This window comes from Acidovorax sp. GW823-FHT05D11 (genome assembly GCF_058795695.1).
This window is the reverse complement of record NZ_CM179502.1, coordinates 4,049,431-4,501,840: the sequence shown is the minus strand read 5'-3', so window position 1 is coordinate 4,501,840 and position 452,410 is coordinate 4,049,431. Positions and strand designations below refer to the sequence as shown.

Below are 452,410 nucleotides of genomic sequence, written 5' to 3'. Positions count from 1 at the left end.
CCTGGATTTATAGGTGGTTATGACGGCGTGAACGAATATACCCAAGCGAGGCTGCAGCGCGCGGAGGTAGGTAGAACACCGTACCGCGCAGCGGGAATCAGTTCAGCCAGCGCCCCACCGCGGCCGCGTTGGCAACCGACAGGCTGATCGTGTCCGGAACGGCAGGGGCTGGCACGGGGCCGCGGGCGGTTTTTCTGGGCGCGGAGGACGGGCCCCGGGACGGGAGTTCCAGCGCCAGGCGCAGCAGGCGGCCATCGCGCGCCACCAGGGCCGTCAATGCCGTCTCGGTGCCTGCATAGAACGCCACGTCCTCCAGCTTGCTGATGCGCCATCCCTGCTGGTTCACCTCGATGCCCAGCCATTCGTCGCCTGGCGTCATGCCCGCCTTTTCCGCGGCACCGCCGCGCAATACGGTCTTGATGTGCACGCTGTGGCTTTCTCCCACCCGCAGCCCGAGCCGCTGGGCCCATTGGGGTGTTTCGGCCTTGAGGTGCACGCCGTGGGCCGCCAGCAGTTCCGTCAGCGGAAGCTCCGTGGTGCCGTGCACCCACTGCGCCAGTTCAGCATCAAAGGATCGGCCGGCCAGCTCTTCCAATACCGCGCGCAGATCGTCCTCGGCCATGGGGCCGCCATGGCAGCGTGTCCAGAGCGCGCGCATGACCTCGTCCAGGCTGGTCTTGCTTTCGCGGCGCAGGGCGAGGTCCAGGCAAAGGGCCACCAGCGAGCCCTTCGTGTAGTAGCTGACGGTCGCGTTGGGCGTATTCTCGTCCTGGCGGTAGTACTTGACCCAGGCATCGAAGCTGGCCTGTGCCACCGTCTGTACGGCCCTGCCGGGGGTCTGCAGTACCTGGTTGATGGTCTTGGTGACCAGTTTCAGGTATGTGGACTCATCGATCAGCCCCGCGCGGCGCAGCAGCAGGTCATCGTAGTAGCTGGTGAAGCCCTCGAAGAACCAGAGCAGCTGCGTGTAATTCTCCCGCGAGTAGTCGTGCTCGGTGAACTCGGAAGGGCGCAGCCGCTTGACGTTCCAGGTGTGGAAGTACTCATGGCTGATGAGGCCCAGCAGGGTGGTGTAGCCTTCCGCGGCGCGTGTTTCCCCGAGCCGCGGCAGGTCGCGGCGCCCGCAGATGAGCGCGGTCGAGTTGCGGTGCTCCAGCCCCCCGTAGCCGTCCCCCACGGCATTGAGCATGAACAGGTAGCTCCTGAAGGGAGCCTTGCCATCGCCATGCCAGAAGCGGATCGCGGTTTCGCAGATCTTCTGGGTGTCCGCCAGCAGGCGCTTGCCATCAAACGATGGCGCCGCCCCGGCCACCACAAAGCGGTGCGCAATGCCCCCGGCCGTGAACCGGCCGATCCAGAACATGCCCATCTCCACCGGGCAATCGACCAGCTCGTCGTAGTCTTGGGCGGCATACAGGCCAAAGCCCTTTTTGTCGGCCTTGAGCGCGGCAAGCCCGGTGGCGACCGACCATCCGGCCGTGGCGGGCGTGCTGGCGATGTCGAGGGTGTGGCGTTGCTTTTCCTGTCCATGCACGCGCAGGCACAGGCTGGTGCCATTGAAAAAGCCCCGGGATGTGTCGAGCCAGGCCGTGCGCACGGAGGTGTCGTAGGCGCAGACGCAATAGGTCAGCACCAGGGGTTTGTCCACGCTGCAGTCCGCCTGCCACCGGTGCTTGTCCAACTGGATCAGCGCCACCTCGCGCTTGCCCTGGTGGGCCTTGAGCTCCTGCAGGTTCTTGGAGAATTCGCGCACCAGATAGCTCCCCGGAATCCAGACCGGCAGCGAGACCTCCTGCAGGGCCTGGGGACGGGTGATCGTCAGTGCCACGCGAAAGAGATGGGCGTACAGGTCCGAGGGCTCGACGCGGTAGTGGATGGCGGCGGGTTCTGGCGTGCGGGAAGAGGGCATGAGCAGCTGCAGGTTCAGGCTTGCGGGCAGATGGCACAGCCCGTGGGAGAGGGCGTCAACGGCGGCGCAACGCGGGTCAGTTCGCTGCGGAGGGTTCGCTGCTGGCCTCGGCCAGGCGCTTTTCCACTTCCTTCGCACCGATCGCGCCCGGCACGCGGGCCCCGTTGGCAAAGATCAGCGTGGGGGTGCCCGTGATCTTGTGCTTGCGCCCAAAGGCCAGATTGCGCTGCAAGGCACTGGTGTCGCAGCTTGCCGCAGCCGCGGGCTTGTCCCGCACCATCAGGTCCTGCCAGGCGGTCACAGGGTCCTTGGCGCACCAGATGTTGCGCGATTTTTCGGCGGAGTCTGGGCTGAGGATGGGGTACAGGAACAGGTAAACCGTCACGTTGTCCACGTTCTGCAGGTCGCGTTCGAAGCGCTTGCAGTACCCGCAATTGGGGTCTTCAAAAACGGCCACCTTGCGTTTCCCGTCGCCCCGCACGATGGTGAAGGCATCCTTGAGGGGCAGGGCGGAGAACTCGACCGCGGTGAGTTTGGCGATGCGGTCTTCCGTCAGGTTGCGGCGCGCCTTCGCATCGATCAGCTCGCCCTGGATCACATAGTTGCCCTTGGCATCGGTGTAGAACAGATCCGTCCCGATGCGCACTTCGTACAGGCCCTTCATGGGCGTGGGGCGCACTTCGTCGATCTTGTCCATTTGCGGAATGCGCTCGGCGAGGGCCTTGCGGATATCTGCCTCCTGCGCGGAGGCGGCAATGCCTGAAGCCAGGGCGGCTGCGGCGAGCAGGGTGGGAATCAGTTTCATGTGTTCTTGTTCCGGAGATCTGTCGGCCTCCCGGTGGAGGCCGCAATGTGGTCAATGTATTCCCATGGCCTGGCGGGCCACGAAGTTCTTCAAGGGGCCGCTTAGCTCAAAGCCCTTCATTCCCCAGTTGCGCAATGCCTGCAGGGGGCCCTCGTGGCGGGAGAAAAGCTGCTGCAGCCCGTCCGTCGCCAAACCCATCGGCAGGAGCGCGGCCTTGCGCTCCCTTTCATAGCGCCGAAGCAGCCGCACATCCGCCACGCTGCGCCAGTAGTCGCGTCCCTGCAGCATGCCTGCCAGGGCCTGCGCATCGGCCAGGCCCAGGTTCAGCCCCTGGCCCGCCAGCGGGTGCACGTTGTGCGCCGCATCGCCGGCCAGCACCCAGCTGCGCGGGTTCTTGCCGCTGGCGGGCAGGGCCCCGCACCAGCGGTCCGCCTTGGCAAGCTGAAGGGGCCAGGCTGCGCGCTCCGCACTCAGCACCAACTTTCCCAGCACCTCCTGGCTGGCCGCCTGGAGCTTTTTCGCGAATTCTTCAGGCGGCAAGGCCATCAGCGGCGCCACATGGTCCTGCAAGACGGACCATACAACCGCCACGGAGTTCCCCTGGGGGCCGCCCAAGGGCAAAAAAGCCAGGATGCCGTCGGGCAAGAACCACTGGCGCGCCACCTGTCCATGCGCACGTTCGCACTCCAAGCGGGTGGCGATGGCGTGCTGGGGATAGGGCGTCACCTGAAAATCCACGCCAAATTCTTGCCGCGTGCTGCTGGCGCGGCCCTCGCACACCACCGTCAGCGCCGCGGGCACGGGCGACTCCACCCATTCCACCTGCGGCTGGTAGCGCACGGCTTCCGTGAGGCGTGCTTCCAGGGCGGGCACGTCGACGATCCAGGCCAGGGCATCCACCCCCTGGGTGGCCGCGTCGAAATGGACGGCGCCGTCGTGGTCACCCTGCACCTGCATGGTCCGCACCGGCGTGGCGTGTTCCTCGTCCGGCCAGCTGCGCAGCGATTCGAGCAGATGGCGCGAGGCCGCATTCAGCGCGTAGGCCCGCACATCGGCGGCTGCGGCGCCTCTGGGGCCGGGGGCCGGCAGCAGGGCCACTTTCAGCCGTTCGCGGGCCAGCAGCAGCGCCAGGGTCTTGCCCACGATGCCGGTGCCGCGAATACAGATATCAAAGGTTTGGGCCATGGCGGCATTGTAGGAGGGGGCTTGTGCCCGCGCGCGCAGTGCAGAATCGGGGCACGCATCCCCGCCCGTTTTTCAAGGAGTACCCCGGCGTGAGCTTCAACCCTGATTCCGATCTGTCGGGCACCATCGCACGGCTGTTCGTCTATCCCGTCAAGTCGTGCGCCGGCATTGAAGTGCAGGAGGCGCTGCTCACGGAGACCGGGCTGGACCTGGACCGCGCCTGGATGGTGGTGGATGCCAAGGGCATGTTCCTGACCCAGCGCGTCCTGCCCCGCATGGCGCTCATCCGGCCGCAGCTCAAGAGCGACGAAATGGTCTTGCGCGCGCCCGGCATGCTGGCCCTGCACGTGTCCATCGATGCGGTCGAGGCGCCTGCCACCGTGACCGTGTGGCGGGATACGGTGCCCGCCTGGGACATGGGCGCGGTGGCCGCCCAGTGGTTCACGGATTTCCTGGGCCAGCCGTGCCGGCTTGTCCGTTTCGACCCTGAGCACCGCCGCCTGTCCAGCATGGAGTGGACGGGGGGGATCGAGGCGCCCAATCAGTTCGCCGACGGGTTTCCCGTGCTGGTGGCCAGCGAGGCTTCCATGCAGGAGCTGAATGCGCGGCTGCAGGCGGCAGGCCATGCCCCCGTGGGGATGGAGCGGTTCCGGCCCAATGTGGTGCTGGCCGGCGTGGATGCCCATGACGAAGACCGTGTGGACATGATTCGGGTGGAGGCCCCGGAAGGCGGGATCCACCTGCAGCCCGTGAAGCCGTGTTCACGATGCCCCATCCCCGACATCGACCCCGCCACGGCCGAAAGCACCCCCGCGGTGGGCGACATGCTGCGGACCTACCGCCAGGACAAGCGCCTCGATGGTGCGATCACCTTCGGCATGAATGCCATCGTGGCCCGGGGCGCGGGCCAGATGCTGCGCGTGGGGCAGCGGGTGGGGGCGGATCTGCGCTTCGATTGAGGCGTGAACCGGCCTCCGAACGGCGGTTGCCGGCGGGCCCGTAAAATCGGCGGTTTGTCTCCGAATTCCAGAAAGCCCTGCCATGAGCCTCCAATGCGGCATCGTGGGCCTGCCCAACGTCGGCAAGTCCACCCTTTTCAACGCGCTGACCAAGGCCGGCATCGCCGCCGAAAACTATCCCTTCTGCACCATTGAGCCCAATGTGGGCGTGGTGGAGGTGCCGGACCCCCGCCTGCAGCAGCTGGCCAGCATCATCTCGCCCGAGCGCATCGTGCCTGCGATCGTCGAGTTCGTGGACATCGCCGGCCTGGTGGCGGGCGCCAGCCAGGGCGAAGGCCTGGGCAACCAGTTCCTGGCCCACATCCGCGAGACGGACGCCATCGTCAACGTGGTGCGCTGCTTCGAGGATGACAACGTGATCCACGTGGCCGGCCGCGTGGACCCGATCTCCGACATCGAAGTCATCCAGACCGAGCTGTGCCTGGCCGACATGGGCACCGTGGAGAAGGCGCTCAACCGCTACACCAAGGCCGCCAAGTCGGGCAACGACAAGGATGCCGCCAAGCTGGTGGCGCTGCTCACGCGCATCCAGGCCGCGCTCAACGAGGGCAAGCCCGCCCGCTCGGTGGAGATCACCAAGGAAGAGCAGCCCCTGCTCAAGTCCCTGTGCCTGATCACCGCCAAGCCCGCGATGTTCGTGGGCAACGTGAGCGAGGACGGCTTCGAGAACAACCCTTTCCTGAACCGGTTGAAGGAATACGCCGCCAGCCAGAACGCGCCCGTGGTGGCCATCTGCGCCAAGATGGAAGCCGAGATGGCCGAGATGAGCGACGAGGACCGCGACATGTTCCTGGCCGAGATGGGCCAGACGGAGCCCGGCCTGGCCCGGCTGATCCGCGGCGCCTTCAAGCTGCTGGGCCTGCAGACCTACTTCACCGCGGGCGTGAAGGAAGTGCGCGCCTGGACCATCCACATCGGCGACACGGCGCCGCAGGCGGCCGGCGTGATCCACGGCGACTTCGAGCGCGGGTTCATCCGTGCGCAGACCATTGCGTTTGAGGACTTCATCGCGCTCAAGGGCGAGCAGGGCGCCAAGGACGCAGGCAAGATGCGAGCCGAAGGCAAGGAGTACGTGGTCAAGGATGGCGACGTGCTGAACTTCCTGTTCAACGTCTAGGGGTTGGGGGGCTGAAAGCTCCGCCGGGCCATGGGCCCGATGGCATCGCATCCCTGCACGGCCCCTGGCATGCAGGGATTTTTTTCGACCGTTCGAAGGGGCCTTCGCGCCCCTGGCACCACCGATTTCTATGAACACTGGAATCCTCTACGCCGCGCTGGCCTATGCCGCCTGGGGCCTGTTCCCGCTGTATTTCAAGCAGGTGGCGGATGTGCCCTCGCTGGAGGTGGTGATGCACCGCACGGTGTGGTCGCTGGTGTTTGTCTTTGGCGTGCTGATGGTGCGCAGGCAATGGTCCTGGATGGGCGCCGTGCTGCGCCAGCCCCGTGTGCTGGGCGCGTTCGCGCTGTCGGCGATGCTGCTGTCGGGCAACTGGCTCACCTATGTGTGGGCGGTGCAGAACCAGCATGTGGTGGATGCCAGCCTGGGCTATTTCATTTTGCCGCTGGTGAACGTGGCGCTGGGCTTCGTGTTCCTGAAAGAGCGGCCTCGCCCGGGCCAGTGGCTTGCGGTGGCCGTGGCTGCTGCGGGAGTGCTGTGGCTTGCGGTGCAGGCGGGCCGCCTGCCCTGGATTGCGCTGGTGCTGGCCCTGAGCTTTGGCTTCTACGGGTTGCTGCGCAAGCTTGCCGTGCTGGGCGCGCTGGAGGGGCTGGCGCTGGAAACCCTGGTGCTCGCGCCGGTGGCCGCCATCATGCTGGGCTGGTGGGCCTGGCAGGGCGAGGGCGCACTGGTCCAGGGGCCGCCAGCCGCCGTGGGATGGCTGTTGATCGCGGGCCCCATGACGGCCGTTCCGCTGCTGCTGTTTGCCGCCGGTGCCCGCCTGATCCCGATGTCCACCTTGGGCATCCTGCAGTACATCTCCCCGAGCCTGCAGTTTGCGCTGGGCGTGTGGCTGTTCCATGAACCCTTCCTGCCTGCGCGCCTCGTGGGGTTTGTGTTGATCTGGACTGCGCTGCTGGTCTACAGCCTGGAAGGCTGGTGGACACGCCGGCAGGTTGCGGCGGCCTGAGGAGGCATCTTTCCCGGGCGCAAACAGTGGCCGCAAGGCGGGGTGCGCGGCGCCAAACGCCGCCCGCAGGGTGCGCTGCAGCGCGCGAGCTACTGGAAAACACGGAGCGCTTCCGTGTCAGTTCTGCGTAAGATGCGCGGGCCCGTCTGCCGGGCGTCAGCGCTGGCGGACTGTGTATTTCGGTGAACCTGTCACCCGAACGAACCCGGGCCCACGCCTGCCTCCGCATGTTCTTTGGCCGCAAGAATCCGTTTTCGGCGACGGACGCCTTTCCGCTGTCCGACGCCGTCATGGAATTCGATGACTCATCGTCGGCCATGGCGCGTCCCGCGCGCAGGGCCATGGATGGCCTGGGGCCGCGAAGCGGGCGCAGCGCGGGGCAGAAATGGCGGCTGGCCGGGGGGCTGATCGGCCTGTATGTATTGGCGATGGCCGGGTTCTATGCGCTGGGCATGGTGGATGTGCAGGTGCTCGCCGTCCTGGCCGTATTGGTGGTGCTGGGATGCGGGGCCTTCTGGGGGATTTTCAGTTCGGGCCTGCACAAGAAGGTGCGGCACAGGCACCTGAAGCTGGCCATTGTGGCCACGGCATTGGCCTGCATGGTCGGGGTGTTCTATCTGGCGCCGGTCACGCAGATCCTGCTGGTTCCGTTCACCTTCGTGGCGGTGGCCTACGGGATCTTCACCGTGCCGCGGCCCGCGCTGCTGGCGCTGGCGGCCTGCATGCTGTGCCTGTACGCCGTGGTGGTGGGGCTCCATTACGTGGAGCAGAAAAATGACGCGCTGCTGCGCCTGGAAGCGCTGCACTGGCTGGCCCTGGCGCTATCGTTGCCCACCTACATCCTCCTGATGGGCAGGGTCCAGCGCCTCTACCGCAGCCTGTACCACGCCAGCCGGAAGATCAAGAACATCCAGGAAGACGCCCAGCGCGACCCCCTGGTCGGATGTTTCAACCGCCGCTACGTGCTGGCCGCGCTGGAGGAGCAAAAGCAGCTGGCGGATGAAAGCGGCATTCCCCTGTGCCTCGCCGTGGTGGATATCGACCACTTCAAGCGCATCAATGATGAATTGGGGCATCTGGGGGGTGACGAGGTGCTGCGCACGTTCGCCCGCGTGGCACAGCAGGGGGTGCGCGCAGGCGATGTGTTCGGGCGCTATGGGGGCGAGGAGTTCCTGCTCATCTTTCCCGCCACATCCCTGCTGCCTGCGCTCAATACCTGCGAGCGCATCCGCGCCCAGGTCGAGATCCATGCATGGGCCGGGCTTCTCAAGGGGCGGGTGACGGTGTCGATCGGCGTGACCCAGTACGTGCTGGGAGAGTCGGTGCTGGAGTTTTTCTCGCGGGCCGATACCGCGATGTACATGGCCAAGGAAGGCGGGCGCAACCAGGTGGTGGTCGAGGAGCCGGTGGCCCGTGGCGATTCGCTGTTGTCCGACATCGGCGCACACGCACCGCTGTCGTGAGACGTGGGCATGAGGGAGAGGGGCGCCTGGGGACGGCAGTTGCACACCCTTGTCATTGCTGGCGCCAAGCGGCCTCAACGAAACACCGGGTGAGAAGTCACAGCGCCAAGTGCCCCGGCATGAAGTGCAGCAGCACGCTCGTCATCAGCAGATAGCGGAAGAACTTGCCCACGGCCATATAGGCCAGGCAGGGCCAGAACGGCAGTTTCAGCCATCCGGCCACGGCGCACAGCGGGTCGCCCACCACGGGCAGCCAGCTCATCAGGCAGGCGCGTGCGCCAAAGTGCTGGAGCCAGTGCAGCGCGCGCACGTCGGTGGCATTGCCACGGGCCTTGTCCACGACCTTGTGAGCCCCCAGGCCCATCCACCAGCTCACCCCACCGCCCAGCGTGTTGCCGACCGTGGCGACCAGGATCGCGGGCCAGAACAGTTCGGGGTTGATCTTGATCAGCCCGAACACCGCCGGCTCCGAGCCCAGCGGCAGCAGCGTGGCCGAGATGAACGAAACGACAAAGACCGTGCTCAGGCCGAACTGCGGCAGCGCAAGCCATTCCAGCAGCTGGTGCATCCAGATTTCCATGGGAGGAAGTGTAGGGCGGCGGCGGCATCGCTTTCATGCCAGGGGGCGCTGTCCTACGCAGGGGTGCGCCATCCGCGCATGGCCGTGGGCGGCGCCTATTTGTATCGTGAAGCAACACCGTCCCTGAATGAACTTACCCCGGGAGGCTTCATGCATTGTTTCGCAATCCCTGCCATCGCCCGCCCGGCACCTGCCGCCGTGCCGGTGGGCACCCGCTGGTCGTCAGCGGCCCTGGCGCTGCTGCTGGCCGCCTGCGTGCACAGCCCGCAGGCGGCGGTGCCCCCTGTGTCTTCTTCACTGCCGCCGGCTCCGCACGCACATGCCGGCAGCGGTAGCGGCTGCAGCGAGATGCCCGGTGGGCGCGCCGCGCTGGATGGCGTGGCCCGGGAGCTGCAGGCGCAAGGCATGGCACTTGAAGCCACCTGCCCCGTCGCCGCCGGCGAATGGGTGGTGCGGGTGCGGGTGGTGGACGGCATGAAGGCCAGCAAGGTCGTGCGCGGCCCCCTGGCCGATGGGCACGATGTGGACATGGGCACGCCCGCCGGCGTGAGGCAGGGGGGCGCGGAGTTGGCCGCGCGGGGCTTCTCGCCGGATGTGCTGCACAACCGCCAGTGGCTGCGCACGCTGATGGCGCGCCATGAATTCGACAATGCCGCCGATGCCTGGTGGCGCTTTGCGCAACGTGCCCGGGTTCCTGCACCGACGGCGGAAACCGACCTCGCCGCGCGCTGACCGTGGCGGCCGTGCGTCGCCGCGCCGGAGAGCATCGGGGTGGACAGGGGCGTCATTTCATTGGGCGGAACATTTCATTTGCTGAAATTTTGAGCAGGTACAATCCTGCCTCCTTTTTCAGCATTCGCTGCTGCACCTACCGCGCCCCTTCATGCACATCGGCCACATTCCTCTGGCGAACCGCTTGTTCGTCGCCCCGATGGCGGGCGTCACGGACCGGCCGTTTCGCCAGCTGTGCAAGGCGCTGGGCGCGGGCTACGCGGTGAGCGAGATGGTGACCTCGCGCAAGGACTTGTGGAACAGCCTCAAGACCTCGCGCCGGGCCAACCATGAAGGGGAGCCCGGGCCCATCGCCGTGCAGATCGCAGGCACCGATGCGCCGATGATGGCCGAGGCCGCGGTCTACAACGTGGAGCGCGGCGCGCAGATCATCGACATCAACATGGGTTGCCCGGCCAAGAAGGTCTGCAACAAGTGGGCGGGCTCCGCCCTGATGCAGAACGAGGCGCTGGCCGTGGAGATCGCCGAGGCCGTGGTACAGGCGTGCGCGCCCTTCAACGTGCCCGTCACGCTGAAGATGCGCACCGGCTGGTGCCAGGAGCACAAGAACGCCGTGGCGCTGGCCCGCGCGTTCGAGGGCGTGGGCATCCAGATGCTCACCGTGCACGGCCGCACGCGCGAGCAGGGCTACAAGGGCCATGCGGAGTACGACACCATCGCGGCGGTGAAGGCGGCGGTGAGGGTGCCCGTGGTGGCCAATGGCGACATCACTTCGCCCGAGAAGGCGCGCGACGTGCTGGCCGCCACCGGGGCCGACGCGATCATGATCGGCCGTGCCGCACAGGGCCGGCCGTGGATCTTCCGCGAGATCGGCCACTTCCTGGCCACGGGCGAGCACCTGGCGCCACCGCTGGTGGCCGAGGTGCGGCGCCTGTTGCTGGACCACCTGCAAGACCACTACGGCCTGTATGGCGAGCTGACCGGGGTGCGCAGTGCGCGCAAGCACATCGCGTGGTACCTGCGTGCGCTGCCCGGCGGCGAGGCCTTCAGGCAACACATCAATACGATCGAGGACTGCGCCGCGCAGTGGCAGGCCGTGGCCGACCACCTGGATGCGCTTGCGCAACAGATGGACCGGCTGCCCGCCGCCACCGGCACGGACGCAGAACCAGAAGAACAAGAGGGAATGGCTGCATGAGCAAGAAACACATAGAAGAATGCGTGCGCGAGAGCCTGCAAGGCTACTTTCGCGACCTGGGCGGAGAGACGCCCGACGGCATGTACGACATGCTGGTGCGCGTGGTCGAGAAACCGCTGCTGGAAGTGGTGATGACCCATGCCGACAACAACCAGTCCCGCGCCGCCGAATGGCTGGGCCTGAACCGCAACACGCTGCGCAAGAAGCTGGCCCTGCACAAGCTGCTCTGATCGGCGCACGATTGCTATTAAATGTATAGCTGTTGGCGCTTATCCATAAAGCGCCAGGCCCTTTTTTTATTCAAACTCTCCCCACCACCACTGCCATGAACGCACTTCTTTCCGTCTCCGACAAGACCGGCATCGTCGAATTTGCACAGGCCCTGCATGCGCTGGGCATCAAGCTGCTGTCCACCGGCGGCACCGCCAAGCTGCTGGCCGACCAGGGCCTGCCCGTGACCGAGGTGGCCGAGGTCACCCAGTTCCCAGAGATGCTGGACGGCCGCGTGAAGACGCTGCACCCCAAGGTGCATGGCGGCCTGCTGGCGCGCCGCGAGCTGCCCGAGCACATGGCCGCGCTCCAGGAGCATGGCATCGACACCATCGACCTGCTGGTGGTCAACCTGTACCCCTTCGAGTCCACCGTGGCCAAGGCGGGCTGCACGCTGGCCGACGCCATCGAGAACATCGACATCGGCGGCCCGGCCATGGTGCGCAGCGCCGCCAAGAACTGGAAGGACGTAGGCGTGCTGACCGACGCCTCGCAGTACCCGGCCGTGCTGGCCGAGCTGAAGGAAAAGGGCAAGCTTTCCGACAGGCTGCGGTTCGCGCTGTCGGTGGCCGCGTTCAACCGCATCGCGCAGTACGACGGCGCCATCAGCGACTACCTCTCCTCCGTCACCTTCGAAGAGGAAAAGCTGTCCGAAACCTACGTGCCCGCGCGTGCCCAGTTCGCCGGCCAGAGCAACGGCATCTTCACCAAGGTGCAGGACCTGCGCTACGGCGAGAACGCGCACCAGCAGGCCGCGCTGTACCGCGACCTGTACCCCGCGCCCGGCTCGCTGGTCACGGCCGAGCAGGTGCAGGGCAAGGAGCTGTCGTACAACAACATCGCCGACGCCGATGCGGCGTGGGAATGCGTCAAGAGCTTCGAGGCGCCTGCCTGCGTCATCGTCAAGCACGCCAACCCCTGCGGCGTGGCCGTGGGCCTGGACGCGCTCGATGCCTACGGCAAGGCCTTCCAGACGGACCCCACCAGCGCCTTCGGCGGCATCATCGCCTTCAACCGCACGGTGGATGGCGCCGCCGCCCAGCAGATCGCCAAGCAGTTCGTCGAAGTGCTGATGGCGCCGGAGTTCACGCCCGAGGCGCTGGAGGTGTTCAAGGCCAAGGCCAATGTGCGCCTGCTCAAGATCGCCCTGCCGCCGCATGCCGGCAAGGCGCAGCAGCTCACCGACTGGCAGCGGGGCCGCAACGCCATGGATGCCAAGCGCATCGGCTCCGGCCTGCTGCTGCAGACCGCGGACAACCACGAGCTGTCGCTCATCGACCTGAAGGTGGTCACGCACAAGCAGCCCACGCTGGAAGAGATGGAAGACCTGCTGTTCGCCTGGAAGGTGGCCAAGTACGTCAAGAGCAATGCCATCGTCTTCTGCAAGGGCGGCATGACCATGGGCGTGGGCGCCGGCCAGATGAGCCGCCTGGACTCGGCCCGCATCGCCAGCATCAAGGCGGGCCACGCGGGCCTCACGCTGCAGGGCACCGTGGTGGCCAGCGACGCATTCTTCCCCTTCCGCGACGGCCTCGATGTGGTGGTCGATGCAGGTGCGACCTGCGTGATCCAGCCCGGTGGCTCCATGCGCGACAACGAAGTGATCGATGCCGCCAACGAGCGCGGCGTGGCCATGGTGTTCAGCGGGGTGCGCCACTTCCGCCACTGATTCGGGCGGCGGGGCGCCATGCAAGAAGCGGCTTCCTGGGAAGCCGCTTTTTTTGGGAGGTACTCTCGGAACGGGGAGAGAGTCAGGTTCCGAAGTTCATCGGCAGCCCTACATAGTTCTCGGCCAGTGAGACCGAGGCTGCGCGCGAGTGCACCAGGTATTCCAGCTCGGCTTCCTGAATCTTCTGGCCGAATTCGCCAGTCTCTGGAAAACGGTGCATCAACGAGGTGAACCACCACGAGAAGCGCTCGGCGCGCCACACGCGGCGCAGGCAGCGGTCGGAATAGGTGTCGATGCCGGCGCTCGACTTCTCGCCGTAGTAGTTGGCGAACGCATTCCACAGGTAGCCCACGTCACTCGCCGCCAGGTTCAGGCCCTTGGCGCCGGTGGGCGGCACGATGTGGGCCGCGTCGCCCGCCAGGAACAGGCGGCCAAAGCGCATGGGCTCGGCCACGAAGCTGCGCAGCGGGGCGATGCTCATCTCCAGCGCCGGGCCGGTGACAAGGTTCTCGCGCGCCTCGGGGTCCAGGCGGTTGCCCAGTTCGGCCCAGAACTGCTCGATGCTCCACTGCTCCACCTTGTCGGTCGATGGCACTTGCAGGTAGTAGCGGCTGCGCGTGTTGCTGCGCATGCTGCACAGCGCAAAGCCCCGCTCGGTGTTGGCGTAGATCAGCTCGTGGGACACGGGCTTCACGTCTGCCAGCACGCCCAGCCAGCCAAAGGGGTAGACACGCTCGTAGGTGCGCAGTGCGCCTTCGGGCACGCTGGCGCGGCACACGCCGTGGTAGCCGTCGCAGCCTGCGATGAAGTCGCACAGCACCTCGTGCGTCTGGCCGTCCTTCTCGTAGGTCACGCGCGGCTGCTGGCCGTCGAAGTCGTGCACGCTCACGTTCTGGGCGTCGTACACCGTGGTCAGGCCTTCGGCGGCGCGGGCGTCCATCAGGTCGCGGGTCACTTCGGTCTGGCCGTACACCGTCACGCGGCTGCCGCCGGTCAGCGCGTGCAGGTCGATGCGGTGCCGCGCGCCCTTGAACAGCAGCTCGATGCCGTCGTGTGGCAGTCCTTCGGCATGGGCGCGGGCGCCGACACCCGCCTGGTCCAGCAGGTCCATGCTGACCTGCTCCAGCACGCCGGCGCGGATGCGGCCCAGCACGTAGTCGGGGCTGCGCTGTTCGATGATGACGGCGTCGATGCCGGACTTGTAAAGCAACTGGCCGAGCAGCAGGCCGGCGGGGCCTGCGCCGATGATGGCAACCTGGGTACGCATGGTGGACAACCTCACAAAGCAAACAAGGGCGCTGGAAAGCGCTAAGACAACAGCGCCAAGCGTAGGTTGATCCATGTCAACGCGGCGCCCGCCCGGCGCCCTGGCGCGCGGTGGGTGGACGTGATGTGCGATCATCGCGCAATCTTCCACAGCCCCGGCGCATCGGGCGCCCGCACCCCGGGCATCGACCGGCCGACCATGGACCCCCGCATGACCACCGTTCCCATCGCCAAGGCAGATTTCATCGAAGGCATGGCCAAGGGCCTGGCGGTGCTGGAGAGTTTCGACACCGAGCGCCAGCGGCTCAATGCCACGCTGGCCGCGCAGCGCACCGGCCTCACGCGCGCGGCGGCGCGCCGCCACCTGCTCACGCTGGCGCACCTGGGTTATCTGGAGACGGATGGCAGCTACTTCTGGCTGGCGCCCAAGGTGCTGCGGTTTTCGGGCAGCTACCTGGCATCGGCCCGGCTGCCGCGGGTGCTGCAGCCCACGCTCAACCGGCTGGCGGCACAGACGCAGCAGTCATTCTCGGCCGTGGTGCTGGATGGCGGCGAGGTGGTGATCGTGGCGCGCAGTGGGGTGTACGGCGCGCCTTCGCGCGTGCTGGCCTATGGCCTGCACCTGGGGGCGCGGCTGCCGGCGCACCCCACGTCCACGGGGCGCGTGCTGCTGGCCGCGTTGCCACCGGCGGCGCTGACGGCGTGGCTCAAGGCCTGCCCGCTGCACCGGCTCACGCCCCACACCATCACCCAGGTCGGCCCGCTGCGGCAGGTGATTGCCAAGGCGCGCCGCGACGACCATTGCCTGGCGGTGGAGGAGCACGAGCTGGGCGTGCACGCGCTGGCAGTGCCCCTGCGCAATCTGCAGGGTGACACGGTGGCCGCGCTCAATGTGGTGGCGTCGCCCAAGCAGGTGGACGAGCGCAGCCTGCAGCGCGACATGCTGCCACTGCTGCAGGAGGCCGCCCGCGAGCTGCGGGGGCTGCTGTGAACGAATGCCAACGTCGAGTTAGCAAGCGGGAATACCCATAAAAATGGCCGAAAGCGCTTGATGAGTAAGCGCTGGCAGCTATTATTTTGATAGTTCCTTGAAGACTTCGCGGGCGGCTGCCACGGTGGCGGCGATGTCGTCGGCGGTGTGTGCCGCGCTCACGAAGCCCGCCTCGTACAGCGCCGGCGCGATGTAGATACCGCGATCAAGCAGGCCGTGGAACAGCTGGTTGAAACGCGCGCTGTCGGTCTTGAGCACCTGGGCGTAGTTCTGGGGCAGCTCGGGCATCAGGAAGAAGCCGAACATCCCGCCTTCGCTGTCGGTGCTGAAGGGCACGCCTTCGGCCGCCGCCGCGGCAGCCAGCCCATCGACCAGCGAGCGCGTGGTGGCCGACAGGGCGTCGAAGAAACCCGGCTTCCTGATCTCGCGCAGCGTGGCCAGCCCGCAGGCCGTGGCCACCGGGTTGCCCGACAACGTGCCCGCCTGGTACACGGCCCCCAGCGGTGCCAGGTGTTCCATGATGGCGCGCGGGCCCCCAAAGGCGGCCAGCGGCATGCCGCCACCGATCACCTTGCCCAGCACCGTGATGTCGGGCTTGAAGCCCGGGATGCTCCGGGCGTACACGCTCTGGGCGCTGCCCAGGGCCACGCGAAAGCCCGTCATCACCTCGTCGAGTACCAGCAGCGCGCCGTATTCGGTGCACAGCTCGCGGCAGCGCTTCATGAACGGAACGCTGGCGCGCACCAGGTTCATGTTGCCCGCGATGGGCTCGATCATCACGCAGGCCAATTCCTTGCCGTGCAGGGCGAAGGCTTCTTCGAGCTGGGCGACGTTGTTGTATTCCAGCACCAGGGTGTGCTGCACTACTTCGGGCGGTACGCCCGCGCTGGTGGCGTTGCCGAACGTGGCCAGGCCCGAGCCGGCCTTGACCAGCAGCGAATCGGCATGGCCGTGGTAGCAGCCCTCGAACTTGATGAACTTGCTGCGGCCCGTGGCACCGCGCGCCAGGCGGATGGCGCTCATGCCGGCTTCGGTGCCCGAGCTGACCAGGCGGATCATCTCCATCGAAGGCACAAGGCTCAGGATTTCCTCGGCCAGCTCCACTTCGCGCTCGGTCGGCGCGCCAAAACTGAAGCCTTCGAGCGCGGCGCTCTGCACGGCTTCGAGCACGGCGGGGTGGCCGTGGCCCAGGATCATCGGACCCCAGGAGCCGATGTAGTCGATGAAGCGCTGGTCGTTGGCGTCCCAGAAGTAGGCGCCCTGGGCGCGCTTCACGAAACGCGGCGTGCCGCCCACGGCCTTGAAGGCCCGCACGGGCGAGTTCACGCCGCCGGGGATCAGCGCCTTGGCGCGTTCGAACAGGGGGATGTTGAGGTCAGTGCTTGGTGTCATGGGGTGGCATCACAAAGCCTTCGAGGGCCTGTGCTTCGTCAATCGGAGGTTCTTCTTCATCGCCGTCGGCTTCGTCGTCGTCGGGCTGGGCCCAGAACATGCGGTCGGGCACGATGTGCCCCATGCCGGGGCGAAAGCCGGCGTCCAGGCAGCGGTCGAGGTAGCCCAGGGCCTCGCTGGTGGCCTCGCCCAGGTCGTTGCCGCTGGCCACCAGGGCGGTGAGCGCGGCGGACAAGGTGTCGCCAGCGCCGGAGAAGGTGGCGTCGAACAACTCGAACTTGCCGCTGCCCAGCACGGTCTGGGGCGAGGCCAGGACGTTCTCGACAAACTGCTCGGGCAGTGGAATACCGGTGACCAGGGTGTAGGGCACACCCATCTCGGAGGCGGCCCGGGCGATGTCGCGCGCGGTCGGGCTGCGGTCGCTGGTCCAGTCCGGCAGCAGCCAGCGCCACAGGGTGCTGTGGTTTCCAACCAACACCGAGGTCTGCGGTAACAACAATTCCCGGAAGGCGTCCAGGTACTCGTCGATCAGCTCGTCGCGCCACCAGGACAGGTTGGGCATGTAGGCGATCACGGGCACTTCGTCGTAGTCGGTCGTGATCTCGGCGATGGTGCTGATGTTCTCCGGGCTGCCCACGAAACCGACCTTGATGGCCTGTACCGGCAGGTCCTCCAGGACGGCGCGGGCCTGCTCGGCCACGGCCTCGTCGTCAAAACTGAAGTGGTCGAAAATCTCCGCGGTATCGCGGGCGTACGCGCCGCAGACCACGGCGATCGGGTGCCCGCCCACGGAGGCGATGGTGGTGATGTCGGCCGTCAGTCCGCCGGCGCCGCTGGGGTCGCTGGCATTGAAGACGAGCACGCACGCAGGGCTTGCGTCCTCCGAACCGTCATCTTCGAGATCTATGATTTCTGGGGGGGGAGGGGATGCTTTGGCGGTCATGGACCAGATCCTGCTTGAGGGGCGGCACCGGCGCCGTGGCCCGCGGAGATGACTAGATACAATCGTTGCATTCTATGTGAAGGCCCTTTAAGCTGTGACCGACTCTAAAACTTGGATGTGTTTGATTTGCGGTTGGATTTATGACGAAGCAGAGGGTTCACCTGAGCACGGCATTGCACCCAACACTCCATGGGATCAGGTTCCCATGAATTGGACCTGCCCTGAATGTGGCGCCCGCAAGGAAGACTTCGAGATGGTTCAGATTTGAGGCGCACCAGCATCATGTGCTGCCGCGTTGTTTATTTTTCCATCGGGAGCAGTAACAATTGACTACAACAGGCGCATCTTTCAAAGTGCTAGTGGTGGATGACAGCAACACCATCCGTCGAAGCGCCGAGATTTTTCTCAAGCAGGGGGGGCACGAAGTCTTGTTGGCCGACGACGGCTTTGATGCTTTGGCCAAAGTCAACGATTACCAGCCTCAGCTGATTTTCTGCGACATCCTCATGCCCAAGCTCGACGGGTACCAGACCTGCGCCATCATCAAGCGCAACGCCCGTTTTGCAGATACTCCGGTGGTAATGCTGTCTTCCAAGGACGGCGTATTCGACAAGGCGCGCGGGCGCATGGTCGGCTGCCAGGAATATCTCACCAAACCGTTTACCAAAGACCAGCTGCTGCAGGCAGTGCAGCAGTTTGGCAATTCCCAACAAGGAGCGATGTAAATGCCCATCCAGAAAGTACTGGTCGTCGACGACTCGAAGACCGAGTTGATGTTTTTGACGGACCTGCTTCAGAAAAAAGGCATGCAGGTACGCACCGCTGAAAATGCCGATGAAGCCTTTCGCCGCCTGGCGGAAGAAAAGCCCGATCTGATCCTCATGGATGTCGTGATGCCCGGCCAGAATGGCTTTCAACTCACGCGCGCCATCACCCGCGACCCGCTGTATGCCGACGTGCCCATCATCATGTGCACCAGCAAGAACCAGGAAACGGATCGCGTCTGGGGGATGCGGCAGGGTGCGCGGGGCTACATCACCAAGCCCGTCGATCCCGCCGAACTGCAGGCCAAAATCGACGCCCTGAACTGAGGCTGCGGCGCGTTCATGGCCAACCGCGAAGCCCTGCGAGAGCTCCAGACCCGACTTGCCAGCCGCCTTCAGGCCGCAAGAACCGAAGGGACCTCTGTGTCATCCTGGCTGGCTGTCGAGTCCGCCGGGAGTTTCTATTTGCTGCCCCTTGGACAGTCGGGGGAGATTTTCCCCTGGGTCTCGATCCAGGCGGTGCCCTATACCCAAAGCTGGTTTCTGGGCGTTGCCAACCTGCGCGGCGGGCTGGTCGGCGTGGTGGATCTCGCGGGGCTCCTGGGCTCCGCGGCGCCCCGTACCGAGCAGGCCCTGTCGGAGGCCAGCCTCCTGGCTTTCAACGCGGCCCTCGAAGTCAATGCCGCTTTGCTGGTGGACCGCCTGGCCGGCCTGCGCGGGACCGATGCGTTCGTGTCCTCCGAGCCTCCGGCCGAGGATTCCCCTGCATTCTTCGGCACCACGTATATCGATTCCAGCGGCGCGCGCTGGCAGGAACTGAACTTGCAGATCCTGTCCCAACATCCCGCTTTCCTGAGCATCAGTGCTTGAGTTTTTCTGTAAGGCTGCACCATGTCCGTCGTCAATCAATTTGGAAAACTGTTCAACCGGAAACCTGCCACACCGGATGCAGGCGCGATTGCCGGCACGGCCGACGACGGGCAGGATATTCTTGCCACGGGTTCGCTGGACGGCGCGCAATTGCGCGACGCGTACCAGGCCGAAGCCATGAACAGTGTTCAGGGTGACCCGGACGGCTATGCCCCCGAGCAGTCTGCCCAGGACGCGGAGGAAGACCTCATCTCCCTGCCACTGCTGGGCCGCTCGACCGCTGCAGCCCACCAGCGCCGCCTGCTCGGCCTGCTGGCTGTGGGCGTGATCGTCCTCGCCTTGATCGCTGCCTGGGTGCTGCGGCAGGCCGACCGCTCCGCGCAGCAGCTTGCTGCAACGGGCCAGTCCCTCATGCAGTCGCAGCGCCTGGCGAAGTCGGTGTCGCAGGCGCTGGTGGGAAGTCCGCAGGCCTTCCCGGACGTGGTGGAAAGCTCCGGCGTGCTGGCGCGCAATGTGCGCGCCCTGAATGCGGGTGATGGCGAACTCGGCGTGGAATCGCTGGGCGAGCCCTACAAGCCCGATCTGGACGCCGTGAACCCGCTCATGGAACGTGCCGAGCGCAATGCCAGCGTGGTGATGGGCCAGCAGAAGATCCTGACGCAGGTGGGGGACGCTCTGCGCACCATCAACCGCCAATCGTCCGACCTGCTGGAAATCGCCGAGACGGTGTCGTCCCTCAAGCTGCAGCAGAACGCGCCTGCCGCCGAGATTTCCGCCGCCGGCCAGCTCGTGATGCTGACCCAGCGTATCGGCAAGTCGGCCAACGAATTCCAGACCATGGAAGGCGTGAGCCCCGAGGCCGTGTTCCTGCTGGGCAAGGACTTGAATTCGTTCAAGGAAATCGCCCAGGGCCTGCTCGATGGCAGCCCTGAACTGCGCCTGGCCGCCACCAAGGATGCCCAGACCCGCGAACAGCTCGAAGCCCTGGTCAAGCTCTATGAGCAGACCCGCACGCAAGCCAGCGCCATTCTGGGCAACCTGCAAGGCCTGGTGTCTGCCCGCGAAGCCCAGTCGGCGATCATTGCCGACAGCGAACCCCTGCGCCGCCAGCTCGAAGGCCTGCAGAGCAAGCTGTCCGCCCAGACGGGTGTGGGCGGTGGACAGCTCGCTGCCCTGGCCCTCGCCGGCCTGTTCGTGATCTTTTGCGGCGTGGGCATCTCGCGCGTGCAGCTGCTGGACAGCCGTGGCCGCCAGGCTGCTGCCGAAATGCAGCAGAAGGACGCCAAGCGCCAGGAGCAGGAAGCCAAGCGCGTCAATGACGCTAACCAGGCCGCCATTTTGCGTCTGATGAACGAACTGCAGTCGGTCGCTGAAGGTGACCTGACCCAGGAAGCCACCGTGACGGAAGACATCACGGGCGCCATCGCCGACTCGGTGAACTACACGGTGGAAGAACTGCGCCAGCTGGTGGGCAGCGTGCAGAACACGGCCACGCGGGTGGCGCAGACGACGGCCCAGGTGGACAACACGTCCACGGAGCTGCTGGCGGCATCCACCGAGCAGCTGCGCGAAATTCGTGAAACCGGCCGTTCGGTGCTCGACATGGCCACCCGAATCAACGAGGTGTCCACACAAGCGCAAGAGTCCGCCACGGTGGCCCGTCAATCGCTGCAAGCTGCCGACTCGGGCCTGCAGGCCGTGCAGAACGCCATCGGCGGTATGAACTCCATCCGCGACCAGATCCAGGACACCTCCAAGCGGATCAAGCGCCTGGGCGAATCCTCGCAGGAGATCGGTGAAATCACCGAACTGATTTCCGACATTACCGAGCAGACGAACGTGCTGGCCCTGAACGCAGCCATCCAGGCCGCGTCCGCCGGTGAAGCTGGCCGAGGCTTCTCGGTGGTGGCCGAAGAAGTGCAGCGGCTGGCTGAACGTTCCGCAGACGCCACGCGCCAGATCTCGGCGCTCGTGAAGGCGATTCAGACCGACACGCAGGATGCCGTGGCCGCTATGGAACGCTCCACGCAGGGTGTGGTGGAAGGGGCGCGCCTGTCCGACAGCGCCGGTACCGCACTGACCGAGATCGACCGCGTGTCGCGCCGCCTTGCCGAACTGATTGAGCAGATTTCGTCCTCGACATCCCGGGAAGCCGTTCTGGCCAACGAAGTGGCCGACAACATCCAGCACATTTTTGCGGTGACCGAGCAAACGGGTGAAGGCACCCGAACCACAGCGCAGCAGGTGCGCGAGCTCTCGCACATGGCTGAAGAACTGCGCCAATCGGTGGCACGGTTCAAGATCGCCTGACGCTGTAGTCATCAACCAGCTGGCTCATAGCAGCCGGGGACGAATCCATGTCATCTATTGATGTCAACAATGCACCGGCCGCGGATGGGACCCAGGGAGATCAGGACCTGGGTCCTTTGGCGTGGGTGCTTGACGAACTGCGCAAATCCCTTGACGGTGCTGTCAAGGCCATGCGCCGCTTTGTGCGCGATGCGGAAGCCGCCCGCGAATCGGATCTCGCGGCGCTCGATGCCGGCCCGCTGCGCATTGCCCGGCAGCAGCTGCACCAGGCGTGCGGCGCGCTGGAAATGGTGGGCATGGGCCCGCCGGCGCTGGTCCTGCGGGCCATGGAGTCTGCGGTCCAGAAGTTTGTGCAGCGGCCCGAGACCTGCAGCGACGACGCCGCGGCCGTCATCGAGCGTGCGAGCTTTGCGCTGATCGAATACCTGGAAACCGTTCTGGCGGGCAAGGCGGCTTCGCCCGTTGCGCTGTTCCCCCAGTACCGCGACGCGCAGGCGCTGGCCGGCGCGGACCGCGTCCACCCTGCCGACCTGTGGCCTGTGGAGCGCAGGTTTCGCGAGCCCGAGGGTGCAGTGTCGGTCACGCCGCTGCCGTACGGTCCTGAAGCGCGCGCGCGCCTGGACGCCGCGGTGCTGCGAATCGTCAAATCCGGTGATCTGCGGGCCTCGTTGAGCCTGAGGGACACCTGCCTGGGCTTCGTGGCGGCCCAGCCGGACCGCCAGTCCCGCGCTTTCTGGAAGATCTGCGCGGGCTTCTTCGAGGCCTTTGGCTCCGGCCTGCTGCCCGCGGATGTCTACGTCAAGCGCGTGGCGTCTCGTGTGCTGATGCAGTACGCCACCCTGGCCAAGGGCGACACGACCATTGCAGACCGCCTGGTGCAGGACCTGCTGTTCTTCTGTTCCCAGGCCAGGCCGGCCGATGCAGCCGCCAGCGACGTGCCCTCGCTGCAGGCCGTGCGGCAGGCCTTCGCGCTGGACCGGTTCAAGCCGGTCGACTATGAGGCTGCGCGTTTCGGCCGTTTTGACCCCGCCATGCTGGCGCAGGCACGCAAGCGGATCGCCGCGGCCACCGAGACCTGGTCCGCGCTGGCCGGCGGGGACCGCAACAAGCTCAAGCCCGCGGCGGATCAATTCAGCCTGGTGTGCGACTCGCTGCGCAAGCTGCATCCCGGAAGCGAAAGCCTTGCGCAGGCCCTGACGCGCGCACTGGAATCCACCACCCGTTCCGGCGAACCGCCCTCGGCCGCCTTGGCCATGGAAGTGGCAACCTCGGTCCTGTACCTGCAGGCGGCCTTTGAAGAGCTGGATGCGGGCGACGACCAAATGGAAATCCGCGCGGGCAGGCTCGCGCAGCGCCTGGATGCCGTCGGTGCGGGCGCGGAGCCCGAGCCCCTGGAACAGTGGATGGAGGAGCTGTACCGCCGGGTCAGCGACAACCAGACCATGGGCAGCGTTGTCGACGAACTGCGCTCCACGCTGGGCGAAGCCGAGAAGGCGCTGGATCAGTTTTTCCGCAACCCGCAGGACACGGCGGTCCTGGCGACCGTCCCCGGCCATCTCGCGCAGATGCGCGGTGTGCTGTCCGTGCTGGGCCTGGACCAGGCGTCGCTCGCGGTGGTTCGCATGCGCGACATGGTGGAGCGCCTGCTCATCAACGAGGTGCCCGAGGCCGATCGCCAGGGTGTCTTCGAGAAGCTGGGCAACAGCCTCGGCGCGCTGGGGTTCCTGATCGACATGCTCAGCTACCAGCGCACCATGGCCCGCAAGCTGTTCGTGTACGACGAAGAGCTCGGTGAACTGCGCATCCTCATGGGCAAGACCCGTCCGCGTGCGTCGGATGCCGTGGAAGAGGCGCCGGCCAAGCTGGAAGAGCGGGCCGCCATCCCATTGCCCGACGTGGTGCCACGTTTTCCCGTGCCGGAACCCTTCGGCGAGCCCACGGATTTCGGATCCCTGCCTTCCCTGCCTTCCCTGCCGGACATGCCGTCCGAGGCCCCTGCGCAGCTGGCGCCGGTGGATCAGGGGTCGCTCGCACCCGACATTTCCTTTGATCTGCCCGTCGCCACAGAAGGTGGCGGCGCGCCGGTGCCCCAGGCGGCAGCGCCCGCGCCCGCAGCGGCGCAGGCACCGGAGATCGAGGATGAACTGCTGGAGGTCTTCCTGGAGGAGGCCCGCGAAGTGGTGGTCAATGGCCTGGCCGCCATCGACGTGCTTCAGGATGAGCCGGGCAACCTCAGCGAACAGACCACGCTGCGCCGTGCCTTCCACACGCTCAAGGGCAGTTCGCGGATGGTCGGGCTGAACGATTTCGGTGAAGCGGCCTGGTCCATGGAACAGGTGCTCAACGCCTGGTTGGCAGAGCAAAAGCCGATGCAGCCCAGCCTGCTGCAGCTGTCCTCGGACGCGCTGCGGGCATTCAGCCGCTGGGCGGACGATATCGCCTCTGGCCAGGCTTCGGGCTGGCAGCCAGACGCATTCCGCAAGTCCGCGGATGCCATGCGGCTCGACGGCACCCTGCTGCCGCTGGCCACCCCGTTCGCCAGCGAGGACAGCCCCCCGCAGGCTGCGCCCGTGCAGGAGCAGATGCAGGAAGCTGCGGCCCTGGACGGCGTGCCCATCGAATCGCTGGAGCCAGAAGCTGCAGACGCCCCACAGGCGGTGGAAGAGGCGCTGGCCATCCCCGACTTCGAAGCCACCGAAATCTTCGACCACGCACCCGAAGTGCCGGCGGATCAGGCCGTGGCCTCCCCCGAGGTGGCCGAGGAGATCGATTTCTCCGTGTTTGCAGCCGCGCTGGACGAAGCGCCCGCAGACGCCGCGGTGATCGATCCTTCCAGTGCCGACTTCGTGCTGGATCTCGAACTGCCCGACCTGGAACCCGCCGTGGCGGCGCCTGAAGCCGAACTTCCGGCGCCAGCGACCGCGTTGTCCGACGAACTGACTGAGGACGAAGTGGCCGGGCTGCTGTCGGCGCAATCCCTGGATGCCGCCGAGCCGCTGGAAGCACCGGAGCCGGTGGAACTGGAGGCGCTGGAGCCATTGCCGGAGGCCGGTGCGCCCGAGCCCGAAGCCCTGCCGCTGGAAGACAGCAGCAGCGACGAAGCGGTCAAGGTGATCGACACGCTGCGCATTGGCATTCCGCTCTACAACGTCTATCTGAACGAAGCCGATGAATGGTCCCGCCGCCTGGTGACCTGCCTGCAGGAATGGTCGCTGGAACTGCACGAGCCCCTGCCGGACATCGCGGTGGCGTTGTCGCACTCGCTCGCGGGCAGCTCCGCCACCGTGGGCTTCAATGCCCTGTCCGAAATGGCGCGCGTACTGGAGCATGCGCTCCAGCATGTGACGTTGCAGTCCGGCGGCACCCAGGAACAGGCCCAGGCCTTCATGGCGGCGGCGGAAGATATCCGCCGGTTGCTGCACCAGTTCGCGGCCGGTTTCCTCAAGGAGCCCAGCCAGGAAGTGCTGGAGCAACTGCGCCAGATCTTGCAGACCGAGGTGGACAACACCCTGTCGCCGCCCGAAGAAGATGCGGAAGCCGCAGACGGGCTGGCGGTGGAGCCGGTGGCACCGATCGGCGCGGAAGCCGCGCAGCCGCTGCCCCCAGCCGAACCCGTACCCGATGTCCCCGCCGAGCTGACGCCCGTGCCGGTTCCCAAGGGGCATGTGGCGCCCGCGTTGTCCGCCGTGGTGCACGACCACGACCAGATGGTCGACGACGCGATTGCCCATGCCGTGGCGCTGGGTTCGGACGTGGATGACGACATCGATGCGATCGACGTCATCGATCCGGACCTGTTCCCGATCTTCGAGGAAGAGGCCGCGGAACTGCTGCCGCAGCTCGGTGGAGCCCTGCGCCAGTGGGCTTCGCGCCCGGACAACCTGGGTGCGCGCAGCGAGGTGCTGCGGGCATTGCACACCCTCAAGGGCAGCTCGCGCCTGGCGGGTGCCATGCGTTTGGGCGAAATGGCCCACCGCCTCGAATCCGCCATCGAGCAGCTGGACGCCGAGACGGTCACCTCCGACCAGATCGAGCCCCTGCAGGCCAGCTTTGACGGCCTGCAGGCCAACTTCGAGGCCCTGCGGACCATTGGGCAGAGCCCCGCCGACACGGTGGTGTCGCTGCCGGTCGAGGCCGTGCGCGCCAGTTCCCCGGTGGACCTGTCGGCAGTGCCGGTGGATGCGCCTGCACAGGCGCTGGCAACGCCGCCATCGGCGCCTGCCGTGCGCCTGCCGGCACCCTCCCAGCTTGCGCCGCTGCGCGTGGCGTCCAACCAGTCGGTGCGTGTGCGTGCGCAGCTGCTGGACCGCCTGGTGAACCAGGCGGGCGAAGTGATGATCAGCCGATCGCGCCTGGACGTGCGGCTGGGCCAGTTCCGCAGTTCGCTGGCCGACCTGTCGGGCAATCTGGACCGCCTGCGCCAGCAGCTGCGGGACATCGAGGTGCAGGCCGAATCGCAGATGCAGTCGCGCCTGGCCCTGTCCAAGGATTCGGCCGCTGGTTTCGATCCGCTGGAGTTCGACCGCTTCACCCGCGTGCAGGAACTCACGCGCATGATGGCCGAGTCGGTGAACGACGTGGCCACCGTGCAGCGCAACCTGCAGCGCACCATGGAAGGCGCCGAAGACGACCTGATCGCCCAGGGCCGCCAGGCGCGCGGACTGCAGCGCGACCTGTTGCGCACCCGCATGGTGGAGTTCGAAGGCATTGCCGAGCGCCTTTACGCCGTGGTGCGCCAGGCCTCCAAGGAAACCGGCAAGCAGATCAAGCTCGATATCACCGGCGGCTCCATCGAGATGGACCGTGGCGTGCTGGACCGCATGACCCCGGCGTTCGAACATCTGCTGCGCAACTGCGTGGCCCACGGGATCGAGAACCCCGAGGACCGGGTCGCCGCGGGCAAACCGGCGTCCGGCACCATCACGGTGGATCTGCACCACGAAGGCAACGACGTGTCTGTGGAATTCCGTGACGATGGCGCCGGCCTGAACCTGCCGCGCATCCGGGAAAAGGCACTGTCCCAGGGCCTGATCGAACCCGATGCGCAGTTGAGCGATGCCGAAGCGGCCAACCTGATCTTCACGCCCGGTTTCAGTACCGCCAGCGAAGTGACCGGCCTGGCGGGCCGGGGCATCGGCATGGACGTGGTGCGCTCGGAGATCAATGCACTGGGCGGGCGCATCGAGACCTCGACCGAGGCCGGCAAGGGCGCTGCCTTCCGCATGGTGCTGCCACTGACCACGGCGGTGACGCAGGTGGTGATGCTGCGTGCCGGCGATCTGGCGATCGGCGTGCCTGCCAACGTGGTCGAGATCGTGCGGCGCACCTCGGCGGCAGACCTTGAAGTTGCATACCGTACCGGCCATTTCGACGATGGCACGGAGCAGTTGCCGTTCTTCTGGGCCGGGGCGCTGCTGCAGGCTTCTGCGCGCAGCAACGAGCCGGCTGGCAAGACGCGACCTGTGGTGATTTTCCGCAGCGCATCGCAGCGCATCGCTATGCACGTGGACGAAGTGCTGGGCAACCAAGAAGTCGTGGTGAAGAACCTCGGGCCCCAGTTGTCCCGCCTGCCGGGCCTGGCGGGCATGTCGGTGCTGGCCTCGGGTGCCGTGGTGCTGATCTACAACCCCGTGGCGCTGGCCACGGTGTACGGCGATCAGGTGCGGGCAGCCCATGTGGATCTGCCTCCCGTGCTGGAGGCCGATGGTTCGGGCGCTGGCGGCAAATCCGTGGTGTCGCTCCAGCTGGCGGGCCCCAGCCAGGTGCCCCTGGTGCTGGTGGTGGACGATTCGATCACGGTGCGCCGCGTCACGCAGCGCCTGCTGCAGCGCGAAGGCTACCGTGTGGCGCTGGCCGCCGACGGCCTGCAGGCGCTCGAGCGGCTGCAGGAAGAGCGTCCCACGGTGGTGCTGTCGGACATCGAAATGCCCCGCATGGACGGCTTCGATCTGGCGCGCAACATCCGCGCGGACGGTGCGTTGCGCGACCTCCCCATCATCATGATCACGTCGCGGATCGCCGAGAAGCACCGCGAGCATGCCATGGAGCTGGGGGTCAACCACTACCTGGGCAAGCCCTACTCCGACGAAGAACTGCTGAGCCTCATTCAGCACTACGCACGCATCGCAGCCGCGGTGGAGGCCTGACCCATCGCGCGCCTCGCGGCCTGTGGCCGCGGGCAGGCCTGCCCTTCCCGGGGCGGGCCCGTGGCGCACTTCCTGCCCTTCCTGGTGCAGCCGCGGCGCCCGGCAGAGCGTTGCACCCCCTGAACATGGCAGAGCCGACCGTGTGCGCTATGCCACGCCACGCCGCGCGGGGGCTGGGCCGCGCTGGCGTGGGGCGGCCTCTCAGGCCGCCGCCGAGGTGACCACTGCGTAGCGCTCCAGCGTTCTTTGGCGTGCCGCCGCGTGGTCCACGATCGGCAGGGGGTAGTTCTGGCCAAGTTGCACGGCCGCCTCCTGCAGCTCCAGGGGCCGCGCCGTCCAGGGCGCATGCAGGGCCTTGTCGGGCAATCCGGCGAGCTGCGGCAGGTAGCGGCGGATGAACTTGCCCTGCGGGTCGAACTTTTCGCTCTGGCTGACAGGGTTGAAGATCCGGAAGTACGGCTGCGCATCGCAGCCGCTGGAGCTGGCCCATTGCCATCCCCCATTGTTGGCGGCCAGGTCGAAGTCGTTGAGGTGGGTTGCAAAATAGGCCTCGCCCCGGCGCCAGTCGATCCCCAGGTCCTTCACCAGAAAACTGGCCACCACCATGCGCAGGCGGTTGTGCATGTAGCCCGTCTGGTTGATCTGCGCCATGGCGGCGTCGACCAGCGGGTAGCCGGTGCGGCCCGCGCACCAGGCCGCGAACAGGGCGTCCGCGTGGGGGCCGGTTTCCCAGTCGATGGCGTCGTAGGCCGGCTTGAAGGCATGCCCCACCACGTGCGGGTGGTGGTGCAGGATCTGGAAGTAGAAGTCCCGCCAGATCAGCTCGTTGAGCCAGGTGGCGGCGCCCGGATTGCCCTGGGCCGCGAGCTGGTGGGCCGCGTGCGCCAGCAGGCGCGGCGAGATGGTGCCAAACCGCAGGTGCACGCTCAGGTAGCTCGGGCCCTTGACCGCCGGGAAATCGCGGGTGACCCCATACTGCGCGATGCGGCCCAGAAAGTCGTCGAACAGCTGCCGGGCCCCGCTGGCGCCGGTGGGCAGCCCTGGCTGCGCTGTTGTGCCTGCGGCGGGCACGAAGCCCAGTGCCGCCAGGCCGGGAATGGGCTTGCAGTGTTCCGCGGGCCGGGGCGCCAGCCGGTGCGCGTGGCGCTCCACCGGGTAGCCCGTCAGGTGGAACGCGTCGATCTTCTTCAGCCACGCGTTCTTGTAGGGCGTGAACACGCTGTAGGGCGTGCCGCTCTGTGTCAGCACCTCGCTGCGCTCAAGGATCGTGTGGTCCTTGGACGTGTGGAAGGCCTTGCCCATGGCCGCCAGCCGGGTGCGCACGAGGCTGTCGCGCGCGAGCGCCTGCGGCTCGTCGTCGTGGTTGGCGAACACCGCCTGAACGTTCAGCGCGCGCGCGAATGCGGGAACGGACTCGCTGGCCGCCGCGTGGGCCACGATGAGCCCTCCCTGCGCGTGGCCCGACAGCGCGCGCAGGGCCTCGTCCAGCTCCACCAGCGCCTCCCGGATGAACTCCACGCGCCGGTCGGCCCGGGGCAGGGCATCGAGAATCTCGCGGTCGAAAACGAAGAGGCAATGCACCTGCCGGCACTGCGTCAGCGCGTGGTGCAGGGCCGCCTGGTCATGGGCCCGCAGGTCGCGCCGGAACCAGACAAGGCCGCTGGGGTAGGAAGGCTCTGGAGAGTGCGCCATGTTCACCGTTAAAATTGGCAGATGTCTTCCGATTCTGCGCCCATCAACCTGACGCATCACTTCCTGATCGCGATGCCCGGTCTGGAGGATGAGTCTTTTGCGCGCAGCGTCGTCTACCTGTGCGAACACAGCGAGCGCGGCGCGCTCGGGCTCATCATCAACAAGCCGACCGACATCACGCTCAAGGGACTTTTCGACAAGGTCGACCTGTCCCTGCGTCGGGAGGACCTGAGCCGGGAACCCGTGTTCCAAGGCGGCCCCGTGCAGACCGAGCGCGGCTTCGTGCTGCACGAGCCCATGCTCATGGACACGGCCGAAACGGACGAATCCGCCTACGCTTCCACCATGACCATTCCGGGCGGGCTGGAGATGACGACCTCCAAGGACGTGCTCGAGGCCCTGTCCACGGGCGCGGGGCCCCGCAGGGTGCTCATCACGCTGGGCTACTCGTCGTGGGGCGAGGGCCAGCTCGAGTCCGAGCTGGCCGAAAACGCCTGGCTCACCGTGGCGGCCGACCTGTCGGTGATCTTCGACACCCCGGTGCCCGAGCGCTACGACCGCGCCTTGTCGCTGCTGGGCCTCAAGGCCTGGATGCTGTCGCCCGAGGCGGGGCACGCATGACCGGCTTGCCCGCTCAGCCCGCCGTTCCCGCGCACTTCCAGACCTTTCTTGCTTTCGACTTTGGCCTCAAGCGCACGGGCGTGGCCACGGGCAACCGCATGCTGCGCAGCGCCACGCCGCAAGCCACGATCAAGGCCGAAGGCGACGCGCGTTTTGTTCAGGTCGCGCAGCGCATCAAGGAATGGCAGCCCGACGCGCTGGTGATCGGCGTGCCCTACCACCCCGATGGCGCGAGCCACGAGAACACCGAACGTGCGCTCAAGTTCGGGCGCCAGCTGCGCGGCCGCTTCGGCCTGCCGGTGTTCGAGGTGGACGAGCGCTACAGCACCACCGAGGCCATCGCCGGCGGTGCCAAGGATGCGGACGCCGCTTCGGCCTGCATCATCCTGGAACAGTTTTTGAGGAACCTCCCATGAGCAGCAACCCATCCCCCGGCGCGTCCGGCAGTCTCGTGCTGGATGCCGAGGCCCTGTACCGCGAGCTTTTGCGCGGCGTGCGCAGCCTGTGGACCCCCACGACGCGCCTGGCGGGCATTGCCTCGGGCGGTGCCTGGCTGGCCGAGCGGCTGCAGAAGGACCTGGGCCTGGAGGGCGCGCCCGGCGTGTTGTCTTCCGTGATGCACCGCGACGATTTCGCCCAGCGCGGCCTCTCGGCCAGCGCGCAGACCTCGCTGCCGTTCGACGTGAACGGCGCCGACGTGCTGGTGCTCGACGACGTGCTCTACACGGGCCGCACCATCCGCGCGGTGGTCAATGAGCTGTTCGACTACGGCCGCCCCGCCAGCGTGCGCCTGGCCGTGCTGGTGGACCGGGGCGGGCGCGAGCTGCCCGTGCAGGCCGACTTCGCCGCGGCCCGCGTGGCCCTGCCCGCCGCCCAGTCGCTGGCCCTGGCGCGTGGCGACAGCGGTACCTTCCACTTCCAAGTCAAAGAGGCCTGACCGTGCTGAAGAAGCGCAACCCCCAACTCAACGGCAACGGCGAACTCATCCACCTGCTGTCCATCGAGGGCCTGCCGCGCGACATCGTCACGCACATCCTCGACACGGCCGCCAACTTCGTCTCCGTCAACGACCGCGAGGTCAAGAAGGTGCCGCTCCTGCGCGGCAAGAGCGTGTTCAACCTGTTCTTCGAGAACAGCACGCGCACGCGCACTACGTTCGAGATCGCGGCCAAGCGCCTGTCGGCCGACGTGATCAACCTCGACATCGCGCGCAGCTCGGCCAGCAAAGGCGAATCCCTGCTCGACACCATCGCCAACCTCAGCGCGATGGCGGCTGACATCTTCGTGGTGCGGCACAGCGAATCGGGCGCGCCCTACCTCATCGCCCAGCACGTGGCACCGCATGTGCACGTGATCAACGCGGGCGACGGCCGGCATGCCCATCCCACGCAGGGGCTGCTGGACATGTACACCATCCGTCACTACAAGAAGGATTTTTCCAACCTCACGGTGGCCATCGTGGGCGACGTGCTGCACTCGCGCGTGGCGCGCTCGGACATCCACGGCCTGACCACGCTGGGTTGCGCCGAAGTGCGCGTGGTGGGCCCACGCACCCTGGTGCCGTCGGACATGGCGCAGATGGGCGTGCGTGTGTGCCACACGCTCGAAGAAGGCATCAAGGACGCGGACGTGATCATCACGCTGCGCCTGCAGAACGAGCGCATGAGCGGCGCGCTGCTGCCGTCAAGCCAGGAGTATTTCAAGAGCTTCGGCCTCACGCAGGACAAGCTGCAGCTGGCCAAGCCCGATGCCATCGTGATGCACCCCGGACCGATCAACCGGGGTGTCGAGATCGACTCCGCCGTGGTCGATGGCAAGCAGAGCGTGATCCTGCCGCAGGTGACTTTCGGCATCGCTGTGCGCATGGCCGTCATGTCCATAGTGGCGGGGAACGAGGCGTGATGCCCGGAATGAATACTCCTGTTTTCATAGCTGCTAGCGCTTATCCAATAAGCGCTAGCAGCCAATTTGGCTTCAAATCATGAAGATACTGATCCAGAACGGCCGTGTGATCGACCCCGCTTCGGGCCTCGACCAGACCTGTGACATCGCCATCGCGGCGGGCCGCATCGTCGGCGTCAACCGCGTGCCGCCCGACTTTGCGCCCAAGCGCGTGGTGGACGCCACGGGCTGCATCGTGCTGCCCGGCCTGGTGGACCTGGCCGCGCGCCTGCGCGAGCCCGGCCACGAGCACGAGGGCATGCTCGAATCCGAGATGGCGGCCGCCGTGGCCGGGGGCGTGACCAGCCTGGTGTGCCCGCCCGATACCGACCCCGTGCTCGACGAACCGGGCCTGGTGGAGATGCTCAAGTTCCGTGCCGAGAAGCTGCACCAGTCGCGCCTGTTCCCGCTGGGTGCGCTCACGCGTGGCCTCGCCGGCGAGGTGCTGACCGAGATGGCCGAGTTGACCGAATCGGGCTGCGTGGGCTTCGGCCAGGCCGAAGTGCCCCTGGCCAGCACCCAGGTGCTGCAGCGCGCGCTGCAGTACGCCGCCACCTTTGGCTACACCGTGTGGCTGCGCCCGCAGGAAATGCACCTCGGCAAAGGCGTGGCCGCCAGCGGTGCGCTGGCCACGCGCCTGGGCCTGTCGGGCGTGCCCGTGGCAGCCGAGACCATTGCGCTGCACACCATCTTCGAGCTGCTCAAGACCACCGGTGCGCGCGTGCACCTGTGCCGCCTCAGCAGCGCGGCCGGTGTCGAGCTGGTGCGCCGGGCCAAGGCCGAGGGACTCAACGTGACCTGCGACATCAGCATCAACACGCTGCACCTGACCGAAAACGACATTGGCTTCTTCGACAGCCGTGCGCGCTTGACGCCCCCGCTGCGCCAGCAGCGCGACCGCGATGCCCTGAGCGCGGCGCTACTGGATGGCACCGTCGATGCGCTGGTGTCCGACCACACCCCTGTTGATGAAGACGCCAAGACCCTGCCGTTCGCCGAGGCCGAACCCGGTGCCACGGGCCTGGAGCTGCTGCTGAGCTTGGCGCTCAAGTGGTCGCAGGACAGCGGCGTGCCGCTCGTGCGCGCGCTGGCCACGGTCACGTCCGAACCCGCGCGCGTGCTGGGCAGTGCCCTGGGCACGCTGCAGGCCAGCGTGGGCCAGATCGTCGAAGGCGGCGTGGGCGACCTGTGCATCTTCGACCCCCAGGCCGCGTGGACCGTGCAGGACGATGCGCTGCGCAGCCAGGGCAAGCACACGCCGTTTTCCGGCTACGAGCTGCCAGGCCGGGTGCGCATGACGCTGGTGGGCGGGCAGGTGGCGTACGGGTGACCCCCCTGTGCCGCTTTGCGCCATCCCCCGAGGGGGACGCCACCGGTGGTCCGGCAGGGCCGGTTCCACGGTGGCACCCGCATCGGCCAGGCCCGTTGCGTGGGCCATGGGCATGGCGAATCGCCACGGACGGCTGAGATGAGGCACCTGCGCGCCTGCTGGCGCCTGCTGCGCCTGCTGGGCCACATCGCCAAGGGGCTGGCCATCGTGGCGCTGCGTTTTCCGGCGCTGTCGCCCGATCAGCAGCATGCGCGGGTGCAGGTGTGGTCGCTGCAACTGCTGGCCCATGCCGGCATCAGCCTGCGCATCGTGGGGCAGCCGCCAGTGGCGGGGCCGGTGATGCTGGTCGCGAACCACATCTCGTGGCTTGACATTCCCGTGATGCACGCGGCCAGGCATTGCCGCTTCGTGTCCAAGTCCGACGTGCAGGGCTGGCCGCTGATCGGCACGCTGGCCACCGCCGCCGGCACCCTCTACATCGAGCGTAGTTCGCGCCGCGATGCGCTGCGCATGGTGCGGTCCATGCACGAGGCGCTGGAGCGCGGCGAGGTGCTCGCGGTGTTTCCCGAGGGCACCACGGGCGATGGCCGCGAGATGCTGCCGTTTCATGCCAACCTGCTGCAGGCCGCCGTCACCGCCAGCGCGCCGGTGCAGCCCGTGGGCCTGCGCTTTGCCGACAGGGCCACCGGCGCCACCAGTTTCGCGCCCAGCTACATCGGCGACGAGACCCTGGTGGGCTCGATCTGGCGCACGCTGTGCGCGCCGTCCATCGATGCCGTGGTGCACTACGGCGACCCGCAGCCGGCCGAAGGCCGCGACCGGCGCGCATGGGCGCAGCACCTGCACGACACCGTCGACCAGTTGCGGAAAACCTGAGGCGGCGGCAGCTTCGGGCGGGCCAGGCGCGCCGCTCCTCCCGCGTGCGCGGCGCGCAAGCGGGGTGGTTCTGCGGCCCAAAAACGTGCATATTCCACGTTTGCGGCGGCGACGGTGTGGCAACAGCGCCCAATTGCGGGCAATTTCCCGTATCGTCCGCGTCTTTCGGCCTGCGGCACGGCGGCAGCAGGCACCACTCACACTGCCGGGAGGGCACCATGAACCTGATTGAGCGCGCCAAGAGCATTCTTCTGCAACCCAAGGAGACCTGGGTCGCCATCGAATCCGAATCCACCGATGCGGCGACCCTCTTCACCCGCTACTACATGATCCTGGCCGCGATCCCGGTGGTCTGCGGCTTCATCGGCCTGTCGCTGATCGGCTTCGGCGGCTTTGGCGTGACCGTTCGCGTGCCCCTGGTTTCCGGCCTGGTGAACATGGTGGTGTCGTACGTGCTCAGCCTGGTGGGCGTGTTCGTGCTCGCGCTCATCATTGATGCGCTCGCCCCTGCGTTCGGGGGGCAGAAGAACCAGATCCAGGCCCTCAAGGTGGCGGTCTATGCCAGCACGGCCGCCATGCTGGGCGGGGTGTTCAGCCTGCTGCCGGCGCTGGCCATGCTGGGTTTGCTGGCGGCGCTGTATTCCATCTACCTGCTCTACACCGGCCTGCCCGTGCTGATGAAGAGCGCACCGGAGAAGTCGGTGACATACACCGTGGTCGTCATCATCGCGGCCATCGTCATGGGCGTGGTCATCGGTGCCGTCAGCTCGGTCTTCATGCCCGGTGGCGGAAGCCTGTTCGGCGGCGCCGCGGCGCCTGCCGTCACCCTGAACACGCCCAAGGGGCAGGTGTCCATCGACACCGCCGGCCTGGAAGCTGCCGGCAAGAAGATGGAAGAAGCCGCGCGCCAGCTGGAGCAGGCCCAGAAGGGCCAGGACCCCGCCGCCATCGCGGCCGCCACCGGCAAGGCCGCAGCGGCCGCGGCGGGCGCGCTGGGGGGAGGCCAGGCCATTGCCGCGCAATCGCTCAAGGCCGCGCTGCCCGAAAGCCTGGGGGGCCTGCCGCGCACCGGCTTCGACGTGCAGGACGGCGCGGCGCTGGGCCTGCCCACCAGCCAGGCCAGCGCGCAATACGGCAGCGACAGCAAGCAGGTGCGCCTGGAGATCACCGACATCGGCGGCCTGGGCCAGATGGCGGTGATGGCCATGGGCATGGCCCAGGGCGAGAAGGAAGACCAGACCAGCGCCGAGAAGACGTGGCAGGAGGGCGGCCGCACGCTGCACCAGCGCTACGAGAAGGACGGCAGCCATGCCGAGTTCAAGGCCATCCTGAAGAACGGGCTGGTGGTCAGCGTCGAGGGCGACCACATGGGCGTCAAGGACTTGCGGGGCATCCTGGGCCAGGTGGACCTCAATGGCCTGGAGGGCCTGCAGCGCAAGGGCAAGTCCTGACGCCCCGGCGTACGCGGCGCACGCCCCGGGCATGGGCACCGTGCCCCCTGCACAGGCAAGCCGGCACGCGCCGGCTTTTTTTCGTGTCCGGGCCTGCGAAGCAACCGGTGTCCGCGCGCTAGACTGGCGGGCAGGCGCGGGCCCTGCCGGTTCGTTTCCCTTGCCGGTGCGGCCGGACGCTGCGTGCCGCCAGATCTTCCAGCCCCTTCCCATGCCTGCTCCCACCCTTGCTTCCCTGTACCAGCGCGCCATGGGCCCGGCCTTCGGGCGCCTGGCGCCTGCGCTGGCGCGGTTTCACAGCCTGTCGGGCCGGCACAGGCTTCGGGGCAAGGTGGTAGTCGAGGCTCCGGCGGGCGCGATGGGCCGCCTGCTCGCGTGGGCGCTGGGGGCGCCGCTGCGCCCGGTCCAGGGCGACATCGTCTTCGAGCTGGATGCCACCCCCGGCGCCGAGGTGTGGACGCGTTGCTTCCCCGCGCGGACCATGCGCTCCACCCTGCGCGAATCCGGCGGCCGGGTGGTGGAGCATCTGGGGGCCGCGCGGCTGGGCTTCGTGCTCGATGAACAGCAGGGCCGGCTGATCATGCGCTTGCAGCACCTGCATTTCCTGGGCATCCCTTGCCCCGCGTGGCTGCGCCCGCGCGTGGTGGCCGAGGAGACCGGGCGGGGCGATACCCTGCATTTCCACGTGCAGGCCACCGTGCCGTGGGTGGGGCGGGTGGTTCACTACCGGGGCCACCTGGTCGTGCCAGCCACCGAGAGGCTTCCTCCATGATCGTGGTGTTCGACGCGCAGTGCCTGCTGTGCAACGGCTGGGTGCGGTTCCTGCTGCGGCACGACCGCGCGGGGCGCATCCGTTTCGCCTCCATGCAGGGCGCCACCGGCCGGCGGCTGCTGGCCGGCGCGGGCCTGCAGGTGGATGGGCTGCGGACCCTGCTCGTCATCGAGGGTGGCCGCAACTGGCAGCACACGGCGGCCATCCTGCGCGTGCTGCACCGCCTGGGGTGGCCCTGGCGCCTGGCCTGGTTGGGATGGCTGGTGCCCGCGCCCGTGCGCGACGCGCTCTACCGCCGGGTGGCGCGCAATCGCTACCGGATATGGGGGCGCTCCAAGACCTGCCTGGTGCCCGCGCCCGGGATGGCCGCACGGTTCCTGGACTGACGCGGCATCGGGCCGCGCACGCCGTCACTCGCGGGGGAAGGTCACCACATGGTCCACCTGCGCGCGGATGCCGATCCATTCGCCCAGGGCGTGGTCGTGGTGGCTGGGCACGTGGGCCAGCATGGTCTGGCCGCTGGCCAGGCGCAGCGTGTAGAGGAATTCGGCGCCCCGGAACGACTTGCGCACGATCTGCGCCTGCACCGGCGCATCGTCGTCGTGCACGATGTCGTCGGCGCGCAGCAGCACATCGCATTCGCCGCCGGGGTAGCTGCCGGGCAGGGGGCATTCGTCCAGGTCGGTCAGTTCGCCCAGGGGCGTTTGCGCCACCACGTTGTTGCCGCGCTGCACCAGCGTGGCGGGGGCGAACACGCCGTGCCCGATGAAGTCGGCCACGAAGCGCGTGGCGGGGCGGTGGTACAGGGTGTACGCGTCGTCCCACTGGTGCAGGCGGCCCTCGTGCATCACGCCGATCACATCGCCGATGGCAAAGGCCTCGAACTGGTCGTGCGTGACGAACAGCGCCGTGGCGCCCGCGGCCTTCAGGATGCCGCGCACCTCGTGCGCGAGGCGCTCGCGCAGGTCCACGTCGAGGTTGGAGAAGGGCTCGTCCAGCAGCATGAGCTGCGGGCGCGGCGCCAGGGCGCGTGCCAGCGCCACGCGCTGTTGCTGGCCTCCGGAGAGTTCGTGCGGAAAGCGGTTCTCGCTGCCTTCCAGCCCCACCAGCTGAAGCACCTCGGTCACGCGCGCGGCCTGCTCGGCCCGGGGCAGCGCGTGGATGCCGAACGCCACGTTGCGGCCCACCGACAGGTGCGGAAACAGGGCGTAGTCCTGGAACACCATGCCGATGCGCCGCAGTTCGGGCGGCACGCTCAGCGCGGCACTGCTCACGAGGCCCTTGGTCAGCCGGATTTCGCCGCCGCTCACCGGCTCCAGCCCCGCCACCGCGCGCAGCAGCGTCGTCTTGCCGCAGCCCGAGGGGCCGATCAGCACGCCGATATCGCCTGCGTGCAGGCCCAGCGTGACACCTTGCACCGCGGCCTGCGCACGGCCCGCATAGCGCACTTCGAGTTGGGAGACCTCAAGAAACATGTCTGCATTTTATGGGGTAGGGGAGTGAATGCTTAAAATTCGCATTTGCATTCCTGAGCGTTGCCCGGTTGCCGTCCGTGCGGGTGTGCGTTTTCTTCCCACCCCCTCTGCCGAGCTCCCGCCCCTTGCGCCGCACGCCCTTCGCCTTTCGCACCATTCCCCTGGTCCTGTTCGCAGGCTTTCTGGCATTGCCCGTGCTGGCGGTGCTGGCCTCGTGGCTTCCGTTCTCGCCCTCGGGCCAGGGCGACGCCCAGGCCGGGGCCATCCTGCGCGAGATGGCCGCCACCGTGCTGCCCGGCTATGTGTGGACCACATTGCAGCTGAGCGTGATGGTGGCGCTGGGCGCCGCCATCGTGGGCACTAGCGCCGCGGCGGCCGTGACGCTGTTCGACTTTCCCGGCCGCCGCACCCTGGAGTGGCTGCTGCTGCTGCCGCTGGCCATGCCCGCCTATGTGACGGCCTACGCATACACCGACTTCCTGCAGTTCAGCGGCCCCCTGCAGGTGGGCCTGCGCAGCACCTTTGGCCTCGAAGGCCGCCTCCTGCCCGAAGTGCGCAGCCTGGGCGGCGCGGTGTGGGTGTTCATCTTCTCGCTGTACCCGTATGTCTACCTGCTGGCGCGCACGGCGCTGGGCGAGCGTGCCGCGCACCTCATGGAGGCCGCGCGTCTGCTGGGCGCGCCGCTGCCGCGCCGCATCCGCGCGGTGGCCCTGCCGCTGGCGCGCCCCGCCGTCGCCGCCGGCGTGGCGCTGGTGCTGATGGAAACCCTGGCCGACTTCGGCGTGGCGAGCTATTTCGGCATCCAGACCTTCACCACCGGCATCTACAAGGCCTGGCTGTCCATGGACAACCGCCTGGCGGCCGCGCAACTGGCCACCATGCTGCTGGTGGTGGTGATGGTGCTGCTGCACATGGAGCACCGTGCGCAAAAGCGCATGCGTTTTGCCACCGGCGGCGGGCGAGCGGGCTCGGCCGAGGCGCAGCCCCTGGCGCTGCGCGGAGCGCGCCGCTGGGCGGCATGGGCGGTCTGCACGGTGCCGGTGGTCATGGGTTTCGTGGCGCCAGTGGCCTTCATGCTGCGGCCGCTGGCGGCCGACTGGTCGGTGCTGCCGTGGGAGCGCTTCATGGAATGGGCCTGGCACAGCGTGCGCCTGGGCGGCATCACGGCCGCGCTGGCGGTGGCCATCGCGCTGGCGCTGGCCTTTGCGGTGCGCCGCCAGCCCGACCCCGTCACGCGCGGCGTGGTGCAGCTGGCCAGCGTCGGCTATGCGGTGCCGGGCGCCGTCATCGTGGTGGGCCTGCTGCTGCCCGTGGGCTGGCTGCAGGCGGCCATGCCGCAGTGGGGCGTGGGCGCGCTCGTCACCGCCACGGCGTTTGGCATCGTCTGGGCCTACCTCGTGCGGTTCTGCGCGGTGGCCCTGCAGTCCATGCAGAGCGGCTACGCGCGCATTCCGCTCAGCCTGGACGACTCGGCCCGCATGCTGGGTGTCGGCAGCCGCGGGCTGCTGGCGCGCGTGCACTGGCCGCTGCTCAAGCGTTCCACCGCCGCCGCCGCGCTGCTGGTGTTCGTGGACGTGATGAAGGAGCTGCCCGCCACGATGGTGCTGCGCCCCTTCAACAGCGACACCCTCGCCGTGGTGGCCTACCAGCTGGCGCGCGACGAGCGGCTGGGCGAGGCGGCCTTGCCGTCGCTGGCGCTGGTGGCGGTGGGGCTGGTTCCCGTGATTTTGCTCAGCCGCACCCTGCGCAGCCGGGCCTGAGACCGTCAGCATGTTCCGGTCATCTGCGCAATGAACAAAGCCGCCCGAGGGCGGCTTTGTTCATGGGGCCTGTGAGCAGTGCCCGGGCACTCGTTCATTCGCTCCAGTCGGCGTGCTTCTCGCACAGCTTGTTGGTTTCCTTGCCCTTGCGGGTTTCGGAGAAGGTCACCAGGTTGCCCTTGAAGTCCTCGGGCGTTTCGTTCCACATGCAGGTGCACCACGCCTGGGCCTTGGTCTGGCCCTTGATGGGGCTGGCTTCGTTGCCGCCCTGGTAGACCTTGGCGGAATGGCTCAGGCACTGGCGAAACTGCGCGTCGCCCGCGGGTGGGCGGTTGTAGTCATCTGCGGCGTGCACCGCGCTGCTGGCCGAAAGAGCAAGGGCCAGGGCGGCGAAGAGGGGGGAGATTTTCATGGCGCAGATTCCCCGTGCGGGGGATGAAGAAGAGAGGGCAGGGATGGACACTGCCGCCCGTGAAACAAGGCGGCATCGTCAGTGTAACCATTGGATACATTTTTGGAGTCCGCCCTGCGGCTTTATCTTTGCCGGGCCCTGCCGCGTGGCGGCTTGCAGACGGTGGGCGTGCCGCCCCTGGCATGTTCTCGCACCCGGTTGCCGGGCGCGCCGCCACCAGCATGGGCATTGTTTGCTATCAATAGAATAGCTGTCAGCGCTTTACTCATGAGCGCTTGCGAGCCATTTTGCTCAAAACCCGGCGGGTGGTGCGCCGTGCCCGCGCACCACCGTCCGCAAGGCCGGTGATGCGGGAAGGCCCCCGGTTCAGGCCTGCGTGTAGGCGGTCTTCACCGTCGTGTAGAACTCGGCGGCGTAGCGGCCCTGCTCGCGCGGGCCGTAGCTGCTGCTCTTGCGGCCGCCGAACGGCACGTGGTAGTCCACGCCCGCCGTGGGCAGGTTCACCATCACCATGCCGGCTTGCGCGTGGCGCTTGAAGTGCGTGGCGTGCTTGAGGCTGGTGGTGGCGATGCCGCTGGCCAGGCCGAAGGGCGTGTCGTTGGCCAGGGCCAGCGCTTCGTCGTAGTTCTTCGCGCGCAACACGCTCACCACGGGGCCGAAGATCTCTTCGCGGTTGATGCGCATGCCGGGCGTGGTCTCGGTGAACAGGGCCGGGCGCAGGTAGAAGCCGGGTGCGCCGTCGGCGTTCTTCTCCAGGGCCTCGCCGCCGTAGGCGAGCTTGGCGCCTTCCTGCCGGCCGATGCCGATGTATTCCAGGTCCTGCGCCAGCTGGCGGTCGTCCACCACGGGGCCGATGTCGGTGCCGGCCTTGCGCGCGTCGTCCACCTTCAGGGTCTTCATCTTCTCGACCATGGCGGCCACGAAACGGTCGTGGATGCCCTCGGTCACGATCACGCGGCTGCTGGCGGTGCAGCGCTGGCCGGTGGAGAAGAAGCCGCTGTTGACGGCCGCGCCCACGGCCACGGCCAGGTCGGCGTCGTCCAGCACCACGAAGGGGTTCTTGCCGCCCATCTCCAGCTGCACCTTGGCGCCGCGCGGCACGCAGGCCGCCGCCACGCGCTGGCCCGTGCCCACCGATCCGGTGAAGCTCACGCCCGCGATGCGCTCATCTTCCAGCAGCACCTGGCCCACGTCCGAGCCGCGGCCCATCACCAGATTGAACACGCCGGCCGGCAGGCCCGCGCGGTGCAGGATGTCGGCCAGCGCCCAGGCGGAGCCGGGCACCACTTCGGCGGGCTTGAACACCACGCAGTTGCCATAGGCCAGTGCCGGGGCGATCTTCCAGGCCGGGATGGCGATGGGGAAGTTCCACGGCGTGATGATGCCGATCACCCCCAGGGGCTCGCGCGTGATCTCGATGCCCACGCCGGGGCGCACGGACGGCATCACTTCGCCACCGGGGCGCAGCGCCTCGCCGGCGAAGAACTTGAAGATGGCGGCCGCGCGGCCCACTTCGCCAATCGCCTCGGGCAGGGTCTTGCCTTCTTCGCGTGCCAGCAGGTCACCGAGCTCGGCCTTGCGGGCGATGATCTCGTTGCCCACCGCGTCCAGGATGTCAAAACGCTGCTGGGGCGTGGACACGCTCCAGGCCGGGAAGGCCGCGTGGGCTGCCGACACGGCCTCCAGCGCCTGCTCGCGACTGGCCACGGCGTAGTCGCCGATCACGTCGCGGGTGTCCGAGGGGTTGGTGTTGCTATAGGTGCGGACGCCGTCTGTCCAGGCGCCGCCGATCAGGTTTGCATGCATGGCTGTGGTGGGTTGGTGAGTGAAGTGAAAAGGGTGTGCGGAAGGCAGTGCCTGCCCTCGGCGGAATGCCGCACCGCGCCCAGGGCCCGTGGCGGGGCGCCGACGGGCTGTGGCTGCGCAGCGTACCGCAAGGCCGGGTGGCGGTGGCGCGGCGCGGGCAGCTCGCCCGCAGGTGCCCGCCGCCATCTGCCATCGTGCGGCCAAGGGGCTTGAAAGTCTTGTTGTATGTCATCGTACAACATTTGAGACCTCTCAGACCTGCGGGTTAGTACTGATGAGACAACCGGGCACTTCGCATCTGGCAGAGGAGAGGGCCGATGCCCACGGCGCGGGCGCGTCAACTCGCCTCGGCCTGCGCGCGCCGCCTGCGCTCGCGGCTGTTGGCCAGATGGGTGCGCATGGCGGCCCGCGCGGCGTCGGGGTCCTGGCCCACGATGGCGTCGTAGATGCTTTCGTGTTCGCCATTGACGCGGCGCAGGTACTGGCGCCGTTCATCGTCCCCCGAATCCGGTGAGGCCAGCCGCGCGCGCGGGATGATCATGCTGCCCAGCGTGCCCATCAGTTCGGTGAAATGGCTGTTCTGCGTGGCGCGCGCAATTTCCAGGTGGAACTGGAAATCCGCCGCCACCGCGTCGCGGCCGGCATCCACGGCGGCGGCCACCGCATCAAGCGCCTCGCGCATGGCCTTCAGGTTGGCCTCGGTGCGGCGCTGGGCGGCCAATGCGGCCGCCTCGGTTTCCACGCCGATGCGCAGCTCCAGCACCGCGATCACGTCGCGCAGCGTGCTGAACTGGTCGGGGGTGATCTTGAAGCCCGGTGCCTGCCCCAGCCCCAGCACAAAGGTGCCGATGCCGTGCCGTGTTTCCACCAGGCCGGAGGCCTGCAGCTTGGAAATCGCCTCGCGCACGACGGTGCGGCTGACGCTGAACTCGGCCATGATGGCCGCTTCGGTGGGGAGCTTGTCGCCCAGTGCCAGGCTGCCATCGCGGATGCGGTCCCCCAGGGAATCGACCAGTTCCAGGGCCAGGGTGCGGGGCTTGCGGCGAAGCGCGGTATCGGTGTTCATCTCTTGGTGTTATCCCTATGTGGCGCCGTGGGGAGAAGCAGTACATTGCATTTTTGTTGTACGACAACTGATGACGTTCAACAGAATCTGTTGCCACTGTACCAAGAACCCCCGCCTTTGTAACCGCCATGCCTTGCCATCCCACCCCCATCCGTTTCCAACGCTTGTTACTGACCGGGGCGGCCGGGGGGCTGGGGCGCGAGCTGCGCACGCGCCTGAAAGCCTACTGCGGCACCTTGCGCCTGTCCGACGTGGCCGACCTGGGCCAGGAAGGCGCGGGGGAAGAGGTGCGCCCCGCGCGGCTGGAGGATGCCGGTGCCATGCTCGCGCTCCTGGAGGGCGTCGACGCCGTGGTGCACCTGGGCGGCGTGTCCACCGAACAGCCCTGGGAGCCGATCCTGCAGGCCAACATCATCGGTGCCTACAACCTGTATGAGGCGGCGCGCAAGCAGGGCGTCAAGCGGGTGGTGTTCGCCAGTTCCAACCACGTCACCGGCTTCTACCGGCAAGACGAGGTGGTGGGCCTCAAGGACCCGGCCCGGCCCGACGGCCTGTACGGCCTGTCCAAGGCGTTTGGCGAAGACCTCTCCCGTTTTTACTTCGACCGCCATGGCATCGAGACGGTGTGCCTGCGCATCGGCTCCTCGTTCCCGGAACCCCGCAACCGCCGGATGCTCGCCACCTGGATGAGCTATGACGACCTGGAGCGCCTGGTGGTCGCCAGCCTGACCGCTCCGGTGGTGGGCCACAGCACCATCTACGGCATGGGCGACAACACCACCACCTGGTGGGACAACACGCTGGCGCGCCACATCGGCTACCGGCCGCAGGACAGCTCCGAGCCCTTCCGCGCCAAGGTCGAGGCGGCCGACCCGCACCCCGACCTGACCGACCCCGCCGTGATCTACCAGGGCGGCCCGTTCGTGCGCACGGGTCCTTTCGAATGAGCGCCCCGATGACGCCCCCCGTGGACCTGCTGCTGCCCGACCACCGCGACCAGGTGGGCGAAAGCCCCGTCTGGAGCCCCGCCGAGCAGGCGCTCTACTGGGTGGACATCGAAGGCCGCCAGCTGCACCGCTGGACCTATGCGGACCAGCGCGTGCAAAGCTGGGAGACGGTGGAGCGCCCCGCCTGCATCGCGCTGCATGCGGCCGGCGGGCTGATCGCAGGCATGGACACGGGCGTCTTTCACCTGCAGCCCCAAGTGGGGGGCACCCTGGCCGCCACCCTGCTGGCCGGCGTGGACCACCCCCGGCCCGGCATGCGCTTCAACGACGGCCGCTGCGACCGCCAGGGCCGCTTCTGGGCGGGCACCATGGTGCGCGACATGTCGCTGGCGCAGGCCGCGGGCAGCCTGTACCGCATGGACGGACAGCGCGGCCTGTCGGCACCGCAGGTGCAGGGACTGGTCACGCAGAACGGCCTGGGCTTCAGCCCCGACGGCAAGACCCTGTACCTGAGCGACAGCCACCCGAGCGTGCAGCAGATCTGGCAGCTGCCATTGCACGACGATGGGTCCCTGGGCGAACGCTCGCTGTTCGTGGACATGCGCGATCTGCCCGGCCGGCCCGACGGCGGCGCGGTGGATGCCGACGGCTGCTACTGGATCTGCGGCAACGACGCCGGCGTGGTGCACCGCTTCACGCCCGACGGCCGCCTGGACCGGTCCATCGCCGTGCCCACCAGCAAGCCCTCGATGTGCAGCTTCGGCGGCCCGGGGCTGGACGTGCTGTTCATCACCTCCATCCGCCCCGGGCAGCCCCAGGGCGACGACGTGGCGCTGGGCGGCGCCATTTTTGCCACCCGCCCCGGCGTGGCGGGGTTGCCGGAAACACCCTATCGGAGCGCCTGAAGACAACAGGCTTCGGAACTCTCCCCCATTCACAACACTTCAACCCAGGAGACAACCATGAAAATTCCCCAATTGATGGGCCGCGTGGCGTTTGCCGCCAGCATCGTGCTCGGCGGCCTCACCGCGCAGGCCACGGAATTCCGCTCGTCGGACATCCACCCCGAGGACTACCCCACCGTGCTGGCCGTGCGCCACATGGGCGAGACGCTGTCCAAGGCCACGGGCGGCAAGCACAGCATCAAGGTGTACGCCAAGGGCTCCCTGGGCATCGAGAAGGACACCATCGAGCAGACCAAGCTGGGCGCCATCGCCATGACGCGCGTGAACGTCGCGCCCATGAACAACATTTGCCCCGCCACCATGGTGCCCACCATGCCCTTCCTGTTCCGCGACAAGGAACACATGCGCAAGGTCCTCGACGGAGCCATCGGCGACGAGATCCTGAAGGACTGCGAATCGCAGGGCTTCGTGGGCCTGGCCTTCTACGACAGCGGCGCGCGCTCGATCTACACCGTGAAGAAGCCCGTCAAGACCCTGGCCGACGTCAAGGGCCTGAAGGTGCGCGTGCAGCAGAGCGACCTGTGGGTGTCCCTGCTCGAAGCCATGGGCGCCAACGCCACCCCCATGCCCTTCGGCGAGGTCTACACCGCGCTCAAGACCGGCCTGGTGGACGCCGCCGAAAACAACTACCCCAGCTACGAAAGCTCGCGCCACTTCGAAGTGGCCAAGTACTTCAACAAGACCGAGCACTCGATGGCGCCCGAGATCCTGCTGTTCAGCAAGCGCGTGTGGGACACGCTGAGCGCCGACGACCAGAAGGCCATCCGCGCCGCCGCCAAGGAATCGGTGGGCTTCATGCGCAAGATCTGGGACGAGCGTGAAGAAAAGTCCCTGGCCACCGTCAAGGCCGGCGGCGCGCAGATCGTGGAGATCGACAAGGCGGCCTTCAAGACGGCGATGAAGCCGGTGTATGACAAGTTCCTGAAGGACCCCAAGCTCCAGGACATGGTCAAGCGCATCGACGCGGTGCAGTAATCCTGGCGTTCCATGCCGCAGGGCCGTGCGTCCTGCGGCGGGTCCCTCCTTCCGTCTTCCGAATGTTCTCTATGTACACGCGTCTTTGCGCCTTCATCGCGCGCTCTTGTCTGCAACTGGGGGTGGCGGGGCTGGTGCTGCTGGTCTGCGCCGTGCTTTACCAGGTCATCGGCCGCTACATCTTCAACAACACGCCGACCTGGGCCGAAAGCGGCGCGGTGCTGCTGGTGTTGTACGTCACCATGCTGGGCATGGCGGTGGGTGTGCGTGACGCGGGCCATATCGGCCTCGAATCGTTCCTGGTACTGGCGCCCGACTGGCTGCGCCACAAGCTGGAAATCGTGATCCACGTGCTGGTGCTGGTCTTCGGCGTGGTCATGGCCTGGAACTGCGGCGTGCTGGCCGAGTCCGTGGCGCCCTACAAGATTCCCACGCTCGGCATCTCCGAAGCGTTCAAGTACGTTCCCCCCGCGCTCGCTGGCGTGCTGGTGGCGATGTTCTCCCTGGAGCACATCATCGCCCTGGTCCGCGGGACAGAGGTCGAGCCCGCCTGGCATTGAGATGAAGCACACCCCCCTGAGCGCTTTCAGCGCTTCCCCCGCTCTCGCATGGCTGCGCCACGCGGGCAGGGGGACGCAGCCCTCGCTGCGGGGCGGCCCTGGCTCGGCTGCCCTGGCCTGGGTCACGCCCGCCGCATGCGGAGCGCCCCGGGGACGATCGAAGCAATCCCTGCGTACCGCCCAGCACCCTAACGTTCCTGTAAAGATTCCACCATCATGGCGTTGACCATTCTGTGCGTGACCTTCACGCTCCTGCTGCTGCTGGGCGTGCCCGTGGCGTTTTCCATCGGCCTGTCGTCGCTGGCCACCATCCTGTATGAAGGCCTGCCGCTGGCCGTGGGCTTCCAGCAGATGATTTCGGGCATGAATCCGTTTTCGTTCCTGGCGATCCCGTTCTTCATCTTCGCGGGCGAGATCATGATGTACGGCGGCATCGCCGACCGCATCGTGGACTTTGCCAAGAGCGTGGCCGGCCATGTGCGCGGCGGTCTGGGCATGAGCAATGTGCTCGCCTGCACGCTGTTCGGCGGTGTGTCGGGTTCGCCCGTGGCCGACGTGTCCGCCATGGGCGCCGTGCTCATCCCGCAGATGAAGAAAGAGGGCTACCACGCCGACTATGCGGTGAACGTGACCACGCACGCCTCGCTGGTGGGCGCGCTCATGCCCACGTCGCACAACCTGATCATCTTCACCTTGGCCGCGGGCGGCAAGGTGAGCATCGCGGCGCTGATCCTCGCGGGCATCGTGCCGGCGCTGCTGCTCACGGTGTGCAATCTGCTGGCGGCCTACCTGGTGGCCGTCAAGCGCGGCTACCCTGCGGGCACTTTCCCCGGCTGGGAGATCGTGTGGATCTCCTTCAGAGCGTCAGTCCCCGGGCTGGCGGTGGTGGTCATCATCATCGCGGGCATTCTGTCGGGGGCGTTCACGGCCACCGAATCTGCCTCGGTGGCCGTGGTGTGGGCCCTGGTGCTGTCGGTCTTCGTCTACAAGAAGCTCACGCGCGAACAGTTCCTCAAGGCCGCCTCCAAGGCCGTCAAGACCACGGGCACCGTGCTGCTGCTGATCGGCATCTCATCCATGTTCGGCTACCTGATCGGCCTGTACGGCGTGGCCGAGCTGACGGGCGATGCGCTCAAGTCCATGAGTACCTCGCCCTGGGTGATCTTCCTGTGCGTGAACATCATCCTGTTCGTGCTCGGCACCTTCCTGGACATGGCGGCCACCATCCTCATCTGCACGCCCATCTTCCTGCCCATCTGCCAGCAATTCGGCATGACCACCGAGCAGTTCGGCATCGTCATGCTCATCAACTGCGCGCTGGGCCTGAACACGCCGCCGGTGGGTACCACGCAGTTCATCGGCTGCACCATCGGCGGCATCTCCGTGGGCGAGGTGATGAAGACCATCTGGCCGTTCTACAGCGCACTCATCGTGGCGCTGATGCTGGTGACCTACGTGCCACAGTTTTCGATGTGGTTGCCGGACCTGGTGCTGAAGGCCGGTGGATGAGCACGGCCGTGCAAAACACGAAGCGGACATGAAGTGAACGACCCGATGCGAGAACCCCTCACCATCCGCATGCACGCGGACGACAACGTCGCCATCGTCGCCAACGACGGTGGCCTGCCCGCAGGCACGGTGCTGCCCGAGGGCGTGCCGGGCGCGGGCGTCACCCTGCGCGACAAGGTGCCCCAAGGCCACAAGGTGGCGTTGACGGACATGGCCGAAGGGGATGTGGTGCGCCGCTACAACGTGCCCATCGGCTACGCGCTCAAGCCCATCCCGGCAGGCAGCTGGGTGCACGAGCGCCTGCTGCAGATGCCTTCGGCCCGCGCGCTCGAAGGTCTGCCCATGGCCACCGTGAAGCCGCCCGTGCTCGAACCCCTCACGGGCTACACCTTCGAGGGCTACCGCAACGCAGACGGCTCGGTGGGCACGCGCAACATCCTGGCCATCACCACCACCGTGCAGTGTGTGGCGGGGGTCGTGGCCCTGGCGGTGCGCCGCATCAAGGCAGAGCTGCTGCCGCTGTACCCGCAGGTGGATGACGTGATCGGCCTGGAGCACACCTATGGCTGCGGCGTGGCCATCGATGCGCCCGACGCCATCATCCCCATCCGCACCCTGCGCAACATCAGCCTCAATCCCAACTTTGGGGGTGAGGTCATGGTGGTGAGCCTGGGCTGCGAAAAGCTCCAGCCCGACCGCCTGTTGCCCCCGGGCAGCTTTCCCATCACCGACGAGCGTGATGCGGCGCTGGGCCCGGAGACCGTGTGCCTGCAGGCCGAAGAGCATGTGGGCTTCATGTCCATGCTCGACCACATCGTGCAAAGCGCGCGCCCGCACCTCACACGGCTGAACGCCCGCCGCCGCGAGACCCTGCCCGCCAGCGAGCTGGTGCTGGGCGTGCAGTGTGGTGGCAGCGATGCGTTCTCGGGCGTCACCGCCAACCCGGCCGTGGGCTTTTGCGCCGACCTGCTGGTGCGCGCCGGCGCCACCGTGATGTTCAGTGAAAACACCGAGGTGCGCGATGCGGTGGAGCAGCTCACCAGCCGCGCCGCCACGCCCGAAGTGGCCCAGTCCATCGTGCGCGAACTGGGCTGGTACGACCAGTACCTCGACCGGGGCCGTGTGGACCGCGCCGCCAACACCACGCCGGGCAACAAGGCCGGTGGCTTGTCCAACATCGCCGAAAAGGCCATGGGCTCCATCATCAAGAGCGGCACCGCTCCGATCTCGCACGTGCTGGCCCCCGGCGAGAAGCTGCGCCATGACCAGCGCGGCCTGGTGTACGCCGCCACGCCCGCCAGCGACTTCATCTGCGGCACGCTGCAACTGGCCGCTGGCATGAACCTGCACGTGTTCACCACCGGCCGGGGCACGCCCTACGGCCTGGCCGAATGCCCCGTGGTCAAGGTGGCCACGCGCACCGATCTGGCCCGCCGCTGGAATGACCTGATGGACATCAACGCCGGCAAGATCGCCGACGGCGAGGCCAGCATTGAAGACCTGGGCTGGGAGATGTTCCACCTGCTGCTCGACGTGGCCAGCGGCCGCAAGAAGACCTGGGCCGAGCAGTGGAAGCTGCACAACGCGCTGGTGCTGTTCAACCCCGCGCCGGTGACTTGAAGTGACCCCCCCTGAGTCGCTTCGCGCCTTCCCCCTCGCGCATTGCTGCGCAATGCGGGAGGGGGACGCTCCCAGCGCGGCGGGGCGGCCTTGCACGGGAGCTCTGGCTTGGCCCGCGCCCGTTGCATGCGGCGGGGTGAGGCATAGGTAAATGAATCATTGAAATGTCGTTCTTGCAGCCTGCGTCCCTGAGCGCTTGAACACCCCTCAACAGCCCGTCTTAACGCGGGCTGTTTCACTAGAGAGACACGATTTCACATGGGTCACACCCGATTTTCCGACCGCAAGGTCGTGGTGGCGCTGGCGCTGCTGTGCTGCCTGCTGTGGGGCAGCTCGTACCCTGCCATCAAGACCGGCTACGCCTGGTTTGGCATTGCCAGGAGCGACATTCCCTCGCAGCTGGTATTCGCCGGTTGGCGCTTCCTGGGGGCGGGGCTGATCCTGCTGGCCTGGGCCGTGGCCATGCGCAAGGCCGTCTGGAGCCTGGGCTTGGCAGCAGGGCGACAGCTGGTGGTGCTGGGCCTGGCGCAGACCACGCTGCAGTACGTGTTCTTCTACGTGGGGCTGGCGCACACCACCGGGGTCAAGGGTTCGATCATGAATGCCACGGGCACGTTCTTCAGCGTGCTGCTGGCGCACTGGGTCTATCACAACGACCGACTGAGCCACGCCAAGCTCTGGGGTTGCGTAGTGGGCTTTGTGGGCGTCATGGTGGTCAACCTGGGGCGCGGCTCGCTGGACCTGGACTTCACGCTGCTGGGCGAAGGCTTCGTGGTGATCGCGGCCTTGGTGCTGGCTGCTGCCAGCATCTACGGCAAGCAGGTCTCGCAGCGCATGGACTCTGTGGTGATGACAGGCTGGCAACTGGGACTGGGTGGCGCCGCGCTGCTGGCCCTCGGCTGGGGCCTGGGGGGCTCGCTCTCGGGCTTCACCTGGGGCTCGGCCGCGCTGCTGGTGTACCTGGCGCTGTTGTCGTCGGCCGCGTTCTCGCTGTGGAGCATCCTGCTCAAACACAACCGCGTGAGTCAGGTCACGGTGTTCAACTTCACGGTGCCGGTGTTCGGCGCGGCGCTGTCGGCGCTGTTCCTGGGCGAGGCGCTGTGGGAGTGGAAGAACCTGCTGGCCCTGGCGCTGGTGTGCGCGGGCATCTGGCTGGTGACGCGCGATGCGCCACCCGCCGCCAAATAGATGCCCCCTAAACTTGCAGCCATGGCGTACTCCCTTTCCCGCGAAGCGTTTCAACAAGAGCTCCACGGCCAGCGCACCGACCTGTTCACCCTGCGTGGCGGGGGCGGGCTGCAGGTGGCCGTGAGCAACTACGGCGCCCGCCTGGTGCAGGTGGCGGTGCCCGACGGGCAGGGCGGCCTGGCCGATGTGGCGCTGGGCTACGACAGCCTGCAGGGCTACCTGGACGGCCAGCTCTCCATGGGCGCATTGATCGGGCGCTGGGCCGGGCGTTTGCGCGCAGGCAAGCTGACCCTGCCGGATGGTTCGCTTTTGCAATTGCCCACCAACAGCGGTCCCCACCACCACCATGGCGGTCCCCGGGGCAGCCGCTTCCAGGTGTTTGCGGTGGAGGAGGTGCGGGCCGATGCGCTCACCCTGGGCCACACCTTTCGCACCGAAGACGACGGTGTGCCGGGCACGGTGCGCCTGCAGCTTCGCTTGCAGGTCACGGCCGACAACGCGCTGCACATGGCCTGGACGGCCGAGGCGCTGTACGCACCCACCGTGCTGAACCTCACCGGGCATGCGTTCTTCAACCTGGCGGGCCGTGGCAGCACCCACGGCCACACCCTGCAGGTGCCCGCCAGCCGCTATGTGCCGCTGGCCGCCGACGTGTGCCCCACCGGTGCGCTGGCTGCGGTGCAGGGCACGCCATTCGACTTTCGCGAGGCCCGCCATGTGGGCGATGCTGTGGCGGCGCCCAGCGAACAACTGGCCCAGGCCGGCGGGCTGGACCACTACCTGGTGCTGGACGAGCCGGATGCATCCCGTGCGCCGCCCGTGTCATCCATCACCCCGTCAGCCCTTCGGCTGGCCGCGCTGCTGAGCGAGCCCGCCAGCCGCCGCGCGCTGGAGGTCTGGAGCACAGCGCCCGGCGTGCAGGTCTATGCGGGCCATGGCCTGAAGGCGGACCCGGCGCGGGACCGGGGCCGTGGCGCGCAGCAGGGCGACTGGCTCTGGCAGCCGGGTGACGGTATCTGCCTGGAACCCATGGAGTACCCCGATGCGCCCAACCACGCCGCCTTTCCCATGCGCTGGTTGGCGCCCGGGGAGGTGGTGCGGGGCGCGATCGTGTACCGGTTTCGCGGCCTCTGAGCGCGGTGGCCGGCGAGGGCCCCGATTTTCGGCAGGTCGCGCTACCATGCCACCTGGCTTTCAACCGAGGTCGCTCATGGATACAACCGTTGCACCCAGCACTGACTGGAAGGAAGTGGTGGCGCCCGACGAAGCCCGGCGCTTTGCCGGGTATGCCCGCCAGTTCGCCGAACTACAGGCGCGCAAGTCGCACAAGTACGGCAATGGCCGTGGCCTGCACCGCAAGCAGCTCACCGCCGCGCGGGGCCAGCTGCAGGTGCTGTGCGATCTGCCTGCGTTTGCGTCCCAGGGGCTGTTTGCCCAGCCCGCACAGTACGACGTGCGGGTGCGGCTGAGCAATGGCGGCATGGACAAGGCCTCCGACCGCAAGCCCGACATCCGGGGCTTTTCGTTCAGCGTGCTGGGGGTGAAGGGCGATTCCGCCCTGGGCAACGGGCCCGCCAAAAGCCAGGACTTCACGCTCATCAACCAGGAGAAGTTCGCCTTTCCCCAAAGCGGCGAGTTCGTGGACTTTGTGGTGGCTGCCTCGCATGGCGGCGGCGCGCTGATCAAGTTCCTGGTGCAGCGCCACGGGCTGCTGGGGGCCGCCAGGCAGATCGCCAAGACGGTCAAGACCTTCGGCCGGCCCTTCGGGGGCTTTGCCGCCCATGCCGTGCACAGTGCCGCGCCCATCGCGTGTGGGCCCTATGCGGTGCGTGTGCGCCTGCTGCCCCATGCCTCCAACGGCGCGCCGGTCACCCAGGTGCAGGACGATTGGAACGCCGAGTTTTCGGCCCGCCTGCGCCAGCAGGACCTGGTGTGGGACCTGCAACTGCAGCCCTTCGTGGACGAGGCCACCACCCCCATCGAAGATGCCAGCGTGGACTGGCCCACACCCTACACCACCGTGGCCCGGCTGACCCTGCCCCGGCAGGATCCTGCGGCCGACCCCGCGCTGGCCGCCGAGGTGGAGGCCGCCGTGTTCGACCCCTGGCAGGCACTGGCGGCGCACCGGCCGCTGGGCGACGTGATGCGCGCCCGCAAGGTGGTGTACTTCGAGAGCCAGAAGGGGCGCGGGGCGGTGTAGTCCGGAGCCTTTTGCTGCGATGGCTGCCACCGACCGGGTCAGCCTGCTGATCCTCGGGGCGCCTAAGTTTCGTCTAAGTGTGCGTGCCCACACTGCCCTCCATCGCAACTCCGATGGGAAAGGCACCACACCATGAACACCACGACGCTGACCTCCACCCCCCGCCGCCTCATCCTGGCCCTGGTGGCCGCAGGCGCGGTGGGTGCCACCGGCGCGGGCCTCATCACGGGGCACCAGGCCCGGGCCCTGACCCCCTCCGCGCCCATCGTGGCCCAGACCCCGGCGGCCCCGGGCGGCGCGCTGCCCAGCTTCGCGCAGATCACCGCGCAGAACGGCCCTGCCGTCGTCAACATCAGCGTGACGGGCAGCACCAAGACGGCGATGGCCAATGACGACGAGGACGATGACGAAGGGCAGCCCACAGCGCGCCAGCGCCGGGGCCCGCAGATCGACCCGAACGATCCGTTCTACGAATTCTTTCGCCAGTTCGGTTTCCCCGGCGCGGGCCCGCAAGGCCAGCCCAACGTACCCACCCATGGCCAGGGCTCGGGCTTCATCGTCAGCCCTGATGGCCTGGTGCTGACCAATGCCCACGTGGTCAAGGGCGCGAGCGAGGTCATCGTCAAGCTCACCGACCGGCGCGAATTCCGGGCCAAGGTGCTGGGCTCCGATCCCAAGACCGACGTGGCCGTGCTCAGGATCGACGCCAAGAACCTGCCCACCGTGCGCCTGGGCAGCACGCGCGACCTGCAGGTGGGCGAATGGGTGCTGGCCATCGGCTCGCCCTTCGGCTTCGAGAACAGCGTGACGGCGGGCGTGGTCAGCGCCAAGGGCCGCTCGCTGCCCGACGACAGCCTGGTGCCCTTCATCCAGACCGATGTGGCCGTGAACCCCGGCAACTCGGGCGGGCCGCTGTTCAATGCGCGCGGCGAGGTGGTGGGCATCAACTCGCAGATCTACAGCCGCTCGGGCGGCTACCAGGGCGTGTCCTTCTCCATCCCCATCGAGCTGGCGGCCAAGATCAAGGACCAGATCGTCGCCACCGGCAAGGTGCGCCACGCGCAGCTCGGTGTGGCCGTGCAGGAGGTGAACCAGGCGTTTGCCGAATCGTTCGCGCTCGACAAGCCCGAGGGCGCCCTGGTCGCCAGCGTCAGCAAGGGCAGCCCGGCCGACAAGGCGGGCCTGCAGGCCGGCGACGTGATCCGCCAGGTGGACGGCCAGCCCATCGTGGCCTCGGGCGACCTGCCCGCCTGGGTGGGGCAGGCGCAGCCGGGCCAGCAGGCCAGGCTCTCGGTGTGGCGCCAGGGCAAGCCGCTGGAGCTGACCGCCACGCTGGGTGATTCCAGCGACAAGGCCAGCAAGCAGGGGCGCAACGACGATGCCGTGGGCAAGGGCCAGCTGGGGCTGTCGCTGCGCCCGCTGGACCCCGAGGAGCGCCGCGAGGCGGGCGTGGGCGAGGGCCTGGTGATCGAGCAGGCGCGGGGCCCCGCCGCGGCGGCCGGTGTGCAGCCCGGCGACGTGCTGCTGGCCATCAACGGCGCGCCGGCCCGGAACATCGAGCAGGTGCGCACGGCCATGGCCAAGGCGGGCAAGTCGGTGGCGCTGCTCATCGAGCGCAACGGCGACAAGATCTTCGTGCCGGTGCGCCTGGGGTAAGCCGTGGGGGAGGCCCGCCGTCGGAAAAGATCCTGCGGCGGGCTGCGCGCATCAGCGCGGCAGCGCCTCCACTTCCTTGGTCCAGCGGTCGATCAGGCGCCTGCGCTCTGCGGCCTTGCCGTATTTCTCGAAGTCGTATTTGATGAGCTTGACGTTGTCCAGCGTCGGGATGCGCGGGTCCATCTTGAAGCTCTTGTTGGCGGGCACCTGGTAGCTGCCGACCTGGGCGCCCACGGCCTGGCCTTCGGGGCTCATCAGCCAGTCGTAGTATTTCTTGGCGTTCTCCATGTTGCGCGCGCCTTTCACCAGCGCGATGCCGCCCACCTCGTAGCTGGTGCCTTCGCAAGGCGCCTGGGTCTTGACCGGGTACTTGTCGGCCTTCCACTTCTCGAAGTTGAACATGAAGGTAATGCCCACGCCCACCTCGCCCTTGGCCACGTTGGGTGCCTGCGCCTGGCCGCTGCGGGTGTAGGTGGTGGTGTTCTTGTGCAGCGCCTTGAGGTAGTCGAAGGCCTTCTCCTCGCCCATGAGCTGCACCAGCCCCGCGATCACCGTGTAGGCCGTGCCGCTGGAGGCAGGGTGCGAGATTTCCACTTCGCCCTTGTACTGGGGCTTGATCACATCGGCCCAGCACTGCGGCTCGGGCAGCTTTTTCTTCTTGAGCGTCTCGGTGTTGTAGCCAAAGCCGATGGCCGAGCTGTAGAAGCCCCCCACCTGGTGGCCCGACATCGCGTACTGGCGCACGCTCCAGCCGTGCAGGTCATGCAGGTAGGCCGGGCGGTATTCGGCCAGCAGGCCCTGCTCGGCCGCTTGCAGGAAAGGGTCGCCCGTGCCGCCCCACCAGATGTCGGTCTTGGGGTTGTTGGCCTCGGCGCGCAATTGGGCCGCGATCTCGCCCGTGCCTTTGTGGGCCTGGTTGACCTTGATGCCGGTCTTCCTGGTGAACTCCTTGGCGGCGGCTTCGCACCAGGGGGCGTCGGTGCTGCACAGCGCGTTGACCGCGCCCTGTGCCTGGGCGCCTGCCGACAGCGCGGCCAGCACGGCCGCGGCGGAAATGAACCGAATCTTGTGGAATGCCATCGATCTTGCTCCTTGTTCTCTGTTGGTATGGATCGAACTGAGGGTCGGGCAGTGGGCCCGACGCACGATGATTGTGACAGTGATGTGACAGAAAAACGGCGAACGGGATGCTCCGCATTGCGGTGGGCCGTGGCGCCACCGCTATCCTTTGAGGGGCGATTCCCCTCGATCCATTGAACCCATTGCCATGCGCCTCCTGCTTGTTGAAGACGACCCCATGATCGGCGAAGCCGTGCAGGACCTGCTGCGCGCCGAGCACTACGCCGTGGACTGGGCGCGCGACGGCGATGCGGCCGACACCGCCTTGCGCACCCAGCCCTACGACCTTGTGCTGCTGGACCTGGGCCTGCCCAAGCGCGATGGCCTGGCCGTGCTGCGCGACCTGCGGGCCCGCAAGAACCGCACCCCCGTGCTGGTGGCCACCGCGCGCGACGCCGTGGCGCAGCGCATCGAAGGGCTCGACGCCGGGGCCGACGACTACGTGCTCAAGCCCTATGACCTGGACGAGCTGCTCGCCCGCATCCGCGCGCTGCTGCGCCGCGCCGCCGGGCGGGCCGAGCCGGTGTACGAGCACAAGGGCGTGTGCATCAACCCCGCCACGCGCGAGGCCACGGTGCAGGGTGTTCCCGTCGTGCTCTCGGCGCGCGAATGGGCGGTGCTGGAGCCGCTCATCGCCCGGCCCGGCATGGTGCTGTCGCGCCAGCAGCTCGAAGACAAGCTCTACGGCTGGGGCGACGAGGTGAGCAGCAACGCGGTGGAGGTCTACATCCACGGCCTGCGCAAGAAGCTCGGCGCGGAGGTGCTGCTCAACGTGCGCGGCGTCGGCTATCTCGTACCCAAGGCATGACCCGCAAGCTCACCCAGGCCCTCCAGGGGCTGCTTCCCCGATCCCTGCGCATGCGGCTGCTGGTGTTTCTGCTCGCGGCCATCGTGCTGGCCGGGGCGGTGCAGGGCGCGCTGGCCTACCGGGGCGCGCTCGCCGAGGCCGATGCGCTGTTCGACTACCACATGCAGCAGACCGCGCTGGCCCTGCGTTCGGGCCTGCCGGTGGATGCGCAGGGCCTGGGGCCGGGCCTGGACCCCGAGGACGAGAACCACGAATTCATCGTGCAGGTGTGGACCAACGAGGGCCTGCGCATCTTTGAATCGGCCGTGGGCGCGGCCCTGCCGCAGATCGCCGTGCTGGGCTTCACCGACGTGCAGGCGCGCGGCGGCACCTACCGGGTGTTTTCGATGCAGACGCGCTCGCAGGTCATCCAGGTGGCGCAGAACATGGCCGCGCGGCGCGACATGGCCCGCAGCCTGGCGCTGCGCACGCTGGCGCCGCTGGCCATCATGGCGCCGCTGCTGGTGCTGGCCGTGTGGTGGGGCGTGAGCCGCTCGCTGGCCCCGGTGGAGCGCGTGCGCCGGCAACTGGCCCAGCGGCAGGCCGACGACCTCTCGCCGGTGAACGACGCGCAGCTGCCCGACGAAGTGCAGCCGCTGGTGAGCGAACTCAACCTGCTGTTCGAACGCGTGCAGCGCGCCTTCACCGCCCAGCAGCACTTTGTGGCCGATGCGGCGCACGAGCTGCGCTCGCCCCTGGCCGCGCTGCGCCTGCAGCTGCAGGGCCTGCAGCGCGCGGGCGACGATGTGGCGCGCGCCGCCGCCATCGAACGCCTGTCCGCCGGCATCGACCGTGCCACGCGCCTGGTGGAGCAACTGCTCACCCTCGCCCGGCAAGAGGCCGGAACGGCCGCCACCGACCCCGTGGACCTGCGCGCCGTGGCCCAGCTGGCCCTGGCCGACGTGGCCCCCGCCGCCCAGGTGCGCGGCATGGATGTGGGCCTGCTCGATTCCGACGCCGCCACCGTGCCCGGCAACGCCGAGGCCCTGCGCATGCTGGCGCGCAACCTGCTCGACAACGCCATCAAGTACACCCCGCCCGGCGGCCGGGTGGACCTGCAGGTGCGCGCCGACAACGGCCATGCCGTGCTCACGGTGGAAGACAGCGGCCCGGGCATCGCCCCCGAACACCGCGAGCGCGTGATGCAGCGTTTTGTGCGCGAAACCGCCGATGGCGCTCCCGGCAGCGGCCTGGGCCTGGCCATCGTGCAGGCCATCGCGCAAGGCCATGGCGCCACCGTGCAACTGGGGGCCTCGCCGCGCCTGGGCGGCTTGCTGGTGACCGTGCGGTTTGGTGCAGGTCTGCTGGCGGCAAACCCCCTGGGCGCAGGCGCCATGGGTTGATGGTTCTTTAAATTTAATAGCTGTTGGCGCTTGATGGATAAGCGCTGGAGGCCAAAAACACTCAAAATCTGAAGGCTGGAGGTGTCCGCAGACACCGTCGCCTCTGCGCCAGGCCCCGTGGGCGCGCCGCCGCACAATGCGCAGGCGCCGCACCCACTGTGGCGCCCCTGTCTCCCATTGCCCAAGGAAGCACCCGCATGCACTTCATCGTTCTCGGCGCAGGCGCCATTGGCTGTTATGTGGGGGGGCGCCTGGCAGCGCACGGCCAGCCGGTCTGCCTGGTGGGGCGCCCGCATGCGCTGGAGCCCATCGCCCAGCAGGGCTTGAAGGTGACGGACCTGGACGGGTTCGACCGCACCGTGCCCGTGTCTGCGCTGCGGCTGGCCCCCACGCTGGCCGACGCCGCCCCCGGCGCCGACAGCATCATCCTGCTGTGCGTCAAGAGCGGCGCCACCGAGTCCGCCGCGCGCGAACTGGCGGCGGCCTGCGCGCCCGGCACCCCCGTCATCTCGCTGCAGAACGGCGTGGACAACGTGGCCCGCGTGGCGGCGCTGGCCCCCGGCCTGAACGTGCTGGCGGGCATGGTGCCGTACAACGTGGTGCTGCGTGGCGCCCAGGTGCACCGCGCCACCGCGGGGCATCTGCAGCTGCAGCGCGACGCCGCCACCGAGCGCACCGCGCCGGTGTTCGATGCGGCGGGCCTGGCCACCGTGCTGCCCGCCGACATCCGCGCGGTGCAGTGGGGCAAGCTGCTGCTCAACCTGAACAACCCGGTCAATGCGCTGTCGGACCTGCCCTTGCGGCAGGAACTGCTCGACCGCGACTGCCGCCGCGTCTTCGCCGCCCTGCAGACCGAGGCGCTGCGCGTGATGGCGCGCGCGGGCATCACCCCCGCCCAGGTCACCGCCGTGTCGCCCACGCTGCTGCCCCATGTGCTGCGCCTGCCCAACTGGCTGTTCACCCGGCTGGCCAAACGCATGCTGCAGATCGACGCCAAGGCGCGCTCGTCGATGTGGGACGACCTGGAAGCCGGGCGCGTGACCGAGATCGATGCGCTCAGCGGCGCGGTGGTGCGGCTGGCGGCGCAGCATGGGGCACAGGCACCGCTCAACGCGCGCATGTGCGAACTGCTCGGCGGCCCGCGCCAGCGGCTGAGCGGCAAGCAGATGCGGCGGGCGCTGGGGCTGTGACCAGTCAGGCCAGCGCCTTGTCCAGCGGCACCCGCAGCCCCGACTTGAGGCTGCCCAGCGCCACCGAGGTGCGAAAGCGCCGCACATTGTCATCCCCCTCGAACAGCCGCTGCGTCAGGGCCTCGTAGTCCGCCATCGACGCCACGGTGACCACCAGCAGGTAGTCGGCCTCCCCCGTCACGCTGTAGCACTGCTGCACCGCGCCCTCGGCCGCGATGCGCGCGCGCAGCGGGGCAGTGCGGTCGGGGCGCTCGTTCTCCAGGTGCACCTCCAGCACGATGGTCAGCGGCATGCCCACTTTCACCGGGTCGAGCACGGCCACGTTGGCGCGGATGACGCCGCTGTCGTGCAGCCGCCGGATGCGCCGCTGCACGGCGGGCGCCGACAGGTTCACCGCCTGCGCAATCACCCGCTGGGGCGTGGTGTTGTCGGTCTGCAGGATGTCCAGGATCGCGAGGTCGAAGCGGTCGAGCGGGGGCGGGGTGGGCATGGAATCCTCTCAAGCAGCGAGCGAAAGTTGCGTGCATGGCCCGAAATAAGAGAAAAAAGCACGCACGGGTCGAACTATATTTTTACCCATGACCGCGTCGCGCTTTCAACGATTCTTTCCCTTCCTGGCTGTTCTGGGCTCCGTCACCGCCCTGGGCATTGGCACGTCCTGGGCCAAGCAGCTGCTGTTTCCCGCCGTGGGCGCGCAGGGCACGACCGCCTTGCGCGTGGGTTTTTCCGCCGTGCTGGTGCTGCTGCTGTGGCGGCCGTGGCGCTGGCGGCTGTCGCGCGCGGATGCCGCAGCCCTTGCCTGCTATGGCGCGGCGCTCGGGGGGATGAACCTGATGTTCTACATGTCGCTGCGCACGCTGCCGTTTGGCCTGGCCGTGGCCATCGAATTCTCGGGGCCCCTGGCGGTGGCCATCTGGTCGTCGCGCCGCGCGGTGGATTTCGTGTGGGTGGCCCTGGCGATGGCCGGGCTGGGCATGCTGCTGCCGCTGGGGCTCAACGGCAGCACCCTGGACCCGGTGGGGGTGCTGTATGCCCTGGGCGCGGCCGTGTTCTGGGCGCTGTACATCGTGTTCGGCAAGCGCGCCGGGCACCTGCACGCGGGGCATTCGGTATCGCTGGGCCTCCTGGTGGCGGCGCTGGTGGTGGTGCCGGTGGGCGTGGCGCATGCGGGCGCTGCGCTGCTGTCGCCGGCCTTGCTGCTCATCGGGGTGGCGGTGGCGGCGGTCTCCAGCGCCATTCCGATCTCGCTGGAGATGATGGCGCTCAAGCGCCTGCCCAAGGAGGCTTTCGGCATCATGATCAGCATGGAGCCCGCCGTGGCCGCCGTGCTGGCCGTGGGCCTGCTGGACGAGCACCTGAGCCTGCTGCAATGGCTGGCCATCGGCTGCATCGTGGCGGCGTCGATGGGAAGCGCGTTCACGGCGGGGCGGTCCGCCGCACCGGGGCACGCCGCGCCGCATCCGGCCTGACACGGCGGGCGATGCCCGCCGCGACGGTTCCGTCGCGGACAGGCTCCAGTCTGGCGGGCGCGGCCCTCTCTCCGATCCCTTGCCCACCCGATGGCGGCCCGGCGCGGGGCGATGCCTGGGTTGTGCTACCGCGATTCCCACACCCGAACCTCGCGGTGGCCTACGTCATCGCGCCGCCGCCTTTTCTACCGTGGAAGCCATGGAGGGATGGCACGCTGGCATCCCCGATGCCCGCCCGGGCGCGGCCCCGCGCCGGGGGGCAAGAGCGGTGGCCGTCCGCTGGACGCTGCACCGATCGATATACCCACCACAGCCCCTACAGGAGTCGCCCATGCGTATTCCCCCGCTGCCCCAATCCGAAGTCGACGAGGCTGAACGCAAGGTCAGCGCCATCCTGGAAGACCTCGAAGAAACCACCGATTCCGATGTCAAGGACATCGACCTGGAAGACGTCGTGGAAACCGATACCGCCAGCGGCAAACCCGCCGTGCACCAGACCGTGGACATCACCGTCCAGCCGCGTGCCCGGCGCAAGTGGCTCAAATGACGACTACGCCCCAGGAGATGGGTGGCCTGCGGTGGGCCTGCCTGCCCGCCGGTCACCCGGTGGCCGAACCCCGGCCTTCGCGCCACTGCAGCACACGCGCCACCAGTTCGGCATAGTCGGGCTCGGCGTGCGCCAGCAAGGGCAAGCCCGTCTCTCGCACCGCGTGCCCGACTGCCGGGGCCCACTGCGGGGTTCCAGGTTCTGCCTGGCTGCGGGCCATCTTTGCCAGCACCAGTTCCTGGCCCCAGAAGTACACCTGCTGCGCGTGCACGTTCGATTGCATGCGCTGCACATCCGCCAGGGCCTGGGGTTCGGCCAGCCCGAGCCAGATGTCGGCATACAGAAAATCGACGGGCGCGCCCTGGGGTTGCCATTGCAGCGCATCGGACTGAACCAGTGCCACCTTGCGCGCGGCGGCATCGGGCAGCCCCTCCAGCACACGGCACAGGCCAAACAGCTGCAGCACGTCCTGGTCCCGCTCGACCACCGTCACGCGGTCCACCGCCGGCTGCAGCGCCATGTTGGCCGCAACCCAGCCCATGCCCAGCCCCATCACGACGACGTGGCCGCGGACATGGCGCAAGGGCAGCTCCTGGCTTTCGATTTCCATGGGCGAGAGCGACATCCAGGTGTCCCACCCGCCCTCGCCGTTCTCGCGCATCAGCACGGCTGAACCCGAGGCGACACACGGGCCGCTGTGGTAGCCGCAGTCCAGCCCGACGCCGCCACGCCTGATCCGCCAGGGGCCCACGGCACCATCAGGGTAGTGCGGCGTGTGCCAGGGCGATGTGAAGACGGGCAACCCGAGCGCTTGCGCCAGCACGCTGGCGGAAGGCTCTGAAAAGGAAGCGGCGGGCAGAGGAGGGGATGGTGGCGGTGTGGACACGCGGCTATCTTAGAGGACGCCTTCGTGGCCGGAAGCAGGGCGCGGTGGTCCAAGATCGGCCCCCGCCCGGACGTCTTTCACGCCTGGGGCCGTGCCTTGGTTGCGAGTGTCCGGGTTCAAATGCGCGCGATGGGCCGGGTCGAGCACGGCATCCGGCCTGGCGCGTGGTGCTTTCAGCTACGGCTCTCCCATCGGAGTGCATCCTCTGGCGGGCTTGGTTTGTGGCCCGCCTCCTACGGCAGCACGCCACGGTACGGCGCCCAATGGGCTTTCTGCCCAAGGAGCGCACCATGGCCACCGACCCCAACGAACACCCCGCCCACCGAGTCCCCGAGGAATTTCCTCTGCCCCCGGGCGATCTGCCGCCCAGCACCGAACCGCCGACCCTGCCACCACCACCGCAGCTGCCCGATGGCTCCGGTCCAGATCCTTACCAGGGCGAAGTTGAGAACGAGGACGATGACCCGGTCGGCAAGCCGCCGAGGATGTGAGCCGATAGCCGCCGTTGGCGCTCCGCCTGAGCGAGGGGGCCGGCTCCACCAAGCCTGCGCAGCCCTGACGGCGCTTGTATCTCGGCAACCAGGGCACATGCCTCTCCTCGGGCGACTGTGACGCTGGGTGTGGGTGACGCCATGCGTACGGTGAGGCCTAAAGCAATCTTGCACCGTAGACCGCGGCAGGGCGCGGCCCCGCTCTCGAAGAATGGCGGGCTGTCAGCTGCCAGGCGGCTGATGCAGGGGCAGGCCTTCAGCTGTGGTGATCGGAGTTGGCGCGGTAAGTGATCCAGCCCGCGGTAGTCGGCACGCCGCCCGGACGATCTTTTGGATGGCTGCGACCTTCCAGCACAGGCACCTCGTCAAAGTCGAACGGGCTGAGCCCATCGATGCAGGCGACGTTCACACCATACTGCGTGGGCACGGAACGCCGGGAGTGGAAGGTGTATATCCCGCACACGGAGCAGAAATAGTGCTTGGCCTGTCCGGTGTTGAATTGATAGAGCGTCAGTTTGTCCTCACCCGCATGCACATGAACGTCATCCAGGTTGACAGAGACTGCTACCGCGCCCCGCATGCCGCAGTACGAGCAGTTGCACCGGCGCGCACTGCGCAATCCATCGGTCAACAGCAAAGTGAACTTCACGGCGCCGCAATGGCAACTGGCGTGAAGCTCTTTGCGGCCGTCGAAATCAGCTGGGGTCAAAATCGCCTCCACTAACGAATCAGCACATGAACAGATGAGCCATCCGGATCGACTGGCGCAACGCCAGGTCCGCTCCTGGCCGGATTCTGCCCGATGACGAACGGTGCGGCGCCCGCGTGCCTAGGTTCGAGCTGGCGGCATCTGGTCGAAAGCAGAGAGCGGCATTTCCGTCCCGTCATGAGCGACCACCACGCCTGCCGTGGAATCGGAAATCTCAATCGGACGGCTCCAGAACTCGGTCTTGGGAGGTGGCTCCTTCCGATTCTGGTCCGCAACGGCGCCATAGCATCGGGTGATGTACAAGTCCTCTGCCTGCTGGGCTGTCAGGATGATCTTCTGGGGGTACTTGTTTTCGTGGTCACGCCAGTGGGTGCGGAACGCGTTCGAGAGGCGGCGGAATACATCCAGCATGCCTGGGCGATAAGGGGGGAGGTCAACAATGTTCTGGGCTGCCATGGGTTCGATTTTGCCCATGAAACCCGGAAGAAAAAAAAGCCCGCACTCAGCGGGCTTTAACTTGCTCAAGGCAAGGAGGGGAGGGTTGTCGCAGAGCAGGGCGACGGAGCAATCGTACGGGGGCTGACGGCCTGCTTTTGTCAGACAACGCCGCATGAATCCATGGCGGGCTGGGGGAAGGAGCGCCGTCTCAATGCCCGTAGGCGCGGGGCCAGCCAAGCGGCGAGGGCAGGCGCAAGCGGGCTGCAGCGGTGGGAGGTTACGGGGCGATCCCCCTGCCGTACCGTGCTCCCACAATGTCCCCGGGAACGGATCGTTGGGTGTAAGTCGTTGATTCGTAAAGGGCTCGTGGTCCCCTCGACAGGAATCGAACCTGTATCTAGCGCTTAGGAGGCACTCGTTCTATCCATTGAACTACGAGGAGGCAGCCGCGCATTGTAGTGGGGCCGCGCGTGCCTTCCCGGAGGTGGGGCCTCAGTCGTACTTCACCGTGTAGATGATGTCCACCGCGCTCTTCTCGCCGGTCTGCCCGCGCAGCGTGAGGCGGCGCGAGAGGTCGTAGAAGATGTACAGCGTGCCCAGCGTGCCCGACAGGCTGCGTTCGTAGGTCACGTACAGGTCCTTGGACAGGCGCTTGCCGAAGGTGAGGGCGGCGGCGCTGGCGTCTTCGCCGGAGCCGGGGCCCTTGAAGCCGATCTCGTCCAGGCCGACCCGGCTGGCCATGTTGGCCGCCGTGTTGTTGTTACCGCCCCTCCCCAGCAGCGCCAGCGCGGCCTGCTGCAGCACGGCGGCCTCGGCGCCGCCCGCGGCTGCGTTGCGGCCCAGCACCACCCACGAGAGTTTTTCCGCGTCGGGCAGTTCGGGGTCGGAATACAGGCGCACGCGGGGGGCCTGGGCGCTGCCCGTGACCTGCACGCCCGCGCGCACGCTGATGTTGGGGCGCAGCGCGAGGATGTCCAGCGACGGGTTGTTGTACGGGCCGTTGAAGCGGATGAGCCCGGTCTCCACGTCCAGCATCTGTCCCCAGGCCCGGTAGCGGCCTTCCTCGGTGCGCACCTCGCCCGTCACGCGGGGTGGGGCGCCGGGCACGGCGCTGCTGCGGATGTCCACCTCGCCCGTCAGCCGGGTGGTGATGCCGTGGCCGCTCAGCGCGAAGTCGCGGCCCAGGTTGAGGGTGACCGCGATGTCGGGCGGCTTGGCGGTTTCTGCCTGCGCCGCCACCTGGCTGGCCTTCGCGGCGGCCTGCGCCCTGGCCTGGTCCTCGCGGTCCTTGGCGGCCGAGCGCACGACGACGTCCGAGCCCAGGCTGGGGGCGTTTTCGTCGGGCAGGATGATGGTGGCCCGGTCGGTGGTGAGCTTGCCGCGCAGGCTGATCTGGCCCTGCTGCAGCTGGGCCTGCAGCTGGCCCGACACGCTGATCTGCCGGTCTGCGCGCACGAGCACCTGCAGGGCCTTGGCCTCCGCCTGAAAACCCATGGCAATGCCCGAGAGGCCGTTGGCGGCATCGCCCCAGGTGATGCGGCCCGTGCCGGTGAGGGTGCCGCCGTCCTGCGGCGCGGCCGTGCGGTTGCCGCTGAAGCCCGCGATGCGCGCGCCGCTGCCGCGCCCGCCCTGCAGGCGGAACTCGGTGATGTCGAGCTGGTTGCCTTGCAGCGTGGCACGCAGGCGGCCGCCCTGCAGGTCCACGCCGTCCACGGCGGACCGCACCGCCAGGTCGTCCGCGCCCAGGGTTCCCGACCAGCGCGGCGCGTTGCGGGTGCCCGACAGGGTGGCGCTCGCGTCCAGCGTGCCGCGCACGCGCCAGCCGGGCGGGGCCAGGGCCGACCACACGCCCACGTCGGGCAGGCGCGCGCGCAGCGTGCCAGCCAGTGGCGCATCCGGTGCCCAGGCAAGGCTTGCGGTGCCGGTGCGCTGTGGTGCGTCTACCGCGCCCGGCCGAGCGGGTGCGGGGGGCGAGGCGGCCGCGGGCCCCGCGAGTGACAGGCGGGTGTTCACGCTGGCGTCGATCTCTCCGGCGCGCTCGCTCATCCACCGCACACGCGCCCGCAGGGCTTCGCCCTCCAGATCGAGGGTGGCCTCGGCCTCGCGCACACCCGCTGCCGTGCCCGCTCCCGCCGGTGCTGCCGAGGCCTCGGTGGCGATCGCGGTGGCGGCGCCCGCGCCCTTGCCCTGGCCGCTGCTCTGCACGGCCGTCACGGCGGTGGGGTCTCCGGCCAGGATGCGCAGGTCGCCGCTGGCCCGGCGCAGGCTGGCGCTGGCGCGCGGGTTGGCCGTGGTGGTGTCCACGTTCCACTGGCCGTCCAGCACGATGCTGCTGGCCAGGCCCATGCGGGCCAGCAGGGGCTGGGCCGTGCGGCCCGCGGCGGCAGGGGTGTCCCCCGCGCCCAGCGCGTCGACCCAGGCCATGGGCAGGCCTTGCAGCGTGCCCTGGGTCTGCACCCGCAGCGCGGGCCCGGAGGCCACGCGCACGGGCTGCCAGCGCAGGACCACGGTGCCCGGCAGCGGGCCGTTCAGGCGGGCCTGGCCTGCGGAGGTTTCCACCGACAACGGGGCGGTGCCCGGGGTTCGTGCGGTGATGTGCAGTGGTTCGGACAGCTGCAGGGTCCATGGCCCGGGGTGCTGTGTGTCCTGTGCCTGCAGGCGCATCTCGCCGACCTGTACCTGCCACTGCGCGGGGGCGGCCAGCCCGCCGGTCAGGCGGGTCTGCAGTGCAACGCGGTGGGCCTGTGCGCTCTGGGGTGCATCCATGCGGGCCTCTCCTTGCAGCGACAGCGCGGCCTGTGCGATGGTGCCGGAAAGCTCGGCCTTCACGGCGCGCAGCTGTACCGCGGTGGCGCCCCGGCCGGTACCTGGGGCGGGCGGCAGCGACAGTTCCATGTGCGCGGTGCCAAGGGTGGCCTGCAGCTCGAAGGTGTCCTTGCCCGCTGGCGGCGCACTGCCGCCGCCGGCCGCCTGCAGCTGGCGCACCAGCGTCTGCCAGCCACCTTTCCAGCGGGCGGTGAGCTGCCCCGCGCCCTTGGCGGAGATGCCCTGCATGGCGCCTTGCAGCGTGCCGCCCGCCAGCGGCAGGCTGGCCAGCCAGCGCTGGGTGGTGTCGATGTCGCTCCACTGCACCTGCAGGTCGCCGCCACCGGCGAGCGGCGCGGCATGGCCCTGGGCACGGGCGGTGGCGCCGGGCACTGTCAGCACCATCTGGCCCTGCACGGAAGGCGGCCCGCCGAGCGCGATGCGCAGGTCGGTGGCCTCGGCGCGCGCCTGCAGGGCGTCGAGCAGCAGGCGTTCGAGCCGCAACGTGCCGCCAGTGCCGGCCTGCGGGGGCGGGGCGGGCTGCCAGTGGCCTTGCGCGGTGAAGGTGTTGATGCGCAGGGCGGAAGCCCGGCCGCCCGCCGCCCGGCTGCCCGCCGCGGCGGCGCGGATGTCCGCCGTGAAGCGCACGGTGTCGCCCTGCGCCGTCTGCGCGCTGAGGCGGCCTGCCAAAGGGGCGGCCGCGAAGGCGGTGTGCAGTGCATCGGGGCGCAGGTTGCGCACCTGGGCCTCGCCTTCCATCGCGTGGGTGGCCGGGGTGTAGTGGCCCTGCAGCGTCACCGTGCCATCGCCGGCCGAGGCCGTGGCGGCAGGCACGGTCCAGCGGGTGCCGTCATAGCGGGCATCGGCCCGCAGGGCCGTCAAGGGCAGGCGGGCCTGGTCCCAGGGGCCTGGGAGCTCGTTGCGTAGCTGCGCTTGCACCGACCAGTGGGTGCCGCCGCCTGCCGGTCCTGGCCCCGCCTGCACGGTGCCGTGCAACTGGGTCGCCGGCGCCTGGGGCCAGAGCGTCGCGAGGTCGATGGCGTGCAGCGTGGCGCTGGCCGCCTGCAGGGGCTGGGTCGCCCAGGGCGCGAGCGTGGCCTGCACATCGGCCTGCATGGGTTGCGCTGGGGCGGGGGCGGGCGCCTTGGTGGACGGCGCTGGAGCCCGGGGCCCCCGCGTGCCCGGGGCTGGCGCGGGCGTGGAGGTGCCGGGGGAGGGGCTTACACGCGCTTGCAATTGCAATCGCGCCGCGGCGGTGGCCAATGTGCCCTGCAACGTGGCGTGCGCCTGCACCTGCATGGCGGGTTCGCCGCCAGGCACGGCGGTGTGCACGGTGCCATCCACGCTGGCATCCAGTGCCATGGGGGCCTGTGCGCCCAGGGTGGCCCGCGCGCTGTAGCGGCCCTGGGCCAGCTCCACGCTGTCGATGTTCAGGCGGTGCTCGCGGCCGTCAAACCGGTAGTCGCCCGCCAGGCCCAGCGCTTGCACGGCGGGCGATCCGGCCCATTGCAACTGGTCGACACGAAACGGCACGCCGATGTGCAGCGGCAGCACAAGCTGCATGAGGGGTGTGGCGGGTTCGGCATCGGGCTGGCTGCCCTGCGGCGTGATCTGCACGCGCGCGGCATGCACTTCGCCCAGTTCGAGCCGCCGCTGCAGCAGGGGGGCCAGCTGCCAGCCCAGGCGGATGTCGGTGACCTCGACGGCCAGGGCCGGGCTGCTCCAGCGCAGCCAGCCGATGCGCCCGCCCTGGCGCAGCGATCCGGTGACCTCGCGGCTTTCCAGCTGCTGGCCGGCCGGCAGGTAGCGGGCCGCCCGCGCGAGCGCCGTGGCCAGCGAGGTGCCGCTGCCCGTCCACCACCACACCGCCGCCACGGCGGCGATCGTCAACGCCACCAGGGCCACCAGAAGCCAGCCCGCGGCCGCGCGCGCGGCGCGCGCCGGGCGGGCGGGCGCGGCCCGGAAGACGACGCCCCGGCGCTGAAGTCCGAGGAGCGGGCGTGGGGCTTGGGGGTGTCGGGGTGCATCCGCCCGGCCATCAGAAGCTGAAACCCAGCCGCAGGTGCAGCCGCAGTTCCTTGGTTTTCACGCCGTAGGCCAGATCGGCCTGCAAGGGGCCCACGGGGCTGCGCCAGCGCACGCCGGCACCCACGCCCACGCGCGGGTCCAGGTCCCCCATGCGGTCCGCCACGGCGCCCGCGTCCACGAACAGGGTGCTTTCCCAGTCGGTCATGGCGCCGCCGTAGACGATGGGCCGCTGCCATTCGACGCTGCCCACGGCCAGGTAGCGGCCTCCATAGAGCTGGCCGTTGTCCGTGCGCGCACCGATGCTGCGGTACCCGTAGCCGCGCACGGTGGTGTCGCCACCGGTCAGGAAAAGCTGGGTGACGGGAATCTGCGCGCCATCGCGCGCCACCACGGCGCCGGCTTCCGCCCGCAGCGCCACACGGGCGCTGCGGGCCACGCCCGCCGCGTCCTGCACGCGCCCCGCCGGGAGGAACGATTGCCACCGCACCAGCGTGCGCACGAACGGGTCGCGCTCGGGCCGCAGCGTGGTGCCCAGTCCCAGTTCCACGGCAATTCCGTGGCCCCGCGTGGGGGCCGTGGGGTTGTTGAAGTAGCGGCCTGTCCACCCGTAGTTCACGCTGACGGCCGTGCCCGATGGCGGGGCGTTCAGGCCCTGGCTGTTGGCGTAGTCGTACTGCAGGAAGTAGTTGCGGTCGATGTGCTTCGTGCTCTTGCTGCGCCCCGAGCGCAGGCGCCCGCTGTTGACTTCGTAGTCGCCCGTCGATTCACGCTGCAGCTGGCCGCCCGCGAACCAGCGCCAGCCCCGGTTGTCTGGCAGGTCGGTCCATTCGGTGCCCGCGAGCTTGGTCTCCCGGTCCAGCGACAGCTTGCTCACGGCGCGCCATCCCAAGCCGGGCAGCTGGTTGTGGATGTGCTCCAGGGACAGGCGTGCGCCGCTGTCGGTGGAGAAGCCGGGCCCGAACACGAGCTTTTGCAGCGGGGCTTCGCGCACCTGGGCAACGATGGGCGCGGCCTGGGGGTCGGTGCCCTCGGTGTCGAGCGTGAGGAACACCGCGTCGTAGTAGCCGCTGCTGGCCAGGCGCAGCTGGGCGTCCAGCAGTTCGGCCTCGTCGTAGACCGCGCCCGTGGGCAGCCGCGCCAGGCGCCGTGCGCCGTCAGGGTCGTAGCGCTGGCTGCCATCGACCCGCAGTGGGCCGAAGCGGTAGACCGGCCCGGGGTCGTAGGTCACGCTGAGCCTGGCTTCGTGCTTGTCGGCATCCACCTGCGCGCGGCTGCTGGCAATGCGCGCGGTGGGGTGGCGGCGGGCCTGAAGCTGGCGCAGGCCGTCGGTCTTCGCCGAATCCCAGGCCGATTGGGTGAATGGCTGGCCGGGCGAGAGGGACCAGTCGCGCTGCACGCGCTGCTGCTGGCGCAGGCTGGCTTTCGTGTCGGCAGCGTCGTTTTCCTGCGCCTGCGTGCCGGCGATGGCGGGGCTGGCGGCGCCCGCGAAGTCGATGTCCGCGCTGGCGATGCGGGTCTGGGGCCCTGGCTCCACGGTCACCGTCACGGTGCGCGGCGCGGTCTTGCTGTCGGGGGTGTCGGTCAGCTCCACCGTGATGGTCGGGGCGAAGTAGCCCATGGTGCCCAGCAGTTCGCGCGCATTGGCGTCGGCCGCGCCCAGCAGGCGCTGCAGCTCGTTGGCGTGCAGGTCGGGCAGATTGCGAAAGCGCTGCAGCTCCAGGTGGCGCTCCAGCGTCTCGCGCACGCTGTCCGGGGCCTTGACCTGCACGTTGAACGACGGCGCATCCGATGCGGCGATGACCGGCGCGGGCGCCGAGGCGTCGCGTTCCTCCGCGCGGGGCAGCAGGCTGCAGCCCTGCAGGGCCAGCGCTCCGAAAAGCAGCAACGCCGGCCACGGGGCCGGCGTTGGAGATGTGGCGGTAGGGCGCGGGATGCTGAAATGCACGACAGGACGGTATTGGAGTGGAACGTGGCCCGCAGGCCTTGCCCCGCCACTATGCACCGAAAATAAGACCGCCTGTGTCAGACAGTTACGCGCGATGGACCGGTGCGCGCCGCGGGCGCCCCTGCCTACTTGGACAGCAGCCGCATCGTCTCTTCGAGCCCCTTGAGCGACAGCGGGTGCATGCGGTTGCCGACGAGCTGCTGGATGATGCTGATGCTTTGCCGGTATTGCCACACGCCCTGGGGCTCGGGGTTGATCCACGCGTGCTTGGGGAAGGCGTGCGTGAGGCGCTGGATCCACTCCGCCCCCGCCTCCTCGTTGTTGTATTCCACGCTGCCGCCGGGCTGCAGGATCTCGTAGGGGCTCATGGTCGCGTCGCCCACGAAGATCAGCTTGTAGTCCTTGTTGTACTTGCGGATGATGTCCCAGGTGGGAAACTTCTCCGCGAAGCGGCGGCGGTTGTTCTTCCACATGAAGTCGTACACGCAGTTGTGGAAGTAGTAGAACTCCAGGTGCTTGAACTCCGTCTTCACGGCGGAAAAGAGTTCCTCCACGCGCTGGATGTGCTCGTCCATGGTGCCGCCCACGTCCATCAGCAGCAGCACCTTCACGTTGTTGTGGCGCTCGGGCACCATCTTGATGTCGAGGTAGCCCGCGTTGGCGGCCGTGCTGCGGATGGTGTCGGGCAGGTCCAGCTCCAGCTCGTGCCCCTCGCGCGCGAACTTGCGCAGGCGGCGCAGGGCCACCTTGATGTTGCGCGTGCCCAGCTCCTGCTGGTCGTCGTAGTCCTTGTAGGCGCGCTGCTCCCACACCTTCACGGCGCTCTTGTTCTTGCCCGCGCCGCCGATGCGCACGCCCTGCGGGTTGTAGCCGCCGTGGCCAAACGGGCTGGTGCCGCCCGTGCCGATCCACTTGCTGCCGCCCTCGTGGCGTTCCTTCTGCTCTTCGAGCCGCTTCTTGAGCGTCTCCATGAGTTCGTCCCAGCCCATCTTCTCGATGGCTGCTTTCTGTTCAGGCGTGAGCTCGTTCTCCAGGATCTTGCGCAGCCAGTCGGCCGGGATCTCCTTGGTGAAGTCGGCCACCATCTCCACGCCCTTGAAGTAGGCGCCGAAGGCCCGGTCGAACTTGTCGTAGTGCTTCTCGTCCTTCACGAGCGTGAGGCGCGAGAGGTTGTAGAAGTCGTCCAGGCTCCAGGCATCGTCGGACTTGGGGCCCACCACGCCAGCCTGCAGGGCTTCGAGCAGGGTGAGGTATTCCTTGACCGATACCGGCAGCTTGGCCGAGCGCAGGGTGTAGAAGAAGTCGATGAGCATGGTTCTGGCCTCCAGCGGTTACTGGGAAAGCGTGTGGCGCTCTAAAAGGTATAGCAGCTGCGCCTTGGCTTCGGGCCATTCGCCCGAGCGCATGCTGTACATCACCGTGTCGCGGACGGTGCCGTCGCGGCGCAGGGCGTGGCCGCGGATCACGCCGTCCTTCCTGGCGCCCAGGCGCTCGATGGCTTTTTGCGAGGCGAAGTTGTAGTTGTCGGTGCGCCAGCCCACCACATGGCTGCCCAGCGTGTCGAAGGCGTGGCCCATCATCATCAGCTTGCACGTGGTGTTGACGTGGGTGCGCTGCACGCTCTGGCGGTACCAGGTGTAGCCGATCTCCACGCGCTTCACCGCGGGCAGGATGTCGTGGTAGCTCGTGGAGCCCAGGACCTTGCCGCTGGCATCCTCCACCACGGCGAACGCGAAGCGGTTGCCGTCCTCGCGCATCCTGAGCGCCATCTCGATGTAGGCACGCGTGTCCTGGGGCTCGGGCACCGAGGTGACGCGCAGCTTCCACAGTTCGCCATCGGCGGCGGCGGCGGCCAGGCCGTGTTCGTGGGACAGCGCCAGGGGTTCCAGGCGGATGCCGCGGTCGCGCAGGGTGACGGGTTCTACAAAGGCCATGTGTCGTTGCCCTTTATCAGTCCTTGGAAGGCTTGTTGCGCCGGTGCGTCTGCCAGCGCCGTGCCGCATGCAGGCCCAGGCCGCCGCCCAGGCCCACGAGGGCAATGCCCCCCAGCGCCTTGTTGCCGTAGCCCGGCGCGAAGATGTCCAGGCCCAGCCACTGGCCCAGCCAGAAACCGGCGAGGGCGCCGCCGACAAAGCCGATGGCGTCGGCGATGCCGTCCATGAGGGAGGGGGTGGTGGGTGCGGCCATGGCGGGGGGACTACCGGTTCCGCTGGTTCATGAACACCAGCTTTTCGAAAAGGCTCACGTCCTGCTCGTTCTTGAGCAGCGCGCCCACCAGCGGCGGCACGGCCACCTTGTTGTCAGCGCTTTGCAGCGCGGTCAGCGGAATGTCTTCGGCCACCAGCAGCTTGAGCCAGTCGAGCAGTTCGCTGGTCGAGGGCTTCTTCTTCAGGCCAGGCAGGTTGCGCACGTCGTAGAACGTCTTCATCGCCACGCCCAGCAGCTCGCTCTTGAGCGTGGGGAAGTGCACGTTGACGATCTGGCGCATCGTGTCGGCTTCGGGGAACTTGATGAAGTGGAAGAAGCAGCGGCGCAGGAACGCGTCGGGCAGCTCTTTCTCGTTGTTGGAGGTGATGAACACCAGCGGGCGGTGCTTGGCCTTGATGAGCTCGCGCGTCTCGTAGCAGTAGAACTCCATGCGGTCGATCTCGCGCAGCAGGTCGTTCGGGAATTCGATGTCGGCCTTGTCGATCTCGTCGATGAGCAGCGCCACGGGGCGGTCGGCCGTGAAGGCCTGCCACAGCACGCCCTGGATGATGTAGTTGCGGATGTCCTTGACGCGCTCGGCGCTGTCGCCATCGCCCAACTGGCTGTCCCGCAGGCGACTGACCGCGTCATACTCATACAGGCCCTGCTGCGCCTTCGTGGTGGACTTGATGTGCCATTGCAGCAGCGGCATGTCGAGCGCCTGAGCCACTTCCTCGGCCAGCATCGTCTTGCCGGTGCCCGGCTCCCCCTTGATGAGCAGCGGGCGTTGCAGGGTGATGGCCGCGTTCACGGCGAGCATCAGGTCTTGGGTGGCGACGTAGTTCTGGGAGCCTTGGAATTTCATGGGGGCGAATCACCGGATCGTTGATGAATGGGCTTGACAGGCGCTGGCTATAATCGGCGGTTGATCAGAGCCCAGAGCTGAACTTCCACGAGATTGTGCGCGCAAAATGAACAAAACGCTGACCACGCTATTTGCCCTGGCTGTCGCTTCCGTGACCGCCCTGTCCCATGCCCAGGAAGCCAAAGGCGACGTGGAAGCCGGCAAGCAGAAGATTGCCATGTGCATTGGCTGCCACGGCATTCCGGGCTACCAGGCCAGCTTTCCCGAAGTGCACAAGGTGCCCATGATCTCGGGCCAGAGCGCCAAGTACATTGCCTCGGCGCTCGTCGCCTACCAGAAGGGCGAGCGCAAGCACCCCACCATGCGCGGCATCGCGGATTCGCTGAGCGAAAAGGACATCGCCGACGTGGCCGCCTACTATGAGCAGCATGGCAAGACGGGGGCCGAACTGCCCGCCAAGCCCGGCCGCGAACCCAGCGTGCAGGTGGCCGAGCTTCTGAAGAAGGGCGCCTGCGTTTCGTGCCACGGCGACAACTTCGCCAAGCCCATCGACCCTTCGTACCCCAAGATCGCGGGCCAGCACGCGGACTACCTCTTCGTGGCCCTCAAGTCCTACAAGGCCGAGAAGAACCCCAACGTGGGCCGCAGCAACGCCATCATGGGCGGCGTGGCCAAGCAGTTCACCAATGCGGAGCTGAAGGCGCTGTCGGGCTACATCAGCGGCATCGACGGCGACCTGCACGTGGTGCCGCAATCGCGCTTCCGCTGAGCGCTGCGGTGTGCCACCAAGAAGACGCCCCTCCTGCGAGGGGCGTTTTTGTTGGTGGCGGGGCATGACGGGCGGCTGAGGGTCAGCTTCGGCACGGGACGCTGGTATTTTTGAACGGTTGCATCGATCCAGGCGGAGACACGATGGGCTATCTCGACTCGCATTCTCTGCACCGGCTGAGCCACGCGACGCTGCTGGTGCATTCGACACGGGACTCGAACGACCTGTCGAACAACCTGCTCCAGGCGCTGCGCAGCGTCGTGGGCGGAGACATCTTCGTTGTCGACTGGCGCAACTGCACGCCGACGCTGCGCACCCTGTATGCGCCGGAGCGCGCCGTGTCGCGCGAAATCAACGAGGCCGTCCATCAGCACCTTGGCGACAATCCCGGCTACGGCAAGCGCCGCGTGCCGATGAGCATTTCCGACCAACTCTCGCCGACGGCGTGGAGCCGGTGTGCGCTGAACGCGGAGGCCTATGGCCGCGTCGGCCAGAAGGATGGGCTGGGCCTGGACATCGACCTTGGCGAAGGACGCATGCTCACGCTCAATGTCACGCGCGCAACGCGCGGCTTCGGCGACCCCGAGCGCACGTCGCTCGCGCTGCTGGAAGGCCACATCCGCCAGACGCTGGGCCGCCTGCAGGCCCGCAGCAGGCGCCGCCACATCGCGCACCGGCTGCACGATCGCGCCTTGAGCGAGCGCCAGCGCGAAGTGCTCGTGGCGGTGGCCCATGGCGCGACCAACGCCGAAGTCGCGGCAAGGCTCGGCATTCGCCCGGGTACCGTCAAGCGCCATCTCGAGGACATCTACGTCAAGACAGGCGTCGGCAGCCGGCACCAGCTCGCCGGTTGGCTGGCTGACGAATAGGCGCGCGCGGTCGTGTGCCGTCGGCACATGACCTGTGAATTTTCCTCCCCTACGATCCATCGCGATGCTGCGGCGGGCCGTGATCCGCCGCCAAAACCGAAGACAGGGGATGAGATGGGCAGGAGTGTCTGGCACCTGAAGGGCGCGTTGTGCCTGTTCGCCGCCGTGTGCGCGGCGCTGGTCCTGGGGGGCTGTGCCATCGTCGTGCAGACGCAATGGATCGAGGCGCCGCTGGTCGCGGACGCGAGTCTGCAGGGATCGGATTACGCACCGAGCAATCCCGATGGCCTGCGGATCAACGAACAGCAGCAGGCGGTCGTCCGCTTCTCGCTCGATACGCTTCCCAACGGCAACATGGTCCTGGTGTCGCGGGCGGGCTCCGGTCAGCCGCTCCAGGTGGGGCCGTCCGCCTATGCGCTGACCGCCGACAAGATCGCCAGGGCCAGGATCGTCGTCTATGTCCAGAACGTCCGGGTGGCCGGCAGCGTTGCGTTGGTTCCCCTCGAAGGCAATGGCTGCTGGCCGCAGGAAAGCGTGGCGCCTGCATGCGTGGAGGGCCCGCCGACGCCTGGCGTCGACCCGGACTACCAGGCCGGAAGCAGCGTGCGCAAGCCGGTGGCCATTCGCCAACCGGGCTTTCGGAGCTTCGACGCCACCGACATCGTCAAGTCGTGGGTGGACGGCAGCCGTGCCAACAACGGCATCAAGATCGTCAGCGTCCCAGGTGCCGATGCGTCCCATGCCGACTTCGATGTCGCGGCGAAGGAATCGAGCCCGGGCAAGACGCTGGTGCCGCATTCCGTCCAGTTGTTGATCACGCTGTCGGATTTGACGGGGGTGTCATCGAATGCCGCATCGTCGTCCCAGATCCAGGAGAGCGCTCCCGGTGCGGCGGATGCGGGCAGTGCCGATCTGCGGCTGAGCGGCACGGCCGGAAGCCGCGGCGTCGCGCTGCTCAAGACGCCGGAGCTTCCTTTTGTGGTCCGCAGCATCATGCAGTATTCCTCCACGCCGCTGCAGGCCAGCCTCGTGACCTATGCCAGCAGCGTTTCGCAGCCGGCCACGCTGCGGCTCTCCCCGGCCGAGGACTTCGACGCGGGCACCGTCTCCTGGAACACCCAGCCCGCGTGGGACGGCGCCCGGGCGGCGACGGCGCCTGTGGCGGGCCCGGGCGCGGTCAGCGTGTTCGATTTCAGCCGCAACTACGCGGAGCTGCTGGCGGACGAACAGAATGCGAACCCCGGCACGACGGATTCCGCGCTGCCAGGCTATGCGGCCGCACTCGAGCCGGACGCCGGCGCTCTCGCCACCGTCGATGGTGTGCCGAATAGCACCACTGCGCGCGCGCCGCGGGCAACCCTGGTGTACAAGACGCCCGAGGCGCTCCAGGGTCCGCTGGCTATTTTTCAGGGCGTGAGACTCTTCGATCCCGACGACGCGGGCCCCTGGGGCTGGGAGACCGCCTACATGCCGGCCTCGCAGTCGTTCAGCATGCGCATCGGCCAGCCCTCCTCTCCGTTTGGAGTGCGGCCGCAAACGGTGTGGAGCGACACCCATGCCATCGGCTTTCTTTCTGTGCCCGTCAACGTTGCGGCGCCCGGCACGGGCGCGAGCGCGACCTTCCCTTCCGGGAGGAATACCTTCGAGACGATGGGCTCCGACAACTGGACCCCCGTCGTGCCCACGGCCAATCGTGTCGTCGGAAGCTACCTCGTGCACATCACGATGCCGGGGCACAACGCGCGCTTTGATCTGCAGTTTCACAACCTGCCGCTTCCGGTGCCCGCATTGCAAGGGCCGTCCACCGTGCTGCTGCCCGCGGGACAAACGGCGGTTTCGCTGCCTGCGACGGCCCCGGCCGATCCTGCCGCAGGATTCGTATTGGCGGTGGACGATGCCGTCGTCAACGCCCATATCGACAACACGACGAAATGGAGGATCACGAGCTCGGTGGCGGGCGACGTCCTGCCTGGCGTGATCGCGCAGAGCGATGGCAGCGTGGGCTGGCCCATCGGCTTTGCCTCGGCCGGGCCGCGGACGCTGACCGTGACGAGCCAGGGCGATGCCTCGGTCCGGGCATCGATGCAGACGACGGTGCAACAGCAGTCGAGCGTGCGCCTGGCTCAGCCGCTGGCCGGAGCCACGTTCGTCTACGGCCAGGCGATCACGCTCCTGGCCGAAGTGACGGGGGGAGCGGGGCCGCCGGCCGGCAGCGTGCACTTTTCCGATGGCGCGGCGACGGACCTTGGCGATGCGGGGCTCGATACCTCCGCCAGGGCGGCACTCGCGCGCCAGTTGCCCGTTGGACGGCACGACGTCCAGGCGGCCTATGCAGGCGACACCGCCAGCTTCACGCTGCCTTCGGTGTCCAATCCGGTGGCCATCGAGGTCTTGCCAGCTCCGACGGGTATCGCCCTGGGGGCGGTGGGGCCGGTCGGTCTGGGCGGTTCGGTGACGGTGTGGGCGGCGCTGGCGGTGGCCGCGCCGGGGGGCGGCACGCCGACGGGAACGATCACGATCACGAACACCACCGACGGCCTGAGCTGCAGCTACGCGGCGGCCGCGGCGGCGCCAGGCTGCTCACTGCGGCCGAAGGGCTCTGGCACGAAGGCGCTGACCGCGAGCTACTCCGGCGACGGCAATTTCCTGGCAAGCAGCGCGGCGGGGACCCTGGTCGTGAGCGCATCGCCCACCCCGGTGCCGGTGCCCCTGTTCTCGCGGGAAGGGCTCGGGCTGCTGGTGCTGCTGCTGGCCGGCACCGCGCTGGCGCGCAAGGCGCGCAAGCCCGGGCGCTGAGCGGGGAGGGTTCAGCGCCGCATGCGAATTTGCATGCAGCCGGGCAACCAGGCGGGAAGCCCAGGACAGGGCTGCAGCATGGCGAGGCGAACCAACGACGTCATGCGGCTGGAGGCCAATCCGTCTCAGTCCCGCGTGGCCCGCCGCTGCACGCAGGCGATGTAGGCCTCGCCGTCCGGCGGGCGGCCGGCGCGCTGGCTTTCCCACAGCATCTCGCCCAGGCAGTCCATGGCGGCGTGGTGCGCATCGTGCAGCGAGTCGAGCCGCGCGGTCAGCAGCTCCACCGCCTGGCGGATGCCGCGCGGCTGGTCGACGCTGCACTGCTCGCTGATCGACAGGTGCATGGACAGGTGCAGGAAGGGGTTGATCTGGCCCGGCGTCTCGTCGTAGTTGCGCGCCACGGCGGCATCGGCGTCGGACAGGTCGGTGTGGTACTCGGGGTGCTCGGCGATCCACAGGCTGGCCAGCGTCTCGATGGCTTCCATGGGCGCGCCGGCCTGGGTCTTGGCGTGCACCCCGCAGAGAAAGCGGCGCACGTCGGCTTGGGAGGGGCTGAACATGGGGCGTGAGCGTAGCACGCAGCCCTGGCGCACAGGGCGTGCAGGGTTGCACGCGGCGCCGGAGTGCGGCTGGCGCGCCGGGGCGGGTGCGCGACGCGCGGCAGCGGCGGTGTCCTACGCGGGCGCGGCGGGAGCTGCCCTACATTGGCGATGCGCAGGGACAGGGAGCCGGGCCCGCTCTGCCGCAGTCCCTGAATACCCGGTGTTGGGAGATCTGTCATGAATGCAATGCGAATCGTTGGTGTGCTTTTGTTGGTGCTGGGCTTGGCAGGTTTTCTGACGGGGGGCTTCAGCTTCACCAAGGACACCACGCAGGCCAAGCTGGGCCCGCTGGAACTGACGGTCAAGGAAAAAGAGTCCGTCAACATTCCCCAGTGGATGAGCCTGGGGGCGATGGTGCTGGGCGGCGTGGTGCTGGTGCTGGGCTTTCGCAAGAACTGAGCCTTCACCACCCCAGCGTGGGCGCCCTGTGCGCGCAATGCGCTTGCCGATGCCAGGCTGGCACCGGGGTGAAGCCGCCCGGCGGCCGCCGGGCCCTGGGCTTCACTCTCCCCGGCCGCGCGGCGCACCCATCATGCGCGAGATGGTCTTCGCGGCGCGCAGCAGCGCGGGCAGCAGGCTCTCCTGCATCATGGCCGCGCTGGTGCGGTTGGCCTGCCCGCTGATGTTGAGCGCCGCCACCGTCCGCCCCATGCGATCGGCCAGCGGCGCGGCGATCGAGATCAATCCTTCCTCCAGCTCCTGGTTCACCAGGCACCAGCCCTGCTGGCGTGCCTCGCGGATGCGCGACAGCAGCGCGGGCAGTTCGGTGGTGGTGTGCGCGGTGAAGCGCTCCAGCGGATGCTGCGCCAGGCGGGCCTCCAGCTCCTCATCGGGCAGCCCGGCCAGCAGCACGCGGCCCATCGAGGTCCAGGGCGCGGGCAGGCGCGAGCCCACGCCCAGGTTCGTGCGCATGATCTTGTGCGTGGGCACGCGCAGCACGTAGACGATGTCGAGGCCGTCGAGCACGGCGGCCGAGGACGACTCGCGCACTTCTTCCACCAGGTCCTCCATCACCGGCTCGGCCAGGTTCCAGATCGGCAGCGATGAAAGGTACGCAAATCCCAGGTCCAGGATGCGCGGGCTCAGCCGAAAGAGCTTGCCGTCCGTCTCCACATAGCCCAGCGTCTGCAGCGTGAGCAGGATGCGGCGCGCACCCGCGCGCGTGAGGCCCGCACGGGCCGCCACTTCGCTCAGCGTCTGCTGCGGCGTGGCCGCGCTGAACGAGCGGATCACCTCCAGCCCGCGCGCGAACGACTGCACATAGCTGTCGCTGGGCTTGGGGTCTTTGGCGTCAGGGGTTTGGATATTCATACGTGCGCCTACTATAATTCTTTATGCGAACATTTGTTCTATAAGCGAACAAATTGAAACCGAAGATCAAGCAAATCACGAAAGCGTTTCGATGATCAACAAACTGGCGGACTCGGTGGCCCAGGCCCTGCAAGGGGTGAAGGATGGTGCCACGGTGTTGATAGGCGGATTTGGCACGGCGGGCATTCCGGGTGAGCTCATCGACGGGCTCATCGCCCAGGGCGCCCGGGACCTGACGGTGGTGAACAACAACGCCGGCAATGCCGACCAGGGCCTGGCCGCGCTGCTCAAGGCGGGGCAGGTGCGCAAGATCATCTGCAGCTTTCCGCGCCAGGTCGACAGCTATGTGTTCGACGACCTGTACCGCAGCGGCAAGCTGGAGCTCGAGCTCGTGCCCCAGGGCAACCTGGCCGAGCGCCTGCGGGCGGCGGGGGCGGGCATCGGCGCCTTCTTCTGCCCCACGGCTTACGGCACCGAGCTGGCCGCCGGCAAGGAAACGCGCGAGATCAACGGCAGGCACTACGTGCTCGAATTCCCCATCCACGGCGACGTGGCGCTGATCAAGGCCGAGCAGGGCGACCGCTGGGGGAACCTCACCTACCGCATGTCGGCCCGCAACTTCGGGCCGGTGATGGCCACCGCCGCCAAGACCACCATCGCCACCGTGCACGAGGTGGTGGAGCTGGGCGCGCTGGACCCCGAGGCCATCGTCACCCCCGGCATCTACGTGAGCCATGTGGTCAAGATCGACCGCACGGCCACGCAGGCGGGCGGTTTCAAGAAATCGGCATGAAATCGGCCTCTACCGCACAAGGATAAAGCGTGAGCAGCTATCAAAAGCGTAGTAAAGAAGAACTGGCGAAACGGGTGGCGCAAGACATCCACGACGGCGCCTACGTCAACCTGGGCATCGGCCAGCCCACCCTGGTGGCCAACCACATTCCCGCGGGCCGCGAGGTCATCCTGCAAAGCGAGAACGGCATCCTGGGCATGGGCCCGGCACCCGCCGCAGGCCTGGAGGACTACGACCTCATCAACGCCGGCAAGCAGCCGGTGACGCTGCTGCCCGGTGGCGCGTACTTCCACCACGCCGACAGCTTCGCGATGATGCGCGGCGGGCACCTCGATATCTGCGTGCTGGGCGCCTTCCAGGTCAGCGCCACGGGCGACCTGGCCAACTGGAGCACCGGCGAGCCCGGCGCCATCCCGGCCGTGGGCGGCGCGATGGACCTGGCCATCGGCGCCAAGCAGACCTGGGTGATGATGGACCTGCTGACCAAGCAGGGCGCGAGCAAGATCGTCGAGCGCTGCAGCTACCCGCTCACCGGTGTCGCGTGCGTGAAGCGCATCTACACCGATCTGTGCACACTGGCCTGCACGCCCACGGGGCTGCAGCTCATCGACACCGTGCCGGGCCTTTCCCACGCCGAACTCGAAAGCCTGGTGGGCCAGCCCATCCGTCCGGCGGCCTGAGCACCCGCGGGCGCCCCGAATCCCTTCCCTTTTCAACGAGCCGATCCACCGAGATCCGAGGAGACAAAAACATGACCACCCAAGCCTTCATCTGCGACGCCATCCGCACCCCCTTCGGCCGCTACGGCGGCGCATTGAGCAGCGTGCGCACCGACGACCTGGGCGCCATCCCCATCAAGGCGCTGATGGACCGCAACCCCGGCGTGGACTGGGCCGCGGTGACCGACGTGCTCTACGGCTGCGCCAACCAGGCCGGCGAGGACAACCGCAACGTGGCCCACATGAGCAGCCTACTGGCGGGCCTGCCCATCGACGTGCCCGGCGCCACCATCAACCGCCTGTGCGGCTCGGGGCTGGACGCCGTGGGCACCGCCGCGCGCGCCATCAAGGCGGGCGAGGCGGGCCTGATGATCGCGGGCGGCGTGGAGAGCATGAGCCGCGCGCCCTTCGTCATGCCCAAGGCAGAAAGCGCCTTCAGCCGCAACAACGCGGTGTACGACACCACCATCGGCTGGCGCTTCATCAACAAGCTGATGAAGGAAAAGTACGGCGTGGACTCCATGCCCGAAACCGCCGAGAACGTGGCGACGGACTTCAAGATTGAGCGCGAAGCCCAGGATCAGATGGCGCTGCGCAGCCAGCTCAACGCCGTGGCGGCCATCAAGGACGGCCACCTGGCGCGCGAGATCGTGCCGGTGCACATCCCGCAAAAGAAGGGCGACGCCATCGTCGTCAGCCAGGACGAACACCCCCGCGAGACCAGCCTGGAAGCGCTGGCCAGGCTCAAGGGCGTGGTGCGGCCCGATGGCACGGTGACAGCGGGCAACGCGTCGGGCGTGAACGACGGCGCCTGCGCGTTGCTGCTGGCCGATGAAGCCCATGCCGCCAAGTACGGCCTCAAGCCCCGCGCCCGCGTGGTGGGCATGGCCGTGGCCGGTGTGGCGCCGCGCATCATGGGCTTTGGCCCCACGCCCGCCACGCAGAAGGTGCTGGCGCAGACGGGCCTGACCATCGACCACATGGACGTGATCGAACTCAACGAAGCCTTTGCCGCGCAGGGCCTGGCCGTGCTGCGCGCGCTGGGCCTCAAGGACGACGACGCGCGGGTGAACGCCTGGGGCGGCGCGATTGCGCTGGGCCACCCGCTGGGTGCCAGCGGCGCACGGCTGGTCACCACCGCCGTGAACCGCCTGCACGAGCATGCGGGCCAGTACGCGCTGTGCACCATGTGCATCGGCGTGGGCCAGGGCATCGCCATCATCCTGGAGCGCGTGTGACAGTGGCCTCTGCAGTGACTTCCTCCACCTCCGTCACCGTCGTCACCGGTGCCAGCAACGGCATCGGCCGCGCCATTGCCGAAGCCGTGCTCGCCCAGGGCCGCGCAGTGGTCAATCTGGACTACGTGCTGCCCACGTGGAGCCACCCGCTGCTCACCTCGTACCAGGGCGACCTGACCGACGAGGCATCGACCCGCGAGCGCGCGGCAGAGATCGCCGCCAGGCACAACGTGACCGCCCTGGTGAATAACGCGGGCGCCACGCGCCCCGGCACCATCGACACCGCCACCACCGCGCAGCTGGACGACGTGGTGGGCCTGCACCTGCGCGCGCCCATGCTGCTGGTGCAGGCCTTTCTGTCCACGCTGCGGGCCTGCGGCCAGGGCCGCATCGTCAACATGTCGTCGCGCGCCGCGCTGGGCAAGGGCGACCGCGTCGTCTACTCGGCCACCAAGGCCGGGATGATCGGCATGACGCGCACGCTGGCCATGGAACTGGGGCGCGACGGCATCACCGTCAACGCCATCGGCCCGGGGCCGATCGCCACCGAACTGTTCCGCCAGAGCAACCCCGAGGGCGCGCCGCAGACCGAGCGCATCCTGAACAGCATCGCCGTGGGCCGCATGGGCACGCCCGACGACGTGGCGCGCGCGGCCCTGTTCTTCCTCTCGCCCGACAACGGTTTCGTGACCGGGCAGGTGTTGTACGTGTGCGGTGGTACCACGCTCGGCGTGGCACCTGTCTAGCCACCTGAACGCATTTTCACTGCCGCCCTGAAAGGGGCGCACCCCCTGTTCTCGCCCGGAGGCCTTGGCGCCCGGTTGAGGCCATGGCGCGGCGGATGCCGCGCTCGTGACACCCATTTCATCCACCTTCCTGAAGGAGACAAACCATGACCCGTTCCATCCACACCACCCGCCGCTTTGCGCTGTCGGCCGCTGCCTGCGCGGGCATCGCCGCCATCGCCGTTGGTGGCCTGCTGGGCAGCAGCGCAGCCATGGCCCAGGCCTATCCCACCAAGCCCGTCACCATCGTCGTGCCCTTCGCGGCCGGCGGCACCACCGACATCCTGGCGCGCATCATCGGCCAGGCGCTGACCACGGAACTCGGCCAGTCGGTCATCGTGGACAACCGCGCGGGCGCGGGCGGCAACATCGGCGGCGCGCTGGCGGCCAAGGCCCCGGCGGACGGCTACACGCTCTTCATGGGCACGGTGGGCACGCATGCCATCAACGCCGCGCTGTACAAGAAGATGCCCTTCGATCCGATCAAGGACTTCGCGCCGCTCACGCGCGTGGCCAATGTGCCCAACCTGCTGGTGGCCAACCCCGCACAGCCCTACAAGAGCGTGAAGGAGCTGATCGCCTACGCCAAGGCCAACCCGGGCAAGGTGAACTTCGGTTCCTCGGGCAATGGCAGCTCCATCCACCTGTCGGGCGAGCTGTTCAAGAGCCTGGCCAAGGTGGACATGGTGCACGTGCCCTACAAGGGCAGCGCACCGGCGGTGACCGACCTGCTGGGCAACCAGATCGGCATCATGTTCGACAACATGCCCTCGGCCATCCAGCACGTGCGCAGCGGCAAGCTGGTGCCGATTGCCGTGACCACCGCCAAGCGCTCGCCCGAGCTGCCCAACGTGCCCACCATCGCCGAAGCCGGCGTGCCCGGCTACGAGGCCACGTCCTGGTTCGGCATGTTCGCGCCCGCCGGCACGCCCGCACCGGTGCTGGCCAAGCTGAACACCGCGCTGGCCAAGGTGCTGAACCAGGCCGAGGTGAAGAAGAAGATCAACGAGCAGGGCGCCGAGACGTACAGCGAAACGCCCGAGCAGTTTGCCGCCTTCATCCAGGCCGAGTCCGTGAAGTGGGGCAAGGTCGTCAAGGAATCGGGCGCGAGTCTGGACTGATCTGCGCCTTCGATCATTTATGCTACTAAATTGATAGCTGCTGCCGCTTGCTGGACAAGCGGCAGCAGCTATTTTCTTTTCATGCCCAGACGGGTAGGGTGCAGGTGGCCGTGATCATTGCACGCGGTACACCCGCCCCGTCTGCGCGCCTTCCACGCTGCGCTGGTAGCCGCGCGCGGCGCGCTCGGCAGACACCGTGTCGAAGCCGGGGAAGAACGGCCCGTACACGCCCACCGATTCCGCGAGGATGGTGGGGCTCACGGCGTTGATGCGCAGGCCGCGCGGCAGCTCGATGGCGGCGGCGGCCACGAAGCCTTCGATGGCCGCGTTCACCGCCGTGGCGCTGGCGCCGTTGCGGATGGGCTCGATGGACAGGATGCCCGCGGTCAGCGTGATGGAGCCGCCATCGGTCAGGTACTTCTGGCCGATCAAAGCCAATTGCACCTGGCCCAGCAGCTTGTCCTGCAGCCCCAGGTTGAACTGCTCGGGCGTCATGTCGGCCAGCGGGCCGAAGTGCAGGTTGCCGGCGGTGCTCACGATGGCATCGACCTGGCCCACCGCCTCGAACAGCCTGGCGACCGAGCCCGGCTGGGAAAAGTCTGCGCGGTGCGTGCCGCTGCTGCGGCCCACGGTGATCACGTCGTGGCGCGCGCCCAGGTTGGCCAGCACGGCCTGGCCGATGGTGCCGCTCGCGCCGATGAGAAGAATCTTGGACATGGTGTTTTCCTTTGCTTGAAAAAGAACGGGTGGAGGAACAGACAGGCCCCGATTCTTTTGCGAATCAATCAATGCATAAAGTACATTGAAGTTCTTCTTGTGCTAACCATTGATTAGGAATCAGCCCATGGACAAACTGCGCAACATGGAAGTCATGGTGGCCGTGGTCGAAGCCGGCAGCTTCGCCGCCGCCGCGCGCCAGCTGCAGGTGTCGGCCGTGATGGTGGGCAAGCACATCCAGCAGCTCGAAACCCACCTGGGCGCACGCCTGTTCCAGCGCAGCACGCGCCAGAACAGCCTGACCGAGGTGGGCGCCGCGTTCTACGAAGACAGCAAGCGCGTGCTGGAGCAGGTGCGCTGGGCCGAGTCCGCCGTGGAGCGCAGCCGCGCCGTGCCGCAGGGCCTGCTGCGCGTGAGCGCGCCGTTCACGCTGGGCAACCACGTCATCGCGCCGCTGGTGGCCGACTTCCTGCAGCGCCATGACCAGGTGCGCGTGGACCTGCAGCTCACCGACAGCGTGGTGGACCTCACGGGCGAGGGCTTCGACGTGGCCGTGCGCATCGGCCAGGTGGTGGATGAGGGCCTGGTGGCGCGCCCGCTGCGCCCCTACCGCATGGTGATCGCGGCCGCGCCGGCCTACCTGCAGCGCCATGGCACGCCCGGGCGCGCCGACGATCTGGCCCGCCACCAGTGCCTGAGCCATTCGGTATGGCAGCGCCGTGTGGAATGGACGCTGCGCGATGGCGACGCGGAGTTCTTCTGGCCCGAGAACGCGCGTTTTGTGTGCAACCAGGGCGACGGCCTGCGCCAGGCCGCGCTGCGCGGCCTGGGCCTGATCATGCAGCCCGAGGTGCTGCTGGCCGACGACCTGGCCAGTGGCGCCCTGGTGCCGGTGATGCAGCACTGCCTGCCGGTGGCCCGCGCCGTGCATCTGGTCTATGCGCCGGACCGGCGGCAGCTGCCCAAGCTCGCGCGGTTCGTGGAGCATGTGGTGGGAGTGATGGGCATCGCGGGCGATGCTGCCGCGCCGCGGGCGTAGCCCTTCCCCATGCCATGGGCGGCTACCCGGCGTGGTCTGGCGATGCGGCCATGGCGAGGCGCCCGTGTTCGCCGCGCGCCGCCGGGGCCGAGGGCCTGCGCACCTGCAGGCCGTGACAGCGGCCACCACGGCGGCCCTGGCCGCCGGGCGGGCTAGGCAGGGCCCGTGGGGCCTATCTTGAACACCCCGCTCACCCGCGCGCAGGGCACGCCATCGGCCGTCACCAGGCCCTGCGCGAACACCAGCGAGCGGGTGATGCGCAGCGGCTCGGCCTCGCCCTCCACCCAGGCGCCCAGCGGCGCGGGGGCCAGGTAGTCGATCTGCAGGCTGATGGTGGGCAGGAAACGGCCGGCCACCTCGGTGCTCTTGCGGTGCACCGACAACGGCAGCAGCATGTCGCAGAAGCTGGCCATCATGCCGCCGTGCAGGTTGTTCATGGGGTTCACATGGCGGTGCTCCACGCGAAAGCCGAATTTCACCACCGCACCTTCGTGCCGCAGGTACAGCGGGCCGTTGTGCTCGATGAACGGGCCGCCCGAGGGCAGGGCCGCGAAGCCATCAGGGACCTGGGGCGCGGTGCCCGGTACCGCCAGCGGGGCCTGCGTCATCGCGCCGCCTCCTGCTCCACGTCGCTCGCAAAGCTCGCGCCGTGCAGCGCGCTCGTGGTGCCGCCACCGAGCCAGCCGCCGTACACGGCCTGGAAGTCGGCCACGATCCGCGCCAGCGGCATGTCGTCGAAAGCGCCGCGCTGCAGCACGTATTCCATGTGGCGCTGGCCGGTCTTGTCGAACGGGTGGTAGATCGAATCGTTCTCGCCATCGAACTCCAGCGGCAGCAGGCCAAAGCGGTCGCACAGCTCGATGTTGAAGGCGGGCGTCGCCTTGCGCCACTGGCCGTCGAGCCAGATGTCGGTGTAGCCGTGCCAGATGAAGAGGTCGGTCTTCATGGTCTCGCGCATGCGCTCGGTGCTGAGGTGGTTGCGCACATCGGCAAAACCCATGCGCGCGGGAATGCCCGCCGCGCGGCACGCGGCGGTGAGCAGCGCGGCCTTGGGCACGCACCAGCCATGGCCCTGGGCCAGCACGGTGCTGGCCGCCATGCCGTGCGGCGACAGGTCGATGCGGTACGGGTCATAGCGAAAGCCGTCGCGCACGGCTAGGTACAGGGCGACGGCGCGCTCGCGGTCGGTGGCGCCGCGCGCATGCGCGGCCGCGAAGGCCTGGATGGCGGGGGCGTCGCTGTCGATGAGCGCGGTGGCGCGCAGGGCGGCGGGGGTGGGGTGGTCCGGGGTCATGGTCTCGATACTCCTCGCGGCCCAGTGTGCAGGCCGCGCCGGTGCAGGGCTGTCACGGTGGTGCCACGCGGCACAGTGTGCCGGATCGGCGGCCGGGATGGCGGCCCCTGGTTTCTTGTCACACCCGCCAGGCGGGCAACTGCCAGTTGCGCCACAGCGCCAGCCCGCGCAGCCCGGCCGTGAGCAGCACGCAGGCCACGAGCGGAGCCCAGTCCGGCGCCTGCACCTGGCGCAGCGCCACGTCGGCCCAGCCGCCCGCGAAGGCGCACAGTGCGTAGGGGCGGTGGTCGCTGAAGGCCTGGGGCACCTCGTTGCACAGCACATCGCGCAGCACGCCGCCAAACACGCCCGTGGTCACGCCCATCATCACGCTGATGATGGGCGGCATGCCGATGGCGGTGGCGATGTCCACGCCCACCGCCGCGAACAGGCCCAGGCCAATCGCGTCGGGCAGCAGCATGGCGCGCTCGGTGGGCTGAAAGTGGCGCTGGCGCATGAACAGCATCGCGCCCACGCACAGGGCCAGGATGCCCCAGACAAAACCGGTGTGGCGTATCCAGAAGAAGGGCCGCTGGTCCAGCAGCAGGTCGCGCAGCGTGCCCCCGCCGAAGGCCGCGACGAACGCCACCACACACACGCCCACGGCGTCGAGCCGCTTGCGCGCGGCGGCGATCACGCCCGAGAGGGCAAACGCGATGGTGGCGGCCACTTCCAGGAAGAAGCGCAGGGTGTGCACCCAGGGGGCGTCGAGCAGCTGATCCATGAGCGCGATTGTGCCGTGGCGCTGCAGGCGCTGGCGGCGGCGTGCGGCGCCTGCCTGTATCGCCTTTTGCTATTGAATGTATAGCTATTGGCGCTTGTTGGCAAAGCGCAAGGGCCTGTTTTCATCTGAAAAAAACAATGCACCGGCGCCCCAGGGTGCCGCGCGCCCGGGGCTTCAGGGCGCCGCGCCCTACGCCCGAAGCAGCTGCCAGGCCAGCGCCAGCCCACAGCCCGTGCCGCCCAGCGCGCCCAGGCGGCGGCCCCAGCGCAGGCTTGCGGCGGGCCACTGGTTCATCGCCAGCACCAGCAGCCAGCCCAGCACCATCCATGCCGCCACCACCAGCGCCAGCCCCGCGGCCAGCCCGGCCGCCACCGTGGCCGCCAGGGCCTGCAGCGCCAGCGTGCCCAGGGCCACGGCCCAGCTGCGCAGCGATGTCGGCGCGGCGGCCGCGCCGTCGCCCCAGGCGCGGGTGGGGACCGCGCGCGCCCAGGCGGTCAGCGCCGTCAGCGAGGCCAGCGCGGCACACACACCGGTGAGTTCGTTCATGCGGCCTCCGGAGGGCGGTGGTCTGGGGCCGGGGCGGGCGTGTGGCGTGCCCCATGGCCCGCCCGCCGCCAGCGCAGCGCCCGCCGCACGCGCAGCAGCAGCAGCAGCGGCGCGCCCGCAGCCAGGGCGCACAGCACCGACGCCACCGCCCACTGCGCGAGACCGGCCTTGGCCGCCAGGCCGCCATAGGCCAGCGCGGCCAGCGCCCACAGCAGCGCGGTGGCGCGGGGCGCCCAGTGGCGCAGCGTGGCGGCGGGCAGGGCCACGAAGAAGGCGAGCAGCAGGCCCAGCATGCCCGAGGACCGCGCGGGTTCGGTGGCCACGATGTGGGCCAGGCGGAACGATTCCAGCGCCAGCAGGCCGCTCAGCCAGAAGGGCAGGTGCGCAGGCACACCGAATCGGGTCCATCCGCGCGGATGCCAGCGCGGGCGGGGGGCGATGGGGTGCGCCGCCGTGCCCGAGGTGGCCACGGCGGTGTGGCGCGCGGGTTTGCGCCGGTGCGCCTGCACCCGCTGCGGCCCGATGAAGGCGGCGATGCCCGCACACGCCAGGCCCACGGCCACCAGGCTGGCGCCCATGCCCAGGGCCTGCGCACTGCCCAGCACCAGCCCCACGGTGCCGGCCACGGCCAGCATCGCCCCCGCACCGCACAGCGCCACCCGCCACAGCGCGAGCGCGCGCAGGGCCCAGGCGGCGGCCACCGACATCAGCAGCCACGCCCCGACGAGTACCCACACCGCCCACACCGGGCGCTGCGCCAGCGACGGCAGGCCCGCCGGCCCCCACAGGTGCACGAACAACGCCACGGTGAGCGCGGCGGGCGTGGTGGCGTGCAGGGCCAGGAAGAAGCGTTGCATGGTGCGGGCGGGAGAAACCAGAAAAGAAGGGGGAAACGAGGCGGGGCTCAACCCGCCGCCGCGATCCCGCTGGCCGATGCGCCCTGCGCGGCCTCGGCCTCGCGCCGGCGCTGCTGGCGCGCATCGAGCCAGATCAAGGTGCCCGAGATCGACAGGAACGCGGGCGTCATGCCCAGCAAGAAATACAGCCACTTGAGCGCCAGCCCGCCGAAGTCGCCAAAGTGCAGCGGCTCCATGAGGCCGTTGACCAGCGACCAGAATCCCGCCGTGCGCGGGTCGTGCACCTTCCTGGGCACGCCGGTGGCGGCGTGGATGTCCACCCGCGCGGTGCTGGCCAGGTGGCCGCCCAGGTTGCCGGTGAAGCTGGCCTCGGCGGTGTCGGTGCCCCAGCGGCGCATCGACACGTAGCGCGCCTCCAGCCCCGGCACGGCCTGCTGCGCGGTGGCGTACAGGGCATCCAGCGACTGCATGCGCACGGGCTCGGCGGCATCGCCAGCGGCCTTGCGCGCGGGCTTGGCGGTGGCTGCGGCTTCGGTGCTGCTGGTGGTCACGTATTTGTAGCCCTGCTCGAACAGCGGCGCCAGGCCCATCCAGGCCCCCGTGGTGGCGATCAGGATGTGAAAGCCCAGGCCCCAGATGCCCGCGGACTTGTGCAGGTCGGACATCACCACGCGAAAGCTGCGGCCCCAGCGCTGGGTGAACAGCTCGGCCAGGATCTTGCGGTGGATGACGATGCCCGTGACGATGAGCACCAGCATCGCGGCGCCCAGAAAGCCCACGATCCAGCGCGGCCCGAAGAACAGGAACACGTGCAGCATGCGCAGGTACTGGCCGAGCTGGCTGTCCACCGGGCCCACCACCGTGCCCGTGTCCGAGCGCAGGGCCACCTTGGTGCGCGTGTTGGCCGGCGCGCCGCGCTCGCGCACGAAGGCGAAGTAGCTCGGGTTGACCGCGTCGGGCAGCGCGATGGTCTCCACCGTGGCGCCGGGGTAGCGGGTGTGCAGCTGCGTCAGCACCGCATCGAGCGACGCGGGCGTCGCAGAGCGCGGCAGCTGCGCCAGCGACGGGTTGGCCCACAGGTCGATCTCGTTCTTGAACACCACCACCGCGCCCGAGAAGCACACGATGAACATCAGCAGCCCCGTGACGATGCCCGCCCAGGAGTGCAGGACGAAAAGGCGGTTCAGGGTGCGCTGGCTGGTCATGGTCGGCTCGCGGTGGCGGGGCGATGGCGCTGCGTCAGAAGAAGTACGTCACGCCCAGGTTGAAGCTGCGCGGCAACGCGGGCGAGACCACGTTGGCGTTGATCGCGCCGTCGTAGTACGCCTTGTTGAACACGTTCTTCACCCCCGCCGTCACGCGGTAGTTGTCGCCCGCGTAGCTGATGGACGCATCGGCCACCACATACGACGGCAGCGTGAAGGGATACGAGCCGATCTGCTCGCTGACGTAGCGCCCGCCCATGCCCAGCGTGATGCGCTGGTGCTGCGGCAGCTTGTAGGTGGCCCAGGCCGTGAGCGTGTGGCGCGGCGTGAGGTTCAGCGGCAGGCCCACGATGGCGGCGTTGTTGTCGCGCGTGACCTTGGTCTGCGTGTAGGTGTAGGCGCTGGTCAGCTTCCAGCCGTTCTTCATGTCCGCGCCCAGCTCCACCTCCAGGCCGCGCGCGCGCTGCTGGCCGGTCTGCACGCTGAAGCCGGTGTTCACCGGGTCGGCCGTGGTGACGTTCTCGCGCACCAGGTCGAAGACCGCCAGTGCTCCGGTGATCTGGCCGCCCGGCGCCTCGTATTTCACACCGGCTTCCCACTGCTTGCCGGTCTCGGGCACGAAGGGCGTGCCGTTGAAGGCCAGCCCCGAGGTCGGCAAGAAGGACTCGCCGTAGCTGCCGTAAGCGGCCCAGCCGGGCTTGAACTCATACACCAGGCCGGCGGACAGCGTGGTGGCGCTGTCCTTCTGGCGTGTCTGCGTGTTGGCCACGCGGTTGTTCGTGTCGTTGGTCGACCAGTCGCGGCGCAGGCCCACCAGGGCCGTCCAGCCCTGGCCGAACTTGATCTGGTCCTGCGCATACAGCCCGGCCACGGTGAGCTTGGCGGGCGCGTCGCTGGTCAGCGCCGTGGGGCAGGTGGCCTGCATGCCGTAGACGGGCGCGAACAAGTCCAGCGCGCCGATGCGGCAGGTGCGGCTGGCCAGCAGGCTGTGGCCGCTGCGCACGTCCAGGCCCGTGACGAGCTGGTGCTTGGCGCCCAGCGCCTCGAAGCGCGTGAGCATCGAGGTGTCGGTGGCCAGCAGGTCATAGTCCATGTACTGGCGCGACGCCTGGCGGTTCTGCAGCCGCTGGTTGGCCTGCAGCGCCTGGTTGGAGACGAAGTTGCCCGTGCCCTTCTCGGTCTCGTAGCGCACGTTCTGGCGGAACGTCATCGCGTCGGACACCTTGTGCTCCAGCGCATAGCCCAGCGTGGTGCTCTCCACGTCGTACACGCCAAAGGCAGGATCGCCCGTGAACAGCGTGCGCGACAGGGTGCCGTTGCGGTTGGGCAGCAGCGTGCCGTAGGGTGTGATGCCCTGCTGGCGCATCCACTCGCTGCGGCTGTAGGTGGCGAACAGCACCAGGTCGGTCTGCGCGCCCAGGTCGATGGACAGCGACGGGGCGAACCACCGGTCCTTGCGGTAGACGAACTGCGTGGGGTCGTCGGCGTTGGACACCTGGGCATTGATGCGCAGCGCCGTCTTGCCCGATTCGGACAGCGGCTTGTTCACGTCGGCCTGCAGCGTGCGCTGGCCGAAGCTGCCCACCTCCACGCCCACTTCGTTGATCGCGTCTTTCTTGGGCCGCTTGCTCACCGCGTTGACGATGCCGCCGGGCTGCACCTGGCCGTAGAGCACCGAGGCCGAGCCCTTGAGCACCTCGAAGCGCTCGTAGCCGTAGGGCTGCAGCTTGGCCCACATGCCGGGGCTTTGCACCAGGCCGTCGACCAGGATGGATTCGGTGGAGCGAAAGCCCCGGATGTTGATGTCGTCAAAACCCCGGCGCCCGAAGTTGACGGGGCTCACGCCCGCCACGGTCTGCAGCGCCTGCTGCACGTTGGTGATCTGGCGCGACTCCATCTGCTCGCGCGTGACCACGCTCACGGACTGCGGGGTCTCCAGCCGGCGCATGGGCGCCTTGCCGGCGGTCTGGGCCTCGACGGGCGCAAAGCCCATGTCCTTCTCGGTGCTGGCATTGATGCGCACTTCCTGGAGCTGCGGCGCGGCCACCTGGGCGGCGGCCGCCGGTGCATCGGCGTCCTGCTGTGCCACGGCGGCTTGGGCGAGGCACAGGGCCAGCGGGGTCAGGGCAAACACCCCGGCCTTGCGGGCCCAGGGGTACGGGGAGGAAGAGGGGGCGAGCGAAGAGCGCGGCGAGAAACGGGCCGCGCGCGAGGGCTGAAAAGACATGGGAGTCCCGATGGAGAGAAAGCCGAGGGCGGACAAACGCTGAAGGCGCTGGCTCGCGTGGCTTTTCGGGACGCTGGCTGGCAGGAGGGGGTATTCTAATGCGAATAGTTATCGTTTGAGAGGTGGCCATGCAAGCGGCGCCGCAGTGCGCGTTGCGCGGTTCCGCCGGACGGCCAGGCACCGCCGCAAAGACCGACCGCTTGCGGGCGCGCACGACCGTGCTCCCTCCCGCGCGGCAATCGTCGGTCTTTTGCTATTGAATAGATAGCATATGGCGCTTGATACATCGGCGTCAAGGCCTGTTTTTGTCCACATCCTGGGCGCTGACCGCCCCGTCGGCGCTCTGCGGGCTCCCGGGCTCGCCATACCCGGGGTACGCGCCCCCCGCCGCCCCCAGCGCCGCGCTCTCCTGCCGCTCCTTGGCCATCTGCTCGGCGAACTGGTTGCGCCCCTCGCGCGCCACCGCGATGAACTTGGCGCGGTCCTTGTAGTGCGGGTACATGCGGTCGGCCAGGGCGATGTTGTGGGTGCGAAAGCGCCGGGTGATGGCCGTGGCCTCGGCGGGCGCCAGGCCCATCAGTTCCAGCACCGTGTGCGCGCTTTGCAGGCTGGACTCGAACAGTTCGCGCTGCACCAGCGTCACACCCAGGTCGCGCAGCTTGTTCCAGTGCGTGACGTCGCGCGCGCGGGCCACCACCTGCAGCTGGGGGAAGTGTTCGCGGGCAAGCTTGGCGATCTTGAGGGACTGCTCGGCATCGTCCACGGCGATGACCAGGATGCGGGCGTGTTCGGCGCCCGCGATGCGCAGCAGGTCGAGCCGCGTGGCGTCGCCATAGAACACGCGGTAGCCGAAGGTGCGCGCCACTTCCAGCATCTCCACGCTGTGGTCCAGCACGGTGGTGCGCAGGCCCTGGGCCAGCAGCACGCGCGAGACGATCTGCCCGTAGCGGCCGAAGCCCGCGATGATGATGGGCGCCTCCTGGGGCTCGGAGATTTCCTCGGCCCGGGGCTCGGACTTGAGCTGGGCGTAGCGGCGCAGCAGCACGCGGTCCAGCAGCACCAGCAGCAGCGGGCTGATCAGCATCGACAGCGCCACCGCGCCGATGAGCAGCGAGGCCGTCTCGGCCGGGAACACGCTGGCACCGGCGGCGGCCTGGAACACCACGAAAGCGAATTCGCCGCCCTGGGCCAGCAGCAGCGTGAACACCGGGCGCTCCTGGTACGGGATGTTGACCAGCTTGGCCAGCGTGTAGATCACGATGGCCTTGGCCGCGAGGAAGCCGACCAGGATGGCGGCCATGAGGCCCGGCGAGCGCAGGATCACGCCGAAGTCGATGCTCATGCCCACGGCGATGAAGAACAGCCCCAGCAGCAGGCCCTTGAAGGGCTCGATGTCGGCCTCCAGCTCGCGCCGGTACTCGCTGTCGGCCAGCAGCACGCCGGCCAGGAAGGCGCCCAGCGCCATCGACAGGCCCACCATCACCATCAGGTAGGCGATGCCCACCACCAGCAGCAGCGCGGCGGCGGTGAAAATCTCGGGCGTGTTGCTCTTGGCGATCCAGCGCAGCACGGGGCGCAGCAGCAGGCGCCCGCCCAGGATGATGGCGGCGATCACGCCCACGATCTTGAGCACCTCGAGCGCCATCTCGCCCGGCGTGTGGCCCGCGCCGTCGCCCGCAGCGGCGCCCAGCACCGGCAGCAGGGCCAGGATGGGGATGGCCGCCACGTCCTGGAACAGCAAAATCGAAAAGCCCGCCTGCCCGCTCTGGGTGCGCATGAGGTTGCGCTCGGCCAGCGACTGCAGCGCGATCGCCGTGGAGGACAGCGCCAGGCCCAAAGCGCCCACCAGGCTCACGCGCCACGGCAGGCCGGCGAGGGCGCCCAGCGCGAACAGCACGGCCGCGCAGCCCAGCACCTGCGCGGTGCCGGTGCCGAAGATGGGGCGGCGCAGCGCCCACAGGCGGCTCGGTTGCAGCTCCAGCCCCACGAGGAACAGCATCAGCACCACGCCGAATTCGGCGAAATGCAGGATGTCCTGCACATTGCTCACCAGCCCCAGGCCCCACGGCCCGATGGCGATGCCCGCCGCCAGGTAGCCGATGATGGCCCCGAGGCCCAGCGCCTTGGCAATGGGCACGGCCAGCACCGCCGCGGTGAGGTACAGGAAGCCGTAGGTGAGCCAGGTGGGGGCGTGTTCCATAGAGGGGGATGCGGGCGATGGCGTGGGGGAAGGGGCGTCGCGGGGATGCGGGCGTGGGCGTGTCAGGATTCTGGCACCGTCCCGGCGATGTGGAGAGGCTGGCGAGGCATGTTGTTGCGGCGCTTCACTTTTAATAGCATCTGGCGCTGGTGGGACAAGCGCTGGAGGCGCTCTTCGTGCATGCCATGGCGGCGGCGCGGGCGCGTTGTTAAGATGCGTGCCCTTCTCGGATTACAGGCGCGGTGTTTCATGGACTTGCAGACTTGGCTGGCTTTTTTCGCGGCGTCGTGCCTGATCGCGGTGTCGCCGGGCTCGGGGGCCGTGCTGTCGATGAGCCATGGCCTGTCGTTCGGCGTGCGCAAGACGGGCGCCACCATCTTCGGCCTGCAGCTGGGCCTGCTGCTGATCCTGCTGATTGCCGGGGCGGGCGTGGGGTCGCTGCTGCTGGCGTCCGAGGTGGCCTTCAGCGTCGTCAAGGTGCTGGGCGCGTGCTACCTGATCTATGTGGGCTTCAACCAGTGGCGCGCGGGCGACGCATCGCCCGTGCAGGGCGATGAGGAAGCACCGGCGGGCACCTGGCAAAAGCGCTGCCTCACGGGCTTCCTGACCAACGCCACCAACCCCAAGGGCATCATCTTCATGGTGGCCGTGCTGCCCCAGTTCATGACCGACACGCGCCCGCTGTGGACGCAGCTCCTGGTGATGGCCGCCACCACGGTGACGGTGGACGTGGTGGTGATGCACGGCTACGCTTTCGGGGCCAGCGCCCTGCGCCGCCTGATGCGCAGCGCGCGTGCGGTGCGCGCGCAGAACCGCGTGTTTGGCGGCCTGCTGATGGCGGTGGGCGCGGGGCTGTTCTTCGTCAAGCGTGGCGGCCAGCACGCCTGAGGTGGCCCCAGCGTGTTGCTGATGCTTTGATTTTGATAGCTGCTGGCGCTTGTCCATCAAGCGTCAGGGGCTGATTTGGCTTGTATTTTCATGGATGCGCGGATTCCAAGGAGGTTGTCATGCCAGTAGTTGTTGTCGCCAACCCGAAGGGCGGCGTGGGCAAGTCCACGCTGTCCACCAACATCGCGGGCTACTTTGCGAGCCAGGGGCATCCCGTGATCCTGGGCGACACCGACCGGCAGGAGTCCGCCAGGCTCTGGCTGGGCCTGCGCCCGCCGGCCGCGCGCCCCATCGGCGCCTGGGACGGCCTCAGCTCGGACGTGATCAGCCGCCCGCCCAAGGGCACCACGCATGCGGTGCTTGATACGCCCGCCGGCCTGCACGGCTGGCGCCTGAACGACGTGCTCAAGCTGGCCGACAAGATCATCGTGCCGCTGCAGCCCAGCGTGTTCGACATCTTCGCCACGCGCAGCTTCCTGGACCAGCTGGCCGAGCACCGCCACGCGGCGGGCGTGCCCGTGGGCATCGTGGGCATGCGCGTGGACGCGCGCACCAAGGCCGCCGAGCAGCTGCACCACTTCGTGGACAACCTCGGGTTTCCGGTGCTGGGCTACCTGCGCGACACGCAGAACTACATCCACCTGGCGGCGCATGGCCTCACGCTGTTCGACGTGGCGCCGGGCCGTGTGGCGCGCGACCTGGAGCAATGGCAAGGAATCTGTACGTGGCTAGACACATGAACCCCCCTGAGGCGCTGCGCGCCTTCCCCCGAGAGGGACGCCACCCCTGGACTGGCAAAGCCAGATCCACGGTGGCACTGGCCTGGGGAGTGCCAGTTGCTGGCGTTGTGTGCCAGATGGGCGCACGGTGTCCCGTGCCAGACAAGGCGCGCACGGCTGCGGCGCTACATTGGGGTGATGAAAATCTTTCGCTCCTACTCCGAAGTCAGCGCCTGCGTGGGCCAGGAGGTCGCCGTGACCGACTGGATCACCATCACGCAGGAACAGGTCAACCTGTTCGCCCAGGCCACGGGCGACCACCAGTGGATCCACGTGGACCCCGAGCGTGCGAAAGCGGGGCCGTTTGGCGCGCCCATTGCCCACGGGTTTCTCACGCTGTCGCTGATCCCGCAGTTCTTCGAGGCGGGCCTGACCATCGAGGGTGCGCGCATGGGCGTGAACTACGGGCTCAACAAGGTGCGCTTCACCGCGCCGGTGCCGGTGGGCAGCCGCCTGCGCGCGCGCCTCACGCTGCAGGCGGCCGAGCCGGTGGCGCCCGATGGCATGCAGATGACGTGGCTGGTGACCGTGGAACGCGAGGGCAGCGACAAACCCGTGTGCGTGGCCGAATCGCTTGCGAGAAATTTCGGGGCACCCGCCTGAGCCTGGCCCCTCGCGGGCAGGAGGTCTGACCCATGGACCGCCTGCAAGCCATGAAGGTGTTCGAGCGCGTGGTGGAGGAGGGCGGCTTTGCCGCCGCCGCCCGGGCCATGGACATGTCGCCCCCCGTGGTCACCCGCATGGTGGCCGAACTGGAGCAGCACCTGGGCACGCGCCTGCTGCAGCGCACCACCCGCAAGCTGGCCCTCACCGATGCGGGCGATGCCTACCTGCAGCGTGTGCGCACCATCCTGCACGAGATCGACGACGCCGAGGCGGCCGCCGCTGCCAACACGCGCGACCTGCGCGGCACCATCCGCATCGTCGCGGCCCCGGTGCTGGCCACCAACTTCCTGGCGCCCATGGTGGCGCTGTGGCATGCGGAGTTCCCCAAGCTGCTGCTCGACATCGACCTGGACGCCTATGCCTCGGCGCGGGTGGACGAATACGACGTGACCATCATGGTGGCGGGCGAGGACTTCGACGCCAACATCGTGGCGCGCCCGCTGCTGAAGGGCGAGGCCATCGTGGTGGCGTCGCCCGACTACCTGGAGCGCAAGGGTATTCCGCGCGAGCCGCAGGACCTGCTGCAGCACGACTACCTGCGCGACTCGGGCATGGCCGCCCGTTCCCAGACGGGGCCTGGCCGCAAGCTGCGCCTGCAATCCCTCTCCGGCAATCTGCCGGCCCAGGAAATCGACATGCCGGCGGTGCTGCAGTCCGTCAGCACCGAGCTGCTGCTGCGCGCGGCGGTGGACGGCGCGGGGGTGGCGGTCACGTCGCGCCTGCTGGCCGAAGAACACCTGGCCCGCGGAGAGCTGGTGCACATCCTGCCCGCGTGGATCTTTTCGCGCTACACCATCTATGCCGCGCTGCCCTCGGGCCGCATGCTGCCCGCGCGCACCAAGGTGTTCCTGGACTTCCTGAGCGAGCAGGTGCCCCTGGCCATGGCCGAACAGCGCGGGCAGGCAGGCTAGCGGGCTGGCTGGGGCGGCGGTTTCCGCTCTGGTGGCCGGGCCATGTTCCCCCGGCCGGCCGCAGGCGGCGATGAACGGCCTGCGTCAGCCCAGCTGGGCGAATCCGCTGATGATGGTGCCTTCTGGCTCGACGGTGATCTCGCCATCGGGCATCGCAAAACTGTTCTGGCGCCAGGCCTCGAACACCGTCACCGCCACGGCGTTGGACAGGTTCAGGCTGCGCTGGCCCGCCACCATCGGCAGCCGCAGGCGCTGCGCGGGTGGGAAGCTGTCGCGCAGCTCGGGTGGAAGCCCCCGCGTCTCGGCGCCAAACACCAGCCAGTCGCCCGGCAGGAAACAGGTGGAGTGCACCGGCTGGGAGCCGTGGGTCGTCATGGCGAACATGCGGGAGGGGTCGGGCTGGGCATCGCGCAGGAAGGCGGTCCAGCCGGGGTGGATCTGCACCTGGGCGTACTCGTGGTAGTCGAGCCCCGCACGCCGCATCTGCCTGTCCTCCATCGTGAACCCCAGGGGCTCGACCAGGTGCAGGGTGCATCCGGTGTTGGCCGCCAGGCGAATCACATTCCCGGTGTTGGGCGGGATCTCGGGTTCGACGAGGACGATATGGAACATGCTGGCTATTGTCATCGCCCGGCGTGTGAGTTGAGCAACCGCTCGTAATCAAAAGTATCCCGCTAGTCCAGCCCCGTGCGCGCGAGGACTGCGCAGGTGACATGCGCCACGCCCGCCTCGCGCAGTGCCAGCGTGGCGGCCTGCATCGTGGCGCCCGTGGTCATCACATCGTCGACCAGCACCACGCGCTGGCCCCGCAGGGCCGCCGCATGCGCGGGCTCGATGGCAAACGCACCCCGCAGGTTGCGCAGGCGCTGCGCCCGCGGCAGTCCGCTCTGTGCCTCGCTGGCGTGCAGGCGCAGCAGGGTCCGGGTGTCGCTCCTGGGGCCTGCCAGATGCCTTGCAAGGAGCGCGGACTGGTTGAATCCCCGCTCGCGCAGGCGCTCGGCCGACAGCGGTATCGGCAGCACGCGGTCCGCCGCGTCCAGGGCCGGTTCCATCCAGGGCGTGCTGCGCATCAGCGTGGCCAGGGCCCTGGCCCACCCGGGGTCACCCCGGAACTTGAAGTGCGCGAGCGCGTCGGCCCATGGGTAGGCGTAGTCCACGGCGGCCACGCAGGCATCGAAGCTGGGCGGGCTGTGCACGCAGGCGCCGCAGACGGCGACCCCCGGGGGGACCCGCAGGGCGCAGCGCTGGCAGCGTGTGGCGGGCTGGGCAAAGCGCGCCGCGCAGGCATTGCAGATCCGCTGCGACGGCCATGCATGGCAGACGGCGCACTGGCTGGGCACCTTGTCCGCCCAGGTGCGAAGAGGGCGCGAAATCCCTAGCAAGCCCGTGAAAAGCATGAATCAATATACTCGCCCGTCCTGCCATGCCCTCCGAGCGTCCCCCCACCATTGATCCCGTTGCTGCGGCCCGCTGGCATGCGGCGGCCCCTGCGTTGTCCCCCTGGCTCCATGAGGAGGTGGCGCGCCGCATGGAGGACCGCCTGCAGTGGATCCGCCAGGCTCCCGAATCGTGGTGCCATTGGGATGCGGTGCGCGGAGGGCTGCACGCACATACGCTGGTGAGCGCACGCTTTCCCAAGGCACGCTGCCAGATCTACGAGACGGCCGCGCATTGCCAGGAGGTGGCGCGGCAGGCCCTGGCCAGGCCCTGGTGGAGTCCCGCCCGCTGGGGCGCCGGCAACCCGCAGCTGGGTGCGCCGGCGGATGCGAGCGTGCAGATGCTCTGGGCCAACATGGCGCTGCATACGGCAGCGGACCCGCAGGCGCTGATCGCGCAATGGCACCGTGCCCTGGCCGTGGATGGCTACCTGATGTTCTCGTGCCTGGGCCCCGACACGCTGCGCGAGCTGCATGCGGTGTACGCCGAGCTGGGCTGGCCTCCTGCCGGGCATGCGTTCACGGACATGCACGACTGGGGGGACATGCTGGTGCACGCGGGCTTTGCCGAGCCTGTGATGGACATGGAGCGCATCACGCTGACCTTCGCCACCCCGCAGCGGCTGATGCGGGAGTTGCAGGAACTGGGCTGCAACCTGCACCCCGCGCGTTTTGGCGCGCTGCGCGGGCGGCGCTGGCGCGAGCGGCTGTACGAAGCGCTGGCGCACCGGCTGGCGGACCCCGGCAACGCAGGGCAACTGGCGCTGACCTTCGAGATCATCTACGGGCATGCGTTCAAGCCCGCGCCGCGCGTGCGCGTGAGCCCTAGCAGCGCCGTGTCGCTGCAGGACATGCGCACCATGCTGCGACAGGGCGGCAAGGGGAGCTAGTCTGTAACTCCGTGTCAATGACATGGAACAAGGCACGCTACAATTCCGGGTTATTGAGATTTCGGGCATCTTCCCGCGCAACCTTGCAGGCTGTGCCTGTCGCGGCAACGCATGGCAGGCACCTTTCAGCCGGCAGTCTTGTGAGCACTTCTGGTGACGGGCTTGGTTTTTCGTTTTGCCACGGTGTCGGGTCAGCGCATCGACTGGCGTCTCGTTCGCAATTGCTCGGTCACGCCGGCGCAACTGGGTTGGACGTACCTGTCGCTGTGCCTGGTGTCGCTGGGTATCGCGGCTTTCTTCTGGATGCTCGGTGCCCGTCTGGTCATGCCCTTCGCATGGCTCGAAATCGTGGCTGTAGGAATTGCATTCGCCATGTACGGTCGCCATGCGGCGGATGGCGAGAGGATTTCACTGCAGGGCTCGCGCCTCGTGGTGGAACTGGAGACAGCAGGCAAGCTGGAGCGTGCCGAGTTTGACCGGAGCCGGGTTCGCGTAGAACCCAAGACCGGAGACCGTTCGCTGATCATGCTGTCTGCGCAGGGCCGTTCGGTCGAAGTGGGGCGCTACGTGCGCCCCGAGCTTCGGCCGGTCCTGGCATCGGAGATCCGCATGGCCTTGCGCGCCGCCTGACCCCACGCAGGCGCGCGAAAGGGATTGGTTAAATTGAGGCTTAGAAGTAAGTGAGAACTATGAAGAGCATTTCCAACAAGCTGGCTTCTCTGCTGCTGATTGCCGGTGCATGGGTGGGTTCCGCAGCCCATGCCGTTCAGGACCTGCCTGGCGGCCCCGCAGTCAACCAGCTGAACCTGGCGCCGCCCGTCACCAAGATTGCAGAAGAGCAGCATTTTCTGCACTGGATGATGCTGATCATCTGCACGGTGATCTTTGTTGCAGTGTTCTCCGTGATGTTCTACTCGATCTGGAAGCACCGCCGTTCCAAGGGCGCCAAATCGGCCAATTTCCATGAGTCCGTGACGGTGGAAGTGGTGTGGACCATTGTTCCGTTCATCATCGTGATCCTGATGGCCCTGCCCGCCACGAAGGTGCTGGTGGCCCAGAAGGACACGACCAATGCCGACCTCACCATCAAGACCACGGGCTACCAGTGGAAGTGGGGCTACGACTACATCACCGGCGAAGGCGAGGGCCTGGCCTTCATCTCCACGCTGGACAGCAGCCACCGCGTGATGTCCGACAGCGGCAACGTCAAGGACGCCCCTGCCAACTACCTGCTGAAGGTGGACAATCCGATGGTGGTGCCCGTGGGCAAGAAGGTCCGCATCATCACCACCGCCAACGACGTGATCCATGCCTTCATGGTGCCCGCCTTCGGCATCAAGCAGGACGCGATCCCCGGCTTCGTGCGCGACACCTGGTTCCGCGCCGAGAAGATCGGTGACTACTATGGCCAGTGCGCCGAACTGTGCGGCAAGGAACACGCCTACATGCCCATCCACGTGAAGGTCGTGTCCGCCGAGGACTACACCGCCTGGGTGGGCGAGCAAAAGAAGAAGGCCGCGGCCAAGCTGGACGACCCCACCAAGGTGTGGACCCTGGACGACATCATGAAGCGCGGCGAGAAGGTGTATGCGGCCAACTGCGCGGCCTGCCACCAGGCCAACGGCAAGGGCGCCGGTCCCATCAAGCCGCTGGACGGCTCGGCCATCGTGCTGGATGCGGACCACGCCAAGCAGATCCAGGTCGTGCTCAAGGGCGCGGCCAATGGCGCGATGCCTGCATGGGCTCAGCTGAGCGATACCGACATCGCCGCAGTGGTGAGCTACACGAAGAACTCCTGGTCCAACAAGACCGGCCAGCTGGTGCAGCCTGCTGAAATCGTGGCCCAGCGTGGCAAGTAATCATCGCCCTATCGTATTGAGGAATCCAAAATGAGCGCAGTTCTCGACAATCACGGGCACGCGGGCGATCACGCACACGACGGCCACGACCACCACCACGGCCCCACCGGCTGGCGCCGCTGGGTGTTCGCCACCAACCACAAGGACATCGGCACCCTGTACCTGCTGTTCGCCTTCGCCATGCTGATGGTCGGCGGCGTCCTGGCACTGCTGATCCGCGCCGAGCTGTTCCAGCCCGGCCTGCAGCTGGTGAACCCCGAGCTGTTCAACCAGCTCACCACCATGCACGGCCTCATCATGGTGTTCGGCGCCATCATGCCGGCCTTCGTGGGCTTCGCGAACTGGATGATCCCGCTGCAGATCGGCGCATCCGACATGGCCTTCGCGCGCATGAACAACTTCAGCTTCTGGCTGATGATCCCCGCGGCCATCATGCTGGTGAGCTCGTTCTTCATGCCCGGTGGCGCACCCGCCGCCGGCTGGACGCTGTACGCGCCGCTGACGCTGCAGATGGGCCCCTCCATGGACGCCGGCATCTTCGCGATGCACATCCTGGGTGCCTCGTCCATCATGGGCTCGATCAACATCATCGTGACCATCCTGAACATGCGCGCGCCCGGCATGACGCTGATGAAGATGCCCATGTTCGCCTGGACCTGGCTGATCACCGCCTATCTGCTGATCGCCGTGATGCCCGTGCTGGCTGGCGCCATCACCATGACGCTGACGGACCGCCACTTCGGCACCAGCTTCTTCAACCCCGCCGGCGGCGGTGACCCGGTGATGTACCAGCACATCTTCTGGTTCTTCGGCCACCCCGAGGTGTACATCATGATCTTGCCGGCCTTCGGCATCATCAGCCAGATCGTGCCCGCGTTCGCACGCAAGAAGCTCTTCGGCTACGCCTCCATGGTGTACGCGACCTCCTCCATCGCCATCCTGTCGTTCATCGTGTGGGCACACCACATGTTCACGACCGGCATGCCCGTGACGGGCCAGCTGTTCTTCATGTACGCCACCATGCTGATCTCCGTGCCCACGGCCGTGAAGATCTTCAACTGGATCGCCACCATGTGGCGCGGCTCCATGACGTTCGAGACCCCCATGCTGTTCGCCGTGGGCTTCATCTTCGTGTTCACCATGGGTGGCTTCACCGGCCTGATCCTGGCCATGGCGCCCATCGACATCCAGCTGCAGGACACCTACTACGTGGTGGCCCACTTCCACTACGTGCTGGTGGCCGGCTCGCTGTTCTCGATGTTCGCGGGCGTGTACTACTGGCTGCCCAAGTGGACCGGCGTGATGTACTCCGAAACGCGCGGCCAGATCCACTTCTGGTCCTCGCTGATCTTCTTCAACATCACCTTCTTCCCGATGCACTTCCTGGGCCTGGCCGGCATGCCACGCCGTTATGCCGACTACCCGATGCAGTTCGCCGACTTCAACGCCATCGCTTCGGTGGGCGCGCTGGGCTTCGGTCTCGCGCAGGTGTACTTCTTCGTGGCGGTGATCATCCCCGCCATGCGCGGCAAGGGCGAGAAGGCTGCGGCCAAGCCCTGGGACGGCGCCGAAGGCCTGGAATGGGAAGTCCCGTCGCCAGCACCTTTCCATACGTTCGAGAATCCCCCCAAGCTGGACGCCACGGCCACCCGCGTGATCGGCTGAACACCATGCCCATGACACCCGAACAGAAAAAGAGCAACCTGCGGATGGCGCTGATCCTGGCGTCCGTCGCGGTGGTGTTCTTCGTCGGGTTCATGGTCAAGGTCGTTCTGCTGTCCCGCTGAGCCCGCACCTGCCATGAGCCTGCACCGCGAAAACGCCAAGATGGTCGGCAAGCTGGTCGTGATCGCGGCCGGCATGTTCGCCTTCGGCTATGTGCTGATCCCCATCTACAAGCACATCTGCGAGATGACGGGCATCAACATCCTGTCGCTGTCCGAGCGGCAGGTGCCGGGCAACGGCGTGGCCGGCAAGGATGTCAAGGTGCCGGGCAACACGCAGGTGGACAAGACCCGCACGATCACGGTGGAGTTCGACGCCAACGCGCGCGGCCCGTGGGATTTCAAGCCCGCCCAGCGTTCGGTGCAGGTGCACCCCGGCGAGCTGACGACCGTGATGTACGAGTTCCAGAACGTGCAGAACCGCCGCATGGCTGCGCAAGCCATACCGAGCTATGCACCGCGCCAGGCCGCGGCGCACTTCAACAAGCTGGAGTGCTTTTGCTTCAACCAGTACACGCTGGAGCCTGGAGAAAAAAAGGAATGGCCCGTGGCATTTGTGATTGACCCGCGTATTTCCAAGGACGTGACGACCATCACGCTGTCCTACACGTTCTTCGAGGTGGGTGGCAAGACGCCGGCAGCACCGCAGTCCACTGCCGCCGTGGGCCTGTCCGCGCCCCTGGTCTCTCCAGCGGCGGGAGCGGGTTCATGAATACGCCAGTGGAGCAGCCGGTGGTGAAGCCCCACGAGCGCAAGGGATCGCTGCTGCGCACGGTGCGGGCGGTGGCGTGGTCGCTGATAGGTCTGCGCAAGGGCAGCGAGTACCAGCAGGATGTCGAAAAGCTCAACCCGCTGCATATCATCGTGGTGGGGCTGGTGGCCGTCTTTCTGCTGGTGATCGGCCTGATCGCGTTGGTGAACTGGGTCGTGTGAATGGGTTGCTGGAACCGTATCCGCAACAACAAAGCCGAAAACAAAGATTTTGAGAGTCAGGAGCTGAAATGAGTGCATCAACCCACGGCGGAACCCCGTACTACTATGTACCCGCAGAGTCGCGTCATCCGGTGATGGCGGCAACCGGTCTGTTCTTCGTCATTCTGGGCGCGGGCCAGTGGATCAATGGCCACGACTGGGGCAAGTATTCCCTGGCACTGGGCCTGGTGTGGTGGCTGTTCACGCTGTACCAGTGGTTCGGCGATGCGGTGCGCGAGAGCGAAGGCGGCCTGTACGGCCACAAGATCGACCTGTCGTACCGCTGGAGCATGAGCTGGTTCATCTTCTCGGAAGTGATGTTCTTCGGCGCGTTCTTCACGGCACTGTGGTGGGCGCGTTCGCACTCGGTGCCCGCCCTGGGCAGCCTGGACAACGCGCTGCTGTGGCCCGATTTCAAGGCGGTCTGGCCCAGCCTTGCCGCCGGTGCCACCGCCTCGCCGGCCGGCATCGTCGAACCCTTCCAGACCGTGGGCCCCTTCTGGCTGCCCACCATCAACACGGCGCTGCTGCTGACGTCGGGCGTGACGCTGACCATTGCCCACCATGCATTGCGCGAAAACCACCGTGGCAAGACCATCGGCTTCATGTGGGCCACGGTGCTGCTGGGCTTCGTGTTCCTGCTGGTGCAAGGCTACGAGTACTTCCATCTCTACACCGACCTGAACCTCAAGCTCAGCTCCGGCGTGTTCGGCTCCACGTTCTTCATGCTCACGGGCTTCCACGGTTTTCACGTGTTCCTGGGCATGCTGATGCTGCTGGTGATCACGCTGCGCCTGCAGAAGGGACATTTCACCGCGGACAAGCACTTCGGCTTCGAAGGCGCCGCGTGGTACTGGCACTTCGTAGACGTGGTGTGGCTGGGCCTGTACGTGCTGGTCTACTGGATGTAACCAGGCACGCTGCCAACAAAAAAGCGCCTCGCGGCGCTTTTTTTGTTGGCAGGGCCAGGGCGGGATGAGAAGGGGGTATGCGGGGGCTTGGGCCACTGCCGCTTCATGGCCCCGGTCAACGGGAGGCCGGCAGGCCGGTGGGCTGGATGTAGCCCAGTTTCCACGCCACCAGGATGCACAGGAAGAGCACGATGGAGAGCCCCACGCGCACCGCGAGTGCCTTGGCCATGTGGCTGCCCTTGGCCTTGTCGTTGCGGCCATTGCGCATCATGAAGAACAGGGCGGAGGCCAGGCTGGCCAGAATGGCGATGAACGCCACCACTACGAGGTATTTCATGGAGAACATTATCCTGTGACAGTGTCACGTCGTCCCCTGGGCCTGCGTTTTTGGCTGATCACCCTTGCTGCGGTGGCCGGCATGCTGGCCACGGCCTCGCTCGGCCGCTGGCAGCTGTCGCGCGCCGCGGAGAAGGAGGCCCTGCAAGCCATGCTGGAGGAGCGTGGCCGCATGCCCGCCGTCGACGCCCCAACGCTGCTCGCGGCCGCGGCGCAGCCGGATGCGGCAGCGCTCGTGCACCGTGCCGTGGTGCTGGAAGGCCGGTGGCTGCCGGAGCACACCGTGTACCTTGACAACCGCCAGATGCACGGCCGCCCCGGGTTTTTCGTGCTGACACCGCTGCAGTTGGCCGAAGGCCGCGGCGCGGTGGTGCTGGTGCAGCGTGGCTGGGCCGCTCGCAACTTCCAGGACCGCACGCAGCTGCCGCGGGTGCAGACCGCGCAGGACCAGGTGGTGCGCGTGCAGGGCCGCGTGGCGCTCCCGCCTTCGCGCCTGTATGACTTCCAGGGGGCCGATAGCGCACAGGGGTCTTCCCGCATCCGGCAAAATCTCGACCTGGCAGCGTTCCGCACCGAAACCGGTCTTGCGCTCGCCAACCTCACGGTATTGCAGACGGGCGAAGCAGGCGAGGGGCTGCAACGCGACTGGCCCGTGGTCGGCGCGGGCGTCGACAAGCATTACGGTTACGCATTTCAATGGTTCGGGCTCTGCGGCCTGATTGCACTTCTCTATGTCTGGTTCCAAATCGTCCGACGCTTCATTCGCCCGCGCAGCCAGCCTGCCGCCTGAGGCCCATGGGGACCACCCTCTGGGCCTTACCGTGCACACGCTGCCTCCGGCGGACGGCGCCGTGGCCACGGCCCAGCGTGCCCGCCATGGGCGATGGAAGATGTTCGGCGTCCTGCTCATCTGCGCGGCCCCGGTCATCGCCTCGTATTTCACCTACTACGTGGTTCGCCCCGAGGGCCGCCGCAACTACGGCGAACTGATCGACCCCCAGCGCACCATGCCGCAGGTCGACGCCACGTCGCTGGACGGCAATGCCGTCTCGCTGGCGTCTCTGAAGGGGCAGTGGCTCCTGGTCAGCGTGGCGGGCGGTGCCTGCGGCGCGGACTGCCAGAAGCACCTGTACCTGCAGCGCCAGCTGCGCGAAAGCCTGGGCAAGGAAAAAGACCGGGTGGACTGGGTCTGGCTGGTGAATGATGCCGCCAGCGTGCCCGCCGAGCTCGCGCCCGCCCTGCAGAAGGCGACGGTGCTGCGGGTGGATGGCGCCGCGCTGGGCGCCTGGCTGGCCCCCGCCGAAGGCCATCGGTCCGCCGAGCACCTGTATGTCGTGGACCCGATGGGCAACTGGATGATGCGGTTTCCTGCGGCGATGGACACGGCCGGCGCGGCCAAGGCCAAGCGGGATCTTGAACGCCTGTTGCGCGCGTCGTCTTCCTGGGATGAAGCCGGACGCCCCGGAAAGCCGTGATGGACGCCCAGCCGCTCTACGATCTGGCGCCCATCGCCCGGCTCATGCTGCTGGGCGTGCTGATAGCGCTCGGCCCCCTGGCCTGGGTCGGTCTGCGCAACCGTGGCAGCTCTCCCATGCGGCGCCTGCAGGCGCTGACCGTGCTCACCCTGTTCCTGACCTTCGACCTGGTGCTGTTCGGCGCCTTCACGCGCCTGACCGATTCGGGCCTGGGCTGTCCTGACTGGCCGGGCTGCTACGGCAGCGCCAGCCCCGTGGGCGCACACACCGAGATCTCCGCCGCCCAGCAGGCCATGCCCACCGGCCCCGTGACCCATGGCAAGGCCTGGGTCGAGATGATCCACCGCTACCTGGCCACCGGCGTGGGCGTGCTCATCATCGTGCTCACCGTGTCGGCCTGGGTGCAGCACCGCAAGGCCCGCCGCGACGGGGGCGAGGGGCCTCCCGTCAGCCCGTGGTGGCCCACCTTCACGCTGTTCTGGGTCTGCCTGCAGGGGGCCTTTGGCGCCTTGACGGTGACGATGAAGCTGTTTCCAGCCATCGTCACGCTGCACCTCATCGGGGGGCTGGTGCTGCTGGCGCTGCTGTGCGTGCAGGCGGTTCGCCATACCCACCGCGCCCAGGGCCGCACGCCCGTGCGCCTCTCGACGGGGCTGCGCTGGGGCCTGGTCGCCACCAGCGTGCTCGTGGCCCTGCAAGTGGTGCTGGGCGGATGGGTCAGCACCAACTACGCGGTGCTGGCGTGCACCACCTTTCCCACCTGCCAGGGGAGCTGGTGGCCCGAGATGGACTTTGGCCAGGGTTTCCAGGTCTGGCGCGCGCTGGGCATGCTGCAGGATGGCAGCCACATCAGCTTCGCGGGCCTCACGGCCATCCACTATGCGCACCGGTTGATGGCCTATGCAGTGCTCGCAGCGTTGGGCATCGTGTGGTGGGGCCTTCGGCGGGCGCACGTGTTGCCCGCCCAGTGCCGCTGGCTGGCGGGGCTTGCGCTGCTGCAGCTGGCCACGGGCCTGTCCAACGTGGTTCTGGACTGGCCGCTGGTGGCCGCCGTGCTGCACACCGGCGGCGCCGCGGCGCTGGTGGTGGTATTGACCTGGGCCCTGGTGTCCAGCCGCGCGGCATCCGCGCCCCAAGAGTTTTCCGCGCCATCGGGCGCATCGAGAGTGTCCGCATGAGTGCTGCTGCCCCCGCCGTTGTTTCCCCGCCCTCGCGCCTGTCGCAGTTCTATGCGCTGACCAAGCCCCGTGTGGTCCAGCTCATCGTCTTTTGTGCGCTCATCGGCATGGTGCTGGCCGTGCCTGGGCTTCCTTCCGCACCGCAGCTGGGGCTGATGGCCCTGGCCTGCGCGGGCGTGTGGCTGGTGGCCGGCGCGGCAGCCGCTTTCAACTGCATCGTGGAGCAGGGTATCGACGCCAAGATGAAGCGCACCGCCTGGCGCCCCACGGCCAAGGGAGAACTGTCCAACGCGCAGACGCTGCTGTTCTCGGCCGTGCTGTGCGCGGCGGGGTCCGCGCTGCTGTATTTCTGGGTGAACCCGCTCACGATGTGGCTCACGTTCGCCACCTTCGTGGGCTATGCGGTCGTCTACACGGTGATCCTCAAGCCCCTCACGCCGCAAAACATCGTGATTGGCGGCGCGTCCGGAGCCATGCCCCCCGTGCTGGGCTGGGCGGCCATGACGAACGATGTGGGACCGGAAGCGCTCATCCTGTTCCTCATCATCTTCCTGTGGACGCCTCCCCACTTCTGGGCGCTGGCCCTGTACCGGGTGGAGGACTACCGCAAGTCCGGCCTGCCCATGCTGCCGGTGACGCATGGCAACGAGTTCACCCGCCTGCAGGTATTCCTGTACACCCTGATCCTGTTCGCGGGCTGCCTGATGCCCTTCGTCTACGGCATGAGTTCGTGGATCTACCTGGCCGCCGCCGTGGTGCTGAGCGCAGGCTTTTGCGGCTACGGCTTCGCGCTGTGGCGCAACTACTCGGACGCGCTGGCGCGCAAGACCTTCCGCTTTTCCCTCATTCACCTGAGCGCTCTGTTTGCAGCCCTCCTGGTGGACCATTACGTGCTGTGAACCCGACCATGCCCATGCTCAAAAGAAGTGCTCTTAAAACGATAGCTTTTGCCGCTTTGTCCATAAGCGCTGCGGGCATTTTCAGTGCCTGTTCCGAGAAAAAGGCAGAGTTTCGCGGCGTGGACATCACCGGCGCGGACTATGCCCGCGACATCCCCTTGACCGACCACAACGGCCAGGCGCGCCACATCAAGGACTTCGCGGGCAAGGTGGTGGTGGTCTTCTTCGGCTTCACGCAATGTCCCGACGTGTGTCCCACTTCCATGCAGGAGCTGGCCGAGGTCAAGAAGATGCTGGGCAAGGACGGCGACCGCCTGCAGGGCATCTTCGTGACGGTGGATCCCGAGCGCGACACGCCGGAGGTGCTCAAGGCCTACATGGCCAACTTCGACCCCAGCTTCCTGGCGCTGTACGGCTCGCCCGAGCAGCTGGCAGCCGTCGCCAAGGACTTCAAGATCTACTACAAGAAGGTCGACGGCAAGACACCCACCAGCTACACCATGGACCATTCGGCGGGCAGCTATGTCTATGACCCGGCAGGGCGCTTGCGCGTCTACAACCGCTATGGCAGCGGAGCGCAGGCCCTGGCGTCCGACGTGAAGGCGCTGCTGGCGGAAGCAGGCTGACCGGATGTGCCGCCGGGCGCTGCTGGCGCCTGCTCCGGCTTTTTGTCGTGGATTTGCCTCACGCCGGGGGGCAGGAACGCGACATACGTCACATTCGCGGCAAGTTGCAGGCCCTGGTCGGGGCCATCTGGATGCCAATGCCCGCGTGATTCTCTAGAGTGGCCCCAGGGCCTGTGCCGCCGCTGGCGGATGGCTCCATGCGATGCGCCTTGCCCCCGTGCGCGGCAAGGTGCTCTGGTGACATCCATTTTTCAAAGGAATCTGGCATCGATGCGCTTGTACGTAGACGCCACCCGGCGCAACCGCCTGCCATTGTGGCGGGGCGGCGGGGACGGGCCTGGCCGGGCCCGACGCGATGAAGGATGAAGAATGAAGAAGGACCCGGGGTGATGGCCGCGGCACCCCTTTCACCGGCCGACGAGGGCGCGCTGATCCTGGCCGCCACGAACGCGGCCCCCGACGGCATCCTGCTGGTGGACCGCGGCGGCCGCATCGTCATGGCCAACGCGGCCATGGAGTCCATCTCCGGCTATGCGGCCGATGAGCTGTGCGGCAGCCCCGTCAGCCTCCTGCTGCAGCCCGCCTTGCGGGAAGCGCATGGACGCCATCTGGACAGCTACTTCCAGTCGCCGTCGCGCCGGCCCATGGGAATGGGGCGGGATCTGTGGATCGCCCGCAAGGACGGCCGGTCCGTGCCGGTGGATATCGCCCTGGGCTACACCGACGCGCAGGGCGGCACGGCCGTGGCCTTCGTGCGCGACATCTCGGAGGTGCGCAGGCTGCAGGCCCAGATGCACTTCCAGGCCACGCACGACACCCTGACCGGCCTGGTCAACCGCTGGCAGTTCGGCCAGCGGCTGGAGCAGGCCATTGCCGAAGCGGCGCTTGGCGGCCATTCCTTTGCGCTGCTGGTGCTGGACCTGGACGACTTCAAGGCCGTCAACGATGGCTATGGACACGCCGCGGGGGACCGGGTGCTTGTGGAAGTGGCGCGCAGGCTCAAGAGTGTCCTGCGCGGCGGCGATACGCTGGCACGGCTGGGTGGGGACGAATTCACCGTGCTGCTGCCGCACATCGCGCAGGTCCGCGATGTGGAACAGGTGGCCGCCCAGGTCCTCGCGGCGCTGTGCCAGCCCTTTCAGATGCATGGCTTTGAACTCGATTTCGGCGCGAGCCTGGGAATTGCCGTGTACCCGCGGGACGCGCAGGATGCCCCCACCCTCATGCGCTATGCCGACATGGCGATGTACCACGCCAAGGAGTCCGGCCGCGCGAACTACGCGTTCTACGAGCCGCCGCTGGGCGCCCGCATGGCGGAGAAGCTGCAACTGCACGAGCGCCTCAAGCTGGCCCTGGCCTACGGCGGGCTCCATCTGCACTACCAGCCGCAGGTGGAGGTGGGCAGCGGCCGCATCCAGGCGGTGGAGGCGTTGCTGCGGTGGACCGATCCCCAGCTGGGCGAGGTTCCCCCGGCCCGTTTCATTCCCGTGGCGGAGGCGACGGGCCTGATCCTTGCCGTGGGTGCGTGGGTGATCGGCACGGCGTGCCAGCAGATCGCCGAATGGGACCGGGCGGGCCTGCCGCTGCGCGTGGCGATCAACCTGTCCGCGCAGCAGCTGCGCCAGACCGACCTGGTGGAGCAGATCGAACGCAGCCTGGCCCTTCATGGCGCGCGGCCCGACCTGCTGGAGATCGAGGTGACCGAATCCGAGGCCATGGCGGACCCCGCGCAGGCCCGCGATGTGCTGTGCCGCCTGCAGGCGCTGGGCGTGTGCATCGCCCTGGACGACTTCGGCACGGGCCATTCATCCCTGGCGTACCTGAAGCACTTGCCGGTCTCCCGGATCAAGATCGATCGCGAGTTCATCCACCCTCTGCTGCACAGCAACGGCGATGCGGTCCTCGTGCAGGCCATCATCGTGCTGGCCAAGACACTGGGCTTGCACGTCGTGGCCGAAGGGGTCGAAACTGCGGAACAGCTGGGCCTGCTGGCGCAGTACGGCTGCGATGCCTACCAGGGGTGGCTGTACTCCCGGGCGGTGGCGCCAGCCCACGTCGCGCAGCTTCTGCTGGCGCAACGGGCGAGCGAGGATTCCGCCGTTCTGTAAGGGCTGCGCGCGCGGAGGCTAGGTGCCGGTTTGTTGCGCCGGGCCGCCCGCCAGCCCGATCAGGACATCGCGCTGGATTTCACAATGCCAGCGGTCGCGGCGCACCAGCCCATGGCGCAGCGCGAGCTGGCGCAGCGTGCGCGCAATGGTTTCCCGGGTGGTGGAGAGAAGATCGGCCAGCACCTGGTGGCTGGGCAGCCGCACCAGGGAGCTGCGCTGCAGGTTGGCCAGCTGGAGCAGGGTGGCCGCCAGCTGCCCCGTCACCCCACGGATGCGGGCGATGCGTGCCCAGTCGGCCAGGCGGGCGTTCGTGTGGGCGTAGCTTTGCGCAAGCCCCCGCAGCAACTCGGAATCCAGCAGCCCCTGCTGGAGGACCGCCTCCACGGGCACCTCGCAGATGCGCCCCGCGGTCAACGCCCGGCAGGACACGGCGGCCGGTTCCTGCACGAGCGCCGTCGAGCCCAGGGGCTGCCCGGCGCCGAACAGGCCGATCGGCCGCTCCACGCCGTCCTCGCCGCTGCACAGCACCACGACGATGCCGGTCTTGACGATCTTGAACGTCTTCTGCCCCGATTGCCCCTGCCGCAACAGCAACTCGCCCTTGCGCACCGGACGCTCCACCAGAAGGGGCTTCCAGCCAGCGCGCCGTTTTTCGTCTTGCCGGCCCAGCAGGCACTGCTGCTGTCCTGCGCAGAGGCAGCACCCGCCACCGGAAGGCAGGGATGGGGTGGTACGGCAATGGGGCATGCGGGCGTGGGATTCCGGGGCGGCAGGGCCCGGAACAAAAAACCCGGGCAGGATCCATGGACCTTACCCGGGTTCATGGCGCGCTGCAACAAAATGTATGCCGCCCGCCGATGGCCTGTGGGACTCTACTCCGCCTTGATCCCGCGCATCGCAATCACGCCGCCCAGCAGGCTGGTGTCGGCCTTGATGCGGTTGGCCAGCCCCTCGGGCGAGGTGCCTGCCACCTGCCATCCCTGCTGAAAGAGCTTGTTGCGCATGTCTTCGCTGCGGGCGATCTCGCTGATCACGGCGGCCAGCTTGGCCTGCAGTGGCTTGGGCATCGTGGCCGGCGCGGCAAACGCATTCCAGATTTCCAGGTTGAAGCCCCGGATACCGGCTTCCGACAGGCTCGGGATATCGGGTGCCAGCGGGCTGCGGCCCGCCGAGGTGACGCCGATGGCGCGCAGCTTGCCGGCGCGCACCTGGGCCTGGGCGAGCGCCGGGGGCAGCAGCGCCATCTGCAGCTGGCCGCCCAGCATGGCATTGGCGACTTGCGGGTAGCCCGGATACGGGACGTGCACGGGGTTGATGTTGCTGCGCGACTTCAGCAGCTCGGTGCCGATGTGGCCCACGGTGCCCACGCCCGGCGTGCCATAGCTCCATTTGTCGCCGCCGTTGCGCGCCGCCACGAAGAAGTCGCGCGCGTCGCTGTTGGCGGGTACGCCCGGCTGCGTGACGGGCGCGGTCAGCACCAGGGGCGACGTGCCGATGAGGCTGAGCGGCGCCAGGTCCTTGAGCGGATCGTAGGGCACGGCAGGGTTGATCATCTTGGCGATGGTCATGTTGCCGTTGATCATCAGGCCGATGGTGTGGTCATCACGCGCCTTGGCCACCGCGTCGGCGCCGATGTTGCCGCCTGCCCCCACCTTGTTTTCCACGATCACCGGCTGGCCCAGGGCCTTGGACAGGGGTTCCGAGAAAGCGCGCGCGGTGAGGTCGGGCGAGGTGCCGGCCGGAAAGCCCACGATGATCTTCAGCGGCTTGTTCGGCCAGACCTGCGCGGCCGCGGCGGGGGCCGAAGGCCTGGCGGTGTTCTGGGCGAGTGCCCAGGGGGATGCGGCGGCCAGGGCGATCAGCAGCGATGCGCGGCGGGAAACGGGGCGTGACATGGGGTGGGTCTCCTCCAAAAAAAGTTCGGGGCCATAACGACAAGGGGCCCCAGAACTGGGGCCCCTCGAGGCAACTTCTGCACAAGCGGGATATTAACGCGCCCCCGCGGGCATTCAGGCGTACTCGGCCAGCGCCTTCTTCATCTTCTTCATGGCGGCCACCTCGATCTGGCGGATGCGCTCGGCGCTCACGCCATAGACCGCGGCCAGTTCATGCAGCGTCATGCCGCCCGTGCCGTCGTCGTTGACCTTGAGCCAGCGCTCTTCCACGATGCGGCGGCTGCGCGCGTCCAGGCTGTCCAGCGCCGTGGCGATGCCGTCGGTGGCGAGCGCATCGCGCTGGCGCGACTCGATCATGGCGGTGGGCTCATGCGAGGCATCGGCCAGGAAGGCAATGGGGCCAAACGCCTGTTCGCCATCGTCCGAAGGTGCAGGGTCGAGCAGCACGTCGCCACCGGACATGCGGGTTTCCATCTCGATGACTTCTTCACGCTTCACGTTGAGCTGCGCGGCCACGGTGTCGATTTCCTGCTCGGACAGCGTGTCCCGGTGCGTCGCGGCATCCGCGGCGGAAGCATCGGCCTTGAAGCCCTGCTTCATCGAGCGCAGGTTGAAGAACAGCTTGCGCTGTGCCTTGGTCGTCGCGACCTTGACCATGCGCCAGTTCTTCAGGATGTATTCGTGGATCTCGGCCTTGATCCAGTGCATGGCATAGCTCACGAGGCGCACGCCCTGGTCGGGGTCGAAACGCTTCACGGCCTTCATCAGGCCGACGTTGCCTTCCTGGATCAGGTCGCCATGCGGCAGGCCGTAGCCCAGGTACTGGCGCGCAATCGACACCACGAGGCGCAGGTGCGACATCACCAGCCGTCCGGCGGCGTCCAGGTCGTTGTGGTCCTTGAGCTGGCGTGCGTACGTCTGCTCTTCTTCGTGGGTGAGCAGCGGCAGGCGGTTGACAGCGGAAATGTAGGCATCCAGATTGCCCAGCGGGGGCACCAGCGCCCAGGGGTTGGCGGGCGCCAAAGTCGTCGTCGCGGTTCCAGATTGAATGTTCATTCCGGGAATCCTTTCCTCTAAGCCATGATGTTAGCACTCTCTATGAGTGAGTGCTAAACCCGGAGTTCCCCTCCGGTTGTTCGGGGTGGGAGGCACCTTTCTCGACGGTCGTGGTTGCCGATTTCTGTCGATTCCACTCGAGTTTTGTATTTTTCTCATTGAGTTTTGTACTTTTAGGGTGCGAGGAAATCGCGTAACTATTTGATTTTCAATGGGAAATTTCTTCCTGGTGACGTTTTGCCTATCTTCTTTGCCTTCTTTTTAAGCAAATTTCAGGAATTTTGCCCCACTCCTTAGAGCCGCGAATCGTGTTGATTGCTCCGCAATGCGACCTAGCCACCAGGTGAATGCATATTGTTTGTGAGTGCTTGCTTTCTCAGGTCAATCATTGGGAGGAAATTGGTGAGAAATTTCCCCTATCGTTGCCGGCCCAAGAACTGGGAGCAACGGCACCCCTACCCGTTTCCTACGGGTTGCTTGTTCGTGTGGCAAAGGAGTGACAGTGCGTGCAAGTGGACGAGTCGCGATCGGACAGCTTTAGGCTGATCTGAGTCATTGAGGGTCTAGTACCTGAACGGCGGCATCCGCCAACACCGGTCGTTGTATGCGCCCGTCCTGAATGGCCACCGCGCGCATGTACCAGAGCATGGCGCCGTCGGCCGACTTGGTGTTCAACGTGGTCTTAATTGGATGCACCGCGCGCTAGTCGCTGATCGTTCGCGGGTTGCTTGGGTGATCTCAAAGTGGGTCGCACTCCCAATCTTCTGAGGGCAACTCAAATCCAGAGTGATTCGAAAGGGCTGCCAGTCTCGTTAGACCTCATATCCATCTGCGTACCCTTGCTTTGTACGCCTCGTACTCTGCCCCAAACAGAGATGTCAAAACGCGTTCTTCCGGAATGATCTGGAACCGAGTGATGTAAGACACGAAAACGACAACCCATAGGACTGCGAGCGGATTCGCCAGAAAAACTGCCCACGCAAAAAGGGCAAGCAAGAGCCCGACATACATGGGGTTGCGTGTATAGCGGTACACGCCCCGGATGACCAAGGAGGATGCCAAGCTTGCCTTAACCGGGTTCACAGTGGTCTTGGCGCGCCGAAACGCAATGATTCCGGCGATGCTGATGCCTTGGCCAACACACACCAAAACGACGGCGCAGACCAAGCGGGTAGCATAGGACAACTGCACAAGGCCCGCGATGGCAGGTGTCAGCCACATAAGGAGCGCCAGGGCAAGCGCCACGATGGGGGGAGGAACCTTCAGTTCAAGCACGCTCATCACACTCCATGTTGAGGCCGAGGAGCCTTTTGCACGAATCATTGCAGCGTTGCATCAGCGGTCCCGAACAGTCCGCTCGTTGCAGATACTCGCAATAGCTGCGGCTATTGCTGCATTTTGCTCCTTGCAGCCCGTCCCCATCCGCAGCCCCCACTTGCCGCGCGATTTGTGCACAGAATCCATAGCGCGACATTTTCCACTGTCCGGACTTCGCCCGGCACCGGTGATCCTCTATTCGGCCCATGCGGCAATTAGTTCGGCGATCACCTCGGAGGCCTCGATGAGCGGGATGTTCATCGTTGTCAGACCGGCAATCCGTACTGCTTTCGAAGACTCTTGTCGAACGCGGATTCAGGGACGAAACGGCGCAGGAGACTGACCCGTCGCGCCATTTTTCCCGCCGCGTAGCGTGTCTTTGGAACGATCGTGGTCGCCGCTTCGACAATCGTCCCGGCGACGACTTCCGGGGCGTCGCCGGCTTCTATCGCTTTCTTATTGATCGCATCCATGCTGGCGCGCGTGGCGTCATAGATGTCAAGCAATAGGTCTGGCTTGGCGAGGTTGTCTTCAAATGCCGTCCTTGTATAGGCGGGTTCGACCAACACGACACGAATGCCAAAGGTGCGAAGCTCGTGGTCAAGCGATTCAGAATAGCCTTCAATGGCATGCTTGGTCGACGCATACACGGCGGAATAGGGAGCCGGGATCAAGCCCAGCACCGAACTCACATTGATGATTCTGCCTTTTCTCTGCTGGCGCATGGCCGGTAGCACCGCCCTGGTCACGCGTAGAACCCCGAAGACATTGACGTCGAATAGCGCCTGCGCCTGGGCCGTCGAGGACTCCTCTGCGGCGCCAAGCAAACCCATGCCGGCATTGTTGACGAGCAGATCGATGCGGCCGGCCTCGGCCAGGACCCGCTCGACCAGTTTCGCCACGGACCCATCGTCGGTAACGTCACAGGCCAGCATCGTAATACCGTCGGTTCTCTCCGCGACGGCGCGGCGGCTCGTTCCGAACACCCGAAAGCCCGCATTCCGCAAGGCTTTGGCAGTGGCGAGACCGATGCCAGAGGATGCGCCGGTCACCAGGGCGACGCCAGGATTAGTCGTATTCATAGGGACTGCTTCCGTTTTCTTTACTTTCAGAGGGATGGACGTTTCTTTAGTGAGGCCGAGCATCAGCCCGGTCACTTCCCGTCGTGGAGGAGCTTCGTTCGAGGTTTCTTTTCGCAGGGCTGAAAGGACACTACTCGCCCCATGCCGCGATCCGTTCCGCGATCGCCTCGGGGGCCTCGATGTGCAGGAAGTGACCGACGTCGGGGACGACCTCCAGCGCGTGCGATGCGGCGAACCGATGTCGGTCGTCGGCCTGCTGGGGGAGGATGCAGCCGTCGTCCGCACCGTGGAGCTGCAGCAGGGGCACCGCGATCGGCTGAGACAGGCGGCGCATCGCCCCAAGCATGCCGGGCCGCAGCAGCCCTCGGTAGTAGCGCAAGGGCGCAGGCATGCTCGCCCGCAGGGTCTCGTGTAGCTCCGCCTGGAGAGCTGGATCGAGCGAGAGGCCGGGCGACCACTGACGCCATAGGTGGTCGATGAGGGCGAGATCTCGGGCGCTGGCGATCCAGCCGCTTCCCGGCAGCTGGAAGAGCCTCATGTACCAGCTCCGGCGTAGCTGAGCGAGGCGCGGCTGGCTCAGAAACGTCAATGGGTGGGGAAATGCCAGCGTGACTGCGCGTTCGATCCGCTCCGGCGCGGTGACGCAGACATCGTAGGTGATCGCGCCGCCCCAGTCGTGGCCAATCAACTCGACGGCTCGCCCGGAAGACCAGCGGTCGATCAGCGCGAGCACGTCGCCGGTGAGGGCTGCCATGTCGAACGGCCCCGCAGTCGGGGACGGGGCGTAACCGCGAAGCCAGGGGGCGAGGACGCGACGTCCACGGCGACCGAGCTCGGCAAGAAAGGGCTTTGCGGTCGGCGGATGGTCCGGGAAGCCGTGCAAGACAAGTGTCGGCCGACCGTTGGGATCACCCCCCTGCAGCGCGTGAAAGCTGCCGTGCGGCAGGTCGAAGGTGACGTGTTCGAACTCCATGTGTGTCTTCTCAAACCAGCATCGACTGCTGGGCGAAGATGCCCGCCATCGCGCCCTGCGAGGACGCCTGGGTGACCGAAGGCAAGAAGGGGGTGGTGAGGTCGCCGGCGGCGTAGATGCCGGGCGTGCTGGTCTGGCGGCGCTCGTCGACCTTGAGGACGATACCGGTGGGCGTATCGACCGTGGCCAGTCCCAGTGATGCATGCAGGCTTGCGGACGGCTTGTTGCGCGGATGCGCGAACAGGACGTCGACCGCGATATGGCTACCGGTATCGAGATTGACAGTGGCGATATGGCCCTTTTGATGGGCGATCTCGACGATCCGGCCAAGGGCGATGGGGATGTTGCGGCCCGCCAGGTCGGCCTGGACATCCGCTGGAATGTCGTGGCCATCGGCGAAGACAGTCAACTTGTCGGTCCAATCGAGGAAAAGCCTGGCCTGATTATGAGATTGCGGGCCGGACCAGACGAGGCCCCAATGCTGGCCGGCGACTTCGAAGCCGTCGCAATAGGGGCAAGGCACGATGGACGTGCCCCAGCTTTCAGCAAAGCCTGGAACAGCGGGCATCTGGTCGACCACGCCATAGCTCAGGATCAGGCGGCGCGCCTTGAGGGTTTCGCCATCGCCCGTGAGGACGGAGAAATCGTCGATGGCGCCGGAGATGCTGTCGGCCCGGGCATTGACCAGCTTGATCGCGGGATAACGCGCCAGTTGCTGCCGCGCCTCGGCCAGGATGTCCAGCGGCGGCTTGTGATCGTGGCCCAGCAGGCCATGCGAGTGGCCGGCAAAGCGATTGCGTGGCAGGCCGGTATCGAGAACGGTGACCTTGCGGCGGGCACGGCCGAGCTGCAGGGCGGCGGCGAGGCCGGCAAAGCTGCCGCCGATGATGATGACGTCATTCATGGTGATGGGCTCCATGTGGTTGATTGAAGGGAGTGGGCTGTGCTTTGCCGTGGGCTGTGCGTGACCGAGGCTGGCGGTGGAAAGCGCGGCGAGTGTCAGCAGGGCTCGTCGTTGCATAAAAGCCTCCTTGTGATGCAGGCCGGCGCGCCATCGTGCATCGATATGCGCCAGAGACGCGCAGCGCGCAGGGTTTCGGCATCGGCCGGAAAGTCGCCCCAGAGCGTATTGACTGGCCGGACGATGCGGCATTCATCAAATGCCCAATTTTTGCCAAACAGCCGGTCACCGTGCCCAGGCCCGCGCTGCCGGCCACGCCTTTCCATGCGAAAACGTGAAAGACAAGACCGCCGAGGCCTTCGTCCAACGTGGTGATACTTATGTCCAGTGTTCATGTCAATCCCCCCTTGCGGTGAAAGAGATGCATCGATGATCCGCTTAACGTAGTTGTCAGGCGGGATCATGCTCAGCGCCCAGTGATACTTGACTCGGTTTTCGAGCGAGAACTTCAATCGGGATGATTCGCCCTTCGGAAAAGCCGCGAGACGAGTTCGCCATGGCCTGGGCCGCGATCTCGCGGTCCATCAGCGCCGCCGCGCGCCTGGGCGGCTTCCCGCCGCGCTCGGCGAGCGCGCGAGCGCGCGCGCCGGCCGTCAGGGTTTCCTCCAGCGTGCTGTGCAATCGAACGATGTCGAATCCTGCCTCCAGCAGGTCGCGCCGCGTCTCCTCCGGCGTCGCGAGGAAGCTGGTGCTGGCGCTGCGAGCCCAAGGCGCTGGATAGTCGAGTTCTGCGCCTTCGCCCTTGGCAACCTCCGAGAGCACCAGCCAGCCGCCCGGCTTGAGCACCCGGAGAATCTCTCGATAGAACGCGCCCTTGTCAGCGATGTTCATCGACACATTCATCGAGTAAGCGCCGTCGAAGCTGCGATTGGCGAAGGGCATTGCCAGGGCATCGCCCACCTCGAACGTGATCCGGTCGTCGAGGTGGAGCCGCTGCGTGAAGTGGCGGGCTACGTCACAGAATTCCGGCGTCAGATCAATCCCGGTGACCCTGCAGCCGAATCGGTTCGCAAAGTAGCGTGCGGGCCCGCCGATTCCGCTGCCAATGTCCAGAAGGTGGTCAGAAGCGGTGACATCGACCAGGTCGGCAACTTCCACGGTCGCCTCCAGGCCGCGACCATGAAACTGGTCGTATTGCGCAAGCGCCCCCACGCTGAGGTGATCGGGGTCCAGACCGTCCTCCGCCAACGCTGCATTGAGACGTGAGAGAAGGTCGCCTGTGCCGTAGTGTCCGGAAACCTCGCGATGGGTGCTCATTGAAATCGTCCTTTAACGGTGACGTTGAACGTTACGTCGATGCAGTGGCAAGCCACTTTGGATCGGCGTTGTTGATGACTGCAATAGACACGGCAAGCGTTGCGTCGACGTGCTCAAGCATGATGCTCTCCGTCCGCGAGCAGTGCGGCGAGCGCTGGCGTCGCTTCAGCACGCGCTTGCGCCGGGGTGTCGCGCCGGATGCGGAACCAGGCGGCATATAGTGCAGGCACGAAGACGAGGGTCAGCCCCGTAGCCACCACCAAGCCGCCCATGATCGCGATGGCCATCGGCCCCCAGAACACGCTGTGCGTGAGAGGAATCATCGCCAGCACCGCGGCCGCGGCCGTCAGCACCACCGGGCGCGAGCGGCGCACCGTGGCGTCGACGATGGCGGCCCAGGGCGCGATGCCGCGCGCGATGTCCTGATCGATTTGGTCAACCAGGATGATCGAGTTGCGCATGATCATGCCGCTCAGCGCGATCACGCCCAGCAGCGCAACGAAGCCAAACGGCGCGTTGAACAGTAGGAGCGCCGGCACCACGCCGACCAGCGCCAGCGGCGCCGTCATGAACACCATGAACAGCCGCGAGAAGCTTTGGAGCTGGATCATCAGCAAGGTCAGCATCACCGCGAACATCGCGGGGAACACGGCGAACAACGCCACGTTGGCTTTGTCGCTCTCCTCGATCGCGCCGCCATCCTCAATGCGGTAACCCGTCGGCAGGCTGTCGATGATGGGCTTGAGCGATGGCCGGATCTTCGCGGCGGCGTCCGGGCCTTGCACGCCATCGACGACGTCGCTGCGCACGCTGAGCACCATGTCGCGGTTTCGCCGCCACAGCACCGGCTCCTCGAAGCTCGGCTCGATGCGCGCGAGCTGCGACAAGGGCACGCTCACCCCGCTGCGCGTGAAGACCTGCAGATCGCCGAGCTGGCCGATGCTCCTGCGCTCCTCGGGCGTAGCTCGAACGACGACGTCGACGAGTTCTTCGCCGCGGCGGATCTGCGTGACCGGCGCGCCATCGAGCGTCGTTTGCACCAAACTCTGGATGTCGGCGCTGGACAAACCGAGCAGGCGCGCCTTGTCCTGGTCGACATGGACCTGCACGGAGCGCACTTGTTCGTTCCAGTCGAGCTGCGTGTCGCGCACCAGTGGGCTCTGGCGCACCGTGTCGAACACGCGGTAGGCGATCTCGCGTACCTGGGCCTTGTCGGGCCCGATGACGCGAAACTGCACCGGAAAGCCCACCGGCGGTCCGAACTCCAGGCGCTGCACGCGCGCCCTGACGTCCGGAAAGGCCTCGTCCTTGTCGAACAGATCCCTCAGGCGCGCGCGAACGCGCTCGCGCTGCTCGGTCCCCGCCGTCTTGATGACAAACTGCGCGAACCCCGGGTTGGGAAGTTCCGGATCGATCGACAGATAGAAGCGCGGCGTGCCGCCACCGGTATAGGCGGTGAAGAACTCGATGTCGGGATCCTTGGCGAGCCGGGTCTCAAGCAGCTTCACCTGGGCGGACGTGGCGGCGAACGACGCCCCTTCGCGCAGGCGCAGGTCCACCAGCAGTTCCGGCCGCGAGGCGGTGGGGAAGAACTGCTGCTGCACCGCCAGCATGCCGGCGCCGGCCATGGCGAAGACCAGCACGGTGATGGCGAGCACCCACGCCCGGCGATGCACCGCCCAGTCGACGATGCTGCGCAGCCGGCGGTAGACAGCCCGGTCGTAAGGGTCGTGGTGGGCGCCCTGACTGTGTCTGGAGGCCAGGTTCTTGGGCAGCAGCAACACGCCCAGGTAAGGTGTGAAGATCACGGCCACCAGCCAGGACAGGATCAGGGCCGTTCCCACCACCCAGAAGATGCCGCCCGCGTATTGGCCGGCGATCGACTTGGCGAAGCCCACCGGCATGAAGCCCGCGGCCGTGACCAGCGTGCCGGTCAGCATCGGAAACGCCGTGGAGGTGTAGGCGTAGGTGGCTGCGTGCAGCCGGTCCCAGCCTTCTTCCAGCTTCACCACCATCATCTCGACGGCGATGATGGCGTCGTCCACCAGCAGCCCCAGTGCGATGATCAAGGCCCCGAGCGAAATGCGATCGAGGTTCCAGCCGGCGGCATACATCACCGCTGCGACCAGCGCCAGCACCAGCGGAACCGACGCGGCGACCACGATGCCGGTGCGCCAGCCCAGGAACAGGAAGGAGACGGCCAGCACGATCGCCAGCGCTTCCAGGAACGAGCGCTCGAACTCCCAGACCGACTCCTCCACCACGCGCGGCTGGTCGGCGTATTGCTGGATCTCGATGCCGGCCGGGATCTCTTGCTTGATCTGGGCGAGCCGCTGTTCCAGCGCCTTGCCGAAGTCCAGCACATTGCCGTTTTGCTGCATGGTCACGCCGATGGCCAGGACCGGCACGCCGTTGTGGCGGATGCTGAAGCTGGGTGGGTCTTCATAGCCGGTGCGCACGGTGGCGATGTCGGCCAGCCGCAGCAACTGTCCACCGACTTCCAGCGTCACCTTGGCAACGTCCGCGGCGCTCTTGAGCCCGCCGTCCACGCGCACTTGCACTCGGTCGTGCGTGGCGTCGGCCGAACCGGCCGGTGTCACCAGGTTCTGGCGCGCCAGCGCCTCGAACACCGCCGTCGGCGCGATGCCGAGCGATGCCAAGCGCCGGGTCGACAGCTCCACATACACGCGCTCGGCCTGCTTGCCCAGCACGTCCACCTTGCCGGCACCGGGCACGCTCTGGAAGCGGCGCTTCACGTCCTCGGTGATCGCCAGCAGTTCAGCCATCGACAGATCGGGGGCGCTCAACGCATACAGCACGCTATAGCGGTCGTTGTACTCGTCGTTGAAGAACGGCCCGCGCACGCCCTCGGGCAACTCCTGGCGCATGTCGCCGATCTTCTTGCGCGCCTGGTACCAGGCGTTGTCCAGCTCTGCCTTGCTGCTGCCGCCCTTCATCCACAGCGTGATGGCGCCGTAGCCCTGCCGCGAAAAGCTGCGCACGTACTCGAAGTGATCGAGCTCTTGCAGGCGGCGCTCGATGCGGTTGAGCACCTGGTCCTGTACGTCCTGCGCGGTGGCGCCGGGCCACACGACAATGGCCGTCATCTGCGGCACGTCGAAGTTCGGGTCTTCCAGCCGGCCCAGGCGGCTGAACGAGATGCTGCCGACGATGAGCGTTAGGATGATCAGGAACAGCACCATCGGCCGGTGCGTGACCGCCCACTCAGAAAGGTTGAAACGCTTCATCGCTGGCTCGTCTCGGAGGAAAGTGTCGGGTCGGTGCCGGGAGCGCGATCAATGGCGCGCACGACCATGCCCGCATCAAGCTTCTGCGCGCCGCTGCTGACCACGCGGCTGCCTGCGGGAAGGCCGGTGACCTGTACCGAGGCATCGTCCGAGCCCACCACCTGCACGGGGGTGAAGACCAGGCCCGTGCCCTCGGCATTCAGGGCCCACACGCCCGCCGAGCCGCTCGCCTTCACGACTGCGGTAACGGGCACGATGACGGAGGCTGGCCCCGCAGAGGGAGGAGCGGACAGATGCAGCTGGATCGTGCTCCCCAGGGGCAGAGCGGCGAGGGAGGCCTGCGCTGGCGGGGCGGCAGCGTAGCGCACGCGGAACGTGCGCCCCTGCGCGCTGGCCAGCGGCGAGGCTTCGCGCAACACCAGTGGCAAGGGGGGGGTTGCGTCGTGCCAGGCGGCGGCGGTGGCAGTCAGCGTTCGCACCCGGCCGATCCATTCCTCGGGGAGGTCGGCGACGACCTCGCGTGCGCCATCGCGGGCCAGCGACATCACCGACTGGCCTTCGGCCACAACCTGGCCGTTCTCGAAACGCACGGCCGTGACCACGCCGGCGTAGGGCGCCAGGAGCGTCGCGTAACCGGATCGATTGCGCGCCACCTCGAGTTGCCTGCGTGCCTGGTCCAAGCGCGCCGCAGCCGCGTCCGCGCGCGCCTTTTGCCGCTCATGGTCTGCGGTTCCCACCGAGCCGTCCGATAGCAGTCTGCGAAGCCGCGCCTCGTCCGAGGCTGCCTGCTGCGCATCCACCAACGCGGCCTGCACGGCATCGCTGGCGGCGCTCGCTGCCAGCTGATAGTCGGCCGCATCCAAACGGGCGAGCGGCTGGCCGGCCTTCACGGTATCGCCGACGTCTACCAGCCGCTCCACCACCTTGCCTGCGGTGCGAAAACCCAGATCGGTTTCCACCCGGGCTCGCACGGTGGCTGTGAATGTGCGCGTTTGTGCGTGATTGGACGGCGAGACCGTTGTCACGAACACGGGCTTTGCGGCTGCGGCCGGCGCGGGTGGATCGCCGCACGCGGCGAGCAGCACGGAGGCAGCAATCGCTGCAGGCAGTGCGAATGAGGAGATGCGATTCACTTAAGGGGCCTTTCTGGCGTTGGATGCGATGGCGGCATCGGCGACAGCTGGCGTGAAGCCGCCGCCAAGTGCCTTGTAGAGCTGAACGTCCGCCAGCGCCTGCTGGAGGCGGCTGTCTGCAAGGGCGAGCTCGCTGGCGAGAACGGAGCGCTGCACGTCCAGCAGTGCCAACAGATCGGCCTGCCCTTCGCGGAGCAGCGACTCGGCACGCTGCAGAGATCGGCGGCGGTGCTCGACCGTGCCGGCCAAGGCTGCGGCGCGCTTGGCTTCTTCTGCTCGCAGGAGCAGGCTGTCTTCCACCTCCTGCACCGCGACGAGCACGGACTTCTGCCAGGCCAGCAAAGCCTCGTCAGCCCGCGCCGACTGCGCGCGGATGCCGGCGTCGATGCGGCCAGCATCGAAGATCGGCGCTGCAAATGCCAGTGCCACGTTCGAGAAACGCACCGGTGCGAGGTCCAGGGCATTCAGCTGAAGGTCTTGGCGGCCCGTCAATGCGCTCAGGAACAGCTTGGGCCACCACTGTGCGCGGGCTTCGCCGGTGCGCAGTGTTTCGGCGGCGACACGCGCTTCCGCGGCAATCAGGTCCGGGCGGCGTTTCAGGAGCTCGCTAGGCTGGCCGCTGCCGATGTCGCGAACCGCTTGCCAGACGAACGCGGGGTCGGCCTCGACAACAGGGATCGACGGACTGCGCCCCAGCAGCACGGCCAGCCGTGTCTGGGACGTCCCGGCCAGCATTTCCAGCGGCGGGATTTGTGCATCGAACGCGTCGGCCTCGGCGCGCGCGCGGTCGAGGTCGAAGGCGCTGGCCAACCCTTCGCGCAGCCGGCTCTCCACGCGGCTGGCGGTGTCTCGTTGCGCCTTCGCCAAGGCCTGCACGATGCGCAGCCTCTCCTGGGCGCTGCGCAGGACGAAGTACTGGCGCGCAACTTCGCTGGCTACCAGCAGGCGAGCGCCTTGCACTCCTGCAGCCGCCGCCGTGGCGTCGGCCTGCGCTGCGTCGCGCGCAGCCCGCACGCCCCCCGCCAGGTCGATCTCCCAGGCCACGTCGATTCCGGCGCGCAGCGCGCGCGTGTCGGGCATCCCTTGCTTTACGGGATCAGGCAAGCCACTGCTGCTGCGCGATGCGGAAGCCTGCACGCCCACCGTCGGCCACAGGCGGGCGGCCTGGGCATCCGCGCCTGCGCGGGCCTGGGCGACGCGCTGGAGCGCGATGGTGATGTCCTGGTTGGCGCCCAGCGCTTCCTCAACCAGGGCGGTGAGAGTGGAATCTCCCCAGGCGGCCCACCACTCAGCGCCAGCGGCTTCGCCTTCCGCCTGTGCCGCGTGGCCGTGGGCAAAGCCGGCCGTGAGGGGCACCGAAGGCGTAGGAGCTTGCACGGTGGGGGTCGAGCACGCTGACAGCACGGTCAACGCCGCGAGCGACAGGAGACGTGTTGCCGGGAGGGTCGGCCTGCGGTTACGCCAGGAGGATGAATTCATGAGTTAATATTTATTGGACTTACAGGTATAGTAATGTGCGATTTATTTATCAAACTGTCAAGTACAGCAAATTCCATGGCAGTGCTTCATGCCTAGTGACCCGCTGCGGCAAGCGCATACGGCCATATGCTCAGCGGATTGCAGCGCTTGATGAGATGCACTGGCTACTTGATCACCCCAGCAAGCCAGGGATCCGACGAGACGCCCCCGTACTGCTCGACGAGAAAATCTATGAAGGCCCGCACGCGCCGGGGCAAATGCGCACGGCTTGGAACAGCTGCATAAAGCCGGTAGCCCGCCGCTGACCAGCCCGGAAGAACCCGCTGTAAGGTGCCCAAGCGAAAATCCTCGAACACGTTCAGTGACAAGGCGCCGGCGATACCGCAGTGACCGCGAGCCGCTGCGATCATGACCTCGGGATTGGGCGAGCCAACGGGTGCGCGCCGCACCCGCAGTGATATCGAGGTCCTGGTGCCATCTTCGCGAGTGGAATGAAAAGTCCAGGCCTTGCGTTCCAAGGCAGTATCTGGAACGAGCAGGGTGTGCAGGTCCACGTCCTCGGGATTGACAATCGGAGGATGCCGTGCAAGGTATTCCGGCGTTGCGCACAGTACGACGTCGGTATGCGCCAGTAGCCTGGCGACAAAGTCACCGTTGAGCGGCTCTGGGCCAGGGATCAAGATGGTGACGTCCGCAGCATCTTCAGGTGCCAACGCCCACGGTTGCGACAGCGTCAGGTGGACGTTCAACGCAGGGTGGCGTTGTGTGAATCGGGACACAAGCCGCGCGAGACTGGCAGTGAGGAATTCCTGTGGCGCAGCGACGCGCAGCAGTCCGCGGATCGTGTCGGTTGCTTCCGTTGCTTGGTTGTTGGCGTCATCAATTTCTTCAAGGATGGGGCGCACACGCTCCAGGTACTGGGCACCCACGCTCGTAAGTGACAACGCGCGGGTGGTGCGATTGAGCAGGCGGCAGTTCAGCGCCTCCTCTAGTTCACTGACCAGGCGGGTGACCACCGACTTGGCGACATTCAGGGCGCGCGCGGCACCAGCGAAGCTGCCTTCGTCCACAACCTTCACGAAGGTGCGCATGCTTTTGAGTTCATCCATCGTTGGTCCTTTCCTGCTGCGGCGCGCGGTTGTCGCGCGTACGAAAACGATTCACTGGGTGCGCACTAGACTTCTCCGGACGCGACACGACGCGAAGCCAAAGCTCAACCCATTCCGCAGACCTTCCGCTGCCTGGGAGACGAACCACCACCTCAAACACTGCGAAGGAATCCACCCTGCAGGCCAAGTCCATTCGCCTTGTCGCCGCTTCCGCTGCTGTCTGAGGGGGCGCCGCCCGGGCCGATGGCATCGCCGTCGATCCTGTCAAGGCTGGGGGCACGCGCACCCCCGAGGAAATCCTGGCCGAAGCCACTGAGGTTTCTGCGGCGTCCAGCACGGATCCGGCCGTCTCGCGTGCGATCGCCGCCCCGAAGTACTTAACTATCAAATCGCAGTACCTGCGCCGTGAGACCGTACAAGCCGTCTGCAGCGGACGGACTCCTTGAGTGAGATCAGCCGCGTGCAGCGCTGCGTCATTGTCAGGAGTGGGGCGAAAGGCCGAAGCGGGAGATTCGCAATGCCTCCAGCCTTTCTCTTGTCTCCGAGTTTCCGCTTCGTGAGTCCCGACGGGCGGCTGCATGCGTGGTTTGATGCGTTCATCCGACCAAGCCGGACGCGGCCTGTCATGCAGACGAGCTCGTTTCCGGAGGTGGTTCCCGGGCCGAAGTAGACCGTGCTCATCGCCTCTCGCGCAGCCCGTTGCTGCGAGGTCAAGGCGATCGCTTTTTGCGTCATAGAAGTTCCTCGGCGCGTGTCAAATTACCAGACTACATGTCCAATAATGTGTATGAACTATAGTGGACTGTCAAATCCAATAAATCTGCTCATGGCCCGACCTACAGCTCCCACCCCCACTCTCACTCCCAAGCCTCAACGCGGGCGGCCACGCGATCCCGAGCGCGTCCGGCGTATCTTGGCAGCGGCGCAAGCGCACTTCAACGAACATGGCCTGGAGCGAGCCAGCGTAGATGCCATAGCCGCAGACGCCGGTGTTGCCAAGATGACCGTTTACAGCAATTTCGGCTCCAAGGAGAGGCTGTTCCAGGCAGTCGTGCGTGACAGGACGGATTCGGTGGTGGCTGGTGTGCCTGGCGGGGCGTTGGACCCGGACCAACCGGAGAAGGCACTGCTGGCGATCGGCACCCGGTTTCTCGCACTTGCGCGCGGGGACGACGCCCTGGGCGCGATGCGCTCTGTCTACGGCGTAGCGGGGGCGCAGCCGGAGGTCTGCCTTGGGTTCTACAAGGACGGCCCTGAGCGTGTGAACGGCGAGCTGGCTGCATATCTGCGCCGTGCCCACTCGGCAGGCACGCTGAAGGTGCGGGACCCGCTGCAGGCGGCGGACTTGTTCCTGTCGATGTTTCTGGGCTCTGGGCACATCCGCGGACTGCTGAAACTCGGTATGCCGGATACCCGAGAAAACAAAGCTCTTCTGCGTGAGGCCGTGCGGGTCTTTTTGGCGGCCTACGGCGCTTAGACTGCACCGTTTGGCCTGAGGTTGCGAGCAGACGGCGGAGGCAAAGATCTCTGCATGTGCGCGGCCTACCTCTCGATTGGGGGCAGCCTGCTGGTGCTCTCGGTGCACGCTTGGTCATCAATTGGAAGCACACGGCATTTTGGTCAGCGACCCCCTAGCGCCGGTCGCGGTCCTGCACTCGTTGAACACGAGCTTGGATCTGAAACCAGCAGAGGACAAACGCTTTCCTCCAACTCAATCAAGTGAGGCGTTGGCCTTTTTGATGAGGCCAGCGAAGCGCACTGATTCGGATTGGATGTACTTGGTGAATTGATCACGGCTTGGGGCGAATGCTTCGTAGCCGAAAGAGAGAAACTTCTCGCGCACATCGGGCTCGGCCAGAGCCCTTTCGATGTCCCGCTGAATCTTGTCTGCCACGGCCTTGGGTACCCTCTTGGGCGCGGCGATCGCGGTCCAGCCGCTGACCTCGAAACCGGCGGGGCCGCCGGCTTCTGCAACGGTGGGGACATCTTTATATGCGGGGAGCCGGCTGGGGCCGGCCACCGCCAGAAACTTCAATTTTCCCGCGCGGTACAACGGACCTGCGGTCGCGCTGCTGCCCAGTGCGTAGGCCAGTTCGCCGGTGGCCACACCCGTGTACAACTGGCTGGTTTCCTTGTAGACGATGTGCTGCGTCTCGATGCCCGCGACGGTATCGAACAACGCCGAGCCCAAGTGCACCGGATTCCCAATCGACCAGGAACCATAGTTGAGCTTTCCAGGCTTGGCCTTGGCATCGGCTATGAGATCCCCTACGCTTTTCTACTTGCTGTCCGCTGCGGTGGTGACGAAGAAGTATGTCTTGAACAAAGGAAGCAGCGGCTCGAAATCCTTCTGGGGGTCGTAGGGCAGCTTCTTGAACAGGTGTGGGTAGGCCGAGAGGTGGACGTTGTCCAACTGGATCAGGTCGTGGCCATCCGTGGTCCCCCGCTTGAAGGCATCGATGGCGATGAAACCATTGCCGCCCGGCCGATTTTCCACAACCACCGGCTGTCCCCAAGCACGCGTCAGTTTATCGGCCACCAGGCGTACCACCCCTTCGGGACCGCTGCCAACTGGGAAGGGTGTGATGATGCGAACAGGCTTGGTGGGGAAGTCCTGTGCTTGCGAGAGAGCGGGTAGCGCGATTGCCGCGCAAAGGAGGAGCGCGCAGCGGCGCAGCAGAGAAATGCGGTGGTTCATGGGTAAGTGATCGAGAGGGGACTGGTGAAGGCGCTTGAACCGGTCGGCTTCGTCGGTTCAAGCGCCCTGGCTTGTGTGTTGCCCGGTCTTGCCGTCAAGGCGCCGAGCAGGTGAAGTTCGCTGCGTCATCCGTGCTCCCGGCGCCCTTGTACTTGGCCACCTGCGGGTAGGGACACAGGGGACGGGTCTGGGTCACGGCCCCATTCACGATCTTTGACGCGGTGATATCGGCAGGTGCCAACCCTTTCTCAGACCAGGCCATGAGGGCACGGAAGATGTCTGTCTTCGCCTCCATGGGGACGGCTCCGCTCGCCCTTTGTCCGAATTCGGAGGGACCGGCGCCGCCGCTGCAGTGGTTCATGCCAGGGACCATGTACAGCCTGGAGAAATCGCCAGAAGCGCTGACCGTCTGCTGGACTCGTTCGTAGTACCGCACAGTGCCTTGCGGCATGATGAGGTTGTCGCTCCAGCCGTGGTACATGATGAGCTTGCCACCTCGCTGTTTGAACGCGGAGATGTCCGGGTTGTCGGTTGCCATGACCGGCCCCACCATTTCTGCGTTCTTGTTGAAGAAAGCCTCGTAGTTGGCAAGATTGAGCGTTCTCCAATCCCAGGTGGGGTCGAAGTACACCCAGTACCGGGCCTGCTCGATGGGGATGGGGAATGGCTCCGCTCCGGCCAATGCAGTGAGGTCGGCACCTCGCTCCACTCCGGGCCAAAGCAACTGGCCCGCAGTGTTGCGCGCGCCGCCCCAGATTTTCTGCAGTGCGGTGGCTTCGCCGAGGGCCAGGCAGGTTCCGTCGGCGGAAGAGCAGTCCGCCCGTGTGATCTGGCTGTCTTGCGCCGGGTCGTAATTGCACGAGCGTGGATCGCGTATCACGCCATCCGTCAGGCCGTCCGCAGCATCACATGCGGCGACCGCGCGCTGGGTGGCCAACTCGCGTTTTGCTGCGGACAGAGGCCCTGCGGCTTCGGCCTGCATAACCACCTGTGGCCAGATCTGATAGGCCTGGAACCTGTCCCAGTGGATCGCGGGCGCGCCCGCAAGGATAGCGTCGTAGTCTGCAGGGTAGCGCTGCGCCATCATGAGCCCTTGGCGTCCACCGGTCGAGCAGCCGTACCAATATGTGCGGACGGGATCCTGGCCATAGAAGGCCTTGACCAACTGCTTGCCAACCACCGCCATCAGGTGTTCCGACCGATGGGCGAAGTCATTTTGCAATTGAATGTTGGGCTTACCTGGCGCCTCCATGCCGAAAGCGCCGGAGAGAAAGAACCCCGTATGGCCGGTGTCTGTGGTCGCACCGGCGAATCCCTGCCGGACAGAATCAACCGCCGGGACGAGCTGCGAAGACCCCGCATAGACACCGTTTCCTTCAGCCCGGAACCGGCCGTTCCAGGAAGTAGTAGGCAACGAGACCCAGATATTGACCTGCGGATCCACTTTCACTTTGACCAGGCAATACGGCTTGTCCGATGCGGCAGTGCCCGTCGTGCCGGTAGTCACCTCCAAAATGCTCACGGGCGCATCGGCAGTCAAGAGTGTGGATCCGATACCCTGCATGCTGCAGGCTCGGATGGGTTGAATGGAAATGTTGTCGCTGACGTTGGGAAGACTGTCGCCCTCGCTGCCGCTGCCGCAGCCGCCCAGTGCAGCGGCCGCAAGGCCGACGATCCCTGCGCGCGTCTTCCATGAATTCGGGTTTGTCTTCAAAGTTGCCTCCTGTGCAATAAGGGGCATTGCACAGCGAGGCGCTTGGCACGTCTTACAGATTCCAATCGCAATTTCACAAAATGCGCATCGTCCAGGGGAAACACGGATGGGGCATTGCGTATAGCAGCTATCGAGAAACGGTATGCGCAAATGAGACCGTCAGCGCCACAATCAACGCCCTGGCTTCCCCAACAGAAAGTGGCTTCCATGAGCGACATTCCTTGCGAGAGGGTTCAGGTCAACCCCCACGGGGAACGCAGTCTGCTCGCAGCACGATTGGCTGCGCAATGGCAGGGTTTCGCGCTGGGATGGGTGGAGGCGCCCCCCAAGGTCGAGGCGGGTCGTTCCGAGGTGGGTAGGACGACGCTGGCGATGCTGGATTGCGGCTACGCTCAGGCCGAATTCGCCTCAGGAAGGAAATCCTTCCAATACGACCTAAAACCCGGTGCCATGGGCTTGTTTGTTCAAGGGACCCCGATCAACCGGCTTCGGTGGGAATGCCGAAATGTTCGCAGGATCATGGTGGAGGTGGACCTGGCCGCCCTGTCCGAGTTGGGCATGGAAATTCCTTCGCGAATGCCACCTTGGCAAACAGAGTTTGAATTTCACGATGATGGCCTCGCGGCGGTCCTTCGCATGATGGCCAGCGAAGCCGCCAACGGGTCACCGAATGGTCAGCTCTACGCCCAGTCCCTGTCCGTGGGGGTGGCAATGCGGCTGCAACAGCGGGCAGCCAACCGGGGCAGTCTTCACGCTGAACGTGGAAAACTCAGCGCAGCGCAGGTACAGCGGCTGGACGAGTGGATCCACACCCATCTAGGCCAAGACATCTCGTTGCCGCAGCTCGCGGAGTTGGTAGGACTCAGCCCCGCACACTTTGTCCGGCTGTTTCGAAACACGGTTGGCTATGCACCGTACCATCATGTCCTCAGGAGCCGACTGGCCTGGGCTCGCCAGCAGCTGCAGGCAGGCGATCTACCTATTACCGCGATTGCTGCAGAAGCGGGGTTTTCGAGCCAAAGCCATCTGACAACCGCGTTCAGGCGCGCATATGAGGTTACACCAGCGCAAATACGGCGCCGGAAGCGAGTTTTTTTTGCGCCGCATGAGTTGCGATAGGTTCCCGCGGCCGATATAGCATCTGCGCGACGCTCAATAGGTACTAATTGGCATGATAGTTGGGGCGCCCCTATATCGCGCGAGAGCCCATATTGAATGCTGAACTATACATAGCCTAAATGAAGCTCTGCGGTTTCACTTTCCCAGTATTTGCAATACAGTGCCACCGCCGCTGGGACCACTGACGTTGGTTTTGACTTTGGGTCGCGCTTCCTTACCGCTAGGGCGCAAGGGCTGACAAGCTAGCGCAGGAAGCGAGGCCGGCTTAAGGCTGATTGCTGTCGTACGCTTCGCGTTCGCGAATGCGTACCATCCGCCAGGAGCAGCCGGTCACCGCAGAAAAAACAGACGTGCAAGGTCCAGTTAGGCGTCACGCTGTGTCGATCACCCACTTGGCGATCCATCTATCAAGGACGACTGGAGAAGCTCCCAGAATCATTTTCAACCAGTGATTTCGCTCGTCGCTAGGTAGTACGCGCGCAGCGTTGAGTACAGCCCGCCTCGCCCATCCACCTAAGTTGTAGACGCCGGCTTTGTGGTTTCTAACCCAAGCCACGTTCTTGGTGGTAATGGCAGCAAGGGCTTGATTTTCAATGTTTGGGCCGGAGAAAACAAACTGTTGGAGCGCCGGCGCCGCCATGTAGACTGCATTTTGCGACAGGTACCACTCAATCCAGAAGCGGACTAGTTGGCTGTCTAGTTCTTCGGATTGAATAAGCTTTTCAAAGCGCGGAAGTAGGCTCTTGGCGAGGTCATCATCAGTCATGTTGATTTCCACGCAGAAGTGACCCACTAACCCCCAGGATTTCCATCCAAATCTGATCCACGTACTAACCCTAACCTGCTGCTTTGTTGAGCAGCAGGAGACCAGGAGTGATAGACGTGGCAACACTGAGTGTCATCAGGCGCTGGGCCCTGCGAGAGCAGCTGTCCATCAGGGAGATCGCCCGCCGCACGGGCCTCTCGCGCAACACCATCCGCAAGTACCTGCGCGCAGGCGAGGCCGAGCCGCACTATGCCAAGCGAGTCAGTCCATCCAAGCTCGATCCCTTCGCCTTGAAGCTCGCCGGCTGGCTCAAGACGGAGGCTGGCCGATCCCGCAAGCAGCGGCGCACCGTCAAGCAGATGTACGTGGATCTGCAGGCGCTCGGTTATGGCGGCTCCTACAACCGTGTGGCGGCCTTTGCGCGCCTCTGGCACGAGCAGCGCCTGGTTGCACAGCAGACCACCGGCCGAGGTACCTTCGTTCCGCTGACCTTTGGCCCGGGTGAGGCCTTCCAGTTCGACTGGAGCGAGGACTGGGCTGTTCTCGCCGGCGTGCGCACCAAGCTGCAGGTAGCCCACTTCAAGCTCAGCCACAGCCGAGCGTTCTACCTGCGCGCCTATCCGCTGCAGACGCACGAGATGCTGTTCGATGCCCACAACCATGCGTTCGTGGTCCTGGGTGGCGTGCCCCGCCGTGGCATCTACGACAACATGCGCACCGCTGTAGACCGGGTGCGCCGTGGCAAGGAGCGCGACGTCAATGCGCGCTTTGCGGCCATGGTCAGCCACTTCCTGTTCGAGGCCGAGTTCTGCAATCCCGCGTCGGGCTGGGAGAAGGGCCAGGTGGAGAAGAACGTGCGCGATGCCCGCCATCGCCTGTGGCAAGTGGTGCCGCCATTCCCAAGCCTGCCCGATCTCAATGCCTGGCTTGAAGAGCGCTGCGTGGCGCTGTGGCACGAGATCGAGCACGGCAAGCTGCCGGGCACCGTCGCGGATGTCTGGGCTCAAGAGAAGCCCGCCTTGATGCCAATGCCCCGGCCCTTCGATGGCTTTGTGGAGAACACCAAGCGCGTCTCACCCACCTGCCTTGTCCACTTCGAGCGCAATCGCTACAGCGTGCCGGCGCCGTATGCCAATCGGCCGGTGAGCCTGCGGGTCTATGCGGATCGCTTGGTGATTGCCGCCGAAGGCCAGATCGTGTGCGAGCATCAGCGCCTGATCGAGCGTAACCACCATGGTGCGGGACAGACCGTGTACGACTGGCGCCACTACTTGGCGGTGCTGCAGCGCAAACCAGGAGCTTTGCGCAACGGCGCCCCATTCCTGGAGCTGCCAGCGGCCTTCAAGCGACTGCAAGCCACCTTGCTCAAGCAAACCGGCGGCGACCGGGAGATGGTGGAGGTACTGGCACTGGTGCTGCACCACGATGAACAGGCTGTGCTCGCTGCAGTGGAGTTGGCACTGGAGTCAGGGGCTGCCAGCAAGACGCACATCCTGAACGTGCTGCACCGCCTGCTGGACGGCAAGCCCGCTCCAGCACCGGTCACGTCGCCGCAGGCCCTCAAGCTGGCGGTGGAACCCCAGGCCAATGTGCTTCGCTACGACCAATTGAGGGAGGTGCGCTATGCGTCATGACCCTGCCATCGCTTCCATCGTGATCATGCTGCGCGAGCTCAAGATGCACGGCATGGCCCAGGCGGTTGCGGAACTGGCTGAGCAAGGTGCACCGGCCTTCGATGCGGCGCAGCCCATCCTGTCCCAACTGCTCAAGGCCGAGACCGCCGAGCGCGAAGTGCGCTCTGTGGCCTACCAGCTCAAGGTGGCCAGGTTCCCTGCGTACCGGGACATGGCGGGCTTTGACTTCAGCCACAGCGAGGTGAACGAGGCACTGGTACGCCAGTTGCACCGCTGCGAATTCTTGGAGAACGCCAACAACGTGGTGCTGGTGGGTGGACCGGGTACGGGCAAGACCCACATTGCCACGGCCCTCGGGGTGCAAGCCATTGAGCACCATCACCGCAGGGTGCGGTTCTTCTCCACGGTGGAGCTGGTCAATGCACTGGAAGAGGAGAAGGCCCAGGGCAAGCCGGGGCAGATCGCGCACCGCCTGGCCTATGCTGACCTGGTGATCCTGGATGAGCTGGGCTACCTGCCGTTCAGTACGTCAGGAGGAGCCTTGCTGTTCCACCTGCTGTCCAAGCTGTACGAGCGCACCAGCGTCGTGATCACCACCAACCTGAGCTTTAGCGAGTGGGCCAACGTGTTCGGCGATGCCAAGATGACCACGGCGCTGCTGGACCGACTCACGCATCACTGCCATATTCTGGAAACCGGCAACGACAGCTACCGGTTCAAGAACAGCTCCGCACAGCAACCACCACAGACCACCAAGAAGGAGAAGATAGCCAAGAACTTATCCACAACGTGAGCGTGAAGTTCACGAACAAGGGTGGGTCAGATCGAGATGGAAATGGTGGGTTACGGTTGGATGGAAATCAACAACATCCCCTAATGGCGAGCCGCACTGTTGCCGGTTCACTCCGAGCAGCATTCGATCAAAGACGCCAGGTCGCAGCCGCCAAGAGCGGTTGATCAAGGCGGATCGCAGCTCAGCGGCGCCTGACTGGCGCATGTCGAAGGTGAACCAGCCGTTCGCGGACTCCTGGATTCAAGGACCGCTTTCAGCAGATGCTGCCACTTGGGGCCGGTGTACGAATGACTCAGATCAGCCTGAAGCCGCCGCACGGGCAAATCGCTGGCCTCTGTGCCAAGCGTTTAAGTGCGGCGGTGAGTAGAAGATGCCGAGCTGACGGCGAACCGAATGGACCTGCAGGAAAAAATACAAGACTCAGTGAAAAACGAACGGCAAAGTACAACACTGAAGGAATAAAAAGTACAAAGGTATGCACCCCGTGTCGTTCTAAGTCGTTGATTTCTCAAATTCGACAGTACAGCACTCAACGCATATCGACAATTTCTGTCACATCGACAGTAGTGGTGGCGTCAATCCCCCTGGGCTTGCGATGAACCCAGTCCAGGAATGTCAAGGACCGCCAAAACCCGCGCCTGCCCGTACTGAGGAGCAGGTGAAGGTGAACAACCTTTTTGGTCTTTCATGAGGTGGATGTGCGGATGACTTCGGCGAGCGGTCGAGACTATTGGAGCAGCCCGTAGCCCAGTTGGAGCTTTCGTTTGCGCACCGGTTCCTCATTGATCGTGAAACGGCCGAAGTAACGGTCGCTCCATGTTCTATGAGAGACGAGATCAAAGGCGCTATCAAACGCCATATCATGTATGCATGCGGGATTGGGCGACCAAAAATTGGTGATATCTGCCGCAAGGGTATTGCTACGGTAATAGCGAGCCTGGGCTTCGTTCGTGGGCAGATCATTCGCCGCATGGCTTTCGAGGTACATCACCCCGTGGCAAAGGGATCGAACAATTCCAAGTGCCTTCACCATATCTGGTAAATGGTACAGGACACCGAGAAAAAGTACGTGATCAAATGTCCCCAGCTCTTTGACATTCAGGTCATAGACATTGGCACGGTGGTATTGGAAATATCGCCCCGAGATTTCTTCCATCACTCCAAATCCATGGGCATCTTTGCTCCGATAGTCAATGGCGACAACTTCAGCACCCAGTCTGTGAGCTGCGAGAGAGAAAAATCCGTCTGAAGGGCCGATGTCAAGTACCCGCTGACCTCGAAGATCTGGGGGGAAGGAAATGTCATTGAGGAGAAAACGTGGATCATAGGTTCCAGGTGTGAAAAGACCTGGATAGATTTCAAAAGCATGATGCCAGTGCTTCACAGAAGCGACCAGTTGCTTCGCTTTTTCAATATTCAAAATTTACTCCCGTAAAATGCCACAAGTCACCAGATTAATTTGGTAAAAATTTTCGGTCATGTGCTTGTTTGAAGCTTGTTTGCTCAATTCATTTCTCACAAAGATAGCGGGGTATGGCAGTCTTGTGCGCAAAAGGATCGATGAGGTCCTTTGAGTAGGTTCCGGAAATAAGCCTCTGCGGGGGAAGAAAATTAGAGCGAAAAAAACGACTGAAGCTTGCCAGGTGTTCCCCGCGTGAAGTGAGCCGTAGGCAATTTGTTTGATCAATAAAAACGGTGCCAGACTGCATTTGCTCGGTAATCCGAACATCCATCAGGCGGTGCTCGCGAAAATACTCTTCACGAAAAACCAAATCCAGGCGTTGATGTTGAATGCCACCACCACGCTGTTGGAGTTTTTCAAGAATATAAAATGACAGTGAGCGATCAATGACTGTTGGGAATGTCAAGGCCATTGCATAGCCTATCAGTGCGCAGATTGAAATATTCTGTGCCTTCTCGAGTGAGCTGAATTGGCTGGAAAATGGTAGTGCCAATATAATTGCGGCATAAACCAGAAGGGCCAAGCAACAAGCCCAGATTGCGGCATATAGCACGACATCAACTTTGACCGAGTGAATGTAAAGCCAATAAGTAATCACTGCGATCACTATATACAGTAAAACCCCCGACATTGACAGGATGAATCGACGCATCAGACTGGGAGTTGCTGCGGAAAAGAAGGCTGGGTACCTTTGGCAATTGAGCCTGGATCGGCCATCGATTGGGGGAGACCGTATTCCTGTTGGTGGAACACCGGGGGGATATCGTCAATTGTCTCGACCGGTATCTTGGACGATTTTTCGAATTGGATGAGAGCCTTTAAAGGCCCGTGGTGTTTTGCCAGATGTGAGGCAATATTTAACGACGCGGCAGCCGCACATGCTGCAATGAAGATTGCGGTCGCCGTTGCAACCCCTAGCGAGAAGTTTCCTTGATCCAGTCCGACGATGAACGTGCCGAAGGCTAGGCCGCATCCTATCGCCAGCCCCCCGAATACAGCCGTGGCCACGGCGAGTCGGCGCCTTGCCACGATTGCAAAGACCGAGAAAGAGGCAATGCCATGCTGCACCAGTCGCGGGAGATTCATCTTGGAGCGGCCCGCGTATCTGTGTCCACGATCCACGCGGATGCGTTGTACCCGCAGCTCCGACACGAGCACTGTTGCGGCAATGTGCCTCGCCAGCGTGGGCATGGTGCAGAGCCGTTTGACAGCGGATCCGCGCAGCAGCATGAAGTTGCCGAAGTTCATGCGCCTGCCTGTCAAACAGAGGAAAAGGACTTTGTAGCCCACATAAAGAAGTCGGAAGAGCCTTCCTTCGTTGCGGCTGCCCCTTGACGCGACGGCGACATCAGACGCGTCTTCTAGCCCTGCAATCAACCTCTCGATGGCTTCGGGCAGATCTTCTCCGTCAGAGTCCATGATCACCACCAATTGATCATCGTGTATATGCTCTGCTATGAACCGCAAACCCACCGAAATGGCTATTTGATGGCCGAAATTGTCGTGCAGACGCAATAGATGTCCATCCATGTGGGAATGCACCCCCCGCTCGAATTCAAACGGATAGCGGCGGGACCCGTCGTCCACGATCACTACAGAATACGGGATGTGAACATGCTCGTCCAAGTGCTGCAACAGGAGCGAACATGCTTCCCGGTCTTCATAGACGGGCATGAGGACAACGAGATTGGGACACAGTTCAGACATACGAGCAGGCTCGACGGAGAAAAACGAGCGGCATTTCCATACAGTTTTGTACGAGCGAGAGCCATTTTTGCACCGGTAATTAGGATCTCCTCGGCTCCTTTTTTTCATGGGGACCGATCGTCGAAAAATAGCAGTTCGAGTGCGCTCATCATGATGATTGCAACGTTCAGTCACCGGCATGGGAGCAGCCCATTTTCCCGTTATGCACGCTGCAGATTGTTACACTGAAGTCGCTTGCCCAAGCGTCCCGTTGGCATGTCGTGGTGCCCTGATTTTCACGAGGCTTGCCTGGTGTCCGCCGGATTGATGCTGTCAGTGCGGGCCACTCCTCGGGGCGAAGCCATGCACGCCAATGCGTTTCTGACAAGACGATGAACCTAGATATGCGCCATTTGGCAACTTTTGAGCGAACACCCCCCAAGCCTGGCCTTTGGTTGCGCTTGGGCAGAGATGGGGTGGTGGCGTTGCTGCTTTTTTGCGCCGGCTTGCTGATATTCAACATCAACTTGCGAACGATCGGAGCCGCAGACACTTACGCAGCCCGGTATTTGCCGCTGTCGATCTGGAAGCATGGCACCTTGACCCTTGATCCCGTTGCGCTGCATGTGGCCCAAGGTCTTCGTCCTCCACAGAAGCCGGGCCAGATCGGTGAGGCTTGGTGGATGCTCAGGACTGCTGATGGCCACCTCGTCTCGATGTATCCTCCGGTAACGCCCGTACTGGCCGCGCCGCTTTATCTACCTGCGGTCCTGTACCTGAATGCTACCGATTGGGCGGTGCAGCGCGTAGAGCGCGTAGGCCGCATCATGGAAAAGCTTGCCGCCTCGCTCATCGCCAGTATCAGTGTCGCCTTGATGTTCTTGCTGCTTCGGCGGCAATCCGACACCAAGACGGCCGCTTGGCTGGCACTGTTGTTTGGATGGGGTACATCCACGTGGGTCATCAGCAGCCAGGCATTGTGGATGCATGGCATCGGCCAGTTGCTGGTGATCGGGTTGCTGTGGCTATCCGTCTTGCCACGACGCACGCGTTCGTGCGCAGCCGTGACGGGCCTGCTGTGTGCCCTGTTGGCTTGCAACAGGCAACCCGATGCCATTCTTGCTGCAGGCTTTGCAATCCATGCGCTTCTTAAGGATCGGGGAAATTTCAAATTCTTTGTCGTGGGTGCTGTCGTTCCCGTGGTGGCAACGTTGGCCTACAACTTGGGGGTGGTAGGTAATTGGATCGGCGGCTATGGCTTGGCCCTGCAAGGGCAAAAACTTGACATCTCTCTGCTGAATACCCTCAAGGGCGTGGGTGGACTTTTGTTCAGCCCGGTGCAGGGGTTGTTCGTATTCTCTCCGTTCCTGCTTTTTGCTCTGCCTGGCTTCCTTCATCAGGCCCGTCAACCGTCTTTGCGTTTGCTGTCGCTGTTGCTGGCGGGAGTGGTTGTGCTGCAAGTTGTTTTCTATGCCGCGGTGAACTGGAGTTCCGGTGTCAGCTGGGGCCCCCGGTTTCTGACCGATCTGCTGCCGATCCTGTTTTGGATGTTGCCCCCTGTCGTCGAGGGTTTGGGGGTCAATGCGCGGAGAGTGTTTGTGGCGCTCGGCCTGTTTGCCGTCGCCAGTTCGGCAATCGGGGCCTTTGGGTACACCGGCAGCGCCCACTCGGAATACCTCAGTGCCCATCCTCCGCAGGATGCCAGCCAGCGGGTGGCGATATCCGAACGTGCCGCGTGGATGACCGAACATTCTCCTTGGTTGGCCCGCCCCAAGTTTTTCAATGATCTGTTTCCTGGGTTGTCCGGATCAATCGACCGATTGAACATTTCTCCCGAGGGACTCGCCACGGTGGAAGGATGGGCTCTTTTCGGAAGCCGCCAGCCTTTCGATGTGCACCTGCTGATCGACGGGGTGCGAGTGTCCGGTGGCACGTCCGATTTTGGGTACCGCCAAGACGAAGATGTGGGCGCCCGAAATACCGGAACCTGGAAGATATCTTTTCCGGCCGCGCTTTTGACCTCCAGTCGGCCTGTATTCAGTGCGCTGGTCCGCTCGAACCCCCAGGCAATGCCCTGGATCCTCCAGGCATTCGAACTGCCGGTTCCCGCTGCTCACGCCGCGGCTTTGATGGAGGTCCCGTGGCGAGGGGCCATTGATGCGATTCGCGTTCACCCGAACCGGGGTCTCGACGTGGTCGGCTGGATATCCTCGGGGAACAAGGTCCCGGGAAATCTTGAGCTCTGGCTGGATGACCGGCGAGAGGCGGGTATCAGCTCTTTCTTCAGACGCCCGGACGTTGAGAAGGTCCTGGGCGTCACCGCTGCCAGTGGATGGAGGGCGAGCATTGCGGTGCGCGGCCTGTCAGCAGGCGAACACAGAATCTCCGTGGTGTTGCCGTCCAAAAGCCCGGCGTCAGCCCCCCAGCGTCTCGTCTCCAAAGTCTTTTCGGTTGAACCCGCTGCAGCGCCTCCCCGGTGGTCCGATGAAATGTCCATCTCCGAGATGGCAAAGTTCGCCACCTCGACGCTCGAATACCAACAGGATAGTGGGGGGTATTGGCTGACTGACTACACCAGCGAGGTGCATTTCCGGCAGCCCCATTCGGAGCTGAACGTATTTTCGACTGCGGCGATCGTCGACCTTCTGGGCCCCGTAAGTTCCAGCCTGAAATTGTCTGGCACGCTGGACAAGGCCAAACGCTTTCTTTCCGAACAGATCGAGGAGACCGGTCTGGTGCGTTACCACGGCCGTCCCGATCTTCCTTCGCATGGTGTATTGGGCTGCAGAATCACTCCCGATGCTGACGACACGGCGCTGGTCTGGCGCCTTGCCCCCGCGCTGGACGGCAAGTTGCAGGAAAAGGCCCGTGCGACGCTGGAGGCATTCAAGACTCCAGAGGGTCTTTACCGTACTTGGCTGGCCGCCCAGGATCGCTACGAGTGCATCGATCCGGGCAAGAACCCCAATCCTGCGGACATAGGTATTCAGATCCATGTCCTGATGTGGTTGTACCAAGTCGATTCCCTGGCGGCGCGGAAACTGTGTGAAGTCTTGCAGTCGCACTCCCAGGATCCGTCACTGTGGGTCTATTACCAACGCGCACCTGCCGCGGTGATGTGGCGGTTGCCTGCCCTGCAGGCCATGGGCTGCCCGTTGAAGTTGCCAGAGTCATTACTCGCCGTGCAGGATCCGGATCAGCAGCTCTGGTTGAAGGTCATTGAAGGCATCCACCTGACGGAGGCGAGGCCGGGTCGGAGCCGGCTCAAGGACAACGACAAGCTCCTGCGGACAATCGCGGCCAAGGGATTTGAGCGCGTGTGGCAATCACCGGTACTGTATTTCCACAATGATCTCACGGCGACCGTCAGCCGCTACTACTGGTCTCCAGAGCTGGGGCTTGCGCTGTGGCTTCGTTTGTTCGCCGCCAACGAGCAGGCGCGCAAGAACGTTGCTTCCTCTCATTGATGGGGTGTGGGATGCGGACACCTGCCTGGTTCCGATGGCTGCAGTGCGTGCGGATGGACGAAGTCGCAGTGCTTCAAGGCACGCCTTTGATGGGATTTGTGTTTGCGCTTGATCGCAGTGTCCAACGTTCCGGGACCGATACGCTGTGCACGCTGGTGGCATTGGTGTGTGCGAGCGCCTGCCTCGTGGCGCACATCATCGTGCTCAACGACTGGGCGGGTATTGACGGTGACCTCCAGGATCCGAATCGAAGTACGCGTACCTTCTTGTCGCTCGGCATATCCAGGCGGGCAATGTGGTGCATGGCGCAACTGTGGGCGGTTCTGGGGTTGGCATTCTCGGCGTATCTTGGATTGCATTCGTTGTGGGTCGCCGGCGGCATGCTGCTGACCAGCACGTTCTACTCTTCACCCCGGTGGCACCTCAAAGGCATCCCCATTGCCAGTTCGCTGCTGCATCTGGCCGGTGGCATCCTGCATTTCTTGCTGGGCTATCTGGCGATTGGCGAACTGAACCCTCAGAGCCTTGTTTTTGCGTGCTATTTCGGTGTCGTGTTTGCGGCTGGCCACCTGATGCATGAAGTGCGCGGACATGACGCGGATGCAGCAAATGGTATTTTGACCAACGCGGTGGCGTTCGGAAAAAATGCCACCTCCATCGCGGCCTTCGTGCTGTTTAGTGCTGCCTATGGGCTTGTCGCAGTCTGGGCCGCCATGGAGCAGCATCCACTGTTGCTGAGTCTGTCATTGGCGGCTTATCTGTTGCATGGTCTCAAGACGTGGCAGGTGTTTCAGTCACGGCTCGCACCCCATCCTTTGCTGCATCTGCAGCGGCACTACCGGTTCAACTTTGCCGTGATTGGCTTGGTGCTCTTGGGAACCTTTGCGCTGCCTTATGTTCACGGCAGGGTGTCAGGAGTGGCTGGATAGCAGGCTGTAGATCATGCGTATCGGCTTGGTAATGCGCCAGGAGCCAGACCGCACAAGCGCGTCCACTTGAGCTTGCAGGGAGTGCCGTGTCGCGCGCAATTGCTCCAGCTCTCGCTGATTCACCAGCAGGATCTGAACCTGTTGCCTTGCCGCCAGCAGGGCGCGATTGAGTGCCAGAATCTCGTCGTGCATTTCGGCGCCAGCGCGCGCGAGCCGTCTGCATTCCTCGCGTGTGTCGATCAGGTCTAGTTCAATCCGGCGATGCTCCAAAGCTGAGGCGCGCAGAGGCGCCTGCTCCATGTGGGCAGAATTTTTACCGGACGGAATGGAGCGTGCCGCGACCCCGGAGGTCTGCGGGGCGTTCGCCATGCATGCAGATTCGGCGCATGTGTTTTTTGCTAGTTCATCCATCACGTGTCCTGCTTCGAATTGCTATAGGCTGAGATGTGTCGTTGCGACGCGGGGCGGCGTTTGCATTCAGCGCACGCTATTTGGTGCACTGCAGTGCGAGTACTTCGGCAATTCGGCTGCGCAGCCGTTGCGCACATGCGGCCGGCCCATGCTGCTTGTGCAGCAAATCCCGGGCATTGCGCGCACGGCGCGCGGCTTCGTCCGCATGAAGATACACCGAGCGCATTTGCCACGCCGCATGCGTTTCGTCCGGTTCGGCCCACATCTGGCCGGCGTGAAATGGGTAGTGGCCTTCGGGTACTGCAACCAGCGTGTAATCAACAGGCCAGCCTGTCTGGTTGGATACCAGTTCGGTGGTGGCGGAATAGTCGGTGGCAACGACCGGCTTGCCCAGCTCCATCGCTTCTGCGATCAGCAAGCCCAGGCCTTCGCTGCGGTGCAACGACACGACCGCATCGCAGCAGCCGATGAGTTGCAAGGTGGCGCTCCGACTCAGGGTGTCTTCAATCAGCTGGACATCCGGATCGCCGCGCAACTCCTGCAACAGTGCGGCCTGCGGGCCACGCAATTTGTCCGCGTTCAGAGCCTTGATGACCAGCCGGACTTTCGCAACTGGCGCATCTTGGCGAAACGCACGGCGAAACGCCCGGACCACCGCCATCGGATTCTTGCGCTCCACAAATGACAGGCAATCGAAGGAAAAGAAGAATATGAAAGCACCATCGTCCAATCCGAACTGCATCCGTTCACCGGCTTTCGGGGTTTCGAAAGTGAGCATCAGCGGCATGTAGCGCACAGGCTTGTCGATTCTGCCTTCCAGCATGGCCTGGATGTACTGCGTGGGCGCCCACACCTCATCCACAAGATCGAATGCCTTGAGCCAAGGGGCGGGAAAATTCTCCAGTTCCCAAAAGGGCATCGTCGCCCGCCAAGCCCCGGGATTCAAGGAGGATTCGAGTGTTTTGACGACGAGGGGCAACTGGTCCGCATTGACGTTGAAGACCTCGATGGGGGAGGACGATTGGTCAACAAAAAGTCCTTCCAGAGACTGTTCCAGTTCACTGGACAACGCGCTGATGCGAACCGGCAGGCCGCATACCGGGATCTGGCCGTGGTCGAGCGCACGCAACATCTGTCGACCTGCTTCGCCAACGCCCAACGCCAGCCGCAGGTAACCCACCACCGTGACCGAGGGACCTTTGTTCGTGCATTGCAAAGGGAGGGCGTCCATAGCGGTTGTGGACGGTGCATCGATGGGCTGCCTGGGGGCCATGATGGCTCTGCCGTCGAACCAGGGTCGCCCGTGGGTTCTGAACCAGTCCAGGTATCTGTCGACACCGTGTGCTGTCGAGAGATCGAATGCATGTCGAAGCCCCGGCTCGCTGCGGTGTATTTCTGTCAGCAGGCGCGTGGCCTGACCCGAGGCCCCGCTGCATGCGTCGGGACTTGGCAAATGCAAGTAGTCCTCGTAAGTGGCGAATGGATCGCCGCCTAGCCAGCGCACATGGCGGTCACGGAACATGCGGCGTACAAATTTCGGAATGGGAGTGCCAGAGGCAAATCGCCCATAAGCGTATGCGCCGACAGGAATGTCTCCGTGGCCATTGGCGAGCACCCGGGACGCATAGCGATGCATCAGGTTTGCCAGCGGATGCGAGATGTCTGCGTCGCGAAATGCCTGGGTGTATTTCGACAACCGTTGCGGGTTGAGTGGATCAATGCCGCTGAAGTGGAAAAAACACAGAGGCTCGCCGTCCACCAGCCACGCACCCGCTTCGCCCGTCAATGTCCGCTGGTGGAGATTCCAGTAGGCCACGTTGTATGTGGTATCCCGCAGAATCTGCGCCTTGGCGGCAAAGCCGGGGATCAGATCCATGAATTTCTGATCGACAAATCGGCCGGAATCCGGCTCGTTGACGCAGTCATATTGCAGCCGGCGCGACCACCAACGCAGCAGCTCTTCTGTTTCCTGCGCGGCACCGACTCCCAGGAAACCAAGGTTGTAGACACCGGCGCGCATGATGCCGACGTCATCGGGAAAGTCGCTCCGCTCGGCGGGCTTCGTCATGTGCGGCGTCAGGACAAACGAGGCGCCGGCTTCCAGCAACGCGAACACCTTGTCCAGCGGCGCGTATACCTCGATGTCTGGGTCGAGATAGACGACGTGCTCATGACCCCGGTCCCGCAGCGCGCGGAACATGAAGGGCTTGACGGCCGTGTTGAATTCCATGATGTCGTAGCGGAATGCGAATCCGCGGAAATCATCGATATTCAGGTCTGTGGCCGCAATCACCTGGCATGCATCGGGATAGTCCACCATCTCCGGCTGCACGTCGTCGGCCAGGCACAGATATACATCGGCTTCTGGATGGTGCCGCTGGATGCTCTCCAGCAAGACCTTGGCCATCGGCACATAGTTGTTCGAGCAGATGGTGAAAAGTGCGCGTTGAGCCGTCATTTTTTCTTTGAGGATTTGTCTGCTGAATTGCTTTGACTCGCAAACAACGAGCGACAGGCCCAGCTAACGCATGAATAGTGAACAAAATCTAACACACCCTATGGCCTGGGCAGGGTGACGCGCAGCGCCTGCCATTGAAAGCGGCTAGAAGTTCTCCATTGGCAGATGGATACGGCGCACGGAGCCGTCAAGGGAGGGGCGAGGAGAACCACCGGCTGGCGCTTCCCAGGACGCTATGGCAGACTGCAGCGCCCAACTTCGGGAGACGCGCATGACCGAGCCGACCGCCCTTTGCGACATTCTCGTTGTCACCACCACGGTGGCCACCGAAGCGGAAGCCCGGCGGCTGGCGCAGCTGGTCTTGCAGGCGCGGCTGGCGGCCTGTGTGCAGGTGGAGCCGATCACGGCCTACTTCCGCTGGCAGGGCGCCTCGCAGGAGGACCGTGAGCTCCGACTGGTCTGCAAGACCGTGGCGCGCGCGCTGCACCCGCTGTTGGCGCTTTTGCGGGCGCAACATCCTTATGCGCTGCCGCAACTGGTGGTCCAGGCGCTGCAGGGGTCCGCAGAATATGCCGGCTGGGTGGATGCGCAGGTGGCCCATGCCACGGTGCTGGCCTGACTGCGGGGCATCCGCGGTTTTTTTCAGCCTCCTGGGCGGCAGGGGCGGGTTCCTGCCTGGCCCCTGTGGCTGGGCTGGCTACACGCTCAGGTCGATCTGCTGCACCGTGCCCGCGCTGCCGTCGTCTCGCAGGTAGACGCTGGTGGAGCGCACGGCGCCCAGGCTGCCGTTGTCGGCGCTGCGCAGGGCAAAGGGCGTTGCCTGGGCGCTGAGCTGCACCGCGCCCACGCCCAGCTCCTGCAGGGTTTGCAGGCGGCCCGTGCCATCCGCATCCGGGGTCCACACGCGCAGTTGCTGGAAGACGGGGTCGGCCTCGTCGATCCAGCCGTTGCCGTCGCTGTCATGCCGGGCCAGCTCCGAAAAGCCGTTCCCCGTGCCCGGGCCGAAGAGTTCCAGGCCGTTGTCGATGCGTGCGTTCTGGTTGTTGTCCAGCGCCAGGTAGCCCCGGTTCCCGGCCAGCAGGGGCACCTGTTCGGTCTGCCCGTCGCCGTCCAGGTCGAAGGCGAAGCGCAGGTCCTGTAGCTGCGCGGCGGTGCCGTCGAAGTTGATGACCAGGGGGTCCACCGCCACGGCATCGCCCAGCCGCAGGCTGACGGAGGATTCCTCGCGGTAGCTGCGCTGCATGTCCAGCTGCAGCGTGAACTGGATCTCCCGGCCATCGGCGGTGCGCACGGTGCCCGCCGCCGCGAACTGGGTGCGTTCGGTTTCCTCCAGCACCTCGCGCTGTTCGTAGATCACGCCAAAGCCCGCGCGCTGGCGGGGGGCCTCCGTGGTGCCGTCCCCGGCGGGCGGCGCAGCGGGCACGGGCTCGGCGGGCGCCTCGGCGGCCTTGGGCCCGGCATACACGCGAACCAGCACGCCGGTCATGCGTTCGATGAGGTCGCGGATCATCGCGAGCTGGGGTGTCAGGCCTTCGTCGGGGTCGCGCGTGGGGCGCGGTTCGACGGAGGCCGAGGCAGCGGCCGCGTGGGCGGCCTGGGCCAGGCGGGCCGCGCTGGAGATCTGGGGCGGCGGGGCCTGGCGGGCGGCGGGCGTGCCCGGAGGGCGCTCGCCCACCCACATTTCCAGGCGGCTTGTCTGGCTGTGCATGCGCGTGGCGGCATGCCGGGCCTGCATCTGCAGGGTGGACGACTCGATTTTCATGGGGCACCTCCATGGTTTCCACGGAGGCGCGGCGCGGGGCCGACTGTCGTGGCCTTTGGTTATCGGCATTTGCGTGCGGCAACTTGAATGCCATCGCGGCGCCGGTCTGGCGCGAGGTCAGCCGGGGGCCTTTGCGGGGCCCAGTGCCTCCAGCGCCGCCCGTTCAAAGTCTTCCAGTGCCAGCGGCCTGCCAAACAGGTAGCCCTGAAACGCCTTGCAGCCGTGCGCGAGCAGGAACTGGTGGTGCGCCGCCGTTTCCACCCCCTCGGCGATCACGTCCAGGCCCAGGCTGCCCGCCAGGGCGATGATCGAGCGGGCGATGGCCGCATCGCTCGGGTCCAGCAGCACGCCGCGCACGAAGCCCTGGTCGATCTTGATCTGGTCCAGCGGCAGGCGCTTGAGGTAGCTCAAGGACGAGTAGCCCGTGCCAAAGTCGTCGAGCGAAAAGCCCAGCCCATGGGCCTTGAGCGCGCGCATCGTCGCGATCACGTTGTCCACGTTGTCGAGCAGCAGGCTTTCGGTCAGTTCCAGCTTGATCCGTGCCGGATCGGCCCCCGTCCGCTGCAGCAGCGCAAGCACCTGGGCCACGAAATCGTCCTGCAGGAACTGGCGCGCGCTCACGTTGATGGCGACGTTCAGGTGGGCAAACTGCGGGTGCTGGCGCCACCGGGCCTGCTGGCGCAGGGCGGTTTCCATCACCCAGTGGCCCAGGGGCAGGATCAGGCCGGATTCTTCCGCCAGGGGGATGAACTCGGACGGCGGGACCATGCCCTGCACCGGGTGCCGCCAGCGCACCAGTGCCTCTGCGCCGGTCACCCGCCCCTGGTCGTCCACCTGGGGCTGGTACAGCAGCAGGAACTGCGACTGCCGCAGGCCGGTGTGCAGCTCCGCCTCCAGCAGCGCACGGCGGTTGACGGCCTGCTGCATGTCGGGGTCGAAAAAGCGCAGGGTGTTGCGGCCCGCGTCCTTGGCGCGGTACATGGCCATGTCCGCCTGCTTGAGGACTTCGTCCACGGAGTCGCGGTGGTCGCGCAGGAGCGTGACGCCGATGCTGGCCGTGAAATGGTGTTCGTGCCCCGCCAGCTGGTAGGGCTGGCGCAGCTGGGCCAGGATGAGTTCTCCCAGCGTGCGCGCCTGCGCCGCGGCTTCCGGCGGGTCGCTGCTGAGGTTCTGCAGCACCACCACGAATTCGTCGCCACCCAGGCGGGCCACGGTGTCCTGTTCCCGCACGCAGCCGGGCAGGCGCAGGGCGACTTCCTTGAGGAGCAGGTCCCCCACCTCATGCCCCCGGGTGTCGTTGAGCGTCTTGAAGTTGTCCAGGTCCACGAACAGCACGGCGGTGGTCAGGCCCGAGCGCGCGCCGTTGGCCAGCACCTGCTGCAGCCGGTCCACCAGCAGGCGCCGGTTCGGCAGCTGCGTGAGCGCGTCGTAGAACGCCAGGTAGCGGGCCTCGTCCTCCGCGGCCTTGCGCCCCGAGATGTCGATGTCGATGCAGAACATCTCGGGCGGATGCCCGGGCACCTGGATGTAGGCGTGGCTGGAGAACACGTCCACGGGCGAGCCGTCCTTGCGCCGCAGTTGCAGTTCGCCCGCCGGGATGACCTCGCCCGTGGCGAACATGTGGCGCATGTGCCCGCGCACGGTGTCGGCCATGGCCGGCGGGATGATGAGGTCCAGCAGGTTGCTGCCCAGCGCTTCCTCGGCGGTGTAGCCGTAGAGCTGCTCGGACGCCCGGTTCCAGTAGCTAGTGGTGCCGTCCTCCAGATAGCCCTGCACGGAGATGGACGGAATGTTGCGCAGCAGCGAGCGAAAGCGCAGCTCCGATTCGCGCAGCGCGCCCTCGGCGAGCTTGCGCTTGGTGATGTCGCGCGCCAGGAAGACCACGGCCGCCTGGCCGCCCACCTGCACGCCCAGTGGCTGGGCGCGCCCTTCGAAATGCCGTGGGCCCGAGAGCGTCTGCATCTCGTACTCCATGCTGTGCGTCTGGCCCGACTGCAGGGTATTGCGGATCAGCTCCAGGAAGCTGTCGGCCTGTGGCGCGGGCAGCACGTCATGCAGCCGCTTGCCAATCAGCTGGGGCGGGCTGGCCGCCAGGGGTGCGTCGTCGGGCGAGAGCACCTCCACATACCGCCCACGGGCGTCCAGCACGAGCAGCACGTCGGGGATCGCTTGGGCGATGGCGCGCAGGCGCGCCGCCGTGCCATGCAGCGCGCGCTCGGTGGCCAGGCGTTCTTCCACATCGCGCAGCAGCAGGCCCAGCACCACCGTGGCGGGCGTGAAGGTCAGCAGGAAAGGCACGGCCAGGGTCTGGTTGATGCGCTGGACGGCCTCGGCGGGAAGCAGCTGGAACAGGGCGACGACTGCGGTGTGCAGCAGCAACCCGAACAGGGCCAGCGGAACGGGCTCCACCCCCAGGCGCCCGCGCGCGCGGCCTTCGCGGTAGACCAGGCCCAGCGTGGTGCACAGCGCAATCACCAGCAGGCCCACCTCGGCGCCGGCGCCCCCCAGCCAGAGGCGGCCCGTGGCGGCCATGGCGGCGGCGATGCAGGCCACCAGCGGGCCCCCGAACAGGCCCGCCATGCTGAGCACGACCGAGCGCGCATCGAAGATCACGCCCGGCATCAGCACCACGGGGGTGAGCATGCCCACCACGCAGATGGAGCCAAAGAGGATGCCGGAGAAAACCTGCCCGGTGCGCGGGTGCCGGCGCCAGACGCGGATGTTGAACCCATGCAGGAAGCACAGCGCCAGCAGCAAGGCAACACCTTTGACCAGCTCAATGAACATGGGCGTCCGCGCCTTTCCTGGGGAAAGCCCATCATGGGGGAATTGCTGCCGTTCGTAAACGTGAAAATGGCCCCGAGGGGGCCATGGATCGCGGTTGCGGGCGGGTTTTCAGGTCAGCAGCGCCTGCGCGAATTCGCGCGCGTTGAAGGTCTCCAGGTCTTCGAGCTTCTCGCCCACGCCGATGAAATACACCGGAATGGGGCGTTCCTGCGCGATGGCCGCCAGCACGCCGCCCTTGGCCGTGCCATCGAGCTTGGTCACGATGAGGCCCGTGAGCTGCAGCGCATCGTCGAACGCGCGCACCTGGGCCAGGGCGTTCTGGCCGGTGTTGCCGTCGATCACCAGCAGCACCTCGTGCGGCGCCGTGGCATCGGCCTTGGTGACCACGCGGCGGATCTTTTTCAGCTCTTCCATCAGGTGCAGCTGCGTGGGCAGGCGCCCGGCGGTGTCCACCAGCACCACGTCCTTGCCGCGCGCCTTGCCGGCCGTGACCGCGTCAAAGCTCACGGCGGCCGGGTCGCCGCCTTCCTGGCTCACGATCTCGACCGTGTTGCGGTCGGCCCAGACGCCCAGTTGCTCGCGCGCGGCGGCGCGGAAGGTATCGGCGGCCGCCAGCAGCACGGCCGCACCTTCGCCGGCCAGGTGTTTGGTGAGCTTGCCGATGGAGGTGGTCTTGCCCGCGCCGTTGACGCCCGCCACCATGATCACGGTGGGGGTGTGCTCGCCAATGACCAGCGCTTTTTCGAGCGGGCGCAGCAGGTCGGCGAGGGAGTCGGCCAGCAGGCCCTTGACGGCGGCGGGGTCGGTGGTCTTGCTGTCCTTCACCCTGCGCTTGAGGTCGGCCAGCAGGTGCATGGTGGCCTTCACGCCGGTATCGGCCATGAGCAGGGCCTCTTCCAGCTCTTCATACAGCGCATCGTCGATCTGCGTGCCGGTGAACACCGTGGTGATGCTGCTGCCCGTCTTGCGCAGCCCGGCCTTGAGGCGGTCGAGCCAGCCCTTGCGTTCCACGGGGGCGGCCGGCGCAGGTGCCGGTGCGGCGATGGGGGGGGCTGCCACTGCCACGGGCGCCGGCGGCGGGGCCTGCACCGGCGCTGCCACGGCCACGGGGGCCAGCGGCGGAACCGTGGCCGATGCTGGCGCGGGCACGGGCGTGGGGGCCGCCTCGGGCGCCTTGGGGGCGAACGGGTTGCGCAGCCAGCCAAAAGCGGCCGGCGCCGCGGCGGGAGCTTCTGCGGGCGCTGTCGCGGGCGTGGTCACCTGCGCGGGGGCTGGCGAAGGCCCTGGCGGCGGCTGATGCACCGCCGGAACTGCCGTGGCCGGCAGGATGGAAGTGGGGGGAGCGGCAGGTGCTGGAGCGCCGGACGACATGGCCGGGGAGGGCGCATCGGACGGTGCGGGCGTCGATGGCGGAGCGGCGGGCTTTTTCTTGAAAAAACTGAACATTGGTGGGTTCTTAGAATCATCCATTCTATGAAACGTGCTTTCACCCTACTGGGCCTGCTGGCCTGCCTCTCGTCCGGGGCTGCCTTCGCGGCAACCACCCCGGTGTCCCAACCCTCCGATGCGCCTTCTTCCACGCCGTCCACCACGGCCTCTGGCGCGCAGCAGTTCACCCTGAGGAACGGCATGCAGCTCATCGTGCAGCCCGACCGGCGCGCCCCCACGGCGGTGCACATGGTCTGGGTGCGCGTGGGCTCCATGGACGAAGTGGACGGCACCACGGGCGTGGCGCACGTGCTCGAGCACATGCTGTTCAAGGGCACCAAGACGTTGCCGCCGGGCGAGTTCTCGCGCCGCGTGGCCGCCCTGGGCGGGCGGGAAAACGCGTTCACCAGCCGCGACTACACGGGCTACTACCAGCAGATCCCGTCCAGCCGGCTCGAAGACGTGATGAAGCTCGAATCCGACCGGTTCGCCCACAACCACTGGCCGGATGAAGAGTTCAAGAAGGAGCTGGAGGTGGTGAAGGAAGAGCGCCGCCTGCGCACCGAGGACCAGCCCCGCGCCATGCTGGCCGAGCAGCTGTTTGCCGCCACCTTCACCGCGTCGCCCTACCGCCGCCCCATCGTGGGCTGGATGAGCGACCTCGATGCCATGACGCCGAACGACGCGCGCGCCTTCTACCGCCAGTGGTACACGCCCACCAATGCCGTGGTGGTGGTGGCGGGCGACGTGGACCCCGTGCAGGTGCGGGCCCTGGCCGAAAAATACTACGGCGGCATCCCCGCCCATGCGCTGCCCGAGCGCAAGCCGCGCGCCGAGCCCGCGCAGCAGGGCCTGCGCCGCATCGCCGTCAAGGCGCCGGCCGAGCAGGCGTATGTGGCGCTGGCCTTTCGCACCCCCAGCCTGGACCGCGTGGAAAACCTCACCGACACCGACCGCGACGCCCTCGCGCTGATGGTGCTGTCGGCGGTGTTCAGCGGCTACGACGGCGCGCGGCTCGACCGTGCGCTCACCCAGGGCGAGAACCGCGTGGCCGACAGCGCCAACAGCAGCGCCATGGTCACGGGGCGCGGCCCCAGCCTGTTCATGCTCAGCGGCGTGCCCGCCGCGGGCAAGACGGCCCAGCAGGTCGAAGACGCCCTGCGCGCCGAGGTGGCCCGCGTGGCCCAGGGTGGCGTGAGCGAGGCGGAACTCGCGCGCGTCAAGACGCAGTGGATCGCCTCCACCGTGTACGAGCGCGACTCGGTGATGAACCAGGCGCAGGAGCTGGGCGGCAACTGGGTGCAGGGTTTTCCGCTCGACGCCAACGAACGCCTGCTGGAGCTGCTGCGCACCGTGACGCCCGCCCAGGTGCAGGCCGTGGCCGCCAGGTATTTTGGCGACGACCAGCTCACCGTGGCCACCTTGCTGCCACAGCCCCTGGATGCCCCCCGCGCCCGCCCCACGCTGCCGCCCGGCGCCGTGATCCGTTGAACCCGCCCTGGGCCCCTTGCACATGATTACTATCAAAAATATAGCTGCTCGCGCTTTGTTGATAAGCGCTGGAGTGGTTTTTTATTCAAACTCTGCCTGGGCGTTGCTGCCCATCCAGCACTGGACGGAACCCAGCGGCGCCAAGGTCTACCTGGTCGAAAGCCCCGTCATCCCCATGGTGGACGTGCAGATCGACTTTGACGCCGGCAGCCGCCGCGACCCGGCGGGGCAGGCGGGCCTGGCCAGTGCCATGGCCGCCATGGCCAGCAAGGGCGTGAAGGCCCTGGGCAACGAGCCCGCGCTGGACGAGAACGGCCTGGGCGAGGCCTGGGCCGACCTGGGCGCGAACTTCGAGGCCGGCGCCGAGAACGATGCGCTGCACTACTCGCTGCGATCGCTCACCGACCCGCCGCTGCTCGACAAGGCCGCCCGCCTGGCCGCGCGCCAGATCGGCGAGCCCAGCTGGCCCGCCGACGTGTGGCCGCGCGACCGCGCCCGCTGGATCGCCAGCCTGAAGGAGGCCAACACACGCCCCGCCACCGTGGCGGGGTATGCATTCGCCTCGGCGGTGTACGGCAGCCACCCGTATGGCGTGCGCACCACCGAAGACACGCTGATGCGCATCAACGTGGCGGACATGCAGGCGTTCCATGCCCAGCACATCGCTGCCTGCCGCGCCAAGGTGAGCATCGTGGGCGCCGTGTCGCGCGCGCAGGCCCAGGCGCTGGTCGCCACGCTGCTGTCGCGCCTGCCCGCCGCGTCGGGCTGCGCGCCGCTGCCGCCCGTGGGCGAGATCAGCGCGCTGGCCGCGCCGGTGGAGCAGAACGTCCCCTTCACCTCGGCCCAGGCCCATGTGCTCATCGGCCAGCCGGGCTTCCAGCGCCGCGACCCGGACTTCCTCGCGCTGCTGGTGGGCAACCACATCCTGGGCGGCGGCGGTTTTGTCTCGCGCCTGACCAGCGAGGTGCGTGAAAAGCGCGGCCTCAGCTACAGCGTCTACAGCTACTTCGCCGCCGGCATGCATGCGGGTGCCTTCACCGTGGGCCTGCAGACCCGCCCCGACCAGGCGGCCCAGGCCGTGAAGGTCTCGCGCGACGTGATCGCGCGCTTCGTGGCCGAAGGCCCCACCGAGGCCGAGCTGCGTGCGGCCAAGGACAACCTCATCGGCGGCTTCGCGCTGCGCATCGACAGCAACAAGAAACTCCTGGGCAACGTGGCCAACATCGCCTGGAACGAACTGCCGCTGGACTACCTGGACCAGTGGTCCAGGAAGGTGGAGGCCCTGACCGTGGCCGACGTGCGCACCGCCATGGCCCGGAAGCTGCAACCCGAGCGCATGGTGACCGTGGTGGTGGGGGGCAAGCCATGAGCCGCTCGACCCTGAAAACCACCGCCATCAACGCCGAGATCCGCAAGGCACAGGCCGCTGCGGCCACCCCCCCGGCGGCCGCCACCGGCAAGAAGGGCGCGCCCAAGGACAAGGCGGCCCCGGCCGCCGCGCCCAAGGGCGCGGGCGAAATCCGCATCATCGGCGGGCTGTGGAAGCGCACCCGCCTGCCCGTGGCCCAGCGCCCCGGCCTGCGCCCCACGCCCGACCGCGTGCGCGAGACCCTGTTCAACTGGCTCGGCCAGGACCTGGCGGGCTGGCGCTGCCTGGACGCCTTCGCGGGCACCGGCGCCCTGGGGCTGGAGGCCGCATCACGCGGTGCCAGCGCCGTGCAGCTGGTGGAAAGCGACGCCGCCCTGGTGGCCCAGCTGAACACCCTGCAGCAGCGCCTGCAGGCCACCGCCGTGCGCGTGCAGCGTGGCGACGGCATCGCCGCCCTCAAGCAGGCCGCGCCCGCCAGCATCGACCTGGTGCTGCTGGACCCGCCGTTCGACAGCGACCTGTTCGGCGCCGCCCTGCAGGCCGCCGCCAAGGCGGTGGCCGCCGATGGGTTCGTGTACCTCGAGGCACCGCGCGCCTGGGCCGATGAAGAGCTGGCGCCCTGGGGGCTGGCGCTGCACCGCCACCTCAAGGCGGGTGCGGTGCACGCCCACCTGCTGCGGCGCGGCGCCTGAAGCCTCCGCCTGGCCCCGCCAGGCCTTTCAGGCCGGAGCCCAGGCCGCACACCCGCGCGCCGCCGGGGCCCTGCCACGCCCGCTGGGGACAGGGGCGCGAACGTCCATGTTGCAGTGCACTGCATAATGCGCCCACGCGGCCCGCCAGGTGGGGCCAACGACCCTTCCGCCAGACAGGAGACAACCAGCCATGGCCCAGAACGTGCTCGCCGTATACCCCGGAACCTTCGACCCCATCACGCTGGGCCATGAAGACGTGGTACGCAGGGCCACCCAGTTGTTCGAACGCGTGATCGTGGCCGTGGCGGCGGGCCACCACAAGAAGACCCTGTTCACCCTGGAAGAGCGGATCGACATGGTCCGCGAGGCGGTCAAGGGCTACCCCCAGGTGCAGGTCGAGGCCTTCTCGGGCCTGCTGCGCGACTTCGTGGTGGAGCGCGGCGGCAAGGCCATGGTGCGCGGCCTGCGCGCCGTGACCGACTTCGACTACGAGTTCCAGCTCGCGGGCATGAACCGCAGCCTGATGCCGCAGGTGGAAACCGTGTTCCTCACCCCCAGCGACAAGTACCAGTTCATCAGCAGCACCTTCGTGCGCGAGATCGCCGTGCTGGGCGGCGAAGTGCACAAGTTCGTGTCGCCCTCGGTGCAGGAGCGGCTGGCCGAGAAGGTGCGCACCCTCACGCCGCCGTGATCGCTCTGGGCCCATCAGGCCCTGGCGCTTGATGGACAAGCGCTGAGTGCTATTGATTGAATAGCACTATGTTCTGGTTGCGCCGCCCGTTCATGGCAGCGCCCGGAGCTGGCGGGCCACATCCATCGCCTCGGCCTGGAGCGCCTCCAGCATGGGCGCCACCTCGGGCAGGGGCGGGCGGTACAGCGGCAGCACGCACGCCACGCTGAACGGGATCGAAAACGCCAGCCGCCGCACCACCAGCCGGCCGCCGGAGCCGGCCGCCGCCAGGGCGGTCAGCGGGTTGACGATGGCCAGTCCCAGGCCGTGTTCCACCATCGCGCACACGGCGGCGGCGCTGTGGGTTTCCATGCGCAGGGTGCGCGGCACGGCGGCTTGCGCAAAACGCGCGTCGATGAGGCGGCGGTAGGGGTCGTCGGCCGACAGGCTCACGAAGGGCTGGTCCGCAAAATCCTCCAGATGCAGCACGGGCCGGCGCGCCAGGGGGTGGTCCGCCGGCACCACGGCCACTTCATCCAGGGTCAGCAGCACCTCGGCGCGCGTGCCCGGCGGGGCGGCGGCCTGCTCGCACAGGCCCAGGTCAAAGCGCTGGGCGCTCATCCATTCCTCCAGCAGCGGGGACTCCTGCGGCGTGACCGACAGGCGTGCGTGCGGGTGTGCCTGCAACAGCCGCGCCGCCGCGCCCGGCAGCAGGGCGTGCGCCAGCGCGGGCAGGCACAGCACCGACAGCTGCACGGCATCGGGGCGGCCCAGCGCCACGGCGCGGTCCACCACGCGCTCCAGGCCCTGCCAGGAGCGCTGCACCTCGTCCCACAGCGCGAGCGCGCGCGCGTTGGCCCGCAGCCGCCCTTGCACGCGCTCGAACAGCGCATAGCCCAGCAGCGATTCCAGGCGCGCGAGTTCGCGGCTCACGGTGGGCTGCGAACTGTGCAGCAGGCTGGCCGCGCCGGTCGCGCTGCCCGCGGCCATCACGGCGCGGAACACTTCGATGTGCCGGTGGGTGATGCGGCGGGCCAGGGGGGGAAGGGCGGCATCGGTCATGGGTAGAGCATATCCAGAATGAATGGATGCTGTAAATCAAGGCATTCGACCAAATGGCGGGAAGGGAGCATCATCCAGCCTTCACACCGCATCCTGCCTTGGGAATCCGCATGTCCAACCCTTTCTCCCCCGCCCAGCTCTGGGCCCTGGCCGACCAGTTCGGCACCCCGCTGTGGGTGTACGACGCGGCCACCATCCGCCAGCGCATCGCGCAGGTGTCCAATTTCGAGACCGTCCGCTTCGCGCAGAAGGCCTGTTCCAACATCCACATCCTGAAGCTCATGCGCGAGCAGGGCGTGAAGGTGGACGCCGTCTCGCGCGGAGAGATCCTGCGCGCGCTGGCGGCGGGCTATGTGGCCGGCGGAGAGCCGTCGGAGATCGTCTTCACCGCCGACCTGTTCGACGCCGCCACGCTCGACTGCGTGGTGGAGCACGGCGTGCCGGTCAACGCGGGCTCCATCGACATGCTGCACCAGCTGGGCGCGCGTTCGCCCGGCCATGGCGTGTGGCTGCGCATCAACCCCGGCTTCGGCCACGGCCACAGCAACAAGACCAACACGGGCGGCGAGCACAGCAAGCACGGCATCTGGCACACCGACCTGCCCGCGGCGCTGGCCGCCATCGCGCAGCACGGCCTCCAGCTCGTGGGCCTGCACATGCACATCGGCTCGGGCGTGGACTACAGCCACCTGGCGGAAGTCTGCGGCGCCATGGTGGGCCTGGTGCGCACCACCCACGCGGCCGGGCACGACCTGCATGCCATCTCGGCCGGCGGCGGCCTGTCCATTCCCTACCGCAGCGGGGACCCGGTGGTCGACACGCAGCACTACCACGGCCTGTGGGACGCCGCGCGCCAGCAGGCCGAGGCGGTGGTGGGCCACAAGCTGGGCCTGGAGATCGAACCGGGCCGCTACCTGGTGGCCGAATCCGGCGTGCTGCTGGGCGAGGTGCGGGCCGCCAAGAACGCGGGCAACAACCGCTTCGTGCTGGTCGATACGGGGTTCAATGAGTTGATGCGCCCCTCGATGTACGGCAGCTTCCACGCGATGGAGCTGCTGCGCCGCGATGGCACCACCGCCGCCGCCCAGCCCACCGTCGTGGCCGGGCCGCTGTGCGAATCGGGCGACGTGTTCACGCAGGGCGATGGCGGCGTGGTGCTGCCGCGCGACCTGCCGGCCGCGCAGGTCGGCGACCTGCTGGTGATCCACGACACGGGCGCGTATGGCGCCTCGATGTCCTCCAACTACAACACCCGCCCGCTGATCGCGGAGGTGCTGGTGGACGGCGGCCAGGCGCGCCTGATCCGCCGTCGCCAGACGGTGGACGAGCTGCTGGCGCTGGAGCTGGGACTGTAGAAGGCTGGCGCGGCCGCCGCGCGCAGCGGCCGGGACGGCGGTGCGAAGGAAGGGAATGAAAGACGGCGGCGCCTTTGCGGCGCGGCCCGCGCCGACACCTGGTAGGCACGGGACTACGGCCACGCGCAGCGCTGGCGCACAGGGCGGGGGGAGGCGGGGCCCTAAGGTAGAGCCATCCACATTTCTTCATCCCTTCAAGGAGATCACCATGCCTATCATCTTGTGGCTGCTCGGCGTCCCGCTGTCGGTTGTTCTGTTGCTCATGCTGTTTGGCGTGTTCTGACCTCTGCGCAATCCATGTTAAAAGCCGCGTGCGCCCCAGGGCGCACGCGGCTTTTGTTTTGCGATAGGGGTGTGCGGCGCTGGGGGCGGTACGGCCGGCCCTCGCCGGGCAGGCGCCTGCCGCGCGCCGTTCGACTACACCAGTTCGGCCGCGGGCCCCCGGCCCATCAGCGCCGCCACGGCGTCCGGGGGCTGGATCTGGCCGTCCAGCAGCGCCACCGCGGCGCGGGTGATGGGCATGTCCACCCCCAGCATGGCGGCCCGCTGCGCCACGGTGCGGGCGCTGTAGACGCCTTCCGCCACGTGGCCCAGCGACTCCACCGCCTGCGCCAGGGTGCGGCCCTGCGCCAGCAGCATGCCCACGCGGCGGTTGCGCGACAGGTCGCCGGTGGCGGTCAGGACCAGGTCGCCCAGGCCCGACAGGCCCATGAAGGTGTCGGGCCGCGCGCCGAGCGCCAGCCCCAGCCGGGTCATTTCGGCCAGGCCGCGCGTGATGAGGGCGGCACGGGCGTTGAGCCCGAGCGCCAGGCCGTCGCACAGGCCCGTGGCGATGGCCAGCACGTTCTTCACGGCGCCACCCACTTCCACGCCCACGATGTCCTCGTTGGCGTACACCCGCACGCTGGGGCTGTGGAACGCGCCGACCAGCGCGTCCCGCACCCGCGCGTGCGGGCTGGCCGCCACCAGCGCGGTGGGCTGGCCCAGCGCCACTTCCTGCGCAAAGCTCGGACCGCTGAATACACCTGCTATTAAATCAGGAGCTACTTGCGCTTGTACTTCATGTGCCAGCAGCCCAAAGGATGCCGAACCGGCACCGGGAGGCATTGCCTCGAAGCCCTTGCACAGCCAGGCCACGGGCGCCGTGCATCCCCGCAGCGCCTGCAGCATGCCGCGCAGCGCCGCCATGGGCGTGGCCACGATGACGAGGTCGGCATCCGGCAGCAATGCGCCAAAGTGGCCGTCGGCGATGGAGAGAGAAGGGGGAAAGTCGATGCCCGGCAGATAGCGCGCGTTCTGGCGCGCCGCGCGCATGGCGTCTGCCTGGCCCGCGTCGCGCGCCCAGAGCGTGACCGCATGGCCGGCAGGGTGCTGGGCCGCGCTCATGGCGAGGGCGGAACCCCAGGCACCGGCACCCAATACTATGATTTTCATAGCTGCTTGCGCTTATTCATCAGGCGCTGGAGGCCAAAAAGTCTTTGATTCGATGATCTCCGCGCTACGCCTCGCCCGCGGCCCCTGCCAGCGGCGCGGCCCAGGCGGGGTAGCCGCGGAACTGGCTTTGCCAGGCCGTTGGCCGCGTCCCCCTCCCGAGCGCGCAGCGCGACGAGAAAGGGGGAAGGCGCGAAGCGCCTCAGGAGGGCTCTTCTTATTGCGTGATGATGGGCGAAGCCTGGCCGGCGGCCTGGGCTTGCTGCTGCTCGTACATGGCCTGGAAGTTGATTTCGGCCAGGTGCACGGGCGGGAAGCCGGCGCGGTTGATCAGGTCGGCCACGTTGCCGCGCAGGTAGGGGTACACGATCTGCGGGCAGGCGATGCCCATGATCGGGCCCATCTGGTCTTCCGGCACGTTGCGGATCTCGAAGATGCCGGCCTGCTTGGCTTCGACCAGGAACACGGTCTTGTCCTTGATCTTGGTCTGCACGGTGGCGGTCACGGCCACTTCGAAGATGCCTTCGGCCACGGGCGTGGCTTCCACGCCCAGCTGGATGTCGACGTTCGGCTGCTCTTGCTCCAGCAGGATGCCGGGGGAATTGGGCTGCTCGAGCGACATGTCCTTGAGGTAGACGCGCTGGATCTGGAACACGGGATTTTCTTGGTCGGCCATGGTGAAGTCTCTTTGCTCTAACGGAATTTCTAGCAAAACAAAACCCGCCCGGGAAAAGCTCCCGCAGCGGGCACATGGGGCTGCATTATGCAGCGCCCGCGGTGGGGGTCAGGCGGCGCCCAGCAAGGGCATGAGCTCGCCGCGGCTGTCCAGCGCCACCAGATCATCGTGGCCGCCCACATGGGTTTCACCGATGTAGATCTGCGGCACCGTGCGGCGGCCGGTGATCTCCATCATGTGGACGCGCGCGGCGGGGTCGGTGTCGATGCGGATTTCCTCGATCTGCTCCACGCCCTTGGACTTGAGAATCTGCTTGGCCCGGATGCAGTAGGGGCAGACGGCGGTGGTGTACATCTTCACGGGTTGCATGGCGATCCTTCCTTTTCTTTCCTGTGGGGCAACAAAACCTGTTGCAAGCCTATCGCTGTGGGAATAGCTGGGGGCGGCTCAGGCCTTTTCCACCGGCAGGCTGGCTTCGCGCCAGGCCTTGAGGCCGCCGGCCATGGCCTGGGCGTTCTCGTAGCCCAGCTTCTTGGCAATGGCCACCGCGCGGTTGGCGCGGGCGCCGCTCGCGCAGACCAGCACCACGGGCAGCGCCTTGTTCTTGACCACCGTGGGCAGGCGCTCTTCGAGCTGGCCCAGCGGCACGTTCCTGGCGCCGTTCACATGGCCGGCGGCGAATTCTTCGGTTTCGCACACGTCGATGACCACCGCTTTTTCGCGGTTGATGAGCTGCACGGCCCGCGCAGGTGTCAGCGAGCCGCCACTGGCGTTCTTGAGGACCGGCCACAGCAACATGCCGCCCGAAGCCAGTGCAACAAAGATCAGATACCAGTTGTCGATAATGAATTTCACGAAGATTCCTTGGGTTGGCGAACGGCGTAATTCTAGAATGCTGGGTTTTGGCCCGCATTTCTTTGACCCGCCTTTCCTGGGGAAACCATGTACAAACTCGTCCTGATCCGCCACGGCGAATCCACCTGGAACCTTGAAAACCGCTTTACCGGCTGGACCGATGTCGACCTCACGCCCACGGGAGTTTCCCAGGCCATGTCCGCCGGCAAGCTGCTCAAGGCCGAGGGCTACGAGTTCGATCTGGCCTTCACCAGCGTGCTCAAGCGTGCCATCCACACCCTCTGGTACACGCTGGACGAGATGGACTGCACCTGGCTGCCGGTCGTCAAGGACTGGCGCCTGAACGAGCGCCACTACGGCGCCCTGCAGGGCCTGAACAAGGCCGACATGGCCAAGCAGTATGGCGACGAGCAGGTGCTGGTCTGGCGCCGCAGCTACGACACGCCCCCGCCGGCCCTGGAGGCCACGGACCCCCGCAGCGAGCGTGGCGACCGCCGCTACGCCGCGCTGGCCGAGGGCAGCGTGCCACTGACCGAATGCCTCAAGGACACCGTGGCGCGCGTGCTGCCCTTCTGGAACGACGCGATGGCGCCGGCCATCCGCTCGGGCAAGCGCGTGGTGCTGGCCGCGCACGGCAACTCCATCCGGGCGCTCGTCAAGTACCTCGACGGCATCTCCGAGTCCGACATCGTCGGCCTGAACATTCCCAACGGGATTCCACTGGTATATGAACTCGACGCCGACCTGAAACCCATCCGCCACTACTATCTGGGTGACGCGGAAGCGGCCGCCAGGGCCGCGGCCGCCGTGGCATCGCAGGGCAAGGCGTAAAGCTCGCGTAAAGACGGGGAAAACCCGCCATCTTCTCCTGCCAAAGTGAGTGCCCGTGCGGAACCGCGGCGGGTTCGGCCCTTCCAAGGTGTATATTGATTCGAAGCGGTAAAAGGTGTTGTATGGGCCACAAACTTAAAATTGCAGGATGGGTGTCGGTGGGGGTGGTGGCCGGAGCGCTCACCACGGTGTCCCTGCAGACGGTGGCGCGTGGCGCCATGACGCCACTGCCCCTGGAGGAAATCCAGCAGCTGTCGGCGGTGTTCGGCCTGGTGAAGACCGACTATGTCGAGCCGGTGGACGACAAGAAGCTCATCACCGACGCCATCTCGGGCATGGTCGCCAGCCTGGATCCGCACTCCCAGTATTTCGACAAGAAGTCCTTCAAGGAATTTCGCGAGGGCACGTCGGGCCGCTTCGTGGGCGTGGGCATCGAGATCACCCAGGAAGACGGGCTTATCAAGGTCGTCTCGCCCATCGAGGGGTCCCCGGCGTTTCGCGCCGGCCTCAAGACCAACGACCTGATCACCAAGATCGACGAAACGGCGGTCAAGGGGTTGTCGCTCAACGACGCCGTCAAGCGCATGCGCGGCGAGCCCAACACCAAGGTCACGCTCACCATCTTCCGCAAGGACGAGAACCGCTCGTTCCCGGTGACGATCACGCGCGAAGAGATCAAGACCCAGTCCGTCAAGGGCAAGGTGGTGGAGCCCGGATACGCCTGGATCCGCCTGTCGCAGTTCCAGGAGCGCACGGTCGATGACTTCGTGCGCAAGGTGGAGGAGGTCTACAAGCAGGACCCCAACCTCAAGGGCCTGGTGCTGGACCTGCGCAACGATCCCGGTGGCCTGCTGGACGCGGCCGTAGCCGTCTCGGCCGCGTTTTTGCCGGAGAACGTCACGGTGGTCACGACCAACGGCCAGCTGGCGGACAGCAAGGCGACCTACAAGGCATCGCCGGACTACTACCAGCGCCGTGGCGGCGGCGACCCGCTGCGCCGCCTTCCCCCGGCCCTCAAGTCCGTGCCCCTGGTGGTGCTGGTGAACGAAGGCTCGGCATCCGCCAGCGAGATCGTGGCCGGCGCGCTGCAGGACCACAAGCGCGCCACCATCATGGGCAGCCAGACGTTCGGCAAGGGGTCGGTGCAGACGGTGCGTCCCCTGGGGCCTGATACCGGCATCAAGCTGACCACGGCACGCTACTACACGCCGAGCGGCAAATCGATCCAGGCCAAGGGCATCGTGCCCGACGTGATGATCGACGAGTCCGAGGAGGGCAACATCTTTGCGGCCCTGCGCATGCGCGAGGCCGACCTCGACAAGCACCTGGGCAGCGGCCAGGGCGAGGAAAAGAAGGACGAGGCCCGTGAAAAGGCCCGCGAGGATGCGCGCAAGCGCATGGAGGACGAGGCCAAGAAGCCCGCTTCCGACCGCAAGGCGCCCGAATTCGGTTCGGACAAGGACTTCCAGCTGGTGCAGGCGCTGAACCAGCTCAAGGGCCGCTCCGTGCTGGTCAGCAAGACCTTGACGGAACGCAAGGAAGAAAAGAAAGAGAATTGAGCTTTCTTTCGCTCGTGGTCTGATCGGCTCCAAGCCGGATTCCAGCGGAATCCGGCTTTTCCTTTTGTGCCTTTGACTTTGCCCTTGGCTGTGTTCACTTTTCTGCTTGAGATTCCTTCATGACCGACGACCAGCTCCTGCGGTACTCGCGCCACATCCTGCTCGATGAGATGGGCATCGAAGGGCAGGAGCGGGTGCTGGCGGCGCATGCCCTCATCATCGGCGCGGGCGGCCTGGGTTCGCCCGCCGCGCTGTACCTTGCCTCCGCTGGCGTCGGGCACATCACGCTGGTGGACGACGATGTGGTCGACCTCACCAACCTGCAGCGGCAGATCGCCCACACCACGGCGCGGGTCGGGCAGCCCAAGGTGGCCTCCGCGGCCGCCGCCATGGCTGCCATCAATCCCGGGGTACGGGTCACGGCGCTTCAGGCGCGGGCCGATGCCGGCGTGCTGGATGCGCTCGTGCGCGAAGCCACCGTGGTGCTCGATTGCAGCGACAACTACGCCACGCGCCACGCCATCAACGCGGCGTGCGTCGCCCATGCCAAGCCGCTGGTCGCGGGGGCGGTGATCCGGTTCGACGGGCAGATCACGGTGGTCGATCCACGTGCCGCGCAATCCCCCTGCTATGCCTGCATCTTCCCCCCGGAGGCCGAATTCGAGGAGGTGGCCTGTTCGACCATGGGCGTGTTCGCTCCGCTGGTGGGGGTGGTCGGGGCGATGCAGGCGGCGGAGGCGCTCAAGCTGCTGGCCGGCATCGGCACTTCGCTGGCTGGCCGCCTGCTCATGCTGGACGGCCGGTCCATGGAGTGGAGCACCATGCATGTAGGGCGCGCACCCGGCTGCCCCGTGTGTGTTGCGCGGTAGGATTCCTCCTACAACCGCAGCGTGTGGCGGCTGGCAGAATCACGGCATCACAGCATCTAAATTCGAGGCTCGATCAGCGCAACTGTGCACCGGTCGCGAAACTGGACCCCTTCCGTGAAACTCCGCACCTATATCGTTGAAGACAACGCGACCATCCGTGAGAACCTGATTGGTACTCTCGAAGAGTTGGCGTCCGTAGAGGCGGTAGGAGTGGCGGAGACGGAAGACGAAGGCAAGAGCTGGCTGGCCGCGAACAGCGGGCAGTGGGACCTGGCCATCGTGGACCTGTTCCTGCGCCAGGGCAGCGGCCTGGGGGTGCTGGCGGCCTGCCGCGACCGCAAGCCTGGCCAGAAGATGGTGGTGCTCAGCAACTATGCGACACCCGACGTGCGCATGCGCTGTGCGCAGCTGGGCGTGGACGCGGTGTTCGACAAATCCAATGAAATCGACGCGCTGGTGGACTACTGCATCCAGCACAGCGGCCCCGTGCCCCTGGACTCCAACCCCCCCATGCCGGCATCTGGCCAAGCTGCGTGAACCCGCCGCGGCGGGGCTGCACGCCGGGTCCAGGCTTCACACCTGAACCTCCATGCCCCGCCGGACCCGAATCATGACCCCGGACTGAGGCCACTGTTCCATGTCAGTCAATCAGGCGGTTCTTGAGCGCGTAGTAGGTCAGATCGCTGTTGGAGGACAGGCTCATCTTTTCCATCAGACGCGTCCGGTAGGTGCTCACCGTCTTGACGCTCAACGACAAGGCCTTGGCGATGTCGCCCGCCGTCTCGCCCTTGGCAAGCTTGAGGAACACCTGGAACTCGCGCTCCGACAGCTGCTCGTGCGGCGGGGCGTCGTCCTTGCGGTTGAGCTGCTGGGCCAGCAGTTCGGCCACGGCGGGTGTGAGGTAGCGCCGGCCCAGCGCGATGGTGCGGATCGCTTCCACGATTTCCGAGGGCTCGCATTCCTTGTTCAGGTAGCCGCTCGCGCCCTGGCGGATCAGGTTGATCGCGTAGTGTTCTTCGGGATAGCCGCTCAGGATCAGGATGCCCATGTCCGGCGCCTTGGCGCGCAGCATGGCCAGTGCATCCAGCCCGCTCTGGCCGGGCATCGACAGGTCCATCAGCAGCACGTCGATTTCCTTGTTGCGCACGAGGTCGATGGCTTCGCGGCCGTTGGCGGCCTCGCCCTCCACCCGCAGATCCACGTGCTCCGACAGAAATTGCCGCAGCCCGGAACGAACAATCGCGTGGTCATCCACAATGCCAATCTTGATCATCGATCTTTCTTTCGCAGGGCGGTGGTGCCGCGCCTGATGTTTGTTGGTTGCACAGGTTCTTCGGCATGCCACACCCTGATGGGGTGTGGCGGCGGCCGGGTCCTCAGACATTATCCAGAATACCGCGTATGAGCCTCAAAGAAAACACCCGCATCTGGCTTCCCAAGGTTCGCAAGATGGCGTTGAGCCTGCCGATGGCGCTGCTGGCGGCCATGGTGCTGGTGGGGATCAATGAAACGGGGCACATGCGTTCGCAGGATGCGGTCGAGCAGATGACGCACGGCCAGAACACGCGCAAGGCCGTCAATACCCTGCTGCAGAGCATGCTGGACGCGGAGACAGGCCAGCGCGGCTACCTGCTCACCGGCAACGAGACCTACCTGGAGCCCTACGACAAGGCCGTGGCCAGCGTGCAGACCAATCTGGACGGGTTGCGCGAACTGTTCATGGATGCCCCCGACGACATGCAGGAGTTCGCACTGCTGTCGCGGCAGATCTCCCGCAAGCTGGCGGAGATGGAGCTGAGCCTGCGCCTGCGCCGGCAGGGCAATGAGGACGCCTGGAAATTCATCCTGCACACCGACGTGGGCAAGGAGCACATGGAGGCGATCCGCAAGCATGCGCTGGAGCTGATCGCGCGCAGCGACCGGCATGTCAAGCAGGGCCAGGAGCAGATCGAGCAATCGCTCATGCTGTCGCGCATCGGCATCGCCACGGTCACCGTCATCGGGCTGCTCGCGTTCTACATGTACCTGCGCCAGGCGCAGGCGCTGCAGGTGGTCAACCTGCGCGAGCAGGCCCTGCTCGAGCGCGAGCGGGATCGCCTGGAGGGACTCGTGAGGGACCGCACCGCAACGCTTTCCGAACTGGCCAACCACCTGCAGCAGGTGCGCGAAGAGGAGCGCGGGCACCTCGCGCGCGAGCTGCACGATGAACTCGGCGCGCTGCTCACGGCGGCCAAGCTGGACGTCGCGCGGCTCAAGTCCAAGATCGATGCCACCGTGCCCGAGGTGGCGGAGCGGCTCAAGCACCTGACCGAAACGCTCAACAGCGGCATCGCGCTCAAGCGGCGCATCATCGAGGACCTGCGGCCTTCATCGCTCTCCAACCTCGGGCTGACCGCGGCCATTGAAATCCTCACGCGCGAATATGCCGAGCGCGCCGGCATCGAGGTGGAGACCAGCCTGGAGGCGGTGCAGTTGCCCGATGCCTCGCAGCTCACGGTGTATCGCATGGTCCAGGAGGCCCTGACCAACATCGGAAAGTACGCGAAGGCCAGCAAGATCCTGGTGTCGGTGCATGGCTATCCCACCCATGTGGCGGTGCAGGTGCGCGACGACGGCGTCGGCTTCGATCCGGCGACGGTGCGCCCCACGTCGCATGGCCTGTCCGGCATGCGCCACCGCGTGGAGTCCGCGGGCGGCCGGCTGTCGATCACCTCGCGCGCGGGCAGCGGCACCCTGGTCTCCGCGGTGCTGCCGCTGCAGCACCGCTCCGCGGACGCGCCCAAGCCCCCCGCCCTGGACGTGTGACGCCTCCGCAGCGCGGTGCATCCGCGGGGGCGCGGTGCCCTCGCCAGGCCTTCTTCCAGCCCTTCTTCCATCCGATTGGCCTCGCGCACGCGGCACCGCCGACGTGCCCGCCTCTCGGGGCCTCTAGCTCTTTTCGTCTTTTTTGCATCCGCTGCCCGGGCGTGCCCAGGCGGGGGATGCGCGCTGCATGTCACCCGTGCGCGGGCGGCAGGGCTTCGTCCTACAGCGGGCGCGCTGCACCGCCGACAGGCCCGCGCGCCAGGGACCGGCATCTTTGAAGCGGCAGGCTTCCTACAGTGGACCCCAGGCGCTGAATTTCTTGTGCCCTGACCCGCCGGCACACACCGGCCCCTACAAAAGGAGAAGGAAATGTTGCATTACGCAGTTGTTTTTCTGGTGATCGCGTTGATTGCAGCCCTTTTCGGCTTCGGCGGCATTGCTGCCGGGGCCGTGGGCATCGCCAAGATTCTGTTCTTTGTCTTCGTGATCATGGCTGTCGTGACCTTTGTCCTGGGGCTGCTCAAGAAGGGCTGATGCCCGTTGCCGTGAAACCAGCCATCCCCGCATACACCATCCAAGGAGTTCCCCAATGAGTATCCAGACCGCCACCGACAAAGTTGCCAGCAGCGCCCGCCATATCGCCGACGATGTGCTGCAGAGTGCGCAAGACGCCGTACAGTCCACGCGCAATGCCGCCAACAACTCCCTGGAAAAAGCCGAAGAGGGCGTGCGCAACCTGCGCAGCCAGGCCGACCCGGTCATTGACGATCTCGCGGCCCGCGCCCAGGAACTCGCGGCACGTAGCATCGACTATTGCGCCGAAACGAGCGCGCGGGCCCGCCGCCAGATGCAGCAGGCCGCGGAGGCCACCAACAAGTACGTGGCCGAGCAGCCCGGCAAGTCGCTGGTGATCGCCGCCGCCTCGGGCGCCGCGCTGGCCACGCTGGTGCTGTGGATGTCGCGCCGCCGGCACGCCGCATACTGACCTGTCAGCCCGGCTTGCAGGTCGGCCGTTGAAGGGTGACACTTTGTCCCCACCGCGGCCGCCCCGCCAGCATCATCCATCAGGCACCAGATATCGAACCGTACAGTCCGCCGGTCGCGGAGGGTGCAACAGACCGGCAGATTGCAATTTTCCAGCACCCGCGTTCCCAAACCATTCTTCTAGAAGGACAACACCATGAAATACGCACGTGCCCTCGCTTTTGCCGCAGTCGCCGGCATCACCATCGTCACGGCCACCGGCTGTTCGGTGGCCCGCAACCAGCAGACCATGGGCTCCTATGTCGATGATGCCGGTATCACCACCGCCGTGAAGGCCAAGATGGCGGAGGACAAATCCGTCTCCGCCACCTCCATCAGCGTGGAAACGCTGAACGGCACGGTACAGCTGTCGGGCTTTGCCAAGTCGCAGACCGAGAAGAACCAGGCCGAGGCCATCGCGCGCAACACCAAGCATGTGCGCGAAGTGCGCAACAGCATTGTCGTGCGCCCCTGATCGTTGAACGGACGGCATGAACCGGGGCAGGCGGCTCGCGCCACCTGCCGGCGGGGCCAGGGAGCAGGTTCCAGGAATGACCTGGAACCTGCTCTTTTTCATTGGGAATCCCGATCCGGGCCCGGCGCCGCCTGCGGCGCGCGGCGAACCTGGCGGCCATGCCCCCACACGGACGCCCCACTGGGTATAAGCTCGGCACCATGCGCGTATTCAATTGCGACCATTGCGGTCACCTGGTGTTTTTTGACAGCGTGCAATGCCTGCACTGCGGCAGCACGCTGGCATTCCTGCCAGACCAGCTCGCCATGGCCGCCCTGGCGCCCGCGCCGCAGGACGGCCCGGGCCTGTGGCGCCGCATGGGCGAGCGCGGCACCGCGAACTACAGCGGGCGGCTGTACCGCATGTGCCACAACCACACGGAGTACCAGGCGTGCAACTTCGCGGTGCCCGCCAACGACTATGCCGACCTGTGCGCCTCGTGCCGCCAGACGCGCATCCTTCCCGACCTCTCGGAAGCCGCCAACCTGGGGCGCTGGAAGCAGATCGAGGCGGCCAAGCGCCAGCTGTTCTACACGCTGGCGCGCCTGGGGCTGGAACCCGTCCCCGGCCGGTACGGACCGGTCTTCGAATTCCTGGCGGACCTGCCCGGCGGCCCCGTGATCCTCACCGGCCATCTGGGCGGCACCATCACGCTCAACGTGGCCGAGGCGGACGACGACGAGCGTGCTCGCCGCCGCATCGCGCTGGGCGAGCCCTACCGCACGCTGATTGGCCACCTGCGGCATGAATCCGGCCATTTCTACTGGGACCAGCTGGTGCGCGATGGCGGCCGCATCGACGCCTTCCGCAATGTATTTGGCGACGAGCGGCAGGACTACGCCGCCGCGCTGGACGCGCACTACGCCCGGGGCAACGAGCTGGGCGATTGGGCCGCGCGCCATGTGAGCGCCTATGCCGCGGCCCACCCGTGGGAGGACTGGGCCGAAACCTGGGCCCACTACCTGCACATGATCGACCTGCTGGAGACGGCGGCCAGCTACCAGGCGGGCGTGACGGTGCCCGACCCGCATGCCGCCATCCGCCACCATGTCACCGACCCCTTTGCCACGCCGCGCCCCGCGTTCCAGGACATGGTGCGCCAGTGGGTGCCGCTGACCCTCATGCTCAACAGCCTGAACCGCAGCCTGGGCCAGCACGATGCCTACCCGTTCGCGCTGTCCTCCGGCGCCATGGTCAAGCTGCGTTTCGTGCACGATCTGGTGCAGGCGCAGGCCCCCCAGGGCGGCGTGCAGGCGGTGCCGTCCGAGGCGCTGTAAGCCCGCCGCGCAGCCGGTCCTGGCGTCCGCGCGGCCTCCCCGCCAGCGCCGCAGCCTGCACGCCCGCGTGTTTCTTGCGACACTCCGGGGCCATGAACAACACCCCCTTGCATGCCTTCGACCCTCCCCAGCTCGTTCTGATACCCGGCCTGGCCGGTGATGCCACCATGTGGCAGGCCCAGCTGCCGGCCCTGCCGGCCGCGCTGCGCCCCGTGGTGGCCACGGCCCACGCGCGGCCCGACGCGCAGCGCATTGAAGACATGGCCGCGCTGGTGCTGGCCGAGCATCCCGGGGCCTTGCTGCTGTGCGGCGCCTCGATGGGCGGGATGATCGCCATGGAGGCCGCGCGCCAGGCGCCCGGGCGCGTGGCCGGCCTGGCGCTGCTGGGCACCACGGCCCGGCCGGAGACGCCCGACATGCGCGCGCTGCGCGAAGCCGCGATGGAACTGTTCGCCCAGGGCCGCTTGCGCGAGGTGATCGAGCCCAACGTGGCGTTTGCCTTTCACCCGGCCAATGCGGCACGGCCCGCGCTGGTGCAGGCCTACCTCGACTTCGTGCTGCGCGCCGGCGCGCAGCAGCTGGTGCGCCAGAACCGCGCGGTCATCCACCGGCCCGATGCCCGGCTGCACCTGCCGCGCGTGGCCTGCCCCACGCTGGTGGCGTGTGGCGCCGCCGACCAGCTCACACCGCCCGAATGCTCCGAGGAGATCGCGGCGCTCATCCCTGGCGCCCACCATGCCGTGCTGGCCGAATGCGGCCACATGCTCACCATGGAGCAGCCCGAGGCCGTCAACCGCCTGCTGCTGGAATGGATCGCGCGGGGTGGCTGGGGCATTGATTTCTCATGAAATTGGCCTCTGGCGCTTGATGGGAAAGCGCTGGTTGCTATGAATTCAGGAGCTAATCAGAACTCCAGGTTGTCGATGAGCCGCGTGCCGCCCAGGCGCGCCGCCCCCAGGGCGACAAGCATGCCCGGCCCGTCCTGCGCCGTGGGCGGCTGCAGGTCGGCGCGGCGGCGCACGGTGAGGTAGTCGGGCTGCCAGCCGCGTGCGCGCAGGGCATCGACGGCCTGTTGCTCCAGCGCCGCGCCTGCGGCTGGCGGCCGGGCAGTCCATTGCCCCGCCAGCTGCCGGAGCGCCTGCGGCAGGGCCACGGCCTCCTGGCGTTCCTCGGGGCCGAGGTAGCCGTTGCGCGAACTCAGCGCCAGCCCATCCGCCGCGCGGCAGGTCTCGCCCGCCACGATGTCGATGGGCAATGCGAACTGCCGCACCATCTGGCGGATCACCATGAGCTGCTGGTAGTCCTTCTTGCCAAACACCGCCGTGCCGCCGCTCTGGCCCAGCACGCAGGCGAACAGCTTCATCACCACCGTGCCCACGCCCACGAAGAAGCCGGGGCGGAACTGGCCTTCGAGCATGTCGGCCAATGCGGGATCGGGGTGCACCTTGAAGGTCTGGGGCTCGGGGTACAGGTCGGCCTCGCGCGGGGCGAACAGCACGTCGCAGCCGGCGGCCCGCAGCTGCGCGCAGTCGGCCTCCCAGGTGCGGGGGTAGCTGTCGAAGTCCTCGTGCGGCAGGAACTGCAGGCGGTTCACGAAGATGCTGGCCACGGTCACGTCGCCCAGGGGCCGGGCCTGGCGCACCAGGGCGATGTGCCCGTCGTGCAGGTTGCCCATGGTGGGCACGAAGGCGGGGTGGCGGCGGGCGGCGAGGGCCTGGCGCAGGTCGGCGATGGAGTGGGCGATCAGCATGGGGCGGGAGTGCGTCTGTTGAAAAATCCGGGGGGTCGCTTACCAGGCGTGTACCGCGTTGTCCGGGAAACGCCCCTGCTTGACGGCCTGCACATACGCCTCCATGGCGCCGCGTACGCTGCCCGCGTCCGACATGAAGTTGTGCACGAACTTCGGCATTTTTCCGAGGTTCATGCCCAGCATGTCGTGCAACACCAGCACCTGGCCGGCCGTGCCGTTGCCCGCGCCGATGCCGATGGTGTGGCAGCGCGGCAGCTCGGCCGTGAGGGCCGCGGCCAGCGCGGCGGGCACCATCTCCAGCACCAGCATGGCGGCGCCTGCGTCCTGCAGTTCGTGTGCTTCTTGGCGCAGCGTGCGGGCGTCGTCGTCGGTTTTGCCCTGCACGCGGTAGCCGCCCAGGGCATGCACGGTCTGCGGCGTGAGGCCCAGGTGGGCGCACACCGGCACGCCGCGCTGCACCAGGAACTCCACCGTGGGCGCGGTCCAGCCCCCGCCTTCGAGCTTGACCATGTGCGCACCCGCCTGCATCAGCACGCAGGCGCTGCGCAGGGCCTGCTCGCGGCTCTCGGCATAGGTGCCATACGGCAGGTCGGCCACCAGCCAGGCCGTGCCCTGCACGCGGTGCAGGCCGCGCGCCACGCTGGCCGTGTGGTAGGCCATGGTGTCCAGGCCCACGCCCACCGTGCTGGGCAGGCCCTGGCACACCATGCCCAGCGAGTCGCCCACCAGGATGCATTCCACCCCCGCCGCATCGGCCACGGCCGCGAAGGTGGCGTCATAGGCGGTCAGCATCGTGATCTTCTCGCCCGCCGCGCGCATCTGCGCCAGGCGCGGCAGGCTCACGGGGCGGCGCTGGGGCAGGGGCGATGCGGGCGGCAGGGTACCGTAGGGCGTGGCGGAAACGGTGCTGGTGGCAGTCATGGGGCTTGCATGGGCAAAAATTGCCGCGAGTCTATGCGACCAATAATGGGTGTACTTATTGGTTGCCGGCGCGGTGGGAAACGGGCTGCGCTGGCGCAGTGGCCTTTGGGTTCCCGGTATGCTCCCGCCCCATGACGCTTTCGAACCAACAGTCCATGGACCATGATGTGGCGGCCCTGGCCCAGGCCGATGTGGCCCGCGCCCTCGCGGAAGACGTGGGCGCAGGTGACCTGACCGCCGGCCTGATCGACCCCGCCCGCCGCGCCCGCGCGCGCATCCTGGCGCGCGAGTCCGCCGTGATCTGCGGCGCGCCCTGGGCCGAAGCCGCCTTGCGCGCGCTCGACCCCACCATGGGGATCATCTGGCATGTGGCCGAGGGCCAGCGCTGCGCGCCCGACCAGGTGGTGCTGGAACTCACGGGCAATGCCCGCGCGCTGCTCAGCGCCGAGCGCACGGCGCTCAACTTTCTGCAGCTGCTGTCGGCCGTGGCCACCAAGACCCGCACCTATGTGGACGTGGTGGCCGGCACGCGCGCCCAGATCGTGGACACGCGCAAGACCCTCCCCGGCCTGCGCCTGGCACAGAAGTACGCCGTGCGCGTGGGCGGTGGCACCAACCACCGCATCGGCCTGCACGACGCGGTGCTCATCAAGGAAAACCACATCGCCGCCGCCGGTGGCGTGACCGCCGTGCTGAAAGCCGCGCAGGCTGTGGCCGCGCAAGCCAGGTTCATCGAGATCGAAGTGGAAACGCTGGCGCAGCTGGCCGAGGCGCTGGAAGCCGGCGCCAGGATGGTGCTGCTCGACAACATGCCCCTGCCCACGCTGCGCGAGGCCGTGCGCATCAATGCCGGTCGCGCGATTCTGGAAATCTCCGGCGGCGTCACGCTCGATGGCCTGCGCGCGCTGGCAGAGACCGGCGTGGACCGCATCTCCATCGGCACGCTGACCAAGGACGTGAAGGCCACCGATTTTTCGATGCGCCTGCAGGAGCTGTCATGACCACCACCACCGCCGTGCTGAACCGCATCGATGTGGAGTACGAGCAGCCGCTCGGTACCCAGGAGGGCTCCGTCTGCTCCACGAAACACGCCTGGGCCCGCGTTCCGCCCGAGCCCGCTGCGCCTGAGCGCGCCGCGCTCAAGGAGAGGATCCGCCGCCTGCTCAAGGAGAAGAACGCGGTCATGGTGTCGCACTACTACGTGCACCCCGACCTGCAGGACCTGGCGGAGGAAACCGGTGGCCTGGTGAGCGACTCGCTGGAGATGGCGCGCTTTGGCCGCGACCACGCCGCGCAGACGCTGGTGGTGAGTGGCGTGCGCTTCATGGGCGAGACGGCCAAGATTCTGAGCCCCGAAAAGACGGTGCTCATGCCGGACCTCGATGCGACCTGTTCGCTCGACCTGGGCTGCCCCATCGACGCATTCAGTGCGTTCTGCGATGCCCATCCCGACCGCACCGTGGTGGTCTACGCCAACACCAGCGCGGCCGTGAAGGCGCGCGCCGACTGGCTGGTGACTTCGAGCTGCGCGCTCGACATCGTGGGGGCCCTCAAGGCCGCGGGCCAGAAGATCCTGTGGGCGCCCGATCGCCACCTGGGCGCCTACATCCAGCGCGAGACCGGTGCAGACATGGTGTTCTGGAACGGCGCCTGCATCGTGCACGACGAGTTCAAGGCCTTCGAGCTGGAGGCGCTCAAGAAGGAGCACCCCCGCGCCAAGGTGCTGGTCCACCCCGAGAGCCCTGCGGACGTGATCGCCCTGGCCGATGCCGTGGGCTCCACCAGCGCCATCCTCAAGGCCGCGCGCGAGATGGATGCCACCGAATTCATCGTGGCCACCGACAACGGCATGATGCACAAGCTGCGCACGCTCAACCCCGGCAAGGTGTTCATTGAAGCGCCCACCGCCGGCAACAGCGCCACCTGCAAGAGCTGCGCGCACTGCCCCTGGATGGCGATGAACGGCCTGGCCGACGTGGCGCGGGTGCTGGAGACCGGTGCCAACGCGGTCCATGTGGACCCCGCCCTGATTCCGCGCGCGCGCCAGCCGATTGACCGCATGCTGGCCTTCACCGCCGCGCTCAGGAACGGGCAGCCGGCCAACGCCCTGGTGCCCCACCTGGGCGCTGCCTGACAGTACCACCCGCAGGGCCTGATCTGCTTTGATTTTGATAGCTGTCAGCGCATGAAATACCTGCGCTAGCGCCTGTTTTGACCATCACTTCCCGCATCGACTTCACCCAGCCGCTGGATGCACGCGCCCCGCGCCTGCGCCACGCCTTCGGCACACCCCGCGAGGTGCTCGTGGCCCACGCGCTGCCCCAGGTGCGCGGCGTGCTCGACGCCGTGCACGCCGCCGCGCGGCAGGGCCGCTGGTGCGTGGGCCATGTGCGCTACGAGGCGGCCGCCGCGTTCGATGCGGCCTTGCAGACCCACGCGGCCGACGGACCGCTGGCCTGGTTTGCCGTGCACGACGCGCCGCTGCCCTGGCCCGAAGGCGCGCAGGGCCCCGCGGCGCAGCCTCCTGCGCAGGTGGCATGGACCGGCAGCCCTGACCGCGCCTCGTTCGATGCCGCGCTGGCGCGGATCCAGCAGGCGATCGCGGCGGGCGAGCTGTACCAGGTCAACTACACCGCGCCCCTTCATGGCACGCTTCAGGGGTCGGCGCAGGCACTGTTTGCCGCGCTGTTGCGCGCCCAGCCCGGCGGGTATGCGGCGCACATCGACGCGGGGCCCGAGCAGGTGCTGTCGGTGTCGCCCGAGCTGTTCTTCGACTGGCGGGATGCCCCCGATGGTGGCGCCTTCCTGGCCCGGCCCATGAAGGGCACGGCCCCGCGCGGAGCCACCCCCGAAGAGGACGCGGCCCAGGCCGAGCACCTGCGCACGGCGCCCAAGGAGCGGGCCGAGAACGTGATGATCGTGGACCTGCTGCGCAACGACGTGTCGCGCATTGCGCTGCCGCACAGCGTGCGCGTGCCCGCGCTGTTCGCCACCCAGGCCCTGCCCACGGTGTGGCAGATGACCTCGGACGTGACGGCCCGCACGCGGCCCGGCACCACGCTGGCCGATGTGTTTGCGGCGCTGTTCCCGTGCGGCTCGGTCACCGGCGCACCCAAGGTGCGCGCCATGCGGATGATCCGCGCGCTGGAGCCCGCGCCGCGCGGCGTGTACTGCGGCGCGGTGGGCGTGGTGCGCCCGGCCGGCCCGCCCGACGCGCAGGGCCGGCACGCGGTGGCCGCCACGTTCAACGTGCCCATCCGCACCGTGGTGCTGCGCAGCGGGAGCGGCGGCGACGGCGAGGAAGGCCCGGCCGTCCACGCCACCTGCGGCATTGGCAGCGGCATCACCTCGGGCGCGCTGGCCGATGCCGAGTGGAGCGAGTGGCAGCACAAGCGGGCCTTTGCCGAGCGTGCCAGCCAGCCCTTTGACCTGCTTGAAACCCTGGCGCTGGAGGCCGGCGCCTTCCGGCACCTGGCCGACCACCTGGCGCGCCTGGAGAAGACCGCCGCGCACTTTGGCGTGCCCTGGGATGCGAAAGCCGTGTCGCAATGCCTGCGGGCGCTGGCCGCCGCACACGCGGCGGGGGCCTGGCGGGCGCGCCTGCTGCTGGACGCCACCGGCACGCCCCGGGCCGAGGCCTTTGCGCTGCAGCCCACGGCCGCACCCGTGCGCCTGCAGCTGGCCACGCGCCCGCTGGCGGAGGCGCACGGCGAATTCGTGCGCCACAAGACCACGCGCCGCGCGCACTATGCGGCGTTGGCGCCCACCACGCCCGGCGTGTTCGACACGGTGCTGTGGAACGCGGCGGGCGAGATCACCGAAAGCACCTTCGGCAACATCGCCGCGCTCATCGATGGGCGGTGGGTGACGCCGCCCCTGTCCTGCGGCCTGCTGCCCGGCGTGGGCCGCGCCGTGGCATTGCGCGAGGGGCGCGTGGTGGAGGCCGTGCTGCGCGTGTCTGACGTGCCCCGGGTGCAGGCCTGGGCCTTCCTCAACAGCCTGCGGGGCTGGCTGCCGGCCACGCTCGAAGGCTGATCGGCGCCGGCGCCCCGCGTGGGTGATGGGGGCCGGGCTGGCGGAGGATTCAGCGCCGGTTCAAAGCCGCTCTTTGGCGTAGGAGCCCCGGTCCATGTCCACCACTTCCACGCTCAGCTGCACCATCACGCCCTGGGGGCGGGGTGTGCGTTCACGCAGCACGGCGGCGATGCGCCCGGAGAGTTCTTTCTTGGCCTCGGGCGTGCGGCCCGAGAGCAGACGCAGCTGCGCGTGCACGAACGCGCGCTGTGCCGGTGCGGTGCCGATCTCGAAGCTGTCGGCCACGATGAATCGGGTCTTCAGATCGGCCTCGTCCTGCACCTCGGGATGGGCGCACAGGGTGGCGTTGAGCGCAGCCAGGGTGTCCGCCTCGGGATAGTGGGGCAGGTTGCTGGAGTATTCGACGGTGAGATGGGGCATGGGATTCGTGATTCCGTTCTGGGCGGGGCACGCACTGTGCGCGCCGCGCCAGTTTAAGGGCGCGGGTTCACCGCCGGGCGCGCGGGGGCTTGCGCCGGTCAGGTTCCCAGGCCGGCCCCGGCCCGGGGGCGACGTTCCAGCCCTCGCGGGCGTCCGCGTGCGCTTGAAGGCCCGTGGCGAATGCGGGGCGGCCGCTCCTTGTTGACACGGCACCAGGGCCATGCGCGATTTGTGTTGCCGCGGAGCGGCCCGCCTGCTCAGAATCCGGGCGGCCCCGCGCTCACTGTGCGGGGCCCGCGCCGTGTGCCGGTTCGCAGGTTCCTGCCGTGCCGCCAGGAACATTGCCAGGGTGCTGCAACCCGTGGCGAACCGTGGCGCATGCGGCGGACGTGCAGGTGGGCAGCGGCTTTTCCTCAACCGTGTTCAGTAAAACCATGACATACCAAAAAATGATCCGACACACCGCTCTCGCCGTCCTGGCGCTGTGCGCCGCCACCGGGGCTGGCGCGCAATCGCCACCGCACTGGGAGTACAAGGGCAAGCACGGCGCCACGCACTGGGGCGCGCTGGAGGCGGGCTTTGGAGCCTGCGCGCGGGGTGCGGCGCAAAGCCCCGTGGACATCCGCAAGACCGTGAAGGAGGCGCTGCCGGCGCTCGAGTTCCAATACACGCCCGGGGCGCCCACGCTGGTCAACAACGGCCACACGGTGCAGGTCAACATGCCCGCCGGCAGCAGGCTCGTGGTCAACGGCAGGGCCATGGAGCTGCTGCAGTTCCACTTCCACACCCCCAGCGAGGAAGCCATTGGCGGCAAGCGCGCGGCCATGGTGGCGCACTTCGTGCACAAGGGCGAGGACGGCGGGCTGGGCGTGGTGGCCGCGCTGATACAGCCCGGCAAGCCCAATGCCGCGTGGGCTCCCATCTTTGCGCACCTGCCGCGCACCGGCGAGCAGCTGACGGTGCAGGGGCTCACCCTGGACGCCAGCGCCCTGTTGCCCGCCAGGAAAGGCTACTACAGCTTTGACGGCTCGCTGACCACGCCGCCGTGTTCCGAAGGCGTGCAGTGGATGGTGCTCAAGGAGCCCGTGAAGCTCGGCGCCCAGCAGATCAAGGCGTTTCGCCAGCTGTACAACGCCAACGCGCGGCCGTTGCAGCCGCTCAACGGGCGCGTGGTCAAGGAAAGCGCCTGACGGCCACTCCGGGGGACGGCGCTCCAGGGGGGCGCGGGGAGCACCGGCGGCGCCTGCCCTCAGCCGCTGACGGCCGCGCGCGCGCCGCTGGTGCCAGTGGCTGGCGGCTGCCGGGCGGCCACGTGGCGGGCCGCCGGGACCGCGTGGGCCGCATGCGCGGCCAGGGCGGCCAGCAACCGGTCCACATCGTGGGCCGTGTGGGCGGCCGACAGCGCAATGCGCAGCCGGGCCGTGCCTGCGGGCACGGTGGGCGGGCGGATGGCGGGCACCCACAGGCCCTCGCGGCGCAGGCTTTCCATCGCGGCCAGGGCGGCTTCGTTGCTGCCGATCACGAGTGCCTGCACCGCCGTGTGGGATGGCAGCAGTTGCCAGCCCAGTCCCGGGGGCAGCGTGGCCAGGCCTTCGCGCAGTTGCGCAATGCGCTGGCGCAGCCCCTCCCGCAGGTCGTCGGCGGCCGCCATCAGCTCCAGGCTCTTGCGCAAGGCGCTCGCCAGCAGGGGCGGCGCGGCGGTGGCGAAGATGTAGGTGCGCGTCTTCTGCAGCAGCCATTCGATGAGTGCCGCGTCGCCCGCCACGAAGGCGCCGGCGACGCCCGCCGCCTTGCCCAGCGTGGCCATGTAGAGCACGCGGCGCGACGCGGCGGCACCCGCCAGCCCCGCGTGCGCCAGGCTGCCGCGCCCCTGCGGCCCGAGCACGCCAAAGCCATGGGCGTCGTCCAGCAGCAGCAGGGCGTCGTAGCGCTCGCACAGCGCCAGCAGCGCCGGGATGTCGATCAGGTCGCCATCCATGCTGAAGACGGCATCGCTGACCACCAGCTTGCGCCGCGCGGGGCTGGCGGCCAGCGCGGCTTGCAGTGCCGCCAGGTCGGCATGCGGGTAGCGGTGGATGGTGGCGCGTGACAGCCGCGCGCCATCGATCAGGCAGGCATGGTTGAGCGCGTCGGAAAACAGTGCGTCGCCCGCGCCCACCAGGGCGGGGATGATGCCGGTATTGGTGGCATAGCCCGCGTAGAAGTACAGCGCCCGGGGCAATTGCACGAAGGCGGCCAGTTCCTGCTCCAGCGCCGCGTTGGCGGCGCTGTGCCCGCTGACCAGGGGCGAGCCGCCCGAGCCCACGCCAAAGGTGTGCGTGGCCTCGCGCGCGGCCTCGGCCAGCGCGGGGTGGCCGGCCAGGCCCAGGTAGTCGTTGCTGCAGAAGGCCAGCATGGATTGCCCGTCCACCAGCAGGTGGGCACCCCCTGCGGGCTGCACCACGCGGCGGCGGCGCAGCAGGTGGGCGCGCTCGAGGTCGGCGATTTGCCCTGGGATCTCGTCCAGCCAGGACGCGCAGGAGGTCGGCGCGGTCATAGCCACTCCCCGGGAAGCTCGAACACCAGGCCGCGCGCGTCGGGCAGTTCCTGGTAGGGCACCTCGGCCAGCAGCGGCGCGCCCAGGCGGTCCCGCAGGTAGGCGATGTTCTCTTCGGCCGCGTCCATGCCAGGGTCCACGCGGTTGGCCACCCAGCCGGCCAGCGCGAGGCCGCGCGCGCGGATCGCCTCGGCCGTGAGCAGCGCGTGGTTCAGGCAGCCCAGCCGCAGGCCCACCACCAGCACCACGGGCAGGGCCAGGGCCTGGGCCAGGTCGGCGCCGGTCTCGGTGTCCGACAGCGGCACGTGGAAGCCGCCCGCGCCTTCGACCACCACCGCATCGGCCTGGGCCGCCAGGGCCTGGTAGCTGCGCACGATGGCCGCGATGTCGATCCGCACCCCGGCGCGCGCGGCGGCGATGTGGGGCGAGAGCGGATCGAGCAGCAGCACGGGGTTGTCCAGCTCGGGCGCCACGGCCAGCGTGGAGGCCGAACGCAGCGCGATCGCGTCCTCGCTGGCCCAGTCCTCGCCCCAGGGCACCACGCCCGCGGCCACCGGCTTCATGCCGACCACGCGGCGGTGGTGTGGCGCCAGGGCGTGCAGCAGGCCGGTGGACACCAGCGTCTTGCCGACGCCCGTGTCGGTGCCGGTGACAAAACATCCAATCATGGGGTCTCCTCCTGCAGGGTGGCGTTCAGTGCGCCCAGCGCGCCCTCGGCGAGGCGCTGCACGGCCTCTTCGTCGAGCACATAGGGTGGCATCGCGTACAGCGTGTGGCCGATGGGGCGCAGCACCAGCCCCCGCGCCATGGCGTGCTGGTGGTAACGGCGTGCGAAGTCGGGCAGCGTGGTGTCGATGTCCCACGCCCAGATCATTCCCAGGCGCCGCGCGTGGCGCACGCTCGGATGGCGGGTGAGCGGCATGCAGGCCGCGTCGATGCGCAGGGCCAGGGCCGCGTTGGCGTTGAGGGTGTCGAGCTGGCCGAACAGCTCCAGCGTGGCCAGCGCCGCGCGGCAGGCCAGCGGGTTGCCGGTGTACGAATGCGAGTGCAGAAAGCCGCGCGCCACATCGTCGTCGTAGAACGCGGCATACACCGCGTCGGTGGTGAGCACGGCCGACAGCGGCAGCGTGCCGCCCGTGAGGCCCTTGGACAGGCAGATGAAGTCCGGCCGGATGCCCGCCTGCTGGTGCGCGAACATCGTGCCCGTGCGGCCAAAGCCCACGGCGATCTCGTCCACCACCAGGTGCACCTCGTAGCGGTCGCACAGCGCGCGCGCCAGGCGCAGGTACTCGGGGCTGTGCATGGCCATGCCGGCGGCGCACTGCACCAGCGGTTCGACGATGAGCGCGGCGGTGCTCGCGTGGTGCTCGGCCAGCCAGGCATCGAGCGCCTGGGCACTGCGACGCGCCACGTCCTCGGCGCTTTCGCCGGGCGCCGCGCCGCGCGCATCGGGGCTGGGCACGGTGGCGGCCAGGCGCACCAGCGGCGCGTAGGCCTCGCGGAAGATCGCGATGTCGGTCACGGCCAGCGCGCCCACGGTCTCGCCGTGGTAGCCACCGGCCAGACCCACAAAGCGGCTCTTGGCGGGGCGACCCATGTTGCGCCAGTAGTGCGCACTCATCTTCAGGGCGATCTCGGTGGCCGCCGCGCCGTCGCTGCCGTAGAACGCATGGCCCAGGCCCGTGAGCGCGGAGAGGCTTTCCGACAGCTCCACCACCGGCGCATGCGTGAAGCCGGCGAGCATCACGTGGTCGAGCCGCTCCAGCTGGTCGGCGAGGGCCGCCTTGATGTGCGGGTGGCTGTGGCCAAAGAGGTTGACCCACCAGGAGCTGATGCCGTCGAGGTAGCGCCGGCCTTGCGTGTCGTAGAGCCAAGGCCCCTGTGCGCGCGCGATGGCCACGGGCGGCTGGGCCTCGTGCCGCTTCATCTGCGTGCAGGGGTGCCAGACGCTGGCGAGGCTGCGGGCCACCAGGCCGTCGTGCAGGGGCTGCATGTTCATCACAGGGCCTGTGTGGGCACGGCGTGGCGCAGTCCGGTCTGGCGGTTGTGCTCGTCCACGAACACCAGTTGCGGCTGGTGCGTGGGCACCTGGTCCTCATGCACCTGGGCGAAGGCCGCGATGATGATGAGGTCGCCCACGGCGGCGCGGCGCGCGGCCGAGCCGTTCACCGAGATCATGCCGCTGCCGCGCTGGCCCTTGATGGCGTAGGTGATGAAACGCTCGCCGTTGTTGATGTTCCAGACGTGGATCTGCTCGTTCTCGGCGATGTCGGCAGCATCGAGCAGGTCTTCGTCGATGGCGCAGGAGCCTTCGTAGTGCAGCTCGCACTGGGTCACGGCGACGCGGTGGATCTTGGATTTGAGCAAGGTACGGAACATCGGGCTTCCTTGGATGAAGTCGGTGGCGGCGCGGGCTGGGTCTGCCGGCGGGGCAGGTGGTGTGTCAGCGCGCGGGCAGGTCGAGCAAGCAGCTGTCGCCCAGCGCGTCGCGCCACACGCGCACGCGGCTCACGCGCGGCTGCAGTTCGGCGGGCAGCGCCTGGGCGATGAAGACGCACAGGTTCTCGAGCGTGGGCGTGCCCAGGCCCGGCACGTCATCCAGCATGTGGTGGTCGAGTTGCCCGCGCACCACCTCCAGGCCCCGGCGCAGCAGGCCCAGGTCCAGCACCATGCCAGTGGCGGGGTCGCGCGGGCCGCTGAGCGAGACCTCGGCGTGGTAGGTGTGGCCGTGCACGCGGCGGCTGCCTTCGGCCTCGATCTCGCGGCGCAGGGTGTGGGCGGCGTCGAAGAAGAAGCGCTGGGAAATGGTGAACAACATACGGAAATCAACAACAAAAATGCCGCATCACCGGATGCCGGTGAGCTTGTGGGTCTGCAGGCTCAGGCGCCATGCGGGGTGCGCCAGGCAGGCGTCGATGCAGGCGGCGGTGTTCTGGCGCTGCAGCAGGCCGTCCATGGGCTGCAGGAAGCGGTGGGTGAACTGGGTGTCCTGCTCCAGCGCCCGCAGGTCGAACCCGGGCTGGGGCCACACGAGTTTCAGCTCCTGTCCGCTGCGCTGGACCCACGGTGCACCGGCCTTGGGGCTGATGCACAGCCAGTCGATGCCCTCGGGCGCTTTCACGGTGCCGTTGCTCTCCACGGCGATGCGGAACTGCTGGGCGTGCAGTGCGTCGATGAGTTCAGCGTCCACCTGCAGCAGGGGCTCGCCACCGGTCAGCACCACCAGCCGGTGGCCTGCGCCGGCAGGCCACTGCGCGGCGATGGTGTCGGCCAGCAGCGTGGCGGTGTCGAACTTGCCGCCCAGCGTGCCGTCGGTGCCCACAAAGTCGGTGTCGCAGAACTGGCAGATGGCCTGCGCGCGGTCCTGCTCGCGGCCCGTCCAGAGGTTGCAGCCCGCAAAGCGGCAGAACACGGCAGGCGTGCCTGCCTGGCCGCCTTCACCTTGCAGGGTGTAGAAAATTTCCTTGACGCTGTAGGTCATCGGGGCACCGGGGGGACGAGGATGGTAGGGGCGGCTGGGGCTGCGATCTCAGGGTAGTCGCGGCTGAAATGCAGGCCCCGGCTTTCGCGGCGCAGCTGCGCGCTTTTCACGATCAGGTCGGCCACCTGCACCAGGTTGCGCAGCTCCAGCAGGTCGCGCGTGATGTGGAAGTGCGCGTAGAACTCCTGGATCTCGCCCTGCAGCATGGCGATGCGGTGCGCGGCGCGCTCCAGGCGCTTGTTGGTGCGCACGATGCCCACGTAGTCCCACATGAAGCGGCGCAGCTCGTCCCAGTTGTGGGAGATGACGACGGACTCGTCGGCGTCGGTCACGCGGCTGTCGTCCCAGGCGGGCACGGCGGGCAGATCGGCGGTGGGGGCCGTGGCAATGGCCTGGGCGGCAGCGCGTGCGAACACCATGCATTCGAGCAGCGAGTTGCTGGCCAGCCGGTTGGCGCCGTGCAGGCCGGTGCAGGCCACCTCGCCCACGGCGTACAGGCCGGGCAGGTCGGTGCGGCCGGCCAGGTCGGTCAGCACTCCGCCGCAAGTGAAGTGGGCCGTGGGCACCACGGGGATGGGCTCTTTGGTGATGTCGATGCCCAGCGCGGCGCAGTGGGCCAGGATGTTCGGAAAGTGTTCCTGCAAGAACGCGGGGCTCTGGTGCGAGATGTCCAGGTGCACGCAATCGAGGCCGTGTTTCTTCATCTCGAAGTCGATGGCGCGGGCCACCACGTCGCGCGGGGCCAGTTCGGCGCGCGGGTCATGGTCCAGCATGAAGCGCGTGCCGCCCGCCGAGGGGGGTAGCAGCAGCCTGCCGCCTTCGCCGCGCACCGCCTCGCTGATGAGGAAGGACTTTTCGTGCGGGTGGTACAGCCCCGTGGGGTGGAACTGGATGAACTCCATGTTCGCCACGCGGCAGCCCGCGCGCCACGCGGCGGCGATGCCGTCGCCCGTGGCGGTGTCGGGGTTGGTGGTGTACAGGTACACCTTGCCCGCGCCGCCCGTGGCCAGGATGGTCTGCGGCGCACGGAAGGTCACCACCTCATCGGTGTCGCTGTCCAGCGCATGCAGGCCGAGGCACCGGTGGCCGGGCAGGCCCAGCTTGCGCGTGGTGATCAGGTCCACCAGCGTGTGCTGCTCGAACAGCGTGATGCCGGGCGTGGCGCGCACCACGTCGATCAGCGTGCGCTGCACGGCCGCGCCGGTGGCGTCGGTCACATGGGCAATGCGGCGCGCGCTGTGGCCGCCTTCGCGCGTGAGGTGCAGCTGGTCGCCTTCGAGCGTGAAGGGAACGCCCAGCTGGCGCAGCCAGGCGATGGAGGCGGGGGCGTTCTCGACCACGAAGCGCGTGGTGGCCAGGTCGCACAGGCCCGCGCCCGCCACCAGCGTGTCTTCGATGTGGGCGGCAAAACTGTCGTCATCGGCCAGCACGGCGGCAATGCCGCCCTGGGCCCAGCCGCTCGATCCATCCTGCAGCGTGCGCTTGGTGATCACGGCCACGCGGTGCGTGGGGGCCAGGTGCAGCGCGGCCGAGAGGCCTGCGAGGCCGCTGCCTACGATGAGAACGTCGAAGTCGTGGGATGCCATGGAAGGTGTCAGTTGCCGTTGAAGTGGGCGCGGCTCCCGGCCGGGGCCACCGTGGAGCCGGCTTTGCCAGGCCACCGGTGGCGTCCCCCTCCCGCGCAGCGAGAGAGGGGGAAGCGGCGCAGCCGCTCAGGGGGTGTCATGCCGGTACATAGGCGAGGCGCACGTAGATGGGTGCGAAGGCCTCGGCCTGCGTGATCTCGATCAGCGTCTCCTTGGCCAGCTCCAGCAGGGCGATGAAGGTCACCACCAGCACGGTGCTGCCTTTTTCGGGCTCGAAGAGTTCTTCAAACTCCACGAAGCGGCGGCCCTGCAGCGTCTTGAGCACCATGCTCATGTATTCGCGCACGCTCAGCTCTTCGCGCGTGATCCTGTGGTGCTGCACGAGCTTGGCGCGTTTCAGGATGTCGCGCCAGGCGTCCTGCAGCTCCACCACGTGCACGTCCGGAAAGCGCGGCTGCAGGCTTTGCTCGATGTAGACCTGGGCTTTCAGGAAGTCGCGCCCGTACTGCGGCAACTGCCCCAGGCGGGCGGCGGCCATCTTCATCTGTTCGTATTCGAGCAGGCGGCGCACCAGCTCGGCGCGCGGGTCTTCGGGCTCCTCGCCCTCGGCCTGCTTCTTGGGCGGCAGCAGCATGCGCGACTTGATCTCGATCAGCATCGCCGCCATCAGCAAATACTCGGCCGCCAGCTCCAGGTTGCGGCTGCGGATCTCGTCCACATACGCCAGGTACTGCTTGGTGACCCCCACCATGGGGATGTCGAGGATGTTGAAGTTCTGCTTGCGGATCAGGTACAGCAGCAGATCGAGCGGGCCTTCGAAGGCTTCAAGGAAGACTTCGAGCGCATCGGGCGGGATGTACAGGTCCGTGGGCAGGGCGAACAGCGGCTCGCCATACAGGCGCGCCAGCGCGACTTGGTCGACCACGTCGGGCATGCCGCCCGCGTTCAGCGCGGCCGTGCCCGCCGGATCATCGGACGCCTCGGGCACGCGCGCGGTGGTCATGGATATTTGCTATTGAAAATATAGCTATCAGCGCTTATTGATCAAGCGCTGGGGGCCAATTTGATGCCCGGGTCGGCTCAGTCGGCGTTCGTCTGGTAGACGTAGGGCTTTTGCTCGACCTGGGCTTCGCGGTACTCCCCCCAGATCTTGCGGTCCACCTGCTTGTCCCACAGCAGCGCGCGGCCGGCCAGCTGCTGGCTTTCCAGCTCGGGCTTGCTGGCCTTGAGCTGGTTGATGAACTGGGTGGCATCGGATTGGTAATCGGGGCGGCGGAAAATGGACATGGACTGTTAACCTCTTTGCCGTGGATTTTACCGGGACCGACTCATGCCCTTGATATATCGCGCCGCCGCCCTGGCGGCCGCCACTTTTTCGTTGCTGGCGCTTGCCGCCTGCGACCCGCAACGCATCAGCGAACTCAAGGAGGGCGTCTCCACCGAGGCCGACGTGCGCGACCGCTTCGGCGCCCCCGAGAACGTGTGGGACGAGCCCGGCGGCGCGCGCACGTTCGAATACAACCGCCAGCCCGCCGGCCAGGTCAACTACATGATCACCATCGGCGCCGACGGCCGCATGACGGCGCTGCGCCAGGTGCTCACCCCCGAGAACTTCGCGCGCGTGGTGCCCGGCATGCGCATGGACGAGGTGCGCCGCCTGCTGGGCAAGCCCGCCAAGGTCACGCCCTATGAACTGAAGCGGGAAACCCATGCCGACTGGCGCTACCTGGAGGCACCCAACCAGGCCAAGGTGTTCACCGTGGTCCATGGGCCCGACCAGTTCGTGCTGCGCACCCAGACGGGGGCCGACCTGGAGGCGCCGGAGTTCAAGGGCGGCAAGTAGCCGCGCGGCGGGTCACACCGGCAGGTCCTCCAGCCCCTGCGCCGCCAGCCGGGCGGCAAAGCCCGAGCGCTCGATCAGCGAGCGCGGCTGCTCGTGCAGGTGCACCAGGCGCAGCCGCCCGCCGCGCGCGGCCACGGCCTTGAGGATCTGCGCCAGCGCGTCGAGCCCCGTGGTGTCCAGCGCCACCAGCTCGCTGGCGTCCAGCACCACGTCCATGCCGGGCGGGCCGGTCTCCACGGCCTGGAGGATGGGGTCGATCTTGGCGGCGGCGCCGAAGAACAGCGCGCCATGCAGGCGCCAGGTGGCCGTGGGCCGCCCCTGGACCGGGGCGCCTTCGGGCGGCTCCGGCTGGCGCACCACGCGGAAAAGCCCGCTCATGCGCCGCACGAACAGCGCGCAGGCCATGAAGAGGCCCACCTCCACCGCCACCGTGAGGTCGAACACCACCGTGAGGAAGAACGTGCCCAGCATCAGCAGCCGGTAGTGGTTGCTGAAGTGCTTGAGGCGCACGAACTCGTGCCACTCACCCATGTTCCAGGCCACGTACAACAGGATGCCCGCCAGCACCGCCAGCGGAATGTGCAGCGCCAGCGGGGCGGCCACCAGCACGATCACCAGCAGCGTGAGCGCATGCACCATGCCCGCCACGGGCGAGGTGGCGCCCGCGCGGATGTTGGTGACGGTGCGCGCAATGGTGCCGGTGGCGGGCATGCCGCCGAAGAACGGCACCACCAGATTGGCCAGCCCCTGGGCCACCAGCTCCTGGTTGGGGTCGTGTTTTTTGTGGTGCGGGTCGGTGGCCAGCTGGTCGGCCACGCGGGCGCACAGCAGCGATTCGATGGCGCCCAGCAGCGCGATGGTGAGCGTGGGCGTGACCAGCAGGCGCACCGTGTCCCACGAAAAATCGGGCAGCGCGAACACCGGCAGCGCCTGCGGAATGCCGCCAAACCGCGAGCCGATGGTCTCCACCGGAAACTCCATCGCCCAGGTCAGCAGGCTCAGCGTGACCAGCGCCACGACGGGCGCGGGCACGCGCGCGAAGCTGCGCACGGTGTGGCGCTCCAGCACCTGCATCACGGGCGAGCCCTTCATCATCAGCCTGGGCCAGACGAACAACCCGGCCACGCAGGCCGCGCCCAGCCCGAAGGCATAGGGGTTGAGGCTGTCCGCGTGCCGCGCCAGCGCATCGATCTGCGAGAAGAAATTGCCCGGCATGCGGTCGATGGACAGGCCCAGCCAGTCCTTGACCTGCGACAGCGCGATCAGCACGGCAATGCCGTTGGTGAAGCCGATCACGATGCTCACCGGCACGAAACGCACCAGCGTGCCCAGCCTGAAGAGCCCCAGCAGCACCAGCAGCGCGCCCGCGCAGGCGGTGGAGATGAGCAGGTTGGCCACGCCGTAGCGCTCGACGATGCCGTAGACGATGACGATGAATGCGCCCGCCGGTCCGCCGATCTGCACGTTGGTGCCCCCCAGGGCGGAGATCAGGAAGCCCGCGATGATCGCCGTCCACAGCCCCGCCTCGGGCTTGAGGCCGCTGGCGATCGCGAACGCCATGGCCAGCGGCAGCGCCACGATGCCCACCGTCACCCCCGCGCCCACATCGGCCAGCCAGCGGCCCTTGTCGTAGCCGCGCAGCGCATCGAGCAGGCGGGGGTGGAAGGCGAGTGAAAACTGCATGGTGGCGGGCACTTTCTTTTCGGCGGCTCTGCGGCGGCCCAGGGCCCCGGCACCGCCGGGATGCAGCCACCACCGCCATCAACGCGGGGCAGACTTCAGTGTAGTGAGCCGGGTGCGCAGCGCAATGGGGCGAAGCCGGTGCGGTCGCCAAGCACATTGCGTGCCGAATGTGCCCGTTGCCAGGGGCCGCGCGGGGGGGCGGGTTGTGGATGGAACTTTAAAATTGATAGCAAACTATTGAACTACAACCAGCGGTGGCAGCCGGAAATTCTTCGAATTCTGCCCGCTCAGGGATGGACATCGGGCATGGAGCCCGCGCTCCCTGGCATATTGCTTGCTGTTCTTGCACGGCCATCCCGGCCCCCGCTCCGCGCGGATTGATGTGATGCCAGCGTGATCCCCTCCATGACCGACACCCCCGCCAATGACTCCAGCGCCGCTGGCGATGCCCATGCCGACGCCTCCACCCTGCGCCATGGTGCGTTCGAGGATGTACAGGCCCTGTTCGCCGGCACGCTGTTCGTGGCCATGGCGCTCATGCTGTTCAACCAGGCGGGGCTGCTGGTGGGCGGCACGGCGGGCGCGGCGTTTCTGCTGCACTACGTCACGGGCATCTCGTTCGGCAAGCTGTTCTTCGCGGTCAACCTGCCGTTCTACTGGTTTGCCTGGACGCGCATGGGGCGCGAGTTCACGGTCAAGACCTTTGTCTGCGTGGCCCTGCTGTCGCTGCTGACCGAGCTGTTCCCTCATGTGATGCACGTGGACTACCTGAACCCGCTGTTCGCATCCTTGCTGGGCGGGCTGCTGCTGGGCACGGGCTGCCTGTTCCTGGCGCGCCACCGCTCCAGCCTGGGCGGGGCCACCGTGGTGTCGCTGTACCTGCAGGCCCGCTACGGCATGCGTGCGGGCAAGGTGCAGATGATGATCGACGGCACCGTGGTGCTGCTGGCGCTCTTCGTGGTGCCGGTGGACCGCGTGGCGTATTCGGTGCTGGCCGTGCTGGTGATGAGCGGGTTCCTGTGGATCAGCCACCGGCCGGGGCGGTATGTGGGGCATTGAAGGCGGCGCTCAGAACCGGTAAAGCCAGCCCGCCGTCACCGCCGGCTGGCTCGATCTGTTGACCAGCGGGCTGTTCTTGATCGCGCTGGCCAGCCGCGTGCTGCTCACGTCCACGAACAACCACTGCCGCGGCGCCAGCGCGTAGCCCACGCGCAGGCCGGCCTGCAGGTTCACGGCGGAGCTGCCTTCATGGGCCGGGCGGCCTGCGCGGGCCTCCGCGCCTTCCACGCCGTAGTAGTAGTCCACATACTTGCGGTCCTGCCGCTGCACCGACACACGGGGGGTGATGTCCCACGCACCGAGCTGGAAGCGGCGCTCGGCCTTCAGCGTGAACTGGCGCCCTTTGCTGTGGCCGGAGGCATCGGCCAGCAGCTCGGCCGAAAGCTGCACCGGCCCCGTGTCCCAGCTGGCGGCCGCGCCCAGCCAGAGGCTGCCCTTGCGCTCCTGCATGCCGGTCAGAAAGGGCGAGTCCTTGGCCTCGTAGCCCTCGAAACCGAAGCGCGACCGCAGCCGCAGGCCCACGGGGCCGGCCGGCGGCAGCTTGACATCCACGCCCGGGCCGGCAATGTGGACCCAGCGGTTTTCGTAGGTGAGCAGGGGCAGCGGCTGCGCCTTGTCGTCGAAGTCGCGGTAGGGCTTGCGGTCGGCGCTGACGGCCAGGCCCGCCCCCCAGGTGGAGGTGGGGGCGTCCTGCTGCGCCCAGGCGGCGGGCGCCAGCGCCGCCAGGGTGGCCGCGATGACCGCCGCGCGGCCCCGCAGGGTGTGGTGGGTGGGGGAGGGCAGGCGAGGGCAGTGCGTCATGGGTTCGGGTTCCAGAAAGAAGAAAAAAGAAAAGGGGCGGGCCAGGCCGGGCGTGCCTGCGGGCCGCACGCCGCAGGCAGGGGGCCGGTGCACTGTAGGAATGCTTTCTTAGCGCCGGGTTAGCCCTGCGCCGTCCTGGGTGGGCGCCGCGCTCATGGCGGGCTAAGAATTCCGCGCTACGCTGTGCACCACCCTGAAAGCCCCAAGGAGAACCCTGTTGCGCGCACTGCTGGTGGAAGACGACGACATGATCGGGCGCAGCCTGTCGCATGCGCTCAAGGGGGCGGGCTGGTCCGTGGACTGGGTGCGCAACGGCGAACTGGCCCACAGCGCCCTCGCCGATGGCGACTACAGCTGCGTGCTGCTGGACCTGGGCCTGCCGGGGCTCGACGGCACCGAGGTGCTGCGCCGCGCCCGTGCGCGCGGCGACCTCACGCCGGTGGTGGTGCTTACCGCGCGCGACGGTGTCGAGGACCGCGTGCACGGCCTGGACATCGGTGCCGACGATTACCTGCTCAAACCCTTCGAGGTGGCCGAGCTGCTGGCCCGCATGCGCGCCGTGCTACGCCGGCGCAGCGGCGTGGCCCAGTCGCTGGTGGGCAATGGTGCCCTGCAGCTGGACCTGGCCACGCGCGAGGTGCTGCAGGGCGGCGCCCGCGAGGCCCTCACCGCCCGCGAATTCGCGCTGCTGCATGCGCTGCTGGAGCGCCCCGGCGCCATCCTGTCGCGCGAGCAGCTGGAAAACCGCATCTACGGCTGGGGCGAGGAGGTCAGCAGCAACGCGGTGGACGTGCTCATCCACGGCATGCGCCGCAAGCTCGGGCCCGACGCCATCCGCAACGTGCGCGGCCTGGGCTGGCGGGTGGCGGCGCCATGACGGGGCCGGTGCGCGAGCACGCGGCCCGCTGGTACCGCCCCCGGTCCCTGCGCGGGCAGATCCTGCTGTGGCTCGCGCCCTGGATCCTGGTGGGCGCCGTGGTGGCGGGCTGCGCGTTCTGGGCGAGCTACAGCGCGCTCATCCACACCTTCATGCAGTACCAGATGGAGGTGTTGGCGCGTTCCCATGCAGCCGGCGGGCAGGGGCCGGCGGGCACCAGTGATGGCGGCGACGGCCGGGACGCTGGCCACGGGGTCGAGCCCCTGCCGCTGCTCAGCGATACCAACATCCTGGACTGGGGCGCCTTTGCCGTGCAGGTGTGGTCGGCCGACGGGCGGCTGCTGGCCACGTCGCGGCCCGACACCGGTGTGCCACTGCAGGCCGCGCCAGGGCACGGTCTGCTGCGCACCCACGATGCCTGGGCGCCTGGGTGGCGCGTCTACACCGCGCCAGCGGCCGGGCCGCACCAGCGCCGCGTGCAGGTGCTGCAAAGCGAGAAATTCCTGCAGGAAGAAGTGGCGGTGCGCACGCTGTACGTCATCGTGCCCATGGCGCTGCTGGTACCGGCGCTGCTGTTCTCGCTGTGGCTGGTGGTGGGGCGCGCATCGCGCTCGCTGCGCATGGTGGCCGATGAAGTGGCCCAGCGCGACGACCGCAGCCTGGGCGCCATCCGCATGGACCGCGTGCCCGAGGAGATCGTGCCCCTGGTGGGTTCCTTCAATGCACTGCTGGCGCGCCTGGGCGAGGCCTTTGCCGCGCAGCGCCGCTTCGTACAGGACGCCGCCCACGAGCTGCGCACGCCCATGGCCGCGATGGCGCTGCAGCTGGAGAACCTGCGCCCCTTCGTGCCTGCGGGCGATGCGCAGCAGCAGTTCGCGCAACTGGACGCGGGCATGCGCCGGGCGCGGCACCTGGTCGGCCAGTTGCTGCGCCTGTCGCGGCAGGAGGCGCCGGTGTCTGCGCAGGCACCCACTGCGCCCGTGGACATCACGGCCCTGCTGCGCGACTGCGTGGGCCAGCTGATGCCCCTGGCGGACCAGCGCCGCATCGAGGTCGGTTTTGCCGGAGACGGGCAGGTGGCGGTCCACGCCGCTGCCAGCGAACTGCGCAGCGTGTTCGACAACCTGCTGGACAACGCCCTGCGCTACACGCCCGAGGGCGGTGCGGTCGAAGTGCGGCTGCACCGTCTGGACAGCGGCGCGGTGGTGGACATCGTCGACAACGGCCCCGGCATTCCGCCAGAGCTGCTGGAGCGGGTCTTCGACCGCTTCTTCCGCGTGCCCGGCAACGACGCCGACGGCAGCGGGCTGGGCCTGGCCATCACCCGCGCGGCAGCGCTGCGCCAGGGCTTGCGGGTGGAGCTGCGGGCGCGGGACGACGGCGCCGCGGGCCTGCTGGCGCGGGTGCATCTGCCCCCACTCCAGCCCGCGCCCGCGCCGCTGCTAACACCCGCCTAAGGCGCTGCTAACACGGGGCTCAGACGCAATTTCTAGAGTGGATGGACTTCCATTTCACAGAAAGTTGCCATGTCTCCACGTACTCTCGCCCCCGCCCTGGCTTGGGGTTTGCTCGCGCTGTCGGCCCTGGCCGTCGGCATTGTCTCGTTGCGCTATGCGCTGCCCGGCATGCCCTTCCCGATGGACCTGCCCAGCCTGCAGTCGGCGCCCCGGGCTTTCGTGGTGCACGCGGTCAGCGCATCGCTGGCACTGATGCTGGGCCCGCTGCAATTGATGGCGGCATGGCGCACCCGGTTTCCGGCCCTGCACCGCTGGGTGGGGCGCGGGTATGTGGCGGCGATTGCGGTGGGCTGGCTCTCGTCGCTGCCCCTGGCACTGGATGCGATGACGGGTCCCGTGGCCGTCCTGGGTTTCCTGGCGCTGGGCGTGGCCTGGATAGTGGCGACCGGCATGGGCTTGCTGCGCGCGCTGCAGCGCCGTTTTGCCGAGCACCGGCGCTGGATGGTGCGCAGCTATGCGCTCACGGCGGCAGCCATCACGCTGCGCGTCTACCTGGGGGGCAGCATGGCCCTGGGGGTGGATGAGCAGGTGTCCTACCCCTTCATCGCCTGGCTGTGCTGGGTGCCCAACCTGCTGGGCGCCGAGTGGTACCTGCGGCGACAGGCGCTGCGCGCGGGCCGGCTGCAGCGGTCGCCGCCGCTGGCATCGCTGTGAGCGAACGAGCGGCGGGGCCCGGGAAGGCAACGGCCGGCGCGGCCGTTGCAGTGCTTCAGCGCACCCGCATGCCGGGCGTGGCGCCGGGCCAGGGGTTGAGCACGTAGATGCCGGGGTTGGCCTTCTCGTCGCCATGGCTGGCGGCCAGCACCATGCCTTCGGAGACGCCGAACTTCATCTTGCGCGGCGCGAGGTTGGCCACCATCACCGTGTGCTTGCCGATCAGGTCGGCGGGCTGGTAGGCGCTGGCGATGCCTGAAAAGACATTGCGCGTGCGGCCTTCGCCCACGTCCAGCGTCAGGCGCAGCAGCTTGGTGGAGCCTTCGACCGGCTCGCAATTCACGATCAGCGCGATGCGCAGGTCGATCTTGGTGAAGTCGTCGATGGTGATGGTGGGGGCCAGTTCCTCGCCGCCGGGGGATGCTATTGTTTCAGTAGCTGTTGGCGCTTGTTCTGCCTGCGCTGGAGCCTCAAACAATGCTTCCAGCTGCTCGGGGGTCACGCGCTGCATCAGGTGCTGGTAGGGGGTGATCGCCTGCACGTCGCCCGCCACGTCCCACTGCCGCATGTCCACACCCACAAAGCCTTGCACGGCCTGGGCCAGGCCCGGCAGCACGGGCGCCAGGTAGCGCGTGAGCGCGGCGAAGGTGTTGATGAGCACCGAGCAGACCTGGTGCAGCGCCTCGTTGTTGGCCGCGTCCTTGGCCAGGTCCCAGGGCTTGTTCTGGTCCACATAGGCGTTGACCTTGTCGGCCAGCTGCATGATCTCGCGCGTGGCCTTGCTGTACTCGCGGGTTTCGTACATCTGCGCGATGGCGCCGCTGGCACCGCGCACCTCGGCCAGCAGGGCCGCGCCCGTGGCGCCGAAGTCGCTGGTGAGCTTGCCGTCGAAGCGCTTGGTCAGGAATCCCGCAGCGCGGCTGGCAATGTTCACGTACTTGCCGATCAGATCGCTGTTCACGCGCAGCATGAAGTCCTCGGCGTTGAAGTCGATGTCTTCGTTGCGCGCGCTGAGCTTGGCCGCCAGGTAGTAGCGCAGCCATTCGGCGTTCATGTTCAGGCTCAGGTACTTGAGCGGGTCCAGGCCGGTGCCACGGCTCTTGCTCATCTTCTCGCCGTTGTTCACGGTGAGAAAGCCATGCACGAACACGTTGTCGGGCGTCTTGCGGCCGCTGAAGTGCAGCATGGCGGGCCAGAACAGCGTGTGGAAGGTGACGATGTCCTTGCCGATGAAGTGGTACTGCTCGGTGTCGGCAGCGGCCATGTATTCGTCGAACGAGCGGGTGTCGCCGTGTTTTGCCTTGGGGCCGCCCTTGTCGAACCAGTTCTTGAGCGAGGCCAGGTAGCCCACGGGGGCGTCGAGCCACACGTAGAAGTATTTGCCCGGCGCGTCGGGGATCTCGATGCCGAAGTAGGGCGCGTCGCGGCTGATGTCCCAGTCGCCCAGGCCTTCGCTGGTCGTGCCGTCCGGATTGGTGCGCACGGTGAACCATTCCTTGATCTTGTTGGCCACCTCGGGCTGCAGCTTGCCGTCCTGCGTCCACTTCTCCAGGAACTCCACGCAGCGCGGGTCCGAGAGCTTGAAAAAGAAATGCTCGGAGTTCTTCAGCTCGGGCTTGGCGCCGGACAAGGCCGAGAACGGGTTGATCAGGTCGGTGGGCGCGTACACCGTGCCGCACACCTCGCAGTTGTCGCCATACTGGTCCTTGGCATGGCACTTGGGGCATTCGCCCTTGATGTAGCGGTCGGGCAGGAACATGTTCTTCTCGGGGTCGAAGAACTGCTCGATGGTGCGCACCTCGATCAGCGAGCCGTCGGCGCGGTCGCGCAGGTCGCGGTAGATCTGGCGGGCCAGCTCGTGGTTCTCTGGCGCGTCGGTGCTGTGCCAGTTGTCGAAGCTGATGTGAAAGCCGTCCAGGTACTGCTTGCGGCCCGCGGCGATGTTGGCCACGAACTGCTGTGGCGTGACGCCCGCCTTCTCGGCGGCGATCATGATGGGCGCGCCATGCGTGTCGTCGGCGCCCACGAAGTTCACCGCGTGGCCCTGCATGCGCTGGAACCGCACCCAGATGTCGGCCTGGATGTATTCCATGATGTGGCCGATGTGGAAGTTGCCGTTGGCGTAGGGCAGAGCGGTGGTGACGAAGAGTTTGCGTGCGGATGACGTCATGAAAAGCGGCTTTCTCAGGCGGAACCCGCGATTTTAGGCGTTTGGCGCCCTGCCTCGCGGCCGCGGGCGCTCCAGCCCCGCGCGCGGGTCGCGCAGGTGCCAGCGAACGGGCCCCGGGCAGGGTGCGCGGGGGCTCGCCGGGCCCACAATGCCTGGCACCGACCACAACGGAGGAACGCCGATGGCAAAGAAGCTGGTGAGGAGACTGGGATGGAGCGCCGCTGGCGCCGTGCTGGTGCTGGCGGCCTACCTGGCATGGTGGCCCGTGCCCATCCGGCCCGTGGCCTGGAGCGCCCCGCCCGCGCCCGGCTACCAGGGCGTGCATGCGCCCAACACGCGGCTGGCCCAGCTGCAGGTGATCGACCTCCACGGCGAGGTCGGCCCCGAGCACATCGCCGTGGGCAGGGACGGCAAGCTCTACACCACGGTGCTCAGCGGCAACATCCTGCGCATGAACCCCGATGGATCGGGCCAGGAGGTCTTTGCCAATACCGGCGGGCGGGTGCTGGGCTTTGACTTCGACGCGGCGGGCCACCTCATCGCGGCCGATGCGGTCAAGGGCCTGCTGTCCATCGCGCCCGATGGCAAGGTCACCGTGCTGGCCGACAAGGTGGGCAGCGATCCCATCCGCTATGCCGACGGCGTGGTGGTGGCCCAAAGCGGCAAGATGTACCTGAGCGACGCCTCCACGCGTTTTGCCCCCCAGGACTGGGGCGGCACCTTCGAGGCCAGCGTGCTCGACATCCTGGAGCAGGCCAGCACGGGCCGGGTGCTGGAGTACGACCCCGCGACTCGCGCCACGCGCGTGGTGGCCCGGGGCCTGAGCTTCGCCAACGGCGTGGCGCTCAGCCAGGACGAAAAGAGCCTGTTCGTCAACGAAACCGGCAAGTACAGGGTGTGGAAGATCGCGGTGGACGCGAACGACCTGGACATCAGCCTGCCCGGAGCCCAGGCCAGCGTGCTGCTCGACAACCTGCCCGGCTACCCCGACAACCTGATGCGCGGGATGGACGGCCGCATCTGGCTGGGCTTTGCCAAGCCGCGCGGCGCGGCCATCGACAACATGGCCGGCAAGCCCTGGCTGCGCAGCCTGACGCTGCGCCTGCCGCGTGCGCTGTGGCCCATCCCCCAGCCGTACGGCCACGTGATCGCGTTCGCCGACGACGGCAAGGTGGTGGCTGACCTGCAGGACCCGGCGGGCGCCTACCCGGAAACCACGGCCATCACCGAGACGGCGGACCGGCTGTATGTGCAGAGCCTGCACGCGCACGGCCTGGGCTGGCTGCGCAAGGACGTGCTCAAGGCGCGGTAGCGGACGCCAGGGCGGACCGGCGGCCCTTCAGGCGTGCTCGCGGGTCTGAATGTCCGCGCCGCTGTCGGTCCAGCCGAAAAAGCGGCACACCTCGGCGCGCATGGCCAGCGTGTCGGCCCGGCCCAGGGCCATCAGCTCTTGCGTGTAGCCGGATTCGAACAGCAGGTAGCTGGCCAACGCCGCGCCGCGCACATCCGCCATGTTGGACGTGACGCCCAGCGCCGCCAGCATGGCGCGCACGGGGGCCGGCAGGTCGCCCACATGGCGCGCTGCCACCGCGTCGAGCCGCTGCGAAGGCGCGATCACCAGCAGTTCGATGGGCCGCAGCGCGCTGTGCGCGCGCACGTCGGGGGGGATCAGCGACAGCGTCTGGTTGACCCGCTGCACCCGCTCCACGTCGACCGCCAGCGCGTCCAGAAAGATGTTGGACAGCGCATGCCCCGCGATCTGCGCGAGCGTGGGGTAGCTGGGCGTGGGGTTGGCCGCGGCGTCGCCCCGGGGCTCGTGCATGCGGCCCGCGCCGATCACCAGGATGCGCTCGGCCCCCAGGTGGATGGCGGGCGCGATCGGGGCCGACTGCCGCATGGAGCCATCGCCGAAGTACTCGGTATGGTCGTCGATCGTGATGCCCTTGGCCGGGAAGATGAACGGAATGGCCGAGGACGCGAGCAGGTGCTCGTGCGTGATGCGGTCGCGCGCAGCCTTGCGCTGCGAGCGCACCCAGGGCTGCACCGGCGCGTTGGATTCGAAGAACGTGACGTGCTCGCCCGAGCTGTAGCTCGATGCCGTGACCGCCAGCGCGGTGAGGTGCCCCTTGCGGATGAGCCGGGGCAGGCGCACCAGGGGCACCATCTTCACCAGCAGTTTCTCCAGGGGCGAGTTGTCCAGCAGCGACCGGGGCCGCATGCGGCGCCACCGCGCCAGCGCCCAGCCCATGGACAGCAGCGTGAGCCAGCGCGCCCCGCTGCGCATCACGGACAGCGAATCGGCGCCATACACCTGGCTGGCATGGAACTGGCGCCACACGCGTGCGATGCGGCGCACCGCGCGGTCGAAGTTGTCGGCCCCGCAGGCCAGCGCCGCCGCGTTGATGGCGCCCGCGGAGGTGCCCGTGATGATGGGAAACGGATTGGGCCCGCCGCCCGCGCCACAGGCATTGCGGATGTCGGCGATCGCCTCCAGCACGCCCACCTGGTAGGCGGCGCGGGCACCGCCGCCGGTCAGCAGCAGGCCGGTGGGGCGGGCGGGCGGGGCCGCGGGAGCGGGGGCGCAGGCGTCGGTGGGGGGGCTGATCGATGGCATCGTCGAAGGGGTGGGTGATGTGCCAAGTGTGGAGTCCGCCACCGGTCGCTCCATCTGGGAAAACCCGCATGGCGGGCTGCGGGGCGGGCCGGCGGGGCGTGGATCAGCGCCGGCTGCTCAGCAGCAGTGCCGCCACTGCATCGCCCTGCAGCACGGCGATCCCATGGTCGCGGGCATACAGGCGCGCGTTGTCGCTGACCTGCCCCAGGGCCGCCACATAGATGCCCGCCGGAGCGTCGCGGGCCACCATGGCCGCGTGCAGTTCGCGCAGGGGCTCCACGCCATGGGTGGCGGCCTTCCAGCGCTTGGCGCTCACCAGCGTGGTCTTGCCGCTCAGGGTCAGGCGCATGTCGGCCCCGGCGTTGTTGCCGTTGATCCGCTCCACGGTGTAGCCCGCCCGGGTCCAGGCGGATGCCAGGGTGTCGGCAAAGCTGCGCCAGGGCATGCTGCCCACGGCCTCCAGCATGTCGGCCACCTGGGCCGGGTTGGGGGCGCGCAGCTGCTTCCAGGCCGCGATGCAGCCCACCACGAAGATGGGGAAACCCGCGAGCGCTCCCACCACGAAGTACTCCTTGGGCAAGAGGGCGCCCGCCGCCAGGACAATGAGGCCGACCACCACGAAGCTGACCCACCAGGGCGAGCGCAGCAGCATGGCAAACAGGGACTTTTCGGCCATCTTGAATTTCACGGGGGTCCTTTTCTTTCGGTTTTGGGCGCAGGCGGCGGCAACGCGGCGCATTGTCCTTCAGACGCGGAGGGCACGGCGCTTGGATAGACTACCCGCCTCTTCTGGAGATTATTGAATGGCAGTCACCGAACAGGGCCTCTTGGCCGCACTTTCCAGCGTGCTGGACCCCCACACCGGCAAGGATTTCGTCAGCACCCGGGCCCTGCGCAACGTGCAGATCACCAGCGGCGACGTGGCCTTCGACGTGGAACTGGGCTACCCCGCCAAGAGCCTGGTGCCCGAGCTGCGCCGCAGTCTCGTGGCTGCCGCCAAGGGGATTGCCGGCGTGGAGAACGTGTCGGTCAACATCACCACCAAGGTCATCGCGCACGCCGTGCAGCGCGGCGTGCAGCTACTGCCCCAGGTCAAGAACATCATCGCCGTGGCCTCGGGCAAGGGCGGCGTGGGCAAGAGCACCACGGCCGCCAACCTGGCCCTGGCGCTGGCTGCCGAGGGCGCCAGCGTGGGCGTGCTCGACGCCGACATCTACGGCCCCAGCCAGCCCATGATGCTGGGCATCAACCGCCGCCCCGAAAGCGACGATGGCAAGACCATGGAGCCGCTGGAGAACTACGGCGTGCAGGTCATGTCCATCGGCTTCCTGGTGGACCAGGACGAAGCCATGATCTGGCGCGGCCCCATGGCCACCCAGGCACTGGAGCAGCTGCTGCGCCAGACCAACTGGAAGGACCTGGACTACCTCATCATCGACATGCCGCCCGGTACCGGCGACATCCAGCTCACGCTGTCCCAGCGCGTGCCCATGACCGGCGCGGTGATCGTCACCACCCCGCAGGACATCGCCCTGCTGGATGCCAAGAAGGGCATCAAGATGTTCGAGAAGGTGGGCGTGCCCATCCTGGGCATCGTCGAGAACATGGCAGCCCATGTGTGCAGCAACTGCGGCCACGTGGAACATATCTTTGGCGCCGATGGCGGCAAGAAGATGGCAGCCGAATACAACATGGACTACCTGGGCGCGCTGCCGCTCGACATGAGCATCCGCCTGCAGGCCGACAGCGGCAAGCCCACCGTGGTGGCCGACCCGGATGGGGACGTGGCCAAGATCTACAAGAAGGTGGCGCGCGACGTGGCGGTGAAAATCGCCCAGCAGGCCAAGGACTTCTCCAACAAGTTCCCCACCATCTCGATCAGCAAGAACACCTGATCTCCGTGGGCTGCCGCACTGCGCCATGAACCTGCTCGCGTCCCTGCGCTACCTCGTGGCGCTGCACGAGCACCGGCACTTCGGCCGGGCGGCGCAGGCCTGCCACATCACGCAACCCGCGCTGTCGAACGCGCTGCGCGCGCTGGAAAAAGAGTTTGGGGTGGTGGTGGTGCGCCGGGGCCGCAGCTTCGAGGGCTTCACGCCCGAGGGGGAGCGTGTGCTGGCCTCGGCCCAGCGCATGCTGCATGAACACCAGGTGCTGCAGCAGGACCTGTTGAGCGATGCCGCCCATCCGCGCGGCACCTTGCGCCTGGGCGCCGTGCCCACGGCCATGCCCATCCTGGCGCGGTTTGCGGCGCAGCTGCAGGCGCGGCACCCCGGCATCGCGCCCGTCGCGCTGTCCATGAGCTCGCAGGCGCTGGAGGCGGGGCTGGAAAGTATTTCCCTGGACCTCGCGCTGGGCTACACCGAGCGCATGCCCGCGCGCGGCGGCCAACTGCGGGCCTGGCCGCAGTACGTGGAGCACTATTTCCTGCTGCGGCGGGCCAGCAGCCCGAAAGGGCACGGCCTGCAGATGGGCGGGCCCGTTGGCTGGGCCGAGGCGGCGCGCCTGCCGCTGTGCCTGCTCACCCCCGAGATGCACAACCGCAGCCTGGTGGATGGCGCCTTCCGCAGCGCGGGGGCCACGGTGCGGCCCGCCATGGAAACCGATTCGGTTCTCACGCTGGCCTTGAGCGTGGTGGCCGGCAACCTGTGCAGCGTGCTGCCGGGCGCGCTGGTGGATGCGGTGCGGGGCCATGACGGGCTAGAGGCGCTGCCCCTCCTGGCGCCCGTGCTCACCACGCCCATCGGCTTCATGTCGCACCGCCAGGTGCAGCCCACCCGCGCGCTCGATGCCGCGCTGGCCTTGGCGCAGGATGCCGACTGGCTGCGCCACGCCGCCGCGCACAGCGGATTGCTGGCGGCGTAGCCGCAGGACTCTAGGGCCTTGCCGGCTGAGCCCGTGCGGCGCTCGGGACGGCCTGCACCGTGGCTGCCCCGGCCGCCACACGGGATGCCAGGTGATGAAAGCCGGCGCTTCGCCAGCTTGAGCAGCGTGAAACTCATGACGGCGAAGCAGGGGCGCCGCAAGCCGGACCAGCGGAACTAGCGGACCGGTGGCGGGGTGGTGAGGTACCCTTCGCGGCGCATCAGGTCGGCCACCGCCTTCGCGGCCTGCGCCAGCGCCGTCTCTGCGGGCTGCTTGCCTGAAATCACCTCGTGGATGCTCTTGCCCAGTATGTCGGTATTGATGGTGTCCCACTCCGGAATGATGGGCCGCCAGTTGGGGTTGGCATCCCCGATGCTGCGCAGGAGCATCTGGAACTCGGGGTATTTCCTCCCCAGGTCGGGGTCGGCCAGGGTGGACAGCCGGTGGGGCACGCCGCCCAGGTGGCAAACCGACTTGTCCTGCTGCTTGGCGGTGAGCCATTGCATCAGCAGGAATGCGCTGTCCGGGTTCTTCGACTGGGCGGGGATGGCCAGTCCCAGGCCTCCGGTCTGGGACGCATAGCGCGCGCCGCGGGGATGGCGCACATAACTTACCTTGCCATTGATCTTCGAGATCTTCTCGTCGCGGACCGCACCGAAGATGAGGGTCGAGTCCAGGTACATGGAGGCCTGCCCTTGCAGGAACGCATTGAGCATCTCCGTCTGGCCCGCCGCCAGCGCGTTGGGAGGGCCGGTGTCGATGATCTTCTTGAGCAGGTTGGCGGCGCGGACTCCGGCCGAATCATGCAGGCGGGGCTGCCAGTTGTTCTCGAACACGCCGCCATTGAGCGGGTTCAGGTGCAACAGCCAGGCATGCACGCACTGGTGGCCTTCCTTGCCGCGCGAGGCCAGCGACCCCATGGCGGTCTTTTCCCGCAGGAGCGGCAGCAGCTGTTCCAGCTGGAAGTACGACTCGGGCGGCTTCAGGTTGAACTTCTCGAAGATGTCGTGCCGGTAGGCCAGCACCGAGGTCTCGGCTCCATAGGGCAGCCCGTAGAGCTTGGCGGCCCCGCCGGCCAGGTAGCCTTTCCATCCCCCGACCAGGCCGATGTTCTCCCGGAATCCCGCGATGATGTCGGGCAGGTCGAAGTCCTCGGGGGTGAGCTGCCGGTTGTTCAGGTAGGGCTCGATATCCCGGATGAGGCGCTTCTTGACGTACTCGCCTTTCCACATCACCACATACGACACGAGGTCGAAGTCGCACTGCGGCTTGGCCATCTCCTCCAGCTGCCTCTTTTTCATCTCCGCGATGGGGAGCTGTTCAAACTCGACCTGAATGCCGGTTTCGCTGGTGAACGTGGGGAACAGTTTCGTGGCGGCGTCGTAGTGGTGGTGCCTGGGGATGCTGATCCTGAGCTTCTGGCCCCGGTAGGGGGCATACCTGTTCCGGGCGCGCGATGCCCCCGGGAAGAAGGCGGGGATGGTGGCGGCGCACAGCGATTGGACGAGCAGTCTGCGTTGCATGGGTTTTTTCCTGTCTCGGGGGGGAGCGTCGATCAATCCAGGTCCACGGCGTAGATTCCGGACGAGACGAAGGTCTCTCCCACACGCTGGACAAACGCCTTCTTGACCATGATCTTCTGGGTGACCGGATTCAGGATGTGGTACGGCGCGGACCATCCAGAGCCCCTTTGCGTGGCCAGGTCGCGCGAGTTCCTGACGATCGCCACGCCATTCGCGTCGCGCATGTCGATGAGGACCTTTCCGACGTTGGCGGGATTGGCTCCGTGCGCGAGATTGCGGCCGTTGAAGTCGTAGACCGTGATGTACAGGTCCCGGTCCTTGAACGAGGTGCCGTGCGTGAATTCGCGGTAGGCCTTCTCGGCGCCGATGTCGCGGATCAGGTCCACGGCCCTTCGCACCTGCTCTTCGGCTTCGGACGGGCTCCCGTTGAGCGTGAACACGTTCACCGACCCGACGAGGCGCGCGGCCTGCGCCCGCAGTTGCTGCGAGGCGGAGGCGGTCTGCTCCACCAGGGCCGCGTTCTGTTGCGTGGCCTGGTCAATCAGCTCCACGGACTCGATGACCTTGCCCACGCTCTCGCGCTGCATCTGGCTGGAATGGGCGATCTCCGCCATGATCTGCGTCACCCGCTGGATGGCCTCGGTCATGCCGCCCAGCTGCTGGGCGGCCGTCTGCACCAGGGTCGCGCCGGTTTCGATGCGGGCGTTGCCGCGGGTCAGCAGCGCCTTGATGTCCTTGGCCGCGCTGGCGCTGCGCTGCGCCAGCGCGCGCACCTCGCTGGCGACCACGGCAAAGCCCCGGCCCTGCTCGCCGGGGCGTGCCGCCTCGACGGCCGCGTTCAGGGCGAGGATGTTGGTCTGGAACGCGATCCCGTCAATGAGCGCGATGATGTCGAAGGCCCGCGCGGAGTCCGACGCAATTTCCTGCATGGTCTGCTGCACGGACGCGAAGGCACGGTTGCCGTGGTCTCCCGCCATGGCGGTCTGCTGCGCGATGGCGTTGCCCGCATCCGCCTTCTGCCCCACCAGCAGGGCGCTGCTGGCGAACGCCTCCACCGCGTCCGTGGTGTCCTTCAGCGACAGCGCCTGGCGTTCCGTCCGTGCGGACAGATCGGTGTTCGCCTGGGATATCTCGTCGCTGGCCAGGGCCACCTCCTGCGCGCCCGCCCTGACCTTGGTGACGACCCTGGTCAGGGATTCCTGCATTTCGCGCATGGCTGCCATCAAGGGCGAGAACTCGTCGCGCTGCGCGTCGTGAATCAGGCTCGTCAGGTTGCCGATGCGCACATCGTCCGTGAATTTGCGGGCGACGGCGACGCGCGTGCGCAGCGCGCGGCCAATCCACCATGCCAGGGCCAGGCAGCCCCCCGCCACCACGGCGCTGGTCAGGGCCAGTATCCGCAGCGCGGCGGCTGCGCTTTCCACGACGGGATCGGCGTCTGGCAGCGCCGCGCCGAAATGCGAGATCGCCAGCAGGCAGCGCGCGACCTGCCAGGCCCCGAGGAAGAAGCACGCCACCAGCAGGAGCGCGAAGAGGAGCAGCTTCTGCGAAATGCGCAATGTCTGGACGAATCTCATGGGGTGGGGCGGTAAGCGGGGGAATGCAGGCCAGGGTGCGTCCCTAGCCCTTGACGGCGCCTGCCGTGAGCCCGGTGATGATCTGGCGTGCCGCCACGAAGGTGAAGATCAGCGGGGGAATGGCGATGAGGCTGCCCATGGCCATGACCCGCCCCCAGTCCACCCCCATGTCGGTGACGAAAAGCGAGGCCGCCACGGGCAGGGTGCGCGAGTGGCGATCGGTGAGCACCAGCGCCAGGATGAACTCGTTCCAGGCGATGCGGAAGGTGAAGATCGAGGCCGCGGCGAGCCCGGGCGCCATGAGCGGAAGCAGCACCTTGGTGAACACGCGCAGGGGGCCGCAGCCGTCGATAGCGGCTGCCTCTTCCAGCTCCACGGGGACCTGCAGCACGAAGCCATAGAGCAGCCAGATCGTGAATGGCAGGTTGACCGCCACGTACAGCAGGATCAGGCCCCACAGGCTGTTGACCAGGTGCCATTCGTTCCAGATCAGGAAGACCGGTATGGCCATGACGGCCAGCGGCACGGTGCGCAGCAGCAAGGTGGTGTAGGCCAGCGCGCGCCGGCCGGGGAAGCGGAACCGCGCGAGGCCGTAGGCCGCCATGCAGCCCAGCACCAGGGTGGCGGCCGTGGAAATGAGCCCGACAAAAAGGCTGTTGTATAGATACCGGTCGAACTTGTCTTCCTGCAGGACGGCCCGGTAGTTCTCCAGTGTGGGGGTGAAGATGAAGTTCAGCGGCTCGGCGAAGATGTCCACCTGCTGGCGCAGGCTGGTGGCGAAGATGACCGCGATGGGGGCGATGCACAGCACGGCCAGGCCGACCAGCATGGCGTAGTGCGCGGTGGCGAGCAGGGGAGAGCGTTTCATGGGCATCTCGCGTTCCCGGTTACTTCTCGTTGTCCAGAGGGTTCGAGATGCGCAGGGCGATCCATGACAGCACGGCCACCACCACGAGCAGCAGCACGGAGATGGCGGCGGCCACGCCCAGCTGCTGGCCCACGAAGGCCGTCTTGTAGATGTGCAGCGCGAGGATTTCGGTGGAGTCGCCCGGGCCGCCGAATGTCAGCACGTAGATCACTTCGAGAACCCGGAAGGCATCCACCAGCCGCATCATCAGCGTGATGGCGATCACGTGCGCGATCATGGGCAGCTTGACGAGGGTGGTCATCTGCCACCAGTTCGCCCCGTCGATCCGCGAGGCCTCGATGACCGCGCTGTCCACGTTCGCCAGGGCGGCCACCATCATGATGAAGACGAAGGGCGTCCACTGCCAGACGTCCGCGATCACGATGGCGGCGAACGCGAGCGTGGGATCCGCCAGCCAGGTCAGGGGCGCGATCCTGAGCAGGCCGAGCACGGCGTTGATGAGCCCGAACTGCGCGTCGAACATGTAGCGCCAGGCCAGACCCACGGCAATGGGCGCGATCATCATGGGCAGGATGAACAAGGTGCGAAAGACCGCCGTGCCCCGCACCGGCCGCTCCAGCGCCAGTGCCAGCGCGATGCCCAGCAGCATCTCGGCGGTGACGCAGACGCCGGCGAACAGCAGGGTTGTCCAGAGCGACGACCACACCCGGGGATTGCTGAACGCCGCGGCGAATGCATCCAGCCCCACCCAGCGGGCCGCGCTCCAGGGGGTGCCCATGCTCCAGTCGTAGAGCCCCAGCTGGAAGGCCGAGATGACCGGGTAGAGGCACGCTGCCGCCATGATCGCGGCGGCAGGCCCCACGTAGAGGAGCGGAACCCAGGAAGGGGTGCGCATGGCGGGCGCGCCTCAGACTTTGTACCCGGCTTCACGCATGATCTGCATGACCGGGGCCACCAGGTCATTGAGCGCTGCCTCGGCCGTCTTCTTGCCGGTCAGGGCCTCGGAGATGCCGACCCCGAGCGCCTGCACGTTGATCTTGTCCCACACCGCGATGATGGGCCGCCAGTCGGGGTTGGAGTACTTGAGCGCATCCTTGAAGGTGATGAACTCCGGGTACTGCCGCACGAGGTCGGTGTCGGCCAGCGTGGAGTTGCGGGTGGGCGCGCCGCCCGCCCGGGTGACGGCCTTGTCCTGGGCCTTGGAGGTGAGCCACTGCATGAGCAGGAAGCCCGCATCGGCGTTCTTCGCGTTCTTGGCGATGGCCAGGCCCAGCCCGCCGGACTGGGAGGCGCGGCGCGTTCCCATGGGGTGCAGGGCCCAGCTGACCTTGCCGGCGATGCGGGACTTGGCCGGGTCGTTCACCAGCCCGGCGAGGGAGGTGGAGTCCAGGTACATGGCGGCCTGGCCCTGCAGGAAGGCCGTGTTGCTTTCCCCCTGGCCATACCCCGCGATGCCCGCGGGGCCCGTGGCCACCACTTCCTGCAGGAACTTGAGCGCCTGCACGCCCGCCTTGTCATTGAAGCGCACGCGCCATTGATCGTCGAAGACGCTGCCGCCCAGCGGGTTCAGGTGCAGCAGCCAGGCGTGCACGGCCTGATGGCCCGCCTGGCCCCGGGACGCCAGCGCGCCGATACCCTCCTTGTCCTTGATCACGCGCAGCAACTGCGCGAACTCCGCATAGTTCTCGGGCACCTTGAGGCCGTGCTTGGCAAAGATGTCCTTGCGGTAGGCCAGCACCGAGGTTTCCGCGCCATAGGGCAGTCCGTAGAGCTTGGCGCCCGGCCCCGCCAGGTAACCCTTGGGGCCCCCCACGAGCCCCAGGTTTTCGAGATAGACCGGAATGATGTCCTTGATGTCGTAGGCGGGGTCCGCCAGGGCGGGGTTCTGCAGGAACGGGTCGAGCGGCCGGATGAGATTCTTGGCGACGTACTCGCCCTTCCACATCACGACGTAGCAGCCCAGGTCGTAGTCGCCCTGCGGCTTGGCCATCTCCAGCAGCTGCTTTTCCTTCATGCGCCCCATGGCCAGGCGGTCGGTTTCCACCTTGATCCCGGTTTCCCTGGTGAAATCCGGCAGGATCTTCATCATCGCGTCGTAGTGGGGATGGGCCGGCACGCTGAAGGTGACCGTCTGGCCCGCGTACCTGGAATAGCGGCTCTGCGCACGGATTCCGCTCAAGGGCAGGCTGGCACCGAACACCGTGGCACTGGTTTTCGTTACGAAATCGCGTCTTTTCATGGTCTTGTCTCCTGGGTGGGGGTGTCGCGGTGTGTCAGGGGCGCAGGGAGCGCCCCGAGGCGGTGTCGAAAACGTGCATGTCCTGCGGGTCGAAGCTCAGGTCGACCCGCTGGCGCAGCCGGTCCTGCGCGTTGCCCGGCAGCATGGCGGCCACGCGCTGGCCGGAGGGAGTGTTCATGTGTCCCACCACCTGGCTTTCGGTGCCGAGGTACTCCACGACGTCCACCTGCAGGCTGAGCAGGCTCACGCCCGCGTTGGAAGGGTGCAGCGCCTGGGGGCGCAGGCCCAGCGTGAGCGACTGGTCCGCCCGTGGGGCCTGTGCCACCAGCCAGTCCGGCGCGATCCACGCGAAGCCTTCTCCGCGAAGCAGCTTGAGGCCATGTTCCTGGCTGTAGCGGGCCCGGAAGAAATTCATGGTCGGCGTGCCGATGAACCCCGCCACGAACAGGCTGGCCGGGCGTGTGAAGACGTCGGAGGGGGTGCCGATCTGCTGGATCTCCCCCTTGTCGAAGATCACGATGCGCGAGGCGAGCGTCATCGCCTCGACCTGGTCGTGGGTCACATACACCGTGGTCTTTCCCAGGCGCTCGTGCAGGATGGCCAGTTCCGCCCGCATGTGACCGCGCAGCTTGGCATCCAGGTTGGACAGCGGTTCGTCGAACAGGAAAACCTTGGGTTCCCGCACGATGGCGCGCCCGATGGCCACGCGCTGGCGCTGGCCGCCAGACAGCTCCCTGGGCTTGCGTTCCAGCAGGTGTTCGATGCTCAGGATGCGGGCCGCGGACCTGACCTTCTCGAAGATCTCGGCGTAAGGCCGGCCGGACAGGCGCAGCGCAAAGGACATGTTCTCCGCCACGTTCATGTGGGGGTACAGCGCATAGTTCTGGAACACCATGGCGATGTCGCGGTCCATGGGCGCGGCATGGGTCACATCCCTGGCGCCGATCAGGATCTGCCCCTGCGTCACCTCCTCCAGTCCCGCGATCATCCGCAGCGTCGTGCTTTTCCCGCAGCCCGATTCGCCCAGCAGCACGACGAATTCGCCTTCGTGGATCGCCAGGTCCATCTGCTGGACGACGGTCACCTCGCCGAAACGCTTGACCACGTTGCGTAGCTCCAGTCCTGCCATGGGTGCTCCCGTCATCTATCGTTGTGGAGTGCGGCCGGGCGTGTGGCGCTGCCCGAATTTCCGCTGCCACTGGGCCGCCGTGTAGCGCCTGATGCCCCAGCCCACGGGCCGCTTGCGGCTGGCGGCCGTGCCGCTGCCGGGGCCCCAGATGGCCTGGTAGGTGTCGATGCACCGCCCCTGGCGCTGCAGGACCACGAATGCGCTCGCCAGCAGCAGCCACCACAGCGCGAGCGCCAGCCCCATCCAGCGGGGCGCGTCGGCCACCACCAGGCCCAGGACGATCGTGGCGATCGACAGAAGAATGGCGGCATAGCCTCCGGCCTTGTGCACGGATTCAAAGGCCACGCGCCCCGGGGTCATGTCGTAGTGGTCTCCGCGCAGCCGCACGTCGGTGGGGCCGCCCTTGCTGCCCCTGGCCCACGCCGATGCCAGCTGCATGAGCCCCAACCCCAGCACCCCCCACCCCAGAATGGCGTGCCATGCCGCGGCCTGGCTCACGCCGCGGGCGTTGCCCCAGGCCAGCCCGATGCCTGCCAGCATCAGCGCCATGCCGCCGTACTGCAGCACGCGGTGCGCGTGCCACCAGGTCTTGTTGTCGCGCACCGCCGGCCAGTCCTGGCCGGGCATGATCTTGAAGAAGCGCGCAACCAGCACACCCAGCGGCAGCAGGATGGCCCAGGCCAGAACCATGAGGCGGGCGTGCCAGAAAGCCCACGGCGCGATCTCGTGGTGCGCCGCTCCGCTGATGGGCGTCAGCAGCCACTGCATGAGGCCGTTCATGCACCGCCCCGTGCAGGAAAGCGGGACAGCACGCGCGAGACATCCGGCTCGCGCTGGGTCGCGATCCAGCGTTCGAACTGCAGCGTCTCCATGTTGAGGCAGCCCAGCAGGTCGTTGTCCTGGCTCACGAAGGCCAGCGGCCGCGACGGGTGGAAGCTCAGGGCGATGGCCCGCGCCTCCATCGGCACGTGGGCCAGCTCCCGCAGCGTGGCGGGGTCCACCACGGACAGGCTGCGTTCGCCGTAGTTGGTGACCACCAGCCTGCCGTCCCGGTACAGGTACAGGCGCGTGGGATCGTCGCGCGAGGGCGCCCGGTCCTTGACCTGCATGGTCGCGGTGTCGATCGCGCAAAGCGTGTTGCTCAAGCGGCAGCTCACGTACAGCGTCTTCTCGTCCCCGCTCAGCGCATAGCCTTCGGGTTTCTCGCCGGGAGCGCAGGCCACGGGAGCCACCGTGGCATCGTGGGGCCGGATCCTGGTCACGGTGTGCGACAGCAGGTTCATCGCATAGGCTGTCTGTCCGTCGCGGGTGAGCGCGAACAGGTGGCTCTTGATGCCCCCAGTGCTCACGGCCCTGCGCGGGGCCGTGTCCGTGGCGGGATGGTCCAGGACCACGAGTTGCGCTCGGTCTTCGCTGAGCGCGTACAGGCGATCCTGTGCGTCCATCTGCATGCCGTGCAGCCGGTTGAAGGGGGCGATGTCGATGCAGCGCACCAGCTTCCTGCGGGCGATGTCCACCTGAAGGATCTGTGTGCCCCCAGCGCCCGGATGGCCCGAGGTTTCCACGCCATAGTGGCCGATGTAGGCATAGGCCTGGTGCGAGTCGATCACGAACTCGTGCGGGAAGTCGGGCAGCGCAATGCTGGCCAGCCGTTCACCGCTGCCGATGTCGTAATAGCTCAGGCAGTGGCTGCACTTTTCCACCAGAAGCAGGACGTCGTCGGTCATGGCCGGGGGGCTCCGCGTGTGTTGAGAACGATGCTGTACAGCGAGGTGCTGGCGGCGATGAAGAGGGTGTCCCTGCGCGTTCCCCCGAAGGTCACGTTGCCCACCTTCTCGGGCACGGGAATCTTGCCCAGCAGCGTTCCGTCGGGGTGCAGCACCTGCACGCTGTCTTCGCTGCTGGTGTAGATCCGGCCGCGGTGGTCCACGCGGAAACCGTCCGGCACGCCCGGCGAGACCCGGGCGAACACGCGGGGGTCCTCCAGCGCATGTTCCCGCACGTCGAAGACCACGATGTGGTGGTGGCCCGTGCCGTCCGGGCGCAGCGCGGCCGAGGTGTCGCTCACGTACAGCAGGCTTTCGTCGGGAGAAAAAGCGAGGCCGTTGGGCTCCTGCAGGAACCCGGACGCCTTGTGCAGCTGTCCGTCCGACGGGTCGTAGCAGAACACGTAGTTGCCGCCCAGCTCGGGGGGCGCCTTGTGGCCTTCCCGGTCGCCGAGGATGCCGTAGGGCGGGTCGGTGAACCAGATGCAGCCGTTGCTCTGCACCACCACGTCGTTGGGGGAGTTGAGCCGCTTGCCGTGGAAGTGGCTGACCACCACCTCATCGGGCGTGTCCGCATGCAGGCGCCCCCCGACCTGGGGCGTGCGCACGATGGCGCGTTGCCCGTGGGAGCAATGCAGCAGGTTGCCCGCGCCATCGAGCGCGTGGCCGTTGGTGAAATCGACCTGGTCGCGCCAGACGCTCATGCCGTCGGCGGGGGACCAGCGCAGCATGCGATTGTTGGGAATGTCGCTCCACAGCACCGAATCGTCCTGGGGCAGCCAGACCGGCCCCTCGCTCCAGGCGGCCCCCGTGCACAGCCGCCGCAGCGCCGCGCCCTCGAAGACAGGGGCCAGGCGCGCATCCAGGATGTGGGGTGGTGGGGCGAGGAATTCGGTCACGGACATCCCTGGGCGTGGTGTGCCTTGGCCGTGGCGGACGGCACGTGGCAGTGGGTGCCCGCCGTGGGCGGGTTGGCTGTCGCCATCCCGGCCTGGCTGTGGCATTGGAAGCGCGCGGCGTGCGGGAGGCGGGGCCCGGCAAAGTTCGCGGGCAGGGCGGCGAAGGGCCTGTCCTGGGTGCCTTCATCCCGCTTGGCGCGGACCGCGCCGGCCACGGGGCGAAAGGCTTCCTCGCGGCGGATGCGCGGCGCGGCGGCGGTGGGGTGGGCGGAGCGGCGGTCATCGCTGGCCCACGCGGCAGCCCGGGGCCTGCGGGTGGTGAGGTGATCGCGGGGGCGCATGGCGGGCAGGGCTTTCAATGCGCCCAGCGCAGCACCAGTGGATCGAGCGGGCGTGCGATGGCCAGCAGCTGGCGGCGCACCTCCGGGTGCATGGGCGGCCAGGGCGCGCGCGGTGCGTCGCAGGCGATCACGCGGCCTTCCTTCATCAGCGTCTTGGCCGCCAGGAAGCCCGCCTGGCGGTTCTCGTGGTTGATCAGCGGCAGCCAGCGCTGGTATTCGGCGAAGGCCTGGTCCCTGTCGCCCTGGCGGTGGGCTTCGATGATGGGGCGTATGCCGTCCGCGAACCCGCCGCCCGTCATCGATCCGGTGGCCCCGGCTTCCAGGTCCGCCAGCAGGGTGATGGCCTCCTCCCCGTCCCAGGGGCCTTCGATGGCCTCGCCGCCCAGCGCGATGAGCTCGCGCAGCTTGCTCGCCGCCCCCGCGGTTTCCATCTTGAAGTAGCAGACCTGTTCGATCTCCTGCGCCATCCGGGCCAGGAAGGCCGCAGACAGCGGCGTGCCCGCGGCCGGTGCGTCCTGGACCATGACGGGGATGCCGACGGCGTCGGACACGCCCTGGAAGAAGCTCCGGATGCGTGCCTCGCTGAAGCGGAAGGTGGCGCCGTGGTAGGGCGGCATCACCATCACCATGGCCGCGCCCATGTCCTGTGCGCGGCGGCTGCGCGCGGCGCAGACGGCGGTGCTGGTGTGGGTGGTGGTGACGATGACGGGCACGCGGCCCGCCACATGCTCCAGTGCCGTGCGGGTGAGGGTTTCGCGTTCTTCGTCCGACAGCAGGAACTGCTCGGAGAAGTTGGCCAAGATGCACAGGCCGTCCACGCCCGAGTCGATCATGAAGTCCAGGCAGCGCTTCTGGCTGGCCAGGTCGAGCGTGCCGTCCTCGTGGAAGGTGGTGGGCACCACGGGGAAGATGCCACGGTAGCGGGGGGTGGAGCGTCCAGGCATGCCGCGGCCCTTATCCGACGATGTGGAACTGGTCGAGGTACTCGGTCTTGAGCGCGAGGCCCAGGCCCGGTGCGTCGTCCCTGAGCTGCAGGAAACCGTTCTCCGCCACGGGCTCGCCATCGAAGAGGTACCAGAACAGCTCGTTGCCGACCTCCACATCGAAGATGGGGAAGTACTCGGCCATGGGCGAGGCCAGCGTGCTCATGGTCAGGTGGTAGTTGTGCATCTGCCCCGCATGCGGCACCACCGGCACGCTGTGGGCCTCGCACAGGGCGTTGATCTTGTGGGCGGCGGTGATGCCGCCCACGCGGTTGGTGTCGTACTGCACGACGCTCACGGCCTTCTTGTCCAGCAGCTGCCTGAAGCCGTAGAGGCTGAACTCATGCTCTCCGCCCGAAATGGGGATGCTGCCCATGGCATTGAGTTCGGCATAGCCGTCGATGTCGTCGGCGATCACGGGCTCTTCCAGCCAGCGGGGCTCGAACTTCTCGAGCTTGGGCAGCATGCGCCTGGCGTATTCGAGGCTCCAGCCCATGTAGCACTCGAGCATCAGGTCGTTGTCGTAGCCGATGACCTCGCGCACGGCCTCGACGGACCTGAGGTTTTCCTGCACGCCCTGCTGCAGATGGGCGGGCCCGTAGCCGAAGCGCATCTTGAATGCGGTGAAGCCCTGGTCCAGGAACTTCTGCGCTTCGGCCTGCATGGCGTCCAGGTCGGTGCGGTAGAGCTTGGAGTAGTAGCAGGGGATCTTTTCCTTGGTGCGCCCGCCCAGCAGCTTGAACACCGGCTTGTTCACGCTCTTGCCCAGGATGTCCCAGATGGCCAGGTCCACGGCCGAGATGGCGGCCATGGTCACGCCCTTGCGGCCCCAGGCATGGGTGGCGCGGTACATGCGCTGCCACAGGTACTCGTAGTCCCAGGGGTCCTGTCCGATGACCAGCGGCGCGAGGTACTCGTCGATGATGGCCTTGGCGATGCGCGGCGCCAGCGCCACGTTGCCCAGGCCCACGATGCCGTCATCGGTCTCCATCTCCACCACGGTCCAAGAGTGGAAGCGGAAGGTGCTCATGGTCTCGGTCCTGGAGTAGACGAGGTCCATGGCGTTGGCGCAGAAGTTGTCTTGGGGCGCGATGGTCTTGCCCTTCCATTCGTAGACGCGCGCGCGGACGGATTTGATTTTCATGGCGATTTCTTTTTTCTGTCATTCACCGGCCAGCGGGTCGCCCTGGCGGGCGCGCAGCTGGTTCGAGCCCATGCGTGCGGCGATCCGGAATGCGTTGTGCGTGGCATTGACATCGGCCACGCCCCTGCCCGCGATGTCGAAGGCCGTGCCATGGGCGGGCGTGGTGATGGGGATGGGAAGCCCGCCCTGGACGGTGACCCCCCGGCTGAATCCCAGCAGCTTGATCGCGATCTGGCCCTGGTCGTGGTACATGGTCACCACCGCCTGGTAGTGGCCGTCGCGCGCTTTCAGGAACACCGTGTCCGCGGGGAAGGGGCCTTCCACCGGCACTCCGGCTTCCTGGAGCGTCCTGACGGCCGGCGCGATGATGTCGATCTCCTCGCGTCCGCACATGCCGCCGTCCCCCGCGTGCGGATTGAAAGCCGCCACGGCCACCCTGGGATCGGGGAACCCGCTGTCCTGCAGCGACTGGTGGATGAGCCTGGCGGCGGCCACGATGCGTTCCTGGCTCAGTGCCCGCGCGGCATCCTTGAGGGGAATGTGCGAGGACACCCGCGATGTCCACAGGCGGCCCAGGGTGTTGAACTCGCAGAAGTAGCCCTGCACTCCCAGGTACGCGGCGAAATGGTGCAGTTCGTCCTCGTGGCGGAGCCCGCCCAGCTTCATGGCGTGTTTGTTCAGGGGGGCGAAGCAGATGGCGTCCACATGGGCGGCCTGGGCCGCATCCATGCAGAGGTTCAGCACCTGAAGGACGGAGGCCCCGCATTCCGCCGCCACGTGGCCGCAGCGGACCTTGCCGGCATCGATGGACGCCACCGGCACAAAGGCAGGCCGGTCCTGGTGGGGGCGGTGGCGCACTTCGGCCAGCGTCGCGACGGGGTGTGTCGGCACGGCGACGCCAGCGGTCTGCTGGCCGGCATTCCACACCCAGATGTCGCCCACCACGACCACGTTGGCCTCCTCGTGGACGTCAGGCCGGCTGAGCAACTTCGCGATGAGCTCAGGACCGATGCCCGCGGGGTCGCCCAGGGTCAGGGCCACGACCGGTTTTGCGGCGTTTGTCATGGATGGGATTCGGTTTTGGGTGGTGTCGCCTGCTGCATGTGGGCCGATTATTGGGAGGCGGATAGTTAACGTAAATTCAAAAATTGAACATAACTAATAATCACTGGTTATGATTTGACGCTGGGTTTTCCCGTAAGCCAGAGGCGGTTCCTCCATGCACAAAACAAGTCCTTTTGTCGTCTCGCAACTGCTCAACCGGCTGCGCATGCGGCAGGTCGCCCTCATGCTGGCTTTTGCCGAACATGGCACCTTGCGGGGGGCGGCGGTCGAGCTGGGAATGAGCCAGCCCGCCGCCACGAAGATGATTCAGGAGCTGGAGTCGGCGCTCGGGCAGCGCCTGTTCGAACGCGAGGGGCGGGGGCAGCGGATGACACCGGCCGGCGAGCGCGTGCTGGGGTACTTCCAGGGCATGCGCGGCTCGATGGAGTCCATGGCCCGCGAACTCGATGAACTGAAACTGGGAAGCGCGGGGCGCCTGGCGGTGGGCTGCATCATGGCGCCGCTGCCCACCTTGCTGAACCAGGCCATCATCGCGTTCAACAAGACCTATCCGCTGACCACCATCCAGGTGACGCTGGACACCAGCGACAGGCTGGTCGAACTGCTCAAGGACGGCCTGATCGACATCGCCATCGGGCGCGTGCGGCCGGAGCACAAGGCCCTGTTCGGCTTTCAGCCGCTGGCCAACGAGTCGCTGGCCGTGGTGGTGGGAGTGGGGCACCCGCTGTCCAAGAAAAGGCAGGTTCCCTTCTCCAGCTTGCTGGACTACCCCTGGATACTGCAGCCCTCCGGCAGCCCCATGCGCGAGGTGCTGGACCAGGAGTTCCGCTCGCTCCACGCGCCGCCGCCCCGTGGCCTGATCGAGACGGCCTCCATCCTGACCACCATGCAGCTGATCGCGGATACCACCATGGTGGCCGTGATTCCGCTGTCGATCGCCACGATCTATGCGCGGCACCATCTGCTCAAGATCCTGCCCTGCCACATCAAGCACAAGATGGGCGAGTTCGGCGCCATCACGCGCAGGGACCGCCCCCTGCCCCAGGCCGCGCGCTACTTCCTGTCGGCGCTGCATCGCAGCCGCCCGCCGCCGCCGCAGGCGTAGCGGCCGCGCACGGGACGGCCCGGGCTCATTTGTTTTTGTGATCGTCCCATGTGCGTAAGCAATTTGACGCCCCCGCGGGCCTCGTCGACACTGCGCTCGCCAGCCTGCGGTATGCAGGCGGCTTCATAACCACCGCTGCGCGCCCCCACGATCCCGATCCATGAATCCTGCACCCGAAGCCCCCACCGTGGCCGCCGTGTCCGTCAACGACATGCGCGAGCGCATCCGCCGCAAGAGCCGCCTGAAAGGCCGCCAGCCCGAGGATGCCGCGCTGGCCGAGGTGGCGCAGCTGCTGGGGCCGCGCCCGGCCGATGGTTTTCGGCGCGATCTGCTCATCGAATACCTGCACCGGCTGAACGACCACTTTGGCGTGCTGCACGACCGCCACCTGGTGGCGCTGGCCAAGCAGCTCAACCGCCCCATGGCCGAGGTGTATGAAGTGGCCAGCTTCTACCACCACTTCGACATCGTGCGCGGCGAGGATGCCCAGGCCCCGCGCCTGGTGCTGCGGGTGTGCGACAGCCTGAGCTGCAGCCTGGCCGGCGCACATGAACTGCTGGCCGAGCTGCCCGGGCGCCTGCGCGCGATGAACCTTGGTGCAGGGCAGGGCGATGTGCAGGTGGTGGCCGTGCCCTGCGTGGGCCGCTGCGAGCAGGCGCCCGTGGCCGTGGTGCACCAGTGCCCGGTGCCACACGCCACGGTGGATGCCGTGCTGGGCACCATCATTTCGAAGCCAAATCGGGCCCTGGCGCTTCATCCACAAGCGCTGGCAGCTATCAATTTTGATATTGCCGCGCTGGCCGAACACAGCGTGCCTGCGCAGCCAGACCCGGTCAGTCCCGCCCACACCGACCTCGCCACCTACCGCGCGCACGGCGGCTACCAGACGGCCGCCGCGCTGGTCAACGGCGAAATGGATGCCGAGGCAGTGCTCTCGGCCATGGAGAACTCGGGCCTGCGCGGCCTGGGCGGCGCAGGCTTTCCGGCGGGACGCAAATGGCGCATCGTGCGCGACCAGCCCGCGCCACGGCTGATGGCCGTCAACATCGACGAGGGCGAGCCCGGCACCTTCAAGGACCGCACCTACCTCGAACGCGACCCGCACCGGTTTCTGGAAGGCGTTCTCATCGCCGCCCAGGTAGTGGGCACCGAAGCCATCTACATCTACCTGCGCGACGAGTACCACGGCTGCCGCGCGCTGCTGCAGGCGGCGCTGCGGGATCTGCGCGCCGAACCGCCATGCCCCTTGCCGCACATCGAGCTGCGGCGCGGCGCGGGCGCCTACATCTGCGGCGAAGAGTCGGCCATGATCGAGAGCATCGAAGGCAAACGTGGCGAGCCCCGCATGCGCCCGCCCTACATCGCGCAGGTGGGCCTGTTCGGCCGGCCCACGCTGGAGCACAACTTCGAGACGCTGTACTGGGTGCGCGACATCATCGAGCGCGGGCCCGAGTGGTTTGCCAGCTTTGGCCGCCACGGGCGCAAGGGGCTGCGCAGTTTCAGCGTGAGCGGACGCGTGAAGTATCCCGGCGTCAAGCTCGCGCCTGCGGGCATCACGGTGCAGGAACTCATCGACGAATACTGCGGCGGCATGCCCGACGGCCACCAGCTGTATGCCTACCTGCCCGGCGGCGCGTCGGGCGGCATCCTTCCCGCCAGCCTGAGCAACATCCCGCTCGACTTCGACACGCTGCAGCCCCACGGCTGCTTCATCGGCTCGGCCGCCGTCATCGTGCTCAGCCAGCACGACCGGGCCCGCGATGCGGCGCTGAACGTGATGCGCTTCTTCGAGCACGAAAGCTGCGGCCAGTGCACGCCCTGCCGGGTGGGCACGGCCAAGGCTGCGGCGTTGATGCGCGCCCCGCAGTGGGATGAAGAACTGCTCGACGACCTGGCCCAGGTGATGGGCGATGCATCGATCTGCGGCCTGGGCCAGGCGGCGCCCAACCCCATCCGCTGCATCCACAAATATTTTGCCCACGAGGTGGGCGAGGCGCCCTGGCCAGGCGACCTGCCCAGGCCGCGCAACAGCCCGCTCGCCGAGCAACTGCCCGGAGGACTACAGCCATGAGCGCCGTGTTGACATCCACGGCGGCGCGGCCTGGCGTGGCCTTCGAGTTGGACGGCCAGCCCGTCACCGCCCACGCCGGTGAAACCATCCTCAAAGCCGCGCAGCGCCATGGCGTGGACATTCCCCACCTCTGCTACACCGACGGCCTGCGCCCCGATGGCAATTGCCGCGCCTGCGTGGTCGAGATCGCCGGCGAGCGCACGCTCGCCCCCAGCTGCTGCCGCGCGCCGACCGAGGGCATGAAGGTGTCGGCCGCCAGCCCGCGCGCCCGCAAGAGCCAGCAGATGGTGGTGGAGATGCTGCTGTCGGACATGCCCGATGTGGGCTATCGCTGGAACGACGACCAATCAAATACTCCTGAATTGATAGCTGGTGGCGCTTATCCATCAATCGCTAGCGGCAAATTTGATTCAAATATTTCAGAAACGATAGGCCAGCACGGCGAACTGAGCGAGTGGGCCGACCGCCTGGGCGTGGCCGTGCGCCCGGCCCTCAAGGCCCTGCGCCGCGAGCAGCCCGCGCCCGACCTGAGCCACCCGGCCATGGCGGTGAACCTGGACGCCTGCATCCAGTGCAACCGCTGCGTGCGCGCCTGCCGCGAGGAACAGGTCAACGATGTGATCGGCTACGCGCTGCGCGGCGCGCAGAGCAAGATCGTCTTCGACCTCGACGACCCCATGGCCGAGAGCACCTGCGTGGCCTGCGGCGAATGCGTGCAGGCCTGCCCCACGGGCGCGCTCAGTCCCAAGACGCACATCGGCCCGCAGGCGGTGGACCGCAAGGTCGATTCGGTCTGCCCGTTCTGCGGCGTGGGCTGCCTCATCACCTACAACGTGCGCGATGAAAAAATCATCAGCGTCGAGGGCCGCGACGGCCCGGCCAACCACGGCCGCCTGTGTGTGAAAGGGCGCTTTGGTTTCGACTACGCCCACCACCCCGACCGCCTGACGGTGCCGCTGATCCGCAAGAGCGGCGTGCCCAAGGAGGTGCGGCCCTACGGCGCCGACTGGCGCGATACCTTCCGCGAAGCGACCTGGGACGAGGCGCTCGGCCTGGCCGCCGGCACGCTCAGGTCGCTGCGCGACACGCACGGCCCCAAGGCGCTCGCAGGCTTTGGATCGGCCAAGGGCAGCAACGAAGAGGCCTACCTGTTCCAGAAGCTGGTGCGCACCGGCTTTGGCAGCAACAACGTGGACCACTGCACGCGGCTGTGCCACGCCTCCAGCGTGGCCGCGTTGCTCGAAGGTGTGGGCTCGGGCGCGGTGAGCAACCCGGTGAACGACGTGGAGCATGCCGGGCTGATCTTCGTGATCGGCTCCAACCCCACGGCCAACCACCCCGTGGCCGCCACGTGGATGAAGAACGCCGCGCAGCGTGGCGCGAAGATCGTGCTGGCCGATCCGCGCATCACCGACATCGGCCGCCATGCCTGGCGCACACTGCAGTTCAAGGCCGACACCGACGTGGCCATGCTCAACGCGCTGATCCACACGGTGATCGACGAAGGCCTGGTGGATGAAGCCTTCATCCGCGACCGCGCCAACAACTTCGAGGCCTTGAAGGCCAACGTGATGGGCTGCAGCCCCGAGGCCATGGCCCCGGTGTGCGGAATCCCGGCCGAGACGCTGCGCGAGGTGGCGCGGGCGTTTGCAAAAAGCAAAGCCTCGATGATTCTGTGGGGCATGGGCGTAAGCCAGCACGTGCACGGCACCGACAACGCGCGCTGTCTGATCGCGCTGTGCGCCGTCACCGGCCAGATCGGCAAGCCCGGCTCCGGCCTGCACCCGCTGCGCGGCCAGAACAACGTGCAGGGCGCGAGCGACGCGGGGCTGATCCCCATGATGTTCCCCAATTACCAGCGGGTGGACAACGCGGAGGCGCATGCCTGGTTCGAGGACTTCTGGGGCGCCCGGCTCGATGAGGCGCCGGGCTACACCGTGGTCGAGATCATGCACAAGGCCCTGGCCGACGACAGCGACCCGCACAAGGTGCGCGGCATGTACATCATGGGCGAAAACCCCGCCATGAGCGACCCCGACCTGAACCACGCGCGCCACGCGCTGGCCAGCCTGCAGCACCTGGTGGTGCAGGACATCTTCCTGACCGAAACCGCCTGGCTGGCCGACGTGGTGCTGCCCGCCAGCGCCTGGCCCGAAAAGACCGGCACCGCCAGCAACACCGACCGCATGGTGCAGATGGGCCGCCGCGCCCTGAACCCGCCCGGCGAAGCGCAGCCGGACCTGTGGATCATCCAGCAGATCGCCGCGCGCATGGGGCTTGGCTGGAACTACGAAGGCGAAGAGTCCGGCGTGGCCGCTGTCTACGACGAAATGCGCCAGGCCATGCACGCCAGCATCGAGGGCATCACCTGGGACCGCCTCGCGCGCGACTCCAGCGTGACCTACCCCTGCCTCACGGAGGGCGACCCGGGCCAGCCCATCGTCTTCACCGAAACATTCCCCACGCCCACGGGCCGCCTGCAGCTGGTGCCCGCCAGCGTGATCCCGGCGGCCGAAAAGCCCGATGCCGACTACCCCCTGGTGCTCATCACCGGCCGCCAGCTGGAGCACTGGCACACGGGCAGCATGACCCGGCGCAGCACGGTGCTCGACGCCATCGAGCCCATGGCCACCGCATCGCTGCATGGCGACGAACTGGCGCGGCTGGGCGTGGCGCCCGGGGCGCTGGTGGGCATCCGCTCGCGGCGCGGCATGGTGCAGGTGCGCGTGCGGCGGGACGACGGCACGCCGCGCGGCACCGTGTTCATGCCGTTTGCGTATGTGGAGGCGGCGGCCAACCTGCTCACCAACGCGGCGCTGGACCCGTTCGGCAAGATCCCCGAGTTCAAGTACTGCGCGGTGGCCGTCGAGCGGCTGGAGGTGGCGCAGGCCAATGCGCCGCACTGAGAACCCGCAAAGCCGCCTGGTTTTGCCTGAGCGCCGGCTGAGGGCGGAGTACAGTCAACGCCCATGACCGAACGCCCCCACACCGACGTTGCCGTGATCATGCGCTGCGAGCGCATCGACAACCGCTGGCAGCCCTGGCGCTGGTCGCTGGCCGAGGTGGTGATCAACGAGCCCACCTTCGGCACCGCGCCGCGCCGCCTGCTCAGCGACGAGCGCGAGCAGCGCTGGCTGTTCCCCGGCTTCGTGGTGGAGCTGTTCCGCGACGATGCCGAGGGGTACCACCTCAACCTCACCTCGCCGGCCCCGTGCTGGTTCGTGCTGTGGCGCCGCGATGAGGACACCGGCACGGGCGAGATCCCGCTGGCGCGCCCCGTGGCCGTGAGCCTGAGCTACCACGACGCCGGCCGCTGGCTGGACGCGCAGGAAACCGTGGAGCAGGTGCCCGCCCCGCCCGAGGTGCTGGAGGTGCTGCGCGCCTTCGTGGCCGAGCACTACCAGCCCGAGCCCAAGCGCAGGAAGCGCCCCGACAGCTTCCGCCCGCTGCAGGACCGTTTTGGCAACCCTGCGGCCGTTTCCACCGAGAAACAGCGCGGCGGCGGCGGGCGTGGTGGTGGTGGCGTCGTGGAGCAGGGAAGGGCAGACCGTGGCTGACGGATTCCTCGGGCGCTGGTCGCGCCGCAAGCAGGAGGTGCGCGAGGGCAAGCCGGTGGCAGACCCACCGCCCGCCGCCGCACTGCCCCCCGTGCCGGCGCAGGGCTTGCCCGTCACGGCAGCGGCGACGGGGCAGGCCGCCCATCCCCCAGCGGCGGACAACCCGCCGCCCGTCGACCCGGCGCCACCGCCGCCCACGCTGGCCGATGCCCAAGCGCTCACGCCCGCGTCCGACTTCAAGCCCTTCGTGCAGCGCGCGGTCTCGCCCGAGGTGCGCAACCTGGCGATGAAGAAGCTGTTCGCCGACCCGCACTTCAACGTGATGGACGGCCTGGACATCTACATCGGCGACTACACGCAGCCCGATCCCTTGCCCGAGGGCATGCTGCGCAAAATGGCCAGCGCCCATGCCATGGGCTTCTTCGACCATGAAAAGCCCTCCCCGGACGCGGAGGGCGCTGCGGCAAAGCCCCCGGGTCCCGCTCAGCATCGGGATGATGCGGAGGCGCAAGAGGCCGCGGGCGTGGCACAGTCGGGGGTATGCACCGCTGTTCCTAGCGAGTCCTCCAGCGAGCCCGGCGCGCCCGCGCTGTCCCCCACCGGGACAGCCGACGCGCCAGCCAGCCAACCCGACCATGACCACGACGCTCATCTGCGACTGCAACCAGACGATGCCCCTCGACGCGAAGGCGTTGGGCGCGGCACTGCATGACGACCAGGGCCTGACCCTTCACTCCACGCTGTGCCGGCGCGAAGCCGGCGCTTTCCAGCAGGCCATCAAGACCGGCCAGGACGTGGTGGTGGCCTGCACGCAGGAGCAGCGCCTGTTCGCCGAGCTGGGCCAGCAGACCGAGGGCGCCATCTCCCCCCTCCGCTTCGTCAACATCCGCGAGACCGGCGGCTGGAGCCGCGATGCGAGCCAGGCCACCCCCAAGATCGCGGCGCTGCTGGCCGCCGCGCAGTTGCCCGAGCCCGCACCCGTGCCCACGGTCACGTTCAGGAGCGCAGGGCGCCTTCTGATCATCGGGCCGCTGGATGCGGCCGAGCGTGCGGCGGCCATGGTGTCCGACGTGCTGGAGGTGACGGTGTTCACCCAGGGCCCGGGCGCTGCGGGCGGCGCGCAGGCGCGGCGCTTTCCCGTGCTGGGCGGGCGCATCACAGGCCTCACGGGCTGGCTGGGCGCGTTCGATCTGCAATGGACGGCCGACAACCCCATCGACCTGGACCTGTGCACCCGCTGCAATGCCTGCGTGGCCGCGTGCCCCGAAAACGCCATCGGGCTGGACTACCAGATCGACCTGTCGGCCTGCCAGTCGCACCGCACTTGTGTGAAGGTCTGCCAGGTGGCGGGTGCCATCGACTTCACCCGCGAAGCCGCGCCGCACACCGAGCGCTTCGACATGGTGCTCGACCTGCGCGCCGCCACGGCCACGCCCACCTTCGTGCAGCACGCGCTGCCGCAGGGGTACTTCCGCTGGGACGGCCGCGACATCGCCACGCTGCTGCGCCTGCGCGAACTGGTGGGCGAGTTCGAGAAACCCAAGTTCTTTGCCTACAAGCAAAAGCTGTGCGCCCACAGCCGCAATGAAACCGTGGGCTGCAATGCCTGCGTGGACATCTGCTCGGCCGAGGCCATTGCCAGCGACAAGAGCCGCCAACAAATCAAGGTGAACCCGCATTTGTGCGTGGGCTGCGGTGCCTGCACCACGGTGTGCCCCACGGGGGCGCTGACCTATGCCTACCCCAGCGCCACGGACCAGGGCACGAAGCTCAAGACGCTGCTGTCCGCCTATGCCGCAGCCGGCGGCAAGGACGCGGTGGTGCTGCTGCACAGCCAGGAGCGCGGGCAGGCGCTGGTGGAGGAATTGGGCCGCGCGGCGCAACTGAAGGTGGCGCACGGAGTGCCGGCGCGGGTGATTCCGGTGGCGGTGTGGCACACGGCCAGCCTGGGCGTGGACCTGTGGCTGAGCGCCGTGGCCTACGGCGCATCGCAGGTCGCGGTGCTGGTGACCGATGAAGAAGCGCCGCAGTACCTCGAAGGCCTGCAGGCGCAGATGGATGTGGCGCAGGCCATCCTGCGCGGGCTGGGCTACACGGGCAGCCACCTGCAGTTGGTCAAAGCGGTGCATCCCACGGCGCTCGATGCCGCGCTGCAGGCGCTGGGGCAGACCCGCCAGGCCACGCCCGCCGTGGCCGCGCGCTTCGCCGTGGCGCAGGAAAAGCGCAGCACGCTGGAGATGGCGCTGGACCATCTCATCGAACACGCGCCAGCCCCGGCGGCGGTGCGGTCCGACGCCATTGCGCTGCCGGCCGCGGGCTCCCCGCTGGGCAGCATCACCGTGGACAAGGACCGCTGCACGCTGTGCCTGAGCTGCGTGAGCGCGTGCCCCGCCAGCGCCCTGCAGGACAACCCGCAACTGCCCCAGTTGCGCTTCATCGAGAAGAACTGCGTGCAGTGCGGCCTGTGCGCCACCACCTGTCCCGAAGACGCGATCACCCTGCAGCCGCGCCTGCTGCTCACGCCCGAGCGCGCGCAGCTGCGCGTGCTCAACGAAGCCAAGCCCTGGGCCTGTGTGCGCTGCAGCAAGCCGTTCGGCACGGTCAAGGCCATCGAGGCCATGCTGGGCAAGCTCTCGGGCCACCCCATGTTCCAGGGCGAGGCGCTGGAGCGCCTGAAGATGTGCAGCGACTGCCGCGTGATCGACCTGTATTCCTCCCAAAGCGAAGCGAAAGTGACGGACCTGTGAGCGCCCAACCTTCAATGACCATCCCCGGCAGCGCGGCGCTGGACGAAGAAACCGCGCGCGCCGAGCTCTATGGCCTGCTGTCGCAGCTGTACTACGCGGCGCCCGGCCCCGAACTGCTGTCCGCCCTGCGCGTGGCGGTGACGGAGGCGCCCACCGCTGGCGGCTTTCTGCAGGAGCCCTGGCAGCAACTGGTGGGCGCGGCGCGCGCGCTGGACGATGCGGCCGTGGCGCTGGAGTTCGACCGCCTGTTCGGCGGCGTGGGCAAGCCCGAGGTCTACCTGTACGCATCGCACTACCTGAGCGGCTTCCTGAACGAAAAGCCCCTGGCCCGCCTGCGCACCGACCTGGCCCGCCTGGGTTTGGCGCGTGATGAGGCGGCCATGCCCGAGACCGAAGACCACATCGCCTACCTGTGCGAGGTGATGCGCTACCTGATTGCCGGTGACGACGTGGCCGTGTGCAACCTGGCGTCCCAGCGCGACTTTTTTGCAACGCACCTGCAGCCCTGGACCGGGGCGCTGTGCGATGCGCTGGCGGCCCACCCCCAGACCCGCCTGTATGCGGCGCTGGCCGCATTCACGCGGGCTTTCGTGGCCGTGGAGGCGCAGGGCTTCGACATGCTCGATTGAGCGGGGCGCGCTCGCGGCGTCTGGCCGGGCCGCTATAAAAGGTGAGTAACTTGGTGGGAGGTATTTGCCTCAATTGCAGTGTTGCACTCAGTGACATAGACTGTATGAACAGCCTTTCATAGCTGCCAGCCATTCTGGAGACAAGCATGCAGAACAGCCAACCCCCATCCTCGCGCCGCAGCTTCTTTGCCGGCGCCGCCACCGTCGGCGCCGCAGCGGCCGCCGTGGTGGCCCTTCCCCAGGTGGCGCCGTCTTCCGATGCGGCAGTGTCCGAGCCCCCCCGCGTGGCGCCGGAGAAGGGCGGCGGGTACCACCTGTCCGCCCATGTGAAGCAGTACTACAAGACCACCCAACTCTGACGCGGGGCGCCCCATGTTGCTCACCAAGAAATCGCCGCACGCCGCGCCCGGCGCAGCCCCGGCATCTCCCTTTGTCCACAGCCTGCGCCGCGGTTTGTCGCAGGCCCTGCCCACCATGGACCGGCGCTCGTTCCTGCGCCGCTCGGGCCTGGGCGTCGGCGTCGGCATTGCCGCGTCGCAGCTGACCCTGGTCAAGAAGTCCAGTGCCGCCGAAGGCGCCAAGGTGGGCCTGGGCGACAGCAAGATCGAAGTGCGCCGCACCGTGTGCACCCACTGCTCGGTGGGCTGCGCGGTCGATGCCGTGGTCGAGAACGGCGTGTGGGTGCGCCAGGAGCCCGTGTTCGACTCGCCCATCAACCTGGGCGCGCACTGCGCCAAGGGTGCCGCGCTGCGCGAGCATGGCCATGGCGAGTACCGCCTGCGCTACCCCATGAAGCTGGTGAACGGCAAGTACGAGCGCATCAGCTGGGATACGGCCCTGAACGAGATCACCGCCAAGATGCAGGAGCTGCGCAAGGCCAGCGGCCCCGACAGCGTGTACTTCGTCGGATCGTCCAAGCACAACAACGAGCAGGCTTACTTGCTGCGCAAGTTCGTGAGCTTCTGGGGCACCAACAACTGCGACCACCAGGCGCGCATCTGCCACTCGACCACGGTGGCCGGCGTGGCCAACACCTGGGGTTATGGGGCCATGACCAATTCGTACAACGACATGCAGAACAGCAAGGTCGCCCTGTACATCGGATCCAACGCGGCCGAGGCCCACCCGGTGAGCATGCTGCACATGCTGCACGCCAAGGAAACCGGCTGCAAGATGATCGTGGTGGACCCGCGTTTCACCCGCACGGCCGCCAAGGCCGACGAATACGTGCGCATCCGTTCGGGCACCGACATCCCCTTCCTGTTCGGCCTGCTGTACCACATCTTCAAGAACGGCTGGGAAGACAAGAAGTACATCAACGACCGCGTCTACGGCATGGACAAGGTGCGCGAGGACGTGCTGGCCAAGTGGACGCCCGACAAGGTGCAGGATGCCTGTGGCGTGGGCGAGGCGCAGATGCTCAAGGTCGCCACCATGCTGCACGAGAACAACCCGGGCACCATCGTCTGGTGCATGGGCCAGACGCAGCACTCCATCGGCAATGCGATGGTGCGCGCATCGTGCATCCTGCAGCTGGCACTGGGCAATGTGGGCAAGACCGGCGGTGGCACCAACATCTTCCGGGGCCATGACAACGTGCAGGGCGCGACCGACGTGGGCCCCAACCCCGATTCGCTGCCCGGCTACTACGGCCTGGCCGAAGGCTCCTGGAAGCACTTCGCGGCGGTGTGGGGCGTGGATTTCGAATGGATCAAGAAGCAGTACGCCTCGCCCGCGATGATGACCAAGAGCGGCATCACGGTGTCGCGCTGGATCGATGGCGTGCTGGAGAACAACGAGCTCATCGACCAGGACTCCAACCTGCGCGGCGTGTTCTTCTGGGGCCACGCGCCCAACTCGCAGACGCGGGGCCTCGAGATGAAGCGGGCCATGGACAAGCTGGACCTGCTGGTGGTGGTGGACCCGTACCCCTCGGCCACGGCGGCCATGGCCGCGATGCCCGGCAAGGCCGAGGACCTCAACCCCAACCGCGCCGTGTACCTGCTGCCCGCGGCCACGCAGTTCGAGACCAGCGGCTCCTGCACGGCCTCGAACCGTTCGCTGCAGTGGCGCGAGAAAGTGATCGATCCGCTGTGGGAGAGCCGCTCCGACCACATGATCATGCACCAGTTCGCCGAGAAGCTGGGCTTTGCCACCGAGCTGTCCAAGAACTACAAGATGCAGAAGGTCAAGGGCATGGACGAGCCCGTGCCCGAGGACATCCTGCGCGAGATCAACAAGAGCGTGTGGACCATTGGCTACACCGGCCAGAGCCCCGAGCGCCTGAAGGCGCACATGAAGAACATGCACGTGTTCGACGTGAAGACCTTGAAGGCCAAGGGAGGCAAGGACAAGGACACCGGCTACGACTTCACGGGCGACTATTTCGGCCTGCCCTGGCCCTGCTACGGCACGCCCGAGCTCAAGCACCCCGGCTCGGCCAACCTGTACGACACCTCCAAGCACGTGATGGATGGCGGCGGCAACTTCCGCGCCAACTTCGGTGTGGAAAAGGACGGCCAGAACCTGCTGGCCGAGGACGGCTCGCACTCGCTGGGCAGCGAGATCACCACGGGCTACCCCGAGTTCGACCATGTGCTGCTCAAGAAGCTGGGCTGGTGGGACGACCTCACCGACGCCGAGAAAACCAAGGCCGAGGGCAAGAACTGGAAGACCGACCCGACGGGCGCGATCATCCGCGTGGCGATGAAGCATGGCTGCCATCCCTTTGGCAATGCCAAGGCGCGCGCGGTGGTGTGGAACTTCCCCGACGCCATTCCGCAGCACCGCGAGCCGCTGTACGGCACCCGCCCGGATCTTGTCGCCAAATACCCCACCCATGACGACAAGAAGGCGTTCTGGCGCATGCCCACGCTCTACAAGAGCCTTCAGGACAAGAACGTGGCCGACAAGGTGCACGAGAAATTCCCGCTCATCCTGAGCTCGGGCCGCCTCGTGGAATACGAAGGCGGCGGCGAGGAAACCCGCTCCAATCCCTGGCTGGCGGAGCTGCAGCAGGAATCGTTCGTCGAGATCAACCCCAAGACGGCGGCGGATCGCGGCATCCGCAACGGCGAGCGCGTGTGGCTCAGTTCCCCCACGGGTGCGCGGCTCAATGTGCAGGCGCTCGTCACCGAGCGCGTGGCGCCCGACACGGTATGGATGCCGTTTCACTTCTCGGGCCGCTGGCAGGGCGCCGACATGCTGGCGTACTACCCCAAGGGCGCGGCGCCCGTGGTGCGCGGCGAGGCCGTGAACACGGCCACCACCTATGGCTACGACAGCGTGACCATGATGCAGGAAACCAAGACCACGATCTGCAACGTGGAACGCGCCTGAAGACATGGCCCCCACGCTTGTCACTTTGTGTACTGCGCTGCCCCCCGAGGGGGCCGCGTTTTGCCTTGGGGCGGCCCGGCGGCAAAACCTGAATCGCTGATTGGAGACAGCAATGGCACGAATGAAATTCATCTGTGACGCAGAGCGCTGCATCGAATGCAACGGCTGCGTGACCGCCTGCAAGAACGAGCACGAGGTGCCGTGGGGCGTGAACCGCCGCCGCGTGGTCACGCTCAACGACGGAGTGCCCGGCGAGAAGTCCATCTCGGTGGCCTGCATGCACTGCAGCGACGCACCCTGCATGGCCGTGTGCCCCGTCAACTGCTTCTACCGCACCGAAGAAGGCGTGGTGCTGCACGACAAGGATGTGTGCATCGGCTGCGGCTACTGCAGCTACGCCTGCCCGTTCGGCGCGCCGCAGTTCCCGTCGCAGGGCACCTTCGGCGTGCGCGGCAAGATGGACAAGTGCACCTTCTGCGCCGGGGGGCCCGAGGACCACGGCAGCCAGGCCGAGTTCGACAAGTACGGCCGCAACCGCCTGGCAGAGGGCAAGCTGCCGGCCTGCGCGGAGATGTGCTCCACCAAGGCCCTGCTGGCCGGCGACGGCGATGTGGTGGCCGACATCTTCCGCAACCGCGTGGTGCAGCGCGGCAAGGGCGCCGAAGTATGGGGCTGGGGCACGGCCTACGGTTCGCAGCAGGCCGGCCAGCCTGCGGGGGGCAAGTCATGAAGCGGCTTCCCCTTCTTGTTGTTCTTGCAGCGGCAGGGGCTGTCGCGGCCCTCGCCGGTTGCGGCGAAAAACCCCAGACGGGCGCGGGCATCCGCAGCGACGCGCCGCCATATGCCGGCACGGGCAGCAACTTCACCCAGCCTGGCTGGAAGGCCGGGGACAAGGCCGGCTGGGAAGCGCAGCTCAAGGCGCGCCAGCAGTACGGCCAGAACGAATACACCCGCACCAAGTGAAGCGAGGTTCACCATGAAACACATCGTGTGTGCCTTGGTCGTGGCGGCGGGTGTGGCCTGGGGACCCGCGGGTGCCCAGGCGCCAGCGGCGCCCGATGCGGGCACGGCCGCAGCGGTGGTGCCGCAAGCACCCGGCGGCATCCAGGGCCAGAACATTTTCGAGGTCAAGCCGGATGCCAGCGCGGACCCCAAGTACGCCGGGCAGACCAACGGCGAGCGTGCCAAGGTGCAGCCTGGCAACAATGCGCCCATGTGGCGCCAGGTGGGGCAGGGCGTGACGGGCTACAGCAGCCTGCCCAAAACGCAGGCGCCCGAGGCCGGCAACCTGATCCAGCCCTTCGTGCAGTATCCCGGCTCGAGTTTCACCAATGCGGGTGAGGCCTGGCGGCAGGTGCGCAACCACTGGATCATTCCCTATGGCGCGGCGCTGTTCGCCATCGTGCTGCTGGCGCTGGGCATCTTCTACTTCGTCAAGGGCCCGCTGGGGCATGACCATCCCGAGGGCGCCGGCACCCGCCGCATCGAGCGTTTCACGCCGTTCGAACGGGCGGCGCACTGGTCCAATGCGTTCGCCTTCTGCACGCTGGCCCTCTCCGGCATCGTGATGGCCTTTGGCAAGTTCTTCCTCCTGCCGGTCCTGGGTGCCTCGCTGTTCGGATGGATCACCTATGCGCTCAAGAATGTGCACAACTTCATGGGCCCGTTGTTCGCCGTGTCGCTGCTCGTGATCATCCTCACCTTCGTCAAGGACAACATTGCCAACCGCGCGGACTTCGTGTGGCTGTCCAAGGGCGGCGGCATGCTGGGCGGTGACCACCAGGTTCCCTCCCACCGCTTCAACGCGGGCGAGAAGGGCCTGTTCTGGTGGGGCATCACCATCCCTGGCATCCTTGTGGTGGCCACGGGCCTGGTGCTCGACAAGCTCATCCCCGGCTTTGGCGACGTGCGCGGCGACATGCAGATCGCCCACATGGTCCATGCCTCGCTGGCCATCTGGATGATGGCGCTGATCTGCGGACACATCTACATGGGCACGGTGGGCATGCGCGGCGCCTACAAGGCCATGAAGACGGGCTACGTGAGCGAGGCCTGGGCCCGGGAGCACCATGAGCTCTGGTATGACGACGTCCAGGCGGGCAAGATTCCCCGCCAGCGCAGTGCCAGCACCCCGGGGGGCGATGCTGCCGCAGCGCCATCGGCAGGCCAACCCGCACAGGTATGAGGTACCGCACCATGACGCATTTTTTCCGTTCCTCGCTCCTGGCCGTGTGCGCGGCCAGTTCCTGCATGCTGGCGGTGGCCAAGCTTCCCGCGCCATCGCCCGAGGCCGCGGCCAAGGCCGCCGAAGCCGCCGCCAAGACGGCCTGGGCGGGCAAGGTGGACAACTACAAGCTGTGTCTGGCCCAGGATCGCGTGGCGGCCCACTATCGCAAGACCAGCCCAGCCGCCAAGCCCGCCACGGCCACCAGTGCCGCCGCATGCACCGACCCCGGACCGTTCGCGTACACGCCGCCGGAGGCCAAGCCCCTGGAGGCCTCTGGCGCCCATTCGCCGCCTGGCACGGCGAGCAGCCCGCCCAGCACGTCGACGCCCGCGGCGGCGGCATCGGCCCCCAAGTCCTGAACGCGGGCCCGGCGGCTGGCGCCCAGCCTCTTCCCAGGGGGCTCCGCGCCCCTGCCCCGGGCAGGACACCATGAGGCATTGCGGCCCCTGGCTGCGGCGCGCACGAAGCCTGCGTATAGTCCGGCCATGACTTCCCGCACCGCCACGGACCCCGCCACCCCGCCGTTGCCGCGCCTCACGCAGGCCCAGGCACCGCTCACCCATGGGGTCGAGGTGGTCAATGAACTGGGTGAACGGGAGCAGGTGTCCATTCCCGCCGAACGGCCGCTCACCGTGTATGTGGACAAGCGCGAGCTGGTCACGCTGATGACGCTGGGCGCTCAGCCTGAGCTCCTGGTGCTGGGCTACCTGCGCAACCAGCGGTTGGTGGAGTCCGTCTTCGACATCGAATCCGTCACCGTCGACTGGGAGGTCCACGCCGCCGCCGTGCGCACGCGCCACGGCATCGCGCGCATCGAGGAGCGGACGGCCAGCAAGGTGGTGACCACCGGCTGCGGGCAGGGCAGCGTGTTTGGCGGGCTGATGGATGAGGTGGACCGGATCGCGCTGCCCGAGGCGCGCCTCACCCAGGCCCAGCTGTATGGCATCGTGAACGCCATCCGCATCAAGGAGACCACGTACAAGTCCGCGGGCTCCGTGCATGGCTGCGCGCTGTTCCAGGGGGAGGAACTGCTCACTTTCGTGGAAGACGTGGGGCGCCACAATGCCATCGATACCATCGCGGGCTGGATGTGGATGAACCCCGAGGCGCCGGCCCGCACCGGTGGCGGGCCCTCCGCGGGGGGGCATGTGCCGATGTCGGGCTCGGACAAGGTGTTCTACACCACAGGCCGCCTCACGAGCGAGATGGTCATCAAGTCGGCCCAGATGGGCGTGCCCATCGTGGTGTCGCGCAGCGGCATGACGCAGATGGGCCATGCCGTGGCCCAGCAGCTGGGCCTGTGCGCCATCGGGCGCGCCACCAACCGCCGCTTCGTCTGCTACAGCGGGGTGCACCGGCTGGTGCTGCAGCCTGAACTGGCGCGGGTGCCTGCCATGGCGCCGGCGGCGTCCGCCAGCGCGGCCTGAGAGGCACTTTCGGGGGTATCTCGCGGCGGTCCGCCCCGGTTCCCCTGCGCATGTTCCCCGGCCCCCGGGCCGTCATCCCGCGGTGGCATGATGCGCGCATGCAAGACCTGAACGCCAAGGGCGCCTGGGCCGATACCCAACCGAGCCAGTGGGCCTCCGAACCCGCCAAGATCGAAATCCCGCTGGATGAGGGGCTGCCCCCCGGTGCGCCCGCCACTGCGCCGGCGGCGGCCTCGGCCGGGGCGCCTGCCCCTCTTCGCCTGCCCCTGGGAGCCTGGGTCCGCGAGGGCCTGCGGGCCACGCTGTTCCTGCCGCCCCGCACGGGGGCCGCGGTTCCCACCCCGTGGCAATTGATCGTTCTGGTGCTGCTCGGCGGCGCGCTGCTGGTGGGGGCGGCGCGGTTCCAGGTGACAGGGCCCGCCCAGTTCAGCCTGCGGGGCTGGCTCGCGCCGATGTGGAGCGGCCTGGCGCTTCTGTGGCTGGCCTGGTGGGCCATGGCACCCGCGCAGCGCCTTGCGGCCGGCGCGCCGGCCCCGGAGGGCGCGCCAACGGGCGGGCTCGCCGCCTGGTATGTGTTGTCGGCGTGGGCTCCGCTGGTGCCCCTGCTCGTGCTGTATGCCCTGCTGGGTGCCACCGTCCACCGGCCCGCGCTGTGGGTCGGAAACACGGCCGGAATCGTTTTCTGGACTGCCTACGGCGTGCTGACGGCGTGGGTTCTGGCGGCGCTGGTCGTGATGAGCGCGCGCTTCATCCGCTCGCGCCTGCGCACGGCGGTGTTCGCGGTGTCGATGGCGGCGGTCATCGGGGTGGGCATGTGGCAGTTCCAGGACCAGCCCTGGGAGCTGGACGGTGCGGCCCTGGCGGCGGCGCAGGCCGCCGAGGAGGGCCCCGAACCCGCGCAGCTGACCTTGTCGCAGCCGGTGTTCGAGGCGCAGCAGGCGCTGTGGGAGCGCCAGGTGCAAGCGCTGGCGGCCCAGCGGGACGGGGTGGTGGATGTCTACGGCCTCGTGTTCGCTCCCTATGCCGAAGAGAACGTGTTCCGGCGCGAAAGCACCATGGTCAGCACGCTGCTGCAGGAACGGTTCGACGCGCACGGCCGCGTGATCCACCTGCTCAACCATGCCGAGACCGCCGACACCCACGCCTGGGCGACGCCGCAGAACCTGCAGCGCGCCATTTCGGCCCTGGGTGCGCGCATGGACCGCGACCATGACCTGCTGGTGATCTACATGACCTCGCACGGCGCGCGCAACCACGAGCTGGCGGCATCGCACGGGCCGCTGCAGGTGCAGCCCGTCACGCCGGAAATGCTGCGCGCCGCGCTGGATGAAGCCGGCATTCGCCACCGCGTGATCGCGGTGTCGGCCTGCTACTCCGGCGGCTGGATCGGTCCCCTGGCCACCGATGGCACGCTCATCATGACGGCCGCCGACGCCACCCACACATCGTATGGCTGCGGCACGCGGTCCGAGCTCACGTTCTTCGGCCGCGCGGTGTTCAACGAGCAACTGCGCCAGACCCATTCATTCACCGAGGCCTTTGCCAAGGCCGTGCCGCTGATCGCGCAGCGCGAGGTGGAGGCCGGCAAGACCGACGGATTCTCCAACCCCCAGATCCACGTGGGCACACAGATCCAGCCCGTGCTGGAGGCGCTGCAAGCGCGCCTGGATGCGGGGGTGCCCGGTGGCGCGGCGCCGGCGGCCGCCGACACAAAGCCCTGAACAGCGCCAGAGCGCTCCGTTTGCGCTAAGGTTCCGTGCCATGAACCTGTCTTTTCTGCGCCTTGGCTGGCGCACCCTGGCCCGCGACCTGCGCGCGGGCGAACTGCGCCTGCTCATCGTGGCGGTCACGCTGGCGGTGGCGGCGCTCACGTCCGTGGGGTTTTTCGCCGACCGCCTTCAGGGCGGCCTGCAGCGCGATGCGCTGCAGCTGCTGGGCGGCGATGCCGTGGTGGCCAGCGACAACCCCACGCCAGCGGCGTTCGTCGAGCGGGCCGCGGCCCTGGGCTTGCAGGCGGTCACCACGGTGGGCTTTCCCACCATGGGCCGGGCCAGCGATGCGCAGGGCGGTGCCAGCAAGCTGGTGGCTCTCAAGAGCGTGCCGCCGGGCTACCCGCTGCGCGGCAGCCTCAAGGTGGCTGACGCGCCGGGGGCGCTCGACCAGCCCACCCGCGACATCCCTGCCCGGGGCGAGGCGTGGGTGGATGCTCCCCTGCTCGAATCGCTGAACCTGGCCATGGGCGACATGCTGTTGCTGGGCGATGCGCAGCTGCGCATCGCGCGCATCATCGTGATCGAGCCCGACCGGGGCGCGGGCTTCATGAGCTTTGCCCCGCGCGTGATGGTGAACGATGCCGACCTGCCCGCCACCGGCCTGGTGCAGCCGGCCAGCCGCCTCACCTACCGCTTCGCCGTCATCGGGCCGGGCCCCGCGGTCAAGGCCTTCAGCGAATGGGCCGTGGCGGAGGCCAAGAAGCCCGAGGTGCACGGGGTGCGGGTGGAATCCCTCGAAAGCGGCCGCCCCGAGATGCGCCAGACGCTGGACCGGGCGCAAAAGTTCCTGAGCCTCGTGGCGCTGCTCGCGGCGCTGCTGTCGGCCGTGGCCGTGGCGCTGGCCGCGCGCGGTTTCGCGGCAGAGCACCTGGATGCCTCGGCCATGCTGCGGGTGCTGGGGCAGAGCCAGCGCACCATCGCGGGCGCCTACACGGCCGAATTCGCTCTCGTGGGCCTGTTCGCCAGTTCGCTGGGCGTGGCGCTGGGCTATCTGGTGCACTATGCCTTCGTGCTGCTGCTCGCGGGGTTGGTCGAGTCAGCCCTGCCGCCGCCCAGCCTGTGGCCCGTGGCATTTGGCCTGGGCATAGGGCTCACGCTGCTGTTCGCCTTCGGCCTGCCGCCCGTGCTGCAGCTGGCCCAGGTGCCGCCCCTGCGCGTGATCCGGCGCGACGTGGGCGGGCTCAAGCCCGCGTCGCTGGCGGTGCTGGGCATCGGCATCGCCGGTTTCGCGGCCTTGCTGCTGACGGTCAGCAGCGACATCAAGCTGGGGCTGATTGCCGTGGGCGGCTTTGCCGGCGCGGTGGCCCTGTTTGCGGGGCTGTCGTGGGTGGCGGTGAAGCTGCTGCGCAAGAGCGTGAACGAGGCCACCGCCCCGCGCTGGCTGGTGCTGGCCACGCGGCAGATCTCCGCGCGCCCCGCCTACGCCGTGGTGCAGGTGAGCAGCCTGGCCGTGGGCCTGCTGGCGCTGGTGCTGCTGGTGCTGCTGCGCACCGACCTGGTGGACAGCTGGCGCAAGGCCACGCCCCCCGATGCGCCCAACCGCTTCGTCATCAACGTGATGCCCGACCAGTCCGATGCGTTCCAGCAGGCCCTCAAGGACGGCGGCGTGGCCCGGTACGACTGGTATCCCATGATCCGTGGCCGCCTGCTGGCCGTGAACGGCAAGCCCGTGGGCCCCGACAGCTATACCGACGACCGCGCCAAGCGCCTCGTCGACCGGGAGTTCAACCTTTCCAACGCCACCGAACCACCCCCCCACAACCAGATCGTGGCCGGCCAGTGGCGCCAGGGCGAGGAAGGTGCCATCAGCGTCGAGGAGGGCATTGCCGAGACCCTGGGCCTGCAGATGGGCGACCGGCTGCTGTTCGACATGGGCGGCGTGCAGAACGAGGCGCGCATCACCAGCCTGCGCAAGGTGGACTGGGGGTCGATGCGGGCCAACTTCTTCGTGATGTACCCCGTGGCCAGCGTCAAGGACGTGCCGGTCACCTACCTGGCGGCGTACCGCGCCCCCGAGACCAACGGCTTCGACAACGCCCTGGTGCGCCAGTTTCCCAACATCACCAACGTGGACATGGGCGCCACCATCACCCAGGTGCAGCGCGTGCTGGACCAGGTGATCCGCGCGGTGGAATTCCTGTTTGCCTTCACGCTGGCCGCCGGCCTGGTGGTGCTGTTCGCGGCCGTCACCGCCACGCGCGAGGAGCGCGCCCGCGAGTACGCCATCATGCGCGCCGTGGGCGCGCGCGCCAGCCTGCTGCGGCAGGTGCAGCGCGCCGAGCTGGTGGGCGTGGGCCTGCTCGCGGGCTTCCTGGCCAGCGCCGTGGCCGTGGGCGTGGGCTGGGCGCTGGCGCGCTTCGTGTTCGACTTCACCTGGACGGCCGCGCCCTGGGTGCCCCTGGCGGGCGCCGTGGCGGGTGCGGTGCTGGCGCTGGCCGCGGGCTGGTGGGGCCTGCGCGAGGTGCTGGTGCGCCCCGTGGTGGACACGCTGCGCCGTTCGGCGGAATAGGCTGCGTGTCGATTGCTACTCATTTGATAGCTTCCAGCGCTTTATAGGAAAGCGCTGGGGCCAGTTTTTTATATGAATTCCGACGTTCCCAAAGACACCGGCACCGGTGCAGAAACCGCCACCGCAACCACCCCCTTCGACTGGATCGGTGGCGAAGAGCGCGTGCGCGCCCTCACCGAGCGCTTCTACGACCTGATGGACCTGGAGCCGGGCTACGCCGAGCTGCGCGCAGCCCATGGCAGCGACCTGGCCAGCGCGCGGCAAAAGCTGTTCTGGTTCCTGTGCGGCTGGCTGGGTGGCCCCGACCACTACCAGAGCCGTTTCGGCCACCCGCGCCTGCGCATGCGGCACATGCCGTTTTCCATCGGCATCCAGGAGCGCGACCAGTGGGTGGCCTGCATGGACCAGGCCATGGGCGAGACAGGCGTGCCCGATGCTCTGCGCGCCCGCTTGAAGGAAAGCTTCATGGGGACGGCCGACTGGATGAGGAACAAGGGCACCCCCTGAGCGGCTGCGCCGCTTCCCTCGCAGCCTGTGGATGGGCCGGGTGTGCGCCCATAGCATCGATTGCTATGTTTTTAATAGCTTATAGCGCTTGATGGCTAGGCGCTGCAGGCGGTTTGAACGCTTAAATCCCTACCCGCTGAAATGTATGGCCCCTTTGGGAAAGGCGCGCTACTAAGATGCGCCCAGCATCCATTCATTCAATTCACAACAAGGAGGGTGGGACATGTCAGCTACTGCTTGGATCGTTCTGGGCCTGGTCGCCGTGCTGGCGGTGTGGGCCGTCACTGTGTACAACCGGCTGGTGCAGCTGCGCAACCGCATCGCCAATGCGTTCGGCCAGATCGACGTGCAGCTCAAGCGCCGCCATGACCTGGTGCCCAACCTGGTCGAAGTCGCCAAGGGCTACCTCAGCCACGAGGCCGCCACGCTCGAAGCCGTCATCCAGGCGCGCGGCCAGGCGCAGGGCGCTGCCGCCGCTGTGCGGGCAGAGCCTGGCAGCGCCAACGCCATGGGCGCGCTCGCAGCCGCCGAGGGCATGCTGGGCAGCAGCCTGGGCCGCCTGATGGCGGTGGCCGAGGCGTATCCCGAACTCAAGGCCGACGCCACCATGCAGTCGCTGTCCGAAGAGCTCACCAGCACCGAGAACCGCCTGGGCTTCGCGCGCCAGGCCTACAACGACCAGGCGCTGGAGTTCAACGACGCAGCGGCCCAGTTCCCTGACCTGGTCGTGGCGCGCCTGCTGGGCTTTCCCACCGTGCCCATGCTCGAGTCCACGCGCAGCGAAGCAGAGCGCGCTGCGCCGCAGGTTCGCTTCTCTTAGGCAGGTTTCTTCGCAGCTGCCTGGTGCGCAGGCCCGACGGGGTACATGCCCCGCGGGCCGCCAAAGCCGTGCCGAATGGTCGCCGGGCGCTGGCGGGCAACACGGCAGCTCCTGTCGTGGCTGCGGGCCGCTTGAAGTCCCGCGCGAGAAAGTCTCATACAGGGAGGGGCCATGAAATTCTGGGACCACCAGGCGGATGCGCGCAGCGAGACGCACCGCCTGCTGCTGGGCTTTGCGCTCGCGGTGGCGGTGCTTATCGTGGCCGTTCATGCCGCACTCGCGCTGGCCTGGGTGCTGATGGCGGCGGTGCTGCCGGGGCGGCTGCCGTTTCCCCACGGCTTTCTCGCCGCCAACGTGGGCGTGTCGCTCATGCTGGTGCTGGGCGGCTGGTGGGTGGAGACGTCCAACCTGCGCGCGGGCGGCGTCAAGCTGGCCCGGCGCGTGGGCGCGCGCGAGCTGCGGCCCTCGCTCTCGCATGCCGAGCAGCGCCTGTCCAACATCGTCGACGAGCTGTGCATTGCCGCCCACATGCCGCGCCCCGAAATCATGGTGATGCCGCGCACCGATGCGATCAACGCGTTTGCCGCCGGCTGGGACGAGAGCGACGCCGTGATCGCCGTGACGCAGGGCGCGCTCGACTACCTGAACCGCGAGGAGATGCAGGGCATGGTCGCCCACGAGCTCTCGCACCTGCACGAAGGCGACACGCGCATGAAGATGCAGCTGGCGGGCATGGTGTTCGGACTGGAGCTGGTCTACAACTTCGGCGACACGCTGCGCGAGCGGCGGGGGCTGGCGTGGTGGTTCGGCTCGGCCATCATGCTGGCGGGCTTCGCGGGCTGGATCACCGGCCGCATGCTCAAGGCGGCCGTGTCGCGCCAGCGCGAGTACCTGGCCGACGCGCGCGCCGTGCAATGGACGCGCAGCAAGGACGGCCTGGGCGGCGTGCTGCGCAAGGTCATGGCCCAGCGCCGGGATACCCCGCGCGGCTATGAACAGCACAGCCACAGCGGCCTGAACCATCCTTCGGTGCAGCACATGCTGCTGGTGGACGTGGAAGGCGGCGGCAGGATGGAGCACTGGCTCGATTCCCACCCCACGCTGCAAGAGCGCGTGCAGCGCGTCTACGGCCGGCGCATGTCGCCGCTGAAGGTGGCACCGGTCACCGCAGCCCCCGAGCCGGCAGGGCGCCCGCAGGGCGTGGGCCAGCCGGCCGGCGTGACGATCGCCTCGCTGGTGGACCCGTTCGCGCGGCATATGTGAAGCATCTGTGCCGCCTTCCCCCGGAGGGCGGCGCGCCCGCTGGCCTGGCAACGCCAGGGGCTGCCTGCCGGGTGGCATAGTGGAGGCATTTCACCCGGCGAGGTTTTTTTCATGTCCCGTGACGCCCGTTTTCAGGAACAAGCCCAGGCCCTCGGCTACAGCTTTGACGGCGAGATCAAGATCGGGGGCAACTACGTGCCCCTGGTGCGCGACGGCCACCACGTCTACCTGAGCGGGCAGATCCCCCGCGTGGGCGATACCGTGGTGGCCACGGGGGCGGCCGGCGCCGGCGCCACCCTGGCCCAGGCGCAGGCGGGGGCCAAGGTGTGCGCCCTGCGCGCCCTGGCCTTGCTGCAGCGTGCGCTGGGCTCTCTGGACGCCGTGCAGTCGGTGCTGCGCATCACCGTGTATGTGCAGTCGGCGCCCGGGTTCACGCAGCAAAGCGAGGTGGCCGACGGCGCCTCTGAAATCCTGTTCGCCGTGCTGGGCGAGGCGGGCGCCCACACCCGCACCTCGGTGGGGGTGCTGCAACTGCCCAAGAATGCGACGGTGGAGGTGGACCTGATCGCCTCCGTGGCCACGCCGGCGGCGCCGCGCGCCTGACCCGGCCGTGTGCTCCACCCAGGCACCCCGTCGAAGGAGAACCCAGGCCATGACCGAATCCGTCGTGCACCACCGGGGCAGCTGCCTGTGCGGCGGCGTGCGCTACGAAACCACGGCGCCGCTGCGCAGCGCATCGCACTGCCACTGCTCGATGTGCCGCAAGGCCCATGGCGCGGCGTTCGCCAGCTACGGCACGGTGCACCGCGAGCACCACCGCTTCGTGCAGGGGCAGGCGCTGCTGCGCGCCTACCGCTCGTCGCCGCGGGTCACGCGGCAGTTCTGCTCGGCCTGCGGCTCGCCGTTGCTCTGGCACAGCGAAGGCGTGCATGCGGACAGCGTGGCCGTGCCCCTGGGCACGCTCGACACCCCTTTTGACGCGCCGCCGCAAAGGCACATCCACGTGGCCTCCAAGGCCGCGTGGGTGGTGATCTGCGACGGCTACCCGCAGATCGCCGAAGAATAGGCGCGAGACCCGGCACGAGGCAGTCCATGGAAAACACACCACCCCCCGCCCATCCCCGTTTCAATGTCTTTGGCCGCATCGTTGAAGTGCGGCGTGAGGGTCCGCTGTGGCAGGTCTACCGCGTGGGCGGCGACGGCAAGCGCACCCCCGCGGGCTTCGTGGTCCCCGACTTCGTGGAAGAGCACGAACTGGCCCAGTTTCTCGAAGACCTGTTCCATGAGAGCGCTTCACCGCACAACGGCGACGTGCGCCGCATCGCCTGACGCGAACCCTGCGGCTCCTTCCCTTGTGCCGGGCGCGGCGGCGCAGGAGGTCGTAAGGCTTTGTCGGCAAACGACTACATACAGCGCGCGCCCAACGGCGCACGCTGGGGCTGCACAGAAGACCACTGGGCAGGGCCTCCTCGCCGCAGGCACCGGCAGCCCCGCCACAGCGGCGCATTGCGGCGCGTGGTGCAAGAGCGCGGTGCAAGAGTGTGGGCGGTCCGGCTTGTGCGCGCTGGCGTCCTCGCACGACCAGGGGCCACGGACCAGGCAGGGTTGCGCACGAACGCGCGGGCTGACAGGCAAGTTATGTGAGGGTTCCCATGGGCAGCACCATCACCGTCGCGCACACGGTCTCGGCAGATGATTTCGAGCAGGTCGAACTTCTGGCGCGCCACCTGCAGGGAAGCGACTACAACTTCAGCGGCCGCGCCATCTGGGTGCTGCGAGGCCCCCATACCACCGTGACCGACACCCACGACGAGTTGCGCGCAGCGCTGCTGCTGCTGATGGTGGAAGGCCTGCTGAGCCGACGGCGCCCCCCGCGCTGACACCCCCCGTGGGACGCGCGGCGGCCGCGTGCCGTCATACCGTTGTCAAACCCCCGCCAGACACTCGGTCCTTTGTTTCATCCTGGGCCTTGTTCATGTCTGAACGCATTCGCAGCCAATCCGATTCCTTTCCGTTTTCTTGCTATTCGCGCCGCGCCGCCACGCTGAGCGTGCTGGCCCTGGCCGCGTCCCTCTCCGCCTGTGGCGGCGGCGATGGCGGCGGCAGCAACAACAACGCGGGCGCCACGGCCACGCTGGCCGTGCTGGAGACCACCGATCTGCACTTCAACGTGCGCAGCTACGACTACTTCAAGCTGGCCGAGGACAAGAGCTACGGCTTCGAGCGCACCGCCACGCTGGTGCGCGCGGCGCGCAAGGAGTTTGCCAACACGCTGCTGGTGGACAACGGCGACACCATCCAGGGCACGGCGCTGGCCGACTATGAAGCCACCATCAGCCCCATCCCGTGCACGCAGCAGCTGTCCATGTACAAGGCCATGGGCGCTTTAGGCTTTGACGCCGGCACGCTGGGCAACCACGAGTTCAACTACGGCCTGCCCTTCCTGAACCAGGTGCTGGGCGGCGGGCTGGAGGTGGACGGTGTGGATGCCGCCAGGAAGTGCGCGGGCGCGGGCTTTCCGATGGTGCTGGCCAACGTGATCAGCAACAAGACCCAGAAGCCGCTGGTGCAGCCGTACACGGTGCTCGAACGCACGCTGGTGGCCAAGGGCGCGGACGGCAAGGAGGTGAAGCTGCCCATCAAGGTGGGCGTGATCGGTTTCACCACGCCGGGCATCATGAACTGGGACAAGCGCTACCTCGAAGGCAAGGTCACCACGCAAGGCGCGGTCGAGGCCGCGACGAAGTACGTGCCCGAGCTGCGCGCCAAGGGCGCCGACATCGTGATCGCGCTGCTGCACGGCGGCATGGACAGCGCGGCGTATTCGCCCACCATGGAGAACCCGGGCCTGTACCTTTCCAAGGTGGCCGGCATCGACGCGATGGTGATGGGCCACCAGCATGGCGTGTTCCCCGACACCGCCGCCACGCCGGGCTTCAACATGGCCGGCGTGGACCACAAGGCGGGTACGGTGAACGGCGTGCCGGCCGTGATGGCCAGCTCCTGGGGCAAGGCCCTGGGCGTGGTGCAGTTGGCGCTGCAGTGGGACGGGGCCAAGTGGGTGGTCAACAAGTCGGCCAGCAAGTCCGAGCTGCGCAACATCCAGTCCAAGAACGCCGCGGGCGCCACGGTGACGGTGGACGCAGATGCCAGCGTGGCGCCGCTCGTCGAGACGCAGCACCAGGCCGCCATCCAGTACGTGAAGACGCCCATCGGCCAGACCGACTTCCGCATGAGCACGCTGTTCGCCGACGTGGGCGACCCGGGCGCGATCCAGATCGTGAACCAGGCGCAGCAGGCCTATGTGGCCGCTTACATCAAGGCCAGCCTGCCGCAGTATGCACAACTGCCCGTGCTGTCGGTGAGCGCGCCGTTCAAGAGCGGCTTCCAGGGCGGTGCCGACTACACCGACGTGGCCGTGGGCCCGCTGGCCATCAACAACGCGGCCGACCTGTACCTGTACCCCAACACGGTGTACGCGGTGAAGGTCAACGGCGGTGACATCAAGAACTGGCTGGAGGCGGCTGCCAAGCGCTTCAACCAGATCGACCCCGCCAAGACCGGCGAGCAGCAGCTCATCAGCACCTTCCCGGGCTACAACTTCGACATGTTCACCACGGCCGATGTGCAGTACGAGATCGACGTGACGAAGCCCGTGGGCAGCCGCATCAGGAACCTGACCTACCTGGGCAAGCCCATCGACGTGGCGCAGGAATTCGTGATCGCCACCAACAACTACCGCGCCACCAGCGGCAAGAGCTTCATCGACAAGCTCGATGGCTCGGGCACCATCTGGGCCTCACCCGACGCCAACCGGGACGTGGTGATCGACTACATCCGCAAGAACCCGGCGGTGACGCGCAGTGCCAACGGTGCGGCCAAGAGCTGGCGCTTCGCCAAGGCCAGCGTGGCGGGGCCGGTGGTGTTCAGCTCGGGCGGCAATGCGCTCGCCGTGGCGCAGGCGGCAGGCCTGGCCAATGTGTCGCTGCTGGCAGCGGATGACGGTTCGGGCAAGGGCACGTCGAAGTACGCGGTCGATTTGTCCAAGTAAAGCCGGTGCGCGGCACGCTCGGCGTGCCCGCCGCCAACGGCCCTGAAAAGACACCTGGACCGGCTGCTTGGGCATGCCGGGGCCCGGTGTCTTTTTTTGTGGGTTGCTTCAGCACCCTGGCGCAGGGCAGCCGCCGGCCGCTCAATCGTCCAGCTGTTCGCGCAGCACGGTCCCGGTCACGGCGTCCACCCGCAGCTCCACCGCCAGGTTGGCTGTGTTGGTCGCCTCGGCTTCCCAGTAGCCGTCTTCGTATTCGACACCGCGCACGCGGGTGTAGCCGGCCTGCTGCAGGGCTGTCACGACCTGGTCGGCGCTGAGCACGGGCTGGCCGTTCACGGTTCCGCCGCTGCGGCCCACCTGGCTCAATACCTCCAGCGTCACGGGGTGCAGCACGAACTCGACCTTCTCGCGGTTGGTCACGGACTGGCGGGCCTTGGCCTGCCAGAAGCCGTCGTCCAGCTCCACGTCGTACACAAAGCTGTAGCCGGTGGCGCGCACCTGCTGCGCCACCCGTTCCACGCTGGGCAGGGCGGTGCCGATGTCGCCCTTGCGCACGGCGGTGAAGCTGCCGTTGGCATCGTTGACCAGCACGGTGGCGCGCACCCCGTCGTTGGAGACGGCCTCGGCGGTCCAGTAGCCGTATTGCTTTTGCAGGTCGTGCGGCGCCACGTAGTGGTTCTTGGCCATCACGTTGACGGCCTCCTGGGCGCCCATGGCCCAGGCCATGGAGGGCAGGGCGGAGGCCGCGGCGGCGGTTGCGAAGGCCAGGGTCAGAACGGTCTTTTTCATGGTGCTTCCTTTCGGTGTGGCAGTGGTTGTGAAGAACTGGGAGGCAGTGTGCGCAACCGTTCCTAAACCCACCGTGAAGCGTCCGTTCATGGACCGTTTAATGGCCTCCGCAATAATCGCGCGATGACAGATATCAGCTTGCGAACCATCGTGCGGGCTGCGGCCTGCGCTGCGGTGGCGCTGGCCTGCGCGCAGGCCCCCGCCGCCGAGCAGGACGTGGCGCGGCGCGGCGTGCAGAGCGGGCAGCTCAAGCCGCTCAACAGCATCATTGCGGACATGAGCCGCCAGTACGGCGGGCGCGTCATCGACGTGGAGACCAAGCACGGCCGCAAGGGCGAGCTGCGCTACGAGATCAAGATCATCGACGCCCGCGGCACCAAGCACGAGGTGCTGGTGGATGCGGCCACGGGCAGTGTCGTGGCGCAGGAGCGCGACTGGCCCACGCAGCCTGTGGGCCTGGCGCAGATGGCCCGCTACATCCAGCAGCTGGAGCAGCGCTACGGATCGCGCGTGGTGAACGCCGAGTTCGAGCGCGACGCGCAAGGCAAGGCGGTGTACGAGGTCAAGCTCTCGGACCGGCCCGCCGGCGAGATGAAGCTGCTGGTGGATGTGAACACGGGCGAGGTGCTGACCCCGCCGCAAACGGCGGGCACGCCCGCGGCTCCCAAGTCCATGGCCGTGATGCTCGAATCCTTGCGGCCGCGCTTTTCGGGCCTGGTGCTGGAGGTGGAGCTGGAGACGGACCACCGCCGCCGCCCGTATTACAGCGTGGAGCTGCAGCAACCCAACGGCTTCAAGCTGGAGCTCGAAGTGGACGCCGTGAGCCTGGAAGTCACGCGGCAGAAGGTGGACGACTGATGCGCATCCTGGTGGTGGAAGATGATGTGGCGCTGGCGCAGCAACTGCGCGTGGCGCTGGAGGCGGCGGGATTCGCGGTGGATGTGGAGCACGACGGCGAGGCCGCGTCCTTTGCCGGCAGTGCCGAGGCCTACAGCGCCGCCGTGCTGGACCTGGGCCTGCCGCTCAAGGACGGCCTGAGCGTGCTGCGCGACTGGCGCGACGCGGGCCGCGGCTGGCCGGTGCTGGTGCTCACCGCGCGCAACCGCTGGAGCGACAAGGTGGCGGGCTTCAATGCCGGGGCCGACGACTATTTGACCAAGCCCTTCCTGATGGACGAGGTGGTGCTGCGCCTGCGGGCCATGCTGCGCCGCACGGCCGGGTCGGCCGCCGCCGTGCTGGCGGCCGGCCCGCTGGAGTACGACGTGGTGCAGGGCCGCTTTTCGCTGCAGGGCCAGAGCCTGCAGCTCACGGCGCAGGAGCACAAGATCCTGGCGTATTTCATGCACCACCCGGGCAAGCTGCTCACGCGCGCCGACATCAGCGAGCATGTGTATGCGCGCGACCTCGACCCGGACTCCAACACGCTGGACGTGCTGATCGGCCGCATCCGCCGCAAGTTGAACGGCGCGCCGCAGCTGGTGACCGAGCGCGGCCAGGGCTTTCGCCTCGTGGCGTCCGACGTGGCGGGCTGATGCGGATCGACCCCGCCACGCCGCCTGGGCAGCCCGCACCGCCTGGGCCGCCTGCACCGGCCCGGGCACACAGCGGCGCCGCGTGGGCGCTGGCGCTGGCCCAGTGGCCCATGGCCACGCGCATTGCGCTGCTGGCGTTGGTCCCCATGCTGCTGCTGGTGGGCGCCGGGGGGCTGTGGCTGCGCGTGCAGATGCACCAGAGCCTGCTGGCCAGCTTCGAGCAGGTGCTGCGCGACAAGGCCCAGCGCGTGGGCGCGCGGCTGCACCTGGGGCCCCAGGGCGGCTTGCGGGAGTCCACCGGCGGCGCCGATGAGTTCAGCGCCATCTACGCCGGGTGGTACTGGCGCGCGCAGGCGGGCAGCGATGTGCTGCGTTCGCGTTCGCTGTGGGACATGGACAGCCTGCCGATCGAGGCCCTGACCACCACCGGCTCGGCCACGCTGCACCGGGCCACGGGGCCGCTGCAAGAACCCTTGCTGTCGCTGACCCAGCCGGTCACCCTGGGCCAGCCTCCCGTGCAGGTCACGCTGACGGTCTACGGCCCGGCCGCGCAGTTGCACAGCAGCATGCGGCAGATCGACCGCACGCTGGTGGTGGCCGGGCTGGTGCTGATGCTGCTCACCGGGGGGCTGGCGTGGCTGCAGGTGCGGGTGGGGCTGGCGCCGCTGCGCCGGCTGGAGGCGATGCTGGCTGCCCTGCGCGCGCCGCAGGGCGCGGGGCCCGATGTGGCGCTGCACCTGGCCGCCCCCACGGGGCGCGACCTGCAGCCCCTGCAGAACGAGCTGGCAGGCCTGCTGGCGCACAACGCGCACGTGGTGGCCCGCGCGCGGGCCCATGCGGTGGACCTGAACCACGCGCTCAAGAAGCCTCTGGCCCTGCTGAGCGCACAGGCCAGCGCGCAGCCGCAGGTGCCCAGCAGCGAGGTGCAGCGCCAGGTCGAGGCCATGGCCCAGCTGGTGGACCGCTACCAGGCCCGCACCTTGAGCGATGCGCTGCACGCCCGCCCCGGCAGCACCGGCCAGGCCGTGGACGTGCGCGACTGCGTGGCCCAGGTGCTGCGCATGATGGAACGCCTGCACGCCGCGCAGGGGTTGGACTGGATGCCGGCAGACGATACCCAAGGCCCGCTGCACTGGCGCGGAGAACGCGCCGACCTGGAGGAGGTGCTGGGCAACCTGCTGGACAACGCGGGCAAGTGGGCCGCCTCGCGGGTGCGGCTGACACTGTCGGTGTCTGTGTCGGTGCAAGGTGGCGCAGAACATGCCAGCCTGTGCCTGGACATCGAAGACGATGGCCCCGGCATGACGCCCGCACAACTGCAGGCGGCGGGCCAGCGCGGTGTGCGTTTTGACGAGTCCGTGCAGGGCAGCGGGCTGGGCCTGGCGATTGCCAGCCAGATCGCGCAGGCCTATGGGGGCCACTTGCAGTTGCGCAAAAGCGAGGAGCTCAAGGGCTTGGGCGTGCGGCTGGAGATGCGGGGGCTGGCGCCCGCGGGACGCACCAAGACGGCGTGAGGCAGGGTGCATCGCCACAACCGTTGCAGCGGCTGTGGTAGCGGCCGTCGCGGCGGGCGTCGGCAACACGGCAGGCTGCCCGGCTCTCCAGGTGCGCAGGGCAGAGCGGGGCGATCTGCGCTGCGCGTGCCTAGCGCTGGCGTGGATGCACGGGCTGCAGCAGCACCACCAGCGCGCCCGCGCCGCCGTCGATGGGCCGGGCCTGCACGAAGGCCAGCACTTCGCTTTTTTGCACCAGCCAGCGCTGCACGCGGCTCTTGAGCACCGGACTCTTGCCCGGAGAACCCAGGCCCTTGCCATGCACCACGCGCACGCAGCGCAGGCCGGCCTTGTGGGCGTGGCGGATGAATTCGCCCAGTGCCTCGCGCGCCTCGTCCACGCGCAGGCCGTGCAGGTCCAGCTGGCGCTGGATGCTCCAGTGGCCCGAGCGCAGGCGGCGCGTGATTTCCACGCCGATGCCGGGGCGGCGAAAACTCAGCTGGTCGTCGGTGTCGAGCAGGGTGCTCACGTCGAAGTCGTCGCTGATGGATTCGACCAGCACGCGCTCTTCGTCCAGCCAGTGCTGCACGGGCAGCGGTGGCGGCTTGTGGCGGCGCAGGCGTGCCACGTTGGGGCTGCGCAGCGGCGTGACGGGGCCTACGCTGCGGCTGAAGAGGTGGCGCTCGGCCTCCAGGCGCGCGGCGGCCTCGCGGCGGGCCTTTTCGTCGGCCTCGGCGCGCGCGTGCTCCTCGCGCAGGCGGCGGGCGATGCTGGCCAGGTCCTGCAGGTGCGCGATGCGATCGCTGGCCCGCCGGGGCGGCGGGGGCGCCCGGCGGCGGGCCGGCGCCGCCGGCGCGTGGGAGCCGGGTGCAGGCGGAGGGGGTGGGGCGCTGCGGCCGCAGCGCCGCCTGGGCTGCGGCCTTGCGCTCGGCCGTGGCGGCGCGTCGGGTGGCCCGGGGCGCGGCTTGCGGCGGGGCGGGTGCGCCGGGCGGGGGCGCCACGGCCGTGGCGCGGGCCAGCGCGGCGTGCAGGGCCGTGGGCGCGGCGGGCGGCGCGGGCGCCGTCACAGCAAGCCCTGTTCCGCCATCGACAGCGCCTTGCCGGGGGCGACGATGACATGGTCGAGCACGCGCACGTCCACCAGGGCCAACGTGGCCTTCAGCGTCTTGGTGAGGGCCTCGTCGGCGCGGCTGGGCTCCACGCTGCCGCTGGGGTGGTTGTGGGCCAGCACCACGGCGGCGGCCTGGTGGTGCAGGGCGCGCAGCACCACCTCGCGCGGGTACACGCTGGTCTGCGTGAGCGTGCCGCGAAACAGCTCCTCCATGGCCAGCAGGCGGTTCTGGCTGTCGAAGAAGAGCACGGCGAACACCTCGTGGCCCTTGGCCGCCAGGTGCAGTTGCAGGTAGTGCTTGACGGCGTTGGGCGAGTCGAACGTCTCGCGCTCGCGCAGTTGCTGGGCCAGGGCGCGGCGCGCCAGTTCCAGCACGGCCACCAGCTCAGCGCGCTTGGCGGGGCCCAGGCCCTTGATGCGCGTGAGGTCGGCGGCGCTGGTGTGCAGCAGTCCGGCGATGCCGCCAAAACCGCCGGTGACGCGCCCCGTGGCCGCGTCCACGCCGGGCGTGTCCAGCAGTTCCTGCGCCATCTGCAGCACGCCCTTGCCCACGGTGCCGGTGCGCAGCAGGATGGCCAGCAGCTCGGCATCGGCCAGGGCGGCGGGGCCGCGTGCCAGCAGCTTTTCGCGCGGCTGGGCGTCGGAGGGCAGGTCTTTGAGGGGCATGGCGCAGGGTCTTTGACACCCGTCAGGGGCCGACGGGCGTAGGGCTTTGCCCGATTTTCTACAATGCAGGCCAGTTTATCGGGACTTTCATGACCTCTATCGACACCCCCCTTCCCACCGTCCAGCCGGGCTCCTTCCTGACGCTGCACTACCGCCTGGCGGGCCCGGCGGGGGATGTGATCAACACTTTCTCCGACAAGCCCGCCACCCTGTCGCTGGGCGCAGGCCAGCTGTCTCCCGCCGTGGAGCAGCGCCTGCTGGGCCTGCCCGAGGGCACGCGCGCCACGTTCGAGCTGGCGGCGGGCGAGGCCTTTGGCGAGCGCAACACCGAGATGCAGCAGTGGGTGGCCAGGAAGCTGCTCAACGAACTGGGCGACCCGGCGGAGCGCTACAGCGTGGGCGATGTGGTGCAGTTCCCCACGCCGGACGGCCAGGGCAGCTACGCGGGCGCCGTGGTGCAGGTGCGCGATGACGGCGCCGTGCTGTTCGACTTCAACCACCCGCTGGCGGGCCAGCCGGTGACGTTTGAAGTGCAACTGATCGGGGTGCTATGAGCAGCGAGATTTCTGGCCGCAGCATGAGCGATGCCGGGCCGCTGCCCGGCGCGCCACACGCGGGCGAGGGCGGGGACGTCGAGGTCCTGCTGGCCGAGCCGCGCGGCTTTTGCGCGGGCGTGGACCGCGCCATCGAGATCGTCGAGCGCGCCATTCAGAAGTTCGGCGCGCCGATCTACGTGCGCCACGAGATCGTGCACAACACCTACGTGGTGAATGACCTCAAGGCCAAGGGCGCGATCTTCATCGAGGAGCTGTCGGATGTGCCCCCGGGCGCCACCCTGGTCTTCAGCGCCCATGGCGTGAGCAAGGCCGTGCAGCAGGAGGCGGTGGCGCGCGGCTTCAGCATTTTTGACGCCACCTGCCCGCTGGTGACCAAGGTGCACGTGGAAGTGGCCAAGCTCGCCAGGGAAGGCTACGAGTTCATCATGATCGGCCACAAGGGCCACCCCGAGGTGGAGGGCACGATGGGCCAGCTCGACCACGGCATCCACCTGGTGGAAGACGTGGCCGACGTGGCCCGCGTGCAGCCCGCGCAGACCGGCAAGCTCGCCGTGGTCACGCAGACCACGCTGAGCGTGGACGACGCCGCTGAAATCTCGGCCGCCGTGCGCGCGCGCTTCCCCAGCGTGCGCGAGCCCAAGCAGCAGGACATCTGCTACGCCACGCAGAACCGGCAGGACGCCGTCAAGGTGCTCAGCCCGCAGGTGGACGTGGTGATCGTGGTGGGCAGCCCCACCAGCTCCAACAGCAACCGCCTGCGCGAGCTGGCGGCGCGGCTGGGCACGCCGGCCTACATGGTGGACAGCGCCGACGAACTGCAGCCGGGCTGGTTCGCGGGCGTGGCGCGCGTGGGCCTCACCGCCGGCGCCTCGGCCCCGGAGATCCTGGTCCAGCAGGTCATCGACCGCATCAAGGCGCTGGGGGCCGTGTCGGTGCGCACCATGGCGGGCATCGAGGAAACCATCAAGTTTCCGCTGCCCAAGGGGCTCAAGATCGATGGCGCCACGGGCCTGGCCCTCACCGAGCGCACGCCGGAGACCGGGCCCGCCAGGCACTAGCCCGGCATGCGCGGGCCGCGGCATCCGCAGGGGCCGCCGCGCCGCTGCGGATGCTCCTGAATTGATAGCTGCTTGCGCTTGATGGACAAGCGCTGAGGCCTTTTTTTTAGTCAATCCCGCCGTGGCCGGGGCCCACGGCGGTGCCTACAGCGAGACCGCAGGCCCGCTCCACAGGTCCAGCGGCGGGTCGGCCGCCACCGCGCGCAGGATGTCGGTGCGCGAGATGAAGCCGGAAAGCACCCCCGCATCGTCCGTCACTGGCAGGCCCGGCAGGCCCGTATCGAGCAGCACGGCGGCCACGCGGCGCAGCTCGGTGTCGGCCGCCACGGTGGGCACGGGGCTCACCATGACCTCGGAGACGGGGCGGCGTGCCAGCTCGATCGCCTGTTTCACGGCGCCCGGCTCGGGCAGCAGGTCCAGGGGCGCCATGTCGGCCCGCAGCAGCAGGCCGACCACCCGCCCCAGCGGGTCCACCACGGGGGCCTGGGCCACCTTGTGCTCGGCCAGGGTCTGCCAGGCATCGTTCACGCGCGCCCCGGGCTCCACGCTCAGGGCGCCCGTGGTCATGACATCGCTGACCTTGGTCAGGGGCTGGCGTGCCTGCTGGGGCCCCTGCTCGGTCTGCGCATAGGCGCTCACGGCGTCCTGCAGGCGCAGGTTGGCGGGCGGCGAGAACGCGGGGTGGAGCGGGGCCGGGGACTGAAACGGCTCGGCGGGCACATCCAGCGCGCGCGTGCGCAGTGCCTGGGGCCGCTGCACGCGCCGCACGGCAGAGATCTGCGAGAGGTTTTCCGGCCCTCCCCGGTACATCTGCCCCGATGGGCCGAACACAAAGAACATGCTTGCCTCCTGCTGGCGTGTCCGCCCAAGGCGGCGGACCCTGTCCATGTTATCGGCACTTGCACGGCGCCATTGGAGGGCAGCGTGTATCCGTGTGTTGCCGCGGGGCGGGCGGGCAGACCCTACACTGCCTGCCTTTGTCCGATTTCCCCTGGAGTCTCCCCGCATGATCGACCGCGCCGCCATCGCCGAAGCCCGCCGCCACATTTCCACCGCCCAGCCCGACTTTCTGCGCACCACCCCGCTGATGCGCGTGCCGGGCCGATCCCTGGGCGTGGACTGCGGCGAGGTCTGGCTCAAGCTGGAGCACCTGCAGGTGGGCGGCAGCTTCAAGGCGCGCGGCATGCTGTACCGCCTGCTGGCCAACCCCGTGCCCGAGAGCGGGGTCATCATCGCCTCCGGCGGCAACGCCGGCATTGCCGTGGCGGCCGCCGCCAAGGCCCTGGGCGTGCGCTGCGAGGTCTTCGTGCCCGAAGTCTCGCCCGAGGCCAAGCGCGCCCGGCTGCGTTCGCTGGGCGCCGACGTGGTCGTCACCGGCGCGGCGTATTCCCAAGCCTTCGAGGCGTGCGTGGCCCGCCAGAAGGCCACGGGCGCCCTGCAGGCCCACGCCTACGACCAGCCCGAAGTGGTGGCCGGCGCGGGCACCCTGGCGCTGGAGATGGAAGAGCAGGGCGGCCGCCTGCCCGACACGGTGCTGGTCAGCGTGGGCGGTGGCGGCCTCATCGGCGGTGTGGCCGCGTGGGTGGAGAGCCGCGCCCACGTGGTCGCGCTGGAACCCGAGCGCGCGCCCACCCTGCATGCCGCGCGCGCCGCAGGCCAGCCGGTGGATGTGGAGGTGGGTGGCGTGGCTGCTGATTCCTTGGGCGCCCGCCGCATCGGCGCCATTGGCTGGGAGGTCAGCCAGCGCCATGTGCACGATGCCCTGCTGCTGCCGGATGACGCCATCCGCGCCGCCCAGCTGTGGCTGTGGAAAGAGCTGAAGCTGGCCGTGGAACCCGCCGCCGCGCTGGGCCTGGCGGCCCTGCAGACGGGTGCCTACCGGCCCCAGCCGCAGGAAACCGTGGCCCTCATTCTCTGCGGCGCCAACTTCGACCCCGCCAGCCTCGCCTGAGCCGGGGCCGACCACCCCTTTAAAATCCAGCCATGCTTGACATCCTTCTCCTCCGCAAAGACCTCGACACCGCCATCGCGCGCCTGGAAACCCGCAAAAAGCCCCAGGCCTTCCTGGACGTCTCCGCGTTCCAGGCCCTGGAGTCCGAGCGCAAGACGCTGCAGACCCGCACCGAAGAGCTGCAGGCCCAGCGCACCCAGCTGTCCAAGCAGGTCGGCATGCTCATGAGCCGGGGCGACAAGGACGGCGCCGAAGCCGTCAAGGCCCAGGTGGCCGCAGGCAAGGTGGAGCTGGAGCAATCGGCCGCCCGCCTGGAACAGGTCCAGGCCGAGTTGCTGGCCATGCTGGTCGCCGTGCCCAACCTGCCGCACGAATCCGTGCCCGTGGGCCCGGACGAGTCGGGCAATGTCGAAGTGCGCCGGTGGGGCACGCCCGCCAGCTTCGCCTTCGAGGTCAAGGACCACGTCGACGTGGGCACGCCGCTGGGCCTGGATTTCGACATGGGCGTCAAGCTCTCGGGCTCGCGCTTCACGGTGATGAAGGGGCAGATCGCCCGCCTGCACCGGGCCCTGGCCCAGTTCATGCTGGACGTGCAGACCCAGGAGCATGGCTACACCGAGTGCTACGTGCCCTATGCCGTCAACGCCGACTCGCTCAAGGGCACGGGCCAGCTGCCCAAGTTCGAGGGCGACTTGTTCGCGGCCAAGAAGGGCGGCCAGGACGGCGAGCCCGTGCCCGACAACGCGGCGCTGTACCTCATTCCCACCAGCGAAGTGCCGCTGACCAACTTCGTGCGCGACGTGGTCGTGGCCGAGTCCGAGCTGCCCATCAAGCTCACGGCCCACACGCCGTGCTTCCGCTCGGAAGCGGGCAGCTACGGCCGCGACACGCGCGGCATGATCCGCCAGCACCAGTTCGACAAGGTCGAGATGGTGCAGATCGTGCACCCCGACAAAAGCTACGAAGCGCTGGAAGAAATGACCCGCCACGCCGAGGCGGTGCTGCAAAAGCTCGGCTTGCCCTACCGCGTGATGAGCCTGTGCACGGGTGACATGGGCTTTGGCGCCGCCAAGACCTATGACCTGGAAGTGTGGCTGCCCGCGCAGAACACCTACCGCGAGATCAGCTCGGTGAGCAACTGCGAGGCCTTCCAGGCCCGCCGCCTGCAGGCCCGCTTCAAGAACGCCCAGGGCAAGAACGAGTTGCTGCACACCCTCAATGGCTCCGGCCTGGCCGTGGGCCGCACGCTGGTGGCCGTGCTCGAGAACTACCAGCGCGCCGACGGTTCCGTGGAGGTGCCAGAGGTGCTGCGCCCGTACATGGGCGGCGTGGCGGTGCTCGCACCCGCCGCCTGATGGGGCGGGCCACGGGGACGGCGCGCCGGGGGAGAATCCAGCATGACTTCCTCTGACAACACCATGGCCAGCCCCACCATCCGCCTCACGCAGTACAGCCATGGGGCGGGCTGCGGCTGCAAGATCAGCCCCAAGGTCCTGGACGTGATCCTTGCGGGCAGCGGGGCCCAGAACCTGGACCCGCGGCTGTGGGTGGGCAATGCCTCCCGCGATGACGCCGCCGTCTATGCGCTGGATGGCGAACGCGGCGTGGTCTCCACCACCGACTTCTTCATGCCCATCGTGGACGACCCCTACGATTTCGGGCGGATCGCGGCGACCAACGCCATCAGCGACATCTACGCCATGGGCGCGGACCCGCTGATGGCCATCGCCATCCTGGGCTGGCCGGTGAATGTGCTACCGCCCGAGGTGGCGCGCGACGTGGTGCGCGGCGGGCGTGCGGTCTGTGATGCCGCAGGCATCCCGCTGGCCGGCGGGCATTCCATCGATGCGCCGGAGCCCATCTTCGGGCTGGCCGTGACCGGCGTGGTGGAAAAACGCCACCTCAAGCGCAATGACACCGCCACTGCGGGCTGCCGCCTGTACCTCACCAAGCCGCTGGGCATCGGAATCCTCACCACCGCCGAAAAGAAGGCCCGGCTGCGCCCGCAGGACGTGGGCCGCGCGCGCGACCTGATGTGCACGCTGAACAAGCCGGGCAGCCGGTTTGGCAAATTGCCGGGTGTCATGGCCATGACCGATGTCACGGGCTTTGGCCTGCTGGGCCACCTGGTCGAGATGGCCGAGGGCAGTGGCCTGAGCGCCGTGATCGACTACGACGCCGTGCCGCGCATCCGTGGCGTGGAGCACTACCTGGCCGAGGGCTGCGTGCCGGGCGGTACCCTGCGGAACTTCGACAGCTATGGCGCCAGGATCGGTCCGCTGGACGAAGTGCAAAAGCAGCTGCTGTGCGATCCGCAGACCAGCGGAGGCCTGCTGATCGCGGTGGCGCCGCAGGGCGAGCGTGAATTCCTCGCGGTGGCCGCCGAGTCCGGGCTGCCGCAGATGGAGCCCATAGGCCATCTCACTTCCCGGCAGGCCTTCGCTGTCACGCTGCGCTGATGCTGGACACCCTGGCCGACTACCGGCACATCTTCCTGAACGATGTGCCCCTGATGGACGTGCGTGCGCCGGTGGAGTTCGTCCAGGGCGCATTTCCGGGCGTGGCCAACCTGCCCTTGATGGACGATGCCGAACGCCAGAAGGTGGGCACCTGCTACAAGCACCAGGGCCAGCAGGCGGCCATCGCGCTGGGGCATGCGCTGGTGTCCGGCGAGATCAGGCGCGCACGCACCCAGGCCTGGGCGGAGTTCGCGGCGGCCCATCCGCAGGGCGTGCTGTATTGCTTTCGCGGGGGCTTGCGTTCCCAGATCGTCCAGCAGTGGCTGCAGGCCGATGCCGGGATCGCCTACCCCCGCGTGGCCGGCGGCTACAAGGCCCTGCGCACCTTTTTGCTGCAGACCACCCAGGCGGCGGCGCGCGAATGCCCGTTGGTCGTGCTGGGCGGGCTGACGGGCACCGGAAAGACCGAGCTCATCTCGCAGCTGCCCAACGGCCTGGATCTGGAAGGGCACGCCAACCACCGCGGGTCCAGCTTTGGGCAGCGTGTCAGCGGCCAGCCGGCCCAGATCGATTTCGAGAACCGCCTGGCGATCGATATCCTCAAGAAGCGGGCCGCGGGGCAGCGGCTGTTCGTGGTCGAGGACGAAGGCCGGCATGTGGGCCGCTGCGCCGTGCCGCTGGAGCTGCGCCTGCGCCTGGAACAGGCGCCGATGGTCCATGTCGAGGATGCCTTCGACGCCCGGGTCGAGCGCATCCTGCGGGACTACGTGGTCGGGCAGTGCGCCGAGTTCTGCGCCGCGCAGGGCCCGGCGGCGGGGTTTGAATCGTTCTCTGCCCGATTGCTGGAAAGCCTGGACAAGCTGGCCCGGCGCCTGGGCGGCGACCGCCACCAGATGCTGCGCGCAACGATGCTCCACGCGCTGGCGCGGCAAAAGGCGCATGGCGATGTTGCGCATCACCGTGGCTGGATCGCGGCATTGCTGCGCGACTACTACGACCCCATGTACGCCTACCAGCGTGAAAGCCGGGCGGGGCGCATCGAGTTTCAGGGGGAGTTCGGCGCGGTGCTGGCCTACCTGCGCGATCGCTCCGTGGCCTCGGGCCCCCCGCCGTAGGCCGGCGGCACCGAAAAATCCACCTGGGCCTGCGCCAGGCGCTGCATCGCGGGTATCAACGCCCGCGCATCGCCGCGCCGCCACTGGAACGCGTACTGCAGGGGTGCAAGCGCTGTGCGCCCGCCCAGCGCGCGCAAGCCCGGCGTGCCGACCCAGGCCGCGGGCAGAAAGCCCACGCCCACCCCCGCGCGCAACATGCCGGCCACGGCCCCCCAGCTGTTGCACAGGATGCGCTCGCGCACCGCAACGCGGTGCGCGAGCAGCCAGTCATCGAGCAACCGCGTGGTGCCCGCACCCGGGGGGAGGGTGACCAGCGGATGCTGCTGCAGCAGCGCTTTCGCCCCCAGGCGGCCGGCGCCGGGCAGATCGGCGGCCACAGCCCAGGTGAAGCGCGCAGCCCCCACGGGCTGCGAGCGCAGCGTGCTGCGCGACGAGCGCCCCGCGATCACCGCGAAGTCGAGTTCGCCGTCGTCCAGGCGGCGCTCGAGCACGCCACCCACGTCCACGCAGGGCTCCAGGGACAGGCGGGGATGCGCGCGGCGCGCCGCTGCCACGAACGCGGGCAGCCAGGTGAGGGCCGAGAGGTCGCCCACGCCAAAACGGCAGTGGCCCGCGAGATCTGTGCGCGCATCCAGTGCCTGGTCCAGTGCCGCGACGGCGTTGAGCACATCCAGCGCGGCGGGCAGCAGCCGCGTGCCGGCCTCGGTGAGCACGGCGCGGTGTCCGCTGCGGTCAAACAGCGGCTGCCCCAGCGCGGCCTCCAGTTCCGTGATGCGCTTGGACAGCGAGGACACGGACAGGTGCACGCGGCCGGCGGCGGTGGCGAAGTTGGCGCAGGTGGCCGCCCACCAGAAAGCCTCGAGCTGCTTGACCGACGGAGTGTGCATGGCGGGGTCCTTGTTGGCAGAAAGAGAATTAATCCATTCTAAATATTTCGCTTTCATTCATTGAATGGCAAACCTACAGTGGCGCGGTTCCTGAACGCAATGAAAGCCCCGTGCCCATGGCCTCCCTCCCCCATCTGGCCCCCGCCGCCCTGGCGCCCGCCCCCTTGCCCCCCGCGCCGGCCGTGTTGCGCCGCATGCTGTCACTGCAGGATTTCGAGGAGGCCGCGCGCCGCCGCCTGCCCCGGCCCATCTTCGGCTACATCGCTGGCGCGGCCGAGGACAATGCCTCGCTGCGCGACAACCGTGGCGTGTTCGGCGAGCACGCCTTCGTCACGCGCGTGCTGCGCGACGTGTCGGGGCGCTCGCAGGCGGTGGAGCTGTTTGGCGAGCGCTACGGCAGCCCGTTCGGCATCGCGCCCATGGGCATCAACGCCCTTTCCACTTACCGGGGCGACCTCGTGCTGGCACGCGCGGCGCGGCGCGCGGGCATTGTTTCGGTGATGAGCGGCACCTCGCTGATCCCGATGGAGGACGTGGCCCGCGACAGCCCGGGCACCTGGTTCCAGGCCTACCTGCCCGGCGACCAGGTGCGCATCGACGCACTGGTCGACCGGGTGGAGCGCGCGGGCTTTCGCACGCTGGTCGTCACGGTGGACATACCGATCTCGGCGAACCGCGAGAACAACATCCGCACGGGCTTCTCGACGCCGCTCAAGCCCAGCCTGCGCCTGGCCTGGGATGGCCTCGTGCGGCCGCACTGGGTGGCGGGCACCTTCCTGCGCACGCTGCTTCGCCATGGCATGCCGCATTTCGAGAACTCGTTCGCCACGCGCGGCGCTCCCATCGTCTCGTCCACGGTGCTGCGCGATTTCTCGGCGCGCGACCACCTTGGTTGGCTTCACCTCGAAGCCATCCGCCGCCGCTGGAAGGGCCCGCTGGTCGTGAAGGGCCTGCTGAGCGTGGAGGATGCCCTGCAGGCGCAGCGCATCGGGGCCGACGCCGTGGTGCTGTCCAACCACGGCGGCCGCCAGCTCGATGGCGCCGCATCGCCCATGCGCGTGCTGGAAGCGGTGGTGGCCGCCGTGGGCCCCGCTTACCCCGTGCTCATCGACGGCGGCTTCCGGCGTGGCTCCGACGTGCTCAAGGCCATCGCGCTGGGCGCGCGCATGGTCCTGGTGGGGCGCCCGTTCAACTATGCAGCCGCCGTCGCCGGCGAGGCGGGAGTGCACCACGCGATCACCCTGCTGCGCGACGAGGTGGACCGCAACCTTGCCATGCTGGGCGCCACCAGCTGCGGAGAGCTGGGCCCTTGGCACCTGGTGCGGCGGCGGGGGCCCGGGGAGGAATGTTCGCCAGGGCTGGCGTCCTGACGGGTGCCTGCGGCCTGGCTCGACGATGTCAGTGCGGCTGCGGTGCGTTGTGGTGGGGGAGCTGCAGTCTGGCCCGCCTCAGCCCGCGAATTGATCGCAGCGGATCGGGTGCCCAGGGCGTGGGTCCTGCATTCCCCAAAGGCTGCCTGGCTGCCCAGGGGGTGCCGGCAAACCAAAAGAAAAAGGCCCTGCGCTATTGATTAAATAGCATCAGGGCCTTATCAGTGGCGGAGAGGGTGGGATTCGAACCCACGGTAGTGTTGCCACTACGCCTGATTTCGAGTCAGGTACATTCGACCACTCTGCCACCTCTCCTGTGTGTCGAAGCCTGCGATTATAGCAAGGTTTTCAGGGCCTTCGCGCGGCAGTGCTACCCAGGGGGGCGGTACCTCGGGCACCGTTGCGCTGCCGTCCGCCTGCTGGTAGTTTTCCAGCACCGCCACCAGCGTGCGGCCCACGGCCAGACGGGAGCCTCTGAACTCTGGAGCGATGGGTAGGCTGCTGGGTAGGTGCTGGAGCGAAGCGGCTATCAGGCAGTGCGGCGCCGCATCCTCGCTAGCCCAAACATGGCCAGCAGTGCGGACAGGCCAACCAAGGCCCACTCGGTTAGGGTGGGGATGGAGGCTGGCGACACGGGTACAACAGCAACAGCCGTCACCACTGTGGCAAGGTTGTTGGCGGTATTCGTCTCCCCACCACCAGAAACCTGGGCGCCATTGGTGACCGAAGCGGGTGCATTGGCCGCGATATCCACAGTCAATGTGATGGAGGGATAGCTCGCGCCCGCACTCAGCGGATCGCTTCGGGTGCAGGTCAGCGTCGCGAGCGTGCAGGTCCAGCCAGCGCCCGCCAAGGCTGTTGCACTCAGCCCAGGAGGAAGGACATCGGTCACGGTGACTGCGCCGCTCGTCGGGCCCACTCCGCCATTGGATGCAGTGATCGTGTAGGTGGCGCCTGTCTGCCCCTGGCTGAACGGGCCATTGGCCGGCATGGCCACGGTCAGATCCGGTAGCAACGGAATGACTGTCGCAGGATCGGTAGCCGTGTTGTTGGCTGCATTCACATCGCTGCCTCCTGTCACCGTAGCAGTGTTGGTCACGCTCGCTGGCGCATTGGCCGCGACATTCACGGTCAAGGTGACGACGGGATAACTCGCGCCTGATGCCAAGGGATCTGACCGAGTGCATGTGGCAGTTTGGCCCGCAATGTTGCAAGTCCAGCCGGTTCCTGAAGCGGTAGTCGGTGTCAATCCTGCAGGCACAGTATCGGTCAGCGTCACGAGGCCTGAGGTGGGCGAGCCGCCAGTATTGGATACCGTCAATGTATATGCGGCGCCAATCTGGCCTTGCGTGAAATTGCCTGTATGGCCTTTGGTGAGCACAAGATCGGGGCCCGCCCCGATGGTTGTCACATCCAATGCGGAATTGTTCGAGGAGTTGATATCCCCGCCCCCTGCAACCGTCACGGTGTTCGTCAGGGACGGGGGCGCTGCCGGCGACACATTCACGGTCAAGGTGATCGGTGGATAGCTTGCGCCAGCGGCGAGCGGATCGCTGCGGGTGCATGAGACAGATTGGGCCACGATGCTGCAGACCCAGCCAGCACCCGCTGCCGCTGTGGGAGTGAGTCCGGCAGGCACCGTGTCCGAGACGGTGACTGCACCCGCACTGGGCGCACCCCCGGTATTGGACACCGACACGGTATAGGTGGCCCCCACCTGGCCTTGCAAGAAGCTCCCGGCATGGCTCTTCGAGACAGTCAGATCCTGAGCGTAGGCCGAGGACAGAAAAGCTCCGGCGGCCAGAACGAGGAGAGCTGCGATGCGGCGGCGAAAGAGCATCATGGTTTTGATCCCGTACAGTCCAAGAAGCGTTTCATTTGACACAGCGCATCCACGCTGCCTGCGTACCTGTGGCGACACGCCTGCGATTGCAGTTGCATCGCCCCCACGGCCAGTGAGTCTCGCATGTGCCCGGCCTCATCGGTGATCAGAAGGGCAGGCTCACCCGCCCGGAAGCGCTGGTGTACCGGTATGACCCGGCCTGGCCGGAGAACAAGGGCGCCGTGTTGCTGGCCTCGATGCCGACAAACCACTGGACCGGGCTGCTGCGCCGTGATGCGAGGCCGATGGCGCCCCGCCATATCGGCTCCGACGCGCCATCGACGCGCTGCTGGCCGGCATCGATGCTGGCGCTCAGCACCACCACCTGCGCCACCTCGAACCGCGACGACAGGCCCGCCGATGCCTCATGCAGCCGCTCTGGGGAGAAGTACTCTGGCCGGTAGGCGTTGGTGTTGTGGTAGCTGCGCGTTTTTATGTAGGCATTGAGCCCATAGCGTTCGTCCAGCGAGTAGTTCCAGCGGGTGCGCAGTATCGGGCGGTTGTTGTCGTTGGAGAACAGCGCCGTGCCTGCCGCTACCCCGACGTTGAATCGCTCGGTGAAGGCGTGGTCGAGAACCAGTGCCAGGGCTGTGAAATGCGTGCCGTTCTCGATGCCTCGGATGGAGTTCACCAGGTCTCTTTCCACGCTCACTCCCAGCGCCGTGGAAGGGGTCAGCCGCTCCATGTAGTCGAGCCCCCCCACGAGGTAGCTGGTGCCCGCCACGCGGGCGGCGCCCAGACTGGCGTCGATGGTGCGTTCCTTGCTGGTTTGCTTGTAGGTGCCTGCCGCGAGGCTGCCGCTGGCCGCCCAACCCGGCGCCGTGTAGCGCAGGGCTCCGGCGCGCAGGCCCCAGCCAGCGGCATTCGCATAGCCCAGCGTCTGCCTGCTTTCATGGAAGTCGTCTGAATCGCGGCTGGCGAAGAACGAGCCCGAAACCGACTGTGCCTGCACGCCGCAGGCACAGAGCACCGCCAGCGCGCCAATGAAACGCCCCTTCATTTCGTACCCCAATTCTTTGACCGGCTGACCAGTTCCTTGATGTAGCCCAGCACGCATGCGGGCTGCAGCACCACGCTGTAAAACAAGGCGTAGAAGATAAACCCCAGCACGTTGCGGCGGACCTTGAGCCCCTGTTCGGTGAACATCTTGGCCTGGACGGTGAACATGAGGTAGTTGACGATCATAGCGAGCGGCAGCACCAGCAGCGTCATGGGCCCCGCGATCCAGTACACGCCAAACAGCGCCAGCACGAGGCCTGGAACGAAGGCGAACGTATAGACCAGATCCATGTAGGGGAACAGCAGGTTCCACCAGATGAACAAGGTGGTCATGCGCGGCTTGAACAGCAGGCGCCAGTGCGATTTGAAGGCTTCGATGAGCCCTCGCGACCAGCGCTGGCGCTGGCGGATGAACTGCAGCCAGGTATCGGGTGCGTTCGTGAAAAGGCAGGCGTTCTCCGCGAAGCCGACGCGATGTCCGCGCTCCAGGATCGCCCATGTGAGCACGATGTCTTCACCCACCGTATGGGCCCATCCGCCGAGTTCGCGAAGGATGGCCGTGTCGTACACGGAAAACGCGCCTTGGGCCACGAGGGTGCCCTGGTACAGGCTCTGCAGGCGCTTGATGGCGGCAATGCCATGGAAGTAGTCCCATTCCTGAATGGCCGTGACCATGTTCTTGCGGGAATTGCGCACGAGTACCGCGCCTGCCACGGCGCGGGTGTTGGGCGGATCGCTCATGTAGCGGCGCACCAGGTTGTGCAGCGCGCTGTGGTGAAGGTAGGAGTCCCCGTCGACGGTGATGGTCAGGTGGTGGCGGACCAGGGCCAGGCCGGCGTTGAGCGCGTTGGCCTTGCCCACGTTGTGTTCAAGGTTGAGCACCTGCAGCCACGGATAGTCCAGGCCCGCGAGCTTTTCGGCGGTGGAATCCTTCGAGCCATCATTGATCACCACGACCTGCAACGGCCCCTCGTATTCCTGGCGCGAGATGCTCTCGATCGTGGAGACGATGCTTTCCTCCTCGTTGTAGGCCGCCACGAGGATGGTGATTCCCGGCAGGCGCGCGCTGGAGTGTCTTGCCGCGGGGCGCCGGTCCAGCAACAGGCTGACCACCAGGAATGCGTTCATGAAGCCCGGCACCACCGCGATGCCGTAGATCACCGGGTAGGCCGCCCACGGGCTGATGACCCGCGCCAGATCGTGCACCCAGGCATCCGCGGCATAGATGGAAAAAGCCATCCACACCACTCCGGCGAACAATGCGAACGCAAATTTCCACCGCACCGACAGGTACGGCCGTGCCCACTTCGTGGCTGCTGGGGCTGGCGACGATGTGCTTGCGGGGCTGGCCGCGCGCTGCGGTTCGAGCGTGGGCAGGGCCGCAGGGCTTGTCTGGAGGTTGCGCGTCATCGGGAAACTCGCCTTGTGGGCTGTAGTCGGGGGCAGGCGGGTGGGGCGCGGCCCAGGTCACAAGCAGGTGCGTATTTGTAAAAAATTGAAACTGTGGTGTACGAATTTTGCTGCTGGCGTGGATGCGCGTCAACCGCAATGGCCCTGCAGGCCGCCCAGCGGGCGCAAAAGCAACTGTGCGGGCGCGCCGGGCGCGTGCCCGCGCGGTGCAGGGCTCTGTGCGGAACCCCGGGTCCGTACAGAGCGCTTTTTCTTTGCACTCTGGGCGCCTTGGGCCATGATGGACCTTGTCCGGGCATGGGGCGCCGCGCCGCCGGGCAGGGATTTTCCTGGCGTTTCTGCGGCATTCGACGTGTGCAAAAACCACCATGGGCACCGAGGCAACCACTCCAGAGCGACCGATTTTCTTGGCAATGGCACCCGCGGGCCCCGTGGGACGGCGCTGGGCCCTGGGCGCCGTTGTCGTGTCGGCCGTGCTGTTTCTGGCGGCCATGCCCTTCGCCAAGCTGCCCCTGCCAAAGATGGGCGCGTTCATCCCCGCCTATCAATCCGCCCTGGTGCTGAGCGATCTGATCACCGCGGTCATGCTGTGGGGCCAGTACCGCATCCTGGGGCATGCGGGCCTGCGCGTTCTGGCCTGCGGGTACCTGTTCACGGCCCTGGTGGCGGTCGCGCACGCGCTCACGTTTCCGGGCCTGGTCGCCGAGGGCGGCTGGCTGGGCGCGGGGCCGCAGAGCACTGCCTGGCTGTACATGTTCTGGCACGCCGGGTTCCCGGCGGCGGTGATTGGGTACGCGCTGAGCAAGCCAGCGGCGGCCAGTCAGCCCGAAGCCGCGCCCGCGCAAGCGGGTTTTCTTTTTTCCACCGCGATCAGCGTGGCCGCCGTGCTGGCGGCCGTGGCAGCCCTCACTGCGCTGGCGACCGTGGGGCAGTCGCTGCTGCCACCGATCATGCAGGGCAGCCGGTACACGCCGACCATGCTGGCCGTCGTCACCACCGTCTGGGGCGTCAGCGTGGTCGCGCTGCTGCTGCTCCTGCGGCGCAGGCCGCTGGTGGTGCTGGACCTCTTGCTCGTGGTCACCATGTGCGCGTGGCTGTTTGACATCGCGCTCTCCGCCGTGCTCAACGGCGGACGCTTCGACCTGGGTTTCTACGCCGGACGCCTGTACGGGCTGATGGCCTCCACGGCGCTGCTGGCGGTGCTTCTGGTGGAGAACACGATGCTCCACGCAAGGCTGGCGGCGGCCTACCAGGCGGAGCGAGAAAAGCGGCGGCAGATCCAGACCCAGGCGGCGGAACTGGTGGAGAAAAACCGGGAGCTGGATGCCTTCTCCTATTCCATATCGCACGATCTGCAGGCGCCCGTCCGCGTGATTCAGGGGTTCGCGGGCATGCTGCTCGAGCGTTCCGACAGCCACCAGGATGCGGAAACGCGGCGGATGCTCAAGGTGATCGACGACAGCGCGCGAAAGATGGGGCAGTTGATCCGCGACCTGCTGGATTTCGCACGCCTGGGGCGCCAGCCCATGCACCCTGCCCGCGTCGACATGAATGCCCTGGTCGAGCAGGTCATCGCGGACGTGCGGCACACCGGACCGGGGCGCGATGCCGCGTTCGCGGTGGCGCCGCTGCCGGAAGGCTGGGGCGACCGGGCCCTGCTCCGGCAGGTGTGGGTGAACCTGATCTCCAATGCGGTCAAGTACAGCGGCCCGCAGGGCGCGCACATCCAGATTTCCGGCAGCGGGGACGGCGGTGAATGTGTCTACCAGGTGGCCGACCAGGGCATCGGGTTCGACATGGCCAGGGTGGACCGGCTGTTTGAACTGTTCCAGCGGCTGCACACCGCCGAGGAGTTCCCTGGCACGGGGGTGGGCCTGGCTTTTGTGCAGCGGATCGTGGTGCGGCATGGGGGGCGCGTGTGGGCTCTCGGCGCATTGAACGCGGGCGCCACCTTCAGCTTTTCTCTGCCCCAGGCGCCGACACCGCAGGATGCCGGGGCCACGGGCTGAAGAAAGCCCCTCCCGCGGCCCTGTATGCGCGGCGCGGCGTGCCCAGCCCAGAAACTGGCAGGTGGCGGATGCGCCGGGGAAGAGGCTGGCAAGCAGGAGCAAAACGTGCCGATGGCGCTTGATGCACAAGCGCAATGTGCTATTGAATATGTAGCAAACTGGAGCCTGGCAACCTCCGGGTTGCCGGCCTGCATCGGTCATCATGCCCGCAGCGGCAGCACCAGCCTGAACTCCGCCCCGCGCCCCGCATCGCTGTCCACTTCCAGTGTCCCCCCGTGGCGCTGGATCACCGTGTGCACCAGCGCCAGCCCGAGCCCCACGCCTCCGATGGCGGGGTGGCTGCGGTCATGCAGCCGGCGAAACGGCGCGAACAGCTGGCCCTGCAGTTCCGGGGCGATGCCGGGGCCTTCGTCGCGCACCGACACGACCCAATGGCGGCCCCGCTGCACGATGGAGCACTGCACCACGCCTTCTTCGGGGCTGAACTTGACGGCGTTGTGCAGAACGTTGGCCAGCGCGCGGCACAGCATGGCGCGGTCGCCCACGGCGGGGGCGGTCTCCGGCGCGGCGGCGATGGTGACCTCCACGCCACGGTCGCGGGCCAGGGCCCAGATGTCGTCGACCGTTTCGGCCAGCGCCGCCACCAGGTCCAGGGAGGCCATCCGGTATTCCTGCGTCTCGGCGCTGGCCAGCTTCACGAAGTTTTCCGCCATGCCCAGGGACGCGCGCGCATAGCGCTCGATGCGCAGCATCAGCTCGTCGCCCGGCATGCGGCCGGGGTAGGCACGCTGCATTTCCAGCAGCGTCAGGATGGAGGCATTGGGGGTGCGGATGTCGTGCGAGATGAAGTTCATCGCCTGGTCGCGCTGCAGCTGTGCGCGCCGCATCTCGGTGAGGTCCACCAGCGTCATCAGCCAGCCCGCCTTGGCCAGGTCGGTGAAGGGCCTGCACTGCACCAGCAGGCTGCGGCCCTGGGCGTCGCTGCCTTCGCTTTGTTCGGGCATGCACTGGTTGAGCAGCTTGTCCTGCGTGATGAGCGGCTGCCCGGTGCCGGTCTGCACCAGGTCCTGAAGCAGGTCGACCACGGACTGCCCCTGCAGCGGCACCAGCGGGTCTCCGCCCACATGGCGGCGCGCTGCCACGTTGGTGAGCAGGATCCGCCCCTGGGGGTCGCAGACGATGGTGGGCGAGGGCAGCTGTTGCAGGCTCTCGCTCACGAAGTGGTGCAGGTCGCGCAGCTGGCGGGATGCGCGCTCCACGGCGTTGATGCGTTTTTCCAGGAAATCGCCCGAATCGCCCGTGCGGGGCTGCAGCCGCATCGACAGGCCGTCGCGCTGCAGGCGCTCCATTTCCAGCCGCAGGAAGTGGGCGGCCGCGCTCAGGCGGCGCCAGCTCCACAGGGGGTAGGCCAGCACGAGCCCGGTCAGTGCCGCGGCGGGCGCGAACTGCAGGCCCACCCACCAGGGCAGGGCCACGCTCAGCAGCAGGGTGGCCACCCCCAGCCCCGCGCTGGTGAGCAGCGCGATGAACGGCCCCACCAGCAGCAGGGCCAGCAGCGCGCCCGCCACCGGGGCCAGGTTGAACAAGGTGTTGAGGGCGGGGGCGGCTGGCTGGATCCGCACGCCCGAGAGGCGGCCGTCCAGCACCTGGGCCACCACCTCCACGCCGGGCATGAGCCGCGACTGCTGGCTCATGGGGGTGGCAAACATGTCGCCCAGGCCGGCGGCGGCCGCGCCCACGAGCACGTACTTGCCGCGAAACGCATCCGCGGGGACCTGGCCGCGCAAGACGGCGATGTACGAGTAGGTGGTGAAGTGGCCCGGTCCGCCAGCGTAGGCAATCAGGGTGCGGTCGGCGCGTTGCCATGGGCCGGGGGCCGCCATGCGCGCGGGCTCGGCGTTCCCCGGCCCGGCGCGCGGGGCGGCGCAGTGCGCCAGGGCGGGGTCCGCCACGCACTGCAGCGCCATGCTGAAGTGGGGCCAGGGCGCCGCGGCCGGCCCCTCCTGCAGGTACAGGCTGCGCACCACGCCGTCGTTGTCCGGCACCACGTGCACGTGGCCCAGGCGGGCCGCGGCATCCGCGAACGCGGGCCAGGGCAGGTCGGCCGTGTCGGCGGCCGGGCCATGGCCGCGCCGCAGCACCGGCAGCACCACGCGCCCGCTGCGCTGCATGGCGTCGGCCAGCAGCACGTCGTCGCCGGGGTAGTCCAGGTCCTCCTCGTTGAAGAGCACGTCCATGCCGATGGCGCGGGGCTGCTGGGCCGACACCCGTGCGATCAGTTCCGCGTGCAGCGCCCGCCGCCAGGGCCAGCGGCCGATCGCCGCGATGCTGGGGTCGTCGATGGCCACGATCACGATGTCGGGGTGCGCGGGGCGGGAGATCAGGCGCAGGCCGGCGTCCTGCACCAGGTGGTTCACCCGGCTCAGGCTGTCGGCGGTGCTGAGCCACGCCACCAGCCCCAGCAGGGCGATGGACAGGAGGCTCCATTCCAGGCGCCGCTGCTGGCCCCGGGTCCGTCCGGCGGTCCGCATCGGCTCAGCCTCTCCGTGCCCTGGGCTGCGGGCGCGGTGCCGGGCTGGGGCGCGGGCGGGCTCTCAAGGCCGCCCCACGGGCTGGCCATTCGATGTGGAGACCGGCAGGCCGGTGCCCGTGCTGACCCCTGAACCCACCCGGATCTGGCGTGGCGGCGAGAAGTCGCTTTGCAGGCCCGTGGAATCCTGCACCTGGATGCGCACCAGGTAGCTGCCCGCGGGCAGGTTGCCGGCCCGCCATTCGGGAGCATCGAGCAGGGTGTCGAGCACGAGCTTGTCGAATGCGAGGTCACCGGCACCGGCCAGCTGCAGGCGGAATCGCTGGCCGGGCAGCGCAGGCCAGTGCAGGCGCACGTCGGTGTCGCCTTCCTGTGCCTGCACCGACTGCAGGGACAGGGTGGCGGGGCGGTCCGCCACCATGAAGGGCTGGGGCGGTGCAAACGGCCCCTGGTCGGCCTGGCCATCGGGCAGTTCCAGCAGGCTGGCCACGCGCCAGAAGTAGCTGCCCGCGGGCAGGGCACCCAGGGGCAGGCGGCACTCGCCCAGGCGCTGCGCATCGAGCAGCGGCTGGGCGAACTGGGCGCTGCCGGCCACCTGCACGCGGTACCAGCGCGCGCCGGGCACGTGGGTGCACAGCAGCTCGCCCGTGCCGCTGACCACCACGGCGCCGGGCGCGGGCTGCTGGTACAGCGGCGCCACGGGGCGCGTCTTGATCGCGAAGGGCAGCACGGCGGGCAGCCCCGGGATGCCCGCATCGTCCAGTGCGCGCACGGACAGGTAGTACTTGCCGTCTTCCAGGGCTTTCCAGCGCAGCTGGCCGTCCGCGAAGCGGCCGTGGCGCAGCACCTGGGTGAAATCCGGGTCCCGGGCCACCTGGGCCTCGTAGCGGACCGCGCCGGGCAGCGCGGGCACGTCGATGGCCAGCAGGCCCGCATCCCCCAGCGTGGCCGGCACGCCCGACGTGTCGGGCGCCGCCAGCAGGGGCCGGGGGCGCCGACGGTGCCATCGGCCGCCACGGCCAGGCCCTGGCCCGGCGCGAGCATGGCGCCGGTGGGCGCGGGGGCGGCGGTGGCCCCGTCCGGGCGCGGCTGCACCGCCACGGAGCCGCTTTGCACCGAGGCGGTGGTCTGGCCGGCGTCGCCCATCGCCACGCTGAAATGGGTGCCGCGCACGCTGGTCACGGCCAGCGGCGTGCGCAGCTCGAAGCGGCGAAACGCCTCGGCGCTGGGTGGCACCGAGGACTCCACCGCGCCGCTGCGCATCTCCAGCACCGATTGCAGGCTGCCCGCGCGCCCTCGCCGGCGCAGCTGCCGCAGTTGCAGCTCGGAATGGGCCTGGACCCGCACCACCGTGCCATCCGCGAGCTTGACGGCCACGAAGGCATCGGGGCCGACCTGCACCACGGAGCCTTCATCGAGCCGGCCGCCCTTCACAAGGGGCTCCGGCGCGGCATCCGCGCGCGCCTGCCCGGTGGCCATGCCGTGCACGAACTCCACGGTGGCCGGCTCCGAAGGCTGCAGGTGCACCGGAATCCACACCACCGAGCCCGGCTGCAGGCGCCGGGGGTTGGCCACCTTGTTGCGGGCCTGCAGCAGCGGCCATTGGTGGGGGGCGGCCAGATAGGATCTGGCCAGGCCTTCGAGCGTGTCCCCTGCCTGCACGGTGTGGGGAATCTCGTCGCCCTGGGGCGTGGCGGAGCGGGCCTCGGCGCGGGGGGGCACCAGGCTCGCCAGGAAGCCGAGGGTGAGTGCCGCGGTGGCGCCCAGGGTCCAGCGGACGCGCCCTTTCATCGTTGCCAAGTCAGATCTCCTTTGTGCCGCCTCGGGCGGCTGGGCAGGCCACGGCGCCCTCTGGGGGCCGTGGAAGGTGGTTCGGGTCAGGCCCTTCGCTGGGCCTCCACGGCTTCAAAACGGTAGCCCACGCCGTAGACCGCCGAGACGATGAAACCGTTGGAAGGCCGCAGGTCCAGCAGGGTGCGCAGGCGCGAGATGTGGGTGTCCAGCGAGCGCGACATCACATCCGCGACCTGGCCCCAGATGATGTCCTTGAGGTGGTCGCGCGACAGCAGCCGGCCCATGTTCTGAAACAGGAACAGGGCGAGATCGTACTCGCGGTTCTTCAGCTCCACCGGCACGCCGTCGATTTCGATGGAGCGGGTCTCGCACAGGAAGCGGTAGCGCCCGAACTCCACCACGCCGCCCGCATTGTCCGGATAGGCGCGGCGCAGCAAGGCCGAGACGCGGGCATTGAGCTCGCCGATGCGCACGGGCTTGACCATGAAGTCGTCCGCGCCGCTGCCCAGGCCTTCGACGATGTCGCGCTCTTCCTGGCGGTGCGTCACGAACAGGATGGGCAACTGGGTGCCCACGTTCTTGCGCACCCAGCGCACCACTTCCGGCCCGGTGGTGTCTGGCAGGTGCCAGTCCACGATCAGCAGGTCAAAGGTTTCGCGGCGCATTTCACGCAGCAGGTCCGCGCCATTGAGATGGGTGTGGCAGACATGGCCCATTGCCTCCGTGGCCTGTTTGATCAGATCCAGCTGGAGCGCATCGTCGTCCAACGCGGCTATGCGCATGGTTTCCCCCGTCGAGAATGCAATTGCGGATTATTTGCGAGAACCACCGCCTCCGAGGGGGCGGGCACGCGGTGCCGTCAGCAAGTTGACATTTGTTGACGGTTTGTGGCGCGCCGGGGACGGGGAGGGGCGGGCGCCGTTCAGCGGTCGGGGGCCAAGGGGCGGGACTCTGGAGCAATCTCGCGCACCAGCCGCATGCCGACCAGGGTGTAGCGGGTCTGCGGGCTGTTCCAGTTGCGGTAGCCGCAGCGCGCGTAGAACGACCATGTGTGCCACGAGCCTCCCCTGCGCACGCGCACCGAGCCTTCGTCGGGCCCCTGCGGGTCGTCGTGCGGAGACTGTGCGTAGTACGTGTCCCCGTGCCAGTCCGACACCCATTCCCAGGCATTGCCCAGCATGTCGTGCAGCCCGAAGGCATTGGGCGCATAGCTGCCCACGGGCGCGGTGAAGGCGTGGCCGTCGCTGCCCTCCAGCGCGTGCTGCCGCCAGCGGGGCCACAGGGGGGCGGCCTCCTGGTCGAAGGTATTGGCGGTGCGCAGCAGCCCCTGCGGGTCATCGCCGTGGGGGTAGCGGGTGCGGGTGCCCGCGCGGCAGGCGTACTCCCATTCGGCCTCGGTGGGCAGGCGGTAGCGGTGGCCTTCGGTGCGGCTCAGCCACCGGGCCAGGGCCTGGGCGTCGTTCCAGGTCACGTTGACGACCGGGTGGTCCGGGCCTTGCGCGAAGCCGGGGTTGCGCCACGAATAGCGCGGGTCGCGGCCCTCAAACGCATCGCCGCGCCGCGTGGTGGCCGGGTCGTAGGCAGGGTTGTAGCCATAGCCGCCGGTGCCGTCCGCCTCGGACTCGGGCTGGTACCCGGATGCGTCGACAAAGCGTCGGAACTGCCCCACCGTGACCTCGTGCTGGCCCAGGTAGAAGGCGCGGGTGATGTGCACCTCGTGGGCCGGGGACTCGTCTGCCAGGTCGGTCAAGCGCTGGCGCTCCAGCAGCGGGAAGGCTTTTTCCAGGGTCTCGAGCGGCGGGACGCCACCCATCCAGAAGCTGCCCGCCGGCACCCGGACAAAGGCCATGCCCAGGCTGTTGATCCAGGGGGCCGTGGCGGGGCGCGCGTCCTGCGCTGCCGGTGGGTGCTGGCAGCCGGCCAGCAGCGCAGTCACCACCACTATCAGCGCCCCACGGCGAACTGACGGCAATGCGGGCAATGCCGGCGGCAATGGGGCGGCGCGGGCGCGTGGCCTCAAGGCTTGTCCTGCAACTCACTCACGCATTCGAACACCAGGCGCGAGCCGTCGTTGCGCAGCAGTTTGGCGTGCAGGGCCATGCGCTGGCATTCGCGGCTGGCCGCGGCGTAGGCCTGGGAGGTGTCTGGGCCATAGACCGGCACACTGAAAGTGCGGTCGCGGCCCGAGGCCATGGGACCCGAGGGGCCATGGGGGTTGGTCGCATTGCAGCCGGCGAGCAAGGCCAGCACTGACACCGAGGCACACAGCAGTTTCATGGAAGTCTCCCGAGCAGATCAGGGAACCCAGTTTACGCACATGCCCGCACGCCAGGCATGCTCGTAGCCGTCAAGACACGGCGCACGGCGCCATTTTTTACCTATTCAGGCCCCGGGCGCAATCACCATGAGCCTTGATTGCTATGAAAAAAAGAGCATTTCCTTGCAGTGCCCAGGCGCGGCCAGAGTGCCCGGCTTACGCCGCAGCGGCTGCCTCGGCCAGGGCCTGCAGGGCGGCAGCCACCTCGGCGGCCTGCACGCCGTCCACTGGTGCCAGGCGCGGGGCCAGGGTTTGCAGCGCCGTGCTGTCCTTTTGCAGCTGGGCAATGGCCTGGCCGGCTTCCTTGGGCGCATCGAAGCCGGTGCTCTGCAGCAGCAGGCGGCCGTCTGCATCCACGAGCTTGAAGTAGAACTTGCCGTCGGCTTCGCGGTATTGCTTGAACGAAGGCAGCGCTGTCTTCGCGGCCTTGGCGGGCTTGGGCGCTGCCGTGGCCTGGGCCAGACTGCGCAGGCCCACAGCGGCGCGCAGCTCGCGGATGAACGGCGTGGCCAGCGCACGGGCGCGTTCGGCACCGGCCAGCAAGGTCTGCTCGATGCGCGCGGGGTTGTGGATGAGTTCCTCGTACTGCGCGCGCATGGGGGCGATCACCTGGTCCACGCGCTCGAACAGGGTGTGCTTGGCATCACCCCAGGCGATGCCGTCGGCGTAGGCCTTGCGCAGGGCCTCGGTCTCCGCGGGCGTGGCGAAGGCCTGGTAGATCTGGAACAGCGCGGAGCCTTCGACCTCCTTGGGCTCGCCGGGCGCGCGCGAATCGGTCAGGATGCCGCCGATGAGCTTCTTGAGCTGCTCGCGCGAGCTGAACAGCGGGATGGTGTTGTCGTAGCTCTTGCTCATCTTGCGGCCGTCCAGCCCCGGCAGGGTGGCCACATGGTCGTCGATGGCCGCCTCGGGCAGCACGAAATGCTCGCCATACAGGTGGTTGAAGCTCGCGGCCATGTCGCGCGCCATCTCGATGTGCTGGATCTGGTCGCGGCCCACGGGCACCTTGTGGGCCTTGAACATCAGGATGTCGGCGCCCATGAGCACGGGGTACATGAACAGCCCGGCCGTCACGCCGTCGTCCTGTTCGCGCCCGGCGGCGGTGTTCTTGTCCACGCTGGCCTTGTAGGCGTGGGCGCGGTTGAGCACGCCCTTGCCGGTCACGCAGGTCAAGAGCCAGGTGAGTTCAGGGATCTCGGGGATGTCGGACTGGCGGTAGAACGTGACCTTCTCGGGGTTCAGCCCTGCGGCCAGCCAGCTGGCCGCGATCTCCAGCGTGGAGCGCTGGATGCGCGCCGGGTCTTCGCACTTGATGAGCGCGTGGTAGTCGGCCAGGAAGTAGAAGCTCTGCACGCCGGGCGTGAGGCTGGCGGCCACGGACGGGCGGATGGAACCCACGAAGTTGCCCAGGTGGGGCGTGCCCGTGGTGGTGATGCCGGTGAGAAAGCGCGTGGTGCTCATGGAGACGGTGTCAGCAAAAAGGGGGAGAAAAGGCGATCAGCGCAGCAAGGCGGTGAGCGGCGTGAGCAGCAGGTTGATGGCGCCGTAGCCCAGCGACATCAGCGGGCGCAGCCACAGCGTGCCCACCACGCCCGCGATCACGAGGCCCATCACGATGAAGAAGCCCCAGGGCTCGATGCGCGAGACCATGTGGGCCTGTTTCCAGGGCAGCAGGCCCACCAGGATGCGCCCGCCGTCGAGCGGAGGCAGCGGAAACAGGTTGAACGCCCACATCACCAGGTTGACCAGCACCCCGGCGCGGGCCATTTCGATGAAGAAGCGCTCGTCCACGCCAAAGCCCACCAGGGACACCAGCAGCACGGCCCAGACGATGGCCTGGATGAAGTTGGAGGCGGGCCCCGCCAGCGCCACCCACACCATGTGCTTCTTGGGGTTGCGCAGGTTGCCGAAGTTGACCGGCACGGGCTTGGCATAGCCGAACAGGAAGGCCCCCGAGGTCGCGAAGTACAGCAGCAGCGGCATCAGGATGGTGCCGACCGGATCGATGTGCTTGAGCGGGTTGAGGGTGATCCGGCCCATCATGTACGCGGTGTTGTCGCCAAAGTGGCGCGCGGCGTAGCCATGGGCTGCCTCGTGCACGGTGATGGCGAACAGCACCGGCAGGGCGTAGATCAGAACGGTTTGGATGAGATTGGAGATGTCCACCTGTCGATTGTCTCAGACGCGTGGCATGGGTCCCGGGCCGCGCGGGAGGAGGGGCCGGCCGGGCAGCGTGGCGGCCAGTGGTACGACAAGATCGGGAGTGGCGGACAAATCGTTGATAGCATGTGGCATGGCGTAACGAATTGCATCTGTTGGGCTCGCGTCCAGCCCTTTTCTTGCGCTCTGGCCCACACTCATACTACGCAGACCCCTTTCGGAGACATTCCCGTGCCCTTGGATCACCTCAAAATCGGAACCCGCCTCATTCTTGCGTTCGGGGGCATCGCCCTGCTGGTGGCGCTGACCATGGGCATGGCGATGTCCAGGATCGGCCGGGCCGAAGACGCCTACCGCGGCGCGGTGTCCACGGCCAGCAACGCCGCCGCGGACGGTGAGCGCACGGCCAAGGCCACGCAGGCGCAGGAGCACCTGCAAGGCGCGCGCGGCTGGATCGTGGGCGGCGGGCTGGCGGTGTTCGCGCTCTCGCTGGTGGCTTTTCTCACGCTGCGCAGCGGCATTGTCAGCCCGCTCAACCAGGCCATCCTGATCGCCGAAACCGTGGCCTCGGGCGACCTGAGCCAGGAATTCAGTTCGGACCTGGAAGGGGACTTCGGCCGGCTGCTGGGGGCGCTGGGCACCATGGAAGACACGCTGACCGACCTGGTGTCGCGCATCAAGCAGGATGCGGATGCCATCAGCGCCTCCGCGGTGAACATCGACCATGGGAACACCGACCTGTCCCGCCGTGCGGAGGACCAGGTGTCCTCCCTGACCGAAACGGCGGCCAGCATGGAGCAACTGACCGCCACCGTGCGCCAGAACGCCGAGCGCGCCCATTCCGCCAGCGGCCTGGCCGTCAAGGCCTCGGCCATCGCCGAGCACGGCGGCACCGTGGTGGGCGAGGTGGTGCAGACCATGCAGGCCATCAGCGGCAGCTCGCGCAAGATCGTGGACATCATCCAGGTCATCGAAGGCATTGCCTTCCAGACCAACATCCTGGCGCTGAACGCCGCCGTGGAGGCCGCCCGCGCGGGCGAGCAGGGCCGGGGCTTCGCGGTGGTGGCCAGCGAGGTGCGCAACCTGGCCCAGCGCAGCGCGGTCGCCGCGCGCGAGATCAAGGCGCTCATCAGCGCGTCGGTGGAGCAGGTGGAGAGCGGCGCCGGCCAGGTGGGCAAGGCTGGCAAGACCATGGCCGAAATCGTGACCGCCGTGGGCCAGGTGAGCGCGCTGCTGGGGGAAATCTCCATCGCCCTGCGCGAGCAGAGCGAGGCCATCAGCCACGTGAATGTGGCGGTGTCGCACATGGATGGCTCCACGCAGGAAACGGCCGCGCTGGTTCAGAGCGCCGTGTCCACCGCGACCTCGCTCACCGCGCAGGCCCGGGACCTGGAGCAGGCCGTGGGTGCGTTCAAGCTGTAGCCCCTGAGCGGCGGCGCCGCTTCCCCCTCAGGGGGACGCCACCGGTGGCCTGGCGGAGCCAGTTCCATGGTGGCGCTGGTTTTGGCAGCGCCGGTTTTTGGGCGCGGTAGCCTGAAAGGCGCTTTTGCCGATCCTCAAGACCGCTCTGCGCGGGCGCCGGGCGGGCCCCCGGGCCTGCAGTTTTACAGCCCCAGAGCCTTCAAGCTGCCCCGGCCTTCGCGCATCACTTCGGGTTCGCCGCCGGTGCCCATGGGGGTCAGGTCCACCACCGTCGTGGGCTCCAGCGGGCAGGCGCCCGCATCCACCACGGCATCCACCAGCTTTTCATAGCGCTCGCGGATTTCCTGCGGGTCGTTCAGCGGTTCCGTCTCGCCAGCGGGTATCAGCGTGGTGGCCAGCAAGGGGGCGCCGTGCAGCTCCAGCAGCAGCTGCAGGCCCTTGCGGTCGGGCACGCGCAGGCCGATGGTCTTGCGCGAGGGGTGGCTCACGCGGCGCGGCACTTCCTTGGTGGCTTCGAGGATGAAGGTGTAGGGGCCGGGCGTGCCCAGCTTCAGCAGGCGGTACTGCCGGTTGTCCACGCGCGCATAGTTGGCCAGCTCCGACAGGTCGCGGCACAGCAGCGTGAGGTGGTGCCTGTCGTCCACCTGGCGGATGCGGCGCAGGCGGTCCACGGCGTCCTTGTCGTCCAGGTGGCAGACGAGGGCATAGCTGGAGTCGGTGGGCACGGCCACGATGCCGCCCTTTTGCAGCAGCGCCGCCGCCTGCTTGAGCAGGCGGGGCTGCGGGTTGTCGGGATGGACTTCGAAATACTGGGCCATGAACGGGTGCGCCTCAGGCGTTGGCCGGATGGAGGATGCGGTCGGACAGCAGCTCCCACACGGGTGTCAGCGCGCCGGGCAACAGCGGCAGGGTGCCCAGGTCGGTGTGCGATTCATCGGGGCTGTGGAAGTCGCTGCCGCGCGACGCGGCCAGGCCGAATTCCTGCGCCATGCCGGCGTAGGTGACGTATTCGGCAGCGCTGTGGCTGCCGGTGACGACCTCCACCCCGCGCCCGCCGTGGGTCTTGAACTCGGAAAACAGCGCGAATTCCTCATTGGCGCTGAACTTGTAGCGCGCCGGATGGGCAATGATCGCCATGCCGCCCGCGTCCGTGATCCAGCGCACGGCGTCGCCCAGCGACGCCCAGCGGTGCGGCACGTAGCCGGGCTTGCCTTCGGTGAGGAACTTGCGGAATACCTCGGAGGTGTCCTTGCAGACCCCGGTTTCCACCAGGAAGCGAGCGAAATGCGTGCGCGAGATCAGCGCCGGGTTGCCCACGAACTGCAGGGCGCCTTCATACGCGCCCTGGATGCCCACCTGGGCCAGCTGCTGCGCCATGTCCTTGGCGCGTTCGCCGCGCCCGCCCCGGGTCGCGGCCAGGCCCTGGGCCAACTGCGCGTCGTCGGGGTCGAACCCCAGGCCGACGATGTGGACGGTGGTGTCGGCGAAGGTGACGGAAATCTCGGTACCCGTGAGATAGGCCATGCCCTGTGCGTGGGCGGCTGCGCGGGCGCGGTGCTGGCCGCCGATTTCGTCATGGTCGGTCAACGCCCACAGCTCGACACCGTTTGCCCTGGCCCGCGCGGCCAGGTCCTCGGGGGTCATGGTTCCGTCGGATACCACGGAATGGCAGTGCAGGTCGGCGTTGAGTATGGTTGTCACGAGGCCATTTTAGGGCTTGTACCGATAACGTGCCTTGCCGAACCCAGCAACACTGCAGTCAGGGGCATTGCGTCCGGCGGCCCGGCAACCTCGGCCGGGGCCATGTGCCGGGCAGTCCTTTCAGACCATCGTAGGCGTTCCAAGGAGCAACCATGAAATTCAACGACCTGCGCGTGTCCCACAAGATGTGGAGCGTCATCCTGGGCCTTCTGGCGCTCATGCTGGTCTCGGCCATCTGGACCCAGTGGTACGGCCGGCAGGTGACGGCGTCCACCGAAGAGGCCGTGGAAAAATACGAAGCCGCCATCACCACCGCCGTGACCTGGCGCGGCCTGGCCGAGGTGGCCGTGACGATGTCGATGGCGAGTTTCGTCACCACCGACCAGGCGCTCAAGGCCGACTTCGACACCCGGGTGGCCGCGCTCACCGCGCGCATCACGCCGGTGCAGGAAAAGATCAACAAGACCTCCGTCTCGCCCGAGGACAAGGCGGCGCTCGCGCAGGTGGCGGCCACGCGTGCGGATATCCGGGGCCAGACCGACAAGCTCAAGGAGCTGACGGATGCGGGCGATGCGGCGGCCAAGCAGGCGTACCTGGCGAACGTCTACCGCCCCAAGGCCGTGGCCTACCTGGAGGCCATCGACAAGTTCGTGGCCGCGCAGCAAAGCCAGCGCGACGAAGCCGTCCGTGCGGCGCACGACACGCGCGGCAACCTGGTGCTGATCGGTGCCGTGGCAGCCGTCGCCGTGGTGCTGCTGGGCATGCTGCTGGCCGCGATGCTGGTGCGCTCCATCACGGCGCCGCTGGACCGCGCGGTGGCCCTGGCCGAGGCCATCTCGGCGGGCGACCTCACGCAGAACATCCACGACGACCGCAAGGACGAGCTGGGCATGCTCACGCGGGCCCTGTCGGCCATGTCAGACCGCCTTCGCGGCGTGGTGAGCGAGGTGCGCTCGGGGGTGGACTCGGTGTCGTCGGCGTCGATCCAGATCGCCAACGGCAACCACGACCTGTCGGCGCGCACGGAGCAGACGGCCTCCAACCTGGAAGAGACGGCGGCGAGCATGGAAGAGCTGACGGCCACGGTGAGCCAGTCGGCGGACACCGCGCGCCAGGCCAACCAGCTGGCCGGAACGGCCGCGCAGGCGGCGGCACGCGGTGGCGAAGTGGTGGGCCAGGTGGTCACCAGCATGCAGCAGATCACCGACAGCTCGCGCAAGATCAACGACATCATCGGCGTCATCGACGGCATTGCCTTCCAGACCAACATCCTGGCGCTGAATGCTGCGGTGGAGGCGGCCCGCGCGGGCGAGCAGGGCCGGGGCTTCGCGGTGGTGGCCAGCGAGGTGCGCAGCCTGGCCGGGCGCAGCGCCGAGGCGGCCAAGGAAATCAAGACCCTGATCAGCGCCTCGGTGCAGAACGTGGAATCGGGGTCGGCCCAGGTGGCGCAGGCGGGCCAGAGCATGGAGGAAATCGTGGCGAGCGTGCAGCGGGTGAGCGACCTCATTGGAGAGATCACGGCATCCTCGACAGAGCAGCGCGACGGTATCGCCCAGGTGAACCAGGCGGTGACGCACCTCGACCAGATGACACAGCAGAACGCGGCGCTGGTGGAGGAGTCGACGGCGGCGGCGGCCTCGATGCGCGACCAGGCGCAGAGGCTGGCCGAGGTGGTGGCCATGTTCAACGTGGGGGCCGTGGCCAGCCGGGCTCCCGCCGCGCCCGCCCGTTCCGCGCCACCCGCCATGGCGCCGAGGCCCGCGCCCGCCGCCAAGGCCCGCGTGGGTACCAGTGCCAGCGGCAAGCCCGCGGGCAGCGCCAAGGCGCCAGCGGCCGCGCGACTGTCTTCCCCCGCGCCGGCCGCCGCCCCCAGGGCGGCTGCCCCGGCACCATCTCACCCACCGGCGCCACGCGCCACCTCGGGAGGCAACGACGATGAGTGGGAAAGCTTCTGATCCGGGGTGGAGGCCCTGGCCGCTGCCGAACTGATTGCTCTCGAAATAATAGCTGAAGGCGCTTGACCATCAAGCGCTGGAGGCCGTTTTTTGCAAGAACAGGCGCCAGGAGGCGCTGGCGCCCTGACTCTTGCCTCCCCCGTTCCACCTCTGTGCCCCGCTTGCGCCGCTCGCGGTCCGTGCCCGGCGTGCGCCCGCGTGGCCGCCGGTGGGGAATGCGGGTTTCTCCCGGTGAGGTGCTGGCGTGGCGGCGCGCCGGGCTGGCGTAGGCTATGGGTTGTTTGCTGATGTAATCGGATGTTTCCCTGGCGAGCCTCGCCTTGCATGAAAACACTACAGATCCACGAGGAAGAACAACCCATGCAACTCGACAATATCCGCGTTTCCCGCAAGCTGTGGGGCGCATTTCTGGGCCTGATGATCGGCATGCTGCTGCTCTCGGGCTTTGCCCAGAACCGGGCCAACAGCTCCATGTCCTCGGCGATCGACGCCGTCGTGGACATCGAGGGGCGCATCTCCGCCGCCGTGCGCTGGCGCGGCGCCACCGAGACGGCCGTCACCATGGTCATGGGCGGCGCCGTGACCACGGATGCCGTGCTGGCCGAGCAGTATGGCGCCAAGGTCAAGGAGATCATCGGCAACATCAACAAGGTGCAGGAAGGCATCGTGGCCTCGGCCACCGCCCCCGAGGAAAAGGCTGCGCTGGACAAGGTGCTGGAGGCCCGCAAGGCCGTGCTGGCGGCCACCGCCAAGACCTGGGAGCTCAAGGGCGCCGGCGACGCCGTGGCGACCCAGCGGTTCGCCGACAACGAATTCGCCCCCCTGGTCACCAAATACCTCAAGGCGCAGGACGACTTCGTCGCCACGCTCGAGACGCGCCGCGACGCCATCCGCGCCGACGCCTCGGCGCGCCGCGTGGAATACGCGATCTGGGGAATCATCACCTCGCTGGTGCTGATGGCCGTAGGGCTGTTCCTGGCCTGGAAGCTGGTGCGCTCCATCACCCTTCCGCTGGATGAGGCGGTGAACACCATCGACGCCATCGCGGCGGGCGACCTCACCCAGGAGCTGCAATCCGTCCGCAAGGACGAGTTCGGCCACATGCTGCGTTCGCTGTCGGCCATGTCGGCACGCCTTCGCGGCGTGGTGAGCGAGGTGCGCTCGGGGGTGGACTCGGTGTCGTCGGCGTCGATCCAGATCGCCAACGGCAACCATGACCTGTCGGCGCGCACGGAGCAGACGGCCTCCAACCTGGAAGAGACGGCGGCGAGCATGGAAGAGCTGACGGCCACGGTGAGCCAGTCGGCGGACACCGCGCGCCAGGCCAACCAGCTGGCCGGAACGGCCGCCCAGGCGGCGGCACGCGGTGGCGAAGTGGTGGGCCAGGTGGTCACCAGCATGCAGCAGATCACCGACAGCTCGCGCAAGATCAACGACATCATCGGCGTCATCGACGGCATTGCCTTCCAGACCAACATCCTGGCGCTGAATGCTGCGGTGGAGGCGGCCCGCGCGGGCGAGCAGGGCCGGGGCTTCGCGGTGGTGGCCAGCGAAGTGCGCAGCCTGGCCGGGCGCAGCGCCGAGGCGGCCAAGGAAATCAAGACCCTGATCAGCGCCTCGGTGCAGAACGTGGAATCGGGGTCGGCCCAGGTGGCGCAGGCGGGCCAGAGCATGGAGGAAATCGTGGCGAGCGTGCAGCGGGTGAGCGACCTCATTGGAGAGATCACGGCATCCTCGACAGAGCAGCGCGACGGTATCGCCCAGGTGAACCAGGCGGTGACGCACCTCGACCAGATGACACAGCAGAACGCGGCGCTGGTGGAGGAGTCGACGGCGGCGGCGGCCTCGATGCGCGACCAGGCGCAGAGGCTGGCGGAGGTAGTGTCGGTGTTCAACGTGGGCGCGGTCGCGGTGCGCGCGCCAGCAGCACCCCGCCCGACGCCCGCTGCCGCGCCCCGGCCGGCCGCGGCCAAGGTGGCCGCCACCCACCAACCGCGCGTGGCGGGGGCCAAACCCGCCGTTGCACGGCCTCCAGCACCGGCCCCGGCCCGGCTTGCGCCGCCCGCGGCCCCGGCGGCCCGGCCCGCGCCACCGCCGGCGGCGGCTTCCCGTGGCGGCGATGACGACTGGGAGAGCTTCTGACGGCCGCCACTGGGTTGGGCTGGTTGCTACTAAATAGATAGCTTCCAGCGCTTGCCAGCCGTGCGCGGGCGGCCCATTTCATCGCGCCGTCTACCGCCTTCTCCATCAAGGCGGCCCCGCTGCCTTGGTTCCTGTGGCGCCTTGTGCGCCGTTCGTTTCCGCGCACCCCCGAAAAGGACTTGCCCATGCCCCTCGTCAACATCCGCCTCGCCCGGCGCGACCTGCCCACCACGGCCGCGCAGAAGGCGGCGCTCATCGCCGGCGTCACCCAGCTGATGCAGCAGGTGCTGGACAAGCGGCCCGAGACCGTGACGGTCATCATTGACGAAGTGGACCCCGAAAACTGGGGCCAGGGCGGGGAGCCGGTGACGGTGATCCGCCAGCGCCGCCAGTGACCCGTGCGCGCAGTCCTCAGAGCTGCGCGCCCTCGACCAGGAACTGCACCTTGCGCTCGCCCTTCCACTCGTTCACATCGAGGCGGAAGGCCAGCAGCACGCGCGCGGGCAGTTGCTCGGTGTGGCCGAACCAGATGGCATCCACCGGGTTGCCCTGGTGCATGAGCTTGATCGACAGGTGGTTCTTGGACTCGCCCACCAGGCGCTGGCTCACGATCTGCACTTCTTCGCTGAACGTGGGCGGCGCAAAGCCCTGGCCCCAGACTTCGTGGTGCAGGGTGTCCACCATGTCGGCGCGGCAGTATTCGGGGGCCAGGGGGCCGTCGGTTTCGATGCGGCGGGTGAGGGTGGAGGCATCGAGCCACTCCTGCGCCACCTGGGCCAGGGCGCGCTCGAACACCTCGAACGCTTCTTCGGCCACGGTGCAGCCCGCCGCCATGGCATGGCCGCCGAACTTCAGCAGCACGCCCGGGTGGCGCTTGGCCACCAGGTCGAGCGCATCGCGCAGGTGAAAGCCGGGGATGGAGCGGCCCGAGCCCTTGAGCTCGTGCTCCTTGCCCGGCGCGCTGCTGGCGGCAAAGACAAAGGTGGGGCGGTGCAGCTTGTCCTTGATGCGGCTGGCCACGATGCCCACCACGCCTTCGTGGAAGTCGGGGTCGAACACGCTGATGGCCGGGGGCGGCTCCTCGTCTTCCTGGAACAGGCTTTCGGCCATCAGCATGGCCTGGTCGCGCATGCCGCCCTCGATCTCGCGGCGCTCGCGGTTGATGCCGTCGAGCAGGCCCGCCAGCTCGGCGGCGCGGCCTGCGTCGTCGGTCAGCAGGCATTCGATGCCCAGCGTCATGTCGGCCAGGCGACCCGCGGCATTGATGCGCGGGCCCAGCGCAAAGCCAAAGTCGAACGTGGTGGCCACCGGGGCCTTGCGGCCTGCGGCATGGAACAGCGCGGCGATGCCTGCGGGCATCTGGCCCGCGCGGATGCGCTTCAAGCCCTGGGCGACCAGGCGGCGGTTGTTGGCGTCGAGCTTCACCACATCGGCCACGGTGCCCAGCGCCACGAGCGTGAGCAGCGGATCGAGCTTGGGTTGCAAGGGCTGGTGCGCCCCCACGCTCCCCACTACGTGTGGTTCGCTGCCCCCCAGGGGGGCGCTCGCGCCTTGGGGCGGCCCGGCGGCACTCGGCGCATCAAAGATTCCGCGTGCACGCAGCTCGGCCCGCAGCGCCAGCAGCACGTAGAACATCACGCCCACACCGGCCATGGACTTGCTCTCGAACGTGCAGCCGGGCTGGTTGGGGTTGACGATGGCGTCGGCCGCCGGCAGTTCGGGCCCGGGAAGGTGGTGGTCGGTCACGAGCACCTGCAGGCCCAGCGCCTTGGCCTCGGCCACGCCGTCCACGCTGGCGATGCCGTTGTCCACGGTGATGAGCACGTCGGCGCCGCGCTCGGCCACGCGCCGGGCGATGGGGGGCGTGAGGCCGTAGCCGTCGGTCACGCGGTCGGGCACGAGGTAGTCCACGTGCTGCGCGCCCAGCAACCGCAGGCCGCGCACGCCCACGGCGCAGGCGGTGGCGCCGTCGCAGTCGTAGTCGGCCACGATGACAAGGCGCTTGTTTTGTGCCATGGCGTCGGCCAGCAGGCGGGCGGCGGTGTCAATGCCTTTCAAACCCGAGGGAGGGAGCAGGCGGCCCAGGCCGTCGTCCAGCTCGTCCTTGGCACGCACGCCGCGCGCGGCATACAGGCGGGCCAGCAGCGGGTGCACGCCGGCTTGCTCCAGCGCCCAGGCGGCGCGGGGGGGGATGTCTCTTGCTACTATTTTCATAGCTTCTCGCGCAGTTCTGCAAAGCGCTGGGGCCTGAAAAGGCTTTGAAAACGCTGGGCCAGCGTGCGGGGCGCGCTGTGGAAGGCCAGCGCATTGCGCTCCCCACACAGTGTCAGTTGCACCGGCACGCCGTCTTCGGCCTTGCGCAGAAGGCCGGCCACGGGGCCTGCGTCGAGCGCGGTCCAGGCGGCGGCCCAGGCACGCCAGTCTTCATTCAGCGCCGCGCCGCGCAGGGTGGTGGGCACCGTCGGCGCAGTGGCGGCGGTGGGGGCGGGCACAGGCAGCGGGCCGGTGCCATGCACCCAGAACGAGTTGATCACCGGCAGCCCGCGCGCCGTGCGCTCGTCGTTGAAGGCGTGGGTGTAGAGCAGCATCTGCATCTCGCTGTGCAGGCGGTGCAGCGTGCGGGCCTCGCGCGCATCCGGCATCCAGGCGCGCACGTCGCGCAGCAGCACGCGTTCCAGCGAGGCGGTGGCAAGCAGGGCAAACAGCGGGCTGCGGGCCAGCCAGCGCGTGGGCTGGTCGTAGTGCAGGGTGATGCCGTCTTCGGCGAACCAGGGGGACACGATGGCCAGCAGCGCGCGCGATGCGGCCTCGTCCAGTCCCAGGAGTTCAGGGTCGCGCAGCGTGACGTGGTCGGTGCTGACCTGCCACTGGCAGGGCGTGACAAAGGCCCAGGCCGCTCCATCGGCGGGCTGGCCCTGCTGGTGGCGGTGCCACGCGGCCCAGGGGATGCGGCCGTCCTGCGCAGGCAGGCCCAGGGCACGCGCCAGGGCGCGTTCGTGGGGGGCGGAGAAGGTTGTTTCCTCGCCGCTGTCACTCTGGGCGGGATGGGGGCTGAGCCGGGCCAGAAGCCGGTCCAGGTGGGGCAGGGCCAGGCCCTGCACGGCTTGCTGGCATCCCGGGGAGGCGCTGGCGGCGTAGGGAACGAGCAAATGGGTGGTGTCCGACATGGGCCTATTGTCCGGGATGCCACAATCTGGCCGGCCTGTGGCGTGCATTCCGCACCCTGCAGTGCCTTCTTTCCTTATTCATGCAAATCCCCTACGAACTGGCCCTGGGCTGGCGCTACACGCGCGCGGGCCGCGCCACGCGGCGCAATGGCTTCATCTCGTTCATCTCGGGCGTGTCCATGCTGGGCATCGCGCTTGGGGTGGCGGCGCTCATCATCGTGCTGTCGGTGATGAACGGCTTTCAGAAGGAAGTGCGCGACCGCATGCTCAGCGTGGTCTCGCACATCGAGATTTTTGCGCCCCAGGGCGCGGCGCTGCCCGACCCGGCGCGCACGCTGGCCGAGGCCAAGCAGAACCCCAACGTGGTGGGCGCTGCGCCGTTCGTGGCGGCGCAGGCGCTGCTGGCGCGTGGCGAGGATATGAAGGGCGCGCTGGTGCGCGGCATCGACCCGGCGCTGGAAGGCGCGGTGACGGACCTGGCCGCCACCAACGAAAAAACGCTCAATCTGCTGGTGCCCGGCGAATTCCGCGTGGTGCTGGGCGGCGAGCTGGCCCGCGCTTTGGGCGTGCGCGCCGGCGATGTGGTCACCCTGATCGCCCCCGCGGGCCAGGTGACCCCGGCGGGCGTGGTGCCACGCCTCAAGCAGATGACGGTGGCGGGCACGTTTGATTCCGGCCACTACGAATACGACTCGGCGCTGGTGCTGCTGCACCATGAGGACGCCCAGCGCATCTTCCGCCTGGAAGGCCCCACGGGCGTGCGCCTGAAGCTCAAGGACCTGCACCAGGCGCGCGACGTGGCCCAGCAGCTGGCGGGGTCCCTAAGCGGCCAGCTGCTGATCCGCGACTGGACGCAGCAGAACCGCACCTGGTTCGCGGCCGTGCAGCTTGAAAAGCGCATGATGTTCATCATTCTCACGCTCATCGTGGCGGTGGCGGCGTTCAACCTGGTGTCCACCCTGGTGATGACGGTGACCGACAAGCGCGCCGACATCGCCATCCTGCGCACGCTGGGCGCCAGCCCGAAAAGCATCATGAGCATCTTCGTGGTGCAGGGCGCCATGGTGGGCGTGATCGGCACGGCCGTGGGCCTGCTGCTGGGGCTCTCCATTGCCTTCAACATCGACGTGATCGTGCCGGCCATCGAGAGGGCGCTGAACGCGAGTTTCCTGCCCAAGGACATTTACCTGATCAGCAAGATGCCCAGCGAGCCGCAGAGCAGCGACATCCTGCCCATCGGCATCATCTCGCTCGTGCTGGCCTTCGTGGCCACGCTCTACCCCAGCTGGCGTGCCAGCCGTGTGAATCCTGCCGAGGCCCTGCGCTATGAGTAATACGACCCCCACGCTCGGCACCGGCGTGTCCCCGCGGCCCTTCGAGGCGGCGCCCGCCGCCCACGCGGGCTTGAATGGCCCGGTGGTTCTGGAGGCGCACGGCCTGACCAAGCGCTTCACCGAAGGGCGCCTGGACGTGACCGTGCTGCAGGGCGTGGACCTGCGGGTCCACGCGGGCGAGACGCTGGCCATCGTCGGCGCCTCGGGCTCGGGCAAGAGCACCTTGCTGCACCTGCTGGGCGGGCTGGATGCGCCCACCTCGGGCACCGTGCGCCTGAAGGGGGAGGCCATGTCGTCCCTCTCCGCCGAACGGCAGGGCCAGCTGCGCAACCAGCACCTGGGCTTCATCTACCAGTTCCACCACCTGCTGCCCGAGTTCAGCGCGCTGGACAATGTGGCCATGCCGCTGCGCATCCGCCGCATGCCGTACGAGCAGTGCCAGCACGAGGCCGCGAAGGTGCTGGCCGCCGTCGGGCTGAAGGAGCGCCTGCACCACCGCCCGGCCGAGCTGTCGGGGGGGGAGCGCCAGCGCGTGGCCATCGCCCGGGCGCTGGTCACCCGTCCGGCCTGCGTGCTGGCCGACGAGCCCACGGGCAATCTCGACCGCACCACGGCCGACGGCGTGTTTGAACTGATGATGCAGCTGGCGCGGGACCAGGGCACGGCGTTCGTGATGGTCACGCACGACGAATCCCTGGCCGTGCGCTGCAGCCGCGTGGTGCGGCTGGTGCTCGGCCACCTGACCTGATATCTGGCCCGGGTCCGGTGTTCCTCGCCTCGCCAGCCGGCGACCTGCGGCCTGCGCAGGGTGCGAGGATGGCGGTGCGGGTCTAGATGCCGAGGATCTTCTTGGCTTGCGCCAGGGATTTCATCGAGTCGTCATGTTTGCCGGCCTTGTGCTGGGCCTCGCCCTCCGCGCGCAGCTGTTTGACCTTGGCGGCGTTGTCGGCCGTCAGCGCCGGATGGGTGGCCAGCTTGGCGTCGATGGCCTTCATCTCGTTGGGGCAGTTGTGGGCCAGCGCGGAGCCGGCGGCCATGGCGAGCAGCGCCACGGCTGCGATCTGGGTCAGGAAGCGCATGAAATGTCTCCTCAGGTTCGAGCCATGATCCCCGGCACGGGCGGCCATGGGCCGCTATCCGTGCATGCCCGCTGGCGTGGCTGCCTGCCTGCCTGCGGGCTCGCGTGGCGCCGGGGGCCTACATCACCCTCCCGTACCACCAGACCGAGAGTGCTGCTGCCAGCAGTGCCAGCACGGCGCCCGCCAGTGCCAGCAGGGCAGAGATCTCGGTTTCCTTCTTCTCCACCGTCAATCGCGAGCTGAGCGTTTCGTAGACCTTCTTGAGGTCGGCCGCCGTGGCCGCGTGGAAGTACTCGGCGTTCGTGCGCGTGGCCACGGCCTTCAGGGTTTCTTCGTCGAGCCGCACGCGCATCGACCACCCTTCGAACCCTATCGTCTCGCCCTGCACGGTGCCCACGCCCACGGTGTACACGCGCACGCCGCGGTCCGCCGCCCACTTGGCGGCTTCAAGCGGGTCCACGCCCGTGGTGCGCTGCCCGTCGGTCAGCATGATGATGGCCGCCGAGGTGTAGGAGCCCGGCGCCACCGGGGTGAAGGGCTTGGCGGGGTCCTGCTTGTTGCCGATCTCGTCGATGGGCTTGGGACGCATCGCCTGGCGGCCCCCCAGCGCCGCGATGTCGATGCCCGCATCCGGAAAAATGGTGGCCAGCGACAGCATGATGCCGTTGCCCGTGGCCGTGCCGCGCTGCAGCTGGAAGCTGTCGATGGCCTTGACCAGGTCTTCACGGCTTTGCGTGGGCAGCTGGGCCAGCTGCGCGCTGCCCGCGAACGCCACGATGCCCACGCGCACGTGGCGCGGCAGCTCGGCGATGAAGGCCTTGGCGGCATTCTGGGCGGCGGTGATCCGGTCGGGCTCCACGTCGGCGGCGCGCATGCTGCCCGACACGTCCATGGCCAGCATGATGGTCTGGTCCTGCGAGGGCAGGGTGATCACGGCCAGCGGGCGCGCGGCCGCCAGCAGCAGGGCGATCAGCGCCAGCAGGAAGAGGGCGGGCGGGATGTGGCGCCGCAGGCGCTGGCCGGGGCCCATGGCCTCGCGCACCAGCGACAGGCTGGAGTAGCTGAGCGCCGTCTTCTTGCGCCGGTGCAGCAGCCACCAGTACAGCAGCACCAGCAAGGGCGCGACCAGCAGCAGCCAGAGCAGGGTGGGCCAGAGAAAAACCATGGTGCGGTCCTTGGTGGCGTGTTGGTTCAGGCGGCGGTGGGCAGGGCCGCTTCCGAGGGCGCGGGGGCGGAGGGGGCGCGCGGCGCCCGCACGCGGCGCTGGCGCAGGTCCATGAAGCGCAGCAGCGCATCGACCAGGTCGTCGTCGGTGCACAGTTCCAGCGTGTCGGCGCCGGCGCGGGCCAGGCCCTCGCGCAGCGCGGCCTCGCGCTCGGCGGCCAGGCGGGCGAAGCGGCGGCGAAAGGCCGCGTCGTGCGTGTCCACCTGCAGCTGCTCGCCGCTTTCGGCGTCGCGCAGCGTGATGAGGCCGACGTCCGGCAGCGCGAGCTCCAGCGGGTCCAGCAGGCGCACGGCCACCACGTCGTGCCGCTGCGCCAGCTGGGCCAGGGGTTTCTCCCAGCCGGGCGCGCTGATGAAGTCCGACACCACGAACACGGTGGCGCGGCGGCGCAGGTTGGCAAGCCCCGCCTGCAGCAGCCGGTGCAGTTCGGTGGCGGCGCCGCCGCCCTTCGCGCGTGTGGGCGTGGCCGCCTTTTCAGGGGCCAGCAGGCGGTGCACCAGGTGCAGCACATGGGCGCGGCTGCTGCGCGGCGGCAGCACGGCGTCCACCGCGCGTTCGGCCTGGCCGCTGGCGCCGCCGTACAGCATGGCGCCCACGCGGTTGCCGTGGCGGGTGAGCAGGCGCGAGAGCACGGCCACGAAACCCGTGAGGATGTCTCGCTTGGCATGGCCTTCGGGGCCGAAGCTGATGGAGGGGCTCAGATCCAGCAGGAACCAGGCGGTCATTTCGCGGTCTTCGGTGAACACGCGCACGTGCGGCGTGTTCAGCCGCGCGGTCACGTTCCAGTCGATGTGGCGCACGTCGTCGTGCGGCTGGTATTCGCGCAGGTCGGCCAGGTCCAGCCCGGTGCCGCGCATCAGGGTGCGGTAGTCACCCTGCAGCAGGCCGTCGAGCCGGCGGATGACCTTCCACTCCAGCTCGCGCAGCAGGCGGTCGGCCTGCCCCGGCAGGGTGGGCAGGACGTGGACCGTGGCGCCGGGGGGGTCAGGCGGCTTTTTGCTCATGGTGCAGCGGGCGCGCGGGCGCCGGTATCTTGGCCATGATGCGCTGGATGAGCGCGTCGGCGTCCATGCCTTCGGAGAGCGCCTCGTACGACAGGGCGACGCGGTGGCGCAGCACGTCGGCCGCCAGGGCGGTCATGTCCTCGGGCAGCACGTAGTTGCGCCCGCGCAGCATGGCCAGGGCCTGGGCGCCCTCGGCCAGGGCAATGGTGGCGCGCGGGCTTGCGCCGCAGCTGATGTAGCCGGCCAGGTCCTTGAGGCCATGCCGCGCGGGCTCGCGGGTGGCGGCCACCAGCTTCACGGCATATTGCAGCATCGACGGGTCTACATACACCGTGCGGCATTCGGCCTGCAGCGCCGCCAGCTGCGCGGTGGTGGCCACGGGCAGCACCTGCACGGGCAGGTCCAGCGCGCGCTGGGCGATCACGAACTCTTCTTCCTCGGTGGGGTAGTCCAGCAGCACCTTCATCATGAAGCGGTCCACCTGGGCCTCGGGCAGTGCGTAGGTGCCCTCGGTCTCGATGGGGTTCTGCGTGGCCATCACCAGGAAGGGCTCGGGCACCTTGTGGGCCTCGCCCGCGATCGTGACCTGGCGTTCCTGCATCACCTCCAGCAGCGCGCTCTGCACCTTGGCGGGCGCGCGGTTGATCTCGTCGGCCAGCAGCAGGTGGGTGAACACGGGGCCCAGCGCGGTGCTGAATTCGCCGGTCTTCTGGTTGTACATGCGCGTGCCCACCAGGTCGGCGGGCACCAGGTCGGGCGTGAACTGGATGCGCTTGAAGCTGCCCTGGATGGTGCTGGCCAGCGTCTTCACGGTGAGCGTCTTGGCCAGTCCCGGCACGCCTTCGACCAGCAGATGGCCCTGGGCGAGCATGGCTACCATGACGCGCTCCAGAAAGCGGTCCTGGCCCACCACCACGCGCTTGACTTCGTAGAGCACCTGTTCCATCAGGGTGGCGGTGTTCGTTGTGGCTTCCATGGCTTTCCTTCCTTGTCAGGGTTCAACGATGCTGTGAGCCGTACGCGGCCCACGCCACAGGCGCGGCCCCGGTTGGCGCACCCGTGGAACTGGCTTGGCCAGGCCACAGGGTGCGTTCCCCTCCCGAAGGAGAGGGGGAAGGCGCGAAGCGACTGAGGGGGTACTGCATGCTAGAACGGCGGCATGCCCACGGCCGAGGCCGCGTTCTCGATGGGCACCGCGAAGCCGATGCCGATGAAGGTGCGCGCCGGGGTGGGGTTGAGGATGGCGGTGACGATGCCCACGACCTCGCCGTCGAGCGTGACCAGCGGCCCGCCGGAGTTGCCCGGGTTGGCTGCGGCGTCGAACTGGATCAGGTTGCTGAGCTGGCGCTTGCCCTCGGGCGAGGTGAATTCGCGCTTGAGGCCCGACACCACGCCGGCCGAGGCGGAGGGGCCGATGCCGAAGGGAAACCCCACGGCCACCACATGGTCGCCGGGGCGCAGGTCCTGGGTGGAGCGCAGCGGGGCGGCGAACAGGTCGTCGGGCACCTTGTGGGCCTGCAGCACGGCCAGATCGTTTTCGGGCTGTGCGCCGGTGATGCTGGCCGTGGTCTCCAGGCCGTCATGGAAGGTGATGGCGATGCGGTCGGAGCCCGCCACCACGTGCAGGTTGGTCAGGATGATGCCCTTGTCGACGATGACCACGCCGGTGCCCACGCCACGCTCGACTTCCTCCTTGCCATTCTTGCCGCGGCCGTAGCCCACGACACGCACCACCGAGGGCGAAATCGCTTCCGCCGCGCGCGCAGCGGCGGAGGGCGGGGTGGTGGTCTCCAGCGTGCGCAGCACGGCGGCATCGATGTCTTCCTGGGTGATCCTGCGGGGGGCGGGGCCCTGGTGCAGCCACAGGCTGGCGATGAGCAGGGCGCCAAGTAGCGCGATCATGGTCCACAGGCCGCGCACGTGGCGCCGGGACAGCATCGTGCCGCCCGTGGTGGCGGCAGGCGCAGGAGACGGAGGCGCAAGGGGGGCGGCTCCATCGGCATCGGCCGTGGGTGCGGGGAGCGTGGCCGCCGCTTGCGCCGGGGGGCGGCGGGCAGGGCGGGAGCTGCTGTAGAGGGCGGGCCGGGGCATCCTAGTCACCTTTTCTACTGCGCCGGGGAAAAGCGCATGGTTTTCACGTTAGCACGTATCGCGGCCGGATGCACATCCAAGGTTTCGTCAGGCATCATGGCCGGATGACCGCCTGGATCGATACGCACTGCCACCTGGATGCCCCGGAGTTCGACCCCGACCGCGACGCGGTCCGCCAGGAGGCGCGTGCACGCGGCGTCGCGCATTGCGTGATCCCGGCCGTCGAGCGCGGCAACTGGGGCACCGTGCGGGAACTGGCGCACCGGCATGGGGACAGCTATGCGCTCGGCATCCACCCCCTGTGCACGGGGCGCGCCGACGACGGGGACCTGGATCTCCTGGCGCAGGAGCTGGAGCAGCACCACGCGGACCCGCGCCTTGCCGCCATCGGCGAGATCGGTCTGGACTATTTCGTGGGCGGCCTGGACCCCGTCCGGCAGGAGCGGTTCTACCGCGCGCAGCTCCAGCTGGCGCGCCGGTTCGATCTGCCCGTGATCCTGCATGTGCGGCGTTCCGCCGACAGGCTGCTCAAGGGCTTGCGGGAGCTGCCCGTGCAGGGCGGCATCGCCCATGCCTTCAACGGCAGCCTGCAGCAGGCGCAGGCCTTCATCGGGCTGGGTTTCAAGCTGGGTTTCGGCGGCGCGATGACCTACGACCGGGCGCTGCAGCTGCGCCGCCTGGCGGCCGAGCTGCCCGGGGATGCACTGGTGCTGGAGACCGATGCGCCCGACATCCCGCCCCACTGGCTGTACACCACGGCGGCGCAGCGCGCCGAAGGCCGGCCCCAGGGCCGCAACGCGCCGGCAGAGCTGCCGCGCATCGCCCAGGCGCTGGCGCAGCTGCGGGGCCAGTCCGCGCGGATGCTCGCGCGGGCCACCACCGCGAATGCCCGCGCGGCGCTGCCCCGGATCGCGGCGCTGGTGCCGCTGGAAGCTCCAAATGAGGAGTAATTTTGGAGGTTTCGGCTGTGTGGTGCACGGTTTGCAGCTATCTTTTTTTGTGAACGCGCACAGGGGCTGGCGCGGTTTCAGTCCAGAATCGGCGCATGCCTGACGTCCATGCACCTGGTTCCATGCCCGTGCCCGCCACCACCCGGTGGCAGGGGCTGCCGCCCATCGCTGGCGAAGGGACGGTGGTGCTGATCCTGGGCAGCTTTCCGGGCGCGGCCTCGCTGCGGGCGCGCCAGTACTATGCCCATCCGCAGAACCATTTCTGGAAGATCCTGCAGGCCCTCTGGCCAGGGCACCCCCTGCTGCCCGCAGGGAGCGGCGATCCCTACGCGCAGCGCTGCGAATGGCTGCTGGCGCGGGGGCTGGGGCTGTGGGATGTCTATGAAAGCTGCGAGCGGGAAGGCAGCCTGGACACCAGCATCCGCAACGCGAAGGTCAACGACTTTGCGCGCCTGCACGGGCGCTGCCCCCGACTGGCGGCCGTGGCCCACAACGGTGCCGAAAGCTACCGGCATGCCCCGGCGGTGCTGCGAAGCCTGGGGCCGATGCGCCTGCCGCCGGTCGATGCCGTGCGCCTGCCCTCCACCAGCCCGGCCAACGCCTCCTGGAGCTTTGAACGTAAATTGGCCGCCTGGGCGGAGCTGATGGCCGCCCACGGACTGCTTTGACTGCCTGGAATGACCCGAAAAAAGAACACCACCTCCCGCGAACTGCCCGAAGTCAGCGTCTCCGACGATGGCGAGGTGCGGCACCTGCACCTGGGCACGCCCTGGATCCAGGGCTCCATGCGCGTGGCCGAGCCCTTCGAGCTGGAGCTGGAATACGTGCAGCGCATGATGGCCTGGCTGCTGTTCGCCGAGCCCTCCCAGGTGTCCAAGGGGCATGCCATGCAGTTGGGGCTGGGGGCGGGCGCCATCACCAAGTTCTGCCACAAGAAGCTGCGCATCTGCACCACGGCCATCGAGCTCAACCCCCAGGTGCTGGCGGTGTGCCGGCAGTGGTTCAAGCTGCCGCCCGACGGGCCCAAGCTGCGCGTGGTGCTGGCCGATGCCGCGCAGGAGATCAGGAACCCCATGTGGCTGGGCACGGTGGATGCGCTGGCCGTGGACCTGTATGACCACGAGGCGGCCGCGCCCGTGCTCGACAGCCCGGATTTCTACGCGGACTGCCGCGCGCTGCTGACCGATACCGGCAGCATGACCGTCAACCTGTTTGGCCGGGCCTCGAGCTACGGCCGCAGCCTGCAGAGCATGGCGACCGCTTTCGGCGAAGAGGCGCTCTGGTCGTTCAAGCCCACGCGCGAGGGCAACACCGTGGTGCTCGCGCAGCGCACGCCCACCCGCCCCAAGCGCACCGAACTGGCCGCGCGGGCCGAGGCCATCCAGGCCCGCTGGGATCTGCCCACCGCCAAGTGGCTGCGGGCCTTCAAGCCGGTGGTGGCCTGACCACCGCCGGCCCATGGCTTCATTCTGGAAAGGTTCTCGATGAAAACATCCCTTGTTTCTCCGGATGGCGTGGCGGTCCGGCCCTATGCGGGGCCGGTGGACTGGCGCCGGGTGGTGCAGTGGCTCAGCGATGACCAGGTGATCTCCCCGGAAGAGGCGCAGCGCACCATCGCGCGCTGCTCGCAGGCCGAGAGCTCGCAGCATGCGCTGGTGCGCCTGGCCAACGTGGCCATGGAGCGCGCCAGCGATGGCAAGCCGCTGGACATCGAGACCCTGTCCGAGTACCTGGCCAAGCGGGCAGGACTGCCCTACCTGCGCATCGATCCGCTCAAGGTGGACGTGGGGCGCGTGGCCGACACCATGAGCGCCACCTATGCCGAGCGCCACAAGGTGCTGCCCGTGCAGGTGACCCCCAAGGAAGTGGTGGTGGCCACCTCGGAGCCCTTCATTGACGACTGGGTCGCGGAGGTGGAGCGGCAGTCGCGGCGGACCGTGCGCCGCGTGGTGGCCAGCCCGCTGGACATCCATCGGTTCACGGCGGAGTTCTTCGCGCTGGCCAAGTCGGTGCGCGCCGCCCAGAAGGCGGGGGGCAATTCCGGGGGCAGCAGCTTCGAGCAACTGGTCGAGCTGGGCAAGAGCAACAAGCAGCTCGACGCCAATGACCAGGGCGTGGTCAAGGTCGTGGACTGGCTCTGGCAGTACGCGTTCGACCAGCGCGCCAGCGACATCCACCTGGAGCCGCGGCGCGACCAGGGGGTGATCCGGTTTCGCATCGACGGCGTGCTGCACCCCGTCTACCAGATGCCCATGGGGGTGCACAACGCCATGGTCTCGCGCATCAAGCTGCTCGGGCGCATCGACGTGGTGGAAAAGCGCCGCCCGCAGGACGGCCGCATCAAGACGCGCAACCAGCGCGGCGACGAGGTGGAAATGCGGCTGTCCACCCTGCCCACGGCGTTCGGCGAGAAGATGGTCATGCGGATCTTCGACCCGGACAACGCCGTCAAGGACCTCGATGCCCTGGGTTTTGCCCAGCACGACGCCGCCCGCTGGGAAGGGCTGGTCAAGCGCCCGCACGGCATCATCCTGGTGACCGGGCCCACCGGCTCGGGCAAGACCACCACGCTGTATTCCACGCTCAAGCGGGTGGCGACCGAGGAGGTCAACGTCAGCACGGTGGAAGACCCCATCGAAATGATCGAGCCCAGCTTCAACCAGACGCAGGTGCAGCCGCAGCTCGACTTCAACTTCGCCGAAGGCCTGCGCGCCCTGATGCGCCAGGACCCGGACATCATCATGGTGGGTGAAATCCGCGACCTGGAGACGGCCGAGATGGCCATCCAGGCGGCGCTCACGGGCCACCTGGTGTTCTCGACCCTGCACACCAACGATGCCCCGTCCGCCATCACCCGGATGATGGAGCTGGGCGTGCCGCCCTACCTCCTGAACGCCACCCTGCTCGGGGTGCTGGCGCAGCGCCTGGTGCGCACCCTGTGCAGGCAGTGCAAGCAGAAGGACGATGCGGCGGACCGCGAGACCCTGATGGCGGTGGTCAAGCCCTGGAAGCTCAGCGGCGGCTACCAGCCGTACAAGCCCGTGGGCTGCGTGGACTGCCGCATGAGCGGCTTTCGCGGCCGCATGGGCCTGTATGAGCTGCTCACGGTGAGCGAGGCGCTCAAGGAAAAGATCAACCAGGCGCCCTCCATCGACATGCTGCGCCGCCAGGCCGTGCAGGACGGCATGCGGCCGTTGCGCCTGGCGGGCGCCTTGCGGGTGGCCGAAGGCCTGACCACGCTGGACGAAGTGATCACCGCGACGCCACCCCTGGAGTGAAGTCCGCCGCGCGGGCGGGGTCTGGGCGGCCAGTCGTTACCGGATGTAGGTGGAATCCACATCCGCGCGCGCTCTGGTTGCCCCCACAATCGCGCAGTCGAGATTTCCGCCAAGGAGACAATTCGTGAAAATCAAAAGTCAAAAAGACTTCTTTGCCGGCCTCATGTTCATGGGTGTCGGTGTGGCGTTCGCGTGGGGTGCAACCACGTACAACGTCGGTAACGGTGCCCGCATGGGCCCGGGCTACTTCCCGCTGCTGCTGGGGATCCTGCTGGCCATCATCGGCAGCGCGATCACCTTCAAGGCCACCACGGTGGAAACCCAGGATGGCGACAAGATCGGAAAGTGGGCCTGGAAGCCGCTGTTCTTCATCCTGGCCGCCAACTTCGCGTTCGGCATCCTGCTGGGCGGCCTGCCGAGCCTGGGCATTCCGGCCATGGGCCTCATCGTGGGCATCTACGCGCTGACCTTCATCTCCAGCCTGGCTGGCAATGAGTTCAACGCCAAGGCGGTGTTCGTGCTGGCCACGGTCTTGGCTGTCGGCAGTTACGTGGCATTCGTCTGGGCGCTCAAGCTGCAGTTCCCTGTGTGGCCGAGTTTCATCACGGGTTGAGCAGGAGCACCGACCATGGATTTGATTAACAACCTCTCGCTCGGTTTTGGCGTGGCCTTCACGTTCCAGAACCTGATCTACTGTTTCATCGGCTGCCTGCTGGGCACGCTGATCGGCGTGCTGCCCGGCATCGGCCCCGTGGCCACCATTGCCATGCTGCTGCCCGCCACCTATGCACTGCCTCCCGTGGCTGCGCTGATCATGCTGGCCGGCATCTACTACGGCGCCCAGTACGGCGGCTCCACCACCGCCATCCTGGTGAACCTGCCGGGTGAATCGTCCTCGGTGGTGACCGTGATCGATGGCTACCAGATGGCGCGCAAGGGCCGAGCGGGGCCGGCGCTTGCGGCGGCCGGGCTGGGCTCGTTCTTCGCCGGCTGCGTGGGCACGCTGATCCTGGCGGCCTTCGCGCCCCCGCTGACCGAAGTGGCCTTCAAGTTCGGCCCCGCCGAATACTTCTCGCTGATGGTGCTGGGCCTGATCGGTGCCGTGGTGCTGGCCTCGGGTTCGCTGCTCAAGGCCGTGGCCATGATCGTGCTGGGCCTGCTGATGGGCCTGGTGGGTACCGACGTGAACTCGGGCGTGGCCCGCTTCAGCTTCGACATCCCTGAACTGACCGACGGCATCGGCTTCGTGACCATCGCCATGGGCGTGTTCGGCTACGGCGAAATCATTGCCAACCTCTCGCGCCCCGATGACGAGCGCGAAGTGTTCACTGCCAAGGTCGAGGGCCTGTTCCCCACCAAGGAAGACTTCAAGCGCATGATTCCTGCCGTGCTGCGCGGCACGGCACTGGGCGCGGCGCTGGGCATCCTGCCCGGTGGCGGTGCGCTGCTGGCGGCGTTTGCGGCCTACACGGTCGAGAAGAAGACCAAGCTCAAGCCCGGTGAAGTCCCCTTCGGCCAAGGCAACATCCGTGGCGTAGCGGCTCCCGAGTCGGCCAACAACGCCGGTTCGCAGACCTCCTTCATCCCGCTGCTGACGCTCGGTATCCCTCCCAACGCCGTGATGGCGCTGATGGTGGGCGCGATGACCATCCACAACATCCAGCCTGGTCCCCAGGTGATGACCAGCAACCCCGAACTGTTCTGGGGCCTGATCGCTTCGATGTGGATCGGCAACGCCATGCTGGTGATCCTGAACCTGCCCCTGATCGGCATCTGGATCAAGCTGCTGACCGTGCCGTACCGCTGGCTGTACCCCTCCATCGTGCTGTTCTGCGCGGTGGGCGTGTATTCCACCAACAACAACACCTTCGACATCTGGATGGTGGGTGCATTCGGCCTGATCGGCTACATCTTCCACAAGCTGGGCACGGAACCGGCACCCTTGCTGCTCGGGTTCATCCTGGGCCCGATGATGGAAGAGAACCTGCGCCGTGCGCTGCTGCTGTCGCGTGGCGACTGGAGCGTGTTCGTCACGCGTCCGCTGTCGGCCGGCCTGCTCGCTGCCGCTGCACTGCTGCTCGTCATCGTGCTGCTGCCTTCGGTGAAGAACAAGCGCGAGGAAGCGTTCGTGGAAGACTGATCGCACCTCTTTTTCCATCCGACTCCAGAACAGCGGCACCTTCGGGTGCCGTTGTTTTTTGGAGAGCCCGGGGGCCTGCGCATCCTCGGCGCCAGTGGACAATCGCGGGCAGAGGTCCGCATGTCCACTCCATTCCATCTGCCGCAGCATCCCCACCGGGCGATGCTGCACAACGAAATCCACGCCCGCCCGCCCGAGGCCATGACGGCCCCCCTGGCCATCGCGCACATCGTGATGCTGGCCGATGCGGCCGGGCGCGAAGCGAGCCGGGCCCATGTCGCCGCCCTCCTGCGCGACCACCACATGGCCCTGCCCGATGCGCACACCACCCACCTGCGCATGGACCTGGGCGCCTACCGCATGCGGTGGGAACTGCACACCGAGTTCGTCTCCTGGACTTTCATGGTGCCCGCGACGGCGGATGCCTTCGGCGAGCGGGAGCCCTCCAGCGCGGTGGATGCCGTGCCCCGCGAGTGGCTGGCGGCCCTGCCGGGGCAATGCCTGTGCAGCCTGAATCTCTGGGTGCTGCCCACGCACACCTTTGGCTCGGGCTCGCTGGTCAAGCACGTGCTGCACGAGGACACGCTGGTGGCCTCCACCGTGGCCGACGGGCATGGCGAGGTCTACACCGACTTCGCCATCCATGCCGACGGTTTCTCGCGCATGGTGCTGCTCGCGGGGGGCATGACGCAGCGCCGCCTGGGGCGGCTGGTGCAGCGCCTGCTCGAAATTGAGACCTACCGCATGGCGGCCCTGCTGGGCCTGCCCGCGGCGCGCGAGGCGGCCAGCGTGCTGGCGTTCGCCGAGCGTGAGCTGGCCGAGCTGGCCGACGCCATCCGCACCGCCAACCGCGATGCCGAGCCCGTGCTGCTGGACCGCCTGACCCGGCTGGCCGGGCAGGTGGAAAGCCAGTACGCCGCCACGCACTCGCGTTTCTCGGCCAGCAGTGCCTACTTCGAGCTGCTGGACCGCCGCATCGAGGACATCGCCGAATCGCGCCTGGCGGGCATGCAGACCATCCGCGAGTTCATGGACCGGCGCCTCACGCCCGCGCGCAGCACCTGCGAGTGGGCGACCCGCCGGCAGGATGCGCTGTCGCAGCGCGTCTCGCGCATGAGCAACCTTCTGCGCACCCGGGTGGAGATCGAGCAGCAGCAAAGCAGCCAGGCGCTGCTGACCACCATGAACCACCGCCAGGACCTGCAGCTCCAGATGCAGTCCACGGTGGAAGGCCTCTCGGTGGCGGCGATCACGTACTACATCGTTGGCCTGGTGAGCTACCTGGCCAAGGGAGCGCAGAAGCTGGGCTGGCCGCTTTCCCCCGAGACGACGGCCGCCATTGCGATTCCGGTGGTGGCCGTGGGCGTCTGGTGGTCTCTGCGAAGGCTGCACCACAAGGTGTTCCGCAAGCGCCATTGAAGCCGCGCAGGGGGGGCGGGGCGCAGCCGCCGGCAGCGGCAGATAATGGCCCGATGCCGTTCAGCTACACCTCTTCCTATGCCAGCACCCGCCTGCCGGTGTTTGCGCGCAATGTCGTTTCCACGTCCCACCCGCTGGCTGCCCAGGCGGGCTTGCGCATGCTGCAGCAGGGCGGCAATGCCGTCGATGCGGCCGTGGCGGCGGCCGCTGCCATGACGATCTGCGAGCCCGTGAGCAATGGCCTGGGCAGCGATGCGTTCTGCATCCTCTGGGACGGGCAGGCCTTGCAGGGGCTCAACGCCTCGGGCCGCGCGCCCGCCGCCTGGACGCCCGGGTACTTTCACAGCCGCTACGGCAGGGGGCAGGCGACGCCGCCCCGGCGCGGCATGGATGCCGTCACCGTGCCGGGCGCCGTCAGCGCCTGGGTGGCCCTGTCCGAGCGCTTTGGCAAGCTGCCTTTTGCCGACCTGATGGAGCCCGCCGCCGAGATCGCCGAGCGCGGCTACCTGGTGCCGGTGGTGGTGCAGCAGAAATGGGCCGCCGCCGTGCCCGAGCTGCAGTCGCAGCCAGGGTTTGCGCGGAGCTTCATGCCCTGGGGGCGCGCGCCGCGGGTGGGTGAGCTGTTCCAGTTCGCGGCGGCTGCTCGTGCCTTGCGCGCCATCGGCGCCACGCGGGGGCAGGCGTTCTACACGGGCGAAATCGCCCAGGCGCTGGTGGCCTTCTCGCAGGCCCAGGGCGGCAGCCTGGCGCTGGCGGATCTGGCGGCGCACCGGCCCGAATGGGTCACCCCCATGGCCCGCAACTACCGGGGCCACACGCTGCACGAGATTCCGCCCAACGGGCAGGGCATCGCCGCCCTCATCGCGCTGGGCATCCTCGACCAGTTCGATCTGGCGGGCCTGCCCGTGGATGGCACTGCGTCCCAGCACCTGCAGATCGAGGCGATGAAACTCGCGTTCGCCGATGTGTACCGCTACGTGGCCGAGCCATCGTCCATGGAGGTGACACCCGCCCAAATGCTCGATGACGCGTACCTGGCATCCCGTGCCAAACTGATCGACATGAACCAGGCGCAGGATTTCGGGGCGGGCAATCCGGCAAAGGGCGGCACGATCTACCTGACCGCGGCCGACGAGAACGGCATGATGGTGAGCTTCATCCAGAGCAACTACATGGGCTTTGGCTCGGGTTGCGTGGAGCCCACGTTCGGCATCAGTCTGCAGAACCGGGGCCAGGCGTTCAGCACCGACCCCGATGGCCCCAATTCCGCCAATCTGGTGGCGCCGGGCAAGCGGCCGTTTCATACCATCATCCCCGCCTTCCTGACACAGAACGGCCAGCCCGTGATGAGCTACGGCGTGATGGGGGCCAACATGCAGCCCCAGGGCCACCTGCAGACCCTGGTGCGCATGCTGGACTATGGCCAGAACCCGCAGGCGGCCTGTGATGCGCCGCGCTGGCGCTTCAACGAAGGGCTGTCGATCAACGTCGAGGCCGCCATGCCCGCCGCCACGGTGCAGGGGCTGCTCGGCCTGGGGCACCAGATGGAGGTGCTGCAGGACTCCTACCAGGACTTCGGTGCCGGCCAGTTCATCTGGCGCATGGGCGACCCCAAGGTGCAGGGCTACCTGGCCGCCAGCGATCCGCGCCGCGATGGCCAGGTGGCCGGCTATTGATGAGATTTGAGAAAAAAGTGCCTCCAGCCCAATCAGTACAAGCGCTAGCAGCTAGAAAAAATGTAGCAACCGGCCTGTTGCTCGCCCTGCTGGGCTCCATCGCCTTCAGCGGCAAGGCCATCATCGTCAAGCTCGCGTACCGCTACGGAGTGGACGCGGTCACGCTCATCATGTACCGCATGCTGTTTGCGCTGCCCATCTTCGCCGTGATGGCCTGGTGGGCCAGCCGGGGCAAGCCGCCCCTGTCGCGCAAGGACTGGCTGGGCGTGCTGGGCCTGGGGCTCACGGGCTACTACCTGGCGAGCTTTCTGGACTTCGCGGGGCTGGCCTACATCAGCGCCAGCCTGGAGCGCCTCATCCTGTACCTGAACCCCACGCTGGTGGTGATGCTCGGCTGGGTGCTGTACCGGCGCGGCATCCACTGGGGCCAGGCCGTGGGCATGCTGATCAGCTACTGCGGCGTGGTGCTGGTGTTCGGCCACGAGGCCAACCTGCAGGGCGCCGATGCGGCCTGGGGCACCCTGCTGGTGTTCCTGAGCGCGGTGAGCTATGCCATCTACCTGGTCTACAGCGGCGAGCTGGTGCGGCGCCTGGGGTCCTTGCGGCTGGTGGGGCTGGCCACCACGGTGGCGTGCCTGTGCTGCCTGCTGCAGTTCGTGGTGCTGCGGCCCTTCAGCGCGGCCGTGGTGGCGCCCGAGGTGATCTGGCTGTCGGTGCTCAACGCCACGCTGTGCACGGCCGCGCCCGTGCTCATGGTGATGATGGCGATCGAGCGCGTGGGCGCCGGCATGACCGCGCAGACCGGCATGGTGGGGCCGCTGTCCACCATCCTCATGGGTGTCTGGATCCTGGGCGAACCCTTCACGGTGTGGGTGGCCGCGGGCACGGCGCTGGTTATCGCCGGCATTTTCGTGTTCACGCAGCTCGCGCGCCGCCAGCAGGCCTGATGAAGGTCCTTGCCGTGGTGCTCCGAATGCCACGCCATACGGCCGGGGGGAGGGGCGCTGTCGGGCATGAAAAAGGGCAGCGCGCGCTGCCCTTTTTTCTTGTTGTCCCGCCGCGTGGGCACGCCTTTTGGGCGCCCCGGGCACCGCTCCGCTACGAGGTCTTTTTCCGCGCGGGCGGCGCGGCCTTGCGGGCAGGCGCCGCCGCCGGATTCACCGCGCCTGGCGCCGCGGCGGCGGGGCCGGAGGCCGCCGAAGGCTGGGGGTTGAGGCGCTGCGCCACCGTGACGGGCGCCACGCCCATGAAGCCATCCAGGTTCTTGCCCATGGCCAGCTCCAGCTGCTCCAGCCGTGCCTGGGCGGGCGGATGGGTGGCCAGGGCCAGCGTGAACATGGGGTTGTCGGGCGCGGCCGTGCGCAGCTGCTGCAGCACCGCCACCAGCCCATACGGATCGAAGCCCGCGCGCGTGGCCAGGGCCACGCCGGTGCGGTCCGCGTCGTACTCGTCGGCCTGGTCCAGGCCGCGCGCATACAGGTTGCGGCCCAGGGCGAGGAACTGCGAGGCCACCAGGTTCCCCACGGCGTTGGTCTTGATCTGCGACGCCACCAGCTGCGTGAACATGCCGGACTGCGCGGTCTTGCGCATGGCGTGCAGGTGGTGCCTGGCGGTGACGTGCGTGATTTCGTGGGCGAGGATGCCCGCCAGTTCGGCCTCGTCCGCGCAGCGGTCGATCAGCCCCTTGGTCACGAACACGTAGCCCCCCGGCGCGGCGAATGCGTTGTACCCGGGATCGTCCAGCACGACGAAGGTCCAGGGAAGCTGGGGGCGCTCGGACTGCAGGCTGATCCAGCGCCCGAGGTTGTTCACATAGCGCTGCAGGGCCATGTCCGGGTGCAGTGGTTTGCTGCCCAGCAGCACGGCGGCGAGCTGGCGGCCGATTTCAATCTCTTTCGGCTCGTCGATGCTCTCCACCGAGCGCGTGAGCAGGCTGATGAGGTCGTCGCCCCGGGCGGCATTGCCGCCGCCGCCGGTGACAGCGCCCAGCAGGCCGCCACCGCTGCTGCTGGTGCCTCCACCCAGCGAGTTGAGCAGGTTCATCACGTTCTGGGCATGGCCGCAGACCGGCACCAGGGTGAGCGCCAGGGCGGCGCACGCAGCGGCCAGCGGCCGCGTGCAGGCAGGGGAAAAGGGCAGTCGCATGGCGGCTTTCCTCAGTTGGGGCTGAAGTTGGGGTCGGAAGGATTGGCCGAGGAGCCCGTGGCTCCCGGGCTGCCGCTGGAGGACGGACGCTGGGGCGCCGCCAGTGGCGGCACGGCGCGTGGCTGCAGGGAGGCGGTGGTCGCGAACTGGCGTGCCTGGTCCGCATTCACCCGCAGGCCCTCCGCCTGGCCGACGGCGGCCGGGTTGGGCTGCGCGTTGGCGATGTCTTCGGCGCCCAGGCCGCGGATGCCCACGGTGGATGTGGCCGTGGTCGTGGGGCCGCTGTTGCCGCCGAACAGACCGCCCAGGCCCCGCAGGCCGCTCGTGGCCGCGTTGCTGGAAGGTGCGGCCGAGCCCGACTGCGGACCCAGGTCGAACATGTGCACCCAGCCCGTCGCGCCCTGCGGCGTGCTCACCCGGGTCCAGGGGCCCTTGCGCTCGTTGCTGCGGGTGACCACGGTGTTGGCCTCCAGGGGCGCCACGCTCGCGCCAGTGTCGGCGGGGGTGTCGCGCAGTTGCGTGGCGCGCTTGACCACGGCGGACTCCTGCGCTTGCGCGCCCAGGGGCGCCAATGCGGCCAATGCCAGCCAGGCGGCAAGGGCTCCGCGGTGCAGCCAGTTCATCTTGCAACTCTCCACGTATGATGGTTTTCAAAGGCCGCAGGGTGCAGCCGTCAGAACCGGAGATTGTTATGGATTTGGGTATCGCAGGCAAATGGGCGCTGGTGTGCGGCGCGAGCAAGGGCCTGGGCTATGGCTGTGCACTGGCCCTGGTGCGCGAGGGCGTCAATGTGGTCATCAACGCCCGCAATGCGGACGCCCTCGATCAGGCTGCTACTCAATTGATAGCTGAAGCCGCACAGTGTTCTAGCGCTGGCGGGCAGAATCAGCCAAAGCCACGGGTGCTGGCCGTGGCCGCCGACATCACCACCGCCGCCGGACGGGAGGCCGTGTTCTCCGTGGCCGGCGGGCCAGGGCGTGACTTCGACATCGTGGTGACCAATGCCGGCGGCCCCCCCACGGGCGACTTCCGCGAGTGGGACCGGGACGCATGGATCAAGGCCGTGGACGCCAACATGCTCACGCCCATCGAACTGATCAAGGCCACGGTGGACGGCATGGCCGCACGGGGCTTTGGCCGCGTCGTCAATATTACTTCCAGCGCCGTGAAGGCGCCCATCGACATCCTGGGCCTGTCCAACGGCGCGCGCAGCGGGCTCACCGGCTTCGTGGCCGGCGTCTCGCGCAGCAAGATCGCCGCGCGCGGCGTGACCATCAACAACCTGCTGCCCGGCAAGTTCGACACCGACCGGCTCGCCGCCACCGTGAACGCGGCCGCCAGCAAGGCCGGCAAGAGCGTGGACGACGTGCGCAGCGCCCAGCAGGCGCAGATTCCGGCCGGGCGCTACGGCACGGCCCAGGAGTTCGGAGCCATCTGCGCGTTCTTGTGCAGCCAGCAGGCGGGCTACATGACGGGGCAGAACGTGCTGGCGGACGGCGGCGCCTACCCGGGCACTTTCTGACCTTCTGATCCGGGCGGCGGCGCAGGCGCCTGCCTGAGCCTGCGCGTCGAAAACGCTGCTGGCGCGCCCGGGCTGCGTGCTGGGGAGGCGGCGCGGGGTGCTTTCCGGCCACCCGCGGGCGGTGGGTTCTTGTGCGCGCGGCAGGTTCTGCGGTGGTACCTCGTGGCATTTTGCCGACAGCTTTTCCTCCGGGTGGAAAAACTTGGTGAAGAATGGGGCCCCCAGTCCTCCAACCCGAAAGCACCGGAACATGACACTGCGCACTCCCCTCCCGGGCAGCGTTGCGAATCCATGCGGTATCCGCCGATACCGCTGTGGGTTTCGCCGCGCCCAGGGCGCGAAGGCGCTCCGTTCATGGCCTCGCTCCGCGTGCGGGCTGCAGTACCAGAACCCCCCATGCAGCCCATGCCCGCTCTGAGGTTTCGCCTTCGCCGCCGCGCCGCGGTGCTGCTGTGCGCGGCATGCGCGGCGCTGGGCGGCCTGCCCCAGGCCATGAGCCAGACGGCCGCGCCCCCGGCGACGGCCGCCGCAGCGCCCTACAAGTTGCGCATCGTGGGCGGCCTGGCGGGCATCAACCAGTACACCCGCCAGGAGGAGCCGTTCTGGACGAAGGAGCTGCTGCGCATGAGCGGCGGACGGTTCGACGCCGAGATCGTGCCCTTTGACCGGGCCGGCGTGCCCGGCGCCGAGATGCTGCGCCTGCTGCAGCTGGGCGTGGTGCCTTTCGGCACGACGCTCATGAGCTCATTCACGGCCCAGTACCCCGAGTACACCGCGCCCGACCTGGCCGGCCTCAATCCCGACATCGCCACGCTCAAGTCCACGCTGGCGGCATTCCGGCCCTACCTGGAGAAGGTCCTGCGCGACCAGCATGGCGTGGAGGCCCTGGCGGTGTACGTGTACCCCGCCCAGGTGGTGTTCTGCAAGAAGCCGCTGCGCGCGCTGGCCGACCTGGCGGGGCGCCGCACCCGGGTGTCCTCCTCCACGCAGGCCGATTTCGTCGGGGCGCTGGGCGGCGTGCCGGTGCTCACCGGTTTCGCGCAGATCGTGCCCAGCCTCACCGCGGGCAACACGGAATGCGCGATCACCGGCACCATGTCGGGCAACACCCTGGGCCTGCCCGCGATCACCTCGCACATGCATGCGCTGCCCGTGACCTGGGGGCTGGCCATCTTCGGCGCCAACCAGGCCGCCTGGGAGGCGCTGCCGCCCGACCTGCGTGCGCTGCTGCGGCGCGAGCTGCCCAGGCTGGAGGCCGCCATCTGGGAAGAGTCCGAGCGCGAGACCTCCGATGGCATGGCCTGCAACCGTGGCGCCCCTGCCTGCGTGGGGGGCCGCAAGGGCAGCATGGTGGTGGTGCCGGTGTCGTCGCAGGACGAGCGCAACCGGCACGAGATCCTCGCCTCCACCGTGCTGCCGCGCTGGGTGCAGCGCTGCGGGGTGCGTTGCGCCCAGGTGTGGAACCAGACGATCGGCCCCGTCCGCGGCTTGGCGGCGGCCCCCGCGAAATGAGTGAGTCCAACACCCCGCTGCGGATCAAGGCCTTCGTATGGGCCGGGGCGGCGGTGTTCATGGCGGCGGTGGTGCTGGTCTCCGCCGCGCTGGCATGGAACGCCCGCAAGGTGGCGCTGGACGACAACGAAGCCCAGGCCACGCGCTTCGTGGCGGGCGCCGAGGCGGCGCTCAACCGGTCCCTGCTAGCGGTGGATGTGCTGCTGGCCAGCATGGATGAACTGCTCGGGCTGTCCGGCGCCATGCGCGACTGGATCGATCCCGAGCTGGCCAGCCAGCGGCTGCGCAGCTCGGCGCGGCAGAACCTGATGGTGCGCTACGTGGCCCTGCTGGACGCCAACGGCAAGTCGATGGCGTCCTCCGACGCCGCCGGCAGCGCGCTGCCCGTGCAGTTGCCGCCCGGTTTCCTGGCGACGGTGCTGGAGCAGCCCGTCTCCACCCTCATGATCAGCCCGCCGGTGGTGAGCTTCGCCACGTCCGAGCGCGTGCTGTACTTCGCTCGCCACCTGCGCATGGCCGACAGCGCCCGCGTGGTCGCGGTGGCGGAGGTGCCCGTCGGCGCGCTCAGTTCGGTGCTGGTGCAGGGGGTGGACATCAGCGGCCTGCAGGTCACGCTGGAGCGCGCGGGAGGGCTGCTGCTGCTGAGCGTGCCCAACCGCGAGGAATCCATCACGCCCACGCTCAGTCCGCCGCTCCACGAACTCGCGGAAAAGGGCCAGGAATGGAAGGCGCCGGCCCGCCTCAGCGGGGAGCCCGCGCTGGTGGTCTACCGGCCCATCCTGTACCAGGACCTGCGCATTTCCGCGAGCATCCCGCTGCGCGATGCGCTGGCGGGCTGGCGCGAGCAGCGCAACGCCATCGCGCTCACGGGGCTGCTGTTCGTCGCCATGATCGCAGCGGCCGGCAATCTGGCGCTGCGCTACCTGGACCGCATCTCCCAGGCGCGCATCGCGATCGCGCAGTCCAAGGCCACGCTGGACCAGGCGCTGGAGTCGATGGTGAGCGGCTTCTTGCTGCTCGACGGCGAGTACCGCGTGGTGCAGTGGAACAGCCGGTTCGAGGAGATATTTCCGTGGCTGCGCAGCGTGATCGCGCCGACGGTGCCGTTCCGGCGCGTGATGGAGGAAACCTCCCGCCACCACCTGCCGCGCGCCAGCGAGGACGAGCGCATGCGCTGGGTGGAGCTGCGCCTGCTCAAGCAAAAGCAGCACCAGGAGCCCCATGAACAGGTGCTGCCCAATGGCCGCACGATCCAGATCACCGAACGGCCCACGCCCGAAGGGGGGCTGGTCATCACGTACCACGATGTGACCGCCCTGCGCCGGGCCAGTGCCGAGATCGAAAGCCTGGCCTTCTACGACCCGCTCACCAACCTGCCCAACCGCCGGCTGCTCATGGACCGCATGCAGCAGGTCATCGCGGCCAGCCTGCGCAGCGGGCAGTACGGCGCGCTGCTCTTCCTGGACCTCGACCACTTCAAGACCCTGAACGACACCCTGGGCCACGAAGTGGGCGACCTGCTGCTGCGCCAGGTCGCCGAGCGGCTCAAGACCTGTGTGCGGCGGGAGGACACCGTGGCGCGCCTGGGCGGGGACGAGTTCGTCGTCATGCTGCACGAGCTGTCGCAGCACAGCGAGGAGGCGGCTGCCCATGCCCGGCGCGTGGGCGAAAAAATCCTGCGCACGCTCAACGCGCCGTACTCGCTGGGGGGGCACACCCACCACAGCACGCCCAGCATCGGCGCCACGCTGATGGGAGGGGCGCTGCAGCCCTCGGTCGATCTGCTCAAGCAGGCCGACATCGCCATGTACCAGGTCAAGTCGCAGGGGCGCAACGCGCTGTGCTTCTTCGATCCGCAGATGCAGATCGCCATCAGCGTGCGCGCCCAGCTCGAAGGGGACCTGCAGGCGGCGCTGACGGCGCGGCAGTTCGTGCTGCACTACCAGCCCCAGTTCCACCTGGATGGCCGCATCGTGGGCGCCGAGGCGCTCATCCGCTGGATCCATCCCGACCGCGGGCTGATCGCCCCGGGCGATTTCATTGGCGTGGCGGAAGAAAGCGAACTCATCGTGCCGATGGGCCACTGGGTGCTGCGCACCGCCTGCGAGCAGCTGGCGGCGTGGCAGAACGATGCCCGCTACCGGCACGTGCAGCTGTCGGTCAACGTGAGCGCCCGCCAGTTCCGCCAGCGCGATTTCGTGGCCCGCGTCGTCGAGGTGCTGCGGGAAACCGGCGCGCGGCCCCACCTGCTCAAGCTGGAACTCACCGAGTCGCTGGTGCTGGACAACGTGGACGACACCGTCGCCAAGATGGGCCTGCTCAAGACCAAGGGCGTGCGCTTCTCCGTGGACGATTTCGGCACGGGCTACTCGTCGCTCGCCTACCTCACGCGCCTGCCTCTGGACCAGCTCAAGATCGACCAGTCCTTCGTGCACAACCTGGGCGTGCGGCACACCGACGACGTGATCGTGCAGACCATCATCGGCATGGCCCGCAACCTGGAGCTCGACGTGATCGCCGAAGGCGTGGAAACCCCGGCGCAGAAGACCTTGCTGGCGGACTATGGCTGCCAGCTCTTCCAGGGCTACCTGCTCGGGATGCCCGGGCCCGTGGCCGACCTGGAAGTCCTGCTGCAGAACGCCACCCAGGCCGCCCAGGCCGCCACCACGCCCCCGGCCGCCGGCGGCGCGGCGGACTGAGCCGCCAGTCGCCGGCCGCATGGTGTTCCTTCCGTTCGCTCTTTCCATTGTGCTGATGGCGAGGTCCGATATGCACCCTTCTCCGCACACCCGCCCCGCCGCCAGCGCCACGGCGCGCGGGCGCCTGGCTGCATGGGCCACCCTGGCATGTGCCGCAGCCGCTGCTTGCACCCTGGCCGCCGCCGAGCCCGTCGCCGTCCAGACCCCCAGCGGGACGCTGCGGCTGCAGGCGCCGGCGGGCTACACCGCGCTCACCGACGAGGAGCTGCAGACCAAGTTCGGCCGGCACGGGCGCAGGCCGCTGGCCGCCTGGGGCAACGCCCGGCGCAGCAGCACCGTGGCCGTGACCTGGTCGCGCATGGCGCAAAAACCGCTCACGCCCGATGCCTTGCCCGCGTTCATGTCCGCCATGGAAACAACCTTGCCCAGGCTCACCCCGGGCCTGGTGATGCGCGACGCCTCGCTGGTCACCATTGGCGGGCGTGCCTGGGTGCGCATGGACAGCACCGCGCCGGCCGCCGATACCGACGTCCGCAACCTCATGTACCTCACGGACCTGAACGGCCACATGGTGGGCGTGAACTACAACGCCACCGTGGCGGACTTCCCGGTGCAAGAACCGGGTTTTGGGTCCTCTGCCGGCACCTTGCGGGTGCAGGAGTAGAGCCGCCGCAGCGGCGCTATCGGCGAGAGGACACCACGATCCCGCCCACGATCAGCGCGAACGCGATGCCATGAAAGAGCTGGGGCGTCTCCCCCAGGAACGCGGCCGACAGGATGCCGGCGAACAGGGGCGTCAGGTTCACGAAGAAGCCCGCCACGGCGGGCCCGGCGCGCTGCACGCCCACGCCCCAGAAGCGGTAGGCCAGCACCGCGGGCCCCACCGCGATGAATGCCAGCGCGGCCGCCAGCGGCCAGCCCCATGCGACGTGCGAGCGGCCCGAGGCCCATTCCGCCCCGGCGAAACTGCCCGACCATGCGAGCCCGAACACCATCTGCGCCATCAGGAACGCTGCCCAGTCGCCGCGGATGCGGGTGGGCTCGGTGGTGCGCGACAGCAGCCAGCTGTAGAACGCCCATGAAATCGTGGCAAGGAGCATGAACAGGTCGCCCGGCACGAGCCGGAAGGCCATCAGCTGCGCCCATTCGCCACGGCTGAGCACGAGCAGCACGCCGCAGATCGACAGCAGCGCCCCCAGCAGCTGCCGCCGCGTGACGCCCGCGCCGAAGAACAGCGCGCCCACGCCCAGCATCCACACCGGCATGCTGGAGCCCACCAGGGTCACGTTGATGGGCGTGGAGGTCTGCAGGGCCATGTACTGGAACGCGTTGTACAGCCCTATGCCCAGCAGCCCCAGCAGCGCGTAGCGGCGCCAGTGCGGCCACAGCGGGCTGTCCTTGCGCAGCACACCGTGCGCGAGGGGCAGCAGGATGCCGAAGGCCAGCACCCAGCGGATGAAATTGAGGGTGAGGGGCGGGATCAGATCGTGCACCAGCCGCCCCACCACGGCATTGCCGGCCCAGAGCATCGGCGGTACCACCAGCAACGCCGCCGTGCCGGGCGTGAGTTTTTGTGTCATGGGGCTGGACTGTAACGGCGCGCGTGCCGCCCCGCTGCGCGCGGCCACAAGGCCCCAGGGCGGCGCGGCCGTCCACACGCCCACCCGCCATCGCCCAGGGCCTTCTCCTCGCGGCGTGGCGGTGCCCGCCGGCAAGTAGCCCGGCCTGCGGCAGGCTCGCGGGATTCGTGGCAGGATGGCCGCCGTTTGTCTCACCGTTACAGGAGCGTTAGCCATGAGCCTTGCCGTCCAGATCCGCCAGCACGGTGGTCCCGAAGAACTCCACATCGTTGACGTCGCCGTGGGCGAGCCCGGCCCCGGCGAGATCCGCATCCGCCACCACGCCATCGGCCTGAATTTCATCGACGTGTACCACCGCACGGGCCTGTACCCGCTCGGCATGCCCGCGGGCATCGGCATGGAGGCCGCCGGTGTGGTCGAGGCCGTGGGCGAAGGTGTCACGCACCTGAAGGTGGGCGACCGCGCGGCCTACGCGAGCCAGCCGCCCGGCAGCTACTGCGAGCAGCGCGTGATGCCCGCCAGGTGCGTGTGCCGGCTGCCCGATGCGATCAGCTTCGAAACCGGCGCGGCCATGATGCTCAAGGGCCTGACCGCGCAGTACCTGCTCAAGAAGACGCTGCCCGTGCAAGGCCTGCAGGCCGGCGACCACGTGCTGTTCCACGCCGCCGCCGGCGGGGTGGGACTGATCGCCACGCAGTGGGCCAGGGCGCTCGGGCTCTCCCTCATCGCCACGGCGGGCTCGGACGCCAAGTGCCAGCTCGCGCTGGCCAATGGCGCGGCCCATGCGATCAACTACAACACCGAGGACTTCGCGGCCCGCGTGAAAGGGATCACCGCCGGCCAGGGCGTGAAGGTGGTGTACGACTCGGTGGGCAAGGACACGTGGGACAAGTCCCTCGACTGCCTGCGCCCCTTTGGCCTCATGGCCAGCTTTGGGAATGCATCGGGCCCCGTGCCGCCGTTCGCTCCGGGCGCGCTGGGCGCCAAGGGCTCGCTGTACGTCACGCGCCAGACACTGTTCACCCACATCGCCACGCGCGAGAGCACGCAGGCCATGGCGGACGATCTGTTCAGCGTGGTGGCCAGCGGGCAGGTCGTGATTCACATCGACCAGCGCTACCCGCTCGCGCAGGTGCAGCAGGCGCACCGCGACCTCGAGGCGCGCAAGACCACCGGCTCCACCATCCTCACGCTGTGAGCGCGGCGCACGGCAGCACGCCGTTCGGGCACTGGCTGGCGGGCGCCCGGCAGGCCGCGCGGCAGCCCGCCGCCCAGTCCCGCCAAGCCTTGCTGGCGGCCGGGCAGGTGGTGGGCTCGGTGGCCGAAGGGTTCTTGGAGCAGATTGGTGCCTCGCGCGCCATCGACAAGCGCTACGAGCTATCAAAAACAGAGCATCAGGGGGCACCCGCCTGGCACCTGCAATCGCCCCCGGGAGGGGCCACCGAGGCGCTCAACGCCCTGGCGGCGGTGCTGCGGGGCGCCGGCCGGTGCGGCCCCTGGCGCAATGAGCAACTGGCCGTGTGCAATCCGCAGGGCGACGTGGTGGCCACCGTGGAGCGCGGCGCCGTGCGCGTGCTGGGCATCGCCACGCGGGCCGTGCACCTGGTGGGGCTGGCCCCGGACGGCCGCATGTGGGTGCAAAAGCGGGCGCTGACCAAGCCCAACAACCCGGGCCTGTGGGATACGCTGATGGGCGGCATGGTGGCGGCCGCCGACACCCTGCCGCAGGCGCTGGCGCGCGAGACCTGGGAGGAGGCCGGGCTGCGCATCGAAGCCCTGGCAGGCGTGGCGCACGGCGGCCACGTGCTGTTCAGCCGGCCCAGCCGCGAGGGCGGGGGCGTGGGCTTCATGGTGGAGCGCATCGACTGGTTCCGCGCCCAGGTGCCCGACGGCCTGGAGCCCTGCAACCAGGACGGGGAGGTCGAGCGGTTCGATCTGCTTTCCCTCGACAGCCTGCGCGAACAGGTGGCGCAAGGGGCGTTCACCCTGGAAGCCGGACTGGTGATCGCGGGCTTTCTGGGCGCCTGACGCGGCGGCCCTTGCGGCCGCTGCCCCCTGCGCCAGGGCGGCGGGCCGCCGTGGGCGCAAGCCGCCGCCTCAGGCCTGGTCCACCATGGCCCTCAGGCGGCTGGGCGCCAGCGCGCCCGCCGACTCCAGGATCGGGTAGGCCACCGAGCACAGCAGCGAGTTGATGCGCTTGAGCTCGCTGATCAGGTCGATGTGCAGCGAGCTGGTCTCGATGCTTTGCACCGTGTTGTCGGACAGGCGCGCCAGGTGGGTGGCCGAATACGCGTGCTCCAGGTCGCGGAAGCGGGCCTTCTCCTCCAGCAGCTTCTGCGCATCGCGCACGCTGCCGTTGAGGAACACGCTCATCGCCAGGCGCAGGTTGTCGATCAGGCGCGCGTGCAGCTCGTTGATCTCTTCCATGCCGGCCTCGGAGAACTGGCGGCCCTTCTTGATCTTCTTGTCCTCGATGTCGATCAGCACGCGCTCGATGATGTCGCCGATCTGCTCCATGTTGATCGTGAAGCTGATGATGTCGGCCCAGCGGCGGCCCTCGCGCTCATCCAGCGCCTCGCGCGAGATCTTGGTCATGTAGTACTTGATGGCCGAGTACAGGCCGTCCACCTCGTCGTCGAGCTTGCGCAGGTCTTGCGCGAGCTTGAGGTCGTCCGTGCGGATCACCTTGTGCAGGCCCAGCAGCATGGACTCGACCACGTCGGCCTGGTGCAGGGCCTCGCGCGCGGCGCAGGAGATGGCCAGCGAGGGCGTGGCCAGGGCGGAAGGGTCCAGGTGCTGGGGGCGCGTGCCCGCCGCGGCCTGGGTCTTCTCCTGCGGCAGCAGGCGCTGCACCGCGCGGGCCACCGTGCCGGTCAGGCCGATGCAGATGATGCCCACCACCATGTTGAACGCCAGATGGAACAGCACCACCAGCGTCGCGATTTCCGGCACGTAGGGCCGCACGTGCTGCAGCCACAGCCCCGTGAGCGGCGTCATGATGACCACGCCGATGATCTTGAAGATCAGGTTGCCCAGCGGCACCTGCCGCGTCTGCACGTCGGCCTTGAGCGTGGTCAGCACCGCCAGCACGCCGCTGCCCAGGTTGGCGCCCAGCACCAGGCCCAGCGCCACGTCGGGCGGGATGCCGCCCGAGCCCGCCAGGGCCGCGGTGAGCAGCACCGTGGCCAGGCTGGAATAGGCCACGATGGCGAGCACCGAGCCCGTGAAAATCTCGAGCAGCAGGTCGCTGGTGAGCGCGGAGAGCAGCGTGCGCACGGTGGGCGACTGGGTCAGCACGGTGGTGGACTCGGTGATCAGGCGCAGCGCCAGCAGCATCAGGCCCAGGCCGATCAGCACCCGGCCCACGCGGCCGGCCGCCGTGTCCTTGCGCGAGATGAACAGCACCACCCCCGCGAAGATGAACAGCGGCGAGAGCCAGGACAGGTCCATGGAGAACACCACGGCCATCACGCTGGTGCCCACGTCGGCGCCCAGCATCACGGCCAGCGCGGCGGGCAGGCCCACCAGGCCCTGGCCCACGAAGGACGACACGATCAGCGCCGTGGCGGTGCTCGACTGCACCACGGCGGTCACCCCGATGCCCGACAGCACGGCCGTGAACCGGTTGCTGACGCTGTGCGCGATCAGCTGGCGCAGGTTGGCGCCGAATACGCGCAGGATGCCGGTGCGCACCAGGTGGGTGCCCCAGATCAGCAGCGACACCGCTGCCAGGAGATTCAAGAGATGCTTCATGGAAAACCGTTGTTTCTTCTTCTTGTGACGTGCGCAAACGCGGCGCCTGGCCCACGGCGGACGCAGGGCACATCATGCGCCCCTGGCCAGGGTGGCGTGTTCACTTTTGTGCCCGGAGGCCAGGGCAGACGGGTCTGCGGTGCCGGGCGGCGCGGCTTCCGGGGCGGGGCGGGCGCGGGCAAGGCACCCCTCCGTCATTTGTCACAAAACTGACATATAAGCATACTCCCGATTCCATAGCATGGATAGCAGTCCGGGTTTTGCCGGGCGGGGCACGGCGTGTGGCGCCTGCCGCACGGGCACTACACAGGTGGGGCAGGCCCCTGCCGGTGAATCCGCTCCCCGCCTTTCGCCTGGCAAAAGGCCCGCGCGCGGCGGGCCTGGGTGCAGGGGGCGGGGGTGTTGCTTCAACGCGCGCGCCGCGCTCTGAGCAGCTCGTCCAGGATCAGGCAGGCGGCCCCCACGCTGATGGCCGTGTCCGCCAGGTTGAAGGCCGGGAAATGGCCGCCGTGGAAGATCCCGGCGAGGAAATTCCAGTGGAAATCCAGGAAGTCCACGACGTAGCCGTGCATCAGCCGGTCCACCACGTTGCCCACCGCGCCCCCCAGGATGCTGGACAGCGCGAAGCTGAACAGCTTCTGGCCCGGGTGCGCGCGCAGTTGCCACACGATGAAGATCGTGGCGGCCACGCCGATGCCGGTGAACAGCCAGCGCTGCCATCCGCCCGCATCGCGCAGGAAGGAGAACGCCGCGCCGGTGTTGTGCGCCCGCACGATGTTGAAGAAGCTGGTGATGAACGTGGCATCGCCCAGCTGGTAGTTCTGGATGATCCAGGTCTTGGTGATCTGGTCGGCCACCAGAAGCACCACGGCCCAGGCCAGCCAGGGCCACATGCCCGCGCCGGAGCGCCCCGCCAGTGCCGCGCCGCGCGCCATCACGCGTGCGCCCGGCTTTCGCCGTCCCCGTAGAGGTTGCTGGTGCAGCGGCCGCAGATGGTGGGGTGCGCGGCATCCTGCCCCACGTCGGGGCGGTAGTGCCAGCAGCGCTCGCATTTGGCATCGGAACTGGGCTTGACGCTGATCTGCAGTGCGCTGCCAGCTACCAATTCAATAGCAGAGGTGATGAAGATGAACTTCAGGTCGTCGCCCAGGCTGGCCAGCAGCGCATGGTCTTCGGGCGCGGCCGTGAGGGTGACCACGGCCTGCAGCGAAGAGCCCACCTGGCCGGCGGCGCGCAGCGCCTCGATCTCCTTGTTCACCGCATCGCGGATCTCGCGCAGGCGCCCCCACTTGGCCAGCAGGCCCTCGTCGGCCCCGGCGATGGAGCCATAGGTTTCCACGAAGATGGAGTCGGACTGGCCGAACACCTTCCAGGCCTCTTCGGCCGTGAAGGACAGAAACGGCGCCATCCAGCGCAGCATGGCATGCGTGATCTGGTAGAGCGCGGTCTGCGCGCTGCGGCGCGCCAGGCTTTTGGGCGCGGTGGTGTACAGGCGGTCCTTGAGCACGTCCAGGTAGAACCCGCCCAGGTCTTCCGAGCAGTACAGCTGCAGCTTGGCGACCACGGGGTGGAACTCATACACCTTGTAGTGCGCCAGCACGCCCGCCTGGAATTCGGCCGCGCGGGTGAGCGCGTAACGGTCGATCTCCAGCATCTGGTCGAACGGCACGGTGTCCTTGGCCGGGTCGAAGTCGCTCACGTTGGCCAGCAGGAAGCGCAGCGTGTTGCGGATGCGGCGGTAGGCATCCACCACGCGGGCCAGGATCTTTTCGTCCCCCGCGATGTCGCCCGAATAGTCGCTGGCGGCCACCCACAGGCGGATGATCTCGGCGCCCAGCTTCTTGTTGATCTCCTGCGGATCGATGCCGTTGCCCAGCGACTTGCTCATCTTGCGGCCCTGGCTGTCCACGGTGAAGCCGTGGGTCAGCAGGCCCCGGTAGGGCGCGCGGCCTTCCAGCGCCGATGCCAAGAGCAGGGAGCTGTGGAACCAGCCGCGGTGCTGGTCGTGGCCTTCCAGGTACAGGTCGGCCTCGGGGCCCGTGTCGTGGTGCACGTCGGGGTGCGTGCCGCGCAGCACATGGCTGAACGTGGAGCCCGAGTCGAACCACACCTCCAGGATGTCGGTGCTCTTGGTGTAGCAGGCCGCGTCCTCGGCGCCCAGGATTTCCTCGGGCGTCACGCGGCTCCAGGCCTCGATGCCGCCCTTTTCCACGATGTCGGCCGCCTGGTCCATGATTTCCATGGTGCGCGGGTGCAGTTCGCCCGAATCCTTGTGCAGGAAGAACGGGATGGGCACACCCCAGCTGCGCTGGCGCGAGATGCACCAGTCGGGCCGCCCGGCGATCATGTCGTGCAGGCGGGTCTTGCCGTTCTCGGGGTAGAAGCTGGTGTGCTCGATGGCGTCCAGCGCGATCTGGCGCAGCGTCTTGGCGGGCTTCATGCCGGGCTGGGTGAAGACGCCTTCGCCTTCGTCCATGCGGATGAACCATTGCGCGGCCGCGCGGTAGATCACCGGCGTCTTGTGGCGCCAGCAGTGCGGGTAGCTGTGCGTGATCTCCTTGGTGGCCATCAGGCGGCCGGCATCGCGCAGTGCTTCGATGATGACGGGCACGGCCTTCCAGATGTGCTGGCCGCCGAACAGCGGGAAGTCCGGCGCATAGGTACCGTTGCCCTGCACGGGGTTCAGGATGTCGTCCAGCGCCAGGCCGTGGGACACGCAGGAGTTGAAATCCTCCAGCCCGTAGGCGGGCGAGGAATGCACGATACCGGTGCCGTCGTCGGCCGTGGCGTAGTCGGCCAGGTACACGGGGGACAGGCGCTGGTAGCCTTGGCTGCCGTCTTCGCTCTTCACGTCGTACAGCGGGTGCTCGAACTCCAGCCCACCCAGGTTCTTGCCCAGGGTGGTGGCCAGCACGCTGCCCGTGAGGCCATAGCGCTCCAGGCACGAGGCCACCAGCGGCTCGGCCACCAGCAGGATGCGTTCGCCGGTGTCCACCAGCGCATAGCTGATCTCGGGGTTCAGGTTCAGCGCCTGGTTGGCGGGGATGGTCCAAGAGGTGGTGGTCCAGATCACCACGAAGGCGTCCTTCGCCAGCGCGGGCAGGCCGAAGGCGGCCGCCAGCCTGGCGGGCTCGTGCGCCTTGAACGCCACGTCCAGCGTGGTGCTCTTCTTGTCCTGGTATTCGATCTCGAACTCGGCCAGCGACGAACCGCAGTCAAAACACCAGTACACGGGCTTGAGGCCCCGGTACACGAAACCACGCTCCATCACACGCTTGAACGCGCGGATTTCGCCCGCCTCGTTGGCGGGGTTCATGGTCTTGTAGGGGTTGTCCCATTCGCCCAGCACACCCAGGCGCTTGAAGTCCACCATCTGCTGCGCGATCTGCTCGGTGGCAAACGCACGGCTCTTGGCCTGCATGTCGTCGCGGCTCAGGTTGCGGCCGTGTTTCTTCTCGATGGCGTTCTCGATCGGCAGGCCGTGGCAGTCCCAGCCGGGCACGTACAGCGCGTCGAAGCCCTCGAGCTGGCGCGCCTTGGTGATCATGTCCTTGAGAATCTTGTTGACCGCGTGGCCCATGTGGATCTGGCCGTTGGCGTAGGGCGGGCCGTCGTGCAGGATGAACTTGGGCGCGCCGCAGCGTGCGTCGCGCAGGCGCTTGTACAGGCCCTTGTCTTCCCATTCCTTCACCCAGCCCGGCTCGCGCTTGGGCAGGTCGCCGCGCATGGGGAAGGGGGTGTCGGGCAGGTTCAGGGTGCTGCGGTAGTCCGTGGCGGTGGATTCGGTGGTACTGGCGTTGTCGGACATGAGGGAGCCTTAAAACGGGGCATTCCGGGGCAGGCCCGGAGAAAACGGGAAAAGAGGAGGCGTGAAGAGGTGTCGGGCCTGCCGGGCAGGCGCTGCGCAGGCAGCCCCCTCAAATTCGGTCGCGCGTGGTCTGGCGCCGGGTCTCGGTGTGATTGGGTGCCTGGGCCGACGCGAAGTAGGCGCGCGCATCCGCACAGTCCTTGGCGATGCCCGCCGTCAGGGCAGCCAGACCGTCGTACTTGAGCTCGTCGTGCAGTTTGTGCAGCAGTTCCACGCGCACGATTTTACCGTACGCCCCTTCGGCCCCCAGCTCGGCGGGCCATTGCAGGCAATGTGTCTCCAGCAGCACCCGCCCGCCGTTGACGTCGTCGGGGTCGAGCGACGGGCGCACGCCCAGGTTGGCCACGCCCTGCAGCGGAGCATCGCCCTCGCGCCCCAGGCCGTGCACCAGCACGGCGAAGATGCCGCTGGCGGCGGGCTTCCAGTGGGCAAAGCGCAGGTTCAGCGTGCGAAAGCCGTCGCCCGCGCCCTCGGCCGTGGCGCCCAGCTCGCGCCCGAGCTTGCGGCCATGCACCACATGGCCCGAGATGGTGTAGGGCCGTCCCAGCAGGCGCGCGGCCGCGTCCATGTCACCCTGGGCCAGCGCTTGCCGCACGGCGGAGCTGGAGACGCGCAAACCGTGCACCTCGTAGCTGTTCATGCGCGCCACGTCAAAGCCCCGGGCCTGGCCGGCCGCGTCCAGCATGGCGTAGTCGCCCGCGCGCTGGCGCCCGAACCGGAAGTCATCGCCCACCAGCACGTAGCGGGCGCCCAGCCCCTGCACCAGCACCTCGTCGATGAAGGCCTCGGGCGACTGCGCGGCCAGCGCCGCGTCGAAGGGCAGCACCACCGTCTGCTGCACGCCGCAGCGCGCCAGCTCCGTGAGCTTGTCGCGCAGCGTGCCGACGCGCGCGGGCGCCAGCTCGGGCTTGTGCAGCGCCCCGGCGAAATAGTCGCGCGGATGGGGCTCGAAGGTCAGCACGCAGCTGTCCACTTGCCGGTGGGCGGCCTCGCTGTTGAGCAGGGCGAGCATGGCCTGGTGGCCCCGGTGCACGCCATCGAAATTGCCGATGGTCAGCGCGCACGAGCGGGCGATGCCAGGATGGTGGAATCCGCGAAAGATCTTCATCGGTTTGTTATCTTTTTGATAGCAGCATGCGCAGGTGCATCAAGCGCAAGACGCCAATTTGTCATGAAAACGGAGTATATTGTGACCCACGGACGGCCCGGTACGGGGCTGCCCGCGAGACATCAGCGTTCCGAATCCTTGTGTACTTACCGTTCCAGGAGGCGTGTTTTGAAGGTCTTGAAGCTGTCGGCCCAAGGGCTGCCCCAATCGTGGATTTCGCTCGAGCAGGCGGTGATTCATTACGCCGCCGGTGAGGTGCGCTGGGAATCCGGCGGCCAGATCGCCCGGTTCCGCGGCGGGCACAACGCCGTGACGGGTGAACAGTCGGTGATTGCCGTCAACAGCATCATCGGCACCAAGGGCGTGCCCACGATCAACCCGTTCGACCTCAAGCCCGGCCTGACCAACAGCAAGCTCTTCATCCGCGACCGCAATGTGTGCGCCTACTGCGGCGGGCGTTTCCACGAAGACAACCTCACGCGCGAGCACATCGTGCCCTTCGCGCGCAACGGGCAGGATCACTGGATGAACGTGGTCACGGCCTGCCGTCCCTGCAACCACCGCAAGGGGCCGCGCACCCCCGAACAGGCGCATATGCCACTGCTGTACGCGCCCTACGTGCCCAGCCTGTGGGAGGACTTCATCCTGCGCAACCGGCGGATCCTGGCCGACCAGATGGAGTTCCTGATGGCGCACGTGCCCAAGTCCTCGCGCCTGCTGGCCTGAGAACCAGCTCCAGGTCTTTGCGGGGGCCACCCGGGCGCGGCTCGCCTGCGGGGGTCAGGTTGCCCAGGATGATTCGCCCCGGGCCCGGACCTGCCGCTGGTGGTGTGCGCTGCCGGAGGCCATGGGCTGTGTGGCCAGGGTCAGCGTGAAGCAGGTCCCCTCGCCCAGCCGCGATTCCACGGTGATGTCGCCCCCGTGCAGCCGTGCGATGCGGCGGGTCACCCACAGGCCCAGGCCGAAACCCTTGCTTTGGTCGGTGCGGTCTCCGCGTTCGAAGCGCTGGAAGATGCGGTTCATGACCTCCAGCGACATGCCCGAGCCTTCGTCCGCCACGGAAATCTCCAGCAGCCCGGATTCGCCCTTGCGCGCCGCAATGAAGATTTCCCCTGCGGATGCGTACTTCACCGCGTTGTCCACGAGGTTGGACAGCGCGATGCGCACCAGTGTCCCGTCGCAGACCCACTCCGGCGGAGCGAGGTCGGTGAAGAGGCGAAGGTGGTGGCGCGGAGACCAGTGGACCAGCTGCGCCGCATGCTCCAGAAGGTCGGCCGTGTTGACCGGCGACGCCTGGAGAGAGAAACCCGCCGTGTCCATCCGTTCGCTGATCAGGCAGCTGTCCACCAGCGAGGCGAGGCGCCGGCAGGCGCGCCGTATCTGCGCTGCCCGGTCCTTCTGCACGTTGATATCCGCGGAGGGGAAGGCCTGCTGTTCCGCGGCAGCGCTGTCCACCACCGCGAGCGGGGTCCGGAACTCGTGGCTGATCATGTGGAAGAACTGCCGCTGCTCCAGCCGCAGGGCGCGTTCGTTTTCCAGGGCCTGGCCCAGGGCGTCCTGCGCCTGCGACAGCTCCGCCGTGCGCTGTCCGATGCGCTCTTCGAGCGACTGCTCGGACTGGGCCAGCCGTTCGATGGCCAGGTCCTTGGTGCGCTGGATGTCGCGGTAGCGCAGGACCATGCCCACGAAGACGGCGCACGCGATCATCGCGGTAAAGAGGATCACCTCCCATTGCCACAGTGCCGTCGCGTCGATGTTCCAGTGCAGCGCGCCGGTCATGATGATGGCGATGGGCACTCCGGCCATCGCGTGCAGGCCATAGGCCGAGAGCAGCAGCGCGTGCAGGGCCCGCCGCTCGCGCGTGCGCAGGGCGAGCACGCACAGGACGATGGCGATCACGTCGCTGGCCAGCAGGGACAGCAGGTTGACCCATGCCACGGACCCGTAGAAGCCCAGCGGAACGCTGGCCATGCCCGCCAGGTTCAGGGCGGCGAGCGCCATCAGCCACCTGCCGGTGCGGCGATGGCGGCCGGTGTTCGCCAGCTGCTCCCTGATCTGCCAGGCCAGCGTGGCCGCCAGGGCAAATGCACCGATCCCGACCGAATGGCTGGCCCACAGCGTCCATGGCGCAGGAACCCAGAGGCTGGAGTAGCCGCGCACGTTGAAGATGTGGATCACGCTGACGGAGCCCAGAACCGCGAGGGCAAAGAGCGCGCGGGTGCGAAAGATGGCCGCCGCGGCCCAGATGCCCAGCAGCAAGGCCGCCACGGCGCCAAAGTGCAGGCCCATGCCGCGTTCCGCATCCGCCAGGCTGGCGCCCAGCGCCTGCGCGCCGAGCACGCTGCCCTGGAACTGCATGGCGCTGCTGGTCTGGATGCGGATGAGCGCCATGGCACCGGGTGCCAGGCGAAACAGGTGCTGGCGGACGCCGGCTTTCCGGGGGGCCGGCACATGGTCGCCGCTCTCCTGCGCCGACCAGTCCCCCGTGGCGCTGCGCTGGTAGAGCGTGACCGTGTCGAGATAGGTGGGCTGCGCCAGCAGCCACAGTGCCCCGGGTTCGGCATCCGGGGGCAGGGACGGCACCTGGAAACGCAGCCACACCGGATGGCCGAGGTAGCCCGCATTCAACGAATGGTGCAGCCGCGACGACCCTTCGCCGACGGGTGCCGCGGCCGCATCGCCCGGCCCCATCCGGCCGAGCGGATCGTCGATCCGGTCCATGGGGATGTCCCATCCCAGCTGGAAGCGGAAATCCGGCGGCAGCTCGCCCGCGCGCGCCAGCACGCAGGAGAAAAACAGGAGAAGGCACGCGGCAAGCGCCCTGGCGTGCCAGGGCACCGCCGTGCGGCGCCTGGGGCTTGTGAGTATTCGTGAGTATTCGTGCATGGCTCGGTGCAAAAGGCACTGACACAATAGTACGTATCAAACTGTTTCGCACCCCAATTGACCGTCTCAATGTCCGCTGAACCCACCATCGCAGTCGTCGAAGACGACGAGGACATCCGCAGCAATGTATGCAGATATCTGGCGCGCTCGGGCCTGCAGTCCTGGGGGGCCGAGTCGGCGGAGGATTTCTACGTGCGCCTGCTGCGCGCGCGCGCCGATCTCGTGGTCGTGGATATCGGCCTGCCTGGCGAGGATGGGCTGAGCCTGCTCACCCGCCTGGCGGCGCAAGGGGTGCCCACCGTGCTGATGACGGCGCGCGCAGACCTGGACAGCCGGATCGAAGGGCTGGAGGCTGGCGCGCTGCAGTATTTCGTCAAGCCCGTCGACATGCAGGAGCTGGTGGCCGGCATCCGTTCGCAGCTGCGCAACAAGCGGCTGCAGGGCGGCGGGGATGCGCTGGCGGCGGTGCCGTGGCAACTGGACACCGTGGGCGGCGCACTGCGGGCCCCCAACCAGCAGGTCGTCTCGCTGACCACGCGGGAGCTGGAGCTGCTGTCCTGCCTGCTGGAGAACCCCGGCGTGGTCGTGAGCAAGCAGGCGCTCGCGCAGGCCGTGGGCGGACGCAATCTCGACGATGACTTTCACCGCATCGAATCGGCACTGACCCGGCTGCGCCGCAAGACGCTGGACGACACTGGCCTGGCCCTGCCGGTCAGGGCGGTCTTTGGAAAAGGGCTCGTGTTCGCACCATGAGCTGACCACCCTGGCGCAAGCCCGCTGACCGGGTGCCCCGAGCCTCGGTCCACCACCACCCCACCCATTTCATGGTTGCGCATGCCGTCCCGGCAGGGCGCAGCCTGGGCCGAACTCGGCCCGCAGGTTTCGACGACAGAGATCTGATTCAAGAGGAGACGGCAAATTGACCACTGAGATTTTCCTGGGCGGGCTGCGCGGCAGCATGTCCCGCTTCCTGCGCCGCCTGGCGCTGCTGTGGCTGGGGGGGCTCGCCCTGCTCGCCGCCGCAGGCTCCGCGCACGCGGCGTTCGTGAATGGCGGCTTCGAGAGCGACCTGGACAGCTGGAACATCCGGCACCTGCGTGTGCCCGGTGCCGGCATTGCGCTGGCCAACTTCCCGCCCGGCTCGGAGAGTGATCTGGGGCTGACGCCCAACACCACCTCCACGCCCGCGCCGACCGATGCCGTGGGCAATGACTCCGACATCAACGTCAGTGGGCAAGTGCGTTTCCCGCTCTATGGGGCCAAGAGCGCGCGCATCAACTACCTGGGCGCCCAGAACCGCGCCGCCGCCATCGACCAGACGGCCGTGATGACGCTGGCCGACGTGGACCCGGCGGACGGCAAGGCGCACGTGCGTTTCGCCATCGCCCCGGTGCTGCAGAACCCCGGACACTCCGGGCACGAGCAGCCCTACTTCTTTGTCGAGGTGTACAACGTCACCAAGAACAAGCAGCTGTTCTACACGTTCAACTTTTCGGGCCAGTCCGGCGTGCCCTGGCAGACCGTGGGGGGCTTCCAGTACACCAACTGGCAGACCATCGATATCGCGCCCGGAGAGGGCGTGCTGGATGTGGGCGATCAGGTCAAGGTCACCGTGATCGCGGCGGGCTGCAGCCAGAGCGGGCACTCGGGCCACATCTACGTGGATTCGGGGGCCGGCCTGACCAACCTGCCGGGCCCCGGCATCAAGGCCGATGCGCCGGAGTACGCGGCTGCCAACGGCAGCGTGGACTACACCTATTCGTACTCGAACCAGGGTGACGTACCCCTCACGAGCACCGTGGTGACCATCGTGTCCCCGCAAGACAACACGCCGGGAACACCCAGGAATCTGCGCATCGATCCGGGCTCCGTGCCCGCCGCGTGCACGACCAGTGTGTCCGGCACCGCGGGCAACGAGATCGATAGCATCTCCTGCCCCCTGGGAACCCTGAACCCGGGCAGCAGCGGCACGCTCCAGCTGTCGTTCGTGGCGCCGGCGCTCACCACCGGCCCCATCAACCACGGCAACTATTCCATCGTGGGCGATGCGATATCGCCGTTGCTCGGGCCGCTGGTCCAGAGCCAGATCACCACGGACCCCCTGGTCGACCTGAGCGTGGCACTGTCCGACGGACAGAACGCCGTGATCTGGGGGCAGGCCCTCACCTACGCCATGACGGTGACCAACCTCGGCCCGACCGCGGTGCCGGCTGGCGCCATGGTCCAGGAACTGGCCCCGGCATCGCTGACCGGCATCGCATGGACCTGCGCGGCATCGGGCGGGGCCGTGTGCCCGCTGGCCTCGGGCACGGGGCCCGTGAGCCAGACCCTGCCGGACCCGGTGCCGGTGGGTGGAACGCTCACCTACACCATCGCGGCCCAGGCCGACCCGTCCGCCAGCGGCGCAGGCACGATCCGGCACACGGCCACGGTGACGGCACCGGCTGGCGTGCGGGACCGTGAAAGCTCCAACAACACGGCCACCGACTCCGATCCCGTGGGGGCGGGGCTGTTCAACCTGCAGGTTCACACGATCGGCACGGGCACGGTCACTTCGGTGCCCTTGGGCATCTCCTGCGGAGCCAGCTGCGCCTCCGACCAGCCTGGCGGCGCCGAGGTCATCCTCTACGCCACGGCGCCGGCCGGCTCCATCTTCACGGGCTGGAGCGGCGGCGGCTGCTCGGGCGCGGCCACCAGCTGCACCGTGTCCATGGATGCTTCCAAGACCGTGACCGCGAGCTTCACCATCCCCCTGGATGTGACGCCCGTGGTGGGCGCCAACGGCTCCGTGACCCCTGCCGTGACGCAGCCTGTCGCACCGGGCGGCACCACCTCGTTCATGGTCATGCCGAATGCGGGCTACGCACCGGTCATCACCGACAACTGCGCCGCCGGCGGCGCACAGACTGGCGGCGCGCTGGTGGGCAGCACCTACACGACCAACGCGATTGCCCAAAACTGCGTGGTCAACTTCAGCTTCGTGAACTCCGGCGTGGCCACGGTCACGCCGTCGGTGGGCACCGGCGGCGCCATCACGCCGAATGCGCCGAAGACGGTGCTGAACGGGGGCTCCGTGTCCTACGTGGTGACGCCGACCACCGGCTACACCAGCGCCCCGCCCACGGGCTCCTGCCCCGCAGGCACCTGGTCCGGCACCACCTACACCATTGCCCCGGTGCCTGCCGACTGCACGGTGAACTTCGGTTTCCTGGCGCCCGTGGCGGTGACGGCTTCCGTGGCATCCGGAAGCGGCAGCGTCACGCCTGCGTCGCAATCGGTGGCAGTGGGGGGCACGGCCGTCGTCACGCTCACGCCGGGCGCCGGCCAGCGCGCCACCCTGGCGGCAGGCAGCACCTGCACGGGCGGCAGCTTCAATGCCGACAGCACGGTGTTCACCGTCCCGGGCGTGGCGGCAGCCTGTTCCGTGTCGTTCGCCTTCGTTCCGAACCCGGTGGTGACGGCCTCCGTGCTTTCTGGCAGCGGTACCGTCAGTCCCGGTGCGCAGTCCGTGCCACCCGGCGCCAGCGCGGTGGTCACGCTGTCTCCTGCCGCGGGTTTGCATGCGACGCTGCATGGCTCCAGCACCTGCACGGGCGGCAGCTTCAATGCCGACAGCACGGTGTACACCGTCCCCGGCGTGGCGGCCAACTGCTCCGCGGTATTTGCCTTCGTGCCGAACCCGGTGGTGGCGGCCTCCGTCCTTTCCGGCGGCGGAACCGTCAGCCCTGCGACGCAGTCCGTCATGCCGGGGGCGAACGCGGTGATCGTGCTGTCGCCTGCCAAGGGCATGCGCGCTGCATGGGATGCCTCCAGCACCTGCGGTGGCGGCAGCTTCAACGCGAACTTCACCACCTACACCATTCCGTCCGTGGCGGCGGACTGCGCGGCCGTGTTCCGGTTCGCACCCGCCCCGGTGGACGCCAATGCCATTCCCACGCTGTCGGAGTGGGGCATGGTCCTCCTGTCGGCCCTGCTCGCCGCCATGGTGTGGATGCACCGCCGCCGGCTGGGCCGCTGATGCGCTGACAGATAGACAGATACGGCAACCGGGATGCGCCAGGCCCCCCGCGGAGCCTGGCGCTCCACTGTTACCCCCCTGAATCCATGAAACCTCTCGTTGTAGCCGCCTCTTTGTCCCTCTCGCTGGGCCTGCCGCTGGCCCAGGCCGACACCCTACCGGCGCGCAAGCCGGGCCTGTGGGAGGTCTCCATCACCGCTGCCGGCCAGTCGGTGATGCGCCAGCAGAAGGTGCTGCAGTGCACGACGCCCCAGGTGGACGCGGTGACCCTGCTTGCCGTGGTTCCGGGGCAGGAGCATTGCCATGAAACACGCGTGAAGAAGGGAGAGAACGGCACCCGGTTCGACGTCCAGACGGTGTGTTTCGTGCACGACAACCGGGTCACCGCGCGCATCCAGCTGTCGGGCGACTTCCAGGAGTCCTACCAAGGGCAGTTCGAGGTGTCCTATTCCCAGCCCGTTCCCCACGGCAACGCCGGCGTGACGCAGTTCAGCGGGCGCCGCCTGGGAGACTGCAGGCCGGGCATGAAGCCCTCGGACATGGTGTTGCCCAACGGCGTGACCGTCAACATCGTCGACAGCCTCAAGCAGCGCGAAGGCCATGGGGGGCACTCGCACTGAGGCCCGTGCGTGCTTTCCCTCTCAGGACAAAAAAACAACCCCACGGGCGCTTGCCGCCCGTGGGGTTTTTTCATGCATGCCGCTGCCGGCGCCTTGCTTACTGGCTGATTTCCAGCATCACCACATGCCCTTGCGCCGCCGGCCAGGTCTGGCCCGTTACCCGTTCGCCATTGAATTCGGCCGCGATGCTGCGCACGCCGCCAGCGGGCTTGACCTTGGCGGATGCCACGCCCGCTCCGGGGGGCACGCCAGCGGGCGGGGCGCCGTCCAGCAGCATCCTGTCGCGCGCCGGGTCCAGGTAGCCGCGGGGGCGGGCCAGGGTGATGATGCTGTCCGCGCCCTTGTCCGCGTCGGCCATGCGTTCAGGGCGCAGGTGGATCAGGTCGCTGCCGCGCGGGAAGCCGCTGCGGTAGATGTGGGTGGTGGCATAGCCGGGCGCGGTGATCACGAACTCGATGGGCGAGCCGGTGGGGACGGCGAGCGGGCCCCACTGGCCATCCGCGCCCACGGCCTTGCGCAGCAAGGCGCCGCCGGTGCGGGCGCCGGTGGCGGGGTCGGTCGTGTACACCTCCAGCTGCGCCCCCGGCAGGGGCAGGTTGTTGCTGAAATTGCCGGTCCTGGGGTCGGTGGAATCCACGCCCAGGCCGGTGACCTTGCCATTCAGCACCACGGCCTTCTCAGCGGCGATCTCGGTGCGTGCCGGGGCCTTGCCGGTGATGAAGCGGTAGGTGGCCTCGAACGCGGCGGGTGAATAGGATGTCTCGCGGTGGTCGATGCGCGGGATGACCACGTTGGTGGCGCCCTTGAGCTCGGGGCCCGCGGCCGTGACGTTGGTGGCCGTGCCCTTGGCGCCGATCCACACGCCGTCGGGCTGGGCGAACTTGTCGTTGTTGTCCGAGCGGATGGTCAGCCATTTCACCGGGCCGCTCACCTCGTCCCCTGCGGCGTTCTTGGCGGCATTCAGGGCCTTGAGGAACGGTCCGGTGCCCGAGAACTCGTTGCCTTCCCGAAAGCCTGGAACCGCCCACACGCCGTGGTTGGGCGTACCGCCGAGGATGGCGTGGCTCACGGTCTGGTCGCCGCCGCCGTTGTAGACGTAGTTGCGGATGGCATTGCCGCCGCGCGAGTTGCCCACCAGCACGACCTGCCGGGCGCCGGTGGCCTGGAGCACCTTGTCCACCTCGGCCTTCAGGTAGGCCATGTGCTCCGCCGCCGAGGTGCGGCCGGGCTGGGGCTTGCCGTCCTCGTCGCGCGAGAGCGGGTAGGGCACGTCGATGGCGTGCAGGCGTTCGCGCGGCCAGCCGTTCGACTCGAACCGCCACACGGTGGTCTGCCACAGCGCGGCGGTGTCGCCGTTGCCATGCACGAAGACGATGGGCGGGGCCTCGGCCAGGCTGGGGCTGCGGGTGGCGCAGCCGGCCAGGGCCAGGCCGGCGGCGGCAGCGGCGGCCACCAGAAGGGAGCGGCGTGGCAGCAAGTGCGTGTTGTTCATGGGGGGCTCCAGAAAGAAAAAATGCCCGTGGACCGGTGGGCCCACGAGCATTGCACGGTTGCGTGACAGTCCTCTTCAGGCAAACACGCCTGCGGTGTCCTGCATGCGGCTCGACACCTCGCCCAGGTGGTGCAGCGTGTCGCCAAAGGTCATTTCCAGCTGCGTGAGCTTCTTGAAGTAGTGGCTGCCGATGTACTCGTCGGTCACGCCGATGCCGCCGTGCAGCTGCACCGATTGCTGGCCCACGAAGCGCATCGATTGGCCCAGCTGCACCTTGGCGCGCGCCATGGCGGCGCGGCGTTCGGCGGCGGGGGCGCCCAGCTTGAGGCTGGCGTAGTAGCTCATCGAACGGGCCAGCTCCAGCTGCATCTTCATGTCGGCCACGCGGTGGCGCAGCGCCTGGAAGCTGGCGATGAACACACCGAACTGCTTGCGCTGGTTCATGTATTCGACGGTCAGCGACACCGTCTTGTCCATCACGCCCACGGCCTCGGCGCAGGTGGCGGCGATGCCGGTGTCCACGGCCAGCTCCAGCGCGGCCAGGCCGTCGGTGGTGATGAGCGTGGCGGGGGCGTTAGCCAGCTGCACTTCCGCCGCGCGGCTGCCGTCCTGCGTGACGTAGCCCCGCGTGGTCACGCCAGCGGCCGAACGTTCCACGAGGAAGAGGGCGATCTTGCCGTCCAGCTGCGCCGGCACGATGAAGGCATCGGCCTGGTCGCCAGCGGATACTATGCTTTTTGTAGCTGTTACCGCATGTCCTGATCGCGCTTGAGTGGCTTTTGCTTCACAAACGTCCAGGCGGTAGCGCGCCTTGCGCTCCTGGTAGGCCAGTACCACCAGCGCCTCGCCGCTGGCCACGCGGGGCAGCCAGGCGGCTCGCACGGCGGCAGTGCCGTATTGCGACAGCACGCTGCTGGCGATGAAGGCCTGGGCGATGGGCTCGAGCACCATGCCGCGGCCCAGTTCCTCGGCCACCACCATGGCGTCGATGGCGCCCTGGCCCATGCCGTCGTGCGCCTCGGGCACGGTGAGTGCCGTCAGGCCCAGCTCGGCCAGCTCGCCCCACGCTGCGCGGTCGAAGCCGCCAGCGGCCACGGCGGCGCGGCGGCGCTCGAAGGTGTAGCCCTTGTCCACCCACTTGCGCACCGCATCGCGCAGTTGTTCCTGGTCGTCAGAAAAATCGAAATCCATGTTCTTGTCTCCTGGAACTTGGGTTCAGCCGAGGACGGTCTGAGCCACGATGTTGCGTTGGACTTCATTGCTGCCGCCGTAGATCGTGGTCTTGCGCAGGTTGAAGTAGGTGGACGCCAGCGGCGCGTTGGCGGTGACGCCGCCAGGGAAGTCGCCTTGCCAGCCCGCTTCCATCGCTTCTTCGATGAAGGGCAGGCTGAACGGGCCGGCGGCCAGCATCATCAGTTCGGCGTAGCGCTGCTGGATCTCGCTGCCCTTGATCTTGAGCAGGCCGGCGATGTCGAGCGAGTTCTTGCCCGATTTTTCCGCCGAGAGCACGCGCAGCACCAGCATTTCGAGGGCCACGACGTCCACTTCCAGCAAGGCGATCTGGTCGCGGAAGCGCTGGTCGTCCCACATGCCCTCGGTCTTGGCGATGCGCTTCAGGCGCTCCAGCTCGCGCTTGCTGCGGTTCACGTCGGCGATGTTGGTGCGCTCGTGGGAGAGCAGGTGCTTGGCGTAGGTCCAGCCCTTGTTCTCTTCGCCGATCAGGTTCTCGGCGGGCACTTCGACGTTGTCGAAGAACACCTCGTTGACCTCGCACTCGCCGTCCAGCAGCTTGATGGGGCGCACGGTCACGCCCTTGGACTTCATGTCCAGCAGCAGGAAGGAGATGCCCGTCTGGGGCTTGCCCTCGGTGCTGGTGCGCACCAGGTTGAACATCCAGTCGCCGTGCTGGCCGAGCGTGGTCCAGGTCTTCTGGCCGTTGACGATGTACTTGTCGCCCACGCGCTCGGCGCGGGTCTTGACCGAGGCCAGGTCCGAGCCCGAGCCCGGTTCGCTGTAGCCCTGGCTCCACCAGACTTCGCCGCTGGCGATGCCGGGCAAGAAGCGCTTTTGCTGCTCGGCATTGCCGAAGGCCATGATCACCGGGGCCACCATCACGGGGCCGAAGGGGATGATGCGCGGCGCGCCGGCGAGCGCGCACTCTTCTTCGAACAGGTGCTTTTGCACGGCGGTCCAGCCAGGGCCGCCGAATTCCTTGGGCCAGCCGAAGCCGAGCCAGCCCTTCTTGCCCAGAATCTTGGCCCAGCCCTGCATGTCTGCACGGGTCAGGCGCAAGGCGTTGTGGACCTTGTGGGAAATTTCCTGGGGTAGGTTGGCGTGGACCCATGCGCGAACTTCTTCGCGGAAGGCCTGTTCTTCGGGGGTGAATGCGAGATCCATGCGGCTTGTCTCCTGAGAAGTCCTGTTTGTAGCACGGTCGTTCGTTTTATTCCTGTCCGGGTGGCGACATTCCATCCGGCGCGGGGGCGATGCCCAGTTCGGCGCACAGCCGTTCCACGGTGGCGCGCAGGCCCGCCACCTGGGCTTCCAGCGCCTCCACCCGCGCCTGCAGTGCGGCCGGCGTGCCGCCACCGCCGCTGCCCGGGGCGGGAACGGCGGCGCTGTGGGTATCGACCGGCCCGCACAGCAGGTGCGCCCAGCGCTGCTCGCGCGCGCCGGGCGCGCGGGGCAGCAGCACCACCAGCGGGCCGCCTTTTTCAGCGCTGCGCTCCTGCAGCTCGTCCAGGAAGGCCTCCACCGAGGAGATGTCGGCGAACCGGTACCAGCGCTCGGCGTTGATGCGCAGCTCGCCCGCCGTCTGCGGCCCGCGCAGCATCAACAGGCCCAGCAGCACGGCCGACTGCTCGGGCACGCCCACGCCGCGCTGGAAGTTGTGCTCCCAGCGCGTGGTGCGGTTGCCGGTGGTCTCGAAGGCCAGCGTGAGGAGCTTGAGCGAGTCCAAGGCCTCCTGGGCGTCGGCGTCGCTCAGGTGCATCACCGGGTCGCGGCTGGTCTTCTGGTTGCAGCCCGTGAGCAGGCCGTTGAGCGACATGGGGTAGCTGTCGGGCACGGTGCGGGCTTTTTCCATCAGCGTGGCCAGCACGCGGGCCTCGTTCGGGGTCAGGGGGCGGGTTGCGGGGTCGAATGGCATGGCAGGGATAATCCGGGGTTGAGCGTCGCAGTGCAATTTATGAAGAACATCGTGATTTTGATCTCCGGCAGCGGCTCCAACATGGCCGCCATCTTGCGGACCGCGCAGCAGGAGAACTGGGAGCAGCGCCATGGCGCCCGTGTGGCCGCCGTGGTCAGCAACAAGCCGGAGGCCGCCGGCCTGGCCTTCGCGCGCGAGCAGGGCATCGCCGCCGAGGCGCTGGACCACAGGGCGTTCGCGAGCCGCGAGGCATTTGACACCGCACTGGCCGCCACCATCGACCGCCACGCCCCGGCGCTGGTGGTGCTGGCCGGGTTCATGCGCATCCTCACGCCCGGCTTCGTGGCGCACTATGCGGGGCGGCTGATCAACATCCACCCCTCTTTGCTGCCGGCTTTCACGGGGCTGCACACGCACCAGCGCGCCATCGACGCGGGCTGCAGGTTTGCGGGGGTGACGGTGCACCAGGTGACGGCGGAGCTGGACGTCGGGCCCATCCTGGACCAGGCGGTGGTGCCAGTCCTGCCGGGCGACACGGCAGACACCCTGGCTGCCCGCGTGCTCACGCAGGAACACGTGATCTACCCCCGCGCCGTGCGGGCGCTGGTGCGGGCCCTGTAGCGCACCCGCCGTTGCGCCGGGATGCGCCGTGGTGAGCGGGCTAGAGGGTGCTGACCACCTCGGCCGAGTGGCCCTGCAGCACCTCCTTGACCCTGGCCGCCTGCTCCGCGCTGGTGGGGTGGGCGACCACAGCCCAGTGGTTGTGGCGCAACGCCGAGCGCACCTTGGTGATGAGCAGGACGTGGTCGGGCCGCATCGACAGGAGCCCCCCGCCCAGCATGCCGAACGTGGTGCCAAAACCCACCAGGGCGATGAAGGCCAGCAGGGGGCTGCTCACGATCATGGGGTGGTCTGCGTTGTAGAACCATGCAAAGAGCGCCAGGCCTGCCACGGCCCCGACGGCGCCCACCACGATGTGGGTCTGGAAGAAGGTGCGGGCAATGCCGCGCGGTTCCGGCTCGAGCGAGCGCGCGAACAGGTCGCGGCGCGATGCGCGCGCATCCTGCGGGCCCAGCAGCCGGACCTGTCCGGCCTGCAGGCCGCCGATGCGCAGCATCTGCGCCATGGAGGTCTCGGCCTGGCTTTGCTGGGCAAACAGGCCGGCGACCTTGGTGAGTGAGCGTTCTCCGAACAGCCCTTGGAGTAGATAGCCCATGGGAACCTCCTGGGATCAAGCCGGGCCCTCCGTGCCCGGCGGTGGGGGTGGGAGGAATGCTGCAGGGAGCTGGCAGCCTCCCACCGGGTGCCAGGGCATGCGGGCCCAGAGCCCACGGTAGGCCGCATCTGGCCGGGGCGCTGTAGGACGCGGCGGGCCGTCGGGGTAGGTGCCCTGCGTTCGGGGCATGTCGCCCTGCGCGGCCAGAAACCCGTGGCGCCAGCGCAACGCGTTCCAGCTGGCCGATACCGCCTTCGCGCGTGCCGTGCCGTGGCGTGGCCGGACCGGGTTCAGCGGGGACCGGCTTCGTCGCCGCATTTCTCGAACCGGGGCCGCGCCACGCCATCGATGAGCACCTGCTCCTCGAACATGGCGGCGGGGCGTACCCACAGCCCCCGCTGGCCATAGAGCGCGCGGTACAGCGTCATGGGCTCCAGGGTCTCGCTGTGGCGCACGGTGTCGATCACCTCGTAGAGCATGCCCTTGTAGTGGCGGTACAGGCCCGGCGGGGTGCGGATGAGCGCGGGGAGGTCGTTGTCGTTCATGGTTAGGATGGCGGCTGAAAATCAACCAAGAGTGGGGGGACGCCAGTGGATCAGGCAGATTTTGTGCACATGGTGCGCATGAGCGAGCATGCCAGTGCCGACAACAGCCGAGCGTACCGCCGCAGCGTGGCCGCGTTCGCGGCGCTGGGCTATGCGTGGGTGCTCGGCTGCTTGGCCCTGGCCGTGGGCATCCTGGCGTGGGTGGTGCCACAGCTCCTGCACGGTCGCTTTCGTTTTGCCATGGTGTGGCTGCTGCTGGGGGCTGGCGGCCTGCTGTGGGTGAGCCTGCGGGCCCTGTGGGTGCGCTTTGATGCACCCGCCGGCGTGGAGATCACGGTGCTGGAAGCGCCCGAACTGTTCGAGGCGCTCGACCGCATCCGCCGCAAGATCAAGGGCCCGCCCATCCACAAGGTCACGCTGAACGACGAGTTCAACGCGAGCATCCAGCAGCTGCCCCGCTTTGGCCTGCTGGGGGGCGCGGTCAACCATCTGAGCATCGGGCTGCCCCTGCTCATGGCACTGGATCGGCCGCGTTTCCTGGCCGTGCTGGCGCATGAATACGGGCATCTGCGCGGCGACCATGGCCGGTTTGCGGCGTGGATCTACCGCACGCGGCTGTCCTGGATGCGCCTGAACCACAGCCTGGCGGACGACGAAGGCCCGGTGGCCGCCGCCACGCAGGCCTTCATGCGGTGGTACTTTCCGCGCTTTTCCGCCAAGACCTTCGCGCTGGCGCGCCAGGACGAATACGAGGCCGATCGCATCGCGGGCAAGCTGCTGGGCCGAGAGGTGGCGGCAGCCGCGCTGGCTGAAATCGAGATCCGTGGCGCGTGGCTGCAGGCGGAATTCTGGGGAAACCACTGGTGCGAGGCCGCGGGCAACCCGCTTCCCGTGGGCCCCTATCGCGCCATGCGCCGCTGCCTGGCGAAAGCCCCCGACCCGGCGTTCGCCAACGACGCGCTGCGCCAGGCGCTCAAGCGCCTGAGCAGCGTGGACGACACCCACCCTGGCCTGCGCGACCGCATCGAGGCGCTGGACGCAACGCCCACGCTGCCGGACTGGTCGCGCGGCAACGCGCTGGCCCTGCTGGGCACGGAGGCCAGGCGCTGGGTGGCCCACTTCGACAAGCAGTGGTGCCGCGACAACGCCACGGAGTGGAAGCAGCACCATGCGTGGCTGGGGCGCGTGCGCGCACGTGCCGAGGCCCTGGGTGCATCGACCGCCCAGAGCAGCGCCGCCGACCTGGTGGAGCTGGCGCGCCTCCAGCGCCATCTGGACCCCCGTGCCGATGTGCGTGCCCTCTACGAGCTGGCGCTGGAACGCAGTCCCGAATACCCCGCCGCCCTGCGCGGGCTGGTGCCTTGCCTGCCCGACGATGACCGCGAGGGCAAGCTCCAGCTGCTGCACCGGGTGTGGGAGGCGGGCAGCAGCGACCGCTACTGGGCGGCACGCACCGCCCTGGCCGAGCTGGAGACACCCCGCCTGGGTCTGGACCACGATGCCGCCGCCTTCAAGCAGTGGCGCAAACGGCTGGAGCGCGCCCAGGAGTCGGAGGAGCGGGCCTGGGAAGAGCTGTCGGGCACCTCGTTCTTCAGCCAGATCGTGCGGCACGACCTGAGCTCCTTCGAGCTGGCCGAGCTGCAATCGGAGCTGGCCCGTTGTGCGCCCCTCGCCCGTTGCTGGCTGGTGCGCAAAAACCTGCGCGAGCATCCGCAGCGTCGTGCGTACCTGGTGTTCCTGGAGCTGCCAGGCATGGACGACGAAAGCCGCTACCACCTGTGCCGCGCCCTGGAGCGCAATCTGAGCCTTCCGGGCCCCGCGCTGGCGCTGTGGGCGGGCGAATCTCCTTCGCTCAAGGAAATCGAGCGCCATGCGTTCGATCCGATCTATGCCCGTTGATGGCCAACTTTTTGCTCGTCCCTTTCTCGTCTGCACGGTGAGTTGCACACGGCGTACCCCTCCGGGGGGTGACGGGAAGCAGCTCAGGGGGTGGACAATACGGGGATGCATCCCAAAGTTCTTCTCGACGCCTGCGCCGAACTGGTCAGGCTCACCCTCACGTTTGAACACCCCGCCGACGCGGTGGTGTCACGGTTCTTCCGCGACAACCGGGGCCTGGGGCCCCGCGAGCGGGCCACGCTGGCCGAAACGGTCTACACCGTGCTGCGCAAGAAGCTGCTGTTCGACCACATGGCGCCTTCCGGCTCGGGCCCCAAGGAACGCCGCCTGGCCATCCTGGGTTTCTACGGCCCGCGCGATTTCCTCAAGAGCGCACTGACCGACCAGGAGAAGAACTGGCTCGACCAGTGCGACGCCGTCACGGTCGATGACCTGATGGAGCGCCACCGCCACAACCTGCCCGAATGGCTCGTCAAGCCCTTGAAGGACCAGCTGGGCGAAGGCTTCTGGCCGCTGGTGGAAAGCCTGGCCCAGAGCGCGCCGCTGGATTTGCGCGTCAACGCGCTCAAGGACAAGCGCGCCGATGTGCAAAAGGAGCTCGCCAAGGCCGGCATCAAGGCCAGCCCCACGCCGTATTCGCCCTGGGGCCTGCGCATTGACGACAAGCCTGCGCTGACCAAGCTCGATGCGTTCACGCGCGGCGCCATCGAGGTGCAGGACGAAGGCTCGCAGCTGCTGGCCCTGCTGCTTGACGCCAAGCGCGGCGAGATGGTGGTGGATTTCTGTGCCGGGGCGGGCGGCAAGACGCTGGCCATCGGCGCGGGCATGCGCAGCACGGGGCGCCTCTATGCGTTCGACGTGTCGGCGCATCGCCTGGATGCGCTGAAGCCGCGCCTGGCACGCAGCGGCCTGTCGAACGTGCACCCCGCCGCCATCGCCCATGAGCGCGATGACCGGGTCAAGCGGCTGGCGGGCAAGATCGACCGCGTGCTGGTGGATGCGCCCTGCTCGGGCCTGGGCACCTTGCGCCGCAATCCCGACCTCAAATGGCGCCAGTCGCCCAAGGCCGTCGAGGAGCTGGTGGCCAAGCAGACCGCCATCCTGGACAGCGCGGCGCGCCTGCTCAAGCCCGGCGGGCGCCTCGTGTATGCCACCTGCAGCATCCTGCCGCAGGAAAACGAGGCCATCGCGGACGCGTTCAGCGCCTCGCACCCTGATTTCGAACTGCTCGACGCCGGCGAACTGCTGGAGCAGCTCAAGGTCGAGGGCGCCAAGGGCCTGTGCAGCGGCGGCGAGACAGGCAGTGGTTTTCTGCGCCTGTGGCCCCACCGGCACCAGACGGACGGTTTTTTCGCCGCCATCTGGTCCAAAAAGAGCTGAGTTACCGCTCTAAAGTTTCTAAATACGCGTAAATACGGTGGATACCCCTGAACTCTGCACGGGGTACTCCCTCTAAAATCAGGTACCCGCTCCGCTGGCGAGCGGGTTCTCTGTAGTAAGGCTTCCCGAATATGCTGTTACCCGATTGGGCTGTGCTGAACGCCGCCATTGACTGGCTCGGCCATGGTTTGTGGAACCTGGCCTGGTGGCAGATCATCCTGTACACCCTGGCGACGACCCACATCACCATCGCGGCGGTCACGATTTTCCTGCACCGCGCCCAGGCGCACCGCGCATTGGATTTGCATGCCATCCCCTCGCACTTCTTCCGCTTCTGGCTGTGGATCGGCACGGGCATGGTCACCAAGGAATGGGTGGCGATCCACCGCAAGCACCACGCCAAGTGCGAAACGGTGGACGACCCGCACAGTCCCCAGACACGGGGCCTCGATACCGTGATGTGGCGTGGTGCCGAGCTGTACCGCGCCGAGTCGAAGAACATGGAGACCATGAAGAAGTTCGGCCACGGCACGCCGGATGACTGGATGGAGCGCAACGTCTATACCCGCTACGGCTGGCAGGGCGTGGGCCTCATGCTGATCCTGAACCTCGCCCTGTTCGGTGCCCTGGGCGCTGCCGTGTGGGCGGTTCAGATGCTCTGGATTCCCTTCTGGGCGGCGGGCGTGGTCAATGGCGTGGGCCACTACTGGGGCTACCGCAACTTCGAGGCGCAGGATGCCAGCACCAACCTGGCGCCCTGGGGGATCATCATTGGCGGCGAGGAACTGCACAACAACCACCATACCTACCCCACCTCGGCCAAGTTCTCGGTCAAGCCCTATGAGTTCGATATCGGCTGGGTCTACATCAGTTTGATGAAGAAGATCGGCTGGGCCACCGTCAAGAAGGTTCCACCCAAGCTGCAGTTGGGCGATGTGAAGCCCGTGGCGGACGAAAAGACGCTGGAGGCCCTCATCGCCAACCGCTACGAGGTGATGGCCGGTTATGCGCGCGGTGTGCGCCAGGCCTGCAAGGAGGAGATTGCCGCATTGCAGGCGCGCCAGGCCGATGCGTCGGTGCTCAAGGCCGCCAAGCGCTGGCTTCACCGCGATGCGGAGAAGGTGCCTGCCGTGGCCCTGCCGCAACTGGCCCAGGCGCGCGCCGCGCACCCGGCCCTCGACAAGATGGTGACCATGCGGGAAGAATTGCGCCAGCTGTGGCTCAATACCTCGCACTCCCGCGAGCAGTTGACGGCCGATCTGCAGGCATGGTGCCGCCGCGCCGAGGAAAGCGGCATTGCGGCGCTGCGCGAGTTCTCGCTGCGGTTGCGTGCGGCCCAGGCCTAGAGGCGGCCGGCCGCCTGCCGCGGCGCCCGGATGCGAAGGAAAAAGGCCTTGCCGTCCGGCAAGGCCTTTTTCTTTTCTGCCGCCTTGCCGCTTCACCGTGCGGCGTGCAAGGCGCCGCCAAGTGTCCCCTCCTTGCGGGCCTTCCCGCCCGCCGAGAAAGCCCTGCGCAGGCGTCTCCAGGCTTTCTGGCCCAGTCCGGGCACGGGTGTGCCTTCCACGATCCTGACTTCCGCCGGGCCCTGCGTGGCGCTGCCAAGCTGCACCCAGGTGGCCTGGCGGTGCTCCACCACCCACGGCAGGTGGTCGCCCGCCTTCAACCGCGCCAATGGTGGTGAGTGCAGCGCGTGCCCGAGAGAGCGGGGCGCAAGGCGGATGGCCACGTCCCCCCGGGTCGCGTGCACCCGGCTGCCGGGTGCGAGGCAGGTCCAAAGGCTCTGGCCGGGCGCGATATGCAGGGTGAGGAAAGGGGTGGGGATGGCGGTGAGCTGGGGGCGCGGTTTCATGGTGCGGGTCCTCCGGGGACAAAAGGCTGTAGCGAGGGCTTGAGCGTAGGAAATGCCGCCCCGCCGCAACAGGTACACGCTCCCCCGTGAGGAGGTAGAACAGCAGCGATAGCGGGCATGCTGTTATGGTTGCTTCTGCCCTTTCCTGTATCTGTACCCGTGGATGGCGTTCAGGCACCATCCACGGACCGGCTGCGGCGCCCATCCCATGGCGCAGCGGCATCCTTCGTTCTCCAGCCATGCCACGCTCCTCCGACACCCGGGAACCTCCCCTCTACCGCCAACTGGCGGGCTTGTACGAGCAGGCGATCGCCGCGGGCAGCCTCAAGTCCGGCATGCGCATGCCGTCCGTGCGCGAACTGTGCCAGCGCCATCAGGTGAGCCTGACCACGGCGCTGCAGGTGCTGCGCCACCTCGAATCCCAGGGTTGCGTGGAGGCGCGCGAGCGCGTGGGCTACTTCGTGCGCGAACTGGGCGGCGTGGCGCTCCCGGAGGCGCGCGAACCCGAGGTGCATGAACCGCTGGCCAGCGACCCCCAAGCCTTTGCGGGCATCAATGAGCGCATTTCGGTCTTTCTGGACAAGGCCCGCCGTGCAGGCCCCCTGCCGCTGGACCTGGGCAGCGCGATGCCGGCGCCCAGCCTGTTCGATGCGAAGGCGCTCAACCGGCTTGCCCATGGCCTGCTGCGGGAGCAGCCGGACATCCTGGTGTATGGCCCTTCGGCACCCACGACGCATCCCGAGTTCCAGCAGGCCATGGCGCGGCATGCGCTCACCTTTGGCGTGTGCGTGGCCCCGGCGGACATCGGCGCCACCCACGGAAACTCCGAGGCGGTGAATCTGGCGCTGGATGCGGTGGCCGGGCCGGGCGACGTGATTGCGGTCGAATCCCCCACCTTCTTCGGCATCCTGCAGGCCATCGAGGTGCGCGGGCTGCGCGCGCTGGAGATTCCCTGCAGCCCCCACACCGGCATATCGCTGGAGGCGCTGGAACTGGCCGCGCGCAACGAGCCGCGGCTCAAGGGCGTGGTGGTGGTTCCTCATCTGCAGATGCCGCAGGGCAGCGTGATGCCCGACGCGCACAAGGAGCGCCTGGTGGCGCTGTGCGTGGAGCATGGCCTGGCCCTCATCGAGGACGATATCTACCGCGAATTCGTGGAGTCGCCGCATGTGCTGCGCCCCGCCAAGGCCTGGGACCGGCCGGGCGATGCGGGGCAGGTGATCTATTGCGCCTCGCTCAGCAAGAGCTTCGCCCCCGGCCTGCGCCAGGGATGGATGAGCGCGGGGCGCTGGCAGGCCCGGGTGCAGATGCTCAAGTTCGCCCGCACGCGCAACATGCAGACGTGGTCGCAGCTGCTGGCCGCGCGCAGCGTGGATTCCCCGGCCTATGAACGCCACATGCGCCGCATGCGTGTGCAGCTGCGCCTGCAGCGGGAGCAGTCCGCGCGGGCCGTGGCCCGCTACTTTCCGACCGGCACGCGGCTGAGCCTGCCTCCGGGAGGGTTGAGCCTGTGGCTGGAGCTGCCGGCCGGCATTTCGTCCACGCTGCTGTACGACCAGGCGCTGCAAAACGGCATCCGCATAGCCCCCGGGCCCATGTTCACCAACACGGGGCGCTATGAACATTTCCTGCGCCTGAGCTGCGGCATGCCCTTCACCGCGCAGGTGGAGGAGGGCTACCGCACGCTGGGTGCCTTGATGGCGGACCAGCTGGCCGTGCGGGCACCCGCCTCGCGCAAGGTTGCCTAGGGGGCCGCCAGCGCTGCCCTGCGCACGGCTCTGGGCAGGCGCAGGCGGAAACAGGCATAAAAAAACCGCCCGGGGTCCGGGCGGTTCTTTGGGGAGAAAACGAGGCTGAACGATTACTTCAGCTTCATTTCCTTGTATTCCACATGCTTGCGAGCTTTTGGATCAAATTTCATGATCAGCATTTTCTCGGGCATGGTCTTCTTGTTCTTGGTCGTGGTGTAGAAGTGGCCGGTACCCGCAGTGGATTCCAGCTTGATCTTGTCGCGTCCGCCTTTGCTTGCCATGGTGCTTCTCCTTAAGCCTGACCACGTGCGCGCAGGTCTGCGAGCACCGAGTCGATACCGTTCTTGTCGATCAAACGCAGGGCAGCGCTCGAAACACGCAGGCGAACCCAGCGGTTTTCGGTCTCGACCCAGAAACGGCGGTATTGCAGGTTCGGCAGGAACCGGCGCTTGGTTTTGTTGTTGGCGTGGGAAACATTGTTTCCGACCATGGGCTTCTTGCCCGTTACGTCGCAGACGCGTGCCATGAGGACACTCCGATACTTTTAACGGCCGTTCGCTGGGCCCTGGGGTTGTTTCCCCGGGTTGGCTTGCGGCCTCACCTCGCCAGAATAAAGGGTGGCGGTAACCCGATTTGCCTGTTTCGAAAGGACCGCAAAAACGGGCCGAATTCAGCAAAGCCGCAGATTATAGCCTGATGCCCAGTTTTTGATCAACTCTCCTGTTCCAGGAAGCGCTGGGCGTCCAGCGCGGCCATGCAGCCCGTGCCGGCGCTGGTGATGGCCTGGCGGTACACGTGGTCCTGCACGTCGCCCGCGGCGAAGACGCCCGGCACGCTGGTCTGGGTGGCAAAACCCTTGAGCCCGCCCTGGGTGATGATGTAGCCGTTTTCCATCTCCAGCTGGCCCTGGAAGATCTCGGTGTTGGGCGCATGCCCGATGGCGATGAAGCAGCCTTGCAGCTGGATGTCTTGCGTGCTGCCGTCCTTGGTGCTCTTGATGCGGATGCCGGTCACGCCGGTGTTGTCGCCCAGCACTTCGTCGAGCGTGTGGAACAGCTTGAGCTCGATCTTGCCCGCCGCGACCTTCTCGTTGAGCTTGTCCACCAGGATGGGCTCTGCCTTGAACTTGTCCCGGCGGTGCACCAGGGTGACCTTGCGGGCGATGTTCGACAGGTACAGCGCTTCTTCCACCGCCGTATTGCCGCCGCCGACCACGCAGACGTCCTGCTCGCGGTAGAAGAAACCGTCGCAGGTCGCGCAGCCGGACACGCCCTTGCCCATGAAGGCCTCTTCCGAAGGCAGGCCCAGGTACTTGGCGGAGGCGCCCGTGGCCAGGATCAGCGCGTCGCAGGTGTAGGTGCCGCTGTCGCCGATGAGCGTGAAGGGGCGCTGGCTGAAATCGACCTTGTTGATATGGTCGAAGATCACCTGGGTCTTGAAGCGCTCGGCGTGCTCCAGGAAGCGCTGCATCAGCTCGGGGCCTTGCACGCCGTGCACGTCGGCGGGCCAGTTGTCCACCTCGGTCGTGGTCATCAGCTGGCCGCCCTGGGCCATGCCGGTGATGAGCACCGGGTTCAGGTTGGCGCGGGCGGCATAAACCGCAGCGGTGTAGCCCGCAGGGCCAGAGCCAAGGATCAGAACTTTCGCGTGTTGGGTGGTGGACATGGTAAAAGCCTGTGTTTTGCGCCCGCTACATGGGGCGCTGTTGGGAAAGCTGGGGCTGAGCCGCCGAGTATCAACCGGCGGCCGTGGGTGCAAGCGGCCCCTTTTTCAATCACGGCGATTGTAAGAACCCATTGATGACCTGTTGCGACTCCGGTTGGGTCGCGCACCTGAGAGGAGAAGTTTTCATGTCGACGATGTTGTCCAACCTGGACCTGCTGCGCCGGGTTCCGCTGTTCTCGCTGCTGACGGTGACGCAGGCCGAGGTGATCAGTGGCGCGGTGATCAAGCGCCGCTTCAAGCGGGGCGAGGCGCTGGTGGAGCAGGGGCAGAAGTCCAATGCGCTGTTCATCCTGCTCACGGGACGCGCCCGGGTGATGACCTCCGACAGCCGGGGGCGCGAGGTGATCCTGGCCACGCTCTCGCAGGGCGACTACCTGGGCGAGATGAGCATCATCGACAATGAACCCCATTCGGCCACGGTGCGTGCCGAGGTGCAGACCGACGTGCTCATGCTCGGCCGCGCCGAGTTCGCCCGCTGCCTGACCGAGAACGCCTCGATGTCGCTGGTCGTGATGCGCGGCCTGGTCAAGCGCCTGCGCCATGCCGACCGCAAGATCGAGTCGCTGGCGCTGCTGGACGTGTACGGCCGGGTGGCCCATGCGCTGCTGGACTTCGCGCTGCCGGATGCCCAGGGCCAGCTCGTGATCAAGGACAAGATCTCGCGCCAGGACCTGGCCAAGATGGTGGGCGCCTCGCGCGAGATGGTCAGCCGCGTGATGAAGGACCTGGAAGAGCGTGGCTTCGTCGAGGTCCTGCCCAGCGGCGCCACCCTGCTCAAGGAGCGGCTGAACGCCCTGGGTTGACGGCGCCGCGGTGTGGCTGCCTTTCGGCACACACCCTCTGCGGTGCTTGGGGTAAGCTCGCCCGGCACGCATATGACCTATTCCCTCAATACCCTGAATGCATCGGCGGCGGCCAAGTCGCCGCCCCGCACGGGCGCTGCCCGTTTTGGCCATGAAATCGGCCTCATGGTGGGGCTGCTGGCCCTGGTTTTCTGGCTTCTGGCCCTGTTCAGCTATTCGGCGCAGGATGCCGCCTGGTCCACCTCGGGCGTCCGGGGCGGGCGTTTGGTCGCCAACTGGGCGGGCCGGTTCGGCGCGTGGCTGGCCGATGGCAGCTACTTCGCGCTGGGGTTTTCGGTGTGGTGGTGCGTGGCGGCCGGCGTGCGCGCCTGGCTTTCGTCGCTGGCGCGCTGGATGCGCGGCGGAGAGTCCGTTGCGGGGGCCGCGGGCCCGATGCGGCGGCGGGCACTTTTCTGGGCCGGCCTGGTGGTGCTGATGTGCTCCAGCACCGCGCTGGAATGGTCGCGCCTGTACCGGTTTGAATCCTTCCTGCCCGGGCATGCCGGTGGCGTGCTGGGCTACATCATGGGCCCCGCCAGCGTGAAGTGGCTGGGCTTCACGGGCTCGGGCCTGCTGGCCATCGTGCTGGCGGTGCTGGGCGCGGCGCTGGTGTTCCGCTTCTCGTGGGGCCACGTCGCGGAGTTCGTGGGCGGCCGCATCGACGCGCTGGTGCAGTCGCGCCTGGCCCAGCGCGAGGTGGCCAAGGACGTGGCCGTGGGCCGCAAGGCCGCGCGCGAGCGCGAGGTGGTGGTGCTGGAGGAGCGCACCGAGAGCGAGGTGCACCATCCCGAGCCCATCCAGATCATCGAACCCGTGCTGGTGGAGGTGCCGCAGAGCACCCGCGTGGTGAAGGAGCGCCAGAAGCCCCTGTTCACCGAGATGCCCGACAGCAAGCTGCCGCTGGTGGACCTGCTCGACGGCCCGCTGCAGCGCCAGGAGACGGTGGCGCCCGAGACGCTGGAGATGACCAGCCGCCTCATCGAGAAGAAGCTCAAGGATTTCGGCGTGGAGGTGCGCGTGGTCGCGGCCATGCCCGGTCCGGTGATCACGCGCTACGAGATCGAGCCCGCCACGGGCGTGAAGGGCTCGCAGATCGTGGGCCTGGCCAAGGACCTGGCGCGTTCGCTCAGCCTGGTGTCCATCCGCGTGGTGGAGACCATCCCGGGCAAGAACTACATGGCGCTGGAGCTGCCCAACGCCAAGCGCCAATCCATCCGCCTGTCCGAGATCCTCGGCTCGCAGGTCTACCACGAGGCCAAGAGCATGCTCACCATGGGCCTGGGCAAGGACATCGTGGGCAACCCGGTGGTGGCAGACCTCGCCAAGATGCCACACGTGCTGGTGGCTGGTACCACGGGCTCGGGCAAGTCGGTGGGGATCAACGCGATGATCCTCTCGCTGCTGTACAAGGCCGAGGCGCGCGATGTGCGCCTGTTGATGATCGACCCCAAGATGCTGGAAATGTCGGTCTACGAAGGCATCCCGCACCTGCTGGCGCCCGTGGTGACCGACATGAAGCAGGCGGCGCACGGCCTGAACTGGTGCGTGGCCGAGATGGAGCGCCGCTACAAGCTCATGTCCAAACTGGGCGTGCGCAACCTGGCGGGCTACAACGTCAAGATCGACGAAGCCAAGGCGCGCGAGGAGTTCATCTACAACCCCTTCAGCCTGACGCCCGAGGAGCCCGAGCCCCTGCAGCGCCTGCCGCACATCGTGGTCATCATCGACGAGCTGGCCGACCTGATGATGGTGGTGGGCAAGAAGATCGAGGAGCTGATCGCCCGCCTGGCGCAGAAGGCGCGGGCGGCCGGCATCCATCTGATTTTGGCCACGCAGCGGCCCAGCGTGGATGTGATCACCGGCCTGATCAAGGCCAATATCCCGACCCGCATCGCGTTCTCGGTGGGCTCCAAGATCGACAGCCGCACCATCCTGGACCAGATGGGCGCAGAAGCCCTGCTGGGCATGGGCGACATGCTCTACATGGCCAGCGGCACCGGCCTGCCGATACGGGTGCACGGCGCCTTCGTGTCGGACGAGGAAGTACACCGTGTCGTCAGCTACCTCAAGGAACAAGGGGAGCCGGACTACATAGATGGCGTGCTCGAAGGCGGAACTGTGGATGGCGAGGGGGATCTGTCAGGGGAGGGCGGCGGCGACGGGGGTGAGAAGGACCCCATGTACGACCAGGCCGTCGAAGTGGTGCTCAAGGACCGCAAGGCGAGCATCTCGTACGTGCAGCGCAAGCTGCGCATTGGCTACAACCGCTCTGCGCGTTTGCTGGAAGACATGGAAAAGGCGGGCCTCGTCAGTGGCCTGACCACCAGCGGCCAGCGCGAGGTTTTGGTGCCGGCGCGCAGCGAGTGACCCGGGCGGGGCGCCAAGCCCGGCCCATGCCCCTTACAGGAGTTTTTGTTGAAAAAGATCGCCACTGCAATTTTGATAGCTGCCAGCGCAACACTGGCAAGCGCTGATGGCCTGAAAAGCCTTGAGTCCTTCATGAAGGGCACGCAGACCGGCCGGGCAGATTTCAGCCAGACGGTGACCTCGCCGCCCAAGGACGGGCAGACCGCGCGCACCAAGAATTCCAGCGGCAGCTTCGAGTTCCAGCGCCCCGGGCGCTTCAAGTTCGTCTACAAGAAACCTTTCGAGCAGACCATCGTGGCCGACGGCCAGACCCTGTGGCTCTACGACGTGGACCTGAACCAGGTCACCCAGCGCGCACAGGCGCAGGCCCTGGGCACCACCCCGGCGGCGCTGCTGGCCTCGGCGCCCGATCTGTCGGCGCTGAAGGCCGAATTCACGCTGGAGTCCGCGCCGGACCAGGATGGCCTGCAGTGGGTGCTCGCCAGCCCCAAGGCCAAGGACGGCCAGCTCAGGAGCGTGCGCGTGGGCTTTGCCGGCGAGCAGCTCGCGGCGCTGGACATCCTGGACAGTTTTGGCCAGCGCTCGCTGATCCGTTTCACCGGCATGCAGGCCAATGCCGCGCTGCCCGCCGGCACGTTCCAGTTCAAGCCCCCGGCCGGGGCGGACGTGGTCAAGCAGTAACGTTCTGCAGCGGCCGGTTGCCGGTGCGTGGATTTCCGGCTTGCTATTGAATAGATAGCTATTGGCGCCTTCCGGCAGGGCGCTGGCGGCCACAAGGGACCGCAAGGATGGCGCTGGCTGCCCGGGCGCGGCTCACCCCAGCAGCAGCAAGGCAAGGCCGATGGCGGCCGGCACGGACTGGATGAACAGGATCTTGCGGCTGGCCGTGGCCGCCCCATACAGGCCGGCGACCAGCACGCACAGCAGGAAGAACACCTTCACGCCCAGACCGGCGTCTCCCAGCGTCAGCCCCCAGAACAGGCCTGCCGCCAGGAATCCGTTGTAGAGCCCCTGGTTCGCCGCCAGCACCTTGGTCGCGGCGGCCTGCTCGCGGGATTGGCCAAAGGCGCGCCGTCCGGCGGGCTTTTCCCAGAGGAACATCTCCAGCACCAGGATGTACACGTGCAGGAGGCCGATCAGACCGACGACGATATTGGCGGCAAGGGACATGAAAACTCCATGCGGTGGTGGCAGGCAGGGGCCGCGGGTGCGGTGCGAGGGCACCACGGTAATCCATTTCAGGCCGTGGGTGTTGCCCGGCACAGTCACCTGGGCGCGCCAGGTCGTGGGCGTGCCTCCCCTTGCGCGCGCGGCGAAGAAAGAAAGAGTGCTGCCGGCGGCCTGGTTCCCGACGGTGCCCTTGCCGGAGCGCGGCGGCCGGTTGTGTTGGAATGGCGGCATGAAGACCGTTTTCCGCCTGCGCACCCGGGCCGCGCAGCCAGCCGATCCTTGCGTGCCTGGCGCCCTGTCGCGCCAACTGCCCTCTCTGCATGCCCTCGCCATCGGGCCGCGCGCCCCGGCCGCCCGTTCTGGCGCCCGCGCCGCGGGGGACTGAGATGGCCGCCCGTAACGCCCCCCCAGAAACCTCGCAGGCGCTCCACCGCCCCCTGGCCGAGCGCCTGCGGCCCCGCACGCTGGGCGAGGTGATCGGCCAGCAGCATGTGCTGGGCCCGGGCATGCCGCTGCGGCTCGCGTTCGAGTCGGGCCGCCCGCACAGCTGCATCCTCTGGGGGCCGCCCGGCGTGGGCAAGACCACCATCGCGCGCCTGATGGCCGATGCGTTCGATGCGCAGTTCATCAGCATCAGCGCCGTGCTGGGCGGGGTCAAGGACATCCGCGAGGCCGTGGAACGCGCCGAGGCAGCGCGCGACGGGCTGATGCAGCAGCGCACCATCGTCTTCGTCGACGAGGTGCACCGCTTCAACAAGAGCCAGCAGGATGCCTTCCTGCCGCATGTGGAGAGCGGGCTGTTCACCTTCATCGGCGCGACCACCGAAAACCCCTCGTTCGAGGTGAACTCCGCGCTGCTGTCGCGCGCCGCCGTCTATGTGCTGCAGCCGCTGTCCGAGCAGGATTTGAAGCAGATTGTGGCCCTGGCCCAGGCGGAGCAAGCGCTTCCAGCTATTGAAGATGTAGCAATCGAGCGCCTGGTGGCCTACGCCGACGGCGATGCCCGCCGCCTGCTCAACACGCTCGAAACCCTGGCGATGGCGGCGGCCCAGGAGAAGCTGCCGGAGATCACCGACGCCTGGCTGCTCAAGGTGCTGGGCGAGCGCATGCGCCGCTACGACAAGGGCGGCGAGCAGTTCTACGACACCATCAGCGCGCTGCACAAGTCGGTGCGGGGCTCCGACCCCGACGCCGCGCTGTACTGGCTGGTGCGCATGCTCGACGGCGGTGCCGATCCGCGCTACATGGCCCGCCGCCTGGTGCGCATGGCCAGCGAGGACATCGGCCTGGCCGACCCGCGCGCGCTGCGCCTGGCGCTGGATGCGACCGAGGTGTACGAGCGCCTGGGCAGTCCCGAGGGCGAACTGGCCCTGGCTGAATGCGTGGTGTACCTGGCCGTCGCACCCAAGTCGAACGCGGTCTACAAGGCCTACAACGCGGCCCGCGCCTGGGTGAAGAAGGACGGGACCCGCCCCGTGCCCATGCACCTGCGCAATGCACCAACCCAGCTCATGAAGCAGCTGGACTACGGCAAGGGCTACCGCTACGCGCACGACGAGGAGGGCGGCTTCGCGGCGGGCGAGAACTACCTGCCCGAAGGCATGCCGGAGCCCGGTTTCTACGCGCCGGTGGAGCGCGGGCTCGAAATCAAGATCGCACAGAAGTTGCGTGAACTGCGGGACCGCAATGCGTCGGCCGATTCCGGAGACGGGCAGGGCGGCGGCACCTGATCGGCCGGCAGGGGCGGGGGGCGCGCCCCCTCATGCCGATTTGGCATGAATTGGGTAATAAGTTCGCACATCAATTTTTCTGCTTGCATCATGTGCGCTTATGAATTGCGTTGCCCGCTGATGTGGCCCCAACCCGAGGGAAAACCCCGCCCGGCTTGGCGGGGGCCGCTTGTGACTACTCGCTACAATCCCGTCCACAAACCCGCACAGCTGCACTTCTGGCGGGTTTTTTGCTAGATGGCAGTCGGGCCCACAAGGCTGTACCGATTCCGGTGCCAAAGCGGTGGGTACGTTACAAACGAAGGACTTCTCTTATGGACATTTTGCTGCAACAGATCATCAACGGTCTGGTACTCGGCAGCATGTACGCCTTGATAGCCTTGGGCTACACCATGGTGTACGGCATTATTCAGCTGATCAATTTCGCCCACGGCGAGGTGCTGATGATCGGGGCTCTGACCAGTTGGAGCTGTATAGGAATGATGCAGGCCGCGATGCCGGGCGCGCCTGGCTGGCTGATCCTGCTGCTGGCGACCCTCATTGCCTGCGTGGTCGCCGCGACGCTCAATTTCGTGATCGAGAAGGTGGCCTACCGGCCCCTGCGCAACAGTCCGCGCCTGGCACCCCTGATCACCGCCATCGGCATGTCGATCCTGCTGCAGACGCTGGCGATGATCATCTGGAAGCCCAACTACAAGCCCTATCCCACGATGCTGCCCAGCACGCCGTTCCAGGTCGGCGGCGCCTTCATCACCCCCACGCAGATCCTGATCCTGGGCGTGACGGCCGTGGCCCTCGCTTCCCTCGTGTACCTGGTGAACCACACCAACCTGGGCCGCGCCATGCGCGCCACGGCCGAGAACCCCCGCGTGGCCTCGCTCATGGGCGTCAAGCCCGACATGGTGATCTCCGCCACCTTCATCATCGGCGCCATCCTGGCGGCCGTGGCCGGCATCATGTATGCCTCCAACTACGGCACGGCGCAGCACACCATGGGCTTCCTGCCCGGGCTCAAGGCCTTCACGGCAGCCGTGTTCGGCGGCATCGGCAACCTGGCCGGCGCGGTGGTCGGCGGCATCCTGCTGGGCCTCATCGAAGCCATCGGCTCGGGCTACATCGGCACGCTCACGGGCGGCCTGCTGGGCAGCCACTACACCGACATCTTTGCGTTCATCGTGCTCATCATCATCCTGACGCTGCGCCCCTCGGGCCTGCTGGGTGAGCGTGTGGCGGATCGCGCCTGAGGAGCCTAGGACCATGAAGAACACCAAAACCAACTGGATCATCGGCGCCGTCGCGCTGCTGGTGCTGCCGCTGATCCTGCAATCCTTCGGCAACGCCTGGGTGCGCATCGCCGACCTGGCCCTGCTGTATGTGCTGCTGGCCCTGGGCCTGAACATCGTGGTGGGCTACGCCGGCCTGCTGGACCTGGGCTACGTGGCGTTCTACGCCGTGGGCGCCTACCTGTTTGCCTTGATGGCTTCGCCGCACCTCGCGGACAACTTTGCGGCCTTTGCCGCCATGTTCCCCACCGGACTGCACACCTCGCTGTGGCTGGTCATACCGTTGGCGGCATTGCTCGCGGCGTTCTTCGGGGCGCTGTTGGGAGCCCCCACGCTCAAGCTGCGGGGCGACTACCTGGCCATCGTCACGCTGGGCTTCGGCGAAATCATCCGGATCTTCCTGAACAACCTGGACCACCCCGTCAACCTGACCAACGGCCCCAAGGGCCTGGGCCAGATCGACTCGGTCAAGGTCTTTGGCCTGGACCTGGGCAAGCGGCTGGAGCTGTTCGGCTACGACATCAACTCGGTCACGCTGTACTACTACCTGTTCCTGATCCTGGTGGTGATCTCCATCGTGATCTGCTACCGCCTGCAGGATTCGCGCATCGGCCGCGCCTGGATGGCCATCCGCGAGGACGAGATCGCCGCCAAGGCCATGGGCATCAACACCCGCAACATGAAGCTGCTGGCCTTCGGCATGGGCGCTTCGTTCGGCGGCGTGTCGGGTGCGATGTTCGGTGCGTTCCAGGGCTTCGTGTCGCCCGAGTCGTTCAGCCTGATGGAGTCGGTCATGATCGTCGCCATGGTGGTGCTGGGCGGCATCGGCCACATCCCTGGCGTGATCCTGGGGGCCGTGCTGCTGTCGGCCCTGCCCGAGGTGCTGCGCTACGTCGCCGGTCCGCTGCAGGCCATGACGGACGGCCGCCTGGACTCCGCCATCCTGCGCCAGCTGCTGATCGCGCTGGCCATGATCGTCATCATGCTGATTCGCCCCCGCGGCCTGTGGCCCTCGCCTGAGCACGGCAAGAGCCTGACGCAGAAGACCTGAAGCAGAACACCACCGAAAGTTAGCAATGACAGAGAAATCCAATGAAGTGGTGCTGAAGGTCGCCGGCATTTCCAAGCGCTTTGGCGGCCTGCAGGCCCTGTCCGACGTCGGGATCACCATCCAGCGCGGCCAGGTCTATGGCCTGATCGGCCCCAACGGAGCGGGCAAGACCACGTTCTTCAATGTGATCACGGGCCTGTACACCCCCGACAGCGGCACGTTCGAGCTGGCCGGCAAGGCCTACGAGCCCACCGCCGTGCACGAAGTGGCCAAGGCAGGCATCGCCCGCACCTTCCAGAACATTCGCCTGTTCGCCGAGATGACGGCGCTGGAGAACGTGATGGTCGGCCGCCACATCCGGACCAAGTCCGGGTTGCTCGGCGCCGTGCTGCGCACCAAGGGCTTCAAGGAAGAAGAAGCCGCCATCGCCAAGCGCGCGCAGGAGCTGCTTGACTACGTGGGCATCGGCAAGTTCGCCGACTACAAGGCGCGCACCCTGAGCTACGGTGACCAGCGCCGCCTGGAAATCGCCCGCGCCCTGGCCACCGACCCGCAGCTGATCGCCCTGGACGAGCCCGCCGCCGGCATGAACGCCACCGAGAAGGTGCTGCTGCGCGAGCTGATCGACCGCATCCGCAACGACAACCGCACCATCCTGCTCATCGAGCACGACGTGAAGCTGGTGATGGGCCTGTGCGACCGCGTGACGGTGCTTGACTACGGCAAGCAGATCGCCGAAGGCAACCCCGCCGAAGTGCAGAAGAACGAAAAAGTGATTGAGGCCTATCTGGGCACCGGAGGACATTGAGAATGGCCGAAAAATCCAACAAGGTACTGCTGCAGGTCAAGGGCCTGAAAGTGGCCTACGGCGGTATCCAGGCCGTCAAGGGCGTGGACTTCGAAGTGCGCGAAGGCGAGCTGGTCTCGCTGATCGGCTCCAACGGCGCCGGCAAGACCACCACCATGAAAGCCATCACCGGCACCCTGGGCATGAACGATGGCGACATCCTGTACCTGGGTGAAAGCATCAAGGGCAAGGGCGCCTGGGACCTGGTGAAGAAGGGTCTGGTGATGGTGCCCGAGGGCCGTGGCGTGTTCGCGCGCATGACCATCACCGAGAACCTGCAGATGGGCGCCTACACGCGCAGGGACAAGGCGGGCATCCTGGCCGACATCGAGAAGATGTTCACCATCTTCCCGCGCCTGCGCGAGCGCAAGGACCAGCTGGCCGGCACCATGTCGGGCGGCGAGCAGCAGATGCTGGCCATGGGCCGCGCGCTCATGAGCCAGCCCAAGGTGCTGCTGCTGGACGAGCCCTCCATGGGCCTGTCGCCCATCATGGTGGACAAGATCTTCGAGGTGGTGCGCGACGTGTACGCCCTGGGCGTGACCATCCTGCTGGTGGAGCAGAACGCGAGCCGCGCGCTGGCCATTGCCGACCGCGGCTACGTGATGGAGTCGGGCCTCATCACGATGACGGGCCCCGGCCAGGAACTGCTGAGCGACCCCAAGGTGCGGGCGGCCTACCTGGGCGAGTAACCCGGCTGCCGCGCATTGGGCGCCGTGGGCGCCACCGGAAAAAAGGCACTGCCCAGCCGCAGTGCCTTTTTTCATGGCGGCACGAACCGCCGCCGGCAGGAAGGCGTCTGTGCTTGATTTGCTATTTATTTCGTAGCAAAAAAGGATGGTGCGTCAGGCGCCATGGGCTTGTTTTGTCCATAATCTGGCCCCTTGCCGTCTTTCTGCCGTCCGCGCTGCACCGCCATGAACGCCCTGCAATCCCTGCCGATCTCGCTCCAGACCGTCCTGCTCCTGGTCGCCAGCAATGTCTTCATGACCTTTGCCTGGTACGGGCACCTCAAGAACCTGGCCACGTCGCCCTGGTACACCGCCGCGCTGGTGAGCTGGGGCATCGCCCTGTTCGAGTACCTGCTGCAGGTGCCGGCCAACCGCATCGGCTTCACGCAGTTCAACGTGGGCCAGCTCAAGATCATGCAGGAGGTGATCACGCTGGCCGTGTTCGTGCCGTTCGCGGTGTTCTACATGGGCCAGCCGCTGAAGTGGGACTACCTGTGGGCGGGCCTGTGCCTGGTGGGTGCGGTGTACTTCATCTTCCGAAGCGCCTGAGCCCGCCCGCGCCCCGGCGGGGCGGACGGTTAAACTCCCCGGGTCACGGAACAGTCATGTTTCTGTCATGACGCCGTCCCTCTTTTCAGAAATCCGATCCCCCTCCAGGAGCCCCCATGCTGTTTGCCAAGCTGTTGCCACGCGAAGGCAATTTTTTTGAAATGTTCAACCAGCATGCGGACCGCATCGTGGAAGCGGCCCGCGCTTTTTCGCAACTGGTGGCCAATTACAACGACCCGCACCTGCGCGACAAGTACAACCAGGACGTGGACAACGCCGAGCGTGCCGCCGACCGCGTGACGCACGAGGTGAACAAGGCCATCCACAAGACTTTCATCACCCCCATCGACCGTGAGCAGATCCACACGCTCATCAACACCATGGACGATGTGGCTGACCTGATCCAGGATTCCGCCGAAACGATGGCGCTCTACGACGTGCGCCACATGACCGAGGAGATCACGCGCCTCACGGACCTGAGCCTCAAGTGCTGCGAACGCCTGCGCGACGCCGTCAAGCTGCTCGACAAGATCGCCGACCCGGCCGTGGCCGAGGCCGCGCTCAAGACCTGCGAGGAGATCGACAAGCTCGAGTCCGACGCCGACCGCGTGATGCGCAGCGCCATGAGCAAGCTCTTTCGCGAGGAGCCCGATGTGCGCGAGGTGATCAAGCTCAAGGCGATCTACGAGCTGCTCGAGACGATCACCGACAAGTGCGAGGACGTGGCCAACTGCATCGAGGGCATCGTCCTCGAGAACTCCTGATCCCCGCGGGCTGACCAGCATGGAAACCGTACAAACGGCCCTCTGGGTTGTGGTCCTGCTCGTGGCGCTGGCGATCCTGTTCGACTTCATGAACGGGTTCCACGACGCCGCCAACTCCATTGCCACGGTGGTCTCCACCGGCGTGCTCAAGCCCGCGCAGGCGGTGCTGTTCGCGGCATTCTTCAACTTCGTGGCGATCTTCGTCTTTCACCTGAGCGTGGCCGCCACGGTGGGCAAGGGCATCGTGCAGCCCGGCGTGGTGGATACGCACGTGGTGTTTGGCGCCCTGGTGGGCGCCATCACCTGGAACGTGATCACCTGGTACTACGGCATTCCCAGCAGTTCCTCGCATGCGCTCATCGGCGGCATCGTGGGCGCGGTGATCGCCAAGGCGGGCGCCAGTGCGCTGATCTCCGCCGGCATCCTCAAGACCGTGGCGTTCATCTTCGTCTCGCCGCTGCTGGGCTTCACCCTGGGCTCGATCATGATGGTGGCGGTGGCCTGGATCTTCCGGCGAACGCGGCCGAGCAAGGTGGACAAATGGTTCCGCCGGCTGCAGCTGGTGTCTGCGGGCGCTTACAGCCTGGGCCACGGCGGCAACGATGCGCAAAAGACCATCGGCATCATCTGGCTGCTGCTGATTGCGACGGGGTATTCTTCGGCGTCTGACGCATCACCACCGACCTGGGCCATCGTGAGCTGCTATGTGGCCATTGGCCTGGGCACCATGTTCGGCGGCTGGCGCATCGTCAAGACCATGGGCCAGAAGATCACCAAGCTCAAGCCCGTGGGCGGCTTCTGCGCGGAGACGGGTGGGGCGATGACGCTGTTTCTTGCGACCACACTGGGCATCCCGGTCTCGACCACGCACACCATCACGGGTGCGATTGTCGGCGTGGGCTCCACCCAGCGCGCCAGCGCTGTGCGCTGGGGTGTGGCGGGCAACATCGTCTGGGCCTGGATACTGACCATCCCGGCCAGCGCGTTCGTCGCGGCCGTGGCGTACTGGATCAGCCTGCAGATGTTCTGAGCCTGGAATCCTTGATTTGCTATTAGATATGTAGCTAACAAGGCAATTCAGATAAGCGCTAACGCCCCAATTGAATGCAAATTCAATGGGGCGTTTGTCCTGGTGCCAGCGGGGTCACTGCGAGATCTTGCGGGCTTCCTCGATCTGGTACTCGAAATACCGTTGAAAGCTGAACGCGAGGCTGGCCATCAGCACGGCGGTGCCGACCATCAGCGAGACCACGATGGCGCCGATGGTGATCCATTGCGTCCTGCCGGCCGGGGCGTCGGGTGCGGCGGCTGGGTTGTAGCGCGCGTTCCACGCCTCGGGTGTTTTCAGCGCGAACAGGATGGCCTGCAATGCGCAGCCGGCGATCGTGAAGCCCAGCAGGGGAATCAGCATCCAGCTGTAGTGGTCGTCCTGGCCGAGCTGCTGCACGCGCTGAATGCCGTAGATGCCCAGCGCCGTGGGAATCGGCAGCAGCCAGCCGAGCAGGTCGCCCAGGCCGTGAAGATAAAAGCGGTGCAGGCCCAGAGGGCCGCCGAGGAAGGCCAGCCAGGCGGCCAGGGTCTTGTTCTTCATCGCCGGGCCGTCCCGGGAAAAAATGCGGCTGCCTCGGGGGCCGTGGTCACACGAAGCGGGAGAGCGTGGGGGGTATGTTCCATGCCCCGATTATTCAGGCGAACTGGTATCGCCCGCGCCCAGGGTCTTTTCCATGAGCACGATGTCGCGCCAGGCGCCGAATTTCCAGCCCACCGAGCGCATGACGCCCACGTCGGTGAACCCCAGCGACCGGTGCACGCCGATCGAGCCCAGGTTGGCCGAATCGCCAATCACCGCCAGCAACTTGCGCACCCCGGCCGCCTCGGCCTGGACGGCCAGCTCGGCGAGCAGCTTGCGGCCCACGCCCATGCCGCGGGCGTCGTCGGCCACGTAGATCGAGTCCTCGGCCGAAAAGCGGTAGGCCGGGCGTGGCTTGAACCAGTTGGCGTAGGCAAAGCCCGTCACCCGCCCGTCCTTTTCGGCCACGATGTACGGCAGATTGCGCGCCAGCACGTCGGCCCGGCGGCCCGCCATGTCGGTTTCGGTGGGCGGATCGATCTCGAAAGTGCCTGTCCCGGTCAGGACGTGGTGGGCATAAATGGCGGTGATGGCCGCGATATCTTCGTCGCGGCTGGGGCGGATGGTAGGCATTTGCGGGGAAGTGGATATAATCGTGGGCTTTGCAGCGTGTCGCTGGCCGGGTGGCCATGTCGCGTGTCTCAAGCGTTGCGAATATGGTTGCGAACACTGTGGCTCAAGGCAAATGTTGCCGGAGTTCACCACCCGAAGGATAAATCATGGTCGTCATTCGACTCTCCCGCGGCGGCTCCAAGGGCCGTCCTTTCTTCAATATCGTCGTTGCTGACAAGCGCGTGCGCCGTGACGGCCGCTTCATCGAGCGCATCGGCTTCTACAACCCCACCGCCAAGGAATCCGAAGAAGGCCTGCGCATCGTGCAAGACCGTCTGACGTACTGGAAGAGCGTGGGCGCCCAGTCCTCGCCTACCGTGGACCGCCTGATCAAGCAAGCCGCCAAGAAGGCTGCTTAAAGCTCCCTGAAAAGGGCGGGTTCCGTCGGCTTGCCGCGCGGAACCCGCCCTTTTCCTATTCTGGAATCACCACCATGGCCGCCACCCTGACCCTCGAACCTGCCGAGCTGCCCCCCGATGCCATCGAAGTGGGCCGCATCGCCGACGCCTGGGGGGTCAAGGGCTGGTTCAAGGTGCTGCCCCACAGCAGCAGCCCCGAGGCACTGTTTTCCTCCAAGCGCTGGTACCTGCAGCCGTCCGAGCGCGGGGCCAGGACGTTCACCGGGACCGTGCTGCTGCCCATCCGGCAGGCCAAGGACCATTCCGACACCGTGGTGGCCTGGGCGCAGGGCATTGACGACCGCAATGCCGCGGAGGCCTTGCGCGGCGCGCGCATCTTCGTGCCGCGATCGAGCTTTCCGTCCACCACGGACGACGAGTACTACTGGGTCGACCTGATCGGCCTTGCGGTCCTCAACCGCGAAGGCGTGGCGCTCGGCGAGGTGCGGGAGCTCATGTCCACCGGTCCGCAGACGGTGCTGGTGCTGGCCTACGAGCAGGACGGCAAGGCGCTGGAGCGCATGATTCCCTTTGTCTCGGCCTTCGTCGACAAGGTGGACCTGCCGGAAAAGCGCATCACGGTGGACTGGCAGCCTGACTACTGATCGGCATTGACGGACCGCGCCGCGCACCATGCGCTTTGACCTCATCACCCTGTTTCCCGAGCTGTTCGCGCCCTTCCTGGCCAGCGGCGTGACCCGGCGCGCCTACGCCAGCGGCCAGGTCGATGTGCGCCTGTGGAACCCGCGGGACCATGCCGACGGCAACTACCGCCGTGTGGACGACCGCCCCTTTGGCGGCGGCCCGGGCATGGTGATGATGGCGGAGCCCCTCGCGCGGTGCCTCTCGGCCATCCGGGCCGAGCGCGGCGAGCTCCAGGGCAGCCAGGCGCCGCTGGTCCTTTTTTCGCCCATTGGCGAGTCGCTCAACCATGCGGCCGTGGAGCGCTGGTCGGCCAGCGCGGGGGCCATCCTGCTGTGCGGGCGCTACGAGGGCATCGACCAGCGATTCATCGACGCCCATGTCGATGTGCAGATGAGCCTGGGCGACTTCGTGCTGTCAGGAGGCGAAATCGCAGCCATGGCCTTACTGGACGCCGTGGCGCGCCTGCAGCCCGGCGTGCTCAATGACGAGGGCAGCCACCAGCTTGACAGCTTCAATCCGGCGCTCGACGGCCTGCTGGACTGCCCCCACTACACGCGCCCCGAGGAATGGGCAGGGCAGCAGGTGCCGGCCGCGCTGATGTCCGGCCACCACGCGCACATCGAGCGCTGGCGGCGCGACCAGCGCCTGGCCATCACGGCCCGGCACCGGCCCGACCTCATCGACGCCGCGCGAAAGGCGGGGCGGCTGGCGCCCGCTGACGAGGCGGTATTGGCCAAGCTCGCCTGAATTGCTATAATCAAAGGCTTTTCGATCCTCTGGCCGGCCGTTTTGACAGGGAGTTCTCCCGCGAAACACTGAGACGTCAATCCCGACGCAGCCATTTTTGGCGCGGACAAGATCGCTAGGAAACTCACATGAACCTGATCCAGACCCTGGAAGCGGAAGAAATCGCCCGCTTGAACAAGACCATCCCCGAATTCGCCCCTGGTGACACCGTCATCGTGAGCGTGAACGTGGTGGAAGGTACCCGCAAGCGCGTGCAGGCCTACGAAGGCGTGGTGATCGCCAAGCGCAATCGCGGCCTGAACAGCGGCTTCACCGTGCGCAAGATCTCCAGCGGCGAAGGCGTGGAACGTACGTTCCAGACCTACAGCCCGCTGATCGCCAGCATCGAAGTCAAGCGCCGTGGCGACGTGCGCCGTGCCAAGCTGTACTACCTGCGTGATCGCAGCGGCAAGTCGGCACGTATCAAGGAAAAGCTGCCTTCGCGCGTCAAGGTTGCAGCCACCGCCGCATAAGGCGCGGGCTCGTCCTGACAAGGCCGCTACAGCATCTGCCTGTAGCGGCTTTTTGTTTTCTGGTCCGTTGAACCCCCTTTCGTGAACCCATCTTCCATCCCTGCCGTTTCGTCGGTCATTGCGCCGCTGTCGAGCCTGCCCGACTTCGACCCCCGCCTCGTGCCGGTGGTGGGGGTGGATGCGCGCCTGCCCGCGGTGCCGGCGGCCGCGCAGACGCCGCAGGCGCTGCGCGCGCGCTTCGCGCACCCGCCCCGCTGGGAGCCCGAGGTGCTGCTGGAGAAGAAGTTCATGAACCGCGAGCCGGCCCACGCGTCGGTCCTGCTCGCCATCGTGCTGCGCGAAGAGCCCATGGTGCTGCTGACCGAGCGCACGGCCCATCTGTCCACACATTCGGGGCAGGTGGCCTTTCCAGGAGGGCGGGCAGACGCTGGCGATGCTTCCCCCGCCGACACGGCCTTGCGCGAAGCGCAGGAAGAGGTGGGGCTCGGCCGCGAGTTCGTGGAAGTGCTCGGAACCCTGCCGACCTATGTCACGGGGTCGTCCTTCATCATCACCCCCGTGGTGGCGCTGGTGCGGCCCGACTGTGTCCTGCAGCCCAATCCCTACGAGGTGGCGGACCTCTTCGAGGTGCCGCTGGATTTCCTGCTGAACCCCGCCAACCACCGGCGCCATGTGTTCGACCGCGATGGCGTGCACCGCGAGTGGTTCTCGATGCCGTACCAGGATGGTGGCAAGAACCACTACATCTGGGGTGCCACGGCGGGCATGCTGCGCAACTTCTACCGCTTCATGATGGCCGAGTGAGGCCTCCCCGGCCGGGGGCTGTCCCCGGTGCGGCGGGGCGGACCTTGCGCGGGAGGGCTGGCCTGGGCCGCGCCAGTTCCGCGGGCTGCGGGTGTGTCGCGCTGTTCATGGTGGATGTATCGCTGAGGTTCGGCGCAAACACGCGCTCCTGCGGCTTGGCGCCAGTATCATTGCCCCCCATGAGTTTCTTCGCCATCCTGTTCGCTCTGCTGATCGAGCAGGCCCGCCCGCTGGCACGCAGCAATCCCATCCATGCAGGTCTGCGTGCGTGGGCCTTGTCCGTCAGCCGCAATTTCGATGCGGGCAAGCCGCACCATGGCTGGGTGGCCTGGGGCCTCGCAGTCGTCGTGCCCGCGCTCCTCACGCTGGCCATCCACTGGCTGTTGCTGTGGGGCCTGGGCTGGCCCTTCGCGGTGCTCTGGAGCGTGGCGGTGCTCTACATCACCCTGGGCTTTCGGCAGTTCAGCCACCATTTCACTGGCATCCGCGATGCGCTGGAAGAGGGCGATGAAGATGGCGCCCGGGAGCGCCTGGCCCACTGGCAGCAGGTGGACGTGGGTGCGCTTCCACGCAGCGAGATCGTGCGCCACGTGATCGAGTACTCGGTGCTGGCGGCCCACCGGCATGTGTTCGGGGTGCTGGCCTGGTTCTCGGTGCTGGCCGCGCTGGGCCTGGGGCCCACGGGTGCCGTGCTGTACCGGCTGGCCGAATTCGTATCGCGCTACTGGCACTACAAGCAGCGCACGGGCGCCCAGCCCGCCAGTGCCTCGCTGCAGCAGGCTTCTGCCCAGGCGTGGACGGCCATCGACTGGCTTCCGGCCCGGCTCACCGCGCTGAGCTTTGCCGTGGTGGGCAGCTTTGAGGAAGCCATCGAGGGCTGGCGATTCCATGCGCAGCGTTTTCCCAATGACAACGACGGCGTGGTGCTGGCGGCGACCGCGGGCGCGATCAATGTGCGCCTGGGGGGCGAGGCGCTGAAGGCGCGCACCGAGCTGCATGCGCCGCAGGGCCTGGAGATCGACGCCGACATGGGCGACAGCGATTCCACGCCGGGCCGGGAGCCCGAGGTGGGCCACCTGCGCAGCGTGGTGGGGCTGGTGTGGCGCTCGGTGGTGGTGTGGATGCTGCTGCTGGCGCTGCTCACGCTGGCGCGTTTGCTGGGGTAGCTGGAAATCCCCCTAGTCGCCTTCGGCGCCTTCCCCCGGAGGGGGCGCACCCGATGGCCATGCAAAGCCAGTTCCACGGGTGCGCTGGCGTGGTGCATGCCATGCGGAGGGCGGTTCGCGTCGATGCCCTCGTATCTCCGGCTCCGACCCGGCCGTCGGCGCTGCGCATACATCGATACTGATCAGCACCGGTCAATACCGCGTATGGCTCAGCTCTTCGAATAAATCGCTATATATTTTGTAGCGTGTAGGGCTGATCCCGCCTGCGGAAGGGCCCAGTTTCACTGCGTCCAGCACGCCGCAGCCCGGCTCGTGCAGGTGGGTGCAGTTGTAGAACTTGCAGTGGGTCGCGTGTTGGGCGATGTCGGGCATGCAGGCGGCCAGCTGCATCGGGGCGATGTGGTGCAGCCCGAATTCCTGGAAACCCGGCGAATCGATGAGGGCCGTGGTGCGGGCCTTGTCCATCCAGTACCAGTGGGTGCTGGTGGTGGTGTGCTTGCCTGAGTTGAGGGCCTGCGAAATTTCGCCGGTCAGCACCGAGGCGCCCGGCACCAGCAGGTTGATGAGGGTGCTCTTGCCCGAGCCCGAGGGCCCCAGCACCAGCGTGGTCTTGCCCTGCAGGTGCTCCATCAGCAGCGCGCGGTCCACATCGCTCGATAGCGCCAGGGACAGCGGCAGCACGCCGTAGTGCTTGCCAGAGCCCATGTGGCGGTAGGGGAGCAGGCGCTCCCAGGCCCGGGCGAAGGGTTCCACCAGGTCGCTCTTGTTGAGCGCGATGAGGGGCGTGATGCCTTCGGCCTCGGCGGCGATCAGCGCGCGGGAGAGCTGGCTTTCCGAGAACACGGGTTCCGCCGCGATGAGGATCAGCACCTGGTCGAGGTTGGCCGCAAACGATTTGGTGCGGATCTCGTCCTGGCGGTAAAAGAGGTTGCGCCGCTCCTGGACCTTTTCGATGGTGCCCTCTTCGCCCTGGCCAGGCGGGGGGGCCTGCCACAGCACATGGTCACCCACCACGGCCTGGCTCTTCTTGCCGCGTGGATGGCAGATGCGGCGTTCGCCGTCGGGCGTCTCCACCATGCAGTGGCGCCCATGGCTGCCCACCACGGTGCCTTCCATGAGCGCGCTGCGTTCAGCCATGGGATGTTGTGTTGGTGGTGGTGCGCGGCGTCATGGGGTCACGCCACCAGGGCATCGAACTGGGTCGCGCATTCGAAATCGGTGGACGAGATGCCGTGCACGTCGTGCGTGTTCAGCCGCACCACGCAGCGGTTGTAGTGCACCGACAGGTCGGGGTGGTGGTCCTGCGCGTTGGCGATGAAGGCCAGTGCATTCACGAACGAGATGGTTTCGTAGTAGTTCGCGAACCGGTAGGTCTTCTCGATGGCCACGTCGGCGCCATCTCCGGTCAGGCTCCAGCCTTCGAGTTTGGCCAGATTTGCTACAACTTCAGTAGCTGTCAGCGCACGGCGGGTCTGCGTGGACCAGTCTTTTTTCTTCAGCATAGTCGTCATGGGTGGGCGGGGGTGTGCATGCGCGCCAGCCGCTCGGTGGCGGGTGGGTGCGAGTAGTAGAACTTCACGTACACCGGGTCGGGGGTGAGCGTGGAGGCATTGTCTTCGTAGAGCTTGAGCAGGGCCGAGGAGAGGTCGGCGCCACTGGCCTGGGCAACGGCATAGGCATCGGCCTGGAACTCGTGGCGGCGCGATTGCCGGGAGAACACGGGCGAGATGAAGAACGTGAACACCGGCACCACCAGCATGAACAGCAGCAACGCCAGCGCATCGTTCGGCGCGGCGGCCATTGCCGGGTCGAAGGAGATGTTGGGGCGCACTCCCAGGCCTGTGTAGAACCAAACCTGGGTGGAGAGCCAGCCGAGCAACGCGAATCCGGCCAGGCTCAGCGCGAACATGGCCACGATGCGCTGGATGATGTGGCGATGCCGGAAGTGCCCGAGCTCATGGGCCAGCACCGCCTCCACCTCGCCCGGCGACAGCTGGCGCAGCAGCGTGTCGTAGAACACCACGCGCTTGGCGGCGCCAAAGCCCGTGAAGTAGGCGTTGGCATGGGCGCTGCGGCGGCTGCCGTCCATCACGAACAGCCCCTTGGCCGAGAAACCGCAGCGCTGCATGAGGGCCGTCACGCGGATCTTGAGGGATTCGTCCTCGAGTGGCTGGAATTTGTTGAACAGCGGTGCGATGAAGGTGGGGTAGACCACCATCAGCAGCAGGTTGAACCCCATCCAGAAGCACCAGGCCCACAGCCACCACAGCGGGCCGGCAGCGCCCATGATCCACAGGATCAGCGCGGCGATCGGAAGGCCGATGGCCGCACCGACCAGCAAGCCCTTGGCGGCATCCGCAAGCCACAGGCGCCAGGTCATCTTGTTGAAACCGAAGCGCTCCTCCACCACGAAGGTCTGGTACAGCGACAGGGGCAGATCGATCAGCCCGCTGATCGCCGCAAACGCCGCCAGCAGCGCCAACTGCTGCCACATGCCGCCTCCGAGTGCGTCCAGCAGGAGCTGATTCAGGGCGTCCAGGCCGCTCAGCAGCGTCCACCCCAGCAGCACGGCGGCGCCCAGCGCCATCTCCAGCAGGCCCAGGCGCCCCTTGGCGATGGTGTAGTCGGCGGCCTTCTGGTGGGCTGCCAGCGCAATGCGCTCGGCAAACGGCGCCGGCACCGCGCCACGGTGGCGGGCCACGTGCCGCATCTGGCGCGTGGCCAGCCAGAGCTTGAGGGCCAGGCCCAGCAGGAGTGCCGCCGCGAAGGCGAACGTCAGCACCGAGGAAGGAGAGAGGGCGTCGGAGGAGGTGGGCATGGTGGTGGGGGGAGTTTAATGGGGAAGCCCCTGGGACTGTGGTTCAAGGGCTGCGGGCCATCGGCGACAATGCGCGCCATGCCAGAAGCCAACCATCCCACCCCCCACGCGCTTGCCAAGTCCGACCAGAACCTCGTCTGGCTCGACTGCGAAATGACCGGCCTGGAGCCCGATACCGACCGTCTGCTCGAAATCGCCGTCATCGTGACCGGCCCCAGCCTGGAGCCGCGCATCGAAGGCCCGGTGTTTGCGATCCACCAGCCTGACGAACTTCTCAACAAGATGGATGCCTGGAACAAGGGCACCCATGGCCGCAGCGGCCTGATCGACAAGGTCAAGGCCTCCACCGTGACCGAAGCGCAGGCCGAGCAGCAGATCATTGCCTTTCTGAGCCAGTATGTTCCCAAGGGCACGGCACCCATGTGCGGCAACAGCATCGGGCAGGACCGGCGCTTTCTGGTGCGCTACATGCCCAAGCTGGAGCGGTTCTTTCACTACCGCAATGTGGACGTGAGCACCCTCAAGGAGCTGGCCAAGCGCTGGAAACCCGAGGCCTACACGAGCTTCAAGAAGGCCCAGAAGCACACGGCCCTGGCCGACGTGCATGAGTCCATCGACGAGCTGGCGCACTACCGCAGGCATCTGCTGTCGGTGTGATCCATTGCGCGCGGCCGGGCCGGGCTGCACCTGTGCGAGACCGGCTTGCGATCCCTTCGAGACCGTGGTCGCGCTGAGGCATGAAGCGTGCTGCAAGGTGAAGGGGCTTGCGGGGAAACCCCTATTCATGCCATAATCAGCGGCTGCGCAGGAAACGGTTCCTCGCAGATTGTGCATCTCCCCTCACACACCGGGCTTGCCAGCCGACTGCTTCGTGCAGTGCAGGACTAGCGAACAACGCCCACCAGCATCCGCCCAGAGCAATGCAGGTTTCGTTTGATGGTTGATGTTTTTTAACCATTGACGAAGCCACTCGCAGGCTGCGCCTGCGATCGTCTTCGTGAGAGAAAAATCATGACCGACACCTCTTTGGTGCAGGGCGAATTCGCGCCTGCAGAAACTTCCTTTGCTGCCGACCTTTCCGTGCAGCCTTCCCCTCTGGACGCCGTGGTGGCCGCCGCTGAAGGCGATGCCGCCGTCACCGCCGAACCCAATGGCTTCGTCGAACTGGGCCTGGCGCCCGAACTGGTGCAAGCCGTGGCTGACCTGGGCTACACCCAGCCCACCAGCGTGCAGCTCAAGGCCATTCCCCTGGCCATGGGCGGTGGCAACGACTCCACCAAGTTCATCGACCTGATGGTCTCGAGCCAGACCGGCTCCGGCAAGACCGCCGCCTTCCTGCTGCCCGTGCTGCACACGCTGATCAACCAGCAAGCCGCCGCCGAAGCCGAGGAACGCGCCGCTTTCGAGCGCGCCGTGGCCGAAGCCGCTGCGCGTGGCGAACCCGCTCCCAAGCGTGCCAAGCGCAAGGACCCCACCAGCTCGCGCAACTTCAAGGCCGCCACCCCGGGCGCCCTGATCCTGTGCCCCACGCGTGAACTGGCCCAGCAGGTGGCGCACGACGCCATCGACTTGGTCAAGCACTGCCGTGGTCTGCGCGTGGCCAACGTGGTGGGCGGCATGCCCTACCAGTTGCAGATCGCCAAGCTGCAGAACGCCGACCTCGTGGTCGCCACCCCCGGCCGCCTGCTGGACCTGCAGCGCTCGATGCAGATCAAGCTCGACAAGGTGCAGTTCCTGGTCGTCGACGAAGCCGACCGCATGCTGGACCTGGGCTTCTCGGACGACCTGGCCGAACTGAACCAGCTGACCGCCCAGCGCAAGCAGACCATGATGTTCAGCGCCACGTTCGCGCCGCGCATCCAGCAACTGGCGATGCGCGTGATGCACGACGGCGGTTCGTCGGTGCAGAAGGTGACCATCGATTCTCCGCAAGAGAAGCACGCCAACATCAAGCAGATGCTGTACTGGGCCGACAACGCCCAGCACAAGCGCAAGCTGCTGGACCACTGGCTGCGCGACACCACGATCAATCAGGCCATCGTTTTCGCCAGCACCCAGGTGGAGTGCGATGGTTTGGCCAACGACCTGCAGCAGGAAGGCTTCTCGGCCGTGGCGCTGCACGGCGCGCTGAGCCAGGGCCTGCGCAACCGCCGCTTGATGGCGTTGCGTGCCGGCCAGGTGCAGATCCTGGTGGCCACCGATGTGGCTGCGCGCGGCATCGACGTGCCCACGATCACCCACGTGTTCAACTTCGGCCTGCCCATGAAGGCCGAGGACTACACCCACCGCATCGGCCGCACCGGCCGTGCGGGCCGCGATGGCCTGGCCATCACGTTTGCCGAGTTCCGCGACCGCCGCAAGATCTACGACATTGAGTCGTACAGCCGCCAGCAGTTCAAGGCCGATGTGATTCCCGGCATGGAGCCTTCGCAACGTGCTCCCCAGGCACCGCGCGGTGGTGACTTTGGTGGCCGTGGCCGCCCCGGTGGCGGTTACGACCGCGACAGCCGTGACCGCAAGTTCGGCGGCCCCGCACGCGGCAACAACGACCGCGGCGGATTTGGTGGTGGCTTTGGCGGCGGATTCGCCGGCCGCGACAGCCAGCGTGCAGCCCCTGCCCGTGGCGGCGAGGGTGGTGGTTTTGGTGCCCGTGATGACCGGGGCTTCGCTCCCCGCCGCGACGGTGACGGCTATGGCCGCAAGCCCGGTTTCGGTGATGCAGGCCGGGGTGGTTTTGCCCCCCGAGGCGACGCTGGCGCGCCCCGTGGCGACTTCGCACCCCGCAAGCCCGGCTTCGCCAAGCCCGCAGGCGGTGGCGGCGGCAAGCCCTTCGTGGCCCATGATGCGCGCAAGCGCCCTGCGCGCCCCGCGCGCTGATTCGGCCGCCCCGTCGTTTCGACGCGAGCCCTGAAAGGCTGGCACCGTAAGGTGCCAGCCTTTTTTTGTTGCCGCCACCTGCCGGGCGCGAGAATATCGAGAGCGGCTCGACAATAATCCCTCCGGGAGGAATCTGCAGTGTCGTCTTCGTTATCGTCGGGTGCGGACTTTGAGCACATGTTCGAGCTGGCCCCTGTGTCCCTCTGGCTGGAGGACTACAGCGCACTCAAGCAGATTCTGGACGGCTGGCGCGCCACCGGAGTCACGGATATCCGTGCCCACCTCGCGCAAGACCCGGCACGGGTGCGGCAATGCAGTGCCGCGCTCCAGGTTCTGAAGGTGAACCGCCGCACGCTGGAGCTGTTCGCTGCCCCGAGCCAGCAGGTGCTCGAGGCGAATCTGGACAAGGTCTTCAGGGATGACATGCACGATGCGGTCTCCCATGAGCTGGCGGCGCTTTGGTCGGGGCAGCTGGAGTTTTCGAACCAGACCGTGAACTACGCGCTCGACGGCCGGCGGCTCGATGTGCAGATCCGCGCGCGCATCCTGCCAGGGTATGAGGACGACTGGAGCCGCGTCCTGCTCTCGCTGGAAGACATCACGGCCCAGATGCGGGGCGCGCGCCAGCTGCGGCGCAGCGAACAATATGCCCGGGATCTGTTCGAGCATTCGCCCGTCTCCCTGTGGGTGGAGGATTTCAGCGCCGTGAAGAACCTGCTCGATGGCGTGCGCGCGCAAGGCATCGACGACTTCAAAACCTTCATCACGGTGCATCCCGAGTTCGTCACGCGCTGCATGCAGGAGATCCGGGTGGTGGATGTCAACCAGCAGACCTTGCGCATGTTCGGAGCATCCAGCAAGGAGATGCTGCTCAACAACATCGGCCGGGTGTTCCGGGGGGAAATGCACGAGTCTTTCGCCGACCAGTTGCTGGATCTGTGGGAGGGCAAGACCTTTCAGCAGCGCGAAGTCGTCAACTACGCCCTGTCGGGCGACGCGGTGCACATCCACATGCAGTTCTCGGTGCTGGCGGACCATTTGGCGGAATGGGGGCTGGTGCTGCTCTCGCTGGTGGACATCACCGCGCGCAAGAAGGCCGAGGCTTACCTGGAGTACCTGGGCAAACATGACGTGCTGACCCAGCTTCGCAACCGGGCCTTCTATGCCGAGGAGCTCAACCGGGTCACGCGCAAGGGGCCCTGGCCCTTGTCCATCATTGCGATCGATCTGAACGGGCTCAAGGCCGTGAACGATGAGCAAGGCCATGCCGCGGGCGATTCGATGCTGCGAAGGGTGGGTGAAGTGCTGGCCAAGGCGGTGGATCCGCCGGCATGCGCAGCGCGCATTGGCGGCGACGAGTTCACCGTGTTGCTGCCGGGCATGGATGAGCGCAGTGCCTTTGCGTTGCAGGACCGCATCCTCTCGATGCTGGACCTGAACAACCAGTTCTATCCGGGACAGCCGATCAGCCTGGCCATGGGGGTCGCGTCGTGTCGATCCGGCGATCAGGTGGAGGCGACGATCAACCGCGCCGACCAGGCCATGTATGCCGAAAAGAACCGCTACTACCAGGACAATGGCCTGGACAGGCGGCACGCCAGCTAGCCGCACCGCGCAAACGCCCGCCCCTGGCTGGATTCAGCCCGTGTGCACCGCGTAGCCGTACAGCCGCTCGGGAGGCACTCTGGCCAGCAGGCTGCGATCCGTGGCCGGGCCCGTGATGGCGTAGGCGGCCTGTGACGTGTCGCGCTGCAGGGTGCTGGTCACGCTCTTGCCTTGGGAGTCCGTCACGGCGGCCACAAGCGGGGTGCGTGCTTCGGCCCCCCGCCGCATCACGACCCCCATTTCTCCGGACGCGAGTTTCACGAAGTCGCCAGGTGGATAGATGCCCAGCACCTTGATGGTCGCCGTGGAGAAGGGGCCCCCCTTGTCATCCCTGAACATCAGCCGGGCGGCGTCCTGGATGGAGAGCGGTTGGCGCAGCTGCCGGGGGCTGATGCGTGCCATGAACAGGTCCGCCATGCGCAATACCTGCGCGGTGTCGCTCACCGATGAGATGCCGTGTGGATAGCCGCTGCCATCCGGCTGCTCGTGGTGTTGCATCACCGCGGCGATCCATTCGGCGTCGGTAACGCCGGCTTTCTCCAGCAGCGCGGCACTCAGGGCAGGGTGTGCGCGGATCTGGGTGCGTTGCCGGTCCAGGGCCGGATAGTCCTGCGCGGCCATCTGGCCCTGCAGCTCGGCGATGCTGGCGTTCATCGTCAGCGCCGCCAGTGCGATCTGCCGGATGCGCACGGCGGCCCAGCCGAGCTGCCGCGCCATCAATATGCCCAGCAGCGCTGTGTAGACCGCATGGCTGTATCCGTAGCGCAGATGCTTCGCATGGTCCTGCCGCACGGCCATGAACAGGCCGATGTCGGGGTCCGCGTCGGCAAGCTCCAGTATCTCGTCCGCCAGTGCTTGGATCGCATCCAGGCTGTCGGAGGTTTCACCCAGGTGCGGCAGCGCCGATTCCAGTGCGTCAATGGCCAGCGCCCAGCGGGTATAGATGCTTTCCAGTGGTTTTGCCGCAGGGGCCGCCAGCGCCTGCACCGCCTTGAATTCTTCGATATCGACAAACATGCCGCGCTCGAGCAGTGCTTCCAGCTGGCTGTCGTTGCGGATCACGTGCCCACGGGCGAGCAGCAGGGTGCAGTCCTGGTTGCGCACATTCCAAGGCAGCGGCACGCCCACCCGTACCTTGGATTCAACCAGTTTCAGCAGCTGCATGGTCGTCCTCCAGTGCCTGAGCCTCCTCGTCCGCTGCGCGAGCACACGGGTTCTGTCGAGAATGAAATTTCGCCCCATTGTTGCAGCATGCGTGGGGTTCCACAAACAGGCGGGTCAGCCTGGCGTGGCGGTCCGTCCAATATCGGGCCAGCGATGGTGCAGGCAGATCCATGCGGCCATGCCCACGCACATCATCAACAGCGAGGCCAGTGCCAGAAAGACGGTGGAATGCATCACCAGCGGCACCACGACCCCTGCCACCAGGCCATTGGCGGTGGAGCCTACAAACGCCTGCATGGACGAGGCCATGCCGCGGCGCTCGGGGTGAAGGTCCAGCACCAGCAAGGTGACCACGGGCACCATCAGGGCCCAGCCAAACGCGAAGACCGCGATCGGCGCGAGTGCCCACGCCGCATGCACCGGGAACAGCAGATTGGCCCCCAGGTTGAGGATGGCCACGGTGAACATGATCACGAAGCCATGGCGTATCTGCCGCTTCGGCGCGATCTTGCCGGCCAGGCGGCCGCTGAGCCAGGCGCCGCCCATGATGCCGGAGATGGTGAGGACGAAGAACCAGAAGAACTGCGTGGGCGCCAGCGCCAGGTGCTCGCCCAGGAAGGCTGGCGCCGCGAGCACATACAGGAACATGCCGTTGAAGGGCACGCCGCTGGCCAGCGCCAGCAGTACGAAGCGTGGGCTGGACCCCAGCTGCCAGTAGCCGCGCATCAGGTGGGGCACGTTGAAGGGCTGGCGCAGCTCGGGCTGCAGGGTTTCGGGCAGCAGGCGGAAGTTGGCGATCCACAGGACCACGCCGACCAGCGTCAGGAACCAGAAGATGCTGTGCCAGCCCGTGTGCACGAACAGCCAGCCGCCCACGATGGGGGCGATGGCCGGGGCCACGCCAAAGTAGATCGTCACCTGGCTCATCACCTGCTGCGCGCGTGCCGGGGGGAACATGTCGCGGATGACCGCGCGCGACACCACGATGCCGGCGCCCGTCGATAGCCCTTGCAGCGCCCTGAATGCAATGAGCTGGCCGATGCTTTGCGACAGCGCGCAGCCCGCGGAGGCCAGCGTGAACATCGCGATGCCGCACAGCACCACGGGGCGCCGGCCAAAGCTGTCCGCCAGTGCGCCATGGAAGAGGTTCATGAACGCAAAACCGAAGAGATAGGCCGACAGGGTCTGCTGCATTTCCACGGGGGTGGCGCCCAGCGCCTGCGCAATGCCGGTGAACGCGGGGATGTAGGTGTCGATGGAGAAAGGCCCCAGCATGCCCAGCACGGCGAGGAGGACGGCCAGGGCCCATTGGGGAGCGCGCCAGAGCGTGTGGGCGTTAGGGTTCATGGATGAATTTCGAAGGGCGGTGGAAGGGGCGTCGTGGGATGGCGGGCGGTGGGGCTGCCGCGGGATCGTCAGGGCCTGGGCCGCCTGGGCAGGAGCTGGCCCCCGGGCGAAAACCGGTACCAGCCCTCCATCCACCCCAGCCCGAAGAGTGAGAGGGTCTGCTCATAGTAGGCCGTGGTGCGCACGGGGCTTGCTGCCAGGCGGTTGCGTTGCGCTTGCAGCGCGGCGCTGTCTCCTTGCGCCTGCAGGAAGGGCAGCATCGCGGCAGAGAAGCCCGACGGGCCTGCCCCGGAGGCTTGTCCACTCCGTACATCGATGGATTCGGGGGGGTGCCCCTGTTCCCGCACGTAGCGGGCCATGGGGGCCAGTGCCGACAGCAGCGCCTTGCGGCCGCTGGCGGCCGGGTGCAGCATGCCGGCCCACAGGTAGACGCGGATCGCGTTGTAGGTGCCCTGGCCTTTTTCCTTGCCCTTTTCGTCGATGAGAAAGCCCTGCCGCGCGTCGTAAATGGCCCAGTCCGGGGCATAGCCTTGGGGGGATGCGCCCACGATGACCTTCTCGGAGCTTTGTACCAACTGCTTCCAGGCGGTCTGCGGGTACAGCGCGCCGAGCCGTTGCATTGCCTGCAAAGGCAGGTAGCTGGGGTTGAGCTTCCATCGGTCGCTGGCTTCCACAAAGCCGCGTGGCGCGGGCAGCAGGCACAGGCCCAGGCCTGGCAGGTCGGCGGTTTCTTCGGCAATGATGCGTGCGGCCAGCCGGGCTCCCAGTGCGTGGTAGCGCGGCACTTGCCACAAGCGGGCCGCCTCACCCAAGGCATAGGCAATCCAGAGGTCCGCGTCCGATGCGGCGTTGCTGTCGAGGATGCCCCAGGTACCGTCAGGCCGGCGGCCCCATAGCCACGCGGGCAAGCGGGCGCCGAGGTCGCCGCCGCTCAGGTTGTTTTCAGTCCAGCGCAGGAGGACATCGAACCCCTTGCGGTCATTGGCCACCAGGGCAAAGAAAATCCCGTATGCCTGGCCTTCGGAGTAGGTACGCCCGCCTTCGCCATCGTCGGAGATCACACGGCCTTCGTCGCTGACGAATTGCGCCTTGAAGCGGTCCCATGCGGGCCACTGGCCGCCGCTGGCCAGGCCCGCGGAGGGACGTGCCTGTCCGTTGGCGCCCCGGAACGCCGTGGGTGCGAGGAAACCCAGCCCCGTGAGCAGGGCCGTCCGCCGTAAGAGCAATGCAGCAGTCATGTCGGGAGAGTTTTCGTTTCGCATACTGTGGTGGAGCGCCTTCTTCTTTCCGCCGTCCTGTCAATGCAGCGCATTGGAGGCACCCGGGGAAGCACGGGCTGCCACGGGCCTGGACAGCGTGGCGGGCGCAAGGGTTGCCTATACTAGCCAAGGAAATCCCGGGCGGGTTCTGGCGGCATTGTTTGCATGCAGGTGCCGTGCCCTTTGGGTGCAAGGCCTGAAGTGCTACAAAATGCAGAGTGCCCTGACCCCGGAAATATAGCCACAAGGCCTTTTCGTGGCCAATTCGCTCAAAGTCGTGGATCAAAATGGAACAACATCTATTGGACCGGGTTGAAGACATCCCGGGAGTCCAGGTCAGGCGACTGCATCCCAGAAAAGACGAGCGCGGAACGCTGACGGAAGTCTTCCGCAACGAGTGGCACCCGGGCAGCCTGCCGTTGCAATGGAACCATGTCAAATCCCGGCCCAACGTCTTGCGGGGGGTTCATGTGCACGTGCGGCACACCGACCATTTGCTGGTGCTGACGGGCACCATGCTGCTGGGCCTGATCGACCTGCGCGAGGGCACCGACCATTTCCGGCAGAGCACGGTGATCGAGCTGACCGGTGCCGAGCCCACCATGGTCAGCATTCCTACGGGGGTCGCGCACGGCTTTTACTTTCCGGAAGCTGCGAACATGCTGTACAGCGTCACCCACTACTGGGATCCCGTGACGGATGAGCTTGGCTGCCGCTGGGATGACCCTGGCCTGGGGCTGGACTGGCCGGTCAGTGCCCCGGTACTGTCCCCAAGGGATCAGGCCGCAACGTCCCTCGACGGATTGCTGGAGGAGTTGCGCGGCAGCAAGGACAAATCATGGTGAGGATAGGACTTCTGGGGTGTGGCCGCTGGGGGCGATTGATTCTGCGTGATCTCAAGCAACTGGGGGCCTACGTGGCGGTGCTGGCGGTGGGAGAGGCCAGCCGAGCCCGTGCATGCGAAGGCAATGCCGACGTGGTGGCATCCTCCCTGGAAGATCTCCCTGAGGTCGACGGGTATGTGGTGGCCGTGCCCACCGCCCAGCACGCCGCCTTCCTTCGCCAACTGGTGCCCTCCGGCAAGCCGGTGTTCTGCGAAAAACCGTTCACGTCCAGCGCTGCGGAGGCAAAGGCCATCGCCCAGCTGGCGGGTGACCGGATCTTCATCATGGACAAGTGGCGCTATCACGGGGGCGTGCTCGCACTGGCCGCGCTGGCGCGGTCCGGAGAACTGGGCCCGGTGCTGGGACTGAAGACCACCCGCCTCGGATGGGGCAATCCCCATGCAGATGTGAGCGCGGACTGGATTCTGCTTCCACATGATCTCAGTATCGCCATCGAAATCCTGGGCGACTTGCCCGAGCCCACCGCGGCCTGGGCGGAAACCAGCGCAGAGGGCCTGGTCGCGCTCTCGGGCGTGCTGGGTCTGAAGGATCGCAGTCACCCGTGGATGCAGTTTGAAATCGGCGTGCGCTCTCCTTCCCATCGGCGGACCATCGAACTGCGCTGTCGTGACGGCATTGCATCGCTCAGCGACGCCTACGACGCCCATGTCGCCGTGCAGCGCACTTCGAGTTGCCTCTCCGACGGACCCGTGCCCGGCACCGAGCTGCGTTCCGTGGACACCGCCATGCCCCTTTTGCGGGAACTGACGGCGTTCCTGGACTATCTTTGCCATCGTGGTCCACCCCCCAAGAGCAGCGCGGCGGAGGGCTTGATGGTGGTGGAGCGCATCGCGTCGCTGCGGGCGCTGGCAGGACTGCCCGAATGAGCGACCCGCTTTTCACGGTCGTGATTCCAACCCACGACCACGCGGACACGCTGTGGCATTCGGTCGCCAGTGTGCAGTGGCAGACCTGCCAGAGCTTTGAAGTGTTCATTGTGGGTGACGGTGCGCCTGAGCGCACCCGCTCCATTGCCCAGTCCTTGGCGGAGCGCGATCCCCGGATTCGCTACTTTGACAACCCCAAGGGGGCGCGGCACGGCGAAGCGCACAGGCACCGGGCCTTGCAGGAGGCGCGAGGCCGTTTTGTCGCCTACCAATCCGATGACGACCTGTGGCTTCCAGACCATCTTGACATCCTGGCGGCGGCACTTGAAGACCATGACCTGGTCCACACCATGCAGATCGACGTATCGCCGGCAGGCGAGACCGCGACATGGCCTTTTGATGCTTTCGAGGATGATCTCCAAATCGACCGCATGCGGAAATCGGCTGGTGGCTTTGGCTTGGCGTCGGGCGCGCACACGCTTCGGGCCTACCGCGCTCTGCCGTTGGGGTGGAGCCCGGCACCCCTTGGCATCCACACAGATATTCACTTTTGGTTGCAAGTGCTTGAACAAGTGGGGGGGCGATACTCGTCGGTGAAGTGGCCGACCGTCCTTCATTTCTCATCGGTCACGCGCAAAACGCTGTCCAATGCTGAAAGAGTGGCCGAATTGGAAGAATGGTGGAAACGCATGCAAACTGCCGAGCAACGGTTGATGTTGCTGAAAAAGGTGTTGTTTCCGGTAAATTTCTATTGCTACGCACAACCCAAGCTACGAGCAGAAATCGAATCACTCAGGGCCAGCCTGTCCTGGCGGATCACGGCACCTTTGCGCGCGCTTGCGCGGCGAATGAAGTAGTACCGACGGAAAGTTGTTGGTTTTCTAACATGGCATGGCCAGCCAGGAAGCTATATAAATTCGACATTCCACCGTATCTCTCGCCCCACGCGCCGGCTCGACTGGATGCAGTTCCCGGTCAATCGACAAAGGGCTTGAGCAGCACTGCCGGGTAATAAATGCGATGGTGGATAGGCTACTGCAAGCCTCGGTCGCCGAGCTCATGGAATCTGTGGAACTTCAGGGAGCTTCGTATCAATGCCTTGCACGGTGTCGGATTGCAGCCCAAGTCCCAATCTGAGATGAGCGCTAGAGCGGTGCTGTTCGAGATGGTCCGGTGATTCGAGCGCGAATGACGGCTTCTTGAGGCAAGCCTCGATCTCCGGTGAGAGGTCAGTAGCCCATGGCGGGCCCTAGCCCCCATCCAAAGTACGACCCCGGCGCACTCGAATTCAAGAGGGGGCGCTGCATGTGCCGGACTATCGTTCCCCGGTGCCCGAAGTCGAGCCCCAAAGGCCATTATTTGCGCGCGCAAATCTTGGCGAGCCCGTGGAGTTGCGAGAAACCCATCCACGGATGGCTCTTCGTTGGGCGCCACGGTTCCGTTCCGTTCGCCAGAGCCATCTCAGCCAAGAGCAAGCCGCGCGTAGCCGATGGACTGCACTCAGCCTTTTAAACCGTTGATAGGCATCAGGGTTTTGATTGATATATGCTGGGCGCCCCGGACATGTATGCAAGCAGGTCTGGGATTTGGCCGGCAGTTGAGTGTATCGATATTCTTTTTCAATATAGGAGTTTTCAATGTGGTCTAAGAAAGCATTGGTCACGGCATTTGCTCTGTCCGGGGCTGTTGTGGGAGCATCCGCTGCTTCTGACAACGGGATCCTTTCCGCAACCGGGGGGACGGCGGGGTTCGATTTTTTCTATCCAAGTGGATTCACAAAGCCAATTCCAACTCCTGGAGCGGCACCTATAAAACTTCAAGGTCGCTTCACATGGGGATCGCCCACTAGCCCAATGAGCGATCATGCAATTGTGGCTTATGTGCAAGGCGCGAATCCCGCGTATATGAACTCTGCACCTATCGGTTTTAAGAGCCCCTTATGGACCTATGGAGCAGGAGCATTTGTCGCCGCGAACGGACTTAATCTGGAGTTATGGTTTAATCCAACGACTGCCACGAACGGCAGCGCGTATGTGTGGAATGCTGCTAATTTGTGTGGGCAGGCGGTGAATACGGCGCCAATAAGTGTATGTGTTGGAAGTACTTATTCGGCTGGCGGCGCGTATGTTGAGCCACTCCCCGCTGATTGGAGTTTCGTGCCTGGTGATCATTATTGGGTGAAAATATCTCTTGCGCCAACCACCGGAGACTGGTTGAACCTTTATGCGGAGTTGATCCACGAAAGTTCAACCTCGGTTAAGGTCGTGCAGCGAGCCCAAATTGGGCTTCAAAAATCTGCTTTCCTGCCTCTGAGCTCTTCCGCCTCCGGGACTTTTGCGCGGGCGCCCGGATCAGGCGCCAACATCACATGGTTTGGTTATGACTATTTCTAGGTGGCCTTTATTCGTACGGCTATCTGATCCTATTCGCTCCTGAAATCCTTGGAAAGGCTCGCACTGCTCGGGCCTCTTTGTTCAGGTTGTTGGTGCAGCTGGTCGTCTTCTGTTGGTGGATGGCGTGTTGCGGCGGTCCATGCGAGACGTGTATGAGCGACCAGAGTTTTGCAACAGGCGTCAACATCGAATGCTGCATCCTGGGTAATGTGCTCAATCGCGCCATGCAGGGAGGCGAGAGGTGGCGCTGTGTGCGGGTCAGGACATGTTGCGTCAGTTGAATTGCGACGGTGAGATTGACTTGGTCGTTGTGGATGGATGGGGTGGTTAGAAAAATGCCTTGGCTCTCATCGTGGATGGAGTGCTATTGGAAGTAAAAAGAAAGAGATTGTAAAAAATCCAGGATAGTGCATTTTTTTCACTACGATCACACTCGGTCTATAGGGATTGCTATTTTATTATCGAGAGGATTGAATATGAAGAGAATGTCTGGTGCATTTTTTGCGGTTAACTTTGCTATTGCTGCACTTTTGAGCTCAGGTAGTGCCTTTTCTTATGAACGCCAACAAGTTGGCAGTCCTGCTCAGTGCTCTATTGAGTTCAATGGGGATAGCATCTTGCATGGATTTGGGTATGATTCTGGAGGGACTCTATATACAACCCCTGCGACCTGGCTTAGAAATTATGGTTATACGGTGAATCCAAATAATGCTATAAATGGGCAGAGTACATTTCAGTTGGCTCGAAACGGCGGATTTTATGGTGTCCCGCATAGCTTAATCGTTGTAATTCAAACGGGCATAAATGATCTCAGAAAAGAGTATGAGGCTGGCCCTTTTGGTACGCCTACGGTGCAAGGGGTGAAACAGGATTATCGTCAAATGGTTGACTATGTCAGGTCGATCAATAGAATTCCGGTCATTTCTGGAATTACTGACTTGCAATATCCGCAAGTTCTTCAGTATTTCACTCAAAGTCAATATGACACGGTAGTGGCGATTCAGCAGGCGGTTCGTGAGGTTGCTGTTGAAAAGAATGTTCACTATGCAAGCTTTGACACGAATCCTCTTGGGTGGACAGACACAGTTCACCTTGATCAGGCAAGTAGTAATGGCATTGCTGAAAATCTTCGGTATGTGGCGGCCTATATTTGCATGTTGCCTTACTAAGAATGCCGTACATAGTGCAGACGGCGAAGGGTGCCCGAGCACGGAGTGCGATAGCACTCTGACCAGTGCGTTTGGCTAAAACGGTACTCGCGGCACGATGACATCGGGGGTGGGCTTATCTCGTTGGGAAGATCGGAGGTTGGATTTAACGCGGTGGTGCCTGTTGTCGTACTCGCTGCCACAGCGGCGCTGCATCCTTGAAGTACAGTGCGCGGAGCCGCGATGGCTGGGGTGGGCTCGAGTTGGTCTTGTATTGGGAAGTCGCCAAACACCCAATCGACTCAGGATGTCCAACCGGATGAACCTCCATAGGCACGCCCGACTTACCTTTGCCCGCCGAATCGAGATGCTCAAGCAGATGACGCAGGGGGGCTGGGGTGCCGTGTGAGCGGCAACCATGTATGGCCTGACTGCACCAACAGCCAGGAAGTGGCTCGGTCACTACCGGGCCGGTGGCGAAGTCGCCTTGGCCGATGGGCGCAAAGCTCCTGGTGCCTTGCTGCATTTCGACACCAAGGAGCTCGGGTGCATGGTGCGGCCCAGCCACCGCGTCACCGGCAATCGAAAAGACGCTATTGACGGTGCAAGCTGAGAGGCGCTGTTCGTGGCCATCGATGGCCACGCGAAGCTGGTGTTCACCGCCATTCACCCGCACGAAAAGCAGGTACATGCGGGACCATTTCTGCGCAATGCGGTGACCTGCTACGTCCGATTGGGCATCACCGTGAAGCGCCTGCTGACGGACAGAGGGTTGGCGTTCTGCTCGCGTGACTTCCGAGCGGCATGCGTCGACCTGGGTATCAAGCACGGCTTCACGCGGCCCTGCCGGCCGCAGACCAATGGCAAAGCCATGGATCCGGGTCGACCGCCTCAAGCCACAAAGTGGATGATGGAATCCGTTGATCTACCCGGCTCCCGTGTTGGGAATGAATGAAAAAAGCCGCTACAACTTGATAGCTGTAGCGGCTTTTTTAGTTTGGTGGGTCCTGAGTGACTCGAACACTCGACCTACGGATTAAGAGTCCGCTGCTCTACCAACTGAGCTAAGAACCCAAACTTGTTAATCTGTCTGCATTGCTGCAGAGCCTCGAATTATGCACCAATTTTCTGCGAGTTGGCAAGCGCCGCAAAAAATTATTGCATCGCATTGCGGCTTGCGAGTTCCACAAAAAGGCCGCTGTGGTCCAGTTCACCCAGGCCATGCTCGACGCCTTCGGCATAGAGGGTCTCGAAGAGGGCCGTGATGGGGGCATCGAAGCCGATCTCGCCGGCGGTGGCCAGGGCGTTGCGCATGTCCTTGAGCTGCACCGCCATGCGGCCGCGCGGGGCAAAGTCGCGCTCCACCATGCGCTGGCCGTGCAGTTGCAGGATGCGGCTGTCGGCGAAGCCTCCCTGGATGGCCTCGCGCACCTTGGCCATGTCGGCCCCGCCCTTGGCGGCGAACAGCAGCGCCTCCGCCACCGCGCCAATGGTGATGCCCACGATCATCTGGTTGGCCAGCTTGGTGAGCTGGCCAGCGCCATGCGGTCCGACGTGGGTGGCGCGGCCGCAGGCGGCGAAGAGAGGCTGGGCCCGCGCAAAATCCTCGGGGCGACCGCCGACCAGGATGGCGAGCGTGCCGTTTTCCGCACCCACGGTTCCGCCAGACACCGGCGCATCCAGGTGGGACAGCCCCATTTCTCCCAGGCGAGCGGCGTGGTCCCGGGCCTCGCGGGGCTGGATGGAGGCCATGTCGATGAACAGCGCGCCCTTGCGCATGGCCTTGGCCGCGCCGGCCTCGAAAAGCACCTGGCCGACCACGGGGCCGTTTTCAAGCAGGCTGACCACCACGTCGGCGTTCTGGACGGCATCGGCGGCCAGGGAATGCACGGTGATGCCGGATGCAGCCAGGGGCTCCGCCTTGGCGCGGGTGCGGTTCCATGCGTGCACCTGATGTCCAGCGTCCTTCAGGCGCCGCGCGATGGGCAGGCCCATCATTCCGATGCCGAGGACTGCAATGCGAAGCGGTGTGGTGGTCATGGCGTCATTCACCCAGGAAGGTTGTCTCTCTGTGCATCATGTGCCTTTTTGGTGCGTCACCCTGTCAAGGAGCTTGCAGCATGGTTGGATTGGAATGATGATGCCGCACCGCCACAGGAGACTTCATCCATGAGCCTGCCCCTGCACGACCCCGCCTGGCTCGAGCGCATGTACAACAACCGCGCGCTGGTGCCCGACCACATGGCCTATCTGCAGCGCTGGGCCGACGATTCCGCCCGGGTGCGGGCGAGCCACCCGTGCGTGCTGGACGTGGCGTACGGTACCGGGACGGGAGAGGCGCTGGATATTTTCCCGTCCGCACGTGCCTCGGATGACGGTGTTCCCGTGCTGGTGTTCGTGCACGGCGGGTATTGGCGCTCGCTGGACAAGTCCGACCATTCGTTCATTGCCCCGTCCTTCACGCAGGCCGGTTTCTGTGTGGTGGTGGTGAACTACGCGCTGTGCCCCGGCACGCCGGAGGCGCCGGTCACCATTCCCCATATCGTGCGGCAGATGGAGAAGGCACTGGAATGGGTGTGGCGCCACATCGCCAGCCACGGCGGGGACCCCCGGCGCATCACGGTGGCCGGGCACTCGGCGGGAGGGCAACTGGCCGCCATGCTGCTTACCAGCGTGTGGCCCCTGGTCGGCCAGGGGCTGCCCGATGGGCTGGTGCGCAATGCGCTGTCGATTTCTGGGATCCACGATCTGGAGCCCATCATGCACACCCCCATGTACCAGTCGGTGCTGAACCTGACGGAGCAGCAGGTCCTTCAGTGCAGCCCCGCGCGGCTTCTGGAGCCGCCAGCGGGCACGCTCTACTGCGTGGTGGGGGCCGATGAAAGTACGGAGTTCCTGCGGCAGAACCAGCTCATGCAGGACGCCTGGGGCAGCCATTTCGTCCCCCGCAGCCAGGCACTGCCGGGCCTGCACCATTTCAGCATCGTGGATTGCCTGGCCAGGCCGGGGCATGACCTGCACCACATGGCGCAAAACCTGCTGCGCGCCTGAAGTGGGGGCAATCCCCTGCGGCGCTGCCCGTGTTTCCCGCCCCTCGGGCTTCGCGCTGGGGTGGCGCCCGCTGGCCTGGGCTGCGCCATCTGCATGTGCCGTGGCGGCGCAAGGGGCCGGCGCTGCCGTGCCGGCCGCCCGTGCTACATCAGCAGGTGCTCGCCTGCGTTGTCGCCGCCCAGGATCACGTAGTTCACCTTGCGGATGTCCATCAGCTTCTTGCCGCCCGCGTAGCTGATGGAGCTTTGCACGTCCTGCTCCATTTCGATCAGGGTGCCGGCCAGCTTTCCCTTGACGGGCTCCAGGATGCGCTTGCCTTCGACGTGCTTGTACTCGCCCTTGTTGAAGTCGCTCGCGGAACCGTAGTATTCCTTGTACAGCGCGCCGTCCACCTCGACGGTCTGGCCCGGCGATTCCTCATGCCCCGCAAACAGCGAGCCGATCATCACCATGCTGGCGCCAAAGCGGATGCTCTTGGCGATGTCTCCGTGGCTGCGGATGCCCCCGTCGGCGATGATGGGCTTGGTGGCCACGCGCGCGCACCACTTGAGCGCCGAGAGCTGCCAGCCGCCCGTGCCAAAACCCGTCTTGAGCTTGGTGATGCACACCTTGCCCGGGCCCACGCCGACCTTGGTAGCATCGGCCCCCCAGTTTTCCAGGTCGATCACCGCTTCGGGCGTGGCCACGTTGCCGGCGATCACGAAGGCCTTGGGCAGGTGCTGCTTGAGGTAGCCGATCATGTTCCGCACGCTGTCGGCATGGCCGTGCGCGATGTCGATGGTGATGTATTCGGGGGTGAGCCCCAGTGCCACCAGCTGGTCCACGGTGTCGTAGTCGGGCTGCTTCACGCCCAGCGAGATCGAGGCGTAGCAGCCCTGGGCGTGCATGTCCTTGACGAACTGGACATTGTCCAGATCGAAGCGGTGCATGACATAGAAGTAGCCGTTCTGTGCCATCCAGGTGCAGATCTTTTTATCCACCACCGTCTTCATGTTGGAGGGCACCACTGGCAGCCGGAACGAGCGTCCGCCCAGTTCCACGCTGGCGTCGCATTCCGAGCGGCTGTCCACCCGGCACTTGCGCGGCAGCAAGAGAACGTTGTCGTAGTCGAAGATTTCCATGAGATTCCAAGCTCCATAAAGGGACGCAGCCAAACAATTTCAGCGGCGGTGGGCGCTTGGCTTGGGACCGGCTTTGTGGGCGGGGCCGTTCAGGCCGCTCCGAACCCCGCGGTGCGCGGGCACAAAAAAACCGGACGCCAAGAAACTTGGGCCCGGTGATTGATTCTACCCGCCTGTCCGTCCCACCCTATAACGATGGTGGTATTACCGGTATCACCGGCAGGTGGATTGCGCCGCGGCGATGACCGTCCCCCGGGCATCCTGCACCCAGCCCACCATGCGCAGCCGCTCGGCCTGCGCCCCTTCGGGGATGCGCATGGACCGTGTTTCCATCCATTTCGATGGCCCCAATCCCGACACCGGCCGCTGGCCGGGCTTGCCCCATGCGCCGTGGAGCATGTTCCTGACGATATTCCGGGGCACGGCCGTGCCGTCGGTTCCCGCTGGCACGGCCTCCACGAGCAGCAGGTAGAACTCCAGGGGGCCAGGCGCGGCGGTCCGGCCCGGGGTGAACGCGATCGCCGTGCCCAGGTAGTCGTTGAACGGCATGCCGTGGGCCACCCGCAGTCCGGCAGGCCGGGCTGCCTGTACCGCAGCGGTGTGCACGTCGGTGGCCCGGGGCGGCTTGCGGCCCAGCGCCTCCAGCCGGACCAGGGCGTCGCGGGCGGCAGCGGCGGCCAGCGGTGCATCCTCGCCCGCCGCGCCGGGCACGATCCAGTCCAGCACCGCCGTGCCGGCGCCGGCGGTCGGCGCGGGGGTTGCGCGGTCCGTCCAGCAGGCCTCGCAGTCCGCGCTGAGGAAGCGCTCGAAGAGGGCGGTGGGCCGTGGGGTGCCGTCGCTGCTGCAGCTGGCCTGGGCCCAGGTGGCCGCGGGTGCATGGGCGAGTACAAGGGCCACGAGGCTGGCCAGGGTGCGGGCAGTGTTTTTCATAAAAGAATGGGAGGGCGGCGGGGCGCTTTCTACAATGGCTGGATGTTCCCACAAGACCCGTTCCCGGGGGGGCCAGATGTGCTGGCGCCCACCTCCCTTGATGCGCCCTCGGCTGCGTCGCCCCTCCTGGCCCATCTGAACCCCGAGCAGCTCGCCGCCGTCACCCTGCCGGCGGGGCATGCGCTCATCCTGGCGGGCGCTGGCTCGGGCAAGACGCGGGTGCTCACCACGCGCATCGCCTGGCTGCTGCAAAACGGCTACGCCACGCCTGGCGGCATCCTGGCCGTCACCTTCACCAACAAGGCCGCCAAGGAAATGGTGGCGCGCCTGTCGGCCATGCTGCCGGTGAACGTGCGCGGCATGTGGATCGGCACCTTCCACGGCCTGTGCAACCGGCTGCTGCGGGCGCACCACAAGGCGGCCGGCCTGCCGCAGTCGTTCCAGATCCTGGACACGCAGGACCAGCTTTCGGCCATCAAGCGCCTGTGCAAGCAGCACAACGTGGACGACGAGCGCTTTCCGCCCAAGCAGCTGTCGTACTTCATCGCCGGCTGCAAGGAAGAGGGCATGCGCCCCGGCGACGTGCCCACGCACGACAGCGACGCCCGCAAGAAGGTCGAGATTTACCAACTGTACGAAGAACAATGCCAGCGCGAAGGCGTGGTGGACTTTGGCGAGCTGATGCTGCGCAGCTACGAGCTGCTGCGCGACAACGACCCGATCCGCGAGCACTACCAGCGCCGCTTCGCGCACATCCTGGTGGACGAATTCCAGGACACCAACAAGCTGCAGTACGCCTGGCTCAAGCAGCTGGCGGGCAACGACACTGGCGGGCGCTTCGAGGCGCGCGGCAGCGTGATCGCCGTGGGCGACGACGACCAGAGCATCTACGCCTTTCGCGGGGCGCGGGTGGGCAACATGGCCGACTTCGTGCGCGAGTTCGATGTCCAGCAGCAGATCAAGCTCGAACAGAACTACCGCAGCTACAGCAACATCCTCGACTCGGCCAATACGCTCATCAGCCACAACAGCCGGCGCCTGGGCAAGAACCTGCGCACCACGCAGGGGCCCGGCGAGCCCGTGCGCGTTTACGAGGCCAGCACCGACCTGGCCGAGGCGCAGTGGATGGTCGACGAGATCAAGCAGCTGGTGCGCAGCGACGGCTTCGAGCGCAAGGAGATCGCCGTGCTCTACCGCAGCAATGCGCAAAGCCGGGTGATCGAATCGGCGCTGTTCAACGCCAGCGTGCCCTACCGCGTGTACGGCGGCCTGCGCTTCTTCGAGCGCGCCGAAATCAAGCACGCGCTTGCCTACCTGCGCCTCTTGGAGAACCCGCACGACGACACGAGCTTCCTGCGCGTGGTCAACTTTCCGCCGCGCGGCATCGGGGCGCGCAGCATCGAGGTGCTGCAGGACGCAGCGCGCGCCGCCGGCTGCTCGCTGCACGATGGCGTGAGCGCCGTGCCCGGCAAGGCGGGCGCCAACCTCGGCGCCTTTGTCGCCATGGTGGACGTGCTGCGCGAGCAGACGCAGGGCCTGAACCTGCGCGGCATCATCGAGCAGGTGCTCGAATCCTCGGGGCTGGTGGAGCACTACCGCACCGAGAAGGAAGGCGCCGACCGCATCGAGAACCTGGAAGAACTGGTCAACGCGGCCGAGAGCTTCGTCACGCAGGAGGGGTTTGGCCGCGATGCCGTGGCTCTGCCGCTGGACGAGCATGGCACGCCGCTCACGCAGAGCGCGGTCAGCCAGGGGCTGGATCCCGATGCCCCGGTCGTCGACGAACCGCTCAAGCCCGTGCCGGGCATCGTGGACGCGGACACCGGCGAAACCCTCTCGCCCCTGGCCGCCTTCCTCACGCACGCCGCGCTGGAAGCGGGCGACAACCAGGCCCAGGCCGGGCAGGACGCGGTACAGCTGATGACCGTGCACGCCAGCAAGGGCCTGGAGTTCGATGGCGTGTTCATCGGCGGAATGGAAGAGGGCCTGTTCCCGCACGAAAACTCCGCCAGCGAGCGCGACGGACTGGAGGAAGAGCGCCGCCTGATGTACGTGGCCATCACCCGCGCGAGGAAGCGCCTGTACCTGAGCCATTCGCAGACGCGCATGCTGCACGGCCAGACGCGCTACAACATCAAGAGCCGCTTCTTTGACGAACTGCCCGAGGGCGCGCTCAAGTGGATCACGCCCAAGCAGCAGGGGTTTGGCTCATTTGCTCCTAATTCAGGAGCTTCTGGCGCTTATGGGTCAAGCGCTAGAGGCTCATTTGGCTTCAAGTCCGAGACCTTCGCCAGCCCGCCGGTGCCCGTGCAGAAGACCGCGCCCGCCCACGGCTTGCGGGTGGGCATCGCGGTGTTCCACACCAAGTTCGGCGAAGGCAAGGTGCTGGCCATCGAAGGCACGGGCGACGACGCGCGCGCGCAGGTCAATTTTCCGCGCCATGGCACCAAGTGGCTGGCGCTGTCGGTGGCCAAGCTCACGGTGGTGGACTGATTGAAATCATCGCCCGCCGCTCCGGCGCTGGTGGTGCTCGGCGGGCTGCCGGGCGTGGGCAAGAGCACGATCGCCCGCGCGCTGCTGGGGCAGTGGCCGGCGGTGTACCTGCGCATCGACACCATCGAGCAGGCGCTGCGGGATTGCGGCGCGCTGGGAGGCAGTGGCGTGGGGGCCGCGGGCTATGTGGTGGCGTATGCCCTGGCGCGCACCCATCTTTCGCAAGGACTGTCCGTTCTGGCGGACTGCGTGAACCCCTGGGCCGAGACGCGCGCGTCCTGGCACCGCGTGGCCCTGGACGCGCAGGCGCCGATGCTGGCCGTGGAGGTGGTCTGCGGCGATCCCGCCGAGCACCGCCGGCGGGTCGAGCAGCGGGTGAGCGACGTACCCGGTCTCGTGCCGCCCCTCTGGGATGCCGTGTGCCGGCACGACTACGCGCCCTGGGCGGCGGACAACAACCAGCTGGTGGTCGACACCGCCCACCGCAGCCCGGGCGAAGCGGCCAGGCACATCCTGGCCGCGCTGCGCGAACGCACGGCCGGCTAGGCGGGGAGGCAGCGCGCCGTGGTGTCCGGCAGCGCCAGCTTTTCAGCGTATAGCCCGCTGCGCTCGGGCGAGATCAGCGCCCCCAGGCCCTGCATCACCGTGACCTCGGCCCCGGCCTGCTGGTCCCGGTAGCACTTGCCCAGCAGTTCCAGGGTCGCCTCCAGCGCACCCGCCTGCTGTGCCGAGGTTTTCCGGAGGGTTTCGGCCTGCTGCCTGAGCCAGCCTTCATAGGCCTCCAGGCTGGCCTGCGGCAGCTTGGCGCGCTCGGCCTCGGGGATCATGGTGCCGTACAGCCCCAGGAGGCTTTGGGTCCCCGGCTGCCCCATCACCAGCACCGCGTCGTAGCGGGCCTCATACGAGCCCTGGCGGTAGATCACCTGGTGGATCTGATAGCGCAGCTTGCCCTTCTCGCCCCCGAGCGTGCGGATCAGGTCGCGCGCAGCGGCGCTGTGGCGGTCGCTGGCGAACTGCGTCTCCAGGGCCGCCGAAATCTGCGCATCGCTGGGATAGGTGATGGCCGCGGGCGAGCAGGCCGCCAGGGCGCCCACGGCCCCCATATACAAAAAGCCACGAAAGATAATTGATTTCATATTTGTGACAATAAAACAGGAGATTCCATTCATTTTCTTGAAAGTATGAATTTCTGAATGTTATTGCGGGTTTCATGATGATTTGAAGTGTAAAGACTTGTTTGTTTTTACGGTGGATTATGGAAGTGCGGCGGCATCGTTCAAATGTGGGAATGCACCCGCTGGCGGAGTAAGTGCTTGTCCTACATACCAAAACCCCGTGCGGCTCAGAGCGTGGATCCTGGGAGGTACGACCTGTGGATAACTCGGAAAATGCCAGCCCGGGCCGGGCCTACATTTCTTTACGGTGTGGACGGGTGCGCGCCTCAAGAATTCGTTCGCAGGCCGCAAGCGGCTGCTTCGTCAATTAATTTCAACCCTTCGAAGGATTATTGATATGCGCAAACTTGCCATTACCACCGTCGCAGCACTCGCATTTACCTGCAGCGCAGCTTTCGCCCAGAGCGGCAACGTCGCGATTCCCGGCCTGATCTCGGGCAAGGGCTCCGCCGGCTCCGAAGTGACCAACAGCCGCATCACCGTCACCAACAACAAGGCCACCAACGTCATCGCTGGCGGCGGCAAGGCCGGCATCAAGGTGGCCGAGATCTCGATGGAAGGCGTGGCCAACGTCAACAGCGTCAACATCACCGGCTCCAAGATCCGCAACTCGGACATCACCGTGAGCGGCAACGAAGCCACCGACATCAAGGCCATCGGCGGCACGGCCAACGTGAACAGCATCAACATCAACTGACCGGCGTGCCGCGGGTCCGTCCGGCAACCGCCGGCCGGACCGCAAGCCGTCCGACCATCCTGTCCATCCAGAAAAGGGGCTGTGAGTGCACACAACGCGCAAGACGCAACGCCATGAAGCCGCGGCGCTCTGGCTGCTCGGTCTTTCCGTGGCCCTGGCGCCGCTGCGCGGTCAGGCGCAGGAGTCCATGCTCGCCGGGGTGGGCTGGCACAAGAACAGTGCCGGCACGCAGGTGGACGCGGGCAGCCAGATCCAGGTGCTCGGCAACCGCTCCACGGGACCGGTGATCTCCACCGGCGGCAAGGGCTCCGCCCTGGCCAATGTCGGCATGCGCGTGGACCTGGCGGGCACCGCGCAGGCCAACGGCATCGGCCTGGCAGCGATGGACGTGCGCCAGTCCCAGGTGCAGGTGCTGGGCAACCAGGTGACGGGCTTCGTGCACGCCCTGGGCGGTGCCGCCACCGCCAACATGGTGCTGGCGGCCAGCGCCACGGGTACGAAGCAGCTCACGGCGAGCCGCCTGATCGTGCAGGGCAACCGCGCGGCCGACGTCGCGGCCTTCGGCGCCAAGTCCGAGGTGCTGCTGGGTACCGGTTCGCTGCAGATGCCCGGCCGCGCCACGGCCAACAGCGTGCTGCTGGATGCGACCGACGTGCGCAATTCCGAGGTGGCGCTGGTCGGCAACGAGGCCCGTGGCGTCACCTCCATCGGCGGATCAGCGCTCGCCAATGCGCTCACCGCGGCCCGGTCCACCCTGGAGGACACCCGCATCCTGCACACCGGCAACCGCGCGCAGGACGTGCGCGCAGGCGGCGGCAGCGCCGGCGTGGGGCGCGGCACCATTGCCCAGGTGGATCTGACGGGGGTGGCGGCGGCCAACGCGGTCACCCTGGCGTCGAGCGAGCTCAAGGGCGCGCAACTGGTCCTGGCGGGCAATGAAGCGGCCCAGGTCATCGCGACGGGCGGCAGCGCCCTGGCCAACAGCATCAGCTTATCCGACCACAAGCTCGTCGGTTCGGCGGGCTACCAGGCGGGCGTTTCGGGCAATACCGCACGCAACGTGCAGGCCTGGGGCGGTGAAGGATCCATTCTCGGCGGGGCGCTGGCCGACGTGCGGGTGTCCGCCTCGGCCCTGGCCAACACCATCTCCGTGACCCGGGGCGAACTGGCCGAGGGGCCCGTGCACCGCCTCAGCGGCAACCAGGCGCGCGATGTGGTTGCGACCGGGGGCGGGGCGGCGGCCAACAGCCTTTGGCTGGACAACGCGACCGTGCGGGCTGGCACCGTGCTGCTGGCGGGCAACGTGGCCGACCAGGTGCGCACGGCCGCAGGCTCGGGCACCATTGGCGGTGGCCTCGTCGGCGCCCTGGAGCGCAACGGCCGCGCACTGGCCAACACCGTGGTGGCGGACCACCAGTCCACGCTGGAGCGCGCCGCCGTCACCGTCAGCGGGAACCACGGCCAGGCCATCACGGGCTCGGGCGGGCTGGCCGCGGCCAACACGCTGATGGTGAGCGAGGGCCGCGTGCAGGACACCGCCCTGACCCTGGCGGGCAACCGCGCCGACGGGGTGCGGTCCACCGGCTATGCGGCGCAGGCGGGCGGGGGGCTTCTGTTTTCGGCCAGCCAGCAGTCGGCCGCGCTGGCGAACACGCTGGCGGTCACGGGGTCGCAGCTTGATGCGCAGACGCTGACGCTGGCGGGCAACACCGCATCGCGGCTGACGGCACGCGGAGGCGCGCTGCTGGCCAACAGCATTGCATTGGAAAACGGCGCGGGCGCGCCCTCGCGCCTGTCGGCGGCGGGTGTGCTGAGTGGCAACACGGCCAGCGACATGAGCACCGCGGCGGATTCGGTCTCCGGCGCGGGGGGGCTGGCCGGGCGCGAGAGCCGCGCGCGGGCCGCCGCCAATGCCCTGGTGCTGCACGACGATGCGCTGGTGGATGCATCGTCGCCCTGGCTGATCGCCGGGAACTCCGCGCGCGGCGTGCACGCGCCCGGAGGCACCGCCCTGGTCAATGTGCTGGCGGCCTACCGTGGCGCGCGGGTGCAGGGCAGCCCGGTGGTCATCGCGGGCAACACGGGCGAGGACATCCGCGCCGCCGGCAGTGGCGCGCAGGCACTGGGCGTGGGCACCAAGTCCAATGGCGTGCTGGCGGCCAACGGGCTGTACATGGATGGCTCGGGCGCCACGGCGCTGGCCCGCAGCACCCTGCAGGTGGTGGGCAATACGGCCCGGCAGCTGAACGCTGACGGTGGCCGCATCAACGCCAATGCGCTGTCGGTCAACGCCCAGGGCCGCGTGGAGGCCAGCACGCTGACGCTCGCGGGCAACACGGCGGCCGACGTGCGCAGCGAAGGGCGCGAGGGCACGGTGGGCGGCTTTGCCGCGTTTGGCAGGGGCGTGGGGCAGGCCAATGCCAACGCCATCCAGGTGCTGGGGGACATGCGCGCGGCCAGCCTGCAGCTGATGGGCAACACGGCGGGGCGTGTGTTCGCCACCGAGGGCCTGGCGGCGGCCAACAGTTTTTCGCAGGGCTCCGGTGGCCGCGTGGACGGGGTCCAGGCGCTGGTGGCCGCCAACACGGCGGTGTCCACCCAGGCCGAGCAGGGCAGCACGGCGCTGGCCAACAGCGTGCAGGCCGACGGGACGCTGCAGGGCAGCGCGGTGCAGGTGGTGGCCAACCAGGGCAGCGCCCGCGCCGCCAGCCGGGACGGGCTGGCCAACAGCGTGCGCGCACAGGGCCGTGGGCGCGTGGCCGGCTCGTCGGTCACCGTGACCGCCAACCAGGGCTCGGGCGAGCAGGGGGTGGCCAACAGCGTGGACATCGCGGGCACGCTGCAGGGCGGCAGCATCACCATCCTGGGCAACCAGGGTTCGGCGCGGGATGGCGGGGCGATCAACAGCGTGGTGGGCGATGGCCGCATCTCGGGCAGCCAGATCACCATCATCGGCAACGCGGGGTCGGCCAGCGGCGGGCTGGCCAACAGCGTGCGCGGCGGGGGGAGCATCACGGCGTCGAGCATCACCATCCTGGGCAACCAGGCCAGTGCGCAGGGTGCCAGCAGCAAGGTCAACAGCGTCACGGGATCGGGCTCCATCAAGGGCAGCCAGATCCTGATCGCGGGCAACACGGGCCGGGCCAGCGGCGGCGGCCTTGTCAACGGTGTGAACAACAGCGGCAGCATGGCGGGCGCGCAGATCGTGGTGACCGGCAATCAGGGCAATGCCACGGGCGGCGGCACCGTCAACAGCGTGGACAACCGGGGCCAGCTCTCGGGCCGGGTGCTGATCGCGGGCAACCGGGGCAGCGCCACGCTGGGCGGCACGGTCAACTCGCTGGTGAACCACGGCGTGATGGCGGGCACGGTCGTGATCGCCGGCAACCAGGGCCATGCGGCCGTGGGCGGCGTGTCCAACTCGGTGGTCAACCAGGGGGTGATCACCGGCGCGGTGACCATCGTCGGAAACATGTCGGCGGCCGCGGCGGGCATGACCTCTGGCAGCGTGCGCAATGTGGGCGGGGCCATCACCGGCGTGGTCGGCGTGGCGGGCAACACCCCGTTTGCCGCCAATCCCGGCTACACGTACGCCATCCCCTCCACGGGCGTGGTGAACCAGTCCGTCACGGTGCTGCCGGCCGTGAACCTGCTCAGCATGTAGGGCGGCGCTGCCTGGCGGGTGCGCAGCGGCGCGTTTTTGGTTTTCAGTGGATGAAGGAGTCGCAATGAAAAATCTGGACGAAAACTCCCATCGGCGCACGCTGCGCGCCCTGGGCCTTTGGTGCGGGACAGGGGCACTGGCGCTGATGGGCGCCGGCGCGCAGGCCCAGCTGGTGAACTACGGCGAACAGCTGGGTGCCTACAAGGACATGGCGCAAAGCGGTGTGCGGCTCAACGACGGGGTCTATCCGTCGGTGAGTGCCAAGGCCCGCGTGAACCGCGCCATCTCGCAGAACACGCTGGTGGACCAGAGCGCGCTGGTGCAGCCCGACGGCACGCTGAAGCTGCCCGACGGGCAAAAGAACATCGTGATCCGTTCCACGTATTCCGATGTGCAGCGCGCGCCCGACGGCACGCTGCGCATCGCCAGCCCCGTGATCCAGGGCAACGTGAACGGCAACGTGACGCTGTACGTGGAAGGCAAGGGCGTGGAAAACATCACCGTCCTCAATTCCGGCCGCTGACGGCCGCGGGCCTTCTGCCTTGCAGCCCCGGGAGAGCGGGGCTTTTGATACCACCACCACAACAAAGAACCATGACGAAAAGAACATTGCGATGGGGAGCGCTGGCGCTGGCAGTGGCCACGCTCGCTGGCTGTGCATCCACGGAAAACGCCCTCAAGGACGCCAATACGCTGCTGCAGGAGCGCGAGGCCGACAAGCTGCTGCCGGTCACCAACCTGAGCCCCTACGCGCTGGCGCTCGGCCGCTTCGGGCGCATGCTCGATGTCTACAAGGAAGGCGATCCCGTCATCTACATGCAGACGCGCAGCATCCTGGATGCCACCAACCTCTCCAGCCCGCTCGTGGGGGCGGAGATTCCCGGCGACATCACCGAGATGGTGCGCACGGCCGTCAACCGCATCGGTGCGCGCGTGGTCTATGTGCCCTACCACCCGGACTACCTGGTGTCGCAGGCCCAGCTGGGCGCCAAGTTTGGCGTGACCATGCCGGACTTCCTGATCACGGGGGCGCTCACGGAGTTCGACCGTGCCATCGCGGGCGCGGGGCGCGTGAATTCGGCGGGCATCGAGTTCGGCAAGGGCAACGGCAAGACCACGCTGGGAGGCGACATCAAGCGCACGGCCATTTATTCGGCACTGGCGCTGGACCTGAACCTCGTGAGTTTCTCCACGCAGCAGATGGTGCCCCAGGTGCAGGCCTCCAACGTGGTCAAGGTGCTCAACTTCAGCTCCGAGGACAACGCCAGCCTGGGCTTTTACGGCGATGCCTTCGGCTTCAAGCTGGAAGGCAAGTACCTGCAGGGGCGCCATTCGGCCATCCGCACGCTGGTGGACCTGAGCGTGCTGGAGCTGATCGGCAAGGCCACCAACACGCCGTACTGGCGCTGCATTCCCAACGGCACGCCGGACCCCGTGGTGGTGGAGAACATGCGCGCGGCCTACAACGGGCTGACGCCCGAGCTCAAGCTGGGGCTGATCCAGGTGACGCTGCGCAAGTACGGCGAGCCGCTGCAGGTGACGCAGAAATACGACGACGAGACCCGGCAGGCGCTGGAGAAGGTGTATGCGCAGCGGTACCCCTCCCTGGGCGCCGTGGACGTGATGACCTGGCAGGGTTTTGAGCCCCTTTTCTTTGGTGTGCCCATGGCCTGGGACACGGCGCAGGCACCCGCGTTGGCCGGTGCGGCGCCGGCCCCCGGCGGCACCCCGGCGGGCACGAAGGCTGGCACATGATGCGTGGCGCCCGCATGTTCTACCGCTGCGCGCCCTGGGTGGTGGGGGCTGCCCTGCATGCGCCCGCCTTCGCGCAGCTGCCGCCGGCCGCTCCGCCGGCGCCTGCACCCGCGCCCACGCCGGCACAGCAGGCGGCGGCCCCCGGGGCCACGGCGGGTGCGCGTTTCCTCGAAGCGTGCAACGAGGCGCTGGAGCGCGGCGTGGCCGAGCTGGGCTGCCAGGGGCCGATCTACCGCAACGAGCTCGAGCGCCTGAAGCGCGAAGCCCTGAACACGCAGAACCCGCAGCTGCTTTCGTTCGTCGGCGATGCGTACCAGAACCCCCGGTCCGGCCTGGGCGACATGGGCCAGGCCTACCGCTGGTACCTGCTGGCCGCCGTGCGCGGCGATCCGCGCGCGATGCAGCGCCTGACGGAGATGAACCGCAAGGGCCAGGGCGTTCCCAAGGACAACGTGCGGGCCCTGGGCTATGCACGCCTGCTGGAGCGCATGAGCCAGCCCGACACCGGCACCCACCGCAATGTGGTGTCGGTGATCAACGAACTGGGCGCGGAAATGGCCGTGGAAGAAGTGGCCCTGGCCGAGCGCTTCGCATCGGAACTGGAGGCGCGCATCCAGCGCCAGGCCGCGGGGGAGGGCTCCGACAAAGGCGGTGACCCGCGGCCCGCGGCGGCGGGGGCCGTTCGGCCGGGTTCCGTCCTGCCGGGCATGTCGGCCGTGCCCCGCCCGGCCTCGGGTGCGCCGGCTCCGGCTGCGGTGCCTGGCGGCAGCTTGCCTGGAACGCCCGGAAAGGCACCGCCCTGATGCGAGGTTTTCCCACCATGAACGGCACATCATTGTTCGCGCTGCTGTTGCTGCTGGCGTGTGCCACGGTCCGGGCCGCAGGCCCGGTGGGGCCCGTGGGCCCGGTCGGCCCCGTGGGGCCCATCGGGCCCGAGCGCGCCGGGCCGCTGGACCCGCCTCGCCAGGGCCGCGCGAACCCCGTGTCACGGCCTGCCGCGCCAGTGCAGCCTGCCACCAGCGCTGCCAGCGGCGCGGGCGCGGGCAACCGCATCGAGGTCTCGGGTAATACCGCGTCCGGCACACGTTGCGCCGCAGATGGCTCGGCCTCCGTCAACAGCGTGGACGTATCGGGCGCGCGCCTGGAGGGCCGCACGGTCATCGTGCAGGGCCGCAATGCGAATGACGTGCGCACCGGCGATTGCCCGCAGCCCCCGAAGGCAGGGGGGACGGCGGGCCAGACCAACAGCATCCGCATTCGCTGATGCGTGGCGCCCGACCCGCCGTTGCGCAGACCCTCCTCGCAAACCGCGCCACGGCAACCACCATGGACAGTGATTGATGAACCAGGAGCACCAGACACCATGAATTCAACGACTCCCGTGTGGACGCCATCGCGCAGGGGGGCGGCCCTGGCCGTGGCCGCTGCCGCCGTTGTGCTGGCAGCGTGCAAGGAGCGCGCGCCGGAGCCGCAGGTGGCTGCAGCGACCGCGCCCGTGCCCGCCGCGGGCCCCGCACCCACTGCACCTGCAACCCAGGCAGCGCCAGCACCAGCACCGGCGGCCGTGCCAGCCGCCGCCACGCCCAAGAAGGTCCCCATGTCCATCCAGGGCGTGGCCGCCGCGGGCGTCACGGTGCGCGTCAAGGCGGTCGAGATCGGCGCGGACGCGACGGTGCTCGACGTGAGCATCTCGTTCGCCAACCGCATCACCGACACCACCATGCTGGCCCTGGCCGACACCTACCTGCAGGATGAGAGCGGTGCCCGCCTGCACATCAAGCGGCCCGACAACAACCGTGACATCACCATCCGCGAGGGCGAGACGCTGGACGGCCAGCTCGTGTTCATGGGCGCCGTGGCGCCGTCGGCGCGCAAGCTCAAGCTCGTGTTCAACGATGGCAACCAGGGCGACAACATCGTGGCGCCGGGGCTGGTCGTCGACCTGCCGCTGCAGGGCGGCTGATGCGGCATCCGGGCTTGGCGGCCGCCGGGGCGCACGCCGTCGCGCCGGCCTGCGCCCTGCTGGTAGCGCTGGCGGCTTGCGGGCCGGCACATGCGCTGGAGGTCGTGCGCAGCGGCCGGGCGCTGGGCGCCGTGCCCACGCGGCTGGTGCCCGCATCGGGCGCGCCATCGACCACGCTGCGCGCGCAGGAGCCCGCGGGCGGGCTGGTGGGACGGCGGCAGGACACCACGCTGCAGCGCAGCGCAGGGCCACAAACGATTCTGCGCGAGGCCGAGGTGCCCAGGGAGCGGCTGGAGCAGACGCGCGCCCTGCTGGCGGAGCTCAAGGCCCGGCCCACGCCCGAGCAGGCCATCTCCATCGACCTGCCGGCGGACGTGCTGTTCGATTTCGACAAATCCGACCTGCGCGCGGACGCGGCGTCCTCGCTGGACAAGGCGGCGGAACTCATCAAGAGCTATGCGGCGGCGCCGCTCACGGTGGTGGGCCACACCGATGGCAAAGGCACCGACGCCTACAACGACAGCCTGTCGCTGCGCCGCGCCGAGGCCGTGGCGCGTGCACTGCACCGCCAGACGGGCCGGCAGGCCGCTGTGCAGGGCCAGGGCAAGCGCCAGCCCGTGGCGCCCAACACCACGCCGGACGGCCGGGACGACCCGCAGGGCCGGCAGCTCAACCGGCGCGTTCAGATCCTCATCGGCGTGCCGCTCCGGGAAGGCAGGTAGACCATGGCCCTTGTGCGTTGCCCGGAATGCGGGCGTGAAGTCTCGTCGAAGGCGCCCGCCTGCCCGTCCTGCGGCTACCCCCTGCAGGCCCAGGGCGCTTCGCCCGCGGAACCCCAAAACGCGCTGCAGTCGCCGCATGTGTGGGGCCGTGTGGCCTTGGCCCTGGGCGCGTGGCTGGTCACCCCCTGGATTGCCAGGCTCATCGTGGCGCTGGCGGTGTGCGTGCTGGCGTATTTCATGTTCACCGGGCGGTGACCTTGCGCGTCCCGGAGGGTTCACGCTTGCGAGTCCACAGAGCGCATCAATGCGCCAAGGTGCCTGCGCCGTGGGCGCCCGCCAGCGCCACCGCATCCGCGCCCGCCGCATAGCGCAGCCGCGCTGACGCATCGTTCACCGCCGCCCACACGGCCTCGGCCACATCCTGCTCGGTCGTCACGGCCGCGGGCTGGCCCAGGGCGGCGAAGACGGACTGGGCGCAGGGCGCATAGGCGGGAGGGATCAGCCCCTGCATGCGCTCGGCGCCATTGGCGGTGAACTGCGTGGTGGGCGCATAGCCGGGCTCCACGAGTTTCACGCGGACGCCAAAGGCCTCCAGCTCGAAGGCCAGCGAGGCGGTGAACCCCTCGATGGCGGTCTTGCTGGCGGTGTAGGCGGCCACGAGCGGCATGGGTGCCAGGGTGGCGCTGGACGTGACGTTGACCACCAGGCCCGCGCGCCGGTCGCGCATCTGCGGCAGCACGGCCTGGGTCACCGCCATGGTGCCGAAGGTGTTGGTGTCGAAGATGTCGCGCACCGTGGCCATGGGCGTGGCCTCGAAGGCGCCGAACAGGCCCAGGCCCGCGTTGTTCACCAGCACGTCGATGGGGCCTGCGGCCTGCAGCGCCTGGGCGATGCTGTCGGACCGGGTCACGTCCAGCGGCAGGATGCGCAGGCGGTCCGATGGCGGCAGCAGGTCGGTGCGCGGGGTGCGCATGCTGGCGATCACGTTCCAGCCCTGGGCGTGGAAGTGGCGGGCGGTGGCAAGGCCGTAGCCGGACGAGCAGCCGGTGATCAGGATGGTCTTCATGGTGAAACTCCGTGGATGGGTTGCGATGGAAAGTGGTGCAACGATATCGGGCCGGAGTCGGATTAACTACAATCTAAAGTCTGATTTTCTTTTGCAGGAGTCCGACCGTGGTCGATCCCCTCGCGCAGGTCATCGCTCTGCTGCGGCCGCGCGCCGTGTTCTCCAAGCTGATCAGCGGCGCGGGGCCCTGGGCCGTGCGCTATGGCGAGTTCGGCAGCCCGAGCTTTTGCACCATGCTGGAGGGACAGTGCGTGCTCGCCCTCGCGGGGCAAGAGCCCGTGGCGCTGGAAGCGGGCGACTTCGTGCTTTTGCCCGCGACACCGGGGTTCACCTTGTCGGGCATGGAGCAACCGGCGGCGCCGGTATTCATGGACCCCCACCGCATGCCCGCACCAGACGGCGAGCATGGGCTGCGCCATGGCACGCCTGATAGCCCGCCGGACATGCGCATGCTGGGCGGCTACTTCGAGTTCGACTCCCCCGACGCCGCGTTGCTGGTGTCGCTGCTGCCGGACATGCTGCACGTGCGCGGCGTGGAGCGGCTGCCGACCCTGGTGCAACTGGTGCGGCAAGAGTGCCTGGCCGCGCTGCCGGGCCGTGAACTGGTGCTGGATCGCCTGGTGGAGGTGCTGCTGATCGAGGCCCTGCGATCGAGCAACCGCGATGGTGCGCCCCCCGGGCTGCTGCGTGGGCTGGCGGACGCCCGCGTGGCGGTGGGCCTGCGCCTGATGCACAGCGCCCCGGAGCGGTCATGGACGGTGGACGCGCTGGCCCGGGAGGCGGCGTTGTCACGGTCCACTTTTTTCGAGCGCTTCCTGCGCGCCGTGGGGGTGCCGCCCATGGAATACCTGCTCGCCTGGCGCATGGCGCTGGCCAAGAACCTGCTGCGCAGCGGTGGCGGCGTGGGGCTTCATGAGGTCGCGGAACGCGTGGGCTACAGCTCGGCCAGCACGTTCAGCACGGCGTTCAGCCGCCATGTCGGGCTGGCGCCCGGCCGCTACGCGCGCCAGCAGCAGTAGCAGGCCTGCGGGTTGGTTGCTATGTTTTGTATAGCTGGTTGCGCTTGTCCATCAAGCGCTGGGGGCACTTTTCATTCCAATTTTCTGCGCCAGCACCCAGTGGTTGTCCAGCCGCACATCCTGCAAGCCCCGGCCATGCGGGTGGCGCAGGGGCACGGCGGCCTGCGCGCCCTGCAGGCTGGCGCCCAGGCCGCCTGCCCACAGCGCGCCGCCTTGCACCGCCAGGGGGCAGGCCTCGGGCAGGGGCACCAGGCCCTGCCACTCGCCCTGCAATGAAAACGTGGCAATGCCGTGGGCGCGGGGGCAGCTCACGGCCCAGCCGGCGGGCGTGGCGGCCATGCTGCCGCCGTAGCCGTGGATGCCCTGGGCGATGGCCTGGGGTGCAGCCACCACGCGCAGCGCCGTGCCGTCGAACAGGGCCAGTACCGGGGCGGCGTCCTTGGCGGCTGCGTCGTCGTGCTCGGCCTGCAGCGCGATGCCCAGCGTGGTTCCATCGGGGCTCCATGCCAGGTGGCGCAGGCTCAGGCGGGGGTCCTGCAGGCGCCATTGGCCCAGCAGCCGGCCCGTGCGGGCGTCGAGCCGCACGAGCGATGAGTCCATGGTGCCCAGGTCGCGCTTGACGCGGCCTGTTTCTGGCGCGGTGGGCACGCCGCCGTTGGCGACGATCAGCGTGGGGGCGGCGCTGCCTTGGCCCTTGCTCTTGCCGCCCTGCGTGTCCCAGAGCAATTCATGCGCGTCGATGCCGTGGGTAGGCCATTCGGCGGTTTTCGCGAGCGTGTGGGCGTCGCGCGCCACGATCAAGCTCGCGCCGGTCTCGGCGTCGGTCTCGGTGGTGTACAGCCGCTGGCCATCGGCGCTGGCGAGCACGTGGCCGTTGAAGGAGCGCTCGCCGTCTTGCCACAGCCACTGGGGCTCGCTGTCTTTGTCCGGCTGCCAGCGCACCAGCCAGTCGCCGGGCCGGCGGGCGGTGGCCAGCACGGAGCCGTCAGGCAGCACGCACAGGCCGTGGGCGCGCGTGGGCACTTCCAGCGATGCGTGGACCTGCAGCGCCTGCCCGGCACCCTCCTGCGTGGACAGCACGCCGATGTGGAAGCCCTGGTGTTCCCATGCGGCAGCCAGGTGCACGCGGTCACCGGTTTTGGCGAAGACAGCTCCTGGCGCAATCACGCAGGCGCCGAGGCCCCCGAGCAGGGCCAGCGCGTGGCGGCGGTGCAGAAGATCAGTCACCGTCTGCATCCGAGAATCCAATGCTCACCTGCAGCGCGGGCGCCACTTCGGACTCGGCCAGAAACTTCAGCGCCGCCAGGTCCTTGGCCGTCTGCTGGATGGCCGCCTTGTTCTGCAGGCCGGACTTCTGCACCTGGGCCATCGACGCATCGACCTTGCCGGTGGCCTGGCGCAGCTTGTCGGCCAGCGGGTTCAGGCCCTTGCCGCGCAGGTACATCTCGAGCGGCACCAGCGCCTCGCCGGCGGCGGGGATGTCGGCATTGGCGGGCAGGGTGGTCAGGCTGCGCAGGCCGCCCCAGGTGGCCGCCCAGGCCGCCAGCGTGGTGCCGCTGGCGGTGCGGGGGTAGTCGGGCGTGCGGGCGCCGGATCCCGATCCAGCGGCGCGCAGCGGCTTGTCCATCTGCGCCCAGCGCAGGCGCTCGATGCCGCCCACCCACTGGTTCACGAATTCGCTGATGGCCTGGGTGGACGCCTCCTGCTCGTCCTCGGCGCCCCAGTCGGTGGCCGCCGCGTCGGCATAGGCCTTGGCCAGTGCGGCCGATTCCCGCGCCACATCCAGGGCCACTTCGTGCGCGTAGCCGCAGGCGGGGCTGCCGGGCTGGGCAGGGCGCGTCCACAGCAGCCATTCCAGCGCGGGCAGGCCCTTGGCGGGCGTGCCGATGCGCTCGAAGGCCTTGGCGCCCTGGGGCTGGGCAGCGATGGCTTTGTCGATCAGCGCGGGGCGCGTGGGCGTGAAGTCGATGGCGCGCTGGCTGCGGCGTGCGATGACGGGGCCCACGGACACGGCGGCGAGTTGCTCCCACGCGCGGGCCGTGGCCTGCCAGGCGGCGCGTGCGGAGTCGAGCGCGGCCTTGCCGTCTGCCGCCGGCGCCTGGCACAGCGCCGCCACGGCGGGCACCAGGGCGCGGGCATCGCGGTCGAAGTCCTGTGCGCGTGGCAGGGCCCAGTGGCCGTAGATGCCTTGCAGGGCGTGCACCGTGTCGTAGAACGGCACGGCGTTGCGCTGCCAGGCTGGGATGGGGGGTGCAGTGGGCGCCGCAGACTGTGCCTGCGCTGTGAGAGGGGGCAGGGTGGCCAGCAGCAGGGCGGCTGCAAGGAGGGATGTTTTCATTGCCGGGCCGCCCCAAGATGAAAACGCGGCCCCCTCAGGGGGCAGCGACCACACGGAGTGGGAAGTGTGGGGGTAAATTCTCATAACGACTCCACGAATTTCACGAGCGCATCCCGGTCGGCTTTCTTCATCCTGAGCACCTGGTTCTTGGCCTCCTCGGCCTCGCCGCCATGCCACAGCACGGCTTCGAGCACGCCGCGCGCACGGCCGTCGTGCAGCAGGCGGGTGTGGCCGTTCACGTCCTTGATCAGGCCCGTGCCCCACAGCGCCGGGGTCTTCCACTGGCGGCCGTTGGCGCCAAAGTCGGGCCGGCCGTCGGCCAGGCGCTCGCCCATGTCGTGCAGCAGCAGGTCGGTGTAGGGCGCAATGCGCTGGCCGTTCAGTGCCTTGCTCGTCAGCTGGGGGAAGGGCCCCTCCTTGGTGACGTAGCTCGGCCGGTGGCAGGTGGCGCACTGGGCCTGCGCAAACAGCGCCTCGCCGCGCAGCACCTGTGCATCGTTGATGTTGCGGCGCGCGGGCGGGGCGAGCGTGGCCTGGTAGAAGATCACGTCGGCCAGGGTCTTGTCGTCGATCTCCACGCCGGGCTGGCCTTGGTCGCCACCGCTCTTGCCGCTCGGGGCGGCCAGGCAGTCCTTCTGCGTGGGCGTGCAGGCCTCTTGCGCGAAGTGGCGCGAGGTGATGCCCATGTCGCCCAGGAAGGCGCCGCCCGTCTGGTGCGCGATGGTGGCCACGTTGGCCTTCCAGCCGAAGCGCCCGACCATCATGCGGCCGGCGGGCCCGTCCCACACCTTGTTGGGCACGCCCTTGATGGGGCCGGGGGCGGCGGCCTGATCGGCGGCGTTGGCCAGGATGTCGGCCTCGGCGATGGCTTCGAGCAGGCCCACGCCGATGATCTGTGGCGCGATGCGCGGGCTCGTCATCACGTCCTTGTGCAGGGGGCCGTAGCCCAGGTCGGCAAAGCCGTAGATGGGCTTTTGCAGCGTGTAGGGCGTGCCGTCGGCAAACTTGCCCTTGATGGTGTCATAGCGCAGGGTCACGCGGCCTTCGGGCTTGACGCCCTGGATGGCCGCGTTGTTGAACTGGTCGCCGTACACCGGGTCGTGCACCGGCCCGCCGTGCACGTCGGTGCCGGGGATGGACAGGCGGATCAGCAGGGCCACCGTGGGGTCCTTCGTTTCGCCCAGGCGGTTGAAGATCGCTGGCGGTTCGCCCCGGCCGTCCTGCACGTGGCAGCCGCCGCACGAGCGCGCGATGAAGTGCGGGCCCAGCCCGTCGCGCGCCTTGGTGGACGCGGGCGCTTCCACCCAGTTGCGCCGGAAGAACGAGTTGCCGATGACGAAGCGCGTGCGCTCTTCATCGGTCAGGTTGGCGGCCGGGAACGAGAAGGCATTGCGCCCGGTGGCGAACACCGTGGTCTCGCCGCCGGTTTTTTCGCCCAGCGGGTCGGGCCGGGGCGCCGCCGTCAGCGACTGCAGGCCCAAGCCGCCGAAGCTGGCGAGTGCGACGATGGCGGTGCTGGCTGCCGCCAGGCGCACGGTGCGCCGGCGGGCAATGGCTTGCGCAGGCTTCATGCTCAGGGCTGGACCAGGGTCAGCTTGGTGATGCCGATCGCGTTGGCCGCGGCGACGAGGTCCTTGCTTTGCTGCGTGAGGCTGTCGATGGTCTTCTGGATGCGCTGGCGGCCCGGTGCGTCCTTGCCGCCGATGATCTCGCGGTCGAACGGTGCCTGGATGCCTTCGGCGGCAGCCACCGAGGCCGCGATCTGCTTGGTGGTCTTGTCGGCCAGCGCCGCGTCCTTGGCGGCCACCAGGTCGCGCAGCGATGCGCCCTTGACCACGCTGCCGTCGGCGCGCTGGTACTCGCCCAGCCACACGTTCTGGATGCCCTTGGCGTTGGTCACCGCGTCGCGGTGGGTGTTGTCAGAGAAGCACGAGTGCTCGTCTTCCTGGTCCTGGCTGTTCAGGGCCACTTCCAGGCGTTCGCCGGCCAGCTCGCCGCGCGAGAGCGAGCCCAGGCCCACCAGCATCTTGCGCACGGACTCCTGGCCGCCGCGCGCGAAGCGGGCGCGGTAGTTGTTCCTGGCGTCGGGCGCCCAGGCCTTCACCAGCGAGGTGAGGTCGTCGATGAGCAGGTCGGTCACCACGGTCAGGTACTGACGGCGGCGGTCGGCGTTGGGGGCCTTGCCGTCCACGAAGTCCTCGAAGTTGCGGTCGCCCGGGCCGGTCTCGGACAGGTCCTGGCCCCACAGGAAGAACTCGATGGCATGCCAGCCGGTGGCGATGTTCTCCTCGCCGCCGCGCTCGTTCTGCGCAGACAGGTTCTTCTTGTTGATGGCGAACTTGCGGTTGTTCACGAGGCCCGCGTTGGGCTTGCCCTGCACGCTGTCGACGAACGATTCGTCCATGGGCCAGGCGTTGATGCGGCCCTCAGGCCCGTTGTCGTTGTCGATGGGCCCGCCGTAGAAGCGGAAGGCCTCGGTCTGGCCGTAGAACTCGCGCGCGGCCAGCCACTTCTTGCGGGCGTCTGCCAGGGTCTCGGCCGAGGGCTTGGCGGTGAAGGCCTGCATGGCCTCGCGCAATGCCTGCGCGCTGGCCAGGGTGTCGCTGTAGTTGGCATGCACCAGCTGCGCGTAGTGCGCCGCCACGGCCTGGGCCGTCACTGCCTGTTTCGCCTGGGCCTGCGGGGCCGCCGCCGGTGCCGTCTGGGCGGCAGCGCCGGTGCTGTAGGCGCAGGCGAAGCTACCCGCGAAAAACGCAGCCCCCAGCAGGGACGTCTTCAGGGAGGGGAATGTCATGCAGTGGTCTCCAGGGAATCACGCGGGCTGCCGCACGGGGCCATGGGCCGGTGGTGGCACCGCGAAGGATGGGTGTGGATGGCGGGGCCGCACTGGCTGGAAGGGGCCTGCGCGCGAGCGTGGGCACAGACGACTGGCTGGGTGGGCGGGAGTGAGAAGGGATTATACAAATGGTAGTGATTCGTATTTGCTGAATTCCCTGGGTCCTGGCCGGGAACGCCTGTCATCAAACCGACGCAAAACCTTCACGGGGATGTCACCCGCGGTTTCTACGCTCCAGGGGTTTTGTAACCAACAACCCGAGGAACCCCCATGACCCACCGCGTGGATACGCCCGAGCAGGCCATCGACTTCAACAACGAAAACGCCAACACCTCCGCCAACCCCACGTTCGACGCGGTGCTGGGCGCCCGCCTGTCGCGCCGTGGCCTGCTGCGCGGCGGCGTGGGCTCCGTCGGCACCACCGTGCTGGCCGGGTTCGGCGTGAGTGCCTGTGGCGGCAGCGACGACCCCGTGGTGACGCCTCCCCCCGCCGGCCCCAAGCTGCTGGGCTTCGGCGCCGTGTCCAAGAGCCTGGCCGACGTGGTGGCCGTGCCCGCGGGCTACACCGCCAGCGTGATCTTCGCGCTGGGGGACCCCATTGCCGCGGGCGTGTCCGCGTACAAGAACGACGGCACCGACGGCGACTTCGACAAGCGCGCCGGCGACCACCATGACGGCATGGAATGGTTCGGCCTGGGCGCCGACGGCAAGCGCAGCGACAACGCCACCGAGCGCGGCCTGCTGGCCATCAACCACGAAGCCACCACCGACGAGAAGCTGTCTTCGTACTTCCTGCACGCCAACGGCGGCACCACCACCTTGCCCCGTCCCGCAGCGGAAATCGACAAGGAAACGGCCATCCACGGCATCGCCGTGATCGAAGTGGCCAAGTCCGGCGGCAAGTGGGCCTACGCGCAGAACTCCGCGCTGAACTTCCGCCTCACGTCGCTCAGCCCCATCGAGATCTCGGGCCCGGCCCGCGGCAGCGCGCAGCTGTTCACCAAGTTCTCGCCCACCGGCACCACCACGCGCGGCACGCTGAACAATTGCGGCACGGGCAAGACGCCCTGGGGCACCTTCCTGACCGGTGAGGAAAACTGGTTCGGCTACTTCACGCGTGGCGCCGCCGACGATGCCGCGCGCGGCAACGACAAGAGCGTGACGGCCCTCAAGCGCTATGGCCGCAACCAGGGCGCCGCATCGCGCCACGGCTGGGAAAGCGGCGGCACCGACGACAAGTACCAGCGCTGGAACAACAGCAAGACCGGCACGTCGGTGGACGGCACGGACGACTACCGCAACGAGATGAACGGCATGGGCTACATCGTCGAGATCGACGCCTACGACAAGACCCGCATGGCCAAGAAGCGCACCGGCCTGGGCCGCTTCGCGCACGAGAGCGCGGCCTTCGGCAAGGTGGTGGCCGGCCAGCCGCTGTCCATCTACATGGGCGACGACTCGCGCGGCGAGTACATCTACAAGTTCGTGTCCACCGCCACGTGGAACCCGGCCGACGCCAACGCCAGCGACCGCCTGGCCATCGGCGACAAGTACCTGGACAGCGGCAAGCTGTACGCCGCCAAGTTCAACGCCGACGGCACCGGCGGCTGGGTGGAGCTGTCGCTCACCAACACCGCCATCAGCGGCTATGCCACGTACAAGTTCGCCGACGCGGCCGACATCGTCATCAACACCCGCCTGGCCGCCGACGCCGTGGGTGCCACGAAGATGGACCGCCCCGAGTGGAACGCCGTGAACCCCGCCAACGGCGAGGTGTACTTCACGCTGACCAACAACAGCGCCCGCAGCGCCAACCCCGGCAGCGGCCAGTACCTGCCCGACGCGGCCAACCCCCGCGCCTACACCGACATGAAGGGCACGACCAAGCAGGAAGGCAACCCCAACGGCCACATGGTGCGCCTGAAGGAAGGTGCGTCCGTGTCGGCCTTCACCTGGGACGTGTACCTGTTCGGCGCGGAAGCCAGCGCCGAGAAGACGCTGATCAACATCTCGGCCCTGACGGACGACCAGGACTTCTCCAGCCCCGACGGCCTGGCCTTCAGCAAGGCCACGGGCATCTGCTGGATCCAGACCGATGACGGCGCCTACACCGATGCGAGCAACTGCATGATGCTGGCGGCCGTGCCCGGCCAGGTGGGCGACGGCGGCAAGAAGACGCTGACCTACACCAAGGCGGATGGCAGCAAGTTCGACATCGTCTCGCCCGTGGGCAAGGCCGCCACGGCCGACACGCTCAAGCGCTTCCTGGTCGGCCCCAAGGGCTGCGAGATCACGGGCCTGGCCGAAACGCCGGACGGCAAGACGATCTTCGTGAACATCCAGCACCCGGGCGAGTCCACCGGCATGGCCAACCTGGGCGACCCCGCCAAGTTCCAGAGCCAGTGGCCCGCCAACGCCGGCTACGGTGCGGGCAAGCGCCCTCGCTCGGCCACCATCGTGATCACGAAGAACGACGGTGGCAACGTGGGCACCTGACGGGGCGGGGTGAGAGGGAATGGGCCTCTCACCTTCCTTGATGGATTGGTTGCTTGCAGGCCGGCCCAGGGGGGCCGGCCTTTTTGTTTTGGGGGCAGGGGCTCAGTAGTCCGAACCCGGGGGCGGCGGCGGGGCGGGGGGCGAGGGGCGTGCCGGCGTGGCGGCGGGTGTGTCGCCCGCGCCGGGCGTCGCGGTGTAACCCATCTGCCCGCTGCCGTCCTTGGTGCCCTTGCGCCCGGCGATCTGCCAGGCCGTGCGCTGGTGGATGAGGCTGGCCAGGAACTCCAGTTCCTCGTCGGTGTGGTTGATGGCGCCGGCCGGGGTGAGCAGGCGGCCATTGCGCGGCGCGCTCTCGACCCAGAACGACTGGTGGTATGACGCTTCGCTGACCAGGCTTTCGGTGCCCGCCGCCAGGTCCACCGTGCCGTAGCAATTGCAGAAGTAGCCCCGGTTGTCCTGATCGGCGAAGACCTCGGCGTACACCCCCGTGCCCCGGATGCCGGCGGTGGCGGTGGGCAGGATCACCTGGCGCTCCGCGCCCCGGCCCCACACGCTGGCCACGGCGCCGCTGACCAGGCGCAGTACCCTGACGGCGGTGGGCGTCTCGCCCTCCAGCGCCACGCGCGAGTTCTGGCGCACCAGGAAGGCGCCGTCGCCCACCGCAAAGACCACGGTGGCGCCGGGCCCGGTTTCAAGGCGGTCTCCCGCGGCGATGCTGTGCTGCGGGGTCAGCGCCTCGCCGTTGCGCAGCACCTGGCCGCGCAGCTCCACGATGTTGCTGCGCGACTGGGCGTGCGCGGCCACCCAGCCGCCCGTGGCCATCCACAGCGCTGCGGCCTGCAGCAGGCCGCGCCGCTGGTACCAGGCCAGCTCGTCCTCAGTGCGGCCCAGGAGCTGGTGCGGGTGGGGGCGGTGCGTCGTCATGGGGTGGTGCCTCGGAGGCTGGATGGGACGGGGGCTCGAAGCAGTCGCGGAAGGTGAAAACCACCGATGTGAAGAACATGGCCGCCATCACCATCGCGGCCCCCACCATGATGCCGCCCGCGGTCGATCCGGCCAGCCCCGCCGCGGCCAGCAGCGCGGACGCCAGCGTGACCACCACGCCCCCCAGCAGGAACACGCCCAGCCAGCCCAGCCCGTAGACCAGGAACGCGCCAAAGTTGCGCACGCAGGCCACGATGCTGAAGAACAGCGCCTTGACCGGCGGCACGCCGTGCCAGTGCACGAGCCCCGGGGCATGCCAGAACAGCAGCGACAGCGGCAGGTACAGCATCATGGACAGCCACATGGCGCCCTGGAAGGCGGGGTCTTCCGCCACTTCCTTGGTCAGGGCGGCTCCGCCCAGGTACACCCGCGCGAACTGGCCGCCGTCCAGCAGCGCCGACAGGCCCATCACCGCCAGGAACCCCGCCGCATAGAGGGCGCCGAGCACCAGCATGTCGCGCAGCCGCTGCTGGCCGGTGCGAAACGCCACCAGCAGCACGGCGGGGGTGGGAAACCGCCCCTGCGTGGCTTCCGCCGAGGCCACCATCATGGCCAGGGTGGCCGAGGGCAGCAGCACCAGCGCGATGGCCGGGCCCACCAGCGGAATCAGCGTGGCCAGCGACATGGACGCCATGGTCATGAAGAACAGCGCCGCCAGCGCCATGGGTTGCCGCCAGAACGTCCGGATGCCGAGCTTGACCCAGGCCATGCCGGTGCGGGCGGGGACGATGTGGAGTTTCATGGATGCTTAGGAGGAGAAAAGAGGGTGGGGCCTGCGCCCGGGCACTGCTGGCAGCCGAGAGGCTTCCGCTGGCAGTGCAATGCATAGCTTGGAATTTACCCCAGCGGCCCATTCCGGCCGCGGTGCAAGGGATCCCCCCTGCCGCGAGGGCCCGAACGCGGATTTTCCGCCGGGCCGGTCAAGAAAGGCGCTTCGCGTCTTCGTGCTCCGGTGATCCAGGGCGCTCCGCGTCCGCCGTGGCCCCTGCAACGGGGTCGGCCCCGGCGCGGAACACGCCGCACGGGCCGCGCCGCCGCGAGCGCGACATCCCCGTGGTGGGGGCGGGCCCCACGGGCGGCTCCAGGGGCTTCATCTCAGGCGTGCACGGGCTGCGCAATGCGGGCGCGCAGCACCCGCTCGAAGTGCGTGGGGTCGTGGGGCGTCAGCATCGAGGCTTCGCGCGGCAGGTGGAAGTCCCACAGGCGCGAGATCCAGAACCGCAGGGCGCCCGCGCGCAGCATGGCGGGGAGCAGTTCGCGCTCGGCCGCCGTGAGCGGGCGCACGGCCTGGTAGGCGTCGAGCATGCGGGTGGCGCGCCCGGCATCGTGCTGGCCCGTGGCGAGGTCGATGCACCAGTCGTTCAGGCACACGGCCAGGTCGAACAGCCAGGTGTCCACGCCCGCGAAGTAGAAGTCGAAGAAGCCGGTGAGCTCTTCGCCCTCGAACATCACGTTGTCGCGGAACAGGTCGGCGTGCACAGGGCCGCGCGGCAGGGCCGCGTAGGCGGCGCCGGCGGCCACATGGTTCTGGTAGGCCAGTTCGGAGCGCAGCAGGGCGGCCTGGGTTGCGCCGACGTGCGGCAACACCACCGGCACCGTTTCGTTCCACCAGGGCAGGCCGCGCAGGTTGGGCTGGTGGCGGTCGAAGTCGCGGCCCGCCAGGTGCATGCGGGCCAGCATCGTGCCCACGGCGGCGCAATGCGCGGCCTGCGGCGCCAGCTGGCTCTTGCCGCGCAGCTTGTTCACCACGGCGGCGGGCTTGCCACACACGGTGTGCAGGATGTCGCCGTCCTGGTCGGCGCGCGGATCGGGCACGGGCACGCCACCGTGCGCCAGGTGCTTCATCAGGTACAGGTAGAACGGCAGCTGCGCGGCGGTGAGGCGCTCGAACAGCGTCAGCACGAACTCGCCCTGGTCGCTGGTGAGAAAGTAGTTGGTGTTCTCGATGCCACCCTCGATGCCGCGCAGCTCCACCAGCTCACCCAGTTGCAAACGGCGCAGCAGCTCGCGCGCCTCGGTGTTGGAGACTTCGGTAAAGACGGCCATCGCTCAGGGGGGTTACAAAGAAATGAAAAACTGACAGCAAAAGGGCAGGGCGTGCAGCGGCTTCATGGGGGCAGCGCGGTGGCGCTGCCCGGCGCCGCAGGGGCCTCAGAACTTCAGCACGTTCCAGACGCGCGGGGCGGTGGTGGTCTCCGCGCCGCTGTTGCTGCCCGCGCGGCTGCGGGCGCCGTCGGGCGACTGCACTTCATAGCCGGGCAGGTTGCCGGTCTTGGGCTGCACGGAAATGATCTGGGTCTGACCGCCCACGCGCAGCTCATCCACGCGGTTGCCCGCGTCTTCGACATGGATGCGCTCGGTGCGCTGGTTGGAACGGCCTGCAGGTTGCTCCTGGTTTGAGAGCGCCTCGCGCGTGTCTGCCGTGCCCTGGGGGGCATTTGGGCTTGAACTCTGGGCCAGGGCGGTGCCGGAGGCAATGCCCAGCAGCAAAAGGAGGTGAAGAGCGCGCATGGGGCGATTGTAGGGCGCGGGCTGGGCGGGGCTCGGCCGTGCACAATTGCCGCATGAGCAACAAAAAGACCCTGGTGCTGGTGGACGGTTCCAGCTACCTCTACCGCGCCTTCCACGCCATGCCCGACCTGCGGGCCGTGCCGGGCGACCCGACCAGTGCCGCCACGGGCGCCATCCGGGGCATGATCAACATGATGCAGGCCCTGCGCAAGGAGGTGACGGCCGACTATGCCGTGTGCGTGTTCGACGCCTCGGGCCCCACCTTCCGCGATGCCCTTTACACCGAATACAAGGCCACGCGCTCGCCCATGCCAGACGACCTGCGCAGCCAGATCGAGCCCATCCACGAGGTGGTGGACCTGCTGGGCTGGAAGGTGGTGGCCGTGCCTGGCGTGGAGGCCGACGACGTGATCGCCACCTTGGCCAACGTGGCGGCCGCACAGGGCATTGAGGTCATCGTGTCGAGCGGCGACAAAGATTTGAGCCAACTGGTCAACGAGCACATCACCATCATCGACACCATGAGCGGAAAGCGCCGCGATGTGGCGGGCGTGACGGCAGAGTTTGGCGTGCCGCCTGCGCTGATGGTGGACTACCAGGCGCTGGTGGGCGACACCGTGGACAACGTGCCCGGCGTTGCCAAGGTAGGGCCCAAGACCGCCGCCAAGTGGCTTGAAGAATATGGCTCGCTCGACAGCTTGATTGCCAACGCCGACGCCATCAAGGGCGTGGCGGGCAACAATCTGCGCGAGGCGATTGCCAGAGGTCAGCTGGCATTGAGCCGTCAGCTTGTCACCATGAAGACCGATTGCGCGCTGGCCGACTACATCCCCGGCCTGCCTGCGTTTGACGACATCACGCTGGACGCGCCAGACAACACCGGCTTGCTGCCGTTTTACGAAAAGTATGGCTTCAAGGGCCTGGCCAGCGCAATCAAGGGCGCAGCGGCCCCCGCCACCACAGCTCCCACCGTTGCCATGCCCGGTCAAAGTGGTGATTTGTTTGCCGACCACTCGGCCAGCACCGTGGCCGAAGAAGCCCAGCACCGCACCGTGGTGTACGACACCATCCTGAACTGGGCGGACTTTGACCAGTGGCTGGAACGCCTGCACCAGGCCCCGCTGGCGGCCATCGACACCGAAACCGACTCGCTCGATGAAATGCGCGCGCAGATCGTGGGCATTTCCTTCAGTGTGCAGCCCGGCGAGGCCGCCTACATACCGCTGCGGCATGAAGGCCCCGACGCACCCGCGCAGCTGCCGATGGACGAGGTGCTGGCCCGCCTCAAGCCCTGGCTGGAGAACGCCAGGCACCACAAGCTGGGCCAGCACATCAAGTACGACCGCCATGTGTTCGCCAACCACGGCATCGAGGTGCAGGGCTATGCGCACGACACCATGCTGCAAAGCTACGTGCTCGAAGTGCACAAGCCCCACAACCTGACCAGCCTGGCCGAGCGCCACACCGGCCGCAAGGGCATCACGTATGAAGACCTGTGCGGCAAGGGCGCGCACCAGATCCCGTTTGCGCAAGTGCCCGTGGACAAGGCCGCCGCCTACTCGTGCGAAGACTCGGACCAGACCCTGGACGTGCACAACGCGCTGTGGCCGCTGCTGCAGGCGGACGACAAGCTGCGCTTCATCTACGAGCTGGAGATGCAGAGCAGCGAGGCGCTGTACCGCATCGAGCGCAACGGCGTGCTGATCGATGCGCCCACCCTGGCCACGCAGAGCCACGAGCTGGGCCAGCGCATCCTGCAGCTCGAAACCGAGGCCTACGAGATCGCAGGCCAGCCCTTCAACCTGAGCAGCCCCAAGCAACTGGGCGAAATCTTCTTCGACAAGCTGGGCATGCCCGTGGTCAAGAAAACCGCCACCGGCGCGCGCAGCACCGACGAAGAGGTGCTGGAAAAACTGGCCGAGGACTACCCCCTGCCCGCCAAGCTGCTGGAGCACCGATCCTTGAGCAAGCTCAAAGGCACCTACACCGACAAGCTGGCCCAGCTGGCGCTGCCGCGAACGGGCCGCGTGCACACCCACTACGCGCAGGCCGTGGCGGTGACGGGCCGCCTGTCGAGCAACGACCCCAACCTGCAGAACATCCCCATCCGCACCCCCGAAGGCCGCCGCGTGCGCGAGGCCTTCGTGGCGCCCGCAGGCCGCGTGATTGCCAGCGCCGACTATTCTCAGATCGAGCTGCGCATCATGGCCCACCTGAGCGGCGACCACTCGCTGCTGCACGCCTTCCACGCGGGCCTGGACGTGCACCGCGCCACCGCCGCCGAAGTGTTTGGGGTGGAGGTCGATCAGGTCACCAGCGAGCAACGCCGCTACGCCAAGGTCATCAACTTCGGCCTGATCTACGGCATGAGCAGCTTCGGCCTGGCCAAGAACTTAGGGATAGAAACCAAGGCCGCTGCCGCCTACATCGACAAATACTTCCAGCGCTACCCCGGCGTGAAGCAGTACATGGACGACACCAAGGCCGCCGCCAAGTCCATGGGCTATGTCGAAACCGTGTTTGGCCGCCGCCTGTACCTGCCCGAGATCAACTCCCCCAACGGCCCCCGCCGCGCAGGCGCCGAGCGCGCGGCCATCAACGCGCCCATGCAGGGCACTGCGGCGGATTTGATCAAGCTGGCCATGGTGGCCGTACAGAAGGAACTGGACGCGCACAAGCCCAGCATCCAGATGATCATGCAGGTGCACGACGAACTGGTGTTCGAGCTGCCCGAGGGCGAGGTGGACTGGCTCAAGAGCCACATCCCGCGCCTGATGGCGGAGGTGGCTGCGCTGAAGGTGCCGCTGCTGGCCGAGGTGGGGGTGGGGGCGAATTGGGACAAGGCGCATTGAGCCTGCGAGAGCAAGCTGGCAGGTCATCAGTTTGAGTATTTTTGGCCTTTGGCGCTTGTCTATTAAGCGCTGGCAGCTATTAAATTCGGTGCAGTTGCCTGCGCCGTAGTTCTCGCTTGGGGGGGTACGTGCGAGCCTGTCGCGGGTTGGTTTGGGCCCGTTACGGACCTTCGTCGGTCGCCGCTGTGCGTCTGCTCCGAAGCGAGCGGACATAGCTAGCTAGGCAGTAGGCTTTCGGATCTGTGGCTCAGCACCTGCAATCCGTCGCACTCCATCAGATCTGCTACCGGACTGCTCAAGGAATTTGTCGTGGTACTCACCAAGAGTCTTCGAGAGTGTCTGATCGCCAAAGGCCCTAGCGACAATGATTCCGGTGACGATGCCTCTGAAGAAGTAGTTCCAAGCGTCGTAAATGTGATCATCCATACGAGGCGTCCCCTGCATTCCTTCTACGTGAAAGTGAGGAGGATCACCCCCGTACAGATCTAGTACCTGCACGGCAGATGCATGGATATAGCCAGAGTAGGTACTGCTGATTGCTTGGCTAACGTCCGACAGCTGCGATGGATTGCCGACGGGGCTCAAGACACGCTGCACGTATGCTTGAATTTTGCTACGGCGGGGCGTATCGGGCTTTTGATGCCGCGCTAAAGTGTCATCGGTGTCTTGAAATTCTTCCGCCCAAAATCCTTGCAGGTATCGCTCGTGCAGTTCTGTAATTTCATCATTCGTCAAGGGGGCGGCCAGGAAAGCAACGTCCTCACCGATCTCGTCCAACATACGACATGTCGCTGCCATTTCTTGAAGAAGACCGGCCCGCAGTAGTACGTCAACAGCACGCAGTCCTGTCACGAGCCGGGCAAGCTTTAGCAGGAGCGCTTGCTCAAGCGTCTGCTCGAAAAACCTGAAAACGAATCCATCCCGAAACTGGAGCTGCTGGGGAGGCGGCACTTGCCGTTCAAGTCGTCTAAACGTGTTGGTCAAGACTGTGATTGTTTGGAGATAAAGGGGCAGCATCCCACCAGTATGCGTTGGCTGCGACACGGTTCTAAACAAACCGGCATCATCTCTACGCGAATTTCCGCTCCTGGCCGAAAGAGACCTCTTGTGGTATTCACGTTGAGCAACAAAGCCGGTGCATTGCAGCCAGCCCAGTGTCCGAACTGGATATGTGGAATGGATGAAGCTCTGCCATCCCAGTCCCGAGGACAAACCTCTTCGCAGGACATTCGCCCCAGCCCAGCGGCGAATCAATCGCATCGCTAGACTCATTCGGCTAACCGTTAGCGAACCCGCTAGCTTCCATCTATTAGCCTGGAGCCCGCATGTCCGATCTCACACCCTACACCCCACCCGCCATCTGGCAATGGAACAAGGAAAACGGCGGCCATTTCGCCAGCATCAACCGGCCCATTGCTGGTGCCACGCACGACAAGGAATTGCCCGTGGGGCGGCACCCGCTGCAGCTGTATTCGCTGGGCACGCCCAATGGCGTGAAGGTGACGGTGATGCTGGAAGAGCTGCTCGCGCTGGGCCACAGCGGCGCGGAGTACGACGCGTGGCTGATCCGCATCAACGAGGGCGAGCAGTTCGGTAGCGGGTTTGTTTCTGTGAACCCCAACTCCAAGATCCCCGCGCTGCTGGACCGCACGGATCCGGCCCACCCAGTGCGCGTGTTTGAGTCCGGCGCCATCCTGATGTACCTGGCCGAGAAGTTCGGCAGCGCCTTCTTGCCCAAAGAGGGCGCGGCGCGGGCCGAGTGCCTGTCGTGGCTGTTCTGGCAGATGGGCAGTGCGCCGTTTGTGGGCGGCGGGTTTGGGCATTTCTATGCCTATGCGCCGGTCAAGATCGAATATGCGATTGACCGCTATGCGATGGAGGCCAAGCGCCAGCTGGATGTGCTGAACCAGCGCCTGGCCGTGACCGAGTATGTGGCGGGGGATGAGTACACGGTGGCGGACATCGCGATCTGGCCCTGGTATGGCTTGCTGGTGAAAGGGCAGGCCTACAACGCAGGCGAGTTCTTGCAGGTGCACGAGTACACGCATGTGGTGCGCTGGGCCGAGCAAGTTGCCAAGCGCCCGGCGGTGCAGCGCGGGCGCAAGGTCAACCGCGTCAATGGCGACCCGGCCAGCCAGTTGCGCGAGCGGCATGACGCCAGCGACTTTGACACCAAGACGCAGGACAAGATCGAGGCGGCGGCAGCAGCAGCTTCTTCACCCGCACGCTGAGTTTTCTTGTAAGGCGTCACCATGATCACTTTGTACGACTGCGCCACCGCGCCCAGCCCGCGCCGTGCGCGCATCCTGCTGGCAGAAAAGGGCGTTGCCCACGACACCGTGCAGGTGGACCTGCGCAATGGCGAGCAACTGGGCGAGGCCTACCGTCAGATCAACCCGCAGTGCACGGTGCCCGCGTTGCGCACCGAAGAGGGTTTGCTGCTGACCGACAACGCGGCGATCACCGCGTATCTCGAAGCGCGCTACCCGCAGCCTGCACTGCTGGGCGAGACGCCGGCAGAGAAGGCCGAGATCGCCAGCTGGAACTGGCGCATGGAGTTCGAGGGCCTGCAGGCCATTGCCGAGGCGCTGCGCAACAGCGCGCCCGCCATGGCCAACCGGGCGCTGCCGGGCGCGGTGGACTATCCGCAGATCCCGGCCCTGGCCGAGCGTGGGCTGGTGCGGGTGGGGCAGTTCTTTCAGCTGCTCAACGAGCGCCTGGCGGGGCGCGACTTCATGGCCACCGACCGCTTCAGCGTGGCCGACATCACGGCCGTGGTGGCGGTGGACTTTGCGCGCGTGGTCAAGCACAAGCCGGGCGAGCAGCACCCGCACCTGCTGCGCTGGCGCGCGGCCATGGCGGCGCGGCCGTCGATGTCGTTGTAGCTGTAGCTGAGAGAACCGTTACGGCCGCCAGCTAGCCGCCCGACCGGGCTGCCGCAGCCCGTTTCCGCAATGGGGAGATTCAAGGATTGCGTGCCCGGCGCGTTCCTTGCATCGTTGCCCCATGCGCCTTCGCCACATAGAAGTTTTCAACGCCGTCATGCTCACCGGCAGTGTGAGCGCGGCGGCCCGCCTCATCAACGTCACCCAGCCCGCCGTGAGCCGCATCCTCGCCCACGCGGAGCTGCAGCTCGGTTTTCCGCTGTTCCACCGCCTCAAGGGCCGGCTGGTGCCCACCACCGAGGCGCAGACCCTCTACCCCCACATCGAGCGCCTGTTCACCCAGCTCGACGACGTGCAGCGCCTGGCCAACAGCCTGAAGAGCGACCGGCGCGAAGGCGAGCTGCACATCCTGAGCGTGCTGGCGCTGAGCTACGAAGTGCTGCCGCGCGCGCTGCGGTTCTTTCGCCAGGCGCACCCGGATGTGGTGATCACCATCGATGCGCTGCATTCGCCCCAGATCGTCTCGGCCCTGGTGCTGCAGGAAGCCGACGTGGGCTTCGTGTTCAGCGCCGTGGCGCACCCCTCGCTCACGCAGGAGCACCTGGCCGATGGGCGCATGCTCTGCGTGGCGCCCAAGGGCATGCTCGATGCGGCGCTGGTGCGCTCGGGCACCGTGCACCTGGCCGATCTGGTGGAGACGCCCGTGGTGCGCCTGGACGTGCGCGACCCCATCGGCACCGTGGTCAACCATGCATGCCGCGAAGCGGGCGTGGGCCTGAAGACGGCGATCACCGTGCAGACTTACCACGCGGCGCTGGCGCTGGCGCACCATGGGCATGCGGTGGCGGTGGTGGATGCGTGCACCGCCGCATCGGCGGACCGCGGCAAGGTCGACGTGCTGGCGCTCGCGCCCCATATCGCCGTGCCCATCAAGTCGCTGCGCACCGTGAACCGGCCCAGCTCGCTGCTGGCCAGCGCCATGACGCGTTGCATGCGCCAGGCGGTGGCCGAGACCATGGAATCCGTGGGCCTGCCCGTGGCCGATTGAGCTGGCGGCGCGCTCCCGCAGCCCGCCGCGGCGGGCACGGGCAGCGCCGTACGCTCAGGCCGGCGCGAGCAGCTGCGCCACCTGGGCCGCGGTGCCGAACGCGAGGGTGAAACCCAGGGCGCCGTGCCCCGTGTTCAGCAGCAGGTTGGCGGGCGCACGGACATGGCGGCCCACCACGGGCACGCCGGTGGGCGTGGCCGGGCGCATGCCCGTCCAGGGGCGCAGCTCGCCAAAGTCGCTGCAGCGTGGAAAGACCGCGCTCGTGGCCTGGCACAGGCTGCGGATGCGCGCGGGAGGAATCTGCGCATCGTGCCCCACCAGTTCCGCCATGCCCGCCACGCGCAGGCGCTGGCCGATGCGCGCGAACACCACTTTGCGCGCCGCATCGGTCACGTTGACGCGTGGCGCGGCGCCCGCGTCGCCCCTGGCATCGAGCGTGATGCTGTAGCCCTTGAGCGGGTAGACCGGGAGGCGAACGCCCAGTGTCCGCGCCACGGCATGGCTAGCACTGCCCAAGGCCAGCACGAACTGCCGCGCCTCGATGGCCCCCTGGCTGGTGTGGACGGCCTGGATGTGCTGCCCCTCGCGCACGAAGTCCTCCACCCGGGCGCCGAGCACGAAGCGCACGCCGCGCGCAGCAAGCAGGTCCTGCAGGCCCTGGCAGACCTTGAGGCAATCGGCCGCGCATTCGCTGGGCGTGTGGATGGCGCCCGCGATGTGGCGCTGGTAGTGGGCGAGGGCGGGTTCCAGCTCCACGCACCGCGCGGCGGACACGGCCTCCTGCGGGCGGCCCCAGGGGCGCTGCAGTTCCATCTGCCGGCGCGCGCCCGCGAGGCCCGCGGGCGTGTCGTACAGCACCAGCTTGCCGGTGGTCGAAAAGTCGCAGTCGAGCTGCTCGGCCCGCAGCATGGCCTCGAACCGGTGGCGGCTCAGCGCGGCCAGATCGAGCAGTTGCCGGGTGCTCTGCTCCGACGTGCGCCGGTTGCAGGCGCGCAGGAACGCCACGCCCCAGCGCCACTGGTGGGGGTCCCACTGCGGGCGCAGCTTGAGCGGGGACTGGGGCGACAGCAGCAGCCGGGGCAGCTGGGCCCAGATGCCCGCGTCCGCGAGCGGCTGCACGTAGCTGTAGCTCAGCTGCGCACCGTTGCCGCCGCTGGCGCCGGCGCCGGGCTGGGCCTGGTCGACCACGGTCACCTGCATGCCGCGCTGGTGGAGTTCATACGCGGTGGCCAGGCCGACGATGCCTGCGCCGAGGACACATACCTGCATCTTGTGGGCTTTTTGGTGGATGGAAGCGCAATGTAGGGCGCGGGCTGGCGCCTGAACAATGCCAATGCGCGGGGCAGCCATGCTGGGAAGTTATGTGGATGCGCGCACGGGAAGGGCGCGCGCGGGTGCGGAAGTTGCGAGGGCCTCGTGGAAAGAGGCACGCGGATGGTGCGATGGCGTGCACCAGTCTGGCGGCATAACTTTTGGTCATGGCCTACCCGTGCAAATGAATTGTTCAAGGGCGGCGCAAATTCCTACAGTGCCCCTGCGTCCGGATTTTCCGCATTCATTCCATGATTCACGTTCGTTCGTTCGCTTGCTCCCCCTCCATCCATCTGCTTTTGCACAAAGGGATTTCCATGAAGCTCTCTGCCCTCACCAACGCCGCCATCGTGGCCACCGGACTGCTGGCCAGCACCGTGGCCAGTGCCGACACCCTCAAGAAGGTTGCCGAGTCGGGCAAGATCACCGTGGCCTACCGCGAGTCGTCGGTGCCCTTCAGCTACCTGGCCGGCCCGGGCGCGCCGGTGGGCTTCGCGGTGGACATCACCAACGCGGTGGTCGACGCGGTGAAGAAGCGCGTGAACAACCCTGCGCTCAAGGTGGAGCTGCAGGCGGTCACCTCGCAGAACCGCATCCCGCTGCTGCAGAACGGCACCATCGACCTGGAGTGCGGCTCCACCACCAACAACAGCACGCGCGGCAAGGACGTGCAGTTCGCCATCAACTACTTCTACACCGGCACGCGCCTGCTGACCAAGAAGTCGTCGGGCGTGAAGAGCTACGCCGACCTGGCCAAGAAGAAGGTGGCGAGCACCTCCGGCACCACCAATGCGCAGGTGCTGCGCAAGTACAGCCGGGACAACAACCTCGATCTGGACATCGTGCTGGGCAAGGACCACGACGATGCCGTGCTGCTGGTGGACAGCGGCCGCGCCGAGGCGTTCGCCATGGACGACATCCTGCTCTTCGGCCTGATGGGCAATGTGCGCAATCCGGCCGATTGGGCGGTGGTGGGCGACTCGCTGCAGGTCGAGCCCTACGCCTGCATGCTGCGCAAGGACGACCCGCAGTTCCAGGCGCTCGTCAACGGCGTGATCGGCACGATGATGAAGTCCGGCGAATTCGAGAAGCTCTACACCAAGTGGTTCAGCTCGCCCGTGCCGCCACGCAACCAGAACCTCAACCTGCCCATGAGCACGGAGCTGCGCGAGAACCTGGTGGCGCAGAGCGACAAGCCGGCCCTTTGAAGCGCGAGCCGCAGAACACATGCCAGTGTCCGCAAGCCACGGCCCGCTGCCGCAGGTGGTGGGAATCCTCGGGGGCATGGGCCCCGCCGCGGGGGCTGATTTCGTGCGCCTGTTCGTGCAGGCCTGTACCGAGCGCATGGGCGCGCTGGGCATTCCCGTGCACGACCAGGCCTATCCCGAGCACTGGCTGGCGCAGGTGCCGATCCCGGACCGCACGGCGGCGCTGAGCGACACCCGTGCGGGCGCGCACCAGCCGGCCGAGCCCATGCTGCAGGCCACGGGGCGGCTCGCGGCGCTGGGGGCCCGCGTGGTGGCCATTGCCTGCAACACGGCCCATGCCTGGCATGGCCTGCTGCAGCAGCGGTTCCCGCAGATGGTGGTGCTGCACGGCATGCAGGAGGTGGTGGGCGGCCTGGCCGCCGCCGGGGTGCAGGGCGTGGGCCTGCTGGCCACCCGGGGCGCCTACGACGCGGGCCTGTACCAGCGCGAGCTGGCGTACAGCCGCATCGAGTGCTTCGTGCCCACGCTCGCGGAGCAGGACGCGCTGATGCAGGGCATCTACGGCGGCGTGAAGGCCGGCGACTATGCCCTGGCGCGGGACCGGTTCGAGTCCGTCTCGCGGGCGCTGCAGCGGCGCCACGGCGTGTCCACGCTCATCATGGGCTGCACCGAGATCCCGCTGGCGCTGAGCGAAAGCCCGCGCCTGGACGGGGTGGCGCTGGTGAACCCCTCGCTGGTGCTGGCCAGCGCATTGGCTCGGCATGCGTACCGCGACGCGGCCCTGCCACCCGCCCGGCCTGCGGCCCACCCGGCCTGAATCCCGGGGATGGCCTGGTTCAGCACGCACACCGCGTGTACGACAAATGCTTCACCGCGCCCATTGCACCCAGGGTGGGTGAAACCGGGCATGCGGATGCCTCACCTGCTGCTGGTGGATTCGCTCACGTACCCGCCGGACTTCATGCCGCGGTGAGCGTGGAGGGCGGCGGGGAGAACACCTCGAACCGGTTGCGTCCGCCATGCTTGGCGCGGTACAGCGCGGCATCGGCCGCCTGCACCAGGGTGTCCGATCCGGTATCGGGGCGGGGCACCAGGCTGGCCACGCCGATGCTCAGGGTGAGCATGGGGGCCGTGGGCGAACGCGGGTGGGGCAGGGCGGCCTCGCGCAGTCCGTCCATGCAGCGCTGGGCCACGGTCACGGCATCGGGCAGCAGGGTGTCGGGCAGCAGCAGCACGAACTCTTCACCGCCGTAGCGGGCGGCCACCTCGTCCGCGCGGCGGATGGTGGCCTGCAGCAGTTGCGCCACGTGGCGCAGGCAGGCGTCGCCGGCGATGTGGCCGTAGTGGTCGTTGTAGAGCTTGAAGTGGTCGATGTCGATCAGCACCACCGCCAGCGGCGCCTGGTGGCGGCCGCAGCGCAGCCATTCGGTGGCCAGCCGCTCGTCGAAGCGGCGCCGGTTGCCGATGCCCGTCACGCCATCGGTGGTGGACAGCAGGGCCAGCTTCTCGTTGGCGGCCGCCAGTTCCTGCTCCTTGCGCACGAGCAGCGTCACGTCGGTGCGCACGCCGGCGATGCCGCCCTGCGGGGTGCGCCGCTCGTCGGCCTGCAGCCACCGGCCGTGGGGCAGGCGCTGCAGAACGGCCTGGCTGGCGGAGCGGTGGTCGGCCACGCGCTGCGCGATCCAGTCTTCCTCGTTGCCCACCGCGTCGAGGTATTGGCCACGCTCGACACCGTAGCGCGCGATCTGCTCGAAGGTGCTGCCGGGCACGATCATGGGCGCGGAAATGGGGTACAGCTTGCGGTACTGGGCGTTGCACACCACGAGCCTGTCGTCGGCATCGAAGAGGGCAAAGCCCTCGGGCAGCGATTCCACGGCGTCCTGCAGCAGCTCGCGGGCCTTGTGCGCGGCCTCCTGCGCGGCCTCCAGTGCCTGGCGCTGCTCGATCAGGTCGGTGATGTCCAGGCGCACCGCCACCACGTAGTTCTCGGGCGTGCGGGTCTCGTAGATGTTGATCCAGCGCCCGTCGGCCAGCCGCTGCACCAGGGTGGAGGTGCGGCTGCCATGCTCGGACAGGCGCTCGGCGATCCAGGCCTCCTCGCGGCCGTGGGCGGACGGAATCAGTCCCCGGTCCACCGAATGCCGCAGGATGTCGGCAAAGCTCCTGCCCAGGTGCTCCGCGTAGTTCATGTGCGGGTACATGCGCGACAGCTGCTGGTTGTAGAGCACCAGCCGGTCCTGCTCGTCGAAGATCTCGATGCTCACGGGCAGCGCCTCGACGGCGCGCTCGAGCAGCTGGCGGGTGTGCTGGCTTTCCTGGCGGGCCGCCTCGGCCGCCTGCCGCTGTTCGATGAGGTCGGTGATGTCCAGGCGCACGCACACCGTCATGCCCGACGGCGTGCGGCTTTCGTGCATGTGGATCCACGCGCCGCCCCCTTCATGGCGCACCTCGGGGCCTGGGCGGTGGCCCCGCAGCGCCATCTCGTGCGCCAGCCACAGCTCTTCCTGGCCCTGCGCCGCTTCGGGGATGCCCTGGCGAAGGCCCTCGCGCAGCAGTTCCTCATACGTCTTGCCCAGCGAGGTCTCCGAGCGCAGGTGGGGCCGCAGGCGCTCCATGTGGCTGTTGCACAGCACCAGGCGGTCGGTCTCGTCGTAGATTTCGAGTCCCGCCGGCATGGCGTCGACCGCCTCGCGCAGGCTGCGCTCGGCGCGCTCGGCGTCGTGCAGGGCCCGCTTGAGCGCGCGCTCGCTGTGCACGGCCTCGGTGATGTCGGTGCGCAGCACCACCACGCCCCCGCCGTCCAGGCCGCGTTCGGTGATCCGCAGCCAGCGGTCGCCCTGCATCTCCTGCACCTCGGGGCCCGCCGGAGAGCGGTGGCGCGCCATGCGCTCGCGCAGCCAGGCCTCGGTGTCGGGCAGGGCGGCGGTGATCCTGCCCGATTGCGCGGCACGGCGCAGCACGTCCTCGAAGCGGGTGCCGTACTCCAGCGGCATCACGGAGTCCGCGGCCACCTGGCGGTACTGCGCGTTGCACAGCACGAGCCGGTCTTCGGCGTCGTAGATCGCGAGCCCGTCGGGCAGGATGTCGAGGGTGGCGGACAGCTGCATGCTGGCGCGCCCGGCCGCCTGGCGCAATGCGGCGGCGTCGCGGCGCAGGCGCCGGGCCCGCAGCGCCAGCCGACCGTGCAGCAGGGCCAGCGCCGCCAGCGCCACGCCCGCGGCGGCCAGCACGGCGCGCGCGGTGCCGTTGCCGGCATCCTGGCCCGCCAGGGCCCAGCCCAGCAGCGCCAGCCCGCCCACGCCGCAAAGCCCCGCCACCGGCAGCGCCAGCGGGTCTTCGCGGGGTGGGGGCGGGCTCATCGTGCAGGGTTTCCCAAGGTGGCGGTCACGGGTCTCTCTGGTGAAGGGATCGACCGCCCCAGGAAGCGCCGTGGTGGCGCACAACCAGGGGGCCAGCGGCTGGGTGCGGTGCCGGTCTGCGGAAAGTCTAGCAGCGGTCCCTGTTTTTCGGTACCCAGGGAAGCGGGGATGCGGCAAACCCCCTAGACTGCGGTTCCCATCCCTTGCCCATCCTTCTTTTCCTGGAGAAACCCGATGTTCAATGACGACCTCCATTCCGACGTCCGGGCCCTGCTGCCCGGCCGCAGCACCGACGCCGGCGCCACGCGGCGCACCGCGCTGCAGGCTGCCCTGGGGCTGGGTTATGCGGCCGCGGCCGCGCCCATCATGGCGCAGACGGCCATCGCCACGCCGGCGGACGGGCTCACGGCGGGCGAGGTGAGCTTTACCGTGAACGGCTTCAAGGTGCCCGCCTACCGCGCCGCGCCCGCCGGCAAGACCGGCCTGCCCGTGGTGCTGGTGATCCAGGAAATCTTTGGCGTGCACGAATACATCGCCGACACCTGCCGCCGCTTCGCCAAGGCCGGGTACCTGGCCATCGCGCCCCAGCTGTATGCGCGCCAGGGCGACCCGTCCCAGTACACCGAAGTGGCCAAGCTCATGGCCGAAGTGGTGTCCAAGGTGCCCGATGCGCAGGTGATGGCCGACCTGGACGGCGCGGTGCAATGGGCCACCGCCAATGGCGGCGACGCCGCGCGCGTGGGCATCACGGGTTTTTGCTGGGGCGGCCGCATCACCTGGCTGTACGCCGCGCATGGCCCCGTGAAGGCGGGCGTGGCCTGGTATGGCCGCCTCGTGGGGCAGCCGGGCGAACTCACGCCCAAGCACCCGGTGGACATCGCGCCCATCCTCAAGGCGCCGGTGCTGGGCCTGTACGGCGAGAAGGACACGGGCATCGCCCTTGACACGATTGATAAGATGAAAGCCGCGCTGGCCAGCGGTTCGCCGCAGGCCAAGGCGTCGGAATTCGTGGTGTACCCGGACGCGCCCCATGCCTTCCATGCCGACTACCGCCCGAGCTACCGCAAGGAAGCGGCCGAGGACGGCTGGAAGCGGGCCCTGGCCTGGTTCAAGACACACGGCGTGGCCTGAGGCAGCGTGGGCCCACGCGGGCCCGGCAGGGGAAGTCCCTGGCCACCGCAGCCGCCCCCACCCGGGGCGGCTTTTTTAATCTCGCATCCGGGATGCGGTATTTGAACGAAAATAGGCTCCAGGGCATATCTATAAAGCGCAAGAAGCTATGACTTTGGTAGCAATCATCCTGGCCACACTGGCCGCGGGCATTGGCAGCGTGTGGCTGGCCGCGCTGCTGATGCGGCTGGGTCTGGGCGGGCGCCCGGACAGCGTCGGCCCCCAGCACCTGCTCAGCCTGGCGGCGGGCGCCTTGCTGGCCACGGCCTTCATGCACCTGCTGCCCGAGGCATTCGAGAGCCAGGCGGGCGCGCACGACCTGTTCGCCACGCTGCTCGTGGGCGTGGTGTTCTTCTTCCTGCTGGACAAGGCGGAACTCTGGCACCACGGGCACGAGCACAGCCATGTGGCGCAGGCGCCGGCACATCCGCTCGGCGCTGAACACGGCCACGGCCCTGACCACGGCGGCAGGCACGATCATGCGCATCACGACCACCATCACCACCACCACCATGCCCCGCGATCCGGCGGCTGGGCCGTGCTGACGGGCGACAGCGTGCACTGTTTTGGCGACGGCATCCTGATCGCCTCCGCCTTCCTGGCCGACATCCGGCTGGGCGTGATCGCCGCCGTGTCGGTGCTGGCGCACGAGGTGCCCCACCACATGGGCGACCTGGTGGTGCTGCGCCAGACCAGCCCCAACCGCCGCATGGCGCTGGTCAAGGTGTCCCTGGCGGGCGCCGTGACGGCGCTGGGCGGCGTGGTGGGCTACTTCCTGGTGGGGCAGCTGCAGGACCTGCTGCCCTACTTCTTGGCCGTGGCGTCCAGCAGCTTTGTGTATGTGGCGCTGGCCGACCTGATCCCGCAACTGCAAAAGCGCCTCACGGCACGCGAGACGGTGCTGCAGATCGCCTGGCTCGTCGCGGGCATGGTCATCGTCACGCTGGTGAGCGGGGCGGCGCATGGGCACTGATGGCGTAAAAAAGCCCGGCGCAAAGGCCGGGCACAAGTGGAGACCTCGCAAGATTCCCGAGCTCAGCCGCCGCGCCGCCGGCGCAGCGCGCCCAGGCCCGCCACCACGGCCGACAGCAGCGCCAGCGCCGCGTGCCCCAGCGTGGGCACGGCCACCGCGCTGCCGGGGCCGCCCGCGCCCGTGACTGTCAGCGTGAACACGGCGCTGGCGGTGCCGTCCTTGTCGGTGGCCGACAGCAGCAGCGGGTAGATGCCGGGCGCGGTGGGCGTGCCGGAGAGCTGGCCGGTGGCGGCATCGAATGCCACGCCCGGCGGCAGCGTGCCGAGCAGCGCGTAGGGCTGCAGCGCATCGCCGTCGGTGGCCGTCACGTATTGCGCCAGGGGGTGGCTGAAGGGCTGGCCCGCTGGCCCGCTGGCACTGCCCGGCGCCACGGTGGGCGGGGTGGCCGCGCCGGGTCCGCCGCCTGGCCCATCGCCCTGCATCTGCACCACCACGCAGCGCGAGAACTCCGAGCTGGCCGCATAGCCGTCCTGGCCGATGACGGTGGCCGTCAGCGCCACGTGGGTGTAGCCGGCGGGCAGGGCGGCAAAGGCCAGCGTGCCGGCCCAGCCGCCGCTGGGATAGGTTTGCACATCGGCGGCGCCCAGGAAGACCTGACCCTCGCCATAGCCGCTGGCGTCGCAGGCGGTGTTGGCGAAGGCTTCCACGCGGTAGGTGCTGCTGGGCCGCAGGCTGTCCATCAGCGTGGTGTTCACCTGCGTGCCGGCGGCGCTGCCGGTGGCGCTGGCGATCATGGGCATGTGCACGGCCCAGATGGGTGGGGGCTGCGCGGGGTCGGCCCCCATGGCGGGGGGGTTGGCAGGATCGATTAGCTCTAGCCCCAAGGCGCCGTTGCTGTGGATGCGGTTGCTCAGCCATCGGTTGCTTTCCGGCGCGTCCACGGCGAGCTCGTCGCGCTGCACGCGGATGCCGTTGCCGCCCCAGTGGGCGATGGTGTTGCCCTGGCCCGCGCTGGCGCCGCCCACGCGGGTGCGCAAGGGGAAGGCGCCGTTCGCGTTCTGGGTGTGGCGGATGAGTACGCCGTGGCCGCTGCCGCCGATGGGCGAGGTGCCGTCGACGCCCACGCCGATCAGATTGGAGACGATGGCGTTCCCGTGGCTTTCGTTCGCTATCTCGATGCCCGTCTCCCGCGCGCCGATCACGTTGCCCTGGATGGTGATGCCGCTGGTGCCAATCACCCTGATGGCGATGGGCGCGCCGCCGCGCGGCTGGTTGCCGCTGTGGTCGGTGCCGATGAGGTTGTCGGTGATGTGGGTGTCCACCACCTGGTCTTCGAGGTAAAAGCTCTGGCCATCGGCGCGGGCCACGACCAGGTTGCGCCCGGCGGGCGTGCCGTCGCCCACGAGCGTGGCCTGGGCATAGAGCATGACGGAGATGCCCCGCCGGTTGGCCAGCAGGCCCGTCGCGTCGTCGGCCGACCCGCTGCCGTCGGTGCCGATGAAGTTGCCCAGTACCCGCACCATGTTCAGGTTGTAGATCTGCTGGGCGTTCACCATCACGCCCGCGCCGCCGAAGCGCGTGACGGCCACGCCGCGCAGCACCGAATCGGAGGCGCCGTTCAAGAAGAGGATGCCGTTCGCCCCCGCTCCGGCGTTCGCGCCGTCGATGCGCACGGTAATGACCGCGTTGGTGCCCGTGGCCGCGCTGTTGGGCGTGCCGCCGTTGGTATAGCCGTCGATGGTGGCCGGGTAGGTGATCGGCGGCAGCGGCGTGGCGAGGCTGATGGTGGTGGGCACGCCGCCGAAGTTGAAGGCGATGGTGTCCGCGCTGATGTGGGCGTTGGCCTGCTCGATGGCCGCGCGCAGCGTGCAGGTGCCGCCGGCTGTGGCGCACAGGCCGTCGCCCGGGTTCGCGTCGACGGCGTCGCCCGCGTCGTTGACGGTGTAGGTGGCCGCCTGCGCGGCGCTGGCGCACAGCAGGGCGGGTAGCAGTATTTTTTTGATCATTTTGGCCTCTAGCGCCCGCATATCAAGCGCGAGCAGCTCTCTTTTTAAGAGCACCCAGGCTCGCCAGCAGGGCCGCGAGCAGCGCCAGTGCCGCGTGGCCCAGTGTCGGAATGGCGCTGGGGTTGCCCGCGGGGCCGCCCGGCACTTGCGCGCAGGCCGAAAACTCCGAGGTTTCCTGGTTGTTGCCGCCGCCGCCGCTGAAATAGCGCGTCGCGGTCATGCTCAGGTAGGTGCCTGCGGGCTGGGGCGGCAGATTGATGCTGCCGTTCACCTGGCCGCTGCCGTCGGTGCCCGTTTGCAGCGAACCGAGGAAGACGCGCCCTTGCGGCGTGCCGCAACTGGTATTGCCAAACACCTCGAAGCGCTGCGTGGTGTTTGCCACGCTGCTGAAGCTGAAATTCACCACCGTGCTGGTGGCGCCGGTGATGGCGGGTGCGGGCTGGCCGCTGTTCACCGTGGCCGGGTCGCTGCCGGCGGTGTCCACCAGCGCGATGCCCCGGCCCGCGTTGCCGTGGATGCTGTTGTTCGTGAAGCTGTGGTAGCGCAGGGCGGGAGCGGGCGCGGAGCTGTGCTCCACGCGGATGCCGTTGCCCCCCCAATGGCCGACGGTGTTGCCCTCGCCGGGGTCGGTGCCGCCGATGTGGATGAACCACGGGCTGAGGGGCAGTCCGCCGTCGGTGATGTACACGCCGTTGCCGCTGCCCGCCACGCTGGCCGTGCCGTCGGCGCCCACGCCGATGGCGTTGCCCTGCAGCGTTGCATTGCGGGCGCCGCCATGGAGGATCACCCCCGTGTCGGCGGCGCCGATCACGTTGCCGCGCACCATGCTGCCGGCGCCTTGGGGGCTGGCCACGGCAATGCCCGTATGAGTGCTGACGCGTGCCGTGCCCGCGCGGTTCGTGCCGATGTAGTTGCCCTGCACCAGCGTGCCTGGAGAAGCGCCCAGCGAAACGGCCCGCCCGCTGCTGCTGGCCACGATGAGGTTGCGGTCGGCCGGGTTGGCGCCACCCACCGTGGTGTTGCTGGCGCTGTTGTCGATATAGATGCCCGAGAACAGGTTGACCAGCGCGCCGGTCTGGTCGCCGCCCGTGCCGCTGCCATTGGTGCCGATGAAGTTGCCCGCGATGGCCACGCCCACCAAGCCGTTCGCGGAGCCTTGCCCGTCCAGCACGACGCCGTGGCCCCCGAAACCGGTGATGGCGAGCCCGCGCAGCACCGAGCCGGATGCGCCCGGCACGAACCGCAGGCCGTGCGTGCCCGCGCCCGCGTTGGCACCGTCGATGCGGGTGCTGATGTAGGCGTCATTGCCCACGGGCAAGGTGTTGGGGATGCCTGCGCCGAGGGCGTAGCCGTCGATGGTGGTCACGCCGGCGATGGCGGGCAGCGGGCTTTGGGGCTCGATGGTGACGGAGCCGCTCGAGAAGTTGAAATTGATGGTGTCGGCCGATGCGGGATTGTTGTTGGCCGCCTCGATGGCGGCGCGCAGCGTGCAGGGGGTGATCCCGCCGTTGCAGGGCACGGAGACGCTCAAGGGGGCGTCGCCTGTGTCGTTCACCGTGAACGTGGCGGCCGATGCAGCAGCGGGTAGGAGCAGGGCGACCGCCAGGGCCGGCGCGGTGTAAGCGGGTGTGAACAGCATCGCGGCGATTCTTCAAAAGAACCGCCCGGCCGTCTGCGCACGGCGCGACAAAAGCGCCATGCACCAGGCGACATGCCCCAGTCCGACAGGCTCCTAGCGCAGATCGGACGGCGCCAGCCCGAAGCGCCGGCGGAAGGCCCGGTTGAAAGTGGAGATGTCGGCGAAGCCACAGTCGAGCGCGATGTCGAGCACGCGGCGCTGGCGTTGCGCGGGGGCCTGCAGCAGCGCGCGGGCGCGGTCCAGGCGTGCCTCGCGCAGCGCGTCGGAAAAGCAGGTGCCCTCTTGCGCGAACAGGCGCTGCACCTGGCGCGGCGTGAGGTGGTGGCGCCGCGCCACCTCTTCCAGCGAAAGGCTGGCTTGCCCCAGCCGCGCCTGCATGTCGTGGCGGATCAGCGCCAGACGCGGGGTGGCCTGTGCCGCACGCCCTGGCGGCAGGTGGGCCTGAAGGGCCGGGGCGATGGCGCCCGCCAGCAGCTCGCGCAGGTGGGCCACGGCCAGATCCTGCTGCGGCGGCGCCAGCGGTGCGCTTTCGGCCAGCAGCTGGGCGTAGGCCAGGGCCAGCGCGCCGCTGGGCGCACCGGGCTGCAGCACGAGCAGCGGAGCCTCTTCCAGGCGCGGCACCAGGGGCGCGATGCTGGCGTGCGGCATCAGCACGCAGGCCGTGGGGCCGCCACAGGGCGTGATGACCTCGTACTCGCGCGCCTTTGACACCACGACCATGCTGTTCGCAGGCAAATGCTGCTCACCGTGCGGGGTCCGCAGCACCATGGGGGCGCGGCTGGTGGCCAGAAAAATGTCGTCGCAGCCGTCCTGCATCAGCGCGCGCGAGCGCGCTTGGTGGGCGGGCGTGCACAGCGTCCTTGCATGGACCACGTCCTGGCCCAAGGTCGTCACGCTGGTGGAAAACTCGAAAGAGCCCTGGGCATTGGCATGGCTCCAGAGATCGACGCGCATCAGCTCGCGCCCATACAGTTCGCGCAACGCGGCGGCCTTGTCAGGCCCCGCAAAGTCGCTGGAGGCCAGGCGGATGGACGAGGGCGGCGCGGGGTGGCTGGCGGGCATGGCGGGGCGATGGACGTTTCGCGCCTTTGTACATCAGGCACGGGCAACCCGGCAATCCATCGCGTCGCATGGTAGATACAGGCAGGAGGCAGGCGCCGCTTGCGCCCGCTACCCGCTCCTTCCATTTGTGCCAAAGCGGCCGCTGCCGGCAGTTCTGGTGCGCCTTGCGTGCCTTTGCCGCAGCGCGCCCGCACCCACCACCATGGCCGACGGCCGTGCCAGCCCAGCGCGGGGATGGCCGCAGGGCCGCCCACGGGCCCGCCACCCGACCCGGCCGCCACCACCACCACGCACAGCGAGGGTTCCGACGTGCCGAACCTCGCCCCAAGTCCAACGAGGCTGTCATCGTCAACACCGTGCCCGCGGGCAGATGGGTTAGCGTGAGGCTGCCGCTGTACTGACCGCCGTTGCCCGGGTACGTGCGACCCACGCCCCTGCCGTCGGCGTGGCATTCGGTGTTGCCAAAGATGAGCGGGGCGGCGCACGGGCACTGAGCCCGGTGCGACTGGTTGCCAGGGCTGTCTCCGCCCAGGCGGCTTATCCCGTGCGCAGCGCCTGAGTGAGGAACTCCAGGCAATCCTGCACCAGCGGGGGCCGCGCCCCCATGGGGGCGTGCGCCATGAGCGCCACCCGGCGCGAGATCACCGGTGCGTGCAGCGGGCTCACCCGTACGGCGGCCGCGTCCAGGTTGTGGGTGTACAGCCGGGAAATCACCCCCACCGCCAGCCCGCAGCGCACCAGGCTGTAGAGAGATTCGCTGTAGAGCAACTGGTCTGCCGCTGCCAGGTCCACCCCGTGCTGGCGCAAGGTGGCCACCGCGAGGTCGTAGGTGCTGCCCCTCGCGAACAGGGCCAGGCGTTCGCCGGCCAGGTCTTGCCATGCCAGCCGCTTGCGCCGGGCCAGCCGGTGGCGGATGGGCAGCACCGCCACCAGGTCGTCGTGGGCCACGGGGAAGGTCTCGATATGGGGCGGAAGATCGAGCGCGACGCCCAAGGCCAGGTCCACCTCGCCGCGCTGCAGCGCGGCCACCAGATCGTCGTTGAGGGGGTCCTGCAGGCGCAGGTCCACGTCCGGGTGCTGCGCCAGCCACTGCCGCAGCGGCTCGGCCAGCAGGTGCATGGCCGAGGGCAGCGCGGCCACGTGCAGGGTGCGCTTGCCATCGTCCAGCGTGCGGTACAGCCCATCCACTCCCTGTTCGTAGCCATTGATGAGCCGTTCCACCTGCGGCAGCAGCAGGGCGCCCTGGGGCGTGAGGCGCACGTGGTGCGTGCTGCGCTCCAGCACGGGCGCGCCCAGCACGGCCTCCAGCTCGCGGATGGAGGCGGACAGCGCGGGCTGCGTGAGCGACAGGGCCTCAGCCGCCTGCCGAAAACTCAGGGCCCGGGCCACGGCCTGAAAGCTGCGCAACTGGCGCAGCGTGGGCGTGCGGTGCGCGGGTGGGCGCTCGGCCGCGGGCCGTGTGGCGGGGTGTTTGCTCATAAGTTGCTTTTATTGCAACATCAAATTAAATCACTTCCGCCATCACACCGCGCTGCATAGCATGCGGCCATGCCCACCTTTGCCGCACCCGCAGATCCGCTGTACGCCTTTCTCCACGCCCTGCCCAAGGTGGAGCTGCACTGTCACCTGCTCGGCACCGTTCGGCGCGATACGTTCACCAGCCTCGTTCGCCGGGCGGGCGCCCCCATCGGCGATGCCGAGATCGAGGCCTTCTACACCCGGGGCGAAAAACCCGTGGGCGTGCTGCGGGTGCTGCGCGCGCTGGATGCCGAACTGATCCGCAGCCCGGATGACCTGCACCGCCTGACCTACGAATACCTGCAGGATGCCGCCGCGCACCACGTGCGCTATGCCGAGTTCTTCTGGAACCCCACGGGTACCGCACGGCAATCGGGGCTGGCCTATCCGCAGGCGCTGGAAGGCATCGTGCGCGCCATTGCAGATGCCGAGGCCGACTTCGGCATCACGGGCCGCCTGGTTGCCGCCATCGACCGCGAGGCCCCGCCCGAGGCCGCCACCGAAATGGTCGAATGGGTGCTGGCCCACCGGCGCGACGAGGTGATTGGCATCGGCATCGACTACCGCGAGGTGGATCACCCGCCTGAATGGTTCGCCCCGGCCTACGCGCTGGCGCGCCGGGGCGGGCTCAGGACCACGGCCCATGCGGGCGAGTTCGGCATGCCCTGGAACAACGTGCGCACGGCCCTCGACGTGCTGCAGGTGGACCGCATCGACCACGGCTACACGGTCCTCGACAACCCGGCCCTGGTGCACGAATGCGCCGACCGGGGCATCGTCTTCACCGTGGTCCCCACCAATTCGTATTACCTGCGCACCCTGGCCCCCGAACGCTGGGCGCTGGACCACCCCATCCGCCACATGCCGGCGGCGGGCCTGCGCATTCACCCCAACACCGATGACCCCACGCTGCACCACGTGAACCCCACCCAGGCCTGGGCCATGATGGTGCGCGACTTCGGCTTTGGTGCCGGGGACCTGCGCGGTTTCCTGGCCAATGGACTGGATGCCGCCTGGATTGACGATGGCACGCGGCGTGCATGGTCTACGCAGTGGCTGGCAGCGTTTGACAAGCAACTGGCGCAGACAAACCTGTTCTCTGCCGTCCCCCCCTGAAGGAGTCCTTGCATGTTTCCCTCCCGGTTCTTCCCTGTACCGTCCTTCTTGCCACAGCGCCTGGCGTGGCCTCTGGTGGCTGCGCTGCTCGGCGCAGGCGCCAGCATGGCTGCGCACGCGCAGGCCGCCTGGCCCGCCGCCAAGCCCATCACGCTCATCGTTCCCTTCAGTGCCGGGGGCAATGTGGATGTGACGGGGCGGCTCATCGCGCAAAGGCTCGGAGAGCGCCTGAAACAGAGCGTGGTGGTGGACAACGTGGCAGGCGCTGGCGGCGTCATCGGCATGGAAAAGGCCGCCAGGGCGGCGCCAGATGGCTACACGCTCGTCCTGGGTGCTGACAGCCCGGCGGCCATCGCACGACTGGTGAACCCTGCGGCCGTGCGCTACGACACCCTCAAGGACCTGGCTCCGGTGGGTTTGGTGACCACCGCTCCCATGCTGATCGTGGCGCGCCCCGGGCTGCCGGCGAACAACCTGGCCGATGTGCTGCGTCTGGCGCGTGAAAAGCCCGGACAGCTGAGTTACGCCACCTCGGGCGTGGGCACGGTGCTGCACCTGGCCATGGAGCGCGTCAAGGAACAGAGCAAGACCTTCATGGTGCATGTGCCATACCGGGGTGGCGCACAGATCGTGACCGATGTGATCGGCAACCAGGTGGACCTCGCCGTGCTCATCAGCGTGACGGCGGCGCCGCACATCCACAGCAAGAAGCTCAAGGCCATAGCCCTGACGGACGACCAGCGCCTGCCCTCTCTGCCCGACGTGCCGACGGTGGCCGAGACCGCGGGCTTCAAAGGGTTTGACATGGTCTCGTGGACGGGCCTGTTTGCCCCCGCGCAGACGCCCCCCGCCGTGGTGGAACGCCTGAACCGCGAGCTGGGCGAAGTGCTGCGCATGGACGATGTGCGCGCCAAGCTGGCCGATGGTGGCGCCGTGGCGGGCAAGGGAAGCGCCGCCGAGTTTGCGCGGTTTGTGCAGACCGAAAGCGCCCGGTATGCCGCGATCGTGAAGGCGGCGAACATCAAGGAATGACCCGCCGGCGGGGTGGTCAACCTGCCGGTGGGGGGCATGCGCTGGGGTCGATGGTGGCTGCACCATCGGTCATGGCGACACAAAAGCTATTAAATTGATAGCTTTTGGCGCTTTATGGATAAGCCCTAGGGCAATTTTTATGCATAAAAAATGCGCCTGCGCCGCAGCGCGCATACCCCCGCCATCAGGGCTGACAACAGCGCCAGCCCCGCATGTCCCAGCGTGGGGATGGCGGCAGGGCTGGCCGGGCCGCCCCCGCCGCCTGCTGCTCCCAGCGGCGACTCAAAGGCACCGATGTCGCATGCCGGGCCGATGGGGCGCGCCACGCCGCGCTGATCCGTCGCCGCACAGCGCCGCCGGTGTTGAGGGCCGGGCTGCCTGCCTGCAAGGCCATGGTCTGGCTGAAGCCGCCGTTGGCGGCCAGCGGCGCGAGCAGTGGGTCGGCGACGGGGATGGACGCGCCGCACGACGGAGCCGCCGAGCCGCCCCATTGCAGGTTGTTGCCTCCATCCACGATGGTGTTGCCCGCCATTCCATAGATGGCGCAATTGGACTGGCCCCCGGTGGTGTTGCCGATGAGTGTGTTGCGCAGCGTCAGGTGGGTGGGCGTGTTGGTGCCGAACACCGTGATGGTGCCGGGTGAACCGCCGTTGTCGGCAAAGGTGCTGTTGGTGATAGTGCCCGCAGGCACGCCGGAGACGCCGATCGCGTTGCCGCTGCCGCTCGCATCCCGCAGGTTGCCCTGGAAGGTGCTGTTGGTGATGGACAGCGTGCTCGTGAGGCCGGGGCTGACGACGATGGCGCCTCCGGTGGCACCCAAGGTATGGGACTGGTTGCGGGTGAACAGGCTTTGCGCAATGTTCAGCGCGGCGCCGGCGTGCAGGATGGCGCCGCCGTCGGCGCCTGCGATGTTCTCTACCGCGACGAAGTCGGTCAACGTGAGCGTGTCGGCGTCACCCCCGGTGTAGATGGCGCCGCCCGCGTTGGCCATGTTGCCCGTGGCCGTCACCTTCTGCAGCGTGAGCTGCGCGCCCCCGAACGAGTAGATGGCGCCGCCCCGGCTGAACGCACCGGATGCCACGTTGCCGAACAAGGTCACGTTGTTCAGCAGCAGCGTGCTGGTCTCGATGCGGATGGCGCCCCCGCTGCCATTCAGGGCCATGCCGTCCGTCAGAACCAGGTTCGCCATCGTATAGCTGGCCGCGCCGGTCAAGTCGAACAGGCGCACATTGCCGTCGCCCTGCAAGATGACGAGATCCCCGCCGTCGATGTGGGTGGACTGGTTGAGCACCTTGGTGCTGGTGATCGGGATGGAAACGGGGCTGGGGCCGCAGTTGAACGACACCGCGCCGCCGCCAGCCAGCGCCAGGTCGAGTGCGGCCTCGGTGCAACTGGCCGGCGTGCCAGAGCCCACGGCCGCTTGCGCGGGCAGGGCGCCAGCCAGGGCCAGGACGGCAGCCGATCGGGCCACGAGAGGGAAGATGGAGGCAGGAAGGCGGGTATGCGGCATGGCGTGCATTGGTGGTAAGTCTGGCTGCCGGGATTCTTGTGAAAACCCTGCTCTCCGTCTTGACGCCTGCGGCCCTCGCATTGACTGCTGCGGACACGTGTCAAAACCTGCAACACTACGCGCCATCGAGAGAGAAAGAGACGAGGAGGCGGCCCATGCAGACACCCACGCCCAGCCTGGAAGGGGTGGAAGAAGAACAGCCAGAGCCTGCTGGCGCGACGGTACCCATCCAGCGCTTGCGCCTGAGCGGCCTGCCCGGCGAACGCGATCTGCTCGCCATGCGCGACTACTTGGCCGACATCGTGCGGGCCGACTTCGCGCCGTTGCACGCCCACCAGCCCTGGTGCTACGAGGGCGCCACGCGTACCGTTCCGGGGGCGACGTGGAGCACCCAGCGTTTCGACCCCGTGGTCAGCACACGCACCGCCGCCATGTGCCGTGACGGGCAGGACGACCTCATGCTGTTCGTGTCGTCGGCCTGCATGACCATCGAACAGCCGGGGCACGAGACGCTGCGCATTCTGCCCGGCGGGGCAGCCCTGGCGTCGCGGGCGCGGCCCATGCGCGTGGTGCAGGAGCAGGCTGGCACTTTGTGGGCGCTGCGGGTGCCGCACCGCGATCTGGCCTGGCGCCTGCCGCGCCTGTCTGCGGCCCCGCTGCTGGCGCTGCACCAGGGCACGCCGCTCCTGCACATGCTGCCGCGCATGGGCAGGCTGCTCGACTCCGACCCGCTGCACGGCGCCGCAGCCCAGCAACTGGCCGCGCGACAGTTGCAGGACATGCTCGCCGTTGCCCTCGGCCAGTCGCGCGAGTTCACGGAGTGGGCCGAAGACCACAGCCTGCCCACCGCCCGGCTGCGCGCCGTGCAGGCCGACATTGCGGCCCACCTGGGTAGCGGGCGCCTGAGCATGGACTGGCTGTCAGAACGCCAAGGGATCTCCGCCCGCCACCTGCGGCGCCTGCTGGCGCAGGCCGGCACCAGCTACCAGGATGCGGTGCGCACGGCCCGCCTGCAAGCTGCCCGTGCCATGCTGGCCGATCCGCGCAACGCGGGCCTGAGCATTTCGGCCATTGCGCACGCGTGCGGGTTCTCGGAGGCGTCGGCGTTGAACCGCGCGTTCAAGCAGCACTACGGCATGACCCCCGGGCAGGCGCGGTGCGACGCGGGGCTGGGTTGACTGGCTCCGATGGATGTTCTCGGGATTCGCCACACCTTGGAAGTCGTTGTCCCCGGGCTTGTTGGAGCGGGGCTCACACTGGGGCCCAGGAGCGCTCTGGCTTGGCCAGGCTCAGTTGGGCAGTGGGGCTGTCGTGAGCCTGGATGCTCTCGACAGAAACCATCCACATGCAGCGAACGCGGTCAGCGCGCCAACTCTTCCCGCACCGCGGCCACCTGCCGGCGCGACACCGCCAGCAGCTCCGTGGAGCCCTGCAGCCGCACGGCCCAGCCTTCGCCCTCCTCGGGGTCGTAGTGCTTTTCCAGCGCGCGCACGGCGCGGCGGGCCACCAGCGCGTTGCGGTGGATGCGCAGGAAGCGCGGGGCGAACTTGGCCTCCAGCTCGCTCAGGGCGCCGTCCATGATGTAGCTGCGCGTGGCGGTGCGCACGGTGACGTACTTCTGCTCGGCCTTGAAGTACAGCACCTCGGCCAGGGGCAGGCGTTCGGTGCGGCCCCGGTCCTGGATGAGCAGGGTTTCGCCTTCGGGCACGCCGGTGGTGGGCGCGGACGCGGGGGGGCGCGTGCCACGCTGTACCTTGGCCAGTGCCTGCTGCAGGCGTTCGCGGCGCACGGGCTTGGTCAGGTAGTCGGTGGCATCCAGTTCGAACGCGCTCACGGCATGGTCCGCGTGGGCCGTCACGAACACCACGGCCGGGGGCTGGGGCAGGGTCTGCAGGGTGTGGGCCAGTGCCAGCCCATCCTGGCCGGGCATGTGGATGTCAAGCAGCACCAGGTCGAAGGCGCGTCCGCCCGTGGGCCCCAGCAGCGCCATGGTTTCGCCGGCGTTGGCGGCCTCGGCCACGGTCATGCGCTGGGCAGGCTGGGCCTGGGCGCAGTCGGACAGGAGGGTGCGCAAGCGGCTGCGGGCCAGGGCTTCGTCGTCAACGATCAGGATGTTCATGGTCGGTAGCGGGGCTGCTGTGGTTGAGGTCATCTTCGCCGTCCACCATGCGGCGCTGGGATGTTTGCGCGCGGCCGCCATGGGGGCCCCTTCGGGCTGGCGCCGCGCCGCGCGCGCCCCGGGCGCGCGCCTTGGGGTCGGTGGCGGGCAGGGTGATGCGCACCTGGTACAGGCCGTCCTGCACGCCGGCGGTGAATTCGCCCTGCACATCATGCAGCAGCGCCAGCCGCGCGCGGACGTTGGCCAGGGCAATGCCGTGGCCCCGGGGCGCCGTGTCGTCGCCATGGCCGTTGCCGTTCCTGCCTTCCTTGGGGGGCAGGGTGTTGGTGATGCGCACCACCACGCGGCTGCCGCGCAGCTCGGTCAGCACGCGCAGCCGCCCGCCGCGCGCGCTGGGCTCCACGCCGTGCTTGACGGCGTTCTCCACCAGCGGCTGCAGCAGCAGCGGCGGCAGGCGGGCGCTGTCGGTGCGGGGGTCCAGGTTCCACTGCACCTGCAGGCGCTTGCCAAAGCGCACCTCTTCGATGGCCAGGTAGCGGCGCGCCAGGGTGATCTCTTCGGCCAGCGTGACCGATTCCCCCTGTTCCACCAGCGCGTGGCGAAACAGGTCGCTCAGGTCTTCGAGCAGCGATTCGGCCTTGGCCGGTTCCGCGCGCACCAGCGCGATGGCGCTGTTGAGGGTGTTGAACAGGAAGTGCGGCCGGATGCGCGACTGCAGCTCGGTCAGCCGCGCCGTGGTGGCGGCGGGCGTGCGGCCCCGTGCGCGCAGCACCAGCGCCGCCACCAGCATGGCCGCCAGCAGCGCCCCTGTCGCGGCGCTGGCCAGCCAGGGCGGTGACGCAGGTTGCGCCACCAGCGCCAGCATGCCGCAGGCGTAGGCGCCCGCCAGCGCGCCCAGCAGCACGCCGGCCGCATACTGCTGCGCGGTGGAGAGGCGCTGCAGAACAGTCTTGAGGCTGCAGGCCGTGATGAGCCACAGCAGCGTGGCCGGCAATGCCCCGCCCGTCAGCAGCGCCATCGTGGCCAGCCATTCCACGGGGTTGCCCGCTCCGAACATCGCGCCCACGCCCACCACCAGCTCCACGAACAGCACGGCCCGCAGCACCACGCCCACCTGGCAGGCATCGAACACCAGCACCCGGCGCGCGGGCGCCAGGCCACCCCGCGCGGAGCCTCGCGGCAGGGCCGAATCGGGCGGCGGGGGCTGGGTCGATAAAATTTGCGTGTTTTGCATTGCGGCGCCCGGGTTGTCCGGGTGTCTGAACCTCCGGATTATTGCCCTCCTATGTCCAAAGCCCAAGCCACCAGCGCTGACTCTGCGCCGTCCCACAACCAGCTCGATACCAAGGCCCAGGCCTGGTCGGCGCTGTTTTCCGAGCCCATGAGCGACCTGGTCAAGCGCTACACCTCCAGCGTGTTCTTCGACAAGCGCCTGTGGCAGGCCGACATCGCGGGCAGCCTGGCGCATGCCGAGATGCTGGCGGCCCAGGGCGTGATCAGCCAGGAGGACCACGCCTCCATCCAGCGCGGCATGGCGCAGATCACCTCCGAGATCGAGTCCGGCGGCTTCGAATGGAAGCTGGACCTGGAGGACGTGCACCTGAACATCGAGGCGCGCCTGACGCAGCTGGTGGGCGATGCGGGCAAGCGCCTGCACACCGGCCGCAGCCGCAACGACCAGGTGGCCACCGACGTGCGCCTGTGGCTGCGTGGCGAGATCGACTTGATCGGCGACCTGCTGAAAGAACTGCAGGTGTCGCTGGTGGATGTGGCCGAGCAGAACGTCGAGGTGATCCTGCCCGGCTTCACCCACCTGCAGGTGGCCCAGCCGGTGAGCTTCGGCCACCACATGCTGGCCTATGTGGAAATGTTCGCGCGCGACGCCGAGCGCATGGCCGATGTGCGCCGCCGCACCAACGTGCTGCCGCTGGGCAGTGCGGCCCTGGCCGGCACCACCTACCCGCTGGACCGCGAGCGCGTGGCCAAGACGCTGGGCATGGTGGACGTGAACGGGTCCCCCGCGGTGTGCCAGAACAGCCTGGACGCCGTGAGCGACCGTGACTTCGCCATCGAATTCACCGCCGCCGCCAGCCTGTGCATGGTGCACGTGAGCCGCCTGAGTGAAGAACTCATCATCTGGATGAGCCAGAACTTCGGCTTCATCAAGATCGCCGACCGCTTCACCACGGGCAGCTCGATCATGCCGCAGAAGAAGAACCCCGATGTGCCGGAACTGGCGCGCGGCAAGACCGGCCGCGTGGTCGGCCACCTGATGGGCCTGATCACCCTGATGAAGGGCCAGCCGCTGGCCTACAACAAGGACAACCAGGAGGACAAGGAGCCGCTGTTCGACACCGTGGACACGCTGAAAGACACGCTGCGCATCTTCGCCGAGATGGTCGGCGGCCAGCTGAACCTCGCCACGGGCCAGAAGGAGGGCGGCATCACCGTCAACGCGCCCGCGATGGAGCAGGCCGCGCTCAAGGGCTACGCCACCGCCACCGACCTGGCCGACTACCTGGTCAAGAAGGGCTTGCCCTTCCGCGACGCGCACGAGACCGTGGCCCACGCCGTGAAGGCGGCCACCACGCATGCCTGCGACCTGTCGGAGCTGCCCCTGGCCGTGCTGCAGGGCTTTCACCCGCAGATCGACAAGGACGTGTACGAGTGCCTGAGCCTGCGCGGCTCGCTCAATGCGCGCAACACCTTGGGCGGCACCGCGCCCGCGCAGGTGCGCAGCCAGCTGGAGCGCCACCGCGCGCGCCTGGGAAAATGAGACAACCCCTGGGGCGCTGCGCGCCTTTGCCCGTCTCTCGAATCGCCGCGCAGTTCGGGAAGGGGCACGCCGCCAGCGTACGCCAGCGCAGCGCCGCAGCCACGGCGGGGCGGCCCCTGGTGCGCCGGGGCCGCTGGCCTGAACCGTGCTAGGTGTGCGGATGCGCACCCCAGCGACCACATTCGAACAAACCGGAGTTCTGCCATGACGACCACTTCCCGCCGCAGCCTGCTGTCCCGCCTTTTGCGCACCACCGCCCTGGTGGGCGCCGCGCTGACCGTGGGGCTGGCCTTTGCCCAGGCACCCAAGCCCATCCGCCTGCTGGTGGGTTTCCCGCCCGGCGGCGGCACCGATGCGATCGCGCGCACGCTCGCCGAGAAGCTCAAGGACGAATTGGGCCAGCCCGTGGTGGTGGAAAACCGCCCCGGTGCGGGCGGCCAGATCGCCGCGCAGGCGCTCAAGGCCTCGGCGCCGGACGGCACCACGCTGTTCCTCACGCACGACCACACCATCTCCATCCTGCCGCAGGTGGTGAAGAACCCGGGCTTTGATCCGGTGCGCGACTTCGTGCCCGTGGGCGGCTTCGCCACCTTCGTGAACGCGTTCGCCGTCTCGGGCGGCACGCCGGCGAAGTCGTTCCCCGAGTACGTGGCCTGGGTGAAGGCCAGTGGCCACGGCAAGGGCGCGGTGGGCATTCCGGCACCCGCCTCCACGCCCGAGTTCCTGGTCAAGCTGCTGGGCCAGAAGTACCAGCTGGACCTGGTTTCGGCCCCCTACCGGGGCAGTGCGCCCATGATGGCCGACATGCTGGGCAACCAGATCAGCGCGGGCGTGGCCTCGGTGCAGGACTTCATGGAGAACCACAAGGCCGGCAAGGTGCGCGTGGTGGGCGTGCTGGGCACCAGGCGCCAGGCGGCCATGCCCGACGTGCCCACCTTCGACGAGATGGGCCTCAAGGGTTTCGAGGACCTGCCGTACTACGGCATCTACGCACCCACCGGCACGCCGCAGAAGTTCATCACCGACTTCTCGGCCGCGCTGGGCAAGGTCGTGGCCATGCCCGACGTGCGTGACCACCTCACCGCCATGGGGCTCACCGTGGGCCACATGTCGCCCCAGCAGCTGGCCGCCCGCCAGGCTTCCTACACCGACGCCTGGACCCGCATCATCAAGACGAGCGGGTTCGTGGCCCAGTAGTGGGGGTTCCGAAGGGCCGTGGCGCCAGCGCGGCCGGGCAATGAAATAGCCGCCAGCGCTTGTCAATCAAGCGCTGGCGGCTATTGTTTTTGTAGCAATGGAATGGAGCGCCCGGCGGTGCCCCCCGCGGCTTGTCCGGCTACAGCATGGCCTCGCGCTGCTGCTCGGCGCGCGACGCGCCGATGGCGGTTTCCACCTTCTTGACCTCTTCGGGCGGCGGCAGCACGGCGGGCATGCCCAGCGCCTCAATGGCCAGTTCGCGGCACCAGCCCTTGGTGTGGTAGAGGTGGTGGTCCTCGTCCTTTTCCACGGCCTTGTGGGCCGCTTTCAGCGTCTGGCCCACGTCCCCCGTGGCCACCTCGGCCACCTTGCCCAGCAGTTCCCAGTTGGCGTGGTCCTTGGTCTCGGCGTGCACCACGCATTCGCAGGCCACCAGCTGGGCGGCGGCGGGGTCGCCCGCCTGTTTCGCCAGCTGCATGGCCTTGACCAGGGATTCGCCGATGTGCTTGACCACCGCCCGGCTGGGTGACTGCGCGGCCGGGTCCAGGCCCAGGGCGTCGCACAGGCTGCGCACCACCTCCTGGTGGGTCAGGGTTTCTTCCAGATAGGTCTGCCATTCCTTCTTGAGATCCGGGTTCACGGCGCAGGTGAGCGCGGTGCGGTACACCTGCTCGCCGCCGAGTTCGGTCTCCATCATCTGGAGCACGAGATCATCAAGCTGGTGGCTGTCATAGTGGGCTTTGGGCATGGTTTCTCCTTCGGTGGTTGGGTTGGCAATGGGGTGTGCGCAGGGGGTGTTCGTTCATGCGAGGGTGCGGACCCTGGGTTCGCGCTCCCATTGGCGGGTCTGTGCGGCCGCCAGGAAGCCCTGCACGTCGGCCGGGTCCACCACGCCCGCATCGGGCTCGATGCCCCCGGCCTGCAGGATGGCCTGGGTGCCCTTGCAGGCCGCGATGGCCTTGAGGTGCCCGAACGCGTCGCGGAACCAGTCCACGGCGGCGGCCTCCTGGGCCAGCTGCGCGCCCATCTCGGGCGACAGCACCGAGGCCACGGCGTCGAACACCACCGATGGCGTGCCTTGCAGCTGCCCGTCGGCGGGCAGCTGGGTGCCGTCCCTGAGTTGGGCACCGCCCACCTTGGGCGCCACGATCTTGACGGTGGCGCCGGCCTTCTCCGCCGCCTTGCGCAGGTTGGCCACCGTGTTGCCGTTGGAGCCGTCGGCCACCAGGATGCCGATGCAGCGGCCCTGCAGCGTGGGCTTCATGCGGTCGATGATGCGCAGCGCGGGAGAGGGCGGCAGGTCCTGCACCGGATCGGCCACCGGAGGGGCGGGGGGCAGGGCCTGCAGGCCCAGCCCGTCGGCCACGCGCCGGGCCAGCTCGGGGTCCACGTGCTGCAGGTGGCCCACCACGGCCTCGCGCACATGCGGCGTGCCCACCTTGGACAATTCGAACACCAGCGCGGACGCCATGTGCGCCTGCTCCAGAGGGCTCTGGCTGCGAAAGAACATGCGCGCCTGGCTGTAGTGGTCGGCGAAGCTCTCGGCGCGGATGCGCCCCTTGGCGCCGTCGTCCCCTTGCGCGAAATGCCGCATTCCCAGCGCCTGCGAGGCGCGCGGCGTATCGGACTGCAGGCTGCTGGGCTCGTAGTTCACGCGGCCCTTGGGCACCTGCATCTGCATGTGGCCGTCGCGCTGCATGTTGTGAAAGGGGCACTTGGGCGCATTGATGGGAATCTGCGCGAAGTTGGGCCCGCCCAGGCGCGACAGCTGCGTGTCCAGGTACGAGAACAGGCGGCCCTGCAGCAGCGGGTCGTTGCTGAAGTCGATGCCTGGCGGCACATTGGCGGGGCAATAGGCCACCTGCTCGGTCTCCGCGAAGAAGTTGTCGGGCCAGCGGTTGAGCACCATGCGGCCCACGGGCTGCAGCGGCACCAGTTCCTCGGGGACGAGCTTGGTGGGGTCCAGGTGGTCGAACGGAAAGCGCTCCGCATCCTCTTCGGTGAAGAGCTGCACGGACAGCTCCCATTCCGGGAAATCGCCCGCCTCGATGGCCTCGAACAGGTCGCGTCGGTGGAAGTCGTTGTCCGCCGCCTGCAGCTTCACGGCCTCGTCCCACACCGTGGACTGGATGCCCAGCTTGGGGCGCCAGTGGAATTTCACGAAGGTGCTGTCGCCCGCGGCATTGATCAGGCGGAAGCTGTGCACGCCGAAGCCCTCCATCATGCGCAGGCTGCGCGGGATGGTGCGGTCGCTCATCGCCCACATGATCATGTGCAGCGACTCGGGCATCAGCGAGATGAAATCCCAGAAGGTGTCGTGCGCGCTGGCCGCCTGGGGAAACGCACGGTCGGGCTCCATCTTGACGGCGTGCACGAGGTCGGGAAACTTCATCGCGTCCTGGATGAAGAACACGGGGATGTTGTTGCCCACCAGGTCCCAGTTGCCCTCGGGGGTGTAGAACTTGACGGCGAAGCCGCGCACGTCGCGCGGCGTGTCCACCGAACCGGCGCCGCCCGCCACGGTGGAAAAGCGCGTGAACACGGGTGTCTGAACGCCCACCTCCGTGAGCACGCGGGCGGTGGTGTACTGCTTGAGCGAATGGGTGAGCTCGAAGAAACCGTGGGCCGCCGAGCCGCGCGCGTGCACGATGCGCTCGGGAATGCGCTCGTGGTCGAAGTGGGTGATCTTCTCGCGCAGGATGAAATCCTCGAGCAGCGTGGGGCCGCGCGGCGACGAACGCAGGGAGTTCTGGTTGTCCGCCACGGGAATGCCCAGCTGCGTGGTGAGCACGGGGTGCTTGCCGCCAGCTTGCTGCTGCAACTCGCCCGCGTTGCCGCGGTAGGTGTCGGCCTGGGTGGAGGAGGGAGCAGCGGGCAGCGTCTTCTTTGCCGCGCCGCGGGTGGTGGGGGTTCGTGCCATGGGCGCTCCTGAACGGTGGGAAGGAAGGGAAACAAACCCCCATCTTTGAGGGCCACACGCCGCCGCGGGGTAGGACGCCACCGTATCGGGCCGTCGTCGGCGGGCGGTGATCCGGCCGGCTGGCCGGATACGTAAGCGCTTGCAACGCCGCGCCGGGTGCAGTGCCGTTTTGTTACGCTTGCCGGTTCCTTCGGAGGGGACAGCGTGAACGCAAAGAAATGGATGCTGGCCACCAGCCTGTCGCTGGCGGCCTGGGGGGCGCAGGCCCTGCAGATCACCAGCTTTTCGCCGCAGGGCGAAGTGGCCCGGGTGCGGCAGGTGGTGGCCAAGTTCGATGCCGCTGCCGTCAACTTTGGCGACCCCAAGGCGCCCGCGCCGCTGGCCCTGAGTTGCAGCGATGCCGGGGCCACCAAGGGCACGGGCCGCTGGACGGGAGAGCGCGAGTGGGTGTTCGACTTCGAGCGCGACCTGCCGCCGGGGGTGCGCTGCACCGCCACCGTCAGGGCAGGGTTCAAATCGGCCGCTGGCGCTGAATTGACGGGCGCGAAAAGCTATCAATTCAATAGCGGAGGGCCATTCGTGCAGGCCATCCGCCCGAACCCCTACCAGGAGATCGACGAAGAGCAGTTCTTCGTGCTGCAGCTCAATGGCCCCGCCACCACCGCCAGCGTGCAGGGCAATGTGTGGTGCACGGCCGAAGGCGTGGGCGAGCGCATCCCGGTCCGGTTGATCGAGGGCGCGCAGCGGGCCGAGATCCTGAAGGCGCTGGGCCTGGAGAAAAGCGCCGCGCAGGAGCCCCTGCAGTACGCCGCGCTGGCCTGCAACCGGCGGTTCACGTCCGGTTCGCGCATGCAGGTCGTGTTCGGCAAGGGCGTCGCCACGCCCAGCGGGGTGGCCAACGCGGTGGAAAAACGCTTTGACTTCAAGGTGCGCGAGCCCTTCTCGGCCGAATTCAGCTGTGAGCGGGAGAACGCGCAGGCGGCCTGCCTGCCCATCCGTCCGCTGCAGCTGTCCTTCAATGCCCCCGTGCCGCGCAAGCTTGCAGCGGCCATCCGCCTCAAATCGGCCAAGGAGACGCTCCAGCCCCGGATGGAAGGCGCGGGCGACGGCCAGGCGGGCGATGCGCTGGTGAACAGCGTGCAGTTCGCCGCGCCCCTGGCCGAGAACACGGCGTTCACGCTGGAGCTGCCCAAGGACCTCAAGGACGCCTCGGGCCGTCCGCTGCGCAATGCCGACAGCTTTCCGCTGAAGGTGGCCACGGGCGGCATGCCGCCGCTGGCCAAGTTCGCGGCGGCGCCGTTCGGCATCGTGGAGCGTTTTGCCGAGGGGCCGCGCTCCGACAAGCCCCCCGCGCTGCTGCCGGTGACGCTGCGCAATGTCGAGGCGGCGCTGCGCGTGCAGGGGCTGCAGCCGGGCGCCGAGGCACCGGCAGGCAAGGTGAGCACGTTCAAGCCCCGCACCGATGCGGACATCATCGCGTGGTTCCGCAAGGTGCAGCGCTATGACAACTACGTGGTGAACCGCAAGCAGGCGCGGCAGGACGTGAGCGGCCCGCTGCCCAAGGCGCTGGACGAGGACAAGGAGTACGTGCAGTCGCGCATGCTGTCGCTGCTGGCGGGCAAGGGCGGGGTGAAGACGCTGGACCTGCCCAGGCCTTCCGGCAACGACCCGCGCCCGTTCGAGGTGGTGGGCATTCCCCTCGCGCCCGGGTTCCACGTGGTGGAGATCGCCTCGCAGAAGCTGGGCGCCTCGCTGCTCGACGAACGCCATGGCGATGCCCGCACGATGTATGTGCGCACCTCGGCCCTGGTCACCAACCTGGGCGTGCATTTCAAGCTGGGCCGCGAGAACGCACTGGCCTGGGTGACCACGCTCGACAAGGGCCAGCCGGTGCAGGGCGCCACGGTGCGTGTGTCCGACTGCAAGGGCAACGAGCTGGCGCAGGCCATCACCAACGACCAGGGGGTCGCGAACATCGAGGGCCTGTCGTCCGAACCGCCGCGCTGCGGCGATGCCTACCACGGCGGCGATGGCGGCCAGGCCTATTTCGTGAGTGCGCGCCACAAGGGCGACGACGGCGTGGAGGACATGGCCTTCACGTGGAGCGACTGGCAGCGCGGCATCGAGCCCTGGCGCTTCAACGTGCCCACGAACAGCGCCCCGCGCCCCGGCGAGCGGGCCCACACCATCTTCGACCGCACCCTGTTCCGGGCGGGCGAAACCGTGTCGATGAAGCACGTGCTGCGCTCTGAAACCCGCCAGGGGTTCGCGCTGCCCGCGCAGCGGCCCGAGACCCTGGTCATCACCCATGTGGGCAGCGGCCAGCAATTCACCCAGAGCCTCGCATGGCGCACGACCGCCACCGGGGGGCTGAGCGCGCAGAGCAGCTTCGCCGTGCCGCCCGCCGCCAAGCTCGGCGTGTACCAGGTGGAGCTGCGCAGCGATTCCGACAATGAGCGCAGCTTCAGCTCGGGCGAGTTCCGCGTGGAGGAATTCCGCCTGCCGGTGCTCGAAGGGCGCATTGCGCCGGCCGACAAGAAGGCGCTGGTGCGCGTGCGCTCGGTGCCCACCGACGTGCAGGTCAATTACGTGGCGGGCGGCGGCGCGGCCCATCTGCCGGTGCGGGTGTCCGCCCTGGTGCGCGGCAAGAGCCTGCAGTACGCCGACTACGAGGCCTTCAGCTTCAACCCTCCGCGCAAGCGCGCGCAGGCCTCCAGCGCGGGTGGCGACGACGAGGAGCCCGCCGCCAGCCAGGACGCGCGCGTGATCGCCGACAAGCTGCCGCTCACGCTGAACAAGGACGGGGCGGGCAAGCTGACCATCGACAACGTGCCCCAGGCGCGCGAACCACAGGAATTGCTGATGGAGGCCACGTATGCCGACCCCAACGGCGAGGTGCAGACCCTGCGCGGCACGCACACGCTGTGGCCCGCCGGCGTGGTGGCGGGCGTGAAGACCGAGGGCTGGGTCTCGGCCCGCCAGAAGATCCGCTACCAGGCCCTGGCGCTGCAGCACGACGGCAAGCCCGCCGCCGACACCTCGCTGCAGGTGCAGGCCATCGCGCGCATCACGACCACCACGCGCAAGCGCATGGTGGGCGGCTTCTACAGCTATGACAACCAGACCGAAACGAAAGACCTGGGCACGCTGTGCAGCGGCAAGAGCGACGCGCGCGGCCTGCTGCTGTGCGAGTCCAGGCTGGATGAGCCCGGCGAGGTGGAACTGGTGGTCACGGCCACCGACCGCGACGGCAACACCAGCGTGGCCGCCTCGTCGGTGTGGGTCACGCGCCAGGGCGAGCTGTGGTTTGGCGGCGAGGACCACGACCGCATCGACCTGCTGCCCGAGAAGAAAAGCTACCAGCCGGGCGAGACCGCCAAGTTCCAGGTGCGCATGCCGTTCCGCTTTGCCACGGCACTGGTGGCGGTGGAGCGCGAGGGCGTCATCGACACCCAGGTGGTGCAGCTCAACGGCCAGGACCCGACGGTGAGCCTGAAGGTGCAGCCGGATTGGGGCCCGAACGTGTACGTGAGCGTGCTGGCCCTGCGCGGGCGCCTGCGCGAAGTGCCGTGGTACAGCTTCTTCACATGGGGCTTCAAGGCGCCGCGCGAGTGGTGGACCTCGTTCTGGTACGAGGGCAAGGAGTACCAGGCGCCCACGGCGCTGGTGGACCTGTCCAAGCCCGCCTTCCGGCTGGGCCTGGCCGAGATCCGCGTGGGCACGCAGGCCCACCAGATCAGCGTGAAGGTGGCGGCCGACAAGGAAAGCTATGCCGTGCGCGGCAAGGCGCAGGTCACCATCACCGCCACGCTGCCGGGCGGCAAGCCCGCCGCCAATGCCGAGGTGGCCGTGGCCGCCGTGGACCAGGCGCTGCTGGAGCTGATGCCCAACACCAGCTGGAACCTGCTCGAAGCCATGCTCCAGCGCCGCAGCTGGGGCGTGGAGACCTCCACCGCGCAGATGGAGATCATCGGCCGGCGCCACTATGGCAAGAAGGCCGTGCCTGCCGGCGGCGGAGGGGGCAGGGCGCAGACGCGCGAGCTGCTCGACACGCTGCTGCTGTGGGAGCCGGCCCTGCAGCTGGACGCCAACGGCCAGGCCAAGGTGACGGTGCCGCTCAATGACGCGCTGACCACGTTCAAGATCGTGGCGGTGGCCGATGCGTCCACCGGCCTGTTCGGCACCGGCAGCACCAGCATCCGCGCCACGCAGGATTTGCAGATCATCAGCGGCCTGCCGCACCTGGTGCGCGAGGACGACCAGTTCCGCGCGCAGATCACGCTGCGCAACACCACCAAGGCGGCGATGAAGGTCGAGGTGGCGCCGCGCGCCACGCTGCTGGAGCTCAAGCCCCAGACCGTCGACATCCCCGCCGGCGAGTCGCGCGAGGTGGCCTGGAACGTCACCGCGCCCGCCCAGCTGGCGCAGACGCGCTCAGAGTCCATCCTGTGGGAGATCGAGGCCAAGGACACCGTCAGCGGCGCGCGCGATGCCCTCAAGGCACGCCAGCGCATCATCCCCGCCGTGCCGCTCACGGTGCAGCAGGCCACGCTCGTGCAGGTGGACGGCAGCTTCAGCCTGGACGTGAACCCGCCCGCCGATGCGCTGCCGGGCCGGGGCGGCCTCAAGATGTCGCTGCAGCCCAAGCTGGCCGAGGGCCTGCCCGGCGTGCGCGACTGGTGGGCCCGCTACCCGTTCGCCTGCCTGGAGCAAAAGACCAGCAAGGCCGTGGGCCTGCGTGACGGCGCGCTGTGGCAGACCGTGGTGGCGCAGCTGCCCACCTACCTGGACAGCGACGGTCTGGCCAACTACTTCCCGCCGCGCGACGGCGACGCCAACCGGGGCAGCGACACGCTCACGGCCTACGTGCTGGCGGCCACGCACGAGGCGGCCAGCCTCAACCCCGCGTTTGCCCTGCCCGACGAGGCCCGCGCGCCCATGGAGCGCGGCTTGATCGCGTTCGTGGAAGGCCGCATCCAGCGCAGCTTCTGGAGCCCGCGCAAGGACCTGGACATGCGCAAGGTGGCCGCGCTGGAGGCGCTCTCGCGCTACGGCAAGGCTCAGGGCCGGATGGTCGGCAGCATCACCATCGCGCCCAACCAGTGGCCCACGCACACGGTGATCGACTGGGTCAACGTCCTCAAGCGCGTGGCCGATGTGCCCGAGCGCGACAAGCGCCTGGCCGAAGCCCTGCAGATCCTGCGCAGCCGCCTGTCGTTCCAGGGCACCAAGCTGATCTTCAGCACCGAGCAGGACGACTACTGGTGGTGGCTGATGCAGAACGGCGACGTGAACACCGCGCGCCTGATGCTCGCGGTGATGGACGACCCGGCCTGGAAGGACGACATGGGCCGCCTGGCCAACGGCTTCATCAGCCGCCAGCAGGCCGGCGCCTGGCACACCACCACGGCCAACCTGTGGGGCGGGCTGGCGCTGGAGAAGTTCAGCGCCAGGTTCGAGGCCACGCCGGTGTCGGGCACCACCAAGGCCGCCATGGGCGCCCACAACGCGGCGGTGGACTGGAGCAAGGTCGAGCGCGTGAAGACCACCGACCTGACAGGCGCTGCGCACCAGACCACCTGGTTCGGCGCGCCTGCGTCGCCGGGCAACCTGAAGAACAACGGCATGTTCCTGCCCTGGGGCACAGCGGGTGGCAAGGAGCCACTGGCCGTCACGCACCAGGGCCCCGGCAAGCCCTGGCTCACGCTGCAGTCGGTGGCCGCCATCCAGCTCAAGGCGCCTTTCGCGGCGGGGTACAGCATCACCAAGACCGTGACCCCCGTGGAGCAGGCCAACAAGGCGCTGCCGCCCGGCCAGTACACGCGCGGCGACGTGCTGCGCGTGACGCTGGAGGTGAACGCCAGCGCCGACATGACCTGGGTGGCCATCACCGACCCGGTCCCGGGCGGCGCCACCATCCTGGGCAGCGGCCTGGGCCGCGACTCGGCCATCGCCACGCAGGGCGAGAAGGCGAAGAGCGGCGCGGGCTGGCCCGCGTTCGAGGAGCGCAGCTTCGAGGCCTTCCGCAGCTACTACGAGTACCTGCCCAAGGGCACGGTCAAGATGGAGTACACCGTGCGCCTGAACAACGTGGGCGATTTCGCGCTGCCCCCGAGCCGCGTGGAGGCCATGTACGCGCCCGAGATGTTCGGCGAGCTGCCCAACGCGCGGGTCAAGGTGGAGGCGGCCAGGTAGCCGCGGCGCCGTGCCACGCCCCGTCATGAGCCGTCCCCGGAGCCGCGCGCCATGAGCCTCAGTGTCTTCGTGGAACTGCGGTTCTGGCTGCTGGTGGCGTTTTCCCTGGTGCTGCCCGCGGGCATCTACGGGCTGCTGCTGGCCACGCGCTCGATCTCGCGCATGGCGGTGCTGGGTTTTGGCGTGGCGCTGGTGCTGATCGCGGGCGTGGACGTGTACCTGCTGCAATCGCTCGCGGCCCTGGCCAAAGGCACGCCGTCGCTGGCGGACGACGCGGTGTTCATCTCCGAGCTGTCGATTGCCCTGTACATCCTGCCGGTGGTGTTCGGCGGCATCGGGGTCAACCTGATCTCGCACGTGCTGCTGCGCCACCTGACCGAGGCCGAAACGCGGTTCGACCGGGAGCATCGGGATGACTGACCGTGGCCGGCCCGTGGTGCCCGGGCGGGCGCGCAGGCCGTACAAGGGGTGGGCCGTGGCGGCCCTGTCCGCCTTCCTGGCGGCGCCCGCGGCGGCCATCGCGACTTTCGAGGAGGTGCGCGCGGACTTCAGACCGTCCGACACCGTGCTCCTCTCGCGCGAAGGCGAGGTGCTGCAGCGCCTGCGCACCGACACCACCGTGCGCCGTGGCCAGTGGGTGGCGCTGGCCGACATTTCACCCGCGCTGCGCACGGCCCTGGTGCTCAGCGAGGACAAGCGTTTCTTCGAGCACAGCGGGGTGGACTGGCAAGCCGCCTCGGCCGCCGCCTGGGGCAACCTGTGGAACCAGCGCACGCGCGGGGCCAGCACCATCACCATGCAGCTGGCGGGCCTGCTCGATGGGGACTGGCGCCAGGGGCCGGGCGGGCGCTCGGTGGCGCAAAAGCTCGGCCAGACGGTGGCCGCACAGGTGCTGGACCGGCGCTGGCGCAAGGACCAGATCCTGGAGGCCTACCTCAACCTCGTACCCTTTCGCAGCGAACTGGTGGGCATCGACGCCCTGAGCCGCACGCTGTTCGGCAAGGCCGCCCATGGCCTGGACGAGCGCGAGGCGGCCGTGGCGGCCGCGCTGGTGCGCGCGCCCAACGCGCGCCCCGGCCTGGTGGCGCAGCGGGCCTGCGGGGTGCTGCGCGACATGCGGGCGCAGCAGCCACCGGCGCGGCCGCCATCCCTGGCCTCCGGCCGTCCGGCACAGCACCTGCCCCCCGTGGACTGCGATGCCCTGGACCTGTTCGCCACGGCGGCGCTGCAGCGCCGCGCGTTCGATGCGAGCGAGGGCGTGGCCCCCCACTTCGCGCGGCACTTGCTGCGCCAGCGCTTCAAGGAAGGGGGCGTGGTGCCCGAGCGCGTGCAGAGCACGCTGCGCGCGCCGCTGCAGCGCTTTGCCGTGCAGACCCTGCAGCAGCACCTGCGGGAGCTGCGCGGGCGCAACGTGGAAGACGGCGCGGTGCTGGTGCTGGACAACGCCACGGGCGCGGTGCTGGCCTGGGTGGGCTCGTCGGGGCCGCTGAGCCAGGCCGGCGAGGTGGACGGCGTGCTGGCGCCGCGCCAGCCGGGCTCCACGCTCAAGCCGTTCCTGTATGCGCAGGCCATCGCCGAGCGGCGTCTCACGGCGGCCTCGCTGGTGGACGATTCGCCCGCGCACATCGCCACCGCGGGCGGCCTGTACATCCCGCAGAACTACGACCGCCAGTTCAAGGGCTGGGTGTCGGTGCGCACCGCGCTGGCGGCGTCGCTGAACGTGCCGGCGGTGCGCACGCTGGTCATGGTCACGCCGGACGCGTTCCATCGCCAGCTCTCCGCGGCGGGCATGCCGCTGCGCGAAAACGGGGACTACTTTGGCTACAGCCTCGCGCTGGGCAGCCCCGAGGTGCCGCTGCTGCACCTGTCCAACGCGTTTCGCACCCTCGCCAACGGCGGGCGCCTGAGCCCGGTGGCATGGGCCCAGGCGCCCCCCGGCAAGGTCCCGGCCTTCGCCCCCGCGCTCGATCCGCGCGCCGTCTTCATCGTGGGCGACATCCTGTCCGACGGCAATGCGCGGGCGCGCACCTTCGGCACCGACAGCGTGCTGGCCACGCGCTTCTGGACCGCCGTGAAGACCGGCACCAGCAAGGACATGCGCGACAACTGGGCCGTGGGCTGGTCCGCGCGCTACACCGTGGGCGTGTGGGTGGGCAATGCCAGCGGCGCGGCCATGCACGACGTGAGCGGCACCAGCGGCGCCGCGCCCATCTGGGCCGCGGTCATGGGCTTCCTGCACGCGCGTGAACCCAGCCGCGCCCCCAAGGCGCCCCCAGGCCTTGCCCGGGCCACCGTGCAATTCGGGCCCGCCGCGCCACAGCCCGGTGGCGCGGGCGACGCCCGCCAGCCCCTGGAGGCGGCGCGGCAGGAGTGGTTCCTGGAGGGCACCCAGCAGTCCCTGTTTGCTATTGATTCAGGAGCTAACGGGCAAGACGAACCCAGCGCCAGCGCCAAAAGAACCCCCCATCCCCCGGGGCGGGAGGCCGGGGCGGCCGCGCCGGGCCTTGGCGCGCGCATCACGGCGCCGGCCCCCGGCACCATCATCGCGCTGGACCCGGATATCCCTCCCGCGCGCCAGCGCCTGCAGTTCACCGCCACGGGAAGCGGGTGGCTGTGGCGCATGGACGGCAGGCCGCTCGGGCGCGGCGCGCGCGTGGCCTGGATGCCCTGGCCGGGGCGGCACGTGGTGCAGCTCACCGATGCCCAGGGCCAGGTGCTGGACGAGGTCCGCATCGAGGTGCGCGGCGCGGGTGCCGTGGCGCCCGCACCCAGGGCCACTGCGCATTGACGCCACGAAATCCGAGGGATACGGTGTGACTTGCCGCCCGGCACGCCACAGGTAGACGCCTAGAATGGTTACAAGATATTTCTATGCCCTTTCTGCGCCAGTTCTTTTCCCACCGCCTGATCTGGCTGGCCCTGTTGGTCTCGCTGGGCATTGGCGCACTCTTCGCACGCACGATCTGGACCATTCGCGCTGACGAGTGGAACTACGCCGCCCAGACCAACGCCAATCTCGCGCGCACGCTGGAGCAGGGGCTGAGCTGGGCGCTCGACACGTTCGACAAATCGCTGGAAGGCGTGGCGCGCGAGGTGGGCAGGCCCGAGGTGTGGGCCCTGCCGCCCGACCTGCGCGCCCGGGTGGTGTTCGACAACTCCCTGCGCGCGCGTGGCGCGGGCGATGTGCTGGTGCTCGACACCCTGGGCAACGTGGTGCTCGATTCGGGCCCGCTGCCGCCGCGCCGGGTCAACTTCGCGGACCGCGACTATTTCACGGCGTTCCAGTCGGGCGGGCACCAGGGCCTGTTCGTGGGCAAGCCCGTGCCCTCGCGCGTGACCGGGCTCAACATCCTGCCGGTCTCGCGCGCCTACTACCGTCCGGACGGCAGCTTCGCCGGGGTGGTGGTGGGCGCCATCAGCCTGAGCTATTTCAATGAGCTGTTCGGTTCGCTCGACATGGGCCCCCACAGCGGCGTGAACCTGTTTCGCAGCGACGGCGTCGTGATCACCCGGTTTCCCTATGGGGACGCCGACGTGGGCCGCAGCCTGGCGGGCACCCCCAACCTGATCCGCTTCCAGACGGAGGGCACGGGCACCTTCATCGGCACGTCCACCATCGACGGCATGGAGCGCCTGTATTCGTTCCGTCCCGTGGGGCGCTATCCGCTGATCCTCAACGTGGCGCAGTCCACCGACACCGTTCTGGCCAAGTGGTACCGCAGCGCCTGGGTGCTGGGCGGGTTCGCACTGCTGCTGATGGTCAGCTGCGTGGGGCTGGCCACGCTGTTCGTGCGCGAACTCACGCTGCGCCAGCAGGTCTCCGCGCGGCTGCGCGAGGCCGAACGCAACACGCGCACCATTCTCGACAACATGCCCTCGATGATCGGCTACTGGGATGCCGGGCTGCGCAACCGGTTCGCCAACCAGGTCTATTTCGAGTGGTTCGGCGTGCGGCCCGAGCGCATGCCCGGCATGCACCTGAGCGACCTGCTCGGGCCGGAGCTGTTCGCGCAGAACAAGCCGTTCCTGGACAGGGCGCTGCTGGGCGAGCCGCAACTGTTCGAGCGCACCTTCGCGGATGTGCATGGCGTTGCGCGCCACACCATGGCCTCCTACCTGCCCGACACCGAGGGCGGCAAGGTGCGTGGCATCTTCGTGCAGGTGACGGACATCTCGGAACGCAAGCGCATGGAGGACGAACTGTTTGACGAGAAGGAGCGCGTGCGCCTCACGCTGCAGTCCATCGGAGACGCGGTGGTCTGCGCGGACGCCCATGGAGCGGTCACGTACCTGAACCCGGTGGCCGAGCGCCTGACCGGCTGGCAGGCCTTCGACGCGGCGGGCCACAACGTGGACGAGGTAGTGAACCTGCGCAGCCCCGACAACGACGCGGTGCTGGCCAGCCCCTTGCGCCAGGCCATGGAGCAGGGCCTGGCGGTGGAAGCGGTGCGCGGCGTGGTCCTGCACCGCACCAGCGGGCAGCGCTTTCAGGTGGAGGAAACCTCCAGCCCCATCACCGACCGCCATGGGGCCGTGACGGGCGCCGTGGCCGTGCTGCGCGATGTGACCGAATCGGTGGTCATGGCCGAGCGCATGGCGCACCTCGCCCAGTACGACGCGCTGACCGACCTGCCCAACCGCGTGCTGCTGCAGGACCGCGCCCAGCTGGCCATCTCGCAGGCGCGCCGCGACGGCAAGTGCCTGGCCGTGATGTACCTGGACCTGGACGGCTTCAAGGACGTGAATGACACCCTCGGCCACGATGTGGGCGACCTGCTGCTGGTGCAGTTCGCCCAGCGCCTGAAGGCCGCCGTGCGCGCCTCGGACACCGTGTGCCGCCAGGGCGGCGACGAATTCGTGGTGCTGCTGCCGGGGCTGGACGGCGCCGAGCCCGCGTGCAGCGTGGCATGCAAGATCCTCGCGTCCTGCGACCTGCCTTTCGAGCTGGCGGGGCGGGTGCTGCAGATCGGGCTGAGCGGCGGCATCGCGCTGTACCCCCAGCATGGTGACACCTTCGACGCACTTTCGCGCCATGCCGACAGCGCCATGTACGCCGCCAAGCGCGGCGGGCGCATGCGCTTCATGCTCTACCGGGGCCCGGACGAGGCGCCCGAGGTCGTGCTGGCCGACAACGCGGGAGGCCGCGTGCGCTGAGCATGCGGCGGTGCGACGCGGTGCGGGGAGGGGGGCCGCATGCCAGAACCCACGGTGGGATCATGTTTTGCTATGAAAATAATAGCTTATTGCGCTTGTGGAATAAGCGCCAGGCGGTGTTTTTGGTGAAAGTCCTGGAGCTTGCGCGGGCCCGCCTCGGCCTGCCTTGGAAATTTGTTGCAGCCCCGCGCAAATAATTTTGATGGCCCGCCAGCGCGCAAGTGCCTACCATCCGCGCAGTTCTTACCGTCCCCTGTGCAACCCCTTCTGGAGCGTCCGCGTGCCTGACTTGTCCAAAATCACCTGCATCGAAGACCTGCGTGTCATCGCCCAGCGGCGCGTGCCGCGCATGTTCTATGACTACGCCGATTCAGGCTCGTACACCGAGGGCACCTACCGCGCCAACGAAAGCGACTTCCAGCGCATCAAGCTGCGCCAGCGCGTGGCCGTGAACATGGAAGGCCGCAGCACGCGCACCACCATGGTGGGGCAGGACGTGGCCATGCCCGTGGCCATCGCGCCCACGGGCCTCACGGGCATGCAGCATGCCGACGGCGAGATCCTGGGCGCGAAGGCGGCCAAGGCGTTCGGCATCCCGTTCACGCTCTCG

General features: G+C 67.8%; 397 protein-coding genes, 3 tRNA genes and 5 pseudogenes (1 of these 405 cut by a window edge). 226 read left to right on the top strand and 179 right to left on the bottom strand.

Annotated elements, in window-relative coordinates:
• Window positions 1-97: 97 nt before the first annotated feature.
• The 3 genes from AC3RCE_RS20705 to AC3RCE_RS20695 all read right to left on the bottom strand — a co-directional run bounded on the left by AC3RCE_RS20705 (window position 98) and on the right by AC3RCE_RS20695 (window position 3,899).
• A complete protein-coding gene (locus AC3RCE_RS20705) occupies window positions 98-1,909 on the bottom strand; it encodes a M61 family metallopeptidase (RefSeq protein WP_369643321.1) in 1,812 nt (603 codons plus the stop codon).
• A gap of 76 nt (window positions 1,910-1,985) precedes the next feature.
• The gene (locus AC3RCE_RS20700; RefSeq protein WP_218296041.1) at window positions 1,986-2,714 is read right to left on the bottom strand and encodes a DsbC family protein; all 729 of its coding nucleotides are present in this window, start codon (window positions 2,712-2,714) and stop codon (window positions 1,986-1,988) included.
• A gap of 51 nt (window positions 2,715-2,765) precedes the next feature.
• Complete coding sequence (locus tag AC3RCE_RS20695; RefSeq protein ID WP_492253834.1) at window positions 2,766-3,899, bottom strand: FAD-dependent monooxygenase; 1,134 nt, start codon at window positions 3,897-3,899, stop codon at window positions 2,766-2,768.
• Between the two features lie 89 nt (window positions 3,900-3,988).
• Here AC3RCE_RS20695 and AC3RCE_RS20690 point away from each other — a divergent pair, with 89 nt between their 5' ends.
• The 4 genes from AC3RCE_RS20690 (at window position 3,989) to AC3RCE_RS20675 (ending at window position 8,507) form a co-directional block, all read left to right on the top strand.
• Window positions 3,989-4,858: an MOSC domain-containing protein gene (locus AC3RCE_RS20690; protein WP_218339675.1), complete on the top strand. Its 870-nt coding sequence runs from the start codon at window positions 3,989-3,991 to the stop codon at window positions 4,856-4,858.
• Between the two features lie 82 nt (window positions 4,859-4,940).
• Window positions 4,941-6,035 (top strand): redox-regulated ATPase YchF, encoded by a 1,095-nt coding sequence (ychF, locus tag AC3RCE_RS20685; RefSeq protein WP_492253833.1) that lies wholly within the window; start codon window positions 4,941-4,943, stop codon window positions 6,033-6,035.
• Between the two features lie 130 nt (window positions 6,036-6,165).
• Window positions 6,166-7,044: an EamA family transporter RarD gene (gene rarD, locus AC3RCE_RS20680; protein WP_492253832.1), complete on the top strand. Its 879-nt coding sequence runs from the start codon at window positions 6,166-6,168 to the stop codon at window positions 7,042-7,044.
• 227 nt (window positions 7,045-7,271) lie between these two features.
• On the top strand, window positions 7,272-8,507 hold the full coding sequence (locus AC3RCE_RS20675) for a GGDEF domain-containing protein (protein ID WP_218339673.1): 1,236 nt from the start codon (window positions 7,272-7,274) through the stop codon (window positions 8,505-8,507).
• A 97-nt stretch (window positions 8,508-8,604) separates the two neighbouring features.
• Here AC3RCE_RS20675 and AC3RCE_RS20670 read toward each other — a convergent pair whose 3' ends face one another.
• Entirely contained in the window at window positions 8,605-9,087 is a 483-nt protein-coding gene (locus AC3RCE_RS20670; protein WP_492253831.1) for a YqaA family protein, read from the bottom strand.
• A 150-nt stretch (window positions 9,088-9,237) separates the two neighbouring features.
• On the opposite strand from AC3RCE_RS20670, the gene AC3RCE_RS20665 reads away from it, so the two are divergent.
• From AC3RCE_RS20665 to purH, 4 genes are all read left to right on the top strand, one after another.
• On the top strand, window positions 9,238-9,819 hold the full coding sequence (locus AC3RCE_RS20665; protein WP_218339672.1) for a M15 family metallopeptidase domain-containing protein: 582 nt from the start codon (window positions 9,238-9,240) through the stop codon (window positions 9,817-9,819).
• A gap of 151 nt (window positions 9,820-9,970) precedes the next feature.
• The gene (dusB, locus tag AC3RCE_RS20660) at window positions 9,971-11,017 is read left to right on the top strand and encodes a tRNA dihydrouridine synthase DusB (protein WP_218296034.1); all 1,047 of its coding nucleotides are present in this window, start codon (window positions 9,971-9,973) and stop codon (window positions 11,015-11,017) included.
• Window positions 11,014-11,247, top strand: coding sequence for a Fis family transcriptional regulator (locus tag AC3RCE_RS20655; protein ID WP_218296033.1), 234 nt, complete (start codon window positions 11,014-11,016; stop codon window positions 11,245-11,247). Before dusB ends, AC3RCE_RS20655 begins: the two co-directional genes overlap by 4 nt.
• Window positions 11,248-11,342: 95 nt before the next feature.
• Complete coding sequence (purH, locus tag AC3RCE_RS20650; RefSeq protein ID WP_492253830.1) at window positions 11,343-12,956, top strand: bifunctional phosphoribosylaminoimidazolecarboxamide formyltransferase/IMP cyclohydrolase; 1,614 nt, start codon at window positions 11,343-11,345, stop codon at window positions 12,954-12,956.
• Between the two features lie 82 nt (window positions 12,957-13,038).
• Here purH and pobA read toward each other — a convergent pair whose 3' ends face one another.
• Complete coding sequence (gene pobA / locus AC3RCE_RS20645; protein ID WP_492253829.1) at window positions 13,039-14,223, bottom strand: 4-hydroxybenzoate 3-monooxygenase; 1,185 nt, start codon at window positions 14,221-14,223, stop codon at window positions 13,039-13,041.
• Window positions 14,224-14,433: 210 nt separating this feature from the next.
• Between pobA and AC3RCE_RS20640 the strand changes: the two genes are divergently transcribed.
• Window positions 14,434-15,213, top strand: a complete 780-nt coding sequence (locus AC3RCE_RS20640) for an IclR family transcriptional regulator domain-containing protein (RefSeq protein WP_218296030.1) — start codon at window positions 14,434-14,436, stop codon at window positions 15,211-15,213.
• A gap of 81 nt (window positions 15,214-15,294) precedes the next feature.
• Here AC3RCE_RS20640 and hemL read toward each other — a convergent pair whose 3' ends face one another.
• Together hemL and thiD are read right to left on the bottom strand one after the other, a co-directional pair.
• Window positions 15,295-16,605 (bottom strand): glutamate-1-semialdehyde 2,1-aminomutase, encoded by a 1,311-nt coding sequence (hemL, locus tag AC3RCE_RS20635; protein WP_218296029.1) that lies wholly within the window; start codon window positions 16,603-16,605, stop codon window positions 15,295-15,297.
• Window positions 16,589-17,548, bottom strand: coding sequence for a bifunctional hydroxymethylpyrimidine kinase/phosphomethylpyrimidine kinase (gene thiD, locus AC3RCE_RS20630; protein ID WP_218296028.1), 960 nt, complete (start codon window positions 17,546-17,548; stop codon window positions 16,589-16,591). The genes hemL and thiD overlap by 17 nt, the downstream gene beginning before the upstream one ends.
• A gap of 94 nt (window positions 17,549-17,642) precedes the next feature.
• Here thiD and AC3RCE_RS20625 point away from each other — a divergent pair, with 94 nt between their 5' ends.
• From AC3RCE_RS20625 to AC3RCE_RS20600, 6 genes are read left to right on the top strand one after another with little or no spacing between them, the layout of a single operon-like run.
• Window positions 17,643-17,816, top strand: coding sequence for a rubredoxin (locus AC3RCE_RS20625; RefSeq protein WP_082836248.1), 174 nt, complete (start codon window positions 17,643-17,645; stop codon window positions 17,814-17,816).
• A gap of 58 nt (window positions 17,817-17,874) precedes the next feature.
• Window positions 17,875-18,273 (top strand): response regulator, encoded by a 399-nt coding sequence (locus AC3RCE_RS20620; RefSeq protein ID WP_005796099.1) that lies wholly within the window; start codon window positions 17,875-17,877, stop codon window positions 18,271-18,273.
• Window positions 18,274-18,639, top strand: coding sequence for a response regulator (locus AC3RCE_RS20615; RefSeq protein WP_010459520.1), 366 nt, complete (start codon window positions 18,274-18,276; stop codon window positions 18,637-18,639).
• A gap of 15 nt (window positions 18,640-18,654) precedes the next feature.
• Complete coding sequence (locus AC3RCE_RS20610; RefSeq protein ID WP_218296027.1) at window positions 18,655-19,182, top strand: chemotaxis protein CheW; 528 nt, start codon at window positions 18,655-18,657, stop codon at window positions 19,180-19,182.
• Window positions 19,183-19,203: 21 nt separating this feature from the next.
• Window positions 19,204-21,492: a methyl-accepting chemotaxis protein gene (locus AC3RCE_RS20605; RefSeq protein WP_218296026.1), complete on the top strand. Its 2,289-nt coding sequence runs from the start codon at window positions 19,204-19,206 to the stop codon at window positions 21,490-21,492.
• A gap of 47 nt (window positions 21,493-21,539) precedes the next feature.
• Window positions 21,540-27,638, top strand: coding sequence for a hybrid sensor histidine kinase/response regulator (locus AC3RCE_RS20600; RefSeq protein WP_492253828.1), 6,099 nt, complete (start codon window positions 21,540-21,542; stop codon window positions 27,636-27,638).
• Window positions 27,639-27,839: 201 nt separating this feature from the next.
• Here AC3RCE_RS20600 and AC3RCE_RS20595 read toward each other — a convergent pair whose 3' ends face one another.
• Window positions 27,840-29,330 (bottom strand): cryptochrome/photolyase family protein, encoded by a 1,491-nt coding sequence (locus tag AC3RCE_RS20595; protein WP_492244544.1) that lies wholly within the window; start codon window positions 29,328-29,330, stop codon window positions 27,840-27,842.
• 21 nt (window positions 29,331-29,351) lie between these two features.
• Between AC3RCE_RS20595 and AC3RCE_RS20590 the strand changes: the two genes are divergently transcribed.
• The 9 genes from AC3RCE_RS20590 (at window position 29,352) to AC3RCE_RS20550 (ending at window position 36,707) form a co-directional block, all read left to right on the top strand.
• Window positions 29,352-29,951, top strand: coding sequence for a YqgE/AlgH family protein (locus AC3RCE_RS20590; RefSeq protein WP_218296023.1), 600 nt, complete (start codon window positions 29,352-29,354; stop codon window positions 29,949-29,951).
• Window positions 29,948-30,367 carry a Holliday junction resolvase RuvX gene (ruvX, locus tag AC3RCE_RS20585; RefSeq protein ID WP_218296022.1) on the top strand — a complete coding sequence of 140 codons (420 nt, stop codon included), beginning with the start codon at window positions 29,948-29,950 and terminating at the stop codon, window positions 30,365-30,367. Before AC3RCE_RS20590 ends, ruvX begins: the two co-directional genes overlap by 4 nt.
• The gene (pyrR, locus tag AC3RCE_RS20580; RefSeq protein WP_218296021.1) at window positions 30,364-30,888 is read left to right on the top strand and encodes a bifunctional pyr operon transcriptional regulator/uracil phosphoribosyltransferase PyrR; all 525 of its coding nucleotides are present in this window, start codon (window positions 30,364-30,366) and stop codon (window positions 30,886-30,888) included. The genes ruvX and pyrR overlap by 4 nt, the downstream gene beginning before the upstream one ends.
• A gap of 2 nt (window positions 30,889-30,890) precedes the next feature.
• A complete protein-coding gene (locus tag AC3RCE_RS20575; protein ID WP_218339666.1) occupies window positions 30,891-31,853 on the top strand; it encodes an aspartate carbamoyltransferase catalytic subunit in 963 nt (320 codons plus the stop codon).
• Between the two features lie 79 nt (window positions 31,854-31,932).
• Window positions 31,933-33,222: a dihydroorotase gene (locus tag AC3RCE_RS20570; RefSeq protein WP_218296019.1), complete on the top strand. Its 1,290-nt coding sequence runs from the start codon at window positions 31,933-31,935 to the stop codon at window positions 33,220-33,222.
• Between the two features lie 138 nt (window positions 33,223-33,360).
• Window positions 33,361-34,098, top strand: a complete 738-nt coding sequence (locus AC3RCE_RS20565) for a lysophospholipid acyltransferase family protein (protein ID WP_218339665.1) — start codon at window positions 33,361-33,363, stop codon at window positions 34,096-34,098.
• Window positions 34,099-34,316: 218 nt separating this feature from the next.
• Complete coding sequence (locus AC3RCE_RS20560) at window positions 34,317-35,549, top strand: Yip1 family protein (protein ID WP_492253827.1); 1,233 nt, start codon at window positions 34,317-34,319, stop codon at window positions 35,547-35,549.
• 211 nt (window positions 35,550-35,760) lie between these two features.
• Window positions 35,761-36,321, top strand: a complete 561-nt coding sequence (locus AC3RCE_RS20555) for a DUF4166 domain-containing protein (RefSeq protein WP_492253826.1) — start codon at window positions 35,761-35,763, stop codon at window positions 36,319-36,321.
• Window positions 36,318-36,707: a thiol-disulfide oxidoreductase DCC family protein gene (locus tag AC3RCE_RS20550; protein WP_492253825.1), complete on the top strand. Its 390-nt coding sequence runs from the start codon at window positions 36,318-36,320 to the stop codon at window positions 36,705-36,707. The genes AC3RCE_RS20555 and AC3RCE_RS20550 overlap by 4 nt, the downstream gene beginning before the upstream one ends.
• 24 nt (window positions 36,708-36,731) lie before the next feature.
• On the opposite strand, the gene AC3RCE_RS20545 is transcribed toward AC3RCE_RS20550, so the two are convergent.
• Window positions 36,732-37,796 (bottom strand): ABC transporter ATP-binding protein, encoded by a 1,065-nt coding sequence (locus AC3RCE_RS20545; RefSeq protein ID WP_218296014.1) that lies wholly within the window; start codon window positions 37,794-37,796, stop codon window positions 36,732-36,734.
• Between the two features lie 125 nt (window positions 37,797-37,921).
• Here AC3RCE_RS20545 and AC3RCE_RS20540 point away from each other — a divergent pair, with 125 nt between their 5' ends.
• Window positions 37,922-39,556 carry an ABC transporter permease gene (locus AC3RCE_RS20540; RefSeq protein WP_492253824.1) on the top strand — a complete coding sequence of 545 codons (1,635 nt, stop codon included), beginning with the start codon at window positions 37,922-37,924 and terminating at the stop codon, window positions 39,554-39,556.
• A gap of 94 nt (window positions 39,557-39,650) precedes the next feature.
• Here the strand turns inward: AC3RCE_RS20540 and AC3RCE_RS20535 are convergent, their stop codons facing one another.
• From AC3RCE_RS20535 to AC3RCE_RS20525, 3 genes are all read right to left on the bottom strand, one after another.
• Window positions 39,651-39,968, bottom strand: coding sequence for a hypothetical protein (locus AC3RCE_RS20535; RefSeq protein WP_492253823.1), 318 nt, complete (start codon window positions 39,966-39,968; stop codon window positions 39,651-39,653).
• A 366-nt stretch (window positions 39,969-40,334) separates the two neighbouring features.
• Window positions 40,335-41,774: an aldehyde dehydrogenase family protein gene (locus AC3RCE_RS20530; protein ID WP_218296011.1), complete on the bottom strand. Its 1,440-nt coding sequence runs from the start codon at window positions 41,772-41,774 to the stop codon at window positions 40,335-40,337.
• 337 nt (window positions 41,775-42,111) lie between these two features.
• Window positions 42,112-42,840: a FadR/GntR family transcriptional regulator gene (locus AC3RCE_RS20525; RefSeq protein ID WP_492253822.1), complete on the bottom strand. Its 729-nt coding sequence runs from the start codon at window positions 42,838-42,840 to the stop codon at window positions 42,112-42,114.
• 128 nt (window positions 42,841-42,968) lie between these two features.
• Here AC3RCE_RS20525 and AC3RCE_RS20520 point away from each other — a divergent pair, with 128 nt between their 5' ends.
• The 10 genes from AC3RCE_RS20520 to AC3RCE_RS20475 all read left to right on the top strand — a co-directional run bounded on the left by AC3RCE_RS20520 (window position 42,969) and on the right by AC3RCE_RS20475 (window position 54,460).
• On the top strand, window positions 42,969-43,787 hold the full coding sequence (locus tag AC3RCE_RS20520; RefSeq protein ID WP_492253821.1) for an NAD-dependent epimerase/dehydratase family protein: 819 nt from the start codon (window positions 42,969-42,971) through the stop codon (window positions 43,785-43,787).
• An 8-nt stretch (window positions 43,788-43,795) separates the two neighbouring features.
• Window positions 43,796-44,692, top strand: a complete 897-nt coding sequence (locus tag AC3RCE_RS20515) for an SMP-30/gluconolactonase/LRE family protein (protein WP_369643295.1) — start codon at window positions 43,796-43,798, stop codon at window positions 44,690-44,692.
• 57 nt (window positions 44,693-44,749) lie between these two features.
• On the top strand, window positions 44,750-45,727 hold the full coding sequence (locus AC3RCE_RS20510; protein ID WP_218296007.1) for a TRAP transporter substrate-binding protein: 978 nt from the start codon (window positions 44,750-44,752) through the stop codon (window positions 45,725-45,727).
• A gap of 71 nt (window positions 45,728-45,798) precedes the next feature.
• Window positions 45,799-46,287 carry a TRAP transporter small permease gene (locus tag AC3RCE_RS20505; protein WP_218296006.1) on the top strand — a complete coding sequence of 163 codons (489 nt, stop codon included), beginning with the start codon at window positions 45,799-45,801 and terminating at the stop codon, window positions 46,285-46,287.
• 216 nt (window positions 46,288-46,503) lie between these two features.
• On the top strand, window positions 46,504-47,796 hold the full coding sequence (locus AC3RCE_RS20500) for a TRAP transporter large permease (RefSeq protein WP_218296005.1): 1,293 nt from the start codon (window positions 46,504-46,506) through the stop codon (window positions 47,794-47,796).
• 45 nt (window positions 47,797-47,841) lie between these two features.
• A complete protein-coding gene (gene garD, locus AC3RCE_RS20495; RefSeq protein WP_492255416.1) occupies window positions 47,842-49,416 on the top strand; it encodes a galactarate dehydratase in 1,575 nt (524 codons plus the stop codon).
• 258 nt (window positions 49,417-49,674) lie between these two features.
• Complete coding sequence (locus AC3RCE_RS20490; protein WP_492253820.1) at window positions 49,675-50,604, top strand: DMT family transporter; 930 nt, start codon at window positions 49,675-49,677, stop codon at window positions 50,602-50,604.
• Window positions 50,605-50,625: 21 nt separating this feature from the next.
• The gene (locus AC3RCE_RS20485; RefSeq protein ID WP_492253819.1) at window positions 50,626-51,738 is read left to right on the top strand and encodes an aldose epimerase family protein; all 1,113 of its coding nucleotides are present in this window, start codon (window positions 50,626-50,628) and stop codon (window positions 51,736-51,738) included.
• A 76-nt stretch (window positions 51,739-51,814) separates the two neighbouring features.
• Window positions 51,815-52,804, top strand: a complete 990-nt coding sequence (locus AC3RCE_RS20480; RefSeq protein WP_492253818.1) for a catalase family protein — start codon at window positions 51,815-51,817, stop codon at window positions 52,802-52,804.
• A gap of 132 nt (window positions 52,805-52,936) precedes the next feature.
• Window positions 52,937-54,460 carry a DegQ family serine endoprotease gene (locus AC3RCE_RS20475; protein ID WP_492253817.1) on the top strand — a complete coding sequence of 508 codons (1,524 nt, stop codon included), beginning with the start codon at window positions 52,937-52,939 and terminating at the stop codon, window positions 54,458-54,460.
• Window positions 54,461-54,511: 51 nt separating this feature from the next.
• Here AC3RCE_RS20475 and AC3RCE_RS20470 read toward each other — a convergent pair whose 3' ends face one another.
• Entirely contained in the window at window positions 54,512-55,540 is a 1,029-nt protein-coding gene (locus tag AC3RCE_RS20470) for an ABC transporter substrate-binding protein (RefSeq protein ID WP_218295999.1), read from the bottom strand.
• Between the two features lie 187 nt (window positions 55,541-55,727).
• Here AC3RCE_RS20470 and AC3RCE_RS20465 point away from each other — a divergent pair, with 187 nt between their 5' ends.
• The 3 genes from AC3RCE_RS20465 to AC3RCE_RS20455 all read left to right on the top strand — a co-directional run bounded on the left by AC3RCE_RS20465 (window position 55,728) and on the right by AC3RCE_RS20455 (window position 58,959).
• Window positions 55,728-56,387, top strand: a complete 660-nt coding sequence (locus AC3RCE_RS20465) for a response regulator transcription factor (RefSeq protein ID WP_218295998.1) — start codon at window positions 55,728-55,730, stop codon at window positions 56,385-56,387.
• On the top strand, window positions 56,384-57,769 hold the full coding sequence (locus AC3RCE_RS20460) for an ATP-binding protein (RefSeq protein WP_492253816.1): 1,386 nt from the start codon (window positions 56,384-56,386) through the stop codon (window positions 57,767-57,769). Before AC3RCE_RS20465 ends, AC3RCE_RS20460 begins: the two co-directional genes overlap by 4 nt.
• 197 nt (window positions 57,770-57,966) lie before the next feature.
• Complete coding sequence (locus tag AC3RCE_RS20455) at window positions 57,967-58,959, top strand: 2-dehydropantoate 2-reductase (RefSeq protein ID WP_492253815.1); 993 nt, start codon at window positions 57,967-57,969, stop codon at window positions 58,957-58,959.
• Between the two features lie 4 nt (window positions 58,960-58,963).
• Here AC3RCE_RS20455 and AC3RCE_RS20450 read toward each other — a convergent pair whose 3' ends face one another.
• Entirely contained in the window at window positions 58,964-59,449 is a 486-nt protein-coding gene (locus tag AC3RCE_RS20450; RefSeq protein ID WP_218339647.1) for an Lrp/AsnC family transcriptional regulator, read from the bottom strand.
• Window positions 59,450-59,537: 88 nt separating this feature from the next.
• On the opposite strand from AC3RCE_RS20450, the gene AC3RCE_RS20445 reads away from it, so the two are divergent.
• Both AC3RCE_RS20445 and AC3RCE_RS20440 read left to right on the top strand, forming a co-directional pair.
• On the top strand, window positions 59,538-60,428 hold the full coding sequence (locus AC3RCE_RS20445) for an EamA family transporter (RefSeq protein WP_218295994.1): 891 nt from the start codon (window positions 59,538-59,540) through the stop codon (window positions 60,426-60,428).
• 331 nt (window positions 60,429-60,759) lie between these two features.
• Entirely contained in the window at window positions 60,760-60,975 is a 216-nt protein-coding gene (locus AC3RCE_RS20440; RefSeq protein ID WP_218295993.1) for a hypothetical protein, read from the top strand.
• Window positions 60,976-61,027: 52 nt separating this feature from the next.
• Here AC3RCE_RS20440 and AC3RCE_RS20435 read toward each other — a convergent pair whose 3' ends face one another.
• The gene (locus AC3RCE_RS20435) at window positions 61,028-61,861 is read right to left on the bottom strand and encodes a hypothetical protein (protein WP_492253814.1); all 834 of its coding nucleotides are present in this window, start codon (window positions 61,859-61,861) and stop codon (window positions 61,028-61,030) included.
• Window positions 61,862-62,151: 290 nt separating this feature from the next.
• Here AC3RCE_RS20435 and AC3RCE_RS20430 point away from each other — a divergent pair, with 290 nt between their 5' ends.
• Window positions 62,152-62,352, top strand: a complete 201-nt coding sequence (locus AC3RCE_RS20430) for a hypothetical protein (RefSeq protein WP_218295992.1) — start codon at window positions 62,152-62,154, stop codon at window positions 62,350-62,352.
• A gap of 256 nt (window positions 62,353-62,608) precedes the next feature.
• Here AC3RCE_RS20430 and AC3RCE_RS20425 read toward each other — a convergent pair whose 3' ends face one another.
• The 9 genes from AC3RCE_RS20425 to AC3RCE_RS20385 all read right to left on the bottom strand — a co-directional run bounded on the left by AC3RCE_RS20425 (window position 62,609) and on the right by AC3RCE_RS20385 (window position 73,329).
• Window positions 62,609-63,061 (bottom strand): GFA family protein, encoded by a 453-nt coding sequence (locus tag AC3RCE_RS20425; RefSeq protein WP_492244531.1) that lies wholly within the window; start codon window positions 63,059-63,061, stop codon window positions 62,609-62,611.
• A gap of 120 nt (window positions 63,062-63,181) precedes the next feature.
• The gene (locus AC3RCE_RS20420; RefSeq protein ID WP_218339644.1) at window positions 63,182-63,517 is read right to left on the bottom strand and encodes a hypothetical protein; all 336 of its coding nucleotides are present in this window, start codon (window positions 63,515-63,517) and stop codon (window positions 63,182-63,184) included.
• 349 nt (window positions 63,518-63,866) lie between these two features.
• Window positions 63,867-63,941: transfer RNA gene (locus AC3RCE_RS20415), tRNA-Arg, on the bottom strand.
• Between the two features lie 50 nt (window positions 63,942-63,991).
• Window positions 63,992-68,200 carry a translocation/assembly module TamB domain-containing protein gene (locus AC3RCE_RS20410; protein WP_492253813.1) on the bottom strand — a complete coding sequence of 1,403 codons (4,209 nt, stop codon included), beginning with the start codon at window positions 68,198-68,200 and terminating at the stop codon, window positions 63,992-63,994.
• Window positions 68,201-68,342: 142 nt separating this feature from the next.
• Entirely contained in the window at window positions 68,343-70,277 is a 1,935-nt protein-coding gene (locus AC3RCE_RS20405) for an autotransporter assembly complex protein TamA (protein ID WP_492253812.1), read from the bottom strand.
• A gap of 125 nt (window positions 70,278-70,402) precedes the next feature.
• A complete protein-coding gene (locus AC3RCE_RS20400) occupies window positions 70,403-71,590 on the bottom strand; it encodes a vWA domain-containing protein (protein WP_218295980.1) in 1,188 nt (395 codons plus the stop codon).
• 18 nt (window positions 71,591-71,608) lie between these two features.
• Window positions 71,609-72,211 (bottom strand): GNAT family N-acetyltransferase, encoded by a 603-nt coding sequence (locus tag AC3RCE_RS20395; RefSeq protein WP_492253811.1) that lies wholly within the window; start codon window positions 72,209-72,211, stop codon window positions 71,609-71,611.
• Between the two features lie 16 nt (window positions 72,212-72,227).
• Window positions 72,228-72,464: a hypothetical protein gene (locus tag AC3RCE_RS20390; RefSeq protein WP_218339591.1), complete on the bottom strand. Its 237-nt coding sequence runs from the start codon at window positions 72,462-72,464 to the stop codon at window positions 72,228-72,230.
• A gap of 10 nt (window positions 72,465-72,474) precedes the next feature.
• On the bottom strand, window positions 72,475-73,329 hold the full coding sequence (locus tag AC3RCE_RS20385) for an AAA family ATPase (protein ID WP_218295977.1): 855 nt from the start codon (window positions 73,327-73,329) through the stop codon (window positions 72,475-72,477).
• A gap of 106 nt (window positions 73,330-73,435) precedes the next feature.
• On the opposite strand from AC3RCE_RS20385, the gene AC3RCE_RS20380 reads away from it, so the two are divergent.
• The 3 genes from AC3RCE_RS20380 to AC3RCE_RS20370 all read left to right on the top strand — a co-directional run bounded on the left by AC3RCE_RS20380 (window position 73,436) and on the right by AC3RCE_RS20370 (window position 77,763).
• On the top strand, window positions 73,436-74,098 hold the full coding sequence (locus AC3RCE_RS20380) for a c-type cytochrome (RefSeq protein ID WP_218295976.1): 663 nt from the start codon (window positions 73,436-73,438) through the stop codon (window positions 74,096-74,098).
• Window positions 74,099-74,241: 143 nt separating this feature from the next.
• Window positions 74,242-74,967: a helix-turn-helix transcriptional regulator gene (locus AC3RCE_RS20375; RefSeq protein ID WP_218295975.1), complete on the top strand. Its 726-nt coding sequence runs from the start codon at window positions 74,242-74,244 to the stop codon at window positions 74,965-74,967.
• A 27-nt stretch (window positions 74,968-74,994) separates the two neighbouring features.
• The gene (locus AC3RCE_RS20370; RefSeq protein ID WP_492253810.1) at window positions 74,995-77,763 is read left to right on the top strand and encodes an Ig-like domain repeat protein; all 2,769 of its coding nucleotides are present in this window, start codon (window positions 74,995-74,997) and stop codon (window positions 77,761-77,763) included.
• Window positions 77,764-77,888: 125 nt separating this feature from the next.
• On the opposite strand, the gene AC3RCE_RS20365 is transcribed toward AC3RCE_RS20370, so the two are convergent.
• Entirely contained in the window at window positions 77,889-78,323 is a 435-nt protein-coding gene (locus AC3RCE_RS20365) for a DUF1841 family protein (protein WP_492253809.1), read from the bottom strand.
• A gap of 219 nt (window positions 78,324-78,542) precedes the next feature.
• On the opposite strand from AC3RCE_RS20365, the gene AC3RCE_RS20360 reads away from it, so the two are divergent.
• The gene (locus tag AC3RCE_RS20360; protein WP_029413244.1) at window positions 78,543-78,764 is read left to right on the top strand and encodes a hypothetical protein; all 222 of its coding nucleotides are present in this window, start codon (window positions 78,543-78,545) and stop codon (window positions 78,762-78,764) included.
• Window positions 78,765-78,866: 102 nt separating this feature from the next.
• On the opposite strand, the gene AC3RCE_RS20355 is transcribed toward AC3RCE_RS20360, so the two are convergent.
• Window positions 78,867-79,676, bottom strand: coding sequence for an IclR family transcriptional regulator domain-containing protein (locus AC3RCE_RS20355; protein WP_218339586.1), 810 nt, complete (start codon window positions 79,674-79,676; stop codon window positions 78,867-78,869).
• Window positions 79,677-79,767: 91 nt separating this feature from the next.
• On the opposite strand from AC3RCE_RS20355, the gene AC3RCE_RS20350 reads away from it, so the two are divergent.
• The 5 genes from AC3RCE_RS20350 to AC3RCE_RS20330 all read left to right on the top strand — a co-directional run bounded on the left by AC3RCE_RS20350 (window position 79,768) and on the right by AC3RCE_RS20330 (window position 84,332).
• Complete coding sequence (locus tag AC3RCE_RS20350; protein WP_218295971.1) at window positions 79,768-80,469, top strand: 3-oxoacid CoA-transferase subunit A; 702 nt, start codon at window positions 79,768-79,770, stop codon at window positions 80,467-80,469.
• Between the two features lie 29 nt (window positions 80,470-80,498).
• The gene (locus tag AC3RCE_RS20345) at window positions 80,499-81,149 is read left to right on the top strand and encodes a 3-oxoacid CoA-transferase subunit B (protein WP_218339585.1); all 651 of its coding nucleotides are present in this window, start codon (window positions 80,499-80,501) and stop codon (window positions 81,147-81,149) included.
• A gap of 71 nt (window positions 81,150-81,220) precedes the next feature.
• Window positions 81,221-82,426, top strand: a complete 1,206-nt coding sequence (pcaF, locus tag AC3RCE_RS20340) for a 3-oxoadipyl-CoA thiolase (protein WP_218339584.1) — start codon at window positions 81,221-81,223, stop codon at window positions 82,424-82,426.
• Between the two features lie 14 nt (window positions 82,427-82,440).
• The gene (locus AC3RCE_RS20335; RefSeq protein ID WP_218339583.1) at window positions 82,441-83,172 is read left to right on the top strand and encodes an SDR family NAD(P)-dependent oxidoreductase; all 732 of its coding nucleotides are present in this window, start codon (window positions 82,441-82,443) and stop codon (window positions 83,170-83,172) included.
• A gap of 146 nt (window positions 83,173-83,318) precedes the next feature.
• The gene (locus tag AC3RCE_RS20330; protein ID WP_218339582.1) at window positions 83,319-84,332 is read left to right on the top strand and encodes a Bug family tripartite tricarboxylate transporter substrate binding protein; all 1,014 of its coding nucleotides are present in this window, start codon (window positions 83,319-83,321) and stop codon (window positions 84,330-84,332) included.
• Window positions 84,333-84,446: 114 nt separating this feature from the next.
• Here AC3RCE_RS20330 and AC3RCE_RS20325 read toward each other — a convergent pair whose 3' ends face one another.
• On the bottom strand, window positions 84,447-85,049 hold the full coding sequence (locus AC3RCE_RS20325; RefSeq protein WP_492253808.1) for a short chain dehydrogenase: 603 nt from the start codon (window positions 85,047-85,049) through the stop codon (window positions 84,447-84,449).
• 127 nt (window positions 85,050-85,176) lie between these two features.
• Between AC3RCE_RS20325 and AC3RCE_RS20320 the strand changes: the two genes are divergently transcribed.
• The gene (locus AC3RCE_RS20320; RefSeq protein ID WP_492253807.1) at window positions 85,177-86,088 is read left to right on the top strand and encodes a LysR family transcriptional regulator; all 912 of its coding nucleotides are present in this window, start codon (window positions 85,177-85,179) and stop codon (window positions 86,086-86,088) included.
• 152 nt (window positions 86,089-86,240) lie between these two features.
• On the opposite strand, the gene AC3RCE_RS20315 is transcribed toward AC3RCE_RS20320, so the two are convergent.
• The 8 genes from AC3RCE_RS20315 to kefC all read right to left on the bottom strand — a co-directional run bounded on the left by AC3RCE_RS20315 (window position 86,241) and on the right by kefC (window position 95,180).
• Complete coding sequence (locus AC3RCE_RS20315) at window positions 86,241-86,696, bottom strand: PaaI family thioesterase (protein WP_492253806.1); 456 nt, start codon at window positions 86,694-86,696, stop codon at window positions 86,241-86,243.
• Window positions 86,693-87,382, bottom strand: coding sequence for a transglutaminase-like domain-containing protein (locus AC3RCE_RS20310; protein WP_218339579.1), 690 nt, complete (start codon window positions 87,380-87,382; stop codon window positions 86,693-86,695). The genes AC3RCE_RS20315 and AC3RCE_RS20310 overlap by 4 nt, the downstream gene beginning before the upstream one ends.
• Window positions 87,383-87,500: 118 nt before the next feature.
• On the bottom strand, window positions 87,501-88,145 hold the full coding sequence (locus tag AC3RCE_RS20305; RefSeq protein WP_369643204.1) for a trimeric intracellular cation channel family protein: 645 nt from the start codon (window positions 88,143-88,145) through the stop codon (window positions 87,501-87,503).
• Window positions 88,146-88,334: 189 nt separating this feature from the next.
• Window positions 88,335-88,691: a hypothetical protein gene (locus tag AC3RCE_RS20300; protein WP_492253805.1), complete on the bottom strand. Its 357-nt coding sequence runs from the start codon at window positions 88,689-88,691 to the stop codon at window positions 88,335-88,337.
• Window positions 88,688-89,548 (bottom strand): hypothetical protein, encoded by an 861-nt coding sequence (locus AC3RCE_RS20295; RefSeq protein ID WP_492253804.1) that lies wholly within the window; start codon window positions 89,546-89,548, stop codon window positions 88,688-88,690. The genes AC3RCE_RS20300 and AC3RCE_RS20295 overlap by 4 nt, the downstream gene beginning before the upstream one ends.
• Window positions 89,549-89,595: 47 nt before the next feature.
• Entirely contained in the window at window positions 89,596-90,753 is a 1,158-nt protein-coding gene (locus AC3RCE_RS20290; protein ID WP_492253803.1) for a PepSY-associated TM helix domain-containing protein, read from the bottom strand.
• Window positions 90,754-90,787: 34 nt separating this feature from the next.
• The gene (locus tag AC3RCE_RS20285; protein ID WP_255591032.1) at window positions 90,788-92,980 is read right to left on the bottom strand and encodes a TonB-dependent siderophore receptor; all 2,193 of its coding nucleotides are present in this window, start codon (window positions 92,978-92,980) and stop codon (window positions 90,788-90,790) included.
• A 292-nt stretch (window positions 92,981-93,272) separates the two neighbouring features.
• Window positions 93,273-95,180 carry a glutathione-regulated potassium-efflux system protein KefC gene (gene kefC / locus AC3RCE_RS20280; protein WP_492253802.1) on the bottom strand — a complete coding sequence of 636 codons (1,908 nt, stop codon included), beginning with the start codon at window positions 95,178-95,180 and terminating at the stop codon, window positions 93,273-93,275.
• Between the two features lie 249 nt (window positions 95,181-95,429).
• Here kefC and AC3RCE_RS20275 point away from each other — a divergent pair, with 249 nt between their 5' ends.
• The 4 genes from AC3RCE_RS20275 to AC3RCE_RS20260 all read left to right on the top strand — a co-directional run bounded on the left by AC3RCE_RS20275 (window position 95,430) and on the right by AC3RCE_RS20260 (window position 98,424).
• A complete protein-coding gene (locus tag AC3RCE_RS20275) occupies window positions 95,430-96,068 on the top strand; it encodes a LysE family translocator (protein WP_218339573.1) in 639 nt (212 codons plus the stop codon).
• Between the two features lie 119 nt (window positions 96,069-96,187).
• Entirely contained in the window at window positions 96,188-96,808 is a 621-nt protein-coding gene (locus AC3RCE_RS20270; RefSeq protein ID WP_218295956.1) for a nucleotide-binding protein, read from the top strand.
• A gap of 177 nt (window positions 96,809-96,985) precedes the next feature.
• Window positions 96,986-97,450: a MaoC family dehydratase gene (locus tag AC3RCE_RS20265; protein WP_094291360.1), complete on the top strand. Its 465-nt coding sequence runs from the start codon at window positions 96,986-96,988 to the stop codon at window positions 97,448-97,450.
• Window positions 97,451-97,482: 32 nt separating this feature from the next.
• On the top strand, window positions 97,483-98,424 hold the full coding sequence (locus AC3RCE_RS20260) for a LysR family transcriptional regulator (RefSeq protein ID WP_218295955.1): 942 nt from the start codon (window positions 97,483-97,485) through the stop codon (window positions 98,422-98,424).
• 84 nt (window positions 98,425-98,508) lie between these two features.
• Here the strand turns inward: AC3RCE_RS20260 and AC3RCE_RS20255 are convergent, their stop codons facing one another.
• A complete protein-coding gene (locus tag AC3RCE_RS20255; RefSeq protein WP_218295954.1) occupies window positions 98,509-99,036 on the bottom strand; it encodes a tRNA (cytidine(34)-2'-O)-methyltransferase in 528 nt (175 codons plus the stop codon).
• A gap of 62 nt (window positions 99,037-99,098) precedes the next feature.
• On the bottom strand, window positions 99,099-99,821 hold the full coding sequence (locus AC3RCE_RS20250) for a ComF family protein (protein ID WP_218295953.1): 723 nt from the start codon (window positions 99,819-99,821) through the stop codon (window positions 99,099-99,101).
• A gap of 26 nt (window positions 99,822-99,847) precedes the next feature.
• On the opposite strand from AC3RCE_RS20250, the gene AC3RCE_RS20245 reads away from it, so the two are divergent.
• The 8 genes from AC3RCE_RS20245 (at window position 99,848) to AC3RCE_RS20210 (ending at window position 106,216) form a co-directional block, all read left to right on the top strand.
• Window positions 99,848-100,750 (top strand): biotin synthase, encoded by a 903-nt coding sequence (locus AC3RCE_RS20245; protein WP_492253801.1) that lies wholly within the window; start codon window positions 99,848-99,850, stop codon window positions 100,748-100,750.
• A 153-nt stretch (window positions 100,751-100,903) separates the two neighbouring features.
• Window positions 100,904-101,380 carry a DUF2244 domain-containing protein gene (locus tag AC3RCE_RS20240; protein WP_218295951.1) on the top strand — a complete coding sequence of 159 codons (477 nt, stop codon included), beginning with the start codon at window positions 100,904-100,906 and terminating at the stop codon, window positions 101,378-101,380.
• Window positions 101,381-101,439: 59 nt separating this feature from the next.
• A complete protein-coding gene (gene coxB, locus AC3RCE_RS20235; protein ID WP_218295950.1) occupies window positions 101,440-102,609 on the top strand; it encodes a cytochrome c oxidase subunit II in 1,170 nt (389 codons plus the stop codon).
• Between the two features lie 30 nt (window positions 102,610-102,639).
• Entirely contained in the window at window positions 102,640-104,274 is a 1,635-nt protein-coding gene (gene ctaD, locus AC3RCE_RS20230; RefSeq protein ID WP_218295949.1) for a cytochrome c oxidase subunit I, read from the top strand.
• Window positions 104,275-104,285: 11 nt separating this feature from the next.
• Window positions 104,286-104,396 carry a cytochrome oxidase small assembly protein gene (locus AC3RCE_RS20225; protein ID WP_218296306.1) on the top strand — a complete coding sequence of 37 codons (111 nt, stop codon included), beginning with the start codon at window positions 104,286-104,288 and terminating at the stop codon, window positions 104,394-104,396.
• Between the two features lie 13 nt (window positions 104,397-104,409).
• The gene (locus AC3RCE_RS20220) at window positions 104,410-105,045 is read left to right on the top strand and encodes a cytochrome c oxidase assembly protein (RefSeq protein ID WP_218295948.1); all 636 of its coding nucleotides are present in this window, start codon (window positions 104,410-104,412) and stop codon (window positions 105,043-105,045) included.
• Window positions 105,042-105,266: a DUF2970 domain-containing protein gene (locus AC3RCE_RS20215; RefSeq protein ID WP_218339572.1), complete on the top strand. Its 225-nt coding sequence runs from the start codon at window positions 105,042-105,044 to the stop codon at window positions 105,264-105,266. The genes AC3RCE_RS20220 and AC3RCE_RS20215 overlap by 4 nt, the downstream gene beginning before the upstream one ends.
• Window positions 105,267-105,334: 68 nt before the next feature.
• Window positions 105,335-106,216 carry a cytochrome c oxidase subunit 3 gene (locus AC3RCE_RS20210; protein WP_218339571.1) on the top strand — a complete coding sequence of 294 codons (882 nt, stop codon included), beginning with the start codon at window positions 105,335-105,337 and terminating at the stop codon, window positions 106,214-106,216.
• Between the two features lie 115 nt (window positions 106,217-106,331).
• On the opposite strand, the gene AC3RCE_RS20205 is transcribed toward AC3RCE_RS20210, so the two are convergent.
• Complete coding sequence (locus AC3RCE_RS20205) at window positions 106,332-106,553, bottom strand: twin transmembrane helix small protein (protein ID WP_218295945.1); 222 nt, start codon at window positions 106,551-106,553, stop codon at window positions 106,332-106,334.
• 15 nt (window positions 106,554-106,568) lie between these two features.
• Between AC3RCE_RS20205 and AC3RCE_RS20200 the strand changes: the two genes are divergently transcribed.
• The 6 genes from AC3RCE_RS20200 (at window position 106,569) to AC3RCE_RS20175 (ending at window position 112,838) form a co-directional block, all read left to right on the top strand.
• Window positions 106,569-107,342 carry an SURF1 family protein gene (locus AC3RCE_RS20200; RefSeq protein ID WP_492253800.1) on the top strand — a complete coding sequence of 258 codons (774 nt, stop codon included), beginning with the start codon at window positions 106,569-106,571 and terminating at the stop codon, window positions 107,340-107,342.
• Window positions 107,284-108,027 carry a redox-active disulfide-containing membrane protein gene (locus tag AC3RCE_RS20195; protein ID WP_492253799.1) on the top strand — a complete coding sequence of 248 codons (744 nt, stop codon included), beginning with the start codon at window positions 107,284-107,286 and terminating at the stop codon, window positions 108,025-108,027. Before AC3RCE_RS20200 ends, AC3RCE_RS20195 begins: the two co-directional genes overlap by 59 nt.
• Complete coding sequence (locus AC3RCE_RS20190) at window positions 108,027-109,205, top strand: COX15/CtaA family protein (protein WP_218295942.1); 1,179 nt, start codon at window positions 108,027-108,029, stop codon at window positions 109,203-109,205. The genes AC3RCE_RS20195 and AC3RCE_RS20190 overlap by 1 nt, the downstream gene beginning before the upstream one ends.
• Window positions 109,202-110,104 (top strand): heme o synthase, encoded by a 903-nt coding sequence (gene cyoE, locus AC3RCE_RS20185; RefSeq protein ID WP_218295941.1) that lies wholly within the window; start codon window positions 109,202-109,204, stop codon window positions 110,102-110,104. The genes AC3RCE_RS20190 and cyoE overlap by 4 nt, the downstream gene beginning before the upstream one ends.
• A gap of 8 nt (window positions 110,105-110,112) precedes the next feature.
• Window positions 110,113-110,730 (top strand): SCO family protein, encoded by a 618-nt coding sequence (locus AC3RCE_RS20180; protein WP_218295940.1) that lies wholly within the window; start codon window positions 110,113-110,115, stop codon window positions 110,728-110,730.
• Window positions 110,731-111,119: 389 nt separating this feature from the next.
• Window positions 111,120-112,838, top strand: coding sequence for a putative bifunctional diguanylate cyclase/phosphodiesterase (locus tag AC3RCE_RS20175; RefSeq protein ID WP_492253798.1), 1,719 nt, complete (start codon window positions 111,120-111,122; stop codon window positions 112,836-112,838).
• Between the two features lie 18 nt (window positions 112,839-112,856).
• On the opposite strand, the gene AC3RCE_RS20170 is transcribed toward AC3RCE_RS20175, so the two are convergent.
• The 13 genes from AC3RCE_RS20170 to AC3RCE_RS20110 form a co-directional block, all read right to left on the bottom strand.
• Window positions 112,857-113,459, bottom strand: coding sequence for a Crp/Fnr family transcriptional regulator (locus AC3RCE_RS20170; RefSeq protein WP_492253797.1), 603 nt, complete (start codon window positions 113,457-113,459; stop codon window positions 112,857-112,859).
• Between the two features lie 251 nt (window positions 113,460-113,710).
• A complete protein-coding gene (locus AC3RCE_RS20165) occupies window positions 113,711-114,733 on the bottom strand; it encodes a Bug family tripartite tricarboxylate transporter substrate binding protein (RefSeq protein WP_492253796.1) in 1,023 nt (340 codons plus the stop codon).
• Window positions 114,734-114,847: 114 nt separating this feature from the next.
• Window positions 114,848-115,789 (bottom strand): RNA polymerase sigma factor RpoH, encoded by a 942-nt coding sequence (rpoH, locus tag AC3RCE_RS20160; protein ID WP_218295936.1) that lies wholly within the window; start codon window positions 115,787-115,789, stop codon window positions 114,848-114,850.
• A 552-nt stretch (window positions 115,790-116,341) separates the two neighbouring features.
• The gene (locus AC3RCE_RS20155; protein ID WP_492253795.1) at window positions 116,342-116,464 is read right to left on the bottom strand and encodes a hypothetical protein; all 123 of its coding nucleotides are present in this window, start codon (window positions 116,462-116,464) and stop codon (window positions 116,342-116,344) included.
• Between the two features lie 144 nt (window positions 116,465-116,608).
• Window positions 116,609-117,070, bottom strand: coding sequence for a methyltransferase family protein (locus tag AC3RCE_RS20150; RefSeq protein ID WP_492253794.1), 462 nt, complete (start codon window positions 117,068-117,070; stop codon window positions 116,609-116,611).
• Between the two features lie 302 nt (window positions 117,071-117,372).
• Window positions 117,373-118,188, bottom strand: coding sequence for an oxidoreductase (locus AC3RCE_RS20145; RefSeq protein ID WP_492253793.1), 816 nt, complete (start codon window positions 118,186-118,188; stop codon window positions 117,373-117,375).
• Between the two features lie 130 nt (window positions 118,189-118,318).
• Window positions 118,319-119,161, bottom strand: a complete 843-nt coding sequence (locus tag AC3RCE_RS20140) for an alpha/beta fold hydrolase (RefSeq protein ID WP_492253792.1) — start codon at window positions 119,159-119,161, stop codon at window positions 118,319-118,321.
• Window positions 119,162-119,171: 10 nt separating this feature from the next.
• Window positions 119,172-120,065 (bottom strand): NAD(P)/FAD-dependent oxidoreductase, encoded by an 894-nt coding sequence (locus tag AC3RCE_RS20135; RefSeq protein ID WP_218386241.1) that lies wholly within the window; start codon window positions 120,063-120,065, stop codon window positions 119,172-119,174.
• A gap of 447 nt (window positions 120,066-120,512) precedes the next feature.
• Window positions 120,513-121,379: a class I SAM-dependent methyltransferase gene (locus AC3RCE_RS20130; protein WP_492253791.1), complete on the bottom strand. Its 867-nt coding sequence runs from the start codon at window positions 121,377-121,379 to the stop codon at window positions 120,513-120,515.
• A 113-nt stretch (window positions 121,380-121,492) separates the two neighbouring features.
• The gene (locus tag AC3RCE_RS20125) at window positions 121,493-124,627 is read right to left on the bottom strand and encodes an efflux RND transporter permease subunit (protein ID WP_492253790.1); all 3,135 of its coding nucleotides are present in this window, start codon (window positions 124,625-124,627) and stop codon (window positions 121,493-121,495) included.
• Complete coding sequence (locus AC3RCE_RS20120; protein WP_492253789.1) at window positions 124,624-125,760, bottom strand: efflux RND transporter periplasmic adaptor subunit; 1,137 nt, start codon at window positions 125,758-125,760, stop codon at window positions 124,624-124,626. The genes AC3RCE_RS20125 and AC3RCE_RS20120 overlap by 4 nt, the downstream gene beginning before the upstream one ends.
• Window positions 125,761-127,239 carry an efflux transporter outer membrane subunit gene (locus AC3RCE_RS20115; protein WP_492253788.1) on the bottom strand — a complete coding sequence of 493 codons (1,479 nt, stop codon included), beginning with the start codon at window positions 127,237-127,239 and terminating at the stop codon, window positions 125,761-125,763.
• Window positions 127,240-127,403: 164 nt separating this feature from the next.
• Complete coding sequence (locus tag AC3RCE_RS20110; RefSeq protein ID WP_492253787.1) at window positions 127,404-128,348, bottom strand: LysR family transcriptional regulator; 945 nt, start codon at window positions 128,346-128,348, stop codon at window positions 127,404-127,406.
• A 913-nt stretch (window positions 128,349-129,261) separates the two neighbouring features.
• Between AC3RCE_RS20110 and AC3RCE_RS20105 the strand changes: the two genes are divergently transcribed.
• A complete protein-coding gene (locus AC3RCE_RS20105; RefSeq protein WP_492253786.1) occupies window positions 129,262-129,825 on the top strand; it encodes a TetR/AcrR family transcriptional regulator in 564 nt (187 codons plus the stop codon).
• Between the two features lie 234 nt (window positions 129,826-130,059).
• On the opposite strand, the pseudogene AC3RCE_RS20100 reads toward AC3RCE_RS20105, so the two are convergent.
• Together AC3RCE_RS20100 and AC3RCE_RS20095 are read right to left on the bottom strand one after the other, a co-directional pair.
• A pseudogene (locus tag AC3RCE_RS20100) lies at window positions 130,060-131,046 on the bottom strand (Bug family tripartite tricarboxylate transporter substrate binding protein).
• A gap of 94 nt (window positions 131,047-131,140) precedes the next feature.
• Window positions 131,141-132,760, bottom strand: a complete 1,620-nt coding sequence (locus AC3RCE_RS20095; protein ID WP_492253785.1) for a tannase/feruloyl esterase family alpha/beta hydrolase — start codon at window positions 132,758-132,760, stop codon at window positions 131,141-131,143.
• Window positions 132,761-132,967: 207 nt separating this feature from the next.
• On the opposite strand from AC3RCE_RS20095, the gene AC3RCE_RS20090 reads away from it, so the two are divergent.
• Window positions 132,968-133,879: a helix-turn-helix domain-containing protein gene (locus AC3RCE_RS20090; protein ID WP_492253784.1), complete on the top strand. Its 912-nt coding sequence runs from the start codon at window positions 132,968-132,970 to the stop codon at window positions 133,877-133,879.
• A 370-nt stretch (window positions 133,880-134,249) separates the two neighbouring features.
• Here the strand turns inward: AC3RCE_RS20090 and AC3RCE_RS20085 are convergent, their stop codons facing one another.
• Window positions 134,250-134,645 (bottom strand): hypothetical protein, encoded by a 396-nt coding sequence (locus AC3RCE_RS20085; protein ID WP_492253783.1) that lies wholly within the window; start codon window positions 134,643-134,645, stop codon window positions 134,250-134,252.
• 107 nt (window positions 134,646-134,752) lie between these two features.
• Between AC3RCE_RS20085 and istA the strand changes: the two genes are divergently transcribed.
• Entirely contained in the window at window positions 134,753-136,279 is a 1,527-nt protein-coding gene (gene istA, locus AC3RCE_RS20080) for an IS21 family transposase (RefSeq protein WP_492253782.1), read from the top strand.
• A complete protein-coding gene (istB, locus tag AC3RCE_RS20075; protein ID WP_492253781.1) occupies window positions 136,269-137,072 on the top strand; it encodes an IS21-like element ISThsp10 family helper ATPase IstB in 804 nt (267 codons plus the stop codon). Before istA ends, istB begins: the two co-directional genes overlap by 11 nt.
• Window positions 137,073-137,799: 727 nt before the next feature.
• On the opposite strand, the gene AC3RCE_RS20070 is transcribed toward istB, so the two are convergent.
• The 3 genes from AC3RCE_RS20070 to AC3RCE_RS20060 form a co-directional block, all read right to left on the bottom strand.
• Window positions 137,800-138,492 carry a class I SAM-dependent methyltransferase gene (locus AC3RCE_RS20070; protein ID WP_492253780.1) on the bottom strand — a complete coding sequence of 231 codons (693 nt, stop codon included), beginning with the start codon at window positions 138,490-138,492 and terminating at the stop codon, window positions 137,800-137,802.
• Window positions 138,493-138,580: 88 nt separating this feature from the next.
• A complete protein-coding gene (locus AC3RCE_RS20065) occupies window positions 138,581-139,186 on the bottom strand; it encodes a hypothetical protein (RefSeq protein WP_218295934.1) in 606 nt (201 codons plus the stop codon).
• The gene (locus tag AC3RCE_RS20060) at window positions 139,186-140,241 is read right to left on the bottom strand and encodes a glycosyltransferase (protein ID WP_492253779.1); all 1,056 of its coding nucleotides are present in this window, start codon (window positions 140,239-140,241) and stop codon (window positions 139,186-139,188) included. The genes AC3RCE_RS20065 and AC3RCE_RS20060 overlap by 1 nt, the downstream gene beginning before the upstream one ends.
• A gap of 371 nt (window positions 140,242-140,612) precedes the next feature.
• Here AC3RCE_RS20060 and AC3RCE_RS20055 point away from each other — a divergent pair, with 371 nt between their 5' ends.
• Window positions 140,613-143,687 carry a hypothetical protein gene (locus tag AC3RCE_RS20055; RefSeq protein WP_492253778.1) on the top strand — a complete coding sequence of 1,025 codons (3,075 nt, stop codon included), beginning with the start codon at window positions 140,613-140,615 and terminating at the stop codon, window positions 143,685-143,687.
• 53 nt (window positions 143,688-143,740) lie between these two features.
• On the top strand, window positions 143,741-144,616 hold the full coding sequence (locus AC3RCE_RS20050; protein ID WP_218339566.1) for a UbiA family prenyltransferase: 876 nt from the start codon (window positions 143,741-143,743) through the stop codon (window positions 144,614-144,616).
• Here the strand turns inward: AC3RCE_RS20050 and AC3RCE_RS20045 are convergent.
• Window positions 144,599-145,027, bottom strand: coding sequence for a hypothetical protein (locus AC3RCE_RS20045; protein ID WP_218295930.1), 429 nt, complete (start codon window positions 145,025-145,027; stop codon window positions 144,599-144,601). The two genes, AC3RCE_RS20050 and AC3RCE_RS20045, sit on opposite strands and share 18 nt — an antisense overlap.
• Before the next feature lie 76 nt (window positions 145,028-145,103).
• Window positions 145,104-147,485: a glycosyltransferase gene (locus AC3RCE_RS20040; RefSeq protein ID WP_218339565.1), complete on the bottom strand. Its 2,382-nt coding sequence runs from the start codon at window positions 147,483-147,485 to the stop codon at window positions 145,104-145,106.
• Between the two features lie 271 nt (window positions 147,486-147,756).
• On the opposite strand from AC3RCE_RS20040, the gene cutA reads away from it, so the two are divergent.
• Window positions 147,757-148,104, top strand: a complete 348-nt coding sequence (cutA, locus tag AC3RCE_RS20035) for a divalent-cation tolerance protein CutA (RefSeq protein WP_218295928.1) — start codon at window positions 147,757-147,759, stop codon at window positions 148,102-148,104.
• 78 nt (window positions 148,105-148,182) lie between these two features.
• Here cutA and AC3RCE_RS20030 read toward each other — a convergent pair whose 3' ends face one another.
• From AC3RCE_RS20030 to ftsY, 3 genes are all read right to left on the bottom strand, one after another.
• Window positions 148,183-149,247 (bottom strand): SPM autocatalytic domain-containing protein, encoded by a 1,065-nt coding sequence (locus AC3RCE_RS20030; protein WP_218339564.1) that lies wholly within the window; start codon window positions 149,245-149,247, stop codon window positions 148,183-148,185.
• 117 nt (window positions 149,248-149,364) lie between these two features.
• Window positions 149,365-152,034, bottom strand: a complete 2,670-nt coding sequence (locus tag AC3RCE_RS20025) for an EAL domain-containing protein (RefSeq protein ID WP_218339563.1) — start codon at window positions 152,032-152,034, stop codon at window positions 149,365-149,367.
• Window positions 152,035-152,142: 108 nt separating this feature from the next.
• Window positions 152,143-153,480, bottom strand: coding sequence for a signal recognition particle-docking protein FtsY (gene ftsY, locus AC3RCE_RS20020; RefSeq protein ID WP_492253777.1), 1,338 nt, complete (start codon window positions 153,478-153,480; stop codon window positions 152,143-152,145).
• Between the two features lie 27 nt (window positions 153,481-153,507).
• On the opposite strand from ftsY, the gene AC3RCE_RS20015 reads away from it, so the two are divergent.
• The 4 genes from AC3RCE_RS20015 (at window position 153,508) to coaD (ending at window position 157,705) form a co-directional block, all read left to right on the top strand.
• Window positions 153,508-154,953 carry a M16 family metallopeptidase gene (locus tag AC3RCE_RS20015; RefSeq protein WP_369643186.1) on the top strand — a complete coding sequence of 482 codons (1,446 nt, stop codon included), beginning with the start codon at window positions 153,508-153,510 and terminating at the stop codon, window positions 154,951-154,953.
• A 22-nt stretch (window positions 154,954-154,975) separates the two neighbouring features.
• Window positions 154,976-156,322, top strand: coding sequence for a M16 family metallopeptidase (locus AC3RCE_RS20010; protein WP_492253776.1), 1,347 nt, complete (start codon window positions 154,976-154,978; stop codon window positions 156,320-156,322).
• A complete protein-coding gene (rsmD, locus tag AC3RCE_RS20005) occupies window positions 156,319-157,014 on the top strand; it encodes a 16S rRNA (guanine(966)-N(2))-methyltransferase RsmD (protein WP_369643185.1) in 696 nt (231 codons plus the stop codon). Before AC3RCE_RS20010 ends, rsmD begins: the two co-directional genes overlap by 4 nt.
• Window positions 157,015-157,204: 190 nt before the next feature.
• Entirely contained in the window at window positions 157,205-157,705 is a 501-nt protein-coding gene (gene coaD, locus AC3RCE_RS20000) for a pantetheine-phosphate adenylyltransferase (RefSeq protein WP_218295921.1), read from the top strand.
• Between the two features lie 90 nt (window positions 157,706-157,795).
• On the opposite strand, the gene AC3RCE_RS19995 is transcribed toward coaD, so the two are convergent.
• Entirely contained in the window at window positions 157,796-158,746 is a 951-nt protein-coding gene (locus tag AC3RCE_RS19995; RefSeq protein ID WP_492253775.1) for a LysR family transcriptional regulator, read from the bottom strand.
• A gap of 110 nt (window positions 158,747-158,856) precedes the next feature.
• Between AC3RCE_RS19995 and lysA the strand changes: the two genes are divergently transcribed.
• On the top strand, window positions 158,857-160,101 hold the full coding sequence (gene lysA, locus AC3RCE_RS19990; protein ID WP_492253774.1) for a diaminopimelate decarboxylase: 1,245 nt from the start codon (window positions 158,857-158,859) through the stop codon (window positions 160,099-160,101).
• A gap of 417 nt (window positions 160,102-160,518) precedes the next feature.
• On the opposite strand, the gene AC3RCE_RS19985 is transcribed toward lysA, so the two are convergent.
• The 4 genes from AC3RCE_RS19985 to AC3RCE_RS19970 form a co-directional block, all read right to left on the bottom strand.
• Window positions 160,519-161,535: an NAD(P)H-dependent glycerol-3-phosphate dehydrogenase gene (locus AC3RCE_RS19985; RefSeq protein ID WP_492253773.1), complete on the bottom strand. Its 1,017-nt coding sequence runs from the start codon at window positions 161,533-161,535 to the stop codon at window positions 160,519-160,521.
• A gap of 214 nt (window positions 161,536-161,749) precedes the next feature.
• Window positions 161,750-162,208 carry a protein-export chaperone SecB gene (secB, locus tag AC3RCE_RS19980; protein WP_218295917.1) on the bottom strand — a complete coding sequence of 153 codons (459 nt, stop codon included), beginning with the start codon at window positions 162,206-162,208 and terminating at the stop codon, window positions 161,750-161,752.
• A 108-nt stretch (window positions 162,209-162,316) separates the two neighbouring features.
• On the bottom strand, window positions 162,317-162,577 hold the full coding sequence (gene grxC / locus AC3RCE_RS19975) for a glutaredoxin 3 (RefSeq protein WP_218295916.1): 261 nt from the start codon (window positions 162,575-162,577) through the stop codon (window positions 162,317-162,319).
• A gap of 78 nt (window positions 162,578-162,655) precedes the next feature.
• Complete coding sequence (locus tag AC3RCE_RS19970) at window positions 162,656-163,063, bottom strand: rhodanese-like domain-containing protein (protein ID WP_492244455.1); 408 nt, start codon at window positions 163,061-163,063, stop codon at window positions 162,656-162,658.
• Between the two features lie 87 nt (window positions 163,064-163,150).
• Here AC3RCE_RS19970 and gpmA point away from each other — a divergent pair, with 87 nt between their 5' ends.
• The 4 genes from gpmA to AC3RCE_RS19950 all read left to right on the top strand — a co-directional run bounded on the left by gpmA (window position 163,151) and on the right by AC3RCE_RS19950 (window position 166,859).
• Window positions 163,151-163,894, top strand: a complete 744-nt coding sequence (gene gpmA, locus AC3RCE_RS19965) for a 2,3-diphosphoglycerate-dependent phosphoglycerate mutase (RefSeq protein ID WP_218295914.1) — start codon at window positions 163,151-163,153, stop codon at window positions 163,892-163,894.
• A gap of 122 nt (window positions 163,895-164,016) precedes the next feature.
• Complete coding sequence (locus AC3RCE_RS19960; protein ID WP_218295913.1) at window positions 164,017-165,453, top strand: S41 family peptidase; 1,437 nt, start codon at window positions 164,017-164,019, stop codon at window positions 165,451-165,453.
• A gap of 119 nt (window positions 165,454-165,572) precedes the next feature.
• Entirely contained in the window at window positions 165,573-166,322 is a 750-nt protein-coding gene (locus tag AC3RCE_RS19955; protein WP_218339556.1) for a HesA/MoeB/ThiF family protein, read from the top strand.
• Between the two features lie 114 nt (window positions 166,323-166,436).
• The gene (locus tag AC3RCE_RS19950) at window positions 166,437-166,859 is read left to right on the top strand and encodes a response regulator (protein WP_218295911.1); all 423 of its coding nucleotides are present in this window, start codon (window positions 166,437-166,439) and stop codon (window positions 166,857-166,859) included.
• Window positions 166,860-166,962: 103 nt separating this feature from the next.
• Here AC3RCE_RS19950 and AC3RCE_RS19945 read toward each other — a convergent pair whose 3' ends face one another.
• Entirely contained in the window at window positions 166,963-167,595 is a 633-nt protein-coding gene (locus AC3RCE_RS19945; protein ID WP_100409415.1) for a response regulator, read from the bottom strand.
• A gap of 128 nt (window positions 167,596-167,723) precedes the next feature.
• Here AC3RCE_RS19945 and AC3RCE_RS19940 point away from each other — a divergent pair, with 128 nt between their 5' ends.
• The 6 genes from AC3RCE_RS19940 (at window position 167,724) to AC3RCE_RS19915 (ending at window position 172,789) form a co-directional block, all read left to right on the top strand.
• Complete coding sequence (locus AC3RCE_RS19940) at window positions 167,724-169,127, top strand: sensor histidine kinase (protein ID WP_218295910.1); 1,404 nt, start codon at window positions 167,724-167,726, stop codon at window positions 169,125-169,127.
• A 369-nt stretch (window positions 169,128-169,496) separates the two neighbouring features.
• Complete coding sequence (locus AC3RCE_RS19935; protein WP_010463174.1) at window positions 169,497-169,661, top strand: DUF1328 domain-containing protein; 165 nt, start codon at window positions 169,497-169,499, stop codon at window positions 169,659-169,661.
• A gap of 55 nt (window positions 169,662-169,716) precedes the next feature.
• A complete protein-coding gene (locus AC3RCE_RS19930; protein ID WP_218295909.1) occupies window positions 169,717-170,112 on the top strand; it encodes a hypothetical protein in 396 nt (131 codons plus the stop codon).
• 195 nt (window positions 170,113-170,307) lie between these two features.
• Window positions 170,308-170,625, top strand: a complete 318-nt coding sequence (locus tag AC3RCE_RS19925) for a BON domain-containing protein (protein ID WP_218295908.1) — start codon at window positions 170,308-170,310, stop codon at window positions 170,623-170,625.
• Window positions 170,626-170,825: 200 nt separating this feature from the next.
• On the top strand, window positions 170,826-171,941 hold the full coding sequence (locus tag AC3RCE_RS19920) for a zinc-binding metallopeptidase family protein (RefSeq protein WP_492253772.1): 1,116 nt from the start codon (window positions 170,826-170,828) through the stop codon (window positions 171,939-171,941).
• 92 nt (window positions 171,942-172,033) lie between these two features.
• Window positions 172,034-172,789, top strand: a complete 756-nt coding sequence (locus AC3RCE_RS19915) for an alpha/beta fold hydrolase (protein WP_492253771.1) — start codon at window positions 172,034-172,036, stop codon at window positions 172,787-172,789.
• Window positions 172,790-172,845: 56 nt separating this feature from the next.
• Here the strand turns inward: AC3RCE_RS19915 and panC are convergent, their stop codons facing one another.
• Window positions 172,846-173,691, bottom strand: coding sequence for a pantoate--beta-alanine ligase (gene panC, locus AC3RCE_RS19910; RefSeq protein ID WP_218339554.1), 846 nt, complete (start codon window positions 173,689-173,691; stop codon window positions 172,846-172,848).
• 39 nt (window positions 173,692-173,730) lie between these two features.
• Window positions 173,731-174,612, bottom strand: a complete 882-nt coding sequence (gene panB / locus AC3RCE_RS19905) for a 3-methyl-2-oxobutanoate hydroxymethyltransferase (protein WP_218295904.1) — start codon at window positions 174,610-174,612, stop codon at window positions 173,731-173,733.
• A gap of 131 nt (window positions 174,613-174,743) precedes the next feature.
• Between panB and nadC the strand changes: the two genes are divergently transcribed.
• From nadC to AC3RCE_RS19890, 3 genes are all read left to right on the top strand, one after another.
• Entirely contained in the window at window positions 174,744-175,613 is an 870-nt protein-coding gene (gene nadC, locus AC3RCE_RS19900; protein ID WP_492253770.1) for a carboxylating nicotinate-nucleotide diphosphorylase, read from the top strand.
• The gene (gene nadA, locus AC3RCE_RS19895) at window positions 175,610-176,746 is read left to right on the top strand and encodes a quinolinate synthase NadA (protein ID WP_492253769.1); all 1,137 of its coding nucleotides are present in this window, start codon (window positions 175,610-175,612) and stop codon (window positions 176,744-176,746) included. The genes nadC and nadA overlap by 4 nt, the downstream gene beginning before the upstream one ends.
• Window positions 176,747-176,823: 77 nt before the next feature.
• Complete coding sequence (locus AC3RCE_RS19890) at window positions 176,824-178,647, top strand: chorismate-binding protein (RefSeq protein WP_492253768.1); 1,824 nt, start codon at window positions 176,824-176,826, stop codon at window positions 178,645-178,647.
• A 60-nt stretch (window positions 178,648-178,707) separates the two neighbouring features.
• On the opposite strand, the gene AC3RCE_RS19885 is transcribed toward AC3RCE_RS19890, so the two are convergent.
• Window positions 178,708-179,067, bottom strand: coding sequence for a 5-carboxymethyl-2-hydroxymuconate Delta-isomerase (locus AC3RCE_RS19885; RefSeq protein ID WP_218295901.1), 360 nt, complete (start codon window positions 179,065-179,067; stop codon window positions 178,708-178,710).
• 434 nt (window positions 179,068-179,501) lie between these two features.
• Here AC3RCE_RS19885 and AC3RCE_RS19880 point away from each other — a divergent pair, with 434 nt between their 5' ends.
• Window positions 179,502-180,257, top strand: coding sequence for a carbonic anhydrase (locus tag AC3RCE_RS19880; RefSeq protein WP_492253767.1), 756 nt, complete (start codon window positions 179,502-179,504; stop codon window positions 180,255-180,257).
• Between the two features lie 59 nt (window positions 180,258-180,316).
• Here AC3RCE_RS19880 and bioF read toward each other — a convergent pair whose 3' ends face one another.
• The 9 genes from bioF to AC3RCE_RS19835 form a co-directional block, all read right to left on the bottom strand.
• The gene (gene bioF, locus AC3RCE_RS19875) at window positions 180,317-181,603 is read right to left on the bottom strand and encodes an 8-amino-7-oxononanoate synthase (protein ID WP_255591027.1); all 1,287 of its coding nucleotides are present in this window, start codon (window positions 181,601-181,603) and stop codon (window positions 180,317-180,319) included.
• Window positions 181,600-182,271 (bottom strand): dethiobiotin synthase, encoded by a 672-nt coding sequence (gene bioD, locus AC3RCE_RS19870; protein WP_218295899.1) that lies wholly within the window; start codon window positions 182,269-182,271, stop codon window positions 181,600-181,602. The genes bioF and bioD overlap by 4 nt, the downstream gene beginning before the upstream one ends.
• Window positions 182,268-183,596: an adenosylmethionine--8-amino-7-oxononanoate transaminase gene (gene bioA / locus AC3RCE_RS19865; RefSeq protein ID WP_492255415.1), complete on the bottom strand. Its 1,329-nt coding sequence runs from the start codon at window positions 183,594-183,596 to the stop codon at window positions 182,268-182,270. The genes bioD and bioA overlap by 4 nt, the downstream gene beginning before the upstream one ends.
• A 5-nt stretch (window positions 183,597-183,601) precedes the next feature.
• Entirely contained in the window at window positions 183,602-183,982 is a 381-nt protein-coding gene (gene panD / locus AC3RCE_RS19860; RefSeq protein WP_492253766.1) for an aspartate 1-decarboxylase, read from the bottom strand.
• Window positions 183,983-184,046: 64 nt separating this feature from the next.
• Entirely contained in the window at window positions 184,047-184,421 is a 375-nt protein-coding gene (locus AC3RCE_RS19855; RefSeq protein WP_218295897.1) for a 6-carboxytetrahydropterin synthase, read from the bottom strand.
• Window positions 184,422-184,448: 27 nt separating this feature from the next.
• Window positions 184,449-185,084, bottom strand: coding sequence for a 7-carboxy-7-deazaguanine synthase (gene queE, locus AC3RCE_RS19850; RefSeq protein ID WP_218295896.1), 636 nt, complete (start codon window positions 185,082-185,084; stop codon window positions 184,449-184,451).
• The gene (gene nadB, locus AC3RCE_RS19845) at window positions 185,081-186,670 is read right to left on the bottom strand and encodes an L-aspartate oxidase (protein ID WP_218339549.1); all 1,590 of its coding nucleotides are present in this window, start codon (window positions 186,668-186,670) and stop codon (window positions 185,081-185,083) included. Before nadB ends, queE begins: the two co-directional genes overlap by 4 nt.
• A 136-nt stretch (window positions 186,671-186,806) precedes the next feature.
• A complete protein-coding gene (locus tag AC3RCE_RS19840) occupies window positions 186,807-187,673 on the bottom strand; it encodes a segregation and condensation protein A (protein WP_218295894.1) in 867 nt (288 codons plus the stop codon).
• A gap of 77 nt (window positions 187,674-187,750) precedes the next feature.
• Window positions 187,751-187,957: a DUF3460 family protein gene (locus AC3RCE_RS19835; RefSeq protein ID WP_218295893.1), complete on the bottom strand. Its 207-nt coding sequence runs from the start codon at window positions 187,955-187,957 to the stop codon at window positions 187,751-187,753.
• 43 nt (window positions 187,958-188,000) lie between these two features.
• Between AC3RCE_RS19835 and AC3RCE_RS19830 the strand changes: the two genes are divergently transcribed.
• A complete protein-coding gene (locus AC3RCE_RS19830; protein ID WP_218339548.1) occupies window positions 188,001-188,513 on the top strand; it encodes an outer membrane protein assembly factor BamE in 513 nt (170 codons plus the stop codon).
• Between the two features lie 12 nt (window positions 188,514-188,525).
• Here the strand turns inward: AC3RCE_RS19830 and AC3RCE_RS19825 are convergent, their stop codons facing one another.
• A complete protein-coding gene (locus AC3RCE_RS19825; RefSeq protein WP_492253765.1) occupies window positions 188,526-190,196 on the bottom strand; it encodes a SulP family inorganic anion transporter in 1,671 nt (556 codons plus the stop codon).
• 405 nt (window positions 190,197-190,601) lie between these two features.
• Between AC3RCE_RS19825 and AC3RCE_RS19820 the strand changes: the two genes are divergently transcribed.
• Entirely contained in the window at window positions 190,602-191,255 is a 654-nt protein-coding gene (locus tag AC3RCE_RS19820) for a YitT family protein (RefSeq protein WP_218295890.1), read from the top strand.
• 9 nt (window positions 191,256-191,264) lie between these two features.
• On the opposite strand, the gene AC3RCE_RS19815 is transcribed toward AC3RCE_RS19820, so the two are convergent.
• On the bottom strand, window positions 191,265-192,056 hold the full coding sequence (locus AC3RCE_RS19815; RefSeq protein ID WP_492253764.1) for a MipA/OmpV family protein: 792 nt from the start codon (window positions 192,054-192,056) through the stop codon (window positions 191,265-191,267).
• A 217-nt stretch (window positions 192,057-192,273) separates the two neighbouring features.
• On the opposite strand from AC3RCE_RS19815, the gene AC3RCE_RS19810 reads away from it, so the two are divergent.
• The 3 genes from AC3RCE_RS19810 to AC3RCE_RS19800 all read left to right on the top strand — a co-directional run bounded on the left by AC3RCE_RS19810 (window position 192,274) and on the right by AC3RCE_RS19800 (window position 195,104).
• Window positions 192,274-192,933, top strand: coding sequence for a response regulator (locus AC3RCE_RS19810; RefSeq protein ID WP_492253763.1), 660 nt, complete (start codon window positions 192,274-192,276; stop codon window positions 192,931-192,933).
• Window positions 192,930-194,390: a sensor histidine kinase gene (locus AC3RCE_RS19805; RefSeq protein WP_492253762.1), complete on the top strand. Its 1,461-nt coding sequence runs from the start codon at window positions 192,930-192,932 to the stop codon at window positions 194,388-194,390. The genes AC3RCE_RS19810 and AC3RCE_RS19805 overlap by 4 nt, the downstream gene beginning before the upstream one ends.
• A gap of 69 nt (window positions 194,391-194,459) precedes the next feature.
• A complete protein-coding gene (locus AC3RCE_RS19800; RefSeq protein WP_492253761.1) occupies window positions 194,460-195,104 on the top strand; it encodes a DUF2306 domain-containing protein in 645 nt (214 codons plus the stop codon).
• 55 nt (window positions 195,105-195,159) lie between these two features.
• On the opposite strand, the gene metG is transcribed toward AC3RCE_RS19800, so the two are convergent.
• Complete coding sequence (metG, locus tag AC3RCE_RS19795) at window positions 195,160-197,274, bottom strand: methionine--tRNA ligase (RefSeq protein WP_492253760.1); 2,115 nt, start codon at window positions 197,272-197,274, stop codon at window positions 195,160-195,162.
• Window positions 197,275-197,455: 181 nt separating this feature from the next.
• Between metG and AC3RCE_RS19790 the strand changes: the two genes are divergently transcribed.
• Window positions 197,456-198,586, top strand: coding sequence for an SMP-30/gluconolactonase/LRE family protein (locus AC3RCE_RS19790; RefSeq protein ID WP_492253759.1), 1,131 nt, complete (start codon window positions 197,456-197,458; stop codon window positions 198,584-198,586).
• 27 nt (window positions 198,587-198,613) lie between these two features.
• On the opposite strand, the gene AC3RCE_RS19785 is transcribed toward AC3RCE_RS19790, so the two are convergent.
• Both AC3RCE_RS19785 and AC3RCE_RS19780 read right to left on the bottom strand, forming a co-directional pair.
• Complete coding sequence (locus tag AC3RCE_RS19785; RefSeq protein WP_218295883.1) at window positions 198,614-199,888, bottom strand: patatin-like phospholipase family protein; 1,275 nt, start codon at window positions 199,886-199,888, stop codon at window positions 198,614-198,616.
• 103 nt (window positions 199,889-199,991) lie between these two features.
• Complete coding sequence (locus tag AC3RCE_RS19780) at window positions 199,992-200,576, bottom strand: restriction endonuclease (RefSeq protein WP_492253758.1); 585 nt, start codon at window positions 200,574-200,576, stop codon at window positions 199,992-199,994.
• Between the two features lie 115 nt (window positions 200,577-200,691).
• On the opposite strand from AC3RCE_RS19780, the gene apbC reads away from it, so the two are divergent.
• Both apbC and AC3RCE_RS19770 read left to right on the top strand, forming a co-directional pair.
• Window positions 200,692-201,783 carry an iron-sulfur cluster carrier protein ApbC gene (apbC, locus tag AC3RCE_RS19775; protein WP_492253757.1) on the top strand — a complete coding sequence of 364 codons (1,092 nt, stop codon included), beginning with the start codon at window positions 200,692-200,694 and terminating at the stop codon, window positions 201,781-201,783.
• Between the two features lie 25 nt (window positions 201,784-201,808).
• A complete protein-coding gene (locus AC3RCE_RS19770; RefSeq protein ID WP_218339540.1) occupies window positions 201,809-202,753 on the top strand; it encodes a LysR substrate-binding domain-containing protein in 945 nt (314 codons plus the stop codon).
• Window positions 202,754-202,929: 176 nt separating this feature from the next.
• Here the strand turns inward: AC3RCE_RS19770 and AC3RCE_RS19765 are convergent, their stop codons facing one another.
• The 14 genes and pseudogenes from AC3RCE_RS19765 to AC3RCE_RS19700 form a co-directional block, all read right to left on the bottom strand.
• A complete protein-coding gene (locus AC3RCE_RS19765; protein ID WP_218339539.1) occupies window positions 202,930-204,276 on the bottom strand; it encodes an ABC transporter substrate-binding protein in 1,347 nt (448 codons plus the stop codon).
• A gap of 32 nt (window positions 204,277-204,308) precedes the next feature.
• Window positions 204,309-204,863, bottom strand: a complete 555-nt coding sequence (locus AC3RCE_RS19760; protein ID WP_370627781.1) for a cache domain-containing protein — start codon at window positions 204,861-204,863, stop codon at window positions 204,309-204,311.
• Between the two features lie 3 nt (window positions 204,864-204,866).
• Window positions 204,867-205,253 (bottom strand): annotated as a pseudogene (locus tag AC3RCE_RS19755) (methyl-accepting chemotaxis protein); the annotation flags it as partial.
• Between the two features lie 643 nt (window positions 205,254-205,896).
• Entirely contained in the window at window positions 205,897-206,721 is an 825-nt protein-coding gene (locus tag AC3RCE_RS19750; protein ID WP_218295878.1) for a carbohydrate ABC transporter permease, read from the bottom strand.
• Window positions 206,722-206,740: 19 nt separating this feature from the next.
• The gene (locus AC3RCE_RS19745) at window positions 206,741-207,616 is read right to left on the bottom strand and encodes a carbohydrate ABC transporter permease (protein ID WP_218339537.1); all 876 of its coding nucleotides are present in this window, start codon (window positions 207,614-207,616) and stop codon (window positions 206,741-206,743) included.
• A gap of 12 nt (window positions 207,617-207,628) precedes the next feature.
• A complete protein-coding gene (locus tag AC3RCE_RS19740; protein WP_492244475.1) occupies window positions 207,629-208,960 on the bottom strand; it encodes an ABC transporter substrate-binding protein in 1,332 nt (443 codons plus the stop codon).
• Window positions 208,961-208,994: 34 nt separating this feature from the next.
• Window positions 208,995-210,089 carry an ABC transporter ATP-binding protein gene (locus AC3RCE_RS19735; protein ID WP_492253756.1) on the bottom strand — a complete coding sequence of 365 codons (1,095 nt, stop codon included), beginning with the start codon at window positions 210,087-210,089 and terminating at the stop codon, window positions 208,995-208,997.
• 15 nt (window positions 210,090-210,104) lie between these two features.
• The gene (locus AC3RCE_RS19730; protein WP_218295874.1) at window positions 210,105-210,869 is read right to left on the bottom strand and encodes a cytochrome b561 domain-containing protein; all 765 of its coding nucleotides are present in this window, start codon (window positions 210,867-210,869) and stop codon (window positions 210,105-210,107) included.
• The gene (locus AC3RCE_RS19725; protein ID WP_492253755.1) at window positions 210,866-211,816 is read right to left on the bottom strand and encodes a YncE family protein; all 951 of its coding nucleotides are present in this window, start codon (window positions 211,814-211,816) and stop codon (window positions 210,866-210,868) included. Before AC3RCE_RS19725 ends, AC3RCE_RS19730 begins: the two co-directional genes overlap by 4 nt.
• The gene (locus tag AC3RCE_RS19720; protein WP_492253754.1) at window positions 211,813-212,760 is read right to left on the bottom strand and encodes an SMP-30/gluconolactonase/LRE family protein; all 948 of its coding nucleotides are present in this window, start codon (window positions 212,758-212,760) and stop codon (window positions 211,813-211,815) included. The genes AC3RCE_RS19725 and AC3RCE_RS19720 overlap by 4 nt, the downstream gene beginning before the upstream one ends.
• A complete protein-coding gene (locus tag AC3RCE_RS19715) occupies window positions 212,751-213,095 on the bottom strand; it encodes a hypothetical protein (protein WP_492244478.1) in 345 nt (114 codons plus the stop codon). Before AC3RCE_RS19715 ends, AC3RCE_RS19720 begins: the two co-directional genes overlap by 10 nt.
• Before the next feature lie 14 nt (window positions 213,096-213,109).
• Window positions 213,110-214,039, bottom strand: coding sequence for a dihydrodipicolinate synthase family protein (locus tag AC3RCE_RS19710; protein WP_218339532.1), 930 nt, complete (start codon window positions 214,037-214,039; stop codon window positions 213,110-213,112).
• A gap of 10 nt (window positions 214,040-214,049) precedes the next feature.
• On the bottom strand, window positions 214,050-215,222 hold the full coding sequence (locus AC3RCE_RS19705) for an L-rhamnonate dehydratase (protein WP_218295869.1): 1,173 nt from the start codon (window positions 215,220-215,222) through the stop codon (window positions 214,050-214,052).
• Between the two features lie 18 nt (window positions 215,223-215,240).
• The gene (locus AC3RCE_RS19700) at window positions 215,241-216,287 is read right to left on the bottom strand and encodes a 4-hydroxythreonine-4-phosphate dehydrogenase PdxA (RefSeq protein ID WP_492253753.1); all 1,047 of its coding nucleotides are present in this window, start codon (window positions 216,285-216,287) and stop codon (window positions 215,241-215,243) included.
• A 154-nt stretch (window positions 216,288-216,441) separates the two neighbouring features.
• On the opposite strand from AC3RCE_RS19700, the gene AC3RCE_RS19695 reads away from it, so the two are divergent.
• The 24 genes from AC3RCE_RS19695 (at window position 216,442) to AC3RCE_RS19580 (ending at window position 244,311) form a co-directional block, all read left to right on the top strand.
• Window positions 216,442-217,392: a LysR family transcriptional regulator gene (locus AC3RCE_RS19695; protein ID WP_218295868.1), complete on the top strand. Its 951-nt coding sequence runs from the start codon at window positions 216,442-216,444 to the stop codon at window positions 217,390-217,392.
• Window positions 217,393-217,552: 160 nt separating this feature from the next.
• Window positions 217,553-219,463 carry an NADH-ubiquinone oxidoreductase-F iron-sulfur binding region domain-containing protein gene (locus AC3RCE_RS19690; protein WP_492253752.1) on the top strand — a complete coding sequence of 637 codons (1,911 nt, stop codon included), beginning with the start codon at window positions 217,553-217,555 and terminating at the stop codon, window positions 219,461-219,463.
• Complete coding sequence (fdhF, locus tag AC3RCE_RS19685) at window positions 219,460-222,369, top strand: formate dehydrogenase subunit alpha (RefSeq protein WP_492253751.1); 2,910 nt, start codon at window positions 219,460-219,462, stop codon at window positions 222,367-222,369. The genes AC3RCE_RS19690 and fdhF overlap by 4 nt, the downstream gene beginning before the upstream one ends.
• Window positions 222,370-222,432: 63 nt before the next feature.
• Window positions 222,433-223,020, top strand: a complete 588-nt coding sequence (locus AC3RCE_RS19680; protein WP_218339528.1) for a DUF3305 domain-containing protein — start codon at window positions 222,433-222,435, stop codon at window positions 223,018-223,020.
• Window positions 223,013-223,732: a DUF3306 domain-containing protein gene (locus AC3RCE_RS19675; RefSeq protein WP_218339527.1), complete on the top strand. Its 720-nt coding sequence runs from the start codon at window positions 223,013-223,015 to the stop codon at window positions 223,730-223,732. The genes AC3RCE_RS19680 and AC3RCE_RS19675 overlap by 8 nt, the downstream gene beginning before the upstream one ends.
• Window positions 223,692-225,767, top strand: coding sequence for a 4Fe-4S binding protein (locus AC3RCE_RS19670; RefSeq protein WP_492255414.1), 2,076 nt, complete (start codon window positions 223,692-223,694; stop codon window positions 225,765-225,767). Before AC3RCE_RS19675 ends, AC3RCE_RS19670 begins: the two co-directional genes overlap by 41 nt.
• A 14-nt stretch (window positions 225,768-225,781) precedes the next feature.
• The gene (locus tag AC3RCE_RS19665; protein WP_492253750.1) at window positions 225,782-226,396 is read left to right on the top strand and encodes a TorD/DmsD family molecular chaperone; all 615 of its coding nucleotides are present in this window, start codon (window positions 225,782-225,784) and stop codon (window positions 226,394-226,396) included.
• 146 nt (window positions 226,397-226,542) lie between these two features.
• Window positions 226,543-226,755, top strand: a complete 213-nt coding sequence (locus tag AC3RCE_RS19660; RefSeq protein ID WP_492253749.1) for a formate dehydrogenase — start codon at window positions 226,543-226,545, stop codon at window positions 226,753-226,755.
• 13 nt (window positions 226,756-226,768) lie between these two features.
• Window positions 226,769-229,735, top strand: coding sequence for a formate dehydrogenase subunit alpha (locus AC3RCE_RS19655; RefSeq protein ID WP_492253748.1), 2,967 nt, complete (start codon window positions 226,769-226,771; stop codon window positions 229,733-229,735).
• Window positions 229,736-229,847: 112 nt separating this feature from the next.
• Window positions 229,848-230,465 carry a formate dehydrogenase FDH3 subunit beta gene (gene fdh3B / locus AC3RCE_RS19650; protein ID WP_218295860.1) on the top strand — a complete coding sequence of 206 codons (618 nt, stop codon included), beginning with the start codon at window positions 229,848-229,850 and terminating at the stop codon, window positions 230,463-230,465.
• Window positions 230,462-230,698 carry a hypothetical protein gene (locus AC3RCE_RS19645; protein ID WP_218295859.1) on the top strand — a complete coding sequence of 79 codons (237 nt, stop codon included), beginning with the start codon at window positions 230,462-230,464 and terminating at the stop codon, window positions 230,696-230,698. The genes fdh3B and AC3RCE_RS19645 overlap by 4 nt, the downstream gene beginning before the upstream one ends.
• 13 nt (window positions 230,699-230,711) lie before the next feature.
• Window positions 230,712-231,920, top strand: a complete 1,209-nt coding sequence (locus AC3RCE_RS19640; RefSeq protein WP_492253747.1) for a formate dehydrogenase subunit gamma — start codon at window positions 230,712-230,714, stop codon at window positions 231,918-231,920.
• An 11-nt stretch (window positions 231,921-231,931) separates the two neighbouring features.
• The gene (locus tag AC3RCE_RS19635; RefSeq protein ID WP_218295857.1) at window positions 231,932-232,321 is read left to right on the top strand and encodes a hypothetical protein; all 390 of its coding nucleotides are present in this window, start codon (window positions 231,932-231,934) and stop codon (window positions 232,319-232,321) included.
• A 126-nt stretch (window positions 232,322-232,447) separates the two neighbouring features.
• Window positions 232,448-233,389 carry a formate dehydrogenase accessory sulfurtransferase FdhD gene (locus AC3RCE_RS19630; RefSeq protein ID WP_369643151.1) on the top strand — a complete coding sequence of 314 codons (942 nt, stop codon included), beginning with the start codon at window positions 232,448-232,450 and terminating at the stop codon, window positions 233,387-233,389.
• 98 nt (window positions 233,390-233,487) lie between these two features.
• Complete coding sequence (locus AC3RCE_RS19625; protein WP_492253746.1) at window positions 233,488-235,110, top strand: C13 family peptidase; 1,623 nt, start codon at window positions 233,488-233,490, stop codon at window positions 235,108-235,110.
• 40 nt (window positions 235,111-235,150) lie between these two features.
• Window positions 235,151-237,670, top strand: coding sequence for an ABC transporter permease (locus AC3RCE_RS19620; RefSeq protein WP_492253745.1), 2,520 nt, complete (start codon window positions 235,151-235,153; stop codon window positions 237,668-237,670).
• Between the two features lie 72 nt (window positions 237,671-237,742).
• Window positions 237,743-238,177 carry a group II truncated hemoglobin gene (locus AC3RCE_RS19615; protein WP_492253744.1) on the top strand — a complete coding sequence of 145 codons (435 nt, stop codon included), beginning with the start codon at window positions 237,743-237,745 and terminating at the stop codon, window positions 238,175-238,177.
• Window positions 238,178-238,400: 223 nt separating this feature from the next.
• On the top strand, window positions 238,401-238,997 hold the full coding sequence (locus AC3RCE_RS19610) for a LemA family protein (RefSeq protein WP_492253743.1): 597 nt from the start codon (window positions 238,401-238,403) through the stop codon (window positions 238,995-238,997).
• Window positions 238,998-239,168: 171 nt separating this feature from the next.
• Window positions 239,169-240,260 (top strand): M48 family metalloprotease, encoded by a 1,092-nt coding sequence (locus tag AC3RCE_RS19605; RefSeq protein ID WP_369643148.1) that lies wholly within the window; start codon window positions 239,169-239,171, stop codon window positions 240,258-240,260.
• 111 nt (window positions 240,261-240,371) lie between these two features.
• Complete coding sequence (locus tag AC3RCE_RS19600; RefSeq protein ID WP_492253742.1) at window positions 240,372-240,863, top strand: RidA family protein; 492 nt, start codon at window positions 240,372-240,374, stop codon at window positions 240,861-240,863.
• 49 nt (window positions 240,864-240,912) lie between these two features.
• Window positions 240,913-241,326 carry a GFA family protein gene (locus AC3RCE_RS19595; RefSeq protein WP_492253741.1) on the top strand — a complete coding sequence of 138 codons (414 nt, stop codon included), beginning with the start codon at window positions 240,913-240,915 and terminating at the stop codon, window positions 241,324-241,326.
• 26 nt (window positions 241,327-241,352) lie between these two features.
• Complete coding sequence (locus AC3RCE_RS19590; RefSeq protein ID WP_218295848.1) at window positions 241,353-241,589, top strand: DUF7661 family protein; 237 nt, start codon at window positions 241,353-241,355, stop codon at window positions 241,587-241,589.
• A gap of 323 nt (window positions 241,590-241,912) precedes the next feature.
• A complete protein-coding gene (locus AC3RCE_RS19585) occupies window positions 241,913-242,140 on the top strand; it encodes a hypothetical protein (RefSeq protein ID WP_218295847.1) in 228 nt (75 codons plus the stop codon).
• A gap of 95 nt (window positions 242,141-242,235) precedes the next feature.
• Window positions 242,236-244,311, top strand: a complete 2,076-nt coding sequence (locus tag AC3RCE_RS19580; RefSeq protein ID WP_492253740.1) for a bifunctional 2',3'-cyclic-nucleotide 2'-phosphodiesterase/3'-nucleotidase — start codon at window positions 242,236-242,238, stop codon at window positions 244,309-244,311.
• A 141-nt stretch (window positions 244,312-244,452) separates the two neighbouring features.
• Here the strand turns inward: AC3RCE_RS19580 and AC3RCE_RS19575 are convergent, their stop codons facing one another.
• Window positions 244,453-245,100, bottom strand: coding sequence for a PepSY domain-containing protein (locus AC3RCE_RS19575; RefSeq protein ID WP_492253739.1), 648 nt, complete (start codon window positions 245,098-245,100; stop codon window positions 244,453-244,455).
• Window positions 245,101-245,223: 123 nt separating this feature from the next.
• Here AC3RCE_RS19575 and AC3RCE_RS19570 point away from each other — a divergent pair, with 123 nt between their 5' ends.
• Genes AC3RCE_RS19570 through AC3RCE_RS19560 form a run of 3 tightly spaced genes read left to right on the top strand, consistent with a single transcriptional unit; the run spans window position 245,224 to window position 248,146 of the window.
• Window positions 245,224-245,958: a PepSY domain-containing protein gene (locus AC3RCE_RS19570; protein WP_492253738.1), complete on the top strand. Its 735-nt coding sequence runs from the start codon at window positions 245,224-245,226 to the stop codon at window positions 245,956-245,958.
• Window positions 245,958-246,632 carry a response regulator transcription factor gene (locus tag AC3RCE_RS19565; RefSeq protein ID WP_492244496.1) on the top strand — a complete coding sequence of 225 codons (675 nt, stop codon included), beginning with the start codon at window positions 245,958-245,960 and terminating at the stop codon, window positions 246,630-246,632. Before AC3RCE_RS19570 ends, AC3RCE_RS19565 begins: the two co-directional genes overlap by 1 nt.
• Window positions 246,632-248,146: a sensor histidine kinase gene (locus AC3RCE_RS19560; protein WP_492253737.1), complete on the top strand. Its 1,515-nt coding sequence runs from the start codon at window positions 246,632-246,634 to the stop codon at window positions 248,144-248,146. Before AC3RCE_RS19565 ends, AC3RCE_RS19560 begins: the two co-directional genes overlap by 1 nt.
• 130 nt (window positions 248,147-248,276) lie before the next feature.
• On the opposite strand, the gene AC3RCE_RS19555 is transcribed toward AC3RCE_RS19560, so the two are convergent.
• Complete coding sequence (locus AC3RCE_RS19555; RefSeq protein ID WP_218296299.1) at window positions 248,277-248,921, bottom strand: Smr/MutS family protein; 645 nt, start codon at window positions 248,919-248,921, stop codon at window positions 248,277-248,279.
• A 267-nt stretch (window positions 248,922-249,188) separates the two neighbouring features.
• A complete protein-coding gene (gene radC / locus AC3RCE_RS19550; RefSeq protein WP_218339950.1) occupies window positions 249,189-249,902 on the bottom strand; it encodes a RadC family protein in 714 nt (237 codons plus the stop codon).
• An 89-nt stretch (window positions 249,903-249,991) separates the two neighbouring features.
• On the opposite strand from radC, the gene AC3RCE_RS19545 reads away from it, so the two are divergent.
• Together AC3RCE_RS19545 and ispH are read left to right on the top strand one after the other, a co-directional pair.
• Window positions 249,992-250,456 carry an FKBP-type peptidyl-prolyl cis-trans isomerase gene (locus AC3RCE_RS19545; protein ID WP_218339952.1) on the top strand — a complete coding sequence of 155 codons (465 nt, stop codon included), beginning with the start codon at window positions 249,992-249,994 and terminating at the stop codon, window positions 250,454-250,456.
• 23 nt (window positions 250,457-250,479) lie between these two features.
• The gene (ispH, locus tag AC3RCE_RS19540) at window positions 250,480-251,517 is read left to right on the top strand and encodes a 4-hydroxy-3-methylbut-2-enyl diphosphate reductase (protein ID WP_218298108.1); all 1,038 of its coding nucleotides are present in this window, start codon (window positions 250,480-250,482) and stop codon (window positions 251,515-251,517) included.
• Window positions 251,518-251,661: 144 nt separating this feature from the next.
• On the opposite strand, the gene AC3RCE_RS19535 is transcribed toward ispH, so the two are convergent.
• Window positions 251,662-252,357, bottom strand: coding sequence for a CBS domain-containing protein (locus tag AC3RCE_RS19535; protein ID WP_218298104.1), 696 nt, complete (start codon window positions 252,355-252,357; stop codon window positions 251,662-251,664).
• Window positions 252,358-252,523: 166 nt separating this feature from the next.
• On the opposite strand from AC3RCE_RS19535, the gene AC3RCE_RS19530 reads away from it, so the two are divergent.
• The 4 genes from AC3RCE_RS19530 to mnmH all read left to right on the top strand — a co-directional run bounded on the left by AC3RCE_RS19530 (window position 252,524) and on the right by mnmH (window position 257,042).
• Window positions 252,524-253,468 (top strand): threonine/serine dehydratase, encoded by a 945-nt coding sequence (locus tag AC3RCE_RS19530; RefSeq protein ID WP_369643143.1) that lies wholly within the window; start codon window positions 252,524-252,526, stop codon window positions 253,466-253,468.
• A gap of 32 nt (window positions 253,469-253,500) precedes the next feature.
• Complete coding sequence (serS, locus tag AC3RCE_RS19525) at window positions 253,501-254,823, top strand: serine--tRNA ligase (protein ID WP_492253736.1); 1,323 nt, start codon at window positions 253,501-253,503, stop codon at window positions 254,821-254,823.
• A gap of 63 nt (window positions 254,824-254,886) precedes the next feature.
• On the top strand, window positions 254,887-255,927 hold the full coding sequence (gene selD, locus AC3RCE_RS19520; RefSeq protein WP_492255413.1) for a selenide, water dikinase SelD: 1,041 nt from the start codon (window positions 254,887-254,889) through the stop codon (window positions 255,925-255,927).
• Entirely contained in the window at window positions 255,927-257,042 is a 1,116-nt protein-coding gene (mnmH, locus tag AC3RCE_RS19515; protein WP_492253735.1) for a tRNA 2-selenouridine(34) synthase MnmH, read from the top strand. The genes selD and mnmH overlap by 1 nt, the downstream gene beginning before the upstream one ends.
• Here mnmH and AC3RCE_RS19510 read toward each other — a convergent pair.
• Window positions 257,000-257,929, bottom strand: coding sequence for a LysR family transcriptional regulator (locus tag AC3RCE_RS19510; protein WP_492253734.1), 930 nt, complete (start codon window positions 257,927-257,929; stop codon window positions 257,000-257,002). The two genes, mnmH and AC3RCE_RS19510, sit on opposite strands and share 43 nt — an antisense overlap.
• 116 nt (window positions 257,930-258,045) lie before the next feature.
• Here AC3RCE_RS19510 and AC3RCE_RS19505 point away from each other — a divergent pair, with 116 nt between their 5' ends.
• Window positions 258,046-259,299, top strand: a complete 1,254-nt coding sequence (locus AC3RCE_RS19505) for an alpha-hydroxy acid oxidase (RefSeq protein ID WP_492253733.1) — start codon at window positions 258,046-258,048, stop codon at window positions 259,297-259,299.
• A 225-nt stretch (window positions 259,300-259,524) separates the two neighbouring features.
• Here AC3RCE_RS19505 and AC3RCE_RS19500 read toward each other — a convergent pair.
• The 4 genes from AC3RCE_RS19500 to AC3RCE_RS19485 form a co-directional block, all read right to left on the bottom strand.
• Window positions 259,525-259,614 (bottom strand) — tRNA-Ser (locus AC3RCE_RS19500).
• Window positions 259,615-259,828: 214 nt separating this feature from the next.
• Window positions 259,829-261,142: an IPTL-CTERM sorting domain-containing protein gene (locus AC3RCE_RS19495; RefSeq protein WP_369643122.1), complete on the bottom strand. Its 1,314-nt coding sequence runs from the start codon at window positions 261,140-261,142 to the stop codon at window positions 259,829-259,831.
• Between the two features lie 145 nt (window positions 261,143-261,287).
• Window positions 261,288-262,181, bottom strand: a complete 894-nt coding sequence (locus AC3RCE_RS19490) for a hypothetical protein (RefSeq protein ID WP_218295787.1) — start codon at window positions 262,179-262,181, stop codon at window positions 261,288-261,290.
• Window positions 262,178-263,590: a glycosyltransferase family 2 protein gene (locus AC3RCE_RS19485; RefSeq protein ID WP_492253732.1), complete on the bottom strand. Its 1,413-nt coding sequence runs from the start codon at window positions 263,588-263,590 to the stop codon at window positions 262,178-262,180. The genes AC3RCE_RS19490 and AC3RCE_RS19485 overlap by 4 nt, the downstream gene beginning before the upstream one ends.
• Window positions 263,591-264,003: 413 nt before the next feature.
• Between AC3RCE_RS19485 and AC3RCE_RS19480 the strand changes: the two genes are divergently transcribed.
• A complete protein-coding gene (locus tag AC3RCE_RS19480) occupies window positions 264,004-265,599 on the top strand; it encodes an MASE4 domain-containing protein (RefSeq protein ID WP_255594758.1) in 1,596 nt (531 codons plus the stop codon).
• A 200-nt stretch (window positions 265,600-265,799) separates the two neighbouring features.
• Here the strand turns inward: AC3RCE_RS19480 and AC3RCE_RS19475 are convergent, their stop codons facing one another.
• From AC3RCE_RS19475 to AC3RCE_RS19440, 8 genes and pseudogenes are all read right to left on the bottom strand, one after another.
• Window positions 265,800-268,130, bottom strand: a complete 2,331-nt coding sequence (locus AC3RCE_RS19475) for a CHASE2 domain-containing protein (protein ID WP_492253731.1) — start codon at window positions 268,128-268,130, stop codon at window positions 265,800-265,802.
• 63 nt (window positions 268,131-268,193) lie between these two features.
• Window positions 268,194-269,084, bottom strand: coding sequence for a hypothetical protein (locus tag AC3RCE_RS19470; RefSeq protein ID WP_492253730.1), 891 nt, complete (start codon window positions 269,082-269,084; stop codon window positions 268,194-268,196).
• Window positions 269,085-269,287: 203 nt separating this feature from the next.
• Window positions 269,288-269,608: pseudogene (locus tag AC3RCE_RS19465) on the bottom strand (FecR domain-containing protein); the annotation flags it as partial.
• Window positions 269,609-270,006: 398 nt separating this feature from the next.
• Window positions 270,007-270,705 (bottom strand): response regulator transcription factor, encoded by a 699-nt coding sequence (locus AC3RCE_RS19460; RefSeq protein WP_218295783.1) that lies wholly within the window; start codon window positions 270,703-270,705, stop codon window positions 270,007-270,009.
• A gap of 140 nt (window positions 270,706-270,845) precedes the next feature.
• On the bottom strand, window positions 270,846-271,772 hold the full coding sequence (locus tag AC3RCE_RS19455; protein ID WP_218295839.1) for a formylglycine-generating enzyme family protein: 927 nt from the start codon (window positions 271,770-271,772) through the stop codon (window positions 270,846-270,848).
• A gap of 167 nt (window positions 271,773-271,939) precedes the next feature.
• Window positions 271,940-272,200, bottom strand: coding sequence for a hypothetical protein (locus AC3RCE_RS19450; RefSeq protein ID WP_218295782.1), 261 nt, complete (start codon window positions 272,198-272,200; stop codon window positions 271,940-271,942).
• 196 nt (window positions 272,201-272,396) lie between these two features.
• Complete coding sequence (locus AC3RCE_RS19445) at window positions 272,397-273,701, bottom strand: tryptophan--tRNA ligase (RefSeq protein WP_492253729.1); 1,305 nt, start codon at window positions 273,699-273,701, stop codon at window positions 272,397-272,399.
• A gap of 36 nt (window positions 273,702-273,737) precedes the next feature.
• Window positions 273,738-274,406, bottom strand: a complete 669-nt coding sequence (locus AC3RCE_RS19440) for a site-2 protease family protein (RefSeq protein ID WP_218295780.1) — start codon at window positions 274,404-274,406, stop codon at window positions 273,738-273,740.
• Between the two features lie 225 nt (window positions 274,407-274,631).
• Here AC3RCE_RS19440 and AC3RCE_RS19435 point away from each other — a divergent pair, with 225 nt between their 5' ends.
• Window positions 274,632-275,822, top strand: coding sequence for a methyl-accepting chemotaxis protein (locus tag AC3RCE_RS19435; RefSeq protein WP_369643118.1), 1,191 nt, complete (start codon window positions 274,632-274,634; stop codon window positions 275,820-275,822).
• A 182-nt stretch (window positions 275,823-276,004) separates the two neighbouring features.
• On the opposite strand, the gene AC3RCE_RS19430 is transcribed toward AC3RCE_RS19435, so the two are convergent.
• Window positions 276,005-276,640: an L-threonylcarbamoyladenylate synthase gene (locus AC3RCE_RS19430; protein WP_218295778.1), complete on the bottom strand. Its 636-nt coding sequence runs from the start codon at window positions 276,638-276,640 to the stop codon at window positions 276,005-276,007.
• A 13-nt stretch (window positions 276,641-276,653) separates the two neighbouring features.
• Window positions 276,654-277,523: a 3',5'-nucleoside bisphosphate phosphatase gene (locus AC3RCE_RS19425; RefSeq protein WP_218295777.1), complete on the bottom strand. Its 870-nt coding sequence runs from the start codon at window positions 277,521-277,523 to the stop codon at window positions 276,654-276,656.
• Window positions 277,524-277,675: 152 nt separating this feature from the next.
• On the opposite strand from AC3RCE_RS19425, the gene AC3RCE_RS19420 reads away from it, so the two are divergent.
• The 3 genes from AC3RCE_RS19420 to AC3RCE_RS19410 all read left to right on the top strand — a co-directional run bounded on the left by AC3RCE_RS19420 (window position 277,676) and on the right by AC3RCE_RS19410 (window position 282,015).
• A complete protein-coding gene (locus tag AC3RCE_RS19420) occupies window positions 277,676-279,478 on the top strand; it encodes a methyl-accepting chemotaxis protein (protein WP_492253728.1) in 1,803 nt (600 codons plus the stop codon).
• 360 nt (window positions 279,479-279,838) lie between these two features.
• Window positions 279,839-281,620, top strand: a complete 1,782-nt coding sequence (locus AC3RCE_RS19415) for a methyl-accepting chemotaxis protein (protein ID WP_492253727.1) — start codon at window positions 279,839-279,841, stop codon at window positions 281,618-281,620.
• Window positions 281,621-281,805: 185 nt separating this feature from the next.
• Window positions 281,806-282,015, top strand: coding sequence for a tautomerase family protein (locus AC3RCE_RS19410; protein ID WP_218295774.1), 210 nt, complete (start codon window positions 281,806-281,808; stop codon window positions 282,013-282,015).
• Window positions 282,016-282,031: 16 nt separating this feature from the next.
• Here the strand turns inward: AC3RCE_RS19410 and recJ are convergent, their stop codons facing one another.
• Window positions 282,032-283,834, bottom strand: coding sequence for a single-stranded-DNA-specific exonuclease RecJ (gene recJ, locus AC3RCE_RS19405; protein ID WP_218339979.1), 1,803 nt, complete (start codon window positions 283,832-283,834; stop codon window positions 282,032-282,034).
• Window positions 283,831-284,787, bottom strand: a complete 957-nt coding sequence (locus tag AC3RCE_RS19400) for a phosphoglycerate mutase (protein ID WP_492253726.1) — start codon at window positions 284,785-284,787, stop codon at window positions 283,831-283,833. The genes recJ and AC3RCE_RS19400 overlap by 4 nt, the downstream gene beginning before the upstream one ends.
• Before the next feature lie 80 nt (window positions 284,788-284,867).
• On the opposite strand from AC3RCE_RS19400, the gene AC3RCE_RS19395 reads away from it, so the two are divergent.
• Both AC3RCE_RS19395 and lolD read left to right on the top strand, forming a co-directional pair.
• Window positions 284,868-286,121, top strand: coding sequence for a lipoprotein-releasing ABC transporter permease subunit (locus AC3RCE_RS19395; RefSeq protein WP_492253725.1), 1,254 nt, complete (start codon window positions 284,868-284,870; stop codon window positions 286,119-286,121).
• Window positions 286,114-286,869 (top strand): lipoprotein-releasing ABC transporter ATP-binding protein LolD, encoded by a 756-nt coding sequence (lolD, locus tag AC3RCE_RS19390; RefSeq protein ID WP_492245911.1) that lies wholly within the window; start codon window positions 286,114-286,116, stop codon window positions 286,867-286,869. The genes AC3RCE_RS19395 and lolD overlap by 8 nt, the downstream gene beginning before the upstream one ends.
• Window positions 286,870-286,951: 82 nt before the next feature.
• On the opposite strand, the gene AC3RCE_RS19385 is transcribed toward lolD, so the two are convergent.
• The 5 genes from AC3RCE_RS19385 to AC3RCE_RS19365 form a co-directional block, all read right to left on the bottom strand.
• The gene (locus AC3RCE_RS19385) at window positions 286,952-287,200 is read right to left on the bottom strand and encodes a PA2433 domain-containing protein (RefSeq protein WP_218339983.1); all 249 of its coding nucleotides are present in this window, start codon (window positions 287,198-287,200) and stop codon (window positions 286,952-286,954) included.
• A gap of 118 nt (window positions 287,201-287,318) precedes the next feature.
• Complete coding sequence (locus tag AC3RCE_RS19380) at window positions 287,319-288,365, bottom strand: VWA domain-containing protein (protein ID WP_218295769.1); 1,047 nt, start codon at window positions 288,363-288,365, stop codon at window positions 287,319-287,321.
• A gap of 26 nt (window positions 288,366-288,391) precedes the next feature.
• Entirely contained in the window at window positions 288,392-289,429 is a 1,038-nt protein-coding gene (locus AC3RCE_RS19375; protein WP_492253724.1) for a DUF58 domain-containing protein, read from the bottom strand.
• A complete protein-coding gene (locus AC3RCE_RS19370) occupies window positions 289,410-290,405 on the bottom strand; it encodes an AAA family ATPase (RefSeq protein WP_492253723.1) in 996 nt (331 codons plus the stop codon). The genes AC3RCE_RS19375 and AC3RCE_RS19370 overlap by 20 nt, the downstream gene beginning before the upstream one ends.
• Window positions 290,406-290,575: 170 nt before the next feature.
• On the bottom strand, window positions 290,576-291,520 hold the full coding sequence (locus tag AC3RCE_RS19365) for a S1C family serine protease (protein WP_492253722.1): 945 nt from the start codon (window positions 291,518-291,520) through the stop codon (window positions 290,576-290,578).
• Between the two features lie 104 nt (window positions 291,521-291,624).
• Here AC3RCE_RS19365 and AC3RCE_RS19360 point away from each other — a divergent pair, with 104 nt between their 5' ends.
• The 9 genes from AC3RCE_RS19360 (at window position 291,625) to AC3RCE_RS19320 (ending at window position 301,930) form a co-directional block, all read left to right on the top strand.
• Entirely contained in the window at window positions 291,625-292,470 is an 846-nt protein-coding gene (locus AC3RCE_RS19360) for a TatD family hydrolase (protein ID WP_492253721.1), read from the top strand.
• A 95-nt stretch (window positions 292,471-292,565) separates the two neighbouring features.
• Complete coding sequence (locus AC3RCE_RS19355) at window positions 292,566-293,138, top strand: DNA-deoxyinosine glycosylase (protein ID WP_492253720.1); 573 nt, start codon at window positions 292,566-292,568, stop codon at window positions 293,136-293,138.
• 9 nt (window positions 293,139-293,147) lie between these two features.
• On the top strand, window positions 293,148-293,915 hold the full coding sequence (locus tag AC3RCE_RS19350; RefSeq protein ID WP_492253719.1) for a class I SAM-dependent methyltransferase: 768 nt from the start codon (window positions 293,148-293,150) through the stop codon (window positions 293,913-293,915).
• Window positions 293,916-293,954: 39 nt separating this feature from the next.
• Window positions 293,955-295,748 (top strand): type IV pilus assembly ATPase TfpB, encoded by a 1,794-nt coding sequence (tfpB, locus tag AC3RCE_RS19345; protein WP_218295763.1) that lies wholly within the window; start codon window positions 293,955-293,957, stop codon window positions 295,746-295,748.
• A gap of 124 nt (window positions 295,749-295,872) precedes the next feature.
• Window positions 295,873-296,361, top strand: coding sequence for a tripartite tricarboxylate transporter TctB family protein (locus AC3RCE_RS19340; protein WP_218339992.1), 489 nt, complete (start codon window positions 295,873-295,875; stop codon window positions 296,359-296,361).
• A 15-nt stretch (window positions 296,362-296,376) separates the two neighbouring features.
• Entirely contained in the window at window positions 296,377-297,888 is a 1,512-nt protein-coding gene (locus tag AC3RCE_RS19335; protein WP_218339994.1) for a tripartite tricarboxylate transporter permease, read from the top strand.
• Between the two features lie 162 nt (window positions 297,889-298,050).
• A complete protein-coding gene (locus AC3RCE_RS19330) occupies window positions 298,051-299,307 on the top strand; it encodes a DUF3422 family protein (RefSeq protein ID WP_492255412.1) in 1,257 nt (418 codons plus the stop codon).
• 53 nt (window positions 299,308-299,360) lie between these two features.
• The gene (locus tag AC3RCE_RS19325; RefSeq protein WP_218339996.1) at window positions 299,361-300,983 is read left to right on the top strand and encodes a gamma-glutamyltransferase family protein; all 1,623 of its coding nucleotides are present in this window, start codon (window positions 299,361-299,363) and stop codon (window positions 300,981-300,983) included.
• Window positions 300,983-301,930 (top strand): DMT family transporter, encoded by a 948-nt coding sequence (locus AC3RCE_RS19320; RefSeq protein WP_218295758.1) that lies wholly within the window; start codon window positions 300,983-300,985, stop codon window positions 301,928-301,930. Before AC3RCE_RS19325 ends, AC3RCE_RS19320 begins: the two co-directional genes overlap by 1 nt.
• Before the next feature lie 151 nt (window positions 301,931-302,081).
• Here AC3RCE_RS19320 and AC3RCE_RS19315 read toward each other — a convergent pair whose 3' ends face one another.
• Together AC3RCE_RS19315 and AC3RCE_RS19310 are read right to left on the bottom strand one after the other, a co-directional pair.
• On the bottom strand, window positions 302,082-303,128 hold the full coding sequence (locus AC3RCE_RS19315) for a M48 family metalloprotease (RefSeq protein WP_492253718.1): 1,047 nt from the start codon (window positions 303,126-303,128) through the stop codon (window positions 302,082-302,084).
• 11 nt (window positions 303,129-303,139) lie between these two features.
• On the bottom strand, window positions 303,140-303,751 hold the full coding sequence (locus AC3RCE_RS19310; RefSeq protein ID WP_218295756.1) for an SH3 domain-containing protein: 612 nt from the start codon (window positions 303,749-303,751) through the stop codon (window positions 303,140-303,142).
• Window positions 303,752-303,819: 68 nt separating this feature from the next.
• On the opposite strand from AC3RCE_RS19310, the gene AC3RCE_RS19305 reads away from it, so the two are divergent.
• The 4 genes from AC3RCE_RS19305 to AC3RCE_RS19290 all read left to right on the top strand — a co-directional run bounded on the left by AC3RCE_RS19305 (window position 303,820) and on the right by AC3RCE_RS19290 (window position 309,525).
• Entirely contained in the window at window positions 303,820-304,650 is an 831-nt protein-coding gene (locus AC3RCE_RS19305) for an SDR family oxidoreductase (RefSeq protein ID WP_492253717.1), read from the top strand.
• 405 nt (window positions 304,651-305,055) lie between these two features.
• Window positions 305,056-306,162: a TRAP transporter substrate-binding protein gene (locus tag AC3RCE_RS19300; RefSeq protein ID WP_492253716.1), complete on the top strand. Its 1,107-nt coding sequence runs from the start codon at window positions 305,056-305,058 to the stop codon at window positions 306,160-306,162.
• Window positions 306,159-308,861, top strand: coding sequence for a bifunctional diguanylate cyclase/phosphodiesterase (locus AC3RCE_RS19295; protein ID WP_492253715.1), 2,703 nt, complete (start codon window positions 306,159-306,161; stop codon window positions 308,859-308,861). Before AC3RCE_RS19300 ends, AC3RCE_RS19295 begins: the two co-directional genes overlap by 4 nt.
• A 70-nt stretch (window positions 308,862-308,931) precedes the next feature.
• Entirely contained in the window at window positions 308,932-309,525 is a 594-nt protein-coding gene (locus AC3RCE_RS19290; RefSeq protein ID WP_492253714.1) for a hypothetical protein, read from the top strand.
• A 16-nt stretch (window positions 309,526-309,541) separates the two neighbouring features.
• On the opposite strand, the gene AC3RCE_RS19285 is transcribed toward AC3RCE_RS19290, so the two are convergent.
• Complete coding sequence (locus AC3RCE_RS19285) at window positions 309,542-310,441, bottom strand: DMT family transporter (protein ID WP_218295753.1); 900 nt, start codon at window positions 310,439-310,441, stop codon at window positions 309,542-309,544.
• Between the two features lie 214 nt (window positions 310,442-310,655).
• Here AC3RCE_RS19285 and AC3RCE_RS19280 point away from each other — a divergent pair, with 214 nt between their 5' ends.
• Window positions 310,656-311,639, top strand: coding sequence for a quinone oxidoreductase family protein (locus AC3RCE_RS19280; protein ID WP_218340003.1), 984 nt, complete (start codon window positions 310,656-310,658; stop codon window positions 311,637-311,639).
• Window positions 311,636-312,469, top strand: coding sequence for an NUDIX hydrolase (locus AC3RCE_RS19275; protein ID WP_369643101.1), 834 nt, complete (start codon window positions 311,636-311,638; stop codon window positions 312,467-312,469). The genes AC3RCE_RS19280 and AC3RCE_RS19275 overlap by 4 nt, the downstream gene beginning before the upstream one ends.
• Before the next feature lie 69 nt (window positions 312,470-312,538).
• Here the strand turns inward: AC3RCE_RS19275 and AC3RCE_RS19270 are convergent, their stop codons facing one another.
• The 4 genes from AC3RCE_RS19270 to AC3RCE_RS19255 form a co-directional block, all read right to left on the bottom strand.
• The gene (locus tag AC3RCE_RS19270) at window positions 312,539-314,194 is read right to left on the bottom strand and encodes a Na/Pi cotransporter family protein (RefSeq protein ID WP_218295750.1); all 1,656 of its coding nucleotides are present in this window, start codon (window positions 314,192-314,194) and stop codon (window positions 312,539-312,541) included.
• Window positions 314,195-314,601: 407 nt separating this feature from the next.
• Window positions 314,602-315,129: a signal peptidase II gene (lspA, locus tag AC3RCE_RS19265; protein WP_218295834.1), complete on the bottom strand. Its 528-nt coding sequence runs from the start codon at window positions 315,127-315,129 to the stop codon at window positions 314,602-314,604.
• Window positions 315,129-318,002 carry an isoleucine--tRNA ligase gene (ileS, locus tag AC3RCE_RS19260; protein WP_492253713.1) on the bottom strand — a complete coding sequence of 958 codons (2,874 nt, stop codon included), beginning with the start codon at window positions 318,000-318,002 and terminating at the stop codon, window positions 315,129-315,131. Before ileS ends, lspA begins: the two co-directional genes overlap by 1 nt.
• Window positions 318,003-318,111: 109 nt before the next feature.
• Window positions 318,112-319,170 (bottom strand): bifunctional riboflavin kinase/FAD synthetase, encoded by a 1,059-nt coding sequence (locus AC3RCE_RS19255; protein ID WP_369643099.1) that lies wholly within the window; start codon window positions 319,168-319,170, stop codon window positions 318,112-318,114.
• A 168-nt stretch (window positions 319,171-319,338) separates the two neighbouring features.
• Here AC3RCE_RS19255 and AC3RCE_RS19250 point away from each other — a divergent pair, with 168 nt between their 5' ends.
• Window positions 319,339-319,896, top strand: a complete 558-nt coding sequence (locus tag AC3RCE_RS19250; protein WP_369643098.1) for an HNH endonuclease — start codon at window positions 319,339-319,341, stop codon at window positions 319,894-319,896.
• A gap of 54 nt (window positions 319,897-319,950) precedes the next feature.
• Here the strand turns inward: AC3RCE_RS19250 and AC3RCE_RS19245 are convergent, their stop codons facing one another.
• Window positions 319,951-321,954: a sensor histidine kinase gene (locus AC3RCE_RS19245; protein WP_492253712.1), complete on the bottom strand. Its 2,004-nt coding sequence runs from the start codon at window positions 321,952-321,954 to the stop codon at window positions 319,951-319,953.
• Window positions 321,955-322,125: 171 nt separating this feature from the next.
• On the opposite strand from AC3RCE_RS19245, the gene AC3RCE_RS19240 reads away from it, so the two are divergent.
• The 3 genes from AC3RCE_RS19240 (at window position 322,126) to AC3RCE_RS19230 (ending at window position 326,694) form a co-directional block, all read left to right on the top strand.
• On the top strand, window positions 322,126-322,809 hold the full coding sequence (locus tag AC3RCE_RS19240; protein WP_492253711.1) for a response regulator transcription factor: 684 nt from the start codon (window positions 322,126-322,128) through the stop codon (window positions 322,807-322,809).
• Window positions 322,810-322,975: 166 nt separating this feature from the next.
• Complete coding sequence (locus AC3RCE_RS19235) at window positions 322,976-326,074, top strand: IPTL-CTERM sorting domain-containing protein (protein WP_492253710.1); 3,099 nt, start codon at window positions 322,976-322,978, stop codon at window positions 326,072-326,074.
• Window positions 326,075-326,160: 86 nt separating this feature from the next.
• Complete coding sequence (locus tag AC3RCE_RS19230; RefSeq protein WP_492253709.1) at window positions 326,161-326,694, top strand: DUF3617 domain-containing protein; 534 nt, start codon at window positions 326,161-326,163, stop codon at window positions 326,692-326,694.
• Between the two features lie 97 nt (window positions 326,695-326,791).
• On the opposite strand, the gene AC3RCE_RS19225 is transcribed toward AC3RCE_RS19230, so the two are convergent.
• The 4 genes from AC3RCE_RS19225 to AC3RCE_RS19210 all read right to left on the bottom strand — a co-directional run bounded on the left by AC3RCE_RS19225 (window position 326,792) and on the right by AC3RCE_RS19210 (window position 331,334).
• Window positions 326,792-328,186, bottom strand: a complete 1,395-nt coding sequence (locus AC3RCE_RS19225) for an alpha/beta fold hydrolase (protein WP_492253708.1) — start codon at window positions 328,184-328,186, stop codon at window positions 326,792-326,794.
• A gap of 75 nt (window positions 328,187-328,261) precedes the next feature.
• Complete coding sequence (locus AC3RCE_RS19220; RefSeq protein WP_492253707.1) at window positions 328,262-329,377, bottom strand: acyl-CoA dehydrogenase family protein; 1,116 nt, start codon at window positions 329,375-329,377, stop codon at window positions 328,262-328,264.
• Window positions 329,378-329,401: 24 nt separating this feature from the next.
• Window positions 329,402-330,583, bottom strand: coding sequence for an acyl-CoA dehydrogenase family protein (locus AC3RCE_RS19215; protein WP_218295740.1), 1,182 nt, complete (start codon window positions 330,581-330,583; stop codon window positions 329,402-329,404).
• A gap of 46 nt (window positions 330,584-330,629) precedes the next feature.
• Window positions 330,630-331,334: a YceH family protein gene (locus tag AC3RCE_RS19210; RefSeq protein WP_218295739.1), complete on the bottom strand. Its 705-nt coding sequence runs from the start codon at window positions 331,332-331,334 to the stop codon at window positions 330,630-330,632.
• Between the two features lie 39 nt (window positions 331,335-331,373).
• Between AC3RCE_RS19210 and purN the strand changes: the two genes are divergently transcribed.
• On the top strand, window positions 331,374-331,955 hold the full coding sequence (gene purN, locus AC3RCE_RS19205) for a phosphoribosylglycinamide formyltransferase (protein WP_492253706.1): 582 nt from the start codon (window positions 331,374-331,376) through the stop codon (window positions 331,953-331,955).
• A 40-nt stretch (window positions 331,956-331,995) separates the two neighbouring features.
• Here the strand turns inward: purN and AC3RCE_RS19200 are convergent, their stop codons facing one another.
• Entirely contained in the window at window positions 331,996-332,550 is a 555-nt protein-coding gene (locus AC3RCE_RS19200) for a hypothetical protein (protein WP_218340013.1), read from the bottom strand.
• Window positions 332,551-332,840: 290 nt separating this feature from the next.
• Window positions 332,841-333,095 (bottom strand): DUF1653 domain-containing protein, encoded by a 255-nt coding sequence (locus AC3RCE_RS19195; RefSeq protein WP_492253705.1) that lies wholly within the window; start codon window positions 333,093-333,095, stop codon window positions 332,841-332,843.
• 45 nt (window positions 333,096-333,140) lie between these two features.
• Between AC3RCE_RS19195 and AC3RCE_RS19190 the strand changes: the two genes are divergently transcribed.
• From AC3RCE_RS19190 to AC3RCE_RS19180, 3 genes are all read left to right on the top strand, one after another.
• Window positions 333,141-334,994, top strand: coding sequence for a M48 family metallopeptidase (locus AC3RCE_RS19190; protein ID WP_218295735.1), 1,854 nt, complete (start codon window positions 333,141-333,143; stop codon window positions 334,992-334,994).
• Between the two features lie 105 nt (window positions 334,995-335,099).
• Entirely contained in the window at window positions 335,100-336,374 is a 1,275-nt protein-coding gene (locus AC3RCE_RS19185; protein ID WP_492253704.1) for an RsmB/NOP family class I SAM-dependent RNA methyltransferase, read from the top strand.
• A gap of 131 nt (window positions 336,375-336,505) precedes the next feature.
• On the top strand, window positions 336,506-337,720 hold the full coding sequence (locus AC3RCE_RS19180) for a DesA family fatty acid desaturase (protein WP_218295733.1): 1,215 nt from the start codon (window positions 336,506-336,508) through the stop codon (window positions 337,718-337,720).
• A 92-nt stretch (window positions 337,721-337,812) separates the two neighbouring features.
• Here AC3RCE_RS19180 and AC3RCE_RS19175 read toward each other — a convergent pair whose 3' ends face one another.
• Complete coding sequence (locus AC3RCE_RS19175) at window positions 337,813-338,223, bottom strand: hypothetical protein (RefSeq protein ID WP_492253703.1); 411 nt, start codon at window positions 338,221-338,223, stop codon at window positions 337,813-337,815.
• A 239-nt stretch (window positions 338,224-338,462) separates the two neighbouring features.
• Between AC3RCE_RS19175 and AC3RCE_RS19170 the strand changes: the two genes are divergently transcribed.
• Window positions 338,463-339,971, top strand: coding sequence for an aminotransferase-like domain-containing protein (locus AC3RCE_RS19170; RefSeq protein WP_492253702.1), 1,509 nt, complete (start codon window positions 338,463-338,465; stop codon window positions 339,969-339,971).
• Between the two features lie 113 nt (window positions 339,972-340,084).
• On the opposite strand, the gene rpmG is transcribed toward AC3RCE_RS19170, so the two are convergent.
• The 3 genes from rpmG to trxB form a co-directional block, all read right to left on the bottom strand.
• Complete coding sequence (gene rpmG, locus AC3RCE_RS19165) at window positions 340,085-340,255, bottom strand: 50S ribosomal protein L33 (protein ID WP_008904999.1); 171 nt, start codon at window positions 340,253-340,255, stop codon at window positions 340,085-340,087.
• Between the two features lie 11 nt (window positions 340,256-340,266).
• The gene (rpmB, locus tag AC3RCE_RS19160) at window positions 340,267-340,500 is read right to left on the bottom strand and encodes a 50S ribosomal protein L28 (RefSeq protein ID WP_007859763.1); all 234 of its coding nucleotides are present in this window, start codon (window positions 340,498-340,500) and stop codon (window positions 340,267-340,269) included.
• A 185-nt stretch (window positions 340,501-340,685) separates the two neighbouring features.
• Window positions 340,686-341,639 carry a thioredoxin-disulfide reductase gene (gene trxB / locus AC3RCE_RS19155; protein WP_492253701.1) on the bottom strand — a complete coding sequence of 318 codons (954 nt, stop codon included), beginning with the start codon at window positions 341,637-341,639 and terminating at the stop codon, window positions 340,686-340,688.
• A gap of 185 nt (window positions 341,640-341,824) precedes the next feature.
• Between trxB and AC3RCE_RS19150 the strand changes: the two genes are divergently transcribed.
• From AC3RCE_RS19150 to lolA, 3 genes are all read left to right on the top strand, one after another.
• Window positions 341,825-342,502, top strand: coding sequence for a Crp/Fnr family transcriptional regulator (locus AC3RCE_RS19150; RefSeq protein WP_218295729.1), 678 nt, complete (start codon window positions 341,825-341,827; stop codon window positions 342,500-342,502).
• Between the two features lie 72 nt (window positions 342,503-342,574).
• Window positions 342,575-344,908, top strand: coding sequence for a DNA translocase FtsK (locus tag AC3RCE_RS19145; RefSeq protein ID WP_492253700.1), 2,334 nt, complete (start codon window positions 342,575-342,577; stop codon window positions 344,906-344,908).
• A gap of 48 nt (window positions 344,909-344,956) precedes the next feature.
• The gene (lolA, locus tag AC3RCE_RS19140; protein ID WP_218295727.1) at window positions 344,957-345,589 is read left to right on the top strand and encodes an outer membrane lipoprotein periplasmic chaperone LolA; all 633 of its coding nucleotides are present in this window, start codon (window positions 344,957-344,959) and stop codon (window positions 345,587-345,589) included.
• A gap of 132 nt (window positions 345,590-345,721) precedes the next feature.
• Here the strand turns inward: lolA and AC3RCE_RS19135 are convergent, their stop codons facing one another.
• Window positions 345,722-346,078, bottom strand: coding sequence for a DUF1304 domain-containing protein (locus AC3RCE_RS19135; RefSeq protein ID WP_218295726.1), 357 nt, complete (start codon window positions 346,076-346,078; stop codon window positions 345,722-345,724).
• Between the two features lie 386 nt (window positions 346,079-346,464).
• On the opposite strand from AC3RCE_RS19135, the gene AC3RCE_RS19130 reads away from it, so the two are divergent.
• The 8 genes from AC3RCE_RS19130 (at window position 346,465) to AC3RCE_RS19095 (ending at window position 354,063) form a co-directional block, all read left to right on the top strand.
• Window positions 346,465-347,808, top strand: coding sequence for a replication-associated recombination protein A (locus tag AC3RCE_RS19130; protein WP_218295725.1), 1,344 nt, complete (start codon window positions 346,465-346,467; stop codon window positions 347,806-347,808).
• 314 nt (window positions 347,809-348,122) lie between these two features.
• The gene (locus AC3RCE_RS19125; protein WP_218295724.1) at window positions 348,123-349,052 is read left to right on the top strand and encodes a branched-chain amino acid ABC transporter permease; all 930 of its coding nucleotides are present in this window, start codon (window positions 348,123-348,125) and stop codon (window positions 349,050-349,052) included.
• A 13-nt stretch (window positions 349,053-349,065) separates the two neighbouring features.
• A complete protein-coding gene (locus AC3RCE_RS19120; RefSeq protein ID WP_218295723.1) occupies window positions 349,066-350,142 on the top strand; it encodes an ABC transporter permease subunit in 1,077 nt (358 codons plus the stop codon).
• Window positions 350,143-350,167: 25 nt separating this feature from the next.
• A complete protein-coding gene (locus tag AC3RCE_RS19115; RefSeq protein WP_218295722.1) occupies window positions 350,168-350,950 on the top strand; it encodes an ABC transporter ATP-binding protein in 783 nt (260 codons plus the stop codon).
• A 2-nt stretch (window positions 350,951-350,952) separates the two neighbouring features.
• The gene (locus AC3RCE_RS19110) at window positions 350,953-351,681 is read left to right on the top strand and encodes an ABC transporter ATP-binding protein (protein WP_218295721.1); all 729 of its coding nucleotides are present in this window, start codon (window positions 350,953-350,955) and stop codon (window positions 351,679-351,681) included.
• Between the two features lie 225 nt (window positions 351,682-351,906).
• The gene (locus AC3RCE_RS19105; protein WP_218295720.1) at window positions 351,907-352,269 is read left to right on the top strand and encodes a DMT family protein; all 363 of its coding nucleotides are present in this window, start codon (window positions 351,907-351,909) and stop codon (window positions 352,267-352,269) included.
• A 116-nt stretch (window positions 352,270-352,385) separates the two neighbouring features.
• The gene (locus AC3RCE_RS19100; protein WP_010463500.1) at window positions 352,386-353,033 is read left to right on the top strand and encodes a DUF47 domain-containing protein; all 648 of its coding nucleotides are present in this window, start codon (window positions 352,386-352,388) and stop codon (window positions 353,031-353,033) included.
• A gap of 19 nt (window positions 353,034-353,052) precedes the next feature.
• The gene (locus tag AC3RCE_RS19095; protein WP_218295719.1) at window positions 353,053-354,063 is read left to right on the top strand and encodes an inorganic phosphate transporter; all 1,011 of its coding nucleotides are present in this window, start codon (window positions 353,053-353,055) and stop codon (window positions 354,061-354,063) included.
• Between the two features lie 114 nt (window positions 354,064-354,177).
• Here the strand turns inward: AC3RCE_RS19095 and AC3RCE_RS19090 are convergent, their stop codons facing one another.
• Both AC3RCE_RS19090 and AC3RCE_RS19085 read right to left on the bottom strand, forming a co-directional pair.
• On the bottom strand, window positions 354,178-354,624 hold the full coding sequence (locus tag AC3RCE_RS19090) for a TM2 domain-containing protein (RefSeq protein ID WP_218295718.1): 447 nt from the start codon (window positions 354,622-354,624) through the stop codon (window positions 354,178-354,180).
• Between the two features lie 90 nt (window positions 354,625-354,714).
• Window positions 354,715-355,236, bottom strand: coding sequence for a GNAT family N-acetyltransferase (locus AC3RCE_RS19085; protein WP_369643082.1), 522 nt, complete (start codon window positions 355,234-355,236; stop codon window positions 354,715-354,717).
• A 146-nt stretch (window positions 355,237-355,382) separates the two neighbouring features.
• On the opposite strand from AC3RCE_RS19085, the gene rpsP reads away from it, so the two are divergent.
• From rpsP to AC3RCE_RS19055, 6 genes are all read left to right on the top strand, one after another.
• Window positions 355,383-355,634, top strand: coding sequence for a 30S ribosomal protein S16 (gene rpsP, locus AC3RCE_RS19080; RefSeq protein WP_008904984.1), 252 nt, complete (start codon window positions 355,383-355,385; stop codon window positions 355,632-355,634).
• A gap of 74 nt (window positions 355,635-355,708) precedes the next feature.
• Window positions 355,709-356,278, top strand: a complete 570-nt coding sequence (gene rimM / locus AC3RCE_RS19075) for a ribosome maturation factor RimM (RefSeq protein WP_218295716.1) — start codon at window positions 355,709-355,711, stop codon at window positions 356,276-356,278.
• A 28-nt stretch (window positions 356,279-356,306) separates the two neighbouring features.
• Window positions 356,307-357,065: a tRNA (guanosine(37)-N1)-methyltransferase TrmD gene (gene trmD / locus AC3RCE_RS19070; RefSeq protein ID WP_218340024.1), complete on the top strand. Its 759-nt coding sequence runs from the start codon at window positions 356,307-356,309 to the stop codon at window positions 357,063-357,065.
• A gap of 128 nt (window positions 357,066-357,193) precedes the next feature.
• The gene (rplS, locus tag AC3RCE_RS19065; RefSeq protein WP_218295714.1) at window positions 357,194-357,577 is read left to right on the top strand and encodes a 50S ribosomal protein L19; all 384 of its coding nucleotides are present in this window, start codon (window positions 357,194-357,196) and stop codon (window positions 357,575-357,577) included.
• An 81-nt stretch (window positions 357,578-357,658) separates the two neighbouring features.
• The gene (locus AC3RCE_RS19060) at window positions 357,659-358,381 is read left to right on the top strand and encodes a CoA pyrophosphatase (protein ID WP_492253699.1); all 723 of its coding nucleotides are present in this window, start codon (window positions 357,659-357,661) and stop codon (window positions 358,379-358,381) included.
• 179 nt (window positions 358,382-358,560) lie between these two features.
• Window positions 358,561-359,547 (top strand): CobD/CbiB family protein, encoded by a 987-nt coding sequence (locus AC3RCE_RS19055; RefSeq protein ID WP_218295712.1) that lies wholly within the window; start codon window positions 358,561-358,563, stop codon window positions 359,545-359,547.
• A gap of 192 nt (window positions 359,548-359,739) precedes the next feature.
• Here AC3RCE_RS19055 and rsgA read toward each other — a convergent pair whose 3' ends face one another.
• The 3 genes from rsgA to AC3RCE_RS19040 are packed head-to-tail and all read right to left on the bottom strand — an operon-like array spanning window position 359,740 to window position 362,365.
• Entirely contained in the window at window positions 359,740-360,684 is a 945-nt protein-coding gene (rsgA, locus tag AC3RCE_RS19050) for a ribosome small subunit-dependent GTPase A (RefSeq protein WP_492253698.1), read from the bottom strand.
• Window positions 360,685-360,722: 38 nt separating this feature from the next.
• Entirely contained in the window at window positions 360,723-361,058 is a 336-nt protein-coding gene (locus AC3RCE_RS19045) for a 4a-hydroxytetrahydrobiopterin dehydratase (protein ID WP_218295710.1), read from the bottom strand.
• Window positions 361,055-362,365, bottom strand: coding sequence for a M48 family metallopeptidase (locus tag AC3RCE_RS19040; protein ID WP_492253697.1), 1,311 nt, complete (start codon window positions 362,363-362,365; stop codon window positions 361,055-361,057). Before AC3RCE_RS19040 ends, AC3RCE_RS19045 begins: the two co-directional genes overlap by 4 nt.
• A gap of 78 nt (window positions 362,366-362,443) precedes the next feature.
• On the opposite strand from AC3RCE_RS19040, the gene orn reads away from it, so the two are divergent.
• The 3 genes from orn to AC3RCE_RS19025 all read left to right on the top strand — a co-directional run bounded on the left by orn (window position 362,444) and on the right by AC3RCE_RS19025 (window position 366,847).
• Window positions 362,444-363,022 (top strand): oligoribonuclease, encoded by a 579-nt coding sequence (orn, locus tag AC3RCE_RS19035; RefSeq protein WP_492253696.1) that lies wholly within the window; start codon window positions 362,444-362,446, stop codon window positions 363,020-363,022.
• 354 nt (window positions 363,023-363,376) lie between these two features.
• The gene (locus AC3RCE_RS19030) at window positions 363,377-365,242 is read left to right on the top strand and encodes a DEAD/DEAH box helicase (RefSeq protein ID WP_218295707.1); all 1,866 of its coding nucleotides are present in this window, start codon (window positions 363,377-363,379) and stop codon (window positions 365,240-365,242) included.
• A gap of 177 nt (window positions 365,243-365,419) precedes the next feature.
• The gene (locus tag AC3RCE_RS19025) at window positions 365,420-366,847 is read left to right on the top strand and encodes a sensor domain-containing diguanylate cyclase (protein ID WP_492255411.1); all 1,428 of its coding nucleotides are present in this window, start codon (window positions 365,420-365,422) and stop codon (window positions 366,845-366,847) included.
• Window positions 366,848-366,880: 33 nt separating this feature from the next.
• On the opposite strand, the gene AC3RCE_RS19020 is transcribed toward AC3RCE_RS19025, so the two are convergent.
• The 3 genes from AC3RCE_RS19020 to bcsZ all read right to left on the bottom strand — a co-directional run bounded on the left by AC3RCE_RS19020 (window position 366,881) and on the right by bcsZ (window position 370,596).
• Entirely contained in the window at window positions 366,881-368,011 is a 1,131-nt protein-coding gene (locus tag AC3RCE_RS19020; protein WP_218340028.1) for an HD-GYP domain-containing protein, read from the bottom strand.
• 114 nt (window positions 368,012-368,125) lie between these two features.
• The gene (locus tag AC3RCE_RS19015; RefSeq protein ID WP_492253695.1) at window positions 368,126-369,358 is read right to left on the bottom strand and encodes a multidrug effflux MFS transporter; all 1,233 of its coding nucleotides are present in this window, start codon (window positions 369,356-369,358) and stop codon (window positions 368,126-368,128) included.
• Between the two features lie 68 nt (window positions 369,359-369,426).
• Window positions 369,427-370,596, bottom strand: a complete 1,170-nt coding sequence (bcsZ, locus tag AC3RCE_RS19010) for a cellulose synthase complex periplasmic endoglucanase BcsZ (RefSeq protein WP_492253694.1) — start codon at window positions 370,594-370,596, stop codon at window positions 369,427-369,429.
• A gap of 308 nt (window positions 370,597-370,904) precedes the next feature.
• Between bcsZ and AC3RCE_RS19005 the strand changes: the two genes are divergently transcribed.
• The 6 genes and pseudogenes from AC3RCE_RS19005 to AC3RCE_RS18980 form a co-directional block, all read left to right on the top strand.
• Window positions 370,905-371,462, top strand: a complete 558-nt coding sequence (locus AC3RCE_RS19005; protein ID WP_492253693.1) for a dTDP-4-dehydrorhamnose 3,5-epimerase family protein — start codon at window positions 370,905-370,907, stop codon at window positions 371,460-371,462.
• Window positions 371,456-372,388, top strand: a complete 933-nt coding sequence (locus AC3RCE_RS19000; RefSeq protein ID WP_492253692.1) for a Gfo/Idh/MocA family protein — start codon at window positions 371,456-371,458, stop codon at window positions 372,386-372,388. The genes AC3RCE_RS19005 and AC3RCE_RS19000 overlap by 7 nt, the downstream gene beginning before the upstream one ends.
• Window positions 372,385-373,245 carry a glycosyltransferase family 2 protein gene (locus AC3RCE_RS18995; RefSeq protein WP_218295701.1) on the top strand — a complete coding sequence of 287 codons (861 nt, stop codon included), beginning with the start codon at window positions 372,385-372,387 and terminating at the stop codon, window positions 373,243-373,245. Before AC3RCE_RS19000 ends, AC3RCE_RS18995 begins: the two co-directional genes overlap by 4 nt.
• Before the next feature lie 780 nt (window positions 373,246-374,025).
• Complete coding sequence (locus AC3RCE_RS18990; protein WP_492253691.1) at window positions 374,026-374,781, top strand: hypothetical protein; 756 nt, start codon at window positions 374,026-374,028, stop codon at window positions 374,779-374,781.
• A gap of 476 nt (window positions 374,782-375,257) precedes the next feature.
• Window positions 375,258-375,950 (top strand): SGNH/GDSL hydrolase family protein, encoded by a 693-nt coding sequence (locus AC3RCE_RS18985; RefSeq protein ID WP_218295699.1) that lies wholly within the window; start codon window positions 375,258-375,260, stop codon window positions 375,948-375,950.
• Window positions 375,951-376,248: 298 nt separating this feature from the next.
• Window positions 376,249-376,800: pseudogene (locus AC3RCE_RS18980) on the top strand (DDE-type integrase/transposase/recombinase); the annotation flags it as partial.
• Window positions 376,801-376,927: 127 nt separating this feature from the next.
• Here AC3RCE_RS18980 and AC3RCE_RS18975 read toward each other — a convergent pair.
• Window positions 376,928-377,003: transfer RNA gene (locus AC3RCE_RS18975), tRNA-Lys, on the bottom strand.
• An 81-nt stretch (window positions 377,004-377,084) separates the two neighbouring features.
• Complete coding sequence (locus tag AC3RCE_RS18970) at window positions 377,085-377,969, bottom strand: NAD(P)-dependent oxidoreductase (protein WP_369643069.1); 885 nt, start codon at window positions 377,967-377,969, stop codon at window positions 377,085-377,087.
• A 129-nt stretch (window positions 377,970-378,098) separates the two neighbouring features.
• On the opposite strand from AC3RCE_RS18970, the gene AC3RCE_RS18965 reads away from it, so the two are divergent.
• Window positions 378,099-378,980, top strand: coding sequence for an alpha/beta hydrolase (locus tag AC3RCE_RS18965; protein WP_492253690.1), 882 nt, complete (start codon window positions 378,099-378,101; stop codon window positions 378,978-378,980).
• 143 nt (window positions 378,981-379,123) lie between these two features.
• Here AC3RCE_RS18965 and AC3RCE_RS18960 read toward each other — a convergent pair whose 3' ends face one another.
• Both AC3RCE_RS18960 and AC3RCE_RS18955 read right to left on the bottom strand, forming a co-directional pair.
• Window positions 379,124-380,101 (bottom strand): GMP reductase, encoded by a 978-nt coding sequence (locus AC3RCE_RS18960; RefSeq protein WP_492253689.1) that lies wholly within the window; start codon window positions 380,099-380,101, stop codon window positions 379,124-379,126.
• A 213-nt stretch (window positions 380,102-380,314) separates the two neighbouring features.
• Complete coding sequence (locus tag AC3RCE_RS18955) at window positions 380,315-381,031, bottom strand: hypothetical protein (protein ID WP_492253688.1); 717 nt, start codon at window positions 381,029-381,031, stop codon at window positions 380,315-380,317.
• Window positions 381,032-381,073: 42 nt separating this feature from the next.
• Between AC3RCE_RS18955 and AC3RCE_RS18950 the strand changes: the two genes are divergently transcribed.
• Complete coding sequence (locus tag AC3RCE_RS18950; RefSeq protein ID WP_492253687.1) at window positions 381,074-383,524, top strand: UvrD-helicase domain-containing protein; 2,451 nt, start codon at window positions 381,074-381,076, stop codon at window positions 383,522-383,524.
• Window positions 383,525-384,070 carry a P-loop nucleotide/nucleoside kinase family protein gene (locus AC3RCE_RS18945; RefSeq protein ID WP_492253686.1) on the top strand — a complete coding sequence of 182 codons (546 nt, stop codon included), beginning with the start codon at window positions 383,525-383,527 and terminating at the stop codon, window positions 384,068-384,070.
• On the opposite strand, the gene AC3RCE_RS18940 is transcribed toward AC3RCE_RS18945, so the two are convergent.
• Window positions 384,067-384,660, bottom strand: a complete 594-nt coding sequence (locus AC3RCE_RS18940; protein WP_492253685.1) for a hypothetical protein — start codon at window positions 384,658-384,660, stop codon at window positions 384,067-384,069. The two genes, AC3RCE_RS18945 and AC3RCE_RS18940, sit on opposite strands and share 4 nt — an antisense overlap.
• Window positions 384,661-385,036: 376 nt before the next feature.
• Between AC3RCE_RS18940 and AC3RCE_RS18935 the strand changes: the two genes are divergently transcribed.
• The 9 genes from AC3RCE_RS18935 (at window position 385,037) to AC3RCE_RS18895 (ending at window position 393,755) form a co-directional block, all read left to right on the top strand.
• Window positions 385,037-385,396 carry a hypothetical protein gene (locus AC3RCE_RS18935; protein WP_492253684.1) on the top strand — a complete coding sequence of 120 codons (360 nt, stop codon included), beginning with the start codon at window positions 385,037-385,039 and terminating at the stop codon, window positions 385,394-385,396.
• Window positions 385,397-385,481: 85 nt separating this feature from the next.
• Window positions 385,482-389,060, top strand: coding sequence for a beta strand repeat-containing protein (locus tag AC3RCE_RS18930; RefSeq protein WP_492253683.1), 3,579 nt, complete (start codon window positions 385,482-385,484; stop codon window positions 389,058-389,060).
• A gap of 64 nt (window positions 389,061-389,124) precedes the next feature.
• Entirely contained in the window at window positions 389,125-389,583 is a 459-nt protein-coding gene (locus AC3RCE_RS18925; RefSeq protein ID WP_492253682.1) for a hypothetical protein, read from the top strand.
• A 71-nt stretch (window positions 389,584-389,654) separates the two neighbouring features.
• Window positions 389,655-390,815, top strand: coding sequence for a CsgG/HfaB family protein (locus tag AC3RCE_RS18920; protein ID WP_255591088.1), 1,161 nt, complete (start codon window positions 389,655-389,657; stop codon window positions 390,813-390,815).
• Entirely contained in the window at window positions 390,812-391,618 is an 807-nt protein-coding gene (locus AC3RCE_RS18915) for an SEL1-like repeat protein (protein ID WP_255594733.1), read from the top strand. The genes AC3RCE_RS18920 and AC3RCE_RS18915 overlap by 4 nt, the downstream gene beginning before the upstream one ends.
• A 17-nt stretch (window positions 391,619-391,635) precedes the next feature.
• On the top strand, window positions 391,636-392,079 hold the full coding sequence (locus AC3RCE_RS18910) for a hypothetical protein (RefSeq protein WP_492253681.1): 444 nt from the start codon (window positions 391,636-391,638) through the stop codon (window positions 392,077-392,079).
• Window positions 392,080-392,178: 99 nt separating this feature from the next.
• A complete protein-coding gene (locus AC3RCE_RS18905; protein ID WP_492253680.1) occupies window positions 392,179-392,778 on the top strand; it encodes a DUF4352 domain-containing protein in 600 nt (199 codons plus the stop codon).
• Entirely contained in the window at window positions 392,778-393,500 is a 723-nt protein-coding gene (locus tag AC3RCE_RS18900; RefSeq protein WP_492253679.1) for an OmpA family protein, read from the top strand. The genes AC3RCE_RS18905 and AC3RCE_RS18900 overlap by 1 nt, the downstream gene beginning before the upstream one ends.
• Window positions 393,501-393,503: 3 nt before the next feature.
• Window positions 393,504-393,755, top strand: a complete 252-nt coding sequence (locus tag AC3RCE_RS18895; protein WP_218295687.1) for a zinc ribbon domain-containing protein — start codon at window positions 393,504-393,506, stop codon at window positions 393,753-393,755.
• Between the two features lie 46 nt (window positions 393,756-393,801).
• On the opposite strand, the gene AC3RCE_RS18890 is transcribed toward AC3RCE_RS18895, so the two are convergent.
• Window positions 393,802-394,566 (bottom strand): SDR family oxidoreductase, encoded by a 765-nt coding sequence (locus tag AC3RCE_RS18890; protein ID WP_218295686.1) that lies wholly within the window; start codon window positions 394,564-394,566, stop codon window positions 393,802-393,804.
• 107 nt (window positions 394,567-394,673) lie between these two features.
• Here AC3RCE_RS18890 and AC3RCE_RS18885 point away from each other — a divergent pair, with 107 nt between their 5' ends.
• Entirely contained in the window at window positions 394,674-395,585 is a 912-nt protein-coding gene (locus AC3RCE_RS18885; protein WP_218340038.1) for an AraC family transcriptional regulator, read from the top strand.
• A 51-nt stretch (window positions 395,586-395,636) separates the two neighbouring features.
• Here AC3RCE_RS18885 and AC3RCE_RS18880 read toward each other — a convergent pair whose 3' ends face one another.
• The 4 genes from AC3RCE_RS18880 to AC3RCE_RS18865 all read right to left on the bottom strand — a co-directional run bounded on the left by AC3RCE_RS18880 (window position 395,637) and on the right by AC3RCE_RS18865 (window position 400,717).
• Entirely contained in the window at window positions 395,637-396,812 is a 1,176-nt protein-coding gene (locus AC3RCE_RS18880) for a DUF1513 domain-containing protein (protein ID WP_492253678.1), read from the bottom strand.
• Window positions 396,805-397,923 carry an imelysin family protein gene (locus tag AC3RCE_RS18875; RefSeq protein ID WP_492253677.1) on the bottom strand — a complete coding sequence of 373 codons (1,119 nt, stop codon included), beginning with the start codon at window positions 397,921-397,923 and terminating at the stop codon, window positions 396,805-396,807. Before AC3RCE_RS18875 ends, AC3RCE_RS18880 begins: the two co-directional genes overlap by 8 nt.
• Window positions 397,924-398,003: 80 nt before the next feature.
• Window positions 398,004-399,494, bottom strand: a complete 1,491-nt coding sequence (locus AC3RCE_RS18870) for a di-heme oxidoreductase family protein (RefSeq protein ID WP_492253676.1) — start codon at window positions 399,492-399,494, stop codon at window positions 398,004-398,006.
• A 2-nt stretch (window positions 399,495-399,496) separates the two neighbouring features.
• Window positions 399,497-400,717 carry an imelysin family protein gene (locus AC3RCE_RS18865; protein WP_492253675.1) on the bottom strand — a complete coding sequence of 407 codons (1,221 nt, stop codon included), beginning with the start codon at window positions 400,715-400,717 and terminating at the stop codon, window positions 399,497-399,499.
• A 312-nt stretch (window positions 400,718-401,029) separates the two neighbouring features.
• Here AC3RCE_RS18865 and AC3RCE_RS18860 point away from each other — a divergent pair, with 312 nt between their 5' ends.
• Window positions 401,030-403,255 carry a PhoX family protein gene (locus AC3RCE_RS18860; RefSeq protein WP_492253674.1) on the top strand — a complete coding sequence of 742 codons (2,226 nt, stop codon included), beginning with the start codon at window positions 401,030-401,032 and terminating at the stop codon, window positions 403,253-403,255.
• Between the two features lie 102 nt (window positions 403,256-403,357).
• On the opposite strand, the gene AC3RCE_RS18855 is transcribed toward AC3RCE_RS18860, so the two are convergent.
• The 4 genes from AC3RCE_RS18855 to AC3RCE_RS18840 form a co-directional block, all read right to left on the bottom strand.
• Window positions 403,358-404,179 (bottom strand): FecR family protein, encoded by an 822-nt coding sequence (locus AC3RCE_RS18855; RefSeq protein WP_255591090.1) that lies wholly within the window; start codon window positions 404,177-404,179, stop codon window positions 403,358-403,360.
• Window positions 404,133-404,981: a BPSS1780 family membrane protein gene (locus tag AC3RCE_RS18850; protein ID WP_218295679.1), complete on the bottom strand. Its 849-nt coding sequence runs from the start codon at window positions 404,979-404,981 to the stop codon at window positions 404,133-404,135. The genes AC3RCE_RS18855 and AC3RCE_RS18850 overlap by 47 nt, the downstream gene beginning before the upstream one ends.
• Window positions 404,982-405,334: 353 nt before the next feature.
• On the bottom strand, window positions 405,335-406,285 hold the full coding sequence (locus AC3RCE_RS18845) for a homoserine kinase (RefSeq protein WP_218340043.1): 951 nt from the start codon (window positions 406,283-406,285) through the stop codon (window positions 405,335-405,337).
• 105 nt (window positions 406,286-406,390) lie between these two features.
• Window positions 406,391-406,750 (bottom strand): hypothetical protein, encoded by a 360-nt coding sequence (locus AC3RCE_RS18840; RefSeq protein WP_492245864.1) that lies wholly within the window; start codon window positions 406,748-406,750, stop codon window positions 406,391-406,393.
• 53 nt (window positions 406,751-406,803) lie between these two features.
• On the opposite strand from AC3RCE_RS18840, the gene polA reads away from it, so the two are divergent.
• Window positions 406,804-409,602 carry a DNA polymerase I gene (gene polA, locus AC3RCE_RS18835; RefSeq protein ID WP_492253673.1) on the top strand — a complete coding sequence of 933 codons (2,799 nt, stop codon included), beginning with the start codon at window positions 406,804-406,806 and terminating at the stop codon, window positions 409,600-409,602.
• A gap of 219 nt (window positions 409,603-409,821) precedes the next feature.
• On the opposite strand, the gene AC3RCE_RS18830 is transcribed toward polA, so the two are convergent.
• Window positions 409,822-410,586: a hypothetical protein gene (locus AC3RCE_RS18830; protein ID WP_492253672.1), complete on the bottom strand. Its 765-nt coding sequence runs from the start codon at window positions 410,584-410,586 to the stop codon at window positions 409,822-409,824.
• A 341-nt stretch (window positions 410,587-410,927) separates the two neighbouring features.
• Here AC3RCE_RS18830 and yghU point away from each other — a divergent pair, with 341 nt between their 5' ends.
• From yghU to AC3RCE_RS18815, 3 genes are all read left to right on the top strand, one after another.
• Window positions 410,928-411,833 carry a glutathione-dependent disulfide-bond oxidoreductase gene (gene yghU / locus AC3RCE_RS18825; protein ID WP_492253671.1) on the top strand — a complete coding sequence of 302 codons (906 nt, stop codon included), beginning with the start codon at window positions 410,928-410,930 and terminating at the stop codon, window positions 411,831-411,833.
• A 21-nt stretch (window positions 411,834-411,854) separates the two neighbouring features.
• Window positions 411,855-412,487 carry a glutathione S-transferase family protein gene (locus AC3RCE_RS18820; RefSeq protein ID WP_218295670.1) on the top strand — a complete coding sequence of 211 codons (633 nt, stop codon included), beginning with the start codon at window positions 411,855-411,857 and terminating at the stop codon, window positions 412,485-412,487.
• Between the two features lie 121 nt (window positions 412,488-412,608).
• Window positions 412,609-413,535 (top strand): LysR family transcriptional regulator, encoded by a 927-nt coding sequence (locus tag AC3RCE_RS18815; protein WP_218340050.1) that lies wholly within the window; start codon window positions 412,609-412,611, stop codon window positions 413,533-413,535.
• A gap of 54 nt (window positions 413,536-413,589) precedes the next feature.
• Here AC3RCE_RS18815 and AC3RCE_RS18810 read toward each other — a convergent pair whose 3' ends face one another.
• Complete coding sequence (locus AC3RCE_RS18810) at window positions 413,590-414,804, bottom strand: D-amino acid dehydrogenase (RefSeq protein WP_492253670.1); 1,215 nt, start codon at window positions 414,802-414,804, stop codon at window positions 413,590-413,592.
• A gap of 359 nt (window positions 414,805-415,163) precedes the next feature.
• Here AC3RCE_RS18810 and AC3RCE_RS18805 point away from each other — a divergent pair, with 359 nt between their 5' ends.
• On the top strand, window positions 415,164-416,054 hold the full coding sequence (locus AC3RCE_RS18805; RefSeq protein WP_492253669.1) for an amino acid ABC transporter substrate-binding protein: 891 nt from the start codon (window positions 415,164-415,166) through the stop codon (window positions 416,052-416,054).
• Between the two features lie 19 nt (window positions 416,055-416,073).
• Complete coding sequence (locus tag AC3RCE_RS18800; RefSeq protein ID WP_218295666.1) at window positions 416,074-416,871, top strand: aspartate/glutamate racemase family protein; 798 nt, start codon at window positions 416,074-416,076, stop codon at window positions 416,869-416,871.
• Between the two features lie 142 nt (window positions 416,872-417,013).
• On the opposite strand, the gene AC3RCE_RS18795 is transcribed toward AC3RCE_RS18800, so the two are convergent.
• On the bottom strand, window positions 417,014-419,413 hold the full coding sequence (locus AC3RCE_RS18795; RefSeq protein ID WP_492253668.1) for a sensor domain-containing diguanylate cyclase: 2,400 nt from the start codon (window positions 419,411-419,413) through the stop codon (window positions 417,014-417,016).
• 234 nt (window positions 419,414-419,647) lie between these two features.
• Here AC3RCE_RS18795 and AC3RCE_RS18790 point away from each other — a divergent pair, with 234 nt between their 5' ends.
• Window positions 419,648-420,544, top strand: a complete 897-nt coding sequence (locus AC3RCE_RS18790; RefSeq protein WP_492253667.1) for a dienelactone hydrolase family protein — start codon at window positions 419,648-419,650, stop codon at window positions 420,542-420,544.
• A 148-nt stretch (window positions 420,545-420,692) separates the two neighbouring features.
• Window positions 420,693-421,556 (top strand): ZIP family metal transporter, encoded by an 864-nt coding sequence (locus AC3RCE_RS18785; protein WP_492253666.1) that lies wholly within the window; start codon window positions 420,693-420,695, stop codon window positions 421,554-421,556.
• Between the two features lie 62 nt (window positions 421,557-421,618).
• Here AC3RCE_RS18785 and AC3RCE_RS18780 read toward each other — a convergent pair whose 3' ends face one another.
• The 4 genes from AC3RCE_RS18780 to AC3RCE_RS18765 all read right to left on the bottom strand — a co-directional run bounded on the left by AC3RCE_RS18780 (window position 421,619) and on the right by AC3RCE_RS18765 (window position 427,742).
• Window positions 421,619-423,562: an IPTL-CTERM sorting domain-containing protein gene (locus tag AC3RCE_RS18780; RefSeq protein ID WP_492253665.1), complete on the bottom strand. Its 1,944-nt coding sequence runs from the start codon at window positions 423,560-423,562 to the stop codon at window positions 421,619-421,621.
• 22 nt (window positions 423,563-423,584) lie between these two features.
• A complete protein-coding gene (locus AC3RCE_RS18775; RefSeq protein ID WP_218340055.1) occupies window positions 423,585-425,201 on the bottom strand; it encodes an IPTL-CTERM sorting domain-containing protein in 1,617 nt (538 codons plus the stop codon).
• Window positions 425,202-425,294: 93 nt separating this feature from the next.
• On the bottom strand, window positions 425,295-426,263 hold the full coding sequence (locus AC3RCE_RS18770; protein WP_218340056.1) for a helix-turn-helix transcriptional regulator: 969 nt from the start codon (window positions 426,261-426,263) through the stop codon (window positions 425,295-425,297).
• Window positions 426,264-426,800: 537 nt separating this feature from the next.
• The gene (locus AC3RCE_RS18765; RefSeq protein ID WP_218340057.1) at window positions 426,801-427,742 is read right to left on the bottom strand and encodes a LysR family transcriptional regulator; all 942 of its coding nucleotides are present in this window, start codon (window positions 427,740-427,742) and stop codon (window positions 426,801-426,803) included.
• Between the two features lie 69 nt (window positions 427,743-427,811).
• On the opposite strand from AC3RCE_RS18765, the gene add reads away from it, so the two are divergent.
• Complete coding sequence (gene add / locus AC3RCE_RS18760; protein WP_218340058.1) at window positions 427,812-428,897, top strand: adenosine deaminase; 1,086 nt, start codon at window positions 427,812-427,814, stop codon at window positions 428,895-428,897.
• Between the two features lie 12 nt (window positions 428,898-428,909).
• Window positions 428,910-429,929 (top strand): tripartite tricarboxylate transporter substrate binding protein, encoded by a 1,020-nt coding sequence (locus AC3RCE_RS18755; protein WP_492253664.1) that lies wholly within the window; start codon window positions 428,910-428,912, stop codon window positions 429,927-429,929.
• Between the two features lie 137 nt (window positions 429,930-430,066).
• Here AC3RCE_RS18755 and AC3RCE_RS18750 read toward each other — a convergent pair whose 3' ends face one another.
• Window positions 430,067-430,255 carry an IPTL-CTERM sorting domain-containing protein gene (locus AC3RCE_RS18750; protein WP_492255410.1) on the bottom strand — a complete coding sequence of 63 codons (189 nt, stop codon included), beginning with the start codon at window positions 430,253-430,255 and terminating at the stop codon, window positions 430,067-430,069.
• A gap of 12 nt (window positions 430,256-430,267) precedes the next feature.
• Window positions 430,268-430,323, bottom strand: a pseudogene (locus AC3RCE_RS18745) (hypothetical protein); the annotation flags it as partial.
• 1,271 nt (window positions 430,324-431,594) lie between these two features.
• Between AC3RCE_RS18745 and AC3RCE_RS18740 the strand changes: the two are divergent.
• Window positions 431,595-432,617, top strand: coding sequence for a helix-turn-helix transcriptional regulator (locus AC3RCE_RS18740; RefSeq protein ID WP_492253663.1), 1,023 nt, complete (start codon window positions 431,595-431,597; stop codon window positions 432,615-432,617).
• Window positions 432,618-432,799: 182 nt separating this feature from the next.
• On the opposite strand, the gene AC3RCE_RS18735 is transcribed toward AC3RCE_RS18740, so the two are convergent.
• Both AC3RCE_RS18735 and AC3RCE_RS18730 read right to left on the bottom strand, forming a co-directional pair.
• Window positions 432,800-433,558 carry a LytR/AlgR family response regulator transcription factor gene (locus AC3RCE_RS18735; RefSeq protein WP_218295657.1) on the bottom strand — a complete coding sequence of 253 codons (759 nt, stop codon included), beginning with the start codon at window positions 433,556-433,558 and terminating at the stop codon, window positions 432,800-432,802.
• Window positions 433,539-434,792: a sensor histidine kinase gene (locus AC3RCE_RS18730; protein WP_369643041.1), complete on the bottom strand. Its 1,254-nt coding sequence runs from the start codon at window positions 434,790-434,792 to the stop codon at window positions 433,539-433,541. Before AC3RCE_RS18730 ends, AC3RCE_RS18735 begins: the two co-directional genes overlap by 20 nt.
• Window positions 434,793-434,843: 51 nt before the next feature.
• Between AC3RCE_RS18730 and argH the strand changes: the two genes are divergently transcribed.
• Window positions 434,844-436,334, top strand: a complete 1,491-nt coding sequence (gene argH, locus AC3RCE_RS18725; RefSeq protein ID WP_492253662.1) for an argininosuccinate lyase — start codon at window positions 434,844-434,846, stop codon at window positions 436,332-436,334.
• Window positions 436,335-436,538: 204 nt separating this feature from the next.
• Complete coding sequence (locus tag AC3RCE_RS18720) at window positions 436,539-437,531, top strand: Bug family tripartite tricarboxylate transporter substrate binding protein (RefSeq protein WP_492253661.1); 993 nt, start codon at window positions 436,539-436,541, stop codon at window positions 437,529-437,531.
• A 139-nt stretch (window positions 437,532-437,670) separates the two neighbouring features.
• Here the strand turns inward: AC3RCE_RS18720 and AC3RCE_RS18715 are convergent, their stop codons facing one another.
• Complete coding sequence (locus AC3RCE_RS18715; RefSeq protein WP_492253660.1) at window positions 437,671-438,279, bottom strand: hypothetical protein; 609 nt, start codon at window positions 438,277-438,279, stop codon at window positions 437,671-437,673.
• Window positions 438,280-438,333: 54 nt separating this feature from the next.
• Window positions 438,334-440,451: a catalase gene (locus AC3RCE_RS18710; RefSeq protein WP_492253659.1), complete on the bottom strand. Its 2,118-nt coding sequence runs from the start codon at window positions 440,449-440,451 to the stop codon at window positions 438,334-438,336.
• Between the two features lie 222 nt (window positions 440,452-440,673).
• Between AC3RCE_RS18710 and AC3RCE_RS18705 the strand changes: the two genes are divergently transcribed.
• The 5 genes from AC3RCE_RS18705 to AC3RCE_RS18685 all read left to right on the top strand — a co-directional run.
• Window positions 440,674-446,646, top strand: a complete 5,973-nt coding sequence (locus AC3RCE_RS18705; protein WP_492255409.1) for an alpha-2-macroglobulin family protein — start codon at window positions 440,674-440,676, stop codon at window positions 446,644-446,646.
• Window positions 446,647-446,697: 51 nt separating this feature from the next.
• A complete protein-coding gene (locus AC3RCE_RS18700) occupies window positions 446,698-447,066 on the top strand; it encodes a hypothetical protein (RefSeq protein ID WP_218295651.1) in 369 nt (122 codons plus the stop codon).
• Entirely contained in the window at window positions 447,059-449,434 is a 2,376-nt protein-coding gene (pbpC, locus tag AC3RCE_RS18695) for a penicillin-binding protein 1C (protein ID WP_218340064.1), read from the top strand. The genes AC3RCE_RS18700 and pbpC overlap by 8 nt, the downstream gene beginning before the upstream one ends.
• 83 nt (window positions 449,435-449,517) lie before the next feature.
• The gene (locus AC3RCE_RS18690) at window positions 449,518-451,800 is read left to right on the top strand and encodes a bifunctional diguanylate cyclase/phosphodiesterase (protein ID WP_492253658.1); all 2,283 of its coding nucleotides are present in this window, start codon (window positions 449,518-449,520) and stop codon (window positions 451,798-451,800) included.
• Window positions 451,801-452,080: 280 nt separating this feature from the next.
• Window positions 452,081-452,410 carry the 5' portion of an alpha-hydroxy acid oxidase gene (locus tag AC3RCE_RS18685; RefSeq protein WP_492253657.1) on the top strand. It continues 834 nt past the right edge of the window, so only the first 330 of its 1,164 coding nucleotides appear in the window; it begins with the start codon at window positions 452,081-452,083; its stop codon lies off the right edge, out of view.

Coding starts and splice junctions, on each gene's coding strand:
- AC3RCE_RS18855 (WP_255591090.1), bottom strand. CDS start 404,179: ATGACGACGCACCGCCCCCACCCGCACCAGCTCCTGGGCCGCACTGAG.
- rsgA (WP_492253698.1), bottom strand. CDS start 360,684: ATGGCTGAACGCAGCGCGCTCATGGAAGGCACCGTGGTGGGCAGCCAT.
- AC3RCE_RS19145 (WP_492253700.1), top strand. CDS start 342,575: ATGACCTATTCCCTCAATACCCTGAATGCATCGGCGGCGGCCAAGTCG.
- AC3RCE_RS20565 (WP_218339665.1), top strand. CDS start 33,361: ATGAGGCACCTGCGCGCCTGCTGGCGCCTGCTGCGCCTGCTGGGCCAC.
- AC3RCE_RS19460 (WP_218295783.1), bottom strand. CDS start 270,705: ATGCGCATAGCCGCGTTGGACGACGATGCGCTCCAGCTGGATCTGATC.
- mnmH (WP_492253735.1), top strand. CDS start 255,927: ATGCTGGACACCCTGGCCGACTACCGGCACATCTTCCTGAACGATGTG.
- AC3RCE_RS20175 (WP_492253798.1), top strand. CDS start 111,120: ATGGCCGCGGCACCCCTTTCACCGGCCGACGAGGGCGCGCTGATCCTG.
- AC3RCE_RS20560 (WP_492253827.1), top strand. CDS start 34,317: ATGAACCTGATTGAGCGCGCCAAGAGCATTCTTCTGCAACCCAAGGAG.
- AC3RCE_RS19280 (WP_218340003.1), top strand. CDS start 310,656: ATGAGCCTTGCCGTCCAGATCCGCCAGCACGGTGGTCCCGAAGAACTC.
- AC3RCE_RS19620 (WP_492253745.1), top strand. CDS start 235,151: ATGAACCTGTCTTTTCTGCGCCTTGGCTGGCGCACCCTGGCCCGCGAC.
- AC3RCE_RS19530 (WP_369643143.1), top strand. CDS start 252,524: ATGATCGACCGCGCCGCCATCGCCGAAGCCCGCCGCCACATTTCCACC.
- AC3RCE_RS18915 (WP_255594733.1), top strand. CDS start 390,812: ATGATGCGTGGCGCCCGCATGTTCTACCGCTGCGCGCCCTGGGTGGTG.
- AC3RCE_RS20450 (WP_218339647.1), bottom strand. CDS start 59,449: ATGCCCACCCCGCCCCCGCTCGACCGCTTCGACCTCGCGATCCTGGAC.
- AC3RCE_RS19750 (WP_218295878.1), bottom strand. CDS start 206,721: ATGAAACGCTCTCCCCTGCTCGCCACCGCGCACTACGCCATGCTGGTC.
- AC3RCE_RS19565 (WP_492244496.1), top strand. CDS start 245,958: ATGCGCATCCTGGTGGTGGAAGATGATGTGGCGCTGGCGCAGCAACTG.
- AC3RCE_RS20485 (WP_492253819.1), top strand. CDS start 50,626: ATGGCGTACTCCCTTTCCCGCGAAGCGTTTCAACAAGAGCTCCACGGC.
- AC3RCE_RS19300 (WP_492253716.1), top strand. CDS start 305,056: ATGCCCGCTCTGAGGTTTCGCCTTCGCCGCCGCGCCGCGGTGCTGCTG.
- ileS (WP_492253713.1), bottom strand. CDS start 318,002: ATGTCCGACAACGCCAGTACCACCGAATCCACCGCCACGGACTACCGC.
- AC3RCE_RS19150 (WP_218295729.1), top strand. CDS start 341,825: ATGTCGACGATGTTGTCCAACCTGGACCTGCTGCGCCGGGTTCCGCTG.
- AC3RCE_RS20665 (WP_218339672.1), top strand. CDS start 9,238: ATGCATTGTTTCGCAATCCCTGCCATCGCCCGCCCGGCACCTGCCGCC.
- AC3RCE_RS19355 (WP_492253720.1), top strand. CDS start 292,566: ATGCCTGACGTCCATGCACCTGGTTCCATGCCCGTGCCCGCCACCACC.
- AC3RCE_RS20360 (WP_029413244.1), top strand. CDS start 78,543: ATGAATGCAATGCGAATCGTTGGTGTGCTTTTGTTGGTGCTGGGCTTG.
- AC3RCE_RS18780 (WP_492253665.1), bottom strand. CDS start 423,562: ATGATCAAAAAAATACTGCTACCCGCCCTGCTGTGCGCCAGCGCCGCG.
- AC3RCE_RS20065 (WP_218295934.1), bottom strand. CDS start 139,186: ATGCGTCGATTCATCCTGTCAATGTCGGGGGTTTTACTGTATATAGTG.
- AC3RCE_RS19485 (WP_492253732.1), bottom strand. CDS start 263,590: ATGACGCGCAACCTCCAGACAAGCCCTGCGGCCCTGCCCACGCTCGAA.
- AC3RCE_RS20365 (WP_492253809.1), bottom strand. CDS start 78,323: ATGTTCAGCCCCTCCCAAGCCGACGTGCGCCGCTTTCTCTGCGGGGTG.
- AC3RCE_RS20130 (WP_492253791.1), bottom strand. CDS start 121,379: ATGAGCACCCATCGCGAGGTTTCCGGACACTACGGCACAGGCGACCTT.
- AC3RCE_RS20545 (WP_218296014.1), bottom strand. CDS start 37,796: ATGTTTCTTGAGGTCTCCCAACTCGAAGTGCGCTATGCGGGCCGTGCG.
- AC3RCE_RS20135 (WP_218386241.1), bottom strand. CDS start 120,065: ATGAATGACGTCATCATCATCGGCGGCAGCTTTGCCGGCCTCGCCGCC.
- lysA (WP_492253774.1), top strand. CDS start 158,857: ATGTCCAACCCTTTCTCCCCCGCCCAGCTCTGGGCCCTGGCCGACCAG.
- AC3RCE_RS19545 (WP_218339952.1), top strand. CDS start 249,992: ATGACCTCTATCGACACCCCCCTTCCCACCGTCCAGCCGGGCTCCTTC.
- AC3RCE_RS20010 (WP_492253776.1), top strand. CDS start 154,976: ATGATTACTATCAAAAATATAGCTGCTCGCGCTTTGTTGATAAGCGCT.
- AC3RCE_RS20325 (WP_492253808.1), bottom strand. CDS start 85,049: ATGTCCAAGATTCTTCTCATCGGCGCGAGCGGCACCATCGGCCAGGCC.
- AC3RCE_RS19505 (WP_492253733.1), top strand. CDS start 258,046: ATGGCCTCCCTCCCCCATCTGGCCCCCGCCGCCCTGGCGCCCGCCCCC.
- AC3RCE_RS18860 (WP_492253674.1), top strand. CDS start 401,030: ATGACCCACCGCGTGGATACGCCCGAGCAGGCCATCGACTTCAACAAC.
- rimM (WP_218295716.1), top strand. CDS start 355,709: ATGGCCGCCACCCTGACCCTCGAACCTGCCGAGCTGCCCCCCGATGCC.
- AC3RCE_RS18935 (WP_492253684.1), top strand. CDS start 385,037: ATGCGCAAACTTGCCATTACCACCGTCGCAGCACTCGCATTTACCTGC.
- trxB (WP_492253701.1), bottom strand. CDS start 341,639: ATGTCCACCACCCAACACGCGAAAGTTCTGATCCTTGGCTCTGGCCCT.
- AC3RCE_RS19130 (WP_218295725.1), top strand. CDS start 346,465: ATGGCCGCCCGTAACGCCCCCCCAGAAACCTCGCAGGCGCTCCACCGC.
- nadB (WP_218339549.1), bottom strand. CDS start 186,670: ATGGCATCCCACGACTTCGACGTTCTCATCGTAGGCAGCGGCCTCGCA.
- AC3RCE_RS19005 (WP_492253693.1), top strand. CDS start 370,905: ATGGAACAACATCTATTGGACCGGGTTGAAGACATCCCGGGAGTCCAG.
- panC (WP_218339554.1), bottom strand. CDS start 173,691: ATGCTGATCGCCCACTCCATCGCCGACCTGCGCCAGGCCCTCGCCGCC.
- AC3RCE_RS20150 (WP_492253794.1), bottom strand. CDS start 117,070: ATGAGCGTGCTTGAACTGAAGGTTCCTCCCCCCATCGTGGCGCTTGCC.
- istB (WP_492253781.1), top strand. CDS start 136,269: ATGCGTCATGACCCTGCCATCGCTTCCATCGTGATCATGCTGCGCGAG.
- AC3RCE_RS19100 (WP_010463500.1), top strand. CDS start 352,386: ATGCTGTTTGCCAAGCTGTTGCCACGCGAAGGCAATTTTTTTGAAATG.
- AC3RCE_RS20110 (WP_492253787.1), bottom strand. CDS start 128,348: ATGGATGAACTCAAAAGCATGCGCACCTTCGTGAAGGTTGTGGACGAA.
- apbC (WP_492253757.1), top strand. CDS start 200,692: ATGGCAGTCACCGAACAGGGCCTCTTGGCCGCACTTTCCAGCGTGCTG.
- AC3RCE_RS18755 (WP_492253664.1), top strand. CDS start 428,910: ATGTTTCCCTCCCGGTTCTTCCCTGTACCGTCCTTCTTGCCACAGCGC.
- AC3RCE_RS19180 (WP_218295733.1), top strand. CDS start 336,506: ATGCTGTTACCCGATTGGGCTGTGCTGAACGCCGCCATTGACTGGCTC.
- AC3RCE_RS19815 (WP_492253764.1), bottom strand. CDS start 192,056: ATGACGCACTGCCCTCGCCTGCCCTCCCCCACCCACCACACCCTGCGG.
- trmD (WP_218340024.1), top strand. CDS start 356,307: ATGCGCTTTGACCTCATCACCCTGTTTCCCGAGCTGTTCGCGCCCTTC.
- orn (WP_492253696.1), top strand. CDS start 362,444: ATGCCAGAAGCCAACCATCCCACCCCCCACGCGCTTGCCAAGTCCGAC.
- AC3RCE_RS19040 (WP_492253697.1), bottom strand. CDS start 362,365: ATGCCCACCTCCTCCGACGCCCTCTCTCCTTCCTCGGTGCTGACGTTC.
- AC3RCE_RS19255 (WP_369643099.1), bottom strand. CDS start 319,170: ATGAAGATCTTTCGCGGATTCCACCATCCTGGCATCGCCCGCTCGTGC.
- AC3RCE_RS20380 (WP_218295976.1), top strand. CDS start 73,436: ATGAACAAAACGCTGACCACGCTATTTGCCCTGGCTGTCGCTTCCGTG.
- AC3RCE_RS19665 (WP_492253750.1), top strand. CDS start 225,782: ATGACCATCCCCGGCAGCGCGGCGCTGGACGAAGAAACCGCGCGCGCC.
- AC3RCE_RS19395 (WP_492253725.1), top strand. CDS start 284,868: ATGCAAATCCCCTACGAACTGGCCCTGGGCTGGCGCTACACGCGCGCG.
- AC3RCE_RS20165 (WP_492253796.1), bottom strand. CDS start 114,733: ATGTCACGCCCCGTTTCCCGCCGCGCATCGCTGCTGATCGCCCTGGCC.
- AC3RCE_RS18920 (WP_255591088.1), top strand. CDS start 389,655: ATGACGAAAAGAACATTGCGATGGGGAGCGCTGGCGCTGGCAGTGGCC.
- AC3RCE_RS18845 (WP_218340043.1), bottom strand. CDS start 406,285: ATGGCCGTCTTTACCGAAGTCTCCAACACCGAGGCGCGCGAGCTGCTG.
- AC3RCE_RS20275 (WP_218339573.1), top strand. CDS start 95,430: ATGGACTTGCAGACTTGGCTGGCTTTTTTCGCGGCGTCGTGCCTGATC.
- AC3RCE_RS19430 (WP_218295778.1), bottom strand. CDS start 276,640: ATGGCCCAGTATTTCGAAGTCCATCCCGACAACCCGCAGCCCCGCCTG.
- tfpB (WP_218295763.1), top strand. CDS start 293,955: ATGAAAACATCCCTTGTTTCTCCGGATGGCGTGGCGGTCCGGCCCTAT.
- AC3RCE_RS19170 (WP_492253702.1), top strand. CDS start 338,463: ATGCCACGCTCCTCCGACACCCGGGAACCTCCCCTCTACCGCCAACTG.
- kefC (WP_492253802.1), bottom strand. CDS start 95,180: ATGGAACACGCCCCCACCTGGCTCACCTACGGCTTCCTGTACCTCACC.
- AC3RCE_RS19025 (WP_492255411.1), top strand. CDS start 365,420: ATGTTCGAGCTGGCCCCTGTGTCCCTCTGGCTGGAGGACTACAGCGCA.
- AC3RCE_RS20490 (WP_492253820.1), top strand. CDS start 49,675: ATGGGTCACACCCGATTTTCCGACCGCAAGGTCGTGGTGGCGCTGGCG.
- AC3RCE_RS18705 (WP_492255409.1), top strand. CDS start 440,674: ATGCTGGCCACCAGCCTGTCGCTGGCGGCCTGGGGGGCGCAGGCCCTG.
- AC3RCE_RS19595 (WP_492253741.1), top strand. CDS start 240,913: ATGACCGAATCCGTCGTGCACCACCGGGGCAGCTGCCTGTGCGGCGGC.
- AC3RCE_RS18900 (WP_492253679.1), top strand. CDS start 392,778: ATGCGGCATCCGGGCTTGGCGGCCGCCGGGGCGCACGCCGTCGCGCCG.
- AC3RCE_RS19740 (WP_492244475.1), bottom strand. CDS start 208,960: ATGAAAAGACGCGATTTCGTAACGAAAACCAGTGCCACGGTGTTCGGT.
- AC3RCE_RS20655 (WP_218296033.1), top strand. CDS start 11,014: ATGAGCAAGAAACACATAGAAGAATGCGTGCGCGAGAGCCTGCAAGGC.
- rplS (WP_218295714.1), top strand. CDS start 357,194: ATGAACCTGATCCAGACCCTGGAAGCGGAAGAAATCGCCCGCTTGAAC.
- AC3RCE_RS19915 (WP_492253771.1), top strand. CDS start 172,034: ATGAACAACACCCCCTTGCATGCCTTCGACCCTCCCCAGCTCGTTCTG.
- coxB (WP_218295950.1), top strand. CDS start 101,440: ATGAAGAGCATTTCCAACAAGCTGGCTTCTCTGCTGCTGATTGCCGGT.
- AC3RCE_RS20330 (WP_218339582.1), top strand. CDS start 83,319: ATGACCCGTTCCATCCACACCACCCGCCGCTTTGCGCTGTCGGCCGCT.
- AC3RCE_RS20265 (WP_094291360.1), top strand. CDS start 96,986: ATGAAAATCTTTCGCTCCTACTCCGAAGTCAGCGCCTGCGTGGGCCAG.
- AC3RCE_RS19270 (WP_218295750.1), bottom strand. CDS start 314,194: ATGAAGCATCTCTTGAATCTCCTGGCAGCGGTGTCGCTGCTGATCTGG.
- AC3RCE_RS20245 (WP_492253801.1), top strand. CDS start 99,848: ATGCCCTCCGAGCGTCCCCCCACCATTGATCCCGTTGCTGCGGCCCGC.
- AC3RCE_RS19670 (WP_492255414.1), top strand. CDS start 223,692: ATGCCCCTCGACGCGAAGGCGTTGGGCGCGGCACTGCATGACGACCAG.
- AC3RCE_RS18715 (WP_492253660.1), bottom strand. CDS start 438,279: ATGCCCAAAGCCCACTATGACAGCCACCAGCTTGATGATCTCGTGCTC.
- AC3RCE_RS19320 (WP_218295758.1), top strand. CDS start 300,983: ATGAGATTTGAGAAAAAAGTGCCTCCAGCCCAATCAGTACAAGCGCTA.
- AC3RCE_RS18690 (WP_492253658.1), top strand. CDS start 449,518: ATGCCCTTTCTGCGCCAGTTCTTTTCCCACCGCCTGATCTGGCTGGCC.
- AC3RCE_RS19635 (WP_218295857.1), top strand. CDS start 231,932: ATGACGCATTTTTTCCGTTCCTCGCTCCTGGCCGTGTGCGCGGCCAGT.
- ispH (WP_218298108.1), top strand. CDS start 250,480: ATGAGCGATGCCGGGCCGCTGCCCGGCGCGCCACACGCGGGCGAGGGC.
- AC3RCE_RS20595 (WP_492244544.1), bottom strand. CDS start 29,330: ATGGCGCACTCTCCAGAGCCTTCCTACCCCAGCGGCCTTGTCTGGTTC.
- AC3RCE_RS20600 (WP_492253828.1), top strand. CDS start 21,540: ATGTCATCTATTGATGTCAACAATGCACCGGCCGCGGATGGGACCCAG.
- AC3RCE_RS19785 (WP_218295883.1), bottom strand. CDS start 199,888: ATGCCATCGATCAGCCCCCCCACCGACGCCTGCGCCCCCGCTCCCGCG.
- AC3RCE_RS19015 (WP_492253695.1), bottom strand. CDS start 369,358: ATGAACCCTAACGCCCACACGCTCTGGCGCGCTCCCCAATGGGCCCTG.
- AC3RCE_RS18850 (WP_218295679.1), bottom strand. CDS start 404,981: ATGAAACTCCACATCGTCCCCGCCCGCACCGGCATGGCCTGGGTCAAG.
- AC3RCE_RS20420 (WP_218339644.1), bottom strand. CDS start 63,517: ATGGCAGCCCAGAACATTGTTGACCTCCCCCCTTATCGCCCAGGCATG.
- AC3RCE_RS19305 (WP_492253717.1), top strand. CDS start 303,820: ATGGATTTGGGTATCGCAGGCAAATGGGCGCTGGTGTGCGGCGCGAGC.
- AC3RCE_RS19055 (WP_218295712.1), top strand. CDS start 358,561: ATGAGTTTCTTCGCCATCCTGTTCGCTCTGCTGATCGAGCAGGCCCGC.
- AC3RCE_RS19220 (WP_492253707.1), bottom strand. CDS start 329,377: ATGGATTTCGATTTTTCTGACGACCAGGAACAACTGCGCGATGCGGTG.
- AC3RCE_RS20315 (WP_492253806.1), bottom strand. CDS start 86,696: ATGACGCAGGCCCCGCTGGCGGTACCGGGCACCGCGCCCCAGGTCCCT.
- AC3RCE_RS18735 (WP_218295657.1), bottom strand. CDS start 433,558: ATGAACATCCTGATCGTTGACGACGAAGCCCTGGCCCGCAGCCGCTTG.
- AC3RCE_RS18955 (WP_492253688.1), bottom strand. CDS start 381,031: ATGAAAAACACTGCCCGCACCCTGGCCAGCCTCGTGGCCCTTGTACTC.
- AC3RCE_RS20300 (WP_492253805.1), bottom strand. CDS start 88,691: ATGAACGAACTCACCGGTGTGTGTGCCGCGCTGGCCTCGCTGACGGCG.
- AC3RCE_RS20255 (WP_218295954.1), bottom strand. CDS start 99,036: ATGTTCCATATCGTCCTCGTCGAACCCGAGATCCCGCCCAACACCGGG.
- AC3RCE_RS19660 (WP_492253749.1), top strand. CDS start 226,543: ATGCAGAACAGCCAACCCCCATCCTCGCGCCGCAGCTTCTTTGCCGGC.
- AC3RCE_RS20310 (WP_218339579.1), bottom strand. CDS start 87,382: ATGACCCCGGACCACCCCACCCCCGCCGCCCTGCGCGCCACCGCGCTC.
- AC3RCE_RS19925 (WP_218295908.1), top strand. CDS start 170,308: ATGAAATACGCACGTGCCCTCGCTTTTGCCGCAGTCGCCGGCATCACC.
- AC3RCE_RS19885 (WP_218295901.1), bottom strand. CDS start 179,067: ATGCCCCATCTCACCGTCGAATACTCCAGCAACCTGCCCCACTATCCC.
- AC3RCE_RS19570 (WP_492253738.1), top strand. CDS start 245,224: ATGACAGATATCAGCTTGCGAACCATCGTGCGGGCTGCGGCCTGCGCT.
- AC3RCE_RS20285 (WP_255591032.1), bottom strand. CDS start 92,980: ATGTCTTTTCAGCCCTCGCGCGCGGCCCGTTTCTCGCCGCGCTCTTCG.
- AC3RCE_RS20520 (WP_492253821.1), top strand. CDS start 42,969: ATGCCTTGCCATCCCACCCCCATCCGTTTCCAACGCTTGTTACTGACC.
- AC3RCE_RS20475 (WP_492253817.1), top strand. CDS start 52,937: ATGAACACCACGACGCTGACCTCCACCCCCCGCCGCCTCATCCTGGCC.
- AC3RCE_RS20225 (WP_218296306.1), top strand. CDS start 104,286: ATGACACCCGAACAGAAAAAGAGCAACCTGCGGATGGCGCTGATCCTG.
- AC3RCE_RS19790 (WP_492253759.1), top strand. CDS start 197,456: ATGGCAAAGAAGCTGGTGAGGAGACTGGGATGGAGCGCCGCTGGCGCC.
- AC3RCE_RS20500 (WP_218296005.1), top strand. CDS start 46,504: ATGGCGTTGACCATTCTGTGCGTGACCTTCACGCTCCTGCTGCTGCTG.
- polA (WP_492253673.1), top strand. CDS start 406,804: ATGAGCAACAAAAAGACCCTGGTGCTGGTGGACGGTTCCAGCTACCTC.
- AC3RCE_RS19645 (WP_218295859.1), top strand. CDS start 230,462: ATGAAGCGGCTTCCCCTTCTTGTTGTTCTTGCAGCGGCAGGGGCTGTC.
- AC3RCE_RS19365 (WP_492253722.1), bottom strand. CDS start 291,520: ATGCCCCGGCCCGCCCTCTACAGCAGCTCCCGCCCTGCCCGCCGCCCC.
- AC3RCE_RS18800 (WP_218295666.1), top strand. CDS start 416,074: ATGCCAGTGTCCGCAAGCCACGGCCCGCTGCCGCAGGTGGTGGGAATC.
- bioD (WP_218295899.1), bottom strand. CDS start 182,271: ATGATTGGATGTTTTGTCACCGGCACCGACACGGGCGTCGGCAAGACG.
- AC3RCE_RS20470 (WP_218295999.1), bottom strand. CDS start 55,540: ATGGCATTCCACAAGATTCGGTTCATTTCCGCCGCGGCCGTGCTGGCC.
- AC3RCE_RS19225 (WP_492253708.1), bottom strand. CDS start 328,186: ATGAACAACACGCACTTGCTGCCACGCCGCTCCCTTCTGGTGGCCGCC.
- AC3RCE_RS19495 (WP_369643122.1), bottom strand. CDS start 261,142: ATGATGCTCTTTCGCCGCCGCATCGCAGCTCTCCTCGTTCTGGCCGCC.
- AC3RCE_RS20215 (WP_218339572.1), top strand. CDS start 105,042: ATGAATACGCCAGTGGAGCAGCCGGTGGTGAAGCCCCACGAGCGCAAG.
- AC3RCE_RS18805 (WP_492253669.1), top strand. CDS start 415,164: ATGAAGCTCTCTGCCCTCACCAACGCCGCCATCGTGGCCACCGGACTG.
- AC3RCE_RS19880 (WP_492253767.1), top strand. CDS start 179,502: ATGACATACCAAAAAATGATCCGACACACCGCTCTCGCCGTCCTGGCG.
- AC3RCE_RS19985 (WP_492253773.1), bottom strand. CDS start 161,535: ATGAAAATCATAGTATTGGGTGCCGGTGCCTGGGGTTCCGCCCTCGCC.
- AC3RCE_RS19215 (WP_218295740.1), bottom strand. CDS start 330,583: ATGGATCTCGCATTCACCCCCGAAGAACAGGCCTTCCGCGAAGAAGTT.
- lspA (WP_218295834.1), bottom strand. CDS start 315,129: ATGGCGCGCGGCGCGGCACTGGCGGGGCGCTCCGGCGCGGGCATGTGG.
- AC3RCE_RS19560 (WP_492253737.1), top strand. CDS start 246,632: ATGCGGATCGACCCCGCCACGCCGCCTGGGCAGCCCGCACCGCCTGGG.
- AC3RCE_RS20220 (WP_218295948.1), top strand. CDS start 104,410: ATGAGCCTGCACCGCGAAAACGCCAAGATGGTCGGCAAGCTGGTCGTG.
- purH (WP_492253830.1), top strand. CDS start 11,343: ATGAACGCACTTCTTTCCGTCTCCGACAAGACCGGCATCGTCGAATTT.
- nadC (WP_492253770.1), top strand. CDS start 174,744: ATGACGCTTTCGAACCAACAGTCCATGGACCATGATGTGGCGGCCCTG.
- AC3RCE_RS19610 (WP_492253743.1), top strand. CDS start 238,401: ATGTCAGCTACTGCTTGGATCGTTCTGGGCCTGGTCGCCGTGCTGGCG.
- AC3RCE_RS18990 (WP_492253691.1), top strand. CDS start 374,026: ATGTGGTCTAAGAAAGCATTGGTCACGGCATTTGCTCTGTCCGGGGCT.
- AC3RCE_RS19240 (WP_492253711.1), top strand. CDS start 322,126: ATGTCCGCTGAACCCACCATCGCAGTCGTCGAAGACGACGAGGACATC.
- metG (WP_492253760.1), bottom strand. CDS start 197,274: ATGACGTCATCCGCACGCAAACTCTTCGTCACCACCGCTCTGCCCTAC.
- AC3RCE_RS20510 (WP_218296007.1), top strand. CDS start 44,750: ATGAAAATTCCCCAATTGATGGGCCGCGTGGCGTTTGCCGCCAGCATC.
- AC3RCE_RS20550 (WP_492253825.1), top strand. CDS start 36,318: ATGATCGTGGTGTTCGACGCGCAGTGCCTGCTGTGCAACGGCTGGGTG.
- AC3RCE_RS18785 (WP_492253666.1), top strand. CDS start 420,693: ATGACTTTGGTAGCAATCATCCTGGCCACACTGGCCGCGGGCATTGGC.
- AC3RCE_RS19710 (WP_218339532.1), bottom strand. CDS start 214,039: ATGCCTGGACGCTCCACCCCCCGCTACCGTGGCATCTTCCCCGTGGTG.
- AC3RCE_RS19380 (WP_218295769.1), bottom strand. CDS start 288,365: ATGGTTTTTCTCTGGCCCACCCTGCTCTGGCTGCTGCTGGTCGCGCCC.
- AC3RCE_RS19630 (WP_369643151.1), top strand. CDS start 232,448: ATGACTTCCCGCACCGCCACGGACCCCGCCACCCCGCCGTTGCCGCGC.
- cyoE (WP_218295941.1), top strand. CDS start 109,202: ATGAGTGCTGCTGCCCCCGCCGTTGTTTCCCCGCCCTCGCGCCTGTCG.
- AC3RCE_RS19920 (WP_492253772.1), top strand. CDS start 170,826: ATGCGCGTATTCAATTGCGACCATTGCGGTCACCTGGTGTTTTTTGAC.
- AC3RCE_RS19285 (WP_218295753.1), bottom strand. CDS start 310,441: ATGACACAAAAACTCACGCCCGGCACGGCGGCGTTGCTGGTGGTACCG.
- AC3RCE_RS20460 (WP_492253816.1), top strand. CDS start 56,384: ATGACCCGCAAGCTCACCCAGGCCCTCCAGGGGCTGCTTCCCCGATCC.
- argH (WP_492253662.1), top strand. CDS start 434,844: ATGTCCAAAGCCCAAGCCACCAGCGCTGACTCTGCGCCGTCCCACAAC.
- AC3RCE_RS20090 (WP_492253784.1), top strand. CDS start 132,968: ATGAGCGACATTCCTTGCGAGAGGGTTCAGGTCAACCCCCACGGGGAA.
- recJ (WP_218339979.1), bottom strand. CDS start 283,834: ATGAAAATAGTAGCAAGAGACATCCCCCCCCGCGCCGCCTGGGCGCTG.
- AC3RCE_RS20480 (WP_492253818.1), top strand. CDS start 51,815: ATGGATACAACCGTTGCACCCAGCACTGACTGGAAGGAAGTGGTGGCG.
- AC3RCE_RS18925 (WP_492253682.1), top strand. CDS start 389,125: ATGAAAAATCTGGACGAAAACTCCCATCGGCGCACGCTGCGCGCCCTG.
- AC3RCE_RS20375 (WP_218295975.1), top strand. CDS start 74,242: ATGGGCTATCTCGACTCGCATTCTCTGCACCGGCTGAGCCACGCGACG.
- AC3RCE_RS20140 (WP_492253792.1), bottom strand. CDS start 119,161: ATGGAGTTCGAACACGTCACCTTCGACCTGCCGCACGGCAGCTTTCAC.
- garD (WP_492255416.1), top strand. CDS start 47,842: ATGCGAGAACCCCTCACCATCCGCATGCACGCGGACGACAACGTCGCC.
- AC3RCE_RS20250 (WP_218295953.1), bottom strand. CDS start 99,821: ATGCTTTTCACGGGCTTGCTAGGGATTTCGCGCCCTCTTCGCACCTGG.
- bioA (WP_492255415.1), bottom strand. CDS start 183,596: ATGCAGCCCCTGCACGACGGCCTGGTGGCCCGCAGCCTCGCCAGCGTC.
- serS (WP_492253736.1), top strand. CDS start 253,501: ATGCTTGACATCCTTCTCCTCCGCAAAGACCTCGACACCGCCATCGCG.
- AC3RCE_RS18810 (WP_492253670.1), bottom strand. CDS start 414,804: ATGCAGGTATGTGTCCTCGGCGCAGGCATCGTCGGCCTGGCCACCGCG.
- AC3RCE_RS19625 (WP_492253746.1), top strand. CDS start 233,488: ATGCAAGACCTGAACGCCAAGGGCGCCTGGGCCGATACCCAACCGAGC.
- AC3RCE_RS18875 (WP_492253677.1), bottom strand. CDS start 397,923: ATGAAAACATCCCTCCTTGCAGCCGCCCTGCTGCTGGCCACCCTGCCC.
- AC3RCE_RS19135 (WP_218295726.1), bottom strand. CDS start 346,078: ATGTCCCTTGCCGCCAATATCGTCGTCGGTCTGATCGGCCTCCTGCAC.
- thiD (WP_218296028.1), bottom strand. CDS start 17,548: ATGACCGCCAAAGCATCCCCTCCCCCCCCAGAAATCATAGATCTCGAA.
- AC3RCE_RS18985 (WP_218295699.1), top strand. CDS start 375,258: ATGAAGAGAATGTCTGGTGCATTTTTTGCGGTTAACTTTGCTATTGCT.
- cutA (WP_218295928.1), top strand. CDS start 147,757: ATGACCGAGCCGACCGCCCTTTGCGACATTCTCGTTGTCACCACCACG.
- AC3RCE_RS20355 (WP_218339586.1), bottom strand. CDS start 79,676: ATGAATATCCAAACCCCTGACGCCAAAGACCCCAAGCCCAGCGACAGC.
- AC3RCE_RS20675 (WP_218339673.1), top strand. CDS start 7,272: ATGTTCTTTGGCCGCAAGAATCCGTTTTCGGCGACGGACGCCTTTCCG.
- AC3RCE_RS19605 (WP_369643148.1), top strand. CDS start 239,169: ATGAAATTCTGGGACCACCAGGCGGATGCGCGCAGCGAGACGCACCGC.
- AC3RCE_RS20590 (WP_218296023.1), top strand. CDS start 29,352: ATGTCTTCCGATTCTGCGCCCATCAACCTGACGCATCACTTCCTGATC.
- AC3RCE_RS19855 (WP_218295897.1), bottom strand. CDS start 184,421: ATGTTGTTCACCATTTCCCAGCGCTTCTTCTTCGACGCCGCCCACACC.
- AC3RCE_RS19695 (WP_218295868.1), top strand. CDS start 216,442: ATGCACAAAACAAGTCCTTTTGTCGTCTCGCAACTGCTCAACCGGCTG.
- AC3RCE_RS19590 (WP_218295848.1), top strand. CDS start 241,353: ATGGAAAACACACCACCCCCCGCCCATCCCCGTTTCAATGTCTTTGGC.
- AC3RCE_RS20290 (WP_492253803.1), bottom strand. CDS start 90,753: ATGACCAGCCAGCGCACCCTGAACCGCCTTTTCGTCCTGCACTCCTGG.
- AC3RCE_RS19945 (WP_100409415.1), bottom strand. CDS start 167,595: ATGATCAAGATTGGCATTGTGGATGACCACGCGATTGTTCGTTCCGGG.
- AC3RCE_RS19125 (WP_218295724.1), top strand. CDS start 348,123: ATGGACATTTTGCTGCAACAGATCATCAACGGTCTGGTACTCGGCAGC.
- AC3RCE_RS19955 (WP_218339556.1), top strand. CDS start 165,573: ATGACCGACGACCAGCTCCTGCGGTACTCGCGCCACATCCTGCTCGAT.
- AC3RCE_RS19045 (WP_218295710.1), bottom strand. CDS start 361,058: ATGACGACTATGCTGAAGAAAAAAGACTGGTCCACGCAGACCCGCCGT.
- AC3RCE_RS20210 (WP_218339571.1), top strand. CDS start 105,335: ATGAGTGCATCAACCCACGGCGGAACCCCGTACTACTATGTACCCGCA.
- AC3RCE_RS19335 (WP_218339994.1), top strand. CDS start 296,377: ATGGATTTGATTAACAACCTCTCGCTCGGTTTTGGCGTGGCCTTCACG.
- AC3RCE_RS20350 (WP_218295971.1), top strand. CDS start 79,768: ATGATCAACAAACTGGCGGACTCGGTGGCCCAGGCCCTGCAAGGGGTG.
- AC3RCE_RS20125 (WP_492253790.1), bottom strand. CDS start 124,627: ATGAAGCGTTTCAACCTTTCTGAGTGGGCGGTCACGCACCGGCCGATG.
- AC3RCE_RS20260 (WP_218295955.1), top strand. CDS start 97,483: ATGGACCGCCTGCAAGCCATGAAGGTGTTCGAGCGCGTGGTGGAGGAG.
- AC3RCE_RS19095 (WP_218295719.1), top strand. CDS start 353,053: ATGGAAACCGTACAAACGGCCCTCTGGGTTGTGGTCCTGCTCGTGGCG.
- AC3RCE_RS20295 (WP_492253804.1), bottom strand. CDS start 89,548: ATGCAACGCTTCTTCCTGGCCCTGCACGCCACCACGCCCGCCGCGCTC.
- AC3RCE_RS18910 (WP_492253681.1), top strand. CDS start 391,636: ATGAACGGCACATCATTGTTCGCGCTGCTGTTGCTGCTGGCGTGTGCC.
- AC3RCE_RS19475 (WP_492253731.1), bottom strand. CDS start 268,130: ATGCGGACCGCCGGACGGACCCGGGGCCAGCAGCGGCGCCTGGAATGG.
- dusB (WP_218296034.1), top strand. CDS start 9,971: ATGCACATCGGCCACATTCCTCTGGCGAACCGCTTGTTCGTCGCCCCG.
- AC3RCE_RS20515 (WP_369643295.1), top strand. CDS start 43,796: ATGACGCCCCCCGTGGACCTGCTGCTGCCCGACCACCGCGACCAGGTG.
- pyrR (WP_218296021.1), top strand. CDS start 30,364: ATGAGCAGCAACCCATCCCCCGGCGCGTCCGGCAGTCTCGTGCTGGAT.
- AC3RCE_RS19450 (WP_218295782.1), bottom strand. CDS start 272,200: ATGAAACTGCTGTGTGCCTCGGTGTCAGTGCTGGCCTTGCTCGCCGGC.
- AC3RCE_RS19820 (WP_218295890.1), top strand. CDS start 190,602: ATGACCGACACCCCCGCCAATGACTCCAGCGCCGCTGGCGATGCCCAT.
- AC3RCE_RS20305 (WP_369643204.1), bottom strand. CDS start 88,145: ATGGATCAGCTGCTCGACGCCCCCTGGGTGCACACCCTGCGCTTCTTC.
- AC3RCE_RS19770 (WP_218339540.1), top strand. CDS start 201,809: ATGAACCTGCTCGCGTCCCTGCGCTACCTCGTGGCGCTGCACGAGCAC.
- AC3RCE_RS18970 (WP_369643069.1), bottom strand. CDS start 377,969: ATGACCACCACACCGCTTCGCATTGCAGTCCTCGGCATCGGAATGATG.
- AC3RCE_RS19115 (WP_218295722.1), top strand. CDS start 350,168: ATGACAGAGAAATCCAATGAAGTGGTGCTGAAGGTCGCCGGCATTTCC.
- AC3RCE_RS20525 (WP_492253822.1), bottom strand. CDS start 42,840: ATGAACACCGATACCGCGCTTCGCCGCAAGCCCCGCACCCTGGCCCTG.
- AC3RCE_RS19735 (WP_492253756.1), bottom strand. CDS start 210,089: ATGGCAGGACTGGAGCTACGCAACGTGGTCAAGCGTTTCGGCGAGGTG.
- AC3RCE_RS19480 (WP_255594758.1), top strand. CDS start 264,004: ATGGCACCCGCGGGCCCCGTGGGACGGCGCTGGGCCCTGGGCGCCGTT.
- bcsZ (WP_492253694.1), bottom strand. CDS start 370,596: ATGACTGCTGCATTGCTCTTACGGCGGACGGCCCTGCTCACGGGGCTG.
- AC3RCE_RS19835 (WP_218295893.1), bottom strand. CDS start 187,957: ATGTCCATTTTCCGCCGCCCCGATTACCAATCCGATGCCACCCAGTTC.
- lolD (WP_492245911.1), top strand. CDS start 286,114: ATGAGTAATACGACCCCCACGCTCGGCACCGGCGTGTCCCCGCGGCCC.
- AC3RCE_RS19230 (WP_492253709.1), top strand. CDS start 326,161: ATGAAACCTCTCGTTGTAGCCGCCTCTTTGTCCCTCTCGCTGGGCCTG.
- AC3RCE_RS19490 (WP_218295787.1), bottom strand. CDS start 262,181: ATGAAGGGGCGTTTCATTGGCGCGCTGGCGGTGCTCTGTGCCTGCGGC.
- AC3RCE_RS20045 (WP_218295930.1), bottom strand. CDS start 145,027: ATGGATGAACTAGCAAAAAACACATGCGCCGAATCTGCATGCATGGCG.
- fdh3B (WP_218295860.1), top strand. CDS start 229,848: ATGGCACGAATGAAATTCATCTGTGACGCAGAGCGCTGCATCGAATGC.
- rsmD (WP_369643185.1), top strand. CDS start 156,319: ATGAGCCGCTCGACCCTGAAAACCACCGCCATCAACGCCGAGATCCGC.
- AC3RCE_RS19110 (WP_218295721.1), top strand. CDS start 350,953: ATGGCCGAAAAATCCAACAAGGTACTGCTGCAGGTCAAGGGCCTGAAA.
- AC3RCE_RS20195 (WP_492253799.1), top strand. CDS start 107,284: ATGTCTGGTTCCAAATCGTCCGACGCTTCATTCGCCCGCGCAGCCAGC.
- AC3RCE_RS18790 (WP_492253667.1), top strand. CDS start 419,648: ATGTTCAATGACGACCTCCATTCCGACGTCCGGGCCCTGCTGCCCGGC.
- grxC (WP_218295916.1), bottom strand. CDS start 162,577: ATGCAACCCGTGAAGATGTACACCACCGCCGTCTGCCCCTACTGCATC.
- AC3RCE_RS19400 (WP_492253726.1), bottom strand. CDS start 284,787: ATGTCGGACACCACCCATTTGCTCGTTCCCTACGCCGCCAGCGCCTCC.
- AC3RCE_RS19020 (WP_218340028.1), bottom strand. CDS start 368,011: ATGCAGCTGCTGAAACTGGTTGAATCCAAGGTACGGGTGGGCGTGCCG.
- AC3RCE_RS20055 (WP_492253778.1), top strand. CDS start 140,613: ATGAACCTAGATATGCGCCATTTGGCAACTTTTGAGCGAACACCCCCC.
- AC3RCE_RS18950 (WP_492253687.1), top strand. CDS start 381,074: ATGTTCCCACAAGACCCGTTCCCGGGGGGGCCAGATGTGCTGGCGCCC.
- rpsP (WP_008904984.1), top strand. CDS start 355,383: ATGGTCGTCATTCGACTCTCCCGCGGCGGCTCCAAGGGCCGTCCTTTC.
- AC3RCE_RS19720 (WP_492253754.1), bottom strand. CDS start 212,760: ATGTCCGTGACCGAATTCCTCGCCCCACCACCCCACATCCTGGATGCG.
- AC3RCE_RS20705 (WP_369643321.1), bottom strand. CDS start 1,909: ATGCCCTCTTCCCGCACGCCAGAACCCGCCGCCATCCACTACCGCGTC.
- AC3RCE_RS20445 (WP_218295994.1), top strand. CDS start 59,538: ATGACCGCGTCGCGCTTTCAACGATTCTTTCCCTTCCTGGCTGTTCTG.
- AC3RCE_RS20455 (WP_492253815.1), top strand. CDS start 57,967: ATGCACTTCATCGTTCTCGGCGCAGGCGCCATTGGCTGTTATGTGGGG.
- AC3RCE_RS19325 (WP_218339996.1), top strand. CDS start 299,361: ATGCCGTTCAGCTACACCTCTTCCTATGCCAGCACCCGCCTGCCGGTG.
- AC3RCE_RS19730 (WP_218295874.1), bottom strand. CDS start 210,869: ATGAACGGCCTCATGCAGTGGCTGCTGACGCCCATCAGCGGAGCGGCG.
- AC3RCE_RS20015 (WP_369643186.1), top strand. CDS start 153,508: ATGAAACGTGCTTTCACCCTACTGGGCCTGCTGGCCTGCCTCTCGTCC.
- purN (WP_492253706.1), top strand. CDS start 331,374: ATGAAGAACATCGTGATTTTGATCTCCGGCAGCGGCTCCAACATGGCC.
- AC3RCE_RS19360 (WP_492253721.1), top strand. CDS start 291,625: ATGACCGCCTGGATCGATACGCACTGCCACCTGGATGCCCCGGAGTTC.
- ctaD (WP_218295949.1), top strand. CDS start 102,640: ATGAGCGCAGTTCTCGACAATCACGGGCACGCGGGCGATCACGCACAC.
- coaD (WP_218295921.1), top strand. CDS start 157,205: ATGGCCCAGAACGTGCTCGCCGTATACCCCGGAACCTTCGACCCCATC.
- rpoH (WP_218295936.1), bottom strand. CDS start 115,789: ATGAACATTCAATCTGGAACCGCGACGACGACTTTGGCGCCCGCCAAC.
- AC3RCE_RS20050 (WP_218339566.1), top strand. CDS start 143,741: ATGGACGAAGTCGCAGTGCTTCAAGGCACGCCTTTGATGGGATTTGTG.
- AC3RCE_RS18770 (WP_218340056.1), bottom strand. CDS start 426,263: ATGCCCGCCAGCCACCCCGCGCCGCCCTCGTCCATCCGCCTGGCCTCC.
- AC3RCE_RS19725 (WP_492253755.1), bottom strand. CDS start 211,816: ATGACCGACGACGTCCTGCTTCTGGTGGAAAAGTGCAGCCACTGCCTG.
- ychF (WP_492253833.1), top strand. CDS start 4,941: ATGAGCCTCCAATGCGGCATCGTGGGCCTGCCCAACGTCGGCAAGTCC.
- AC3RCE_RS20180 (WP_218295940.1), top strand. CDS start 110,113: ATGCCCATGCTCAAAAGAAGTGCTCTTAAAACGATAGCTTTTGCCGCT.
- AC3RCE_RS19090 (WP_218295718.1), bottom strand. CDS start 354,624: ATGAAGAACAAGACCCTGGCCGCCTGGCTGGCCTTCCTCGGCGGCCCT.
- AC3RCE_RS19580 (WP_492253740.1), top strand. CDS start 242,236: ATGTCTGAACGCATTCGCAGCCAATCCGATTCCTTTCCGTTTTCTTGC.
- AC3RCE_RS19105 (WP_218295720.1), top strand. CDS start 351,907: ATGAACGCCCTGCAATCCCTGCCGATCTCGCTCCAGACCGTCCTGCTC.
- AC3RCE_RS19000 (WP_492253692.1), top strand. CDS start 371,456: ATGGTGAGGATAGGACTTCTGGGGTGTGGCCGCTGGGGGCGATTGATT.
- AC3RCE_RS19185 (WP_492253704.1), top strand. CDS start 335,100: ATGCATCCCAAAGTTCTTCTCGACGCCTGCGCCGAACTGGTCAGGCTC.
- AC3RCE_RS20700 (WP_218296041.1), bottom strand. CDS start 2,714: ATGAAACTGATTCCCACCCTGCTCGCCGCAGCCGCCCTGGCTTCAGGC.
- secB (WP_218295917.1), bottom strand. CDS start 162,208: ATGGCCGACCAAGAAAATCCCGTGTTCCAGATCCAGCGCGTCTACCTC.
- panD (WP_492253766.1), bottom strand. CDS start 183,982: ATGTTCCGTACCTTGCTCAAATCCAAGATCCACCGCGTCGCCGTGACC.
- AC3RCE_RS19930 (WP_218295909.1), top strand. CDS start 169,717: ATGAGTATCCAGACCGCCACCGACAAAGTTGCCAGCAGCGCCCGCCAT.
- AC3RCE_RS19840 (WP_218295894.1), bottom strand. CDS start 187,673: ATGACCACCGCGCGCGTGCCCGAGGCGTCCGATGATCCGGCGGGCACG.
- AC3RCE_RS18940 (WP_492253685.1), bottom strand. CDS start 384,660: ATGAAATCAATTATCTTTCGTGGCTTTTTGTATATGGGGGCCGTGGGC.
- AC3RCE_RS19575 (WP_492253739.1), bottom strand. CDS start 245,100: ATGAAAAAGACCGTTCTGACCCTGGCCTTCGCAACCGCCGCCGCGGCC.
- AC3RCE_RS19420 (WP_492253728.1), top strand. CDS start 277,676: ATGAAATTCAACGACCTGCGCGTGTCCCACAAGATGTGGAGCGTCATC.
- AC3RCE_RS19290 (WP_492253714.1), top strand. CDS start 308,932: ATGCACCCTTCTCCGCACACCCGCCCCGCCGCCAGCGCCACGGCGCGC.
- AC3RCE_RS20615 (WP_010459520.1), top strand. CDS start 18,274: ATGCCCATCCAGAAAGTACTGGTCGTCGACGACTCGAAGACCGAGTTG.
- AC3RCE_RS18730 (WP_369643041.1), bottom strand. CDS start 434,792: ATGCAAAACACGCAAATTTTATCGACCCAGCCCCCGCCGCCCGATTCG.
- AC3RCE_RS19640 (WP_492253747.1), top strand. CDS start 230,712: ATGAAACACATCGTGTGTGCCTTGGTCGTGGCGGCGGGTGTGGCCTGG.
- AC3RCE_RS20025 (WP_218339563.1), bottom strand. CDS start 152,034: ATGTTCATTGAGCTGGTCAAAGGTGTTGCCTTGCTGCTGGCGCTGTGC.
- add (WP_218340058.1), top strand. CDS start 427,812: ATGCCCACCTTTGCCGCACCCGCAGATCCGCTGTACGCCTTTCTCCAC.
- AC3RCE_RS20430 (WP_218295992.1), top strand. CDS start 62,152: ATGGCCACCGACCCCAACGAACACCCCGCCCACCGAGTCCCCGAGGAA.
- AC3RCE_RS20640 (WP_218296030.1), top strand. CDS start 14,434: ATGACCACCGTTCCCATCGCCAAGGCAGATTTCATCGAAGGCATGGCC.
- AC3RCE_RS19330 (WP_492255412.1), top strand. CDS start 298,051: ATGCTGCACAACGAAATCCACGCCCGCCCGCCCGAGGCCATGACGGCC.
- AC3RCE_RS18965 (WP_492253690.1), top strand. CDS start 378,099: ATGAGCCTGCCCCTGCACGACCCCGCCTGGCTCGAGCGCATGTACAAC.
- AC3RCE_RS20190 (WP_218295942.1), top strand. CDS start 108,027: ATGGACGCCCAGCCGCTCTACGATCTGGCGCCCATCGCCCGGCTCATG.
- AC3RCE_RS19175 (WP_492253703.1), bottom strand. CDS start 338,223: ATGAAACCGCGCCCCCAGCTCACCGCCATCCCCACCCCTTTCCTCACC.
- AC3RCE_RS19120 (WP_218295723.1), top strand. CDS start 349,066: ATGAAGAACACCAAAACCAACTGGATCATCGGCGCCGTCGCGCTGCTG.
- AC3RCE_RS20205 (WP_218295945.1), bottom strand. CDS start 106,553: ATGAAATACCTCGTAGTGGTGGCGTTCATCGCCATTCTGGCCAGCCTG.
- AC3RCE_RS18740 (WP_492253663.1), top strand. CDS start 431,595: ATGCAGACACCCACGCCCAGCCTGGAAGGGGTGGAAGAAGAACAGCCA.
- selD (WP_492255413.1), top strand. CDS start 254,887: ATGGCCAGCCCCACCATCCGCCTCACGCAGTACAGCCATGGGGCGGGC.
- AC3RCE_RS19415 (WP_492253727.1), top strand. CDS start 279,839: ATGCAACTCGACAATATCCGCGTTTCCCGCAAGCTGTGGGGCGCATTT.
- pcaF (WP_218339584.1), top strand. CDS start 81,221: ATGACCACCCAAGCCTTCATCTGCGACGCCATCCGCACCCCCTTCGGC.
- AC3RCE_RS19995 (WP_492253775.1), bottom strand. CDS start 158,746: ATGACCGATGCCGCCCTTCCCCCCCTGGCCCGCCGCATCACCCACCGG.
- AC3RCE_RS19310 (WP_218295756.1), bottom strand. CDS start 303,751: ATGAACTGGCTGCACCGCGGAGCCCTTGCCGCCTGGCTGGCATTGGCC.
- AC3RCE_RS20605 (WP_218296026.1), top strand. CDS start 19,204: ATGTCCGTCGTCAATCAATTTGGAAAACTGTTCAACCGGAAACCTGCC.
- AC3RCE_RS20400 (WP_218295980.1), bottom strand. CDS start 71,590: ATGCTCATCGACTTCTTCTACACCCTGCGCTCGGCCAAGCTGCCGGTA.
- AC3RCE_RS18960 (WP_492253689.1), bottom strand. CDS start 380,101: ATGGAAATCTTCGACTACGACAACGTTCTCTTGCTGCCGCGCAAGTGC.
- ruvX (WP_218296022.1), top strand. CDS start 29,948: ATGACCGGCTTGCCCGCTCAGCCCGCCGTTCCCGCGCACTTCCAGACC.
- AC3RCE_RS19535 (WP_218298104.1), bottom strand. CDS start 252,357: ATGTTCTTTGTGTTCGGCCCATCGGGGCAGATGTACCGGGGAGGGCCG.
- AC3RCE_RS20465 (WP_218295998.1), top strand. CDS start 55,728: ATGCGCCTCCTGCTTGTTGAAGACGACCCCATGATCGGCGAAGCCGTG.
- AC3RCE_RS19745 (WP_218339537.1), bottom strand. CDS start 207,616: ATGCGCACCCCTTCCTGGGTTCCGCTCCTCTACGTGGGGCCTGCCGCC.
- AC3RCE_RS18870 (WP_492253676.1), bottom strand. CDS start 399,494: ATGAAGCCTGCGCAAGCCATTGCCCGCCGGCGCACCGTGCGCCTGGCG.
- AC3RCE_RS18775 (WP_218340055.1), bottom strand. CDS start 425,201: ATGCTGTTCACACCCGCTTACACCGCGCCGGCCCTGGCGGTCGCCCTG.
- pbpC (WP_218340064.1), top strand. CDS start 447,059: ATGACTGACCGTGGCCGGCCCGTGGTGCCCGGGCGGGCGCGCAGGCCG.
- AC3RCE_RS19375 (WP_492253724.1), bottom strand. CDS start 289,429: ATGAGCAAAAAGCCGCCTGACCCCCCCGGCGCCACGGTCCACGTCCTG.
- AC3RCE_RS18995 (WP_218295701.1), top strand. CDS start 372,385: ATGAGCGACCCGCTTTTCACGGTCGTGATTCCAACCCACGACCACGCG.
- AC3RCE_RS19370 (WP_492253723.1), bottom strand. CDS start 290,405: ATGGAAGCCACAACGAACACCGCCACCCTGATGGAACAGGTGCTCTAC.
- AC3RCE_RS20535 (WP_492253823.1), bottom strand. CDS start 39,968: ATGAAAATCTCCCCCCTCTTCGCCGCCCTGGCCCTTGCTCTTTCGGCC.
- AC3RCE_RS20390 (WP_218339591.1), bottom strand. CDS start 72,464: ATGGCCGCACCCACCACCCCCTCCCTCATGGACGGCATCGCCGACGCC.
- pobA (WP_492253829.1), bottom strand. CDS start 14,223: ATGCGTACCCAGGTTGCCATCATCGGCGCAGGCCCCGCCGGCCTGCTG.
- AC3RCE_RS19825 (WP_492253765.1), bottom strand. CDS start 190,196: ATGCAGTTTTCACTCGCCTTCCACCCCCGCCTGCTCGATGCGCTGCGC.
- ftsY (WP_492253777.1), bottom strand. CDS start 153,480: ATGTTCAGTTTTTTCAAGAAAAAGCCCGCCGCTCCGCCATCGACGCCC.
- bioF (WP_255591027.1), bottom strand. CDS start 181,603: ATGACCGCGCCGACCTCCTGCGCGTCCTGGCTGGACGAGATCCCAGGG.
- AC3RCE_RS19680 (WP_218339528.1), top strand. CDS start 222,433: ATGACCGAACGCCCCCACACCGACGTTGCCGTGATCATGCGCTGCGAG.
- AC3RCE_RS19830 (WP_218339548.1), top strand. CDS start 188,001: ATGCCCTTGATATATCGCGCCGCCGCCCTGGCGGCCGCCACTTTTTCG.
- AC3RCE_RS19510 (WP_492253734.1), bottom strand. CDS start 257,929: ATGCACACTCCGTCGGTCAAGCAGCTCGAGGCTTTCTGGTGGGCGGCC.
- AC3RCE_RS18890 (WP_218295686.1), bottom strand. CDS start 394,566: ATGAAGACCATCCTGATCACCGGCTGCTCGTCCGGCTACGGCCTTGCC.
- gpmA (WP_218295914.1), top strand. CDS start 163,151: ATGTACAAACTCGTCCTGATCCGCCACGGCGAATCCACCTGGAACCTT.
- AC3RCE_RS18765 (WP_218340057.1), bottom strand. CDS start 427,742: ATGAGCAAACACCCCGCCACACGGCCCGCGGCCGAGCGCCCACCCGCG.
- yghU (WP_492253671.1), top strand. CDS start 410,928: ATGTCCGATCTCACACCCTACACCCCACCCGCCATCTGGCAATGGAAC.
- rpmG (WP_008904999.1), bottom strand. CDS start 340,255: ATGGCAAGCAAAGGCGGACGCGACAAGATCAAGCTGGAATCCACTGCG.
- AC3RCE_RS18895 (WP_218295687.1), top strand. CDS start 393,504: ATGGCCCTTGTGCGTTGCCCGGAATGCGGGCGTGAAGTCTCGTCGAAG.
- AC3RCE_RS18820 (WP_218295670.1), top strand. CDS start 411,855: ATGATCACTTTGTACGACTGCGCCACCGCGCCCAGCCCGCGCCGTGCG.
- AC3RCE_RS19210 (WP_218295739.1), bottom strand. CDS start 331,334: ATGCCATTCGACCCCGCAACCCGCCCCCTGACCCCGAACGAGGCCCGC.
- AC3RCE_RS19800 (WP_492253761.1), top strand. CDS start 194,460: ATGTCTCCACGTACTCTCGCCCCCGCCCTGGCTTGGGGTTTGCTCGCG.
- AC3RCE_RS20370 (WP_492253810.1), top strand. CDS start 74,995: ATGACCTGTGAATTTTCCTCCCCTACGATCCATCGCGATGCTGCGGCG.
- AC3RCE_RS18865 (WP_492253675.1), bottom strand. CDS start 400,717: ATGACATTCCCCTCCCTGAAGACGTCCCTGCTGGGGGCTGCGTTTTTC.
- AC3RCE_RS19615 (WP_492253744.1), top strand. CDS start 237,743: ATGAATTCCGACGTTCCCAAAGACACCGGCACCGGTGCAGAAACCGCC.
- AC3RCE_RS19030 (WP_218295707.1), top strand. CDS start 363,377: ATGACCGACACCTCTTTGGTGCAGGGCGAATTCGCGCCTGCAGAAACT.
- AC3RCE_RS20320 (WP_492253807.1), top strand. CDS start 85,177: ATGGACAAACTGCGCAACATGGAAGTCATGGTGGCCGTGGTCGAAGCC.
- AC3RCE_RS19600 (WP_492253742.1), top strand. CDS start 240,372: ATGTCCCGTGACGCCCGTTTTCAGGAACAAGCCCAGGCCCTCGGCTAC.
- queE (WP_218295896.1), bottom strand. CDS start 185,084: ATGACCTACAGCGTCAAGGAAATTTTCTACACCCTGCAAGGTGAAGGC.
- AC3RCE_RS19385 (WP_218339983.1), bottom strand. CDS start 287,200: ATGCGCTTCCTGACCCAGATCGCAGCCGTGGCGCTGCTCGCCATGGCC.
- AC3RCE_RS20145 (WP_492253793.1), bottom strand. CDS start 118,188: ATGAATACGACTAATCCTGGCGTCGCCCTGGTGACCGGCGCATCCTCT.
- AC3RCE_RS20060 (WP_492253779.1), bottom strand. CDS start 140,241: ATGTCTGAACTGTGTCCCAATCTCGTTGTCCTCATGCCCGTCTATGAA.
- rarD (WP_492253832.1), top strand. CDS start 6,166: ATGAACACTGGAATCCTCTACGCCGCGCTGGCCTATGCCGCCTGGGGC.
- rpmB (WP_007859763.1), bottom strand. CDS start 340,500: ATGGCACGCGTCTGCGACGTAACGGGCAAGAAGCCCATGGTCGGAAAC.
- AC3RCE_RS20040 (WP_218339565.1), bottom strand. CDS start 147,485: ATGACGGCTCAACGCGCACTTTTCACCATCTGCTCGAACAACTATGTG.
- AC3RCE_RS18710 (WP_492253659.1), bottom strand. CDS start 440,451: ATGGCACGAACCCCCACCACCCGCGGCGCGGCAAAGAAGACGCTGCCC.
- AC3RCE_RS20270 (WP_218295956.1), top strand. CDS start 96,188: ATGCCAGTAGTTGTTGTCGCCAACCCGAAGGGCGGCGTGGGCAAGTCC.
- AC3RCE_RS18815 (WP_218340050.1), top strand. CDS start 412,609: ATGCGCCTTCGCCACATAGAAGTTTTCAACGCCGTCATGCTCACCGGC.
- AC3RCE_RS19410 (WP_218295774.1), top strand. CDS start 281,806: ATGCCCCTCGTCAACATCCGCCTCGCCCGGCGCGACCTGCCCACCACG.
- AC3RCE_RS19935 (WP_010463174.1), top strand. CDS start 169,497: ATGTTGCATTACGCAGTTGTTTTTCTGGTGATCGCGTTGATTGCAGCC.
- AC3RCE_RS19805 (WP_492253762.1), top strand. CDS start 192,930: ATGACGGGGCCGGTGCGCGAGCACGCGGCCCGCTGGTACCGCCCCCGG.
- AC3RCE_RS19350 (WP_492253719.1), top strand. CDS start 293,148: ATGACCCGAAAAAAGAACACCACCTCCCGCGAACTGCCCGAAGTCAGC.
- AC3RCE_RS20385 (WP_218295977.1), bottom strand. CDS start 73,329: ATGAAATTCCAAGGCTCCCAGAACTACGTCGCCACCCAAGACCTGATG.
- AC3RCE_RS18720 (WP_492253661.1), top strand. CDS start 436,539: ATGACGACCACTTCCCGCCGCAGCCTGCTGTCCCGCCTTTTGCGCACC.
- nadA (WP_492253769.1), top strand. CDS start 175,610: ATGACCACCACCACCGCCGTGCTGAACCGCATCGATGTGGAGTACGAG.
- AC3RCE_RS20530 (WP_218296011.1), bottom strand. CDS start 41,774: ATGCATGCAAACCTGATCGGCGGCGCCTGGACAGACGGCGTCCGCACC.
- hemL (WP_218296029.1), bottom strand. CDS start 16,605: ATGACACCAAGCACTGACCTCAACATCCCCCTGTTCGAACGCGCCAAG.
- AC3RCE_RS18840 (WP_492245864.1), bottom strand. CDS start 406,750: ATGCGCGCTCTTCACCTCCTTTTGCTGCTGGGCATTGCCTCCGGCACC.
- AC3RCE_RS19585 (WP_218295847.1), top strand. CDS start 241,913: ATGGGCAGCACCATCACCGTCGCGCACACGGTCTCGGCAGATGATTTC.
- AC3RCE_RS19765 (WP_218339539.1), bottom strand. CDS start 204,276: ATGCAACGCAGACTGCTCGTCCAATCGCTGTGCGCCGCCACCATCCCC.
- AC3RCE_RS20085 (WP_492253783.1), bottom strand. CDS start 134,645: ATGACTGATGATGACCTCGCCAAGAGCCTACTTCCGCGCTTTGAAAAG.
- AC3RCE_RS20670 (WP_492253831.1), bottom strand. CDS start 9,087: ATGGAAATCTGGATGCACCAGCTGCTGGAATGGCTTGCGCTGCCGCAG.
- AC3RCE_RS19315 (WP_492253718.1), bottom strand. CDS start 303,128: ATGCGACTGCCCTTTTCCCCTGCCTGCACGCGGCCGCTGGCCGCTGCG.
- AC3RCE_RS19960 (WP_218295913.1), top strand. CDS start 164,017: ATGGGCCACAAACTTAAAATTGCAGGATGGGTGTCGGTGGGGGTGGTG.
- AC3RCE_RS19455 (WP_218295839.1), bottom strand. CDS start 271,772: ATGGCCTTTGTCCGGGTGCCGGCGGGCAGCTTCTGGATGGGTGGCGTC.
- panB (WP_218295904.1), bottom strand. CDS start 174,612: ATGACTGCCACCAGCACCGTTTCCGCCACGCCCTACGGTACCCTGCCG.
- AC3RCE_RS19445 (WP_492253729.1), bottom strand. CDS start 273,701: ATGAGCACCACGCGCTTTCTCACCGGCATCACCACCACGGGCACGCCC.
- AC3RCE_RS18795 (WP_492253668.1), bottom strand. CDS start 419,413: ATGAGCCCGCCCCCACCCCGCGAAGACCCGCTGGCGCTGCCGGTGGCG.
- AC3RCE_RS20555 (WP_492253826.1), top strand. CDS start 35,761: ATGCCTGCTCCCACCCTTGCTTCCCTGTACCAGCGCGCCATGGGCCCG.
- AC3RCE_RS20695 (WP_492253834.1), bottom strand. CDS start 3,899: ATGGCCCAAACCTTTGATATCTGTATTCGCGGCACCGGCATCGTGGGC.
- AC3RCE_RS19705 (WP_218295869.1), bottom strand. CDS start 215,222: ATGAAAATCAAATCCGTCCGCGCGCGCGTCTACGAATGGAAGGGCAAG.
- AC3RCE_RS19295 (WP_492253715.1), top strand. CDS start 306,159: ATGAGTGAGTCCAACACCCCGCTGCGGATCAAGGCCTTCGTATGGGCC.
- AC3RCE_RS20395 (WP_492253811.1), bottom strand. CDS start 72,211: ATGGCCTTTGTAGAACCCGTCACCCTGCGCGACCGCGGCATCCGCCTG.
- AC3RCE_RS19940 (WP_218295910.1), top strand. CDS start 167,724: ATGAGCCTCAAAGAAAACACCCGCATCTGGCTTCCCAAGGTTCGCAAG.
- AC3RCE_RS19085 (WP_369643082.1), bottom strand. CDS start 355,236: ATGCCTACCATCCGCCCCAGCCGCGACGAAGATATCGCGGCCATCACC.
- AC3RCE_RS19760 (WP_370627781.1), bottom strand. CDS start 204,863: ATGCAGCGCGAGAGCGTGGGCAAGGTCATCGAGTCCGTGGAGCTGATT.
- AC3RCE_RS19700 (WP_492253753.1), bottom strand. CDS start 216,287: ATGACAAACGCCGCAAAACCGGTCGTGGCCCTGACCCTGGGCGACCCC.
- AC3RCE_RS20505 (WP_218296006.1), top strand. CDS start 45,799: ATGTACACGCGTCTTTGCGCCTTCATCGCGCGCTCTTGTCTGCAACTG.
- AC3RCE_RS20115 (WP_492253788.1), bottom strand. CDS start 127,239: ATGAATTCATCCTCCTGGCGTAACCGCAGGCCGACCCTCCCGGCAACA.
- AC3RCE_RS19655 (WP_492253748.1), top strand. CDS start 226,769: ATGTTGCTCACCAAGAAATCGCCGCACGCCGCGCCCGGCGCAGCCCCG.
- AC3RCE_RS19715 (WP_492244478.1), bottom strand. CDS start 213,095: ATGCGCCCCCGCGATCACCTCACCACCCGCAGGCCCCGGGCTGCCGCG.
- AC3RCE_RS19200 (WP_218340013.1), bottom strand. CDS start 332,550: ATGGGCTATCTACTCCAAGGGCTGTTCGGAGAACGCTCACTCACCAAG.
- AC3RCE_RS18700 (WP_218295651.1), top strand. CDS start 446,698: ATGAGCCTCAGTGTCTTCGTGGAACTGCGGTTCTGGCTGCTGGTGGCG.
- AC3RCE_RS19195 (WP_492253705.1), bottom strand. CDS start 333,095: ATGAACGACAACGACCTCCCCGCGCTCATCCGCACCCCGCCGGGCCTG.
- AC3RCE_RS19690 (WP_492253752.1), top strand. CDS start 217,553: ATGAATCCTGCACCCGAAGCCCCCACCGTGGCCGCCGTGTCCGTCAAC.
- AC3RCE_RS18905 (WP_492253680.1), top strand. CDS start 392,179: ATGAATTCAACGACTCCCGTGTGGACGCCATCGCGCAGGGGGGCGGCC.
- AC3RCE_RS20030 (WP_218339564.1), bottom strand. CDS start 149,247: ATGAAAATCGAGTCGTCCACCCTGCAGATGCAGGCCCGGCATGCCGCC.
- radC (WP_218339950.1), bottom strand. CDS start 249,902: ATGCCCCTCAAAGACCTGCCCTCCGACGCCCAGCCGCGCGAAAAGCTG.
- AC3RCE_RS20570 (WP_218296019.1), top strand. CDS start 31,933: ATGAAGATACTGATCCAGAACGGCCGTGTGATCGACCCCGCTTCGGGC.
- AC3RCE_RS20440 (WP_218295993.1), top strand. CDS start 60,760: ATGCGTATTCCCCCGCTGCCCCAATCCGAAGTCGACGAGGCTGAACGC.
- AC3RCE_RS20610 (WP_218296027.1), top strand. CDS start 18,655: ATGGCCAACCGCGAAGCCCTGCGAGAGCTCCAGACCCGACTTGCCAGC.
- fdhF (WP_492253751.1), top strand. CDS start 219,460: ATGAGCGCCGTGTTGACATCCACGGCGGCGCGGCCTGGCGTGGCCTTC.